Raw genomic sequence first — 410,716 nt, forward strand, 5'->3', positions numbered from 1 at the left:
AGTAGGTGAAAGAACCCGACCAAACCCCACCCCTCCCGCCCCGTGGATCAAACTCACCCGGGCGGGTGAAATAGCCCAACACAGCTGGATTTGGTGCCTGTTGCCTGGCTTACGCTCAACGCGACAGCCGCCGACATACGTCGGCCCCCGCAGGGACCGGCAATCCCGTGCGAGGGCCTGACCAACTAGGAAGCGACCCTTCCCGATGGATACCGAAAACCCTAGCGCGCACGCCCCCTCCAAGTCCCGCAAGCCGGGCAAGAACCACCCCCACGCGGGCGTGATTCACGAGCACGTCCGCCACACCACGCAGTTCACGACGATCGGCAACGACCTCGCCCAGCACAGGGAGCTGTCCGGTCTGGCGATCGGCCTCGGAGTCCACATCCAGTCGGTGCCACCCGGTACCTGCGTCGACATCAAGTCCCTCGCCAAGCGCTTCCCCGAGGGCGCCACCCGGCTCGCCGCCGCCCTGCGGGAGCTGGAGGCGCACGGCTATCTGCGCCGCGAGCGCCATCGCACCGCCGACGGCCGGATCGTCACTCGCACGATCTCCTGCAACAAGCCCGGCCACCGGCCGGCCCCGGCCGAGGCCTCCGCCAAGCCCGCCCGCCGCCCCACGCCGACCGAAGCCTCCAGCAAGCCCGCCCGCCGCCCCACCCCGACCGAGGCCTCCGACAAGCCCGCTCCCCGCCCCCGCCACGCGCAGGACAAACCCCCGCCGCGCCGCAAGCTGCTGCCCGCCGTGCCCAAGCCCGCGTACAGCTCCCCGGAGCTCCTCAGGACAGCCGTGGACCTCCTCGCCACCCTCCGCCGCCACGACCCCCGCCTCCTCCTCTCCGCCACCGACGCCGAACACCTCGCCCCCGGCGTCGCCGCCTGGCTGGAGCGTGACCTCACCCCCACCGCCGTACGCCACGCCCTCATCGCCGGCCTCCCCGAAGAACCCCTGTACCGCCCCGCGGCCTTACAGGCTGGTGCGCGATTGCCCGGGGCAACTTGTTCGGGCGGAGTGGCACTATCGGGCGTGCTGGGTAAGGCCGAACAGAGCGCCGGTGGGATCGCGCAAGACCACGTCTCCGTTGGCGTCCTGGCGGACCTCGGTCGCACCGAGCTGTCGGGCCTGCTTGGCGTCGGCATCGGGTCTGCTGCTGGCGAAACTGACCAGCCAGAGTGATCGCTGCGCCGTTGGTTTTCCTGGCGGCGGGCTGGTGGCGGCGATGGAGTTGTCCGAGAGCCGGAGCTCGGTGTGTTCAGGGTTGGAGTTCCAGTGCAGGGCTGGTCGGTAGAAGGCGGCGGCCTGCTCGGGGTGGTCGGTGAGCAGGCTGATGCCGACGAAAGTGCCCGGCTCGTGGTTCAGCTGCATGCCGGTGTGGGTGCCGGGCTGCCAGAGTGACAGTGGTGCGCCGACGGGGTCGATCGCGACGGCGGCGTGGCCGAGTGTCCCGACCTGGGTGGGTGCCACGATGATCTGGGCGCCCAGGTTCGTGAAGCGGGTGGCGGTGGATTGGATGTCCGACACGGTGATGTTGATCGTCCAGTAGGGCGGGCCGGGGTCCTCGGCCGGCCCGAGGGCGGCGACGAGTTGTCCGCGCAGTGTGCAGAGCCTGTAGCCGTTGGGGTCCGGTGGGGCGATGGTCCAACCGAACAGCGCGGTGTAGAACGCCGTCGTCGTCTCCATGTCGGGGGTGCCGAGGTCGATCCAGCTCACGCTGTTCTCGGGGTGCCGCGTGATGTTCATCGAGATGCCTCTCCATTGGGGCCGCCTCGCCCCGGCGGTGGAGCGAGGCGGTGTCCAGTACTGATGTCGGCGACGGCCTGCGGTGTCAGGTGTAGTAGGGCGAGTTCAGGTCGATGCTGGCGTCCTTGACGATGTCGCCGTCGAACAGGCGTGTCGTGGCCGGGGCTCCGGCTCGGCGGGCTTCTTCGGCGAAGGGGCCCTGGGCGAAGGCCAGGGCGTTCTCGGCGCTGTCGAATTCGTAGAAGCCGCCGATGGTGTGGGTGCCGATCCCGGACAGCCACGTCTTGCGGATCAGGCCCGGTGCGGTTTTCAGGGCCGTGTTGACCTGGTGCCAGTCGAACTGGTCGAACGGCACTGCCGCCTGGATCTCGGTGTAGAGAAAGGTCTTGCCCATCAGGAACCTCCGGTTTCGGGGCCTGTCCGGCCCGTCACTAGTACGTGCGTCCTAGTAATGTGAGCATGGAGTAGGATGGCCGTACTAGTCAAGGGGGTCGCGATGGCCGCGGACACGAAGTCCCGCATGATCAGCGCAGCGATCGGGCTGCTGCAACGCCATGGCCTGGCCGCGATGTCCTTCACCGACGTCCTGGCCGAGAGCGGTGCCGCGCGCGGGGCGATCTATCACCACTTCCCCGGCGGCAAACAGCAACTCGCGCTCGAAGCTGCCCGCCGCAACGCGGAGGACGTCCGCGGTCACCTGCACGAACTTCCGGCCCGCACCCCACGCGAAGTCGTGGAGGCGTTCCTTGGCAACGTCCGCCCCGTGGTGCAGGCGTCCGCCGAGGGTGGCGGTTGCGCGGTCGCGGCGGTCACCATCGACGGCGGTGCGGCCATTGCCGACCAGGGCAGCCTGCGCGCTGTCGCGGCCGACGGGTTCGCCGGCTGGGTCGGCGAACTCACCGAAAAACTCACCCGGGCCGGAATGAGCTCATCCCAGGCCGCTGATCTGGCCACCCTCCTGATCGTCACACTCGAAGGCGCCCACATCCTCTGTCGTGCGGCCGGCAGCATCGCGCCTTTCGACAGCGCCGCCACGGCCCTGCTCTCCGCTCTCCCGAGCTCGGATTGACCCGGTGGCAGAACAGGGCAACGGGCGCGCTGTAACGATCACGCTTCTGCCACGGCATGAACAGGGCCGTGCGGGTTGGGTGTTGTCGTGACGCAATGCCTAGGCCGCACGGCCCTGTCCCATCGTCTCTTCACCGGCCTCCAGCGCCGTCGACTCGGTTCGCTGATCGCGGAGTTGGCCGAGGCGTGGACGGCCGCAGAGGAGGGCCGACTGCACGAGCGTCGAGACCGCAGCCGGTTGCGTGCGGCCGGTGCCGGACCCAATCACCAGTTGGTGTTCACCGACCGGGTCATCGCCACGCTGGTCGTCCTGAGGTTCCAGCTCCCGCACGGGGCTCTGGCCCTGCTCTACGGAGTGGACCGCTCCACGATCACCCGGGCTGTCCACGAGGTCCGTCCCCTTCTGGCCGCTCGTGGCTTTGCTGTTCCCGGACAGGGTGACCTGCGGCTTCGCACTCTCGCAGATGTCTTCGCCTATGCGGCGGCCGAGGATGTCGAGCTGCGGCTGGACGGCACGGAGGTCCGGGTTCGACGACCCCGGGCGAACAAGCCGGGCCGTCGCGCCTTCGTCTCGGGCAAGATGCGGCAGAACACCAAGAAGGCCACCGTCGTCACTGACGTGCAGGGCCGCACCCTGTGGGCCGGGGCCTTCCGGCCTGGCAGAATGCACGACCAGACAGCCGTGAAGACCGAGGGAATCTACGACCTGTTCGAGCAGTACCCCCAGGTCAGGGCCAAGGTCGACGCGGGCTATCGGGGACTTGCCAAGCAGTTCCCCGACCAGGTCCAAGCCCCGCCGCTCAAGCCGAAGAAGGGCGCCTCTCCCGAAGACATCGCCGCCTGGGACGCGGCCCGCCGTCAGCAGTCCTCGGAGCGCATCTGCGTCGAGCACGCCAACGCCGAACACAAGCAGTGGCGAACCCTCCAGCGTTATCTCGGGCGCCGCGAGTACTTCGACGAGACCTATGCGGCAGTCGCCGCCCTGGTCTCCGACCGCGCCGCCGAGAGGTGAGCGCCAAGCAGACAACCCGCCAGGCCAACACGCCCCGACCTCATTCGTGCACAAGGCCGTTAGACGTCATCTCAATTGGTCCGGCTGCACACTTGGATGGCGGTGGCACTGGACTGGGCTTTGCCGCATGATCACGTCATGAGAAGTCCTGCTGCCTTCCGGGACCAGACGAACTGGTCCGGTGGCTACTATGAGCTGGCTATGGAGGTGGGATCGAGTGATGATGCCCAGCTTCAGGCCGTCCTGAGCGCTCTGTGGTCCGCCGCAGATGTCCATGGGTGCTTTGGGCGCAGAGACCGTGAGCCTGAGGAGCAGGATGCTGTGCCGTGCACGGTTGGCTCTCTGGCCGAGTTCGGCCACCTTCACGGTCAGGTCCGCCTGCCGACGGACCAACTGGTCGTGTGCGGGTGCGTGGCGATCCGCGGCGGTGATGAATGCGGCGACTGGCTCGACTTTTACGTCCCCCTAGGCGCGCTGGATCACGCGGGCCTTGCGTACTGGGACGGTCAGCCATTCTTCAGGTCCAACGTGATGGACGACTGGCTGGCTGCCATCGGGACCGAGACTTTCAAGAGCGCCTCCTTCAGCCTGGGGGTCATCGGCTTCGAGGTCTCTGGTTGCACCGACGCCTCGACGCTGGCAGGAGAGATGCCGCAGACGCGGGGCATCGGATACCTGCTGCCACAAGGCGAGGTCCTGCACTACGGCGCCGCCAACACGTGACGTTTGTTGCGCCGGTTGGGCACGAGCCTGCGGTAGCAAATCAGGGTGCAGGCGATGCTCGTGAAGGCGAGAAAGTGTTCCGCTTTGCGCTCGTAGCGTCGGTGGAGACGTCGGCAGCCGGCGAGCCACGCCATGGTGCGTTCGATGGTCCAGCGGTGACGACCCAGTCGCGTCGAGGTCTCGATGCCCTTGCGGGCGATGCGGTGGATGATGCCACGCCCCCGTAACCATCGCCGCAGGTAGGAGTAGTCGTAGCCCTTGTCGGCGTGGAGCTTTCCCGGTCGGCGTCGCCGTCGGCCGCGGCGGGAGCGGATGGGTGGTATGCCCTTGACCAGGGGTATCAAGGCCTGGCTGTCGTGCAGATTCGCCCCCGAAATTCCGACGGACAGGGGCAGACCTGTCCGCTCGGTCATCAAGTGGATCTTCGAGCCGTACTTGCCCCTGTCGACAGGATTCGGACCTGTCAGCTCCCCCTTTTCAAGGCCCGCATGTTCACCGAGTCGATCGCGCAACGGGACCAGTCCAGCTCACCGCGGGCACCAAGCTCATCGAGGACCAGGCGGTGGAGCTTCGCCCACACCCTGGCCTTCGTCCACTCGGCGAAACGTCTGTGCGCCGTGGCCCCCGATGGCCCGAACGACGCCGAGGGCAACTGCTGCCACGTGCAGCCCGACGTGGCCACGAACACGATCGCAGCCAGCACCTCTCTGTCACCGTGACGCCGTCGGCCACCGCCCTGAGGCCGCACCGGCGCCTCGGGAACGACCCGCTGGAACAGCTCCCACAACTCGTCCGGCACCAGCCGTTCAACGATCCCCACCACGACCGACAGCCTACCGAGCCAGCCAAATGAGATGACGTCTTACTCGCCCACCGCCTGACCGCCCAGCTACCGCCCCTGCCACCCTTCCGGCCCCCGGCCCCGGCCGTCCCGCAGCCCAGACACCCCTTCCAGAACTGCGACGGATGCGACCGCCCCTTCCGCGCCCCGGCCCCGGGGCGCTGCCGCGACTGCCGATCCGATTCCGCGCCGGGCACCTAGCATGAGAGCGACGATCCTTGCCCCTGGGCACAGACGACGAGGAGCGAGCGCCATGACCACCGCCTCGAAGAACGCACAGCAGGGCGCCTCCCACCGATACCGGGCCATGCGGAATTTCATTCAGTCCACGGACGACACGGTGCCCGGCAAACTCGAAGTCACCAAGGAAGGGATCGTTCACGACATGATGGCGCCCGTCGGCCCACATGAACTGACCACCGCGCATATCCGGAAACGCCTCGAAAGGGTGATCCCGGAAGAACTCCTGGCCCACACGGGCGAGCCCGATGTCGAGGACGAGTCCGAGGGCATCATGCGCCGCCCTGACCTGATGGTGATCGCCTGGGCGGACATGGACGTGCCCGGTTCCTTCGATCCCCGCACCCTCGTCGCCGCCGTCGAGGTCGTCTCCCGGTCCAACCCCGACAACGACTGGGTGACCAAAGTGCGTGACTACGCGCTCATCGGCATCCCCGTCTACGCCGTCTTCGACCCCCGCACCGGCACCGGCGCCGTCCTCACCGACATCCACCCCACCCCCGACGGCCCCCGCTACGCCACCCGCAAGGACTTCGTCTACGGCGAGGACGTCACCATCGCCGACTGGACGATCTCCTCGGAGGGGCTCCCTCTGTACGGCTCCTGATCGGCCCCGGCGAACGGGCGGCGGGCACCCCGCATCCTGCCGCATCCGGCCCCGCTCCCCCCGTCCGGCCCAGCCTGACCTGCGGTGCTGGGTCCGGGCGGCCGATGCTGGGCCTGGAGGTCGTCGTCTCAGGAGGTCACGATGGGTCGTCTCGACGGGCGGGTGGCGATCGTCACCGGTGGGGCGCGGGGGATCGGCGCCGCGGTGGTGCGCCTGCTCGCGGCCGAGGGGGCCGCGGTGATGATCGCCGACATCCTGGAGTCCGAGGGGAGCACCCTGGCGCAGGAGCTCGGCGCCCCGGCCCGCTTCCTGCACCTCGACGTCAGCGACGAGGGAGGCTGGCGGAAGGTGGTCGCCAAGGCCGAGCAGCACGCGGGACCGGTGTCGGTGCTGGTGAACAACGCGGGCATCGCCGGGTGGGGCACCCTGGAGGAGGAGAGCCTGCTCCAGTTCCGCCGGGTCCTCGAGGTCAACCTCCAGGGCACGTGGCTCGGGATGCGCGCGGCGGCGCCGTCGCTGCGCCGGGCCGGCGGCGGGGTGATCGTGAACATGTCCTCCCTGGCGGGCCTGACCGGGTACGCCGGCGTCGGCGCGTACGTGGCGAGCAAATGGGGCGTGCGCGGACTGACGAAGACGGCCGCGCTGGAACTGGCCGGGGACGGCGTGCGCGTCTGCTCCGTCCACCCCGGCGCCATCCGTACGGCGATGACGGCGGGCTTCGACGACCGGTTCGTCGCGGGCCAGCCCATCCCCCGCTTCGGCACGCCCGAGGAGGTCGCCCGCACGGTCCTGTTCATCATCACCGAGGCCACCTTCGCCACGGGCTGCGAGTTCGTCCTCGACGGCGGGGTCCTCGCCGGTGCGCCGGTGCTCGTGGACCCGCCGGCCGACACTCCCGGGTAGTGCCGGCCGTCCGCCTGCCGACGGGCGGGTCCGGCGGCGTCGGACGTCCCGGGCCTGCCCTTCAGTCGCTCCCCGATGAGGGGTCGCTCACGCCCCCGACCACCCTCAACGCCTGCGCCAGCAACCCCAGCAGTTCCTCGACCACCGGATGCCGCACGCCCGGGCGGCTCACGGCCAGGACCTCGCGGTGGAGCGGGGTGGCTTCCGGGGGGAGCGCGACCCGTTCCACCCGGGGGCGGTCGGCGTCTTCGGTGAGGAGGGTCGCCGGGATCAGGCCCACCGCCAGGCCCGCGCCGATCATGGCCAGCATGCTGTGCAGGTCCTCGGTCTCCAGGGTGACCTCGGGGGAGATGCCCAGCTCTCCGGCCCAGCGGTGGAGCAGTCGGCGGTCGGGGCTGCGGGCGTGGCCCGAGGTCCATTCCATCGTCAGGCAGTCCGCCAGTTCCCACGGGCGGGCGTCCGGGCGCGGGCCCGCGACGAGGACCAGGGGCTCGTGGCCCAGCGAGGTGACGTCCCAGTCGTCGGACGGGCTCGGCGGGTCCTCGGGCAGATAGCGGTAGGCGATGAGCAGGTCGAGGTCTCCCGAGGTGACCCTGGGCAGCCCCTGGTGCGTCTCCACGATCACCAGACGGATCCGGGCGCCCCGGCGGCGGGGGCGCAGCGCGGCCAGCACGCCGGGGAACAGATGGCTCATCGCGCTGGGGTAGGCGCCGACGCGGAGTTCGGCGATGTCGCCGTCCGCGATGCGGGCGGCGGCGTCCTGGAAGCGTGCGGTCGCCTCGAACAGGCTCCGCGCCGCCTGTGCCAGGGAGCGTCCGGCCGCTGTGAGGATCAGCCGGCTGCCGGGGCGGCGTACCAGCAGTTCCACGCCGAGGTCCCGCTCCAGGGCGGCGATGTGCTGGGACACCGCGGAGGGCACGTAGCCGAGGGCCGCCGCGGCCTCGGCCATGGAACCGCGGTCCACGACGGCTAGGAAGGTGGACAGAAGTTTCAGATCCGGCCGGCGGTTCATGAACCGTGAACTCTCCCTTCGTGATCCCTCGCTTTACGTGTCCGCGGACCCGGTGCCAGAGTCTAGGAAGCCCCAAGCCCGCTGTCTCCCTGAAAGCCGAGGCCATGGCCATCGACCTGACCGCCCTTCGGGCCCACTTCCCCTCCCTCGACGGGGGTCTCGCGTTCTTCGACGGGCCGGGCGGCACCCAGACGCCCCGCCCCGTCGCCGAGGCCATCGCCGCGACCTTGACCGGCCCCCTCTCGAACCGGGGCACCGTCAGCCCGTCCGAGCTGAACGCCGAACGCGCCGTCACGGAGTTCCGCGCCGCCTACGCCGACCTGCTGGGCGTCCCGGCGGGCGGCGTCGTGCACGGACGCAGCGCCACCCAGCTCACCTACGACTTCTCCCGCCACCTGGCCAAGGACTGGCGGGCCGGTGACGAGATCGTCCTCAGCCGGCTGGACCACGACTGCAACGTCCGCCCCTGGGTCCAGGCCGCCGAGCGCGCGGGGGTGACCGTCCGCTGGATCGGGATCGACGCCGGGACGGCGGAGCTGGACCTCGGCTCGCTGGAGCGGGCGCTGTCGTCCCGGACGCGGCTGGTCGCGGTCACGGCGGCCTCCAACGTGCTCGGCACCAAGCCGCCCGTCCGCCGGATCGCCGACCTGGCGCACGAGGCCGGCGCCCTGGTGTACGTGGACGGCGTGCACTACGCCGCCCACCACCTGGTGGACGTCCCCGCGCTCGGCGCCGACCTGTTCGTCTGCTCGCCGTACAAGTTCCTCGGACCGCACTGCGGGGTGCTCGCGGGAGCGCCCGGACTCCTTCAGACCCTGCGCCCGGACAAGCTCCTGCCCTCCCCCGACACCGTCCCGGAGCGCTTCGAGTTCGGCACGCTGCCCTACGAGATCCTGGCGGGTGCCACCGCCGCCGTGGACTTCCTCGCCGCGCTCGACCCGGGCCCGGGGAGCACGCGCAGGGAACGGCTCACGCACTCGCTGGACGCCCTGCACGAGCACGAGGGGGTGCTGCGCACCCGGCTGGAGGAGGGGCTGCGTGCCCTGGGCGACGCCGTCACCGTGCACTCGGTCGCGGCCGACCGCACCCCGACGCTGCTGATGACCCTCGAAGGCCGCGACGCCCGCGAGGCCCAGGTGCACCTGGCGGAGCGGGGCGTCCTCGCCCCCGCGGGGTCGTTCTACGCCTACGAGCCCTTCGCCGCGCTGAAGCTCCAGGACCCGGCTCTCCGTGTCGGCCTGGCGCCCTACAACACCGTCGAGGAGGCGGACCGTTTCCTCGACGGCCTCTCCTCCTTCGTCGCCGGGGCCTGATCCGGCCGCCCGCACGGGGGGGACAACGAACGAGTCCCACCCCGTGCGACACGGGATGGGACTCGTCATCGGAGCGCCGGGCAGGCCTTGCACCTGCATTTCCCCGCAGGAAGCGGGGCGTCTTTCCTTGGACCACCAACGCAGAGGTCGTTCACCGTTTTTGTTTCCCGGTGACCGGCTCAAGATCAACCTTACAGCATTTCCTGAGCCCTTGCGACCACTCATGATCACCTGTGCTCAGGCGACGTCCTCCACCTTCAGGTCCGGCCCCACGACCACCGTGACCACGCCGGCCGCCGCCGAGGCGTCCTGCACCGCACGGGCGTGGGGGATCCGCGAGGCGAGCGCGGCGGCCTGGCGCTGAAGTCCCGCCGGGTAGGTGACCGTGGTCGTGGTGACCGTCGAGGGCGCGTTGCCGGTACCGGCGAGGCGGTAGCCGGCCTCGGTGAGCCGCTCGGCCACGGCCGCCGCCCGGCCGCCGATGCCGGTGCCGTTGAGGACCTGGAACTTCACCGAGGACGCGTAGACCACGTCCTTCTTGGCGGCCTCCACCTGCGCCTTGGTGACCTCCTTGTCCTGGGCCAGGGAGGTGAACAGATCGGCGGCCTGCGGGTACTGCCAGACGACGTTCGCCTTGTCGGTGGGCTGGTCGGCCTCCCGCCCGTAGTTGGGCACGGTGACGAAGCTCAGCCGGTCGCTGTCGATGCCCTTCAGCTCGTTCGCCAGACCGTACAGCGGCTCGATGCCGGCCAGCGCGGTGTCGGCGGTGAGGGACTTGGTGACGGACTGGAGGAAGCCGTACATCGCGTCGGCGTCCGTGAGCTTGGACTTGGCTTTCTTGGCCATGGCGTCCATGAACTCCTGCTGGCGGCCGATACGGCCGATGTCGGAGCCGTCGCCCACGCTGTAGCGGGTGCGGACGTAACCGAGGGCCTTCTCGCCCTTGATCGTCTGGCAGCCCGCCTCCAGGTCCAGATGGGCCTTCTTGTCGTGGATGGCCGCCTCGGGACAGACCTCGATGCCCTCCAGCGCGTCGACCATGCCCTTGAAGCCGGAGAAGTCGATCGACATGAAGTGGTCGATGCGCAGACCGGTGTTGGCCTCGATGGTCTTGATGCTGCACGCGGCGGCCCCGGCGACCTCGCCGCCGCTGCCGCCGATCGCGAACGCCTCGTTGATCTTGAAGTGGTGAGGGGAGGACGTGCCCCCGTCGCCCTTCTCGCAGGAAGGTATCTCCACCCAGGAGTCGCGCGGGAAGGAGACCACCGACGCCCACTGGCGGTCGGCCGGGATGTGCAGCACCATCAGCGTGTCCGACTGCATGGTGGTCAGGTCCTTGCCGTACTTGGCGTTGGCGCCGTCCCGGCTGTCGGACCCCACGAGCAGGATGTTCTTGGAGCCGGGGCTGAGGTTCTGGGGACGGTCCCCGCCGAGCTTGTCGTCGACGTCGGCCCGCCCGATGTTGTTGTTGAGGTCCTGGTAGATCCAGGCACCGACGCCGCCGACCGCGAGGACGACCACGGCGGTCACCCCGCCGCCCCAGGCGACGATCCGGCCGCGCCGGGTCAGCCGCGTACGGCCGCCGCCGCCTCTGCCCCCGCGGCCGGCCGACTCCATCGGAGCGTATCCACGCCTTCTCGTTCCGCTCATCGGCGCCCCGTCCCTCCGCATCGGCCGCTCCATGCCTCCACCGTGCTCGGGTCGCCGGCGTGGTCACCGCCGAACGCCGGAACACTACACGCAGGTAGGAATACGTCCGACGAGCACAGACGTCTCAGGAGACTCGCACAACGGCCCAACGGTTGCCCTGTTGCGCAGACAAGACGTTCCGTCAGGCCGCCGCGCGGGCCGGGCCCGGCCTCAGCCGAACATGCCCGGCCGGTAGTCGCCCGCCGGCTGCTGGACGACGACGTTGAGACGGTTGTAGGCGTTGATCAGGGCGATCAGGGAGACGAGGGCGGCGAGCTGGTCCTCGTCGTAGTGCTTGGCCGCGTTCTCCCAGGCCGCGTCCGTGACGCCGCCCGCCGCGTCTGCGATACGGGTGCCCTGCTCGGTCAGCTCCAGGGCGGCGCGCTCGGCCTCGGTGAAGACCGTGGCCTCCCGCCAGGCCGCGACCAGGTACAGGCGCTGGGCGGTCTCACCGGCGTGGGCCGCGTCCTTGCTGTGCATGTCGGTGCAGAAGCCGCAGCCGTTGATCTGGCTGGCGCGGAGCTTCACCAGCTCCTGGGTCGCCGCCGGCAGGGTGGAGTCGGCGATCACCTTGCCGGCCGAGTTGATGTACCGGGTGAACTTGCCGGCGACCGGGTTGGCGAAGAGGTTGAGGCGGGGGTCCATGGTGTCTCCTCGTGAGCTTGCTCTCGGCTGGTTACACCTCTCTGACGGAGCGCCCCGGACGAGTGTGACCGGCCAGGATGTGGCCTGCGTCACATCCTGGCCGGTCGTAGGGGTCGGCGGCGGTCGTAACCCGTCCGCCACCGACCCCCGAGGTCACTACGGCGCGTTGACCAGGTCGTACGGCGGGACCTTCACCGTACGGTGGCCGGGCGTGCCGCCCAGGACGACCTTGCGGTACGAGATGTTGTTGTTGACGTTGGTCTCCTTCAGGCGCTTGGCCGGGTTGGCGACCACCTGGATGTAGTACGTCCCGTTGGCCAGGTCGGTGATGTCGAAGGACTGGCCCGGACGGTACTGGGTGTAGGTGTCACCGGAGCCGACGTCGAGGACCTCGCGGACGGAGATCGAGCTCTTCTGGCCGCAGGCCGTCGACAGGTCGGTGTTGTACGGGTGCCAGTTGGCGTTCTTCACCGTGTAGTCGACCGCGTCGGTGTTGGCGAGGCAGAACGCCTCCTTGCCGCTCTTGACGATGTCGGTCTTGTCGGCGGAGAGCAGGTGGTAGCTGGCGAAGTCGGTGAAGTGCCAGTGCTCGTGGCCGATCCGCGGGTCCCACTCCATGGTGCCGGCGGGGGCGTAGCCGATCTGCTTGCCCCTGGCGTCGTAGAAGTACTGGTACGAGTCCATCAGGTCGGCGTTCGGCTTGCGGAAGCCGTCCACGACGAGCGGCGCGGGGCCGGCGTTCCAGACGTTGGCGCTGAAGGCGAGGTAGTCGCGGCCGGCGGCGTCGCCGTCCTCGCCGTCGGTGATCGCGATGTCCCAGGCGGGCAGCGAACGCAGGTCCGGCTTGGGCGCGTTGGCGGGGACCGTCGCGCGACCGCTCGGCCGCTGGCTGTTGGCCTTGAGCGCGGGCGCGATGCGCGAGCCGTCGGTGTGCCCGGCGCCGTCGCCGAGGTGGTGGGCGAGACCGCGGTCCTCGAGGGCGTGGGAGAGCGCGGAGGGCACGGGCGCGTCGGCGCCGCGCGGGCCGTAGTGGTGCCCGGCGCCCCTGTCCATCCCGGCCATCGCGCCGTGGTCCATCCCGGCCATGTCGTGCGACATGGCCGAGGACCCGCGGGTGAGCCCGGCCCCGCCGCCTTCGCCGCCGCCCTCGCTGATCCGGCGGACGGTCACCTTGATGGTGGGCGCGTCGTTGGGGATGCCGAACAGGTCCCGGTACTTCTTCGCGATCGACACCTTGGCGGTGTACTCGCCGGGCGCCAGGTCCACCGGGTGGTCGTAGTCCTGGGTGGTGGTGTTGGCGGCCCAGCCCTTCTCCACGCCCCACACCGAGCCGAGGGTCCACGGGTTGGTGGGGCAGCTCTCCGGGTAGTGCGAGGTGGCGGGCGCGTCGGGGCGCAGCCGTCCGGAGGCGTTGTTCGGGCAGAAGGTGCTCTTGATCTTCTTCACCTCCGTCCCGGCGCTGTTCTTGACGGAGATCTCCAGGAAGTCGGGCAGCCCCTGGAAGTTCTTGACGAGCCCGGCGGGCAGCTTCTTCGTCGTCACCTGCGAGCCGTTGCGCAGGATCTGCTGCACGACGACCGGGTCCTTGTACGACTTGCGCGTCGTCTTGAACTCCAGCGGCGCCTTGTCGACGGTCAGGTAGGTGCCGAGGTCGAAGTCGAGCTGGAAGCCCCCGTCCCACTCGTACCGGTCGAGCGTGACGGCGCTCGACGCGGCGATCAGCTTCAGCTTCGGCTTCCCTGCGGTGCTCTGCGGCGCGGCACCGGCGCCGGGGGCGGCCCCGGCGACGGCGACGACGGTGAGCGCGGCCCCCGCGGCGAACGCGCCGCGCTTGAGGCCCTTGCGGTGTTGCGATCTGGTCATCGGTTCCTCGTCTGCGAGTGCCATGGTCACTGGCATCGGACAGGCCAGCCCACACCCCGGCCATCACCCGCGGGCACACCCCACGCACCCGCCGACCGAGAACTGTGAGCACCCTGTGAGAGCGGCAAAAACCCTGCCACGGTTGCCTGTTGAGGAGGAAAGTATTGAAATTCAACCGGCCGCCGCGGACTCCGCCGGAGCGGTACGGCGCGGAGCCGGCTGCTCCGGATGCACCAGGACCCAGCGGACCTCCCCCTGCGGCGAGAGGAAGCCGACGGGACGCGTTCCAGCATCGCCGCATGGCTGAGTGGAGGACACGGCAGGCGACCGTGGCGGACGTGGAGGCCGTCGCCGAGGTGCGGGCGGTGGCGATGCGTGGGGATCTGGAGCGGCTCGGGCGGTACGACGAGCACCGGGTGCGGCAGCGGCTGCGGGACGCCTGGGTGCCCGGGAACACGCTGGTCGTCGAGGAGGCCGACGGCACGGTGGTGGGGTGTGTGGCGCTGCGGCCGGCCGGGGACGCGGACTGGCTGGAGCACTTCTACCTCGACCCGCGGGTGCAGGGGCGGGGCATCGGGACCGCGCTGCTGGAGCGGTTGCTGGCGGACGCCGACCGCGCCGGGCGGCGGGTGCGGCTGGACGTGCTCCGGGGCAGCGCCGCCCGGCGGCTGTACGAGCGGCACGGTTTCGTGTGCGAGCGGGAGGACGCCGTGGATGTCTTCCTGGTGAGGGAACCGCGTCCCCGGTACGGGTGGTTCGCGGGTGATTCCGGATTGCCGGTGGGGGGCGGGGGGTCATCCTGAACCGGTGCCGCCGTCACCGATCCGCAGAAGTCCTCACCCTCGTCCCGGAAGGCGTCCTCGTGCCCTTCGGCCCTTCCTGACGCTCCTTCTGGTCGCCCTGGTCCTGCTCGCCGGGCCCGCGTGCGTCCGCGACGGGGAGTGGACGGCGGGGGTGCCCGACGGGAAGCCGGCCGACGGGCCCCCGCCCTCGCCCTTCGGGGCGTACGTCGGGTACGGCTCGGAAGGCGTGCGGCGGGTCTCCGAGCTGGACGGCTGGCTGGGGCCGGCCACGCCCCGGGTCGCGCACGCCTATCTGGCGGGGGACCACTGGGGCCATATCGAGGGCGAGCCCGGCGACCTCCACCACTGGGCGCAGTGGCGCCGGGCCCGCGCGGACCGGCTGTTCGTGCTGAACGTGCCGATGCTGGACCGCGCGGAGGCGCATCTGCCCGACCGCACGGTGCGCAGGCTGCTGCGCGACGGGGCGGACGGCGCGTACGACGGACACTTCCGCACACTGGCCCGCCGACTGGTCTCGCTGGGCATCCCGGACACCGTGCTGGTGGTGGGCTGGGAGATGAACGGGATCACGTACACCCACCGCTGCGGGCCCGATCCCGAGGCGTGGAAGGCGTTCTGGGTGCGGATCGTGGAGACCATGCGGTCGGTGCAGGGGCAGCGGTTCCGGTTCGAGTTCGCGCCGAACCGGGGGCGGGACGCCATCCCGTGGCCGGAGTGCTACCCGGGCGACCGGTACGTCGACGTGATCGGCATGGACGCCTACGACCAGCCGCACGGCATGTCCTTCGACGAGCAGGTCCATGAGCCGTACGGCCTCACCGAGCACGTGCGGTTCGCGCGGGCGCACCGCAAGGCGTTCTCGTACCCGGAGTGGGGTCTGTTCCGCAACGGCGACAACCCGGCGTACATCCGGGGCATGCTGACCTGGTTCGCGCGGCAGCGGCCGCTGTACCAGACGATCAGCGACTACTGTCCGCACGGCGTGTGGCTGTGTCCGGCGAATCCGAGGTCGTCGCAGGTGTACCGCAGGCTGATGGCGGAGCCGTTCGACTGAAAACCGGCGGGTGTCCGGCGGCGCGCCCCGGCCCGACCCCCTCATCGGTCCGATGATCACACAATGCGACGAGAACATTCCCTCGCTACGGCGACCGCCGTGCTGTCGGCCCTCCTGGTCCTGCTCACCGCCGTACCGTCGGGCGCCGGAAGCGGCCCCGGCGACGGCCCGGGCGACGGCCGCAGCGGCCGCGGCGACCGCGGCGGCGGCGACCCGGTCGCCGTGGACCCCTCCGGCCGCGACGGCCACTGCCCTGTCGCCCGGCGCGGCCGGGAGCCCCACCACCGCACCGGCGGCCCCTGGACCGCGCCGACCCGCGGCTACTGGCTCTCGGCCGGGTACGCGGCCAAGGGCGACCACTGGGCCCACCGTCACACCGGCCAGGACTTCGCGGTCCCCACCGACACCCCCGTGTACTCCGTCGGACCGGGCACCGTCCAGGCCACCACCTGCGGCGACGGCTTCGGCAACCAGGTCGTCGTCCGCCACCCCGGCGGCGTCTACACCCAGTACGCGCACCTGTCCCGGATCGACGTCCGCCGCGGCGACCGCGTCTTCCCCGGCACCCGGCTCGGCCTCTCCGGCGCCACCGGCAACGTCACCGGCCCCCATCTGCACTTCGAGGTGCGCAGGACGCCGTACCTCGGCTCGTCGGTACCGCCGCTGCCCTGGCTGCGGAAGAAGGACGTGCGGCTCGGCGGATGACCGGCCAGGCGGCACGTCCGGCCCGGCCGCGGGCCCGACGGCCGCCGCCCGGCAGGTGGAACGCCGTGGACAGCGGGCGCGTCCCTGGCCCATGCTCCGCGCATGATCCGAGCCGCCACCGTCGACGACGTCCCCGAGATCCGCGCCCTGATCCGCGAACTCGCCGCCTACGAGAAGGCCGAGCACGAGGCCCGCGCCACCGAGGAACAGCTCCGCGAGGCCCTGTTCGGGGAACGCCCCGCCGCGCACGTCCTGATCGCCGAGGACGACGACACCGGCGCGCCCGTGGGGTTCGCCCTGTGGTTCCCCCGGTTCTCGACCTGGACCGGCACCCGCGCCATGCACCTGGAGGACCTCTACGTCCGTCCGCACGCGCGCGGCGCCGGTCACGGGATCGCCCTGCTCGCCGCCCTCGCGGCGACCTGCGTCCACGAGGGCTGGGAGCGTTTCGAGTGGTGGGTGCTGGCCTGGAACGAGCCGACCGTCGACTTCTACACCTCGCTCGGAGTGGAGTTCCTCGACGAGTGGCGGATCTGCCGGCTCACCGGGGAACCACTGGCGGCTCTCGCGGCCCGCTGATCCGCCGCGCGCCACGCCTGGTGGGGGCTGCCCCGCCGACCAGGGGCAGCCCCGCGTACCGCCGGGGGCGGGTCCGGTGCCGGACGCCTGCCATGACAGCGCCGACCGAGGGTTCGGCCTGCCGGCCCCCGGCCCGTCCCGGCCCCGGGCGGCACCACCAGGCTGCCCCGCCCACCGCGCTCCCCGCACACCGGTGTGCGGAAGATCGGTACACCTACCCCACAGGAGACCGCCGCCCTTCTACCTACGTACGCCTACGGGCCCGTCACCGTCGCCGGGATCTCGGTGCGCGAGGCGATGCCCAGCTTCGCGAGGATGTGCTCGACATGGGCGTCCACCGTGCGCTTGGAGATGACCAGGCGCTCGGCGATCTCCCGGTTGGACAGCCCCCGGGCGACCAGCGCGGCGACCTCCCGCTCGCGGCGGGTGAGGGAGTCGGCGGGGCGCAGGGGACCGCGCGGAGCGGGCGGGCGTACGGGCGCCGGGGACCCCTCCGGAACCTCCGCGTCCGCGCGGACCGCCTCCAGCACCTCCCGCCCCGACATCCGCGCCCCCGTCTCCCGCCACCGCTCGAACGCCTCCGGGCCGAGCGCCGCCCGCACCGCCCGCTGCGCCTCCTCCTGCTCCTCGACCAGCCGGGGCAGCAGCGCCACCGGATCCCCGCTCAGCCGACGCGCGTTCTCCGCGTACCCGAGCAGCCAGCAGGCCCGGACGTGCCGGCCGACCCGGGCCGCGTGCCAGGCCAGGCCCAGCGCGGCCAGCGCCGCCACCAGCACCTCCCCGATCTCGCTCACCGCCTCCAGGCCCCGCCGCAGACACGCCTCCCCCTCGGCGTCCTCGCCGGCCAGCATGTGGATGACGCCCTTCGTCGTCACCGTCGACGCGTACAGCTGCCGCTCACCCCACTCCTCCAGATACGCCAGGCCCGTCGCACACAGCTCCAGCGCGCCCGCCGGGTCCCCGAACACGGCCCGCAGCAGGGCCGCCTCGTAGTGCACGACCCCGATCCCCAGCCGGTCCCCCGAGGCGATGATCCGCAGCCTGGCCGACTCCACCTCGGCCAGCCCCCGCTCCACCGCCCCGCCGAAGGCCGTCATCGCCCCCAGGTACGCCTGCGCCGACAGCTCCACCCGCGACTCCCCCACCCGGCGCGCCACCTCCTGCGCCCGCGGGAAGCGCTCCAGCGCCGTCGGGAGATCCGCCGTCCACAGCCCGAAGATCCCGGTCATCAGCAGCGCCCAGGCCCGCTCCGGACAGTCCTGCGTGACCGGCTCCAGCGCCTTGTCGATCCAGTGCCGGCCCTCCGACAGGGTGCCCGCCGCCCGCCAGTACGGCCCGAGCCGCGTCGCCAGCCACAGCGCCTCCACCGCCCGGCCCGGCCGTGCGCACCCGTACTCCAGGGCGGCCCGCACATCGGCGATCTCCTCCCGCACCGCCCGGTGCAGCGCGACCTGCGCCGGAGTGAGGAACTCGTCCCAGAACCGCGCCACCAGCCGCTCGTAGTAAGCGAAGTGCCGCTCCCGTACGGCATCGGCGGCGCCCTCCGCCCCGGCCGGGCGCCCGGCGCCGTACTCCCGGACGGTGTCCAGCAGCCGGTAGCGCCCGCCGTCCTCCCCGATGCGCTGCACCACGGACTTGTCGACCAGCCCGATCAGCGCGCCCACCACCTCCGCCCGCGGTAACTCCCCGCCCCCGCAGACCGCCTCGGCCGCCGACAGCTCGAAGGAGCCCGCGAACACCGACAGCCGCGCCCACAGCAGCCGCTCCCCGGGGGTGCACAGGTCGTAGGACCAGTCGATGGCCGTCCGCAGGGTCTGGTGCCGGGTCAGCGCGGTACGGCGGCCCCCGGTCAGCACCTCGAACCGCCGGCCCAGCCGCGCCACCAGCTCGGCGAGCGGCACCGCGCGCAGCCGGACGGCGGCCAGTTCCAGGGCGAGCGGCACACCGTCGAGGCGGTCGACGAGGGCGAGCGCGCGATGCCGGTCCTCCTCGCCCAGGGTGGCGACGGCACCGGCCCGCAGCAGAAACAGCTCCAGCGCGTCGTCCCTGCTCAGCGGGGCGATCGGGACGCGGTGCTCGCCGGGCACGTCGAGCGGCTGACGGCTGGTGGCCAGCACCGTCAGCCCGGGCGCCTCCCGCAGCAGGATGTCGCAGAGCATCGCGCAGGCGTCGACCAGATGCTCACAGGTGTCCAGGACCAGCAGCATCCGCCGCTCCCGCAGATGCTCCACCACCGCGTCCAGCGGGGTCATCCCCGGCTGCTCGGGCAGCTCCAGCACCCCGGCCAGGGTGGCCGGCACCAGCTCCGGGTCATGCAGCGCGGACAGCTCCACCAGCCAGACGCCGTCCGCGAACCGCGCCGCCGAGGCCCCGGCCGCCCTGAGCGCCGTACGGCTCTTGCCGACACCGCCCGGCCCGACCAGCGTCACCAGCCGGAAGCGCCCCACCGCGTCCTTGATCAGGGCGAGTTCCTCCGCCCTGCCCACGAAACTGGTGATCTCCACGGGGAGTTGCCCGCCGCGCCGCTGTCCGAAGCCGAATCCCCTGCCACTCCCGCACACGCTCTCCACCGATCCACCCATCAACCATCACAGCGTAAGCACATGATCGCCGAGTGTGAGGGGTGCGTAGGTGTCACCGGGGAGGGCGACGGGCCTCGAAAATCCGCGCGAGGGATGAAGGCCGTGGCGGACACTGAAGACGCCACTCACGGGGGAAGGGGAGAGGGATTGGGCGGACGCCGCTATGTCGCCCGGGGCGTTCCGGGCGGCTACCGCATCTGGGACAACCGGCGCCGGGGCCACTGGGGCGACTTCTACGAGCTGTGCCCGGACGACCTGCTGGCCGCGCTGAACGCGGGCGCCGAGCAGGCGCGGATCGTGGAGCTGATGCGCCGGTACAAGAAGGCACGACGCTGACCCGGGCGCCGTCCCCGTGCTCCGGCGCCATCCGTCCGGGTGACCCGGCATGCGCGCCGGCCCGGCCACCCCTTCACTGGAAGGAGTCCCGGGCAGACACCCCCGGGGGACCCCAGGAGGCAAGATGCCGCGCACCAAGGGCGTGCTGCTGACGGCGGTGGCGGTCTGCTGCGCCGCCGTCCTGACCGGCTGCTCGGACGAGAACACCCCCTCGTCGGTGTCGTCCGCCGCGAGCAAGGCCGCCAGCATCGCCGCCTCCGCGGCGGAGTCGCTGGGCGCCGAGGCGACGGCGGCCGCCTCCTCCCTGGCCTCCGAGGCGGCGTCGGCGTTCGCGTCGGCCACGGCCGAGGCGAACAAGCAACTCGACGAGATCAAGAACGGCGTCGACGTGAAGTCCGACGCGAAGCTCGGCACCCCCGGCACCGACCAGGGCCGCGCCACGGTCGACGTCACCGTCACCAACACCGCCGACTCCACGAAGTCGTTCGCCGTCCAGGTCGACTTCACCGACAGCAGCGGCAACCGCCTCGACACGGTCGTGGTCACCGTCTCCGACGTGGCCGCGGGCAGGACCGGCACGGCGACGGCCCGCAGCAACCGCGATCTGTCCGGCACGGTCAAGGCACAGGTGGCGCGCGCGGTGCGGTACTGAGGAGCCGTCAGGCTCCCGGCGTGCGGGTGGCCGCGCCGGGGCGCAGAATAAGAAGCATGGGACTCGTCGGCCTGCGTGCGTCACGCGGCCCCGGCTCCGGGTCCCCTCGCTGGGGACTCGCGGCCCATCACCCCGTTTGTACCAGCCCTCTTCCGAGGAGGGACCCCCCATGCGCCCCACACGCCACGTCTGCGGCATCCTGCCGCCGTTCGTCCTGGAGAAACTGACCGAGGCCGACGATCCGCACGTCCGGGAGGCCGCGCAGAACACGCTGGCCGTCGACGCCGACTTCCGGCAGAACCGGATCGAGACGCCCAATCTGGTCTCCCCCGCCGCGCCCACCGAGTTCGTCCTGGACCGGACGCTGTACGACACCCACCACACCCTCGCGCTCCCCGGCGACCTGGTCCGCCGGGAGGGCGGCGACCCGTCCCTGGACGGCACGGTCAACCGCGCGTACGAGAGCCTCGGTCTGACCTTCACGCTCTACAAGGAGGCCTTCGGCCGGCACTCGATCGACGACGCCAATCTGCCGCTGGACTCCACGGTCCACTACCGTCGCCGTTTCAACAACGCCTTCTGGGACGGCGAGCGGATGGTCTTCGGCGACGGAGACGCCGTCGTGTTCAACGACTTCACCATCTCGGTCGACATCATCGGCCACGAACTCACCCACGGCGTCACGCAGTACACCGCCGGTCTCGTCTACCAGGACCAGTCCGGCGCGCTCAACGAGTCGGTCTCGGACGTCTTCGGCTCGCTGGTCAAGCAGTACGACCGGCACCAGACCGCCGACCAGGCCGACTGGCTGATCGGCGCGGGTCTGTTCACCCCGCAGGTGCGGGGGCAGGCGCTGCGGTCGATGAAGGAGCCGGGGACCGGGTTCGACGACCCGATGCTGGGCGGCAAGGACCCGCAGCCCAGCCATATGACCCACTACGTCGAGGGCGACGCCGACAACGGCGGGGTGCACATCAACTCCGGCATCCCGAACCACGCCTTCTATCTGACCGCGGTCGCCATCGGCGGCCACGCCTGGGAGCGGGCGGGACGCATCTGGTACGAGACGCTCATCTCCGGGGGGCTGTCCGAGAACTGCGACTTCCAGGAGTTCGCGCAGGCGACCAAGGACACGGCCGAACGGCTCTACGGCACCCGGCTCGAGCTGGACTCGGTGGTCAAGGCCTGGTCCGACGTCGGTCTGAGCGTCCACTGAACCGGTGGCGTCATGCACATCCGGCTGCTCAGGAGCGGGGGTCTGCTCGGTGTGTCCCGCCGGGCCGAGGCGGACACCGCCGCCCGGCCCGACGGGGCCGCGCTGGAAGGGCTCGCGTACGAGGTCCTGGCCGCGGCGGACGAGCCGTCCCGGTCCGGGCCCGGCGTGCCCGACGCCAGCCACTACACGCTGACCGTGGACGACCGACCGCCGGTGGAGTTCACCGACCCCGGGCTGACGGACGCCCAACTCCAACTGGTGGAAAGGGTATTGGGGGAGGGGTACTGAGGCGGAGGGAGCAGAACAGGCGCGTCGGGGCACCCGTACGGATCGAGTAGGCCGCCCCTCGGCCGTTGAGTACGCGTACTCAGGAGCGGGCGTCCGGCTTCCCGCAGGCTGGTTCCACAAGCCGACCTGAGGGAGTGCACCGTGAGCCGCCCGTCCACCGCCCGCCGCCGTCTCCGCCGTGGCCTGGGCCTCACCCTGGTGGCCGCCGCCGCTGCGGGGCTGCTGTCCGCGTGCTCGCTGTCGTTCCGGGAGGCGCAGTGCAGCGACGGCGAGTACCCGGTCCTCGCCGTCAACAACAGCGGCGGCCTGTGTCTGAAGAACGGCGAGGAGCCGTCTCAGGGCTTTACCCGCTACCCGGAGGGGAAGGTCCCGGAGTACGTCGGCGACAAGTGGGACGAGTACTGGATGACCCACACCCTCGACGAGAACGGGAAGATCGTCCCGCTTCCCCCGGTTCAGTGAGCCCCTGCTCGCCCCCTCGCCCGCTTCCCCCAGGGGATCTCTTGACCGGAGTTGACGCCCCGTTGACCAGTTCTCTGCACAGTCCGGGGCAGATCACGGGCGAGAACTGACGGAGACCCCGCCTACATTCACTTCATGTCCATGCCACAGCCGAGGCGGGCCGTCACCCTCCCCGTCCTGCCCTACCGCAAGCCCACCAAGGGCCGCGACTACTGGGTCCTGGACGACGTCCTCCCCGAGGAGGGCGTCGCGGCGATCCGTGAGCGGTGCCTGGCCCGGGACGACTGGATCAAGGGACACCCGTACACCTCCGAGAGCTGGCCGGGACTGCGGACCATGCCCGCGCTGGAGCCCGACGAACTCGCCCGGGTGGAGCGGAAGGTGCGGGGGGCCACCGGGGCGCAGCGGCTGTGGGTGCAGCAGGCGCCCGGCGGCGGCACCCTCAACCACAACTGCGTCCAGGTCGTCGGCGAGGGCGAGAGCACCCCCCGGCCGCACTCCGACTCGCGCGCGCTGTGCCGGTACGCCGCCGTGCTGTACCTCAACCCGGGGGTGCCGAAGGACTGCGGGACCAGCTTCTACCGGCAGTCGCTGCCGGGGGGCCGGCTCGGCGGCAATGTCGTCCAGGCCCCGCACAACAACCTCGTCGAGGCGCTCGGCACCCGGTTCGTCGCCCCGGACGCCTTCGAGGAGGACGTACGGGTCCCGCACCGCGCGGGCCGGCTGCTGCTCTACCACGCCAACCTCGTGCACAGCGCGACCGGTTACTGCGGTACGACGCTGGAGGAGAAGCGGATGACGGCGGTCTTCTTCTGGATGGCGTGAGCGGGCCGTTCCCGCAGGGGCCTCAGCGGACCACCGCGAGGGCGGGGTCGGCGCCGGCCAGCCGGCGGACGCCCGCCGCCGTGCACACCACGGCGTCCCCGAGCCGCACCCCGAGCCTGCCGGGCAGCAGCACGCCCGCCGTGACCTGGACGCACATGCCGGGCGAGAGCAGCTGGGTGGCGCCCGGGGCCAGGTACGGCGGCTCGTAGGGGGTGACGCCGAGGCCGTGCCCGGTGGCCGGGAGGGCGTCGCCGTCGTGCCCGGCGTCCGCGAGGACCGCGCGGGCCGCCCGGTCGGGTTCCGCGCACGACGCCCCGGGGAGCATCGCCGCCAGGGCCGCCTCCCGGGCCGTACGGACGATCTCGTGCAGCCGGCGCAGCCGGTCCGGTGGCTCTCCCACGTGGACGGTGCGGGTCAGGGCGGAGGCGTAGCCGTCGCGGCGGCCGCCGAGGTCCAGGACGACCGTGTCGCCGGGTTCGACGCGGTGGTCGCCCGGCCGGTGGTCCGGGTCCGCGCCGTGGCCCGCGGCGGCGACCCGGGCCCGGTCGACCCGGTCGTGGCCGCAGGCGCGCAGGAGGCCCGCGAGGTCGGCGGCCAGTTCCGACTCACGGCGGCCGCTGAACCGTACGCCGAGGACGGCCTCGTACGCGGCGTCCGCGGCGGCGGCCGCCGCGGCGAGGCGGGCCGTCTCCTCCTCGTCCTTGACCGCGCGGAACAGGGGGAGGGCGGTGGACAGCGGCCGGTAGGTGGTGAGGGGCAGCGCCTCCTCCAGGCCGAGCAGGTGGACGGACCAGGTGGCGTCGCTGATGCCGTAGTGGCCGTGCGGGAGGAGCAGTCCCGCCGCTGCGGCGTACGGGTCCTGGCCGTCGGCCCAGGCGGTGAGCCGGACGGCACCGGCGGCTGGGCCCGCCGAGGCGTCGGCGAGGTCCCGGGCGGGGACCAGGAGGCGGGGTTCGGCCTCCGGAGCCAGCACGAGCAGCGTGAGCCGGTCCGGGGCGGCACCCGGCAGGTGCCCGCAGAGCCGCCCCAGATCGGGCCCCGGCGTCACGAGAACCCCGGTGAGCCGAGCGGCGGCGGCCTCCCCGGCGGCCCGCCGCAGCCGCCGGACGTACACCTCGGCCGGGAAGGGAGTGCACGCGTACTCCTGCGACGCACCGCACCCCGGCCCCGGCTCCGACTCCTTCCGGGCTTGCGGGGCGGCGCCGTGGGGCGGGTCGTGGGGGGCGCCGGTCATGGGTCCATTCGAACCGGTGGGGCGTTGCGGAGGGCGGGTGGGGAGGGCCGTACGGGTGCAGGGTGGCCCGGTCAGGTGGCCGGGGTGACCTCGTCGCCCACCGCCACCCGTCCCGGGCGCCGTACCGCGAAGTACGCGCCGAAGACGACCCCGCCGCCGTCCGCCCGGCGGTAGTCGGCGAGGGTGCGCAGCGGCTCGGGGCCCGCGCGGCGGCCGGTGGACTGGTCCACCAGGGTGACGGCGCAGCGGACCGTGAGCTCGGTGAGGGCCAGTTCGGCGCCGGCGACGGTGAGGCGGGGGGTGTCGTCCTCGGTGTGGGGGGTGGTCCAGCCGTCGACGACGAGGTTGGGGCGGAAACGGGTCATGGGCAGCGGCGCGGCGCCGCGGGCGGCGATGCGCCGGTTGAGGGCGTCGAGGCTGGCGCGGGAGACGACGTGCAGCCGGGAGTCGCTGCCCGCACGGGCGCGGACCAGGCGGCTCGGGCGGCCCAGGAACCGGGTCAGCCAGGCGTCCGCGCCGGGGCCGGGGCCGGTCACCGTGAGCGGCTCGGTGTCCGGGGCCAGGAGCGTCAGCCCGTCGTCCCGCACCTGAGGGACGATCACCGCGAGCCGGGGGTCCGCACCCTGCCAGCGCAGGTCGCCCCGGTCGTCCGCGACCGCCCAGGCCCGGTCGCCGAGCAGCCCCTCGGGCGTCACCTCCGCCTCCGTCAGCGCGACTCCCGCGCACCCCTTCACCGGGTAGTACGTGATCCCGACGACGTTCGCTCGCATCGGCTCCCCCTCGCGAAGTCCCCGCTCGGACGCAGTTTCTGTCGGGAACTCACACAGCAGCAAAGATTTTACGAACGCCATAGAGTCGCGGCGGCTCTTCCTGCGTACTCCAGTGCGTCCGACCCCGCCGGAGTCCTACCGTCGGCGGACCCCCGACCGGGCAGGAGGAACGGTGCAACTCTCGCGGAACGCGATGGGAACTCTTTTCGTGGGCGGCGCCCTGGCGCTTACTCTCGGCGCCCTGGCCTACCCCTCGATGCTGGGGCTGGACACGGTGTCGACGTCCACCGACAGAGTCATCGCGAACACCCAGTGGGGCCCCCTGACCGAGGGCGACCGTGACTTCGTGGTGAAGGTGCGGGCCGCCGGTCTGTGGGAGTACCCGGTGGGCCAGATCGGTCTGCAGAAGGGCACGAGCAAGGCCGTCCTCACCGCGAGCGAGCACCTCATCGACGGCCACGCCGCCCTCGACATCACCTGCCGCAAGATCGCGCCGATGCTGAACATCACGCTGCCCAACGTGGCGAGCCCCCAGCAGGAGGGCTTCGTGACGCAGCTCAAGGGCGAGAGCGGCGCGCAGTTCGACACCGACTTCGCCAACATCCTGCGCATGACGCACGGTTCCATCTTCAACACCGTGGCCAAGATCCGGTCGACGACGAAGAACTCCCTGGTGCGGGCCCTGGCCGACCAGGCGAACAACACCGTCCTCGACCACATCACGGTGATGGAGAAGACCGGTCTGGTCGACTTCGACTCGACGCTCTTCCAGCAGACCACCCCGCCCAAGCTGCCCAAGACGGACCTGACCCCGCCCCCTCCGGCCGGCGGCGCCCCCCTGGTCGTCCTCACCCCGCCGCCGAACGCCACGTCCACCCCGGTGGACATCGACGGCATCGCGGGCGGAGCGGCCAACAACAACGGCGGCGCCGGCAACGGCAACGGCGGCGCGGCCAACAACAACGGCGCCGCCGCGAACGCCGGTACCGGAGGCTAGGCCAGCCACACCGTGGTGTCCGGCGGCAGCGGGTTCGGCCCGGTGCCGCCGGGCAGCGGTGTGCTGCTCAACAGGACCTCGCCGGGCGGCAGGGACACCGGTGCCGCCGAGAGGTTGGTGACACAGCGCCAGCCGCCGGTGCGGGCGAAGGCCAGCACGCCGGGCGGGGTGTCCGGCAGCCAGGTCAGCTCCTCGCCGTCGAGCAGCTTGCGGCGCAGCCGCAGGGCCGTCCGGTACAGCTCCAGGGTGGAGCCCGCCACCCCGTCCTGCGTCTCGGCCGCGTACCGCGCGAACCACTCCGGCTGCGGCAGCCAGGCGCCGCCCGCGCCGAAGCCGTACGACGGCCCCCCGGCCGTCCACGGCAGCGGGACCCGGCAGCCGTCGCGGCCCTTGCGGGTACGGCCCGACTGCTCCCACAGCGGGTCCTCGAGGACGTCCACGGACAGTCCGGCGACCTCGGGCAGACCGAGTTCCTCGCCCTGGTAGAGGTACGACGACCCCGGCAGCGCCAGCATCAGCAGCGTGGCCGCCCGGGCCCGGCGCAGTCCGCGCGCCTCGTCCACCGCGGGGGCGGTGCCGCCCGACAGCAGCCAGGCGTTCTCGTCCGTGCCGGGCGGGAGCATCAGCCGGGACGGGTGGCGTACGACGTCGTGGTTGGAGAGCACCCAGGTGGCGGAGGCGCCGACCGCGCGGGCCGTGGCGAGGGAGTCGGTGATCACGTGGCGGATCGCGTCGGCGTCCCACGGTGCCTGGAGGTACTCGAAGTTGAAGGCCTGGTTGAGTTCGTCCGGCCTGGCGTACAGGGCACGCCGGGCGCCCGGCACCCAGGCCTCGGCGACCGCCGTACGGGGCGGGGAGTAGGAGTCGAGGACGCGGCGCCAGTCGCGGTAGATCTCGTGGACCTCGTCGCGGTCGTAGAAGGGGTGGGTGCCCGGGGGCAGGCCGGCCAGGGCCTCCTCGCCGTCCGCTCCGCACGCGCCGAGGTCGCGCAACGGTTCGGTGAGGTCCTTGGTGAGGGCGTGGGCCACGTCGACGCGGAAGCCGTCCACGCCCCGGTCGGACCAGAAGCGCAGGGTGGTGCGGAAGTCCTCGCGGACCTCCTCGTGGCTCCAGTCCAGGTCGGGCTGTTCACGGGCGAAGAGATGCAGGTACCACTGGCCGTCCTGGACCCGCTCCCACGCGCTGCCGCCGAACACCGAGCGCCAGTCGGTGGGCGGGAGCCCGCCGTGCGGACCGCGGCCCTCGCGGAAGACGTAACGGGCGCGGGCCGGGGAGCCGGGCGGCGCGGCCAGGGCCTCCCGGAACCAGGGGTGGCGGTGCGAAGTGTGGTTGGGGACGAGGTCGACGATCACCTTGAGGCCGAGCCGGTGGGCCTCGGCGGCCATCGCGTCGAAGTCGGCCAGCGTACCCAGGCGGGGATCGACGTCCCGGTGGTCCTCGACGTCGTAGCCGCCGTCGGCGAGTTCGGAGGGGTAGAAGGGGCTGAGCCAGAGGGCGTCCACGCCGAGGGCGGCGAGATGGGAGAGCCTTCCGGTGATGCCCTTCAGGTCCCCGAGGCCGTCGCCGTCGGCGTCGGCGAAACTGCGCGGGTACACCTGGTAGACGACTGCCTGGCGCCACCAGTCCGGATTGCGGGCGGAGAAGTCGGTCACGAACGGAAGTCTGTCCAGTGTGCCGGGAAAGCGAACCCTCGGGCGATCCGGAGGGGAACGTTCCGCAGGTGATGAATTCGTGATGGAAACTTGAACTGGCTTGTGTTTATCCCAGGTTGACAGCGATCTGACAGGCGAACGACGATGGGCGGACACTGTGGCGCCTGTGACCTGAGGGCCCCCTGTGTCTTCCGAACTCTGATGTGACCAATCAGCCCTGGCATTGCCCTGGCACGCGCCGGTCCGGCAGCGCCAAGAAATGGATACGCATGTCCATAGTGAGACGTGTCACCGTGCGCCGCCTGCTGGGGACCGGCGCAGCCACCCTCACCCTCTGCGCCGCCTCCGTGGCAGCCGCCTCCGGCGCGTTCGCCGACTCCGGCCCCGGCGGCGACGGCTGGAAGTCGGGCGGGCACTACCAGCCCGGCACCGGCGCGGGCACCGAGACGGGGACCGACCGCTGCCAGTTCTCGCTCGACGGCAAGAACTTCTTCGACTCGGTGCGCGTCGACGACCAGAACCTCAAGCCGACCCAGGACGGCAAGGTCCACATCTCCGTACGCACGGCGGGCGACGCGAGCACCTGCACCGCCTCCCTGGCCTCCTACCTCGCCCACGGTTCCACCTTCGCCACCTCCGGTGAGCAGGTCTTCGTCGACTTCGACACCGTGACGGTCAAGCCCGGCCAGACTGACACCCTCGACATCGCCGTGCCCGACGCGGGCTGCTACGCCCAGATCGACCTCTACCGCGGCGCGGTGAAGTTCGACGGCAAGCTCGGCGCGCAGGACGGCTTCGTCCACGGCGACCTGCCCAAGGGCCCGGACCGCCCGGTCATCAAGGACAAGCTGATCGCGGCCTGGAACGGCGGCACCAAGGACTGCACGTCCACCGAGCAGCCCCCGTCCTCCCCCTCCCCGTCGGCCCCGGCCGGAGGCGGCGGCTCCTCACCGTCGCCGTCGGCGTCCGCGTCGACCCCCGCCGGCGAGTCGTCCGAGAGCGCGTCGCCCTCGCCCTCCGCCTCGGAGTCCACCTCGACCGAGTCGGCCACGCCGACCCCGTCCGCCTCCGAGTCGAGCGGCACCCCGGTCACGGGCGGCAGCACCGGCGGCGGCGGCCTCGCCGAGACCGGCGCCAGCAGCAACACCCCGCTCATCGCGGGCGGAGCCGCCGCGCTCCTGGCCGGCGGCGCCGCGATCGTGGTGGCCACCCGCCGCCGCAAGGCGACCCGCGCCTGACGCCGGCTTCCCCGGCTGTTCCGGCCTGCCCGGCTTCTCCGGTACGTCCGCCCCGCCGCCCCCGAGGCGCGGGGCGCACGTGCGTCTCCGTACGGCTCTCCGTAGATCCACCGATGTGCCGGCGCGGCCGCCCGGGCGAGAATGCACGCACACGCACCACGCGCCTCCCCGGCCGGAGCGAAAGGACGTCCGCGTCGATGTTCCCCTGGATCATGTGGTCGGTCATCATCCTGGCGCCGTTCGTCATCGGCGGGACCCTCGCGTTCCGTACCGCCCGCCGGGCGCTCACGGCGGACCGCGCGATGCGCGTCCTCGCCGAACGCCCCGGCTGGAGCCGGCTCGAACGGGCCGCGGACGGAGCGGAATGGGCGGGGTACGCGGGCCACTTCCCGTGGCTGCTGCGCACCCGGCACGGCACCGGGGCGAGCGGCCCGCTCGGCGGGCACCGGGTCACCGTCGCCCGGCGCTGGGAGCCCTCGGGGCGCCGGGACGTACGGCACTGGCTGATCGTGTACTTCGAGGCACCGGGTGACCGTCCCACCGTGCGCCTCGAACGCGCCTGGAGCGCGGCAAAGCTCGGTCTGCGCGTCCCCGACGGCGTCCCGTACCTCCCGATGAGCGGGGACGTCATGGACACGGCCGAGCGGTTCCACGCCTCCGACCTGCCCGAGCGCCTGATCCGGTTCGCGGGCCCCGCGGTCTCGGTCGCGGCGGACGGTGTGTGCTTCGTCCACCCGATGCCGGACGTACGGGACATGGACCGGCTGCTGACGGAACTGGCCGCCCTCATCCCGGACCTCGTCGCCCTCGCCGGGTCCACCGGCTCTCAGGAGGCGCAGGACCCCTCCAGCTAGAGCAGGGCGGACAGGGACTGCGCGCACCAGATGGTCTTGCCCTGGGAGGTGTGGCGGGTGCCCCAGCCCTGGGTGAGCTGGGCGACGAGCAGCAGCCCACGGCCGCCCTCGTCGAAGGCGCGTGCCCGGCGCAGGTGCGGGGCGGTGTTGCTGGAGTCGGAGACCTCGCAGATCAGAGCGGTGTCGCGAATGAGCCGGAGTCGGATCGGGGGCGCGCCGTAGCGGATGGCGTTCGTGAGCAGCTCGCTGACGACCAGTTCGGTGACGAACACCGCGTTCTCCAGGCCCCAGGCCTCGACCTGTTCGACGGCGACCTTTCTGATGTGCGGCACCTGCGCGAAGTCCGGTTCGACGTCCCAGTCGGCGACGTGCTGGAGGTCCAGCGCACGCGTGCGGGCGAGCAGCAGGGCGGCGTCGTCGGTGCGGTGCTCGGGGAGTGTCGCGTCCATCACCGAGTCGCACAGGGCCTCCAGGGAAGCGGCCCGGGGATCCAGGACCCGCAGCAGCTCGGCGATCCCCTGGTCGACGTCGCGCTCGCGGTTCTCGACCAGACCGTCGGTGTAGAGGGCGAGCAGGCTGCCCTCGGGCAGCTCGATCTCGGTCGCCTCGAACGGCAGCCCGCCGATGCCCAGGGGCGGCCCCGGTTGCGCGGGAACGGGGGTCCTGGTTCCGTCCGGGGAGAGGATCAGGGGGAGCAGGTGTCCCGCGCTGGCCAGTGTCAGCCGGCGGGTGACCGGGTCGTACACGGCGTACAGGCAGGTGGCACCCGTCTCCGCGGTCGTCTGGAAGTGGCTGGTCGGCTGGAGGTCACTGGCGAGGTGGAGGACCAGGTCGTCGAGGTGGGTCAGCAGCTCGTCCGGCGGCAGGTCGACGTCGGCGAGCGTGCGGACCGCCGTGCGCAGCCTGCCCATCCCGGCCGCGGCGTGCAGGCCGTGGCCGACGACGTCACCGACGATCAGCGCGACCCTGGCACCGGACAGGGGGATGACGTCGAACCAGTCGCCGCCGACCTCCGCGCCGGTGCCCGCGGGCAGGTAGCGCGACGCGACGTCGACCGCTTCCTGATTCGGCAACCGCTGCGGCAGCAGGTTGCGTTGCAGGGTCAGCGCGGTGGCGCGCTCGCGGGAGTAGCGGCGGGCATTGTCGATGGCGACGGCTGCCTTGGCCGTCAGTTCCTCGGCCAGGATCAGGTCGTCCGCGGTGAACGCCTCGGGTCTGTCGGTCCGGGAGAACGTCACCACGCCGAGCAGTGCCCCGCGGGTGCGCAGCGGCACCGTGATCCGGCCGGTCAGCCCGTCGGCGGCGATGCGGGCGTCGATCAGCGGATTGCCCGGCGGCCAGTGAGCGGGGTCGGCGGCCAGGCCGGGCCCGAACGCCCATTCGCCCCCCGGGCCGGGCTCGCCGGCGAGCTCGACCCTGGAGGTGCCGCCGGCCATGCAGCGGGCGGCGACGGAGTCGGCGGCCAGGGTGACCGGCGTCGGTGGGCCGGGGTTCCGGTCGTCCTGCCTGGCGCTGTGCCGGGCGGCGCGGCTGAGGGTGATGGTCTTCCCGTCGGTGCTCAGCGACGCGGAGGGCGGTTCCTCCCCGCGCAGCACCTCGTCGAACAGGTCGACGGTGACGAGGTCGGTGAATCCCGGTACCGCACTCCTTGCCAGCTCCTGGGACGTTCCGATCACGTCGAGCGTCCGGCCGATGTCCCGTCCGGCCTCGTTGATGAGGAGCAAGCGCTGCCGGGCCCAGTACTCGGCGCTCATGTCGAATCCCCAGTTGGCGACCGCGCGGACCGTGCCCTCGGCATCGCGGACGGGCCAGATGCTGGTGGCCCAGGCGTTGGCGTAGTTGCTGCCCAGGGGACGGAAGACGGTGATCAGGCGTGCGGGTTCCCCTGTCCGGGCCACCTCGGCGAGCTGGTCGGTGTAGGGCTTGTCGTCTCTTTCGGGGAACAGCGAGCGGTCGAATTCGGGAAGCACCTCGCGGTACTTCTTGCCGAGCACCTGCTCCTCGGTGTGCGCGATCACCCGGCCCGAGGAGGCGTTGATCCACAGGAACCTCAGCTCGGGGTCGTAGACGCCGAGCGCGAAGGGACACTGTTCGAAGGCCCGGTCGACGATGACCGGACGGCGATCCCAGCGCTGGACGGTCATGACCTGTCCCTGCACCTGCCCGTCCGGGCCGAACAGCCGTTGGACGGTCACCGACGCGTCCACCGACGATCCGTCCCGGTGCCGCAGGGTGAGGAGGCCGGAGGGGGCGGCGTCGGTGCCGTCGCCGGCGGGGAAGCCAGCGGGGAAGGACCCGACCAGCAGGTCGGTCACGGGCCGTCCGACGGTGTCCTCAGCCGTCCAGCCCAGCAGCTCACACCCGCCGTCGGTCCAGCCGCACACCTGCCCGTCCGGGTCGACCACGACGACGGCGGTGGGAGCGTCCTTTGGGTCGGCCTTTTCCACGCACCACACCTCCGTCCGGACAGTGGTGCCCGCAGGGCGGGTTTTCCCACGGCCGTTTTCCAGCCTAGAGGCACTCCTGCCGCACGGCGGCTCCAGCGGTCCGTCCGGGTCCGCAGGGCCGGGCCCGGAGCCGGGGCCGCCGCCCGACCCGGTCGTCCCAGGTGAGGGGGGCGGCCAGGGCGGGCAGACGGGACTTTCGAAACACGCCCTAGTCCGCCCGGCCCTGTCCCACGGTCTCCAGATACAGCCGCACGTACCGCTCGACGTCCACGTCCAGCCCCACGTCCACCAGGGCCTGTTCCCGTACCCCGTGGTGGGTCTCGGACTCTCCGTGGCGGGGGCGGCGGTCGACGATCGTCTGGCCTCGGGTCGGGCCCGGGGCCAGGGAGACCTCCACCGGGAGCGGGCGGGTGGTGAGACCGGCCGGATCCACCACCGCGCAGACCGCGCCCGCGTCACCGAGGCCCCCGGCCGACTCGTCGGCGCCCGCCTCCGGCGCGGAGGGGCGGTGGGCGAGCAGTTCACCGGCGAGGCGCGTGCCCGGTTCCGCGCTCGCGCTCAGCCGCCGTACGTCCTCCCCCGGGACCACCACCCGCTGGAACACGTCGAGCCCGTACATCGTGATCGGGACCCCGGCGGTCAGCAGGATCGCGGCCGCCTCCGGGTCGTGCCACACGTTGAACTCCGCGACCGGGGTGGCGTTGCCGACGGCGACCGCGCCGCCCATGAACACGATCCGTTCGAGGTTGCGCGTCACCTCGGGGTGGGTGCGCAGCAGCAGCGCGATGTTCGTCAGGGGCGCGGTGGGGATCAGTGTGACCGGGCGGGGCGAGGCGAGGATCTCGCGGCGCAGCAGCGTCACCGCGTCCACGTCGACCGCCCGGCGGGCCGGGGCGGGCAGGCCGGCGATGTCGCCCATGCCGTCCTTGCCGTGCACGGTCGCCGAGCGGGCGGGCTCGATCAGGGGGCGCTCGGCGCCGCGCGCCACCGGGACGTCCCCGGCGCCCGCCACCTCCAGCACCGTCAGGGTGTTGCGGACCACGCCGTCGACGTCCGTGTTCCCGGCGACACAGGTCACCGCCCGCAGGTCCAGCCCCGGGTGCCGTACGGCGAACAGCAGGGCGAGGGCGTCGTCGACCCCCGTGTCGCAGTCGATGATCACGGGGAGGGGCTGCTGATCGCGACCGGCCATCCGGCGACTCCTTCGGATCTCCTGCGGAACAAGTGCGACCGACTCGGTCCCGCCCGACCCTACGCGGGGCCGACCGGTCCTACGCCGGGTCCGCCCGGTCCGCCTGGTCCTACGCCGGGTCCGCCCGGTCCTACGTCGGGTGCGCCCGGTCCTACGTCGGGTGCGCCCGGTCCAACGCCGGGTCCGCCCGGTCCTACGTCGGGTGCGCCCGGTCCGCCCGGTCCTACGTCGGGTGCGCCCGGTCCTACGCCGGGTCCCGTCCGGTCCAACGCCGGGTCCGCCCGGTCCGCCCGGTCCGCCCGGTCCGCCCGGTCCAACGCCGGGCCCGCCCGACCCCGCGCAGGGCCGCCCGGTCCTACACCGGGCCCGCCCCGTCCTACGCGGGGCCCGGTCCTACAAGGGCCCGCCCGCTACCTCCTCGGCATCCGAGCCCGCCCAGCCCCCACCCGCCCTCCGACACCCGAGCCCGCCCAGCCCCCACCCGCCCTCCGGCATCCGGGTCCGCTCGGTGACGGCGGCCGGATTCCACCGCGCGCAGCAACGCGCGTACTCCGTACGGCCCGCCGCGCTGGTCGGTCCGCAGCGCTGGTGCTGCCGTGGGAGCAGGCACGTATCCCCACGTCAGGAGGCACTCCCGATGAACCGCCGCGCGCTCCTCGCCTCCTCGCTGCTGCTCACGACGCTCACCGGGTGCGCCACCCTCGGCCTGGAGCACCCGCCGACCGCCACCCCCGCCGAGCCGACCGTCCAGGCCTCCACCAGCAAGCCCGCCGCGTCGGCCGCGCCGCGCGTCCTCAGCGACAGCCAGGCCCAGGCGGCCCTCATCACCGCCGAGGACCTCGGTGCGCCCTGGCTCCCCACCGGCGGCGCGGCGACCTGGCGGGACGGACTGCTGAAGGCGAGCACCCCGGTCGCCGAGTGCCAGAAGCTCCTGGACGCCCTCTACACCGACGAGCTGTTCGGCGCCCCCGCCCGCGCGGTCGTCGGGCTGGACGACCCCGACGCCGCCGCCCAGTTGCGCTACCAGCTCACCGGCCGGAGCACGGCGGACATCGACCGGACGCTGGCCTGGCTGAGGGAACTGCCGCAGAAGTGCGCCCGGTTCACGGCCACCGCGGGGAAGGACACGGTGGAGGACGTCCAGGTGAGTGATCTGCCGCTGCCGCAGGTGGGGGACGCGCGGCAGGGGCTGCGGGTGACGCTGACCCTCTGGGGCACCGCCGGCGACAACCCCGACGGGGAGCCGACCGCCCTCGCGCTGGACGTGGCCGCCGTCCGGGCGGGCGAGGACGGGTTCGCCCTGACCAACGGCGGCCTGGGCGGCGTACCGAACGAGGCGACGCAGGCGGCCGTGCAGCTCGGGGTGCGGCGGCTGGCGGACATCCGCGAGCAGGGGCGGGTCCAGGTCTGACGCCCGGCCGCTCAGTCGCGCTCGTCGATACGGGTGCGGCGGCCGACCACCTCGCGGCCCTCGTCGAGGACCGTGCGGCCGTGCGCGAAGGCGTGCGCCCGCAGCCGGGCCAGCGCCTCGTCCGCGCCGACGCCGAGCTGCGCCATGACCATCCCGACGGCCTGGTGGACGACGTCGTGGTCGGTGGCGAGGGAGCTCAGCCAGGGCTCCTCGCCGGGCGGGCGCAGACCGTCGTCCTCCCCGAGCGGCAGGGCCGTCAGGGCCGCCGTCAGCACGTCCGCCACGAGCTGTGCCGTCCGCACCTCGTCGCCGGCCAGTTCACCGGGGACGTCACGGTAGAGGTCGAGGGTGCCCAGGCAGACCGTCCGGTCGCCGAGCGGCAGCGCGTACACGGCGCGTACCCCGGCGGCCGCGGCCTGCTGGGCGAAGACCGGCCAGCGGACGGCGTCCCGGCCGCCGCGCAGGTCGGAGGCGTACACGGGCACGCCGGTCTCGGCGGCCCGCAGACAGGGCCCGTCCCCCAGGGTGGCCTGCATCTCCATCAGCTCCGCGGCCCGGGCGCTGCTCGCGCCCAGCGGTACGGGGATCCCCTCGCCGCGCAGCGTCACGCTCGCCCCGCTCACCGGCAGCAGCCGTACCGCGACGGCGCACAGCCGCTCGGGCACGTCGCCCGGTTCGACGCCGCGCACCGCGTCGGCCAGGACCGCCGCGATCCGCTCCCGCTCCCGGTCGGACACGGCGATCACCTCCGAGGGTGGGGCAGGCCGGCCGGTCGGTCGGCTCCCCATGCGCGCCGGGTACCCACGACGCGTGGGCACGATTCCCGGCTGCGGCTCCCCGTGCGGGTGACGTACCCGGAGCCGTCGTCACCGTGGGTGACGGCACTGGTCGGGGTGGGGCGCCGCCCTAGATCGGCGGCTGGGCCGGGGCCGGGCCCAGGGTGGTGGTGCCGGGGGCCGTGCGGTGGCCGAGGCCGGTGCGGTAGGCGTCCAGGGCGGCCTCCACCCGGCCCGTGCGGCGCAGCAGGTCCCCCAGCAGACGGCACAGGTCGGCGAGGTCACCGGCGGCGCCCGCCCGTTCCAGCAGGCTCAGCGCCCGGACGTAGTGCTCCTCGGCCGCCTCGGTGTCGCGGGCGTCCTCGGCGATGATGCCGAGCAGGCGGTGCGCGGCGGCCGAGTGGACGGCGCCGCGCTCGGAGGAGAGGTCGCCGAGGACGGCGTGGAGCAGGGCCGAGGCCTCCTGCGAGCGGCCCCGGCGGTGCAGCACGTCGGCCAGCTCGACGGCGACCTGGCTGCCGTAGAGGGCGGCGCCCTGGTCGGCGAGCATGTCCTGGGCCTGCTTCAACTCCTGCTCCGCGCGCTCCAGTTCGCCGTTCTGGGCGTAGACGTATCCGCGCATCCAGTGGCAGTTGGCGAGTTCGGTACGGAGCTGGAGCTGCCGGTAGAGCTCGGCGGCCTTGGCGAGGGAGGCGTCGGCCTCGGCGAGCCGGCCCTCGGCGAGGAGGGTGCGGGCGACGGACCGGTGCATCCGGGCGACCAGCGCGGGGTCGGCGACCTGCGGCGCGAGGGCGAGGGCGAACTCGGCGGCCTGGGCGGCGCGGGCCTGGGCGCCCATGTCCATGTAGGGGCCGATGACGGAGGCGTAGAGGAGGAGCAGCGCGTCGGGGTCGTGCAGTCCGCCCCGGTTGAGCTCGTCGAGCGTGGACTCCAGCAGGTAGACGGCGTAGCGGAGTTCACCGGCGAGGTAGTGGGCGACGGCGCGTCCGCGCAGGGCCGGGACCCGGGCCGGCAGCGGGGCGTCGGCGAGGCGTTCCTCGGCGCGCTCGAAGTACCGGCGGCCCTTCTCCAGGTCGCCGGTGGAGAGCTCGCACTCGCCGAGTCCGAGCAGCGCGCCGGCCTGCTCCTCGGCGAGCCCGTGCTCCTCGGCCTCGGCGAGCAGGACGGCGTACTGGGCGGCGGCCTCCTGCGCCGCGCCGGTGGCGAGGGCCCGCTGGGCCTCGGTGAGGCGGAGCCGCAGATCGGTGACGAGGCGGGCGGAGCGCCCGGTGGCCAGTTCCTGCACGTCCACGCCGAGCCGTTCGGCGATGTGCCGCAGCGCCTCGTCGGAGGGCCGCACCCGGCCGGCCTCCAGGGTGGACACATAGGCGGGCGTGTACGTCGGCTCCGCCAACTGCCGCTGGGTCAGTCCGCGTTCGACACGCAACCGCTGTACGCGCCGTCCGATGACCTCCGGTTCGTCCCGTTCGCCCACGCCGTTTTCACCCCCAACTAGCCATGAACCTCTTGCCGTTGGAGTGTCGCAGCCCCTAGGTTAAACGGCGAATTAAGCATGCTTAATACAAGAGTGTCATGAGCTGTAGTCCGCCGATGTTGTGAGGTTGCCGTGCCCGGACCCACATCCCCCCACCACGGACACCGTTACGCCAGGGCCCTCGCCGCCGCCGTCCTGGCCGCCGCCACCCTGATCACCGCGGCCAACGCGATCCCGGCCCGGGCGACGTCCGCCCCGCCGACGGCCCAGGAACAGCCCGCGAACCCCTAGCGCGTGGCCCGGCGGGCCCCACCTCGGGCCCGGGGCGCGCGGTCAGGACTGGAGCTGCAACTGGCGTAGCTGGCGCCTGACATGGTCCAGGGCTCCCTGGCGGCGGCCCGGGACGCGGGCGCGCAGGTCCGCCAGGGCGGGGCCGAGTTCGCGGGCGCGGGCCGTGTCCGCTATCCGTCCCCACTGGTGGTGCGCCCGGTCCACGGCCGCCTCGACGGCGGGCGCGTCGACCGCCTGCCCGGCGGCCAGCCGGGCGGCGGCGACCGCCATCCAGGTACGGCAGCTGCGCTCGGCGTCCCCCGCGAACATCGCGAGATCGGCCCGCACCTCGGCCCAGTGCAGCGCCTCCTGCGACCCCGGCCCGTGCGCGTCGGCGGATGCCTCCTGCCAGCGGGCGGCGAGGGCGTCGGCGTCGGCGTGGTTCCCGGCCCGGACGGCACTGGAGATGGCGGCGTGCGGGTCGCCCACCGGCCCGTCCGGCGCTTGCGGACGAGGCCGTTCAGGCCGATCGGGGGCCCGGGGGGCGGAGCCTTGCGGAGGCACCCAGGCAGCGGCACCCAGCACCAGGTCGCCCACCTCTCCTTCCCCCGCGATCCGCCCCAACGCCGCCTGGTGCAGCTGCTCCACCGCCGGACGGCCCCCGCTGCGCAGGATCGTCGCGACCGCCTTCATGTACGTCGGCGCGGCCACCGTCCGCCGTCCCGGGGGCGGCGCCACCCTCCCGTACACCGCGACCGTCGGCCCGCACTCCAGCGCGTGGCCGCGCAGCCATCCCCAGGCCTCCGCGTCGGCGTGCAGATCGACCAGCACGGTCGTCGTCCCGGCCGGTCGCAGCCGCAGCTCCTCCCGGAACCAGTGCCAGGGGAACCCGGTGTAGCGGACGGTGGACGGCGTCGTACGGGCGAGCGCGAGGTGCGGCAGACGCTGGCGCCGGTCGAGCTGGAGCTGGCCGGTGACGAACACGGTCAGCGGTCCGGCCGCCGCCGCGGCGGCCCGGAGCCGGGTCAGCACGGCCTGCGGCTCCAGCGGATCGGCCAGTTCGACGACATTGGCGGTGTCGGTGCCGGCCAGCACGGCCGGCGGTACCGCCGCGAGCACGGGGAGGACGGACGCCGCGTCCACCAGACACCCCTTGCCCACGGGCGACGCCGCGAGCAGCAGCACGGTTCCGGGCATGGTCCCTCCCCCTGTCGATCAGTACCTCAGCACCGTAACCGCTGCTGCTGCAAAGGTCTGCCTCAGCCCGGCGAACGTCCCCCTACGGGGACGCGGGGGAGCCGTCCCGCTCGCCGGGGGCGGGGACCTTGACGAGCCGGCCGCCGTTGCGGGCGGTCTTGTACGTCAGCATCGTCACGGTCCGGCCCCAGGCCTCCTGGGCGATGGAGCGGTTCGTCCCGGCCTTCGCGGCGCCCCCGTTACGCAGGAACTTCCCGCCTGCGCGGGGCGGGTGTCCCGCTCCATGGGGTCAGCGAAACACCCGGCCCCGCGCCCCGCATCCGGGAACCCGGGGCATCCCACTTGCCACCGCCCGCGGCCGGGTGTGCCCTGGAAGGCGGGGGCGAGGAGAGAGAGGAGCGCTCTCATGGCTCATGCGGCACCCGCGGTGCGGACCCCGGCGAGGCCGGCCCGCACACCGGACATCTTCAGCGCACGCACCCACCGGATCGCGCGGTGGGCGGTCCCGGTCGGCATGGGACTCGTCTACGGCTACTGGGTGGCGGCCAACAACCGTTCCGGTGACCCCGTCACCGGCTGGAACGTCCTGCTCGGCTTCGTGAGCACGATCGTGTTCGCGGCCCTGTGGATGGGTGTGGCGGCCCTGGCGCCGCACATGATGCGCGAACTGCACGCCCTGCTGTGGGCGGTGTTCGCGGGCTGTGCGTTCGGGTTCCTGTACGCCAACACCGGTGCGAGCATCCTGCGTTCGGTGTGGATGGGGCTGGTGCTCGGCGCGGTCACGTTCGCCGTGCTGTTCTACCGCTTCTACACGCACGAGGACGCGGCGGGACACCGCATCCGATAGCCCTCCCCCGGTCGCCGGCCCGAACCGGCGGCACATGGGCCCCGGCGGTTCGCGCCGGGGCCCATGCGTTTCCCTCATCCCTCCACTCACCGGCCGACCGGGATCCACTCCCAGCCACCCGACGAGGTTCCTGACGTCCCGGAGGCGCTGAAGCTCCAGGAGCCCGAGAAGCTGAACGAACCCGAGCCCGAGACACTGAACGAGCTGTTGGTGAAGGGGTCGTTCCAGTTGGTCCAGTCCCCGTTCTTCCACTGCGGGCACGGGTCGGCGCAGTCCGGGACCCGGCCGCCGCGGACATCGACGAAGGCGGCGCTGGCCCAGCCCTGGCTGTCGTAGAGCCAGTACCAGTAGGGGTTGCCGTCGACGCGCTGGCCCCGGACCCGGCACTGGACGAGGTCGTGGGTGCCGGGCGCGAGCGAGGCGACGACGGCGGAGTGGGTGGTGGGCTGCTGTCGCACGTTCAGGTCGGTGCGGGAGACGACGGTGCCCACGAGGGGTCCGTCGCCGCCGCCGGTCGGCGGGGCTGCCGCCGCGGAGGTGCTCGCCGCGGTCGCGGCGAGGGTGCCACCGGTGAGCAGGGCCGCGGCCAGAGTCCGCAGGGCCGGAGTGGTGCGCATGATCGGCCTCCTTCTCCCCAGAACCAGGAAACACCCGTTCGGGTGAACCCTCCACCGGAGGCCCCACCAGCCCCGGGGAACCCGGCCGTCCCAGGGGCACCCGTACGGCTCAGGCCCGCTGGCGACGGCCGCGTACCGCCCGTTGCCTGGGAGGGTGTCCCGAAGCCTGCGGACCGCCCTCTCGGCCGTCCTGATCGCGCTGTCCTGCCTGCTCGTGCCGCTGGGCGCGCTCGCGGCCTGGGCGGCGTACGGCCTCACCGACACCCGCAGCTATGTCACCACGATGGCTCCGCTGGCCTCGGACCCCGCCGTACGGGACGCCGTCGCGGACACGGTGGGCGACGGGGTGGCGCGCGAGTCGGGGATGAGCCCGCTGTTCCTGCGCGACGCGGTGCGCTCCTTCACCGAGACCCACGCCTACCGCACCGCGTGGGACGCGGGCAACGAGGCCGCGCACACGGCCGTGATGCGGGCGCTCACCGACGACCGCCCCGGCCCGGACGACGCCCCCGTCACGGTGGACCTGGCGGCGGTCACCACCCCGCTGAAGCACCAGATGACCCTCGACCACGTGCCGTTCGCGGAGCGCATCCCGATCGAGCACACCCGGGTGGCGCTGCTGCCGCCCGGCCATCTGGCCACCCTCCGGAAGGGCTACCACGTGCTCGATGTCGCCGGTTTCTGGCTGCCGTTCGCGGCGGTCGTCCTCGCGACGGGCGGTATCGCCGTCGCCGCCTGCCGTCGCCGCGCGATCACCGCGACGGCCCTCGGCACCGCTCTCGGCGGCGCGTTCCTCGGCCTGGCCGTCGCGATCGGCCGTCGGCTCACCCTCGCCGACCTGCCCGACGAGGCCCACCGCCCGGCCGCCGCCGCGGTCTACGACGCCCTGACGACCACACTGCGCAGCGCCGCCTGGCTGCTGCTCGCGCTGGGGCTGACGGTGGCCGGGGCGACCTGGCTCACCGGCCATCTGCGGGCGGTCCGGCAGCTGCGACTGCGGCGAGCGTCCGCAGCGCCCGCAGCAGCTCCGCCTCCGGAGCCGACGCGAGCCCGAGCCTGACCGCGTCCGGGGTGCGGCGCGGGTCGACGGCGAAGGCGGTGCCCGGGGTGACGGCGATGCCGTGCGCCGCCGCGGCGGCGGTGAAGGTGTCCGCCCGCCAGGGCGCGGGCAGCTCCCACCAGGCGAAGTAGGCGCGCGGATCGGTCCGCACGCAGAACCCGCCGGGGCCGAGCGCCTCGGCGAGCAGTGCCTGCCGCCGTGCCGCGTCCGCCCGCTTGCCCTCGCCGTCAAGGCCCACGTCCACCGCATGATGACGGCCACCTCCCCCGAGGGCGCGGCGGCCGCGCTGCGCGGCCGGGCCGAACGCCCCGACTACCGTCCCCTGCTGCCGCGGGTCACGGTCCCGGCGCTGGTCGTGGTCGGCGCCGACGACACCTACACCCCGGTCGCGGACGCCCAGGCCCTGCACGCGGCCCTGCCCGACTCCGCCCTGACGGTGATCGAGGGCGCCGCCCACCTGCCGAACCTGGAGCGACCGCGGGAGTTCAACGCCGCCCTCGGGGACTTCCTGACGCGGGTCGACGGGGCTTAATCGCCTGGCCGGGGCCGCTGCCGGCCGGTTAGCGTGCCGCCCATGGACACCGCGCGGAAGACGACCACGACCACCACCCTCTGGCGCCCCACCGGCCCCGAGGAGCTGGCGCTCGTGGAGGCGTCCGGGTGGACCGCGTGGCCGCCCCGCCTGCCCGAGCAGCCGATCTTCTACCCGGTGCTCAACGAGGACTACGCGGTGCGGATCGCCCGGGACTGGAACGTGCCCGCCTCCGGCGTCGGCTACGTCACCCGCTTCGAGGTCGACACGGAGTTCCTGCGGAGGTACCCGGTGCGCCAGGCCGGGGGAGAGACCATCCTGGAGCTGTGGGTGCCGGCGGAGGAGCTCGAGGAGTTCAACGCGCACATCGTCGGGCGCATCGAGGTCGTCCGGGAGTTCCGCTGAGCCGGTCGCCGTCGCCCTGACCTGCCGGGACGGTGGGTGCCCATAATGGGGCCCATGTCCCGCGAGTTCCCCATCGGCCTCACGCCACCCGACTGGCTGGTGCGGAACCTTCGGCCCCAGCAGTCCCCCGTCAACCGGCCCGCCGTCGCCCGCGCCGCCGTCGCGATGACCCTGCCCCTGGTGATCGGCATGGCGGCCGGACAGCCCGCCTACGGGGCGCTCGTGTCCATGGGCGCCCTGTCGGGGGTCATCAGCGACACCGCCGACGCCTACCGCATGCGGATCCTCAACATCGCGATCCCGCAGCTGTTCGGGGCCGTCGGCATCACGCTCGGATCGGCCGTGTACGGCCAGGGCTGGCTCGCGGTCGTCACCGTCACCGCCGTGGCGCTCGTCTCCGGGATGATCTCGACGATCGGGGCGGTGGCGTCCGTCTCCGGGCTGCTGCTGCTCCTCAACTGCGTCGTCGGCGCGGGGCTTCCGATGCCCGGCGCGTGGTGGCTGGCGCCGCTGCTGGTGAGCGGCGGCGGGCTGCTCGTCCTGCTCCTCGCGCTGCTGGCCTGGCCACTGCGCTCGGGGGTGCCGGAACGCACCGCCGTCGCGGCCGGCTACCGCACGGTCGCCGATCTGCTGGCCGCCTGCGGCAGCCGGGTCCCGGGCGCGTACGAGGACGCCCGCCACACCGTCACCCAGTCGCTGAACCAGTCGTACGACCTCGTCCTCGCCCGGCGGGCGCGCCACCACGGCCGCAGCCCCGAACTGGTGCGGCTGCTGGCGCAGTTGAACGCCATCACCCCGGTGGTGGAGGCGGCCCCGGCGGCCCATCTGCACGGCAGGCCGCTGCCGCCGGAGGTCCCGGAGGCCGTGCACCACCTGGCACGGGCGATCGAGACCGGCTTCACCGGCCCCCTGGCCCTCACCCTGCCCACCCCCGCCTCGGAGACCGGACGCGCCGTCGACCACGCCCTGCGGCACGCCGCCGCCGTGGTGACCGCGCCCGACGTCGACCCCCGCGGCCCCGAGGACGACCGGCTCGGCCGCCCGGCCCGGCTCGGCACCCGCGCCGCGCGGGCCGCCCGCGACGTGGCCCTGTCCGCCGCCTCCTGGCGGTACGGGCTGCGGCTCGCCCTGTGCATCGGCCTCGCCCAGGTGCTGGTGTCGACCGTCCCGGTCGCCCGCTCCTACTGGGTGGCCCTGACCATCACCTTCGTCCTCAAGCCCGACTTCGGCTCGGTGTTCTCGCGGGCGCTGCTGCGCGCGCTCGGCACGGTCGTCGGCCTGGTGGTCGCGGCGGCGGTGCTCTCCCAGGTGCCGCGCGGGTGGTGGGACGTACCGGTGATGCTGGTCCTCGCGCCGCTCATCCCCGCGCTCACCCCGCGCGGCTACGGCTACCAGACGGCGGCGATCACCCCGGTGATCCTGCTCCTGTCGGACATCCTCAACCACCAGGGGACGGGGCTGCTGCTGCCCCGGCTGGTGGACTCCCTGATCGGCTGCGGCATCGCGCTCGTGGCCGGCTATCTGCTCTGGCCGGAGAGCTGGCACACCCGGGTCGGGGACAGGCTGGCCGACGCGGTCGCCGACAGCGCCCGCTATGTCGAGGCGGCCTTCGGACCGGAGGTCGACCCGGCGGCCCGCGCCCGGATGCGCCGCCGGCTGTACCGCGATCTGTCCGTGGTCCGTACGGAGTTCCAGCGGGCGCTGACCGAGCCGCCGCCGACCGGCAGCCGGGCCGCCGCCTGGTGGCCGCTGGTCGTCGCGGTGGAACGGATCGTGGACGCGACGACGGCGGCCCGGGTCCGTGTGAAACACGGAGCCGAACCGCCGTCGGGGCCGGAACTCGCGCAGGTCACGCTCCAGCTGCGGGAACTCGCCGAGGGCCTGCGCGACACCGAGGTCCTCTATCCCGTCCGCACGGACCTCACGGGCGCGTCCGGCAGCGTTCTGGAGCCGTTGCGCCAGGAGGTGGCGGCGGCGCGGGCGATCGCCTCCCCGTCGGGCTGATCAGGCGCCGATGTCGCAGCCGTCGGCGCGCCACACCGCCACGACCGCCGGACGGACGATCTTCCCGGGCCCGTCGGGCCAGGTACTGGCCGGCTTCTCGACGGACGCCCCGTCGATCTCCCCCGGATGCTGTACGGCGACCAGGACGCGCCGGTCCTGGATGACGGGACCGCAGGTCTCCGCACCGGTCGGCACCGTCAGGAACTGCTTCAGCTCACCGCGCCGCGCACCGCGCGTGGCCACGCCGAAGAGGCCGTCGTGGGAGCCGAGCTGGTTGCCGTCGGTGGAGATCCACAGGTTGCCGTGCGGGTCGAAGGCCACGTTGTCCGGGCAGGAGATCGGGCTGACGTCGTCCTTGGAGAACCCGGCGAAGTAGGTCGCGGGATCGTCGGGGTCACCCGCGACGAGGAAGAGCGACCAGGCGAAGGCCGTGCTCTCCGGCCGGTTCCGGCGCTCGGTCAGCTCCAGGATGTGCCCGTGCTTGTTGGCGTTGCGCGGGTTGGCCTCGTCGGCCTTGGCGTGCGCGCCGACACCGCGGTTGGAGTTGTTGGTGAGCACGACGTACACCTTGCCGGAGACCGGCGAGGGCTGGATGTCCTCGGGCCGGTCCATCTTCGTCGCGCCGACCTTGTCGCCCGCGAGCCGCGTGAAGACGAAGACCTCCTCGGCGCTCATCCCCTCGACGTGCGAGACGGCGCCCTTCGCGGTGGCGGTGGCCAGCGGGATCCACTCGCCGCTGCCGTCGAACTCGCCGTCGGCCGGCAGCTTGCCGGTGCCGTCGATCTCCAGGGCCGGGGAGTCGCCGGTGAGCCGGGCGACGTACAGCGTGCCCTCGTCGAGCAGCGACAGGTTGTGCTCGCGCACGGCCCGGCTCGACCCCTTCTTCATCCGCTTGCTGCCGACGAACTTGTAGAAGTAGTCGAAGCGCTCGTCGTCACCGGAGTAGACGACCGGCCGCCCGTCCTCGGTGAGCCGCACGGTCGCGGCCTCGTGCTTGAACCGGCCGAGGGCGGTGTGCTTGCGGGGCGTGGAGGCCGGGTCGTACGGATCGAACTCGACCACGTACCCGAACCGGTGCACCTCGTTCGGCTCCTGGGCGACGTCGAACCGCTTGTCGAACCGCTCCCACTTGCGCTCGGTGGCGCCGGTGCCGACGCCGTAGCGCTTGTCGGTCGGGCGGGAGGAGTGGGCGAAGTACTGGTTGAAGTTCTCCTCGCCGTGCAGAGTCGTGCCCCAGGGGGTGGTGCCGCCGGAGCAGTTGTTGAGGGTGCCGAGGACCTTGGTGCCGGTGGGGTCGGCGGACGTCTTCAGCAGGTCGGACCCGGCGGCGGGCCCGGTGAGCCGGAACTCGGTCGTGGCGGTCACCCGCCGGTTGAGGGGATGCCGGGGTACGGCGGTCAGCGCGCCGGTCCTGCGGTCCTCCTCCACGACGACGGCGGCGAGGCCGTGCGCGGCCCAGGCGACCTCCACCTGCTGGCGGGTGGGGTTGGCGGCGTCGTAGCCGCGGAACATGAGCACTTCATCCGTGTACTCGTGGTTGGCGACGAGGAGCTGCCGGCGGTGCTCGCCCGGGAGGGGCAGCAGCGCCAGGAAGTCGTTGTTGTAGCCGAACTGCCCGGCCTGCGCCTCCGCCGTCTGGTTCTCCGGGTCGAAGGCGGGCGCACCGCGCAGGATGGGCTCGCCCCAGCGGACGACGACGTTCTGCCGGTAGCCGTCCGGCACGGTGACGGCGTCCGCGGTGTTCGGCGGCACGGGGGTGAAGCGCAGGCCGCGGGCGCCGGTGGCCGGCTTCCCCTTCCCGGTGGTGTGCGCGGGCGCGGCGGCGGCGGGCAGCGCCCCGGCCGCTCCCGCGGTGGCGGCGACGGTCACGACGGCGGCGGCGCGCATGATGCCGCGGCGGCTCAGGGCCCGGGTGATGACGTCACCGACGTACTCGTTGCCGCTGGTGTTGGGCACCTCGTGGAAACAGGCGTCACCGCAGCGGAAACGGCAGGTCATGGCGGAGCGTCCGCCGGGGTGGGACTGGGACGGCGTTCCGATCAACGGCAGCAGCTTGCGCACCTTTACTCTCCCCTTGCGTTCCCTTGGTGTGAGCGTGACGGTAGGGGGGCGTCTGTGCGCAGGCGCGGCGACGGGGTGAACGGGGAGTGAATCCCCGGTAGCGACAGGGAAGTTGGGGCGGGGAGCGGGAGGGGGGAGGGCACGGGGGAGGGGACGGGGCGCGGGATGGCCGGGAGGCGGTGTTGACACGCCTCGCTTCCCCTCACTCACCCCTGCCCAAGATCTCCCCTACGGGCCGCTAACCTTACGTGTCCGTCCTGGCCAGGGATTGACGGGCTTCAACTCACGCGAAGGGTTGCGCGCATGGGCATTCTCACTCGCCTTCGGAACGCATTCGGCCGCTCACGCAAGGAGCGCACCGCCGAGGCGGAGGGTGCGGAACAGGTTCCCTCGCAGGAACCCGCTTCTTCGCGAGAGGAGCGGCAGAACGGCGAACCGGCGCCCACGCCGGCCCCGACCGCCGTGATCCCCGAGCCCCGCCCGGCAACGGACCCGGAACACGAACTGGTCGCGGCGGCCTTCGACAACGTCACGGTCCCAAAGCCGACCCGCTCCACGGAGACGGAAGGCGAGCAGGGGGAGAAGACGCCGACGGCTGAGACGGCGGCTGAGGCGGAGCCTGCGGCGGCTGAGGCGGAGCCTGCGGCGGCTGGGACTGTGGCTGAGGCGGAGCCGGTGGCTGAGGCTGAGGCTGGGGCTGCCGACGAGGCTGTGGCGGAGCCGGTGGGTGAGGCTGCGGCTGGGGCTGCGGCTGCCGACGAGGCTGTCGCGGAGCCGGTGGCTGAGACCGCGGCGCAGCCGGTGACCGAGGCCGAATCGACCGGTGAGGCTACGGCGGAACCGGTAGCTGAGGCTGCGGCTGAGCCGGAGACCGAAGCCGAGCCGGTGGCTGAGGCCGAGGCTGCCGACGAGGCTGTCTCGGAGCCGGTGGGTGAGGCTGCGGCGAAGACTGAAGCCGAGCCGGTCGCCGAGACCGTGGCGGAGCCGAGCAGTGAAGCTGCGGTGGCGACTCAGGCCCCGGAGGCTTCCACCGACGCGGTGGAGGAACCGGTGGCCGAGCAGGCTCCCGTGGAGGAGGCTGCCACGGAGGAGCCGCACGCCGACAACGAGCCCGAGGCTGCTGAAGCGGCCGAGGTTGCGGACCAGGAGCCGGTGGCCGAAACGGCCGTGGAGTCGGCGTCCGCCGAGACCTCTGCGGTGACCGAGGAGGCCCCGGCGACGGAGGCGACGACCGAGGCCCCCGCGGCAACCACGGAGGAGCCCCCGACCGAAGCCACCGTCGACGCCGAGCCCGAGGCGGAGCCGGAAGCGACCACCGAAGAGCCCCAGACCGAAGCCAAGACCGAAGCCGAGGCCGAAACCCCGGCGGAGGCCCTCCCCGTGGAGCCGGACCCCCAGCCCGAAGCCGCCGCCGACCCCGCACCCCAGGCAGAGCCGGAAGCGACCACCGAAGAGCCCCAGACCGAAGCCAAGACCGCCGCCGAGGCCGAAACCCCGGCGGAGGCCCTCCCCGTGGAGCCGGACCCCCAGCCCGAGGCCACCACCGTCCCCGCGCCCGAGGCGACCCCCGTCGCCGCCGCCACCCCCACCGAGACGGAGCCCGAGGCGACCCCCGCCCTCGACGCCGAGCCCGTCGACGTGCCCCTCGCGCACGACGCCGCCGCTCTCGCCCTCGCGAAGGCCGGGCTCACCACCGCACGCGCGCGGGTCTACCTCGTTCTCGACCGTTCCGCCAGCATGCGCCCGTACTACAAGGACGGCTCGGCCCAGGCGCTCGCCGACCAGACGTTCGCGCTCGCCGCCCACCTCACCCCCGAGGCGCCCTCGGTCCACGTCGTGTTCTTCTCCACCGAGGTCGACGGCACCACCGATCTCACCCCCGCCTCCCCCGAGAACGCGATCGACGAGGCGCACGCCGGCCTCGGCCGCATGGGCCGTACCAGCTACCACGCCGCCGTGGCGGCCGTACTCGCCCACTACGACGAGCAGGCCACCCCCGGCACCCCCGCCCTGGTCGTCTTCCAGACCGACGGCGCCCCGGACGCGAAGACCCCGGCCACCCAGTCCCTCACCGACGCCGCGAAGAGCCACCCCTCCGTGTTCTTCTCCTTCGTCGCCTTCGGTGACCACGACAACAAGGCCTTCGACTACCTCCGCAAGCTGAAGACCGACAACACGGCCTTCTTCCACGCGGGCCCGACCCCCCTGGAGCTGACCGACGCGGAGCTCTACGACGGCGTCCTCATCGACTGGCGCCCGTAACACCGCGCCCGCGCTCCGTACGCCCCGTATGCCGCCCGCTTCTCACCCCGTAAAACGGGAAGCGGGCGGCATACACATGTCGGATACGATTTCAAGGTTCGCAATACAGCCGACAGACCGACCTGGGAGCAGCCCCCGATGGCTCGACACCTCATCACCAGCGCCCTTCCGTACATCAACGGAATCAAGCACCTGGGCAACATGGTGGGGTCCATGCTCCCGGCGGACGTGTACTCCCGGTACCTCCGCCAGCGCGGCCACGACGTCCTGTACATCTGCGCCACGGACGAGCACGGCACCCCCGCCGAGCTGGCCGCGAAGGAGCAGGGCATCCCGGTCGCCGAGTTCTGCGCCACCGCGCACGACGCGCAGAAGGCGGTCTACGACGGCTTCGCACTCGCGTTCGACTACTTCGGCCGCAGCTCCAGCCCGCAGAACGTCGAGATCACCCAGCACTTCGCCCGCCGCCTCAACGAGAACGGCTTCATCGAGGAGCGGGCGATCCGCCAGGTCTACAGCCCGGCCGACGGCCGTTTCCTCCCGGACCGCTATGTCGAGGGCACCTGCCCCCACTGCGGCTACGACAAGGCCCGCGGCGACCAGTGCGAGAACTGCACCCGGGTGCTCGACCCCACCGACCTGATCAACCCGCGCTCCGCGATCTCCGGCTCCACGGACCTGGAGGTCCGCGAGACCAAGCACCTCTTCCTGCTCCAGTCCAAGCTCCAGCACGAGGTCGAGGAGTGGGTCTCCCGCCACGAGGGCGACTGGCCGCAGCTGGCCTCCTCCATCGCCCGCAAGTGGCTGACCGAGGGCCTGCACGACCGCGCCATCACCCGTGACCTGGACTGGGGCGTGCCGGTGCCGGCCGACACCTGGCCGGAGCTGGCTGCCGAGGGCAAGGTCTTCTACGTGTGGTTCGACGCCCCGATCGAGTACATCGGCGCGACGAAGGAGTGGGCGGACCTCGACCCGGAGAACCGGGACTGGAAGTCCTGGTGGTACGAAGCGGACACGAGCGTCCGCTACACCGAGTTCATGGCCAAGGACAACGTCCCCTTCCACACCGTGATGTTCCCGGCGACCGAGCTGGGCGTGCGCGAGCCGTGGAAGAAGGTCGACTACGTCAAGGCCTTCAACTGGCTGACGTACTACGGCGGGAAGTTCTCCACGAGCCAGAAGCGGGGCGTCTTCACCGACCAGGCCCTGGACATCCTCCCGGCCGACTACTGGCGCTACTTCCTGATCGCCAACGCGCCCGAGTCGGACGACTCGTCGTTCACCTGGGAGCACTTCACGGCCACGGTCAACAAGGACCTGGCCGACACCCTCGGCAACTTCGTCAACCGCGTCCTGTCCTTCTCGAAGAAGCGGTTCGGCGAGGAGGTCCCGGCTGGCAGCGCGCCCGGCGAGGCGGAGACCCGGCTGGGCGAGCAGATCGCCGAGCTGCTCGCCGAGTACGAGACCCAGCTGGAGGCCCTCCAGTTCCGCAAGGCGGCCGCCGCGCTGCGCGCCCTGTGGTCCGCGGGCAACTCCTACCTGGAGGAGAAGGCCCCCTGGCTGGAGATCAAGACCGACCAGGAGGGCGCGGCCCTGACCCTGCGCACGGCGATGAACCTGATCCACCTCTACGCGGTGGTCTCGGAACCCTTCATCCCGACGACGGCGAAGACCATGCGCGAGGCGTTCTCCCTCACCGAGGACACGGCCACCTGGGTCACCGCGGACGAGGCGAAGGCCCTCACCTCCGTCCCCGCCGGCACCCCCTTCACGGTCCCCCCGGTCCTCTTCGCCAAGCTCACGGACGACGACCTGGCGGCCTACAAGGAGCGCTTCGGCGGCGAACCGTCCGCCTGACGCACCACACGCACGGAGAAGGGGCCCGGGATCGGGGCATTCCCGGGCCCCTTCGCGTACCAGAAGAGCTGGACGGGCACCTCCTGGGGGCCGTTGGCATGACGGCAATCGTGCCGCCGGTGATCTCGGCCGTGCCGTTGGAGTCCAGGCCTCGCCCCGGAGCCACCGCTGCCAGTGGCGTTGATGCCGTCGCCGCTCGCCACGAGCGCCGCAGAGCCGCCCGCGACGACGATGTCCCTGCCTCCAGGCCCTCCTGCGCGCGGGTGACCTTCACCGTGCCGTCGTCGATGACGAGGTCGCCTTCCGCGGGCGCCCCGTCGTCCCCGCTCGCGGCGGTCACAGCGGCCCCGGCGAAGTGCACCGCGCCGTCTTGGACTCCGTTGAACAAGTCCGAGAAGTGGCGGAAAAGAACGGGGAACCCACCCGCAAAGCACGGGAAAAGCCTTGCTAAAGTCCGTTCACTCAGCGAGGGCAGGGGGCCCTCAGGGGGAGGACCAGCACACGTGGGCACACACGCCCGGAGAACGGGGCGCGTGACCGCCGCCGTCTCCGCACTCGCCGTCGCGGTGGCAACCGTCGTCACCGCCGTCGGCGGCGGCACCGCAGGAGCGACGGGATCCGGCGGCACCACCGGGATCACCCTCACCGACCCGGCGTCCGCCGAACCACGCACCGACCGGCCGCTGGTCGTCGGGGAGTCGGGCTATCTGCACCGGCAGAGCGGGGTCGCCGGACTGCTGTGGACGGACTTCGCCACCGGCGCCACGGTCACCGTGGCGACCGGGGACGGCGTGTACCCACCCGCCTCGCCCTGTGCCGACATCATCAGCGCCTGCCGCACCGCCTGGTACGGCTCCGGCGGCGACCTGGTCGCCCTGCCGACGGCGCTGTCCTCGAAGTCGGTCACCCTGTGGGACCCGGCGACACGGACGACGTCCACCGTGACCTCGTCGTACTCCTACCGGGCGTTGGCGGGCGAGACGGTCGTCACCGGCCGCACCCTCATCGACTTCCCGGACGGGGAGCGGCGCGAGCGCACGCTCACCGGCGACGGCACGACCACCCTCGCGGACAAAACCGTGGCCGCCGCCGACGCGCGCGGCGTCCTGGTGAAGGGGAGCACCTCGCTCTCCTACATCGACGTCGCGACGGCCGTCTCCACGCCGGCTTTCACGGACGTCCCGTACGACGCGTACGCCGTCCTGGGCGAAGACCGGTTCGGCTGGTACTACCCCGACAGCGGAAATCTGCATCTGAAGTCCCGCAGCGATCCGGCAGGCGAGGAACAGGTCTACGACCTGTCCTCCCTCGGCGATCTCATGGACGCCCCCCTCCTCGTCGGCGACCGTCTGCTGCTGCCGCTCGCCGCGGGCGGCACGCTGACGGCAGTGTCCCTCGCCGACGACACCTCACAGACGCTGCTGGAGTCCTCCGGCGCCTACGCGCTGCCCGCACCCGGGGGCGACGCGCTGGTCAGCGGTGGCACCGGCGCCGACGACTGGTGGCTCCAGCGCGTCGCGGCGGGCGAGGACGGCGCACCCACACTGACGAAGGTGGCGCGGGTCCCAGCCGTGGAGAACGTCAAGACGGGCCTCGCCCTCAGCCGGGGCGGCCTGCGCGTGGTGGAGGCCGGCGGCACCAGCTCCGTACGGACCCTCACCACCGACGGCGGTGCCACCCTGGAGTCCTCCTCCGCCGTCGGCAGCGCCGCGGTCAACGCCCTCTGCCCGTACACCGGCGTCTCCTGCGCCCCCCTCTGGGGAAACACGGGGGACACCCCGAACGACGTGTACCTCACCACGTACACCGACGAGACCGATCGGAGACTCGACCGGATCAAGGTCATCGGCAGCGGCCCGATCGAGTTCGGCACCTCCGGCGGCAGGATCGTCGACGTCTCCGACGACTACGTGGTCTACCAGTCGGGCGGCGCCTCGCCCACGCAGTACGTGTGGGAGATCGGTCAGGGGCAGAAGCTGAAGCGCAGCGGTCGTACCGCCGCCCTCGACGGCTCCACCCTCTGGAGCGCCGGTTCCGGCGTCGGCCAGGTCACCTCGTACAGCCTCACCGAGGACAAGACCCTCAGCACGGTCACGATCCCCGGCGCCGGCTGTGTCCCGACCGAGCTCCAAGCGGCGGGCCGCTGGCTGTACTGGGCCTGCGGCACGGCCTCGGCGGGCGTCTACGACACCAGGGCGGGCACGTCCCGCGCGGTCGCCCCGGGCGATGTCCTGCTCGGCGACGGCTTCACCGTCCGCCACGACCACACCGCCGACGAACTGGTCCTCACCGAGGCGGCCACCGGCACCACCCGCACCCTGGCCTCCGGCGTCCCGGACACCGGCCAGGACACCGACCGCCGCTGGCGCTGGACCGTCGACGAGTACACGGGCCTGGTCGCCTGGTTCGACGGCTACGAGCGCACCCGGGTCGCCACGACCGGGATCACCCCCTCCGCGCCGGCCCTGGTCTCGACGCAGATCTACGGGTTCGCGGCCATGGGCTCCGCGGGCTACTGGAGTGCCACCTGGCGGCTGTCCCGCCCGATCACCTCCTGGTCCCTGACGTTCACCTCGGTGCAGAGCGGCCCCACCGGCAGGGCCACCCGCACGATCACGGGCGGCGCGGCCACCACGTACGCCTACGCCGACTGGAACGGGCTGACGTCGGCCGGCGTCCGCTTCCCCAACGGCGTCACCCGGTGGACCCTGCGGACGACCGGCCTGGGCGGATCCTCGCTCACGACGACGGGCAGCGGCAGCGAGTTCATCAACGAGGGCTCCGCGGTCCGCCACGACTACGGCAGCATGGACGGCACCGACGGCCTCGGCGACCTGCTCACCCTGAACACCTCGGGCACCCTCACCGTCCACCAGGGCACCGGCGGCGGAACGTTCTCCGAGAAGCTCGACGGCCCCGGCTGGCCCAGGACCATCACGGCCGTCCCCGTCGGCGACCTCAGCGGCGACCGCTGCAACGACGTCCTCGTGCGGCTGAGCAGCGGCGCCCTGCGTCTCTACAAGCCGGGCTGCAACTCCGCCGTCAAACCCGCCACGAAGTACACCACCCTCGCCACCAGCGGCTGGAACCAGTACGACATCCTCACCTCGCCCGGTGACGTCACCGGCGACGGCCGCCCCGACCTCGTCGCCCGTGCCGCCTCCACCGGGACGGTGTACCTGTTCAAGGGCACGAGCGCCGGCACGCTGTCCTCGCGGGTGAAGCTGTACGACAACCTCAGGACATACCGGCGGATCGCGGGCGCCGGAGACCTCGACGGCGACGGCATCGGGGACCTGATCGCCCAGGACGGGGCGAACACCCTCTACCGGTACTCCGGCACCGGCAGGGGCACCTTCTCCGCCCGCGTGAAGCTGGCCGCGAACTGGGGCGCCGCCTACAACGCCGTCGTCGGTGTCGGCGACCTCAACCGTGACGGGCGTCCCGACCTCGTCGCCCGCGACACCGCCGGGAAGCTGTACCGGCAGTACGGCGACGGCAAGGGCTCGTTCGGGGCGCGGGCGCTGATCGGCTCGGGCTGGGGCGGGTACCGGACGCTGTCCTGACGCTGACGGCACGTCACCCGGCCGGCCCGCCCACGCAGGACAGCCCGGCCGGGCCGTGCTCCGCTGGACGTGTGCAGCTGCTCCCCGTGCCCGTCCGCCGGCTCGCCGCCTGGTGTGCGGTGATCCTGCTCGTCGCGGGCGTGGCGTACGTCGGGATCCGGCTGTGCGCGACGTTCCGTACGGCCGTCACGCCGGTGCTGCTGGCCCTGCTCGGGACCGCGCTGCTGCGGCCGCTGTACAAGCGGCTGGTGAAGGCGCGGGTGCCGCGGTCGATGGCGGCGGCGCTGACCTGCGTGGCCGTCGTCGCGGTCGTCGGCGGTGCCGTGTACGTGGTGGTCGCCGCGCTGATCGACACCGGGGACCAGATCGTCGCCTCCCTGAAGGACGCGGCGCGAAGCGTCGCCGAGCACTTCGGGGCGGCCGGGACCTCGCTGGACGACCTCGCCTCCAAGTCCGGTGACCTGCTGACGAAGTTCGGCGGGACGGCCGCCTCCAATGTGATCAGCGGAGTCAGCGTGGTCGGCGAGACCATCGCCATGGCCGTTCTCGCCCTGCTGCTGGTGTTCTTCTTCCTGCGGGACTCCGACCGCGCCGCCGGCGCCCTGCGCTCGGTGGCGCCGGGCGGCACCGGGGATACCCTGGAGGCGATGAGCCGGCGGGCGTTCGCGGCCGTGGAGGGCTTCATGCGGGGAACCACGCTCATCGCCCTCATCGACGCCCTGTGCATCACCGTCGGTCTGCTCGTCCTCGACGTCCCGGGCGCCCCGGGCCTGGGCGCCCTCGTCTTCGTCGGCGCCTACATCCCTTACCTGGGCGCCTTCATCTCGGGCGCGGTCGCCGTCCTCGTCGCGCTCGCCGACCGGGGGTTCGTCATCGCGCTGTGGGCGCTGGGCGTCGTCCTCGCCGTGCAGGTCCTGGAGGGCCATGTCCTACAGCCCGCCATCCAGAGCCGCACCGTCCAGATGCACCCGGCCGCGGTCATGCTCGCCATCACCGCGGGCGCCTCGGTGGCCGGCATCCTCGGCATGCTCCTCGCGGTGCCGCTGACCGCCGCGGGCTTCGGGGTGCTCAGCGAGCTGCGGACGCGTTACGGCGCACCGGGGCCGTCGGAGCCGCCCGCGCCGTCGGCCTCGTAGAGCTCGAACCAGATCGTCTTGCCCTCGCCGCGCGGGGACACCCCCCAGCTGTCCGCGAGGAGTTCGACGAGGACCAGGCCCCGGCCGGAGGAGGCGAGTTCGCCGGGGCGGCGGCGGTGCGGGAGGTCGTCGCTGGTGTCGGTGACCTCGACCCGGATACGGCGCTCCCGGGGGAGCCCGGTGACCTCGGCGACCACGAGCGCGTCGGCGTCCGTGTGGACGAGGACGTTGGTGAGGCTCTCCGACAGCAGGAGCACGGCGGAGTCGACCTGGTCGTCGCTCGGCCAGTCGTGGAGCAGCTCGCGCAGCTGCTGGCGGCCCACCGCGACCCGCTCGGGTTCGGCCTGGGCCACGGTCAGCATCGTGCGGCGGACCGGGGTGCGGACGGGGACGGCCGCGGCCGGGCCGCAGCCCGCCATGCCGTGGCGGCACAGGAGCAGAACGGCGATGTCGTCGCCGCGGCGGTCGGCGAGCGGGCCGGGCGTGTGGTGGGAGGACGGGCCGTGCACGGCCTGGACGAGCGCGTCGGCCAGCCCCTCCAGGTCGCCCTCGTGGCCCTCCATGATCGCGCGGACGCGGCTCCAGCCGCTGTCGAGGTCGTGACCGCCCGTCTCCAGCAACCCGTCGGTGCACAGCATCAGCGCCTCACCGGGCTCCAGGGTGAGCCGGGTGGTGGGGTAGTCGGCGGTGGGGTCGATACCGAGGGGCAGGCCACCGGCGGTGGAACGGACCATGACCGTCCCGTCGGACATCCGCACGGCCGGGTCCAGGTGTCCGGCCCGGGCCGTCTCCAGCACCCCGGTCACCGGGTCGACCTCGATGTAGAGGCAGGTCGCGAACCGCAGTTCGGTGTCGTCGCCGGCCTGGTTGATGCCGTGCAGGAAGCCGGAGGCCCGGGAGAGCACGGCGTCGGGGCGGTGGCCCTCGGCGGCGTAGGCGCGCAGGGCGATCCGGAGCTGGCCCATGAGCCCGGCGGCGCGCACGTCATGGCCCTGGACGTCTCCGATGACCAGCGCGAACCGGCCTTCCCCGGGCAGCGGGATCATGTCGTACCAGTCGCCGCCGACCTGGAGCCCGCCGCCGGTCGGTATGTAGCGGGCGGCCAGGGTCATGCCGGGTATCTCGGGGCCGAGCGTGGGCAGCATCGAGCGCTGGAGGCCGTCGGTCAGCTCCCGCTGGGTCTCGGCGGCGCCCGCGCGGGTGAGGGCCTGGGCGAGCATGCGGGCGACGGTGGTGAGGACGGACCGTTCGTCCGGGGTGAAGGCCACCGGATGGGTGAAGGCGGCCATCCAGGCGCCCATCGTCCGCCCGGCCACCGTCAGCGGCACGAACGCCCAGGACTCCCGGCCGAAGTGCGCGGCCATCGGCCAGGTGAGGGGGTAGCGCTCCTTGTACTGCCCGGGTGAGGAGAGGTAGACGGCCCGCCCGGTGCGGACGACCTCGGCCGCCGGGTAGTCCGTCTCCACGGGCATATGGGTGAAGGGCTCCTCGTCGCCGGGCTGCTGGCCGTGGTGGCCGATGATCGTCAGCCGGTCCCCGTCGACCCCGAAGACGGCGAGCCCGTCCGGCGAGAACCCGGGCATCGCCAGGCCCGCCGCCACCCGCAGCACCTCCTCCGTGGACCGCGCCTCCGCCAGCGCCCGGCCCGCGTCCAGCAGGAACGCCTCCCGTGAGCGCCGCCAGTCACCGGTGACGGCGGTGCGCCCGGCGGGGGTGCCGGGGCCGGGCTCGGTGACCTCCTGGAGGGTGCCGATCAGCTCGTACGCCCGCTTCTCGGGGTCGAAGGACGGTTTGGAGCGGCTGCGGACCACCCGGGTGATCCGCCCCTGCTCGTCCATGATCCGGATCCGCACCTCGGCGAGGGTGCCCTCGGCGACGGCGAGCTGGATCACTCCGGTGATCTCGTTCCAGTCGACGGGGTGCAGCCGGGCCCGGGTCTGGGCCTCGCTGAGGACCGTGCCCTCGGCGGGCAGCCCGAGCAGCCGGGCGGCCTCGGCGTCGACCGTGACCTGCCCGGTGGCCGTGCTCCAGTGCCACAGGCCGGTCGCGAGGGAGGCGAGGACCTCTCCCACGGCGGGCAGGGACTCGCCAGCGCGCATTGCCCCACTCTAAGAAGACGGCGACGAAAGGTGCCACCGATGGGTTCGTCCCACCCTGGGGCGGTCGGGGAACGATCATCAGCGGCGCAGCGGAGGGGAGTCGATCTCGGGCCGGCCGGTACCCTGGGGTTTGTTTCACGTGAAACGTGCCCCCTATCCACGAAGGCTGGATGAACGACGATGCATCGGTACAGGTCCCACACCTGCGGCGAGCTCCGCTCCTCTGACGTCGGCACCGACGTCCGGCTGAGTGGCTGGCTGCACAATCGGCGCGACCTGGGCGGCATCCTCTTCATCGATCTGCGCGATCACTACGGCATCACGCAGCTCGTGGCGCGGCCGGGCACGCCCGCGTACGAGGCCCTGGACAAGGTCAGCAAGGAGTCGACGGTCCGCGTCGACGGCAAGGTCGTCTCGCGCGGCGCCGAGAACGTGAACCCCGACCTGCCCACGGGCGAGATCGAGGTCGAGGTCGGCGAGGTCGAGCTGCTCGGCGCCGCCCAGCCGCTGCCCTTCACGATCAACACCGAGGACGGGGTCAACGAGGAGCGGCGTCTGGAGTACCGCTTCCTGGACCTGCGCCGCGAGCGCATGCACCGCAACATCATGCTGCGTACGGCGGTCATCTCGGCGATCCGGCACAAGATGACGGCGCTGGGCTTCAACGAGATGGCGACCCCGATCCTGTCGGCGACCTCCCCCGAGGGCGCCCGTGACTTCGTGGTCCCCTCGCGGCTGAACCCGGGCCGGTTCTATGCGCTCCCGCAGGCGCCGCAGCAGTTCAAGCAGCTGCTGATGATCTCCGGCTTCGACCGCTACTTCCAGATCGCGCCCTGCTTCCGTGACGAGGACGCGCGTGCGGACCGTTCGCCGGGCGAGTTCTACCAGCTCGACGTCGAGATGAGCTTCGTCGAGCAGGAGGACGTCTTCCGGCCCATCGAGCAGCTCATGACCGAGCTGTTCGAGGAGTTCGGCGGCGGCCGGCACGTCACCTCCCCCTTCCCGCGCATCCCGTTCCGCGAGGCGATGCTCAAGTACGGCTCCGACAAGCCGGACCTGCGGGCCCAGCTGGAGCTGGTGGACATCACCGATGTCTTCGAGGGCTCGGAGTTCAAGGCCTTCGCGGGCAAGCACGTGCGCGCCCTGCCGGTGCCGGACGTCTCCGCGCAGCCCCGCAAGTTCTTCGACCAGCTCGGCGACTTCGCCGTCACGCTGGGGGCGAAGGGTCTGGCGTGGGTGCGGGTGGCCGAGGACGGCACGCTGTCCGGCCCGATCGCCAAGTTCCTCACCGAGGACAACGTCGCCGAGCTGACCAAGCGGCTGTCCCTGGCCCCCGGGCACGCGATCTTCTTCGGCGCGGGCGAGTTCGACGAGGTCTCGAAGATCATGGGCGCGGTGCGCGTCGAGGCCGCCAAGCGGGCCGGCCACTTCGAGGAGGGCGTCTTCCGCTTCTGCTGGATCGTCGACTTCCCGATGTACGAGAAGGACGAGGAGACCGGCGCGATCGACTTCTCGCACAACCCGTTCTCCATGCCGCAGGGCGGCCTGGAGGCGCTGGAGACCCAGGACCCGCTGGACATCCTGGGCTGGCAGTACGACATCGTCTGCAACGGCGTCGAGCTGTCCTCCGGCGCGATCCGGAACCACGAGCCGGAGATCATGCTGAAGGCGTTCGAGATCGCCGGCTACGACCGGGAGACGGTCGAGGAGAAGTTCGCGGGCATGCTGCGCGCGTTCCGCTTCGGCGCCCCGCCGCACGGCGGCATCGCCCCCGGCGTGGACCGCATCGTGATGCTCCTCGCGGACGAGCCGAACATCCGCGAGACGATCGCCTTCCCGCTCAACGGCAACGCCCAGGACCTGATGATGGGCGCGCCGACGGAGCTGGAGGAGGCCCGGCTGAGGGAGCTGCACCTGACGGTGCGCAAGCCGCAGCCGAAGTAGCTCACGGCGGAGGTCACGCCGTAGGTCGCAGGAAGAGGCGGGAAACCATGGTCGGTTTCCCGCCTCTTTCGCATGCCGGTGGCCGAAGACTTCAGCTTTCTCAGGAACCCACAGTCGGTGCCGAGGGGAGCTACAGCCTTCTTACCTACCGTCCGGGGCATGACGGGAAACACCGAAGACAACCTGCCCCGGAACGAGAACCGGCTCGAAGGGCCCGCGCACAAGCGGAACATGACGCGCCGTAAGGTCGTCGTCGGGGGCGGCGCGGCCGTGATCGGCGTCGGCGCGGCCGGGGCCCTCGCGATGACCGCCTCCGCCGACGAGGCCTCCGACACGGCGGACACCGCGTCCGCGTCCGCGTCGAGCACGACGGAGGCCTGTTACCAGCTCACCTCGGAGACCACCGAGGGGCCCTACTACATCGACGCGGACAAGCTCCGCCAGGACATCACCGAGGACAAGGAGGGCATACCGCTGACCCTCAAGCTCAAGGTGATCGACTCCGAGACCTGCAAGCCGGTCGCGGGCGCGGCCGTGGACGTCTGGCACTGCGACGCGCTCGGCCTCTACTCGGGCTACGAGTCCCTCTCCCAGGGCGGCGGTACGGCCCCCACGGACGCGCCCACCGGCGAGCCCCCGACCGGTCAGCCCACCGGCGAGCCCCCGACCGGCGGCGGTGGCGGCGGCGGCCACGAGGAGCCCACCAGCGACACCCGCTATCTGCGTGGCACCTGGAAGACGGACAAGAAGGGCTGCGTCACCTTCACGACGATCTTCCCCGGCTGGTACCAGGGCCGCTGCGTCCACATCCACACCAAGGTGCACGTGGACGGCGAGTGGACCGACGCCGGCTACGAGGGCGGCCACACCTGCCACACCGGCCAGTTCTTCTTCGAGGAGGAGGCCGTGCTCCTCACGGAGGAGGTCGACCCGTACGCGACGAGCACCACGACCCGCACGCTGCTCACCGAGGACACCATCTACGACCAGAGCGGCACCACGGGCGGCCTGCTCAAGCTGAAGTACAACAAGAACAACATCGCCAAGGGCGTGACCGCGTCCCTCACGATGGGTGTCGCCCCGGACGAGACGAACGACGGCACGAGCTGACCGACCCGCCCGACGGCTCACGCCGACATCCGGCCCCCTTTCGCACGGGATGCGCGAGGGGGCCGCTGCTGTCACGGAGGACCACGAGGACATCCCCGCTCCCTCGGAAACCTCACCGCCGTCGCACAGGAAGCCCCGAGGACGATCACAGCCGGGTGCCTTCTCATGGGGGTGGAGGGAGCCGAGCAAGGATCGGCGGACAGGGGAGGAACGGCCATGGTTTTCGCGACAGTGCTCTCGGTACTGCTGATCACCGGCGCGACGGCGGCAGTCCTGGCCCGACGCCGCTCCCACCGCCACCGTCACCCGTCCGACCTGGACGCGGAGGCGGAGGCCAACCACGCCCTGGTCCGCCTCAGCGGGGGCCTGGTTCCTCCGAACGCCCGGGCATGGTCCACGGCGAAGAAGGAGGCGGGCGAGGCGCTGACGAGGGCGGCGGAATGCCAACGCGAGGCCCGCTCCCGCCTGTCGGAGGCGCATACGCCGGCGGACTACGCGGAGGTGACGCGCCTGGCCAACGAGGGCCTGACCCACCTCCGCACGGCCCGAGCGAGCCTGGACCCGGAGTCCGCCGCCCCTGCCTTCGCGACCACGGCACGCTGAAAGTAGTGCCCTGACTGCCTCACACCTCGGCGAACAGCTCTTCGGCCTTCTCCACCGTTCCGGCCCGTTCGAGCCAGTCGTCGACGCGGGCGAGGTCGGTGCAGGTGGTGATGCGCTCACGGACGTGCTCGGAGATCACGAGGCCCCGCACCTCCAGCACACGCAGCACCCCTGCGGCCGCTCCTCGGGCCTCCCCCCGGACCAAGGCCTCCTGATACACCCCGTCTGTCGCAGGGCCGTCCGACTCGTCGGCGAACAGGTCCTGCACACTGACCGCCGACAGCGCACGGTCGAACCAGACCGTGAGGGTGTCGAGGTCGGCGCACGAGGTGATGCGCTCGCGGACGCTGTCGGATACCTCGATACCGTGCTTGTCCAGGACGCGGAGGATCAGCGAGGCCCGGTCCTTGGCCGCGCCTTCGGCCTTTCCTTTGAGGTACTTCTCCTCGAACATTGTCCGGTGGCCGGGGAAGTGGGTGACGAGGGTGTCCATCATGGTCTTCCATTTCTCCCTGATCGGAGTGTTCTCCAGGCCGACTTCGACGAGTTCGGTCCAGTAGGCCGTGCTGAGGGGGTCGAGGGACAGAAGGCCGCGGGCCAGCGTTTCGAGTATGGCGGGCGCACGCCGGTTCTCGCTATGAACGATGGCCGCGAGTGCCGCGACCGCCGGGTTCCGGGCGACCGTCGCCTCGTCCGTGATCTCCGGCACGGTGGTCGGCCCCAGGACGAACGGGCGCGTGATCTGCGTCGTCCACGAGCCCACCACACACTCGAAGGGACCGGCGGCCCAGTTCGCGGTGGGCCGGTCCTTGCAGACCGCCACCAGCAGCACCGGCATGTCGTACTTCGCCCGCAAGTGGGCCACGTAGTAGGCCCAGCTCTTGCCCTTCTCGGGATGCGGCTTCGTCTGCGCCTCGATGGCGAGCAGGAAACTCTCCCCCATTTCCGGCTCGAACTTGAGCACCGTGTCGACACGGCGTTCCAGTGGCTGGATCTCCGTGGTGTCCGGGCTGAGGGTGCCGAAGTCCGCCTTCGACGGCGGCGGAATTCCCAGCGCCTCGAATACATGCGTGAGAGCCTCCGGGTGCTCCTGAAAGAGCCGGTGGGACGCCTCGTGCGTGGAAGTCACCATGGGCGCAACCTAGGTCGAGCAAAGAGCCGATTGCCCGGCGTATTCGGTGCGTTCACTCTTTCGAGGAGCGAAGAAACGTTCGCGCCGCGGTTCTCCGGCGGTGTTGGTGGCAACGAGTGCCTCGAACTCGCCGCCACCGCCACCGCCCTCCTCACCCGTCTCCGTCCCGACCGCCCCTGACAGCGCCCCACGGCGGAATCTCCTCGCACGCCTGCCGCCAAGCCGCCGGCACGCCCGCCGTCCCGGTGCGGGCCGCGACCACGCCTGCCGCTATCGCGCAGGTCGTGTCCCGGTCCCCCCAGCCGCCGACCGTCTGCCACAGCGCCTCCGTCAGGTCGTCCAGGTGCCCGGCCGCCGACCACAGGGCGAACGGGACCGTGTCCTGGGCCGACAGCTGTGTCCCCGCGCCGAGGACCGACGCCGCGTGGCGCACCGACGTGCGGTCGGGGAAGGCCGCCGCCACCCGCAACCCCGAGCGCACGTCGCTCTGCGGGACGTAGCGGATCACCTCCCGGAGGAAGTCACCCCTCGGCGGAGCCTCCTCCTCGGCGCCGCCCGCCGCCAGTGACGCCGCGACGGCCACCGCGACCGCCCCGGCCACCGCCTCCCGGTGGGCGTGCGTCGTCAGCGCCGACAGCCACGCCTGCGCCGCCGCCGTCCCCGGCCGGTCGTGGAAATACGCCCCCAGCGGAGCCACCCGCATCGCCGCGCCGTTCCCGTGCGAGCCCAGCCCGCCGAACGCGCCCGTCGTCACCGCACGCCAGTGCTCGCCCTCCCCGATACGGCGCAGCACCCCGTGCATGGAGGGGCCGTAGCCGCGGTCCGGGTCGCGGGCGTACGCGGCGGCGAACTCCCGGGCCAGGTCGTCCTCCAGGACCTCCCCGTGCTGCTCCAGGTGCGCGCAGAGCACCAGCGCCATCGCGGAGTCGTCCGTCCACGGCCACGGCGCCGGGCGCGGCTCCCGCGCCGCCCACAGCCCCTCCGCGTCCTCCTCCGCCCGCAGGAACCAGCCGTCCCCGAAGGCGTCCCCGAGGACCAGCCCCTCCAGGCTCCTGGTCATCACGTCCGTACGCATGTCGCGCATGTCGTCCATGGCGGTCCCCCTCGCTTCGCACCAGGTAGAGGGGAGCATCTTCGGGCGGCGGCCTGCCACCGACTTTCCCCCTCACCTCACCTGCCGGGTACGGCTATCGCGCGTCGTGCGGGGGCCGGTGCCCTTCCGTCAGGCGGGTGAGCAGACGGACGAGTTCGTCCTGGTCGGCCGGGGCGAGCGGGGCGAGGAGTTCGCGCTGGGCCTCGGCGATGAGCCGGTCGAGGCGCTCCAGGCGGCGGCGGCCGACGGGGGTGAGGCTGATGACGTTGCGGCGACGGTCGGCGGGGTCGGGCTCACGGCTCACGCACGCGGCGTCGGCGAGCGCGTTGAGCACGGCGACCATGTCGCTGCGGTAGATGCCGGTGCGGCGGCTGAGGTCCGCCTGGCTGGCCGCACCGCCCTCGGCGAGCGCGACCAGCACGGCGAAGTGCCACTTGTGGGCGCCCTCGGCGGCCAGCCGCTCCCCGACGAGCCGGTCGGCGACGGCCGCGGCCCCGGCGAGCAGCCGGCTGGGGATGGCGTGCAGCCGGGCCGGGGTGTGTTCGGGGGTCGGGCTCATCGGGATCCTCCGCCTCTTGTGTTAGTGCCACTAACAGTCTACCTTCGCTAGTGACACTAACGTTTATGTCACTAACATTCAGGCGCCCATCGCAGCGTTGGTGCCCAACACAGCGTTCCGAGAGGAAAGACCATGATCGAGCCGTTCCGCATCGACATCCCCCAGGCCGACCTCGACGACCTGACCGACCGCCTCGCCCGCACCCGTTGGCCCAACGAGGTCGCCGACGCCGGGTGGGACTACGGCTTCCCGCTCGCGCGCCTGAAGGAGCTGGCCGAGCACTGGCGTACGCGCTACGACTGGCGGGCGCACGAGGCCGAACTCAACGAGCTGCCGCACTTCACCACCGAGATCGACGGCCAGAACATCCACTTCGTCCACGTCCGGTCCCCGAAGCCGGACGCGCTCGCGCTGATCCTCACGCACGGCTGGCCCGGGTCGTTCCTGGAGTTCCTCGACGTGATCGAGCCGCTGTCGCGCGACTTCCACCTGGTGATCCCGTCGATTCCGGGATACGGCTTCTCGGGGCCGACCCACGAGCGCGGCTGGGACGTCGTGCGCACCGCGCGGGCCTGGGCCGAGCTGATGCGCCGCCTCGGCCACGAACGCTACGGCGCCCAGGGCGGCGACTTCGGCGCCGGCATCTCCCTGGCGCTCGGCGCGCTGGCACCCGAGCAGGTCGTCGGCGTACACGTCAACTACCTGCCGACCCGCCCCGACCCGGACGCCGGCCTCACGCTCTCGGAGTCGGACGAGGCCCGGCTGGACGAGGTCCGGCGGCTGATGGCCCAGCGTCCGCCGTACCAGGCGCTCCAGGCCAGCACCCCGCAGACGATCGGCTACGCGCTCACCGACTCGCCCGTCGGCCAGCTCGCCTGGATCGCCGAGCGCTTCGCGCAGTGGACCGACCCGGACTCGACGATCGGCGACGAGCGGATGCTCACCGACATCTCGCTGTACTGGCTGACCGCCACCGCCGCCTCCTCGGCGCGGCTGCACCGCGAGACGGCGCGCCAGGTCCTGCCCTGCCCGGTGCCGGTCGGCGTCGCGGTGTTCGCGCACGACATCACCCGGTCGGTGCGGCCGCTGGCCGAGCGGCTGTACGACATCCGGCACTGGTCGGAGTTCGAGCGCGGCGGCCACTTCGCCGCGATGGAGGTGCCGGACCTGCTCGCCGGGGACGTCCGGGACTTCTTCCTCACCGGCGTCGGGAAGGCGTGAGCGGGACCGGACACGGCGGAGCGGCCCCGCTCACGCGAGACCGCTCCGCCGTACCTCCGTGCCTTGGTGCCTCGGTGCCTCGGTGCCTCGGTGCCTCGGTGCCTCGGTGCCTCGGTGCCTCGGTGCCTCGGTGGCACCCTGGCTCAGGCCTCGTCCGGCCCCGCCTGCGTCATCCCGTGCACCGCGGGGATGGTCCCCAGGCGCCCCTTCTGGAAGTCCTCGAACGCCTGCTGAAGCTCGGCCTTGGTGTTCATGACGAACGGACCGTAGTGGGCCATCGGCTCACGGATCGGCTGTCCGCCGAGGAGGACGACCTCCATGTCCGGGGTGTGGGAGTCCTGCTTCTCGTCCGCGCGGACGGTCAGCGAGGAGCCCGCGCCGAAGACGGCGGTCTGGCCGAAGTGGATCGGGCGGCGTTCGGCGCCGACCGCGCCCTTGCCCGCCAGGACGTAGGCCAGTCCGTTGAAGTCCTCCCGCCAGGGGAGGGTCAGCTCCGCGCCGGGCGCGAGCGTCGCGTGGATCATGGTGATGGGGGTGTGGGTGATGCCGGGGCCCGCGTGGCCGTCCAGCTCACCGGCGATGACCCGCAGCAGCGCGCCGCCGTCGGGGGTGGTCAGGAGCTGGACGTTGCCGCCGCGGATGTCCTGGTAGCGCGGGGCCATCATCTTGTCCTTGGCCGGGAGGTTCACCCACAGCTGGAGGCCGTGGAAGAGACCGCCGGACATGACGAGGTGCTCCGGCGGCGCCTCGATGTGAAGGAGGCCCGAGCCGGCCGTCATCCACTGGGTGTCGCCGTTGGTGATGGTGCCGCCACCGCCCTGGCTGTCCTGGTGGTCGAAGATGCCGTCGATGATGTAGGTGACGGTCTCGAAGCCGCGGTGCGGGTGCCAGGGGGTGCCCTTCGGCTCGCCCGGCGCGTACTCCACCTCGCCCATCTGGTCCATCATGATGAACGGGTCGAGGTGGCGGTAGTGGATCCCCGCGAACGCCCGGCGCACCGGGAAGCCCTCGCCCTCGAAGCCGCTCGGCGCGGTGGTGACGCCCAGCACGGGACGCGCCACGGCCTCGGCCGACGCGGCGACACGCGGCAGCGTCAGAGGGTTCTCGACGGTCACTGCAGGCATGGTCCCTACCTCCTTGGGCGATGTGCGGCCCAGTTTAGTTGAGCATTGAACTTTCTGCCAGCCCCAACGACGAAAGCCCGGAGGACATTCCCTCCGGGCCGTGTCGTCCCTCGGACGAGGGATCAGTTGCTGAAGTACAGGTACTTCCAGGTGCCGTACGTCGTGGAGTTCACGTCGTCACCGGACGCGCCGTTGACGTACACCGAGCGCATCCGGGCCCGGATGCCCGCCTCACCGGGCGCCCCGAGGCTGACGGCCGACTTCCCGTTCGAGCCGACGGGGAACCACTCCGAGTCCGCCGAGTACCACGAACCCTGGTAGTAGACCTGGAGGTCGAAGCGCTGCTGACGGCCCGGGTAGTAGGTCATCGTCGTGGTGAGCAGCGGGTCGGTGTTCTTGTGGAACCAGTAGTACGACGTCGAGCCGATCCTCGCCGTCCGGTAGTGCCTGGAGACGGCGGTGGAGACCTTGACCCGCGCGTAGGCCGTGACCTTCACCGTCTTCGGCTGGTAGCGGGCGTCGCCGGCGAAGACCGCGGTGACGGTGGTGTCCCGGGTCATGTCCACCCAGGCGGCGAGGTCGCCGCTGGAGTTGACCTTCCCCTTCTTCACCAGCTTCTTGGGCTTGTCGCCGCCGAAGGGGTCGGCCCAGATCTCGACCGTGCGGTTCTTGTACGTCGAGCCGAGGTGCGCGGTGAACTTCACGTCGGCGCCGTAGTTGTACAGCTTGCCGTTGTTGTTCAGGCCGAGGCTCGTCCCGGCGCGGGACACCGCGACCTTGTCGGAGGCGGAGACCGCGGCGTGCTCGGTGTCGCCCGCGTAGGTGACCTTGTAGGTGACCGTGCCGCCGGCCGGCGGGGTGTCCGTGAAGGAGTACGTGCCGTCCGCCGCGACCGTGACGGCGGCGAGCGCCTTGCCGCTCGGGCTGTCGAGGTCGGTGCGGGTCACCGAGAGCTTGACGCCCGCGGGCAGCGGGACCGTCGCCGAGATCCGGCCGGTGACGGTGAGCTTCCTGGCGCGGGGCGCCGAGCTCGGGGCGTCGACCGTGAGCGTCGGCACGTTCAGCGTCGGCTGGGTGAGGGCCTTGAGCGTGTAGGTGCCGCCGCCCGGGACCAGCGCGAAGACCCGCGAGAAGTCCGGCGCCCAGCGCACGTCCGCGGCGGCGGTGTAGTCGGCGGCCGAGCCGACGGGGTAGGTGCGCAGCGGCTGGGTGGCGTCGGGCCGGTAGACCGCGACCTTGCCGGGGGTGAACTGGGCGACGAGCCCGTTCGACGCGACGTCGGCGCCCCACGCGGCGGGGTAGGCGCCGGCCTTGGTGAGGGTGCCGTCCGCGTAGGCGTGCCGGTCGGAGCCGTTGACGAGCACCTGGTCGGCGCCCGCGACGAGGTCGATGTCCCGGACGCCGTCGTTCAGTTCGTACGAGGTGTCGTGCCAGGCGACCACCCGGGCCGTGCCGCTCGACACGTCGAAGACGGCCTCGGTGCCCGTGGAGTCCCCGGTCTCGCCGACGGCCAGCAGGCCCGGCCGCAGCGGGTCGGCGTCCAGCAGCGCCTGCCCCCACATCCCGGAGCCCGTTCCCTCGGTCGGGATCTGGGCCAGCGCCACCGGGTCGGCGCCGCTCGCCGGGTCCACCGCCGGGTCGACGGAACCGAGGTCGCCGTCCCACTGGTCGCCGTACGAGAACCACAGCTTGCCGCCGGCGAAGGCCAGGTGGCGCGGGCCGGTGCCGGTCGCGATCGGGTACGTCGTCCGGACCTCCAGGGTGGCCGGGTCGAGCGCGAGGATGCGGTGCGTCTCGGGCAGGGCGGCGTACAGGGTGCCGCCGTCGTCCGAGAGGGCCAGGTCGCTGACGCTGCCGAAGCCGACGTTCAGGTCGACGAGGGTGCCGTTGTAGTCGGAGGCGAGGATCCGGCCGTCGGCCGCGTCGCCGACGAACACCCGCTGGTGGGCGCCGTCCACGACCAGACCGCCGACGCTGGTGACGGTGGTGGTGGCGGCCGAGGCGGTCCCCGCCGCCACGACGCTCAGCGCCGCCGAGCTGAAGAGGACCGCGAGTGCCGTCGCGACCGAAGTGCTGCGCATGCGCACAGTGATGAACCCCCAGTGAAAACCCGGGTGGGCCGGGTAGACGAGAGCGCCGCGCGGCACCCGGACGCGACCGCCGAAGAGCGGTGACGCGCGGGGCGCGGCTGCCTGACGGCATGCTATGGCATGGCTGTGACAAACAGGAGCGGGTTTTCCCGCGCGGACCACGTGGGCGGACCACGTCGGCCGGGGTTCCGGGGCCGTACCGCGGGCCCTACGGCGGGGACGGCTCAGCCGCCGTACATCCTGCGCATCGCGAACTCCACCATCTGCTCGACCGCCTTCGCGTCGAACACCATCCGGTGCTCGCCCTCCATGTCGACGACGAAGCCGTAGCCGGTGGGGAGGAGGTCGATGACCTCGGCGCCGGTGATGACGAAGTACTTGGACTCCTTGCCCGCGTACCGGCGCAGCTCCTTCAGCGAGGTGAACATCGGGATCACCGGCTGCTGGGTGTTGTGCAGGGCGAGGAAGCCGGGGTTGTCGCCGCGCGGGCAGTAGACCTTGGAGGTCGCGAAGACCTGCTGGAAGTCCTCCGCCGCCATCTGCCCCGTGGTGAAGGCGCGGACGGCGTCCGCGAGGGAGGGCGGGGACGGCTCGGGGTACAGGGGCGGCTGCTGCCCGTAGCCGCCGGCCATCGGCTGCTGCGGCGGTGCGTACTGCTGCTGGGCGCCCATGTTCTGCTCGTAGCCGTACATGGGCGCAAGCGTACCGAGACCGCCGGGCCGGTGGGGCGGTCGCCGGCGGGATGTGGGACGTCGGTGTGAACCGTCACAGATGGCCGGATCGGGGTTGCGACTTATTACCGGCGGGTAGCATCATCGGAGCTACTAGTTGGTAAGTGAACTGGCGCGAGGATCAAGTGCCTCGCCGATCTCTCTACGGAGCCGTCGCCATGGGGCACTACAAGTCGAATCTCCGCGACATCGAGTTCAACCTCTTCGAAGTACTGGGACGCGACAAGCTGTACGGCACCGGCCCGTTCGAGGAGACGGACACCGAGACCGCGAAGAGCATCCTCGAGGAGCTCACCCGCCTCGCCGAGAACGAGCTGGCCGAGTCCTTCGCCGACGCCGACCGCAACCCCCCGGTCTTCGACCCGGAGACGAACACGGCGCCGGTCACGCCGTCCTTCAAGAAGTCGTACAAGGCCTTCATGGAGTCGGAGTACTGGCGCCTGGGCCTGCCCGAGGCGATCGGCGGGACCACCGCCCCGCCGTCGCTGATCTGGTCGTTCGCGGAGCTGATCCTCGGCTCGAACCCGGCCGTGTGGATGTACTCCTCCGGCCCGGCGTTCGCCGGCATCCTCTACGACGAGGGCAACGAGGAGCAGAAGAAGATTGCCAGGATCGCCGTGGAGCGGACCTGGGGCTCCACCATGGTGCTCACCGAGCCCGACGCGGGGTCGGACGTGGGCGCCGGGCGCACCAAGGCCGTGCAGCAGGAGGACGGCTCCTGGCACATCGAGGGCGTGAAGCGGTTCATCACCTCCGGTGAGCACGACATGGAGGAGAACATCCTCCACTACGTGCTGGCGCGCCCCGAGGGCGCCGGAGCGGGCACCAAGGGACTCTCCCTCTTCCTCGTCCCGAAGTACCTCTTCGACGTCGAGACCGGCGAGCTGGGCGAGCGCAACGGCGTCTACGCCACCAACGTCGAGCACAAGATGGGCCTGAAGGCCTCCAACACCTGCGAGATGACCTTCGGCGACCGGCACCCCGCCAAGGGCTGGCTGATCGGCGACAAGCACGACGGCATCCGCCAGATGTTCCGCATCATCGAGTTCGCCCGGATGATGGTCGGCACGAAGGCCATCTCGACCCTGTCGACCGGCTACCTCAACGCGCTGGAGTACGCCAAGGAGCGCGTCCAGGGTCCCGACCTGGCGAACTTCATGGACAAGAGCGCGCCCAAGGTCACCATCACCTACCACCCCGACGTGCGCCGCTCGCTGATCACGCAGAAGGCGTACGCCGAGGGCATGCGCGCCCTCGTGCTGTACACGGCGTCGGTGCAGGACGCGATCGCCGTCAAGGAGGCCGCCGGCGAGGACGCCAAGGCCGAGCACGCGCTGAACGACCTGCTCCTGCCCATCGTCAAGGGCTACGGCTCCGAGAAGGGCTACGAGCAGCTCGCCCAGTCCCTCCAGACGTTCGGCGGCTCCGGGTTCCTCCAGGAGTACCCGATCGAGCAGTACATCCGCGACGCCAAGATCGACACCCTGTACGAGGGCACCACCGCGATCCAGGGCCAGGACTACTTCTTCCGGAAGATCGTCCGCAACCAGGGCGCCGCGCTGAACTCGCTCGCCGAGGACATCAAGAAGTTCCTGGCGCTCGGCACGGGCGGCGAGGAGCTGGCCGGCGCCCGTGAGCACCTCGCCAAGGCCGCCGTCGAGCTGGAGGCCATCGTCGGTCTGATGCTGACCGACCTCGCGGCCACCGAGCAGGACGTCAAGAACATCTACAAGGTGGGCCTGAACACCACCCGTCTGCTGCTCGCCTCCGGTGACGTGGTCGTCGGCTACCTGCTGCTCAAGGGCGCCGCGGTCGCCGCCGAGAAGCTGGAGACGGCCTCCACCAAGGCGGTGTCGGCCAAGGACGTGGCGTTCTACACCGGCAAGATCGCCGCGGCGAAGTTCTTCGCGGCCAACGTCCTGCCGGGCGTCACCCTGGCCCGCAAGATCGCCGAGGGCGTCGAGCTGGACCTGATGGAGCTGGACGAGGCCGCTTTCTGACGTTCCGGACCATCGCGGCCCGGGGACCGGCGCGGCATGCTAGAAATGCGGCCCCGGTCCCCCACCCGGCCCGGCTCCCCCACGGGAGCCGCCGGGCAGGGCCGCCCTCCACACCGTCCTCACGAGGGCCCGTTCCCATGACCGGGAACGGGCCCTCGTACGTCGTTAAGGTGAACCCCATGAGCGAACCCCCCCACTTCGACCGCGGCCACACCGACGACCTGATGTCCTTCCTCACGGTGAGCCCGTCGCCGTACCACGCCGTCGCGAACGCGGCGGCGCGGCTGGAGAAGGCCGGCTTCCGGCAGGTCGTCGAGACGGACGCCTGGGACGGGACGAGCGGCGGCAAGTACGTGCTGCGCGGTGGCGCGATCGTGGCCTGGTACGTCCCCGAGGGCGCCGCGCCGCACACCCCGTTCCGGATCGTCGGCGCCCACACCGACTCGCCGAACCTGCGCGTCAAGCCGCTGCCCGACACGGGTGCGCACGGCTGGCGGCAGGTCGCCGTGGAGATCTACGGCGGGCCGCTGCTCAACTCCTGGCTCGACCGCGACCTCGGCATCGCGGGCCGGCTCACCCTGCGGGACGGCTCGACCCGCCTGGTGAACGTGGGCCGCCCGCTGCTGCGCGTCCCCCAGCTCGCCATCCACCTCGACCGCGCGATCGGCAGCGACGGGCTCAAGCTCGACAAGCAGCGCCACCTCCAGCCGGTCTGGGGCCTCGGGCACGAGGTCCGCGACGGCGACCTCATCGCCTTCCTGGAGGAGGAGGCCGGGATCCCCGCGGGCGAGGTCACCGGCTGGGACCTGATGACCCACTCCGTGGAGCCGCCCGCCTACCTGGGCCGCGACCAGGAGCTGGTGGCCGGCCCACGCATGGACAACCTGCTGTCCGTGCACGCCGGTACGGCGGCCCTGGCGGCCGTCGCGACGAGCGGCGCCGGTCTGCCGTACGTCCCGGTGCTCGCCGCCTTCGACCACGAGGAGAACGGCTCGCAGTCGGACACCGGCGCCGACGGACCGCTGCTCGGCACCGTGCTGGAACGTTCCGTTCTGGCGCGCGGCGGATCGTTCGACGACCGGGCGAGAGCCTTCGCGGGCACGGTGTGCCTGTCCTCCGACACGGGCCACGCGGTCCACCCCAACTACGCGGAGCGGCACGACCCGACGCACCACCCGCGCGTCAACGGCGGCCCCCTCCTCAAGGTCAACGTCAACAACCGCTACGCCACCGACGGCACCGGCCGCGCCGTGTTCGCCGCCGCCTGCGAGAAGGCGGGCGTGCCGTTCCAGTCGTTCGTCTCCAACAACTCCATGCCCTGCGGCACGACCATCGGCCCCATCACCGCGGCCCGGCACGGGATCCGGACCGTCGACATCGGTGTGGCGATCCTGTCCATGCACAGCGCCCGCGAACTCTGCGGCGACGCCGACCCGTACCTCCTGGCGAACGCGCTGGTGGCGTTCCTGGAGGGCTAGTTCAGCCACGAGGGGGTACCCGCAGGCGGTGGCCGGAAGGGCCGGCCGCGCGCAGGGAGGCGACACTCATGGGTCTCGGCGGGTGCATCATCCTCATCGCCGTGGGAGCGATACTGACCTTCGCGACCGACTGGGACATGCAAGGGGTCAACCTCGACCTGGTCGGCGTCATCCTGATGATCGTGGGGCTGATCGGCGTGACCACGTTCAGCAGCATCGCCCGGCGCCGGCGGGTGGTGGTCCCGCCGCCCACCACCGTTGTCGAGGACGACCGCCGCAGGGAACCTCCTTTCTGACAGCCCGCCTCTTTCTGCTCACCTCTTTCTGGCGGCTCACCTCTTTCTGGCGGCTCGTCACGAAGGGGATGCACAGGAAAAATTCAGACAACCGTGAGCAGTCCGTTACTCAGGACACTTGTCGGCTTGTCATAATTTCGTGAAGATTTCCGGGAAAAGAGGGGCTGGGGGGCCCGCACCGTCACACCTGGGGGTCCCGGCGTGCTCGACCTCGCGCCACCGAGCGGTCCGCGAGCGCAGGACGCGCGTCGCCACGCGGCACGCCGTCATGCTGCACGTCGTGCGCACGCGGCCCCCGAGGAACCGGCCGAACGCCCCCGGCTCGCCGTACTGATCCCGGCGCACAACGAGGCGGACCGCATCGGCGCCGCCATCGACGGACTGCGGGACCAGACCCGGCGGCCCGACCTGGTCGTCGTGGTCTGCGACAACTGCACCGACGACACCGCCGGGACCGCCGCCGCCCACGGCGCCCAGGTCTTCCACACCCAGGGCAACACCCACAAGAAGGCCGGCGCCCTCAACCAGGCCATCGCCTGGATGCTGCCGCACCTCGACGACCGCGACCTCCTCCTCGTCCAGGACGCCGACACCGTCCTCGACCCCTGGTTCGCCGAGACCGCCCTCGGCACCTTCAACCGCAAGGTCGGCGCCGTAGGCGGGGTCTTCTACGGCGAGGAGGGCGGCGGCTTCCTCGGGCTCCTCCAGCGCATGGAGTTCCACCGCTACGCCTGGGAACTGGAGCGCACCGGCGGCAAGGCCCAGGTCCTCACCGGCACCGGCACCATGTTCCGCGCCCGCGTCCTGCGCGAGGTGCGCGCCGCCCGCCGCGCCGGGGTCATCGGGGGCGGCACCGGCTACTACAGCCTCGCCTCGCTCACCGAGGACGACGAGATGACCAAGGCGGTCAAGACCCTCGGCTACCGGGCCATGTCCCCGGCCGGCTGCGCGGTCGTCACCGAGGTCATGCCCTCCCTCGGCAAGCTCTGGCACCAGCGGCTGCGCTGGCAGCGCGGCGCCCTGGAGAACCTGCGCGACTACGGCTGGACCAAGGTCACCGCCCGCTACTTCCTCCAGCAGTTCCTGATGGGCTTCGGCGCGCTGTCCTTCCTCGTCTACCTCACCTACATGGCCACCTTCACCACGCTGTACGGCTGGCCCGGCCTCTCGCCGTTCTGGACGGCGATCGGCCTGATCTTCGTGGTCGAGAAGACCGTCTCCGTCCGCCGCGCGGGCCCGAAGGCCGTCCTGGTCGCCGCGCTGATGGTCCCGGAGATGCTCTACGACCTCTTCCAGCACGCCGTCTACTTCACCTCGCTGTGGGGGCTGTTGCGCCGCAGCGAGGAGAAGTGGGTGGCGACATAGGCCCCGTGGGCCTCACCGAACCCACCCCCCTCCCCCTTGGCACTCGCTAGGAGAAGCACGATGTACGGAAGAGTGATCGGCGCCGGAACCACGGGCGCCGGCGGCGCCACCCTGGCCGCCACCGGTCTGTGGATGAACAGCATGGCGCTGGTGGTCGCCGCCACCACGCTGGTCGCCGCGGGCGTCGCCCTGTTCAAGCTGGCCCCGCGCTCGCGCCGCATGTAGCCCCGCCCGCCCAGCCCGGATCCGCCTCCCTCGTGAGGCGGATCCGTCCGTCACGACGCTCCGGTGAGTGACGGCGCGTTGCGGCGGCTCACGAGAGCCTGTGGCCCGTCGTCGCGTCCACGTGGGACGGGATCTCCTCGTGACGGTCGCCGACGCTGGAGGTGCCGGTGGGTTCGAGGACGAGGATCTCGGTGGGGACGGGGGCGTACGGCTTGTGCCCGATGCCGCGCGGGACCGTGAAGACGGACCCCTTCGGGAGGACGACCGTCCGCTCGCCGGCCGGCTCGCGCAGACCGATGTGGAGTTCGCCCGACAGGACCAGGAAGAACTCGTCGGTGTGGTCGTGGACGTGCCAGAGGTGCTCGCCCTCGACCTTGGCCACGCGGATGTCGTAGTCGTTGACGGTGGTGACGATACGGGGGCTCCAGCGCTCGGAGAACGACGCGAGGGCGGTGGCCAGGGAGACGGGTTCGGTGGTCATGCCGGTCATCGTCGTCCCTGGTGCCGGGCGGGGACGAGTGCTAGGAATCGCACATGCCGCAACATTCCTCGCACCCACGGCACCGATCACACCGACCGCACCGACCGCACCGGGTCGTGGTGATCGTCGACGAGGGGACCAACCCCTTCGAAGTCGGGGTCGCCACCGAGCTGTTCGGGCTGCCGAGGCCCGAACTGGGGCTGCCGGGGCCGCTGTACGAGGTGACGTTGTGCGCGCCCGCGGGTGAGGTGCGGATGAACCACGGCTTCTTCCGGCTGACCGGGGTGCCGGGCCTGGAGGCCGTCGACGGCGCGGACACCCTCGTCGTACCGGGGCGGCCCGACAACGTCGTCCCGCGCGGGGACGACGTCCTCGACGCCGTCCGTCGCGCCCACGCGCGCGGGGCGCGTGTCCTGAGCCTGTGCACCGGCAGCTTCGCGCTCGCCGAGGCCGGACTGCTCGACGGCCGCCGGGCGACCACGCACTGGATGTGGGCGGAGGCCTTCCGCGAGCTGCATCCGCGCGTACGGCTGGAGCCCGACGTCCTCTTCATCGACGAGGGCGACGTCCTGACCGCCGCGGGCAGCGCCGCCGCCCTCGACCTCGGGCTGTACGTCGTCCGGCGCGACCACGGCGCCGAAGTCGCCAATGCGGTGTCCCGACGGCTCGTGTTCGCCGCGCACCGGGACGGCGGACAGCGCCAGTTCGTGGAGCGCCCGCTGCCGGACGTGCCCGACGAGTCCCTGGCGCCGCTGCTGGAGTGGGCCCGGGCGCGGCTGGCCGAGCCGCTGACGGTGGCCGGCCTCGCGGCCCGCGCCGCGGTCTCCCCCGCCACCCTGCACCGCCGCTTCCGCGCCCAGCTCGGCACCACCCCCCTCGCCTGGCTGACCGGCGAACGGGTGGCGCTCGCCTGCCGGCTCATCGAGCGCGGCGAGGAACGGCTCGACGTGGTCGCGTCGAGGAGCGGGCTGGGGACCGCCGCGAACCTACGCGCGCGCGTACGGCGGGAGACCGGCCTCAGTCCGTCGGCGTACCGGCGGCGATTCGGCCCGGCGGGCGGGGCGACGGTGACGTAGCCGCGCCGTAGCCGCGCCGGGGGGAGGCGCCGAAGCCCCACCCCGCACCTGTTTTCGTCCATGCCGCCCGCACGGCCTTCGGCCGGTTCGTCCGTCCGATCATTTCCCGCCCCCTCCGGGAGAGATCGAGCGGCGCCGGGAAGCAGTACCGGCATGAGATTCCTCGTGCGCGACCGGCTCCTGGCCCTCGGTGACGACTACTGGATCGAGGACGACCGGGGCGAGAGGGTGTACCTCGTCGACGGCAAGGCCATGCGGCTGCGGGACACCTTCGAGCTGAAGGACACCCAGGGGCGGGTCCTGATCGACATCCGCCAGAAGATGTTCGCCCTGCGCGACACGATGGTGATCGAGCGGGACGGCGAGCCGCTGGCCACCGTACGGCGCAAACGGCTCTCGCTGCTGCGCAACCACTACCGGGTGTCGCTGGCCGACGGGCGGACCGTGCTGGACGTCAGCGGGAAGATCCTCGACCGGGAGTTCGCGGTCGAGTACGACGGTGAGCTGCTCGCCGTCATCTCCCGGCGGTGGCTGCACGTGCGGGAGACCTACGGCGTGGACGTCGTACGGGAGGACGCGGACCCGGCGCTGCTGATCGCGGTCACGGTGTGTGTGATCCACCTGGCGGAGAAGGAGCGGGACGGGGACTGAGGGGGAGCGAGGCGGCTCCGCCCCCACCCTCCGCCGTGAGGATCAAATGATGATCGGACGCAGGTGCGTCGCGGCTGGTCGAGCTCCCGGTGCCCTTACCGTGCGTGATCAAGGAAGTGCGGTCAGCCCCGGCAGTGGTTCCGCACCTCGTCCTACCAGCGACAGGAGTACGTACCCGTGAACGCTCGCCTCAGGACCCGGCGAAGACTGATGCTCGGGATCACGGCACTGACCGTGATCGCCGCGACGGCCGCCCCGGCATCGGCGTCCGCCGACGCTCCGGCACCGGCGGCACCGGCGTCCGCCGACCCCTACGGGACCGCCCCGGTCCAGGACCACTGGGGTGTCATCGCCCGCAACACCATCGGCTCCCCGGTCGCCGCCCTGCGGAAGGGGCCGTTCGGCTCGTTCGGCGTGACCGGCCCCTCGGCGCGACCGCCCTTCGGACAGGGCAGCCTCGGGATCGAGGTGGCCGACCGCTCCACCAGCCTCACGCCGCCCAGCGAGAAGGCCAGTTTCGGCAACGAGGTCGACTTCTACGGCGATCCGGTCCTGGGTATCACCGATGTCGGCTTCCACGTCTTCCAGACCGGCGAGAACATCACCTACGGCGGCCCCGGGAACATGCCGAACATCACGTTCGAGATCAATCCGAACCTGACCGCGGCCCCCGCCACCACCTACTCCTCGATGGTGTGGCTCCCGGACCCCTCCCCCACGGTCAACAGCTGGAGCCCATACCTGGACGCCACGACGACCGGCAAGTGGTTCCTCACGGGCAACGCCGGAACCGTGACCGGGTGCAACCTGACCACGACCTGCACCTTCCAGCAGCTCAGGACGGCCCTCTCCGACGGCGGTGCGGAGCCGACCGTCTACACCGCCGCCGTGGGCAAGGGCCGCGACTTCATGTGGATCGGTGCCGTCGACGGCCTGCGCATCAACGGGACGGTGTACGACTTCGAACCGGACAAGGTCCGCCCCCGCCCCGTCGGCTGAGCCGAGGGCGGGCACCGGCGCCGAGGACGACGTCGCCCGTCCGGACCACCGGACGGGCGGCGCGCCGAGCGGACGGGATCACGCGGGCGTCCCGGACACCGCCCTTCACCGGCGGCCGAGCACCCGGTCCTTCAGCGCCGGGAACTGTTCGCGGGTCGCGGCGACCTTCGCCGGGTCGAGGTCGACGGTGAGGACCTCCTCGCCGGGACCGGCCTCGCCGAGCACCTCTCCCCAGGGATCCACCACGATCGAGTGACCCGCCTGGAGAACTCCGGCGTGGGTCCCGGCCGTTCCGCACGCGAGCACGAACGCCTGGTTCTCGACCGCCCGCGCCTGGGCCAGCAGCGTCCAGTGCGCCCGGCGGCGCTCCGGCCAGCCCGCCGAAAGGACGAGCGTCTCGGCGCCGGCGTCGACGAGACCGCGGAAGAGCTCGGGGAAGCGGAGGTCGTAGCAGGTGGCCAGCCCGACGGTCGTGTCCGGCAGACGGACCGTCACCAGCTCCCGGCCCGCGCCCATCAGCACGGCCTCGCCCTTGTCGAAGCCGAAGCGGTGGATCTTGCGGTAGACCGCCACCCGCTCACCGGAGGGCGAGAAGACCAGGGACGTGTTGTAGAGGGGGCCGTCGGGGTCCCGCTCCGGGATCGAGCCCGCGTGCAGCCAGACGCCCGCGTCGCTCGCCGCCTTGGCCATCGCCTCGTGGGTCGGCCCCTCCAGCGGCTCGGCCTCCTCGGCGAACGCCTCGTAGGCGAAGGCGCCGGTCGTCCACAGCTCCGGCAGCACCACGAGGTCAGCGGCGCCGGCCTGCTCCCGCACGAGCGAGGCGACCCGCGCCCGCCGTGATTCGACCGATTCGCCCTCGTCTACGGAGATCTGGATCAGAGAGGCGCGCACAGTACCACCGTCCTGGCATTCGAGTAGTCCACACGGGCCTACGATCGTCACACGAAAGCACTGCCGGGGTGCCTCACAGCAGCGTAACTTAGCGTTTCACGACACCCGCCGACAGCCGCCGACCGTCTCCGCCTCCCGCTGGCAACGCCGCCACCCGCCGCCACCATCTGCCCGTGCACCGACCGCCGAGGGGTCCCGTTCCGTGAGTCTGCATCCCACCCTCCAGCCCTACGCCGACGCCTGGACCCACTCCATCGAAGCGATATCCGAGTTGGTGCAGCCGCTCGTCGAGGGCGAGTGGAACTGGCGGACCCCGTGCCCCGGCTGGTCGGTCCGCGATGTCGTCTCGCACGTGATCGGCCTGGACAGTGAGATGTACGGCGATCCCCGCCCGATCCACTCACTGCCCCGGGACCTTTTCCACGTCACCACCGATCTCCAGCGGTACATGGAGATGCAGGTCGACGTCCGCCGGCACCACACCGCGCCCGAGATGACCTCCGAGCTGGAGCTGATGATCATCCGGCGCAACCGCCAGCTGCGCGGCGAGTCGCGTCAGCCGGGCACGATCGTGCGCGGCCCCCTCGGCGCGGAGCTGACGCTGGAGGAGTCCATGCGCAACCACGCGTTCAACGTGTGGGTGCACGAGCAGGACCTGCGCACCGCTCTCGGCCGCCCCGGCAACCTGGACTCGCCCGGCGCCCACATCGCCCGGGACGTGCTGCTCGACGCGTTGCCGGCCGTCGTCGCCGACCGCTCGGACGCCCCGCGCAGTTCGGCGGTCGTCTTCGACGTGCACGGGCCGATCGAGTTCCTGCGCACGATCCGGGTCGACATCCAGGGCCGCGGCACCCTGGAGACCGCCCCGGCGCTGGGCCCCGCCGCCTCCTTCGCCCTCGACTGGGAGACGTACGTCCGGCTGGCCTGCGGCAGGGTGACGGCGGAGGGGGTCGCGGACCGGGTGAAGGCGGAGGGCGAGCCCCGGCTGACGGAGGCGATCCTGCGGAACTTCGCGGTGACTCGGTGACGCCGTGACGAGGTAGCGCCTCCCCGCCGCTGTCAGGGGCGCTGTCAGGGGCGCTGTCAGTGGCGCTCGGTACGGTCGGCGTATGAGAGCCAGCGGAACCTTCAGTGTGCACGCGTTCACCCCGACCGGGCTGAAGCCCGAGCCGGAGGTGGCCACCGCCCTCCCGGTCGGCGTCGCGACCATGGAGAAGCGGTACGAGGGGGAGGTCACCGGGCGTTCGGCGACCCTGTTCACGGCCGCGTACGACCAGGCCACCGGGGTCGGCACCTATGTGGCCATGGAGTCCTTCGAGGGCGCCCTGCACGGCCGGGAGGGCGCGTTCAACTTCGTGCACTCGGCGACCACCACCGGCGGTGACCGCAGCGCCGAGTTCTTCACCGTCGTCCCGTCCAGCGGCACCGGCGCGCTGACCGGGATCACCGGCGGCGGCGGCCTGACGGTGGAGGCCGACGGGACGCACCGGGTGTGGTTCGAGTACGAGCTCGGCTGAACGGCGGACGGGCCCGCCGTGTGGATCACGGCGGGCCCGTTCCGTCGGTGCCGGTGGGTGTCAGCTGATCCGGGCGTAGCCGTAGTTGATCAGCTTCTTCACGTCGGCCGTGCGGCTCGCCGCGTCGGGAGCGGTGAGCACGGTGCCCATGACCGACTTGCCGCCCAGCGTGGCGGCGAAGATCAGGCAGTACTTGGCCTCGGTGCCGGAACCGGTCTTCACACCGAGCGTGCCGTTCCAGCCGAGCAGCGTGTTGGTGTTGGTCCAGGGCGCCATGGTGCGGATGGCGCCGGTCTTGGTGACGGTCTTCGCCGTGTAGGACTTGGCCTTCACGACGGTCTTGAACGCGGAGTTCTTCATCACGCTGCGGGCGAGCAGCGTGAGGTCGCGCGGCGTCGAGGCGTTGGCGCCGTTGCTGAGGCCGTCGAACGAGTCGAACTTGGTGTGCGTCATGCCCAGGCTCCGGGCCATGGTGTTCATCTTGCCGATGAAGTTCTTGGTCCGGGCGGCGACCGTGGTGCCGGTGCCGAACTTGTCGGCGAGGGCCATGGCCGCGTCGCAGCCGGACGGCAGCATCATCCCGTACAGCAGCTGGCGGACCGTGACCTTGTCGCCGACGATCAGCCGGGCCGTCGACGGGTAGCCCTCGGCGACCATGTAGTCGCTGACGGCCTGCTTGATGGTGATCTTGGCGTCCAGGTTCACGTTCGGCTGGGAGAGCACGACCTTCGCGGTCATGACCTTCGTGGTGGACGCGGTGAGCCGCTGGGTGTCAGCGGCCTTGGTGAACAGCGTCTTACCCGTCGCGCTGTTCATCAGGTAGGCGCCCTGGGCCGTGAGGGTGGGTGCCGTGACGGCCTGCGCGGGTGCCGCGGTGAGGACTCCTCCGGCGAGCACTGCACTGGCCGTGGCGACGACGGCGGCGGCTCGAACGCGGATGCCCTTGGTGGCGGTTATCAACTGAAATACCCCGATTATGTTGAATGCCCCTGAAGTGCGGCCGGGTTGGTGTGGGGAAAGTTGGTGGGGCCGCACGTGTGTGACACGTAAGTAGCACAGAAGGTTGTGCGCCCGCTGGGGCGAATTTCTCATTACCCCGAGCGCGAACACCCCTGCGGGCGAACCGGGTTTCGGATGCTGGACGTCCCCACCCCTTGCGCCCATGTTGTATCTATCCTGTGGGCATGCAGTCGTCCGCTCCGCCCCGTCCTGCCGCCGCCCCCGACTCCCCGTCCCTCTCCCTGAAGCAGCCGCCCGCCGCCGACCGGGTCTACGCCCACGTCAAGCAGAGCGTGCTGGACCGCCGTTACGAGGGCGGCACCCTCCTCACCGAGGGCGAGCTGGCCGAAGCCGTCGGGGTCTCCCGGACCCCTGTGCGCGAGGCGCTCCTCCGCCTGGAGGTCGAGGGCCTGATCAGGCTGTACCCGAAGAAGGGCGCCCTGGTGCTGCCGGTCTCCGCACAGGAGATCGCGGACGTCGTGGAGACCCGGCTGCTGGTCGAGGAGCACGCGGCGCGCAAGGCGGTCCCCGCGCCCCCCGGCCTCCTCGAGCGCCTGGAGGAACTGCTCGCGCAGCAGAAGGCGCAGGCCGCGGCGGGCGACCTCGCGGCGGCCGCGGTCACGGACCGCTGCTTCCACGCGGAGATCGTCCGCAGCGGGGGCAACGAGATCCTCTCCCGCCTTTACGACCAGCTGCGCGACCGCCAGCTGCGGATGGGCGTCGCCGTCCTGCACTCCCACCCCGACCGCGTCGCGAAGACGCTGACGGAGCACGAGGAGATCCTCCGGGCACTGCGCGCGGGTGACGCCGAGGCAGCCGTGGACATCGTCCACCGGCACATCGGGTGGTTCTCCCACCTGGCCCGGGGCGAAGTCCGGTGAGCGTCAACCGCGGTGGATCGCACTCCACCCTTCCGGGTGATCCTCCCGGCGGACGGCGCGCGATGGCCGTCTGGGGGATCGGCGTCTCGGTCTACTTCGTCGCCGTCATCTTCCGTACGTCTCTGGGGGTCGCCGGCCTCGACGCGGCCGACCGCTTCCAGGTGAACGCCTCGGCCCTGTCGACCTTCTCGATCCTCCAGCTCCTGGTCTACGCGGGCATGCAGATACCCGTCGGACTGCTGGTGGACCGGCTCGGCACCAAGCGGGTGCTGACGATCGGCACCGTGCTGTTCACCGCGGGCCAGCTCGGCTTCGCCTTCTCCCCCTCGTACGGCATGGCACTCGCCTCGCGCGCGCTGCTCGGCTGCGGGGACGCGATGACCTTCATCAGTGTGCTGCGGCTCGGCACCCGCTGGTTCCCGGCCCGGCGCGGCCCCCTGGTGGCCCAGTTCGCCGGTCTCGCCGGCATGGCGGGCAACCTGGTCTCCACCCTGCTGCTGGCCCGGCTGCTGCACGGGATCGGCTGGACCGCGGCCTTCGCGGGCAGCGCCGTCGCGGGCGTGGTCGTGCTGGTCCTGCTCGTCCTCTTCCTGAAGGACCACCCCGAGGGCCACGAGCCGGAGCCCTTCCCGCACCACGGCGCCGCGTACGTCCGCCGGCAGATCGCCGCGTCCTGGCGGGAGCCCGGGACGCGGCTCGGCCTGTGGGTGCACTTCACGACCCAGTTCCCGGCGATGGTGTTCCTGCTGCTGTGGGGCCTGCCGTTCCTCGTCCAGGCCCAGGGCCTGTCCCGGGCGACGGCGGGCGAACTCCTCACGCTGGTCGTCCTGTCCAACATGGCCGTGGGTCTGGTCTACGGCCAGATCGTCGCCCGGCACCACGGCGCCCGGCTCCCGCTGGCACTGGGCACGGTGGGCGCGACCGCCCTGGTCTGGGCGGTGACCCTCGGCTACCCCGCCGAGCACGCGCCGACGTGGCTCCTCGTCGTCCTCTGCACGGTCCTCGGCGCCTGCGGCCCCGCCTCGATGCTGGGCTTCGACTTCGCCCGCCCCGCGAACCCGCCCGAGCGTCAGGGCACCGCCTCCGGTATCACCAACATGGGTGGTTTCACGGCGTCCATGACGACCCTGTTCGCGGTCGGCGTGCTGCTGGACGCGACCGGCGACGACTACACGATCGCCTTCTCCTCGGTGTTCGTCCTCCAGGCCGTCGGCGTCAGCCAGATCCTGCGGCTGCGCAAGCGGGCGGCCCGCCGGGAACGCGAGCGGCTGGTGGCGAGCCGGGTGGAGACGGTGCACGTCCCGGCGCAGGGCGTCGGATGACGCGGCGGACACGGGTGTCCGCCGAGCGGGCGTCCGCTGAGCAGGCGTCCGCTGAGCGGGTGTCCGGATCACCGGGTGACCGCGTGACCGGGTGACCGAGTGACCGGGTGACCGGGAAAACCAGGTTGTCCGTACGTCCGTTCGCCCCTTAGCGTCGGTGTCATCGACGTGTAGCTCAACAGCAGAGCGCCGGGCTTGAGACCCGGAGGGAGCGGGGGCGGCACCCGCCACGTCGGCTTATGAACAGCGACGCTGACCAGCAGCACCTCGTACACGCCGACCCGGCGTACGCCTCCGGGCAGTTGGCCAGGGCGCTCAGGACCGCGCTCACCCATGCCGACCCCGACACCCGCCGCCGCGCGGGCGAACGGGGCCGCTCCTGGCGGTCCGTCCTCACCGGCATGGCGGAAGGCGTCCTCACGATCGGCTCCCGCACGCCCGTCGCGGGACTCCCCGCCTGGGTGACCCCCGAGGTGCTGCGCGGCGGCTTCGCCACCGGTGAGGCCGCCGCCGCCGGGCCCCTCACGGAGTACGAGAGGGAGGCGGCCCGCGCGGCCAAAGTGCCGTGCGAGCGGCAGGCGCTGTTCATGTACTGGCTCTCCGCCGACGGCCTCGGCCGGCTCTACGACCTCCTGGACAGCGGGCGTTACGAGGTGACCCTGCCGGAGGAGGCCGCCCTGCTCACCGTGGCCTGGCTGGTCCGCACCGGACGGACCGAGGCGGCGGCCGCTCTCGTCGCCGAACTCGCCCCGTTCGCCGGGCGGCTGCGGTTCACCCCGCGACCGGTCGGCCGGCCCATGCCCGGGGCCGACGCCGTGCACCGGCGGACCGTCGCCGACGCCAGGGAGACCCTGGCGCGGCGCCGGCCCAGCAAGGCGGTGGAGACCCAGCGGGAGGCGCTGACCGTGTGGCGGCCGTTCGGCGACGAACTCCTCACCCACTGGCTGGAGACCGCCGACGACGAGGGCGTCGTCCAGGTCCCGGAGCGGGCCGCCCACCCGGACTGGTACGTGCGCGGCGGCGATCTGCTCCGGCGCTACCGCAAGCTGGCCCGCCGCCACACGCTCTGCACCAAGCACCTGGACGGCAAGCAGAACCTCGCGATCCTGCGGAACGTGCTGGCCGAGACCGTCACCGGGCGGGGGCCGGGTCCGCGCCGGCTCGGGCTGCTGCGGCACGCCGTCACCTCGATGGTGCGGCGACGCGGAGTGCCCGGCTCCGCGCCGCACGAGGCGCTGCGCCGGGAGCAGGCCGCGCAGGCGGCGCTGCCCTCCCACCACGCAGTGGCCCAGCTGGTGCTGCGCCGGCTGGCCGGGCTGGATCAGTCGGGGGGCCTGACCGACCCTGGGCCGCTGCTCGTCCCGGTGACCGAGGCCGAGGCGCGGAGGACCAGGCTGCCGGTGGGCGCGGCCATCCCGGCCGCGGTCCGCCGGCCCGTCGAGGGTGCGCTGAGCGCTTCCCTGGAGACGCTGGTGGAACGCGGTCTGGTGCCCTCGGCGGAGGTGCTCGCGGAGATCGTCCCGCAGCTCGTCGCCGTCACCGCCGCGCAGGCCTACCCGGAGGGCGCCCTGCGCACGCTGGCCGTCGCGAACCACCGCGCGTTCGCCGGCCGGCGCTCGCTGCTGCTGCTGAACCTCCAGCAGCAGGTGCGGATCGAGGAGCTGCCGTGGGTGCGGGCCATGGCCGGACAGAAGACCGAGGACGGGGCCGACCGGGTGGCGTCGGTCGCGCTGCGACGGCTGGGCGAACTGGCCGTGCAGGCGTTCCCCGCGACGATCCTGCCGAATCCGCTGGTCCGGGAACTGTCCGTGCTCGCCCGCCAGGCCGACCTCGGCACGCCCTTCGTCGAGGAGCTGGCCTGCGACATCTTCACGGGCGCGTTCAGCCCGAAGTTCCTCGCCTCGGCACGGGTCGCGGCGGAGCTGCTCGGCGGCGGTTCGCTCTACGAGCGCTACTACCGGATCGACTACGCGGCCGTCCGCAACCTGGCGATCGCGGAGGCCGGCGAGGCCCTGATCCGCCCGGCCCGGCCGCGGACCTCGCCGGGGTTCGGGACGCTGTGCCGGGAGCGGGCGGCGCTCTTCTCGCCGGGGAGCCGGTCCCGGTCCTCCGGCTGGTCGGTGGCCGACAACGGCACGGTGATCGAGCAGGCGCAGATCCTCACCACGTACAACCTGGCCACCCTGGTCCACCGGGTGGGGATCGCCCCGGCCCCGGGCTGGGCGGACCTGGCCCGCCGCAGTTTCGTCGCCGTGTGCCGACTGACGGGGCAGATGCACGGCCAGGTGTTCCCGCTGGCCACGATCAAGGACGCGGCCTACGCCTGGCGGCAGATGGTCTTCCAGTTGTCCCTGTGCACCGCGCGGGAACGGGCCGAGACCCTGGCCTGGCTGTCCGAGGAGACCGCCCGCCATCCCTGGCACGTCGGCGCCCGGCTCGCCCCGGCCCTGACCGGACTGCGCCAGGTCACCGAGGGCGGCCACGCCGACGACGGCACCGGCCGCCTGTTCCTCGGCTGGACGACCGGCGACCACTGGCTCCAGCGGCAGCCCGAGCGGCACCGCGCCTAGCGACACCGCTCGGACCCGGTGTCCGGGCCGGACTCGGGCTCCAGGTCCGGACTCGGACACCGGGCCGGGACTCAGACTCCGCGTCGAGGCTCAGACTCCGAGTCGAGGCTCGGACACCGGGCCGGGCTCGGACACCGGACCGGACTCGAAGACCGGGCCGGGGCCGGACACCGGGCCGGGGCGGACACCGGGCCGGACCGAGACACCGGACCGGGGTCGGACTCGGGCACCGGGGCCGGGGCGGACACCGGGCCGGACTCAGACTCCGGGTCGGGACTCAGACTCCGCGTCGAGGCTCGGACTCCGGGTCCGGGCTCGGACACGGGTCCGGACTCGGACACCGGGCCGGGCCGGACACCGGGCCGGACCGAGACACCGGACCGGACCGAGACACCGGACCGGGGCCGGACACCGGACCGGGCCGGACTCGGGCACCGGGGCCGGGCCGGACACCGGACCGGACCGAGACACCGGACCGGGGCCGGACACCGGACCGGGGCCGGACACCGGACCGGGCCGGACACCGGACCGGGCCGGACTCAGGCACCGGGGCCGGGGCGGACACCGGGCCGGACTGAGACACCGGACCGGGGCCGGACACCGGGTCCGGGGCCGGCGGCGGCACCGGTTCCGGCTCAGGCTCCGGTTCCGGATCTGGTTCCGGTTCCGGTTCCGGCTCAGGCCCAGGTAATCAGCCGCTTCGGCTCCTCCAGGATCGCCGCCACGTCGGCCAGCACCTTGGAGCCCAGCTCGCCGTCGACCAGACGGTGGTCGAAGGAGAGGGCCAGGGTGGTCACCTGGCGGGGCTTCACCTTGCCCTTGTGGACCCACGGCTGGAGCCTGATCGCGCCGACCGCGAGGATCGCCGACTCACCGGGGTTGAGGATCGGGGTGCCGGTGTCGACGCCGAAGACGCCGACATTGGTGATCGTCACGGTGCCGCCCTGCATGGCGGCCGGGGACGTCCGGCCCTCACGCGCGGTGGAGACCAGCTCGCTCAGGGACTGGGCGAGCTGCGGCAGCGTCTGGGCGTGCGCGTCCTTGATGTTCGGGACGAGCAGCCCCCGCGGGGTGGCCGCCGCGATGCCCAGGTTGACGTAGTGCTTGACCACGATCTCCTGCGCCGCCTCGTCCCAGGAGGCGTTGATCTCCGGGTGACGCCGGATCGCGACCAGCAGGGCCTTGGCGATCAGCAGCAGCGGGTTGACCCGCAGCCCCTCCATCTCCTTGTCCTGCTTGAGCTCCTCGACGAGCTTCAGCGTGCGCGTGACGTCGACGGTGATGAACTCGGTGACGTGCGGCGCGGTGAACGCCGAGCCGACCATCGCCGCCGCGGTCGCCTTGCGGACACCCTTGACCGGGATACGGGTCTCACGGATCGAGTCGTACGACACGACGGGCGCCGGGACGGGCGGGGTGACCGGCGCCGGGGCCTGAACGGCGGCCGGCGCGGGAACCTGGGCCGGGGCTGCCGGAGCCGTGGTCTGCGGAGCCGCCGCCGCGTGCACGTCCTCCCGCGTGATGATGCCGTCCGGGCCGGTCGGGACCACGGAGGTGAGGTCCACGCCCAGGTCCTTGGCGAGCTTGCGCACCGGCGGCTTGGCCAGCGGGCGCTCCTGTGCCACCGGGGCTCCGCGGTGGCCGTTCAGCTCGGACTGCACGGCCGCCGCGGCGGGCTCCCGGGCCGGGGCCGGGACCGCGGCGGTCTTGCGGGGGCGGCGCCTGGTGGAGGAGGCGGCCACGCCGTACCCGACGAGCACCGGCTGGCGGCCGGAGCCCGCAGGCTTCTTCTCCTCGGGGGCTGGGGCCGCGGGGGCGGCCGGGGCCGCGGGGGCTGCGGCCGTCCGGGCCGCTTCCGCTGCCGGTGCGGGTGCCTCGGCGGGGGCGGCGCCGCCCGCCACGTCCACCGCGATGATCGACATGCCCACGTCGACGGTGGTGCCCTCGGGGAAGTGGAGCGCGCGGACCACACCGTCGTAGGGAATGGGCAGTTCGACGGCGGCCTTGGCCGTCTCGACCTCGCACACCACCTGGCCGTCGGTGACCGTGTCACCGGGCTGGACGTACCACTTGAGGATCTCGGCCTCGGTGAGGCCCTCGCCCACGTCCGGCATCTTGAACTCGCGTACGGACGCTTCCGTCATCGTCGTCACGACCCTCTCCTCAGTACGCCAGGGCACGGTCGACGGCGTCGAGCACCCGGTCCAGGCCCGGCAGGTACTCCTCCTCCAGGCGGGCCGGCGGGTACGGGGCGTGGTAGCCGCCGACCCTGAGCACCGGGGCCTCCAGGTGGTAGAAGCAGCGCTCGGTGATCCGGGCGGCGATCTCCGCGCCGGAGCCGAAGAACACCGGGGCCTCGTGCACCACGACCAGGCGGCGGGTCTTCTCGACGGAGGCCTGGAGGGAGTCGAAGTCGAGCGGGGAGACCGAGCGCAGGTCGAGGACCTCGAGGCTCTTGCCCTCCTCGGCGGCGGCGTTCGCCGCCTCCAGGCAGAGCTTCACCATCGGGCCGTAGGCGGCCAGGGTCAGATCGGTGCCCTCACGGGCCACCTGAGCCTTGTGCAGCGGGCCGGGGATGGCCTCGGTGTTGACCTCGCCCTTGTCCCAGTAGCGCCGCTTGGGCTCGAAGAAGATCACCGGGTCGTCGCTCTGGATGGCCTGCTGCATCATCCAGTAGGCGTCGGAGGCGTTGGAGGGGGAGACCACCTTCAATCCGGCGACGTGCGCGAACAGCGCCTCCGGGGACTCCGAGTGGTGCTCGACCGCGCCGATGCCGCCGCCGTAGGGGATGCGGATCACGACCGGCATCTTGACCTTGCCCAGCGAGCGGGCGTGCATCTTGGCGAGCTGGGTGACGATCTGGTCGTAGGCGGGGAAGACGAAGCCGTCGAACTGGATCTCGACCACGGGGCGGTAGCCGCGCAGGGCGAGGCCGATGGCCGTGCCGACGATGCCGGACTCGGCGAGCGGGGTGTCGATGACCCGGCTCTCGCCGAAGTCCTTCTGCAGGCCGTCCGTCACCCGGAAGACACCGCCGAGCTTGCCGACGTCCTCGCCCATGACGAGGACCTTCGGGTCGGTCTCCAGGGCGCGCCGCAGCGATTCGTTGATCGCCTTGGCCAGGGCCATGTTCTTGGATGTCGCAGTCTCAGCCATCTCAGTTACCCCCCTCGTCCGCGAACGACGCCTGGTAGGCGGCGAACTGGGCCCGCTCCTCGTCGACGAGCGCGTGCCCGTCCGCGTACACGTTCTCGAAGATGGCGAAGTGGTCCGGGTCCGGCATGGCACGGACCGCTTCGCGCACTCGCCTGCCCAACGCCTCGCTCTCGGCCTCGAGTTCCGCGAAGAATCCCTCGTCCGTGTGGTTTGAGGTCTCCAGGTGGCGGCGCAGGCGCAGGATCGGGTCCTTCGCCTCCCAGGCGAGACGCTCCTCGTCCCCGCGGTAGCGGGTCGGGTCGTCGGAGGTGGTGTGGGCGCCCATGCGGTAGGTGTACGCCTCGACGAGGGTGGGGCCCTCGCCGTTGCGGGCCCGTTCCAGGGCCCAGCGGGTGACCGCGAGGCAGGCCAGCACGTCGTTGCCGTCGACGCGGACGCCGGGGAAGCCGAAGCCCTGGGCGCGCTGGTAGAGCGGGACGCGGGTCTGCTTCTCGGTCGGCTCGGAGATCGCCCACTGGTTGTTCTGGCAGAAGAACACCACCGGCGCGTTGTAGACGGCGGAGAAGTTGAAGGACTCGGCCACGTCGCCCTGGCTGGAGGCGCCGTCGCCGAAGTAGGCGAGCACCGCGCTGTCCGCGCCGTCCTTGGCGACGCCCATCGCGTACCCGGTCGCGTGCAGCGTCTGGGAGCCGATGACGATCGTGTAGAGGTGGAAGTTGTTGCCGTTGGGGTCCCAGCCGCCGTTGTTCACCCCGCGGAACATGCCGAGCAGGTTGGTCGGGTCGACCCCGCGGCACCAGGCGACGCCGTGCTCGCGGTAGGTCGGGAAGACGTAGTCGTCGTCGCGGAGCGCCCGGCCGGAGCCGATCTGGGCGGCCTCCTGGCCGAGCAGCGAGGCCCACAGGCCCAGCTCGCCCTGGCGCTGTAGGGAGGTGGCCTCGGCGTCGAAGCGGCGGGTGAGCACCATGTCGCGGTACAGGCCGCGGAGCTCTTCGGGGGTGACGCCGGCGACGTACTTGTCGTACGCGGCGTTCTTGACGCGCTTGCCCTCGGGCGTCAGCAGTTGGACGAGCTCGGGGTCGGTGCCTGGCGCGTTCCTTGCGGTCGTGCGCTTGCCGGCCGTGCTCTTGGTTCCGGCGCTGCGTCGCGGTTTGCGCGCGGCAGTGCTCTCCACGGTCACGTGTGCTCCTCCGTCGGTCCGGCTACCCGGGTTCGCCGGGTGCCAGTGCGGCTCATCCGCGCCTTCGCATCCGCACAGGGTGGGTGCGGCAAAACGGGCACAGATGTGACAGGTGCCCCGGCGAGCGCCCTGCACAAGGCACGTTACCCAGTAGTCCACATTTCTGTGAAACCCCTCCTGACCTGCGTTTTTGCTTGGATTTCCAAGTAAATTCGCAAAATCGGGAACTCTTCCTGGTCACAGCCTTGCAGGGGGCCGGAACAAGGGCACGTTATCCCGGTGACCCAGGTCACGGGAAGAGTCCCCCGAATGCAGCACGCGCGCGTGCCGCCGGGAAAGGGCGTCACGCGCGCGTGGCTGAAAAAAGGCCGGACCGGTCAGTTGCCTCCGAGGCCGGAGCCGAGGGTGGTGCCGCCCTGGTCGGAGCCGCCGTTCCCGGAGCCGTCGGTCGTGCCGTCGGTGCCGCCGTCCGTCCCCGGGTCGCTCGTCGCCGGGTTGCTCGGCTCCTCGGAGGTCCCCGGGTCCGTCTCCGTGTCGGTCGGCTCACTGGTGGCCGACGCGGAGGGCGAGTACGACGGGGTCTTCGAGGGCGTGTACTGCGGAGTGTCGTAGGAACCGGAGCCCGAGCCGCTGCTGTCGTCGTCGGAGTCGTCCGAGGGATCCTCGGTCTGCTCGTCGCTCGGCGACTCGCTGGGCTTGGAGGTCTGCGACTGGGTGGCGCTCGGTGACGGGCTGGTGCCGGCGTCGCCACCGCCCTTGCCGTCGGTGTTCATCGCGAGCGCCACACCGCCCGCGATGGCGATCACCGCGAGGACGGCCAGGATCCACAGCTTGCCGCGGCCGCTGCCCCTGTTCCCGTGCCCCTCGAAGCCGCCGTCGTCGCCGTTGCCGTAGCCGGTGGGCAGGATCGGCTGCGGGATCTGCGAGGTCATGCCGCCGTCGTGCTGCGGCATCATCGTGGTGCTCGCGTAGGGGCCCACCGCGGGGCCCCGGCCGTCGTGCAGGGCGACCGGGCCGGTGTTCCAGGTGCCGGTGTGGCCGCCCTGGTCGTACAGCATCTGGAGCGCGTACTGGACGAGTCCGCGCATCTCCTCGGCCGTCTGGAACCGGTCGTCGGGCTCCTTGGCGAGGGACCGCATGACCAGCCCGTCGAGCTCCGGCGGGCACGCGCCCTCGGAGGTCTGCGACGGCGGCACCGGGATGTCCTGCACGTGCTGGTAGACCACCGACAGCGGGGTCTCGCCGATGAACGGCGGGCGCAGCGCGAGCAGTTCGTAGAGGAGGCAGCCCGTCGCGTACAGGTCGGAGCGGTAGTCGACGGCCTTGCCGAGCGCCTGCTCCGGGGAGAGGTACTGCGGGGTGCCCATGACCATGCCGGTCTGCGTCATCGTCGTGGACGCGCCGTGCAGGGCGCGCGCGATGCCGAAGTCCATCACCTTGACGGCGCCGTTGTGCGTGATGATCACGTTCGCGGGCTTGATGTCGCGGTGCACGATGCCGTGCTGGTGGGAGTAGGCGAGTGCCTCCAGCACACCGGAGACGATGATCAGGGCCTGCTCCGGCCCCGGCGCCTCGGCGTTGAGGAGGAGGTCGCGGATGGTGCGCCCCTCGACGATCTCCATGACGATGTACGGCACGCTCTGGCCGCCCACGAAGTCCTCGCCGGAGTCGTACACGGCGACGATCGCATGGTGGTTGAGGCCGGCCACCGACTGGGCCTCGCGCGTGAAGCGGGCCTTGGAGGTGGGGTCCTCGGCCAGGTCGGCGCGCAGGAGTTTGACCGCGACGGTACGGCCGAGTCGTACGTCCTCGGCCGCGAACACCTCGGCCATACCGCCCCGACCGAGTCTGCGGGTCAGCCGGTACCGGCCGTCGCCGACCAGCCCGCCGTTGCCCCAGTTCTCCGGCGCGTCTGACATTCCGCCGCCAGTCGCCTCGGGGTCGGACGGGCCCTGGGGCTGCTGCTGTGCCATCAGTCCTCGCCGTCGTTTCTGCCCGCGGTGCGCGCGGTGTTGTCACGGTCTCCGTCGGCCACGCTACAGCCTTCGCGCCGGCCTCCGGTCCTGGATGAGCCCCTGCCGGGCTCCGCCGCCGGTCCGAGACGGATCGGTCATCAAACCCGTACCACCGGCCGGCGTGCAAATCCTGTGTACCGGCCGCAAGGCACCTGTAACGCTTCCGCGACGCTTCTTTCTCGTAGGGTCACGGAACGGGCACCGAGCTTGACGTGTCAGTGGCCTGCGGCAGACTTGGCCGGGAATAGCACTTTCGATCAACGGCAGTCAACGGCAGAGAGACGCCCGGCGGCGACGACGGCGCCTCGAGGGCCTACGGGGGACGCGGAACATGAGCCAGGACGGCGCCCAGGGCGCGCACGCGGGGCGGGCGCTGGCCAATGGCCGGTATCAGCTGCGCGATCTGCTCGGCCAGGGCGGCATGGCCTCGGTGCACCTCGCCTACGACTCGGTCCTCGACCGCCAGGTCGCGGTCAAGACGCTGCACACCGAACTCGGCCGTGAACAGGCCTTCCGCGAGCGCTTCCGGCGCGAGGCGCAGGCAGTGGCCAAGCTCACGCACACCAACATCGTCTCGGTGTTCGACACCGGCGAGGACGAGATGGGCGGCCTGACGACGCCGTACATCGTCATGGAGTACGTCGAGGGCCGCCCGCTCGGCTCCGTGCTCGACGAGGACGTACGGCAGCAGGGCGCGATGCCCGCCGACAAGGCGCTGAAGATCACCGCGGACGTGCTGGCGGCGCTGGAGATCAGCCACGAGATGGGGCTGGTCCACCGCGACATCAAGCCGGGCAACGTGATGATGACCAAGCGCGGCGTCGTCAAGGTGATGGACTTCGGCATCGCGCGCGCGATGCAGTCCGGGGTGACGTCGATGACGCAGACCGGCATGGTCGTCGGCACCCCGCAGTACCTCTCGCCCGAACAGGCCCTGGGCCGGGGCGTGGACGCCCGCTCGGACCTGTACTCGGTCGGCATCATGCTGTTCCAACTGGTCACCGGGCGGCTGCCGTTCGACGCGGACTCGCCGCTGGCGATCGCCTACGCGCATGTGCAGGAGGAGCCGGTGGCGCCCTCCTCGATCAACCGGGCGCTGCCGCCGGCCGTGGACGCGCTGGTCGCCCGCGCGCTGAAGAAGAACCCGAACGACCGCTTCCCGAGCGCGGTCGCCATGCGCGACGAGTGCCTGCGGGTCGCCGCCTCCCTCCAGCCGGCAGCGCCGCGCATCGTCCCGGGCACCCCGGCGCAGAGCGGATCGGGCGTGGGCTCCGCGGTGTTCCCGCCGGTCGGCCAGAACACGCCGCAGCCGCCGCCGGGCAGCGTGCAGACGCCGTACCAGCCGGCGCCGACTCCCCATCCGTACGGCGCCCCGACCCCGCCGAACGCCGCCTACGGCTACCCGCAGCAGCCCGGCTACCAGACGCCCGCCCCGGCCTACGGCCACCAGCAGGGGCCGCCCACGCCCCCGGCGTACCACCCCGCGCCGCAGCCTCCGGGCCCGGTGCCGGCGGGCGGCGGCAAGGGCAACAAGCCGGTGGTGATCGGTTCGGTGCTGGTCGCGGTGGTCGTGGTGGGCGCGTTCCTGATGAGCCTCACCGTCAACGGCGAGGACGACCGCGGCAGCGGCGGCTCCAGCGCCTCCCCCTCGGCGACGAAGGCGGCCGGTTACCGCGGCCCCGACACCGCCAAGACGATCGAATCGACCGAGTGCTCCGAGCCGGAGGAGTCGTACAACGACCCCGACAAGGTCAGGGTGCCGAACTTCAAGTTCAAGTACATCCAGTCGGTCAAGGCCTGCTTCCAGGCCGCCGGCTGGAAGATGAAGATCAAGTACGTGGACGAGAACACCTACGGCGACGGCGCGGTGATGGACCAGTTCCCGTCCGCCGGGACGGACGTCGACCCCTCGGACGTGCCGGAGATCGAGCTGAGCGTGTCGACGGGCAATCCGGCGTCCTGACCGGCCCGGCGAAGATGAGAGGGCCCGGCGTCGACGCCGGGCCCTGTGATCGTCTAGGACTGTGAAAAGGGCTGTGCCTAGAGGTACGGCCCGCCCGTGCGGCCGCCCGCGCGGGGGTCGTCGCCCCCCTCGTGACCGCCCACTCCCGGCGGCAGCGCCCGGCGCATCTGCTCCAACTGCGCCCGCGCGGCCATCTGCTGGGCGAACAGCGTGGTCTGGATGCCGTGGAAGAGCCCCTCCAGCCAGCCCACCAGCTGGGCCTGCGCGATCCGCAGTTCCGCGTCGCTGGGGGTGGAGTCCTCGTTGAACGGCAGGGACAGCCGCTCCAGCTCCTCGACGAGCTCCGGCGCCAGACCGTCCTCCAGTTCCTTCACCGAACTGGAGTGGATCTCCTTGAGCCGGGCCCGGCTCGCCTCGTCCAGGGGAGCCGCGCGCACCTCCTCCAGCAACTGCTTGATCATGCTGCCGATCCGCATGACCTTCGCCGGCTGCTCGACCTGCTCCGTCACCGGGATCTCACGGGAGTCCTCGTCGGCGTCGACGCCACCGAGTGCCATTCCGTCCTGGCCCACGACCAGGATCTTCTGGGCGGTCTCCGGCGACCTTTCGTTCCTCGGCATCTCCATGCCGCCATTCTCTCGCACCCCCCCACCTCATCACCGTGGTGCCCCCCATGAAGGAAGATCCACCGTTTTCACGCGACACGCGTTCGGTGGAGTCCGATATGCGGCACTTTGGCGGGAGTGTGAATCTGGGGGGCGTGACTCGATTGCGGCGAGGGTTGTGCGCGGTGGGGGTGCTGGTGCTGCCGTACGGGGCCGTCTCGACGTACGGGGCCGTCTCGACGTACGGGAGCGTCTCGACGTACGGGAGCGTCTCGACGTACGACGGTGACGGCGCGACGCGCGGTCGGCGCGGTGGGGCGGACGGCGAGGGTGCTACGGACGACAGGGGCCCGGCGCATCACCGGGACCCGGCGGCGGCCGCCTCCCCCTCCGCCACCTCCTCCTCCACCTCCTCACCCGAACCCGACCGGGCGGGGAGCCGGGCCGGTGAGGGGCGGGCGCGGCCCGGGCGGCCGGACGAGGACAGGGGCGCGGCACAGGACGAGGACGGCACGGGCCAGGAGGCCGGTGACGGCGAGGACGGGACGGACGGCACCGGGGCCACCAAGCATTCCGGCGACACCGGCTCGGGCGACTCCGAGGGCGCCGGCGACCCGCAGGACCGGAGCGAAGGCGACCCGGACGCCGACGCCGGAGCCGAGTCGCCCCCGGCGGCCGCCGTGGCGCCGGAGGCCTCCGCGCCGCAGGACGGGGCCGGTCCGGCCGCCGCGGCGGGGGAGCGGGCCGACGGCCCCATGCTGCGGATCCTGCCGCTGGGCAGCGGACTGGTCCTCATCGGGCTCGGGCTGGGCCTCGGCCTCGCCGCGTTCCGCCTGCGGCGGTCCTGAGCACGCCCTACGGCACGACCAGCAGCACCTTGCCCACGTGGCCGCTCTCCTCGACGACCCGGTGGGCCGCGGCCGCGTCGCTCATCGGGATCTCCCGGTCGACGACGGGACGGACACGGCCCTCCGCGAGGAGGGGCCACACGTGTTCCCGCACGGCGGCGACGATGGCCGTCTTCTCCGCGAGCGGACGGGCCCGCAGCGAGGTCGCGCTGATCGCGGCGCGCTTGCTCAGCAGCGCCGCGATGTTCAGTTCGGCCTTGATGCCGCCCTGCATGCCGATGATCGCGAGCCGGCCGTTGACGGCGAGGCTCTGGACATTGCGGTCCAGATACTTCGCCCCCATGTTGTCGAGGATCACGTCGGCGCCCGCGCCGCCGGTGGCCGCCTTCAGCTCGGCGACGAAGTCCTGTTCGCGGTAGTCGATGAGGATGTCCGCCCCCAGCTCCGCGCAGCGCTCCAGCTTCTCCTTGGTGCCGGCGGTCACCGCGACCTTGGCGCCGAGGGCCTTGGCCAGCTGGATCGCCATGGTGCCGATGCCGCTGGAGCCGCCGTGCACGAGCAGCGTCTCGCCGGGGCGCAGCTGGGCGACCATGAACACGTTCGACCAGACCGTGCAGGTCACCTCGGGGAGCGCGGCGGCCTGCCGGAGGTCGAGGCCCTCGGGCACGGGCAGCAGCTGCCCGGCCGGGACGGCGACCTTCTCGGCGTATCCGCCGCCCGAGAGCAGCGCGCACACCTCGTCGCCGACGGACCAGCCGGAGACTGAGGGGCCGAGTGCGGCGATCCGGCCGGAGCACTCCAGGCCGGGGTAGCGGGAGGCGCCGGGCGGCGGGTCGTAGAAGCCCTGTCGTTGCAGGATGTCGGCGCGGTTGACGGCGCCGGCCACCACCTCGACCAGGACCTCGCCCTCGGCGGGCACGGGATCGGGGACCTCGTCCCACACCAGCGCCTCGGGACCACCAGGTTCGGGAATCGTGATCGCATGCATGAAGGGGACGCTACCCGGCGCCGCGCGCCCGCTCAGTCGACGCGCACGATCGTGATCAGCCGGTCCGTCAGCTCCAGGACGCCGACGGCGGGATCGTCGTAGGCGAGGACCCGGTGGCCGCGGACGACGCTGACCACGAGGTCGTCCGTCTCCCGCGGACCGCGGCCCGCCTCCGCCTTCGTCACGGTCCGCTCGACGAGGTCCAGCCCGCTGCCCTGCTGTATCAGGTCCTCCATCACCAGACCCGCCGACGGGCTGAGCACGCTGAGCCCCAGCAGCCGTCCGGCCGCCCCCGCGCTGGTGATGACCTCGTCGGCGCCGGACTGCTTCAGCAGCGGAGCGTTCTCCTCCTCGCGCGCCGCGGCCACGATCGTGGCGGCCGGGTTCAACTGGCGGGCCGTCAGCGCCACCAGGACGGCCGTGTCGTCGCGCTGGGTCGCGATGACGATCCGTCCGGCCCGCTGCACCTCCGCCCGCCGCAGGACATCACTGCGGGTGGCGTCCCCGACCACCCCCTCGTAGCCCTCGGCGGTCGCCGCGTCGATCGCCTTCGAGCTGGGGTCGATCACCACGACCTGGTCCTTGCGCAGCCCCGAGGCACAGGCCGTCCGGATCGCGGACCGCCCCTTCGTGCCGAAGCCGACGACGACAATGTGGTCGCGCAAGGGGACCTCCGGTGCGGGACGTACACGGGCCCTGGGACCGTGTTGCTTCGTGACGGGTGGGGACCCGCCGGGAACCATGGTGCCCATCGATCGGATCACGGCCACAGGGGGCACGCGATGAAGGACCAGGAACGACAGCCCACCGGACCGGTGCGGCTCTCTCTCGTCCGGTCCCTCTGGTACCGCTCCCGCCGCGAGGCCCGCGACGACGCCGAGGCGGGGCGCTCCATCACGATGCCGGTGAGCGTCGGCGCGCCCCCGCTCCAGCAGGTGCTGCGCCGCCTCGCCATGGGCCTGCTGGTGCTGGCCCTGACCACCCTGATCGTCTACGCCGACCACGAGGGCTACAACGACAACTCCGACGGGTCCGTGGACTTCCTGGACTCCGCGTACTACGCCACGGTCACCCTCTCCACCACCGGCTACGGCGACATCACCCCGGTGAGCGACACCGCCCGGCTGGTCAACATCCTCGTCATCACCCCGCTGCGCGTGCTGTTCCTGATCATCCTGGTCGGCACCACCCTGGAGGTGCTCACCGAACGCACCCGGCAGCAGGTCCGCATCCACCGCTGGCGGATGCGGACCCGGGACCATGTCGTGGTCGTCGGATACGGCACGAAGGGCCGGCACGCGGTGCAGACGCTCGTCGGGCAGGGCATCGCCAAGGAGCGGATCGTGGTCGTGGACGCCCAGCGCAAGGCCGCCGAGGCGGCCGGCGACGACGGGCTGGTGGCGGTCACCGGGGACGCCACCCGTAGCGAGGTGCTGCGGCGGGCGGAGGTGCCGCACGCCTCCCGGGTGATCGTCGCCCCGCAGCGGGACGACACGGCGGCCCTGGTCACGCTGACGGCCCGCCAGCTCAACCGGCGCGCGACGATCGTGGTGGCGGCCCGGGAGGACGAGAACGTGCCGCTGCTCCGGCAGTCCGGCGCGAACACCGTGGTCACCAGCTCCTCGTCCGCGGGGCGGCTGCTCGGCGTCTCGATGATCAGCCCGACCGTGGCGAAGACCCTGGAGGATCTGATGACCCTCGGCAGCGGGCTGACCCTCGTCGAACGCCCGGTCACCGAAGGCGAGGAAGGGCAGTCGCCGCGCAGCTCCGCGGACCTGGTCGTGGCCGTCGTACGGGGCCGGCAGCTGCTCGACTACGCCGACCCCCGGCTCACCCGGCTCGAGGAGGGGGACCGGGTGATCACGGTCCGGCGGGCGGTTCCGGCGGCCGAACAGGTGTGACGTGGTCCGCCATGCGGGTGTTTCACGTGAAACAGGCGGTTTGTTTCACGTGAAACAGGCGGGGCTGTTCGCGGGGCTGTTTCACGTGAAACAGGCCGCGATCCCGGCTGTCGCCCACGGCAGGTCGAGGAGTTCCGTCCGCTGACCCGCCCGCGCTCCTCCGGGCGGTACGACGGCCAGCGCGTCGGCCGCCGCGACGCCCCGGAGCATCGCCGGGCCGTTGTAGTGCAGCGGGACGACATGATCACCGCGCAGCACCACCGGGACGAGCCGGGTGTCCTGGGGATGCCCCTGCACCTCGTCCCTCACGGGCAGCGCGTACCGCTCCGGGGCGGGCCGGGCGGACAGCGAGCGCAGCAGGGGCTCGGCGAGCGTGAGGAGCCCGGAGACGGCCGCGAGGGGGTTGCCGGGCAGACCGACGAGATGCTGCTCGTCCTTGGTGCGGGCCAGCAGCATCGGGTGCCCGGGGCGCACCTGGACGCCGTCCACGAGGAGTTCGGCGCCGATGCGGCGCAGGACGGGGTGGACATGGTCGACGGGGCCGGAGGCGGTGCCGCCGGTGGTGAGGATCAGATCGGCGGAGGACCTGGTGACGGCTCGGTGCAGGGCCTTCTCGTCGTCGCCGATCCGCCGCACGGCGACGACCTCGGCGCCCAGCGCCCGCAGCCACGGCGGCAGCATCGGGCCGAGCGCGTCCCGGATGAGTCCGTCGTGCGGGCGGCCCTCGGTGAGCAGTTCGTCGCCCAGCACGAGCACCTCGGCCCGGGGTCGGGGTACGACGGACAGGGTGTCGTATCCGGCGGCCGCGGCGAGGCCGAGGACGGCCGGGGTCACCACCGCGCCGGCGGCCAGCAGCTGATCGCCGCTCCGGCACTCCTGCCCGCGGGGGCGGATGTCCTGGCCGTGGCTCATGTCCCGGGTCGGGTGCAGCCGGCCCTGGGCGTCGGTGCGGCCGTGCTCGCTGCGCAGGACCGCCGTGGTGTCCGGGGGGATCCGGGCACCGGTGGCGATCCGGACGGCCTCGCCGTCGGCGAGGGGTTCGGGCGCGGTGCTGCCCGCCAGCACCCCCTCCTTCCGGACCTGCCAGGGGCCGGGGCCCGCCACGGCCCAGCCGTCCATGGCGGAGGTGTCGAAGGAGGGCAGGTCGGTCAGGGCGGTCAACGGGCCGGCCAGGACCAGCCCGAGGGCGTCGCCGAGGGTCACGGAGACGGGGGCGCGGCGCGCGGCGCGGGACCGGGCGGCCCGGGCGGCGATCGCCCGGGCCTCGGGCCAGGCGGTGGCGTGGTGCCGGTCGCCGTGACGGTCGGCCGTAGGGGCCGCGGCCTCGCGAGTGCCGGGACCGTGGGTGGAGGAGGCGCCTTCGGTCCGTGTGCCGCGACGCCCGGGCCCGGAGTCACCGGTCGCCGGGCGGGCGGGGCCCTTGCCGTCGTTCACCAGGGCGAGCACCTCCTCGACGTCGAAGCCCTCGCTGTCGAAACCCTCGGTATCGCGGGTCTCGGTGTCAGAGGCCTGGGCGGGGGAGGCCGGGGCATCGGGGGCCCGGGTGCCCCGGCCCGCGCGCATGCCGTGGCGGGTCATCCGGCGTCCGGTCCCGTGTCGCCGGGCCGGGCGGCGGCGGAGCCCTCGGGGCCCGCGGAGCCCTCGGCGTTCGCCTCCTGCGCCTCCTTCGCCCAGCGCAGCGCCAGGGCGGCGGCCTTACGGGCGGCCTCGGCGACGGCCTCGGGGCCGCCCTGGGCCTGGGCGGCCGCGTAGCCGACCAGGAAGGTGGTCAGCGGCGCGGCGGGCCGGGCGACACCGTGGGCGGCGTCCCGGGCGAGATCGAGGAGCACACCGGTGTCGACCTCCAGGTCGATGCCCAGCTCGTCCTTGACTGCGGAAATCCATTCGTCCAACACGTGGTCATGCTCCCTGATGCGGGCCCGGGCGGTGGCGATGTCGTCCCAGGTGTCGCAGTCGAAGGACGCGACGGGGTCGGGGACGCGGGTGAGGTCGAGTCCGGCGGTCAGCCGGCGCAGGGGCAGCCCCGTGAGGCCGCCGGGGGAGGCGCCGAGCGGTGCCAGTGCGCGGCGCAGGGCGGCGGTCCGGTACACGGCGACGAGCGGCTGGTCGCGGCCGTCGGCGTCGGTGAGCAGCGCGCCCTGCGCGGTGCCGGCGCGCAGGGCGGCCAGCAGTCGCCGTACGGTGCCGGCCGCGAGGAAGGGCAGGTCGGCGGAGAGGACGAGGACCTCGTCGGCCGTGGTCCGGCGCAGTCCGGCGTCGAGCGCGGTCAGGGGACCCCCGCCGGGCGGGTCCTCGCGCGCCCAGCGCACGGGCCGGGCGGTGGGCCGGGGAGCGGCTACCACGACGGTGGTGCGGGCGTCGGCGCAGGCGGCGAGCACCCGGTCCAGCAGCGCCCGGCCGCCCACGCGCACCCCCGGCTTGTCGGCGCCGCCGAGACGCCGGGCGCTGCCGCCCGCGAGCACGACCGCGTCGTACACGCCGCCGTGGGCGTCGTACGCGGCGGCGGCCGGCCCCGGTGGACGGACGGCCGGGGTGCCGGGAGGTTCGAACGAGGTCACCCCCCGAGTATGCGGGCCCCCTCGATCACAGGGAACGCGGTGAGCCGCGTGATCACAGGGTGCGCAGCAGAACCGCCGGCTGTTCCACACAGTCGGCCACGTACCGCAGGAAGCCTCCGGCGGTGCCGCCGTCGCAGACCCGGTGGTCGAAGGTGAGGGAGAGCTGGACCACCTGGCGCACAGCCAGCTCGCCCTCGTGCACCCAGGGCTTGGGCACGATCCGGCCCACTCCCAGCATGGCCGCCTCGGGGTGGTTGATGATCGGCGTGGAGCCGTCGACACCGAACACCCCGTAGTTGTTCAGGGTGAAGGTCCCGCCGGTCAGTTCGGCCGGGGTGAGCCTGCCGTCGCGGGCCACGTCGGTGAGCCGGGCGAACTCCGCGGTGAGCCCCTCGGCGTCCCGGGCGTGGGCGTCACGGACGACGGGGACGACCAGCCCCCGCTCGGTCTGCGCGGCGAAGCCCAGGTGTACGTGGTCGAACCGGACGATCTCCCGCGCCTCGACGTCGACGGTGGAGTTCAGCTCCGGGAACCGGGCCAGGGCGGCGGTGCAGATACGGGCCAGCAGCGCGAGGAGGGAGATCTTCGGGCCGCCGGCGGCGTTCATCGCGGCGCGGGCCCGCATCAGCTCGGTCGCGTCGGCGTCCACCCAGCAGGTCGCGTCGGGGATCTCGCGGCGGCTGCGGGAGAGCTTGTCGGCGACGGCGCCCCGGACGCCCTTGAGGGGGACGCGATGACCGCCGGTGAGGGCGGCGGACGCGGGGGCCGGGCCGGGGGCGGGCGAGGTGTCGGGCGTGGCCGCCGCCGTCCGCAGGGCGTTCTCCACGTCCACGCGCAGGATGAGCCCGTCGGGTCCGGAGCCCGTCAGCTCCCGCAGATCCAGACCTCCCTCGCGGGCCAGGCGCCGCACCAGGGGGGAGATCACGGGGACCGGGCCCCCGGCGACGACCGGACGCCCGGCGACCGGCCCCTCGGGAGCCGTGACCGCGGCGGCGGGGCCCGCGGTGGGCGCGGCCGGGGCGGGGGCAGCGGCGGTCAGCGGCGCGGCGGGCGGGGACTGCGCCGGCCGTACCCGCCTGCGCCGCGCCGGCGCCTGCGAGGTGCCGTACCCCACCAGCACGTTCCCCGAGCCCTCGGCCGGTCCGCCGGAGGCCGGGGCACCGACCGCGACCGTGATCAGCGGGGCGCCGACGGGCAGTTCGGTGCCCTCCTCGCCGTAGCGGGCGGTGACCACCCCGCCGTAGGGGCAGGGCACCTCGACCATCGCCTTGGCCGTCTCGACCTCGACGACGGGCTGGTCCACGGCGACGACGTCGCCGACCTGGACCAGCCAGCGCACGATCTCCGCCTCGGTGAGGCCCTCACCGAGGTCGGGCAGCTTGAACTCCAGTACCTGTGCCATCAGTTCCCGGCCTCCCACTGCAACCGCGCCACGGCGTCGAGGATGCGGTCGACGCCGGGCAGGTGGTGGCGCTCCAGCATCGGCGGCGGATAGGGGATGTCGAAGCCGGCGACCCGGAGCACCGGCGCCTCCAGGTGGTGGAAGCAGCGCTCCGTGACCCGGGCCGCGATCTCGCCGCCCGGGCCGCCGAAGGAGCCCGACTCGTGGACGACGACCGCGCGCCCGGTGCGGCGCACCGCGGCGGCGACGGTCTCGTCGTCGAAGGGCACGAGGGAACGCAGATCGACCACCTCGAGGTCCCAGCCCTCGGCGCGGGCCGCCTCGGCGGCTTCGAGGCAGACGGGGACCGAGGGGCCGTAGGTGATCAGGGTCGCGCTGCTGCCCGCGCGGCGCACCACGGCGCGGCCGATCGGGTCGACCGGCTGCGGGTCCTCGGGGTTCCAGGTGTCCTTGGACCAGTAGAGCCGCTTGGGTTCGAGCACGACGACCGGGTCGTCGGATTCGATGGCGGCGCGCAGCAGTCCGTAGGCGTCGGCGACCGTGGCGGGCGTGACGACGTGGAGCCCCGGGGTCGCCATGTAGTAGGCCTCGGAGGAGTCGCTGTGGTGTTCGACGCCGCCGATGCCGCCGCCGTAGGGGACGCGGATCGTGACCGGCAGCGGCATGCGGCCGCGGGTGCGGTTGCGCATCCGGGCGACATGGCTGATGAGCTGCTCGAACGCCGGGTAGGCGAAGGCGTCGAACTGCATCTCGACGACCGGCCGCAGTCCGTACATGGCCATGCCGACGGCGGTGCCGAGGATGCCGGCCTCGGCGAGCGGGGTGTCGGTGCAGCGGTCCTCGCCGAACTCCTTCGCGAGCCCGTCGGTGACCCGGAAGACACCGCCGAGGGTGCCCACGTCCTCGCCCAGGACGTGCACGGCCGGGTCGGCGGCCATCGCGTCGCGCAGCGCGCGCGTGAGGGCCTGCGCCATGGTGGCGGGCTTGAGGGCGACGGTGGTCATCGGTGGGTGCCTTCCTGCTCCGCCGCGAGTTCGGCCTCCAGCAGGGCGCGCTGTTCGCGCAGCTGGGGGGTGTCCTCGGCGTACACGTGGGCGAAGAGGTCCCGCGGGTCCAGGGCCGGGTCCTGGTTCATCCGGGCGCGCAGGTCGGCGGCCATCGTCTCGGCGGCGTCCCGCGCGCGCTGCCGGGCGTCGTCGTCGAGCAGCCCGCGCGCGGTGAGCTCCTGCTCCAGCAGCCGGATCGGATCGTGCTCGCGCCAGGTCTCGACCTCGGCGTCGCCCCGGTAGCGGGTGGCGTCGTCGGCGTTGGTATGGGCGTCGATGCGGTACGTGACGGCCTCGACGAGAGTGGGGCCGCCGCCCTCGCGCGCCCGGCGCACCGCGTCGGTGAGGACCTCGTGCACGGCGGCGGCGTCGTTGCCGTCGACCAGGCGGCCCGGCATGCCGTAGCCGACGGCCTTGTGGGCGAGGGAGGGGGCGGCGGTCTGCTTGGCGAGCGGTACGGAGATCGCGAAGCCGTTGTTCTGGACGAGGAAGACGACCGGGGCCTGCCAGACGGCGGCGAAGTTCAGCGCCTCGTGGAAGTCTCCCTCGCTGGTGCCGCCGTCGCCGACCATGGCGAGCGCCACCACGTCGTCGCCCTTGAGGCGGGCGGCGTGCGCGAGGCCCACGGCGTGCGGGAGCTGGGTGGCGAGCGGGGTGCTCAGGGGGGCCACGCGGTGCTCGTACGGGTCGTAGCCGGTGTGCCAGTCGCCGCGCAGCAGGGTGAGCGCCTCGACCGGGTCGACGCCGCGGGCGACGACCGCGAGGGTGTCGCGGTAGCTGGGGAACAGCCAGTCGCGGTCGGCCAGGGCGAGCGCGGCGGCCACCTCGCAGGCCTCCTGGCCGGTGGTGGAGGGGTAGACCGCGAGCCGTCCCTGCTTGGTCAGGGCGGTGGCCTGTGTGTTGTAGCGGCGGCCGAACACCAGTTGGGCGTACAGCCGCCGCAGCAGCTCCGGATCGGCCTTCGCGGCCCGCTCGGTGCCGAGGACGCGGTAGGGCTCCGCGTCGGGCAGCAGCGGCGCGGGGTCGGTGCGGGGCTGCCAGGCGGGCGGCGGGGTCGGCCGGTACGCGCCCCGCTGCTCCATGACCGTCATGACGGCACCTCCTCGTGGGAGCGGCTCAGGGAGACGGGTCGGCTTGTGACCCGTCTCCCTACCGATTGTTCGGTCGTCGGCGCATTTTGGCTACAGGCACCCCCAGGCTGTGGACAAACGGTTCTCCACAACCTGTGATGGATGCAGGACGTCCATGGCGGAGAGGCGGGGGGACATGGCACCTGAACAAATGGCCGAGTACCCGGAGAGCGGGGAGAGCGCGCAGGAGCTGCCGCCGGCGCGGCCGCTCGACGCCATCGACCGGGACATCCTGCAGATGCTCCAGGCGGACGGCCGGGCCTCGATACGGTCGGTCGCCGAACGGGTGCACGTCTCGCGGGCCAACGCGTACGCGCGCATCAACCGGCTCGTCGAGGACGGCGTCATCCGGGGGTTCGGCGCCCGGGTCGACCACGAGCGCGCGGGGCAGGGGACAAGCGCGTACATCACCCTGAAGATCGTGCAGAACACCTGGCGCACCGTGCGCGAGCAGCTGCGCCGGCTGCCCGGCGCCTCCCACATCGCCCTCGTCGGGGGCGATTTCGACGTCCTGCTGCTGGTGCACACGCCCGACAACAGGGCCCTGCGCGAGGTGGTGCTGACCCGGCTCCAGGCCATCCCCGAGGTGCTCAGCACCCGCACGCTGCTGGTGTTCGAGGAGGAGGACCTGGAGCCGCAGGGGTAGGGCGTCAGTGCTCGGTGCGCAGACCGGCGAAGACCAGGCGCACCACCGCGTCGGCCACGTCGCCCTCGGCCATCCCCCGGCCGCCGGGCCGGTACCACTCGACGATCGAGTTGATCATCCCGAAGACCAGCCGGGTGGCGAGCCGCACCTCCACGTCCCCGCGCACGTCCCCGTCGGCGGCGGCCGCCTTCAGCAGGTCGGCGACCCGGTGGTCGAAGTCACGCCGCCGCTCCAGGGCCCACCGCTCGGTGTCGGTGTTGCCGCGCACGCGCAGCAGCAGGGTGACGTACGGCAGTTCGCCGATGAGGACCTCGACCATGCGCCGTACGACGTACTCCAGGCGCTCCACCGAGCGCCCCACGCGCGCGTGCTCCTCGTCGAGGATCTGGAACAGGCCGTCCAGGGCACGGCTGACGGCCCGGCGCAGCAGTTCCTCCTTGCCGGACACATGGTGGTAGATCGACGACTTGGAGATGCCCGCCGCCCGGGAGAGGTGCTCCATGGACGTGCCGTCGTAGCCGCGTTCGTTGAAGACCTGGACGGCGACGGAGAGCAGGGTCTCCGGGGTGTACGTGTCGCGCTTGGCGGTGGTCATGAGGCGCCGCCCTCCCGCTTCTCGGTGGCGAAGGAGTGCCGGTACAGGGCGAGGGACGGCGCGTAGCGGCCCGAGGGGTCGCGGTCGTGCAGGTCGTCCAGGAGGGAGAAGGCCCACATGCGGCCGAGGCGCCGGCTCCACTCGAACGGGCCGAGGGGGTAGTTCACCCCGAGCCGCATCGCGGTGTCGATGTCCTCCTCGGTGGCGACGCCCTTGGCGACGGCGTCGTGCGCGAGGTCGACGATCCGGGCGACCGTGCGCGCGACGATCATTCCGGGGACGTCGCCGATGACGCTGACGTCCTTGCCGAGCGCCTGGAACAGGCCGATCGCCTCGGACAGGGTCTGCTGCGAGGTGTCCTGGGAGGCGGACAGGGCGATCCGGGTGGCCTTGCGGTAGTCGAGGGCGAGGTCGAAGTAGACGACGTCGCGGAACTCCACGGAGGTCTGCCCGTCGGCGAGGGCGAGCTGGCCGCCGGAGGGAAGCACCAGCCGGGTGCCGTGGTCCTCCTCGTCCTCACGGACCTGGATGCCCGCCTCGCGGATCAGCGCGAGGACCTCGGAGGCGGGGCCCAGGTCGCCCTCGGCGAGGACGTAGGCGGGCGCCTGGTGCTTCTCCGCGGTGTGCGGCTCGGCGCCCTGCGCCCCGGCGCCGTCGTCGCGGTAGTCGAACCAGCCGTGGCCGGTCTTGCGGCCGAGGCGGCCGGACTCGACGAGGCGGCGCTGGGCGAGCGAGGGCGTGAAGCGCACGTCCTGGAAGAAGGACTGCCACACCGAGTGCGTGACGGACTCGTTGACGTCCTGCCCGATCAGGTCGGTCAGCTCGAAGGCGCCCATCCGGAACCCGCCGGACTCCCGCAGCACCGCGTCGATGGTCGCCGGGTCGGCGCCCTGCGCCTCGTAGACCGCGAACGCCTCGGCGTAGAACGGGCGCGCGATGCGGTTGACGATGAAGCCCGGCGTGTCGGCGCAGGCGACCGGGGTCTTGCCCCAGGAGCGGGCGGTCTCGTACGCGCGCGTGGCCGACGTGACGTCGGTGGCGTACCCGGAGACGACCTCGACCAGCGGCAGCAGCGGCGCCGGGTTGAAGAAGTGCAGGCCCACGAACCGGCCCGGGTTGCGCAGGGCGCCGCCGATGGCCGTCACCGACAGGGACGACGTGTTGGTGGCGAGCAGGCAGTCCTCGCCGACCACGTCCTCCACGCTGCGCAGGAGCTCCTGCTTGACCTCCAGGCGCTCCAGGACGGCCTCGACGACCAGCCCGCAGTCGGCGAGGTCGGCGAGGCTCTCCGCGGCCGTCAGACGGGCGCGGGCGGAGTCCCGGTCGGAGGCGGCCAGTCGGTTCTTCGACACGAGCCGGTCGAGGCGGGCGCCGATCGCGGCGGCCGCCTCGCGGGCCCGGCCGGGGACCGCGTCGAACAGTCGTACGGGGTGGCCCGCCACCAACGCGACCTGGGCGATGCCCTGGCCCATGGTGCCGGTGCCGACGACGGCCACGGGGCTGCTGAGGTCGAGTGCTGTCATGTGCGCGATCCTCCCGCACGGGGTTTTCCACAGATGCGGCAGGCCCCCTTGTCCCGACCGATCGTTCGGTTACTCTAGCCCTGACTGGCTGTTCCCGCCCAGGTTTCCGCCAGCTCACGAGCTCGACGGAGAGTTCTCAAGACGAGGAGTTGGTCCCGCATGGCCGCCGCCGAACCGACCGCGCACGATCTGATCGCCCAGCACCGGCCCACCCTCGACCAGGCCCTGGAAGCGATCCGCACCCGCGCGTACTGGTCCCCCCACCCGGAGCACCCGAAGGCCTACGGCGAGCACGGCAGCCTGGACGCGGCGGCCGGCAAGGCCGCCTTCGACGCCGTCCTGAACACCCGGCTCGACCTCGGCCAGCCCGGCACCGACGACTGGGTGGGCGAGGAGACGTCCCCCTACGGCATCGCCCTGGGCGTGACCTATCCGCACGCCGACCCGGACGTGCTGCTGCCCGCCATGACGGCCGGTCAGCGCGCCTGGCGCGAGGCGGGCGCGGAGGTCCGCGCGGTGGTCTGCCTGGAGATCCTCAAGCGGATCGCCGACCGGACGCACGAGTTCGCCCACGCCGTCATGCACACCTCCGGCCAGGCGTTCATGATGGCCTTCCAGGCGGGCGGCCCGCACGCGCAGGACCGCGGCCTGGAGGCCGTGGCGTACGCGTACGCCGAACAGGTCCGCACGCCCGGCACCGCGGAGTGGAGCAAGCCGCAGGGCAAGCGCGACCCGCTCGCGATGACCAAGACCTTCACCCCCGTCCCGCGCGGCATCGCGCTGCTGATCGGCTGCAACACCTTCCCCACGTGGAACGGCTACCCGGGCCTGTTCGCCTCCCTGGCCACCGGCAACGCGGTCCTGGTCAAGCCCCACCCGCGCGCGGTGCTGCCGCTCGCGCTGACCGTGGCCGTGGCCCGCGAGGTGCTCGCCGCGGCGGGCTTCGACGCGAACCTCGTCGCGCTGGCCGCCGAGCGGCCGGGCGAGGGCATCGCCAAGACCCTCGCGACCCGCCCCGAGATCAAGATCATCGACTACACGGGCTCGACCTCCTTCGGCGACTGGCTGGAGGCCAACGCCCGGCAGGCGCAGGTCTACACCGAGAAGGCCGGCGTCAACACGGTCGTCGTGGAGTCCACCGCCGACTACAAGGGCATGCTCGCGAACCTGGCGTTCTCGCTGTCCCTGTACAGCGGCCAGATGTGCACCACCCCGCAGAACCTGCTGATCCCGCGGGACGGCATCAGCACCGACGAGGGCCAGAAGACCTACGACGAGGTGGTCGCCGACCTCGCCCGTTCCGTCGACGGTCTGCTGGGCGACGACGCGCGCGCGAACGCGCTGCTCGGCGCCATCGTCAACCCGGACGTCAAGGCCCGGCTGGAGGCCGCCGCCGGCCTCGGCGAGGTCGCCCTCGCCTCCCGCGAGGTGGGCAACCCGGAGTTCCCGGACGCGATCGTGCGCACGCCGGTGATCGTGAAGCTGGACGGGGCGCGCAAGTACTGGGACGGCGCGGACGACGAGGCGGCCTACATGGGCGAGTGCTTCGGGCCGGTCTCCTTCGCCGTCGCCGTCGACTCCGCGGCGGACGCATTGGCTCTGCTGCGGCGGACGGTGCGGGAGAAGGGCGCGATGACGGTCGGGGCCTACACGACCGACCCGCAGTTCGAGCGGGACGTCGAGGAGGTCTGCCTGGCGGAGGCCGCGCAGCTGTCGCTCAACCTCACCGGCGGGGTGTACGTCAACCAGACGGCCGCGTTCTCCGACTTCCACGGCTCCGGGGGCAACCCGGCGGCCAACTCCGCCCTGTGCGACGGGGCGTTCGTGGCGAACCGGTTCCGGGTCGTCGAAGTGCGCAGGGACGCCTGAGAGTCCGTGCCGGCGCCCCTCACGGGGCGCCGGTCGAGCCGCTGCTCCAGTGGTACAGCGCCATCGCCACGCTCGTCGCCAGGTTGTAGCTGGAGACCTGGGGGCGCATCGGCAGGGACAGCAGGTGGTCGGCACGGGCGCGCAGCGCGCCGGACAGGCCGGTGCGTTCCGAGCCGAAGGCCAGCAGGGCGTCGTCGGGGAGCTCGACGCCCCGCAGGTCCTCGCCCTCGGGATCGAGCGCGAACAGCGGGCCGGCGGGCAGTTCCGGCACGGGCAGCCGCTCCACCGCGGTCGCGAAGTGCAGTCCCGCCCCGCCGCGCACCACGGTCGGGTGCCAGGGGTCGAGCGTGCCGGTGGTGACCACCCCGGTCGCCCCGAAACCGGCGGCCAGCCGGATCGTCGCCCCCGCGTTGCCCAGGTTGCGCGGGTTGTCGAGGACCACGACGGGCGCGGTGCGCGGCAGCCGCGCGAGCCTCGCCAGCTGCGCCTCACGGGCGGGCCGTACGGCCAGGGCGGCCACGGCCGTGGGATGCGGGCGCGGCACCAGCGCGGCGTACGTCGTCGCCGGGACCTCCGTCAGCAGCGCGTCCAGGGTGTCCCGTACATCCGGGGCGAGCTCGTCGGCCAGGGCGAGCGCCGCCGGCCGGTCCGCGGTGACCGCGACCGGCACCTGCGCCTCGAAGCGCACGGCGTGCTTGAGGGCGTGGAAGCCGTCCAGCAGGACGTGCGAGGGGGCGAGGCGGTGCCAGGTGCTGACGGGGTCGGTCATGTGGGGGAGCCTACGTGGGGGGCCTCGGACGTCTCCGGGGCGCGCTGGTGCGGCACCGGGGCGCGGCCGTGGCGCGAGAACACCAGCTCCCGCGCGCGCAGCGCCCAGGCGCCGAGCCGGTGCAGGAAGGGCGTCGGCAGGAAGACCGCGTCCGCCGCGATCATCGCCAGCGAGAAGAACGGCAGGCCGAGGACCACGGCGATCGCGGCGTGCTCGGTCATCATCACCGCGAGCAGCACGTTCTTCACCCGGCGGTTGAACAGCGTGAACGGGAAGGCGACCTGGGCGGCGACCGTGCCGTACGTCACCAGCATCACCATCGTGCCGCTGCTCGACAGCAGGCCGCCGAGGGCGGGCCAGGGCGAGAAGTAGTCCAGGTGCAGGGGGTAGTAGACGGCGGTGCCGTCCTGCCAGCGCGAGCCCTGGATCTTGTACCAGCCGGCCGTCGCGTAGATCAGACAGGCCTCGGCCATGATCACGACCAGGGCGCCGTTGTGCAGGATGTTGCCGATCACGTCGAGCAGGATCCGGGGCTCCGCCGACCCGGTGCGGCGCCCGACGAGCCACCACAGCGCCTGCCCGGCCCAGGCCGCCCACAGGAGCGCGGGAATCGTCCACTGGCTGTGGAAGCCGCCCGTCGCCGTCACGGTGCTCAGCACGGCTCCGAGCACGAGCCACAGGGCGGGCCCGACCCGGTCGGTGACCCGCTCGCCCCGCGCGCGTGCCGCCTCGGTGCGGCGCGCCCGGCGGGAGTCCAGGGACCACACCCGGCCGCAGCGGGTGAACACCAGGTAGATCGACATCAGATGCAGGACGTTGTCGCCGCCGTCGCCCATGAAGACGCTGCGGTTCTGCAGCGAGAGCACGCCGACCATGAACAGCACCGACATCGTGCGGGTGCGCCAGCCCACCAGGAGCAGGGCGGCCGCGAGGACGGCGCCCGCGTACACGAGCTCGAACCAGACCCGTCCGTCCGACCACATCAGCGCCGTGAAGGCGCCGTTGCTGTCGATCAGCTGCCGGGCCAGGATCCAGCTCCAGGGGCCGTCGGGGCCGTAGAGCTCGGCGCGGTGGGGCAGCTCGCGCAGCAGGAACAGCAGCCAGGTCGCGCTGAAGCCGATCCGGATCACGGCGCTCTGGTAGGGGCCGTGCGCGGACCCGGTCACGCGCGCGATGGCGGAGGACACCGTCAGGGTGAAGCGGTTCACGAGACACCGTCCCGGTCCTCGGCGGCCGGCACCGTCCACCAGGGCAGCACCCGGTACGCCGGTGTCGTCGACACCTTCTCCGTGCTCCACTTCGGCGGGGTCACGTTGACGGTCCGGGAGCGGACCTGGATGCGCTCCAGCGCGCCGTCCGCGCCGAGGGCTCCGCCCCGCTCCAGGCGCAGCTCGACGATCCGGCGCAGATAGGTCTCGGAGAGGTCGCCGCGCAGTCCGACGGGGCGGTTGTCGGAGCCGTGGGTGGCGGTGAAGAAGTCCCAGGCGCGGCGCAGTTCGTTCTGCTGGGTGTGGCTCGGCACGATGTTGCGGTCGATGTCGCGGCCGTCCTGTGCGGACAGGTCGTACCAGCCGGTGGTGCGCGAGCGGCCTTCGGCGGTGCGGATCTCGGCGCGGACCTGGACCGCGATGTTCTGCTGGAGCGGGTTCGGCGCGAACAGTTTCCAGTTCTGCTCGAACTCCGGGTAGACCCAGTTGTCTATCGCCTCGCCGTGCGCCTTCGTCACCGTGTTCGATGGCGCGACGTGCAGGAACACCATGCCCAGGTGCACGCAGACGGCGGCGGCGACGACGGCGAGTGCGAGCGCGGCGCCTATCTGGTAGCGGGGTGAGAGGGCGGCCACACCGGTGCGGGGCTCGGGGGAGGCAGGGTCGTCCTGGGGCGGGTCCGCGGGGGGCGGGGCGCCGAGGGACGGGGCGGCCGCCGACGGAGTCCCGGCCTCCGGTTCCTCCGTCGCGCCCGGGCCCCGTGCGGCGTCGGGCCCTTTGTCGTACGCGTCCATTCCGCCCCGTTCCCCGATCCCGGTCGACTTGCCGTGCCTGCTGCGTCGCGCAATCGCGAACGGTACTCAGCCCCACCCGCTCGGCGCAGCCCCTCCCCGCCCGCAGGTTATCCACAGCGGTTGACACCTTACGACGGCCGCCCCACCATGGAATGGCGCAGACCGAACGATCGGTCGGGAGCGCCCCGGGCGGACGACCCGGCCGGCAGCCGGACGACAGCCGGGAAGACAGACGGGAAGACAGAGGGGGACCCCATGGCGACAGCTACCGCGCCCCGCACGGCCGACGACGAGGCGTACCAGCACACCTTCGACGCCGCCGTCGCCGCCGACGAACGCATCGAGCCCCGCGACTGGATGCCCGACGCCTACCGCGCGACGCTGGTGCGGCAGATCGCCCAGCACGCCCACTCCGAGATCATCGGCATGCAGCCCGAGGCCAACTGGATCACACGCGCGCCCTCCCTGCGCCGCAAGGCCATCCTGATGGCCAAGGTCCAGGACGAGGCCGGTCACGGGCTCTACCTCTACAGCGCCGCCGAAACGCTCGGCGTCGGCCGCGACGAGCTCCTCGACAAGCTGCACTCCGGCCGGCAGAAGTACTCCTCGATCTTCAACTACCCCACGCTGACCTGGGCGGACGTCGGCGCGATCGGCTGGCTCGTGGACGGCGCCGCGATCACCAACCAGGTCCCCCTGTGCCGCTGCTCCTACGGGCCGTACGCCCGCGCGATGGTCCGCATCTGCAAGGAGGAGTCCTTCCACCAGCGCCAGGGGTACGAACTGCTGCTGGCCCTCAGCCGGGGCACCCCCGCGCAGCACGCGATGGCGCAGGACGCGGTGGACCGCTGGTGGTGGCCCTCGCTGATGATGTTCGGCCCGCCCGACGACGAGTCCGCGCACTCCGCGCAGTCCACCGCCTGGAAGATCAAGCGGCACTCCAACGACGAGCTGCGCCAGCGCTTCGTCGACATCTGCGTCCCGCAGGCGGAGTCCCTCGGCCTCACCCTGCCCGACCCGGACCTCCGGTGGAACGAGCAGCGCGGGCACCACGACTTCGGCCCGATCGACTGGACGGAGTTCAAGGAGGTCATCAAGGGCAACGGCCCCTGCAACGAACAGCGGATCACCCAGCGCAGGCAGGCCCATGACGAGGGCGCCTGGGTCAGGGAGGCCGCCGCCGCCCACGCCGCCCGGCACAGCGGCGCGGCGTCCGCGCACACCGGCGGAAGGACAGAGAAGGAAGAGGGACGGGCATGACGCACACCGACTGGCCGCTGTGGGAGGTCTTCGTGCGCTCCCGGCGCGGTCTCTCCCACACCCACGCCGGCAGCCTGCACGCGCCGGACGCGGAGTTCGCCCTGCGCAACGCCCGCGATCTGTACACCCGCCGCGGCGAGGGCGTCTCCATCTGGGTCGTGCCGTCCTCGGCCGTCACCGCCTCCTCGCCGGACGAGAAGGACCCGTTCTTCGAACCGTCCGCCGACAAGCCCTACCGGCACCCCACCTTCTACGAGATCCCGGAAGGGGTGCAGCACCTGTGACCGCGACCGTCCCGGTGACCGCCGCCCTCGCCCTCGGCGACGACGCCCTGGTGCTCTCCCACCGCCTCGGCGAGTGGATGGGCCACGCGCCCGTACTGGAGGAGGAGGTCGCCCTCGCCAACATCGCCCTCGATCTGCTCGGCCAGGCCCGCGTCCTGCTGTCGATGGCCGGTGACGAGGACGAACTCGCCTACCTGCGGGAGGAGCGCGCCTTCCGCAACCTCCAGCTCGTCGAGCAGCCGAACGGCGACTTCGCCCACACCATCGCCCGCCAGCTGTACTTCTCGACGTACCAGCACCTGCTGTACGCCGAACTGGCCTCCGGTGACAGCCCGTTCGCCCCTCTCGCCGCCAAGGCCGTCAAGGAGACCGCCTACCACCGCGACCACGCCGAGCAGTGGACCCTGCGGCTCGGCGACGGCACCGACCTCAGCCATGAGCGGATGCGCACGGCGTGCACCGCGCTGTGGCGGTTCACCGGCGAGATGTTCCAGCCCGTGGAGGGCCTCGGCACGGACCCCGCGGCGCTGCGCGGGAACTGGCTGGAGGCGGTCGGCGCGGTCCTGCGGCGGGCCGGCCTCACCGTCCCCGAGGGAGCGCAGTCCGGCGCCTGGACCGCCGGCGCGGGTCGACAGGGGCTGCACACCGAGCCGTTCGGCCGGATGCTCGCCGAGATGCAGCACCTGCACCGCAGCCACCCGGGGGCGTCATGGTGACAGCCACCGCCCTGGAGACGGAGCTGCTCGCACTGGCCGGTTCGGTACCGGACCCGGAGCTGCCGGTGCTGACGCTGAGCGAGCTGGGCGTGGTGCGCGGGGTGCGGGTCCAGGACGCCGGCGCGGTCGAGGTCGAGCTGACCCCGACGTACACCGGCTGCCCGGCGATCGAGGCGATGGCCGCGGACATCCGCCGTGCGCTGCATGAGCGCGGCGTCCAGGACGTCACCGTGCGCACCGTGCTGGCCCCGGCCTGGTCGACCGACGACATCACCGACGAAGGCCGCCGGAAGCTGCGGGAGTTCGGCATAGCGCCGCCCCGGACCACCCGGGAGAGCGGGCCGGTCGCGCTCGCCCTGGGCCCCACCAGGACACGCGACGAGGACCCGGTGCGCTGCCCGCACTGCGGCTCCGCCGACACCGAGCTGCTCAGCCGGTTCTCCTCCACCGCCTGCAAGGCGCTGCGCCGCTGTCTGGCCTGCCGTGAACCCTTCGACCACTTCAAGGAGCTGTGATGGCCCGAGCCGTGACGGCCCGTTTCCATCCGCTCCAGGTGGCGGCGGTGGACCGGCTCACCGACGACTCCGTCGCCCTCACCCTCGCCGTCCCCGAGGCCCTGCGCGAGGAGTACCGGCACGCGGCCGGCCAGCATCTCGCGCTGCGGCGCACGGCCGACGGCACCGAGATCCGGCGGACCTACTCGATCTGCTCGGCCGCACCCGACCCGGCCGGCGAGGGACCGCGCACCCTGCGGGTGGGCGTGCGCCTCGTGGAGGGCGGCGCCTTCTCGACGTACGCGCTGAAGGAGGTCGGCGTCGGTGACGAGCTGGAGGTGATGACCCCGGCGGGCCGGTTCACGCTCGACCCGGCACCCGGGCTGTACGCGGCGATCGTCGGCGGCAGCGGCATCACCCCCGTGCTGTCGATCGTCTCGACCCTGCTGGCGCGGGAACCGGAGGCCCGGTTCTGTCTGATCCGCGGCGACCGTACGGCCGCGTCGACGATGTTCCTGGAGGAGGTCGCCGACCTCAAGGACCGCTTTCCCGACCGGCTCCAGCTGGTCACCGTGCTCTCGCGGGAGGAACAGCAGGCGGGGCTGCCGTCCGGTCGGCTGGACCGGGAGCGGCTGACCGGCCTGCTGCCGGCGCTGCTGCCGGTGACGGAGGTGGCGGGCTGGTTCCTGTGCGGGCCGTTCGGCCTGGTGCAGGGTGCCGAGCGCACCCTGCGCGATCTGGGGGTGGCCCGCTCCCGGATCCACGAGGAGATCTTCCACGTGGACGAGGCGGCGCCCCCCGCCCGCGCGTCGGCGCCCGCGCACGCCACGGTCACGGCCCGGCTCGACGGCCGGGGCGGCAGCTGGCCCGTGCGGGACGGGGAGTCGGTGCTGGACACCGTGCTGCGCAACCGGCCCGACGCGCCCTATGCCTGCAAGGGCGGGGTGTGCGGGACCTGCCGGGCCTTCCTGGTCTCCGGAGAGGTGCGCATGGACCGCAACTTCGCGCTGGAGCCGGAGGAGACGGAGGCCGGGTACGTGCTGGCCTGCCAGTCGCATCCCGTGACGGAGGCGGTGGAGGTGGACTTCGACCGGTGAGGTGGGGCCCGGCGCCCAGTCGCCACGCCTTCGCCGCAGACGTTCCCTTCTCCTAGAACCTGTTCTATCTTGACGGACCGTCAGATCCGGGCGCAGCCATCGGAGTTCCGCCGGATCAGCCGACCCCTCGGAGAGGACAGGCCGTGGACTTCACCTTCAGCGAGGAGCAGCAGGCGGCGGCCGAGGCGGCCCGCGGGGTCTTCGCCGGGGTAGCGCCCGACGCCGTACCGAGCCCCGCGCTCACCCAGGGCCGCCCGGTGGCCGACGGCTTCGACCGGGCCCTGTGGGACAGGCTCGCCTCGGCGGACCTGCTGAGCCTGCTGCTCGACGAGGAGTACGGCGGGGCAGGACTGGACGCCGTGGCGCTGTGCCTGGTGCTGCGGGAGGCCGGGAAGGTGCTGGCGCGGGTACCGCTGCTGGAGTGCACCGCGGCAGCCGCGGCCGTACAGGCTTACGGCGGGCCCGAGTTGCGGGACGAACTGCTCGCCTCGGCCGGACGGGGCGGGACCGTCCTGACGGTCGCCTCCCACGGCCGTACCGGCCACGACGCGGCCGAACTCGCGGTGACCGCCCGGCGGGCCGGCGACGGCGGCGGCGACGGCCGGGACGGCGACGCGTGGATCCTCGACGGGGTGCAGACGGCGGTGCCCTGGGCACATGACGCCGACTACGTCCTCGTACCGGCGCGCACCGGAGACGACCACGACGTCCGCGACGTCCGCGACGTCATCGCCGTGGTCGCGCGGGAGCAGGAGGGGGTCGTCCTCGCCGAGCAGATCTCCACCACCGGCGAGCGGCTCGGCGAACTCCGGCTGGAGTCGGCGCGCGTCCCGGCCCGGTACGTCCTCACCGCCGAGGGCGCCGGGGAGTGGCTGCGGCAGCTGCTCGCCACCGGAACCTGTGCGCTGGCTCTCGGTCTGGGCGACCGGGTCCTGCGGATGACCGCTGACTACGCGAGCAAGCGCGAGCAGTTCGGGCACCCGATCGCCACCTTCCAGGCGGTCGCCGTGCAGGCCGCCGACCGCTACACCGATCTGCGCGCCATGGAGGTCACCCTGTGGCAGGCCGCCTGGCGGATCGCCTCCGGGGCGCCGGGCGCGCTGCCCGCCTCCGGCGATGTCGCCGTGGCCAAGATCTGGGCGGCGGAAGGGGTGCGGCGGATCGTCCAGACGGCACAGCATCTGCACGGCGGGTTCGGTGCCGACGTGGACTACCCCCTGCACCGCTACCACGCCTGGGCGAAGCATCTGGAGCTGTCGCTCGGCCCGGCGGCGGCGCACGAGGAGGCCCTGGGCGACCTGCTGGCCGCCCACCCGCTCGTCGGCTGAAGACGTCGGCTGACCGTCGGTGGGTCGCTGACTCAGGTCAGAGAACAGCTCCCGGCTGTCCCTCGTCCGTCACCACGGGACGGCCCAGGGCCTGCCAGAACTGCATGCCGCCGTCGACGTTCACCGCGTCGACGCCCTGCTGGAGGAGGTACATCGTGACCTGGGCCGAACGGCCGCCGGACCGGCAGATCACATGGACGCGTCCGTCCTGCGGGGCCGCCTCGGTCAGCTCGCCGTAGCGGGCGACGAACTCACTGAGGGGAATGTGCAGCGCCCCTTCGGCATGACCCGCCTGCCACTCGTCGTCCTCGCGGACGTCCAGCAGGAAGTCACCGTCCCCGACCTCGCCAACCTCGACCGTGGGCACCCCAGCTCCAAAACTCATGCCCCCGACGCTACCGGACGTGACCGCCCCGGCCACTACCCCACGAGCCCGGCGAGCTCGGCCTCCTTCTTGGCGACGTCCGCGAGCAGCTGCTCGGCGATCTCGTCCAGCAGCCGGTCGGGGTCGTCCGGGGCCATCTTCAGCATCGAGCCGATGGCGCTCTCCTCCAGGTTGCGGGCGACCAGCGCGAGCAGCTCCTTGCGCTCGGCCAGCCACTCCAGCCGGGCGTAGAGCTCCTCGCTGGGGGTCGGGCGGCGCTCGGCGGGCGGCGGGCCCGCGGCCCACTCCTCGGCCAGCACCCGCAGCGCGGCCTCGTCCCCGCGGGCGTAGGCGGCGTTGACGCGGGTGATGAACTCCTCGCGCCGGGCCCGCTCCTCGTCCTGCTGGGCCAGGTCGGGGTGGGCCTTGCGGGCCAGCTCGCGGTAGAGCTTGCGGACCTCCTCGCTGGGCCGCACCCGCTGCGGCGGCTGCACCGGCTGCTCCGTGAGCATCGCCACGGCCTCCGGGAAGAGCCCCTCGCCGTCCATCCAGCCGTGGAACAGCTCCTCGACCCCCGGCATCGGCAGCACCCGGGCCCGCGCCTCCCGGGCCTGGCGCAGGTCCTCGGGGTCGCCGGAGCGGGCCGCCCTCGCCTCGGCGATCAGTGCGTCCAGCTCGTCGAGCCGGGTGTACATGGGGCCGAGTTTCTGGTGGTGGAGCCGCGAGAAGTTCTCGACCTCGACGCGGAAGGTCTCCACCGCGATCTCGAACTCGATCAACGCCTGCTCGGCGGCCCGCACGGCCTGCTCCAGCCGCTCCTCGGGCCGCGACTGCTCAGCTTCGGGGGTCGTCACCCGACCAGCCTAGGCCAAGCCCGCACGCCCCGAGGCGGCTCACCGCCCCCGACCGGCCCCGCCGTCCTCGCCCAGGCCGAGAGCGACCCGCGAAAGCCCCGCACACCGCGAACACGCACCGAACCCCGCCGACACGCACCGAACCCCGCCGGGCACGCACCGAACCCCGCCGGCACGCACCAGACCCCGTCGGCACGCACCAGACCCCGCCCGGCACATCGCGCACCACTCGCAGCACGCGCACCGCGCGCCACGCGCACCGCGGGCACCGTACAGGCCTTCGAAACAGCCCTTTAGACCCCCCTCTCCGCTAGACCCCCGTCTCCGCCGCGATCCGCCCCGCCCGTACCGCCGCCACCAGCTCGGAGTGGTCGGCCTCGGTGCGGTCGGCGTAGGCGACGGCGAAGTCGGCGATCGCCTCGTCGAGTTCCTCGTTCTTGCCGCAGTAGCCGGCGATCAGCCGCGGGTCGGCGCTGTGGGAGTGGGCGCGGGCCAGCAGGGCACCCGTCATCCGGCCGTAGTCGTCGACCTGGTCGGCGGCGAGCGCGGCCGGGTCGACACTGCCCTTGCGATTGCGGAACTGCCGCACCTGGAAGGGCCTGCCCTCGACGGTCGTCCAGCCCAGCAGGATGTCGCTGACGACCTGCATCCGCTTCTGGCCCAGCACCACCCGACGGCCCTCGTGGTCGACGGCGGGCGTCTCGAAGCCGGCGGTCAGCAGATGCGGCACGAGTGCCGAGGGACGGGCCTCCTTCACCTGGAGGATCAGCGGCTCGCCCCGGTGGTCCAGGAGCAGCACGACGTACGACCGCGTGCCCACGCTGCCCGTGCCGACGACCCGGAAGGCGACGTCGTGCACCGCGTGCCGGGCCAGCAGCGGGTGACGGTCCTCGGAGAGGGTGGCCAGGTACGGCTCCAGGGAGAGGGCCACCGCGGCGGCCTCCCCGTCCGGGATCCGGCGCAGCACCGGCGGGGCGTCGACGAAGCGGTGACCGCCGTCCTCGGTGCGGGTGGTGGACTTCGCCGCGAACCGCCCGCTGGTGTTGGCCCGCGCCTTCTCCGAGACCCGCTCCAGCGTGCCGACCAGGTCGTGGGCGTCGGTGTGGGAGACCAGTTCCTCGTCGGCGATCGCGTTCCAGGCGTCCAGCACGGGCAGCCGGGCCAGGAGCCGCATGGTGCGGCGGTAGGAGCCGGCCGCGTCGTGGGCGGCATGGCGGCAGGTGTCCTCGTCGGCGCCGGCCTCCCGGCCCGCGAGCACCAGGGAGGCGGCGAGCCGCTTGAGGTCCCACTCCCAGGGGCCGTGGACCGTCTCGTCGAAGTCGTTGAGGTCGATGACGAGCCCGCCGCGGGCGTCCCCGTACAGACCGAAGTTGGCCGCGTGGGCGTCACCGCAGATCTGGGCGCCGATACGCGTCATCGGGGTGCGGGCGAGGTCATGGGCCATGAGTCCCGCCGAGCCGCGCAGGAACGCGAACGGGGTGGCCGCCATCCGGCCGACCCGTATCGGCGTGAGTTCCGGGATACGCCCCTGGTTGGACTCCTCGACCGCCGTCACCGCGTCCGGGCGGGAGGCGTCCAGATCGAGCACGGCGTGCGAGGACCGCGCGACCACGTCCCGGAGCGCCTTGCCCCGCTCCTTCGGTGTACCGGCGCCGGCTCCCCCGACGGCCGCCCCCGCGGCCTCGTCCGCGGTCCCCGCCGAGAATCGCCCGGCGAATCCCCTGACGTGAGGCAGTCGGCGCGCCCCGCCCGCAACTGCCCCCGCCTCGGCCTCGGTCACGGTGACCGCCTCCCCCGCATCTCCGTAAACGCGTCACATCCGTACGCGCCATTTCCGAACGCGCCATTTCCGTACGCGTCGATCAATATCAGCCGACCGTACCGCCCGTGGCCTGCGTCACGGCAGTCCTGTTTCACGTGAAACCACGAAGATCGACAGCCTGAGACGTTCCTCACACGCCGTGAGCGCGTTTACACACGCGGAAGCCCCCAGGTCTGAGACCTGGGGGCTTCCGTCTGGTGCGCGAGGGGGGAGTTGAACCCCCACGCCCTTGCGGGCACTGGAACCTGAATCCAGCGCGTCTGCCTATTCCGCCACCCGCGCATTGGGTGTGTCCTCGGGCTTCGGGCTTTTCGTCCCGGCGCCTTCCGACATGCAGAACACTAGCACGGTGACCAGGGTGCGTTCACATCCCTTATCCGGGGCACAGGACCGGTGGGAGGCCGACGGCAACCTTGTGCGTCTCGGCGGTGACTGGTTCACGTACCAACCTCGTACCTATGGCGTCCGTCTCCCCGGGAGCCGGACCAGGTCCACAGTCGGGTGCGGGACACTGGTCCTCGGCCGCCTCTACGATCCTGGGCAGAACCGGTACGGAAGCAGGTACGGAGACAGGTGAGGACGAGGGCGTCGACACCTGTCGACGGGGCCGACAGGGGGAACCAGCCGATTCACCGGCGCGTGGATACGATCAGTAAGCAGTACCAGGTAGGCAGCAGGACACGGGACGCAGGTCACGACGGAGGAGGTGCCCCATGGGAGTCCTGAAGAAGTTCGAGCAGCGTCTCGAGGGTCTGGTCAACGGCACCTTCGCCAAGGTCTTCAAGTCCGAGGTCCAGCCCGTGGAGATCGCCGGAGCGCTCCAGCGCGAGTGCGACAACAACGCGACGATCTGGAACCGCGACCGGACCGTCGTCCCCAACGACTTCATCGTGGAGCTGAGCGCGCCGGACCACGAGCGCCTCAGCCCCTACTCCGGCCAGCTCGGCGACGAGCTCGCCGGCATGGTGCGCGACTACGCCAAGCAGCAGCGCTACACCTTCATGGGCCCGATCAAGGTCAACCTGGAGAAGGCGGACGACCTCGACACCGGCCTGTACCGGGTGCGCAGCCGTACACTCGCCTCCTCCAGCAGCCAGGCCGCCGCGGGCGCGCCGGGCGCCGGCCCCGCCCAGCGGCCCGGCGGCTACGGCTACCCGCCCGCCGGCGGCACCGCCGCTCCCCCCATGCCCTCCTCGCCCCCGCCGACCGGCGGCTACGGCTATCCGCCCGCCGCCGGTGCCCAGCGCCCCGGCGCCGCGGGCGGCGGCCTCGCCGGCGCCCCCGCGCCCGGCTCGCGCGCCCGCCACTGGGTGGAGATCAACGGCACCCGCCACCAGATCTCCCGCGGGACCCTCGTACTGGGCCGCTCCACCGAGGCCGACGTACGGATCGACGACCCCGGCGTGTCCCGCCGGCACTGCGAGATCCGGACCGGTTCGCCCTCGACGATCCAGGATCTCGGCTCCACCAACGGCATCGTGGTGGACGGCCAGCACACCACCCGCGCTACGCTCCGCGACGGCTCGCGGATCGTCGTGGGCAGCACCACCGTTATCTATAGGCAAGCCGAAGGGTGAAGCGGGGGCAATGTCAGAGCTGACCCTCACGGTCATGCGGCTGGGTTTCCTGGCCGTACTGTGGCTGTTCGTGATCGTGGCCGTCCAGGTCATCCGCAGCGACCTGTTCGGTACGCGCGTCACCCAGCGCGGCTCGCGACGGGAAGCGGGACGACCGCAGCAGGCCCAGCGCCAGCAGGCGCCCCCGCAGCAGCGCCAGCAGCCCGCCGCGTCCGGCGGCCGCCGGGGCCGCAACGCCCCGACCAAGCTCGTCGTGTCCGAGGGCATCCTCACCGGCACGACCGTCGCGTTGCAGGGACAGACCATCACCCTGGGCCGCGCGCACGACAGCACGATCGTGCTGGACGACGACTACGCCTCCAGCCGCCATGCCAGGATCTACCCGGACCGCGACGGCCAGTGGATCGTCGAGGACCTGGGCTCCACCAATGGCACGTACCTCGACCGAACGCGGTTGACGACCCCCACGCCGATCCCGCTGGGCGCGCCGATCCGTATCGGCAAGACCGTCATCGAGCTGCGGAAGTAGTGCTACATCATGACTGAGCGCGAGCGGAGCGAGCACGCCAGGACAGCCGGCACCCCGGTCCCGGGCGCGCTCCCGACCGGAGGGTGGGCAGTGTGGCTCGACACGACCGGCTGTACCCGGGGCCGACGGGCGAGGTGGGCATGAGTCTGTCACTGCGTTTCGCCGCCGGATCGCACAAGGGCATGATCCGCGAGGGCAACGAGGACTCCGGTTACGCCGGTCCCCGGCTGCTCGCCATCGCCGACGGCATGGGCGGCGCCGCCGCCGGTGAGGTCGCCTCCTCCGAGGCCATCTCCACCATCGTCGCCCTCGACGACGACGTGCCCGGCTCCGACGTCCTCACCTCGCTCGGCACCGCGGTGCAGCGCGCCAACGACCAGCTGCGCTCCCTGGTCGAGGAGGACCCCCAGCTCGAAGGCATGGGGACCACCCTGACCGCCCTGCTGTGGACGGGCCAGCGCCTCGGTCTGGTGCACGTCGGCGACTCGCGCGCCTACCTGCTCCGGGACGGCGTACTGACCCAGATCACGCAGGACCACACCTGGGTGCAGCGGCTGGTCGACGAGGGCCGCATCACCGAGGAAGAGGCCACCACCCACCCCCAGCGCTCCCTGCTGATGCGGGCCCTCGGCAGTGGCGAGCACGTCGAACCCGATCTGTCGATCCGTGAGGTCCGGGCCGGCGACCGCTACCTGATCTGCTCCGACGGACTGTCCGGTGTGGTCTCCCACCAGACCCTCGAGGAAACCCTCGCCAGCTACCAGGGCCCGCAGGAGACCGTGCAGGAGCTGATCCAGCTCGCACTGCGCGGCGGCGGCCCCGACAACATCACCGTCATCGTCGCCGACGTCCTCGACCTGGACACCGGCGACACCCTCGCCGGACAGCTCTCCGACACCCCGGTCGTGGTCGGCGCGGTCGCCGAGACCCAGCACCAGCTGCACGACAACGGCATCATGCAGACCCCGGCCGGCCGGGCCTCGAACCTCGGCCGCAGGCGCCACGCCGGCGGCGGGGGCGGGGGCGGCGCGTTCGGCCCGCCCGGCTCCGGCGGCGACATCACCGGCTTCATCCCCACCGACGGCTTCGGGGAGTACACCGACGACGACTTCGTCAAGCCGCGCAAGGGCCGCAGGTGGCTGAAGAGATCCTTCTACAGCGTCCTCACCCTCGCCGTGATCGGCGGGGGTCTCTACGGCGGCTGGCGCTGGACGCAGACGCAGTACTACGTCGGCACCAACGGCGAACACCTCGCGCTGTACCGGGGCATCAGCCAGGACCTGGCCTGGGTCTCGCTCTCGAAGGTGGAGAAGGACCACCCCGAGATCGAACTCAAGTACCTCCCGGAGTACCAGCAGAAGCAGGTCCAGGCCACGATCCCCGAGGGCAGCCTGAACAGCGCCCAGAAGAAGATCGAGGAACTGTCGGTCCAGGCGTCGGCGTGCCAGAAGCAGAAGCAGGCCGACGCGGCCAAGACCAAGGCCAGTTCCAGGACCGGCACCGGCCAGGCCGGCGGCGGCACGGGAACCACCCCCGTGTCCCTCACGTCCAAGGCTTCACCGAGCCCGACCCCGAACCCGAGCAAGCCGTCGGGTTCGTCGTCCCCGTCCCCGTCCGCGACCGCCCATCCCAGCCCCGGCCCCACTCTCTCGGAGGAAGAGCAGAAGGTCGTCTCGCGGTGCGGTGAGCAGTAGGCAAGCCGTGAGAGGCCCTGTCACATCATGAGCAGTACTACTAATTCGCCGACGCATCACACGTCCACGATCGGCTCGATCGGCACCCCGAGCCGGCGCAACACCGAGCTCGCGCTGCTGGTGTTCGCCGTCGTGATCCCGGTCTTCGCCTACGCCAACGTGGGCCTCGCGATCAACGACCAGGTGCCGTCCGGCCTGCTGAGCTACGGCCTGGGCCTCGGCCTGCTGGCCGGCGTCGCCCATCTCGTCGTACGCAAGTTCGCGCCGTACGCCGACCCGCTGCTGCTGCCGCTGGCCACCCTGCTGAACGGCCTCGGGCTCGTCGCCATCTGGAGACTGGACCAGTCGAAGCTGCTCCAGCAGATCAAGCAGGCGGGCACGGCCGCGCCCCGGCAGCTGATGTACACGGCGATGGGCATCGCGCTCTTCATCGTGGTGCTGATCTTCCTCAAGGACCACCGCGTCCTGCAGCGCTACACCTACATCTCCATGGTCGGCGCGGTGTTGCTGCTGCTCCTCCCGCTCGTCCCCGGTCTCGGCCAGAACATCTACGGCGCGAAGATCTGGATCTCGGTCGCCGGTTTCTCCATCCAGCCCGGTGAGTTCGCCAAGATCGTGCTGGCGATCTTCTTCGCCGGCTATCTGATGGTGAAGCGCGACGCGCTCGCCCTGGCCAGCCGCCGTGTCCTCGGCCTGTACCTGCCGCGCGGCCGCGACCTCGGCCCGATCGTCGTGGTCTGGCTGATCTCGATCCTGATCCTGGTCTTCGAGACGGACCTCGGCACCTCGCTGCTGTTCTTCGGAATGTTCGTCATCATGCTGTACGTCGCCACCGAGCGGACCAGCTGGATCGTCTTCGGTCTGCTGATGTCCGCGGCCGGCGCGGTCGGCGTGGCCCAGTTCGAGAGCCACGTCCAGCAGCGTGTCCAGGCCTGGCTCGACCCGATGAACGAGTACAAGCTCTCCCAGGCGGGCCAGGTCGGCCACTCCGAGCAGGCCATGCAGGCGCTGTGGGCGTTCGGCTCCGGCGGCACCCTCGGCACCGGCTGGGGCCAGGGCCACTCCGAGCTGATCAAGTTCGCGGCCAACTCCGACTTCATCCTCGCCACGTTCGGCGAGGAGCTGGGCCTCGCCGGCATCATGGCGCTGCTCCTGCTGTACGGCCTGATCGTGGAACGCGGCGTACGCACCGCCCTCGCCGCCCGCGACCCGTTCGGCAAGCTGCTCGCCATCGGCCTCTCCGGCGCCTTCGCGCTCCAGGTGTTCGTCGTCGCCGGCGGTGTGATGGGCCTCATCCCGCTCACCGGTATGACGATGCCCTTCCTGGCGTACGGCGGTTCGTCCGTCATCGCCAACTGGGCCCTGATCGGCATCCTGATCCGGATCAGCGACACCGCGCGGCGTCCCGCCCCGGCCCCCGCCTCCAACCCCGACGCCGAGATGACCCAGGTGGTCCGCCCGTCATGAACAAGCCCCTGCGCCGGATCGCGATCTTCTGCGGCCTTCTCGTGCTGACCCTGCTGCTGCGGGACAACTACCTGCAGTACGTCAAGGCGGACAGCCTGGCGAGCGACACCAAGAACCGCCGCGTCAACATCACGCGCTACTCCACCCCTCGCGGAGACATCATCGTCGACGGCAAGGCCATCACCGGCTCCGTCGAGACCACCGGCGACTACAAGTACAAGCGCACCTGGAAGAACGGTGCCATGTGGGCGCCGGTCACCGGCTTCTCCTCGCAGGCCTTCGGCGCCAACCAGCTGGAGAAGCTCGAGGACGGCATCCTCTCCGGCAACGACGACCGGCTCTTCTTCCGCAACACCCTCGACATGATCACGGGCAAGGAGAAGGAGGGCGGCAGCGTCGTCACCACCCTCAACGCCGCCGCCCAGAAGGCCGCCTACGAAGGCCTCGGCGGCAAGAAGGGCGCCGTCGCCGCGATCGAGCCGTCCACCGGCAAGATCCTGGCCCTGGTCTCCACGCCGTCGTACGACCCCTCCAAGTTCGCCGGGTCCTCCAACAAGGACCAGGAGGCGTGGCTGGCGGTCAAGAAGGAGAACAACCCCGACGACCCGATGCTGAACCGCGCGCTGCGCGAGACCTATCCGCCGGGCTCCACGTTCAAGGTGGTCACGGCGGCGGCGGCGCTGGAGAACGGCGAGGTCGAGGGGATCGACGACAAGACGGACACCCCGGACCCGTTCCCGCTGCCGGAGTCCTCGAGCAAGCTCACCAACGAGCACGGCGCGTGCCGGAACGCCTCCCTGCGGTACGCGCTCATGGTGTCCTGCAACACCGTCTTCGCGAAGATGGCCGACAACGTCGGCAACGCGAAGATGATCGAGCAGGCGGAGAAGTTCGGCTTCAACGAGACCGAGCTGGACACCCCGGTGCGCGCCGCCGAGAGCATCTACCCCAAGGACAACCGGCCGCAGAACGCCCAGGACGGCATCGGCCAGGCCTCCAACCGCGCCACCCCGCTCCAGATGGCCATGGTCGCCTCGGCGGTCGCCAACGACGGCAAGCTGATGAAGCCGTACATGGTCGACGAGCTCAAGGCGCCGAACCTGGACACCCTGGAGACGACCGAGCCCCAGCAGCTGTCCCAGGCGGTCTCCGCGGAGACCGCGCAGAAGCTCCAGGACATGATGGTGACGGTCGTCAACGACCCGCAGGGCACCGGTGGCAAGGCCAAGATCTCCGGCGTCGAGGTCGGCGGCAAGACCGGTACCGCCCAGCACGGCCTGAACAACAGCGAGAAGCCGTACGCCTGGTTCATCTCGTACGCGAAACTGTCCGACGGCAGCACGCCGGTGGCCGTCGCGGTCGTCGTCGAGGACGGCGCGGCCAACCGTGAGGACATCACCGGTGGCGGTCTCGCCGGTCCGATCGCAAGGGACGTGATGAAGGCCGTCATCGACAGCAAGAAGTGACCCCCATCACGTTGCCTGCACATCGGTGCACGTTGCGATACCGGTCCTGCATCGGGTGACGGGCTTGGCCAGGTCACGCACCGCCGTCCGGGTACGGTATGCCCGGACGGCAGCCTTCGACCGCACATGTGTGCCGGTCGGGACCGACGGAGAGGGCTGGTAGGTAGCTATGGAAGAGCCGCGTCGCCTCGGCGGCCGGTACGAGCTGGGCCATGTGCTCGGTCGTGGTGGCATGGCGGAGGTCTATTTCGCGCACGACACCCGCCTCGGCCGCGCCGTGGCGGTGAAGACGCTGCGCGTGGACCTCGCGCGCGACCCTTCCTTCCAGGCCCGGTTCCGCCGGGAGGCCCAGTCGGCCGCCTCGCTCAACCACCCCGCGATCGTCGCGGTCTACGACACCGGCGAGGACTACATCGACGGGGTCTCGATCCCGTACATCGTCATGGAGTACGTCGAGGGCTCCACGCTCCGTGAACTGCTCCACTCCGGCCGCAAGCTGCTGCCGGAGCGGACGCTGGAGATGACGATCGGCATCCTCCAGGGCCTGGAGTACGCGCACAGAAGCGGCATCGTGCACCGGGACATCAAGCCGGCCAACGTCATGCTCACGCGCAACGGCCAGGTCAAGGTCATGGACTTCGGCATCGCCCGTGCGATGGGCGACTCCGGCATGACCATGACGCAGACCGCGGCCGTCATCGGCACCGCCCAGTACCTCTCCCCGGAGCAGGCGAAGGGCGAGCAGGTCGACGCCCGCTCGGACCTGTACTCGACGGGTTGCCTGCTGTACGAGCTGTTGACGGTACGGCCGCCCTTCGTGGGCGACTCCCCGGTGGCCGTCGCCTACCAGCACGTCCGTGAGGAGCCGCAGCCCCCGTCGGTCTTCGACCCCGAGATCACCCCCGAGATGGACGCGATCGTCCTGAAGGCGCTGGTCAAGGACCCGAACTACCGCTACCAGTCGGCCGACCAGATGCGCGCGGACATCGAGGCCTGCCTCGACGGCCAGCCCGTCTCGGCCACGGCGGCGATGGGCTCCGTGGGCTACGGCTACGGCGACGACCAGGCCACCACGGCCCTGCGCTCCGCCGACGGCGGCGCCACCTCGATGATGCCGCCGATGAACCCGGACGACGGCGGCTACGGCTTCGGCACCTATGACGACCGCCCGGACCGCCGCCGCCAGAAGAAGTCGAACACGTCGACGATCCTGCTGGTGGTGGCCGCGGTCCTGGTGCTGGTGGGCGCGATCCTGATCGGGAAGTACGCGTTCGACGGCAAGAACGCGAACGACGAGTTGGTGCCCGTACCCAGCCTGATCAGCCAGACCGAGGCCAACGCCAGACAACAGCTGACCAATGTCGACCTCAAGGTCGGCACGGTCACCAAGAAGCCCTGCGAGGACCAGCCCGCCGGCCAGATCTGCTCACAGGACCCGGAAGCCAAGACCAAGGTCAAGAAGAACACCACGGTCAACCTGGTGGTCTCGACCGGCGCGCCGAAGGTGGCGGTGCCGGACGTCCAGGGCCTGACGTTCGACAAGGCCAAGGAGCAACTGGAGGCCAAGGGCTTCGAGGTCGAGCAGAAGACCCAGGAGTCCGACCAGACTCCTGGAGTCGTCATCGACCAGAACCCGAAGGGCGACACCGAGCGGGAGAAGGGCTCCACGATCACCCTGACTGTCGCGGCCGAAAAGGCGAAGGCCACCGTCCCCGACGTCTCCGGCCAGAGCTGTGACGCCGCCAAGAACCAGATGCAGGCCAACAACCTGACCGGCAACTGCGTCGAGGTCGACACCCAGGACCCGAACCAGGTCGGCAAGGTCATCTCGACCAGCCCGTCCATCGGCTCCCAGGTCGACAAGGGCTCCACGGTGACGATCCAGGTCGGCAAGAGCAGCCAGACCCAGGTGCCGCCCGACCTCCAGGGCCTGAGCCTGAAGGACGCCAAGCAGAAGCTCTCGGACGCGGGCCTGAACGTCGGCCAGATCTCCGGCTCCCAGGACGACGACGCCCAGGTCGTCGGCTCCGACCCGAGCCCCGGCAGCACGGTCAACCGCGGCACCACGGTCAACCTGATCGCCATCAAGACCGGGAACAACAACGGCGGCAACAACGGCGGCGGCTTCTTCGGCGGCGGCAACGGTTAGCCCCTGAGCCCGCACGGGCCGACGGCGAGGGGCCCGGTACTCGGATCGGACGAGTACCGGGCCCCTTGTCGTGCCGCCGGGGCGGTCAGCCGTTCAGTTCCTTCGGCGGAGTGCGCTTCGCGTCGACCTTCTGGACCCGCTCCAGTTCGCCCCACACCACATAGCGGTAGCGCGAGGTGTACACCGGGGTGCAGGTCGTCAGGGTGATGTAGTGGCCGGGCTTCTTCTTGCCGGACTCCTCGGGGATCCGGCCGAGGACCTCGACGTTGTACTTCGAGGTCTCGGGGAGGATCGCGTAGACCTTGTAGACGTACCAGTCGTCCCGCGTCTCGAAGACGATCGGGTCGCCCTTCTTCAGCTTGTCGATGTTGTGGAACTTCGCGCCGTGGCCGTCCCGGTGCGCGGCGAGGGTGAAGTTGCCCTTCTTGCCGCTGGTGGGGAGCACGGCCTTGACGGGGTCGGTGTAGTAGCCGGCCACGCCCTCGTTGAGGACGTCCGTCGAGGTGCCCTTCTCGACCAGGACCTCGCCGTTCCTCAGGGCGGGCACGTGCAGGAAGCCGATGCCGTCCTTGGTGTCGAGCGCGCCCGGCCCGGTGTCCTGCTGGGCCCACTCGTCCCGGACCTTGTCGGCCTGTCTGTCGGCGTGCCGGTCGGCGACGACGTTCGTCCACCACAGGGAGTAGACGACGAACAGGCCGAGGACCAGGCCCGCCGTGATGAGGAGTTCACCGAAGACGCTGACGGCGAGGGCGACCCGCCCCCGCCCGGGCGGCCCCGCCGATGAGTCCGATGAGTCCGTCTGCGGATCCCGTACCTGCTCGGTGTCGCCGGTGGTCGCTGCCACGTTCATCTGCCCCTACTCGACTAGCGCATCCGGCTTGCCCTTGCTGCGCGGCCGTTCCTCGACCATCTTGCCCCAGACGATCAACCGGTACTTGCTGGTGAACTCCGGCGTACAGGTGGTGAGGGTGATGTACCGCCCCGGAGCGGTGAAACCGGACTGCGGCGGTACGGCGTCGAGGACGCTGGTGTTCTTGGGCGAGGTGACGGGCAACGACGACGTCATCTTGTAGACGAAGTACTCGTCCTGCGTCTCCACGACGATGTCGTCGCCCTGCTGGAGCCGATTGATGTAGCGGAACGGTTCGCCGTGCGTGTTGCGGTGCCCGGCGAGCCCGAAGTTGCCGCTCTTGTCCTCCGGCATGGCCGTCTTCAGCGCGCCCTCGCCGTAGTGCCCGACCATGCCCTTGTCGAGCACCTTCTTGTTGCTGACGCCCTCGGCGATCGGCACGACCACGTCCAGCTTGGGGATGTGCAGGATCGCGAAGCCCTGCCCGGGGGAGAAGGTGCCCGGGTTGCGCTTGCCGGTCGCCCAGTCGTCCTGGAGGCTGTTCGCCTCCTTGCTGGCCTGGGCGTGCGCCCGCACGTTCGTCCACCAGAGCTGGTAGCTGACGAAGAGCAGCATCAGCACGCCCGTGGTGATGAACACCTCGCCGACCGCCCGGCTGGCGACGACCGCGGCGCTGGGCTTGCGCGCCTTGGCCTGCCGGCGGGCCTCCACCCGCGACAGCGGCCGCTCGTCCTGCGAGGGCGCGATCGCCGGCTCGTCCGCCTCGAGAACTCCCGCGGCGGAGCCGCCGACGCGGCCGCGACGGCCCTTGGCCGCCCTTCTGCGGGCCGCTCGGCCACCCGCGGGGGTTCCGGGGACAGGAGGGGCCGCTGTGGCGCCAGAGGCGCCTGTGGCGTCCCGGAAGGGGTCGGCCCCCGGCGGTGGCTCGGGGATCCGCAGCGCCACCGTCTCCTCGTCGATGGGCGGAAGCTGCTGGGTGAACGCCTCCGCGCCGCTCGCCGCGCCACTCGCCGCCCCGCTCCTCGGTTCGGCACCCGGAGCCGGCTTTCGCCGTCGCCCGGTGCCGGGCCGCGGATCGCCGACGTACGGCTGGGCGCCCGGCGGCCGCTCCCCCGCATACGCATCCACACCGAAGGACTCGTACGGCGCGCTGCCGTACGAGTCCTCGCGCTCGGGGCGCAACGCGGTCACGCCGTGGCCCTGCCCACCACCGGGGCGAGCCCCGCCGACCTCGCCACCGCGCCCTGGTCACCGCACTCCACCAGCCAGTTGGCCAGCATCCGGTGGCCGTGCTCGGTCAGCACCGACTCCGGGTGGAACTGGACGCCCTCGACCGGCAGTTCCCGGTGGCGCAGCCCCATGACGATGCCGTCGTGGGTGCGGGCGGTGACCTCCAGCTCGGCCGGGACGGTGGCCGGCTCGGCGGCGAGCGAGTGGTAGCGGGTCGCGGTGAACGGGGTGGGCAGTCCGCTGAAGACACCCTTGCCCCCGTGTTCCACCAGCGAGGTCTTGCCGTGCAGCAGCTCGGGCGCACGGTCGACGACACCGCCGTACGCCACCTGCATCGACTGCATGCCCAGGCAGACGCCGAAGACGGGGACGCCGGTGGCCGCGCAGTGGCGGACCATCTCGATGCAGACGCCGGCCTCCTCGGGCGTGCCGGGGCCGGGGGACAGCAGAACGCCGTCGAAGCCGTCCTGGGCGTGGGCCGTGGAGACCTCGTCGTTGCGCAGGACCTCGCACTCGGCGCCCAGTTGGTACAGGTACTGGACGAGGTTGAAGACGAAGCTGTCGTAGTTGTCGACGACGAGAATGCGCGCGCTCACTGGTTGTCCACCGTCACATCGTTGAAGGGAAGCAGCGGTTCGGCCCACGGGAAGACGTACTGAAAGAGGGCATAGACGACAGCCAGGACCAGCACGATCGAGATCAGCGCCTTCACCCACGCGTTTCCCGGCAGATGCCGCCAGATCCAGCCGTACATGCCGTCCCTTCCGTCGCACCACGGCACCTGACTCACGCCGTACGCCACCAGACTAACGGCGCAGGGCCTTGGGTTCGCCTGCCTCCACGGGCTGTGTGGAGTCGAGGTGCGCCCAGACGATCAGCCGATGACTGTGCCCCCATTCCGGATCGCACGTGGTCAGCGTCAGATACCGGCCCGGACGCGTATACCCCGACTTACGTGGCACAGCGTCGATCACCTCGACGTCGGAGGGCACGGTTTTGTAGGGGCCTTTGTCGATCCGATACGTGAACCAGGTCGTGCCGTCGGTGAGCACCACCGCGTCCCCGCGCCGCAGCTCGGGGAAGTCCTTGAAGGGATCGCCGTAGGTGCGGCGGTGACCCGCGACGGAGAAGTTCCCGGGCTGTCCGAGCCGTGCCGTGCCGGTGTAGTGGCCCAGCCCCTTCTTCAGGGTGCCGGTCCCGGTGCCTTCGAGGACCGGCTTGTTCCACGTGAAACCGAGGCGCGGGATGTACATGACCGCGAAGGGCTGTCCGCCGCGGTACGGCGCCGGCGGCGCGGGGCTGCTCATCCGGGGGGCCGGCTGCCGGGTGGCCCACCGGTGGTGCAGGTCGTCGATCTGGTCGCCCATGGCCCGGTCGGCCCGCACGCCGGTCCAGAAGAGCACATAGGCGACGAAGAGCACGATGAGGGCGCCGACGGTGATGCACAGTTCGCTGAACGTCCTGACGATCACCCGTAACGACACAGGCGCTCCCGCCGGTTGCTACTCCACAGGCTTCGCGTAGTGCAGATCCACTGTGCCCGAGTAGCCCGGCAGAGTCACCGTCCCGTCCTCGGTGACTTTCCAGCCCAGGCCGTAGACGTTGACGTAGACCATGTAGTTCTGGATCGCGGGCGAGTCCGCGAGCGCCTTCTGGAGCTTCTCCGGGTCGCCGACCGCCTGGATCTTGTACGGCGGTGAGTAGACCCGGCCCTGGAGGATCAGGGTGTTGCCGACGCAGCGCACGGCGCTGGTGGAGATCAGCCGCTGGTCCATGACCTTGATGCCGTGGGCGCCGCCCTTCCACAGGGCGTTGACCACGGCCTGGAGGTCCTGCTGGTGGATGACAAGGTAGTCGGGCTGGGGCGCGGGGTAGCCGGGGAGCTTGGCGGTGGCGTTGGGCGGGGCGTCGTTGAGGGTGACCGTGATCGCCTTGCCCCTGAGCTTCTGGGTGCCGGCGCTCTCCTCCAGGCCCGCGAGCTTCTCGTCCTCGGCGCTGGTGCTGCCGTCGTCCGCCTCGGCCAGGGACTCCACCTGCGAGCGCAGGGCCCCGTTGGACTCGTCCAGCTCGCCGTTCTTGCGGCTGTGCTCCTGGATCAGGTCGGAGAGCTTCAGCAGGGAGGCGTCCGTGCGGATGTTCGTGCCCTTGGCCGTCTGGAAGCTGGTGACGAAGAGGAGTCCGGCGAGGGCGAAGACGCCCGCGGTGAGCATGCGCACAGGACGGTGACGGGGCGTTGAACCCGTGCGGGGGGAGTCGGCAGAATTGCTCAACGTACCCTTATCTCCTTCGGCGCCGTAGAAGCACTACGCTAACGGACGCCCGGGGGAGCCCTTCAGTCCCCTAGTACGCAGCCCCCGAGCCCGACCAGCACCTGCGCGGCCACGCAGCGCATCGACAGGAGAGACCCTCGTGCCGAAGTCACGTATCCGCAAGAAGGCCGATTACACGCCGCCGCCGGCGAAGCAGGCGACCGCGATCAAGCTGACCAACCGTGCCTGGGTCGCCCCGGTGATGCTGGCCATGTTTGTGATCGGCCTGGCCTGGATCGTCGTCTTCTACGTGACGGACGGCACGCTGCCGATCGACAGCCTGGACAACTGGAACATCGTGGTGGGCTTCGGATTCATCGCGGCCGGGTTCGGCGTCTCCACCCAGTGGAAGTAGCGACGGCCGCACTGAGTTATCCACAGGCCTGAGCCTTCTGTCCACAGAGTGGGGAAAAGAAACGACGATCTGTGGATAACTCACCGGAGGTTGACGCCGGTATGACCTAACTACCGCCCGTCACCGCCACTCGAAAACCCGTTCGCCCCCTGCCTGACCTGCATCGATGTAGGTCATCAGCAGGGGGCGTCGCCGTCCCCGCACGTTGTGCACAAGATTCGCCACGCGCTGTGGACAACAGGGCGCTCAGGTGAGCTGGGCGGTCCTCAACAGGGTCAACACGACCACCGCGGCCAGCACCACCGCACAGGTCCCGTACTGCACCAGGGCCCGGTGCTCTCGCGGGGCGTGGACCATGCCGTACCCGATGATCACGCCCGCGACGAGACCGCCGATATGGGCCTCCCAGGCGATGTTGCTCCACCCGAAGGTGAAGATCAGGTTGATCACCAGCAGGGCGATGATCGGCCGCATGTCGTAGCGCATCCGGCGCATCAGCACAGCCGTGGCACCGAAGAGGCCGAAGATCGCACCCGAGGCGCCGAGCGAGGGCTGGTTGGGTTCGGCGATCAGGTACGTCAGCGCGCTGCCCGCCAGACCGGAGACGAAGTAGAGCGCCAGGTAGCGGGCCCGACCGAGCGCCTGTTCGAGCGGGCCGCCGAGCCACCAGAGGCTCATCATGTTGAACAGGATGTGGACGATCCCGCCGTGCAGGAACATCGGCGTCAGCAGCCGGTACCACTGGCCCTCGGCGATGCCCTCGACACCGCCGAGGACCGGCACGTACGCCCGGCCGAGCAGTTCGAAGCTGTTGGTGAAGCGGTCGCCGACGGCCATCTGGACCAGGTAGACGGCCACGCACAGCCCGATCAGGATCTTGGTGACCAGGCGGGGATCGTCCCGGAGCGAGCCCCCGGCGAGGGTGCGCGGCTGCGTGGCCGCAGGCGGATGCCCCGTGCCCGAGCCCTCCCGGACGCAGGTGGGGCACTGGAACCCGACCGAGGCGCTGACCATGCACTCCGGGCAGATCGGCCGCTCGCAGCGGGTGCAGCGCACGCCGGTCTCGCGGCCCGGATGCCGGTAGCAGGAGGGCAGCCCGCTCTGGGTGCCGTCCGGCCGGCTGCCTGGCGCCTGGTCCATGAGCTCCCCCAGTTCGTCGTCGGGCGTGGGCGGGCGTACACGATTCGCCCTGCTCATCCTTACGGACGAGCGGGGCAAATGGTTCCTGTTCCCGCCGCCGACCGCGCTAACGCGTCTCGACGACCACCGACTCGATGACGACGTCCCGCAGCGGGCGGTGGGTGCGCGGGTTGGTCTCCGTGGCCGCGATCTCGTCCACGACCTTCTGGCCGGCCTTGTCGACGACCTCCCCGAAGATGGTGTGCTTGCGGTTCAGCCAGGCCGTCGGGGCGACGGTGATGAAGAACTGCGAGCCGTTGGTACCCGGGCCCGCGTTCGCCATAGCCAGCAGATACGGGCGGTCGAAGCGCAGCTCGGGGTGGAACTCGTCGGGGAACTGGTAGCCGGGGTCGCCGGTGCCGTTGCCCAGCGGGTCACCGCCCTGGATCATGAACCCGCTCATCACCCGGTGGAAGACCGTGCCGTCGTACAGCGGGGCCGTGGAGCGCTCGCCGGTCGCGGGGTGGACCCATTCGCGCGCCCCGGTGGCGAGCTCCACGAAGTTGGCGACCGTCTTCGGGGCGAAGTCCCGGAAGAGCCGGATCTCGATGTCGCCCCTGCTGGTCCTCAGGGTGGCGTAGAGCTGCTCGGCCACGATCCTGCCTTCCGTCGTGCTCGTGTGATCCCCCGATCCTCGCACGGACGGGAGCGGGCGGCGCCGATCCGTGGCATTGTCGACGACAAGGTCCCGTTGCCCTTATTCATCCCCTATGGCACTCGCCCGGCCCCCTGTCGCACCCGCCCGGCACCCGGATGCCCCTCCGCACGTGCCGTGACGGACACCGGCAGGCATGATCCGTAAAAGGGTGGAAAGTCGAATTACCGTACGCCACCGAGGAGGAGGAACCCGTGACCCGCATCGACAGCGTGCGCGCCGCGACCGGCTCGGCGAAGGACAGCGTGCTGCACGCCGCGGAAGTGGTGGCGCCCTACGCCGACACGGCCAAGGAAAGGGCCGCGCAGTACGCGCAGGAGGCCCGGGAACGGCTCGCGCCCAGGGTGTCCCTGGCCGCCGAGCAGGCCCGCACCCAGTACGACACCCATGTCGCGCCCCGGCTGGAACTGGCGAGGACGCATGTACCGCCGAAGGTCGACCAGGCCGCGCACGAGGCGGCCGTCCGGACCCGGATCGCCGCACGGCAGGCCGCCGAGTACTCCCGGCAGGCCGCCGATTACACCCGGCTGGCCGCCGATTACACCCGGCCGCGGATCGAGCAGGTGGTCGCCGCGGCCGCCCCCGTGACGGGCGAGGCCGCAGCCCGCGGCGTCGCCGCGGTGGCCGCGCTGCGCGGCCAGGTGACACCGAAGGAGATCGAGCGGCTCGTGCGCAGGCACCGGCGGCAGGCCCGGGCCGGCCGGGCCGCCCGGATCCTGCTGGTGTGCGGGGCGGTCGCCGGAGGCGCCTTCGCGGCCTGGAAGTGGTGGGACAAGCAGGCCAACCCCGACTGGCTGGTCGAACCGCCCGCCCCCACGGAGGTCCCCGCCGGCGGCGGGCTGTCCTCGGTGGACGGCAGCGGTGCCGCCCTGGACCCGGAGGTGCAGGCCAAGCAGGCCGAGGAGGAGGCGGCGCCCCGCGACGACGACCGCGGCTGACGGCTGGGGGACGCCGTACGAACGGGACGCCGGGCGACCGGAGTTCGTCCGGGGTTCGTCCGGGGTTCGACCGGAGTTCGACCGGAGTTCGTGGCCCGTCGTGTCCTTCCGGACAGGGCGGGCTCGCCCGTCCGACCGGTCGGGCGCCACCGCCCGCCACCCACCGAGGCCCCACACCAGAGAACCCGAGACAACCCGAGAGAACCGAGACAACCCGAGAAAAGCCCCTCTGCTCTGCGTTTGTGCAGATCAGAGGGGCTTTTCGGGTGTGGAGCCTAGGGGAGTCGAACCCCTGACATCTGCCATGCAAAGACAGCGCTCTACCAACTGAGCTAAGGCCCCGGAAGGGACGCCCGGCCGGGAACTCGTCCCGACGGCCGCCGCAGACCAGAGTACCGGGTCACCGGGGGTATCTCGCAAAAAGATTGGGGGTCCCCGTGAATGACCACTCTCCGTAAGATGCTCGACGTGGTTCGCTACAGCGAACCGTGGATGTTCTGGGGAAGCGATGGGGAGACGCAATGGACGCCGCACAACAGGAAGCGACCGCGAGAGCGCGGGAACTTCAGCGGAACTGGTACGGGGAGCCGCTGGGGGCGCTCTTCCGTAAGCTCATCGACGATCTCGGCCTCAACCAGGCTCGTCTCGCGGGGGTGCTGGGGCTGTCGGCCCCGATGCTGTCCCAGCTGATGAGCGGTCAGCGGGCGAAGATCGGCAACCCGGCCGTGGTGCAGCGCGTGCAGCTGCTCCAGGAGCTGGCCGGACAGGTCGCGGACGGCAGCGTCAGCGCCGCCGAGGCGACCGAGCGGATGGACGAGATCAAGCGCTCGCAGGGGGGCTCCGTGCTCAGCAACACCACCACCACGACGAGCAGTTCGGGCGCTCCCACGGTGAAGCGGGTGGTCCGGGAGATCCAGTCGCTGCTGCGCTCGGTGGCCGCCGCCGGCGACATAATCGACGCCGCCGACACTCTCGCCTCGAGCCACCCGGAACTGGCGGAGTTCCTCCGGGTGTACGGGGCCGGCCGCACCTCGGACGCCGTGACGCACTACCAGTCCCACCAGAGCTGAGTCGTCCGCCCGGTCGCTGAAGGGGGTTCGGCACCGGACGCACGCACCCGGCCGTCGGGGGACGGTCATGGGAGTACTCGGGGAGACCACTACGGGTGCAGGGGGCACCGGTACGGGTACACGGGGGACGAGTACGGAGTACGTGGGGGACGAGTACGGGGGAACACGGGGGACCCACGGGGGACGAGTACGGGGTACGTAGGGGAAGAGTACGGGGGACCACGGGGGACGAGTACGGGGGTACACGGGGGACGAGTACGGGGGAACACGGGGGACGCATACGGGGGCACAGGGGACATACCCGAGGGGCCGGGGAGACCTTCCCACAGGACCGCGGGGACACGGGGGTCCATCGCTCGCCACGGGGGTAGCGAGGGGGTAGCGGGGGGACGACCCTCGAGGGGGAGGAGCGACGCACTGCCATGGGTGAGGTCTTCGCCGGACGGTACGAACTGGCCGACCCGATCGGGCGCGGAGGGGTCGGCGCGGTCTGGCGCGCCTGGGACCACCGCCGCCGCCGGTACGTGGCCGCGAAGGTGCTCCAGCAGCGGGACGCGCACTCCTTGCTGCGGTTCGTCCGCGAACAGGGGCTGCGGATCGACCACCCGCATGTGCTCGCGCCGGCCAGCTGGGCCGCCGACGACGACAAGGTGCTGTTCACCATGGACCTGGTGGCCGGCGGTTCGCTGGTCCACCTCGTCAACGACTACGGTCCGCTGCCGCCCGCGTTCGTCTGCGGCCTGCTGGACCAGCTTCTGTCCGGGCTCGCCGCCGTGCACGCGGAGGGCGTGGTCCACCGTGACATCAAACCGGCGAACGTCCTCCTCGAAGCCACCGGCACCGCCCGCCCCCGGCTCAGGCTGTCCGACTTCGGTATCGCGATGCGGCTCGGCGAACCGCGCCTGACGGAGACCAACCTCGTGGTGGGGACGCCCGGTTACCTCGCGCCCGAGCAGATGATGGGCGCCGAGCCGGACTTCCCCGCCGACCTGTTCGCCGTGGGACTCGTCGCGCTGTACCTCCTCGAAGGCGCCAAGCCGGACGCCAAGGCGCTGGTCAAGTACTTCGCCGAGCACGGAACTCCGGGCGCCCCCAAGGGGATTCCGGATCCGCTCTGGCAGGTCGTCGCCATGCTGCTGCAACCCGACCCGCAGGCCCGCTTCCGTACGGCCACGGGGGCGCGCAAGGCGCTGGCGGCGACCGCGGAACTCCTGCCGGAACCCGGCCCCGACGACGAACTCATCGAGATATTCGACCAACTCGGGCCCCTTCCCCAGGGGTTCGGCCCCGAGGGACCCCTGACGGACCGCCTGGGGCATCCGGGGCCCAGGAATCACACTGGCCGCACCAGCCCCATAGGCCTTACCGGCCCCACCGGCCCCAGAAGCCGTACCGGCCACACCGGTCCCACCGGTCCCACCGGATCGACCGGTGAGCGCATCCTGCCCGCCCGGCCGACCACTCCCCCCGACGGCTCCTTTCCCGTACGACCGGACGCTCTCCCCGGGCACGCCCGTCCTGGCACGGATTCCCTGCCCGCGCGGCCCCTCACGCCCCCCGGCCCGTCCGCCCCGGCGGGTCCAGGCGAAACGTCCCCTCACACGGCGTCCACGCCGACGCCCTCGCTCTCCGGCCCCGTGGGCCCAGTCCCCCCACGGCCGCCCGCACACCCCCCGACGGTCACCCCCACCCCGACGCCGACGCCGACACCATCGATGTCGGACACCGGCAGCTTCCACCTCCCGCCCCCGCTCCCGACGGTCACCGCCACGCCCACACCCACGCCCTCAGCCACGCCCACGCCGACGCCGCCCCCCGCCCCCTACGACCCCACCCTCCCCCTCCTGCCGTCCCCCGGCCCGCGTGCCGCCACGGCCACCGCGACCGCCTCCTACACCGCTCAGGACCCGGTGGCGGAGGCGTCCCGGCCGCGGGGGCACCGGGCGGTGCGGCAGCGGCGGCCGGGTCCGCCCGTCAGGGTCACCGTGCCGGTGCTCCTGCTCGCGCTGGCCTGTTACGCCGTCGGGTTCTGGGCGCTGACGCGGATCTGAGCGGAGGCCCGGCGGCGGGCGATCAGGGTCCAGCCGCCGAGGAACAGCAGCAGGGCGCTGCCCGTGCCGAAGCCTGCCGCCGCGACGGCCCGCATCACGGGGTCGTCCCCGCCCGCCGTTGATCCCCCGGACGGCCCCGACCCCGTGTCGGTGCCGAAGACCCCGCGGGGCACGGGCCGGCCCAGGTACCCCGGCCCGGACTCCGGGGTACCCCCGAGACGGACCCGCAGGGTCACCTCGTAGGGGCCGTCGCCGAACTGCTCGGCGACCTGGGTGGAGAGGTGGACGACGAGGTAGTAGGAGCCGGCGAAGCGCAGACTGTTCTGCGGGTCGGTGGGCGCGTACCGGTTGGCGTACCGGACGGGCGGAACGGGATCCAGGGCGGCCGACTTCTGGGTGCCGCCGTATCCGGTGCCCCGCGCCACCACCTTGGCGCGTACGGGGTTGTAGAGGGTCAGCTCCAACGCGTCGACCGTGTATCCGCTGCCGGCTCCGGCACCGGTCCCCGAGGCGCTGCCCGTGGTGCCGCCGGCCAGGTCCGCCTCGGCGTACAGCTGCTGCCCCCAGTCGACGGGCACCCGGTAGAAGACGGTCTCCCCGGGGACCACCTCGTCGCGCCAGACGCCCTGCCCGACGGCGGTCGCCACGCTGAAACCGGCGCCGCCGGGCCGCGCGACCGGCTCACCGGACGGCGGTGCGGGGGTCGCGGAGTCCCAGGCACGGGGCGTGCCCGTGTCGTCGGTCGCGGCGAGCGGGGGCTCGGTGACGGGCGCGAGTTCCAGCTCCCAGGGGTCCTCGGCGGTCTCCCCGGTGCCGGTGTCCGACCGCTCGACGACCACGTAGTACGTGCCCGCCCTCTGGCACAGCCCCTTGCCGGACCGGATCTCGCGCGCGCCCCAGGCCGTCACGGGCTGCGGGCTGCGCGCGGCGCCGATCGTCGCCGACTCGAAGGAACAGCTTCTGCTGTCGGCGTCCTGCACGGAGACCGTGATGCCGTCGCCGACGGCGGGGGTGCTCCCGGGGCGGGGGATCGCGGTGACGGCGACGTACGCGGTGCTCGCGTCGTCGAGTTCGAGGCGGTAGTACGCCTTGCTGCCGCCGTCGAGCGTGCTTCTGTACGTCGCTCCGGGCTCCAGCCGTGCGGCGCCGGCGGCGCCGGTCGCGGCACGGGCCTCGCGGACGTCGTCGGCGAAGGCGTACGACGGGACGTCCGGCGCGGCGACGGCGGCCGGCGCCGGGACCGTCGACCCGAGCAGCAGCCCCAGGACCACGGCGCGCAGCACCATCGCCGCGCGCCCCGTACCCCCCGTACGCCGGGCCATCAGAACCCGCCCCCTCGCCTTGGTCCGAACGTGGCCCATCCTGCCCCGCCGCCCCGGCCGCCGCCCCCGCATTCCCCGCGAGCGTCCGGAACGCCCGCCTCTATCCGCAAACCGGAACCTCCGCAACCGGAAGCCGAGCGGGGGGCGGGAACGCAAAACCCCGACCGCTGCGGCGGCCGGGGTCTGATCTCGATCTCAGTCTCTGGTGTCGGTGCTCACGAACCCGTGGGCACGGAGTCGGTGGCCTCCGTCCACAGGTCCTGCTCGGCGCGATCCGCCTGGATCTGCCGGTACACGAGGAGACCGCCGATGGCGGCCAGTGCGACCAGGAGCAGCTTCTTCACCGCGCGACCTCGTCTTTCCTTGACGTAGGGGACCTCTGGCGCCCGACTATACACACCGACCGATACCGATCGGTGACCTGCGCCGGCCTCCCAACTCCCTTCTTCCGGTGCCCTGCGACTCATTTCGCCCGGTGCGCCCATACGAGTGGTGTTCATCGGAACATCGCCCCGTCGTGTGCGTCGGTCCCCCGGTTCCCGCTCGCCATACACATGATGAGCAAAGTACGCAAATCGCCCAACCTGAAGGTGAGGGGCATGACCGTGAACCAGGTCATGAAGCTGTGGACCGCCATCGTCACCGCGTTCCTCGCGCTGTGCACGGCGCTCGGCTTCGTCGCTTCGACCGCCGCGACCGCGACGGCACAGACGGGACCGACGCACACGGACGCCGAGAAGACCGGCGGCGCCGAGAGCCCGCGCACCGAGAGCGCCGAGAGCGCGGGAGCCCAGAGCGCGGGCGGGTCGAGCCCCGGAGGCCGGCGCCCCGCACCCAGCGAGAGCAGCCGCGCCGGCGGCGTGCGCGCCGCGAGCCCCGAGGCGTCGAGCCCCGATGCGTCGAGCCCCCGCGGTACGAGCGCCGCAGGCGAGATCCCCTCCACGGGGAGGGCCGGCAGCCGGGGCGTCGGCTCGGTGAGTCCCGCCGGTGAACGTCCGCGCGGGCCGGTCACGACCTCTCCGGCCGCCCCCACCTGGGACTGGTTCCAGACCCGCTCCCTGCCCCCCACCATGAAGCAGCGCATCCTCGCCGAGGCCCACGGCAAGTCCCCCAGCTGCCGCCACAGCTCCCTCGACGACGCGGACGCGGCCGAGCAGGACGCGGACTGCGACCGCGACAGCGACCGGGACCCGGATCGCGACCTCGCGGAAGCGGCCGAGCCGTCGATCCCGATCCAGCGCTGAGGGGCACCGACAGCACGAGCGGTATCGAGACGTACCGAGCAGTACCGAGGCGTACCCACCGAGCAGTACCGAGCAGCAACACCGACGTTCGACGTGACGGCGACTTGCGTACAGACCGCACGATGCAGGCCCGGCAGCTCCCCAGCGACCGGGCCTTCGCCGCATGTACACACCAGGCCGGGAGTGGCACTGGGTGATCCACGAGGGCCGTACGACGGACCAGGTCCGCCCGTACGCCCCCCAGGACCCCCGAGTGACCTTCCGGCGCACGAGCACCGGCCCCTCGGCCGGACCTACCCGGCGGACCTACCCGGCGGACCGACCCGCGACGGCCAGCCAGTGGGCCACCCGGCGCAGGGTGGTCTCGTCGACCCGGTCCACCAGGTCCCGTACGGCCGTGGCGTCGTCCGGGGTGAGGTCGTAGAGGCCCGCCTTGCTCAGTCCGGCCATGAGCACCTGGTGCCGACGGTCCCCCAGTCGCTCGGCGAGCTTGGTGGGAGAGGCCGCCACCGGCCTCTCGGCCGTGGGCGCCGCAGCGGGGGCCGGGGCGCCGGCCGGGTCGAAGAGGTGCCATGCGCCGCCCTTCGGACCCCACAGGGCCACCGTCACCGTGTCCCCCCGCGCCCGCTTGGCCTGGGCCATCTCGCCCATCGCGTACAGCACGGGGGCGCGGTCGGGCGATTCGGCGGCGGGTCGCCAGGAGTCCGAGGACGGGTCGTGGAACATCGCGACCCAGCGCGGGTCCCCCGGCGGCTGTGGACTCCGGGGACTGCCCTGTCGGGCCTGTCGGGTCTCCATGGCGCTCACCCCTTCCGTATCGCCGCATCGGCACGGCAGGGCGACCATAACTGACACCTCGTCAGCTATCCAGACCTGCCGGGACCGACCACGGTCCACTTCGTACGATCCTCCGGGCCCGGACCCACCCCATGAGTGATCCCGATCACAACTCACTACTCCGTCCGACCAGTCACCCCCCGTTGATCAACCACACTTGTTAGCCTTGGCCCAAGCCCGGTCGCTGGTGCATCCCCCGTCGCCAGCGACCGGGCGTTTTGCTGCCTCCGTGCCCTGGCACCGGCCACGCCGTTTCACGTGAAACAGCGGCGCACGCCAAGAAGACCCCCGGACCGATGGTCCGGGGGTCTTCTCGCTGGTGGGGCTAACAGGATTTGAACCTGTGGCCTCATCCTTATCAGGGATGCGCTCTAACCAACTGAGCTATAGCCCCGCCGCGCTGTGCGGTGTGTGTCCCGCGCGCTGACTCCTGAAGATTAGCGCACGACGTGGGCAGTCCCAAAATCGGTTGTCGGGGGACCGCCCACGACGGGTTCAGCGGGCGTTCACTCGTCCTCGGCGAGCGTCAGCTCCACTCCGCCGACGAAGCCGGCGGAGATGTTGTAGATGAACGCGCCGAGGGTCGCGAGGGCCGTCGCCAGGACGACGTCGATGACCGCGATGATCGCCGTGAACGTCAGGACGTGGGGAAGCGACAGGAAGGACTGCAGATCGAAGCCGTTGGCCTCGTTGGAGCCGGTGGCCTCGGAGATGGTGCCGCCGACCGTCGAGAAGACGCCCATCGCGTCCATGACCATCCACAGCACAGCCGCCGCGACGATCGTGCAGATACCCAGCGCGATCGACAGCAGGAAGCTGACCTTCATCACCGACCACGGGTCGACCTTGGCCACCCGCAGCCGCGCCTTGCGCACCCGCGGCACGGTCCGCGCGCCGACGCCGGTACGCGGACGCCGTACCGTACCCGGCGGCGTCGCCTCGGCCGGGTAGACCTGCGGCGGGTGATAAGGCCCCGCGGCGGGCTGCTGGGCCTGCCGGTCGCCGGGCAGCGGTGAGGCCGGCTGCTGCGCCTGCGGACCTCGGGTGTCCGTCACGGTTCCCCCCTGGGATCCCCTGGATCCTTGCGTCTCGGACGAGGAGGAGGGGGCGTCGGCAGCCGTCGGCTTGATCGCCTTCAGCTGGGTCGTGTGCGTGTCCTGCTCACGTCCCTCCGCGCCCCGCGCGCCGGTCGTGCGCGCGTCCCCCTCCGGCGCGGCGGAGCCACGGCCGCCGCCGTTCTTGTCCGTGCCGGCAGACGTACCGGCGCCCGTGGCTCCGCTCACGATGACTCACTCCTCGTGCCTACTCGGCCGAGGGCGCCTCACCCTCGTCCGTGCCGCTGCTCGCGGCTCCCTCGGCGGTCTCGTCCACGGCCACGTCGCCGTCGACCTCCTCCGCCTCGCGCCCCGCCTCGGCGTTCCGCGCGATACCGACCACGGCATCGCGCTTGCCCAGGTTGATCAGTTGGACGCCCATGGTGTCACGGCCCGTCTCCCTGACCTCGTTGACTCGCGTACGAATCACACCGCCCGACAGCGTGATGGCGAGGATCTCGTCCGTCTCCTCGACCACCAGCGCGCCGACGAGCGAACCGCGGTCCTCCACGATCTTGGCGGCCTTGATACCGAGGCCGCCGCGGCCCTGGACGCGGTACTCGTCGACGCCGGTCCGCTTCGCGTACCCGCCGTCTGTGGCAGTGAACACGAACGTACCGGGTCGAACAACATTCATCGAGAGCAGCTCGTCGCCCTCGCGGAAGCTCATGCCCTTGACACCCGAGGTGGCACGGCCCATGGGGCGAAGCGTTTCGTCCGTGGCGGTGAAGCGGATCGACTGTGCCTTCTTGCTGATCAGCAGCAGATCGTCGTCCGCCGAGACCAGTTCGGCACCGATCAGTTCGTCGTCGGAACCGTCCTCCGTCTCACGGAGGTTGATCGCGATGACACCGCCGGAACGGGGCGAATCGTAATCCTTCAGCGGCGTCTTCTTGACCAAGCCGCCCTTGGTGGCCAGGACCAGGTACGGCGCCGCCTCGTAGTCGCGGATGGCGAGGATCTCGGCGATCGCCTCGTCCGGCTGGAAGGCCAGCAGGTTCGCGACGTGCTGGCCGCGCGCGTCCCGGCCGGCGTCGGGCAGCTCGTACGCCTTCGCGCGGTACACCCGGCCCTTGTTGGTGAAGAACAGCAGCCAGTGGTGCGTGGTGGAGACGAAGAAGTGGTCGACGATGTCGTCTTCCTTCAGCTTCGTGCCGCGCACGCCCTTGCCGCCGCGCTTCTGCGCCCGGTAGTCAACGGTCTTGGTCCGCTTGACGTAACCGCCGCGCGAGACCGTGACGACGATGTCCTCCTCGGCGATCAGGTCCTCGATGGACATGTCACCGTCGTAGGGCACCAGCATGGTCTTGCGGTCGTCGCCGAACTTCTCGACGAGCGCGGCCAGTTCGGCGCTGACGATGCCGCGCTGGCGGACGGGCGAGGCGAGGATCTCGTTGTACTCGTTGATCTTCGCCTGGAGTTCGTCGTGCTCCTGGACGATCTTCTGACGCTCCAGGGCGGCCAGTCGGCGCAGCTGCATCTCGAGGATGGCGTTCGCCTGGATCTCGTCGATCTCCAGGAGTTCCATCAGGCCCGTGCGCGCGATGTCGACGGTGTCGCTGCGCCGGATCAGCGCGATGACCTCGTCGATGGCGTCCAGGGCCTTCAGCAGGCCGCGCAGGATGTGCGCGCGCTCCTCGGCCTTGCGCAGCCTGAAGCGCGTACGGCGGACGATGACCTCGATCTGGTGCGTCACCCAGTGGCGGATGAACGCGTCGAGGGACAGCGTGCGCGGGACGCCGTCGACCAGGGCCAGCATGTTGGCGCCGAAGTTCGTCTGCAGGTCCGTGTGCTTGTACAGGTTGTTCAGGACGACCTTGGCGACCGCGTCGCGCTTGAGCACGATGACCAGGCGCTGGCCGGTGCGCGAGGACGTCTCGTCACGGACGTCCGCGATGCCGCCGATCTTGCCGTCCTTCACCAGGTCGGCGATCTTCTGCGCGAGGTTGTCGGGGTTGACCTGATAGGGCAGCTCCGTGACCACCAGGCACTGGCGGTTCTGGATCTCCTCGACCTCGACGACCGCCCGCATGGTGATCGAGCCGCGGCCCGTGCGGTAGGCCTCCTCGATGCCCTTGCGGCCGACGACCAGGGCGCCGGTCGGGAAGTCGGGGCCCTTGATGCGCTCGATGAGGGCGTCCAGCAGCTCCTCGTGCGAGGCGTCCGGGTTCTCCAGGTACCACTGGGCGCCGGCCGCGACCTCGCGCAGGTTGTGCGAGGGGATGTTGGTCGCCATGCCGACCGCGATACCCGCCGAGCCGTTGATCAGCAGGTTCGGGAAGCGGGCGGGCAGGACGGTCGGCTCCTGGGAGCGGCCGTCGTAGTTGTCCGTGAAGTCGACGGTCTCCTCGTCGATGTCACGGACCATCTCCATCGACAGCGGCGCCATCTTGCACTCGGTGTACCGCATGGCGGCCGCCGGGTCGTTGCCCGGGGAGCCGAAGTTGCCGTTGGAGTCGACGAGCGGCATGCGCATCGACCACGGCTGGGCGAGACGGACCAGCGCGTCGTAGATCGAGGAGTCGCCGTGGGGGTGGTAGTTGCCCATGACGTCGCCGACGACGCGGGCGCACTTGTAGAAGCCGCGCTCGGGGCGGTAGCCGCCGTCGTACATGGCGTACAGCACCCGGCGGTGGACGGGCTTGAGACCGTCCCGGACGTCGGGCAGCGCACGCGAGACGATGACGGACATCGCGTAGTCGAGGTACGAGCGCTGCATCTCCGTCTCGAGCCCGACGGGCTCGATGCGCATGGCGATGTCGCCGCCCTCTTCAGGGGTGACGGGAGTGTTCTCGTCGGTCATTGCCGGTGAGGATCCTTCCTGGTGCGGTCAGCTGAGACCGACTCAGATGTCGAGGAAGCGGACGTCCTTGGCGTTGCGCTGGATGAAGGCGCGGCGTGCCTCGACGTCCTCGCCCATGAGGACCGAGAACAGGTCGTCGGCCTGGGCGGCGTCGTCGAGGGTGACCTGGCCGAGGACGCGGTGCTCCTGGTCCATGGTGGTCACGCGCAGTTCCTCGGCGTTCATCTCGCCGAGTCCCTTGAAGCGCTGGATCGAGTCCTCGCGCACGCGCTTGCCGCGCTGGCGGCCCATCTCGATCAGCGCGTCACGCTCCCGGTCGGAGTACGCGTACTCGATGTCGTCCCGGCCCCACTTGATCTTGTAGAGCGGCGGGCGGGAGAGGTACACGTGTCCGGCCTCGACCAGCGGCCGCATGAAGCGGAACAGGAAGGTCAGCAGCAGGGTGCTGATGTGCTGGCCGTCGACGTCGGCGTCCGCCATCAGGATGATCTTGTGATAGCGCAGCTTCTCGATGTCGAAGTCCTCGTGCACGCCGGTGCCGAAGGCCGAGATGAGCGCCTGGATCTCCTGGTTCTGCAGGATCTTGTCGATCCTGGCCTTCTCGACGTTGAGGATCTTGCCGCGGATCGGGAGGATCGCCTGGTACTGCGGGTTGCGGCCGGACTTGGCCGAGCCGCCGGCGGAGTCACCCTCGACGATGAAGATCTCGCACTTGGTGGGGTCGTTCGACTGGCAGTCGGAGAGCTTGCCCGGCAGGGAGGCCGACTCCAGCAGGCCCTTGCGGCGCGTCAGGTCGCGGGCCTTGCGGGCCGCCACGCGCGCGGTGGCCGCCTGGATGCCCTTGCGGACGATGTCCGCCGCCTCGACGGGGTTGCGGTCCAGCCAGTCCTGGAGGTGCTCGTAGACCGCCTTCTGGACGAAGGTCTTGGCCTCGGTGTTGCCCAGCTTGGTCTTGGTCTGGCCCTCGAACTGCGGCTCGCTCAGCTTGACCGAGATGATCGCGGTCAGCCCCTCGCGGATGTCGTCGCCCGTGAGGTTGTCGTCCTTCTCGCGGAGCAGCTTCTTGTCGCGCGCGTACTTGTTGACCAGGTTGGTCAGGGCCGCGCGGAAGCCCTCCTCGTGGGTGCCGCCCTCGTGCGTGTGGATGATGTTGGCGAAGGAGTACACGCCCTCGCTGTAACCGCTGTTCCACTGCATCGCGACCTCGAGGGAGAGGGCGCGCTCCTTGTCCTCGGCCTCGAGGTCGATGACCGTCGGGTGCACGAGGTCTCCCTTGCGGGAGTTGAGGTACTTCACGAAGTCGACGATGCCGCCCTCGTAGTGGTACGTGACGCTCTTGACCTCGGACTTCTCGTCCGCGCCCGCCTCGTCCGCACCGGTGACGGCCTTGGCCGACTCGCGCTCGTCCGCGAGTTTGATCGTCAGACCCTTGTTGAGGAACGCCATCTCCTGGAAGCGCCGGGAGAGCGTCTCGAACGAGTACTCGGTGGTCTCGAAGATGTCCGGGTCGGCCCAGAAGGTGACCGAGGTGCCGGTCTCCGTGATGGCCTCGTGCTGGGCGAGGGGCGCCGTGGGGACGCCCATCTTGTAGTCCTGCGTCCAGCGGTGGCCGTCGGTCCTCACCTCGACGGCGACCTTCGACGACAGGGCGTTCACGACGGAGACGCCGACGCCGTGCAGACCGCCGGAGACCGCGTAGCCGCCGCCGCCGAACTTGCCGCCCGCGTGCAGCACGGTCAGCACGACCTCGACGGCCGGCTTGCCCTCGGAGGGCACGATGCCGACCGGGATGCCACGGCCGTTGTCGATGACGCGGATCCCGCCGTCGGCCAGGATCGTCACGTCGATCGTGTCGGCGTGACCGGCCAGCGCCTCGTCGACGGAGTTGTCCACGACCTCGTACACGAGGTGGTGGAGACCGCGCTCGCCCGTGGAGCCGATGTACATACCGGGGCGCTTGCGGACCGCGTCCAGGCCCTCGAGGACGGTGATGGCGCTGGCGTCGTACGAGGCGGTGACCTCGCGGCTCGCGCCGGCGTCGGTGGACGGGTTGTTCTCGTTGGGGTTGCCGGAATCGGCCACGAAGCGCCCTTTCTGGCACAGCACGAGCCAGGCTCCTCGGCAGGTTGCCGGGGCGGCTGCGGCATGTTGCGTTGGTAAGCCTTGATCAGCGTTGCTCAGCTTGTCCCGGGCGGTCCCCACGTTCGGGGCGGGATTGGCTTCCAGTCTACCGGTAGCACTGACAGTGATGGGGGTTTGCCGGTACCTGAGTCCGGATGTGCCGCCCTCAACCGGTCTCCGACGGGTCCCGATATACGGAAGGGGGCTTCAAGGGGCTCACGGAGGCACTCAGCGCTTCCGGGTGTCAACCCTTGGCTACCGACGGGTCAGGTCGGAAATCGGCCCCCTGTGCGGGCGGTTTGCGTGCTTGTCCACAGGCTGTGGGCGGATGACGGCCGCCCGGCGGAGCGCCCCGGCAGCCTCCCGCGGGCACCTTCCGGAGCCACGGCGGGCACGTTCCGGACATACGAAAAGACGGCCGGGGCGGTACGCGCGTGCCACCCGGCCGTCCTCACGTGACGCAGATCACCCGTAGGTGTCGCCCGGGCCGGTGGATCCGGGGGCGCGCAGCGGGCCGTAGCGGCGCACGGGGCCGCCGGGACCCTGCACCTTGATCTGTCTGACCCGGCCGTGTCCGAGGTCCTCGTTGAGCCGGGCGACCAGGGTCGGCGCCAGCAGCCGCAGATTCGTCGCCCAGGCCGTGGAGTCGCAGCGCACGACCAGGACCCGCTCGTCCTCGTCGTACCGCTCCGGCACACAGTGCTTGGCCACGTCCTCGCCGACGATCTCCGGCCAGCGCCCCATCACGCCGCCCACCGCGGCCGGCGCCTCCCAGCCGCGCTCGTTCAGCAGCCGGTTGATCGCCGCGCCCAGCGCCATCGGGTCGCGCCCGTCCGCCCGCGCGCCGGAGCGCAGACCGCCCCCGCGCCGCACCTGCTTCTTCTGCTGCGCGGCATCGCCCCGCGCGCGTGCCTGTTCGCGCGCCGCCCTCAACGCCACGCGCGCGAGGTCGACGCCGGAGGGCTCGGGGGTCCTGCGGGGTTCCTGCTCGGTCACAGGCGTTCCACCGTCCCGTCCGCCACGGCGTACCGCGCCCCGCTCAGGACATGCGGTACGTCGTCGTCGACCGCCGCGGTCACCAGCACCTGTTCCCCCGGCGCCACCAGCTCGGCCAGCCGCTCCCGGCGGCGCGCGTCCAGCTCGGCGAAGACGTCGTCGAGCACCAGCACCGGCTCGTTGCCCTCGGCCCGCAACAGGTCGTAGGAGGCCAGCCGCAGTGCGAGCGCGTACGACCAGGACTCGCCGTGCGAGGCGTACCCCTTGGCCGGCAACTGACCGAGCTTGAGCAGCAGTTCGTCCCGGTGCGGGCCCACGAGGGTGACGCCCCGCTCGATCTCCTGCTTGCGGGCGTCCGCGAGCGCCGCCATGAGCTGGGCGTAGAGGTCCTCGCGCGTGTGCGCCTCACCGGGCGCCGACGGCCGGTACTCCAGGGCCAGCGGACCCCCGCCGGGCGCCAGCTGCTCGTACGCCTTGTCGGCCAGCGGCTGGATCGCCGCGACCAGGTCGAGCCGCTGGGCGAGCAGTTCGGCGCCCGCGCGCGCGAGATGCTGGTCCCACACGTCGAGCGTCGACAGGTCCGCTCCCGGGCCCGCATCCGCTCGCGCGGCCGGTGCCCCCCTGCGCGCGCCGTGCCGCCGTGCGAGCGCCGCGGACTTCAGCAGGGTGTTGCGCTGCTTGAGGACCCGCTCGTAGTCCGCGCGCACACCCGCCATCCGCGGCGACCGCGCGGTGATCAGCTCGTCCAGGAACCGCCGCCGCTCCCCGGGATCCCCCTTGACCAGCGCGAGGTCCTCGGGCGCGAACAGCACGGTCCGTACGATGCCCAGCACGTCCCGGGGCCTGACCTGCGAGGACCGGTTGATGCGGGCGCGGTTGGACCTGCCCGGGTTCAGCTCCAGCTCGACGAGCTGCTGCCGCTCGCCCTGCCGCACCTGTGCCCGGATGATCGCGCGGTCGGCGCCCATGCGGACCAGGGGCGCGTCGGAGGCGACCCGGTGGCTGCCGAGGGTGGCGAGATAGCCGACGGCCTCGACGAGGTTGGTCTTGCCCTGGCCGTTGGGGCCGACGAAGGCGGTGACGCCCGGGTCGAGCGGGACCTCGGCCCGGGCGTAGGAGCGGAAGTCGGCCAGCGACAGATGCGTGACGTGCATGGTCGTTCGCCGACCTCCCCAGGGTTCTCGGGCTGTTACTTCGTCTCGACCGCGTGGCCGCCGAACTGGTTTCGGAGCGCCGCGATCATCTTCATCTGCGGGGAGTCCTCCTGGCGGGAGGAGAACCGCGCGAACAGCGAGGCCGTGATCGCGGGCAGCGGCACGGCGTTGTCGATGGCGGCCTCGACGGTCCAGCGGCCCTCGCCGGAGTCCTGGGCGAAGCCCTTGAGCTTGTCGAGGTGCTCGTCCTCGTCGAGGGCGTTGACCGCGAGGTCGAGCAGCCAGGACCGGATGACGGTGCCCTCCTGCCAGGAGCGGAAGACCTCCCGCACGTCCGTGACGGAGTCGACCTTCTCCAGCAGCTCCCAGCCCTCGGCGTAGGCCTGCATCATGGCGTACTCGATGCCGTTGTGGACCATCTTGGCGAAGTGGCCGGCGCCGACCTTGCCGGCGTGCACCGAGCCGAAGTCGCCCTCGGGCTTGAGCGCGTCGAACACCGGCCGCACCTTGGCGACGTTCTCCGCGTCGCCGCCGTACATCAGCGCGTAGCCGTTCTCCAGGCCCCAGACGCCCCCGGAGACACCGCAGTCGACGAAGCCTATGCCCTTGGCGGCCAGCTCCTGCGCGTGCTTCTCGTCGTCCGTCCAGCGGGAGTTGCCGCCGTCCACGACGACGTCGCCGGGTTCCAGCAGCTCGGCCAGCTCGTCGATCGTCGACTGCGTGGCCGCGCCGGCCGGGACCATCACCCACACCACGCGCGGGCCCTTGAGCCTGCCCACGAGTTCTTCGAGGCTGTGGACGTCGGCGAGGTCCGGGTTGCGGTCGTATCCGACGACGGTGTGGCCCGCGCGGCGGATCCGCTCGCGCATGTTGCCGCCCATCTTGCCGAGGCCGACGAGACCGAGCTCCATCAGTTGTTCCTTAGGTCGCTGTGTGGCGTGTGGGGCACCTTCGTACCCATGTCCGAGCCTAGCCCCGGACGGTCACGCACACCTGTGGGCATACGCGCTCAGACGTAGCCCCACAGACGCGGGCTCACCTGCGGGTTTGCCCACAGGTCGGGAGGAGTTCTCCACGACCTGTGGACAACACCGGGCAGCTCAGCCGCTCAGCCGCACCGGCATGATCAGGTACTTGTAGGCGTCGTCGGCCTCGGCGTCCAGCGCCGGCTTGCCGCTGAGCAGCGCGGGCTTGGTGGACGTCGTGAAGGACAGCTGGGCGACGGGGGAGTCGATCGCGCTCAGGCCGTCCAGCAGGAAGGTCGGGTTGAAGGCGATCGAGATGTCGTCGCCCTCCAGCTGCGCGTCGACCCTTTCCACAGCCTGTGCGTCGTCGCTGGAGCCGGCCTCCAGGATGAGCACGCCCTGCTCGAAGCTGAGCCGCACCGGGGTGTTGCGCTCGGCGACCAGGGCCACACGCTTGACGGCCTCCACGAAGGGGGCGGTCTCGATCACGGCGACGGAGTTGAACTCGGTCGGGAACAGCGTGCGGTACTTGGGCAGGTCGCCCTCGAGGAGCCGGGTGGTCGTGCGGCGGCCCGCGCCCTCGAAGCCGATCAGTCCCTCGCCGGAGCCCGAGCCGGAGAGCGCCAGGATGACGCTGTCGCCGCTCGTGAGGGCCTTGGCGGTGTCCAGGAGCGTCTTGGCGGGCACCAGGGCGACCGCGGAGGCGTCCGGGTTCTCCGGCTTCCACAGGAACTCACGGACCGCGAAGCGGTAGCGGTCGGTGGAGGCGAGGGTGACGGTGTCGCCCTCGATCTCGATGCGCACACCGGTGAGGACGGGAAGCGTGTCGTCACGCCCGGCGGCGATGGCCACCTGGGCGGCGGCCGAGGCGAAGACCTCGCCGGGGACGGTGCCCGTCGCGTTCGGCATCTGGGGCAGCGAGGGGTACTCCTCCACAGGCAGGGTGTGGAGGGTGAACCGCGAGGAGCCGCAGACCACCGTCGCCCGTACACCGTCTGTGGAGATCTCCACCGGCCGGTTGGGGAGCGCGCGGCAGATGTCCGCGAGCAGACGGCCGGAGACGAGGACCGTGCCCTCCTCCTCGACCTCGGCCTCCACGGACACGCGTGCCGAGACCTCGTAGTCGAAGCTGGACAGGCTCAGGGCGCCGTCCTCGGCCTTCAGCAGCAGGCCCGCGAGGACGGGCGCCGGCGGGCGGGCCGGGAGACTGCGCGCCGCCCAGGCCACTGCCTCCGCGAGTACGTCGCGTTCCACCCGGATCTTCACTCTTGCCGCCTCCTGCTGTTGCCGGCGCTTCTCGCCCTGCCTGGCTTCGTCGTCTGGTGTCGGTGTGATCGGCCCCGGCGAAGGGAAGGACCACCCGGGGACCAGTCTGACGCACCGCACTGACAGTAGGTGCCTCTCGGGGTCAAGTCGTGACGAGGGGCAGCCGGACGCCGGAGAGCGAGTTGTGCACAGGACCCACTTCGAAACGGATTCCGAGCTCTCTCTAGTCGTCAGTAGTAGTAGGGCCTGTGGATACCGTGGATAACCCTGTTTTCGCAGCTCAGAGGCGATTTTTTATCCACTGGCCCTGTGGGCGGAGCCGGTGGATAACCAGGCCCGTCTGTGGAGAACGGAAAGTTCTGCACACTCTGTGCACAGGGAGGGCCGAGTTCTCCCCAGCACCGTCCCCAGCTTTACCCACCTTTCCCACAGGCCAACCTGGCAACTTCGTGTGACGCCTTTCACTCGCCCCGGTGAGGAGGCGCGTCAGCTTGCCGAACAGTGGACAGACATGTGGAGAAACCGCTGATCGCTGGGGACAACCGGCCGCAGCCTGTGGGTTGCCGGTGGACAACTTTGTGCACACCCTGTGGATCATTTTCTTGTCCACAGCCTGTGGATGTCCTTCGTCCACGAATCCACAACCTGTTGACCTGGCTGGATGCTCCTCCCACAGGCTCGCCTGTGGATACAGTCTGGACAACTTCCCAGTCCCCAGGGTGTGGACGGCAAAAAGTCACCGAATCTGTGGAGAGAGGCCGTAACCCGGCCGGGAATCGAACAACGGACGGCGGACCGCCGCGACGCAGGGACCGCCCGCAGGCCTCCCCCGGGGCTCCCCCGGACCGCTTCGGGGCCTTCCCCGGCCCTCTTCGGGGCCTTCCCCGGCCCTCTTCGGGCCTCCCGGACCCTTCCCGCGGCCTCCCCCCGGACGCGTCACCGCACCCCGGACACGCGAAAGGCGCCCCGGGACGGCTCCCGGGGCGCCCTGCGCGGCCTCGTACGGCGGTCAGCCGGCCTTGATGCGGTTCGTCAGCTCGGTCACCTGGTTGTAGATGGAGCGCCGCTCGGCCATCAGATTGCGGATCTTGCGGTCGGCGTGCATGACCGTGGTGTGGTCGCGGCCGCCGAACAGCGCGCCGATCTTCGGCAGCGAGAGGTCCGTCAGCTCGCGGCACAGATACATGGCGATCTGCCGGGCCGTCACCAGCGCCCGCCCGCGCGAGGTCCCGCACAGGTCCTCGACGGTGAGCCCGAAGTAGTCCGCGGTGGCGCTCATGATGGCCGTGGAGGTGATCTCGGGCGCCGAGTCCTCGCCACCGGGGATCAGGTCCTTCAGGACGATCTCCGTCAGCCCCAGGTCCACCGGCTGCCGGTTGAGCGAGGCGAACGCGGTCACCCGGATCAGCGCGCCCTCCAGCTCACGGATGTTGCGCGAGATCCGCGAGGCGATGAACTCCAGCACCTCCGGCGGGGCGTTGAGCTGCTCCTGCACCGCCTTCTTGCGCAGGATCGCGATCCGCGTCTCCAGCTCGGGCGGCTGCACGTCGGTGATCAGCCCCCACTCGAAACGGTTCCGCAGCCGGTCCTCCAGCGTCACCAGCTGCTTGGGCGGCCGGTCGCTGGACAGCACGATCTGCTTGTTGGCGTTGTGGAGCGTGTTGAAGGTGTGGAAGAACTCCTCCTGCGTCGACTCCTTGTCCGCGAGGAACTGGATGTCGTCGACGAGCAGGATGTCCATCTCGCGGTACCGCTTGCGGAAGCTGTCGCCCTTGCCGTCGCGGATGGAGTTGATGAACTCGTTGGTGAACTCCTCCGAGCTCACGTACCGCACGCGCGTGCCGGGATACAGGCTCCGCGCGTAGTGTCCGATCGCGTGCAGCAGGTGCGTCTTGCCGAGCCCGGACTCGCCGTAGATGAAGAGCGGGTTGTACGCCTTCGCGGGCGCCTCGGCCACGGCGACCGCGGCCGCGTGCGCGAAGCGGTTGGACGCGCCGATGACGAACGTGTCGAAGAGGTACTTCGGGTTCAGGCGCGCGGTCGGCTCACCGGGCCCACCCCCCGACGCCGACGGCGCGGCCGGCGCCCCGGGCACCCCCGGCCGCTGCGGCGGTCCGGAACCGGCCGGCGGCTCGGGCAGCTCGCGCCGGCCCGCGTCCCGCTGGTCGTACTCGGGCCGCTTCGGCTCGTAGGGCGCGGAGTCGTACGGCGGCCGCTCCATCGACTGCGGCCGGTAGTCCTGCGACGGCTGCCCGTACGAGGCCGGGGACGGCGAGCCGTAGGGGTCCTGGGACGGCGAGGCGTAGGGGTCCCGCTCGGGGAAACCCAGCCGCTGCTGCTGCCAGCCGTAGTCGTCCTGCTGGGGCCGCGGCCAGGCGCCGGGCTCCGGACGCTGGTACTCCGACGGATACGCGGGCCGCGCGGTCGGCAGCTGCTCGCCGCGCGGGCCCTCGCCGGAGGGACCCGGGAGCTGCTCGGCGCGGTGCCGGCCGTAGCTCCCGTCGTACGCGCTGTCGTAGGAGGGGTCGTACGTGCTGTCGTAGCGGCCCTTGGGCTCCTCGTACGGGCTGTCGTACGGGCCGGACGGGAGTTCGGGCTCCTCGTAGCGCGGCTTCGGCTGCTGCTGTACCGGGGGCGCCGGCGGGGCCGGGGACTCGCCGACGGAGTCGTCGACGGTGATCGCGATACGGATCGGGCGGCCGCACTCACGGCTCAGCGTCTCGCTGACGATCGGTGCCAGCCGGCCTTCGAGTACGCCCTTGGCGAACTCGTTCGGCACGGCGAGCAGGGCCGTGTCGGCCACCAGCGCCAACGGCTGGCAGCGCCGGATCCAGTGCTCGTCCTTCGCCTCGACACCCTGGCCGCGGCCCTCACCCCCGAGGAGCTGCTCCAGTACGCGTGGCCACACTGCGGCAAGATCGGCAGGTACGTCAGCCACAGGGCACGCTCTCTCGTGGGGGGTCCCACGCACGTGTGGTTGCGGGACGGGTCGGGAACCAGGGGTCAATGGAACGAATCGGAGTCCAGCCACGGTAGTCAGGGCGGCGGCTGCGGTTCAAGTTGTTGTCCCCAGGCTGTGGATAGTGTCTCCCGGTGACCCCTGGTTTGACCGGATGGCGCAGCCGCGCGTACCGTAACCAGGTCGAGTTGTCGATGGCTGCTGCCGCCTGCCTCCGATGGGCACAGATCGCGTCAGGTGATCGGGAAGCGGTGCACTCGGGCGTAACGAGAGCTACTCGTGGGCGCACGGTGACAGCCAGGACGGCACCCGCCAACACCGATTGATTTCTGGAGCCCCCGAGTGAGCAAGCGCACCTTCCAGCCGAACAACCGTCGTCGCGCCAAGACCCACGGCTTCCGCCTGCGTATGCGCACCCGTGCCGGCCGCGCGATCCTCGCGTCCCGCCGCAGCAAGGGTCGCGCCCGTCTGTCCGCCTGATCCCGGTCAGGTCATGCCGTCGTGCTGCCCACCGAGAACCGGCTGAGGCGGCGCGAGGACTTCGCGACCGCGGTACGACGGGGCCGTCGGGCCGGACGCCCGACGCTCGTCGTCCACCTTCGTAGCGGTGCCACGGACCCGCACGCGCCTGGGGAGAGCGCTCCCCCGACGCGTGCGGGTTTCGTCGTGAGCAAGGCCGTGGGCGGGGCGGTCGTCCGCAACAAGGTCAAGCGCAGACTGCGTCATCTGATGCGTGACCGAGTCGTTCTGTTGCCCCCCGGTAGCCTGGTAGTGGTACGGGCGCTGCCCGGTGCGGGTGACGCCGACCACGCACAGCTGGCCCAAGACCTTGATGCCGCCCTTCAACGGCTTTCGGGAGGGGGCGCGCGATGAAGTACCCGCTGCTGGCCCTGATCAAGCTCTACCAGTGGACGATCAGTCCACTGCTCGGGCCCGTGTGCAAGTACTACCCGTCGTGCTCCCACTACGGGTACACAGCGATCGACCGGCACGGCGCGATCAAGGGAACGGCACTCACCGCCTGGCGCATCCTGCGGTGCAACCCCTGGTCGCTGGGGGGTGTGGACCATGTCCCGCCGCGGAAGCGCCCGCGGTGGCACGAAATGCTGCGGGACGCCTGGCGTGCACGCAGGGGCGGGACCTCCGCCGCCGAAACGGCCACCGGGGAGAGCGTTTCCCCGAGCCCGGCCGCAGAGACCCCGTCCCATGCCCAAGGAGCATGATTAGTGGACACGATTGCCAGCCTCTTCAGCTTCATCACGACACCCGTTTCCTGGGTCATCGTCCAGTTCCACACGGTGTACGGCAAGATCTTCGGCCCTGACACCGGATGGGCCTGGGGCCTGTCGATCGTGTCTCTGGTGATCCTGATCCGCATCTGCCTGATCCCGCTCTTCGTGAAGCAGATCAAGGCGACCCGGGCCATGCAGACGCTCCAGCCCGAGATGAAGAAGATCCAGGAGCGCTACAAGAACGACAAGCAGCGTCAGTCCGAAGAGATGATGAAGCTGTACAAGGAGACGGGCACCAACCCGCTCTCCTCGTGCCTTCCCATCCTGGCGCAGTCCCCGTTCTTCTTCGCCCTCTACCACGTGCTCAACGGCATCGCCAACGGTGACACCATCGGCGTGATCAACCAGAGCCTGCTGGAGAGCGCGCAGAAGGCGCACATCTTCGGTGCCCCCCTGGCCGCGAAGTTCACGGACAGCGCCTCGGAGGCCTCGGCCCTCGGTGCCTCGCTCACGGACGTCCGGGTCGTCACCGCCATCATGATCGTCCTGATGTCGGCCTCCCAGTTCTTCACCCAGCGCCAGCTGATGACGAAGAACGTCGACACCTCGGTGAAGACGCCGTTCATGCAGCAGCAGAAGATGCTGATGTACGTCTTCCCCGTCATGTTCGCCGTCTTCGGCATCAACTTCCCCGTCGGTGTCCTCGTCTACTGGCTGACCACCAACGTGTGGACCATGGGCCAGCAGATGTACGTCATCCGCAACAACCCGACCCCGGGGTCCAAGGCCCAGGCCGCGTACCTGGATCGCCTGTACAAGCACGTGACGCACGCCGGCAAGACCCGCCGCCGCAGCGAGAAGACGATCATCAAGGCCATCGTCGCCAAGGGCCGCGACCGCAACGAGGCCGAGCGCAAGTTCATCAACGGTCTGGCCAAGGCGGGCCTCGCGGCCCAGACCGACGGCACCGTGGTGAAGAGCGACGCCCAGACCGTCGTGGAGACCGCCGAGGACGGCACCACCACGTCCGCGGCCGCCGCCAAGCGCCAGCAGCCGAAGCGCCAGTCCAAGTCCCAGCGCCAGTCCGGCGGCCCGAAGGCGGCCGGTGAGACGACCTCGCTGACCAAGTCCGACGAGCCCGAGGACGACAAGCCCTCCGGGGCCGCCCGGCCGTCCGCCTCCCAGGCCGGAACCGGGAACGGCCGCAGCAAGGCCCAGTCCGGTCAGCGCAAGGGCGGCCCGCAGCGCCCCAAGTCCCCGTCCAAGAAGTAAGAAGGAGCCCATCCCGTGACGGAAGGCACCACCTCCGCTGCCGAGGGTGCAGACACCCTGACCCGCCTGGAGCAGGAGGGCGAGATCGCGGCGGACTACCTTGAGGGTCTGCTGGACATCGCCGATCTCGACGGCGACATCGACATGGACGTCGAGGCCGACCGTGCCGCGGTGTCGATCATCAGTGACTCCGGCACCCGTGATCTGCAGAAGCTGGTCGGCCGGGACGGCGAGGTGCTGGAGGCGCTTCAGGAGCTGACGCGCCTGGCCGTCCACCGGGAGACCGGGGACCGCAGCCGGCTGATGCTGGATATCGCCGGCTACCGGGCCAAGAAGCGTGCCGAGCTCTCCGAGCTGGGTGCCAAGGCCGCGGCTGACGCCAAGAACAGCGGCGAGCCCGTGAAGCTGAAGCCGATGACGCCCTTCGAGCGCAAGGTCGTCCATGACGCGGTCAAGGCCGCGGGCCTGCGCAGCGAGTCCGAGGGCGAGGAGCCGCAGCGCTTCGTCGTCGTGCTCCCCGACTAGATTCGTTACGTACGTCACCCCCGGCCCCGTCTGTAGCGCAGGCGGGGCCGGTCTTTGTCAGCCTGGTTCTCTGGTGGTCGGCGCTGGACGCGCCGAAGCGGTACGGAAGGACGGTCCCCGTGACGGAGGCAGCAGCGCTCCCCCCTGCGCCGGAGGTGGCACGCGAGGTATTCGGTGATCGTTTCCCGGATGCGGTCCGGTACGCCGAGCTCCTGGCCGAGGCCGGTGTGCAGCGCGGTCTCATCGGCCCGCGCGAAGTGCCACGCCTGTGGGAGCGGCACATCCTCAACTGCGCGGTGCTCTCCGAGGTCGTGCCCGAGGGCGTGACCGTGTGCGATGTGGGCTCGGGCGCCGGGCTGCCCGGCATCCCCCTGGCGCTGGTGCGCGAGGACCTGAAGATCACTCTTCTGGAGCCACTGCTGAGGCGTACGAACTTCCTCACCGAGGTGGTCGAGCTCCTCGGTCTGGACCACGTCACCGTGGTCCGCGGCCGTGCCGAGGAGGTCATGGGCACCCTTCCGCCCGTCCATGTGGTGACTGCCCGGGCCGTGGCGCCCCTCGACCGTCTGGCCACCTGGGGCATTCCGCTGCTGCGCCCCTACGGCGAGATGCTCGCCCTCAAGGGCGACACCGCCGAGGAGGAGCTGAAGAGCGCGGCCACCGCCCTGAGCAAGCTCGGCGCGGTCGGGACTTCGGTCCTTCAGGTGGGCGAGGACGTCGTCGATCCGCTCTCCACGGTGGTACGGGTCGAGGTCGGGGAGAGTCCCGGTGGGGTGCGGTTCGCGGCCAAACGGGCGAAGGCCGCCCGGACGGGCCGGGCCCGCCGCCGACGCTGAACGTACTCCACACAAGCTGCCCACCTACGTATGACGGAGTGTCGCGTCCGTTCGGGCGTAGGGGCTGTGCATCGTGTTTCACGTGAAACGTCGCTCCCTGCTGCACGGCATCATCGGCCGCGGTCGCGCCGCGGCCGAACCCCGCAAACGAAAGCCCCTCGGTTCACTCGATGCGGGGGTGGAGTTGTCCACAGAGGTGGATTTCTCCACAGAACAACAGGCCTCACTGGTTCGCGACCCTGAAGACATGGCAGGCTCTGCTCATTGCGAGCTTGAAGTCGAGGAGAGTGAATCCTTGCGGTCCGACGCCAACATCGCGGGACCGATGGCCGATCCGGTCCCCGGTCCCCGTACCGAGTCCTTGGGGGAGGATGTTTCACGTGAAACACCGCCCCCGATGGACGACACTCCGATCGGTCGTGCTGCCCAGCTGGCGGTGGAAGCACTGGGCCGCGCGGGCGAGGGTCTGCCACGTCCGGAGCAGACCCGGATCATCGTGGTCGCCAACCAGAAGGGCGGCGTCGGCAAGACCACCACGACGGTGAACCTTGCCGCGTCCCTGGCCCTGCACGGCGGCCGTGTCCTCGTCGTCGACCTCGACCCGCAGGGCAACGCGTCCACGGCCCTGGGAATCGACCATCACGCCGAGGTCCCGTCCATCTACGACGTGCTGGTCGAGAGCCGCCCGCTCGCGGAAGTCGTCCAGCCGGTTCCCGATGTCGAAGGCCTCTTCTGTGCCCCCGCCACGATCGATCTCGCCGGTGCGGAGATCGAGCTGGTGTCCCTGGTGGCGCGAGAGAGCCGACTGCAGCGTGCCATCCAGGCCTATGAGCAGCCGCTGGACTACGTCCTCATCGACTGCCCGCCCTCGCTCGGCCTGCTGACGGTCAACGCCATGGTGGCGGGCGCTGAGGTCCTGATCCCGATCCAGTGCGAGTACTACGCACTGGAGGGACTGGGCCAGCTGCTGCGCAACGTCGATCTGGTGCGGGGGCACCTCAACCCCGCCCTGCATGTGTCGACCATCCTGCTCACCATGTACGACGGCCGGACGCGCCTGGCGTCCCAGGTCGCCGAAGAGGTGCGCACCCACTTCGGTGACGAGGTGCTGCGGACGAGCATTCCTCGCTCGGTCCGTATCTCCGAGGCGCCGAGCTATGGGCAGACGGTGCTGACCTACGATCCAGGATCAAGCGGCGCCCTCTCCTATCTTGAGGCGGCCCGAGAGATCGCGCTGAGAGGTGTGGGGATCAGCTATGACGCCACCCACGCTCATATCGGCGCTCAGAACAGTCCGAGCATGGTGGAGGGGATCCAGTGAATGAGCGACGGAGGGGGTTGGGCCGTGGTCTCGCCGCACTGATCCCTGCCGCCCCCACGGAGAAGACGCCGGCGCAGTCGGCGGTGACCGGCTCGACGGCACCGGTGGCTGTCCCCGGTCTGAACGAGCGTGGTGTGGCCGCGGCGAAGGTGGCCACACTGCCGGCTGTTTCACGTGAAACAGAGGAGCCGTCGGCCTATGACGTCGTGGAGACGCCCGGGCCGCCCATCGGGGCGTACTTCGCGGAGATCCCTCTCGACGCGATCACCCCGAACCCGCAGCAGCCGCGTGTGGTCTTCGACGAGTACGCGCTGGAAGAACTCGTCATCTCCATCAAGGAGGTCGGTCTCCTCCAGCCGGTCGTCGTACGGCAGCTGGGTCCTGGGCGCTACGAGCTCATCATGGGTGAGCGCCGGTGGCGGGCCTGCCGTGAGGCGGGGCTTGAGGCGATCCCGGCGATCGTGCGGGCCACGGACGACGAGAAGCTTCTGCTGGACGCACTCCTGGAGAACCTGCACCGGGCGCAGCTGAACCCCTTGGAAGAGGCGGCCGCCTACGACCAGCTGCTGAAGGACTTCAACTGCACGCACGATCAGCTGGCGGACCGGATCGGACGGTCCCGTCCGCAGGTCTCCAACACCCTGCGTCTGCTGAAGCTCTCGCCGGCGGTGCAGAACCGGGTGGCGGCGGGTGTGCTGTCCGCCGGTCACGCTCGTGCGTTGCTCTCCGTGGAGGACGCGGAGGAGCAGGAGCGACTGGCGCACCGCATCGTCGCCGAGGGCCTCTCGGTGCGGAACGTGGAAGAGATCGTGACCCTCATGGGCTCCCGGCCGCAGTCGGCGCAGCGCGCCCGGAAGCCGCGTGCCGGTGCCCTGGTCTCCCCGGCGCTGTCCGAGCTGGCCACCCGGCTCTCGGACCGCTTCGAGACCCGGGTGAAGGTCGATCTGGGGCAGAAGAAGGGCAAGATCACTGTCGAGTTCGCCTCAGTGGAGGATCTGGAGCGCATCCTCGGCACGCTGGCCCCGGGCGAGGGCTTCGCCCTGCAGAAGGGGCTCGAAGAGGAGAGCGACGCGGAGGAAACGGACGACTGATGCGGGGGCCCGCCCTGAGACCCCGTCACAGAGCAGCCCCATGAGCGTCTGAGCGAGCCGTGTCCGGTGTGTCCGGAACACGGCTCGCTCTTTGCGTTCAGTCGGTATCGACGGGAATCGCATCGTGGATACGATGCGAGGGGGTATGGCGCATCCACCAGGCAGCACCTCGAAGCGGGAGGCGAGGGCCATGCGAACGATGAGCCGGACCGGACTGGTGAGCGCGGGGCTGGGGCTGGGGGCGGTCGGCGGTTTCGTCGGCAGTCTGCTCAGGGAACGCAACGCTCTGACAGCCGCTCGCGACGCTGCGGGCGAAGGAAGCGAGGAACAGCCTTCATGGGGCGTCGGCTTGTACCGCTCACGCTGGACAACCTTAAGGACCTTCCCAAGCGCTGTCGCTCGTGTGTCTTCTGGGAACTGGATCCCGTCAGGGGTGCGGCCGCGCTGAAGGCGGGGACGGCCGCCCTGGAGAAGGAGTCCTGGATCTCCGCCGTCCTGCTGGACTGGGGATCGTGCGGCCGGGTGGTGTACGTCGACGATCGGCCCGTCGGGTTCGTGCTCTACGCCCCGCCCGCCTATGTGCCCCGCTCGACGGCGTTTCCCACAAGTCCGGTGGCACCGGACGCCGTGCAGCTGATGACCTCGTTCATCATGCCGGGGTATCAGGGACAGGGGCTCGGCCGCGTGATGGTGCAGACGGTCGCCAAGGATCTGTTGCGGCGCGGATTCAAGGCGATCGAGGCCTTCGGGGACGCCCGTTGGAAGGAACCCGGCTGTCTGCTCCCCGCGGAGCATCTGCTGGCCGTGGGCTTCAAGACGGTCCGGCCGCACCCTCGTCATCCTCGGCTGCGGCTGGAGCTGCGGACCACGCTCTCCTGGAAGGAAGACGTGGAGATGGCCCTGGACCGGTTGCTGGGGGCCGTGCAGAAGGAGCCGGCGCTGCGACCGCTGTAGACCATGACGAAGGGGCCGGTCCTTGTGGACCGGCCCCTTTCTGTTTCACGTGAAACAGTGCGTCATGAGAGCGCCACGTGAAACGGGGCGTCACTCGGAGATGAAGGTCTCCAGGTCGCGGACGAGCGCGGCCTTCGGCTTGGCGCCGACGATGGTCTTGGCGACCTCGCCGTCCTGGTAGACGTTGAGCGTCGGGATCGACATGACGCCGTACTTCGCGGCCGTGTTCGGGTTCTCGTCGATGTTGAGCTTGACGATCTCGATCTTGTCGCCGTGCTCGGCGGCAATGGCCTCGAGGGACGGAGCGATCTGGCGGCACGGGCCGCACCACTCGGCCCAGAAGTCCACCAGAACGGGCTTGTCGCTCTTGAGGACGACCTCATCGAAGTCGGCGTCGGTCACATTCTTCAGGGTGCCGGCCACAGGGGGCTCCTTCATTCCTTGTGCGGTGGGGCGGGAGAGGGGGGTGGGGGTCAGACAGTGGTCTTCTCGGGCTCGGCCTGCTCCTCGTCCGCGAGCGCCGCGAGGAAACGCTCGGCGTCGAGAGCGGACGAGCAGCCGGTTCCGGCCGCGGTGATCGCCTGGCGGTAGGTGTGGTCCACCACGTCACCGGCCGCGAAGACACCGGTCAGGTTCGTCCGGGTCGAGGGCGCGGCCACCTTCAGGTAGCCCTCCTCGTCCAGGTCGAGCTGACCCTTGAAGAGCTCGGTGCGCGGGTCGTGGCCGATGGCGATGAACAGACCGGTGACCGCGAGGTCGGAGAGCTCACCGGTCTTGAGGTTGCGCAGCTTCAGCCCGGCCAGCTTCGGGTCGCCCTGGATCTCGGCGACCTCGCTGTCCCAGACGAACTTGATCTTCGGGTCGGCGAAGGCGCGCTCCTGCATCGCCTTGGAGGCGCGCAGAGTGTCCCGGCGGTGGACGATGGTGACGGACTTGGCGAAGCGGGAGAGGAAGGTGGCCTCCTCCATCGCGGTGTCGCCGCCGCCGATCACGGCGATGTCCTGGTCCTTGAAGAAGAACCCGTCACACGTGGCACACCAGGAGACACCGCGGCCGGAGAGGGCGTCCTCGTTCGGCAGGCCGAGCTTGCGGTGCTGGGAGCCGGTGGCGACGATGACGGCCTTGGCACGGTGGACCGTGCCGGCCGTGTCCGTGACGGTCTTGATCTCACCGGTGAGGTCGACGGAGACGATGTCGTCCGCGATGAGCTCCGCACCGAAGCGCTCGGCCTGGGCGCGCATGTTGTCCATGAGCTCGGGGCCCATGATGCCGTCCTGGAAGCCGGGGAAGTTCTCCACCTCGGTGGTGTTCATCAGGGCGCCGCCCGCGGTGACGGCGCCTTCGAAGACCAGCGGCTTCAGCGACGCGCGCGCGGTGTAGAGCGCGGCGGTGTAGCCGGCGGGCCCGGAGCCGATGATGATCACGTTACGGACGTCGCTCACGGCTTTGTTCCTCGTCTCTGGTCTGCGTCGTTCGACCGGTGGGAGCTGCTCTGAACTCTCACCCCACCCAACGGATCCTAAGGGGCGCGCATTCCCGCTGTGTCCGGGCACACGGCAGGCGGACCCCCTGGGGAGAAGCGCCGGGGACGGAGTCGCAGGTGGGCCGTCAGTGACGGGTGTAGGAAGCCTTCAGAAGGATCTTCGCCGGGCCGGACGAGGAATCCGCGACGCAGGTGCTGTCCATGAGATAGGCGTCGACCTTGGTGCTGTCGGAGGTGTCGGGCAGCACGACGAGAAGCGTGTCCGTTCCCTTGTAGACGCCCTGCTCGGTGGCGAGGACCGTGTCAGCGCGACCGATGCCCTTCTGGACGCAGGCGGGGACGGTGGGCTCCGTGAAGACCCGGGGGCGGGGGCTGCCGGTCGTGCCTGCGATGCCCAGACTGTTGGGAGCCTTGGACCCCTGGGCCCGGCCGAGGAGATCCGTGACCTTCTGCTCCAGGGTGCCCTGGGCGAACGTGTCGGCGGCGGTGGACTGCCCGTGCGCAGAGGTACCCGGCCCGCTGCCGCCGGTCAGCGAGGAGACCAGGATGCCGCCGAGCCCCAGGGCGGCGGCACCGAGCACGGCGCTCAGCACGGCGACCCTGCGGCGCCCGCCCCGCTTGCCGCTCTTGCGGCCCGGGCCGGTGGTGGCGGAGCGGGCATGGCCGGAGGGCCGGTCCGCGACGACCGGTGTTTCACGTGAAACATGGGGGGCCTCGGGACCGACGAGAGGTGTGGCGTCCGAGGTGTCCGCTGCGGCCCCGGCCTCCGCCCCGGTCGTGTCCGCCGTGTCGGCTCCCTCGGCCGTCGGGCCGGTGACCGCCTCGGCGGCCAGCGCTGCGTCGATACGCCGGGCGATGTCCTCCGGCATCGGGGGCGGCTCGGGGAGTGCGCCCAGCAGACCGCGGATCTCCTCGAGAGAGGTGTGCACGTCGGCGCAGAGCGCGCAGCCGTCGAGGTGCCGGCGTATGTCGGCGCTCCGCGAAGGGGCGAGCAGGCCCTCGGCGAGGTCGGAGATCTCCGTGACGTCCGGGTGCCCGGTCGTGTCCGTCGTCGATGTCACGTTCGCCCACCTCCGCCCTTCACCGCTGCTGAATCGCCGGACCCGGCGCTGGTCGAACCCTCTCCGGGAGGATCCGCTGCCGGTGGGACGGCTGTCCCCTGCGCCCGGTTCCGCCCCCTGTCGCCTTCTTTGGCCCCGCCGGAGTGTTCCGGCCTCAGATGGGTCAGCAGCGGCAGCAGTCTGGCTCTTCCCCGGGCACAGCGGCTCTTCACCGTCCCGGTGGGCACGTCGAGGATGCGGGCGGCCTCGGCGACCGGGTAGCCCTGCATGTCCACCAGGACGAGGGCCGCCCGCTGGTCGGCGGGAAGGGTGCCGAGCGCCTCGAAGAGCTGACGGTGGACGTCCTTGCGCTCCGCGGGGGCGGCGGCGGACTCATGGGGTTCGAGCAGGTGCTCCAGGCGCTCGGTGTCGTCGACCGGGGAGGTCTTGCGGGAGGCCGCCTTGCGGGCCCGGTCGAGACAGGCGTTCACGGTGATGCGGTGCAGCCAGGTCGTGACGGCGGACTGGCCGCGGAAGGTGTGGGCGGCGCGGTAGGCCGACACCAGGGCGTCCTGGACGGCGTCAGCGGCTTCCTCGCGGTCGCCCAGCGTTCGCAGGGCGACCGCCCAGAGCCGGTCCCGGTGCCGCCGTACGAGCTCACCGAAGGCGTCGGGGTCGCCCTCCACATGCCGGGTGAGGAGGTCCTGATCGCCGGCCGCGTCGTAGCCGCCGCCCTGCGTCATGGGACCCCCTCCCCCTCCGGTGAGTCATCAGCCCGTGAACTTCACGTCGGTGATGGCCTGCTTGTAGCCATCCCCGCTGTACTCGTCCGACCCCGAGTGGGGGGCCGCCGTGATCCATACGAGAACGTACCGCGTCTTCACCGCCGTCTTGGCGGAGATCTGCAACTCCTTGCCGGAGGTCCGACCGTCGGCGATCTTCTTCATGGAACTGAGGGGCGCCGACGACGAGAGGGAGTCCGCCGCGTACAGCGTGGCTGCCGTGTAGTTCCCGCCGTAGTGCAGCCCTATCGAGGCGGCCGACAGACTCCGCTCGGAACCGAGGTCGTAGACGATGCCCACGCCCTGCTTGAACGGGGCGAGCACCGGGCCGGACCTGAAGGAGTAGGACCGCCAGTACGTGGAGCTGTCGTTGTCGTAGGTCAGCTGCACGTCGTCGGCGTGCTGGGCCTTGCCGTCGGGGTAGTACTCGGCGGCGCCCTGGATCTTCAGCGTGGTGACAGGCTTCGGCGAGGAGCTGCTCTTGTCGCCGTCGTCCGTCGTCTGTGTCTTGTTGGTGTCGTCGGACTTGTCCCCGTTCATCAGGGCGTCCGCGAGCTGCCAGCTGCCCAGGCCGAGGGCGGCGATGAGCAGCGCGGAGACCGCCCACTTCAGGGCCCGGCCGGTGCGGCTCTGCAGCGGGGGCGGCGGGGCCGGGACAGGCTGTGTGGCGCCCGGGTGGGGTGCGGGGCGGCCGTAGCTGCCCTGCTGGTACGTCGTGCGCTGGTACTCCGGCGGCGCGGTGAACGCCGGCTCCGGCGGGCGGATCCGGGGCATCTCCCCGATCGCCTTCACCAGTTCCTCCGGCGTGGTGCACGCGGCCTCGTGCCGGGACGCGGTCGCCCCGTCGTTGGCCAGCGCGCGCATGGCCAGCTCGGACAGCCCCCGGTGGACACCGGCGCGCACCTGGTCGGGCGCGATCAGACCGACGTCCTTGGGCAGCCCGGACAGGCCGTGGGCGTCGTTCTCGTACGGCCAGCGCTGGGTGAGCGCCGCGTACAGCAGGGCACCGATCGCCTCGGTGTCGGTGCGCTGCGGGGTCTCCGAGGTGATGCCGCGCAGCGCGGCGTTGACCGCGAGCCCCCGGATGCGCCACTGGCCGGTGGAGGTGCGCAGGACCGCGCTGGGGTTCAGGCGCAGATGCGCGAGCCCCTCACGGTGCGCCGCCGCCATGGCCGAGGCGAGCTGACTGACCATCTGGTACGCGTCGTGCGGCTCCAGCGGCCCGGACGCGAGCAGGGTCGTCAGCTCCGTGGCATCGGGCAGCCACTCGTGGACGACGTAGACCAGGTCGTTCTCCTCGACGGCGTCCAGGACCTGGACGAAGCGAGGATCGCCGAGCAGCGCCGACGAGCGGGCCGCAGCCAGCACCGAGCGGGCGCGCGCGTGGTCCGCGGGCAGGATGTGGACGCCCACGGCACGGCGGAGTTTCTCGTCGACCGCACGCCAACTGCTGAAACCGTCCAGACGGGTGACGCACTCCTCAAGGCGGTACCGCCTGGCGAGTTTGTGGCCGCTGTGCAGTTCAGGCGGTGAGGTCCGGCCGGGATGCTCGATCCCGCCACCCCCCTGTGCCTCGTCGCTGTCCGTGTCCCGCTCCCGGTTCTTGGCCACCCCGTCGGCCGTGGACTGGTCCGCCTGTGCGGTCAGCGGCTCATCGCCGCTGTTGTCTGCCACGTCGACGGCAGCCGTGCTCCATTCCGCCACCGTCGTTCCTGCCTCCCCATCCCATGCGCGCCGCCGACCTCGTGCGCGCCGTCCGACGCCGGATCCAATTGTGCCCACAGTCCGCCGCTATGCACGACACACGGCGGCCAACGATGGTTGTGCGACTCCCCCTCGTTCAGCGCCCCAGGCGCCCTCGGACCATGCCGACGAGGGAGTTGAGCTCCTCGATGCGCATGCGCCGGGCGGCGAGGAAGAAGATGCCGAGCAGCAGGGCTCCGCCGACCAGCAGGGCGGCGAAGGAACCCATGACGCCCTGACCGAGGGTCTGCGCGATGCCGTAGCAGGCCGCGCCGCTGATCAGCGCCGCCGGCACGGAGGCGATGCACAGTCGGGCGTACGTGCGCAGGACGTGCGAGCCGTCGAGGTCGCCGCCGAGCCGCTTGCGCAGCCGGTTCCAGGCGACACCGACGCCGATCGCGTAGGCCAGCCCGTAGGCGGCGGCCATGCCCGCCACGGCCCAGCGGGCCGGGAGGACGAAGTAACAGATCGCCGAGGCGGTCGCGTTGACCGCGGCCACGATGACGGTGTTGTAGAAGGGGGTGCGGGTGTCCTCGTACGCGTAGAAGGCGCGCAGGACGACGTACTGCACCGAGTACGGGATCAGGCCGAGGCCGAAGGCCATCAGCATGAAGCCCATGTTGGTGGCTTCGCTGGTGCCGGAGGAGCCGAAGATCAGGGTGCACATCGGGATGCCGAGCGCGAGGAAGCCGAAGGCGATCGGGACGATCGCGACGGCCGTCGTGCGCAGCCCCTGCGAGATGTCGTCGCGGACCGCGCCGCCGTCGCCCTCGGCCGCCGAGCGGGAGATCCGCGGCAGCAGGGCCGCCATCAGCGACACGGTGATGATGGCCTGGGGCAGGCCCCAGATCAGCTGCGCGTTGGCATAGGCGGCGAAACCGGTGCCGTCGACGGGCGAGGCCTTGCCCGCCGCGGTCGACAGCTGGGAGACCACGATCGCGCCGGCCTGGTTGGCGAGGACGAACAGGAAGGTCCACTTGGCGAGCGTCACGGCCTTGCCGAGGCCGTGGCCCCGCCAGTCGAAGCGCAGCCGCAACCGGAAGCCGGTCTCCCGCAGGTAGGGGATCATCGCGAGCGCCTGCACCACCAGGCCCAGCAGGACGCCGATGCCCAGGAGCCGCTGGCCCTCCGGCGGGATGGAGGTGACCTTCATGCCGGAGTCCGCGGCGGTGCCGTAGACCCAGATGAACATGCCCAGCGTCACGATGATGACGATGTTGTTCAGGACGGGGGTCCACATCATCGCGCCGAACTTGCCGCGCGCGTTGAGGATCTGACCCATCACGACATGGACGCCCATGAAGAAGATCGAGGGCAGGAAGTAGCGGACGAACGTGATGGCGACCGCGTTGGCCGCCGGCTCGCTGGCGACCGGGTCGGACAGTGCCCGGATCAGCAGGGGCGCTCCGGCGATCGCGGCGACCGTCAGCACGCCGAGCGCCACCATGACCAGCGTCAGGAGCCGGTTGGCGTAGGCCTCGCCGCCGTCCTCGTCCTCCTTCATGGCCCGCACGAGCTGCGGCACGAAGACGGAGTTGAGACCGCCGCCGACGGTCAGGATGTAGATCATCGTCGGCAGCTGGTAGGCGACCTGGAAGGTGTCGCCGAGCAGGCCGACGCCGAGCGCGGAGACGATCAGGGCGGAGCGGACGAAGCCGGTGAGGCGGGAGACCATCGTTCCCGCGGCCATCACGGCACTGGACTTCAGCAGGCCGGCCGCCTTGCCGCCCTTCTTCGCCGCCGGAGCCGCCGGAGCCGCCGGAGCCGCCGGGGCGGCGGCCGGCTCGGAAGCGGGCGCCCCGGTCACGGCGGCCGCGCTGCCGAGGTTCATGGTGCGGTCGTCCACGGGCGGCACCGAAGCCGGACCCTGGTGGCGCGGCGCGGGCCCCTGGCCGCCGTGGGCCACCGACGGGCCGGGGACCGCCGGCGCCTCGGCCGACGGACGGGTGCCGCCCTGCCGCTGGTCCTTGAAGAGATGGGCGAAGGCGTCGGGCTGGTGCTGCTCCTCACCGGAGTGCGACACCAGGTCGTCCACGCCCACGAACTCGGTCGTGCGCGGGTCGTCGCCGTAGGGCAGGTACTGGGTGGGGCCCTCCGGCTCGGGAGCCGGAGGCTGGGCCCACACCTGCGGGTCCGGTGCGTACGGCGACGGCGCAGGGCGGCCGTAGAGCGGCTGCTGCGGGGCGTATGTTCCCGGAGGCGGCGGCGGGTGCGCGGCACGGTCGTAGAGCGCCTCGGCGACCGGGTCCTGCGCGGTGAGGTCCTGCGACCCGTAGGGGTCCTGGTCGTAGGCGTCCTGGAGGTACATGTCCGCGGGGTGCTGGGACGGCACCTGGCCGTGCTCGGGCGGCGGGCCCTCGGGAGGACCCGAGCTGCCCGCGGCCTGGCCGCGGTCACCCTCGTACGGCGCGTTCATGGCTACCCCACCTCATCGTCCCGGGCCCACCGGCCACGACATCCTCAACGGTCCACTCTCTCACCCGTCCCCGAGGGGGCCGGGCTTTCCGCTGCGGTGTCCGCTGTCCCGTCACTCGCCTGCTCCGGGTCGTCTGCCCCGGACCGTGCGGCCGATTCTTCCCCGGCGTCGTCCTCGGCGTCCGCGGACGTCCCGGGGGCGCCGTCGGCCTCGGCCGCCGTGCCCTCGTCGGTGTCCTCGGCGGCTTCGGAGTCGGCCACGTCCTCCGCGTCACCCTCGGCCTCCGCCTCCTGCGCCGCGCGGGCCGCGGCCCGCTTGCGCTGGGTGTACATCCGGAAGCCGGCCAGCACGAGCAGCAGCACACCGCCGCCGATGACCAGCATCACCGTGGCGGTGATCTCGGTGACCTTCACGTCGAAGGTCACCGGCGCACCGTAGACCTGGCCGTCGTCGGTGTACAGCTGGGCGATCACCGTGGTCTGGCCGTTCACATTGGCGGTCGTGGTGAACTTCACCGTCGTGCTGTGCCCGCCGGACACCTCGATGTCCTGCTGGGCGTAGTCGTGGCCGGCGATCTCCAGGCGGGTGTTGTTGGACGAGGAGAGGCGCAGGACAAGGTGCCGGACGCCCTGGACCAGGTTGTTCTGCACCGTCACGGGGATCGTGGCGCTGCGCCCGGAGAGCTTGGTCTCCGACTTGTCGATCAGCTTGACCTGGTCGGTAAGGGTGTCGAGATAGCTCTGCACGCCCTGGCGGAAGGTGCTCGCGGCGGTGGAGCGGCCCCGCCACGAGGTGGACATCTCCCGGTTCGTGGCCCTCCCGAACGGGGTCACCACCCGGGACCTGTCGGTGAGGATCACCTTGAAGCTGTCGAGCGTGTCCTGGGTGGCCGCGATCTGCTCGAAGGCCGACTTCGGCAGCTCCTGCCTGCGCAGCGCGGAGGGGTACGAGGACCGCGAGGGCACCCTGGTGGTGGCACTGCCGTCGGGCTTGGCCTCGGCGGCCGCGGTGAGGCTCTGGGGCTGCGACCAGCCCGAGTCCTGGAGGGCCCTGACGGCCGCGGCCATCGCCTGGGCCTGACCGGCGGTCGGCGTGCGCTGGGGGGCGACGACGATGCTGCGCTGCTTGTGCGTCTGGAGGTTCAGCTCCAGGCTCTGGGCGAGGAACTCCTGCACCGCGAGCGTGGACGCGGAGGCGTTCGTCAGGTCGCCCTGGAAGGCCGTGGACAGGCGGGCGTCCGCCACGACCGCCGTGGTGCCGCCGCCGATGGGCCGGGCCGCGGAGGGGCTGTAGGTCAGGCTGCCGGTCTCCGCCAGGCTGTCGCTGCGCGCGATCACCTTGTCGGCGCCCGCGGAGGTGGCGACCTTCACGATCGAGGGGTCGACGGCCCCGTCCACCGGCCAGGCGAAGTCGGTGCTGGGCGTCACGTGGAGGATCGTCTCCACGGTGGTCGCGGCGACATCGCTGGCCGCCTTGAACTGGCTCAGCGAGCCGCTGACCCCCGTGCCGTTGTGGGCCAGGGAGGCGAGGTCGGGATCCGCGAAGGGGAGGGCGACGACCTCCTTGTCCGCCACCGCCTCCTGGAGGCCGGCCAGCCACTTCTTGGCGACGGCCTGGTGAGTGCCGGCCGTGGTGGTGTCACCTTTGGTGCGGACCCGGTAACTGCCGGTCATCGCGTCCACGGAGGCCAGCAGGTCCGGGTCGATCACCCAGGTGACGTCGAGGTCCTTGCCGAGGCTGAGCAGCTGGTCCAGGCGGCCGCCGGGGGTGATCTCCTCGGCGAGGTCGTCGTTGAGGAAGACGGGCGTCTGGCTCGCGTTCGAGCCGGTCTCGGCCGTCATGTGGACGGTGGAGACCAGCGGCCACAGAACCGTCGTTTTCGTCGCCGTGTCCGCGCCGTCCGGCTGCCAGGGCAGGAAGGTCCGCTCGATCCCGAGCACGTGATTCCACTGCTGCGCGGCCGTCTGGCCCGAGAGCGAGACCGCGAGCGGGTAGACGCCCTCGCCGCCGAGGTCCAGCTCGTCGACCGGTACGGAGATGCTGAAGGGCTCGGCGACTCCCGGCGTGAGCTTGTCGAACTTCGCGACGTACTTGCCGCCCACCTCGGAGCCGTAGCCCGCGGAGAGGTCCTCGGCGTCGCCGGCTGCGTCGGCGATCGCCGAACGGGTGGTGAGCGCGGAGCCCACCCGTAGGTCGAGGTGCGCCTCGGTGACGGCCTGCTTGCCCTTGTTGGTCACCGTGCCGGAGACGGTCACCGTGTCGCCGTCGGTCGGGACAGCCGGGCTGAGGGAGTCGACGGCCACGGAGACCGCGCCCTTGTCGGAGGCTTCCTTGACGCCTGTCGCGGCGTCGGCGTGCGCGGGGAGCGCGGGCAGCTGCAGCAGCCCGGCCAGCAGGGGCGCCCCGGCGAGCAGTGCTCCGGTGCGCCGCAGCCACCGGCGGGCAGGTGAGGGACTCGTCCCCGGGAAGTCTGCCGCCTCGGCCACGCGTTCGCCCGTCTCTCGTCGTCGTCAGTGGTCGTCGGAATGTGCGTCCACGCATGGTAACGATGTGCGCGGAGGTGAAGTGCCGCGGACCGGTCCGCAAGATCAGGTGGGGTCCCTGTCCTGTCCTCTATCGTCGCGTATGGGGCGCGGTGTCGGTGAAGCAGATCCAAGGGCCGACTTCCCTGGCTATGGGCGATGTGTCCCTCGGCACCCCGGCGGTAATCGGGGCGCCCCGGGCCCGCCGGGCCCCGTACCCTTTCCTGTTGTGCCGAACGCCAACGAAGACACCTCCAGCGCCCTCAGCCAGGCGCAGCACAGCGCCGTGAGCGAGCTGCTGCGGGTCGCGCCTGTCGCCGACGACCTCGCCCACCGCTTCCAGGAGGCCGGGTTCTCCCTCGCCCTGGTCGGCGGGTCGGTCCGGGACGCGCTGCTCGGCCGGCTCGGCAACGACCTCGACTTCACCACGGACGCCCGCCCCGAGGACGTCCTGAAGATCGTGCGGCCGTGGGCGGACGCGGTGTGGGAGGTCGGGATCGCCTTCGGCACCGTCGGGGCACAGAAGGACGGCTACCAGATCGAGGTGACGACGTACCGCTCCGAGGCGTACGACCGCACCTCGCGCAAGCCCGAGGTGTCCTACGGCGACTCCATCGAGCAGGATCTCGTCCGGCGAGACTTCACCGTGAACGCGATGGCGGTGGCGCTCCCGCAGAAGGAGTTCATCGACCCGCACAACGGCCGTGACGACCTCGCGGCCCGGGTGCTGCGCACCCCGGGGACACCGGAGGAGTCCTTCTCGGACGACCCGCTGCGGATGATGCGTGCCGCCCGGTTCGCCGCGCAGCTCGACTTCGAGGTCGCCTCCGAGGTCGTCACGGCGATGAAGGAGATGTCCGAGCGCCTCGACATCGTCTCCGCGGAGCGGGTGCGGGACGAGCTGAACAAGCTGATCCTCTCCGCGTACCCGCGCAAGGGGCTGAGTCTGCTGGTCGACACCGGACTCGCCGGCCGTGTCCTGCCGGAGCTGCCGGCCCTGCGGCTGGAGCGCGACGAGCACCACCGGCACAAGGACGTCTACGACCACACGCTGATCGTCCTGGAGCAGGCGATCGCCCTGGAGGAGGACGGGCCCGACCTCACCCTGCGGCTCGCCGCGCTGCTGCACGACATCGGCAAGCCGCGCACCCGCCGCTTCGAGAAGGACGGCCGGGTCTCCTTCCACCACCACGAGGTGGTCGGGGCGAAGATGACCAAGAAGCGCATGACCGCGCTCAAGTACTCCAATGACCTGGTGAAGGACGTCTCCCGGCTGGTCGAGCTGCATCTGCGCTTCCACGGGTACGGCACCGGGGAGTGGACCGACTCCGCCGTGCGCCGGTACGTCCGGGACGCGGGACCGCTGCTCGACCGTCTGCACAAGCTGACCCGGTCGGACTGCACGACCCGCAACAAGCGCAGGGCCACGGCTCTCTCCCGGGCCTACGACGGCCTGGAGGAGCGCATCGCACAGCTCCAGGAGCAGGAGGAACTCGACGCCATCCGCCCCGACCTGGACGGCAACCAGATCATGCAGATCCTCGGTGTCGGCCCCGGCCCTGTGATCGGCCAGGCGTACAAGTTCCTGCTGGAGCTGCGTCTGGAGAACGGGCCGATGGAGTACGACGCGGCGGTGTCGGCGCTCAAGGAGTGGTGGACCGAACAGGGCTGAGGCCGGGAAACGGGGCGTTGTTTCACGTGAAACAACGCCCCGAACCACCGCTTCGGTCAGCCCCCGAACGCACTGAGGGCCGGTGTTTCACGTGAAACACCGGCCCTCAGTCGTGGCAGCCGAGCCGTTACTTGACTTCCTTCAGGCAGAGGACCACGTCGTGGCCGCCGCCGTACTGCACGTAGGAGATCGTCGCGTCGGTGACGGCCTCGCACTTGCTGTCGTCGCGGGAGCCGTCGAACTTCTGGACGACCTTGTACTGGGCCTTGCTGTCGGAGCAGTCGACCTCGTTGAGGTCAGCCTTGGAGTCCGTACCGTCGTTGTGCATGCAGGCGCCGACCGAGGTCGTCTCCGCGTCGTCGCGCGTCAGGAACCAGCCCGCGCCGAACTTGAGGATGCCGATGATGACGGCGACGACGATCGCACCGACGATGCGTATCGCCTTCTTGCCCATGCGCTTGCCGGCCGGCACGGGCGGCGGGGGAACCGGGGCGCCGCCCTGGTTCGGGAACGGGGCGTACGGCTGCTGCTGCGCCGTAGGCGCGGTGGGCTGGGCGTACGGGTTCTGGTCCTGCGGAGGCGGCGGAGTGGTCATGCTGGGGTCCCCCTGGAACGTGGGTGCGCAAAACATGTGTGCGCATGGCGCGAAATAAGACTCCCGTAAAGTACCGGCCACCACTGACAGTGCCCGACCACAGGGGAACTCTGTTTCTTTGATGTGACACTTACTGGCGTTCAAAGCGGGCCATAGCCACAGCAATCGCCCCGTAGATAACGGCGACCGTTACCACCAGGGCCGCTGAGCGGCCGTCAGGCGGCAGCATCAGGGCGGCCACCCCGGCGGCACCGACGAAGGCGACGTTGAACAGGACGTCGTAGAGCGAGAAGATCCGGCCACGGAAGCCGTCCGCCACGGACGACTGCACGACCGTGTCGGTGGCGATCTTCGCCCCCTGGGTGACCAGTCCGAGGACGAACGCCGCGACGAACGTGGTGGCTTGGGTGAAGGGAAGCATCAGGGCGAGCTCCAGCACGGCGGCCGCCGCCGAGCAGACGACGATCCAGCGGCCCGGTCCCAGACGCCCGGCCGCCGTCGGGGTCACCACGGCCGCGACGAAGAAGCCGGCGCCGGAGATGGCCACGGCCACACCGAGCAGCGCCAGCCCCTTGTCGGTGTCGGTGGACCAGGCGTACCGGCACAGCATCAGCACCATGACCGTCAGGGCGCCGTAGCAGAACCGCATCAGGGTGATCGAGCCGAGCGCCCAGGCGGCCTCCCTGCGCCGAGGCTCCGTCAGATGGCGCACCCCGGAGACGAGTCCGCGGGCCGTCCCCCTGACCGCGATCGCCCACCCGGCCGGAACGAGGTCGCGTTCGGGTCCGAGCAGATCCGCCGCCATGGTCAGCGACATCAGCGCCGCGCACAGGTACAGCGCGCTGCCGAGCAGGACCACCGCGGCATCGGTGTCCGCGATCGCCAGGCGTACGACGAAGGCGAGACCGCCGCCCGCGACCGCGGCCAGTGTTCCCGCCGTCGGGGAGAGGGAGTTGGCGATGACGAGGCGCTCGGCGTCGACCACGCGCGGCAGAGCGGCCGAGAGACCCGCGAGGACGAACCGGTTCACCGCGGTGACGCACAGCGCGGAGACGTAGAAGAGCCAGTCGGGGACGTGACTGAGCATCAGGACGGCCGTCGCCGAGGCCAGCAGGGCCCGCAGCAGATTGCCGTAGAGCAGGATTTGACGGCGCCGCCAGCGGTCGAGCAGGACGCCGGCGAAGGGGCCGACGAGGGAGTAGGGCAGCAGCAGGACGGCCATCGCGGAGGCGATCGCCCCGGCCGAGGTCTGCTTCTCCGGGGAGAACACGACGTAGGTGGCGAGCGCGACCTGGTAGACGCCGTCGGCGCACTGGGACAGCAGTCGTACGGCGAGCAGGCGCCGGTAGGCGCCGAGGCGCAGCAGGACGCGCAGATCACGGACGACGGCCATGGGCCCAGCCTCACATAGGGGGAAGGTCCCCGGGTCATACGACCCGGGGACCCTCTCAGCCCTGGCAGGAGCGAATTTCAGCGGGTGACGCGCCGAGGACGCGCCATGGCGTCGAGCTAGCGCTCGACCTCGCCGCGGATGAACTTCTCGACGTTCTCGCGGGCCTCGTCGTCGAAGTACTGGACCGGCGGGGACTTCATGAAGTAGCTGGAGGCCGACAGGATCGGGCCGCCGATGCCGCGGTCCTTGGCGATCTTCGCGGCGCGCAGCGCGTCGATGATGACACCCGCGGAGTTCGGGGAGTCCCAGACCTCGAGCTTGTACTCCAGGTTCAGCGGGACGTCGCCGAAGGCGCGGCCCTCGAGACGGACGTAGGCCCACTTGCGGTCGTCGAGCCACGCCACGTAGTCGGACGGGCCGATGTGGACGTTCTTCTCGCCCAGGTCCCGGTCGGGGATCTGCGAGGTGACGGCCTGGGTCTTGGAGATCTTCTTGGACTCCAGGCGGTCGCGCTCGAGCATGTTCTTGAAGTCCATGTTGCCGCCGACGTTCAGCTGCATGGTGCGCTCCAGGACGACACCGCGGTCCTCGAACAGCTTCGCCATGACGCGGTGCGTGATGGTGGCGCCGACCTGGGACTTGATGTCGTCACCGACGATCGGCACGCCCGCCGCGGTGAACTTGTCCGCCCACTCCTTGGTGCCGGCGATGAAGACCGGGAGGGCGTTGACGAAGGCGACCTTGGCGTCGATGGCGCACTGGGCGTAGAACTTCGCCGCGTCCTCGGAGCCGACCGGCAGGTAGCAGACGAGGACGTCGACCTGCTTGTCCTTGAGGACCTGGACGACGTCGACCGGCTCGGCCTCGGACTCCTCGATGGTCAGGCGGTAGTACTTGCCGAGACCGTCGAGGGTGTGGCCGCGCTGCACGGTGACGCCGGTGCTGGGCACGTCGCAGATCTTGATGGTGTTGTTCTCGGACGCCCCGATTGCGTCCGCGAGGTCCAGGCCGACCTTCTTGGCGTCCACGTCGAACGCGGCGACGAACTCGACGTCACCGACGTGGTAGTCGCCGAACTGGACGTGCATCAGGCCCGGGACCTTGGACGCCGGGTCGGCGTCCTTGTAGTACTCGACGCCCTGCACCAGCGATGCGGCGCAGTTGCCCACACCGACGATGGCTACGCGAACCGAACCCATTCCGGTTGCTCCCTGTGTGTACGAGTGAGGCCCTGGCTGGGCGCTCACGGGGTGGTGTCGCCGGGCGTATCCGTCCCGGGGGTGTCCCCGGGACGGGGCAGGACGCCCGGCGCTCCATTGGTGTTCTGCTGAGCGGACTCCCCGGAGGCGGAACCCTTCAGGTCCCGTCCGGCCCGCTCGCTCTCGATGAGCTCGTTCAGCCAGCGCACTTCGCGCTCCACGGACTCCATCCCGTGGCGCTGGAGCTCAAGCGTGTAGTCGTCGAGGCGCTCCCGGGTGCGCGCCAGCGAGGCGCGCATCTTCTCCAGGCGCTCTTCCAGTCGGCTGCGACGGCCCTCCAGGACGCGCATGCGCACATCGCGCGACGTCTGCCCGAAGAAGGCGAAACGGGCGGCGAAGTGCTCGTCCTCGTAGGCGTCGGGGCCCGTCTGCGACAGCAGGTCCTCGAAGTGTTCCTTACCTTCCGCCGTCAACCGGTAGACGATCTTGGCGCGACGCCCTGCGAGTGGTGCGGCGAGGGCGTCCTCCGGGGTGTGCCCCGGTTCCTCGATCAACCAGCCGTTGGCGACCAGCGTCTTGAGGCAGGGGTACAGCGTCCCGTAGCTGAAGGCACGGAACACACCCAGTGACGTATTGAGTCGTTTGCGCAGCTCATAGCCGTGCATCGGGGATTCGCGGAGCAGGCCGAGCACGGCGAACTCGAGGATGCCGGAACGTCGGCTCACCGTCGCCTCCTCTCGTCCGCAGCGCGCTTATCTCGCTCTGATGTATCGACTCGATACATCACGACGATAGAACGGCCTTCCGGATGCGACAAGGGGGACGGTGGTGAACGGGATCACATCACCGTTTCTTCGCAGACGACTTGCCCGATATGGGGCGAACCTTGGGAGTGGGTGGGTTTTGACGGTGCGTAGTCTGTGCGCCATGCAGACCACCGGGACCCCAGGGACGCCGGGGGGCGTCCAGGCCCCCGGTGCCGTACGGGTGAATGCGCAGCCGACCGCATCCGTACTTCGGGGGGACAGGAAACCAGCCGCCCTTCTCAGGCGCGCACGGATGCGCCTGCCCTAGGAGTAATCGTTCGATGAGCGAGCACCGTCGCAAACCGCCGCAGCCGCAGGGAGGCGGACGTGCCGCGGCCCGACGTGGCCAGTCCGGGCCGTCCTCCGGCCGCCGCGCACCGCGAGGCGCCACCGGATCTCCTTCCGACTACGGGTTGGGCCAGGTGTCGGGAAGTCCGGAGGAGCCGTACGGCGGTCGTGCCGAGGCCCGGCGCGCCGCCCAGCGACCGCCTGGCGGCCGGCGCAGAGGGGCCGAGCCCGCGGGAGACCCCTTCGGCGGCCCGCACGGGCCCGGCCGGGGCAGAGGGCGCTCGGCGCCCGGCAGAAAGCGCCTGGTCGACTATCCGCGCGCCGACAGGTACGGCTGGCAGCGCTGGATCCCGTCCTGGAAGCTCGTCGCGGGTCTGTTCGTCGGCTTCGTCGGCGGCATGGTGGCCGTGGCGGGTATCGGCTACGCCATGGTGGGCGTGCCCGACGTCGCCAAGACCGCGACGGCCCAGAACAACGTCTACTACTGGAAAGACGGCACCCAGATGGTGGCCACCGGTGGTGAGACGAACCGTCAGAACATCTCGCTCTCCCAGATCCCGCAGGCAATGCGCAACGCGGTGATCTCGCAGGAGAACAAGACCTTCTACGACGACAGCGGCATCGACCCCAAGGGCATCGCGCGAGCCCTGTTCAACATGGCGCGGGGCGGCCAGACGCAGGGTGGTTCGACGATCACCCAGCAGTACGTCAAGAACGCGATGCTGAACGACCAGTCGCAGACGATCTCCCGCAAGTTCAAGGAGATCTTCGTGTCGATAAAGGTGGGCGCCGAGGTCGACAAGGACACGATCATGGCCGGCTACCTGAACTCCGCGTACTACGGACGCAACGCGTACGGGATCCAGGCAGCCGCCCGCGCCTACTTCAACAAGGACGCGATCAAGCTCGACCCGGGTGAGTGCGCCTTCCTGGCGGCCACGCTGAAGGGCGCCACGTACTACGACCCGGCGGGCGCGCCCTCGATCGACCCCGTCAATGCCACTCCCGAGAAGAACACCCGCCGGGCCCTGCGCCAGATGCAGGACACCCTCGACAAGATGGTCGAGTACCACCACCTCGACGCGCAGACCCGGGCCAAGTACACCAAGCTCCCCGACTGGAAGAACCCGCGGTCGAACACCCAGCTCAGCGGTCAGATCGGCTATCTCGTCGACCTTGCCAACGGCTACCTGGTCACCCACAGCAAGGAGACCGGGATCACCCAGAACCTGCTCCAGCAGGGCGGCTACTCGATCTACACGACCTTCGACAGGAAGAAGGTCCAGCAGCTCACGGACGCGGTGACCAAGGTCCAGAAGGCCAACATCAAGCCGGAGCTACGCCCGGACACCGACACCCACGTCCAGTTCGGCGGGGCGTCCGTGGAGCCGGACACCGGCGCCATCCGGGCCATCTACGGCGGTGAGGACGCCACCAAGCACTTCACCGACAACGCCGACGAGACCGGTGCCCAGGTCGGCTCGACCTTCAAGCCCTTCGTGCTGGCGGCCGCGATGACCTGGGGCGTGCGCGATCCCGATCTGGGTTCGTCGCAGGCGCAGGACGAGCGCACCATCGTCTCCCCGGAGAGCCTGTTCAGCGGCAAGAACAAGCTGAAGATCCAGGACTACAACCGCACCGTCTGGAAGAACGAGAAGGGCGAGGAGTGGCTGCAGACCAATGACGGCGACGAGTCCTACGGTTCTCCGCCCGACTACAAGATCGACCTGCGCGAGGCCATGCGCGAGTCGGTGAACTCCGCCTTCGTGCAGCTCGGCATGGACGTCGGTCTGGACAAGGTCAAGGACTCCGCCATCAGCGCGGGTCTGCGGGAGAGCAGCCTCGCCGGTACCACCTTCCCGTCGTTCTCCATCGGCATCTCCGACCCGAGCGCGATCCGTATGGCGGGCTCGTACGCCACCTTCGCCGCGAGCGGCAAGCAGCGCGACCCGTACTCCGTGGAGAAGGTCACCAGCGAGGAAGGCCAGATCTACACCCACAAGGTCGTGGCCGAGCAGGCCTTCACCTCGAAGGTCGCCGACAACGTCACGGACGTCCTGAAGACCGTGGTCGAGCGGGGCACCGGCACCAACGCCCAGCTGCCCGGTCGTGAGGTGGCGGGCAAGACCGGTACCACCGACGGCAACAAGTCGGCCTGGTTCGTGGGCTACACCCCGCAGCTGTCGACCGCGATCAGCATGTTCCGGCTCGACGACGACGAGAAGAACAAGAACCGCACGTTCCTGAAGATGTTCGGAACAGGTGGCCAGAAGAAGATCCACGGCGCCTCGTTCCCGGCGCAGATCTGGCACGACTACATGGAGGACGCGCTGGAGGGCGTGCCGGCGGAGAACTTCCCGGAGCCCGAGCCCATCGGTGAGGTCGTCAACGCGGAGCCGCCGGCGACGCCGACACCCACGGCCACCGAGACCGAGGTGGAGGAGCCGTCCCCGACCCCGACCGCCTCGGAGACGCAGAGCGAGCCGTTGCCCACCGCGTCGGAGACCTGCAACAACTTCTTCCAGTGCAACAACAACGGCGGCACGGACAACGGCAACGGCAACGGCGGCTCGGACGGTGGCTTCTCACCGTCACCGACCACGTCCGAGTCGGACAGCATCAGAGGCAACCAGAACGGCGGCCTCTTCGGAGGATCGGACGGTTAGCCGCCTTCTGGCCCAGCGCGGGTGTTTCACGTGAAACATGTCGATGTTCCACGTGAAACGAGAGCCGCCCCACCGAACCTGGTGGGGCGGCTCTCCGCTTTTTCCTCACTCGGTGCGGCAGGATGTGCCCCATGCCCAGTGCAGAATCGACGCCCGCGCGCGTGCACGAGCCGGAGCCGGTGCAGCCGACCAGGAACGACAAGGTGGCCACGGCCGGCAGCGAGCTGATCGGCGGCCCCCTAGGCCAAAGAGCCCTGATCGGGACGTCCTGGTGGACGCCCGTACGGGTCGTCGCGCTCGTGGCGATCGGGATGTTCGTCCTGGGCCTGGTCCAGAAGATGCCCTGCTACGACGGGGGCTGGTTCTTCGGTGCCAGCACGCAGTACACCCACGCCTGCTACTCGGACATCCCGCACCTCTACCAGGGGCGCGGCTTCGCCGATGGGCTGGTGCCGTACTTCGACAAGCTCCCCGGCGACATGGACTACCTCGAATACCCGGTGCTGACCGGTGTGTTCATGGAGGTCGCCGCCTGGCTGACCCCGGGCAGCGGCAGCATCCAGCACCAGGAGCAGTGGTACTGGATGGTCAACGCGGGGATGCTGATGGCCTGCGCGGCCGTCATCGCCGTCTGCGTGAGCCGTACGCACGCCCGGCGCCCCTGGGACGGCCTGCTGGTGGCCCTGGCGCCCGCCTTCGCGCTGACCGCCACCATCAACTGGGACCTGCTGGCCGTCGCCCTGACGGCCGCGGCGATGATGATGTGGTCGCGGGGCCGCTCGCTCGCCTTCGGCATCCTCCTGGGGCTCGCCACGGCCGCCAAGCTCTATCCCGTGTTCCTCCTCGGACCGCTGTTCGTGCTCTGCTGGCGCGCGGGGAAGTGGCGGGACTACGGCAAGGCCTTCGGCGGCGCGGCCGTGGCCTGGCTGGTGGTCAACCTGCCGGTGATGCTCTTCGCCTTCGAGGGCTGGTCGAAGTTCTACCGGTTCAGCCAGGAGCGCGGCGTCGACTTCGGCTCCTTCTGGCTGATCCTGGCGCAGAACTCCAGCGACCCCCTCGCCACCGACAGCGTGAACACCCTCGCCACCCTCCTGGTGGTGGTGTGCTTCGCGGGCATCACCTGGCTGACGCTCACCGCGCCGCGCCGCCCCCGGTTCGCCCAGCTCGCCTTCCTGGTGGTGGCGGCCTTCATCCTCACCAACAAGGTCTACTCGCCGCAGTACGTCCTGTGGCTGGTGCCGCTGGCCGTGCTGGCCCGGCCGAAGTGGCGGGACTTCCTGATCTGGCAGGCCTGCGAGGTCGTGTACTTCCTGGGCATCTGGTTCTACCTCGCCTACACGACCAGCGGAGACGCCCACAAGGGGCTGCCGACCGACGGCTACCACTGGGCCATCGGGGTGCATCTGGTGGGGACGCTCTACCTGTGCGGCGTGGTCGTGCGCGACATCCTTATGCCGGAGCGGGACGTGGTGCGCCAGAACGACGACGACGACCCCTCGGGCGGGGTGCTCGACGGGGCGGAGGACGTCTTCGTCCTCGGGGCGGCGGCGCATCCGCCCCGGCACGCCTCCCACGCCGAGGGGCCGCAGGCGGACTGGGGGACGCAGCACGAGGTGGAGTGGGGCACCCAGCACGAGGTGGAGTGGGGCCGCCCGGGCACCGCCGACGATTCGCCCTGAGCGAAACACGGCGCCGTACCGGCGTGAAAGAGGCCGTACACGGGACATCGTGTACGGCCTCTTCCGTGTTCCGGGTGGCGACCCCGTCCGCTCAGCGGTCCACGAGCCGGTCGAACTGGGTCGTTGTGTGGCGCAGATGGGCCACCAGCTCGTCGCCGACGGTGGGCTCCGGGGCGTCGGAGGGGACGAAGAGGATCGACACCTGCATGTGCGGCGGCTCGGCGAACCAGCGCTGCCTGCCGCCCCAGACGAACGGCGAGAGGTTCCTGTTCACCGTGGCGAGGCCGGCCCGGGCGACGCCCTTGGCGCGCGGCATGACGCCGTGCAGGGCCTTGGGGGCCTCCAGACCCACCCCGTGCGAGGTGCCGCCCGCCACGACCACCAGGAAGCCGTCCGAGGCCGCCTTCTGCTGGCGGTAGCCGAAGCGGTCGCCCTTGGCGACCCGCGTGACGTCCAGAACCGCCCCGCGGTACTCGGTGGCGTCGTGGTCCCCGAGCCACAGCCGGGTGCCGATCCGGGCGCGGAACCGGGTCTGCGGGAACTGCTGCTGCAACCGGATCAGCTCGTCGGCCTTGAGGTGGCTGACGAACATGGTGTGCAGCGGCAGCCGGGCCGCGCGCAGCCGGTCCATCCAGCCGATGACCTCCTCCACGGCGTCGGAGCCGTCGGTGCGGTCCAGCGGCAGGTGGATGGCGAAACCCTCCAGCCGGACGTTCTCGATCGCGGCGTGCAGCTGCGGCAGGTCCTGCTCGCTGATGCCGTGGCGCTTCATCGAGGACATCACCTCGATGACCACCCGGGCGCCCACGAGGCCGTACACACCGTCCACCGACGACACCGAGCGCACCACCCGGTCGGGCAGCGGAACGGGCTCCTCGCCGCGCCGGTACGGCGTCAGCACCAGCAGGTCGCCGCTGAAGAAGTCCTTGATGCGCGCGGCCTCGTACGTCGTGCCGACGGCGAGGATGTCCGAACCCAGCCGGGTCGCCTCCTCCGCCAGCCGCTCGTGCCCGAAGCCGTAGCCGTTGCCCTTGCAGACCGGGACGAGCCCCGGGAACTGCTCCTGCACGTGCTTGTGGTGCGCCCGCCAGCGCGCGGTGTCGACGTAGAGCGTGAGCGCCATGGCCGGACCTGGGACCTTTCTGGTGGCCGGGAAGGGGTGGGGTGTGACGTCAGCGGCGCGACATGTAGATGTCGAGCGCCTTGTGGAGCAGCTTGTTCAGCGGGAAGTCCCACTCGCCGAGGTACTCGGCCGCCTGGCCGCCCGTGCCGACCTTGAACTGGATCAGACCGAAGAGGTGGTCGGTCTCGTCCAGCGAGTCGGAGATGCCCCGCAGGTCGTAGACGGTGGCGCCGAGCGCGTAGGCGTCGCGCAGCATCCGCCACTGCATGGCGTTGGACGGGCGGAACTCACGGCCGATGTTGTCGGAGGCGCCGTAGGAGTACCAGACGTGGCCGCCGACGATCAGCATCGTCGCCGCCGAGAGGTTCACCCCGTCGTGACGGGCGAAGTACAGCCGCATGCGGTTGGGGTCCTCGCTGTTGAGGGCCGTCCACATGCGCTGGAAGTACGACAGGGGGCGGGGCCGGAAGTGGTCGCGCACCGCCGTGATCTCGTACAGCCGCTGCCATTCCTCGAGGTCGTGGTAGCCGCCCTGGACGACCTCGACCCCGGCCTTCTCGGCCTTCTTGATGTTGCGGCGCCACAGCTGGTTGAAGTTCTTGTGGACCTCTTCGAGCGAGCGGTTCGCCAGCGGCACCTGGTAGACGTAGCGCGGCTGGACGTCGCCGAAGCCGGCGCCGCCGTCCTCGCCCTGCTGCCAGCCCATCCGGCGCAGCTTGTCGGCCACCTCGAAGGCGCGCGGCTCGATGAAGTCCGCCTCGATGTCGCGCAGCCGCTTCACGTCCGGGCTCTGGATGCCCGCCTTGATGGACGTGGCCTCCCAGCGCCGGATGATCACCGGCGGGCCCATCTTCACCGAGAACGCGCCCTGCTGCTTGAGGTGCGCGAGCATCGGCTCCAGCCACTCGGTGAGGTTCGGCGCGTACCAGTTGATGACCGGGCCCTCGGGCAGATAGGCGAGGTAGCGCTTGATCTTGGGCAGCTGGCGGTAGAGGACCAGACCCACGCCGACCAGTTCACCGGTCCGCTCGTCGAACCAGCCGAGGTTCTCCGACCGCCACTCCGCCTTGACGTCGGCCCAGGCCGGCACCTGCATGTGGCTCGCCGACGGCAGGCTCTGGATGTATGCCAGATGCTGCTCGCGGCTGATCGTCCTCAGGGTCAGGCTCATTCGGGGCGCTCCTCGGGCTGGTGTGTCCCCATGGGTACAGGGGCTCCGGCTCTCGCCGAAGCCTACTGCGCCGTGCGCGGGCCCCGACTGGGCGTACGGCACCTTCGCCCCGGCCAGTTGAGGGGCCGGGGCGTTACGTCAGGGTTCGTAGGCGTCCTACGAGTCCCGCGGCGCGGAGGTGGTGCGGGGTGCGGTGGTGCGCCGGCCGGACCGGGTCAGGTCACCACAGGCTGCCGAACAGGCCGCCGTGCGCCATACCCAGGAAGAAGCCGACGCCGGAGGCGCCGAGACCCAGGATCAGACCGAAGCGCTGGCGGGTGGTCTCTGAGATCCACTGGCCGTACGCGCCGGTCAGGATCCCCACCAGACCGGTCCATGAGCTGAGCAGATGGAGGTTGTCGAACTGCGCGGTGACGAAGGACACGACTCCCAGGACCAGGGTGACCGCCATGAGGGTGTCCTGGACGGGATGGGGCTTTCCATCGGTGGCGAAGAGAGATCCGACTCCGGTGTTGGGTCGCAATGCCTGTGCCATGGGGCACCTCCTGCGGAAGACGGCGCACTGTAGCGCCATACACACCCGATGTGTACAGATTGGCTGCCCTCGCGGCCGGATTTCAACCGGAAGCAGGTGTGCGGGTAGTCTGTACCCTCTGCACCGGTGTCTGCCCAGGCACAGCCAGGGACTCCGCCCAGATCAGAGCGGGGACGTCGGCATCCGACCCCCGATTGTCAGTGGCGGCCGATACCGTTGCGTACGCATCACAACCCTCCTGCCACGGAACGACCGTGGCCGCTGAGTCCAAAGGAGGTGGGTTCCACATGCGTCACTACGAGGTGATGGTCATCCTCGACCCCGATCTGGAGGAGCGCGCTGTCGCCCCCCTGATCGAGAACTTCCTCTCCGTCGTCCGTGAGGGCAACGGCAAGGTCGAGAAGGTCGACACCTGGGGCCGTCGTCGTCTCTCGTACGAGATCAAGAAGAAGCCCGAGGGCATCTACTCGGTCATCGACCTGCAGGCCGAGCCTGCGGTCGTCAAGGAGCTCGACCGCCAGCTGAACCTGAACGAGTCGGTCCTCCGGACCAAGGTCCTCCGTCCCGAGACCCACTGAGCTCTCCCGCTCAGCCGATCTCGGGATTCTGAGTAGCAGCACAAGCAGCCAGCAGCAGCAAACCCGCCGAGAGGTTCCCCCATGGCAGGCGAGACCGTCATCACGGTCGTCGGCAACCTTGTCGATGACCCCGAGCTGCGCTTCACCCCCTCGGGTGCGGCGGTCGCGAAGTTCCGTGTCGCGTCCACCCCCCGCACCTTCGACCGTCAGACCAACGAGTGGAAGGACGGCGAGAGCCTGTTCCTGACCTGCTCGGTCTGGCGCCAGGCGGCGGAGAACGTCGCCGAGTCGCTCCAGCGAGGCATGCGCGTCGTCGTGCAGGGCCGGCTGAAGCAGCGGTCCTACGAGGACCGTGAGGGTGTCAAGCGCACGGTCTTCGAGCTGGACGTCGAGGAAGTCGGCCCCAGCCTGCGCAACGCCACGGCCAAGGTCACCAAGACCAGTGGTGGCGGCGGTGGCGGCGGACGCAGTGGCCAGGGCGGTTACGGCGGCGGTGGCGGCCAGGGTGGCGGCGGCTGGGGCGGCGGCCCCGGCGGCGGTCAGCAGGGCGGCGCGCCGGCCGACGACCCGTGGGCGACCGGCGCTCCCGCCGGTGGCAACCAGGGCGGCGGTGGCTGGGGTGGAAACTCCGGCGGCAGCGGCGGCGGCTACTCGGACGAGCCCCCCTTCTAGGGCTCGCATCCCCACTTCTTGATCACACAGGAGAAACACCATGGCGAAGCCGCCTGTGCGCAAGCCTAAGAAGAAGGTCTGCGCTTTCTGCAAGGACAAGGTCACGTACGTGGACTACAAGGACACGAACATGCTGCGGAAGTTCATTTCCGACCGCGGCAAGATCCGTGCCCGCCGCGTGACCGGCAACTGCACGCAGCACCAGCGTGACGTCGCCACGGCCGTCAAGAACAGCCGTGAGATGGCGCTGCTGCCCTACACGTCCACCGCGCGCTAAGGGAAGGGTGACCGACACATGAAGATCATCCTCACCCACGAGGTCTCCGGCCTCGGTGCCGCCGGCGAGGTCGTCGACGTCAAGGACGGGTACGCCCGTAACTACCTGATCCCGCGGAAGTTCGCGATCCGCTGGACCAAGGGTGGCGAGAAGGACGTCGAGCAGATCCGTCGTGCTCGCAAGATCCACGAGATCCAGACCATCGAGCAGGCCAACCAGGTGAAGGCCCAGCTCGAGGGCGTCAAGGTCCGCCTGGCCGTCCGCTCGGGCGACGCCGGCCGTCTCTTCGGTTCCGTCACCCCGGCCGACATCGCCTCGGCGATCAAGGCTGCCGGTGGCCCCGAGGTCGACAAGCGCCGCATCGAGCTCGGTACGCCGATCAAGACCCTGGGCGCCCACGAGACGTCCGTGCGTCTGCACCCCGAGGTTGCCGCCAAGGTCAACATCGAGGTCGTCGCGGCCTGATCGGCCTGATCGCGCGTCCGGCGTGAACAGCTGAGAAGGGGCCGCACCCAGCAGGGTGCGGCCCCTTCGCCGTTCCTCACGTTCCACGTCTCAGGTCTCACAGCGCACGTTTCACGTGAAACGGTCAGCGGGTGGCACCCGTGACGATCCAACGGCCTGAGCGGGCCCGCAGCCACAGCGTCAGCATCCGGACCGTCATCATCAGCGCCATGGCCCCCCAGAGCGCCGTGAGGCCGCCCCCGAGGACCGGAACGATCAGAGCCACCGGGGTGAACACCACGAGGGTGGCCACCATCGCCCAGGCCAGATACGGCCCGTCCCCCGCGCCCATCAGGACGCCGTCCAGGACGAAGACGACGCCGCTGACCGGCTGGGACAGCGCCACCACGAGGAGTGCGGGCAGCGCGGCGTCCTTCACCCCGGAGTCACCGGTGAACAGCGGCAGCAAGACAGGCCGGGCCAGGATGACCAGCAGCCCGAGCAGCAGCCCGACGGCGATGCCCCACTGCACCATGCGGCGGCAGGCCTCCCGGGCGCCCCGGGCGTCGCCCGCACCGAGACAGCGGCCGATGATGGCCTGACCGGCGATCGCGATGGCGTCCAGGGCGAAGGCGAGCAGGCTCCACAGGGACAGGGCGATCTGGTGCGCCGCGATCTCCGCATCGCCCAGACGGGCCGCCACTGCGGTGGCGATCATCAGGATCGCCCGCAGGGAGAGCGTACGGACCAGCAGCGGGACGCCGGCCTGGGCGGACGCCCTGATGCCGGCGGCGTCGGGCCGGAGCGAGGCACCGTGGCGGCGGGCTCCTCGGATCACCACCGCCAGATAGGCGGCGGCCATGCCGCACTGGGCGATGACCGTCCCCCAGGCGGAGCCCGCGATCCCGAGCCCGGCACCGTAGACCAGGCCGGCGTTGAGGGCGGCGTTGGCAACGAAGCCCGCGACCGCCACATAGAGAGGTGTCTTCGTGTCCTGGAGCCCGCGCAACACTCCGGTCGCGGCCAGCACGACGAGCATGGCTGGTATGCCGGCCACCGAGATCCGCAGATAGGTGGTCGCGTACGGGGCTGCGGTGTCCGAGGCTCCGAAGAGTTCCACGAGCGCCGGGGCGGTGGGCAGGACCGCGGCGACCACGGCGGCACCGAGCAGCAATGCCAGCCAGATGCCGTCCATGCCCTGCCGGATGGCCGAGGTGAGGTCACCGGCCCCCACGCGGCGGGCGACAGCGGCCGTGGTGGCGTAGGCGAGAAAGACGAAGACGCTGACGGCCGTGGTCAGGAGCGCGGAGGCGACGCCCAGTCCGGCGAGCTGGGCGGTGCCCAGGTGACCGACGATGGCGCTGTCGGCCAGCACGAAGAGGGGTTCGGCGACGAGCGCGCCGAAGGCCGGGACGGCCAGCGCGACGATCTCCCGGTCGTGCTGTCGCCGGACGGCCCTGGGGGGCGCGGGAGCCTGTGTCATGGGCATCAATCTAATCGTCCACAGGTAAGAGATGCAATGGTGTTGTGACCCTTACTTCTTGTTGCGTTGCGTGTCGTTTGGCCCCTGGCTCGAAGCGATCTTGCGCTGACCGGGAAAGTTTTTCTTCTGCACAGCCAGTGGATCGGAAAAGTGCAGGTCACTGGCTATGGGCAGGAAAAGAAGAGGGCTTGTTCACAGGGCTGTCCACCGGGTCGTGCACAGGTTTTGCGGAGTTGTCCACAGCATCCGGGCCGTCGTCCACATGGCCTGTGGATAACCAGATTGGCTGACGGTGCCCGCGGGCCTACCGTGGTCCGGCGCCCGCTCCGTCCACCGGCCGCCGGAACCGTCACAAAACCGACGCGCCTGAACCGGAGTTGGGCCTCTCAATTGTCAGTGCCGTGCCGTAGAACTGAGGTCACGGCGAGGTCCGCTCGGCGGACGGGAGGAGGTGGCTCGGTGAGCATTTCCGAGCCCTTGGACGACCCGTGGGCCGACAGCGGACCCAGCGATCGTCTGCCTCCCGCCCGCCGCCGCGGGAACGGCGGCCGAGGCCGTGACGAACAGCACGAGCGGGGCCGGGACAGCGGTGAGTGGGAGGGCGGCTCCACCTTCGAGCGCGTCCCGCCGCAGGACCTCGACGCCGAGCAGTCCGTCCTCGGCGGCATGCTCCTGTCCAAGGACGCCATCGCCGACGTCGTCGAGGTCCTCAAGGGTCACGACTTCTACAAGCCCGCCCACGAGACGATCTACCAGGCGATCCTCGACGTCTACGCCAAGGGCGAGCCGGCCGACCCCATCACGATCGCCGCCGAGCTCACCAAGCGCGGCGAGATCAACAAGGTCGGCGGCGCATCGTATCTGCACACGCTCGTGCAGACAGTGCCGACGGCGGCCAACGCCGAGTACTACGCCGAGATCGTGCACGAGCGCGCGGTCCTGCGCCGCCTGGTGGAGGCGGGCACCCGCATCACCCAGATGGGATACGCGGGCGACGACGACGTCGACGAGATCGTCAACCGCGCCCAGGCCGAGATCTACGCCGTCACCGAGCAGCGCACCAGCGAGGACTACCTCCCGCTCGGCGACATCATGGAAGGCGCGCTCGACGAGATCGAGGCGATCGGCTCGCGCAGCGGCGAGATGACCGGTGTCCCCACCGGGTTCACCGACCTCGACTCGCTCACCAACGGTCTGCACCCGGGCCAGATGATCGTCATCGCCGCCCGTCCTGCGATGGGCAAGTCGACGCTGGCGCTGGACTTCGCGCGGGCCGCGTCGATCAAGAACAACCTGCCCAGCGTCATCTTCTCCCTCGAAATGGGCCGCAACGAGATCGCGATGCGTCTGTTGTCCGCCGAGGCCCGGGTCGCCCTGCACCACATGCGCTCCGGCACGATGACGGACGACGACTGGACCCGGCTGGCCCGCCGGATGCCCGAGGTGTCGTCCGCGCCGCTGTTCATCGACGACTCGCCGAACCTGTCGATGATGGAGATCCGCGCGAAGTGCCGCCGGCTCAAGCAGCGCAACGACATCCGGCTCGTCATCATCGACTACCTCCAGCTGATGCAGTCGGGCGGCAAGCGCTCCGAGAGCCGTCAGCAGGAGGTCTCCGACATGTCCCGTAACCTCAAGCTCCTGGCGAAGGAGCTCGAGGTCCCAGTGATCGCGCTCTCCCAGCTCAACCGTGGCCCCGAGCAGCGCACGGACAAGAAGCCCATGGTCTCCGACCTGCGTGAGTCCGGATCCATCGAGCAGGACGCCGACATGGTGATCCTGCTGCACCGCGAGGACGCCTACGAGAAGGAGTCCCCGCGAGCCGGCGAGGCGGACATCATCGTGGGCAAGCACCGAAACGGCCCGACGGCCACCATCACCGTGGCCTTCCAGGGCCACTACTCCCGCTTCGTGGACATGGCACAGACCTGATCGCGCGCCCGGTGAAATGAACTCGACGCCGACGGCGCAGGCGGGTGGACTGGCCCCATGACCACACCTCAGGAAGAGCTGCTTCCCGCCACCCGGCGTGCGCTGCTGCACCGGATCGCCGTCGCCCAGGCCGACGGGCGTGCCCCGTCGCTCGTCGCGGCGGTCGTCCGGGACGGGCGGGCCGTCTGGCACGGGGCGCGGACCTCGGTCGACGGGCACGCTCCGGACGAGAACGTGCAGTACCGGATCGGCTCGATCACCAAGACCTTCACCGCCGTTCTCGTGCTGCGGCTGCGCGACGAGGGAGCGCTCGACCTCGGGGACCCGCTGGAGCGGCATCTGCCCGGCACCGGGGCGGGGGAGCTGACCGTCGCCCAACTGCTCGCCCACACAGGCGGGCTGGCGGCCGAGACGCCCGGACCGTGGTGGGAGCGCACACCGGGGTCGCTGCGGCCGCGGCTCGCCGACGTCCTCGGCGAGGGGAAGCCCACCTTGCATCCGGCGGGCCGCCGCCACCACTATTCGAACCCCGGCTACGCCGTGCTGGGCGCCCTGGTGGAGAAGGTGCGCGGAGCGGCCTGGGAGGACGTACTCCGGCGTGAAGTGCTCGAACCCCTGGGTCTCGACCGTACGAGTGTCCGACCGCAGGCTCCTGCGGCAGGCGGCTGGGCGGTGCACCCCTGGGCCGACGCGATGCAGCCCGAACCCGTCGAGGAATACGGCCCGATGGCCCCGGCCGGCCAGCTGTGGTCCACCAGCGGGGACCTCGCGCGGTTCGCCGCTTTTCTGATGCGGGGCGACGACCGGGTGCTGAGCGAGAGGACCCTGCGGGAGATGGGGACGCCCGCGGCACCGGCCGAGGTCGCCGATCTCGCCGACGGAGCCACCTACGGGCTGGGCATGCAGATCCAGCACCGGGACGGACGGGTGCTCGTCGGCCACTCCGGCTCGGTCCCGGGCTTCCTGGCCAATCTCACCGTCGCGGTGGCGGACGACGTCGCGGCCGTGGTTCTCGCCAACTGCACTTCCGGCCCGCTCCTGGGGCAGGTGGGGGCCGATCTCGTCCGGCTCGTGGCGGAGGCCGAACCGCGCATCCCGCAACCGTGGCGGCCGCTGCGGGAGGTCGACCAGTCGGTGCTGGAGCTGGCGGGCCAGTGGTACTGGGGGACCAGTCTCCACGTCCTGCGTGTCACGGCCGACGGGCTGGTCTCGCTGGGCCCGCTGTCCGCCGGCGGGCGCCGCTCACGCTTCCGGGCCAACGGGGACGGCACCTGGACGGGCCTGGAGGGCTACTTCGCCGGAGAGCTTCTGCGGGCTGTACGGCGGCCGGACGGGACCGTGGACCACCTGGACCTCGGGTCGTTCGTGCTCACCCGCCAGCCGTACGAGGAAGGCAGTGACGTGCCCGGTGGGGTGGACCCGGAGGGGTGGCGGGGGATCGGCTGACCGGTCTCGGGGAGACGGGCGGCATGTCTGAGGGGGCTGTGTTTCACGTGAAACACAGCCCCCTTCGGGTTCTTCAGAGCGGCAGCTTGAAGCCCACGTGCGAGGCCACGAAGCCCAGCCGTTCGTAGAAGCGGTGGGCGTCGGTGCGGGTTACGTCCGAGGTGAGCTGCACCAACTGGCAGTTCTCCTGGCGGGATTCCTCGATCGCCCACTCGATGAACCGCGTTCCCAGACCCCCGCCGCGTTCGTCGGCGTGCACGCGCACGCCCTCGATGACCGATCTGGTCGCGCCGCGACGGGACAGGCCGGGGATGATCGTCAGCTGGAGTGTGCCGACGACGCGCCCCTCGCGGACGGCGACGACCAGCCGCTGGTTCGGATCGGCGGTGAGCCGCTCCAGCGCGCTCCGGTACGGCGCGAGGTCGTCCGGTGACTCCCGCTGTGCACCCAGCGGATCGTCCGCGAGCAGGGCGACGATGGCGGGGATGTCCTCGGCGACGGCGGTTCGGATGGCGAGATCTCCCATGGCGGCACCCTACGTATGCGCGTTGGCGCGCTCTACGCGACCGCTGGTGCCTTCAGCGTCTCCGCGACGCGTATCAGCAGCGTCTGCGCCCGTGCCCCCGCACAGCGGTCGACCGTGCACCCCTGAACCCCGCAAGCGTGCCCGTCAGCCAGGCGTCTCAGCCGGCCGCCACGGTCAGCGGTGCGAACCGTCGGCTCCAGTCGCCGGGCAGCTCGGTGATGCCATGGGTCATCACCGCGTTGAAGGCGACGGACTCCAGGCCCCGGGACTTCACCCACGCCAGCAGCTCCTCGTGGCGTACGTCGATGTCCGTGCGCAGCGGTCGGTCGGTGCGGGCCGCGAGGGAGGCCAGCAGGGCCTTGGCGGTCGCCGTGTCCCGGGCGATCAGCGGACCCACCACGTGGGTGGCCATGTTCGGCCAGGCGGCCGCGTAGCCGACGATCCGGCCGCCGTCTTCGGCGACCCGCAGCTGGTCGGCGAAGGCCGGCAGCCGTGTGATGAGGTGCGTGCGATCAGCGCCGAACACCTCCTCGTCGAGCCGGAGGACCGCGGACAGGTCCTCGGCCGTGGCCGCGCGGGTGACGACGTCGGACGACGTGCCGTCCGGGGTGAAGCGCCCGCACACCATCTCCGCCCGGCCCGTGGTCTTGAAGCCCAGTTCCTCGTAGAGCGGACGGCCGTTCGGGGTGGCGTGCAGCGTCAGTGCAACCGGGCTCATCTCCGCGATGACGTGCTGCATCAGCCGACGGCCGACGCCCTGCCGGGCGTGCCGCTCGGCGACCAGCACCATGCCGATGGCGCCGAGTGTGGGACGGCTGGGGGAGCCGTACTCGGTGACGACACAGGCGGCGACGAGGCCTCCGGCTGGGTTGTCGATGCCGTACCCCTTACCGGCGGAGAGAAGGAGGCCCCACTTGTGCTCCTCGCGCGGCCACCCCCGGTCCTCGGACAAGTCGGCGCAGGCCGTGAGGTCGCGATGCGTCAGACGGCGGATGGGCAGAGCGGCGGGGGAAGGAGTCGGCACGCCGGCCAGGCTGTCCGACGGGCGCCCCTGACGTCCACCTGTTTCCCCCGGAGGCACGCGCTTTTGGCCACCGCTGTTTCACGTGAAACAGCGGCCGTCCGGCCCGGTTAGCCTCGGCGCATGGCGAGACTGCATCTCTTCGACCTCGACGGCACCCTGCTGCATGGCACTTCTGCTCCCCGGGAGATCTCGCGCCAACTCGGCCTGGAGGCCGAGGCGGTGGCGCTGGACCGCGCCGCGGCCGAGGGGCGGATCCAGCCGCCGGAGTACGCGCATCAGGCGCACGCACTGTGGACGAATCTCACCGAGGAGCATGTGACGGCGGCGTTCGAGGGCGCTCCCTGGCTGGCGCGCATCCGTGAGGTCTGGGCGGAGATCGGCAGCCGAGGGGAGTACTGCGCCGTCGTGTCGCTCTCGCCCTCCTTCTTTGTGGAAAAACTCACGGCCTGGGGCGCCCACGCGGCCCATGGATCACGCTTTCCCGCTCTTCCTTTCACAGAGCCGGTGGATCCGGCGGGCGTTCTCAGCGCCGCGGCGAAGGTGGTGATCGCGGATCGGCTGTGCGCGGAGTTCGGAGTGAGGCGGCAGGACTGTGTCGCGTATGGCGACTCGGGCTCCGACAAAGACCTGTTCGCAGCCGTGCCGGTCTCCGTGGCGGTCAATGCGGACCACCGTCTGGCAAGCCTCGCGACGCATTCCTACACGGGGAAGGATCTGTGGGATGCCTATGAATTGGTTCGTCCCGCCCGGTAGTTGAGGGAATCGACGGTTCACTCCCCGCCCGTTGTCCAGGGGAGGGAAGGGGGGACTTGTGTGGTCCACCGCGGCCGGTAGGGTCGACTCCGGTTCGCTTTCGGAGTCAGGCGCGCGGGGCCCTGCGCACACGTTCCGAACGGGCCGGGAACAGGGCAATGCAGCCTGATGGGGCCGAGAGAACCGAAGACCGTATGTCCGGTGTGCGCGTCTGCCGAGTGCGTGCGGAACCGAACGGAAAGCAAGCCGTCTGCCGGGGAAGCAGGCCCTTCCGAGCCAGGAAGCGCGCAGACCGACCGAAAGATGTTCGAGGCGAGGCAGACCATGGACGCTCCGACCACCAAGTCGGCCGACAACGGCACGTCCGGCGGCGGGGACGGATGGTTCGCGCCGCGCAGACAGCCGGAGCCGACCGCCGGGGGTGAGCAGGGGGCGCAGGACGGCCGCCGCCTGGCCGCACTGCGCCCGGTGGGCCGTGCCACACCCCCGCCCGGTCACGGCTCCCGTCCGACCGACGGCGACTCGCCCGTGGGCGCTGCTCAGGTGGCCGAAGAACCCGCGCAGGCGGACGCGGTGCTGCGGCAACCCGAAACGGAGCCGCAGAGCCCCTACGGCCCGTCAGGCGCCCCTGCGGCGCCGGTGGCGGCCCCACCGGAGACCGCAGGCGCCGACGCCTTCGCCCGGCCCCCTGCGGCGCAGGAGCAGCAACCGGGCACGTCGGCCGAGGCTCCTCCGCAGCGGGAAGCGGTACGACCCTCGCCTCCCCCCGATCTCATGCTCCCCGCCCAGCCTCCCGCCCCCGCCGGGGAGGGCTCTCCGGACGCCGTCCGCATCCGCCGGACCATGGCCGAGGTCGGCCCGGTGGCTGACAAGGTCACCTCGTACTTCTACGCCTTGCTGTTCGTCCGCTACCCCGAACTGCGCCCGCTCTTCCCGCCCGCGATGGACGCCCAGCGCGACCGGCTGCTCAAGGCGCTGCTGACCGCCGCCGAGCACATCGACAACACCCCGGTCCTCGTCGAGTACCTCCAGAACCTCGGCCGCGGCCACCGTAAGTACGGCACCCGGGCCGAGCACTACCCTGCCGTCGGCGAGTGCCTGATCGGCGCGCTCAGCAAGTACGCCGACGCCGTCTGGGACGCCGACACCGAAGCCGCCTGGGTCCGGGCGTACACGACGATCTCGCAGGTCATGATCGACGCGGCGGCCGTGGACGAGCTGCGCGCTCCGCCGTGGTGGCAGGCGGAGGTCGTCTCCCACGACCTCAGGACGCCGGACATCGCCGTCCTCACCCTCCGCCCCGACCAGCCCTACCCCTTCCGCGCCGGGCAGTACGCGAGTCTGGAGACACCGTGGTGGCCCAGGATCTGGCGGCATTTCTCGTTCGCTTCGGCGCCCCGCTCCGACGGACTGCTGGCCTTCCATGTGAAGGCGGTCCCGGCCGGGTGGGTGTCCAACGCCCTCGTCCACCGTGCCCGGCCCGGTGACGTCGTACGGCTCGGACCGCCGGCCGGCTCGATGACGGTCGACCACACCCGGGACAGCGGTCTGCTCTGCCTGGGCGGCGGTACCGGCATAGCCCCCATCAAGGCGCTGGTCGAGGACGTGGCCGAGCACGGCGCCCGCCGTCCGGTCGAGGTGTTCTACGGCGCCCGAAGCAACCACGACCTGTACGACATCGACACGATGCTCAGGCTCCAGCAGGCGCACTCGTGGCTGGAGGTACACCCGGTGGTCGACCGGGACGGTCTGCTCCAGCTCCCCGACGCCATACGGACCTTCGGGCCCTGGACCGCGTACGACGCCTATGTCTCCGGTCCGCCCGGCATGATCCGTAGCGGGGTGGACGCCCTGCGCGGTGTCGGCTTCCCCGTGGAGCGCATACGGCACGACTCGGTCGAGGAGCTCGTCGCCTCTGGCAGCTGACGTCGGGGCGGCCTACCGGCTCATCCGAGATCGGGCGCGTGCATGGCCCGTACGCCCTCGATGTTGCCGTCGAGGTAGTGGCGCAGCGACAGCGGCACGAGATGGACGGACGCGATGCCCACCCGGGTGAACGGCACCCAGACGATCTCGTACTCCCCGGTGGGCTCGTCGATCTCGGGTCCGTGCCGCAGGGAGGGGTCCATGGACTCCAGACGGCAGACGAAGAAGTGCTGCACCTTGACGCCGGTCGCGCCGCCGTCCTCGCCGATGTGCTCGACGGTGTCGACGAAGCAGGGGACCACATCGGTGATCTTCGCGCCGAGTTCCTCGTGGACCTCGCGGTGCAGGGCGTCGACGACGGTCGCGTCATCCGGTTCGACGCCGCCACCGGGCGTGACCCAGTACGGGTCCACACCGGGTTTGGTGCGCTTGATCAGGATGAGGTCGTCGCCGTCGAGCAGAACGGCGCGGGCAGTGCGCTTGACCACAGGTCGGACGGTCATGGGAGAAATGTGGCCCCGCATGTTCCACGTGAAACATCGCGAATCGTCACCGGGGGAGCGCATCCCGTCACGACTCCGTGGCTTGTGCGGGGCGACGACGTCCCCGCGCCGCAGGGCGGCCGAGCGCAGATACCCGGGCAGCGCCGCGAGCCCGGCACCCGCGACGGCGCAGGCGAGCACGGCGCGCGGATCGGGCACGATCACGGCGCCGGAGGCGGCGGGGCAGGAGACGAAGACACGACTCGTGCACCTCGACGACCGGGAGATTCTCCAGCGCGGAAGCACCCGTGCGGCGCAGCCTCGCCGAGTCGATCCGTTCCGCCCACCGCGGGGCTGCGATCAGGACGTGGTCCTCGTCGCAAGCGGAGTGGGCGTGAGCACGGCGGCGCGTGGCCGGGGCGTGCTGATGGCGAGGCCGGTGCGGCCGACTCTGCCGATCGGCCCCCGTCGCTACCGTGATTGAACGCTGACACAGAGTCAACTAGGCTTGTGGGTGCGGTTCTTCGGGCGTAGAACCGAGGACGGTCCGAGCCACGAGGGGGGAGGCTCGGACCGTCCGTCGCAGGGGGGACACCCAGGGGGCGTCCGCAGCCCGGTCATGGCGCCGACTCCCCCAAGGCACGCAACACGTCGGCCACCAGGTCCTCGGGATCCTCGGCGCCGACCGACAGCCGTACGAAGCCCTCCGGTACCGCGTCGCCGCCCCAGCGCCCCCGCCGCTCGGCGGTGGAGCGCACCCCGCCGAAGCTGGTCGCGTCGTCCACGAGCCGCAGCGCCTCTAGGAAACGCTCGGCACGCGCACGCGTGGGCAGCGTGAACGACACCACGCACCCGAACCGCCGCATCTGCCGGACGGCCACCTCGTGGGCCGGGTCGTCGCGCAGGCCGGGATAGCGCAGCCCGGTCACCTCCGGCCTGCCCCGCAGCGCCTCGGCGACGGCCAGGGCACTCGCGGCCTGCCGGTCGACGCGCAGCTGGAGCGTGGCGATCGAACGGTGCGCCAGCCAGGCCTCCATCGGCCCGGGGATCGCCCCGACGATCTTCCGCCAGCGGCGTACGGCGGTCATCGGCTCGCCGGCCCGCCCGCTGACGTATCCGAGGAGGACGTCGCCGTGCCCCGTGAGCTGCTTGGTGCCGCTGGCCACCGAGAAGTCGGCGCCGAGCTCCAGCGGCCGCTGTCCCAGCGGGGTCGCGAGCGTGTTGTCGACAGCCACGAGGGCGCCACGCGCGTGTGCCGCCTCGACGAGCCGCCGGATGTCGCAGACGTCGAGGCCGGGGTTGGACGGCGACTCGATCCACAGCAGCCGGGCACCGTCGAGGGCGTCGAGCTGGGCGTCGCCACCCGTCGGGGCGGTCCGCACCCCGATGCCGTACGCCTCCAACTGGGCGCTCACCAGGGGCAGCGCCTGGTAGCCGTCGCTGGGCAGGACGACCGTGTCGCCGGCGCGCAGCTGGGAGAAGAGCAGCGCCGAGATCGCGGCCATCCCGGAGGCGAAGGCGAGCGTCTCGACGTCGTCCCGCCCCGGGGCCTCCAGCCCGCCGATCGCCCGCTCCAGCCGGGTCCAGGTGGGGTTCTCGTCGCGGCCGTAGGTGTACGGCCCCGTCGGCTCCCCCGGCAGATGGTAGTGCGCGGCGAACACCGGCCCTGGCAGGGTCGGTTCGTACTTCACCGGCTCGGGCAGCCCGGCCCGTACCGCGCGGGTGCCCTCCCCCGCGTCGCCGGGGAGCCCCCCGGGGGTGGCTGAGTCGCTCATGTCCGCAGTCCTTCCAGATCCTCGCGTACGGCGGCCAGCAGGCCGTCGGCCGCCGCCTCCACCATCCCGAGGCACTCCTCGAAACCGTCCGGGCCGCCGTAGTAAGGGTCGGGCACGTCGAGGTCGCCGTCGGCGGCGGGGTCGTAGGTCCGCAGCAGACGCACCTTCGCGGCGTCCTGTGCGGTGGGCGCCAGGCGGCGCAGGGTCTTGAGGTGTCCGAAGTCCAGGGCGATCACGAGGTCGACGCGGGCGAACCAGGACGGCCGGAACATGCGGGCCGTGTGATCGAGGCCGTAGCCGTGCTCCTCCAGGACGGAGAGGGTGCGCGGGTCGGCGCCCTCGCCCTCGTGCCAGTCGCCCGTGCCGGCGCTGTCGACCTCGACCAGGTCGTCTAGACCGGCTTCCTCCACGCGCGCGCGGAAGACCGATTCGGCCATCGGCGAGCGGCAGATGTTGCCGGTGCAGACGAAACAGACGCGGTAGGTCATCGGGTGTTCAGTCCCCGTCCGGCAGGACGACGTTGAGTGCCCAGGAGACCACGGAGACGATCAGGCCGCCGCCGACCGCGGTCCAGAAGCCGTCCACGTGGAAGCTCAGGTCGAGCACGCCGGCCAGCCAGGAGGTCAGCAGCAGCATCAGGGCGTTGACGATCAGGGTGATCAGACCGAGGGTCAGGATGAAGAGCGGGAAGGTCAGCACCTTCACGATCGGCTTGACCAGGAAGTTCACCAGGCCGAAGAGCAGGGCGACGCCCAGGAGGGTGACGATCTCCTTGCCCTTGTCGTCACCGGACAGGGTTATGCCCGACAGGGCCCAGACGGCGACCGCCAGAGCACCCGCGTTGGCGATCGTCTTGACTACGAAATTCTTCATGTGTCTGATCGTGGCAGAGAGATCGGCAACGGGCACCGGGCGAGGGCGGACGAACAAGATGAAGGCATTCCGGTTGGACGAACTGGAGGCGGAGCGCGCTTCCAACGACGGCGCCTACCTGCAGTTCCTGCGGGAGCGGAACATGTCCGTCGGGCTGTACGCGCTCGACGCGGGGGCACACGACCCACAGAACCCCCACCGCCAGGACGAGGTGTACTTCGTCGTCAGCGGACGGGCCTCGATCACCGTGGGCCTGGAGACCACCGAGGTGGCGCGCGGCAGCGTGGTGTACGTCCCGGCCGGGGTCGCCCACAAGTTCCACCACATCAGCGAGGACCTGCGGGTGCTGGTGGTGTTCTCTCCGCCCGAGGCCTGATCCGGATCTCCGGGTTCCCTAGGGGATCGATCAGGGGAGGACAAGGGGCGCCGGGCCCCCGCCGGCGCCCCCCGCGGACCTAGCATCGACGGCAGGACGCCGGAAGCATCCGGACTCACAGGAGTTCGGGCCGGACCGCGACGAGGACAAAGGACGAGGGCGATGCGAGAGATCTTCGCGGGACTGCCGTGGTGGGTGAAGTGGGTGGCGGTGCCGGTCATCGCCCTGGTCGTCTTCGGCGGCCTGATAGCCAGCGTCGTGGGCTTCCTGGTGTGGCTCCTGTTCAAGGTGCTGATCTTCGTGGCCCTGGTCGGCGGACTGGTCTACGTCGTGCGGAAGTTCATGGCGGGTTCCACCTCGCGCGGCGACTGGTAGGCGGGGCGGGAGACCGCCGAGCGGTAACAGGATTCACCTGTTCCCTCGGCCGGGGGAAGTTTCGGGCAGGGCCGGTTCCCGGGCGGTGGCGGGCGGTTAAAGTCCCAAACTCGACGGGGGACAAGACCCCCGCGAGCGGCGTACACCCCCCCTCCCGTGTCTCCCCGCACGGGCCGCCCCCTCGCGCTTCGGGAGTGACCCCATGGCCCTGGTCGACACCGCCTCCCCTGAAACCCACGCACCCACCGCCCCGCGTGCCCCCACGCCCAGGCTCCAGCGCCCCCCGGGCACGGGACTCCCCGAGCAGCCGCGTCCCACGACAACCGAGCCGAACTCCGCCATGACGCTGATCGGCTCCGTGCAGCGCGCGATGCGCCTGCTGGAGTCCGTCGCCGAGCACCAGTGCGGCGCTCCGGCCAAGCAACTGGCCCGGGAGACCGGACTCGCGCTCCCCACGGCCTACCACCTGCTGCGCACCCTCGTGCACGAAGGCTATCTACGCCGGGACAAGGGGCTGTTCTTCCTCGGCGAGGCGGCGGAGCGGCTGGCCGGCAGCGGAGCCGCGCAGAAACGTCGCAGCACGGTCGCCGACACTCTCGCCCAGTGGCGTGATTCGATCGGTGCCCCCGTGTACTACGCCCGGTACCGCGACGGCGAGATCGAGATCATGTGTGTCTCCGACACCCCGGGCAATCCCGCGGTGCAGGAGTGGGCCGACTTCCGTGAGACCGCGCACGCGCACGCCATCGGCCAGTGCCTGCTGTCCCAGATGGACGAGAGCGCCCGCCGTGATCACCTGGACCGCCACCCCGTGCGGTCGATCACCCCGTACACGGTGCGTGACGACCACACCCTGCTGCGACGCCTGGAGCGGACCCCACGCATGGAACCGGTCGTGGAGAGGCAGGAATACGCGTTGGGCACGGTGTGCGCCGCGGTCCCGATCACCGTGGGCGCCACGGCGGCCACGATGGCCATCTCCCTGCCCTCCCGGCAGGCCGACCGGCTGCTCCCGGCGGCACGGCAGTTGCAGAGCGAGATCGGGAGCAAGTTGGGGTCAATCGCGATCTCTATCAGTATGTGAAAACTCACTCCTTGTGATCTGTTGTGCACGTTCAGCAAGATGCGGTGCAGTGTCAGGGGTTGATTACCGGCCATTCGACGGCAAATGACGGGGTAACGCGATGCGCGAGTCCGTACAGGCAGTTCAGGCAGAAGTCATGATGAGCTTCCTCGTGTCCGAGGAGCTCTCGTTCCGCATCCCGGTGGAGCTGGGCTATGAGTCGCGCGATCCCTATGCCGTACGGCTCACCTTCCACCTTCCCGGTGACGCCCCGGTGACCTGGGCGTTCGGGCGTGAGTTGCTCATCGACGGGGTGGGCAGGCCGTGCGGGGAGGGGGACGTCCGGGTCTCGCCGGTGGACCCCGATGTGCTCGGCGAGGTCCTTATCCGGCTTCAGGTGGGCGGTGACCAGGCGTTGTTCCGGTCCTCGGCGGCGCCTCTGGTGGCTTTCCTGGACCGCACCGACAAGCTGGTCCCGCTGGGCCAGGAGGGGGCGCTCGCCGACTTCGACGCCCACCTCGACGAGGCGCTGGACCGGATCCTCGCGGAGGAGCGGAGCACCGGCTGACCTCCGACAGCCGGCGCAGGCGTAACGCTTCGCCAGGGGGGTGGGGCCACGCAGGAACGCTTCTTCTGGGGGCGGCCGCTTCCGGGCGCCCGCCCCCGACGTCAGTGCTTGCGCCGTCTCCCCCGGCCGCCGCGCGGCTGCCCGGGACCTGCTTCCGGCGCCCCTGCCGGGGCCATCTCCGGCACCGCCGCGGCCGCCGTACCCGCCTCCGGGCGGTCCGCGGCGACCACGAGAGCCGCGAGGGCCGTGGTGACCGGCACCGACGCCACCAGACCGATCGAGCCGACCAGCGTGCGCACGATCTCCTCGGCGACCAGCTCGCTGTTGGCGACCGTGCCCACACTGCTCTGCGCGATCGAGAAGAGCAGCAGCAACGGCAGCGCGGCACCGGCGTAGGCGAGCACGAGCGTGTTCACCACGGACGCGATGTGGTCGCGGCCGATGCGGATGCCGGCCCGGTACAGCCCGCGCCAGCCCATCGCCGGGTTCGCCTCGTGCAGCTCCCAGACCGCGGACGTCTGGGTGACCGTCACGTCGTCGAGCACACCGAGTGAGCCGATGATGATGCCGGCGAGCAGCAGACCGCTCATGTCGATCGACGGGTACAGACCGTGGATCAGGCCGGTGTTGTCGTCCGTGTTGCCGGTGAGCGCGGCCCAGTCGACGAACCAGGAGCCGAGGAAGCCGATCAGCATCAGCGAGATGAGGGTGCCGAGCACGGCGACGGACGTACGGGCCGACAGCCCGTGGCACAGATACAGGGCGATCAACATGATGGCGCTGGACCCCACCACGGCCACCAGCAGCGGGTTCGAGCCCTGGAGGATCGCGGGCAGGATGAAGAAGTTCAGGATCAAGAAGCTCGCGGCGAGCGCCACCAGGGCCATGACACCGCGCAGCCGCCCGACGACCACCACGGCGACCGCGAAGATCACGGCCAGCACCGTCATCGGGATCCGGCGGTTCACATCGGTGACCGAGTACTGCAGGTCCTTGGGTGCCGAGGGCTCGTAGGCGACCACGACCTGCTCGCCCTGCTCCAACTGCCGTGACTGGTCAGGCTGGACGATCTCGGTGAAGGTCCGGCCCTTGTCGTCGCCGGTGTCCACGCGGATCGTGGCCTTCTTGCAGGTGGCGCCCCCCTTCTGCTCGGTGGACGAGCCGTCGGCGGGGGAAGCGCCGCCGATCGGGGTGCCACCGGAGGCGTTCACCGACTGGCAGCTCACCTTGACGACCTTGGTCACCGTGGCGTGCTGCGTCTGCCGGTCGAAGCCGACGCCGGTCCGCTCATGCGCCGGGGCACCGCCCGGCCACAGCACCACCAGCCCGACCAGCACCGCCGCGGCGAAGGGGATCAGGATGGCTCCGATGACCTTGCGTAGATGCTGGGAGACCGGTGCGGCCGGACCGTGGCTGTGGCTGTGCCCATGCCCATGCCCGTGTCCGCCTCCGGAACCGCTGCTCTGTCCTCCGGTGTGACCGTCCTCGGAGCCGTGCCGGTGGCCTCCGCCTGCTCCGGGTCCGGAGGGCTGGGGCCCATGGTGATCGGGCCCATGATGATCGGGCCCATGATGAGCGGGCCCGTGGTGCCCAGGCCCGGGGCGGGGGCCCGGACGATGCCCGTAGCCGGGCCCGACCTCGTGGCCGCGGTCGAACCCACCACCGAAGCTGAAGTCGCGTTCGTCCTGGCGCCCCTGTGCGGCCGGTCCGCCCTGCGGGGCGTTGACCGGTCTGGGGCCTGGGCCGCCATCAGGTCGGGGACCAGGTCCGCCACCGGCGCCGGGCCTGCGGGGCGGCTCTCCGGGCGGGTACGGGGGCTGGTGTGTCGTGGTCACCGCCAGATCATCGCAAGAACGGCAGAGGCCCACTGTTCACCGCGCCACACCTACCGCTAGCGTGGAGCCACTTTTGCACACGCGGGAGCTCGGAGCACCGGGCTGAGAGGGCGCTGACCTCCGTCTTCGCGATGTTTCACGTGGAACGTCACGACAGCGAGTGATGTTTCACATGAAACGTCGGCAGACGGTAGCCGCTGCGTCGACCGCCGAACCTGTTACCGGGTAATGCCGGCGTAGGGAGTAGGTCTCATGACCAACAAGGACGCACGCACGCCTGCCTTCACGCAGAACGCGGCCGACACAAACACGGCCGAGGCGATCAGCGAGAAGAGCGGGACGTCCATCGGCTGGCACAAGGGGTACATCGAGGGCGCTCGCCCCGACCTGCGGGTGCCGGTCCGCCAGGTGCATCTCACCAACGGACAGTCGGTCACGCTGTACGACACCTCCGGGCCGTACACGGATCCGCTCGCCGACACCGACGTACGCAGGGGCCTGGCGCCGCTGCGGGAGAACTGGATCATCGCCCGCGGTGACACGCAGGAGTACGCGGGCCGGCCCGTCCGGCCCGAGGACGACGGCGTCAAGCACACCTCGCCGCGCGGTGGGCTGCGTAATCTCGACGCGGTGTTCCCGGGCCGTCCGCGACTGCCGCGCCGGAGCCGGGACGGCAGGGCGGTCACCCAGCTCGCGTACGCCCGCAGGGGCGAGATCACGCCCGAGATGGAGTTCGTGGCCCTCAGGGAGAACGTTTCTCCCGAGGTGGTGCGCGAGGAGATCGCGGCCGGGCGCGCGGTGCTGCCGGCCAATGTCAACCACCCGGAGATCGAGCCGATGATCATCGGCAAGAGGTTCCTGGTGAAGGTCAACGCCAACATCGGCAACTCGGCGGTGACCTCCTCCATCGAGGAGGAGGTCGAGAAGATGACCTGGGCGACCCGCTGGGGCGCCGACACGGTCATGGACCTCTCCACCGGCCGCAACATCCACACCACCCGGGAGTGGGTGCTGCGCAATTCCCCCGTCCCCATCGGCACGGTGCCGCTGTACCAGGCGCTGGAGAAGGTCGACGGCAGGGCCGAGGAACTGACCTGGGAGATCTACAAGGACACCGTCATCGAGCAGGCCGAGCAGGGCGTGGACTACATGACGGTCCACGCGGGCGTGCGCCTCGCGTACGTCCCGCTCACCGCGAACCGCAAGACCGGCATCGTCTCGCGCGGCGGCTCGATCATGGCGGCCTGGTGCCTGGCGCACCACAAGGAGTCGTTCCTGTACGAGAACTTCGAGGAACTCTGCGAGATCCTCGCCGCCTACGACGTCACGTACTCGCTGGGAGACGGTCTGCGGCCGGGCTCGATCGCGGACGCCAACGACGAGGCGCAGTTCGCGGAGTTGCGCACGCTCGGGGAACTCAACACGATCGCCAAGCGTTTTCACGTACAGACCATGATCGAAGGCCCGGGACACGTCCCGATGCACAAGATCAAGGAGAACATCGACCTTCAGCAGGAGATCTGCGATGAAGCTCCGTTCTATACGCTCGGCCCGCTGACGACGGACGTCGCCCCGGGGTACGACCACATCACCTCCGGCATCGGCGCCGCGATGATCGCCTGGTGGGGCACGGCCATGCTCTGCTATGTCACGCCCAAGGAGCACCTGGGCCTGCCCAACCGTGACGACGTCAAGACCGGTGTCATCACCTACAAGATCGCCGCCCACGCCGCCGACCTCGCCAAGGGCCACCCCGGAGCACAGGAGTGGGACGACGCGCTGTCCGACGCCCGCTTCGAGTTCCGCTGGGAGGACCAGTTCAACCTGGCCCTCGACCCGGACACGGCCCGCGACTTCCACGACGAGACCCTCCCGGCCGAGCCGGCCAAGACGGCTCACTTCTGCTCGATGTGCGGGCCGAAGTTCTGCTCGATGAAGATCAGTCAAAGCATCACAGAGCGGTTCGGTGGTGTGGCGGCTGAAGGGGCGTCTCCGGAGGAGGTCGCGGAGGGGATGCTCCAGAAGTCGAAGGAGTTCGCGGCCTCGGGCAACCGGGTCTACCTCCCCTTGGCGGACTGACGTTCGTCTGCTCACTGTGCTGCTCTGGGGGAGCCGCAGACGGATTTCCCCAGAGCAGCGTCTCGGCACAGGGGTTTCCCACATCCGGCGGACCCGGCACGCTCTCTGTACCGAGGCGGACCGTCATGCCGCGATGGCAGGGCAGGACGACCAGGGCGTGGGTGAGGGGAAAAAGGGTGGATGTGGAGTTTGTGCCGGTCAGAGGCGCGCTGCGCTCACTGGGCTGGGATGGCGACATGCTGTTGGACCTTGCCGGAGGTGGCAGGCGCTGGAGCCTTGACGGCACTGAACATCCGACCTCAGTGGACTTCGGTCGGCCATTCGATCAGGCGGTGAGCTCTCCCTCCGGGCGGTACGCGGTCGTTTACGGAGAACGGGACACCACGGCGCTCGTCCTGGACGGCGCCAGCGGGCTACGCGAGATGGGACGAAGCTCCTATCACGCTGCTGATTTCGATTACCCGGTGGCGCTCGGCAGGCTCCCGGACGGTCGGGAGATCCTGGTCCATTGCCCGGATGAGTACAACGTGCTGCAGATCGACGACCTCGTATCGGGGGCGCGGCTCACCACTGGCGACCGCACGCCGACGGACGTGTTCCACTCGCGTCTGTCGGTAAGTCCGGATGGCCGGCACCTTCTGATGGCAGGCTGGTTCTGGAGCCCGTTCGGCATCGCTCGTGTCTACGATCTCGCGGAGGCGCTCGCCGACTCGGCGACGCTCGATGGCGACGGAGTCCTGCCGATGTCCCCCGGATCCGATGCCGAAGTCGCGTCCGCCTGCTGGTTGGACGGTGATCGTCTCGCCGTTGCGACGACTGATGAGGTCTTCGACGACGAAGAGGCACCCAACCTGGGGCCGAGACAGCTCGGCGTGTGGTCGGTCTCCGGACGGCAATGGCTGGCTCGGAGTTCCGTCAACTACCCCATCGGAACACTTCTCCCTCGCAATGCTCAGGTCATCTCGTTGTACGAGCATCCCCGGTTGATCGACACCGAGACCGGAGCTGTTGTCGCGGAGTGGCCCGGAGTGAAGGTCGCGCCGAAGGACGGAAGCTTCGGCGTCACGCATATCCCCACACCCTGGGCAGCGCTCGACGCAACCGGCACCCGCCTGGCTGTCGCACAGGACGGCGGTATCGCATTGATCGAGCTGCCGCCCCCGAGACCCTGATTCCGGCCGCTAGTCGTCCTTGATGAAGATCTCCCAGGACATCCGCCGTACGCACGGGGGAAGCCCGCAGGAGGCCGAGGAGGGCATGACTCAGAAGTCGCAGGAGTTCGCGGCCGGCGGGAACCGGGTGTATCTGCCGATCGCGGACTGAGTCCCGCGCGGCGGGCGGAGCCGGAGGGGCGTGCCCTCGGCCTTCCGGCTCCCCCGTCCGGCTGCCCGGGGCAGTGGCCCTTCGTCAGGACGGGGCGTCCTGGGGGTACCAGCGGAGTTCCACGGTGTTGCCGTCCGGATCCGCGATGTACACCGAGGTGGCGACGCCGCGTGCGCCGAAGCGTTGTGCGGGGCCTTCGAGGACCGTGAGGGTTCCGGCCGCGATGAACTCCTCCCAGTCCACGGGGTCGACGGCGAGACAGATGTGGTCGACGTTCGACTCCCCGCGCGGGTGTTCCAGCAGGTCGACGATCGTCTCGGGGGTGATACGCACCGACGGGAAGGGGATCTCGCCGGCCCGCCACTCGGCCACGCGGACCGGTTCCAGGCCGAGGAGCCCGGTGTAGAAGTCCAGGGACCGCTCGACATCGGCGACATTGAGGACCAGGTGGTCGAAGCCCCTCACACGCAGGGCGGGAGGCGGAGTCGTGGGAGGCATGAGGCTTCCTTGGGGTCGGGTGACCGGGTGGCGTCGTCCCTTCTCACGATCCGCCGGTGGGGAGCCGCCATCAAGACCGGGGCTGTGGACGGACGTCCTCCGGTGGCGGCCCAGGTGCTTGACTGAGCCCATGAACGCGCGATCCATGAGCAAGGGCGCGAACGTGCCGGTCGACTCCTCCGCCGTCCGGGCGGAACTCAGCTGGTCCGAGGGGGCCGGAGGACCGGACATCGACGCCTCCGCACTGCTGCTGACCAGCGCCGGACGGGTGCGGGACGACGGGGACTTCGTCTTCTACAACCAGCCGCGCCATGCCTCCGGAGCCGTCACCCACCTCGGCAAACAGCGGGCCGACGGGGTTCTGACCGACACGGTCCAGGTGGACCTCGGCGCGTTGGAGAGCGCCGTCACGCGGGTGGTGCTGGGGGCGTCGGCCGACGGCGGCACCTTCGGGCAGGTGGCCGGGCTCACGCTCCGGCTGCTCGGCCCGGACGGGCGGTCCGAGCTGGCGCGCTTCGAGATGCGGGCCGAGACGGAGACCGCGTTCCTCTGCGGCGAGCTGTATCTGCGCGAGGGACGCTGGAAGTTCCGCGCCATCGGCCAGGGATACGCCTCCGGACTCGCCGGCCTGGCCACCGACTTCGGCATCACGGTCGACGAGGAGCCCCCGCCGGCCGGGACCCCCGCACCGGCTCCGGCCCAGCCCGCGCCGCCGACGTCCGCCCAGCCCCCCTCCGCCTCGGCCGTCCCGGCTGTCACGCCGCACCTGACCAAGGGCGAGGAACAGCTCCCCGTCGACATGCGCAAGCGGCTCTCCCTCCGAAAGGAGCAGGTCGCCGTCAGCCTGACCAAGCGGGGCGCCGCCGGTGTCCGGGCGCGGATCCTGCTGGTGCTGGACGCCTCCGGATCCATGGCGTTCCTGTACTCGCGCGGGGTCGTGGCGGACGTCGTGGAGCGCATGGCCGCGGTGGCGGCGCAGCTCGACGACGACGGTGAGATGCAGGCCTGGACGTTCGCCAGCAATCCCGCCCGGCTCCCCGATCTCCGGCTCGCCGAACTCCCCGAGTGGCTGCGGCTGCATGTCCGGGTGGGCGAGATCAGTCTGTTCCGCCGCGGCAGGAAACCCCGCAAGGGGCTGGAGCCCGGTCAGGTGGACATGCGGACGGTCGGCATCCAGAACGAGGAGCAGAAGGCGATCGCCGAGGTCAGGGCGTATGTGCGGGAGAATCCCACGCCCCTGCCCACGCTGGTGTTGTTCTTCTCGGACGGAGGGGTCTACCGCGACGCGGCGATCGAGCAGGAGCTGCGCGCGGCGGTCGAGGAGCCGGTCTTCTGGCAGTTCGTGGGGCTCGGCCGGTCCAACTACGGCGTCCTGGAGCGGTTCGACACCCTCCCCGGCCGGCGCGTCGACAACGTCGGCTTCTTCGCCGTGGACGACATCAGCGCCGTACCGGATCAGGAACTCTACGACCGGCTGCTGTCGGAGTTCCCGTCCTGGATCACGGAGGCCGGACGCGCCGGCATCCTCTGAGCGGCCGTAGGACCGTGAGCGGCCGTATGACCCCCGCCACCACGGCACCCTCCCCGCACCACGCCCCCGGACCACCCCAGCGATGGGCTTGCGCTCCCCGACCCCAGGTATGCGGGGGCGCAAGCCGACTGGCCATGCCGGCTGGCTATTCCGGCTGGTGCTCCGGGCCGCCGAAGTCCGGGCTCGTGTAGTCCGGGCTGGTGAAGCTCGGGCGCGGGCCCGCCGCGGGGCCGTCGTCGGGGCTGGTGAAGCCCGGACGGTCGTACCCGATCTTCGGCAGCCGGCCGGTGGGCGCGGGCGGGGCCGGGTCGGGGGACAGGAGCGTCGTGCTCGGGCCGGCGAGGGCCTCCCGCAGGAACGGCAGGATGCCCCGCTCCAGCAGGGCCTCCCGCCAGGCGTCCTTCGCCCGCTCGACCTCGTCGTTCAGTTCGCCGTACGGTCCCGCCTCCAGGGAGGGACGGTTGCGCAGGGCGGTGAGCAGCAGCCCCACGGTGGCGACCAGGATCGCCAGGGCGGCGATCGCCCCGAACGTCCATCCGACGTTGAGCATGGCGTGGGCGGCCGTCCGGTCGGGGTCCATCGCCCGCAGGAGATAGCCGACCAGCAGGAAGATCAACGCGGCGGTGCCGGCGAGGACCGGGGTGAGCACGGCGGCGACGGCCACGGCGCCCGCTCCGGCGGCCTCGGCGGCCTGCGCCGCGTCGCCCACAGTGGTCGCAAGCCCCACCGCGCCCGCGCCCGGCTCCTCCGAACCGGACTCACGCGGGGACGAAGGGGTGGACGGCGCCGGGTGACGCAGTTCCTCGCGGACCTTTATGTAGTGCTGGTACTCGGTCGCCGCGGCCGCCGTGATGAGCGCGGAGGCGTTGAGCGCCATGGTGCGCAGTTGTTCGGGATTGAGCCGCCGTCCGACAGCGGCCGGTTCCAGGTGATGTGGTGCGGAGCGCAGCGCCTCGTCGAGGACCCGCTCGTACTCCTGGCGGTCCTCACTGTGCAGGTGCTGCGGAACGCTGTTCATGTGCATCCCCCGATGCTCCGTAGGGCTTGGGGCTCGCATGCCAACGAGCCGTCGGGCAGAAACGGAGGGGAGCCTGCTACGGATAAGCCGATGGTAGAGCGGCGACGGGTCGCCGTGACAGGGGGTTTGCCGAAATTGGCCGCCGACCTGCGCCGTTGCCGACCGCGCGCACAGGGGGCGCACTCGCCGAGCGCGCGCTCGGCCGTTCGCCCCCGAACGCTCAGTCGCCCAGCGGCAGTTGCTGGACCAGCAGTTTTCCGGCCATCGTCACGCCGCCGTCCATCGCGATGGCCAGTCCGTCGGCGTAGACGTGCGGTCCCTCGACGTGCGGGCCGTCGCCGTCCTCGTCCTCCTCGGAGCCGACTTCGCCCAGCAGATAAGGGATCGGGCTGTGTCCGTGAACGATCCGGGTACCGCCGTACGTATCGAGCAGGGAACGGACGGCGTCGGCTCCACCTTCGTCCCGGAAGGAGAAGCGCTTGGTGAACTTGCGGAAGAGGTCCCACACCTCGTCCGCGTCGTTGCGGGTGATCGTCTCGCGGACGGTGTCGTTGACGGCCTCGATCGAGTCGCCGTAGTCGAGGTAGGCGGTGGTGTCGGAGTGGACGAGGAGATGGCCGTCGACCTCCTCGACGGCGTCGAGCCGGGCCATCCACTGCAGGTGGTGGTCCTGCAGGCGGTCCATGTCGTTCTTCTGGCCGCCGTTGAGCAGCCAGGCGGCCTGGAAGGTGGCGGTGCCCGCGCCGGAGTTGACGGGGGTGTCGCCGAACCGCTTGGCGCCGAGCAGGAGCAGCTCGTGATTGCCCATGAGGGCCTTGCAGTAGCCGCCGGCGGCCGCGGCCTCGGCGGACAGCCGCATGACGAGGTCGATGACGCCGATGCCGTCCGGGCCGCGGTCGGTGAAGTCGCCGAGGAACCACAGCCGGGCGGTGCCCGCGCACCAGTTGCCGGCCGTGTCGATCAGGCCCTTCTCCCTGAGCGCGGCCAGCAGCTCGTCGAGGTAGCCGTGCACGTCGCCGACGACGAACAGGGGCCCCGGGCCGGCCGGGGGCTGGGGTGCGGGGGCGGGCGCCGGCTCCACGGGCAGCTGGAGGGTGTCTCCGCGCTTGATGACCGGCAGGTCGCGCTGGGTGGGCGTGTAGCCCTCGGGGTGCTCCACGGCGTCCTCCAAGGGCGGCGCGGCGTTGCCGGGATGTGTGTTCTGGTCGTACGGACCGGTCTCGTGCACATATGCGGGCACCCGGAAGTCGCGCAACGTCGCCGTCCGCTCCGCCTCCGGTCCCTGACCGGCCCCCTGAGTCATCAGACCCCTCCACCATCGCGCCGCAGCTGCACCCTGCGGGCTGCTTGGTCGAAGCCGCCCGCGGTGCCGTGCGCCCATCATAGGAATGCGGATCGAGCCGTGTGATGACCCAGGGGTGGTGAATCGGAGCAAGGGTCCAGTTCATCGCCGCTTTCGCCCCGATTGGGCCGGGCTTCTGCAGCCGGTACACACCCGGCGCACACCGCACTCATATGCGCCGGGTCCCGCCGCGGGGGCGCGGGACCGGTTTCCCGGGCGACCCCGGAGGGCCGGACGGCCCGCCCGCACGGACAGAACCGCCTCAGCACCGCCTGCGCGCCGCCTCAGCACCGCCTGCGCGCCGCCTCAGCACCGCCTGCGCGCCGCCTCAGCACCGCCTGCGCGCCGCCTCAGCACCGCCTGCGCGCCGCCTCAGCACCGCCTGCGCGCCGCCTCAGCACCGCCTGCGCGCCGCCTCAGCACCGCCTCGGCGCGCCCGTCGCGGGGCCCACGCTCCCACACGCACGCCTAGGTCCCTGCGCGCCGAGCTCTCTCCGCTCGGAGTTCCCCGCGCGCCGAGTTCCCCGCGCGCCGAGGACCCAGCGCGCCGAGGACCCAGCGCGCCCCCGCTACCCCTTCTCCGGCGTCCGCGGCGGGCTGACCGTCGTCCGGTGCGGACGTCGCTGGGAAGAGGTACGGATGATCAGTTCGGTCGGTATCACCTGTTCGACCGGCGAGTCCCCGTCCACGCCCTCGATCGCGTCGATGAGGAGCTGGACCACCGCCGTGCCGATGCGGCGGGGCTTCAAGGAGAGCGTGGTGATGGGCGGCTCGGTGCTGGCGTACACCGTGGACTCGCTGCAGCACACCAGCAGCAGGTCCTCCGGCACCCGCAGCCCGTAGCGGCGGGCGGCGGCCAGCAGATCGGTGCCGTTGGGGTCGAACAGGCCGTAGACCGCGTCGGGGCGGTCCGGGCGGGCGAGCAGCCGGTCGGCGGCGACGGCGCCCGCGCACGGATCGTGGGCGGGGTAGGCCTCGTACACCGGATCCTGCCCGACCCGCTCGCACCAGCGCAGATAGGCCGTGGTGGACAGGTGCGTGTACGTGTCCGTCGTGGTCCCCGTGAGCAGGCCGATGCGGCGGGCGCCGGCGTCGGCCAGGTGGTCGAGGATGTCGAGTACGGCGGCCTCGTGGTCGTTGTCGACCCAGGCGGTCACCGGCAGCGAGCCGACCGGGCGGCCGTCGGAGACCACGGGTAAGCCCTGGCGCACGAGCTCGCTGACCACCGGATCCTGGTCGGACGGGTCGATGACGACCGTGCCGTCCAGGGCGACGTTCGACCACACGTCGTGGCGCGAGGTCGCGGGGAGGATGACGAGCGCGTAGCCGCGGGCGAGCGCGGCCGAGGTGGCGGCACGCGCCATCTCCGCGAAGTACGCGAACTCGGTGAAGGTGAAAGGTTCATCCCCGTACGTGGTCACGGTCAGACCGATGAGGCCCGACTTGCCGGTACGGAGGGTTCGGGCTGCGGCTGAGGGCCGGTAGCCCAGTCGGTCGGCGACCTCGCGGACATGGCGTCGGGTGGCGTCGGGGAGCCTGCCCTTGCCGTTGAGGGCGTCGGAGACGGTCGTGATGGACACTCCGGCGGCGGCGGCCACGTCCCTGATGCCCGCCCGGCCCGGCCGGTTGCCTCGGCGTGAGGTTTCCGCGCGGCTCACCTGGTGCTTCCCTGCTGCTGTCATGGCGAGCCGATAGTAGGGCTCATCCGGTGGGGTAGGGCGGACGCATATGCACGCATTGACAGGCACGTTTCTGCAAGGCTGTCAGGGGCCAAATGCCTAAGAAAGCAATCCAGTTGAGCGTTCACATCCCAAGATGTGACGTGTTGGCGCGGATGAGCCTGCCAACGCACCGATGTTTCGAAGAGGTCTCAACTCACCTGCACGGGGGATGCGCGCTACGGCGTGAGCCACCGGCGCGTAGATATATGTACGGCGCGCCCCCTGACGTGTACGCCTTCGTGGGGCTTCGTCCGCAGAGGTCACGGAGATCCGTCCGCACCTGTTCGCACGCACACCAATCCTCATAAGGTGAGCAGTATTGAAGCCGGGAGCCGGTGGTGGTCACGAGGAGGACTGCGGTGAGCGAGACGAGCCCGAAGCTGCGTGCCGAGCTGGAGGGGATTCCCACCTACAAGCCGGGCAAGCCCGCCGCGGCCGGCGGTGCCGTGGCCTACAAGCTGTCCTCCAACGAGAACCCCTACCCCCCGCTGCCCGGCGTGATGGAGGCCGTGACCGCGGCGGCCGCCGCCTTCAACCGTTACCCGGACCTGGCCTGCACGGCCCTGGTGGAGGAGATCTCCGGCTGCTTCGGCGTACCCGCCTCGCACATCGCCACCGGCACCGGCTCGGTCGGTGTCGCCCAGCAGCTGGTCCAGTCGACGGCGGGCCCCGGAGACGAGGTGATCTACGCCTGGCGCTCCTTCGAGGCGTACCCGATCATCACCCGGATCAGCGGCGCGACCCCGGTGCAGGTGCCGCTCACCGACGGGGACGTGCACGACCTGGACGCGATGGCCGAGGCGATCACCGAGCGGACCCGGCTGATCTTCGTCTGCAACCCCAACAACCCGACCGGCACGGTGGTCCGCCGGGCCGAGCTGGAACGGTTCCTCGACCGGGTGCCGGGCGACGTGCTGGTCGTCCTCGACGAGGCCTACCGGGAGTTCATCCGCGACCCCGAGGTGCCGGACGGCGTCGAGCTGTACCGGAACCGGCCGAACGTGTGCGTCCTGCGGACGTTCTCGAAGGCGTACGGTCTCGCCGGGCTGCGGGTGGGCTTCGCGATCGCGCACGAGCGGGTGGCGGAGGCGCTGCGCAAGACGGCGGTGCCGTTCGGGGTGAGCCAGCTGGCGCAGGAGGCGGCGATCGCCTCGCTGCGCGCCGAGGACGCGCTGTTCGGCCGGGTCGGCTCGCTGGTGGGTGAGCGCACCCGGGTGGTCGAGGGGCTGCGTGCCCAGGGCTGGACGGTGCCCGAGAGCCAGGCCAACTTCGTGTGGCTGCGGCTGGGGGAGCGCACGGCGGCGTTCGCGGCGGCGTGCGAGCAGCACGGGGTCGTGGTCCGGCCGTTCCCCGGGGAGGGCGTCCGGGTGACGGTCGGTGAGACCGAGGCGAACGACATCTTCCTGAAGGCGGCGGAGGGCTTCCGCAAGGAGATGTAGCCGACACAGGGCGCGTTTGCGCTGTTCAGAGGCGTGTGGAGGGGGGTTCCCTGCGGTAAGGGGACCCCCTTTCCCTTGTCCCGAACGCGTTTGTCATACTAGCTTGTGAATGTGAACGCTTTCACAAGCGCTCGCTGAGCGTATGTTCCACAAGCCTGTGAGGTAAGGAGCGGCGACGTGGACCTGGCTTTGGCGCCGGAGACCCTGGCGCGCTGGCAGTTCGGCATCACGACCGTCTACCACTTCCTGTTCGTGCCCCTGACCATCTCCCTCGCGGCGCTGACCGCGGGGCTCCAGACCGCCTGGGTGCGCACGGAGAAGGAGAAGTACCTCAGGGCGACCAAGTTCTGGGGCAAGCTCTTCCTGATCAACATCGCGATGGGCGTCGTCACCGGCATCGTGCAGGAGTTCCAGTTCGGCATGAACTGGTCCGACTACTCGCGCTTCGTCGGCGACGTCTTCGGCGCCCCGCTGGCCTTCGAGTCCCTCATCGCCTTCTTCTTCGAGTCCACCTTCATCGGGCTGTGGATCTTCGGCTGGGACAGACTGCCGAAGAAGATCCACCTGGCCTGCATCTGGATGGTCTCGATCGGCACGATCCTGTCGGCCTACTTCATCCTCGCGGCCAACTCCTGGATGCAGCACCCGGTCGGCTACCGGATCAACGAGGAGAAGGGCCGCGCCGAGCTGACCGACTTCTGGGCCGTGCTCACCCAGAACACCGCGCTCAGCCAGGCCTTCCACACCCTGTCGGCGGCCTTCCTGACCGGCGGCGCCTTCATGGTCGGCATCGCCGCCTTCCACCTCTTCCGCAAGAAGCACGTCACCGTGATGAAGACCTCGCTCCGGCTGGGGCTGGTCACCGTCGTCATCGCCGGACTGCTCACCGCGGTCAGCGGCGACGTCCTCGGCAAGGTGATGTTCAAGCAGCAGCCGATGAAGATGGCCGCCGCCGAGGCGCTGTGGGACGGTGAGGCGCCCGCGCCGTTCTCGGTCTTCGCCTACGGCGACGTCGACGAGGGGCACAACAAGGTCGCGATAGAGATCCCCGGCCTGCTCTCCTTCCTCGCGAACGACGACTTCACCTCGCACGTCCCCGGCATCAACGACGTCAACAAGGCCGAGCAGGAGAAGTACGGTCCCGGTGACTACCGGCCCAACATCCCCGTCGCCTACTGGGGCTTCCGCTGGATGATCGGCTTCGGCATGGCGTCGTTCGCCATCGGCCTCGCCGGCCTCTGGCTCACCCGCAAGAAGTTCCTGCTCCCCCAGCACCTCAGGGTCGGCGACGACGAGGTGCCGCACCTGGTCCTCTTCCGCGACAAGGCCCTCAGCCCCCGGTTCTCCAGGCTGTACTGGCTGGTCGCGATCTGGACCCTCGGTTTCCCGCTGATCGCCAACTCCTGGGGCTGGATCTTCACCGAGATGGGCCGCCAGCCCTGGGTCGTCTACGGCGTCCTGCAGACCCGCGACGCGGTCTCCCCCGGTGTCTCCCAGGCCGAGGTCCTCACCTCGATGATCGTCTTCACCGCGCTGTACGCCGTCCTCGCCGTCGTCGAGGTCAAGCTGCTGGTGAAGTACGTGAAGTCCGGCCCGCCCGAGCTCACCGAGGCCGACCTGAACCCGCCCACGAAGATCGGCGGCGACTCCCGTGACGCCGACAAGCCGATGGCCTTCTCCTACTAGGCCGAGGGAGCTGCACAGTCATGGAACTGCACGACGTCTGGTTCGTCCTGATCGCCGTCCTGTGGACCGGCTACTTCTTCCTGGAGGGCTTCGACTTCGGAGTCGGCATCCTCACCAGGCTGCTGGCCCGCAACCGGCTCGAGAAGCGGGTGCTGATCAACACCATCGGCCCCGTCTGGGACGGCAACGAGGTGTGGCTGCTCACGGCCGGCGGCGCCACCTTCGCCGCCTTCCCCGAGTGGTACGCCACGCTCTTCTCCGGCTTCTACCTGCCCCTGCTGCTCATCCTGGTCTGCCTGATCGTCCGCGGCGTCGCCTTCGAGTACCGGGCGAAGCGGCCGGAGGAGAACTGGCAGCGCAACTGGGAGACCGCGATCTTCTGGACCTCGCTGCTCCCGGCGTTCCTGTGGGGCGTGGCCTTCGGCAACATCGTGCACGGCGTGAAGATCGACCGGCACTTCGAGTACGTCGGCACCGTCGGGGACCTGCTCAACCCGTACGCCCTGCTCGGCGGTCTGGTGACCCTGACGCTGTTCACCTTCCACGGGACGGTCTTCACCGCCCTCAAGACCGTCGGCGAGATCCGGGAGCGGGCCCGGAAGCTGGCCCTCTACGTCGGCCTCGCCACGGCGGTGGTCGCGCTGGTCTTCCTGTCGTGGACCCAGGCCGACAGCGGTGACGCCAAGAGCCTGGTCGCGCTGGTCGTCGCGGTCGCCGCGCTGGTCGCCGCGCTCGTGGCCAACCAGGCCGGGCGCGAGGGCTGGTCGTTCGCCTTCTCCGGCGTCACCATCGTGGCCGCCGTGGCCATGCTCTTCCTGACGCTCTTCCCGAACGTCATGCCGTCCAGCCTGAACGAGGACTGGAACCTCACGGTCACCAACGCCTCGTCCAGCCCGTACACCTTGAAGATCATGACCTGGTGCGCGGGGATCACCCTCCCGCTCGTCCTGCTGTACCAGAGCTGGACCTACTGGGTCTTCCGCAAGCGGATCGGGACCCAGCACATCGCCGCCGATGTCGCCCACTGAGGTGTGTTTCACGTGAAACCGATCGACCCGCGTCTCCTCCGCCACGCCCGGGCCACCCGGTCCTTCCTGCTGGCCGTGGTCGGCCTGGGCGCGGTCGGGGCGCTCCTGGTCATCGCCCAGGCGATGCTCGTCGCCGAGGTCGTGGTCGGAGCGTTCCAGCACGGGCTGGGCGTCTTCGGACTCCGCACCCCCCTGCTGCTGCTCGCGGGGGTCGCGGGCGGCCGTGCCCTGGTCTCCTGGCTCACCGAACTCGCCGCCCACCGGGCGAGCGCGGCGGTGAAATCGGAGCTGCGGGGGCGGCTCCTGGAGCGGGCCACCGCGCTCGGTCCCGGCTGGCTGGGCGGACAGCGCACCGGCTCCCTGACCGCCCTGGCCACCCGGGGGGTGGACGCCCTCGACGACTACTTCGCGCGCTACCTCCCCCAACTGGGGCTCGCCGTGGTCGTGCCGGTCGCGGTGCTGGCGCGGATCGTCACCGAGGACTGGGTGTCGGCGGCCATCATCGTCTGCACCCTCCCCCTGATCCCTGTCTTCATGGTGCTGATCGGCTGGGCCACCCAGTCGCGGATGGACCGTCAGTGGCGGCTGCTGTCCCGGCTGTCCGGGCATTTCCTGGACGTGGTCGCGGGGCTGCCCACGCTGAAGGTGTTCGGGCGGGCCAAGGCGCAGGCCGAGTCCATCCGGCGGATCACCGGCGAGTACCGCCGGGCGACCATGCGGACGCTGCGGATCGCCTTCATCTCGTCCTTCGCGCTGGAGCTGCTGTCGACCCTCTCGGTGGCCCTGGTCGCCGTGACGATCGGCATGCGGCTCGTGCACGGCGAGATGGACCTGTACATCGGCCTGGTCATCCTGGTTCTGGCACCCGAGGCGTATCTGCCGCTGCGGCAGGTCGGCGCGCAGTACCACGCGGCCGCCGAGGGGCTCGCGGCCGCCGAGGAGATCTTCGCCGTCCTGGAGACGCCGCTCCCGGCCCCCGGCACGGCCGAGGTCCCCGAGGGCCCGCTGGTCTTCGAGGGGGTGACCGTCCGCTACCCGGACCGCGCCGCCGACGCCCTCTCCGAGGTGTCGTTCACCGTCGCACCGGGGGAGACCGTCGCGCTGGTCGGCCCGAGCGGTGCGGGCAAGTCGACCGTGCTGCACACCCTGCTGGGCTTCGTGCGGCCCACCGGGGGCCGGGTGCGGATCGGGGGGGCCGACCTCGCCGACCTCGACCTGGAGCAGTGGCGGTCGCGCATCGCCTGGGTGCCGCAGCGCCCACACCTGTTCGCCGGGACGATCGCGGAGAACGTACGGCTGGCGCGTCCCGACGCCGACGAGGCGGCCGTACGGCGGGCGCTGGCGGACGCGGGAGCACTGGACTTCGTGGCCACGCTGCCCGAGGGCCTCGACACCGTCCTGGGCGAGGACGGCACCGGCCTGTCCGCGGGCCAGCGCCAGCGTCTCGCCCTGGCCCGCGCCTTCCTCGCCGACCGTCCCGTCCTGCTGCTCGACGAGCCGACGGCGGCGCTCGACGGCGCGACCGAGGCGGAGATCGTGACGGCCGTACGCCGGCTGGCGGCCGGCCGGACGGTCCTCCTGGTCGTCCACCGTCCCGCGCTGCTGGGGGTGGCGGACCGGATCGTCCGGCTGGCGGAGCCCGCCGGCACCGGCCCCCGCCGGTCCGCCGCACAGGTCACGGCCGCCCCCGCCCCGCCGGAGGCGCCGGCCCCCGGCACCCCGGCCGCCGCCGGGACCACCCCCGTCGCCGCCCGGCACGGGGTACTCGCCCGCGTCCGGGGCACGGCGGGCGCCCGCCGTGGCCGGCTCGCTCTCGCGCTGCTGCTGGGCGCACTGGCCCTCGGCAGTGCCGTCGGGCTGATGGCCACCTCCGGGTGGCTGATCTCACGGGCCTCGCAGCAGCCGCCGGTGCTGTACCTGATGGTGGCGGTGACGGCGACCCGCGCCTTCGGCATCGGCCGCGCGGTGTTCCGGTACGCCGAGCGGCTGGTGTCGCACGACGCCGTGCTGCGGATGCTGGCCGACACCCGGGTCGCGGTGTTCCGGCGCCTGGAGCGGCTGGCGCCCGCCGGGCTGCGCACGACCCGCCGGGGCGACCTGCTGACGCGGCTGGTCGCCGACGTGGACGCCCTCCAGGACTACTGGCTGCGCTGGCTGCTGCCCGCCGCTGCCGCCGCCGTCGTGTCGGCCGGGTCGGTGGCGTTCACGGCCTGGCTGCTGCCCGAGGCGGGCGCGGTGCTCGCCGCCGGGCTCCTCGCGGCCGGGGTGGGCGTTCCGCTGGTCACCGCGGCGGTGGCCCGCCGGGCCGAACGCCGGCTGGCCCCCGCCCGGGGCGTGCTCGCCACCCGGACGGCCGACCTGCTCACGGGCACCGCCGAACTGACCGTCGCGGGCGCCCTGCCCGCCCGCAGGGCCGGAGTGCGGGCCGCCGATGCCGTGCTCACCCGGATCGCCTCCCGGGCCGCCACGGCCACCGCCCTGGGCGACGGGCTGACCGCCCTCGTCTCGGGACTGACCGTGGCCGCCGCGGCGCTCGTGGGGGCCCAGGCGGTCGCCGCCGGGCGACTGGACGGCGTGACGATGGCGGTGGTCGTCCTGACCCCGCTGGCCGCCTTCGAGGCGGTTCTGGGGCTGCCGCTCGCCGTGCAGTACCGCCAGCGGGTCCGCAGGAGCGCCGAGCGGGTGTACGAGGTGCTGGACTCCCCCGAGCCGGTGCGCGAGCCGGAGCGGCCCCGGCAGGCGCCCGTGGCGCCGTTCCCGCTCGCCGTCAGGGGGCTGACCGCCCGGCACGCCGGGCAGGACCGGGACGCGCTCGCCGGGGTCGACCTCACGCTCGCGCAGGGGCACAGGATCGCCGTGGTGGGGCCCTCCGGCTCCGGCAAGACGACCCTCGCGCAGGTGCTGCTGCGCTTCCTGGACGCCGACGCGGGCTCGTACACCCTCGGCGGGGTGGACACGGCCGCCCTGGCCGGCGACGACGTACGCCGCCTGGTCGGGCTGTGCGCCCAGGACGCGCATCTCTTCGACAGCTCGGTGCGCGAGAACCTGCTGCTGGCGCGGAAGGGCGCGAGCGAGGACGAGCTGCGGGACGCGCTGGCGCGGGCCCGGCTGCTGGAGTGGGCGGAGGGACTGCCCGACGGGCTCGACACGCTCGTCGGCGAGCACGGGGCGCGGCTCTCCGGTGGTCAGCGGCAGCGCCTTGCGCTGGCCCGCGCGCTGCTCGCCGACTTCCCGGTGCTGGTGCTCGACGAGCCCGCCGAGCACCTCGACCTGCCGACCGCCGACGCGCTCACCGCGGACCTGCTGGCCGCGACCGAGGGCCGTACCACTCTGCTCATCACCCACCGGCTGGCCGGTCTCGGGGCGGTGGACGAGGTGGTGGTCCTCGACGCGGGCCGGATCGTGCAGCGCGGCGCGTACGCGGAACTGGCGGCCGTCGAGGGACCGTTGCGCGCGATGGCCGAGCGGGAGGCGGCGGCGGACCTGCTGGTGGGCGCGCAGCCGTCGGGTTGAGCCATCAGGGGTGAGGCGTCCCCCGGGCGTACGCCTCCGACAGGACCCGGGCGGCAGGTCGGGTCACGATCGCTGACATGCGCTCACTTCGCCGCGGTTCGAGGCTCGTCGTGGTCCTGCTGTGCGGGGCCGCCCTGCTCGCGGCACGCCCCGCTGCCGCAGACGGGGAGCCCGGCGACGGGACTGGCGCGGACTCCGGGCTCAGTACGCGGGTGGCGCGGCTGTACGAGGACGCGGCCGTGGCCACCCGGCGCTACGAGACGGGACGGCGTGCGGCGCAGGCGAAGCAGGCCGAGGTCCGGCGGCTGGAGGAACTCCTCGGCCGGGAACGCCGGGAGACCGCGGTGCTGCGCGAGGACCTGGGCCGTATCGCCCGCGCCCAGTACCGCGACGGGGGCGGGCTCCCGGTCGTCGCGCAGATGCTGCTGGCGGCCGATCCGGAGCGGCTGATGCGCGGTCAGCATCTGTTCTCCCAGGCGAACCTGGCCGTCGACAACGCGCTGGAGAAGAGCCGCCGGGCCGAGAGCCGGCTGGCCGCCGACGAGGCGCGGGCCGGCGCGGTCTGGCAGGAGGTCGAGCGCAGACGGGTCGAACTCGCCGGCCTGCGGCAGGTCATCGAGGACAGGCTGGAGCAGGCGCGGTGGGCGTTGCAGGGGCAGGCGGACGCCTCGGTGGCCGCGGGCGCCTGCCGCGGTGCCGTACGGCTCGACCAGCCGCCCGCGCGGGTCACGGGGCCCTGGGTCACCCCGGTGGAGACGTACACCTTGTCGGCGGGCTTCGGCAGCGGCGGTGACCGCTGGGCGAACCGGCACACCGGGCAGGACTTCGCGGTGCCGATCGGGACGCCGGTGCGGGCGGTCGGCGCGGGGCGCGTGGTGCGGGTGGCGTGCGGGGGAGCGTTCGGCATCCAGGTGGTGATCCGGCACGCCGACGGCTACTGCACGCAGTACGCCCATCTCGCCGCCGTGACGGTCGACCAGGGGGACCGGGTGACGGCCGGGCAGTGGATCGGCCAGTCCGGCACCTCCGGCAACTCCACCGGACCGCATCTGCACTTCGAGGCACGGGTCACGCCCGAGCTGGGCTCGTCGGTCGATCCGGTGCCGTGGCTGGCGGAACGCGGTGTGCCGGTCGCCTAGGCGGGCGCGGGCCGCTACCGCCGCTCGGCGATCAGCCGCTCGATGACCACGGCGACCCCGTCCTCGTTGTTGGCGACCGTCTGCCCGGAGGCGGCGGCGATCACGTCCGGGTGTGCGTTGCCCATGGCGAACGAGCGGCCCGCCCAGGTCAGCATCTCGACGTCGTTGGGCATGTCCCCGAACGCGACGACCTCCTCGTGGGAGATCCCGCGCTCGGCACAGCACAGGGCGAGCGTGCTGGCCTTGGAGACGTCCGGGCCGCTGATCTCCAGCAGGGCGCTCGGGCTGGACCGGGTGACGTTGGCGCGGTCGCCGATGGCGACGCGGGCCAGGGTGAGGAAGGCGTCCGGGTCGAGCGTGGGGTGGAACGCGAGGATCTTCAGCACCGGCTCACCGGCGGCGAGGCCGTCCGGCGCCAGCAGCTCCTCGGCGGGAGCGAGGTGGTCGGGGACCTCCATGTGCATCTTCGGGTACTCCGGCTCCTGGTGGAAGCCGTACGTCTGCTCGATCGCGTACATCGTGCCGGGCGCCGCGTCGCGCAGCAGCCGTACGGCGTCCAGTGCGTTGTTCCGTTCCAGCTCGCGCACCTTCACGAACCGGTGGGCGCCGGGGCCGCCGTGCAGATCGACCACGGCGGCGCCGTTGCCGCAGATCGCCAGGCCGTGGCCGTGCACGTGCTCGCTGACGACGTCCATCCAGCGGGCGGGGCGGCCGGTGACGAAGAAGACCTCGATGCCCGCTTCCTCGGCGGCCGCGAGCGCGGCGACCGTGCGGGGTGACACCGACTTGTCGTCGCGCAGCAGAGTGCCGTCGAGGTCGGTGGCGACCAGCCGCGGCGGGAGGGCGGGGGCCGGGGTCTCGGGCTGTCGAGTCGCTGAGGTCACCCGGCCATTCTCGCGCATATGCCCGCACGGCCGTGCGAGAGCTCGCACACATGAGACTCAGGAAGGGCTCGGGCGGCCGGTCTTCGCGCTCGGCGACCGGCCGTCGGTGTCAGCCGAGTTGGGCCGGAGCCTCCATGGCGATCTGCTCGAAGACCTTCTCGTCCGCCGCGAAGTCGGAGTCCGGGATGGGCCAGTGGAGCACCAGCTCGGTGAAGCCGAGCTCCTGGTGCCGTCCCGCGAAGTCGACGAAGGCGTCCAGGGACTCCAGCGGACGGCCGCGGTCCGGGGTGAACCCGGTGAGAAGAATCTTCTCCAGCCCGTTCACGTCCCGGCCCTCGGCGGCGCATGCCTCGGTCAGTTTCCCGATCTGACCGCGAATGGCCTGAACCGACTGCTCGGAGCTGCCGTTCTCGTACAGCTTGGGGTCGCCGGTGGTCACCCAGGCCTGACCGTGCCGGGCTGCCAGCCGCAGCCCGCGCGGCCCGGTCGCCGCGACGGCGAAGGGCAGCCGGGGGCGCTGGACACAGCCGGGGATGTTGCGTGCCTCGTGCGCCGAGTAGAAGGCCCCCTCGTGGGACACGGAGTCCTCGGTGAGGAGCCGGTCGAGCAGCGGCACGAACTCGGCGAACCGGTCGGCCCGCTCGCGTGGGGTCCACGGTTCCTGGCCGAGGGCGGTGGCGTCGAAGCCGGTGCCGCCCGCGCCGATGCCGAGGGTCACCCGGCCGCCGGAGATGTCGTCCAGGGAGATCAGGTCCTTGGCGAGGGTCACCGGGTGCCGGAAGTTCGGCGAGGTCACCAGAGTGCCCAGCCGCAGTCGGTCGGTGACGGCCGCGGCGGCGGTGAGGGTGGGGACCGCCCCGAACCAGGGGCCGTCACGGAAGCTGCGCCAGGACAGATGGTCGTAGGTGTAGGCCGTGTGGAAGCCGAGCTGCTCGGCTCGCGCCCACGCCGAACGGCCCCCTTCGTTCCAGCGGCGGTAGGGGAGGATCACGGTGCTCAGGCGCAGACTCATGTCATCGAGCGTATGCGGACGCCCGTGTTTCACGTGAAACAGTCACCGTAAGCGACCAGGTGGCCACGGAATGAGGGTTGCCCGAAGGTCTCCGGAAGGTCTCCTTCGAGGTCAGTGCGCCTCGGGGAACCGCACGTAGTGCGGCGGGACGGCCTTCGTCAGCCACACCCCGTTGGCGCTGACGTGGAAGACATGGCCGTCGCGGTGCATGGCTCCGGCGTCCACGGACAGGACGACGGGGCGTCCCCGGCGGGCTCCCACCCGGGTCGCGGTCTCCCGGTCGGCCGACAGGTGCACGTCGTGCCGGTTCATCGGCCGCAGCCCCTCGGCCCGGATCGCGTCCAGGAAGCGGGGCACGGTCCCGTGGTAGAGGTACGGCGGTGGGGTCGCCGGGGGCAGCCCCAGCTCCACCTCGATGCTGTGGCCCTGGCTGGCGCGGATCCGGGTGCCGTCGATCGCGAAGCGCTTCTTGTCGTTGGTGGCGACGACGTGGTCCAGCTCGTCCCGGGTGAAGCGGAAGCCGTGCGCTGCACACGCCGCGATCAGCTCGTCGATCTCGACCCAGCCGGCCTCGTCGAGGGTGAGGCCGATGCGCTCGGGCTGGTGGCGCAGATGTTTGGAGAGGTATTTCGACACCTTCACGGTGCGTCCGGGGTCCATGCCCTCAGCATGACGGGGAGACGTGGATCACGCATTTTCTTTTGCGGCTCAGGTTTGATCCACAACCAACGGGGTTTATCCACAAGCAAGTTGGCGTTTCTGTGGACAACGGGCCGCGCCGCAGGGATCTTTCGCCAAGGCCGCCCGGAGAGAGGGTGTGTGCGGCCGGGCGGCCCAAATCCCCTCAGAGCGGTGGCCGCACCCGGGCGAGGGCCCTCAACACCCGGGGAGCGAGGCGTGACAGAGCGTGCGCTCCGCGCGCCTCCGGCGTCACCGGGACCACGGCCTCGTCACGGACCACGGCGCGCAGGATCGCGTCCGCGACCTTCTCCGCCGGGTAGTTGCGCAGCCCGTACGCGCGGGTGGCCCGCTTCCGGCGGCGCCGCTCCTCTGCCGCGTCGACACCCACGAAGGTGGCCGTGCCCGTGATGCCGGTGTTCACCAGTCCGGGACAGATGGCCGTAACGCCTATGCCCTGACCGGCCAGTTCGGCGCGCAGGCAGGCACTCAGCATCAGCACGGCGGCCTTGGACGTGCTGTAGGCGGGCAGCACCCTGGACGGCTGAAAGGCCGCGGCGGACGCGATGTTGACGATGTGCCCGCCCTGACCGCGCTCGGCCATCCGCCCGCCGAAGAGCCGGCACCCGTGGATGACCCCCCACAGGTTGATGTCCAGTATCCGGCGCCAGTCCTCGGAGGTGGTGTCGAAGAACGAACCCGCGAGCCCCACCCCGGCGTTGTTCACCAGCACGTCCAACACCCCGTACTCGGCGTGCACCCTGGCCGCGAGCTTCTCCATCTCCCGTTCGTCGGAGACGTCCGCGGTCTCCGCCCAGGCCTGCGGGGCGCCGATGAGCCGTGCCGTGCCGGCGGTCCGGACCGCGCTCTGCGTGTCCCGGTCGACGGCGACCACCCGTGCCCCGGCCTCGGCGAACGCGAGCGCCGTGGCCCGCCCGATGCCGCTGCCCGCGCCGGTCACCAGCACCAACTGCCCGCCGAAACGCTCGGCATGGCGGCCGGTGGGCTGCGGCTGCGGCCCTCCCGTGGCCTCGACGGACGTGACGAACTCGGTGATCCAGGAGGCGACCCGGTCGGGGCGCGTGCGCGGGACCCAGTGCTTGGCGGGGAGCGTGCGCCGGACCAACCGCGGCACCCACTGCTCCAGTTCGTCGTAGAGCCGCTCCGACAGGAACGCGTCGCCCAGGGGCGTGATCAGCTGCACGGGCACGTGCGCGTGGGCGTCGGGGCGCGGACGCCGCAGCCTGCTCCTCACGTTGTCCCGGTACAGCCAGGCGCCGTTGGCCGCGTCCGAGGGCAGTGACGAGGTCGGGTAGCCGTCGCCCGGCACGTTCTCCACCCGGCGCAGGATCGCGGGCCAGCGCCTGCCGAGCGGTCCGCGCCAGACCAGTTCGGGCAGGGCGGGCGTGTGCAGCAGGTACACGTACCAGGACTTGGCTCCCTGGCCGAGGAGTTGACCCACCCGGCGAGGGGTGGGCCTGGTGAGGCGCTTGTTGATCCAGTGACCGAAGTGGTCGAGGGACGGCCCGGACATCGAGGTGAAGGAGGCGATCCGGCCCTTGGTGCGCTCCACGGTCACGAACTCCCAGGACTGCACCGAACCCCAGTCGTGCCCCACCAGGTGCACCGGCCGGTCCGGGCTGACCGCGTCCACGACCGCCAGGAAGTCGTGCGTCAGCTTCTCCAGCGTGAACCCGCCCCGCAGCGGCCGCGGCGCGCCGGAGCGGCCGTGGCCCCGGACGTCGTACAGCACCACGTGGAACCGGTCGGCCAGCCGGACCGCGACCTCGGACCACACCTCCTTGCTGTCCGGGTAACCGTGCACCAGGACGACCACCGGCCGCCCCGTGTCCCCCAGCTCGGCCACGCACAGCTCTGTCCCGCCGGTGCGCACCCACCGCTCGCGCGCGCCCTGGAGCACCGTCACGTCCCCTCCGCCTCGTCCCACCGGTCCGCGTCGACTGCGGTACGTGTCCGTAACTTGACCACGCTGAATCTGGCACTTGTTAGAGAAGGCGTCAACAGGGCGGTCGGCGGCCCGGGGCACTCCGATCCCCGTAACTCTCAGGGAGGGCGTCCCCCTACGGGCCCGTACATCTGAGGTCTGAGGCGAAGACGGCTCTGAGGTCTGACGATGTCCGTGGCGCGCGTCACTACATTCGATGCTGTGACTGTGATCGCGACCGAAAGCCTGAGCAAGCGGTTCCCCCGGGTGACCGCGCTCGACCGGCTGTCCGTGGACATCGGACCCGGTGTGACCGGACTCGTCGGGGCCAACGGCGCCGGCAAGTCCACGCTCATCAAGATCCTGCTGGGTCTCTCGCCCGCCACCGAGGGCCGCGCCCACGTGCTCGGCCTCGACGTGGCCACCCAGGGCGCCGCCATCCGCGAGCGGGTCGGCTACATGCCGGAGCACGACTGCCTCCCGCCCGACGTCTCGGCCACCGAGTTCGTCGTGCACATGGCCCGAATGTCCGGCCTGCCCCCCACCGCCGCGCGCGAGCGCACCGCGGACACCCTGCGCCACGTGGGGCTGTACGAGGAGCGCTACCGCCCCATAGGGGGCTACTCCACGGGCATGAAACAGCGCGTCAAGCTGGCCCAGGCGCTGGTGCACGACCCGCAGCTGGTCTTCCTCGACGAGCCCACCAACGGTCTCGACCCGGTCGGGCGTGACGAGATGCTCGGCCTGATCCGCCGCATCCACACCGACTTCGGCATCTCGGTCCTGGTCACCTCCCACCTCCTCGGCGAACTGGAGCGCACCTGCGACCACGTCGTGGTCGTCGACGGCGGCAAGCTCCTGCGCTCGAGCTCCACCACCGACTTCACCCAGACCACCGCCACCGTGGCGATCGAGGTCACCGACACCGACGCCCACCCGGACGGCACCCGTGCGGTCCGCGACGCGCTCCTCGCGCGCGGCGTGGAGATCGTGGAATCCGGCGCGGGCCTGCCCGGCGCCGGCCACATCCTGCTGCTGACCGCCCAGGGCGAGGAGACCTACGACGTCGTCCGTGACGTGGTTGCCGACCTCGGACTCGGCCTGGTCCGCATGGAACAGCGCCGGCACCACATCTCCGAGGTGTTCACCGACGCGGACAGCGCCCCGGACAGCCGCGCGACGGACAGCGACACGACCAGGAAGGAGGCCGTCGGCCATGGCGGTTGACCAGCCCGTCACCACCCCCACGGGGGACCAGACCCGCATCCACAACATCGGCTACCGCAGCTACGACGGCCCCCGCCTCGGCCGCGCCTACGCCCGCCGCTCCCTCTACTCGCAGTCCCTGCGCGGCGCCTACGGCCTCGGCCGCTCGGTGAAGTCCAAGGTGCTGCCCATGCTGCTGTTCGTGGTGATGTGCGTGCCCGCGGCCATCATGGTCGCCGTCGCGATCGCCACGAAGGCCACGGAACTCCCCGTCGACTACACGCGCTACGCGATCATCATGCAGGCCGTCATCAGCCTGTACGTCGCCTCGCAGGCACCCCAGTCCGTCTCCCGCGACCTGCGCTTCAAGACCGTCCCGCTGTACTTCTCCCGGCCCATCGAGACCGCGGACTACGTACGCGCCAAGTACGCGGCGCTGGCCTCGGCCCTGTTCGTCCTGACCGCCGCCCCCCTCCTCGTGCTCTACATCGGCGCGCTGCTGGCCAAGCTCGACTTCGCCGATCAGAGCAAGGGATTCGCCCAAGGACTCGTCTCCGTGGCCCTGCTCTCCCTGCTCTTCGCCGGCATCGGCCTGGTCATCGCCTCGGTGACGCCCCGCCGCGGCTTCGGCATCGCGGCCGTCATCGCCGTCCTGACCATCTCCTACGGCGCCGTCTCCACGCTCCAGGCCATCGCCGAGGCCCAGAACAGCACCGGCGCCATCGCCTGGATCGGACTCTTCTCGCCGGTCACCCTGATCGACGGCGTTCAGTCCGCGTTCCTCGGCGCCCAATCGGCCTACCCCGGGGCCATGGGCCCGAGCACCGGAGAGGGCGTGGTCTTCCTCGCCGTCACCCTCGGTCTGATCGCCGGCGGCTACGGCCTCCTGATCCGCCGCTACCGGAAGGTGGGCCTGTGACCACGCTCCACATCGACCACGTCTCCCGCTGGTTCGGCAACGTGGTCGCCGTCAACGACATCACCATGACCATCGGCCCCGGAGTCACCGGCCTGCTCGGCCCCAACGGCGCCGGGAAGTCCACCCTGATCAACATGATGGGCGGCTTCCTCGCCCCCTCCACCGGCGCCGTCACCCTCGACGGCCGGCCGGTCTGGCGCAACGAGGACATCTACCGGCACATCGGCATCGTCCCCGAGCGCGAGGCGATGTACGACTTCCTCACCGGCCGCGAGTTCGTCGTCGCCAACGCCGAACTGCACGGACTCGGCGACAAGGCGGCCCAGCGGGCCCTGGCCACGGTGGAGATGGAGTACGCGCAGGACCGCAAGATCTCGACCTACTCCAAGGGCATGCGCCAGCGCGTGAAGATGGCGAGCGCCCTCGTCCACGACCCCTCGCTGCTCCTGCTCGACGAGCCCTTCAACGGCATGGACCCGCGTCAGCGCATGCAGCTCATGGATCTGCTGCGGCGCATGGGGGACGAGGGCCGCACCGTGCTGTTCTCCTCCCACATCCTCGAAGAGGTCGAACAGCTCGCCCGGCACATCGAGGTCGTCGTCGCCGGACGGCACGCGGCCAGCGGCGACTTCCGCAGGATCCGCCGCCTGATGACCGACCGGCCGCACCGCTATCTGGTGCGCTCCAGCGACGACCGCGCCCTCGCGGCCGCACTGATCGCCGACTCGTCGACCTCCGGCATCGAGGTGGACCTGGCCGAGGGCGCGCTGCGCATCCAGGCCGTCGACTTCGGCCGTTTCACCGCACTGCTGCCGAAGGTCGCCAGGGACCACGGCATCCGGCTGCTGGCGGTCTCGCCGTCCGACGAGTCCCTCGAGTCCGTCTTCTCGTACCTGGTCGCGGCGTAGGAGGCCGAAGATGTACGACCCCACAGTCGCCCGGCTCACCTACCGGGCCCTGCTCGGCCGCCGTCGGGCCCTCATCCTGGGCGCCCTGCCCCTGCTGCTGATCGTGATCTCCGTGGTCGTCCGGGCGCTGACCGGCGCCGACGACCAGACGGCCGCCGACCTGCTGGGCGGGCTCGGTCTGGCCACGATGGTGCCGATCATCGGTGTCATCGCCGGCACCGGCGCGATCGGCCCGGAGATCGACGACGGCTCGGTGGTGTATCTGCTGTCCAAGCCGATCAAGCGGCCGACCATCATTTTCACCAAGCTGATCGTGGCGATCGCGGTGACGATGGTGTTCTCGGCCCTGCCGACGCTGATCGCCGGGTTCATCCTCAACGGCAACGGCCAGCAGATCGCCGTGGCCTACACCGTCGCGGCCCTGGTCTCCTCCATCGCCTACGCGGCCCTCTTCCTGCTGCTGGGCACGGTGTCCCGGCACGCGGTGGTCTTCGGGCTCGTCTACGCCCTGGTCTGGGAGGCCCTGTTCGGCTCGCTCGTGCCGGGCGCGCGCACCCTCAGCGTCCAGCAGTGGTCGCTGGCCGTCGCCCACAAGGTGGCCGGCGGTGACCTGGTCACCTCGGACGTCGGACTGACGACGGCGACCGTGCTGCTCGTCGCGGTGACCGTCCTGGCCACCTGGTACGCGGGACAGAAGCTGCGGTCGCTGACCCTCGCGGGCGAGGAGTAGCAGCGGAGCGGAAGGGGCGGGGGTGGAGCGGCCGTCGCCCTTGACGGTGGCTTCACCCCCTCCCGGGCACACTGGGCCGAAGGATTGCGGCCCATCAGGAGGTCAGGAGGCCGGGATGGCAGACAAGACGTCACAGCGCGGCGGTCGCGAGGAATCCGGTGACGAGATCTGGGACGACCTCGTCCTGGACGAGGACTTCGTCCGGGCCGCCGAGACGTCCGAGCCGTCCGCCCGGGCCCGGATGCTCGCCGCACGCTGGCGGGCCCAGGAGCCGGAACCGCAGCCGTGGCGCTCCGACGAGCCGCCCGCCGGCTGGTTCTTCAGCAAGGCCCGCCGCCGCAGGTGGCGCCGCCGATAGCACACCTGTTTTATTCAGTGGCGCCCGACTCGTGGACGGGGCACAGTGGTTGTCGTCCACCACGAGCTGGGAGAGGAGCGGGGCGATGTCCATGCACGGCAGTACGTCCGGCTCCCGACAGGGCAGCCGGCGGCGGGCTTCGGAGTAGTTACCCCTCCAAGAAGCCCGATCGCACGGGGAGCTGCCCGGGGCGGCCGCTTCGAGCACGCGATGTCGCTCTCGCGTGGGCCGCCCACCCGGAGGATTGGCCGAGTGGCAAGGCACCGGTTTGCTAAACCGCGGTCGGGTGGAAAACGCCCGCGCACGTTCGATCCGTGCATCCTCCGCAAGACGTTGGCACCAAGGCGCGTGGACGTAGGCGCGGCCCACGCCGCACCACCATGGGTTCAGCCCAGCAGACGCTCCACCACGACCGCGACCCCGTCCTCCTCGTTCGAGGACGTCACCTCGTCGGCGACGGCCTTCAGTTCCTCATGGGCGTTGGCCATGGCCACCCCCCGCGCGGCCCACGCGAACATGGGAAGGTCGTTGGGCATGTCGCCGAAGGCGATGGTCTCCGCGGCCTTCACTCCCAGCCGACGGGCCGCCAGCGACAGACCCGTGGCCTTGGACAGGCCCAGCGGCAGCAGCTCCACGATGCCCTCACCGGCCAGGGCGACGGTCACGAAACCCCCCGCGGCCCGGCGCGCGGCCTCGGCCAGCTCGTCGTCCGTGAGGGTCGGATGCTGTACGTAGATCTTGCTCAGCGGGGCGGCCCACAGGTCGGACGCGTCCGTGAACGGCGTCGAGGGCAGCCTTCCGGTGACCGCGTAACCGGGCCCGACCAGCACATCGCCGTCCAGTCCGTCCCGGCTCGCCGCCAGATACAGCGGGCCGACCTCCGCCTCGATCTTCGCGAGGGCCACCCCGGCGAGCTGCCGGTCCAGGGTCACCGAGGTCAGCAGTCGGTGCTCCCCGGCGTGGTACACCTGCGCGCCCTGGCCGCAGACCGCGAGGCCCTCGTAGCCGAGGTCGTCGAGGATGTGCCGGGTCCAGGGGACCCCACGGCCGGTGACCACGATGTGGGCCGCGCCCGCCGCGGTGGCGGCGGCGAGCGCGTCACGGGTGCGCCGCGAGATCGACTCGTCGGAGCGCAGGAGCGTTCCGTCGAGGTCGGTCGCGATCATCCGGTAGGGGAAGACACCGGAGGGAGAACCAGAGGGAGAACCGGAGGGCGACGCGGTGCTCACTTGGCGGTCGGCTCCAGGACCTCTCGGCCGCCGAGGTAGGGGCGCAGCACCTCGGGCACCCGCACCGAACCGTCGGCCTGCTGGTGGTTCTCCAGGATGGCGACGATCGTGCGCGGGACGGCGCACAGGGTGCCGTTGAGCGTGGCCAGGGGGCGGACCTGCTTGCCCTCGCGGACCCGGATCGACAGCCGGCGGGACTGGAACTCGGTGCAGTCCGAGGTCGAGGTCAGCTCGCGGTACTTGCCCTGGGTCGGGATCCACGCCTCGCAGTCGAACTTGCGGGCGGCCGAGGAGCCGAGGTCACCGGTGGCGACGTCGATCACCCGGAACGGCAGCTCCAGGGAGGTCAGCCACTGCTTCTCCCACTCCAGCAGACGCTGGTGCTCGGCCTCCGAGTCGTCGGGGTGGACGTAGGAGAACATCTCGACCTTGTCGAATTGGTGGACGCGGAAGATGCCCTTGGTGTCCTTGCCGTGCGAACCGGCCTCGCGGCGGAAGCAGGGCGAGAAGCCCGCGTAGCGCAGCGGAAGGCGCTCGGCGTCGATGATCTCGTCCATGTGGTACGCGGCGAGCGGGACCTCGGAGGTGCCGACCAGATAGAGGTCGTCCTTGTCGAGGTGGTACACGTCCTGCGCCGCCTGGCCGAGGAAGCCGGTGCCCGCCATCGACTGGGGGCGGACCAGGGCCGGGGTGAGCATCGGCGTGAAGCCGGCCGCCGTGGCCTGCGCGATCGCCGCGTTGACCAGGGCCAGCTCCAGCAGTGCGCCCACGCCGGTCAGGAAGTAGAAGCGGGAGCCGGAGACCTTCGCGCCGCGCTCGACGTCGATCGCGCCGAGCAGCTGGCCGAGCTCCAGGTGGTCCTTGGGCTCGAAGCCCTCGGCGCCGAAGTCACGGATCGTGCCGTGCGTCTCGAGGGTGACGAAGTCTTCCTCGCCGCCGACGGGCACGCCGGGGTGGACGAGGTTGCCGAGCTTGAGCAGCAGCTCCTGGGTCTCGGCGTCGGCCGCGTCGCGCTCGGCGTCGGCCGCCTTGACGTCGGCCTTGAGCTGCTCGGCCCGCTTCAGCAGCTCTGCCTTCTCCTCGGCGGCGGCCCTGGGGATCAGCTTGCCGAGCGACTTCTGTTCGTTGCGCAGTTCGTCGAAGCGGACGCCGGACGACCTGCGCCGCTCGTCGGCGGACAGGAGGGAGTCGACGAGCGCGACGTCCTCTCCACGGGCGCGCTGGGACGCGCGCACACGGTCGGGGTCCTCACGGAGCAGGCGAAGGTCAATCACGCGGTCAAGGCTACCGGTGCCTGGTTGCGGCTCACGACTCACTATTCCGAACCGAGTGCCTGTTGTGATGAATCGTGGGCCTACAGCCTGTTATGAGGGAATTGCCGTACGTGTCAAGGGAAAGCGTCTCACTCCCTGGGACGGGTCATGTGACGGGCGTCGCATTGACTCGATGTCCTTGCGCGGGAGGGGACTTGGGGGCGCGGTTGTCCACAGGGGTCCACACCCCGAGTGAGTTATCCACAGGGTGTGCGAAAGCTCTGTGGACATCGGAATGGATCATTCCGAGACGCTTCGATGACACGAGGAATTCCCGTCCTCGACGCCCACCGCCCCCACTTTCGAGTGGAAATGGGTCGCCCCAAAGGATTGATCGAAGGAAACGGGTGGACGAAGGGTGATGTGCGCGACTCTGGGCTCGCGTGGGTGCTCCAGGGCGATTTGTCGACTGGATGGCGCTTCGTTGTCGACTTGTCCCCAGGTCGAGAAGCCCACCTGTGGATAACTTCTGTGGATAACGAAGAGGACCGGCGCGGGTCCTAGAACCGGCCGTCCTGGCAGCGCGCGACCCAGTCGGCAGCCGCCGTGAACGCGCTGTCCGAGGTTCCGGTCAGCGGAGCGGGTACGTCCGCCGCGGTCGCGTCCGCACGCGGGTACGAGCCGAGGAAGCGCACATCGCGGCAGATCCGCTTCAGTCCCATCAGCGCGTCCGCCACCCGGCGGTCGGTGATGTGCCCCTCGGCGTCGATACAGAAGCAGTAGTTGCCGATGCCCGCGCCCGTCGGCCGGGACTGCAGCACCATCAGGTTGATGCCGCGTGTGGCGAACTCGCCCAGCAGGTCGCGCAGCCCACCGGGGTGGTCGTCGCGCTGCCACAGCACGATCGACGTCTTGTCCGCGCCCGTCGGCGCCGCGGGCCGGGCGGGCCGGCCGACGAGCACGAACCGGGTCTGGGCGTTCTCGGCGTCGTGGATCCCGGTCTCCAGGGCGGCGAGGCCGTACCGGGCGGCCGCGAACTCGCCCGCGAACGCGGCGTCGTAACGGCCCTCCTGGACCAGCCGGGCGGCGTCCGCGTTCGAGGCGGCCGACTCCCAGACCGCTTCGGGAAGGTTCGCCTTCAGCCAGTTGCGCACCTGTGGCTGGGCGGCCGGATGCGCGGAGACCGTCTTGATGTCCGCCAGCGTGGTGCCGGGCCGCACCAGCAGCGCGAAGGTGATCGACAGCAGCACCTCGCGGTAGATCATCAGCGGCTCGCCCGCGACCAGCTCGTCCAGGGTGGTGGTGATCCCGCCCTCGACGGAGTTCTCGATCGGCACGAACGCGGCCTCGGCCTCGCCCCCGCGCACCGCGTCGAGCGCGGACTGCACCGACACATACGGGATCAGCTGCCGGGTGGCGGTCTCCGGAAGCGTGCGCAGGGCGACCTCCGTGAAGGTCCCCTCCGGGCCGAGATACGCATAGCTCGCTGGCATGACCTCACCCTAATGGCCGTAGCGGAACCAGGTGCCGCTGTCTCACGAGCACCCCTCCCACGGATGAATCCGCGTAACCCCGGGCGTGCCCCTTGGACCGGACCGCGGACCCAGCCCGCCCCACGCGCCCCGCCTCACCCCTCCAGCAACGCCTGTCCCACATATCCGCCCGTCGCCGCTCCGCCGGGCACCGCGAAAAGGCCGCTCGACTCGTGCCGGATGTACTTCGACAGGGCGTCCCCGCGGTCCAGCTTGCGCTGGACGGTGACGAAGCCGCGCAGCGGATCCGCCTGCCAGCAGACGAACAGCAGGCCCGCGTCGGGCGTGCCGTCCGGGTCGATGCCGTCGTGGAAGGAGAACGGCCGCCGCAGCATGGCCGCGCCGCCGTTCTGATCGGGCCGGGTGATCCGGGCGTGCGCGTTGAGCGGGACCACCAGATCGCCGTTCGCGTCGGTCTTCTCCAGGTCCATCGCGGTCGTCTCGTCGCCCCCGGTCAGCGGCGCCCCGTCGGACTTGCGTCGCCCGATCACCTGCTCCTGCGCCTTGAGCGACAGCTTCTCCCAGTCGTCGAGGAGCATGCGGATACGGCGTACGACGGCGTAGGAGCCGTTCGCCATCCAGGCGGGATCCTTGGTGCTCTTCGCGGGGACGAAGATGCGCTCGTCGAAGTCGGACTCGGTCGGCTTGGGGTTGCGGGTGCCGTCCAGCTGGCCCATCAGATTGCGGGCCGTCATGGGGTGGGCGGTGGCACCCGGGGTCCGGTTGAAGCCGTTCATCTGCCAGCGGACCTTCGCCGCACTGCCGGCGTCCTTCTGGATCGCGCGCAGGGCGTGGAAGGCGACCAGGGCGTCGTCCGCGCCGATCTGCACCCAGAGGTCACCGTTGCTGCGGGTCTTGTCCAGGTGGTCGGAGGAGAAGTCGGGCAACGGGTCCAGGGCGACCGGGCGCTGCTTCTCCAGACCGGTACGGGCGAAGAAGCTGTTGCCGAAGCCGAAGGTGACCGTCAGCGAGGACGGCCCCGCGTCCCGGGCGATGTCCGTGTCGTCGTTCGGGGCCGCCTCGCCCGCCATCAGCAGCCGGGCTGTCTCCGACCAGCGGCGCAGCAGCGCGGCCGCCTCCTTGCGGCCCGCGCCCGCCGTCAGGTCGAAGGCCACCAGATGCCCGCGCGCCTGGAGGCCCTGGGTGATGCCGGGCTGGTGTTTCACGTGAAACGGTGCCTGCCCCGCGCCGACCGAGGACAGCGGGGTCGCCTGGGCGGGGGCCGCCGCGTAACCGGCGGCCGCGCCGGCGGCCCCGAGCACCAGCCCGGTGGCACCGGCGGTGCCGAGCAGCTTGCGCCGGGTCAGCCGCGCCGCCCCCTCCTCGGAGGAGGGGGGCGCAGGCTCATGGATCTCGGTGGTGGACTGGTCGGGCATGGTGCGGTTCAGCCGATCTGCGCGTTCTTGAAGACGGTCACCTGGTCGATGTCGGAGGTCCGCACGGTCACGGCGATCTTCCATTCGCCGGCCATGGGGATCTGCACCCCGTTCGCCGCCCAGTGGCCGGTGGTGATGTGGTCGGGCACGACGGACAGCGGCCCGATGTTCTTGGCTTCGAGGGTGAAGGCGACCTTGACCTCGGGGACGTCGAAGCCGCGTCCGTTGGGCCGGGTCACATAGACGTGCATCTCGTTGGCGCCGGTCCGGGCGGGGTCGATGTCCACGCTGACGACGCCCTTGCCGTCGGAGCCGCCGGTGTCGAAGGACATGTCCAGCGTCAGCGCACCGGAGGTGGAGTCCGAAGGGTCCGAGGACGAGGAGGACGAGGAGGAGGACGACGAGCCGGCCTTGGCGGCCTCCAGCTCGGTACGGCCCGGCTCGGTCGAGGTCAGTGCGGTGGTGACGGCGAGGAGGACGACGGCGACCCCGGCCTCGGCGAGCACCGAGCGGCGCAGCCCGAGGCGGTGGGGATCGCCGTCCCGCAGCCGCTTCTCCCGGGCGGTGTCCACAGCGGCCCGCTGCCGCGCGAGCTGCACGGCCCGCCGCGCGTCACCGGCATCACCGGCACCCTTCGAGCTCCCGGCTCCCTCGGAGCCCTCGGCTCCCTCCGAGCCCTTGGCACCCTGCGAGCCCTCGGCGCTCTTCGACTTCCCCGCGCTGGGGGACTCCTCGGCGCTCTTGGACTCCCCGGCCCGCGCGGGAGCGGTCACGTGCTCCAGGTCGCGCTGCTCTTCCCCGACTTCCTCGCCTGCTCCCACCTCCCCGGCGACGCCTGCCGCGTCCCCCAGCCGGGTCGTCCAGCGGCGGGAGATCCAGGCGATGCCGACGAGCACGGCCACCAGGCAGATCTTCACCAGGAGCAGCCGGCCGTAACCGGTCTCGGTGAAGGCCGACCAGGAGCCGAGCTGGCGCCAGGACTGGTAGACGCCGGTCGCCACCAGGGCGATGACGCTGCCGAAGGCGACCTGGGAGAAGCGGTGGACGGCCGCGGCCTCGACGGGCCGGTCCGCGGGCGCCCGGTAGAGGGCGACGAGCAGCGCGGCGAGCCCGCCCAGCCAGGAGGCGACCGCCAGCAGGTGCACGATGTCGACCGGCATCGCGATGCCCGGCTGCAGCCCGGTCGAGGCGTGCTCGGCCATGGCCCAGCTCGCCGCGAGCCCCGCGGCCACGACCGTCCCGCCGACCGCGAGCCCGAAGGTGAGGTCCCGCTTCTCCTCTTCCTCACGCTTGTCGTACGCGCCGAACAGGACGGCGATGAACAGCGCCGCCGCGGCGAGCAGCAGCAGCCGGGAGACGAGTGCCGCGCCCGTCTTGGTCTGTAGGACCTGACCGAGCAGCTCCAGGTCGAAGATGGCACCGACCTTGCCGGAGCTGGTGTAGGAGCCGCGCAGGAGCAACAGGAACAGCGTGGCCGCGGTCATCGTGAGCCAGCCGGAGACCACCAGCCGCTGGAGCGCCCGTACCCCGCTGCCGCGCTGCCAGCAGGCCAGGACGAAGGCGGCGCCGCCGGTCATCACGATGAAGCCGGCGTACGACAGGTACCGCCCGAAGCCGTAGAGCCGGCCGACGACCCCGCCGCCGGCCGTCTGGTCGGAGACCGACACGCTGGTCTTCGAGGGGGAGCCGATGGAGAAGGTGTAGGCGCCGGCGACGGGATGGCTGTCGGCGGACACCACCTGGTAGGTCACGGTGTACGTGCCGTCGGGCAGCCCCGAGTGCAGCTGGACGGCGTACGAGGTGCCGCTGGTGTTGGACGGCTTGCCCTCGTCGACCCGGGCGCCCTTGGGGTCGAGGACGCGCAGCGAGTCGTCGTTCAGGGAGACGGTCTCGGAGAAGGTCAGCGTCACCTGGGTGGGTGCCTTGTCGACCACCACTCCCTGCGCGGGGTCGCTGCCGGTCAGCGCGGCATGCGCGGCGGCCGGTCCGGCACCGGCGAGCAGCGCACCGGTGACCGCCAGGAACAGCAGCACGATCATCCGGACGCGGGGGGCGATGGTCTGCCTCACAGGGGTCCTTCCCTCAGTGGCCGGTCTTGGGGCTGTACACGGCCGACTCCACCGGGATCTCGACCTTCAGCGGGCCGGACTCGGCGAAGTGCAGTTCGACGTCGACCGTCTCGCCCTGCACCGGCTTGCGCTTCAGCTTCTCGAACATCAGATGGTTTCCCCCGCTCTTGAACACGAGTTGACCGTGCGCGGGCACCGCCAGCGAGGTGACCTCCTCCATCGAGGACCCGACGGTCTCGTGCAGCGTGACACTGCCGGCGACGGCACTGGTGACGGAGGTCAGCTCGTCCTTGGCGCCGCCCTTGTTGACGACGGTGAGGAAACCGGCGGCCATGGTGTCGGAGACGGGCTGCGGTATGTAGGCGGACTCGACGGACAGGTCGGCCTTGCCGTCGGAGCCGCAGCCCGCGAGCAGGAACGCGCCGGCGATCACCGCCGCGGTGGCCGCGGTGCGACGGCTCACGGGTTCTGCCCCTTCATGATCTTGGGCAGGTCCTTGGTGTAGTCGTCGACCGTGGCGCCCTCGCCGTACAGCAGGTAGCCGCCGTTCGTCTTCGGGGAGAAGGCGATGACCTGGGTGCCGTGGGTGGAGACCATCTTGCCGTTCTTGTCCTTGTGCGGCGGCTCGACGGTGATGCCGACGGAGTACGCGGCGGCCTGGATGGTGGCGAACTTGCCGGTGAGACCGACGACCTGCGGGTCGATGCCCTTGAGCCACTTGCCGAGCGCGGCCGGGGTGTCCCGGTCCGGGTCGGTGGTGACGAACACCACGCGCAGCTCGTCCTGGTCGGCCCGGGACAGCTGCTTCTTGGCGACGGCGATGTTGCTCATCGTCAGCGGGCAGACGTCGGGGCAGTTGGTGTAGCCGAAGTAGATCAGCGTGGGGTGGCCCGCGGTCTCCTTGCGGAGGTCGTAGGGCTTGCCCTGGGTGTCGGTGAGGACCAGGTCGGGCTTGGTGAAGGGCTGGTCGAGCACGGTCGCGGCCTGCTTCTTGCCGTTCTCCCCGGCGACCGCGGCGACGGTGGTGTCGGCGCTGTCGCCGCTGCCGCAGGCGGAGAGGGTGAGGGTGGCGGCGGCGAGCAGCGCGGCCGCGGCGAACGTCTTCTTGCGCATAGAGAAATGTCCCAGACGGAGGAGACTCCGGTACGCACCGGGCCGGTGCGTCCGTGCGGCTGCACGGGCCCGGCGCGTACGGCAGTGAGGCGGTACCAGGTACGCGGGTGGGCGGTACGTGGTGCTCGGCACTGCGGATGGAGGTGGGGCGGAGGGGTGGGCGGTGCCGGTCAGGCGTCGGACGTCGTGCGGCGGCGGCCGGCGAGCACGCCGTAGGCCACCCCGGCGGCGCCGACGACGATACCGACCACGCCGAGGACCCGGGCGGTGGTGTCGCTGCCGCCGGAGGAGTCGGCGGCGGCCTCGGTGCTCGCGGAGGCCGCCTTGGCGTCGTCGGCGGAGTCGGAGGACTCGTCGGAGGTGTCCTCGGCGGTGGCCGCGCCGCCGTGGTGGTCCGCGGTGGCGGCGGACAGGGCGAGCACGGGCGCCGGGTTCTCCGGCTCCTCCGCGCCGTCCTCCTGGACCTCGATCCAGCGGACGACCTCGCCGCCCGAGTAGGTCTGGATCGCCTTGAAGACCAGTTCGTCCGTGTCCTCGGGCAGGGCGCCCATGGAGACCGGGAACCGCTGGATGTAGCCGGGCTCGATGCCCTTGCCGTCGGCGGTCCAGGTGACCTTGGAGACGGCCTCGTCGATCTTGCGCCCGTGTACCTCGAGCGGCTTGGCGAGCTTGGTCTTCGTGACGGTGGCCTTCCAGCCGGCGATCTTCTCCGGCATCACCGAGGCCAGCGGGTGGTCGGTCGGGAAGCTCACCTCGAGCTTGGTGGTCGAGGCGTCGTCGCGCTCGTTCGGAACGCGGAAGTTGACCAGGGCGTAGCCGCCCTTCGCGGCCGTGCCGTCCGGCTGCACGCTGACGTGCGCGAACGCGGGCGAGGACAGCAGGAGGACGGTGGAACCGGCGACGGCAGCGGCGGCGGCGATACGAGAGGCCTGCATGGCGAGGAGCACTCCACTCCGGGATGAGGTCTGCGGTCGGGTCTGACCACAGGTCGGACGGTGGGAGGCGTACGCGGCGGGCCGGAGGAACCGGCGGGCGGCGCGCACGCACGCGTGCCGCACGACAGCGGCCATCCCTCCCGCGGAGTGCTGGTCGTGTCGCGTCAGGCAGCGAGGACGAGGACGGACCCGGTCGGCGGCCCGCGTCTGATCACCGTGTGCTGGAGTGCGGTGGTGCGGGGCCGCGGGGGCGTGAGCAGGGCGGTGCGCGTCAGACACGGCCCCGTGCCGGGCGCGGTCGGCAGCCCCGCGAGCAGGGCACGCACCAGCGCGAGCGCCCCGCGCAGGGACCGTACGAGCGCTCCCTCGGCGACTCCGTGCGCCGACAGTTCGATCAGGCGCCGCAGGGCGGAGTCGCCGCGCCGCAGCAGCCAGCCCGTGGCGAGGGCCGCGAGAAGATGCCCGAGGGCCATGGGCAGCGACGGCAGCAGGGACATGCCCGGACCGGCCGCGGACAGGGCGTCCGCCGAGTGGGTCATGGACCCCATCCCGCTCATGCCGCTCATCCCGGTCATGCCGGTGCCGTCGGTGGGGCTGTAGAGGCGGGCGTCGACGAGGATCTTCCGGGCCTGGGCGGGGCTGATCGCCGCCGCCGTCGCCCCGCAGACCAGCCGGGCCGCCCGCGCGACGAGCGCGGCGTCGGACGTCGGCATCGCGCCGGTGGTCGTGGCGGCGGTGTGCTGTCCGAGCCCGAACAGGGTGTGCAGCACGGTCTGTCCGACCGCGAGCAGCCCCACCATGCCCGGCAGCGAACGCTCACGCCCGGCGAGCGGCACCACGACGGCCAGGGCGCCGAGGAAACCCACCCCGAGCGTCCACGGCGGAACAGTGGCACAGGAGGCCATGGTGTGCCCGGCCGCGGCCAGCACGACGCAGACCGCGGTGAAGACCGCGGCCCGCAGCAGGCGGACCTCGTGGGGGGCAGTCATGGCGGCCTCATCATCGCACTGCCCTTACGGTCCCCCTACGGCAGGTCCACACGATGCGCTACGGCCGTCCGCGGCATGGAAGACCACTTTCCGGGCGGGCCGGCACGACGGATACCTCCTGAGCACCACATACACCGATTCTTGTCATCCGTGCATCCCCCATATGGGCGGCATCACGCGGAATTCGCGCTTACACAAGCGTCCGCGCGGCAATACGTATCGGTATGTCGAGCCGCGGCCAGGAGGCTGGAGCATGAGCATCTGGTGGTCACTCCATCTGCGGCGCGAAGCCGCGAGTGTTCCGCTCGCCCGCCGTCTGCTGCTCGGGACGATGGAGACGGCCGGGGTCGATCCCGACGTGAGCTACGACCTCTCGGTCGCGCTGAGCGAGGCCTGCGCCAACGCCGTGGAACACGGCGGGGAGTACGCGCGCGGCGGTCCCTCGGAGGCGTACCGGGTCACCGCCTATCTCGACGGCGAGAAGTGCCGGATCGAGGTGGCCGACTCCGGGCCGGGCTTCACCGCGGAGCGCCCCGCTCCCGTGCCGGTGCGCACGAGCCCGGACGCCGAACAGGGCAGGGGCCTCTTCCTCATCCAGCAGCTCGCCGATCACGTGCACATCGGCAGCAGCCCGGGGCGCGGCGGAGCGGTGGTCAGCTTCGACAAGATCCTGAAGTGGCGCAAGGACGCCCCGCTGATGGCGGTATGACGCCTCCTCAAGTGGCGTGAGTCGCGCGGAACTTCAGATTCCGCAGCGCTCACAGGTTCCTCTCGGCGTTCTCGCAGCCCGCTGATGGAGTGCGTTCCTACGTTCCTGTTCATGACGGGAAACCACAAAGACACCGGCATCACCCGGCGCCCCGACGGGTGCCCCGCCGAGCGATGCGCCCACTGTCTCCGCCACCGCGTCCTCGTAGGGCGGGGTCATGACCAGCCGTGAGGACGACGTGCTCGCGCAGGCCGCCGTGGCCGCGTTGACCGGTCAGCTGGCCCTGGCCCCCAAGCCCGGCCTGCCCGACCCCCGTGACCTGGACGCCCGTGCCACCCGCAGGGACCACCGCGGGCTGCGCTGGTCGGCCAAGGCACTCGCACCGGGCCTTGCGGCGATGGCCGCCGCCGCCCGCCGCACCGGCGAGCCCACACCCCGGCTCCGTGCGGAGCTCGGCGCCATCGGGAGGTGCACCGAACACTCGGTGGGCCTGGCCGGCGGCGGGCACCGGGGCGCCCTGTGGACGCTGGGACTACTGGTCGCCGCGGCCGCCCTCCACCCCCGCGCGCGGGGCGCCGAGGTCGCCCAGGCCGCCAAGCGGATCGCCGCGCACCCCGACCGGGGCGCGCCCCGGCGCCCCTCCCGCGGGTCGACGGTCTCGGCGAGGTACGGCGCGGCAGGCGCCCGGGGTGAGGCACGCGCCGGGTTCCCGCATGTACGGCGGGCACTGGACGCCCTGGCCACGGCACGCTTCGCCGGCGCGGGCGAGGCCGAGGCACGGCTGGACGCCCTGCTCACCGTGATGTCCACCCTCCAGGACTCCGAACTCCTGTACACGGCCGGCCCCCTGGGCCTGCGCCACGTCCAGGCGGGCGCCCGCGGGGTGCTGGAGGCGGGCGGTGCCTGCACGGGTGAGGGCCGTGCGGCACTGTCCGCCTTCGACGCGGACCTCCACGAGCGGGGCTGGAGTCCCCGGGGAAGCGCGGGTCTCCTGGCAGGTGCCCTCTTCGTGGACTCCCTGCCGGACATCAGGGCGACCCCCTGAGGGGCGCGCCGCGAGCCGCTCAGCCCTTCAGCGAAGCCATCCAGCTCTCGACGTCGTCGGACCGCCGGGGCAGCCCGTCCGACAGATTCCGCCGACCGTCCTCCGTGACGAGGATGTCGTCCTCGATCCGGACGCCGATCCCCCGGTACTCCTCCGGCACCGTCAGGTCGTCGGCCTGGAAGTACAGCCCGGGCTCGACGGTCAGCACCATCCCCGGCTCCAGCGTCCCGTCGACGTACGACTCCACGCGCGCGGCGGCGCAGTCGTGCACGTCCATGCCGAGCATGTGCCCGGTGCCGTGCAGCGTCCACCGGCGCTGAAGCCCCAGCTCCAGCACCCGCTCCACCGGCCCCTCGACGAGTCCCCACTCGACGAGCCGCTCGGTGAGCACCCGCTGCGCCGCGTCGTGGAAGTCGCGGTACTTCGCCCCGGGTACGACCGCCGCGATGCCGGCCTCCTGGGCGTCGTACACCGCGTCGTAGATCTTCTTCTGGATCTCGGTGAACCGGCCGCCGACCGGCAGCGTCCGCGTGACGTCCGCGGTGTAGTACGTGTGGGTCTCCACGCCCGCGTCCAGCAGCAGCAGATCACCCGAGCGCACGGGTCCGTCGTTGCGCACCCAGTGCAGCGTGCAGGCGTGCGCACCGGCCGCGGCGATCGTGCCGTAGCCGACGTCGTTGCCCTCCACGCGCGCGCGGAGGAAGAACGTCCCCTCGATGTACCGCTCGCTGGTCGCCTCGGCCTTGTCCAGGACCCGTACGACGTCCTCGAAGCCGCGGACCGTCGAGTCGACGGCCTTCTGCAGCTCGCCGACCTCGAACGCGTCCTTGACCAGCCGCGCCTCGGAGAGGAAGACCCGCAGCTCCTCGTCGCGCTCGGCGGTGACCTTGTCGGTCAGGGCGGCCTCGATGCCGGCGTCGTACCCGCGGACGACCCGCACCGGGCCGGTGGCCTCGCGCAGGACGCCGGCGAGCTCGCGCACATCGGCGGCCGGGATGCCGTAACGCTTCTCCGCCTCGCTCAGCGAGTGCCGGCGGCCGACCCACAGCTCGCCCTGGCCGGAGAGCCAGAACTCGCCGTTCTCGCGGTCGGAGCGGGGCAGCAGGTGGATCGTCGCCTCGTGGCCCTCGCCCCGGGGCTCCAGGACCAGGACGCCGTCCTCGGTCTGGTTGCCGGTCAGGTACGCGTACTCGACGGAGGCGCGGAAGGGGTAGTCCGTGTCGTTGGACCGGGTCTTCAGGTTGCCCGCGGGGATCACCAGGCGCTCGCCCGGGAAGCGCGCGGAGAGCGCGGCGCGGCGGGCGGCGGTCTCGGCGGCCTGGGCGATCGGCTCCAGGTCGTGCAGCTCGGTGTCGGCCCAGCCGGACTTCATGTTCTCGGCGAGCTCGTCGGACACGCCCGGGTACAGGCCGTTCTTGCGCTGCTTGATGGGCTCCTCGGTCTCCTCCGGGTGCTCCGGGGTCTCCGGCGTCTCCGGGGTGAGCTCCTCGGCCACGGTCATCCTCCTCGATACGGCACTGGACCCTGTCCATCGTACGGTCGTACGGGAGACCGGCCGGGGGAGGAACCCGGGGCGCTCGGGAGCTCTGGGGCGCCCGCGGCCGGGCCGCTCACTCGAAGCGCGCCGCCAGCAGCACCACGTCCTCCTCGCTGTCCCGCTCGGCCGCCCCGTCCGGCAGCACCGTGCGCAGCACATGGTCGGCGATCGCGCCGGGGTCGCCCCGCAGGGCCTTCGGCACGCCGGAGGCGGCCGCGTGCAGCCGGGCGAAGGCACGGTCGGAGGGGTCGCCGGTGCGGTGCAGCAGCCCGTCGGTGTAGAGCAGGACCGTCTCGCCGGGCTCCGGCTCCAGCTCGACGCTCGGCGCCTCCCAGCAGGTCAGCATGTTGAGCGGGGCGGAGACGGAGGTCTCCACGAACTCGGTGCGGTCTTCGCCGACCAGCAGCGGCGGGCAGTGCCCGGCCCCGGCCAGGGTGATCTTGCGCAGGGCGGGTTCGCAGTAGGCGAACAGGGCGGTCGCGGAGCGGGCGGGCTCGGTGAGGCGCAGCAGCAGCTCCAGGTCGGACAGGACGGCGACCGGGTCCTCTCCCTCCATCACGGCGTACGCCCGCAGGGAGGCACGCAGCCGGCCCATCGCGGCGACCGCGCTCGGCCCGGAGCCGGTGACCGACCCGACGGCGAGGCCGAGGGCCGCGTCCGGCAGCGGCAGCGCGTCGTACCAGTCGCCGCCGCCGCGCGGGCCGCTGCTGCGGCGGGCGGCGAGCTGGACGCCGGGCACCCTCGGCAGCCGGGACGGCAGCAGTTCCTCGGCCATCGTGGTCATGGACGCGCGCGTGCGCTCGACCTCGACGAGCCGGGCCAGGTGCTCGGCGGCGGTGCGGACGTACAGCCCGATCAGGTGGCGCTGGCGCTCGCCCGGTTCGGCGGGCTCGTCGTAGAGCCAGACGGCGGCGCCGACCCGGCCCTCGGCGCCCTCGGCGACCAGGGGCAGGGCGTAGCTGGCGGCGTAGCCGAGGCGGGCGGCCACCTCGCGATGGCGGGGGTCGAGGCCGTCCTCGGCGAGCAGGTCGGGTTCGGCGATCTCGCCGTCGGCGCCGGGCAGGCCGTCGAGGATCCGGCCGTAGGAGATGGCGCTGCGCGGCACGGTCTCGATGTGGCCGAGGTCCGCGCGGCCGAGTCCCAGGCCGATGGTCGTGTCGGGGCCGCGGCCGCTGGCCGGTTCCAGGACCACGAGACCGCGCCGGGCGCCCACGAGGGCGGCTCCGGCGCGCAGCAGTTCGGTCAGTGCCTCGTTCAGTGCGTCCGTGCGTGCCAGACGTTCGGTCAGTTCGTGCAGGGTCGTGAGGTCCGAGACCCATCCGGCGAGGCGGTCCGTGAGCAGGGTGCCCGGGTCGGCGGGGGCCACGGTGGCCGACGGTGTTTCCGGGGAGGCGGGCGCGGGCGCGACAGTGTGTGCTGGCGAGGGAACCGTTGAATCGATTCCAGCCACTTTCGGAGCGTGAGGGGCGTTCATGGCATCCGGCTCTCGGACCGGAGCGTATTGCACAAAAGCATCGCAAACCCCCATGTCAATCTGCGCCGCTGGCAGTGTCTCCACATGTACACGCACTCGTGAGGGGATGTCCAGCATTGTCCTGCTGGGATTAGTGGTGTCCATGAGGCCTTTGGGGGGAATCGGACGCGACTCTTCCCGCCCTCTTGTCGAATAGCAAAAATGGCTTAAAACTGACTCGGGTTACGGTTGTTTGCGGTCGACTGGCCTTGCTCAACGGAGCGTCACAACGGTCGTGATGGGTACGTACTCGGTAAGGACCAGGGGTCGTCGGGAGCCACCCGGAACCTGGTGGCCGAACCGGGCGTCATAGCCACCGACGACCGTGCCCCATCCTCCCGTGGCGGAGGCCGAGAGAAATACGGCGAGCGGCAAAACGCCAGACTTCGCCACCCCCACGCCACGCCCAGCGTTTTGATGGACGCAAGTCGGCGGAGCGGCCGCGGAAGCGGCCGGAGCTCAGCCCCAGGGGTTCCCCTTGTCGAGGACAGGGGTGTGATGCGCCAAAAGGTACGCCCAGTGAACTGATCTACACATGGTGTGATGTGGCCCACGGTGTTGCCAGCGGTGCAACGGAAAGGAACGAGCGCTCATGCGCGAGATCCTCGGAAGGCGACGCAGGCTTCTGTCCCAGTCCGGCGAAAAGGGGTCTGAGTCCGTCGACTCGGCTCTGACCTTCGCGACGGAATGGCAGTGGCCCGTCCTGCCCGGCGTGACGGCGGACCAGCGCAGCACCTCGCGGTGCGGCTGCCCCGACCCCGAGTGCGCGCTGCCCGGCGCGCACCCCTTCGACCCCGGCCTGCTCGCGGCCACCACCGACGCCCGCATGGTGCGCTGGTGGTGGACGAACCGGCCGGCGGCGCCGATCATCCTCGCCACCGGGGGCCGGGCCCCCTGCGCGGTCAGCCTTCCCGCGCTCGCCGCGTCCCGCGCGCTCGTGGCGCTGGACCGCCAGGGCATGCGGCTCGGCCCGGTCGTCGCCTCGCCCACCCGGTGGGCGATCCTCGTCCGCCCCTACTCCATGGAGCAGCTGGGCGAACTGCTCTACGCCAAGGACTTCGTCCCCGGCTCCCTGCGCTTCCACAGCGAGGGCGGCTACCTCGCCCTGCCCCCCTCGGAGACCGGCCGGGGTGACATCCGCTGGGAACGCGCCCCGCTGCCCGGCTCGGCCTCCCCCTGGGTGCCCGACGTCGAGGCCGTCGTGGACGCCGTCGTCGACGCCCTCACTCGTACGGGTGTGAACGCGCCCGAGATGTAGGGGTGCCGGGCGCGCGCCGACCCGTAAGGCCCGGCGCCGCGCCCTATCTTCCCCGTATGAACCTTCGTCTCCTCGCCCTCGGCGGAGCCGTGGCCTGCGCGCTCGCACTTCCCTTGGCCATGGCTTCCGCGGGGCAGGTGGGAGACGAAGGCCGCTCGGCGGCGCGTTCCCCGATGTCGTCGGACAGGTCCTCGGACAGATCCCCGGCCAGATCCTCGCGCGCCTCTTCGGAGGTGCCGTCGGGGGTGTCTGCGCGCGCCTCTTCGCGCGTCTCCCCGGACGGGTCCTCGCGCGCGGCCTCGGACGGGTTCTCGCACGGCTCCTCGCACGGCTCCTCGCGCGGCGATACGGACCCGAAGGCGCCCTCGGCCTTCCCGGCGCCGCCCCCCGCTCCCTCCGCCGGCTCCTCCCCGCTCCTGCTCGGCCTCGGACTCGCCACCGCCGCCCGCTGCGGTCCCGGACTGACCTCACCCGAGGGCGTGGAGGCGCAGACCTGTGTGCTGACCCAGGGCGACGACACCTGGGCGCGCACGTACTACCGCAACGCCACAGGAAGCGCCCTGGACGCCGTCCTGAGCCTCATGGCGCCCGAGGGGCGCACGGTGCAGATGCGCTGCGCCGTGGCCGCCGAGGACGAGCCGGAGACCTGTGAGACGCCCCGTGAGCGGACGCGGGGGACCTTGGACGCGTACACCGCCGTCGCCGAGTTCTCGGCGTTCGCACGGGAGGCGGGCGAGGGGCCGCTGTTGCTGCGTTCCGGTAGCAACTCCCCGGGGGCCGGGGGAAGTTGACGGAGGGGTCGGTCCGTCCGGGCCGATCGGACATGCAAAGACCCGGTTGCTGGCGACGGGGGATGCACCAGCAACCGGGCTATTGGAACGGTAACAAGAGATCGGCTCCAAGCAAATTCGATCTCTGGTTTTCATCGGGCTTTCGGACACGCGCTGATCGGCGATTTCTGGCGCCGACTCGCCTTGTGCGTACGGGAGTTGTGAGCGGAGTCACGCCTTCCGCCCCGTCCGGCCCGGCTGACCGACCGGTCAGCCGGGGCCCGTCCGGCGGCCGTGCCTCAGCTCAGCGTCACCTGGCGGTTGGTGAGCCCGCCGCGCGCCCGGCGCTCCTCGGGCGTCAGCGGTGCCTCCGAGGCCAGGGCCGCCGCGAGCCGCTCGGCGAACTCGGCGGCCGGCTTCTCGACGTCGTCCGCCGAGACCCCGCTCGGCAGGTCCCAGACCGGCACGGTCAGGCCGTGCGCCCGGAAGGAGCCCACCAGACGGGTCCCCTCACCGAGGCTGGAACGTCCCGCCGCGTGCAGTCGCGCGAGAGCGTCCAGGAGCCTCTCCTCCGGGTGCGGCATGACCCACCGCAGGTGGTTCTTGTCCGGGGTCTCGCACCAGTAGGCGGAGTCCACCCCGGTCAGCTTCACGGTCGGGATCGCCGCCGCGTTGGCCCGCTCCAGGGAGGCGGAGACGTCCGGGGAGGCGTTCTCCGGGTCCGGCACCCAGAACTCGAAACCGTCGTGCACAACTGGCTCGAACACGCCTTCGGCGTCGAGCAGATCCTGCATCCGGGGACCGTCCGCCGGGGCGCGCCGGGCCTGCACCGGAGTACCCGGCTGTGCCTCCAGGGCCCGCTGCAGAGTGTCCGCCAGGTCGCGGCTGATGTCGCCGGACGGCGTGTCGTTCTGCAGGCCGAGCAGCACCGAGCCGTCGTCGCGGCGCAGCGCGGGCCAGGCCATCGGCAGGACCGTGGCGAGCGTGACGGAGGGGACGCCCTCGGGCAGTCCGTCCTTCAGCGTCAGCTCGACGGTGGCGGCCGGGACCAGCTCGCGCAGGGCCACCCAGTCGCACTCGCCCGGCAGGCCCTCGAAGGGGCGCTGCACCAGCTCGGTCACGGCGTGCGCGGCGGCCCGGCCGTGGCAGGCCTTGTAACGGCGGCCACTGCCGCAGGGGCAGGGCTCCCTGGCGCCGACGACCGGGATCTCCCCGTCCGTGAGCTGCGGCCGGCCGGCCTTCGTCTGGGGTCGCTTCTTGGCCACTGGGTGTCTCCCGGGTACGGCACGTCTGGTACGGGCGGAGCCTAGCCGTTCGCACCCGGGACCACGGGTACCTGTGGACAACGTGGCGGTTGTGGACAACGGGTTGGGGCCTCAGGGGGTCGGTACTCCAGGGGGCCGGGTCGGTACGGATCGCCTGGGGATCGCGTGCGCGGGGACCGGACCGGTCGGGACCGGGCTCCGCTGCGAGGCCGGCCGTCGGCGACCGGCACCCGGCCGTCGACGGCCGGGGGCAGTCCCGGTCGTCGACGGTCCGGGTCAGTCCAGGTCGTCGAACGCGTCGGCGAAGTCCAGGCCCGGAATCGACGCCACCGAGGGCGCTGCGACCCGGGAGGCGAAGTCGTCGCGACGGCAGCCGGCATCGGGGTCGTAGGCGTCCGCGTGGACGAGGACCCACACGGTGACCTCGCCTCGGGCGTTGTCCCGTACACCCCAGTCGTCCGACAGGGCCGTGATGATGTTCAGCCCCCGGCCGCCGTGCGCGGTGACGGAGGGGGTGGCCGGCGAGGGCCGGGTCGGGCCGCCGCCGTCGGTCACCTCGACCATCAGCCGGCCGCCGGTGTCGACCCGCCACGCGGCACGGACATCGCCGTCCCCCGCGAAGGCCTCGCCCAGGGGCCGGCCGTGTTTGCACGCATTGCTCAAAAGTTCGGAAAGGATCAGTACGGCATCATCGATGACCGCCTCCGACACCCCGCCTCTGCGCAACTGGTCGCGCATGCGGTGTCGCGCCTTCCCCACGCCCGCAGGGCCATGGGGTACGGCCATGCTCGACGACGTGGGCACCTCCTGTGCCACCACCAACGCCACCCCCGAGACCTCCTTCGCCCCACGCCACCGTGTGGATGCCCCATTGGCCTGTACCGGAAACCGGCCAATCCACGTCCTCAGACGCATCCGCAACGATCGAACACGGAGCGAATGCGCCGGAGTACTCCCCGTGAGCACTTGGCTGATTTTCGACGGAGTGGCCGATTTGGAGGATGCGGGAGGGTTGGCGTGGGGTCAAGGGGACGTGAGGTATCTGTGCGGTGTGAGTGTCCTGTGGGACGCATGTCGTGGCGCCCATGGCCGTCGGACGGACGGCCATGGGCCGGTGCGTGCGTTCAGCGGCCCAACCGGTCGAGCACCGCGCGCGGGCGGTTGGTGATGATCGCGTCGATGCCCAGCTCGACACAGAGGTCCACGTCCTCCGGCTCGTTCACCGTCCAGACGTGCACCTGGTGGCCGGCCTGCTTCAGGCGCTCGATGTACACCGGGTGGTTGCGCACGATCCTGATCGAGGGGCCCGCGATCCCCACGCCGGAGGGCAGCCGGCCGTCGCGCAGCCGGGGGGAGGCGAACTGCGACAGATGGACGGTCGGCAGCAACGGCGCCACCGCGTGCACGCGGTGCAGGGAACGTGCCGAGAAGCTCATGATCCGCACGGGCGACTCGGCCGCCGACTCCGGCGCGTCCAGGCCGAACCGCTTCAGCAGTATCAGCAGCCGCTCCTCGACCTGCCCGGCCCAGCGGGTCGGATGTTTGGTCTCGATGGCCAGCTCGACCCGGCGGCCCGAGTCGGAGACCAGCTCCAGCAGCCGCTCCAGGGTCAGTACGGACGTCTCCTCGCGGTCCTCCGGCCGGACCTCCCAGTCCGGGTCCTCCACGCGCGCGTGCCAGGCCTCGCGGGCCTCCCGTGTCTTCCAGGAGCCGAAGTCCAGCGCCGCGAGATCGGCGAGTTCCAGGGCGGAGACGGCACCGCGGCCGTTGGACGTACGGTTGACGCGTCGGTCGTGCACACAGACGAGATGTCCGTCCGCGGTCAGCCGTACATCGCACTCGAGGGCGTCCGCACCGTCCTCGATCGCCTTCTTGTACGCGGCCAGGGTGTGCTCGGGGGCCTCCTCGGAGGCTCCGCGGTGGGCGACGACTTGAATGTGGTGCTGCCGTGCGTGGGTCACCGCGTCATGGTGCCACCGCGAGCATCTGAGAACAGTCTGAGATGTTTCGAAGATGCGCGCTTAGTGCACTAAAAGTCCCTTATAAAGATTGCCCGGAGACCCACAGCCAGCGCTTATGGTGCTCTGACGGCCCGTGGGAAAAGCTGAGCGGTACACAAGCGCACGCACAGCCACCCCGCGCCGGGTCGACGACAAGCGTGAACGGGCGAGACCTAGTGCGACCGACGACAACAGCCGTGGATCGAGGAGAAGAGCTGTGAGCACCGAGAACGAGGGCACGAACGAGGGCACCCCGGTCCCCCCGGCGCCGTCCGGACCCCCCGTGCCGGTGGAGTCCTCCTCGGCCGCCGCCCCTCAGGCGCCCGCGTCGGACGCCGGCGCCACCACTCCCCTCCCGCAGACCCCGCCGGCTGCTCCCGCGGCCCCGGCGGCCCCTGCGGCTCCCGTGGGCGACTGGCCCCCGCCGGCCGCCCCCCAGCCGGCACCGGCACCGCCCGCGGCCGCGGGCAACTGGCCCCCGCCGGCCGCCCCCGCCGCCCCGGCGCCCGCCGCCGCCACGGACGGCTGGCAGAACCCGCCCACCACCCCGCTCTACGCCGAGGCCGGCGTCGGCGCCGGCACGCACGCGTACGGCGACGCCGCCGCGGCGGGGGCCGGCGGCATGGGCGGAGGCGGCGGAGGCGACGCCCTCGCCTGGGGCGCCTCCTACCAGCAGCCCGCGCCGAAGCCGCGCAGCGGCCGGGGCGGACTCGTCGCCGCCGTGCTCGTCGCCGCTCTGGTCGCGGGCGGCCTCGGCGGCGGACTCGGCTACACCCTCGCCAAGAACGACGACAACACCGGTTCGACCACCGTCGCCGCCGCCACCAGCGGCGGCGACGTGAAGCGCGCGGCGGGATCGGTCGCCGGGGTGGCCCAGGCGGCCCTGCCCTCCACGGTCACCATCGAGGCCGAGTCCAGCAACGGCGAGGGCGGCACCGGCACCGGGTTCGTCTTCGACACCCAGGGCCACATCGTCACCAACAACCACGTCGTCGCGGACGCCGTGGACGGCGGCAAGCTGACGGCCACCTTCCCCAACGGCAAGAAGTACGACGCCGAGGTCGTCGGCCACGCCCAGGGCTACGACGTCGCCGTCATCAAGCTGAAGAACGCGCCGTCGGACCTCAAGCCGCTCACCCTCGGCGACTCCGACAAGGTCGCGGTCGGCGACTCGACGATCGCCATCGGCGCCCCCTTCGGCCTCTCCAACACGGTGACCACGGGCATCATCAGCGCCAAGAACCGCCCGGTGGCCTCCTCCGACGGCAGCGGCAGCTCCTCGTCCTACATGAGCGCCCTGCAGACCGACGCGTCGATCAACCCGGGCAACTCCGGCGGCCCGCTCCTCGACGCCCAGGGCAACGTCATCGGCATCAACTCCGCGATCCAGTCCACCGGCAGCGGCGGCCTGGGCGGCACCTCCCAGTCCGGCTCGATCGGCCTCGGCTTCGCCATCCCGATCAACCAGGCCAAGTACGTCGCCCAGCAGCTGATCAAGACCGGTGAGCCGGTGTACGCGAAGATCGGCGCCTCCGTCTCCCTTCAGGACTCGGGCAACGGTGCGAAGATCACCGACCAGGGTTCGGGCGGCGCCTCCGCGGTGGAGTCGGGCGGCCCCGCCGACAAGGCCGGCCTCAAGCCGGGTGACGTCATCACCAAGCTCGACGACACGGTGATCGACTCCGGCCCGACCCTCATCGGCGAGATCTGGACCCACCAGCCCGGCGACAAGGTCACGATCACCTACGAGCGCGACGGCAAGACCCACACCGTCGAACTCACCCTCGGCTCCCGCAAGGGCGACAACTGAGCCCACGCGCGCGTACCTCCCCGGCTCAGCACCGACTGACCCACACGCGCGCGTGTTCACCCGTTACCCTTGTCCCCGCGCCGCCGATCAAGGGCGACGCGGGGAGACGTGCCCGAGCGGCCTAAGGGAACGGTCTTGAAAACCGTCGTGGCAGCGATGTCACCGTGGGTTCAAATCCCACCGTCTCCGCAGTAGAGCGGCCCCTGACCTGGGTGTTTGGTCAGGGGCCGCTCTCTTGTCCAGCTACCGAGGCTGCCCGGTGTTTCCCTGCGGTTTCCCGCTCTATCGGGCACGGCTGGGGCACGGTTCCCCGATCACTGCACGGTTCCTGAGCGCGTCTGAGTAGCTGGCCCTCGCCGGGCTGGTGTACGGGTGTGCAGCTCTTAACACTCGGCGGCGGAGCATTCCGTTCGCCTGCCTGGCTGTTAGCACGCACTGACGAGACAGCTCACCCCTCCAAGGCCCGCTCGATCTGTTCGTTCGAGCGTTGCTGACTGCGGTGCATCGCCGTGGCGTAGAAGCGGAACAGGACCGCGATGCGAATACGCACATCAGCCAGGGCACGGTCACCGCGGAGGCCAAGCCATGGCACGTCGACTCGGCCCACCTCCGAGACCGGCTGGAAGTGAGACCGCCTGGAAGTACTGGGGAACCGCGACATGACCGGCCCAGGCCGCCCTTGCCGCTGTTCATGGCGGGACCCCGGTCGAGGCCGGCGCGGAACGCGTGAGCGACGGCGTCCACACAGAGCCGGCACTCACCAGCGGGAAGGCCTACAAGCTCAGCCTCGTCTGCGTCGGCACCGGCAGCGCGCAGCTGACGTTCTCACCGAGGGATCCACCGGTGTGATCGCCTGGCAGATCGACGCCGTCTGACAGGCCGATCAGGGTGCCGTCCGGCACAGCCGCCGGGCGGTGACCTGTCGCGTCCGGGCACACCCCAGGCAATCGCGTGCAGAAAGCCCGAGCTTCCCGAGCGGAGGCGCGCTACCTGGCAACGGATCGTTGCACCGGCCGAGTCCGGAAGCGGCGGCTCAGCCAGACATACGCAGCCATGGCCAACGAGCCGCGCGCCATGAAGTCGGCCCACAACGGGAGGATTTGGGCGGCGAGGCCAGCCCTCAGGACGCCCGCCAGAAGAACGGTCGTGAGCACACCCGCAACCGCCAGGACGAGCACATAGCTGACACCGGCCGTACGGTTCCGACCAAGCCAAGTACCCAGCAGTCCCGAGGGGATCTGCACTGCCACGTGGAAGCTCACGCAGCCGAACACGACCGCCACGAGGAGCATGAAAGGCGGTACGTCCGCCGAAGGATCATTGGCCGGAGCTGCGCCGTAGGCGTCCAGAACCCAGACCGGTGGCACAAGGAAGGTGAGGAGAAGCAGCGCTCCGCTCAGATGCATGGCGGCGAGGTGTACTGCCGCTCGACGGAGCACCGTCTTCGTACGCCTCGTCGTAGACGTCGACTCGCGATCTCCTGCCCTCATGGCTCCCTACACATCTCGTGCACTCTGCCTCACGACACCGGCAGCACAGTACGTCCTGCCACTCCTGCTATACCTGCCCGTCTCAGTCGCCGTCTCATGCAGCATCGTTCACGCCCGTCCAGACGGCCGCCCGTGCCAGAGACGTGCCAGATCGGGTGTGGGAATCACGGAGAACACCGGGGACCGTTCGAGCCGAGGGGTCAGCTCTCCGGGTCGTACATGATCTCGCGGACCTCCTGCGCGCACCGGCACGACTCGGCGAGCTTCGCGGCCCACCTCAGTGCGTCTTCGCGCGAGGGGACCTCGATGATCGAGAAGCCGCCGACGACCGCCTTGGTCTCGGGGAAGGGGCCGTCGGTGACCGTGCCGTCGGTGGCCACGATGCTCGCCCGCTGACGTGCCACTCCCGCTCCGAAGATCCAGACGCCCGCGTCCTTGGCCTCCCGCACCACCCGGCGCGATGCCGCGTCGAGCGCCGGCAGGTCCGCCTCGGGGAAGTCCATCGCACCGTCGTCGAACGAGATCAGGTACCGCGCCATCGTGCTCGCCTCCTTGTCGGCGACCCTGGCCGCCGCGTCGCTGCTCCGGGGCGGACGGATTCCGCCTCAGCTTCTCATCGGTCGTTCCGACCCGTTCCGCAAGCGCCCGTGCCCCGTCACACCCGTCGCCACCCCGTGACAGCTCTGTCCCGACTGTGTGACGCAAGGGCTTACCGGTCTACCGCTCTGACCAGGGACGTTGTTAGCGTCCCGGCTCGGGGTGCGGCCGAGTGGGCCGCCCGTGCACAGGGGGGACGTCCCAGATGAAGGTCAACCGGCTCAGACCCGTCGTCGGCGCGCTCGTGGCCGCCGCCACGCTGACCGCTGTACTCACCGGCTGTGAGAAGGGTGGCTCCGCCGCGGGGGAGACCGCCGCGAGCGCCGGTGCGGCGAAGAGCGCCGGCACCCCGGCCGGGCCCACGGCCGGCGCCACCGCCGAGCCCGCCGGCTCGGTCGGCACCGGGACGTCCACCGGGACGCCCACCGGTACGGCCGCAGGCGCCGTCAAGGCCAAACCCTCCTCCGCCACCACGACCGCCCCCGCGGCCCCCGCCGCGTCCGCCTCCTGTGCCGACGCGCCCCCCACCCCCGACGACTACGACCCCGACGAGTTCGCCCTGTTCCGGATCGAGGAACTCCCCGCCGACACCGGCAAGGTGAACCTGGTCATCCAGCACGGGGCCTGGGGATGCCCGGACGCGGACACCGACGGCGCCCCGTTCGTCGTCTCCGGCGAGGACAGCCGCTGGGCCCTCGACCAGGCCGCGTACGTGACCGCCGTCACGCCGATCACCGACAGCACCGAGAACCGGCGCATCGGTGTGCAGGAGCTGATCGACTGGGTCGACGCGCATCCCGACTCCGGTCTGGTCTTCCGGTACGAGACCGGTGACGACGGTGCCATCCACCGGCTGGAGCAGGTCTTCACGCCGTAGGCGGTGCATCGCCGCGTCGTACGTCCTCTCGTACGTCCTGTCGTAGGTTCACGCCGGGGGGCGGGACATCCGCGCCGCCGAGGCGACCGTGGAGCGGGCCTCGCGCTCGGTCAGCCCCGTGCGGACCGCGGCCGCGACCAGCGGTTCGGTGAGCGCCTCGCCGATGCCGTTCTCGTAGGCCCGGCAGGCCGCCCAGAACAGCCGCGTGTTGCGCTGGCCCTCGTGCGCGGCCAGGACGAACCGGACCAGCCCGCGGCCGTGCGCGCCGTCCGCCCCGGCCGAGGACACCCCCTCGGCCCCGGCCCGGGGTACCCCCCGCCCCCGTCGCACCCCCGGCACCAGCAGCCGCAGCAGCGCCAGCGGGCAGGGTGCCGGGAAGAGGTGGCCCGTGCCCGGGGCCGTGCCGTACACCCCGTGCGCCGTGCGCGAGCCGGGGCCGACCAGGTATCCCCCGGCGCCCCGGATGTCGATGCCGGGGGCCAGCCGGCCGGCCGAGTTGGGGATCACGACGTCCGGCGGGCCGGTGAGCCAGAGGTGCCGTCCGCCCGACGGGGTGACGACCACGACCGTCGGCGGGATGGTGAACAGATGGCGCAGGCCCAGCTCGCGCAGGGCGCCCGGGGCGTCCGTGCCGCACTTGGTGTCGAGGTCGACGCCGATCAGATGGTGCGGGGGCAGTCCGCACGCGATGCCGTAACCGGTGGCCCACGGTGCGGCGGCGAACAGCGCGCGGATGCGGACCGGGTCGGTCGAGGCGTCGTACACCCCGTGGCCGAAGCGTCCGCAGGTGCCGTGGCACGGAGGGTCCTCCGGGCGGTGGGGCGAGCGCAGGGCCGGGAGTTTGGTCCGGGACAGGGGAAGGACGGCCAGGCCGCGCTCGGCGGCCGACAGGGCGTGGGCGAGGGCCAGGGTGGCGGCCTGCCGGTCGGTGATGGCCATGCACTCAGTGTCGTACTGGTGTTCGAGAAAGGGAAGGGCCGGAGTGCTGCGACGCGCCGGGCGGCGGCCTCGGCGGCACCCGGAAGCGGACATCCGGCGGAACGCTTCACCTCTTGGGAGGCCTGCGTGACAGGTGTCCGGCTTGCCGGGGGTTGCGGCGTCCCGGACAAGAAAGGTGCGGACAGGGGTTTATCGACTTGTCATCACGCTTGCGTGCGAATCAGGTCTTCCGGGGTGGTTCGGCGGTGATCGGGTGGGCAACTCTGGTCTCGCGACGTCGTCACCGCACCGGGCCGGTCGGCCAACCGACCTGGTGGAGCCGCAGTTCAGGGCTTCGTACCGCATAGACCGATGGTTCTGGAGGACCAACATGGCAAGCATCCGTACCGCCCGCGTCATCGCCGCCGTCTCCGCCCTTCCGCTGGCCGCCGCGCTCTTCACCGGCGTCGCGGTGGCGGACAACGGCGGTTTCGCGGACGACGGATCGAACGCCGGTGTCGCGAGCATCGTGGGCAGCGGTGTCGGACGCGACAACAACGGCAACGCCTCGACCACCCAGCAGAACGCCGTCGGTTCGGGCGCCGCGAACCAGAGCAACACCGGGCAGGTCAACGGGGCCGCCTACACGGCCCTCAACCAGGGCAACAGCAACACCGCGGTCTCCTTCGCCCCGCTCTTCCGGTGAGCCGCTCTTCCGGTGGGCCGGTGAGCGGGTGAGCCGGCGGGGGCCGGGGACGCCGGACCCGGTCCCCGCCGGAGCGTGCTCCGTGGGGGTGTGACAGTGACTGCGCGGCGGTGCTCCGGCACCGTCGCGCAGTCTCTTTTCGCGCCCTTCGCCCGAACGCGCAGAACCTGCCGAATCCGCCGAATCCGCCGAATCCACCGAACCCGCCGAACTTCTGCGAGCGCCCCGCGACCTTGACACCTCCCCGTATCTGACGGACAGTCAGAAATCCCAACCTGGCCGAGCGGTGACTTCCCGGAGGGAGCGGCGACCGTGGACGACGACGGGCTGCTCGCACGTCTGAAAGCCTACGAGGGCCGGCCCGCCGCCGTCGCCGGCACCGGCCGGGACCCGGTCAACGCGCCCATGATCCGCCACTGGTGCGAGGCCATGGGCGACGGGAACCCCGCGTACACCGGGCCCGACGCGATCGCCCCGCCCACCATGCTCCAGGCCTGGATCATGGGCGGCCTCGGCGGTCACGGGGGCCGCGCCCCGGCCTACGAGGAGCTGCTCGCCGTACTCGACGAGGCGGGCTGCACGGCGGTCGTGGCCACCGACTGCGAGCAGGAGTACCTCCGCCCGCTGCGCCCCGGTGACGAGGTCGCCTTCGACACGGTGATCGAGTCGGTGTCGGAGCGGAAGGCCACCAGGCTGGGCAGCGGCCACTTCGTCACGACCCGGACGGACGTCAGGGTGGGCGCCGATCTCGTCGGCACCCACCGCTTCCGCATCCTCAAGTACGCCCCGGCCCGCCGGGGAACGGCTCCGCCCGAGCGCCGGCCCCGGCCCGTCGTCAACCGCGACAACGCCGGCTTCTGGGAGGGTGTGCGCGAGCACCGCCTCCTGCTCCAGCGCTGTGCCGGCTGCGCGGCCCTGCGCTTCCCCTGGCTGCCCGGCTGCCCGAGCTGCGGCTCGCCGGAGTGGGACACGGTGGAGGCGTCCGGCGCGGGGACCGTGTTCTCGTACGTCGTCCTGCACCACCCGCCGTTCCCGGCCTTCGAGCCGCCGTACGCGGTCGTCCTGGTCGAACTCGCCGAGGGGGTGCGGATCGTGAGCGGCGTGGTCGGGACGCCGTACGACAAGGTGCGGATCGGAATGCCGGTACGGCTGGAGTTCCGGCGCTACGACGAGGAGCTGACGCTGCCCGTGTTCCGGGAGGTGACGGTGTGAACGCCGGTGACGCGCTGCCCCCGCTGGAGATCGGGATCACCCGGACCCTGATCGTCGCCGGGGCGCTCGCCTCGCGCGACTACCAGGACGTGCACCACGACGCCGAGGCGGCCCGAGCGAAGGGCTCCCCGGACGTCTTCATGAACATCCTCACCACCAACGGCCTGGTCGGCCGCTACGTCACCGACACCTTCGGACCGCAGACCCGGATCTCCAAGGTCGCGATCCGGCTCGGGGCGCCCAACCACCCCGGCGACACGATGGTGCTGCGGGGCACGGTCGAGGAGGTCCGCGCGGACGACACCGTCGTGGTCCGCATCACCGGCGACAACGGCATCGGCCGGCATGTCACCGGCACGGTGACCTGCGCGGTGCCGGGCGCGGCGGGCGCGGGACACGGCATCGGCAGTGTGACGGTCACCCTCCGGGAGGACGACCCGCGATGAGCGTACGCGCGCGTGACGGACTGGGCGGCCGGGCCGCCGTCGTCGGCATCGGGGCCACCGAGTTCTCCAAGGACTCGGGGCGCAGCGAACTCCGGCTGGCGGCGGAGGCGGTGCGGGCGGCGCTCGACGACGCGGGGCTGACGGCGGCCGACGTGGACGGCCTCGTGACGTTCACGATGGACACCAGCCCGGAGATCACCGTGGCGCAGGCCTGCGGGATGGGTGAGCTGTCGTTCTTCTCCCGGGTGCACTACGGCGGCGGGGCGGCCTGTGCGACCGTGCAGCAGGCGGCGCTCGCGATCGCGGCGGGCGTGGCCGAGGTGGTGGTCTGCTACCGGGCCTTCAACGAGCGCTCGGGCCGCCGCTTCGGCTCGGGCGTACGGCACCGGGAGCCCACCGCGGAGGGGGCGGCGCTGGGCTGGGTGATGCCGTTCGGTCTGCTCACCCCGGCCTCCTGGGTGGCGATGGCGGCCCAGCGCTATCTGCACACCCACGGGCTGACCGCGGAGGAGGCCTTCGGGCCGGTCGCCGTCATGGCCCGCCGGCACGCTGCGGTGAACCCGGCGGCCTACTTCCACGGGCGCCCGATCACCCTCGCCGACCACGCCTCCTCGCGCTGGATCGCCGAGCCGCTCAGGCTCCTGGACTGCTGCCAGGAGACGGACGGCGGCCAGGCGCTCGTCGTCACCTCGGTGGAGCGGGCCCGCGACCTGCGGCAGCCGCCCGCCGTGATCGCGGCCGCCGCGCAGGGTGCCGGGCGGGCCCAGGAGCAGATGACCAGCTTCTACCGCGACGACCTGACCGGCCTGCCGGAGATGGCCGTGGTGGCCCGTCAGCTCTGGCGCACCTCCGGGCTCGCGCCCGCCGACGTCGACGTGGCCGTCGTCTACGACCACTTCACCCCGTTCGTGCTGATGCAGCTGGAGGAGTTCGGCTTCTGTGCGCCGGGCGAGGCGGCCGCCTTCGTCGCGGAGGACCGCCTGCCGCTCAACACCCACGGGGGCCAGCTCGGGGAGGCGTACCTCCACGGTATGAACGGGGTGGCGGAAGCGGTACGGCAGCTGCGGGGCACCTCCGTCAACCAGGTGCCGGGCGCGGCCCGGACCCTCGTGACGGCCGGGACGGGAGTGCCCACGTCCGGCCTGGTCCTGACCGCCGACGGCTGAACCCGGGCGGGTATGTCTCAGGGGCGCCCCGTAGTCCTCGGCGCGGTCCGCTCCACCTACAGGAGGTGGATCCGGCACCACCCCTACGACCTGAGGCGGACCCGTCTTCGGCACCTGCGGGCGATCCGGACTACACGGCCTCACTCCTAGCGTGGAGCCATGACCACACCCGTCTGCACCAGCGCCTCCCACGGCCAGAGGCGGCCCACTCCGTACCCGTCCTTCGCGTCGTACGTCAGAGCCCGCCAGCCGGTGCTGCTGCGCACCGCCCGGGCGCTCACCGCCAACGCGAGCGACGCGGAGGATCTGCTCCAGACCGCGCTCGCCAAGACGTACGTCGCGTGGGAGCGGATCGAGGACCACCGGGCGGTCGACGGTTACGTCCGCCGCGCGTTGCTGAACACCCGCACCTCGCAGTGGCGCAAGCGCAAGGTCGACGAGTACGTCTGCGACGAGCTGCCCGAGCCGGAGCCGTCGGGCGGCGAGGGGGACCAGGCCGAGCGGCAGGCGCTGCACGACGCGATGTGGCGGGCGATCATGAAGCTGCCGGACCGGCAGCGGGCGATGGTCGTGCTCAGGTACTACGAGGATCTCAGTGAGGTCCAGACGGCCGAGGTCCTCGGAGTCTCGGTGGGCACCGTGAAGTCGGCGGTGTCCCGGGCCCTCGGCAAGCTCCGCGAGGACCCTGAGCTGGTGCTTGTCCGGTAGGCGTACCGACGTGGTGGTTTACCGGGGCTTCAAGTGAGGTGATCGATCATCGCTACCTAGTGACATACCGCGCGGTATGTGCGCAGAATCAGCAGAACCGTTACCACCGCGTAGGCAATGTCGCCGCCCTGGGAGGACGCCGTGCTGAGCACCATGCAGGACGTACCGCTGCTGATCTCGAGGATCCTGACCCACGGGGCGACGATCCACGGATCATCCCAGGTGATCACCTGGACGGGCGAGGGCGCCCCGCAGCGCCGCACGTTCGCCGAGATCGGCGCCCGCTCCGCTCAGCTGGCCCACGCCCTGCGCGAGGACCTCGGCGTCGAGGGCGACGACCGGGTCGCGACCCTCATGTGGAACAACGGCGAGCACGTCGAGGCGTACTTCGCGATCCCCTCCATGGGCGCGGTCCTGCACACCCTCAACCTGCGGCTCCCGGCCGAGCAGCTCGTCTGGATCGTCAACCACGCGGCCGACAGGGTCGTCATCGCCAACGGCTCGCTGCTCCCCCTGCTGGCCCCGCTGCTCCCGCACCTGCCGACGGTCGAGCACGTGGTCGTCTCCGGCCCCGGCGACCGCTCCCTCCTCGCGGGCGCCCACGCCCAGGTCCACGAGTACGAGGACCTCATCGCCGGAAAGCCCACCGCGTACGACTGGCCCGAGCTGGACGAGCGCAAGGCCGCCTCCATGTGCTACACCTCCGGCACCACCGGCGACCCCAAGGGCGTGGTCTACAGCCACCGTTCGATCTACCTGCACTCCATGCAGGTCAACATGGCCGAGTCGATGGGCCTGACCGACGAGGACACCTCGCTCGTCGTGGTCCCGCAGTTCCACGTCAACGCCTGGGGCCTGCCGCACGCCACCTTCATGACCGGCGTCAACCTGCTGATGCCGGACCGCTTCCTCCAGCCCGGCCCGCTCGCCGAGATGATCGAGAGCGAGAAGCCGACCCACGCCGCCGCCGTCCCCACCATCTGGCAGGGCCTGCTGGCCGAGCTGACCGTCAAGCCGCGGGACGTCACCTCCCTCACCCAGGTGACCATCGGCGGCTCGGCCTGTCCGCCCGCCCTGATGTCGGCCTTCGACGACCTCGGCATGCGGGTCTGTCACGCCTGGGGCATGACGGAGACCTCCCCGCTGGGCACCATCGCCCGCCCGCCGGCCCATGTCGTCGGCCTGCCCGAGGAGTTCGCCTACCGCCTCACCCAGGGCCGCTTCCCGGCCGGTGTCGAGGCCCGCCTCAGCGGTCCCGGCGGCGAGCGCCTCCCCTGGGACGGCGAGTCCGCCGGCGAGCTGGAGGTACGCGGCCCTTGGATCGCGGGCGCCTACTACAACGGCCCCGGCGGCGAACCCCTGCGCCCCGCCGACAAGTTCAGTGAGGACGGCTGGCTGAAGACGGGTGACGTCGGCACCATCAGCCCCGACGGCTTCCTCACCCTCACCGACCGGGCCAAGGACGTCATCAAGTCCGGTGGCGAGTGGATCTCCTCGGTGGAGCTGGAGAACGCCCTGATGGCCCACCCGGCCGTCGCCGAGGCGGCCGTCGTCGCCGTCCCCGACGACCGCTGGGGTGAGCGCCCGCTGGCCACGGTCGTCCTCAAGGAGGGCGCCGACGCCGACTTCGAGACCCTGCGCACCTTCCTCGCCGAGGAGGGGAAGATCGCCAAGTGGCAGCTCCCGGAGCGCTGGACGATCATCGAGGCGGTCCCGAAGACGAGCGTGGGCAAGTTCGACAAGAAGACGCTGCGCAAGCGGTACGCCGAGGGCACGCTGGACGTCACGCAGCTCTGAGCGCGGCTCCGAACTCCGAGCCCGGCTCCGAGCCCGCCGCGCACGGCTCGGCTCCGAGCACGGTGGGGCGCCATGGAGAGCGCGTACGGCTCGCCCCAGCAGGTGGCACGTGGGCAGCGTGCCATCGCTGCCCACGGCCCGTACGCAGGCGGCGCACCCCTGCCTCCAGGGGACGTCCTCCGTCGGCCGAAGGACCCTTCCAGGCGTGCCCGTCCCCGGCGAGAGGACGGGCCCGCCGTCGCGTGGCGTGGCGGGCCGTGGGGACGGTGAGGGCCGGGCGGGGAGCGCGTGCCCCTGCCCGGCCCGGGTCTGCGCCGGTTCGGCCTTACCGTCGTACGGCCGTCGTGCCCCATCCCAGCGCCAGCCACACCCCCGCCACCGCGACCACCCCGCCCCAGCCGACGTGGGTGAAGGCGAGGCCCGCCAGGGCCGAGGCGGTGGCGCCGCCCGCGAAGCCCGCGACGACGTAGGCGCTGTTGGCGGTGGCCGGGGCCGAGGTGGTGGTCAGGGCGAGGGTCTGGTTGGCGACATGGGAGGCCACCAGGGCCGCGTGGATCGCGACGGCGGCCACGAAGAGCGCCGGGAGCACGTGCCCGCCCAGCCAGAACAGCGGGACGGAGACGGCGGCGACGACATAGGCGGTGCGCACGATCCGGGCGGCGCCGAAGCGGTCCACCAGACCGCCCGCCAGCGGCGCCACCACGCTCGCCGCGAGCCCGAAGAGCCCGAACAGCCCCGCCGTCGCGGTCGACAGCCCGTACGGCTCACCCGTCAGCAGCAGCGCCAGCGAGGTCCACAGAGCGCTCCACGCGCCGTACATGCCGGCCTGCCGGACGCAGGCCCGCCACAGCTCGGGGGAACGGCGGACCAGCCCCGGCATGGTGCGCAGGCCGGTCAGCAGACCGCCCGCGCGGGGGCGGCGGTCCTCGGCCGGCAGGGCGGCGGCGGTCAGCAGGCCGAGGGCGGCGGTGAGCACGGCCGCGCCCAGGAACACCGCCCGCCAGCCGAAGGCCTGACCGGCGAGTCCACCGAGGACCCGGGCCGCGACGATCCCGGTGAACAGGCCCGCGATGACGGCGGCGACATGGCGTGCGCGGTGGTGGGCGGGGGCGCGTTCGGCGACCAGCGGCACCAGCAGCTGCGGGACGACCGTCGCGGCGGACGCGACCAGGACGGCGGCGGCGAGCGCGGTCGCGCTGCGGGCGGCGGCCCCGGCGGTCAGCGCGGCGGTGGTGGCGAGGGAGAGGACGGCGACCAGACGGCGCCGGTTCACGCGGTCGCCGAGCGGGGCGAAGAAGAGCAGGCCGGCCGCGTAGCCGAACTGCGCGACGGAGGCGATCCAGGCCACGGCCGACGGGGTGGAGCCGAAGTCGTGGGCGATGAGGGGGAGCAGCGGGGCCGCGACGTAGATGTTGGCGGCGGTGACGGCCGTGCAGAGTGCGATGAGGACGAGGAGGAGGTCCCCCCGTCGGCGCGGGGCGGCGGACGGCCGGACGCGCTGCGGGGCGGTGACTGCGGACGGCATGGCGGAGGCGCTCCTTGGGAGGAAGGATAACCAACCAGTTGGTTGGAGCATGCGGTGCAACAGTCTGGAGGGGGCGCTGATTCCCCGTCAACCAACTGGTTGGTTATGCCTGGTCCGCCGCTACCATGCCCCCATGGCACCCACCCGCGACCCCGAGGCCACCAAGGGCCGGATCTTCGACGCCGCCGTCGCCGAGTTCGCCCGCTACGGCGTCGCAGGCGCCCGTATCGACCGCATCGCCGCCGAGGCCAAGGCGAACAAACAGCTCATCTACGCCTACTTCGGCAACAAGGCCGAGCTGTTCACCCGGGTGCTGGCGAAGGCCATGCTCGACCTCGCGGTCGCCGTCCCGGTCGACGCGGACGACATCGAGGGCTGGATCGACCGGGTCATGGACTACCACGTCGCCCACCCCGAGGTGCTGCGCCTGCTCTTCTGGGAGGGCCTCGAGTACGGCACCACCGAACTGCCCGACGAGGCCGAGCGCCGCGACCAGTACCGCGACAAGATCGCCGCCATCCGGGACGGCCAGGAACGCGGCGTCGTCAGCGACGCGATCCCGGCCCGCGACCTGTTCTTCCTGCTCATCGCCCTGGCCAACTGGACCGCCGTCGTCCCCCAGATCAGCCGCATCGTGGTCGGTGCCGACCCGGGCGACCGCGAACGCCTGCGCGCCTCGGTACGGGAGGCGGCCCGCAGGCTGGTGGCACGGCCGTAGCAGGTTGGTGGCGCGGCCGTAGACGGTCCGGCGGCGGGCGCGGCGACAGCTCTCACAGGTCCCGGCGGGTGGCAGCGGGGCCAGGGGCCCAGCCGGTGCCGGCCGGGCCGAGTCGGTGGCAGCGGGCCCAGTCTGTGTCAGCCGGGTCCAGTGGGGGGCAGCGGTCCGGTCCGAGCTGGTGGCGGCCGCTCCCAGCAGGGGGCACCGGTCCGAGCTGGTGCTGGCCGGGCCGAGTCGGTGGCAGCGGGCCCAGCATGTGTCAGCTGGGCCGAGTCGGTGGCAGCGGGCCCAGCATGTGTCAGCTGGGCCGAGTCGGTGGCAGCGGGCCCAGCTGGTGGCGGCCGGGCCCAGCCGGTGCCTGGCGGGCCGAGCCGGGTCCTGGGTGGGACCCCCCGTTCCTTTCGGTCCTAGTTGGTGCCGATGCGGGCCAGCAGGTCCACGATCCTCACCTGTACCTCGGGACTCGTCGAGCGCTCCGCCAGGAACAGCACCGTCTCCCCCGACGCCAGCCGGGGCCGGTCCGCCTGGTCGACGGCGGCGGTGTAGACGACGAGCGGTGTGCGGTTGAGCTGGCCGTTCACCCGCAGCCAGTCGATGATCCCGGCGGATCCGGCCTGCCGCGGGTGCACCTGCATCAGGTCCATCACCACCAGGTTCGGCCGCAGCTGCCCCGCGAGCATCACGGCATCCGCGTCACTGGCCGCCCGCGCCACCTGCATCCCACGCCGCTCCAGCGTCGCCGTCAGGGCCAGCGCGATCTCCGCGTGCTCCTCGATGAGCAGCACGCGCGGCGGGTGCTGCTCGCTGTCCCGCGGCGCCAGCGCCTTCAGCAGTACGGCGGGATCGGCGCCGTACGCCGCCTCCCGCGTCGCCTGCCCGAGACCGGCCGTGACCAGCACCGGGACCTCGGCGGCCACCGCCGCCTGGCGCAGCGACTGCAACGCGGTCCGGGTGATCGGCCCGGTCAGCGGGTCCACGAACAGCGCCGCCGGGAACGCGGCGATCTGCGCGTCGACCTCCTCGCGCGAGTGCACGATGACCGGCCGGTAGCCGCGGTCGCTGAGCGCCTGCTGGGTGGAGACGTCCGGCGCGGGCCACACCAGCAGCCGGCGCGGGTTGTCCAGCGGCTCCGGTGGCAGCTCGTCGTCCATCGGCACCGGCCGCGGCGGATCCGCCACCTCGACGGCCCCACCGGGACCGTCCAGCGGCTCGGGGCCCTCGGCGGCGTTCTCGTCCGGTGCTCCTATGGCGTACGACCGTCCGGCCCCGTCGGTCGCGCCAGGAACGAGCCGCGACTGACCGGCGAGGGAGGACTGGGGCAGCGGCTGGCCCGCGAGCGAGGGGTGCGCGGGCAGGGGAGCCTGGCCGGCGACGGGCTGCTCGGCCGACGGATGCGGACGCGCCGCCTGCTCGGGCCGGGACGCCGGGTCCGGCGGGGTGCCCAGCTTGCGGCGGCGCCCGGAACCGCCCGCCGCGTGCGGGGCGGGAGTGGCCGTGGCCTGCGCGGCGGGCTGCGCCTGCTGGACCTGGGCGGCCTGCCGGGTGAAGGGAACACCCTGCCCCAGCGTCCGCACGCTGATCGCCCGGCCCTGGGTGGAGTTCGGGTCCACCGGCAGCGCCGCGGCCTCGGCGGGCAACGGCTGCGCCACGGCGGTGGCCGGGGGCACCGGGGCCTCGGGCGGGAGGGGGGTGCCGGTGCCGGGGGTGGCGGTCGGCGGGGCGGGGACCGGGCCATGGGGCGCGCCGGGAGCGGACTCGGCCGGGAGCGGCGCGGCCTGCCCCGGGGGCGAGGCCGGGGCCGGCTGGCCGGGCAGCGCCTGGGCGGGGAGGGCCTGGGCAGGGAGGGGCTGTCCGGCCGGGGGGACCGGCTGGCCGACGGCGGGCACCGGCTGGCCGACGGCGGGCACCGGCTGGCCTACGGCTTCCAGGCCCGGCTGCGCCACTTGCGCCGGAGCCATGGCCTGGTGCGGGACGCCTCCGGGCGCCACCGTGCCCCCAGGCTCCGCGGGCTGGCCCACCGCGCGGCGGCGGCGGCCGGTGGGCGCGTTCGTGGGGTGCGGCTGGGGCGGGGTGTGGTCGTCGGCCTGGTCCTGCGCCACGGCGTCATGGCGGCCGTGGTCGATGAGTACGTCCTCGGACGAGCCCTGGGCGGGAATCTGGGCCGGCGGAGCCTGCCCGGGAACCGGGACGGGGACCGGGACCGGCACAGGAACCGGCACAGGAACCGGACCGGCGTCCTGCACCGGGCCGGGCACTTGGCTGTGCACCTGGCCGGGCACCTGGCCGGGCATCTGCCCAGGAATGAGCCCCGGAAGTTGACCAGGCACCTGACCGGGGACCTGCCCCGGAATCTGACCAGCGACCTGACCGGGGACCTGCCCCGGAATCTGACCAGGAATCTGTTGGGGCAACGGGGCCGGCACCTGACCCGGCACTTGACCCGGCACCTGACCGGCCATGCCCTGACCGGCTACGCCCGGACCGTCGGCCGTCCGGTCCGCCTCGGCCGGCGGCAGGGCGAACACCGTGCGCGGCCCCGCCTCCTGCGCGGCGGCACGCTCGGACGCGGCGGCGAGGGCACGCCGTCGGCGCCCGGTCGGCTCGCCGTCCTCACCGGACGCGGCCGGTACGGCCGGCATGGGAGCACCGGCGACCGCGGGCAGGGCGGGCGGGAGGGCGTTCTGCGGCACGTCGTCGGAGGGCAGGCCCCGCCGACCGCCGGGCGGCGCGGGAACGCCCTGGGGCGGAACGGTGCCGCCCAGTCCCGTACCCACCGCGGCCGTACCGGCCGCGCTCTCGGCGGCGGTCACGACCGCCCCCTCGGCCACCGCGCCGTTCTCGGCGGGACGGGCACGCCGCCGGCCCGAGCCGCCGGAGGCCTCCTCGGCCCCCTCGGGCAGCTCACCGGGCGTCTCGTCGGCGGCCGGGCCGCGCCGGCGCCGGCGTCCGGTGGGCGGCGCCGCCTCGGCCTCGCCGCTCTCGGCAGCGGCCGGAACCTCGCCCTCCAGGAAGGCGTCCACGGAGGACCGGCGGGCCCGGCGGCGGCCGGGAGTCTCGGCGGGCGGCTCGCCGTCGACGGGGGCGCTCTGCGCCGGGGGCAGGGCGGCGGGCAGCGCGGCGGGCGCCGGCGGGGCGACCGCGCCCGCTCCACCCCCGAGGGGGACTTCGAGGACGTACGCACTGCCGCTCATGCCCGGCACCTCGTGCGTCTGGAGCACGCCTCCGTGGGCCCGCACGATCCCGCGCACGATGGGCTCGTGCACCGGGTCGCCGCCGCTGTACGGTCCGCGCACCTCGATCCGTACGACCTCGCCCCGCTGGGCGGCCGCGACGACGACCGTGTTGTCCATGTAACCGCCCGCCGAGACGGGCGCGTTGCCGGTGGCGTCGACCCCGGCCACGTCGGCGACGAGATGGGCGAGCGCGGTCGCGAGCAGCCGCGCGTCGACCTCGGCCTCGATGGGCGGCGCGTGCACGGCGAACTGCACCCGGCCGGGCCCGATGAGCTCGACGGCCCCGTCGACACCGGCGGCGACGACCGCGTCGAGCATCACCTTCGTACGGACGATCTCGGCACTGCCCGCGTCGAGACGCTGGTAGCCGAGGACGTTGTCGATGAGGGTGGTGATCCTCGAATATCCGGCCGACAGGTGATGGAGCACCTGGTTGGCCTCGGGCCACAGCTGCCCGGCGTCGTCCGCGGCGAGCGCGGCCAGCTCGCGGCGCAGCTCGTCGAGGGGCCCGCGCAGGGAGGTCGCGAGGAGGGTGAGCAGCTGGTCGTACCGCCCGGCGAGGGCGTCGTAACGGTCCTTCTCCCGCTCCCCGAGGGCCGCGTAGCGCTCCTCGGCGGCGGCGACCTCCTCCATGTGCTCCTCGCGCAGCTCCTCCAGCTCGGCCACGTGCTGCTGGCGGAGCGCGGTGAGGTCGGAGGCGTGCTCCTCGGAGAGCCGCTCCAACTCGTCCTCGTGCCGCTTCTCGACGCCTTCCTTCTCCGCGACGAGATCGTCGTACGACCGCCGGTCGGTGAACGTCATCACGGCGCCGACGAGCTGGTCACCGTCGCGCACCGGAGCGGTGGTCAGGTCGACCGAGACCTTCTCGCCGCCCTTGGACCACAGCACCTGCCCGCGTACCCGGTGCTTGCGACCGGAGCGCAGGGTGTCGGCGAGCGGCGACTCGTCGTACGGGAAGGGCGAGCCGTCGGCGCGCGAGTGCACGACGAGGGTGTGCAGCTCCTTGCCGCCTAGATCGCTGGCCCGGTAGCCGAGGATCTGCGCGGCGGCCGGGTTGACGAGCACGATCCGCCCGTCGGTGTCGGTGCCCACGACGCCTTCGGACGCCGCCCGCAGGATCATCTCGGTCTGCCGCTGCGACCGGGCCAGCTCGGCCTCGGTGTCCACGGTCCCGGTGAGATCCCGTACGACGAGCATCAGCAGCTCGTCGCCGCTGTAGCCGTAGCCGTCGTAGGCCTGCTGGCCGTTCTCCAGGTTGGCGCTGGTGACCTCGACGGGGAACTCCGAGCCGTCGGTCCGCCGGGCGATCATCCGGGTCGGCTTGGTCCGCCCGCGCGGGTCCATGTGGTCGGGCCGCCGCATGGAGCCGGGGATCAGCTTGGAGTCGAACTGAGGCAGCAGGTCGAGCAGGCCCCGCCCCACCAGAGCGGTGCCGGGCGTCTCGAAGGCCTCGAGCGCGATGGTGTTCGCGTTGACGACGGTCCCGTTCGCGTTGACCAGCAACAACGCATCGGGAAGGGCATCGAGTATGGCTGCGAGGCGAGCAGCGCCTCGGGATGGCCTGCTGCTCACGAGTCGCTTCCTCCCTGTTACCGCACCTTGCCGACCGCTCGGGCCATCTTGCCAACCGGCCCGCAGCGTGTCACGCGAGGGAGTCTAAGGGCTGGGTTCCCGTCTCAGGCCCCGGATGAGAGGCAGCTCGCACGACGAGGTGACGCGGAACGTGTGACCGTCGTATGACCTTCCCGGGAGTTTGACCGGCCGGGTGAACGCGCCGTGGGAACCCTGTGGGCGGGCCGCCGCCCCGGGACGGCGGCCACGGAACGGAATCCGGGCTACCGCCCTCGGGGTGGGGAGCGAGCAGATTCAGCGGGAGTTTTCAGCGTGCGTTTTCAGCGGGGAGCGTGGGCAGCAGGGGCACCATCCGGTTCCACCGCTCGATCCCGCACCCGTCGCGGCGGTCGTACGTCGTGTCGACGGGCCGTCCGGCCCAGCGGCCGGTGACGTGGGCGGTGGCCGGCCCGCCGTACCGCATCGTGCACGGCGAGCCGCTCGGCACCGGGGCGAAGGGGTCGCGCCCCCAGCGGGTGCCGCGGTCCACGGTCCGGCAGGCGCCTGACACGTCCGGGTGACGGCCGCCGGCGGGCCGGCACCACACCTCGAACACCCCGTCGAGCCGTCCGCCCGCGTGCCGGACCGTGACGACGAGGTGGTCCTGACCCGCCCGGTCCTCCTCCCGGACCGGCGGGGGCGCGAGAACGGCTCCGACGGGGGCGGCGGAGGCGGGCCCGGGGAGGAGGGCGCCCAGGGCGAGGGCGCCGGCCAGGGACAGGACGAGGGTGCTCCGGCGCCGCCGGGGCGGGCTGCTTCCGGTGCTGTCTGTGCTGCCTGTGCTGCCTGTGCGGCCTGTGCTGCTGGGCGAGGGGGCGGTGACCTGCGACATGCCCGGACCAACGCGGCGCCACGCCGGACGTTGCGCTCGGGGGAAGCCCTTTGCCCTGTGACCCGACTGCCTAGTACCGTGGACGTCGATTGGTGACAGCACGCTCGACTGTGTCATCATCTGCACGCACCACTCGCACCCACGCGAGAGGTTGTGCTGGAGGCGTCGCCTAGTCCGGTCTATGGCGCCGCACTGCTAATGCGGTTTGGGCCTTAAAGCCCATCGAGGGTTCAAATCCCTCCGCCTCCGCCAGATCTTCCGAAGCCCCGGTCCGTTCACGGCCCGGGGCTTCGTCGTACCTCAAGACCTTCCCGATCGCCCCGTGAGGGCGTTTCCGCAGGTCACAAGGGGTGCGGCAAACGGATTTCACATGTCGGCGGCAGTCATGTAATGTTCTTCCTGTCGCCGAGAGCGGCCCGGAAGGGCAGGGATCGGAGACAAGAAAAACCGAATAACACGCACTCGTAGCTTAACGGATAGAGCATCTGACTACGGATCAGAAGGTTGCAGGTTCGAATCCTGCCGAGTGCACAGCAGACCAGAGGCCCTGTGGAGAGATCCACAGGGCCTCTGGCTTATGCCTTGACGGCGGTGATTGACGGTAACCATCGTGCGGGGTCGATCAGATGGGCCAGACGGTCACCACGACACCGGCCGCGCCGTCGTCGTCATCGTCGTCGTCCCCGTCGTTGCGTCCCCCTCAGGGCATCACCGACGCGATCGAACGCGGAGCGCTGCGAGTCGAGCCGGACGACTTCCATGATCATGCGGGCGTCGGCGCGGCGGTCTGCTGGGCGCGTTGTGCTGGGGTCCCAGTATGCGGTTGATTTGACTGATCCCGTGTGCGAAGAAAGACCCAGGGCCAAGGGAAACTCGCGCCTGGGGAAAGAGTGGTACGGATAATGACGATCGGTCACTCCAGGCACCAGTTGCCAGAATCTTTGACGCTGCTTCGACAGAACAAGGTTACGGCAGTCGCCGATGTCCGGTCGGTACCCGCCGGCAGTTACGCGCCGCAATTTAACCAGCACCCACTAGAGAAGGCATTGCGCGAGTACTGGCAGAGCGTGGCATTAGCGTAAATCATATTCATGCTGACGGGCGGGTCAAGGCTCACGCCTCGGCAATGAAACGCCTTATGGCTGAGCTGTCTCGTGCGTCAGGTGAGCGGCTAGAAGATGCGCTCAGGCGTCAAGAAGGCGAGATCGCATACGTTGACGAGGTGCTCCGCGCCGACAGGACGGTGGACGCGTGGAAATCTACACGATCGGCTTTACGAAGAAGCCCGCCAAGCAGTTCTTCGACATGCTGCGAATTTCGGGAGCAGAGACCCTTGTAGACATACGGCTAAATAACGTATCGCAACTGGCGGGTTTTGCGAAAAGGGATGATCTCAAGTTCTTCTTGGGTGAAATTTGCGGTATGGCATACGCCCATCGACCTGATCTGGTACCCACGCAGCCCATGCTGGACGACTACAAAAAGAAGCGCACCGACTGGGCGACGTATGCAGAGAAATTCTTGGAGGACACGCACTGCCTGAGACGCCCGCGCCCCACGTTCCCTCAAGCGGAGGTGAGGACCCACTGACGCGCGTTGTCGGCGTTGGTGCCGTACCAGTAGTGGGGCCGGCCCTTGATGCCACTGGTGCGGAACGGGCGGCCGTGGTCGTCGATACGGACCGTGCCGGTGCGGCCTTGTGAGGACCAGTCGAGTTCCAGGTACCAGTTGCAGTCGTAGGCCTCGGTCGTCGCGGTGACCTGCAGCACCTCCGGGTCCTCGGCGGAGACGCGGTAGGGGAACTGCACCGCCGGGACGAGCTTCCCGCTGTCGTTGCCGGGGCGCGCGTGGGTGATCGGGCGGTCGACGTCCAGGTTCACGGAGAAGTTACGGGGCGGCAGATCGCTGCCGCAGCCCTGCCCCATGGCGTACGCGTTGCCGGCGACCGGGGCATCGCGGCTGACGACGCGCACCCGCAGGGCCTTCAGGACCACGGCCGTGGACGACTTGCCCTGCACCGAGATCTGCACCGTCGTCTGCCGCCCGGGCACCGCCTGCTGCGTCGCCGCCCACGCCTCGGCGTCCTGCTGCACCGGCGGCGGGGGTACCTGGGCCGGCTCCTTCGCGATGACGTAGTCGTGGCCGCAACCGCCGTCCCAGATCTGTGAGTCGGCGGTCCAGGTGAGCGGCACACCGGTCTGCGCGGGGACGTTGCCGTCCGCCGACGGTCCGCCCTTCGGCTCGGGGCTCCCCGAAGCCCCCGAGGGGTGGGGCGAGGTACCGGTTCCTGCCGTACGGGACTGACTTTGCGGCTTGGCGGAGTTGTCCTGGGACCGGTCGGCCGACAGCGCCGACACACTGCCCAGCGTCACCAGCAGCAGGGTCGCGGCGGCGGCGCCGACGACCGTGCGGCGACGGCGGTACCAGGGCCGTCCGGTCGAGCGGGACGCATCCCCCTGGGCCGACGACTCGGGACGGCCCGGTCCGAGAGCGCCGGGAGCGGGTGGCCCGGCGTCGGAGGCGGGCGGCCGGGCGTCCGCAGTGGACGGCCCGGGGTCGGGAGCGGGTGGCCCGGCGTCAACGGGGGGCGGCCCGCTGTCGTGTGCGTCCGCGTCGGGCCGTGCGGGGGGACCGCTCGCGTCGCCCCTGCCACCCCCGTCACCCGCCCTCGGCCGCTGTCGTGACGCCGCCGCGAGCAGCCACAGGCGGTGTAGCTCGAGGCGTTCCTCCGGTGTCGCCCCGCAGAAGGCGGCCAACCGCTCCACCGGGGCGTACTCCATCGGGACCGCCCCGCCCGCGCAGTAGCGGTGCAGCGTGGAGGTGTTCATGTGCAGACGGCGGGCCAGGGAGCCGTAGCTCCGGTCCGTGCGGTTCTTCAGCCGGCGCAGCAGCGCCGCGAACTGCTCGACGTCGTCCTCGGTCGACACCGTTGCCCGTCCTCCCCTGTGTGCCCGTATCTCAGGCGGCCCACATACCTGCACGTCAAGTGGCCTGGGATGGTTCCACCCCCGCCGGACGAGCGTTCGGCGTTGCGCCGGGCCGACGTGACGGCTGATGCTCTTGGTGTCGCACCGACCGGGGCCGGATCGGCCGGGGCCTGACCGAACAGGGCCTGACCGACCATGGCGTGACCGACCAGTGGTGACGGGCGACCCATGACACCCCTGCCCTTCTTTACGGGGACACCCATGCACTCATTCACGGGGGACACCCATGCCCAGGAAGACGGCCGTCACAGCCGCGCACACGCTCCACTGACCGCATGACCGGGCCGCCCTCCGCCACGGGGGTGGGGAGGGCGGCCACAGCACCACACCACGGCCCCGGTCCGAGCGCGGACACCGGGCCGAGAGCAACCACACACGGACCAGAGAAGGAAGACGCACATGAACAGGAAGTCCCCCGCACACCGTCGTACGGGCCGTCGGGCGGCCGTCGCCGCCGGCCTCGTTCTGGCTGTCGGACTCGGCGTCTCGACCCAGGTGTCGGCACAGGCGTCCGTCCCGGCCCGCGCACAGGCGTCCACCGCCGCGTCGCAGTCGGTCAGCGGCACGCACGGCCAAGCGCTGACCAGGGTCGCCGACTTCTACGGCGCGTACATCGACGCGACCGGCGACTACCCGGACCCGGACGGAACGCTGGCCAAGGCGCTCCGCAAGCACTACCTGACGCCCGACTTCGCCAAGCGGCTGGCGGCCTGGGAGAGGAGGAACGGGGCGGACGGCGTCCTGCGCGCCCAGAACGTCCCGGCGAAGTGGACGCTGACCGACAACGGAGCCATAGGTCACGCCCACGAGGTCGTCGTCACCCTGACCTTCGGCAGCGGAGGGACGACGCAGAAGACCAAGCTCTTCGTGCTGGTGGAGCGGTACAACCACATCTCCGACATCGGCACCACGAGCAGCCGCTGACGGACCCGCTGACGGACCCGCTGACGGACCCGCTGACGGACCCGTTGACGGACCCGTTGACGACGGAGCCGCCGCCCGATGCCGTCAGCAACGACGGCATCGGCCGCCGGCCTAGGACCGGCAGTCGCTCCACAGGGCGGCCAGGCGGGCCGGGATCTGGGGGATCGCGGCGCAGCCCCGGGGGGCGGCGGGGAAACCGGCTCCGGCCACGTAGTGCCGGCCGGCGCCGGGGCGATCGGTGAAGTACTTCATCGCGGCTCCGTCGTCCTGGAGGGCGACCTGCTCCGCCAAGGTGCTGCCGGCGGTGGGCTGGAAGCGGGTTCCGGCGTAGAGGATGCCGTCACAGCTGCCGTGGTTGAAGGTGCCCTGGACCGGGGCGATATGGCTGAGGCGCGACGGTGGGCGACACGGGCAGGGAGCGGCAGCCGCCGGTCCATGCCGGGGCACCGGCGGTGGTCGGGGAGGGGGCACCGGCGGTGGTCGGGGAGGGGGCACCGGCGGTGGTCGGGGAGGGGGTGCCGGCGGTGGTCGGGGGCGGGGAGCCGGCGGTGGTGTGCTCGGTAGATCCGCCCGGCGCCGTGGCGGCCGCGGGCGGCGAAGACGGTGCCCGGGTGGTGTGCGAGTCCGCCGCCTACGGACCGCTCTCGAAGAAGCCGGACCGCAGGTCCACGACGACGGCGTCGAGCGGATGCCCGCTGACGACGAACGGTCCGCTCCAGGAGGCGCTGAGGGCGAACAGCAGGGCCAGGCTCAGCCCGACCACGCTCGACACGCCCGCGACGAGCAGGGACGTGCGCGGGCTGTTGCGGAAGACCAGCGCGCCGGAGTTCACGATCAAGGCCAGTCCGCTGACCGCGAGCGTGACGACGTAGAGCACGGGAACGTCGCGCCCGGCGGCGGCGACGCGGGCGCGACGGCCGCTGGTGACACCGTCCAGGGACGTCACCAGCTCGGTGCCCGTCGTGGTGCCCACCTCGGGCCGGGCCGCCTCGGCGCGCACGGTCCGCTCCAGTCGCGCGATGGCGCGCGCGGTGGCCGGGTCGTCACCGGACGCCGCTGCCGCACCCTTCCACTCCTTGGCACGCGTGGTCCGCAGGTAGTCCAGCAGTGCCGCGTGGATCGGCTCCGACTCCACCCGGGGACTGGTCGCCGCCCATGCCAGGCGGGAGGCCGCGGCCGCCTCGTCGCTCACCAGCGCCTCCGCCGCGCGCACATTGCCGGCCTCGCTGGCCAGCGAGAGCGCCGCGAAGATCGCGAAGGCGGCGCCCAGCGACGGCATCAGGGGGGTGGCGATCCTCGCCACCTGGTCCTGTTCCCCGGCCGGTACCAGGACCCGTACGCCGATCCGCGCCACGGCCGTGAGCAGGAGGGCGAGGAGGAGTCCGCCCACGACCAGCACCACGGCGGGCAGCGAGGTCAACCAGGTCACGACATCACCGCATCACCACATCGTCATGTCACCGCTCGCGTGCAGCGCGTCAGTGCGCTGGACGCTCATGATCACAGCCGGTGGACCGGCGAGGGCGCAGACGCCCGGCACGCGGCGCGCGTCGTGGGCCGAACGGGCGACCGACGTCAGACCGGGGGCTCCGGTGGGACGCGTACGAAGCCCTCGGGCCACTCGTCCTCGTCGAGCGTGTGCTCCTCCACGACGAAGCAGTCCGGTTCGGCGGAGAATCCGGGCAGGAGGCGGGCCCGGTGGATGCGTTCCTCCGCCTTGTCGACGGTGGAGTAGACGCCGAGGAGTTTGGGGTCGTCGCCGTCCTGTTCGTCGATGTACACCGTCTCGCCCTCACGGTGCACGGTGGCGCCGTCGGCACCGGCTTCGTTCTGGTGCCCCACGTGCCACAGCAGATAGACCGTCATGTGCCGGAGGGTACCGGCGTGATCTCTTCCGCAGGGGCGGCGAGCGGTGCGGCCGGGCCGGCCGCGGCGCCACACGCCTGGTGTGTCGGGCGCGGGCGTCTCCTTCACCCCATGCCGGTGCCGGACTCCCCGCCCTGGTCGGCGCGGCGCTCCTCGCGGTACGCGTTCGCCAGGATCGTCGCCCGGGTGAACCAGTCCGTCAGCACCGCGATCTCCTCCGGGGAGTAGTCCGCGAAGAGATCGTTGAGACGGTCGTAGTACGGCTGGTAGAGCGCGTACGCCCGGGCCACGGCCGAGGGGACGGCGGCCACCCGCACCCTGCGGCGGTCCTGGGGGTCGGGGCGCCGGGTGACGTAGCCGGCGCGTTCCAGCCGGTTCAGGATGCCGGTGACCGCGCCCGTGGTGACGTGCACGCGGGTCGCCAACTCGCCCGCCGTGAGCAGGTTCTCGCCTGCCTGGAGGACGTAGGCGAAGCAGGTCAGGTCGGTGACGTTGAGGCCGAGGCGCTGGGCCATCTCCTGCTGGCCGATCATGCTCGCCGCGATGAGGTCGTCCATGGCCGAGATCGCCTGGGCGGGGGTCGCCGCCGGGCGCGGGCGGGGTGGCTGGGCTGTCATCGCGGGCGGGGTTCCTCTCGGAGGGTTCGTGCTGGGTCCTTGTTATCTGCTTTCGGTTTCTCTTACCTTGTAAGAGGTTAAGTGCATCAACTTCTTAGAACGTGAGGGAATGGCATGGCGGGTCATCTGTACGACGAGGGGCACACGGTCGCCGGCTGGACCGGCGTCGCCATCGCGACCACCGGGACGACGGTGATGGGGGTCGGGGTGTGCGCCGTCTCCACCGCGCTGCTGGTCGGCGGGGGTGCCGTGGTGGTGCTGAGCGCGCTGGTCACCTGGGCGCTGCACCTGGCCGGGTGGGGCAAGCCGCCGGGTGTGCGGCCCCGGGCGGAGTGGGGGATGGGGGTGCGGGACACCTCGGCCCGGGACGGTCATCCGGAGTGCGTCGGATGCCGGCTCGCCGGGCGGCGCGCCGCGCGGGAGGCTGGGCGGACGGTTCTCGCAGGTGGGAGCGCATTGTCAGAGGCGGGCGCTAGCGTGGTGGGCGATGGGACGGGCATGGAGGTGCGCGGGGCTGCGGTGGGCGACTGAGGGTCCCGTGCTGCTGTGGGACGGGGGCCGGCGCAGCCCGCTGGCCCGGGGGAAGCGGGTGGCCTTCGCGGTCGTGGAAGGGGGTGTGCGCGGGTGCGTCGGGGCCCGGGGGCATGCGTGCCCGGTGCGGGCGGCGGTGTCCGCGCGGAGCACGGGGGCGCGGTGCGAGGAGTGCGCGCGGCTGGACCGGGCGCACTCCGTCGCCGCGGACGGGATCGCCGACGATCCCCGGCCGTACCGGGTCTATCTGGCCTGGTTCGGGCCGGGGCTGGTCAAGGTCGGGATCACGGCGGCCGGGCGGGGGCCGGCCCGGCTGCTGGAGCAGGGGGCGGTCTGCTTCAGCTGGCTGGGCAGCGGACCGCTGATGGCCGCCCGGCGGACCGAGGAGCTGCTGCGGGCCGCGCTGCGGGTCCCGGACCGGATTCCGTACGCCGAGAAGCGGGCGGTGCGGGCCCGGCTGCCGAGGGATGGGGAGGAGCGGGTCCGGGAGATCAGGGAGGTGCACGGGCGCGCCGTGGAACTGCCCCAGTGGCCCGATTCGTTGACCCGGGCGCCCTTCGAAGCCGTCGACCACCTGCGGGTGTTCGGCCTCGACACGGCACCCGCGGCCCGGGGCGAGGTGACGGAGCTGGTCGCGGGTGCCGTGGTGAGCGGGGAGTTGGTGGCCGCGGCCGGGCCCGATCTCCATCTGGCGGGAGGGGACGGGGTGATCGTGCTGGACACCCGGTTGATGCGGGGGTGGGAGCTGGTTCCGGCCGGATCCGAGGGGGGTTCCGGAGCGAGGCTTCCGGTGCGGGAGTTCAGGGAGGAGGGGCACGCGCAGGACGGCCTGTTCTGACGGCCCGGCACCCTCACCGGCCGATACGGTCGCAACCGGCCGATACGGTCGCAACCGGCCGATACGGTCGCAACCGATGGGAACGGCCGGAACCGATGGGAACGGCCGGAACCGATGGGAACGGCCGGAACCGAGCGGCACGGCCGAACCGAGCGGCACGGCCGAACCGAGCGGCACGGCCGAACCGAGCGGCACGGCCGAACCGAGCGGCACGGCCGGAACCGAGCGGTACGGCCCGTGTGGTGCCAGGGGGAGCACGGCCACGGGTCCGGACGGTCCTCCCCGGCCGGTCGATGCGAAGGGCGGTGAGCAGGGCCGCGGCCGCCCGAGATCAACCCGGCGTCAGGGGTTGCCAGGCATTGCCTGAGAGGCTCCTGTGAGTTTCTCAGGCAAATCACAGGTTGCCGAAAGAGTGCTCTCAGAGGACACCGACAGGGTGTTCCCATGACCACGACCTCGCCCCAGGGGCGCACCGAACTGCTGAGGCCGGACGGGAGCCCCGTCCGAGTGCTTGTGGTGGACGACGAGCTGTCGATCACCGAACTGCTGTCCATGGCCCTGCGGTACGAGGGATGGCAGATCCGCAGCGCGGGTGACGGCACCGGTGCCCTCCAGACCGCCCGGGAGTTCCGGCCCGACGCCGTCGTCCTCGACATGATGCTGCCCGACATGGACGGGCTGACCGTCCTGGGCCGGCTGCGCCGTGAGCTGCCGGACGTCCCCGTCCTGTTCCTCACCGCCAAGGACGCCGTCGAGGACCGTATCGCCGGTCTGACCGCCGGTGGCGACGACTACGTCACCAAGCCGTTCAGCCTGGAAGAGGTCGTGGCCCGGCTGCGCGGTCTCATCCGGCGCTCCGGCGCCGCCGACCGGCGCTCCGACTCCGTCCTCGTCGTCGGTGACCTCACCCTCGACGAGGACAGCCACGAGGTCTCGCGGGCCGGGGAGAACATCCACCTCACCGCCACCGAGTTCGAGCTGCTGCGCTTCCTGATGCGCAATCCGCGGCGCGTGCTGAGCAAGGCGCAGATCCTGGACCGGGTGTGGTCGTACGACTTCGGCGGCCAGGCCAACGTGGTCGAGCTGTACATCTCCTACCTGCGCCGCAAGATAGACGCCGGCCGGGAGCCGATGATCCACACCCGGCGCGGGGCCGGCTACCTGATCAAGCCCGCCGCGTCATGAGCGGGCGACGACGGCCGCGTCCGCAGCAGAGACGAGCGGGAAAGCCGCGCACCCTGCGGACCCGGCTCGTCGTCGTGTCCGTGACGCTGATCGCCGTGGTGTGCGCGGTGATCGGGACGGTCACCACGCTCGTTCTCCGGGACCACCTGTACGGGCAGCTCAACGGCCGGCTCGGTGAGGTCGCGGCGCGCGTGGCGCCTCGCGACTTCGGAGGGGGACCACCCAGCCGGCCCAACAGCGGCACCAACTCGCCCAGCCAGCAGCAGGGCAGGGCGAAGGGGACCGACCTCGCGACCTTCGTCACGATAGGCCCCCAGCCCCCCGGCACGATCGCGGCCAAGGTCGTGGACCGGACCATCACCGATGCCAAGCGCGGTGTGAAGACCGACTCCACCACCAACTACGAGATGGACGACAAGCCGCTCACGGACGCTCAGATCAGGGTGCTCAACTCCGTCTCCCAGGACGGCGCGATGCACACGGTGGATCTGCCCGGCCTGGGCTCGTACCGCGTCAAGTACGCCAGCAACGACACCTCCGGCTACTACGTGGCCATCCCCACCGCGGACTTCGACAACACCATCAACACCCTGATCATCGTCGAGATCAGCCTCACCGTCGCCGGTCTCCTCGCCGCCGGTCTCGCCGGGACCGTCATGGTCAACGTCGCCACCCGCCCCCTCCGCAAAGTCGCCGCCACCGCCACCCGCGTCTCCGAGCTGCCCCTGCACACCGGTGAGGTCAACCTCAACGAGCGGGTGCCCGAGTCGGAGACGGATCCGCACACCGAGGTCGGCCAGGTCGGTGCCGCGCTGAACCGGATGCTGAACCACGTCCACGGCGCCCTGCACGCCCGCCAGGAGAGCGAGATGCGGGTCCGCCGGTTCGTCGCGGACGCCAGCCACGAACTGCGCACCCCCCTCGCGTCCATCCGCGGCTACGCCGAGCTGACCCGCCGCGGACGCGAGGAGGTCGGCCCCGACACCAAGCACGCCCTCGGCCGCATCGAGTCCGAGGCCGGCCGGATGACCCTCCTCGTCGAGGACCTGCTGCTGCTCGCGCGGCTCGACGCCGGGCGCCCGCTCCAGTTCGAGCACACCGACCTCGTACCGCTGGTCATCGACACCGTCAGCGACGCCCGCGTGGCCGGACGTGACCACGTGTGGCGGCTGGAGCTGCCCGACGAGCCCGCGCTCGTCTCCGCCGACTCGGCCCGCCTGCAGCAGGTGCTCGTGAACCTGCTGGCCAACGCCCGGACGCACACCCCGCCCGGCACGACCGTCACCGCACGGGTGCAGCGGCGCGGACCGTGGCTGTGTGTCGACGTCCAGGACAACGGGCAGGGCATTCCGCCCGACCTGCTCCCGCACGTCTTCGAGCGGTTCGCCCGCGGCGACTCGGCGCGCTCGCGTGCCACCGGCTCCACGGGCCTCGGCCTGGCCATCGTGCAGGCCGTGGCGACCGCGCACGGCGGTGCCGTGACGGTGGACAGCGTGCCCGGGCAGACGGTCTTCACGGTGCACCTGCCCGCCCTTGCCCCCGCCGTGCCCCAGCCCGCGCCCGAAACGAACTGGCAACTGGACTCACAGGTCGAGCACAGTGCCACCACATGGGTGCAACAGGGCACTTGACGAGAGTCGTCGGCATGCGAACCGACTCTTCTCCCGGCACCCTGCCGGCGCGGGAGCACCTCCCGGCCGCCACAGCCGGTACGCCTGTCCTGGACGTAGTGATCCCCGTCTACAACGAGGAGAAGGACCTCCAGCCCTGTGTCGAGAGACTGCACGACCACCTGACGCGTACGTTCCCGTACACCTTCCGCATCACGATCGCGGACAACGCGTCGACCGACACCACCCCCGAGGTGGCGCGCCGGCTGGAGACGCGGATCCCGGAGGTCAGGAACGTCCGGCTGGAGCAGAAGGGCCGCGGCCGTGCGCTGCGGACCGTCTGGTCGGCCTCGGACGCCCCGATCCTCGCCTACATGGACGTGGACCTGTCCACCGACCTCAACGCGCTGCTGCCGCTGGTGGCCCCGCTGATCTCCGGTCACTCCGACCTGGCGATCGGCTCCCGGCTCTCCCGCAGCTCGCGCGTGGTGCGCGGCCCGAAGAGGGAGTTCATCAGCCGCGCCTACAACCTGATCCTGCGCGGCTCGCTCCAGGCCCGCTTCTCCGACGCCCAGTGCGGCTTCAAGGCGATCCGCCGTGATGTCGCACAGGTGCTCCTCCCCCTGGTGGAGGACACCGGCTGGTTCTTCGACACGGAGATGCTGGTGCTCGCCGAGCGGGCCGGCCTCAGGATCCACGAGGTGCCCGTCGACTGGGTCGACGACCCCGACTCCACGGTGCACCTCGTGAAGACCGCCACCGACGACCTCAAGGGCGTGTGGCGGGTGGGCAAGGCCCTGGCCACCGGCTCCCTCTCGCTCGACCGGCTCACCCGCCCCTTCGGTGACGACCCGCGCGACCGCGAGATCCAGGACGTGCCCAAGGGGCTGGCCCGCCAGCTCGTCGGCTTCTGTGTGGTGGGCGGTCTGTCCACCCTGTTCTACCTGCTGCTCTACAGCGGCTTCCGCCTGTTCACGGGCTCGCAGTCCGCCAACGCGCTCGCCCTGCTGGTGTCCGCGATCGCCAACACCGCCGCCAACCGCCGGCTGACCTTCGGGGTCCGCGGCCGCGGCGGGGCCGTCAAGCACCAGGCGCAGGGCCTGGTCGTCTTCGCCATCGGCCTGGCGCTGACCAGCGGCTCGCTCGTCGCCCTGAACGCGGCGACGACCCAGCCCGCGCACTCCACCGAACTCGCGGTGCTCGTCGCCGCCAACCTGGCGGCGACGGTCCTGCGTTTCCTGCTCTTCCGCGCGTGGGTGTTCCCGGACCGGCGGGACGGCACCGAGGACGACGCCGCGGCGCCGACCGTGGTCGCCGCCCACCTCCCGGCGCAGCCGACGCCGTACGCGTCGTCGTACCCGGTCGCACCGGCGTACGGGCCGCAGCACCCGGCCCGTCCGTCCGCCCCGGCGTACGCCTCGCCGTACGGGAACACCGGCGCCACCCATGAGACCACCCAGTTCCGCGCCGGCGAAGCCGCGGACGGCACCTGGAGGGACACCACCGTGCGACTGCCGCCGGTGCGCCCTCACGACACCGACCCGGGGGACCCCCGATGACCACGCACCTCGACCAGCCGACGGCCTGGGGCCCGCCCCCGACCGCCCCTCCGACCACCGCCCCTCCGACCACCGCCCCTCCGACCACCGCCCCTCCGACCACCGCCCCTCCGACCACCGCCCCTCCGACCACCGCCCCTCCGACCACCGCCTCTGCGGCCTCCGCCCCTGCGGCCACGGAGCCGCAGCAGCCGGCCGCACCCGCCCCGGATTCGGGCCAGCCGAAGCAGCCCCTGCACCGCCGACTCCGGCGCGGCCGCCCCGAGGATCCCCGCTGGGCCCGCCCGGCCTTCCTCGGTCTGCTCCTCGCCACCTTCCTCCTCTACCTCTACAACCTGAGCGCCTCCGGGTACGCCAACTCCTTCTACTCGGCGGCCGTCCAGGCGGGCAGCCAGTCCTGGAAGGCCTTCTTCTTCGGCTCGCTGGACGCGGGCAACGCCATCACCGTCGACAAGCCCCCGGCCTCGCTGTGGCCGATGGCCCTGTCGGTCAGGATCTTCGGCCTGAACTCCTGGGCGATCCTCGTCCCGGAGGTGCTGATGGGCGTCGGCACCGTCGCCGTCGTGTACGCCTCCGTGCGCCGCCGCTTCAGCGCCGCGGCCGGTCTGATCGCGGGGGCCGTGCTCGCGCTCACCCCCGTCGCCGCGCTGATGTTCCGGTTCAACAACCCGGACGCGATGCTGGCCCTGCTGATGGCCGTGGCCTGCTACCTCACCGCCCGCGCGGTGGAGGACGGCCGTACGAAGTGGCTGGTGTGGGCCGGCGTCGCGATCGGCTTCGCGTTCCTCGCCAAGACGCTCCAGGCGTTCCTGATCCTCCCGCCGCTCGCGATCGTCTACGCGGTCTGTGCGCCGGTGAGCGTGCGGAAGCGGTTCGGACAGCTGGCCCTGGCCACCGGTGCGCTGGTCGCGTCCGGCGGCTGGTGGGTCGCGATCGTCGAGCTGTGGCCGGCCTCCTCCCGCCCGTACATCGGCGGCTCGCAGAACAACTCCTTCCTGGAGCTGACCTTCGGCTACAACGGCCTCGGCCGCCTCAACGGCGAGGAGACCGGCAGCGTCGGGGGCGGGGGCGGGGGCAACACCGGCCAGTGGGGCGAGACCGGCTGGGACCGGATGTTCAACTCCGAGATCGGCGGCCAGATCTCCTGGCTGCTGCCGGCCGCGCTGATCCTGCTGGCCGCCGGGCTCGTGGCCACCCGCAGGCGCAGCCGGACGTCGGCCACGCGGGGTCTGTTCCTCGTCTGGGGCGGCTCGCTGCTGATCACCATGGTCGTCTTCAGCTACATGGCGGGCATCTTCCACCAGTACTACACCGTCGCCCTGGCCCCCTACATGGCGGCCGTGATCGGCATGGGCGCGGGTCTCCTGTGGGAGAAGCGGTCCGAGCTGTGGGCCTCGATCACCCTCGCGGCCTCGGTCGTGGCGGCGGCCTCCTGGTCGTACATCCTGCTCAACCGCACCCCGGACTACCTGCCCTGGCTGAAGTGGCTGGTCCTGATCGGCGGCCTCGCCGCCGCCCTGGGCCTGGTCTTCGCGGGCCGGGTCACCCGTCGGCTCGCCCTCGCGGCGGCCTCCGTCGGCCTGGTCGCCTCCCTGGCCGGTCCGACGGCGTACACCTTCAGCACCCTCCAGACGGGCCACACCGGCTCGATCGTCACGGCGGGCCCGGCGGGCGCGTCCATGAGGGGCGGCGGTCCGGGCGGAGGCGGCGGCCGGGGCGGCTTCGGCGGCGGCATGCCGGGCGGGCAGGGCCAGAACCAGCAGGGCCAGAACCCGCAGGGCCAGAACCAGCAGGGGCAGCAGAACGGCAACGGCTTTCCCCGCGGCGGCTTCCCGGGAGGCGGCCAGAACCAGCAGAACGGCAACGGCACCACCCAGAACCAGAACCAGAACCAGCAGGGCGGTCCCGGCGCCCAGACCGGTGACGGCGGCGGCATGGGCGGCGGCGGTGGCGTCGGCGGCCTGCTGAACGGCGCGAGCGTCTCCGACGAGGCCAAGAAGCTGCTGGAGACCGACTCCGGCGAGTACACCTGGGTCGCGGCGGCGATCGGCGCCCAGAACGCGGCGAGCTACCAGCTCTCCACGGGCGACGCGGTCATGGCGATCGGCGGCTTCAACGGCACCGACCCGTCCCCGACACTGGCGCAGTTCAAGCAGTACGTCGCGGACGGAAAGATCCACTACTTCATCGCCGGCGGCACCGGCGGTGGCATGGGCGGCAGCGGCAGCGGCACGTCCTCGCAGATCACCTCCTGGGTCGAGGCCAACTTCAAGAAGGTGACGGTGGGTTCGTCCACCTTCTACGACCTGACGCAGAAGGCGAGCGGCTGACGCAGCGCACGGGGTTGAAGGGCGGTGGCCCGTCGCCACCGCCCTTCCGCTCGTAAATTCGTTGTACGCCGTACAGGAGTACTTCTACGGTGTATGACGTGACCACCACCTCCCACCCCCGCCGCTGGCTGATCCTCGGCGTGATCTGTCTCGCGCAGCTCACCGTGCTGCTCGACAACACGATCCTGAACGTCGCGATCCCCTCCCTCACCCGGGAGCTGGACGCGAGCACCGCCGACGTCCAGTGGATGATCAACGCGTACTCCCTCGTCCAGTCGGGGCTGCTGCTCACGGCGGGCAGCGCCGCCGACCTCTACGGCCGCAAGGCGATGCTGGCTACGGGGCTCGCGCTCTTCGGCATCGGCTCGGCCGTGGCCGGGTTCGCCACCACCTCCGGGCAGTTGATCGCCGCCCGGGCCGGTATGGGCGTGGGTGGCGCGCTGCTGCTCACCACCACCCTCGCCGTGGCGATGCAGATCTTCGCGCCCGAGGAGCAGCCCAGGGCGATCGGCATCTGGGCCGCGGTGAACGCCCTCGGGTTCGCCACCGGCCCGCTCGTCGGCGGCCTCGTGCTCGACCACTTCCGATGGGGCGCGATCTTCCTGCTCAACCTCCCGGTCGCGGCGCTCGCGCTCGCCGCGGTCCTCGCCCTGGTCCCCGAGTCCAGGAACCCCCGGGGCGACCGCCCCGACCTGCTCGGCGCGCTCCTGTCCACGATCGGCATGGCCGCGCTGGTCTTCGCGATCATCTCCGGCCCCGCCCGCGGCTGGACCTCGGCCCGGGTGCTGGTGAGCGCGGCGGTCGCCGCCGTCGCCCTCGCGCTGTTCGCCCGGTGGCAGAGCCGCATCCCGTACCCCATGCTCGACCTGGCGTTCTTCCGCGACCGCCGGTTCACCGGCGCGGTCGGCGGGGCCGTCCTGGTCACCTTCGGCATGGGCGGCGCGCTCTTCCTCCTCACCCAGCATCTGCAGTCCGTGCTCGGCTACGGCCCCCTGGAGGCGGGCCTGCGCACCGCGCCGCTGGCGCTGACCGTGGTCGTCCTGAACTTCAGCGGGCTGGCGGCGAAGGCGACCGCCCGGCTCGGAACCCCGCTGTCGGTGCTGGGCGGCATGGTGCTGATGGCGGGCGGGCTCGTCTCGATCGCGTCCGGCGGCGAGGGCTACGGCGGTGTCGCGGCCGGTCTGATGCTGATCGGCGTCGGCTGCGCGGTCGCCAACCCGGCGATGGCCCACGCGGTCATGAGCGCGATACCGCCGGAGAAGGCGGGCGTCGGCGCGGGCATCAACGGCACGCTGGCGGAGTTCGGCAACGGGCTCGGCGTCGCCGTCCTGGGCGCCGTGCTCAGCGCCTCGCTGACCGCGGGCGAGCCGCTGTCGGACGGGCTCGGCGCGGGCCTGCTGGTCGGGGCGGTCGCCGTCCTGGGCGGAGGACTGGTGGCGGCGGCGCTGCTGCGCAGGGCGGACAAAGACAAGACGGACCAGGAGAAAGCAGGCGTTCTCATGTGAGCCGACTCACACGATGTCACAGGCCGCAGGGCTCCGGTGTCCTGTGACCGAACCCCCTGGAACCGGAGGAGACACCGTGAGCGAGAACACTGAAGTCGTCGTGATCGGCGGGGGATACGCCGGCGTCATGGCCGCCAACCGCCTGACCAGCCGCGACGACGTGAACGTCACGCTGATCAACCCGCGCCCGGCCTTCGTCGAGCGGATCCGCCTGCACCAGCTTGTGGCCGGGACCCACACCGCGACCGCCGACTACACGGAGATCCTCGGCGAGCGCGTGCGGCTGGTCGTCGACACCGTGACCCGGATCGACGCGGCCGGGCGTGCCCTGGCGCTGGAGCACGGTGGCACCGTCCGCTACGACCACCTGGTCTACGCGGTGGGCAGCGGCAGCGCCGACCCGAGCGTGCCGGGAGCGGCCGAGTTCGCCCACCCGATCGCCACCCTGGAGGACGCGAGCCGACTGCGGCCGGTCGTCGAGGCCGCGTCCGCCAAGGCCGCGTCCGCCAAGGCCGCGTCCGTCGAGTCCGCGTCCGGCAAGGCCGCCAAGGCTCCGCTGACCGTCGTCGGAGCCGGCCCGACCGGCATCGAGACCGCGGCCGAACTGACCGAGCAGGGCCACACGGTGACGCTGGTCTGCGGCGGGATCCTCGGCCCGTACCTGCACCGGCGGGGCCGGCGCTCGGTCGCCGGGCGGCTGGCCGCGCTCGGCGTGACCGTCCTCGACGGCCCCGGCACGAAGGTGACGGCCGTGACCCGCGACGCCGTACGGCTCGCCGACGGCCGCGAGCTGCCGAGCGCGGTGACCGTCTGGACCGCCGGCTTCGGGGTCCCGGACCTGGCCGCGCGCAGCGGACTGAGCACCGACGCCCTCGGCCGGCTGCTCACCGACGAGACGCTGACCAGCGTCGACGACCCGCACATCGTCGCGGCCGGGGACTCGGCGGCGCCCTCGGACCTGCCGCTGCGGATGAGCTGCCAGGCCGCCATCCCGCTGGGCGCGCGGGCGGCCGACACGGTGCTCAGCCGCATCGCGGGCGAGCAGCCCGCGACCCTGAACGAGGTGTTCGCCGGCCAGTGCATCAGCCTGGGCCGGGGCGCGGGCATCTTCCAGTTCGCCCACCGGTACGACGTCGCGGTCGGGTTCCACATCGGCGGTCGTCCCGGCGCGAAACTCAAGGAGTTCGTCTGCAAGGGCATCGTCGAGCACCTGGCGGGCGAGGGCCGCAAGCCCGGTGCGTACCGCCTGCACAAGGTGTCGGGAGGAGCCACGCGGCAGCAGCGGCTCCGGCGGAGCGAGCCCGCCCGGACCCCGGCCGTCGCCGAACGCGCGGTCTGATCCGCACCCGGACGGGGGAAGGACCCTGACATGGATGATCACACCGCCGACCCGGCGACGGAGGCGTTCGTCGCCCACCGCAACCTGCTCTTCACCGTCGCCTACGAGATGCTCGGCTCTGCGGCCGACGCCGAGGACGTACTGCAGGAGACCTGGCTGCGCTGGGTCGACACCGACCTGGAGGAGGTACGCGACCGGCGCGCGTACCTCGTCCGGATCACCACCCGCCAGGCCCTCAACCGCCTGCGCACCCTCTCCCGCCGCAAGGAGGCGTACGTCGGCCCCTGGCTGCCCGAGCCACTGCTCACCACCCCCGACGTCGCCCAGGACGTCGAACTCGCCGAGAGCGTGTCGATGGCGCTGATGCTCGTCCTGGAGACGCTGTCCCCGACCGAGCGGGCCGTCTTCGTCCTGCGCGAGGTCTTCGACGTGGGCTACGACGAGATCGCCGCCGCCGTCGACAAGAGCCCCGCCGCGGTCCGCCAGATCGCCCACCGCGCCCGCCGGCACGTCGACGCCCGCCGCCCCCGCGAGGCCGTCTCCGAGCGCAGGACCCGGGCCGCCCTGGAGTCCTTCCAGCGGGCGCTCAGCACCGGGGACCTCCAGGGATTCCTCGACGTGCTCGCCCCCGACGTCGTCCTGATGAGCGACGGCGGCGGACTCCGGCAGGCCGCCCCCCGGCCGATCAACGGCGCCCTCAAGGTGGCCCGCTTCATCATCGGCGGCACCCGCCGCCACCAGACGACGCTCACCAGCGAGTTCACCATGGTCAACGGCAGCCCGGCGCTCGTGCTGCGGCTGGACGGCGAGATCGACGGGGTCGTCGCCGTCCGTTTCGAGGACGACCGCATCACCGGCCTCTACTACGTCCGCAACCCGGAGAAACTGACGCGGGTCGACTCCGAGACCCCGCTCACCCTGCGCTGAAGACCGGCCGGCCCGGGCAGGCCTAGCATCTTCCCCAGTACCGGAACACAGTTCTCCGTACCGGACGAGGAGGAAGGTGCCCTGCCATGGCCGAGACCGGCAAGGACGCCAAGCACCACAGCGTGTGGCTGGAGGGCAGGGCGCGGCGGCGCGGCCGGGGCGGCGGCCAGCCCTCCGGACTCGACCGGACCCGGATCACCGAGGTCACCGTACGGCTGCTGGACGCGGAGGGTCTCGCCAAGTTCTCCATGCGGCGACTGGCGGCCGAGCTGAACGTGACGGCGATGTCCGTGTACTGGTACGTCGACACCAAGGACGACCTGCTCGAACTCGCCCTGGACGCCACCTTCGAGGGCATGCGGCTGCCCGACCCGGCGCGCCAGGACGAGGACTGGCGCGACCAGCTGCGCGCCCTGGCCCGCTCCTACCGCGCCCTGCTGGTCCGCCACCCCTGGGTGTCCCCGCTGGCGGGCACGTTCCTCAACATCGGGCCGAACCACCTCGCGTTCTCCCGCACCGTCCAGCAGGTGGTCCGCCGCACCGGTCTGCCCACCCACGGGCTGGCGGCGGCCACCTCCGCCGTCTTCCAGTTCGTGTACGGCTACGGCACGATCGAGGGCCACTTCATCACCCGCTCCGCAGCCGTCGGCCTGACCCCCGACGCCTACTTCCGCCAGGCCCTCACCACGGTCACCCAGGCCCCCCAGGCCGCCGACGTCGTCAAGGAGAGCGAGGACATCATGGCGGCCCGGGGCGGCGACACGGTCGAGGAGATGTGGGAGAGGGACTTCGATTACGCCTTGGACCTGCTGATCGCAGGAATCGAAGCGATGGCGGCCAGGGCCGAGGCGGCCAAGGCCGAGGCCAAGGACAGCTAGCCAGGTTCCAGGGGCGCAGGGCACTGCGCGACAAGCCACAACGCACCCGCACCCCGCACCCGCACCCCAACACCCGCACTCCGAACCCGTGCCCCGCACCCCTCAGGATGCCGGGGCGCCCCGGGTCAGCAGGCGCTCACCCCTGCGGAGCGAGCCGCGCGGGAAAGCCGCCGGTCGCGACCGGCCCCCACCGCACGGGGGTGATCCGGATGATCGACTTCCCCTGGCGCACCATCGCCGCCCGGTACTCCTCCCAGTCGGGATGCTCCCCCGCGATGTTGCGGAAGTACTCCACCAGCGGCTCGACGGACTCCGGCACGTCGAGCACCTCCGCGGTCCCGTCGATCTGCACCCACGGCCCGTCCCAGTCGTCGCTGAGGACGAGCACGCTCACGCGCTCGTCCCGCTTGGCGTTGCGCGTCTTGGCCCGCTCGGGGTAGGTGGAGACGACGATCCGCCCCGAGTCGTCGACGCCGCAGGTCAGCGGGGACGCCTGGGGCCCGCCGTCACCCCGCCGGGTCAGCAGGATCGCGCGGTGACGGGGTCGTACGAAGTCCAGCAGCTCGTCGAGCGAGACGGTCGTGTTGGTCGCGATGTTCGGTGCCATGCCGTCAGCCTAGGTGGACGCGGGGCTTCCGCACGTGACCCGGCCGGTCCTGCGCACCGGGCAGCGACTCGCCCCGCACCGCCTGCACCTCCAGCTCCACCTTCAGGGTCGTACCGATCGCGGCGATGCCCGCCCGGACGACCTGGTTGTAGTTCATCGCGAAGTCCTCGCGGTGGAGTTCGGCCGTCGCGCGGAAGGCGGCCCGGGTGCCGCCCCAGGGGTCGGCGCCGGTGCCGAGGCAGGCGAGGTCCAGGTCGACGGGCCGTACGACTCCCCGCAGGGACAGCTCGCCGTGGACGGTCCAGCGGTCGGGTCCCGCGACCGTCAGCCCGGTCGAGCGGTAGGTGATCTCCGGGTGCTCCTCGACGTCCAGGAAGTCCGCCGACCGCAGATGCGTGTCGCGCGTGCCGTTGCCGGTGTCGAGGGAGCCGGCCCGGATCACCGCCTCCACCCGGGATTTCGTCACGTCGTCCGCGGCGATCTCGATCGACGCCGAGAAGTCGGTGAAGTGGCCCCGCACACTGGAGAGGCCAAGGTGCCGGGCGACCGCGGCGACCGTGGAGTGCGCCGGGTCGACCGTCCACGGCCCGGGCGCCGGCAGCTCCGTCCCGCCCTGCCGGGCCAGCGTCACCGTGCCCACCTCGACCCGGCCGCCCGCGGTGACGAGCGCGGTGGAGGCGACGGGCGCGTACCCGACGGCCGTGACGATCACGGTGTACGGCCCCGGCGCGAGCCCCGACGCGTCGCGCACGACGCCCTCGTCGTCCGCCTCGGCCCGCAGCTTCTGCGTCCCGGCCATGTCGGTCACCGTGACGACCGCGTGCGACACGGCCCATCCGTCGCGGGTGCGGATCCTCGCGGTCAGTGCCATCTCAGGTAACTCCTCGTGGGAAAGAACGGGGCGGGGGCGGCGGGGTACACCCCGCCGCCCCCGCCCGCGGTCGTGCTACTCGCCCGGGTGGGCGAGCTCGATGTCATGGCCGTCGACGCCGGCCCCGGTCACCGTCAGCGCACTGGCCACCGGCGGATAGCCGGTCGCGATGACCGTGTACTCGCCGCCGTCCAGGTCCGCGAAGGCGTACGCCCCGTCCGCGCCGGTCGTGGCCGAGCCCAGGACGTTGCCCGCCGCGTCGACGAGCGTCACCCGCGCGTCGGCCAGCGGCCCGTGCGGCGCCCGGACGACTCCCCGGAGCTGCGCGCCCGCGTCGAGCGCGACCTCCAGCCGGGTCACCCCGGTCCCGCCGATCTCCACGGGCAGCGCCCGCGGCCGGAACCCGGCGGCGTTCACCGCGACGGTCACCGCACCCGGCACCAGCTCGCCGACGGCGAACTCCCCCTGGTCACCGGTGGCCGCGGTGGCCAGCAGCTCGCCGCGCACATCGGTGACGACGACCATCGCGTCCTTGACGCCCTCCCCCGAACCGGAGGCCCGCACCGACCCGCTGAGCCCACTGGTCCCGCTGAGCAGGATGTCGTACGCGAGCGGCTCGCCGTTCACGACGATCGTGGAGGCCTGCGGCTGGAACCCGTCCGCCGCGGCGATCAGGACGTACGACCCGGTCCCGGGCGCGTCCAGTGCGTAGGCACCGTCGGCCTGCGCGACCGACCGGCCCAGTTGCCGTCCGGCCAGGGAGATCAGCGTGACGGCGGCCTGCGGGACCGGCGCGCTCTCCGCGCCCCGGACGACACCGCGGACGGGGACACCGGAACCGGGCTCCTGGACGGGTCCGGGCGCGTGCTGCTGGTCCACCGGCGCGGGAGCCGTCGCGTCCGCCTGCGCCTCTGCGTGCGCCTCCGCCGGGGTCAGCTCCTCGGCCTCGGCCTCGGCCTCCGTCTCCGCCTCCGTCTCCGCCGCGTGGGCCAGCGCGCCCTTCGTCCGCAGCGGGATCTCCTTGATGAACAGGGTGATCAGGAAGGCGAGCAGGGCCAGCCCGGAGGCGATCAGGAAGATGTCCGCGATGCCGTGGCCGTACGCGTCCTCCATCACCGTGCGCAGCGGCGCGGGCAGCTTGTCCATGTCCGGGATCGTGCCGGAGGAGCTGGAACCGGAGGCGAGCGCGGCGTACTTCGGGCCGAGACCGGCGATGCCGTCCTTGGCGTAGTCGGTGATGCGGTCGGCCATGACGGCACCGAGCGCCGAGACGCCCATCGCCCCGCCGAGGGAGCGGAAGAAGGTGACGGTCGAGCTGGCGGAGCCGAGATCCTTCGGGTCCACCTGGTTCTGCGTGGACAGCACCAGGTTCTGCATCATCATGCCGACGCCGAGGCCCAGCAGCGCCATGAAGACAGCGGTCTTCCAGTAGTCCGTGTCGTAGCGGATGGTGCCCAGCAGACCGAGGCCCGCCGTGATGAGCACACCGCCGCTGACCAGCCAGACCTTCCACTTGCCGGTGCGGGTGATGAACTGCCCGGAGACGGTGGAGGAGACGAACAGACCGCCGATCATCGGGATGGTGAGCACCCCGGACATGGTCGGGGACTCGTCGCGGGCCAACTGGAAGTACTGGGCGAAGAACACCGTGCCGGAGAACATCGCCACGCCCACGAACATCGAGGCGATGGAGGAGAGGGTGATGGTCCGGTTGCGGAACAGCCGCAGCGGGATGATCGGCTCGGCGGCCTTCGACTCGACCAGCACGAACACCGCGCCGAGCAGGACCGAGCCCGCGACCATCGTGTACGTCTGCCAGGACAGCCAGTCGTACTTGTCACCCGCGAAGGTGACCCAGACGAGCAGCAGGGAGACGGCGGCGGAGATGAAGAACGCGCCGGCCCAGTCGACCTTCACGTCCCGCTTCACGACCGGCAGGTGCAGGGTCTTCTGCAGCACGATCAGCGCGATCACGGCGAAGGGGACGCCGACGTAGAAGCACCAGCGCCAGCCCAGCCACGAGGTGTCGGTGATGACACCGCCGAGCAGCGGGCCGCCGACGGTGGCGACGGCGAAGGTCGCGCCGAGGTAGCCGGAGTAGCGGCCGCGCTCCCGCGGCGAGATCATCGCGGCCATCACGATCTGCGCGAGGGCGGAGAGACCGCCGACGCCGACGCCCTGCACGACACGGCAGGCGATCAGCATGCCGGGGTTCTGCGAGAGCCCGGCGGCCGCCGATCCGAGGACGTAGACGACCAGCGCGATCTGGACGAGCGCCTTCTTGTCGTAGAGGTCGGCGAGCTTGCCCCACAGCGGGGTGGTCGCGGTCATCGCCAGCAGGGTGGCGGTGACCACCCAGGTGTAGGCGGACTGGCCGCCGCCGAGGTCGCCGATGATCTCCGGGAGGGCGTTGGAGACGATCGTGGACGACAGGATCGCCACGAACATGCCGAGCAGAAGGCCGGACAGGGCCTCCATGATCTGCCGGTGCGTCATCGGGGCGTGGGCGTCGTGCCCGCCCCCGTGCTTGGCGTGGGCCCGCACACCGGCCGGTGTGGTCGTTGCCATGGTCTTCCTTCTCTTACGCGGGTGTACGGGTGGTCTCGTGCAACGGGGGAGGCGGTGGCGGCTGGGGTGGCGGCTGCCGGTGCGGGGTGGTCCGGCCGTCGCCGAAGCTGGCGCGCAGCCGGGTCATCAGCCGGATGAGCTGGCCGATCTCGTCGTCGGACCAGTCGCGGAGGCGCTCCGCCAGCAGGGCGACACTGCGCCGGGACAGCTCGGCGAGCACCGCGCCGCCCTCGGGGGTGAGGCGCAGGATGCGCGAGCGCTTGTCCGCCGGGTCCGGGGAACGGTCGATCCAGCCGCGCTCGGCGAGATGGGCGACATGGCGGCTGGTCACCGACATGTCGACCGCGAGCAGCTCGGAGAGATTGCTCATGCGCATGTCTCCGTGGCGGCCGAGGAGGGCGAGCACGGCGGCGGAGCCGGGGGAGCAGTCGGCCGGGGTGATCCGTCCGAGGTCCCGCTTCACGACTGAGAAGGCACTGAGCTGACGCACCAGTTCCTCGTACTGCGTCTGCGCGGCCATCGCACCTCCCTTGGTTTGTTGCTTGGGGCAACCATAGAAACGATTGGTTGCCGCAGGCAAATAAAAGAGGGGGGGTGGCCGCAAAAAGTTGGCAAAGGCAAGTATTGCGGGGGTAAACGGGCAGGTGGGCGGCGGCGAGGACGGCCGGAAGCGGGCGCCTCTGCGGGTGTCCTCACGGGACCTTGTGGCGGGACCTTGTAGCGGGGCCTGGTGGGCGGGCCTTGTGGCGGGGCCTGGTAGCCGACCTTGTGCCGGGCCTGGTGCCGGATCTCGTGCCGGGCCTGGTGCCGGGCCTGGTGCCGGGCCTTGTCCCGGACCGCGTCCCGGACCGCGTCCCGGACCGCGTCCCGGACCGCGTGCCGGGCCTCGTCCCGGGCGTTGTGGCGGGGCTTGTGCCAGCATCGTGCCGGGCCTGGAGCTGGGCCTTGTGCTGGTGTGTCGTCCCGGACCACGTGCCGGGCCTGGTGCCGGACCGCGCGGCGGACCTTTCGCCGGGTCTTGTCCCGGGACCACGTGCCGGGCCTGGTGGCGGGCCTCGTCCCGGCCCTTGTGCCAGCCTCGTGCCGGGCCTTATGGCGGGCCTGGTGGCGGGCCTCGTCCCGGGCGTTGTGGCGGGCCTTATGCCAGCCTCGTGCCGGACCGCGTGCCGGGTCTGGTGGCGGGCCTCGTCCCGGGCGTTGTGGCGGGCCTTATGCCAGCCTCGTGCCGGACCGCGTGCCGGGTCTGGTGGCGGGCCTCGTCCCTGACCTTGTGCCGGGCCTTGTCCCGGGACCATGTGGCGGGCCTCGTCCCGGACCACGTGGCGGGCCTGGTGGCGGGTCTCGTCCCGGGCCGCGTGCCGGGCCTGGTGGCGGACCGTGTCCCGGGCTTTGTGCCGGGCCTGGTGGCGGACCTCGTCCCGCATCGCGTCCCGGTCCCTGTGCCGGGCTGGTGGCGGACCTCGTGCCGGGCCTGGTGGCGGACCTCGTCCCGCATCGCGTCCCGGTCCTTGTGCCGGGCCTGGTGGCGGGCCTTGTGCTGGTGTCGCCCCGCCCCTGTGCCGGACCGCGTTCCGGTCCTTGTGCCCGGCCTGGTGCCGGACCGCGTCCGGACCGCATGGCCGCGTGCCGGGCCGCGTGCCGGGCCGCGTGCCGGCCGCGTGCCGGACCCCCGCTTGGGCCGTCGCCGTCGTTTTCGCTAGGGTCTCTGGCCATGGCTAACACCCAGGGCCCGCAGGGCAATCACGACCCCGCCGGCAGCACCCAGATGTTCCGCGCGTTCGTCGACGAGGGCGGCCCCCAGGCCACCTCCCGTCAGGCGCCCGCGCCGGCCGGTCCCCGCCTCGGTCTGATCATCGGCATCGTCGCCGCCGTGGCGATCGTGGCGGCGGTCGCCTGGCTGGCGCTGAAGTAACCGACGCCCCTACTCCCACCGCACCGACACCTTCCGCGTCTCGACCCGCGTCCCCGGCGGCACCCTCCAGGCCTCGACGCACACCGTCCAGGTCCGCTCCTTGCGCTCACCGGGGGCGAGGGGCGCGGGGAACACCACCGTCGACTCGACGGTGGACCAGTCGATGCCGAGGGCGTCGACGACGTGCGTCCCGAAGGTGACCGCGCCCGACCGCACCGGCACGCCACCCGCATTGCGGAAGGCCGGCGTCACGTCCTCGCACCGGCGGTGCTCGGTGGGCGTGCGTACGGGATCGCTCGTGAGCGGGGCGACGGCGGCGGCCGTGCCGGTGGGTTGGGGCAAGGGCGGCGGTGACGGCACCTGCGGCGATGGGCCGCCCGCGTCCGAGCCCATGTCAGTGCCCCCCTCCGCGCCCGCACCGACGCCTGCGTCCGCATCCCCGCCCGGGCCCGTGGTCCGCGGGGGTGAGCCGGCACCCGGCGCGGGCGGGGCCGGCCGCCGACGTCCCAGGGGCGCCCGGAGTCCTCGTCGCCGGCGCCGACGACGGGCCGGTGGTGTCCGTCGGTCCGTCCAGCGGCACCAGCCGTACGCCTCCCGTGGGCGCCGCCGACGGCGGTCTCCCGCCCGGGGCGCCGACCGCGACGCAGTCCCGGCCGTGCCCGCCACCGCCGTACGCCATGAGGGCGCCCGCCGCCCCGGCCCCGACGACGACGGCCGCCGACAGCCCCCACAGGGCCCGCCGACGGCCGCGTGACCGTTCCGACCTTGCTTCCGCTGTCGCGCGTATCGCGAACGTGCGGCTGGCAGTGCGTCAGTAAGGAACCGGCTGTAGGGAACTCATCGTAGGGAACCCGCCGTAAGGAACCCTCGGTCAGGAACCCTCGGTCAGGAACCCTCTCAGTCCGAGATCAGGCCCTCGCGGAGCTGGGCCAGGGTGCGGGTCAGGAGGCGGGAGACGTGCATCTGCGAGATGCCGACCTCCTCGCCGATCTGGGACTGGGTCATGTTGGCGAAGAAGCGCAGCATGATGATGCGCCGCTCGCGCGGCGGGAGCTTGGCGAGAAGGGGCTTGAGCGACTCCCGGTACTCCACGCCCTCCAGTGCCGTGTCCTCGTAGCCGAGACGGTCGGCCAGGGAGCCCTCGCCGCCGTCGTCCTCGGGGGCCGGGGAGTCCAGCGAGGAGGCCGTGTAGGCGTTGCCGACGGCGAGGCCGTCGACCACGTCCTCCTCGGAGACGCCGAGGACCGCGGCGAGTTCGGCGACCGTCGGCGAGCGGTCCAGCTTCTGCGAGAGCTCGTCGCTGGCCTTGGTGAGGGCCAGGCGCAGCTCCTGGAGCCGGCGCGGGACGCGGACGGACCACGAGGTGTCGCGGAAGAACCGCTTGATCTCGCCCACGACCGTCGGCATCGCGAACGTCGGGAACTCCACGCCGCGTTCGCAGTCGAAGCGGTCGATCGCCTTGATCAGGCCGATCGTGCCGACCTGGACGATGTCCTCCATCGGCTCGTTCCGTGAGCGGAAGCGGGCGGCGGCGTAGCGGACGAGGGGGAGGTTGAGCTCGATGAGGGTGTCCCGGACGTAGACCCGTTCGGGGCTGTTCTCGTCGAGTGCGGCCAGTCGCAGGAACAGGGAGCGGGACAGGGTGCGGGTGTCGATGGCACCGGAGGACGGGAGGGCCGGAGCCGGCGCGGCGGCCTCGAGGGCCGTGACGTCGTCGAGCACATCGGGCTCGACGGGCGCGACGGGCTCGGTCTCGCTCTTGGTGAGCGTGAGCACCTTCGAGCTGCCCTGGTCTGCGGACATGCCACCCCCTTTGGGTCGCGGGACGGTCGCGGCGTTCGTCCTCCGTCACTGGAGAACGTCAGCCTTCACCTGAATACCGGAGCCGAAGCCCCGGCAAACGCGCTTCCAGGAGAATGTCACATGTCGGCAACACGCTGTAGTGACATGTCGACATCACAGTGACGAATCAGCCCTGGAAACAGGGGGTGTGACGGTTTTTCAGCGCAGATATGTCGGGAAGTGACTTCATGGGGGATTCGCTCTCACCGGTGACTTCTCGCTCCTGCATGCGAAAAACCATCGGATGACGTAACCAGAGCCGTGCGCCCTATCCGTGCGCCCCACCTGTGCGCCTGTGCATACGGCCGTGCTCCCGTGTCCCCACGTTTCGTCAGGCCTCGATGCGGTTCGCGGAACGCAGCCGCTGGAAGCTACGCGCGAGTAGCCGGGAGACGTGCATCTGTGACACGCCGAGTTCCGCGCTGATCTGAGACTGCGTGAGATTGCTGTAATAGCGCAGCAGGAGGATTCTCTGTTCGCGTTCCGGGAGCTGCACGAGGAGATGGCGGACGAGGTCGCGGTGTTCGACGCCGTCCAGGGCCGGGTCCTCGTAGCCGAGGCGGTCCAGCAGGCCCGGCAGCCCGTCGCCCTCCTGGGCGGCCTCCAGGGAGGTCGCGTGGTACGACCGCCCCGCCTCGATGCAGGACAGGACCTCGTCCTCGCCGATGCGCAGCCGCTCGGCGATCTCGGCGGTGGTCGGGGTGCGGCCGAAGGCGGTGGTCAGGTCCTCGGTGGCGCTGTTCACCTGCACCCACAGCTCGTGCAGTCGGCGCGGTACGTGGACCGTGCGGACGTTGTCCCGGAAGTAGCGCTTGATCTCGCCGACGACGGTCGGCATGGCGAAGGTGGGGAACTGCACGCCCCGCTCGGGGTCGAAGCGGTCGATGGCGTTGATCAGTCCGATGGTGCCGACCTGGACGACGTCCTCCATCGGCTCGTTGCGGGAGCGGAACCGGGCGGCCGCGTAGCGCACGAGCGGCAGATTGGCCTCGATGAGCGCCCCGCGGACCCGGTTGTGCTCCGGGGTGCCCGGCTGGAGCTCCTTCAGCTCCGCGAAGAGCACCTGGGTGAGCGCCCGGGTGTCGGCGCCGCGGCGCCGCTCGGGGCCCGGGGCCGGGGCCTCTTCCTGAGGGGGCGCAGTACTGGCCGACACGGTCAACGCCACCTCTTCGTCAGGTCAACAACATCGGTCCACTCATCCGTCAAAAGCGGTCATAGCATCACAAGACATGTGCACTGTGTGCAAGCACCCCATAACACCGTGTTGAGGGAGAAGTTGGGGCGGTGCACGCACGACAGCCCCCCGCCGTCCGGCGGGGGGCTGTGCGGCTCTGCGGGCGCGGCTCAGAACGTGTAGTCGGCGACCACCCAGGTGGCGAACTCCCGCCACAGGGCGACGCCCGCCTGGTGCGCCGGGTGCTCGAGGTACCGCTTCAGGGCGTCCGCGTCCTCGACCGCCGAGTTGATCGCGAAGTCGTAGGCGATGGGCCGCTCGCTGATGTTCCAGCCCAGTTCCCAGAAGGCCAGGTCCTCGATCTGCCCGTCGAGCGCCCGGAAGGCCGCCTCGCCCTCGATCACGCGGGGGTCGTCGCGCTCGACGCCCTCGTTCAGCTTGAACAGGACCAGGTGGCGGATCATGGGTACTCCCGATGCGTGCTGTCGAGGCGGGCTGCCGGGGCGGGCTGCCGGTGTGTGCCGCCGGTGCGTGCCGCCGGGCCCGGCTGCCGGCCCGGAGGCTAGTGGGCCCCGTCGGCGAGCCACGTGAAGAAGTCGCCGATGGCCTTGGCGGCGTCCGATATGCCCTCGAAGCCTATCTGGACGTAGTCCGCCGCCCGGGACGGGTCCGTGATGATCACGTAGAGCACGAAGACCACGATGATGTAGACGGCGATCTTCTTGGCGTTCACCGCCACCTGGCCTCCCCTGTCGTGGCCGCTGGGGCCCCTGTTGACGGCGGCGAGTGTAACCGTAAGTGCGATTTACGCACCGCTTTTGACCGGGTGCGGCGTGCCCGTGAATTTTTTTCGGGCGTCCGTGAACCGATCGGCAGGCCTCGTCCGATGAGGGGGTGAACACCGAACCGAGCCGACGCCCCAGCAAGGGAGAAGATGCATGCTGCACTTGGCGGACCTGCCGGTCCTGGTCCTGATCGCCCTGGTCGCCGCTCTCACGCTGTGGGCGCTGATCGACTGCATCCGCACCCCCAGGGAGCGCGTGCGGTTCCTGCCCAAGCTGCTGTGGCTGCTGATCCTGCTCCATGGCTCGGTCTGCGCCGCACTGCTCTGGACCTACTTCGGCAAGAAGCCGATAGCGGACACGGCGAAGGGCCCGATCCAGCGGATCGAGCCCTTCGCTCAAGCGCGGTAGCGGAGGGATTTGAACCCTCGGTGACTTGCGCCACACTCGCTTTCGAGGCGAGCTCCTTCGGCCGCTCGGACACGCTACCGAGGGAGACCTTACAGCACGCGGGGGCGTGGTTTGAAATCGGTATTCGAGGAGGTCGGCGGCGACGCGTCAGCGGTCGCGGAAGAACTCCGTGAGGAGTCCCGCGCACGCCTCGGCGAGGACGCCCTCGACGACCTCGGGCCGGTGGTTGAGCCTCCGGTCGCGGACGACGTCCCACAGGGAGCCGGCCGCGCCCGCCTTGTCGTCGCGGGCGCCGTAGACGACCCGGTCCACCCGCGACTGCACGAGGGCGCCCGCGCACATCGTGCAGGGCTCCAGCGTGACGACGAGCGTGCAGCCGGTCAGCCGCCACTCGCCGAGCCGCGCGGCAGCCCGCCGGAGGGCGAGCACCTCCGCGTGCGCCGTCGGATCGCCGGCGGCCTCGCGTTCGTTGTGGCCGGCCGCGAGGACCGTCGTGCCGTCAGCAGCCAGCACCACGGCGCCGACCGGGACGTCCCCGCCCCGGACGGCCAGCCGGGCCTCGTCCAGGGCGAGCCGCATGGCGGCCCGCCAGGGATCGCGTACCGGGTCCGGCGCCTCGGCTGCGGTCAGCGGACGGTCTCCAGGACCTCCGAGGCGCCCAGGGCGTCGGCGATCTCGGTGAGGGCGTCCTCGGACAGCGACTTCAGCTCCTTCTCGCTGACGCCGAGGTCGTCGAGGATCCCGGCGTCGCCGACCGGGCCGTGCGGCACGGCCTCGGCGGAGCCGGAGGCGCCGCCCTCGTCGTCCTCGTCCTCCTCTCCGTCCTCGGTGCCGTCGAGGTCGAGGGAGTCCAGGTCGTCGTCACCTGGCTCCCTTCCGAGCAGTTCGTCGGTGAGCAGCAGCTCGCCGTACGAGCTGCGAGCGGCGGCAGCGGCGTCGGAGACGTAGATGCGAGGGTCTTCCTCGCCATCGATGCGGACGACACCGAACCACGAGTCCTCCTGCTCGATGAGCACGAGCACCGTGTCCTCGTCGGGAGTGGCTTCCCGGGCCAGGTCGGCGAGATCCGACAGGGTCTCCACATCGTCGAGCTCTGTGTCGCTCGCTTCCCACCCGTCTTCGGTGCGCGCGAGCAGTGCGGCGAAGTACACCGTGACTCTCCCACTGGTCATAGGCGTGCCGGTTGGGGGTCCCCCCGGCGGAGGTTACGGGCGGAGAGAGCTGTGCTCCGAGCCCCACCCACTCGGAATCGTGGCAGAAACAAGGCGTTCAGGGGACGTCTTCGACTCCCTGTGTCCGGTGGTTTTGATCGCACGTCCATGACTATGTCCGTAGGCGACTCACCAGCACACTCGTTGCGGCCACTGCGGATCGTACGCGGCTTTCCCGTGCGCCCACGCACGCCCACCCCCGGTGCCACCCGTGACGGTGGCGATCTTCCCCGAACGTCCCAAGTGCCGTACGGGCACAAGGGGATCGTTCGGCTACCAGCGGAATGTGCGCATGCGCATCGCGTGACGCAGACGGGCGCTTTTGGCGCGTCGGGGCTGGACGCGGTCACGCAGTTCCCGGGCCTCCGTGAGCTCGCGCAGGAAGCGGTCGCGGCGTCGACGGCGCTCGGCGTCGGTCTCCCGCGGCACGCCCGAGCGCGCGGGAGGCTCCGGCGCGTCGCGCTTCGGCAGGTCAGGCATCGGCTTCACCACCCCGGGTCCGTCTCCACCACTTTCCCCCGCCCGGGCGGTTTGATGCAGGCGAACGGCCCAAGCCCGCTCACCGAGTGCGGGGGAGCCGGGCCGGTCCCGCCCGGTTACTGTTGTGGATATGCGTCTCCACGTCGTCGACCACCCCCTGGTCGCCCACAAGCTCACCGCGCTGCGCGACCGGCGCACGGACTCCGCGACCTTCCGCCGCCTGGCCGACGAACTGGTCACCCTGCTCGCCTACGAGGCCACGCGTGACGTGCGCACCGAGCAGGTCGACATCGTCACGCCGGTCGCCGAGACCACCGGGGTGAAGCTCTCCCACCCGCGTCCGCTGGTCGTCCCGATCCTGCGCGCGGGCCTCGGCATGCTGGACGGCATGGTCCGGCTGCTGCCGACCGCCGAGGTGGGCTTCCTGGGCATGATCCGCAACGAGGAGACGCTGGAGGCGTCCACGTACGCCACGCGGATGCCCGAAGACCTCTCCGGCCGCCAGGTCTACGTCCTCGACCCGATGCTGGCCACCGGCGGCACCCTGGTCGCCGCGATCCGCGAGCTGATCCGGCGCGGCGCCGACGACGTGACCGCGGTGGTCCTGCTGGCCGCCCCCGAGGGCGTCGAACTCATGGAGCGCGAACTCGCGGGCACCCCGGTGACGGTCGTCACCGCAGCCGTCGACGACCACCTCAACGACCACGGCTACATCGTCCCGGGCCTCGGCGACGCGGGCGACCGCCTGTACGGCGCGGCGGAGTAGCAGCCGCGCGAGCAGAAGGGGCGTAGCAAGGCCGAAGGCCGGCAAGGCCGAAGCCCGCTACGCCGGGGGCCGCGGGGAACTGCGCGACCGGCCACGGTCGGCCCGCAGCCCGCAGCCCGCAGTCCCCAGCCCGCGTACTACCGTGCGGAAGAGACGGACCCGGCGAAGCCCTCAGCAGGCGTTCTTCGTCGTCGCCGTAGGCTGCGGCGACACCAGCACGTTCCAGGCCTTCGCCGCCTCCGCCTCGGTGCTCAGCGCCTGGAACCTGTCGCCGATGATCAGATCGACCTCGGTCCCCTTGCGGGCCGCGTCGGCCCGCCGCTCGGCCCCGTCGACCTGCGTGGCCAGCACGGACAGCGAGGTGTTCAGCGAGGCGGTCGGCCCGAGCAGCAGGGCCGCGCCGGTGACCTTCTTGTCGTACTGCTTGGGCGCGTTGCCCACCTCGCCGATCTTGAAGCCGCGCTTCTCCAGCGCGTCGGCGGTGGTCTTGGCCAGCCCGCTGCGGGTGGTGGCGTTGAGGACGTTCACCGTGATCTGCGCGGGCCTCGGCAGGGCCGCCGGGGAGGCGGGGGCCGACGGGCTCGCCTTGGCCGACTTCACCGTGCAGGAGGCCTTGGAACCGGCCGCGGAGGCCGTCCCTCCGCCCCCGGTGAAGACGTCGATGAGCTGCAGGGTGCCCCAGCCGGCCACGCCCAGCGCGGCACCGCAGGCGACGACCACGACGACCAGCCTGCCGCGTCGCCGGCGACGGCGCATACGGGGGTACTTGTCCCCCGTGATCCGGTACTTGCCGCCCATGCCGGGGGGAGTCAGCATGCTCATGGGCGCAGCGTAGTGCGCCGGGGCGGCCGTGACTAATAAACGATCATCCGACATCGCTCAAGAGCGGGGGAAAGAACCCGAAAGGGCCAACCCCGCTCACGGCCGAAGCGGCTCGGAGGAGTTCGACACGGCCCGGAGCCGCTCGGTTCAGCTCGGCGGCTCAGTCCAGTTCGAGGACGCGCGCGTGCAGCACCTGACGCTGCTGGAGCGCCGCGCGCACCGCGCGGTGCAGCCCGTCCTCCAGGTAGAGGTCGCCCTGCCACTTCAGCACGTGCGCGAAGAGGTCGCCGTAGAAGGTCGAGTCCTCGGCGAGCAGGGTTTCCAGGTCGAGCTGCTGCTTGGTCGTCACCAGCTGATCGAGGCGGACCGGGCGCGGCGCGACGTCCGCCCACTGCCGGGTGCTTTCCCGGCCGTGGTCGGGGTACGGCCGGCCGTTTCCGATGCGCTTGAAGATCACACGGAAAGCCTACCGGCCCAGGCCTTCCGGGCGCAGCCATGGCGGCCGAGTGCGACGTTGGAAAAGCCATGATGAACGGGGTCAAAACAGGAGCGAGGGGTCGGTCGACGGAGGGCGCGGACGCGATCGCCGCCGGGTACGCGTGCACGGGTTCGGCTCTGGACCTCGGCGCCCTCCTGCGGGACGGGCGCTGCCTGCCCGAGGCGCGGGTCCGTCTCCCGCTGTCCGTGCTCAGCCGGCACGGCCCGGTCGCCGGCGCCACCGGAACCGGCAGACCACGACGCTCCAGCTGATCGCCGAGCAGCTCTCGGCACCGGCGTGTTCTTCGTCACGCAGACCCGAGGAGGTACCCGGCGAGGTACTGGCCCGGCTCGGCAACCGGGTGCACGCGCGCTGCGGGCGTTCACGTCCGACGACCGGAAAGCCCTGCGGGCCACGGTGAAGACCTTCCCGGACCGGCCGGTACCGGAGTCCCCGCTGCGCGAGCGGTATGCACAGGCTGTGGACAGAGAATCGGCGTTCGAGAAGCCTGACGGCGGCGAGCGCCGCGACGGCGACCCCTCCCCCGACGGCAACCACGGCCACGAGGCCCACCACGGCGAACACGGCAGGGCCCGGCGGAAGGCGGTGGCCCGGTGGCCGGGCGGTCGGCGCGGGCCGCCGGGCCACCACCTCCGCCCGTGGCTCAGCGGTCCCGTTCCCTCACGGGAGGCTCCTGCTCGGCCTTCTTCACCTGCGACTTCGGCGCGCTGCTGCGGGCCGCCTCCGCGCGCAGCAGGGCGCGCAGGACGGCGTAGGGGTCGGTGGGCATGGCTGTGCTCCTTGCGTCGTGCTGACGGACCTGGTGCGGGGGTCGGTCAGCAGCGCAGGACCACGGTGCGCAGGGTGTGGGGTGCGTACGGCGTCCCAGGCGCAGCGGGGCGCGGTCGCGCGGCCGGTGCGCACGGCGCCGGGGCCGGCCGGGGCGCGGGCCGCAGGGGTGCGGCGGCGCGCCGGTCACCGGGGGTGGGCCGGACGGCGGTGTCGACGGCGTCGTAATCGACGGTCTCACCGGCGACGACGGACGCGGCGGCGGAGACCTCGGCGGGCCCGCCCGGGACGAGCAGGGCGAGCAGCAGCACGAGCACCCGCAGCCAGATGCGGCGGCGAGGGAGGTGTGCTGCGGTGCTCATGGAGGGTCATGTGCCCGCGACACGCCCGCCGTTCAGCACGGTGGAGGCCGGATGCACCCGTTCGGCGGACGGCGCCTTTCCGGCTCGGCGCGCCCCTCCCCGCGCGCCCCTCCCCGCGTGCCGCCCCCGCGCGCGACGCCCCTACTTCTTCGCGGCCTTCGCCGCCGCCTTCATCTCCTGCTTGTGCGCCCGCACCTTCGTCAGCGACTCCGGGCCGGTGATGTCGGCGACGGACCGGAAGGACTTCGCCTCGCCGTAGGAGCCGGCGGCCTCCCGCCAGCCCTGCGGTCGTACGCCGAGCTGCTTGCCGAGCAGGGCCAGGAAGATCTGGGCCTTCTGCTTGCCGAAGCCGGGCAGCGCCTCCAGCCGCTTCAGCAGGTCCTTGCCGGTGCCGGCGTCCTTCCAGAGTGCCTCGGGGTCACCGTCGTAGTGCTCGACGAGGTACTGGCACAGCTGCTGGATGCGCTTGGCCATGGAGCCCGGGTAGCGGTGCACGGCCGGCTTCTCGGAGAGCAGCGCGGCGAAGGCCTCGGGATCCTGGGCGGCGATGTCGTGCGCGTCGAGATCGTCGGCGCCGAGGCGGTCGGCGATCGTGCGCGGGCCCTTGAACGCCCACTCCATCGGGACCTGCTGGTCCAGCAGCATCCCGACCAGCGCGGCCAGCGGGGAACGGCCGAGCAACTCGTCGGCCTCGGGGTCCTGGGCGAGGTGAAGGGTGACGTCCATGCGTCGATGATCCCCGACCGGCCCCGCGCCCGCGCGCCGGTACCCGCCCGCCCTCTGTCCGCGCGCCGGTACCCGCCCGCCCTCTGTCCGCCCGTCGGTCCCCGCCCCGTTCGGTCCGCGCGCCGGTACCCGCCCGCCCTCTGTCCGCGCGCCGGTACCCGCCCCCTCAGTCCGCCCGCCAGTACCCCAGCGCGTGCACCCGTTCCCTGGGGACGCCGAGGTCCTTGCGGACGTATGCCGAGAGGGTGCGGGTGGTGCGGGTGTCGCAGGCGATCCAGACGTACGGGTGTGCGGTGGCCGCGAGCAGGGCGGGCAGCTCGGCGCGGACCCGTTCGACCAGCTCCGCGCGCGGGACGTGGCGCAGTTCGTGCCGGGCGGGGTCGGTGCGGAAGGGGAGGCCGTCGCCCGCGCCGTCGGAGCCCTCGAACCAGACGGTCGCCGGCGCCGGGTCCAGCGCGGCCAGCAGGGAGTTGATCGCGGGCAGCGAGGCGGGGTCGCCGATCGCGAGGACGCGGCCCGGGGCGGGGGCGGGGGTGTCGAAGGCGGTGCCCTGGACGGTCGCCTCGACGGTGTCGCCGGGCCGTGCCGCGCGCGCCCAGTCGCTCGCCGCGCCCTCGTGCAGGGCGAACTCCAGCGAGAAGGTGCCGGCTGCCGGGTCGGGGTCGACCAGGGTGTACGCCCGCTGGTGCGGCCTGCCCGCGTGGGCGAACCACAGCCGCACCCACATCGTCGGGTGCACCCCGGTCGCGGCGAGCAGCCCGCCGTCGGTGAGGTGCACCCGGCGGAAGCGCGGAGTGACGTCCTGCGCGCCGGTCACGGTCAGCGTGAAGTCCTTCGCCCGCATCAGTCGGAGGACCGCGCCCTCCCAGCCCCGCCCCTGCGCCATGGCCTCTGCTCTCCTCGCGTACGCTTCCCGCACCGAATAATAAGGTAAGGCTAACCTAAAGTATCTGGCCTCGGCCGGTGACGGAGCGGGCGCAGGTGATGAGAGTGAAGAAGGATCGCAGGGTGAGGGCGTGACGACGACCGACATCTACCGGGACACATGGGGCATACCGCATCTGCGCGCGGCGGACGCCCGTGCCCTCGCCCGTGCCCAGGGCCTGGTCACGGCCCGCGACCGGGCCTGGCAGCTGGAGGTCGAACGGCACCGCGCCCAGGGCACCTCCGCCGCCTTCCTCGGCCCGGAGGCCGTCGCCTGGGACGTCCTCGTCCGCCGGGCCCGCCTCGCCGGCACCGCCCGCCGCTGCTTCGACCGGCTGGAGCGCGAGGACCCGGAGACCGCCGCGTGGGTACGGGCGTACGTCGACGGCGTCAACGAAGGGCTCCACGTCACCCCCGAGTTCACCAGGGTCCGGCTCGCTCCCGGCCGCTGGGAGCCCTGGACCCCGCTCGCGGTCTGGCTCTCCGTCCACCTCCTGTTCGCCGGTTTCCCCGCCAAGCTGTGGCGGGAGGAGGCCGTACGGCACCTCGGCCCCGACGCGGTCGGCCTGTTCGCCACCGACGGCCCCGGCACCTCCGGCAGCAACGGCTGGCTGGTGAGCGGCGCCCGGACCGTCACCGGGCAGGCGGTCATCGCGGGTGATCCGCACCGGTTCATCGAGGATCCCGGCGTCTACCAGCAGATCCGGCTCGCCTGCGACGAGTTCGACGTCGTCGGGCTCGCCGTGCCCGGCGTCCCCGGCATCGCCCACTTCGGCCACACCGGCCCGGTCGCCTGGGCCATCACCAACGCCATGGCCGACTACCAGGACCTCTACCGCGAACGGCTGCGCCGCACCGGCGCCGGCGTCGAGGCCCTGGGCCCGGACGGCGTCTGGCGCCGGGCCGCCCGGCACACCGAGACCGTCGAGGTGGCCGGGGAGGAACCGGTCGAGGTGGAGGTGATCGAGACGGAGCGCGGGCCGGTGATCGCCGGCGGGCCGGAGGGACTGGAGAGCGGGGTGCCGCACCCTTCGGGAGAAACCTCAGGAGGAACCTCCCCGTCGTCCGATCCCGCCGTCCCCCTGGCCCTGGCCCTCGCCCTCCGCTACCCGCCCCGCGTCACCGAGGACCTCGGCTTCAGCGCCCTCCTCCCCCTGCTGCGGGCCCGCCGGGTCGCCGACGTGGACGCCGCCTTCGACCTGTGGGCCGAGCCGGTCAACGTCGTCCAGGCCGCAGACACCGAGGGCGGACTGCTGCACCGGGTCGCCGGCCGGGTCCCCGTGCGCGCCGAGGCCAACGGCATCGGGCTGGTCCCCGCCTGGGAGCCCGGCCACGAATGGACCGGCTGGCACCCGGCGCCCCACGCCGGACTCACCGACGGCGTCGCGGTCATGGCCAACCAGCGCGGCCCGGCCGCGCCCCTGGGCGTCGAGTTCGCCCCGCCGCACCGCGCCGACCGCATCCGCGCCCTGCTGGACGGCAAGGACACCTGGTCCGCCTCCGACATGTCCGCCGTCCACACGGACACCCACCTCGGCTCCGCCGGACCGCTCCTCGACCGGCTCGCCGCCCTCGACGGTCTCACCGGCCCCGCAGCCGAACTGCGCGCCCGCCTCCTGCGCTGGGACCGCCGCATGGACGCCGACAGCGAGGACGCGGCCCGGTACGCGGCCCTGCGCGGCGCCGTGGTCCGCCGGCTCGCCGCCGACCCGGCCTTCGCCGCCCTGACCACCCCGCCCGCCTACCCCGAGGTCCTCCTCCCCTGGCTGGCCCTGCTGCCCCGGATCGGCTTCGCCCTCGAACACCTCCTGCGCGCCGAGGAGCTGTACGGCGTGGACCGGACCCGGCTGGTCCGCGAGGCCGTCGAGGAGGTCGCCGTACAGCCGCCCGCCCGCTGGGGCGACACCCATCGCCTCGCCCCCTGGCGGGCCCTGCCCGACCCGTCGTACGAGGCTCCCGCCCTCTCGGGTGACCACGACTGCGTCCTGTGCACCACGGCCGTGCCCGGCTGGACCGACCTCGCCGCGCGCGGCCCGGCCGCCCGTTACGTCTGGGACCTGGCCCGCCGCGAGGACAGCCTGTGGGTGGTCCCGCTCGGCGCCTGCGGGCACCCCGGCAGTCCCCACCACCACGACCAGCTGCCCCTCTGGCTCAAGGGCGAGCTGGCCCCGGTCGTCACCGACTGGGCACAGCTGACGAAGGAGAGCGATGTCTGACCGGCACGTCCCCGTCCCCTACGTCCACACGCAGCACGCCGAGGGCTTCGGCACCGTGGGCATCCGCCCGCTCGACGCCGAGGGCGACGCGGACGTCGTGCACGGCTGGGTGCGGGAGGAACGGGCCGCGTTCTGGGGCATGAACGGTCTGACCCGCGACCAGGTCACCGAGATCTACGCCCACATGGCCGGCCTCGCCACCCACCACGCCTACCTCGTCGAACTCGACGGCACCCCGGTCGGCCTGCTCCAGACGTACGACCCCGCCGCGGACCGGGTCGGCGAGGTGTACGAGGTGGAATCCGGCGACATCGGCGTCCATGTGCTCCTCGCGCCCGCCGGCGCCCGGGGCGCGCGCCCCGGCTGGTCGGCGGCGCTGATGCAGGTCTTCGCCACGTACGTGCTGCTCGCTCTCGACCGGCGGCGGGTCGTGGTCGACCCCGACGTCCGCAACGAGAAGGCCGTCGCCCGCTTCCTGCGGCAGGGCTTCGAGGCCGGACCGCCGGTCACCCTGCCCGAGATCGACCTGCCGGACGTGTACCTGCCGGAGAAGAAGGCCCAACTGGCCTTCCTGCGCCGCGAGCTGCTGTTCCCGTAGAGCCGGGTGCTGTTCTCGCAGAGCCGGCTGCTGTTCTCGTAGAGCCGGCTGCCGTTCCCGTGGCGCGCCATGCCGTCCGGCGGGTGCTGTTCCCGTGGCGCCGCCGACGGCCATAGCCTGCCGACGTGAGAGCCCCGCTGACCCCGGAAGACCTCATCGCCCACTACCGACTCGAACCGATACCCCGCGAGGGCGGACTGTTCCGCCGTACCTGGGCCGGACCCGAGGCGCCCGACGGGCGCCCGGCCGGTTCCGCGATCGTCGTGCTGCTCGCCGCGGGCGACTTCTCGGCCCTGCACCGCCTGCCCACCGACGAGGTCTGGCACTACTACCTCGGCGACCCGCTGGAGCTGCTGCTCCTCGCCCCCGACGGCAGCTCCCGTACGGCGGTGCTCGGGCCGGACATGCGCGGCGGGCAGCACCTTCAGCTCACGGTCCCCGCCCGCACCTGGATGGGAGGGCGGACCACGGGCGCCTGGACCTTCTTCGGCTGCACCATGGCCCCCGGCTTCACCTACGAGGACTACGAGCACGGGGACGCGGCCGACCTGACGGCGCGCCATCCGGACCGGGCCGCACAGATCGCGGGACTGTGCCGTCCATGACGTTGCTGGCGGGCCGGGTGGCCCTGATCACGGGTGCGGGCGGCGGAATCGGCGGGGGCATCGCGCGCCGGTTCGCGCAGGAGGGCGCCGCGGTGGCCCTGCACTGCCGGACGAGCACCGGGGCGGCCCGCGCGCTCGCCGAGGAGATCGAGGAGAGCGGCGGGCGGGCGGTCGTCGTGCCCGGCGCCGATCTCACCGTCGAGGACGAGTGTCGCGAACTGGTGGCGCGGAGCGCCGAGTGGGGTGGGGGACGGCTCGACGCGCTGGTCAACAACGCGGGCGTCCAGCCGGTGCGGGCGCTGCCCGGGATGTCGGCGGCGGACTGGCGGGCGGTCGTCGACACCAATCTGACCAGCGTGTTCGCCCTCACCCAGGCGGCGGCCGAGGTCATGCGTGAGCGGGGCGGCGGCAGCGTCACGCACATCGCCTCGGTGGAGGCCCGGCTGCCCGCCCCGGGCCACGCCCACTACGCCGCCGCCAAGGCCGCCGTCGTGATGCACGCGCGCGCGGCGGCCCTGGAGTACGGCTCGCACGGCATCCGCGTCAACACGGTCTCTCCCGGTCTGATCGACCGTGAGGGCCTCGCCGAGGCCTGGCCGGAGGGGGTGCGGCGGTGGCGGGAGGCGGTCGCCCTCGACCGGCTGGGCCGCCCGGAGGACGTCGGTGACGCCTGTGTTTTCCTTGCCTCACGGCTGGCGGCCTGGGTCACCGGCCACGACCTGGTGGTGGACGGCGGGGTGACGGCCCGGCCGACCTGGTAGGGGGCCCGAGCGGGTGAGAAGGATGCCATGCCCATCCGTACATGTCCCCGAGCACACGAGACTGGAGTCCGGGCAGCCCGGGCAGTTCGGAGCGGTGACGTGAGCGAAGGGCGCGATGGCGGTCGACGCGGCAGTGGACGAAGGCGACTTCAGGGGCTGATGCTGCTGGGCTCCGTGCTGGTCCTGCTCCTCCTCGGCGGCGGACCGGCCTCGGCGCACGCGGCGCTCCGTTCCACCGATCCCGTCGACGGAAGCGTCGTCAAGAACAGTCCCCGCAGCATCACTCTGACCTTCACCGAGTCGGTCGGCCTCGTCGACGACTCCTTCCGCCTCCTCGACCCCAAGAACCAGCGGGTGAAGCTGGGTGAGGCGGGGCATGTGGCGGGCCGCTCGGACAGTGTGCGGGTGAAGCTGCCGACGAAGCTCGGCACCGGCACCTTCACCGTGGCCTGGCGGGTGGTCTCGGCCGACAGCCACCCGGTGTCGGGCGCCTTCACCTTCTCCGTGGGCAAGGCCTCCCCGACCCTGGCCGTCCTGCCGTCCGACGCCACCGAGGACCCGGTGACCGACGGCCTCTACAACATCGGCCGCTACCTCGCGTACATCGCGGCGGCCCTCCTCGTCGGCACGGCGGCCTTCGTCGCCGTCTGCCGCCCGCCGGACACCCGCCCGCTGCGCCGGCCGCTGCTGATCGGCGCCTGGACGCTGGCCGGTTCGACGGTGTTCCTGTTCTTCCTGCGCGCGCCCTACGAGGCCGGCACCGGCCCGGCCGGCGCGCTCGACCCCTCCGGGCTGCTCCGCACGCTGGAGGGCCGCCCCGGCCTCGCCCTGGCGGCGCGCCTGCTGCTGCTCGCGGCGGCGGTGGCCCTGCTCCTACGGCAGCGGAGCCGCCCCGAGCCGTCGAAGGCGGCCCTCGTGCTGGGCTCCGCCCTCGCGGTGGGCCTCGCGCTGACCTGGGCGGGTGCCGAACACGCCTCGGCCGGCATCCAGGTCCCCCTGGCGATGACCTCCTCGGTGCTGCACCTGCTCGCCATGGCGGTCTGGCTCGGCGGCCTGGTCGCCCTGCTCACGCTGCTGCCCCGCGCCTCCGTCCCCTCGCGCGTGGTCACCCGCTTCTCCCGGCTGGCCGGACTCTCGGTGACGGTCCTCGTGGTGACCGGCGTCTACCAGTCCTGGCGGGGCCTCGGCTCCCTGTCGGCGCTGACGGACACGACGTACGGCAGGGTCCTCCTCGCCAAGCTGGTCGCGGTCACGGTGCTGCTGGCGGCGGGGGCGTGGTCGCGGGCGACGGTGACCAGCCAGGCGAACCTGGCGAGAGGCACGAGAGCCAAGGCGAAAGCCCAGGCGAAAGCGCAGGCGGAGAGGACGGCGGCGGAGAAGGCGAAGGCGGAGGAGACGGCGGTGACGGTGGAGGAGACGAAGACGAAGACGAAGAAGGAGACGGAGACGGGGACGGGGGCGGAGACGGAGACAGAGGTGGATACGGATACGGCGATGGAGGCCAAGGTGCTGGAGAAGGCGGCCGTGGGCGGGACGTCGGCGCACGGGATGTCCGTCGGGGGACCGGTGGGGGAGCAGCCCTTGAAGGCCGCCGCCGGCCCAGACGCCGGCGCGGACGGCACCGCAGCCCCCTCGACGCCCGCCGCGGAGGGCGCCCACCCGTCTCGGCCGGACCGTCCGTCGCCCACCGGCCCGCGCCTCACCCCGGCGGAGTCCGCGCACAGCCGTGCGCTGCGCCGGTCGGTGCTGCTGGAGGTGGCCGTCTCCGTCGTCGTCCTCGTCCTGACGACGATCCTGACCGGCACTCTGCCGGGCCGGGCGGCGGCCGAGGCGGCGACGACCCAGCAGTCGGCCGGACTGCCGGTCGCCTCCGTGACGATCGTCCCCTTCGACCTCGGAAAGCCCGGACTGCGCGGCAAGGTGCAGGTCACCCTCGACCCCGGCACGGTCGGCGACAACACCCTCCAGGCCGTGGTCTACGGCCCCGACGGCGGTTTCGTCACCGTCCCCGAGCTGCGGATCTCCTTCACCCTGCCGAGCCAGGACATCGGCCCGCTCGACGCCAAGCTGGTCGACCGGGGCGGCTACTGGGCCTCCAGCAAGGTCAGTCTGCCCATCGAGGGCACCTGGGAGATGAAGACGACGATCCGGGCCACGGACGTCGACCAGGTGAGCGTGGTGAAGGACGTACAGATCGTCCGCTGACGGGATCAGGGCGGGCGCGGGTAGCATCAGCCCCGTGAACACCTACTGGCACGTCGTTCTGCCGCCCCTCTGCGCCTGACGGGCGCGGACCACTCAGCCGACAGCCGACAGCCGCCAGCTGACCATCTGTCAGCTGACGTCTGACAGCAGACACCTGACAGCAGACATCTGACTTCTGCACACACCCCACCGAGCCGAGCTCGGTCAGGGGTGTCGTCGTGCGCCCGACGCGGATCCAGTCCCTGACGCATTCGACGACGGAAGTTCACGACTGTGCCGAACCGCACCACCCCCCTGACCCCCGCGCGCCCTTCCGGCGCCGGCCCGCGCCCCTCTCGTACCGCCCTCCTCGGCGGCCCCGCGCCCATCCTGCTCGCGGCCGTGCTCTGGGGCACGACCGGAACCGCCGCTTCCCTGGCACCCGCCGACGCGCCCGCGGCGGCCATCGGCTCCGCCGGGCTCGCCCTCGGCGGAGTCCTGCTGTTCCTGGTCTCCCGGGGCGCCCGCTCCCTGCCCGCCGCCTGCACGCGGCGCGAGCGGTGGCTGCTCGCCGTGGGCGCCCTGGCGGTGGCGGGATACCCGGTCGCCTTCTACCCGGCGGTCGCCCGGACCGGGGTGGCGATCGCCACCGTGATCGCCCTGGGCAGCGCGCCGGTCTTCGCCGGGCTGCTGTCCTGGCTCACCGGACGGTCCCGCCCGACCGCGCGCTGGACCGTCGCCACCACGGCCGCCGTGCTCGGCTGCGCCCTGCTGGTGCTCGGCCCCGCACTCACCGGCACCACCACGCCGGTGGACCTGACCGGTGTGGTCCTCGCAGCCGGCGCCGGGCTGTCCTACGCCGTCTACTCCCTGATCGGCGGCGACCTGATCACGCGCGGACACTCCTCCGACGCGGTGATGGGCGTGCTGTTCGGCGCGGCCGGGCTACTGGTCCTGCCGCTCCTCGCGGCCGTGGACCTGCGGTGGATCACCACGCCGCGTGGCGCGGCGGTGGCGGGCTACCTGGCCCTGTTCACGGTCTGCCTGGCCTACCGTCTCTTCGGCCACGGGCTGCGCCGTACGTCCGCCTCGGCGGCGACCTCCCTGACGCTGGCCGAGCCCGCGGTGGCCGCCGTGCTGAGCGTCACGGTCCTCGGCGAGCGACTCCCGGCCGTCTCCTGGACCGGCCTGACGGTCCTGGCCCTGTCCCTGGCCCTGCTGGCCGTCCCGACCGGCGGCCGCCGCCGTCAGGGAGAACTGCCCCGGTCCTGACGGCGGCGGGCGGCGGGCGGTGCGCCTTCGGCGGTGAACGAGAGGCTGCTCCGGTCGGCGATCGGAGCAGCCTCTTCACCCGTCCGTGGCCGCCCGGTTGCCGCCCGATCGAGCCCGTGTGGTGATGACCCGGGAAGGGCCGGACAGGAACCGTCGAGACGTGGGCGGGGCCCTCGCGGGCGCGGTGCGAGCTGATGGAGGACAGGGATGGCGAGGCGACCGGCCGGGGCGGCTCCGGCTGCGGGAGGGCGGAGCGGCATCCTGAAGGTCGTAGCCGCGTCGGCCGTCGTCCTCGCCGCGCCGTCACTGCTCGCGTTGTGCCTGGTCAGCGCAGAACAGCTGCTGGTGCCGCGGAACATGCCCTTCGGCGTGGCCGGCCCTCCCCCGGGAGGCGAAGGTCCCACCGACGCCACCGGGGCCGCAGACGTGTCGGTCCCGATCGGAGCCGTGCCGTGAGGCCGGTTCGCCCACGTTTCTGTGAATATGTTCCCCACACGAGCCACACGGATCTTGACGACGGACGGAGGGCAGGACGGCGCGTACCAACCGCGAGCGGCTCATCAGAACGCTGACCTTCTGGCTCCGTCCCGCGTTCGTCCTGCGCGTCGTCAACCGGTTCCAGAAGATCGCGGGCTTCGATCGCGCGATGGCTCTGGCCTCCGGTGCGCTGACCGCGCTGATCCCGCTGGCGGTGCTGAGCGGTGCGGTCTTCGGCGGAGAGTCCGCGGACCGGATCATCCAACGCTACGGGCTCACCGGCGGAGGCGCCGAGGCCGTCCGGGCGGTGTTCTCCGCCGAATCCACGAGCGTCGGCGTCGGCTTCTTCGAGACGGTGTTCCTGGCGATCTCGGTGCTGAGCTTCTCCCGGACGATGCAGCGGCTGTTCGAGCAGACCTGGGAACTCAAGCCGCTCGGGGTGCGCAACACGCGCTACGGCCTGTGGTGGATCTGCGTACTCAGCCTCTACACCGGGGTCATCGGATGGCTGTACGTGGTTCTGGGCGGCGGACGCCTGGGGCTGGCGGCCGCGGTGTGCGAGGTACCGGTGACCACGGCCTTCCTCACCTGGAGCGGCCGGATCCTCTCCGCGAAACGGCTCACCGGGGCGGCCCTGCTCCCGTTCGCGGTCTCCGCGGCCGTCCTGACCGCGGTCTATTCGGTGGTCGCGACCGTCTATCTGCCGCGCGTTTTCAATTCCTACGCCTCGCGGTACGGCGCGGCCGGCGCCGTCTTCGGAATGGCCTCGGCCCTGTTCGGCGCCATGCTCGTCCTCGTCGTGGCAGCGGGCCTGGGCCGCGAGGTACGGGACGAACTCCTCCGCATCCGGCAGGGCCGGCGCCCGTCCGAGGACGAGGTCGGCCGCGAGTGGGACAGCATCGTCGAACAGACCCGGTCGCGCTGGCGCAAGGTGAGGGATCGGCCCGCCAAGGAGTCGCCGTAGGGCCAGGACCGGCGAAGCCATCCGGAACCGGCACGGAAAGTGACCGGCGGCCAAACCCACATCACGGACCACACGCCCGGTCAGTCCTCGATCAGGGCCAGTTGCTTGTTGATCTCCTTCGGGTTGGTGTCGCCCGCGACCCTCTGCAGGAAGGGGGTGTGGTCGAACACGAGGTCGCGCAGTGGCCGGAGCAGGGCCGGGGTGTGGTGGAACACCTTGCCGAGCATCCAGGCCTGCTGGACCTGGCGGGCGGTGTGCGGCTTGCGCGGGCTTTCGTACGCCTGCAGGGCGGCGCGGACGGCGGTCAGGTCGGTGAGGTCGACTCCGCGCAGCACCTTGCCGAGGAAGTAGCCGTCCTCGATCGACATGCCCGCGCCATAGGCGGCGTAGGGCGAGGTCGGGTGGGCGGCGTCTCCGACCAGGGTGGCCCGCCCCTTGCTCCACTGCTTCAGCCGCGGCCGGTCGCGCAGCACCCAGCGCTGCACATGTGCGGGGTCGGTCGCCTCGATCAGCCCGGGAAGCGGAGCGGGGAATCCGGTGGCGAGCAGAGCGGCGGCGGCTCTGAGGTCGGCCGGCGCGGGGGCGTCCGGGTCGGTGGCGGCGAGCATCCACCACTGGTGGCCGCCGCGACCCCTGTGCCTGATCGAGGTCCAACTGCCCTGCACCGTCGCGCTGTGGGTGAGGACCGACATATTCGGCCGGGTGCCGGGGACGTCGGTCAGTGTGAAGCCGCCGAAGACGTGCAGGCGGTGTTCCCGCTTGGGGGCGTCGCCCCACAGCGTGCGGCGGACCAGCGAGTCGATGCCGTCGGCGCCCACGAGCAGATCGTGTTCGGCGGTGTGGCCGTCGGCGAAGTGCAGGGTCACCGCTCGGTCGTCCTGCCGGATGCGGTCGACACGCTGGTTGAACCGCAGCATGTCCTGGGGGATGGCGGCGAGCATCCGCTCGTACAGCTCCGGTCGCAGCAGGCCGATGAAGCCGCCGCCGTAATCCCGCTTGACCTCCGCGTCGAGCTTGACATGGACGCGGACCTTGCCGTGGAGATTGCGGAACTCGGTGTCCGTGGGGGCGCCGAGGTCGGTGGTGTCCACCCCCAGCGAGCGCAGCGCCTTCAGCGGCGGCGGCCAGAGATTGAGGATGTTCCCGGCCGGCCGGGCCTCCCGGTAGCGCTCGTAGACGACGACATCGTGGCCGGCCTGCGCGATGCCGAGCGCGGCGGCCATGCCTGCGGGACCGGCACCGAGAACGGCTACCCGACCGGGCCGGGCTGGAGTGGAGGACATGCGACACCTTCCGAGTCCACGAAAAAACAGTAGCGCCCACTACTGTTAGTCGGGAACCGTAGCGGGCGCTACAGTTTTGTCAAGACGTCAGGCAGTCGAGCCGGGGAGGACGGGGTCGTGGCAGAGACCGCTGCCGCCGATGACTTTGAGATCCGGCCGCCGAAACAGCGCCGCAGCCGCGAGGCGTGGAACCGGGTACTCGACACCGGGGTGGAGCTCCTGGAGGACGGCGGCTACGAGGCGTTCACCATCGCGGCCGTGTGCGATCGCGCGGGAGTCGCCCCTCCCGCCATCTACGCCCGTACGAGCACGAAGGACGCCCTCTTCCTGGCCGTCTACGAGCACGGCATCGCGCGCCTGCGCGCCGAGCAGGAGGTCTTCACCGACGGAGACCACTGGGCCGGACTGGAGCCGGACGCGCTCGTCCGCTCAGCGGTAGCGGAGATGATCGGCATCTCGCTCCGCCACGCACGGTTCCTCCGGTCCGTCGTCCTCACCTCGGCCGCACACCCAGAGGTCCAGCGGCGCGGCTCCCGTCACAGCCGAGAGCTCGGAGAGGGGTTCGCGACGGTCCTGCGCCCCCTGGCGGGCAGGATCACGCACGCCGACCCGGAGGCCGCCATCTGGTCCAGCTTCGAAACCCTCTTTGCCGCCTCGATGATCCGGGTCGCATACGGCCCCGGATTCGCCACGCCCGTTCCGGTCGACGACCATCGGTTCGTCGTCGACCTGGGGGAAACGGCGGTGCGTTACCTGCTGGGTGGCGAATGCGCCCGCGCTGGTACCTCGCTGCCGGCATCCCGTAGTTAGGAAACTGCGACGGAAACCGGACGGACAACGTCGAAGGGCCCCACCGCGAACGGTGGGGCCCTTCGACATCGTGCCCGGTGAGGCACTGGCGGAGGATACGAGATTCGAACTCGTGAGGGGTTGCCCCCAACACGCTTTCCAAATGTTCGTCTGGGGGTACAGGGGTGTGCGGGAGCGTTCTGACCTGCGGTGCGGCTGTGGCGGGTGGGGCTCCTGAACGGTGCTGTACGGAGGTGAATGCAACCAGAACTGCAACCATCGCCGGCCTATTTGCCGCTCTCCGGGCCGTACCACTGGAGAGCCTGGCCGGTCACCCCCGCGATGCAGGCGAAGTCGTGGTCGCGGTGCAGGAGGGTGAGCCCTTGCAGCTCGGCCGTCGCGGCGACGACGAGATCCACCGCACCCGCACTGCGATGCTTTCCCTGTTTGGTGAGTGCTTCCTGGACCTGCCAGGCGCGGTCGTAGGCGCGGTCGTCGACGGGAACCCAACCGAAGATCAGGCGCATGTCCTCGATGCCGCGCGCCCTGTCGGCGGCCGACCGGGCGCTGTAGAAGAACTCAAGCTCGGTGATCGGGCAGGTGGCGATGAGCCCGGCGGCTGCCGCCTGGTCCCAGCCGTACTGCTCCGCATCCTCGCGCATGAACCGAGCGAGTGCGCTGGTGTCGATCAGGAACTGGGCCGCGTTCACCGGCGGTAGTTCCCCTTGTTCTCGAACAGCTCCAGATCGAATGCGCCGTCCCCGGCCGCGGCCCGCAGCCGGGCGAGAGCCAGAGCGCGACGCCGGCTCTCCAGCACCTCACGAAGAGCGGTGTTGACTGTCTCCTTCTTGGTGCTCGTCCCGAGGGCTTTAGCCACGTCCGCGACCAGGTCGTCGTCCAGGTCGATAACCGTCCGACTCACGAGCGCCTCCCAGATATCAAATGTGGGGCTAAGTATATCTTGCAAGGTGCCCTCAAGGTGTGCACCCGGGCACCCGGCCTTGGCAGTCGAGTCCTATGCGGGCATCACGCCATGGATGCGGGAGAGAGTGAAGACGCGTTCCGCCTCGCGCAGGTGGCACCAGGCGTCGAGGTAGGGCGGGTCGAGTTCCAGGTCGCTGAGGGTCCGTACGGTCCGGTTGCCCGAGGTGGCGATGTACTCGACCCGTGATGGCCGCACCGGTGTCGATGGCATGGGCGATCTGGCGGACGTCGCTGTACGACAGGTGCTTCGCGTATCCGGCGACGATCTCCTCGGTGTCCGTGGCGAAAGGCACCCCGCTGCCGAACGGGTCGGGTTCTGGTGCGGTTGGCGGGGCCTTGAGCAGCCGGTCCGCCAGGACGCTCATCCCGGCGTCGGCGGGCATGTCCGCGGCGTGGGCTGCGGTGGTCCGGGGGCCGCGCCGTCCGACGTTCCTTCGCGGGGGCGGGACGGCAGCGGCGGCCCTCTGCGGCAGGTGCTTTTCGATGCGTACCGTTCCCCCGGCGGTCTCGGCGACTGGAGCGTAGCCCGCGGCACGGAGCGTGGCGAGAGTCGTCGCGGGTGGGCTGCCGCTGACCAGGACCGTGGGGGCGAGCTGCCGCAGGGCGAGCTTGGACAGTGCGCGGTGGGCGGCGAGTTCGGCCAGGAGCGCGGGTTCGTCGCCGTGGATGACACAGGCCGCGGGGGCGATGCGCACCCGTCCATGACCTCGCGCGGTGTCGGCGATGAGATAGGTCAGCGGCTGTGGCAGGGCCGTGGCGGAGCTACCGGCCAGGTCGGCTGCGATGTCGTCGGGGGCGCGGCCGGCGTCCAGGGCCCGGCGGATACTGCTGGCACTGAAGCGCCATACCGACGCCGTGCCACTGGTCTCCCGGTCGGCCATCGAATCCAGTAGCGCCGAGAGTCGCGCGGACGGGGTGCCGGTGACGACGGCGGTGAGGTCGGCGCCGATCCGGGCCGTCGTGGTCGCGGGGGGCAGCAGCCGCCGGGCCGTGATGTCGAGCTCTTCGTCGGTGTGGGCGGCCAGGTGGGCACCGAGTGGGGACAGCACACCCCGTGCCAGCACGCCCAGCAGTTCGCCTTCGCGGATCACGGTGTTGAACGGTGCCGTGTCCTCGGGCGAGGCGTCGTCGGCGAGCGGACGGTGCCAGGCCACGAGCGGCCCCAGCTCCGAAGCGACCTTCACACCCTGTCCTGCCGGGAGCCCCGCCGCCGCGGTGAGCAGCCCGTGGCGGGCTTGCAGACAGCCGCCGCAGGCAGGCGCACCGGCGAGCGCCGGAAGCGCCTTGTTGTCTTCGTCGCGCGCCCGGGTGGGGGTGAGCGGTAGGTCCCGCCATGCCCGGAGCAGTACGGCGAGTTGTTCTGCGGGCTCCTGCTCGGCCCAGGTGTCGTACGCCTCGGTGGGAGGTACGCGATCACCGTCGCGGGCCAGCAGCCCGGCGGCGTACGCGGTCTCCAGGGCGATGCGTACGACGGCGTCGTCCGCTTGGGCGGCCCTGCCGAGCCGGGCCAGTTCCCGCGCGCCGATCCCGCCCGACTTCAGCCGGGCCGGTGGGGCGGTCGCGCACGCCGAAAGGACGGAGGCTGCCTGGGCCGCGAACGCGGTGGCGGCCACCGCGGTCTCCCGCTCCACCTCCGCCGAGGTGATGGGCACCAACTGTGGGACGGGCGGCAGAGGTTCGAACGGAGCGTGCCAATCGGGTCCCCGCAGAGCCAAGGCCACCTCGACCGGCATCCGGACGGGCCCGTACTGGTGACGGTCCTGGAGCAAAAGCCCGCGGTCGAGTGCCCAACGGCCGCCTGGTGGGAGGTCGCGGTCAGGAGCCCCGAACACGACGAACAGTGACTGACGCGGCGTGGACCTGGCGCTCTGCTCGAGCAACTTTCGTGTGGCCGCCGGTGCCCCCGCCACCAGCGCGGCGACCCGCTCCGCGTTACTGTGATGCTCCACCAGGGCCGCGAGTCGCTGCTGCTTGGTGCCGGGTGGCTTGATACCCAGGACCGCCAGCATGCCGCGCAGTTCCTCCGAGGTGGTGCCGGCAAGCAGCTCCTCCAGCGTGGCGTCAAGTCCCAGGGGCGTGCTCCACGCCTGCCGCAAGGGCGTTGACATGCGGAGTGCCTCGTTGCCGTCGTGCCACACGAGCGCCCGATCCGACAGCGCCTCCAGGGTCGCGTCCAGCGCGTGCACCGCCGCAGGGGATGTCGAGCCGAGCAACTCCGCGAGGCTGTCGCGGGTCGCTCGTGCTCCCAGGGCTGCCAGCGCCTCGGCGGCCTGCAAGCACGGCAGCGTGAGTTGCGGCAGGGCGAGTGCCACGGACCCCGGACGTTGGAGACGGTCCGCCAGTTCCCCCAGCGAACGTGGTTCCGGAGAGGAGGCCGCGTCCTTCCGCATGGCGAGTACGCGTGCCAGGCGGGAACGGTCGAGTTCGCTCAGCCAGGTCGCGAGCGTCGATCGGGACTTCATGAGGGTGCACCTCGACAGACAGGAAACGTCACAGGCGGGCCGAAGCCGCTTCGGCGCCAACGCCAAGGATGGCGCAGTTCCATGATCCGCGGATGTCGTACGAAGACAGAGCCCGCGGCGCCCCCCCCGACGGGCCCAGCCCGACGAGACGAGCCGACGGCAGGAGAAGATCCGGCCACCCGCTCGCCGAAATATCCTTAATGAGATGATGTAAATGCAACCAAAACTGCAACCAGTGCACGAGGAAAAGCCGAGCCGCGATTGCGGCTCGGCTCCTCGTTTCGCCTGTTCAGGCGGCTGCGGAGGATACGAGATTCGAACTCGTGAGGGGTTGCCCCCAACACGCTTTCCAACTGTGGTGGTGGGGTGGAGGCCGTGGTGCGGGGGCGTTCACCTGCGTTCATGGGCGGTTGGACCGCGAGACGAACCCGGCGTGCGGTCCTCGCTGAACGGTCGTGAACGGGGCTGAATGAGACGGAAACTGAGACGGCAACGCGTCCCTCTACGGGCACGACAGGGCGTGGGGCAGGTCGCAGACGTCGTCGCGCATGTGCAGTCTGCGGAGGTCCTGGACCAGTGCGACTGGGTAGGGATGCATGGCCCACTTGGCGAGATAGCCGGCCTCGTCGTGCTCCTTGAGCACAGTGTGGGCCGCAGCCAAAACAGCGTGAGCGAATGCGGGACGCGGATGGGTCGACTGCCACATCACCGTGCCGTCGGAGTCCGGAAGGTCGGGGCTGACGGCGACGTCGGGGAACTTGTAAATGGTCACGTTGATCGCGTCATCCGTTTTGCGGAGTACCCAGCGAAGCTCTTGGGGCTCGGCGTCGAAGAAGAACCGGGCTGAACGCTTCTGCCCGTACAGCCCGCCTGTGCCTGCTACGAGGTCCGCCAACGCGTCAGTGCAGTAACTGGCGATCATCGATGCTGTCTGAGAGCCATCAGCTAGGTGGCATCGGGCCCAACCGTGGCCCACCAGTTCCCACTTCAGCTGAAGAGCACCCTCTGACCCCTGATCCCTTGACACCGGCCCAGGCTACCGGCAGCGGTTGGCCATGAGCTTGGGAAGCTTGGGTTTCTTGGCGGCGGTTGCTGCGCTGACCTGGGGTGGAGTGACGTTGGGGCCCTGGCCGCACCCGGGGGCCAGTCCCTGCTGCTCCCCGTGGTTCCCCGCGATCTGGCACGCATCTGGCACAAGGTCACGTCCGTGCGGCCGGGCGTCGCTGGATGTTGGCCTGAGCGTTGGGCTCGACTTCTGAGTGTGTAGCTTCACGCCATGCCCTTCGCCTTCATGCTCGCTTTCGGCATCCTCGGTGCGCTTACTGCTCTGCTGGCTGTGATCAACACCGTGCAGGTCTTCCTTGGCTGCCAGCTCGTCAAGCCTTCGGCGAGCAGACGCTCCCCTCGACAGCTTCGGGCCGAGTCGGCCGCTGCTGCTGTAGTCATGTCCGGTGCTTCCTTGACGGCTTTCGGCGTTCTGGTGGGTGGCCTGTGGCCTGCGGCGGGTGTACTCGTGCTGCTGCCCGGGTGGATTGCTCTTGCGGTGGTTCGCAGGCAGTTCGCTGCTCAGTCGGAGCGGATGAAGCTGTCATAGGCGTGAGGTGGGTGGCCCCTTGATGACCGGGCGGATCGGCACTGCCGCCGTCCATCGATCGAGGACGGCGGCAGTGCCGGGCACAGGCTTTGAGGTCTGGCCTCATCCTTATCAGGTCGGTCACAGGGGGTTGGGGACGTTGGTCAACAAGCCGTGGTGCTCGGGTGACCGTTCGCTGCGGTTCAGGGCTGATCGCCGCCGTCCGGTGCTGTTGGTGTCAGGCGGTGGTGTCAGCTATCGGCAACGGACTTGACAGGTCCGCCACCAACCCTCACAAGCCGCAGAGCAGCCCTCACGTCAGAGCTGACCCGGGGACCCGTTTGCACATCAGCCGACGACAGTCAGCCACGATGGCGGGTGCGCCGTCAGACCCCGCACGCGTGTGCCTCGCTTCACCCCCACCGACCTCAGCCACGCTACTCGTGGCGTCGATCAGAGGAAGCCACGACGGCCCGATCCGTGCGCAATGGCGCTTGAGCCCTTGGTTTGTAAGGCGGCGTCTCGTGGCCCGGGGTGAGCTGTTGACGGGTGGCTATAGGTGCTAGTGCTCCTGTTGATCGCCAATCGATGCCCCGGTCTCCCCATTGGGTCTAGCACGCTTCTGGCAAGGGCCTACCTCCCGAAGCGATTCGGTCCGCGCCCGTTCCGCACGGTCAGGCCAAGAATCAGCGGCATTCGGCCCCTGAAGGCACCCTGCGTGCTCTATTCTCATGTGAGCTCACGTGATCCATTTTAGGCATCATTGAAGGAGGGGATACCAATGAGCTCTTTTCTGGAATCATTCTCAAGCCACTGGCGAATGAAGAAAGATGAACTCTCACGAGCGCTCAAAGAGTGTCTAGTTGTGATCGATTCCAGTGTTCTGCTGGATCTTTATCGCGTCACACCGACCGCCAGAGATGAAATGATCAAAAGCCTACTCACCGTGGAGGAAAACCTCTGGGTGCCACATCAAGTTGCACTTGAGTTTCATCGAAACAGGATTGAAGCGGCACGCGATCAACTTGCTTTTTATGATGAGACGTGCAAGTCGCTAGAGACTGCACAGAATCAAGCGCTTCAAAGACTAAACGAGTTCGCAAAGCGATCAGCTCTCGACGACAAGGAAAAGAGTAAGCTCAAAGAGCCGCTTGAAAATGCTTTTCGCGTAGCTATCGAACGAGTCAAAACCCATCAAGGAGTATTCGACCTAACGATCAGTAAAGTTCTAAACGATGACCCCGTACTGAAGGCACTGGCGAAGCTTTTCGATGGAAAGGTTGGTATGCCCCTCCCTAAAGAGGCATACGTCAAGGCGCAAGCCGAAGCTGCCCGCAGGCGGGATGATCGGATACCTCCAGGATACAAAGATAGGGCAAAAAGGACTAATCCCGACGGGGATTACCTATGGTGGGAACAAACTCTCATCAAAGCGGCGGAAGTTGGTAAATCTGTTCTCATTGTCTCCAACGACGAGAAGGAAGACTGGATAAATAAACGCCTCGACTTCCCCCTAGGGCCGCGTGAGGAGTTGGTTGAGGAAATGCGGCAGCGTGCGGATGCATCCTTGCGGATCGTTAATTTCGCCACCTTCCTGGAGGCAGTCAGGCTGGGTGCCGCAGTATCAGTGAGCCGTGAAACCCTATCTCAAGCTAATATTGCTAGACGGCAGGGCGAGGAGCAGGCCAATATTCTTCGATTGAGCTCTGCCATCGTTGACGAGTATGAGGCGTTCCTTCTCCGCGTGATTGAGAGGAGAGAGAATGAACTCAGAGGCAAGATCGCGGAAAGAGCCGAGAGTCCTGACGACTCAGAAGCGAAAGAAGTGCTGGATAATCGAATTTCATCAAATCAATACGCGATCGACATGTACAGAATTCAGCTATATAAACTGCGAGAGGCTGTCGAGGGAGCTGCCCGTCTGGGTGGTGACCTTATTTTGCATGTCGAGAACAAGGCTTTGCGGCGTTCGCTTCTTGACCGCTCATACAAGGCAAGGAAGGAGGGTTCAGCATCGTGAGGTCGGCGGAGCGGCCTTGGGTGGGAACTGCTTTGGCGCGACCGCGAAGATCATGGCCCCGTAAGTTTCCGGCGCCTCGGGAAGTCTGTGGACCTGCCCGGTAAAGCACGACGTTGGCGCCATGATCTGCGAGGCTCGCGCCAAAGTGGCTCCGTAACTGCCTGTTCTCTATCCGCTCGCACGGTCGGACAGGTTCGAACGGGACCCTGGTTCGGGTGAGTTGTCCGGGGTGAGTGCATGAAGGAAGGGCCTCTTGGTAGCTCGCGGATGTCGAGTCCAGCGAGAAGCAAGAGGCCCTGTTGTCGAAGTGTCGCGTGGTCGTGGTGGCCGAGTCCAGTTCGTCCACTCGTGGGTGTGACTGCCTCGCCCACAGGTTCGGGAACGCGGTCGACCGGCCGCAGCGCCGGCCCCGATACGGCTCGGACATGAGCGATGCCGAGTGGGCCGTGGTGAGGGACCTGCTGCCGGTTCCGGGCTGGCTTTCGGGCCGCGGCGGGCGTCCGGAGGGCTACTGCCACCGGCAGATGATCGACGCAGTGCGCTATCTCGTCGACAACGGCATCAAGTGGCGGGCGATGCCCGCGGACTTCCCGCCCTGGCCGCGCGTCTATGCCTTCTTCGCCCGCTGGCGGGACACGGGACTGGTAACCGAGCTGCACGACCGGCTGCGGGAAGCCGTCCGCGCCGGTGAAGGCCGCAGCGCCGAGCCGAGCGCGGGGGTCGTGGACTCGCAGTCGGTGAAGGCGGACGCCACCGTCACCTTCGGCTCACGGGGCTTCGACGCGGGCAAGAAGATCAACGGTCGCAAGCGGCACCTGCTCACCGACACGCTCGGACTTCTCCTGGCCGTGCTGGTCACACCGGCGTCCGTGACCGACCGGGACGGCGCCCGGTCCCTTCTGCCAGCGGCGGCCGGCCGCTTCCGGCGGCTGGCGCGGGTCTGGGCCGACGGCGGCTACACCGGCCACCTCACCGACTGGACCAGTCAGCATTTCGGGCTCGTCCTCGACATCGTCCGCCGCAGCGAGGATGTCCGCGGGTTCCAGCCACTGCCCCGCCGCTGGGTCGTCGAACGGTCCTTCGCCTGGTTTCTGCGCAGCCGCCGCCTGGTCCGGGACTACGAACGACGCACCGACACGAGCGAAGCCGTCATCCGCTGGTCGATGATCGCCCTCATGAACCGCCGCCTGGCCGCACAGCCTCATCAGTGCGCTGTTCTGCCGGCAGGGTGAACCTCCCGGGCTTTGTCTCCACCAGCCAGCCCCGTTCCACCAGCCTCTTCAACCGTGCTCTCGCGCCCTCGACGCGTGAGGCCGAGGCACTGTCCCAGCCGAGCACCACGGCCGCCCGCCGGGCACCCAGCCCGTCACCCCCGGCCTCGGCCGCGGCTGCCATCACCGCCTGGTAGTCCACCGACAGGTCTTCGACCCCGGCCGCGTTCTGTCGATGCGGCACCGCACGGCGCGGGCCCACCGGCTTCCTCGGCGACGGGCCAACGACCGTCTCGGCCGGCTGCTCCTCGGCGAGCGCTTCCAGATACTGCTCGAGGCCGATCGTCCGAAGCCTGAGAGCCTCCTCGGCATCCGCCACCCCCACGCCGACTCGATCAGCAACGAGTCGAGACTCCCGCCACAGCCGCAATCTCATGCCTGACCAGCAGAATCCGCACACGGCATTCGGAAAGCGAACGACCTCTAAAGCCGTGGAGCCGGCTGCCCCAGCCACGACGTACCCGCCTCTGGCGGCAAGCGGCTGATTGCTGTAGCGCGCGGCACGGTCGCCGGCCGGGCTGGAGCGGGACGGAGGCAGGAGCGCAGGCCCGGCCGGGGGCCGGGCCGCGCGCGGGGAGCGGAGCGAGCCGCCTTGAACCCTTGGAGAAAGTTTGAATCATGGTCGTGGCGGTTGGTGATGATCACTGCGGCTGACGGGTCCGGCTCCGGTTGCCTCGTGGTGTAGAACCCTGGTTATGGGGAGTGCGCGGCAAGATCGGATGAAGGCGCTGGGGGCGCGTCTTCGTGGGCTCCGGGCTGAGGCCGGTCTGACTGGTGCTGTGCTGGCTCAGCGGGCCGGTGTCGGCCAACCGACCGTGTCGAAGGTGGAGACAGGCCGGATGGTCCCCAGCGCTGACGTCCTGGATCGCCTGTCTCGTGCTCTCGGCCTCGATGAGTCGACCACTCGGGAAGTCCGTGACCTCCTGGGCGCCGTGGAAGCCGCGCCGCACGCTGTCGAGACTCCTGGTACTGAGGCACCCGTCGCGACGACCCTCGACGGGGTGGTGCGGTCGGCTCGGCTGATCCGTTCCTTTCAGTGCGTCGTCCTACCGGCCATGCTCCAGAGCGCCGAGTACGCCCGGCACGTCTTCGACAGTGCGCCAGCCTCCACTCCTGAGGGTGTCGGTCGTGCGGTTGCTGCCCGTGTGGAGCGGCAGAGTCTCTTGTACGAGCCTGGGCGCGAGTCGGTGTTCGTGCTGACCGAGGGTGTATTGCGCACCTGGCCCGGGAGTCCTGCGCTGATGCTCGCCCAGCTTGACCGGCTCCTGGCCGTAGAGAGTCTGAGCACGGTCCGACTCGGCGTCATCCCCTGGCGTCAAGCTGTACCCGTCATGCCTCGTCATGGGTTCACCCTGTCTGACACGGGTGCGGTCGTCGTCGAGACCTTCCGCGGTGAGCGTGTGCTGGACGACTCCGCGGAAGTCGCCGCGTACGAGGAGACGTTCAGCCGCTTCGAGGAAGCCGCGACCTTCGGGTCTGACGTGCGGGAACTCCTTCTCCAAGTGATGAAAGACTTCCGGGACCTGGACCGCTCCGCCACTCGTTAGAGGAATAATTCCTCAAGATGCCTGGCTCGCTGGTTCCACCTAGGAATACTCTGCTGACTGCATTGTCTAGCCCCCTAGACGTAGAGGGAGTGTTCCGCATGCCCAAAGAGTGGTCCCGCATCTTCCCCGGCCAAGTCTGGCAAGTCGCCGAAGCCCGTCACTTCGTCGCCGCCCTGCTGGAGGGTGAGCTATCAAGCCTCGTCGAGGATGCTGTCCTGGTCGTCGGAGAGCTGGCGGCCAACGCCGTACGGCACACGCGGAGCGGCTGGTACCGCGGATGGTTCCTGGTGATCGTCGGCTTCACCGATGACGTCGTGCGGATTCAGGTCGTTGACCAGGGCGGCGACGAGGAGCCCATGGTGCGGAGTGTGAACGCTCCGCTGGACCAGGGCGGGCGTGGGCTGTTGCTCGTCTCGGCCTGCGCGAAAGACTGGGGCGTGAAGGATCGGCCCGCCGGCGGGCGCTGCATCTGGGCGGACCTGGCGCGGGTGGGCGCGTGATGGTGGCTCGTGCTTGCTTTGCGGGCGGCAGAGGGTGAGCCCCAAGGGCGTGCCTCGGCGCAGGGCTGGGTTCTATGTGGTTGGCGTCCGATCGGGACGGCGTCTCGCGCCCGTTCTGTCTAGGGCCCTAGACTCCTGGGTACTGCTAGGAGGTGAAGTCATGTCGGACGAGTTGCAGCGCATCATGGCTATCGAAGATCCGTACCTGCTCCTGAGGGAGGTCACGACCCGTTTGGCCGATGCCCAGCAGGAGGTGACCGAACTCGCCCGGCTTCGTCGCCGAGTGGTTCAGGACCTCCATGCTCAAGGGCTGTCGTACGCGCAGATCGCCACGAAGGCCGGTCTGAGCCGTGGGCGAATTCACCAGATCCGCCACACCGGACCGGCGCCGGAAGGTGCCTTCTTCGGGCGTGGGGCGGTCGTCATCGCGACTCCACTGCGGCGGGACGACGAACGCGGGCGCACGGTCGTCGCTGTGGATGACGTCAGCTCCGGCAAGGGCCTGGAAGACCTCGCGCGGTCCTACGGTCTTGATGTCACCTCTGAGCACGTGCCGGTGAGCGGTGAGATCGACCTCAACCGTGAAGGCCTGGTCGTCGTCTGCGGCCCGCGCATGTCTCAGCAGATGTGGGACACGTACGCCCAGGATCCGGTACTGCACTGGGAGCAGGCGGAAGACGGACCCTGGACCCTCGCCGACCGGCGAACCGGCACCGTGTACCGGTCCGGACAGGACAGCTATCCGGCCCGCCCGTACGACGTTGGCTATGTCGGCAGGCTGCTCCGGCCCGATGGCAAGGGCTCGCTGCTTGCCCTCGCAGGTATCCACACGCAAGGTTCCCTCGGTGTGGTGCAGCTGCTCGCTTCTGACCTGAACGCCTTGTGGGGACAGGTGGGCGAGCATCGCTTCTCCACCCTGGTCGGCGTCGAGTACGACCCGGAGACCAGCGAACCGCGGTCCGTCGAACTGCTCACCCCCCTCTACCGGCACGACGAGGGGTCGGCGGCGTGAGGGTCACCCTCGCCTCTCTGCCCGCCGAACCGGGCCGAGAGAACGAGGACTTCGCCGCCGCCGCTCCTGGCGCTGCTGTGCTCCTGGACGGCGCGGGCGTGGCCGGCGGGGAAACCGGGTGCGCGCACGGCGTCGCCTGGTTCTCCTCCACACTGGGCGGGCTGCTGCTGAGCGCCATCACGATGAATGCCGCCCGCCCCCTGTCTGAGTGCCTGGCCGACTCGATCCGCGCTGTCCGTTCCCTGCACGAGGACGGTTGCGACCTGGTCCACCGGGCCAGTCCGACCAGCACGGTCATCGCCGTACGCGCCCGGACCGGAGCCTTGGAATACCTCGTCCTCGGGGACTCGTCCCTCCTGCTGGCCGGCAAGGGGGGACAGGCAACCGCCGTCACTGATCAGCGGCTGGACGAGGTCGGCAAGCGGCTGCGCGGATCGGTTGACGCGTTGCCCACGGGCTCACCCGAACATGCCGCCGCCCTGGCCGAGTACCGCGACGCCCTGACGGAGCTCCGCAACCGGCCGGGCGGCTTCTGGATCGCAGGGCCCGACCCGCGAGCTGCCGAACATGCCCTCACTGGGACGGCGCCTCTCGCCTCGCTGGCCTCCGTGACGCTGCTGAGCGACGGGGCAAGCCGGCTCGTCGACCGCTTCGAACTCACCACCTGGCGAGAAGTATTGGCGGTCGTCGACTCTTTCGGCCCCGCTCAGTTGATCCGCCGTGTGCGAGAAGCGGAGGCCGGTGACCCCGAGGGGCAGCGCTGGCCGCGCGGCAAAGCCCGGGATGACGCCACCGTCCTTCACTGGGCTCTGCCGTAGCTCCGGCCCGCCGTCTGAGACTCGCTCGTATACCCCCCTAGACAGTTGATGGGGTGTCGGTTTACTGTGGTCGTCAACCCCCCTAGACAGTTAGGGCGGGCCGCTCCCTGTGCTGTCTAGGGGGGTATCCAGTCCGAGCGGGGCCCAGCAGGGCACTGCCAACCAGTGAGGTTCAAGAAATGCGTGTCATCCCCGTAGACGTCTCGGCCGCAACGCTGCTCGTCACCAAGCTGCCGGAGGTCAAGGTGAAGGACCGTCAGACCGGTGAGGTTGCCATCGACCCGGCGACGAACCAGCGGCTCATGGTCCTGGAGCTGGTGTTTATCGCGCAGGGCGGTTCGGACATGATCAAGGTCACCGTTCCCGAGGCCGGTATCGGTGAGGGCCTGGTGATGGGCGCCCCGGTCATCCTTTCCGGCCTCGTCGCCCGCCCCTGGGAGAGCGAGTTCGGCGGCCGGATGCGTCACGGCATCGCCTACCGGGCGGACGCGGTCATGGTCAACGCCCCGGCACCGGTGAGGGGCTGACCGCAGTGACCGACACCGTATGGACACTGACGCTGTGCCTGTTGGCACTCGTTGCGCTGCTGGTGCTGCGCCGGCGTATGCCGGTCGCGTTCTGGTGGCTCGTCGGGTATCCGCTGGTCGCGCTGCGGGTGGTCACCACCTACCGGGCCACCATGGACGCCTGCGGCCTGACGGTCCCGGCCTCCGCCGTCCGTCGGGCCACCGCCCGCCTGGTCGGACGGGAAGCCGCCCCCGTTCCGCCTCGGCGGACCATCCCGCGGCCGACCGGGTCCGGACTCGTCATGCGGCTGCGTATGGCGGCCGGGCAGGCACCGGAGGACTTCATCGCCTCCGCCGACCGGTTGCGGCACGCATGGGCCGCTCACGCCGTCCACATCCGCCCGACCAAGCCCGGATGGCTCGAACTGCGGCTGATCGGCTGGGACGTGCTCGCGGACGTACGGCGTCCTCTGCGGCGGCCAAAGGGCGGGGGCCTGCTCACTCTGCCGCTGGCGTTGCGGGATGACGGGCGCTGGCACGTGCGGGATTTCCGCGCCGTGCCGCATGAACTCATCCTCGGCGCCACGCAGTCCGGCAAGTCCGTATACCTGCGCAACCTGCTCTGCGGACTTGCCCGGCAACCCGTCGTGCTCGTCGGAATCGACTGCAAATGGGGTGTCGAACTCGCCCCGTTCGCACCCCGGCTGTCGGCGCTTGCCGACACCCCGGACCGGGCGAACGAACTCCTTGACGTCCTGCTGGAAGAAATGGAGGCGCGGTTCCGGCTGATCGGGCTCAGCTCCGCCGTCGGGCCGGACACCGTCCTCACCTCGGACGTGTGGGGCCTGCCCGAGAAGGTACGACCGGTGCCGGTCGTGGTCGTCGTCGACGAGGTGGCGGAACTCTTCCTCGCCGCAAGCCGCGACGACGAGAAGCGACGCGACTCCATGGTCACCAAGCTGATCCGCATCGCCCAGCTCGGCCGCGCGGCCGGCATCTATTTGGAAGTGTGTGGCCAGCGCTTCGGCTCCGAACTCGGCAAGGGCGCCACCATGCTTCGCGCCCAGCTCACCGGCCGTATCTGCCACCGCGTGAACGACGAATCGTCGGCGAACATGGCGCTCGCCGACATCTCCCCGGAAGCGGCCCTCGCCGCAACCGCCATCCCTGCCGAACGCCCCGGCGTCGCCATCGTGGGCGACTCCTCCGGCGGCTGGTCCCGTGCACGCTCCCCGCACCTCACCCTCGATGAAGCCGCGGCCGTCTGCCGCGCCACCTCCGCCCTCGTGCCGGAGCTTCCGCGCCTCGACGCCTTCCGGCCCGCCGTCGCCGTCGAGCCCGCCGGAACGATGTCCCCCATCACCCCCGCGCCGACCGTGCGCCCGGTGACCGAGTAGCCACCTCCCTTTCCCACGGTTGGCGTGACCGCCTCGCGCCAAGTCCCTACCCCGCCCATGCCCGAAACCGGAAGGACGCCCCATGTCCCGGCCCGCTATCGCCGAGGTCAGCGCGCTCATCGCCGACTTGGCCGCGCTCCGTCAGAACCGCACCCCTGGCGAGTTCGCCGCGCTCATGGCCCGTAAGGCCGACCTGCTGGAGCGCATTGCCACCCACACACCCGGCGACGCCGAGGCCGCCGAGGTGGCTCGTCTCGCCCGTGAGCGCGCTGACTCCCTCAAGTCCGCCGACTGATCACGCTGGAAGGAGCCGAGCCGATGCGTGCCCACCTCGCCCGCGTGGACGCCGTGATCGTCCAAGCCGTCATCGCGGGTGCCCTCTCCTTCTCCCACCTTCACGACTTGGCGGAGGCGGCCGGACAGGGCGGCTGGAAAGCGTGGGCCTACCCCGTCAGCGTTGACCTGCTGCTGGTCGCCGCATGGCGCCGAATGCGCGAACAGCAACGCGCTGGACGTCCCGCCGGGGGCCCGCGGCTTTGGTTCCTGGTCGCACTGGCCGCCTCCCTCGGCGCCAACGTCGCCACCGCCGGCCTCCTCGACCTGGACCACGTTCCCGCATGGCTCCGCGTCGTGGTGGCCGGCTGGCCCGCCGTCGCCTTCTTCGGCGGAACGCTGCTGGCACACGGGCCTCGCACCTCGGAGGAACCAGCGGCCTCCGTGACGCCGGAGACAGAACCCGCACCGCCTTCGACCCCCGTCGCGGTCGACCCGCCCCGCCGTGACGAACTCCCAGCACCCACCCCGGCTTCGGCGGCTGACGAACCCCCGACCGACCTTGTGACCGCCGCTCCGGCGCCCACTTCGGCGCCTGTTCCAGCCATCGCTCTGCCGCCCGCCCTCGTCGACCGCGTTCAGGCCCTCGCCGCCGAACACCGCGCCGCGACGGGCCAACCGGCCGACGCCGACGCCGTACGCGCCCGGCTCGGCCTGCCCCCGGCCATGACGCCTTCCGTCGCCGCCCACCTCTGAGAAAGGACCGCCTGCATGACTCCGCGCTTCCGCAACGTCCGCCGCTTTGGTCCCGTACAGGTCGCCTCGTTCCTTGCCCGTGGCCGTAACCGCCACCTCGCCGCCTGCACCGCGCCCCGCTGCGACTTCTCCGCTGAGTACGACAGCCGCGCCGCTGCCGAACTCGCCGCCCGCACCCACCGCTGCAAGGCCTGAGAAGGAGATTCACCGCCATGGACGTCCCCCTCTGGTTCGCCGTGCTCGTCGTCGCCGTCCTCGGCATCCAGCTCGCCCGGCCGCCGTGGTGGCTCGTCGCCCTGCTGCTCCTCGGCGGCTACCTCGTGGCGAACAGCGTCCTCGCCCCCGCCGTCGCCACGCTCCTCGACTGACCGCCCGCAGAAGGGATCACCGACGTGTTCACCCCGAAGTACCCGCCGCAGGACACCGCTCCGGTCCCCACCTCTCCGGCCCCGACCGTCTACAACCGGGCGCCCTACAACCCCACCCCCACCCCGGCTGCGTCCGCCCCGGTGTCCAACCGGCCCACGGTTCAGCTCACCCCCGGCAGCACCTTGACACTCGTCGCCGGGGGCGGCGCCCTGGTCCTGGTCGTGGGCACGGTCCTGGTCTCCATGCTCCTCGCGGTCGCTGTCACCGCCGCCTCCGTGGCGGTCTGCGCGGTCGTCATCCGCTCGGTCCTCAAGAGCGACCGCCGCTGATCTCCTCTACGCCATGGCCCCGACTTGCCCATGATGTCTAGCCCCCTGGACAAGTCGGGTGTCCGCCCCGAACTCTCCTCCAAGGAGGAACCCGCACATGCGCCCCGAGGCTCCCACCGGAGCCGTCCGCCAGCTGGCGGCCCTTGCCCTGCACGGCGACCTGAGCACCTACGCACACCAGATCCAGCGACTTGGCGGCTGCGAGCGGCCCGTACGGATGGAGGGGCACCGCCTGGACGTCCACGCCGCGACCGGCGAGATCGTCCGCGAACTCGTCGACCGCGACCTTCCAGCCGGTCAGCTCCTCATTCGTTGCAACAACCGCCGCGCGACCAGGTGCGCCGCCTGCGCCGAGGTCTACCGCAAAGACACCTACCACCTCATCACTGCCGGTCTGAGCGGCGGCAAGGGAATCGGCCCGGCCGTCGCCGGACACCCCCGCGTCTTCGCCACCTTCACCGCCCCCTCCTTCGGCCCCGTCCACAACCGCCCTGGCGGTGGCCGCTGCCGTTGCGGACGCACCCACCCTGACGGCGACCCCGCCCTCGGCACCCCTCTGAACCCGGACCGCTACGACTACCGCGCCGCCGTGCTCTGGAACGCGCACGCCGGTGCCCTGTGGGCCCGGTTCGCCACCTACCTGCGCCAACAGCTCGCGTCCCGCGCGGGCATCGGCCGCTCGGAGCTGCGCGACTGTCTGAAGGTGTCCTACGCCAAGGTTGCCGAGTATCAGCGGCGTGGCGCGGTGCACTTCCATGCGGTGATCCGGCTCGACGGCCCGGACGGTGCCGAGGACACCCCGCCTGCGTGGGCTACGACCGAACTCCTCACCGACGCCATCCGCTCGGCGGCCCGCCTCGCCGAGACGCCCGGCCCGCTCCTCGACGGCCGCACCTACACCTTCCGCTTCGGCGAACAGCTCGACATCCGCCCCATCCGCTCGGCCGACTTCGCCGGCACCACAGACCTGACCAGCCGCGCCGTCGCCGCCTACATCGCCAAGTACGCCACGAAGGGCGCAGAAAGCGCGACCGGCACTCTCGACCGCCCCATCCGCAACCCCATCACCGACCTCATTGGCACCGACGTCACCAAGCACGCCCGACAGATGATCCTCACCTGCTGGCACCTCGGCGCCCTCCCTGAACTCGAAAACCTGCGCCTGCGCAAGTGGGCTCACATGCTCGGCTTCCGCGGCCACTTCTCGACCAAGTCCCGCGCGTACTCCGTCACCCTCGGCGCCCTCCGCCAGGAACGCGCCGACCACAACGAAGCACTCACCCGCGAACGCGCCGCCGCAGTCGGTCACCCGCTGCCCGACCCGGACACCGTCCTCGTCCTCTCGCACTGGCGCTTCGCCGGTACCGGCCTGACTGCCGCAGAAACCTGGCTGGCCACCTCACGACGGCCCGACGCATCCGAAACGGAAGGAGAGCCCACCCATGGCTGACCCCTTCGACCCTTCCTTGGCCCTCCTGACCGTGGAGGAAGCTGCTCGCCGACTTCGTATCGGGCGCACGACGTGCTTCCGCCTCGTCCTCGCCGGAGAGATCGAGTCCGTCACGGTCGGGCGGCTCCGCCGAGTCCCTGCCGAAGCCGTACCCGCCTACGTGGCCAAGCTCCGCCACCGACCCGCCCACGCGGCCTGAGAGGGACGACATGGCAGAGCAGAAGCGCACCCGCCAGCCCAACGGGGCCTCGACCGTCTACCTCGGTAAAGACGGCAAGTGGCACGGACGAGTGACCGTCGGCGTCCGTGATGACGGCAAGCCGGACCGCCGCCACATCGAGCGCAAGACCAAGGCCGAGGTGACGAAGGCCGTCCGTGAAATGGAGCGGGCGCGGGACGACAAGAAGCTCAGGAAGCCGGGGCAGAGCTGGACGCTCCAAGCCTGGCTTGAGCACTGGGTCGAGAACATCGCCAAGCCGTACGTCTCGGAGAACACGTACGACGGGTACGAGGTCGACGTCCGCGTTCACCTCGTCCCCGGCTTGGGAGCTCACAAGCTTGACCGCCTGGAGCCCGAGCACCTCGAAGCCTTCTACCGGAAGATGCAGGCGTCCGGGAGCTCCGCCGGCACCGCCCACCACGCCCACCGGACGATCCGGGTCGCCCTCGGTGAGGCCATGCGACGCGGGCATGTCGTGACGAACGCGGCCGAGATCGCCAAGGCTCCGCGGCTCGAAGAGGAGGACATCGAGCCGTACACGATCGAGGAGGTACAGAGCCTCCTCGTCGAGGCGGCCAAGCTCCGCAACAGCGCCCGCTGGGTCGTCGCCCTGGCGCTCGGTCTCCGGCAAGGGGAGGCGCTCGGGCTCCACTGGGAAGACGTCGACCTGACCGCCGGGTACGTCCGTATCCGTAAGAACCGGCTGCGTCCGAAGTACGCGCACGGCTGCGAGAGCGACCCCTGCGGCCGTAAGGCGGGCTACTGCCCGAAGCGACAGCAGACCCGCCGCGAGCACAAGTCCACCAAGTCCCGCGCGGGACGGCGAACCATCGGCCTGCCTGATCCACTGATCAAGATTCTCCGCCAGCACCAGGAAGCCCAGGAGCGGGAGCGGATCGCGGCTGGCAGCGACTGGGAGGGCAAGGGGTACGTCTTCGCCTCGCCGGTCGGCGGACCACTGAGCCCAAACACCGACTTCCATGTCTGGAAGCGGCTTCTCCGTGACGCTGGCGTCCGCAACGGCCGTCTCCATGACGCTCGCCACACCGCCGCGACCGTCCTGCTGATCCTCGGCGTCCCAGACGTCGTGATCGACTCGATCATGGGTTGGGAGCCTGGGGGAGCGGCTCGGATGCGCGCTCGGTACATGCACGTGACGGGGACCATGCTCCGGAAAGTCGCGCAGCAAGTCGGCGACGCTCTTTGGGAGCTCCCGGAAACAGACTCAAAGACGAACTGAGACGGAAACTGAGACGGACAACGTCGAAGGGCCCCACCGCGAACGGTGGGGCCCTTCGACATCGTGCCCGGTGAGGCACTGGCGGAGGATACGAGATTCGAACTCGTGAGGGGTTGCCCCCAACACGCTTTCCAAGCGTGCGCCCTAGGCCTCTAGGCGAATCCTCCGCTCGGAACATTACATGACCGAGAGGAGTGCTCGCGAACTCGTTCCCGGCCGTCGGCATCGGGTACTGTTTGGGCAGCCCCTCACGCGGCGCTATCTGACTGAACTCCCCCAGGGCCGGAAGGCAGCAAGGGTAGGTCGGCTCTGGCGGGTGCGTGGGGGGCGCTTGCGTGGTGCGGGGCGGTACCCGGGGCCGGTTGTCGGTGGGCGCCTATAACCTCGTAAGCGTGTCGTCTCTCGCGCTGTACCGCCGCTATCGCCCGGAGTCGTTCGCCGAGGTCATCGGGCAGGAGCATGTCACCGACCCGCTGCAGCAGGCGCTGCGGAACAACCGGGTCAATCACGCGTACCTGTTCAGCGGTCCGCGCGGCTGCGGGAAGACCACCAGCGCGCGCATCCTGGCCCGCTGCCTGAACTGCGAGAAGGGCCCCACGCCGACCCCGTGCGGGGAGTGCGACTCCTGCCACGACCTGGCGCGCAACGGCCCGGGCTCGATCGACGTCATCGAGATCGACGCCGCTTCGCACGGTGGTGTGGACGACGCCCGTGACCTGCGCGAGAAGGCCTTCTTCGGGCCCGCGCGCAGCCGCTACAAGATCTACATCATCGACGAGGCCCACATGGTCACGTCGGCCGGTTTCAACGCGCTCCTCAAGGTCGTCGAGGAGCCCCCGGAGCATCTGAAGTTCATCTTCGCCACCACCGAGCCCGAGAAGGTCATCGGCACGATCCGGTCGCGGACGCACCACTACCCCTTCCGGCTCGTGCCGCCCGGGACGCTGCGGGACTACCTCGGCCAGGTGTGCCAGAAGGAGGCCATCCCCGTCGAGGACGGCGTGCTGCCGCTCGTCGTGCGCGCGGGTGCCGGCTCCGTGCGTGACTCGATGTCCGTCATGGACCAGCTGCTCGCGGGCGCGACCGAGGCCGGTGTGACGTACGCCATGGCCACGTCCCTCCTCGGTTACACGGACGGCTCGCTGCTCGACTCCGTCGTCGAGGCCTTCGCCACCGGTGACGGCGCGGCCGCCTTCGAGGTCGTGGACCGGATCATCGAGGGGGGCAACGACCCGCGGCGGTTCGTCGCCGACCTGCTGGAGCGGCTGCGCGACCTCGTCATCCTCGCCGCCGTCCCGGACGCCGCCGAGAAGGGGCTCTTCGACGCCCCGGCCGATGTCATCGAGCGGATGCAGGCCCAGGCCGGCGTCTTCGGCGCCGCCGAGCTGAGCCGCGCCGCCGACCTGGTCAACGAGGGCCTCACCGAGATGCGCGGCGCCACCTCGCCCCGCCTCCAGCTAGAGCTGATCTGCGCCCGCGTGCTGCTCCCCGCCGCCTACGGCGACGAGCGCTCCGTCATGGCCCGACTCGACCGCATCGAGCGCGGGGTGAACTTCGCCGCCGGCGCCGTCCAGGGCATGCCCGCCATGGGATACGTCCCCGGCCCCGAGGCCCATGCCGCCCCGGCCGCGCCCGGCGGCGCCCCCATCCCCCCGGGAGGCGGGGCGGCCGCCGCGCGGGCGGCGGTGCGAGGTGGCGCCCCCGGGGGAGGGGGAGTGGGTGCCGGCCCTGGTTCCCCGGCCGGTGCCGGCGCCGGTGGTGCGGCTGCCGCGGCCCCTTACGCCGGGCAGTCCCCGGCTCCCTTCCAGGGCCAGCCGCCCGCTCAGTCCCCGGCCCCGCCCTCCGCCGTTCCCCAGGCCGCCGCCCCCGCCCCCGCTCCTGCCCCGGCGCCCCCTTCCGCACCTCCCGCGCAGGCCCCCGCCGCCGAGGCCGCTCCCGCCCCCGGCGCCTGGCCCACCGCCACCGCCGCCGGCAGCGGACGCCGGCCGGGCGGCTGGCCCACGGCCGCCCCCGCGGGCGGCGGAGCGGCACGTCCCCCGGCGGCATCCGCCCCCGGCCCCGCCCAGGCTCCCGCGGCCCCGCCCGCCTCCGGGGCCGGCCCCGCCGCGTACGCGCCCCCCGCCGGCGGTCCCGACCCCCGCACGCTCTGGCCCACCATCCTGGAGGCGGTCAAGAACCGCCGCCGCTTCACCTGGATCCTCCTCAGCCAGAACGCGCACATCGCCGGCTTCGACGGCACCACCCTCCAGCTCGGCTTCGTCAACGCCGGCGCCCGGGACAACTTCGCGAGCAGCGGCAGCGAGGAGGTGCTGCGCCAGGCGCTCGGCGAGCAGTTCAACGTCCAGTGGAAGATCGAGGCGGTCATCGACCCGTCCGGCGGCTCGGCCCCCGCTCCGACCGGCGGTTACGGCGGTGGCGGCACCGGCGCGCCCGGCGGGTACGGCAGCCCGGGCGGCGGATACGGCAGCCCCGGCGGCGCAGGCGTACCCGGCGGGTACGGCAGCCCCGGCGGTGGGTACGGCGGCGGCGCCCCGTCCGCCCCCACCCCGGCCTCCGGCGGCCCCACCCCCCAGGCCCAGTCCCCCTCCGTACCCCCCTCCCAGCCCGGCTCCGCAGCGGGCCCGGCGCCCGCGTCCCCGCCGCCCGCCCCGCCCCGGCCCCCGGCCCCGGAGCCGGTGGCCCCCGAGGACGACATCCCGGAGGACGACGACCCCGACCTCAACGAGTCGGCCCTCTCCGGCCACGAACTGATCGTGCGCGAACTGGGCGCGACCGTGGTGGAGGAGTACACCAACGAGTAGGCGGGCCCGCCGGGCGCCCGCGCCGCCGTTCGTCGGAACCTACGAACTCCCCGCCCCTCGCCCCTCGGCCTCCCGCACAAAGGCGCCCGCCCCCTGCCGTTAGGCTGACCCCTGTGAACGTCCTCGTCATCGGTAACGGCGCCCGCGAACACGCCCTGTGCCGCTCCCTGTCCCTCGACCCCGCCGTGACCGCGCTGCACTGCGCGCCCGGCAACGCCGGCATCGCCGAGGTCGCCGAGCTGCACCAGGTCGACGCCCTGGACGGCGACGCCGTGGCCGCGCTGGCGCGGGAGCTCGGCGCCGAGCTGGTCGTCGTAGGCCCGGAGGCGCCGCTCGTGGCCGGGGTCGCCGACGCCGTGCGGGAGGCCGGGATCCCGGTCTTCGGGCCGTCCCGGGAGGCCGCCCAGCTGGAGGGGTCGAAGGCCTTCGCCAAGGAGGTCATGGCCGGGGCCGGCGTCCCGACCGCCCGCTCCTACGTCTGTACGACCGCCGAGGAGGTCGCCGAGGCCCTCGACGCGTTCGGCGCGCCGTACGTCGTGAAGGACGACGGTCTCGCGGCCGGCAAGGGCGTCGTCGTCACCGAGGACCTCGAGGCGGCCAAGGCGCACGCCGCGGCCTGCGACCGTGTGGTCATCGAGGAGTTCCTCGACGGGCCGGAGGTCTCCCTCTTCGCGATCACCGACGGCGAGACGGTCCTCCCGCTGCAGCCCGCCCAGGACTTCAAGCGGGCGCTCGACGGCGACGAGGGCCCCAACACCGGCGGCATGGGCGCGTACTCGCCGCTGCCGTGGGCGGACCCGAAGCTGGTCGAGGAGGTCCTGGAGACCGTCCTGCGGCCGACCGTCGACGAGATGCGCCGCCGCGGCACCCCGTTCTCCGGGCTGCTCTACGCCGGCCTCGCCATCACCTCCCGCGGGGTCCGCGTCATCGAGTTCAACGCCCGCTTCGGCGACCCGGAGACCCAGGTCGTCCTGGCCCGGCTGCGGACCCCGCTCGCCGGAGTGCTGCTCGCCGCCGCGAACGGCACCCTCGCCGACCTGGAGCGCCTGCGCTGGAGCGAGGACGCGGCCGTCACCGTCGTCATCGCCTCGCACAACTACCCCGGCACCCCGCGCACCGGCGACGCCATCACCGGCCTCGACACCGTGGCCGCCGAGGACGCCCCGCACGCGTACGTCCTGCACGCCGGGACGAAGAAGGACGGCGAGACGGTCGTCAGCGCAGGCGGCCGCGTGCTGTCCGTCACCGCGACCGGCACGGACCTCACCGAGGCGCGCGAGCGGGCGTACCGGGCCGTCACCCGCATCGGGCTCGACGGCTCCCAGCACCGTACGGACATCGCGGCGAAGGCGGCGGCGGGCGCGTAACACGCCCGCGAACGGACCGCATTCCCCCAGCGCACCACCCAGGCCCCGGGCCCTGGGGAACCCCTCGTGGGCTCCCCGGGAACCCGGGGCCTGATCGTTGCCCACCGTCGTTCACCTTTCCCCAAAGCCATTCCATCGAGTGAGCGCTGAGCCATCCGGCTGACGGGGGCCGGAGCGCCAACTAGGGTGCGGCGCAAGCATTCCGGCACTTGGCCCACCGGCATTGCGATGTCAGTGGCGGGTGCCACAGTGGGGGAGTGAGCAGGAGCAGGCCGGCCAGGACGGCGAGACGGTGAGGGGGTGAGTTCCGGTCGTGAGCGGTATGGGAGCGGAGGCGGGCGCGCAGAGTGCGCGGGCCCGGGCGCTGGCCGTGCTGCGGGTCCGCAGCCGGGCGCTCGCCGTCGCGCTGCTGCCCCCGGGCGCCGCCGTGATCCTCTTCGCCGGGGGGTCCACCGGGCACCTCGTGGGCCCCGGCTGGGACACCGCGCGCTGGGTGGTCGGCGTGGTCGCGCTGGTCGTCCTGCTCGCCGCCGGGGTCGTGGGCCTGGTCGTCGCCCGCGCCCGGCCCGCCGTCAGCCCCACGGTCGCCGTCGCCGAGGAGGCGGCACCCGATCTGTACCGGCTGGTGCGCGACCTCGCCGACCGTCTCGACGTCCCCGCGCCCTCCGCCATAGCGCTCACCCCGGACTGCGACAGCTGGCTGGAGGACCGCACCCACCCGTCCCATGGCCCGCCCGCGCCCCGGCGCGGCGACGAGATAGCCGGCGCGGGCCCGAGCCGCCACCACCTGCCCCGTCGTACGGCGACGGCGCCGGTCCTCGTCATCGGCTCCCCCTTCCTGTGGTGGATGCGCGTCGGTGAACTGCGCGCCGTCCTCGCCCCGGTCGTCGCCGGTACGGGTCCTTCGGCGCACCCCGACATAGCCGCGGCCCGGCGCTTCGTGCGCGGGCTGGACGCCGCGGTGGCCGTCTCCGCCGACCGCGGACGATGTCCCGCCGCCCGTCCGGTCTGCGCCGGCATCGGCTGGGTCAGCCGGCTGATGCTGCGCAGCTGCCAGGTGCACGCCGCCGAGATGGAGCGGGGTGTGGCGGCCGCGGCGGCCGAGCGCGCCCAGGCGGTGGACTACGGCCTGCGGATCGTCGCCCAGGAGCAGGTGGGCCTCGCGTACGCGGGCTGGGACCGGCTGCTGACCCGGGTCGCGCTGCCGGCCTGGCGGATGGGCCGCTGGCCGTCCCGGCTGGACGCCGGTGTCGTGGCCGCGCTGACCGAGCTCTCCCGCCGGGACCGCCTGGCCGAGGGGTTCGCCTCCCGCCTCGGTGAGCGCCCCGCCTGTGACCTGCTCGAAGAGCCCGGTGCGGTGGACGAGGCCGCCTCCCTGCTCGCCGCCCGCCTCTTCCACGGCGGGCCCGCCGAGTGCGGCCCGGACTGGTCGCCGGTGGACTGGCAGGAGTACCCGGAGGAGGTCGTCGACCGTAAATGGCGCACCGACGCGGCCCGCCTCCACCGCGTCCTCGACGCCCTCGGCGTCCGCCCCACCCCCGACCATGCCTCCCACCACCCGTCCGGCCCCACCCTGGCCCGGGTCCTGGACCACCTGACGTCCGCCGGAGGCGTCCCGCCTGGGACAGCCACCCCTTCGCCGGGCCCCGCGTTCTCCACCCCAGGCGCCGCGTCCCCCACCCCACCCGACGACGCCACTGACCTCGGGCACGACGGCACGGAGTTCGGGCCCGCCCAGGACGGCGACTACGGCGTGGCACGAGACGGCGCCGAGCACGGGCCTGCCCAGGAGGGCGATCACGGTGGCGACGAGGACGGCGATCACGGTGGCGGCCGAGACGGCGCCGATCTCGGGCCTGCCCAGGAGGGCGATCACGGTGGCGACGAGGACGGCGATCACGGTGGCGGCCGAGACGGCGCCGATCTCGGGCCTGCCCAAGACGGCGGCCGCGGCGGCGCCCAAGCCGGCGATCACGGCGGCACCCGAATCAGCGACCACGGCGGCGCCCGAATCGGCGACCACGACGGTGGCCAAGACGGCGACAAGGCCGACGGCGAAGACGGCGACGAGGCCGGCAGCGGGGCAGGCGCCCAGGCCGACGGCGCCGAGGCCGGCGGCTGGGCCGGAGCCGAGGCCGACGGCGGAGACGAGCTCCCCGCCCCCAATCCCCGCTCCTCCGCACTCGCCGCGCGGCTCGGTTCGGAGGTGGCGCGGGAGGAGGCGACGGCGACCGCGGCGAAGCCCCCCGTGCCCGGCGGCAGCCAGGGCGGCCCCGACGGTCCGCTCTGGGAGGACGGCGCGCTTCCGCTCTTCCCGCTCCAGCCCCCACGCACCGACCGCGAACTGCTCGCCGACCACGTCACGGCGATGGTGTGCTGCGCCGCGATGGACACCGTCGGGGCGACCCCCGGCCTCGACTGGCTCGACGGCCCCACCCTCCTCGTCGACGGCGAGCGGGTGGCCGACCTCGCCCCCCGTGTGCTCAGCCTCGTGGAGGACGGTGACGCGACCCCCCTGCGTGCCTGGCTGGTGGAACTGGGCATACGCCCCGAGAAGCCGGTACGCCTCGGCTGACCCCCCGACTCGCCCGGACACCCCTGCCCGCCCGGAACGGATCCCCTGGTTCCACTTTCGGCCAATTCGCAACGAATAGTGACTGTCTGCGCGCGTTATGTGATGTGCTGGGATCGAACGCGCCCATGGCATGGGCGTGCGACATAGGACAGCCGACCTGCCGGCCGGTCAGTCGGCGGGTACAGCGCGAGCGACCGCACCGCCGGACGATCACAGGGGCACCAGGGAGGGGAGCGCCATGGCACCGGGACCGGACCACATCCGCCGCTGGGAGTCGGGAGCACTGGCCCACGCCGTGACGGATCCCTTCGGCCAGGGCCCCGTCCCCTGGCTGCGCGGCAGCGAGACGTACTTCGACGACACGGGTCAGGTCGTCCCCTGGTACGTCGACCCGGCCCCCGCGCCCGGGCCGGACGGAGGCGTCGGCGCGGGCGGCGGGCGGGGGCCCAGGGTCCCGGGCCCGCGCACCGCGCCCGGCCCGGCCTCCGCGTCCGGGGTCCCCCGCTCCGCAGACGACGTCCGCCGCCAGATCAAGGGCTTCACCTCCACCGGAGCGGTCGCCCCCGGCGAGGCCGTCGACTTCCACATCACGGTCGACCCGCCCCAGGAATTCAGCGTCGACATCTACCGCATCGGCCACTACGACGGGGCCGGCGCCGCGAAGATCACCACCAGCCCGCGTCTCGCCGGCATCGTCCAGCCCCCGCCGCTGACCGCCGACCGCACGGTCTCCTGCCACCACTGGTGGCTCTCCTGGCGGCTCCAGATCCCCTCGTACTGGAATGTCGGGGCGTACGTCGCCGTCCTCACCACGGCCGACGGCTACCGCTCCCACGTCCCCTTCACGGTCCGCGACCAGCACCCCGCCGACCTGCTGCTGCTCCTGCCCGACGTCACCTGGCAGGCCTACAACCTCTACCCCGAGGACGGCCGTACCGGCGCCAGCTTCTACCACGCCTGGGACCGCGACGGCCGGCTCCTCGGCGAGGCCGACGCCGCGACCACGGTCTCCTTCGACCGGCCGTACGCGGGCGCGGGCCTGCCCCTGCACGTCGGCCACGCCTACGACGTCATCCGCTGGGCCGAGCGCTACGGCTACGACCTCGCCTACGCCGACGCCCGCGATCTGCACTCCGGCCAGGTCGACCCCACCCGCTACCGGGGCCTCGTCTTCCCCGGCCACGACGAGTACTGGTCGGCGACCATGCGGCGCACGGTCGAACTCGCCCGCGACAGCGGCACCTCCCTGGTCTTCCTCTCCGCCAACAGCCTGTACTGGCAGGTGGAGCTGGGCCCCTCCCCGTCCGGAGTCCCCGCCCGGCTGCTCACCTGCCGCAAACGCAGGGGCCCCGGCAAGTCCGTCCTCTGGCGGGAGATCGACCGCGCCGAGCAGCAGCTGGTCGGCATCCAGTACGCCGGCCGGGTCCCCGAGCCGCATCCGCTGATCGTGCGCAACGCCGACCACTGGCTCTGGGAGGCCACCGGAACCCAGGAGGGCGACGGCATCGAGGGCCTGGTCGCGGGCGAGGCCGACCGCTACTTCCCGCGCACCCCGCTCCCGCCCCACGAGGACCGCATCCTCCTCGCCCACTCCCCCTACACCGACCATGACGGCGTCCTGCGCCACCAGGAGACCTCCCTCTACCGCGCCCCCTCGGGCGCCCTCGTCTTCGCCTCCGGCACCTTCGCCTGGTCCCCGGCCCTGGACCGCCCCGGCCACGTCGACCCCCGCATCCAGCGCGCCACCGCCAACCTCCTCGACCGCATCTGCAAGCGCGACTGACCCCTCCCCCCGCCTCCCCGCCAGCTCGGCGGACCCTCCGTCCCTGATCCGTCCCGACGTACGGGACAATCAAGGTTCAGGACGAAATCACGGGGAGGAACCGTGTCCGGATTCGTAGAAAAGCCCGAGCCCCTCCAGGTGCCGGGCCTGGTGCATCTGCACACCGGCAAGGTGCGCGAGCTGTACCAGAACGAGGCGGGCGACCTCGTGATGGTCGCCAGCGACCGTATGTCCGCCTACGACTGGGTGCTGCCGACCGAGATCCCCGACAAGGGCCGCGTCCTCACCCAGCTCTCCCTGTGGTGGTTCGACCAGCTCGCCGACCTGGTCCCCAACCACGTCCTCAGCACCGAACTGCCCCCCGGCGCCCCCGCCGACTGGGCCGGCCGCACCCTGGTCTGCAAGTCCCTGCGGATGCTCCCGGTCGAGTGCGTGGCCCGCGGCTATCTCACCGGCTCCGGCCTCGTCGAGTACGTCGAGTCGCGCACGGTCTGCGGCCTCGCCCTCCCCGAGGGACTGGTCGACGGCAGCGAACTCCCCGCCCCGATCTTCACCCCGGCCACCAAGGCCGCCGTCGGCGAACACGACGAGAACGTCTCCTACGAGGAGGTCGCCCGCCAGGTCGGCGCCGACACCGCCGCCCAGCTCCGCCAGGCCACCCTCGCCGTCTACGGCCGCGCCCGCGACATCGCCCGCGACCGGGGCATCCTCCTCGCCGACACCAAGTTCGAGTTCGGCTTCGACGGCGACACCCTCGTCATCGCCGACGAGGTCCTCACCCCGGACTCCTCCCGCTTCTGGCCGGCCGACGCCTGGCAGCCGGGCCGCGCCCAGCCCTCGTACGACAAGCAGTTCGTCCGTGACTGGCTCACCTCGCCCGAGTCCGGCTGGGACCGCAAGAGCGAGCAGCCCCCGCCGCCGCTGCCCCAGCAGATCGTCGACGCCACCCGCGCCAAGTACATCGAGGCCTACGAGCGCCTGACGGGCCTCACCTGGTCCTGACCCGGACGGCCCCCGTGACCTGCGGGGGCCACCCGGACCGCCCTTACCGGAGCAGGCGCAAACCCGCACGCGAAGACGGCAAGCAAAAACCCCGGCCCACCGGACCGGGGTTTCACTGGAGCGGACGACGAGGCTCGAACTCGCGACCTCAACCTTGGCAAGGTTGCGCTCTACCAACTGAGCTACGTCCGCACTGCGCCGTGGCGCGAGGCCAACTATACCCAACCCCGCTCCCGTGCGAGACGCACCGCCCCGTGCCGGTTCTCCGCCCCCAGCTTGGACACGGCCGACGAGAGGTAGTTCCGCACGGTCCCCTGCGACAGCCCGGCCCGCTCGGCGATCTCCGCGACCGGCGCCCCCTCGGCGGCGAGTTCGAGCACCTCGGCCTCACGCGAGGTCAGCGGCGAATCCCCGGCCGCTATGGCGTCGGCGGCCAACTCCGGATCGACGTAACGGTTTCCGGAGTGCACGGTCCGGATGATCTCCGCCAGCCGCTGAGCGCTCACCGTCTTCGGGACGAACCCCCGCACACCCGCCGCGAGCGCCCGCTTCAGATGCCCCGGCCGGCCATGGCTGGTCACGATCAGCACCCGGCAGCCGGGCAGTTCGGCCCGCAGCGATGTGGCGACCTTCACACCGTCCGCACCCGGCATCTGGAGATCGAGCACCGCCACATCCGGTGAGTGCGCCCGCGCCATCGCCAGCGCCTCCGGTCCGGTGGCCGCCTCCGCGACGATCAGCAGATCGTCCTCCAGGGACAACAGCGCGGCCAGCGCACCGCGGATCAGATGCTCGTCGTCGGCGAGCAGCACCCGCACCGTCATGAAGTGACCTCGCTGACCATGTTCGTTCTCTCCAGGGGGACCTCGGCCACGACCCGGAACACCCCGGGCCGGACGAACCCGGCCTCCAGCGTCCCGTCGACCTGCCGCAGCCGCTCCCGCAGCCCGGCGAGCCCCGACCCGCCCCCGCCGGCACCGTGGCGCACGGCCTCGGCCCCGTCGTTCTCCACGGTCAGCACCACGCGTCCTTCCGCGATCCGCAGCTCCACCGCACACCGCCGGGCGTCCCCGTGCCGGAGCACGTTCGTCGTCGTCTCCCGCACCACCCAGCCGAGGGCCGACTGCACCTCACTGGGCAGCCCGTCCGCCTCCCCTCGCGTCTCGCAGTCGATCCCGGCGGCCGCCAACACGCTCTGCGCGCCGGTCAGTTCCACCGAGAGATCGGCCTCCCGGTACCCGCGCACGACCTCGCGCACCTCCCGCTGGGAGTCCTGCGCTATCCGCTGCACCTCGATCATCTGCTCCACCGCCTCCGGCCGCCCCCGCCGGGCCAGCTGCACCGCAAGCTCCGCCTTCAGCGCTATCACCGCGAGGTTGCGCCCCATCACGTCGTGCAGATCCCGCCCGAAGCGCAGCCGCTCCTCGGCGACGGCGAGCCGGGCAAGGGTCTCGCGGGCCTCGTCGAGCCGGTAGACGGCGTCGAGCAGCCACACCGAGAAGAGCGCGGTGCCGGCGACGAGGCCGGAGGCGAAGAAGACGCCCACCACGCTGAGGACGGCGGCGGGCAGCGGCACCTTCAGCGGGAGGCAGGCGACGCCCGCGCCGAGCGAGAAGCCGGCCACTATCGCGTACACCCGTCGACGGTCCCGCACCCCGAGCGGGAGGATGCCTGTCCCAATAGTCAGGACGAGGCCGAAAACGGCACCCGCGGTGGTGTCCACGCCCTCATGGTCGGGACCCCGTTGGGCGATCCACAGGGCCGCCACCCCGATGGCGGCGGTGAGCGAGCCGAGCGTCCAGAGCAGCCGCACGGGCTGGGGACGCCGGCCACGCCTCCAGTCCAGCCCCCGGGACACCGTCACCATGCAGAGCACGGCATGCACCGTGACCATGGTCAGCAGCGCGCCGCCGAGACCGGGTCCCAGGGAGCCGACGGCCGGCAGACTGATCCCGAGAATCTCGCTCACTCCGAAGAAGTGGAACGACCACCGCGTGTACGTCTCGAACTTCGCCGGTGTGCTCTTCCCCCGCCACCAGCGCCCCGGGCCGCGCATCTCTTCCCCTCGTCCCCCGTCTCAGCGCCGTGGTTCCCACCGGAACCACCGCCGTACAGCAAACACTGCCAGTACCGTCCAGGCCAGGCCTGTGGATATCGTCCCCAGCGCCTCGTAGGCGGAGAGGTCGCCGGTCCAGCCGCCGCGTATCAGGGTGATCGCCGGGGACAGCGGCAGCAGTTCGCAGACCGAGGCGACCCGGTCGGGCAGCATCTCCAGGGGGACGGTCACCCCGGAGCCCATCATCGAGACCAGCACGAACGGCAGGGGGGTGACCTGGGCACTCTCCACGGTCCTGGTCAGGGCCGCCGTGAGCGCCCCCAGCGCCGCACAGAGGGCCAGGCCCAACAGGAGTCCCAGGACGGCGAGATGGGGAGCCTTCGGCGCGGGCACGTCCAGCACCGCGGTGGAGGCCGCCACCAGCACCAGGGACTGCACCAGCCCCGTCACCAGGACCGGCAGCGCGGTCCCGCCCAGGATCTCGGTGTCCTGCAGCTCGCCGGTGCGCAGTCGCTTCAGGACCAGTTCCTCGCGCCGGACGGTGTAGATGGCGGTCAGGGCCGAGTACACCCCGAACACCAGGGAGAATCCGATCGCCGTCGGCAGCAGCACCAGACCGGTCGTCAGACCGACGTCCTGCACGTCCATGCTGTCGATCAGGGGCCCGAAGCAGAACGGCAGCACGAGTGGCACCAGCACCGCCGTGAGCAGCGTGCTCTTGCTGCGCACCAGCAGGGTCAGCTCGGCCCGCGCGAGGGCCGCCATCCGGCTCACCGGGGTCGTCACCGCGCCCCTGGACGCGGGGCCGGCCTGCGTGCCCCCGCTCCCGGCGCCCAGGGCGGTGCCCTCACCGGTCCCGTTGTTCACCGTGTTCCCGCTCATGCCACAGCCCCCTCGGTCCTCGTGCGCTCCGACGCCTCCCGGGCGATGCCCAGGAACGCCTCCTCCAGCGATGCCGACCGCACGTCCAGCCCCCGCAGCTCGACCCGTGCCCGCTCGGCCCACACCAGCAGCGCGGTCGCCGTCCGCTGCAACTCCCTGGTCCGCAGCCGGACCAGGCGTCCCTCGACCTCGTGATCGCACACGCCCAGCTCGCCGAGCGGGGGCAGGTCGCCGATGAAGTACCCCTCGGGCAGCTGGAAGACGATCCGGGAGGGCTCGGCCGCGGTCACCTCGGCGGGTGTCCCCGAGGCGGCTATGCGTCCCTGGTGCAGGATGGCCAGCCGGTCGGCGAGCTGCTCGGCCTCCTCCAGGTAGTGCGTGGTCAGCAGCACCGTCGTACCCGAGGCGCGCAGGGCGCGGACCAGGTCCCAGGTGTCGCGGCGGCCCTCGGCGTCCAGGCCGGTCGTCGGCTCGTCGAGGAACAGCACCTCGGGGTCGCCGAGCAGTGCCAGGGCCAGGTCGAGGCGGCGCCGCTCGCCGCCGGAGAGCTGCTTGACCCGGATGTCCGCCCGGCCGGCGAGCCCGACCAGGGCCAGCGCCTCCCCGACGGGCCGGGCGCCGCTCACACAACCGCCCCACATCCGCGCGGTCTCGGCGACGGTCAGCTCCGAGGGGAACCCGCCCTCCTGCAGCATCACGCCGGTGCGCGGCCGGACGGCGGCCCGCTCGGCGTACGGGTCGTGGCCGAGTACACGGACGTGTCCGGCGTCGGGGCGCGCGAGGCCCTCCAGCAGTTCGACGGTCGATGTCTTGCCGGCGCCGTTGGTACCGAGCAGCGCGAAGATCTCACCGCGGTCGACGTGGAAGGAGATTCCACGGATCGCCTCGAACCCGCCCCCGTACACACGCCGGAGGCCGGTGACCTCAATCACGTGTTCATTCGTGTCCATGTCTCAAGGCTCCCGTCGGACAGGGCCCGACAGCAGTGCGAGCTGTCATCACTCCGTATGACAAATGTCAGGTGACGGCGGCACACGAAGGGGAACACATGATGACGAACACACGAAAAGACCCCGGTCCGATGGACCGGGGTCTCCTTCCCGAGCGGACGACGAGGCTCGAACTCGCGACCTCAACCTTGGCAAGGTTGCGCTCTACCAACTGAGCTACGTCCGCATTGCCTCCGACCGGCTCTCACCGATCGGCGCGAGCACCAGCCTACCTGATCCACAACCGTGGTCAGGACGGCGATGCAGAGCGGGTGACAGGAATCGCACACTGCGCCTTCCCCCTGGAAGGGGGATGTTCTACTACTGAACTACACCCGCGTGGCCTCCGTGAGCTGGGCTTTTCGGCCCTGCCCGGCGGCGTGCTCCAGACACTAGCCGACCATGTGGGGGGTAACGCAAGTCGGTTGTCCCCGGGCCGTGCTGACGGACCCGGGGGCAACCGCGGGAGCGGCTCGAACAGGGGCCGGGCTACTGCGCCTCGGCGAAGGCCTCGTAGACCTTCTTGGGGATGCGGCCGCGGGCCGGCACCTCCATCTTGTTGGCCTGGGCCCAGGCGCGCACGGCCGCCGGGTCGGGCGCGACCTCCGTCTGCTTGTACGCCTTGCCGGACTTCGACCGCTTGCGGCCGGCCTCCACGTAGGGCGCGAGCGCCTTACGCAGTTTCTTGGCATTGGCTTCATTCAGGTCGATCTCGTACGACTTGCCGTCGAGTCCGAAGGCGATCGTTTCCGCCGCTTCCGAGCCGTCGATGTCGTCAAAGAGAGTGACCACGACCTTCTGCGCCACGAATATCGGTCCCTTCGTGCGACAGCTCTGCGATGACGTGCCAAGACGTCACGGAGATGTCGACTGTCCGCCAGTTATGGGGCAAAGTATCGGCTATTGCCAATTCATTTGTACAGTGCCCGGCAATGGAATGTGAAGCCCGACTAAATCTCTCCGCGTGTCCCGGCGCAATAGGGAACGCGGGTGCACCCCGGATCTTTCCCTGAACTTTTCGCGATGGCACTGGTCCGATACCTGATCGTGATGACGCTCACGTAGATTCCTACAACTCTATGCGCGTAGAAATTTTGTGCGGGTAGTCTGAAGGCACCTGTCGGAGACACCGCAGGAACCTGCTCAGCACCACACCACCGGGAGTGCCAGTGGCACGCGTCGTAGTCGACGTCATGCTCAAGCCGGAGATCCTCGACCCCCAGGGCCAGGCGGTGCAGCGCGCACTGCCGCGCCTGGGTTTCGAAGGCATCTCCGACGTACGTCAGGGAAAGCGATTCGAACTGGAAGTTGACGGGCCGGTCGACGAGGCCGCCCTCGCCCGCATCCACGATCTTGCGGAATCCTTCCTCGCCAACACCGTGATCGAGGACTTCACCGTCAAGGTGGAGGAAGTCGCGGAGGCCGCGAAGTGACCGCTCGTATTGGCGTCGTCACTTTCCCGGGCAGCCTCGACGACCGGGACACCCAGCGCGCGATCCGTCTCGCGGGCGCGGAACCGGTCGCCCTCTGGCACAAGGACAAGAGCCTCCACCAGGTCGACGCGGTCGTCCTGCCCGGCGGTTTCTCGTACGGCGACTATCTGCGCGCCGGTGCCATCTCCCGCTTCTCGCCGGTGATGGAGACCGTGATCGAGCAGGCGAAGGCCGGCCTTCCGGTCCTCGGCATCTGCAACGGCTTCCAGATCCTCACCGAGGCCCATCTGCTGCCCGGCGGGATGCTCGGCAACGACCACCTCCACTTCATCTGCCGCGACCAGAAGCTGCGGGTGGAGAACGCGGAGACCGCCTGGACCGCCGACTACACGGCCGGCCAGGAGATCCACATCCCGCTGAAGAACATGGACGGCCGTTACGTCGCCGACGCCTACACGCTCGACAAGCTGGAGGCGGAGGGCCGGGTGGTCTTCCGGTACCTGGACTTCAACCCCAACGGCAGCCTCCGTGACATCGCCGGCATCACCAACGAGGCCGGCAACGTCGTAGGCCTCATGCCGCACCCGGAGCACGCCGTCGAGCCCCTCATCGGGTCCGGCCGCACCGACGGTCTCCCGTTCTTCACCTCGATCCTCAAGAAGCTGGTCAACGCATGAGCCGGACGCCTCTGGACACGGTCGAGCACGCGGCCGCGACCCCCGACGTCGAGCTGCCCTGGGCCGAACTCGGCCTGAAGAAGGACGAGTACGAGCGGGTGGTGGAGATCCTCGGCCGCCGCCCCACCGGCGCCGAGCTCGCCATGTACTCCGTCATGTGGTCGGAGCACTGCTCCTACAAGTCGTCCAAGGTGCACCTGCGCCAGTTCGGCGAGAAGGCCCCGCAGAGCGACGCGCTCCTCGTCGGCATCGGCGAGAACGCGGGCGTGGTCGACGTCGGCCAGGGTTACGCGGTCACCTTCAAGGTCGAGTCGCACAACCACCCGTCCTACGTCGAGCCCTACCAGGGCGCGGCCACCGGTGTCGGCGGCATCGTCCGCGACATCATCGCCATGGGTGCCCGCCCCGTCGCGGTCGTCGACCCGCTGCGCTTCGGCGCCGCCGACCACCCCGACACCAAGCGCGTCCTGCCGGGCGTCGTCGCGGGCATCGGCGGCTACGGCAACTGCCTGGGCCTGCCGAACATCGGCGGCGAGGTCGTCTTCGACGCCTGCTACCAGGGCAACCCGCTGGTCAACGCCGGTGCCATCGGCGTCATGCGGCACGAGGACATCCACCTCGCGAAGGCCTCCGGCGCAGGCAACAAGGTCATCCTCTACGGCGCCCGCACCGGCGGCGACGGCATCGGCGGCGCGTCGATCCTCGCCTCCGAGACCTTCGACGACGCCAAGCCCTCGAAGCGCCCCGCCGTCCAGGTCGGCGACCCCTTCCAGGAGAAGCTCCTCATCGAGTGCACCCTGGAGGCCTTCCAGGAGAAGCTCGTCGTCGGCATCCAGGACCTCGGCGCGGCCGGTCTGTCCTGCGCCACCAGCGAGCTCGCCTCCAACGGCTCCGGCGGTATGCGCGTCACCCTCGACGACGTCCCGCTGCGCGACTCGACCCTCTCGCCCGAGGAAATCCTCATGAGCGAGTCGCAGGAACGCATGTGCGCCGTCGTCGAGCCCGAGAAGGTCGACCGGTTCCTCGAGATCTGCGACAAGTGGGACGTCATCGCCACCGTCATCGGTGAGGTGACCGACGGCGACCGCCTGGAGATCTTCTGGCACGGCGGCAAGATCGTCGACGTCGACCCGCGCACGGTGGCCCACGACGGCCCGGTCTACGAGCGCCCGTACGCCCGCCCGGACTGGCAGGACGCCCTCCAGGCCGACGACGCGAACAAGCTGCCCAGGCCGCGGACGGGTGAGGAGCTCAAGGACCAGGTCCTCAAGCTCGTCTCGTCTCCCAACCAGGCCTCCAAGAAGTGGATCACCTCGCAGTACGACCACTTCGTCCAGGGCAACACCGTCCTCGCCCAGCCCGAGGACTCCGGCATGATCCGGATCGACGAGGAGTCGGGCCTCGGCGTCGCCATCGCGACCGACGGCAACGGCCGGTACGCCAAGCTCGACCCGTACCACGGCGCCCAGCTCGCACTCGCCGAGGCGTACCGCAACGTCGCCACGACCGGCGCCAAGCCGCTCGCCGTCTCCGACTGCCTGAACTTCGGCTCGCCCGAGGACCCGGCCGTCATGTGGCAGTTCGCGGAGGCCGTCCGCGGTCTGGCGGACGCCTGCCTGCAGCTCGGCACCCCGGTGACCGGCGGCAACGTCTCCCTCTACAACCAGACGGGCGAGGTCGCCATCCACCCGACCCCGGTGGTCGCGGTCCTCGGTGTCATCGACGACGTCGCCCGCCGCACCCCGGTCGCCTTCCAGGAGGAGGGCCAGCTGCTCTACCTCCTCGGCGACACCCGCGAGGAGTTCGGCGGCTCGGCCTGGTCCCAGGTCGTCCACGACCACCTCGGCGGCCTGCCCCCGAAGGTGGACCTGGAGCGCGAGCGCCTGCTCGCCGAGATCCTGATCTCCGCCTCGCGCGACGGGATGATCGACTCCGCGCACGACCTGTCCGACGGCGGTCTCGTCCAGGCGGTCGTCGAGTCGGCGCTGCTCGGCGGCAAGGGCGCGCGTCTGGTCGTACCGGACGGGCTCGACGCCTTCACCTTCCTGTTCTCCGAGTCCGCCGGCCGCGCCGTCGTCGCGGTCCCGCGCTCGGAGGAGGTCCGCTTCAACGACATGTGCGGCGCCCGGGGCCTCCCGGTCACCCGCATCGGTGTCGTCGACGGCGACACGGTGGACGTCCAGGGCGAGTTCGCGCTCACCCTGGAGGAGCTGCGCACGGCGCACGAGGCGACCATCCCGGGGCTGCTCGCGTAGCCGAACGCCGACGCCGTACGACGCTGAGGGCCCCGACCGCCGAGACGGCCGGGGCCCTCACCGCTTCCCGCAGCCGCGCCGACACCGGCTTCGCCCCCGCCCCGATCACGGGCACCCGGGCCCGGGCCCGACCGGGTCGCGGGGACGAGCCCGGCGCCAGCTTCGAGGGGGAGGGGCGCTCGCGCAGGTCCCGGTGGTGCCGGAGTGGCGGGAGGGCGCGCCTGGCTCCTGGGAGCGGGGGCGTCTCCGCGTCCCGCATCATCACGGGCGCCCCGGGCTCCAGCCCGGCCACGTCGCTGCGGAGTCCCGTACTACCTCGGGCCACCCCGGGTTCCGTCCGGCCGGGGCGCGGGCGGAATCACCGGGGTGGCTCGCTCGCAAGAGGGGGGCTCCCTCGCGCGCCCCAGCGATGTCGGAGTGGCGGGGGCCCGGCCAGCCGCCCCCAGCGGTGGCGCCGTCGGGTCCCGCACCAGCTGCGAACGCCCTGGGCTCCCGCTCAGCCACGACGCAGGCGGCGTCACCGGCGGCTCGCACGAGGGGCGCTCGCGCGGGCACCACGGTGTCGGAGTGGCGGGAGGGACTGCCGGCCCCCTGGAGCGGTGCCGTCCACGACGGCGCGGGTCGCGGGCCGGGCGACTGGGGCGGCTGGGCGGCCCGCCCGTCGGGGTCTCGCCCGTGGTGCCGCGTCCGTCGGGGTCTCGCCTGTGGTGGCGCGTCCGTCGGGGTCTCGCCCGTGGTGTCGCGCCCGCGGCGGTCTCGCCCGTCGGAGTCTCGCCTGTGGCCCCGCGCCCATCGGGGTCTCGCCCGTGGCGCCGCGCACGTCGAGGTCGAGCGCGTGGGGGGCGACCCCTGGTGAAGGGGCAGGTGGGGATCGCCCCGGCGGCCCGGGCTCGCCGAGGTGTGCCCTCGCCGGTGGGCGGCCCGCCCCCGGCGTCCAGGGCACGCCGTGCGTCGGCTGAAGGGCCAGCCGGCTCGGGCCGGCCGACCCGGTCCGCACGGCAAGGCCTAGGCTCACCGTCATGCCTGCGGCCAAGAAGCGCACTCGGACCTATGACCCCGTCAAGACCCGGGCGGCGGTGCTCGCCCAGTTCGGGAAGGTGCGGGAAGGGGTCGCCGGACTCGGGGCCGGGCAGCTCGCGCTGCCGACGCGGCTCGGTGAGTGGCGAGTGCGGGAGCTGGTGGCGCACATCGGGATGGCGCTCACCGCCATCGGGCGCGCCCTCGCCCTCCCGGAGCCCCCGAAGCAGGACGCCGTGCTGCTCGACTGGCCGTTCGCCACCTCCGCCGACTCCCCGGCCATCGACGACTTCACCCGGTGGCTGACCGCGGAACACCCCGACCTCGACGGCTACCTCGCCGCCGTCGAGCGCGACCTCGTCGAACAGCTCGACACCCACCCCGGCACACGGCTGCTCCAGACCAACGCCGGCGCGCTGCCGCTCGCCGACTACCTCGTCACCCGCGCCGTCGAGCTGGTCGTCCACACGGACGACCTCAACGCCGCCGTGCCGGGCCTCGCCGTCCCCCTGGACCGCCAGGCCCTCGCCACCACCACCCGGCTCCTCGCGGACGCGCTCGCCGTCAAGGCGCCCGGCGGCGCGACGGAGGTGCGCGTGCCGCCGTACGCCGTCGTGCAGTGTGTCGAGGGCCCGCGGCACACCCGCGGCACACCGCCGAACGTCGTCGAGACGGACCCGCTGACCTGGATCAGGCTGGCGACCGGACGGCAGACCTGGGCCGAGGCCAGGGACGCGGCGAAGGTCAGCGCGAGCGGCGAGCGGGCCGATCTGGGAGCGCTCCTGCCGCTGATGTCCTGACCCGGCCCACGCAGAATGGTGTGCGACACCTCACTCGTGCATACGGACCGCGACCGCGCGAACCCCTTCGAGTTGCGGCACCGGTGGCCTCAGGATCGCCGTATAGCGTGTCTGACCTGCGTAAACAAGTTGATCATCGATGGATCGGACCAACGAAGATCCAGTTACCGGCAGGTATCGCCAATTCGGACCAGTGGTCGATCTCGCCTACACTCGGTGGCGTGCCACGTGGTGACGGTCGACTCAATCACGATCTGCTTCCCGGCGAGAAGGGCCCCCAGGACGCTTGTGGCGTCTTCGGTGTCTGGGCTCCGGGCGAAGAGGTCGCAAAGCTCACGTACTTCGGGCTCTACGCCCTCCAGCATCGGGGCCAGGAATCCGCGGGTATCGCGGTCAGCAACGGCTCCCAGATCCTCGTCTTCAAGGACATGGGCCTCGTCTCCCAGGTCTTCGACGAGACCTCGCTCGGTTCGCTCCAGGGTCACATCGCGGTCGGACACGCCCGCTACTCGACCACCGGCGCCTCCGTGTGGGAGAACGCCCAGCCGACGTTCCGGGCCACCGCGCACGGCTCGATCGCGCTCGGCCACAACGGCAACCTCGTCAACACCGCCCAGCTCGCCGAGATGGTCGCCGACCTGCCCAAGCAGGAGGGCCGCACCCCGCGCGTCGCGGCGACCAACGACACCGACCTGCTCACCGCGCTGCTCGCGGCCCAGGTCGACGAGGACGGCAGGCCGCTGACCATCGAGGAGGCGGCCCACCAGGTCCTCCCGCAGGTCAAGGGCGCCTTCAGCCTCGTCTTCATGGACGAGCACACCCTCTACGCCGGCCGTGACCCGCAGGGCATCCGCCCGCTGGTCCTCGGCCGCCTCGAGCGCGGCTGGGTCGTCGCCTCCGAGTCCGCCGCCCTCGACATCTGCGGCGCCAGCTTCGTCCGGGAGATCGAGCCGGGCGAGTTCGTCGCCATCGACGAGAACGGCCTGCGCACCTCTCGATTCGCGGAAGCGAAGCCCAAGGGCTGTGTCTTCGAGTACGTGTACCTGGCCCGCCCCGACACCGACATCGCCGGGCGGAACGTGTACGCGTCCCGTGTGGAGATGGGCCGCAAGCTCGCCAAGGAGGCCCCCGCCGAGGCCGATCTGGTCATAGCGACCCCGGAGTCCGGCACCCCCGCCGCCATCGGCTACGCGGAGGCCTCGGGCATCCCCTTCGGCAGCGGCCTGGTCAAGAACGCCTACGTCGGCCGGACCTTCATCCAGCCCTCGCAGACGATCCGCCAGCTCGGCATCCGCCTGAAGCTGAACCCGCTCAAGGACGTCATCCGGGGCAAGCGCCTGGTCGTCGTCGACGACTCGATCGTGCGCGGCAACACGCAGCGCGCGCTCGTGCGGATGCTGCGCGAGGCCGGCGCCGCCGAGGTCCACATCCGGATCTCCTCCCCGCCCGTGAAGTGGCCCTGCTTCTTCGGCATCGACTTCGCCACGCGCGCGGAGCTGATTGCCAACGGCATGACCATCGACGAGATCGGCACCTCGCTCGGCGCCGACTCCCTGGCGTACATCTCCATCGACGGCATGATCGAGGCGACCACCATCGCCAAGCCGAACCTCTGCCGGGCCTGCTTCGACGGCGAGTACCCGATGGAGCTCCCGGACCCCGAGCTGCTCGGCAAGCAGCTGCTGGAGACGGAGCTGGCCGCCGGCCCGGCCGCCACGGCCGCCGCCGACGCGATCCGCCGCCCGTAGACGGCCCGCAACCGCTGCCGTACGACACGAAAGTTCTCACCAGCCATGTCTGAGACCCCCCTTGCCGAGGGCGGCGCCAGCTACGCAGCCGCGGGCGTCGACATCGAAGCGGGCGACCGCGCCGTCGAGCTGATGAAGGAGTGGGTGAAGAAGACGCAGCGCCCCGAGGTCCTCGGCGGCCTCGGCGGATTCGCCGGCCTCTTCGACGCCTCCGCCCTCAAGCGCTACGAGCGTCCGCTGCTCGCCTCCGCCACGGACGGCGTGGGCACGAAGGTGGACATCGCCCGCCAGCTCGGCGTCTACGACACGATCGGCCACGACCTGGTCGCCATGGTCATGGACGACATCGTCGTGTGCGGTGCCGAGCCGCTGTTCATGACCGACTACATCTGCGTCGGCAAGGTCCACCCCGAGCGGGTCGCCGCCATCGTCAAGGGCATCGCCGAAGGCTGTGTGCTGGCCGGCTGCGCCCTGGTCGGCGGTGAGACGGCCGAACACCCCGGCCTGCTCGGTGCGGACGACTTCGACGTCGCCGGCGCCGGAACGGGCGTCGTGGAGGCCGACCGGCTGCTCGGCGCGGATCGCATCCGCACGGGTGACACCGTGATCGCCATGGCGTCCTCCGGCCTTCACTCGAACGGGTACTCGCTGGTCCGGCACGTCCTGCTGAACCAGGCGGGCCTCGCCCTCGACGCCCGGATCGACGACCTCGGCCGCACCCTTGGCGAGGAGCTCCTGGAGCCCACCAAGATCTACTCGCTGGACTGCCTGGCCCTGACCCGTACGACGGACGTGCACGCCTTCTCGCACATCACCGGCGGCGGACTCGCGGCCAACCTGGCCCGGGTCATCCCCGACGGGCTGCACGCGACGGTGGACCGCTCCACCTGGGCCCCGGCCCCGATCTTCGACCTCGTCGGCAGGACGGGCTCGGTCGAGCGCCTGGAGCTGGAGAAGACCCTGAACATGGGCGTCGGCATGATCGCGATCGTGCCCCAGGAGTCGGCGGACGTGGCCCTCGCCACCCTCGCCGACCGTGGCGTCGAGGCATGGGTCGCCGGTGAGATCACCGAGCGCGGTGACCACACCACCGGAGCCGAACTCGTCGGGGACTACGCGAGCTGAGCCCTGCGGGGCAGCACAAGACCCGGTCGGTGACCGAAGTCACCGACCGGGTGGATGCTCACAGCGAGGTCAAGCGCCGCGACGATGGTGGTGGTGGGACAAATCGTCGTCCTCGTCGTCCTCGTCGTCCCCGTACAGATCGGCGTACCGTGCGTACGGGTCGTCGTCTTCCTCATCGTCATCGTCCTCGAACGGTTCGCCATTCGGCGGCATGTTCGATGGCGATGCGCCCAGCTCTTCGGCCAGGCGTGAGAGATCCGTCCCGCCGCTGTTGTACTTCAGCTGGCGGGCGACCTTCGCTTGCTTGGCCTTGGCCCGGCCGCGCCCCATGGCTCGACCCCCTCAACGACGGGGCTCGCTGGCCCCAGGTTGACACGCGTTCATGATCCAGAGCGGTCTCTCCTCGGAGAGCCCGTCGTAGGGCTCCCACGGTACCTGAGCCCACGCCCGTACGGTACGTCGCCCGTAGCACGCGCGTGTGCGCAGGACCTGTGAGACGTCCCGTCCTCGCTGGTCAGTGGCGATTTTAACCACTTATCGGCGGCCGACCCGCCGGGAAGAGTGAGAGTTCTCTCTAACTTTCCACCCGGCGGTACCGACCAAACCCTCGGGACGCCTCCGGCGGGCCCGCTACCGGAACCTCACCATCCGCGCGTCCTGGCCGCCTCGTGCATCCGCTGCTCGGCGATCCGGTCCGCCGCCGCGGCCGGCGGAATCCCGTCCTCCTTCGCACGTGCGAAGATCGCGAGCGTGGTGTCGAAGATCTTCGACGCCTTCGCCTTGCAGCGCTCGAAGTCGAAACCGTGCAGTTCGTCGGCGACCTGGATGACCCCGCCGGCGTTCACCACGTAGTCCGGCGCGTAGAGGATGCCGCGGTCGGAGAGGTCCTTCTCGACGCCCGGGTGGGCCAGCTGGTTGTTGGCCGCGCCGCAGACGATCCGCGCGGTGAGCGCGGGGACCGACGTGTCGTTCAGCGCGCCGCCGAGCGCGCAGGGGGCGTAGATGTCGAGCCCCTCGGTGCTGATCAGCGCCTCGGTGTCGGGGGCGGCCGTCACGCCCTGCGGGTGCCGGTCGAGGACGCGGCGTACGGCGTCCTCGCGGACGTCGGTGACGACGACCTCGGCGCCCTCGGCGCGCAGGTGCTCCACCAGGTGGTGGCCGACCTTGCCGACGCCGGCGACACCGACCCGGCGGCCGCGCAGCGAGGGGTCGCCCCAGGTGTGCTGGGCCGAGGCCCGCATGCCCTGGTAGACGCCGAAGGCGGTCAGCACGGAGGAGTCGCCCGCGCCGCCGTTCTCCGGTGAGCGGCCGGTCGTCCAGCGGCACTCACGGGCCACCACGTCCATGTCGGAGACGTAGGTGCCGACATCGCAGGCCGTCACGTACCGGCCTCCGAGAGAGGCCACGAAACGGCCGTAGGCGAGCAGCAGCTCTTCGGTCTTGATCGTGTCCGGGTTGCCGATGATCACGGCCTTCCCGCCGCCGTGGTCCAGACCGGCCAGGGCGTTCTTGTACGACATCCCGCGCGCGAGGTTCAGCGCGTCGGCGACGGCCTCCGCCTCGGTCGCGTAGGGGTAGAACCGGGTTCCGCCGAGTGCGGGGCCCAGCGCGGTGGAGTGGAGGGCGATGACGGCCTTGAGGCCGCTCTTGCGGTCCTGGCAGAGCACGACTTGCTCGTGACCCGTCTGCTCCGAGTGGAACAGACTGTGCAGGACGCCGTTGTCTACGTCGGTCACGGTGGTGACTCCTGGGTAACTCGCGGCGATCGGGACGCAGGCGCCCCAGGGGTGGCGGGGGCCTGTGGGACGAGCGTAGAGCCTGCGCGGCCCGTCGAACGCGCACTCTTACGGATCACCTCCGTCCGGATGCCGGATGACCTCCTCCCGGAGTACGCCCGTGCGACCATGCGCAGGCGTTTCCCGTGTCCCCGCGCGCGGGCCGATCAGGTTTCCCGGCCGGGTGGCGGGGGAGGGAGCAGGCGTGCCCAAGGTGTCCTCGGTGATCGTCCCCTATGCGACCTACCTGCGCGTGTACGAGCCGCTGGCCGCCTTCCCCGAGCCCGAGCGCACCCACTGGACGCGCTACGCCCGCCGCCCCGACCGCCCCTCCTACCAGGACGAGCTGCGCCGCTCGCTGGCCGATCTGCTGCCCACCCCGCCGGTGGCGGTGCCGGTCCACGAGAGCGGGGAGGCGTTCGTCGCCGAGATGGACGGCGTGCTGCACATCTGTCCGTGGCGCACCCGGCTGCGCGGCTGGCAGGCCCTGTCCGAGCTGGGCGACGAACTCCCCCGTTCGGTTCTGGAGGCGGTGCTCCCGGAGGTCGTACGGGCCCAGGCGGCGAAGGACTACGAGCGCTGGCGCGAGCGCAATCCCGACGCGCGCCCCTGGATCCGCACGGCGACCTGGCAGGTGCCCCTGAACTGGTTCGTGCTCTTCTCCGACGAGGAGCGGGTGTACGAGAAGGGGACGGGGGAGTCCGCGCCCGTGCTGCGGTACCGCACGCCGATGGTGCAGGCGCGGCGGCGGACGGCCCGGGGGCTGCGCACGCTCAAGCAGTCCCTGGACGACGGGCCGCTCGTCGACGGTCTGCTGGACGTGGGCCGCTGGCTGGAGGAGTTCCATCCGCGTTCACTGGTGGAACTGGACTACGGCGGCCTGGTGCACACCCTTCCGGCCGGGCATCTGGAGGGCGACCACTCGGCGGCGGACGTGGCCGAGGGCATCGAGGCGCTGCGGGTGGGCGACGGGGCGGCGGCCGGCGAGGCGTACGGGCGGCTCGTCGAGCGGTGGCGGGCGGTGCGGGACCGGCGTTCGGCCAATTAGGGGACCCCCTCGCACACCTGTCGGATCCGGCATGCTGTGATCTGACGATGTGACAGTAGCGACAGCGCTTTCACAAAGTGACCTACGTCACGGCCGAAAAGGGTCGAACAGCGTACGGTCAACCGCACTTCACGGAACTGACGGGACGTAGATCCCCGATCCGGGCTTATGGCGCAAGGGTGACGGACCGCACGTACGCGGCCCTTGCGTAGCTTGCCCCTCCTCGTGCCAAAATAGGACAAGGAGTCCGGGGAGGGCTCCATCCGCCTACTTATGCTCCATGGTGGGGGGAATCTCGGCATTGCACGCTATGGGGGGTCTCGTGACTCCTGAGCGCCCCTGTGACTGATCGTCACAGGGGCGTGACTGTCCGCTATGGCATGGTCCATCGGCTTCCGTCGCCGATGAACACCTGGGGGGCAATTCCATCGGTTTGGCCGACGCGGCTGGACAGATGGTGTAGTTGTAGTGCCGAGGACAAGCCGTTCGTCCTATAACCGACTCGACTCGCGTCCGCCATTTCGGGCAACGCGGGTCAAGGTGCAGAATTTAGAGGAAAGAACCGAGAAGGTTCGGTTCTCCCGAGGAGGCCGCTCATGACCGCTCGCACCCCTGATGCTGAGCCGCTGCTGACCCCGGCTGAGGTCGCCACCATGTTCCGCGTGGACCCGAAGACGGTCACGCGGTGGGCGAAGGCCGGCAAGCTCACGTCGATCCGCACGCTCGGCGGACACCGCCGTTACCGCGAGGCCGAGGTCCGCGCCCTGCTGGCGGGTATCCCGCAGCAGCGCAGCGAGGCCTGAACAACTGAATAACCGGGCAACACCTCAGGTCCCCCAACCTGTGCGAACGCCCGAAACCTAGCTCCAAGCGACGTGGGTCCTGCCCCAACAGGCCCCTCGCCCATCGGGAACGTCGTCGATCGCGCTGGACTCCGCCGGGTCCAGCGCGATCTTTTTTGTGCGCTTGAGGCCGCTCGACGGCGCCTGGGCGGTCGGATCGGGTCGGTCTGTGAGCGAGCCTGTCGGACTCTGGGGAGGGTCTGCGTGGGTTCCTGGAAACCCCTGACGCGGGGCTCCGGAGGTGTCCCGGGGACTTCCACCCTCGTGGTGCAATTGCACATATTAAATTGACCAGTTGTCGGAGACGGGTAAGAACGCCCGGTTCCAAAACTTATTCCGTGATGCCTGTCACATGCCGGTGGCCTTGTTGCGGCGGGTTCCGCTGCGCTAGTGGAGGACCGGCAACTACCCCTGGCGGCACCGCCGTTGATCAAGCGGTCGAGGAGGCCCCGTCCGCCGGGGCGTCCTCCGGCGCCTCCCCGGGGCCCTGGGCGCCCCGTGGGGCGCCGTCCAGGGCCAGCCGCAGCAGGCGGTGGCAGATCGGACAGTGGCGGGTCAGATGCCCGTACGACGACGCGGCCGACAGGTGCGCGCGGAGTAACGCCCGCGTCTCGTGCCTAGCCGATGCCGCCATACGCCACCTCCAGGAGGGCCACGGGAACGTGCCCTGAGTTCTGGGGTACCGAGCGAATGTGACGCCGTCAAGGGAGCCGCCGGGTGGGCGGCCCGGGGGGAGGGGGCAACCGGACACGGGGAGGGCCCCGCGGTGGGTGCCCCGCCTCCGGCGGCCGGGGGAACGCGAAGAAGCCCGGATTCGGCCCGGGGACGCGAAGAAGCCCGGATCCGAAGATCCGGGCTTCCCCTGTTGCGGTCCTGACGGGATTTGAACCCGCGGCCTCCACCTTGACAGGGTGGCGAGCACTCCAAACTGCTCCACAGGACCAGGCTTTGCGGCACTTCGCGCTGCGCTGTGCTGCGAGAAGGACTGTACAGGAGGGTGAGCCCGCTGGTCGAACTCACCCTCCGTGAGCTTCTCGTCACGGAGCGGCCGCGTCGATCGCCTTCACGATCCGCTTGTCCGAGACCGGGTACGCCGTGCCCAGCGCATGGGCGAAGTAGCTGACCCGGAGCTCCTCGATCATCCAGCGGATCTCCAGCACCGAGGACGGCACGGGCCGGCCCTGGGGCAGCTGCTCCAGGAGCCAGGCGAACTCGTCCTGCATCTCGTGGACCTTCTCCATGCGCGTGGTGTCCCGCTGGACCGCCGTCGGCATCTGCTGAAGGCGCCGGTCGGCGGCCACCAGGTAGCGCATGAGGTCCGGGAGCCTGCGCAGCCCCGCCCAGGTCACGAAGCCGGGCTTCACCAGGGCGTCCAACTGCTTGCGCACGTCCGTCAGGTTCGCGAGCAGCGCGGGGCTGCGCACGCTCTTCAGGCGCCGCTCACAGGCCTGCCAGGCGGCCAGCACCTGCTGCACCTGCCCGACGGTCCGCACGGTCGTGTCGACGATCTCCGCGCGCACCTTGTCGTACAGCTTCCGGTACGACTCCTCGTCCCACGCCGGCCCGCCGAAGTCGGCGATCAGCCGGTCCGCCGCCGCCATCGCGCAGTCGTCGAAGAGGGCCTGGATCGAACCGTGCGGATTGGCCGACAGAGCGAGCTTCTGAGCGTTCGTGAGCTTTTCGGACGCGAACTTCGCAGGGTTGACCGGGATGTTGCGCAGAATGAGCCGCCGGGTGCCCTTCCACATGGCCTCCGCCTGCTCCGCCTCCGTGTCGAAGAGGCGTACGGAGACGGTGTCCCCGTCGTCCACGAGGGCCGGGTAGGCCTTCACCGGCTGGCCCGCGCGGCGGGTCTCGAACACCTGGGTCAGGGAGCCGATGGACCAGTCCGTCAGCCCTTCGCGCTCCAGCGACTCACCGCCCTGCCGTTCGGCGGTGGCGGCGGCCGCCTGGGAGATGGCCTGGCGCGCCTTCGGCTTCAGCCGCAGCTTCAGCGCCTCCAGGTCCTTGTCCTCGGCCAGCTTGCGCCGCCGCTCGTCGACGATCCGGAAGGTGATCCTCAGATGGTCGGGGAGCTTCGACCAGTCGAAGTCCTCCGCCTCGAAGGGGACACCGACCATCCGCTTGAGATCACGGGCCATGGCGGTGGTGAGCGGCTCCTGGAGGGGGACCGCCTGGTCCAGGAAGCGCCGGGCGAAGTTCGGCGCCGGCACGTAGTTGCGGCGGACCGGCTTGGGCAGGGAGCGGATCAGCTCGGTGACGACCTCCGCCCGCAGGCCGGGGATCTGCCAGTCGAAACCGTCGTCCGTGACCTGGTTGAGGACCTGCAGCGGGATGTGGACCGTCACACCGTCCGCGTCCGCGCCCGGTTCGAACTGGTACGTCACCCGGAACTTCAGCTGCCCCTGCCGCCAGGAGTCGGGATAGTCGGCCTTGGTGACCGCCTCCGCCGACTCGCGGATGAGCATCTCCCGCTCGAAGTCCAGGAAGTCGGGCTGCTCGTGCCGCTTGCGCTTCCACCAGGAGTCGAAGTGGGCCCCGGACACCACATGCTCGGGCACCCGCTGGTCGTAGAAGTCGAAGAGCGTCTCGTCGTCCACGACGATGTCCCGGCGCCGGGCCCGGTTCTCCAGCTCCTCGACCTCGCTGAGGAGTCTGCGGTTGTCGGCGAAGAACTTGTGGTGCGTCCGCCAGTCGCCCTCGACGAGCGCGTTGCGGATGAACAGCTCGCGGCTCGCCTCCGGGTCGATCCGGCCGTAGTTGACCTTCCGCTGGGCGATGATCGGTACGCCGTACAGCGTGACCTTCTCGAACGCCATCACGGCCGCCATGTCCTTCTCCCAGTGCGGCTCGCTGTACGTCCGCTTCAGGAGATGCCCGGCGAGCGGCTCCACCCACTCCGGCTCGATCTTCGCGTTGACCCGCGCCCAGAGCCGGGACGTCTCGACCAGCTCGGCCGACATCACGAACCGCGGCGTCTTCTTGAACAGCGCCGAACCCGGGAAGATCGCGAACTTGGCGCTGCGCGCGCCCAGGTACTCGTTCTTCGCGCCCTCCTTCACGTCCTTCATGCCGATGTGCGAGAGCAGACCGGCGAGGAGGGACACATGGATGCTGTCGCCCGAGGCGTCCTGCTCGTCGAGCGGGAGGCCCATCTGCTTGGCGACCGTTCGCAGCTGCGTATAGATGTCCTGCCACTCCCGGATGCGCAGGAAGTTCAGGTACTCCTGCTTGCACATCCGGCGGAAGGACGACGAGCCGCGCTCGCGCTGCTGCTCACGGACGTACCGCCACAGGTTGAGGTACGCCAGGAAATCGCTGGTCTCGTCCTTGAAGCGGGCGTGCTGCTGGTCGGCCTGGGTCTGTTTGTCGGCCGGGCGTTCGCGCGGGTCCTGGATCGACAGCGCGGCGGCTATCACCATGACCTCGCGGACGCAGCCGTTCTTCTCGGCCTCCAGGACCATCCGGGCCAGACGCGGGTCGACGGGGAGCTGGGCCAGCTTGCGGCCGGTCTGCGTCAGCCGGTTGCGTGGGTCCTTCTGGGCCGGGTCGAGCGCGTTCAGTTCCTGGAGCAGCTGGACGCCGTCGCGGATGTTGCGGTGGTCCGGCGGGTCGATGAACGGGAACTTCTCGATGTCACCGAGGCCGGCCGCGGTCATCTGCAGGATGACGGAGGCGAGGTTCGTACGGAGGATCTCGGCGTCCGTGAACTCCGGACGGGCGTTGAAGTCGTCCTCGCTGTAGAGACGGATGCAGATGCCGTCGCTGGTGCGGCCGCAGCGGCCCTTGCGCTGGTTGGCGCTGGCCTGGCTGATCGGCTCGATCGGCAGGCGCTGCACCTTGGTGCGGTGGCTGTAGCGGCTGATCCGGGCGAAGCCGGGATCGATGACGTACTTGATGCCCGGGACGGTGAGGGAGGTCTCGGCGACGTTGGTCGCCAGAACGATCCTGCGGCCGGTGTGCGGCTGGAAGACGCGGTGCTGCTCGGCGTGCGACAGGCGGGCGTACAGCGGCAGCACCTCGGTGAACCGGTACTGCTTCTTCTCCAGCGCGTCCGCCGTGTCCCGGATCTCGCGCTCACCGGAGAGGAAGACGAGGATGTCGCCGCGGCCCTCGGCCTGGAGTTCCTCCACGGCGTCGCAGATCGCGGTGATCTGGTCCCGGTCGGCGTCCTCGGAGTCCTCCTCCAGGAGTGGCCGGTAGCGCACCTCGACCGGATACGTCCGTCCGCTGACCTCGATGATCGGGGCGTCGCCGAAGTGGCGGGAGAAGCGTTCGGGATCGATGGTCGCCGAGGTGATGACGACCTTCAGGTCGGGCCGCCGCGGCAGCAGCTGCGCCAGGTACCCCAGCAGGAAGTCGATGTTCAGGGACCGCTCGTGGGCCTCGTCGATGATGATCGTGTCGTAGGCGCGCAGCTCGCGGTCCGTCTGGATCTCGGCGAGCAGGATGCCGTCCGTCATCAGCTTCACGAAGGTGGCGTCCGGGTTCACCTGGTCGGTGAAGCGGACCTTCCAGCCGACGGCCTCACCGAGCGGCGTCCGCAGCTCCTCGGCGACGCGTTCGGCGACGGTACGGGCCGCGATCCTCCTGGGCTGGGTGTGCCCGATCATCCCGCGCACCCCCCGCCCGAGTTCCAGGCAGATCTTGGGGATCTGGGTGGTCTTACCGGATCCGGTCTCACCGGCGACGATGACGACCTGGTGATCACGGATGGCGGCCGCGATCTCGTCCTTCTTCTGGCTGACCGGGAGCTGCTCGGGATACGTGACGGCCGGGACGCGGTCGCGCCTGAGGACCATCCGCTCCTCGACCCGTGCGACCTCGGCCTCGATCTCGGCGAGGACCGCGGCACGGGCCTCCGGCTTGCGGATCTTGCGGGCGCCTTCGAGCCTGCGTCCGAGCCGGTGCGCGTCGCGCAGGGACAGCTCGGCCAGGCGAGGGGCGAGGGCGCCGAGGGCGGGGGCAGGGTGCGTAGACATACGCGGTCCAGGATCTCATCCCGGCCAAATACGTGGCGAACCTTTTTGGGCCCGCCGGCCGTACCCCCACCCGCTCCCGGCCCCGCCCGCCCCCGCACCCGTCCTCGCGGGCGTCACCGCACGTCGACGTAGTCCTCGGTTCCGCTGCCGACGAAGTGCTTGCTGTCCGGGTAGAGGAACACGGGCACCCAGGTGCCGTCCTGCTGGGCCTTGAAGCCCTTGCTGAAGGAGCCGTTCGCCCTGGTGGTGACCGTGGTCATCAGGTACCACGAGGTCGTGCCCCTGGGCTGGAACAGGATCTGCACCTTCTTGCCCCCGTACGCCTTCCACGCGGTCGTACCGGGCTTCGCCTCCTGCAGCACGCCCGTGACGGTGATCGTGCGGCCCTTGCGGACCGGTTCGGGAGAGGCGTTCGCGCCCTTGATCCTGGTGAGGGAGCGGTTCTTGCGCAGGGGCTTGCTGGTGCCGCCCTTGATGTCCTTCGTGGCGGACCCGGCGTAGCGCAGCCGCCAGTACCCGTCGGTGTACCCGGGGATCCTGTCGACGATGAACTGTGAGCCGAAGCTGGTCTTCACGGTCTTCTTGGTGGTCCAGCCGGTGCTGCCGTTGGGCGAGTACTGGATGTCGACGGCCACCTGGCCGCCGAAGTAGTTCCCGACCACGTCGACGATGCCGGTGACCTCGAGCTCGGCGTACTCGTTCAGCTGGGCGGTGAACTCGGGGAAGCGCGTCGTCGAGGTGACGGCCACCTTCACGTCGACGTGCGCGGTGCGCTGGATCCAGGCGTTGTACGGATACGGCGGGAAGCCCACCTCGTAGGTGGTGGTGCCGTACGCGTACGTGGACAGGGTGAAGCGGCCGTTCTCGTCCGTGGTCGCGTCGATCGCGTGGGAGGTGGAGCTGTCCTTGTAGTCCATCTCGACCGGGATGCCGGCCAGTGGCTTCCACTGGCCGCCGCTCTGGTACTCCAGGGTCCCGCTGACCTTGAGCGGGTCGTTGGCCGTGAGGTGGAAATCGGTCTTGTCGAGGACGAAGCGGGTGGGAGCGGCCTTCGGCGTGATGCCGCGGACGGGGCTGTACGCCCAGCCCGGCTCACCCTCGTACTGGGCACGGGCCCAGCCGCCCTCCTGTATCTCCCTGGAGGCGGAGAAGTGCCCGTCCTCGTCCGTGACCGCGGTGGTCTCCAGACGGCCGAGGTCGAGGTTCACGGTGGCGCCGGCGAAGGGCGAGGTCTCCCGGGTGCTCGGGTCGCGCATCACCATGGCGCCCGTGGCGGTGACGGTCTTGTTCTCGATGTCCGGCTCGGTCGGTGTGACCGTGAAGTCCGTGAAGACGGGCTGCTTGCGGTAGCGCAGGGTGCCCGCGTCCTTCTGGACGGTGGTCTCGCCCGCCGCGTTGGTGGCCTCGACGTCGATCGTGTAGTCGCCGAGGGTGTCCAGGTGGACGGGTGGGGAGGACCAGACGCCCTCCCACTGGCTGATGTAGTACGTCTGCTTGAAGTCCGTGACCGTGGCGACCGGCGGTTCGGACTGGCTGCTGCCGACCGGGCGGAGGGCCACGGTGACCTTGTCGATCTCGCTGCCGTAGTTGAGCCGTACGTCGACGACCGACCAGTCGGCCTGGTCGCTGTACGCCTGGAGCACGTTCGGTCCCACGGCGTGCGCCGTGACGGGCAGGGCGAGCGTGGAGAACAGGACGGCGCCGGCCGTGACCAGTCCCCGTGTGATGCGTCTCAAGAACCCCCCTAGGTTCTCTGCGAGCTACGTGAGCGACGAAAACCCCCTCCGGTTACCCGGAGGGGGTTTTCGATCTGAGTGGCTGGGGCCGGGGTCGAACCGGCGACCTATCGCTTTTCAGGCGATCGCTCGTACCAACTGAGCTACCCAGCCACGAGGTTTCACGTGAAACCTCAGCGGTCCTGACGGGATTTGAACCCGCGGCCTCCACCTTGACAGGGTGGCGAGCACTCCAAACTGCTCCACAGGACCAAGCTGTTGTGTACGACAGTGTCGCACACGGTGTTGCGTGCCCCCAACGGGATTCGAACCCGTGCTACCGCCTTGAAAGGGCGGCGTCCTAGGCCGCTAGACGATGAGGGCTATCGGCCCGCCTGGGCGCTTCTCAGCGCGTCGGGGACGTGAGAAGCATATGGGATGGCGGGAGGGATCGCCAAAACGGTTTACGGGGAGGGGGTGGAAGGGGGCCTGAGGGAGGGGGGCGAGGTGGCGGAGGGCGGGGTCGGCGGAGGCGTCGGGGTCTCGGTCGGGGTGGGGGTGGGGGTCTCGGGCGGGGTCGGGGAGGCGCCGGGCCGGTTCTCCTTCGGGAGGTGGCGGCTCACCTCTGCCGTCGTCAGACCCAGGCCGCCCAGTTTGATCTCGTCCCAGGCCTGGAGGCGCTTGGTGCCGCGGTCGAAGTAGAGGATCGACGCCTCGATGGGGTCGGGGTACTCGCCCTCGACGGCCCGCAGGCCGCTGCCGCCCGTCGAGCCCTCCACGCGCAGCCGGGTGCCGTTCTTCATGACCTCCGTCTGCTCGTGGTGGAGGTGGCCGGAGAGGACCAGCGGAACCGTGCCGTCGGTGCGGCGGGCGGCGGAGGGCTCGTGGACGACGGCCACGTCGACCGGGGTGCCGGCCGCCGTCTCGGTGCGCAGCGCCTCCGCCAGGCGGTCCCCGGCCGCCTCCTCGGACGCCCCGGCGCCCGGCACCGAGGAGCGGTCGGGGGTGAACTGGGGATCGCCCATCCCCGCGAAGCGCAGCCCGGCGACGGTCTCGGCGCGGCCGTCGTCGAGGACGTGCACGTTCTTGATGCGGTCCAGGTGGCTCTGGGTGACGCGGGAGTCGTGGTTGCCGCGCACCCAGACGTACGGCGCGCCCAGGTCGGCGACGGGGTCGAGGAAGCCGTTCTCGGCGGACGTGCCGTGGTCCATGGTGTCGCCGGAGTCGACGATCACATTGACCTTGTACTGCTCCACCAGCGAGGCGATGATCTTCCAGCTCGCGGGGTTGAGATGGATGTCGGAGACGTGCAGGACGCGGACCGTGCTGGGGTCGGGCTGGTAGGCGGGAAGCGTCGAGGTGACGTCGTAGAGCTTGGTCACGTTCGTCACCAGTCGGGCCAGTTCCCGCTGGTAGACGTCGAACTCGGTGACGATGCTGCGCGCGTTGCCGACGAGCGAGGGCGCGGAGGACAGCAGGCCGGAGAACCGGGGTTCGAGGACCGACTTGGGGTTCCAGGTGGCGTACGCGGTGGCACCGGAGGCGGCGAGCAGGGCCAGGGCGAGGCCGCCCGCGGCGAGGGCGCGGCGGGGGCGGCGGTAGACGACGAGCCCGAGGGCGGTGGCGCCGGAGACGACGGCGACGCAGGACCGTACGGCGAGGTCGAGGGTGCCGTGCTGGACGTCGTGGGCGACCTCGCCCTGGAGGCCGGAGAGCCGCTCGGGGTGGTCGACGAGGGCCTGGGAGCGGGCCGGGTCGAGCTGGTCGACGTTCACGTCGAGGCGGACCGGGGCGGTGTGGCTGTCGAGGGAGAGAGCGCCGAGCGGGGAGACGTTGATCTTGGTGCCGCCGGTGAGGGAGGGGCGCAGGGTCATCGTCGTGTTCATGGGGCCGACCGGTACGCGCACGTTCCCGACGATCAGCAGACCCAGCCAGGCACCCAGCAGCACGACCGCGACGAGACCGAGGCCGCGGGACCAGGGGTGCGGGCGGGGCGCGAGTGCGAGGACGGGGGCGGACGAGGCGGAGGGCGTACGGGGGACGCGGACACGGACGCGAGCCATTGGTGCCGTATGCCCGGGTGTGCGTCCGGGTATGCGGTCGGCCGGCGTCCGTCCGGCCGGCGGTCAGCGCATGGGCCTGTGCCGGAGATGACGCGCGAGGAACTCGCCAGGAGGTCAGCCCCAGCCCAGTTCGTGGAGCCGCGCGTCCTCGATGCCGAAGTGGTGCGCCACCTCGTGCACGACCGTGACGGCCACCTCGTGGACTACTTCCTCCGGCGTCTCGCAGTGGCGCAGGGTCGGGCCCTTGTAGATCGTGATGCGATCCGGCAGCACTCCCGCGTACCACTCTCCGCGCTCCGTGAGGGGGGTCCCCTCGTAGAGGCCCAGTAGCTCCGGGTCGTCGGCGGGCGGTTCGTCCTCGACGAACACGGCCACGTTGTCCATGACCCGCGTCAGCTCAGGCGGGATCTTGTCCAGGGCCTCACTCACCAGCTCTTCGAACGCATCGCGCGTCATCTCCAGCACAGGGCCATTGTCAACGACGGGGCGCGTAATCGGAGGAGCGCGGACGCCCCCCATCCGCCACGGGGGCGACTCACCCGAGCTGACGACCGCGGCCGACTGAGGGCCGCGCTCGCCCGGTGGCCGCGCCCGGCGCGCTTCGTGAACGGGGCGCGTGTCCTCCCGTGGGCGGCGGGAGTTGGTGAGGTGACTCATCTTGCGCCTGCACCGGAGGTGGCCCCGTGCGCCCCATGTACGTACCCGTTCGTCTGGCCGCCACCGTCCTGGCCGTGACCGCCGCCGCCGGCTGCATGAGCGTGGGGAACGACGCGGAGGGCCCGGTCAAGCCGTCGCACTCGGCGGGGCGGCACGGCGGCGCGGAGCCCGACGGCGGTCCGGCGGGGGTGGGCGGCGGCTACATGGGCGCCGTCGGCGGGGACGGCAAGCACGGGCACGGCAAGCACCGGGGCAAGCACGGGGCGAGCGCCTCCGCCTCCGCGAGCGCCTCGCCGTCCGCCGGTGCGAGCGCGTCGGCGCCGGCGGGCCCGGCCAAGCCGGGGCGGACGGTGCCGCCCGGCGAGCCCGCGCCGACGGACGCGCAGCCGACGGCGCCCGGCTCGCCCGCCCCCGAGCCGCCGGCGCCCTCCCCCGAGCCGCCGACCCCGGCGCCGGACCCGACGGTCGCGGAACCCTCGTCCTCCGCGCACGAGGAGACCGGCGGCGGAACGGGCGCCCAGCTGCTCCAGCGGGAGCCGGCGCCGGAGGCGGGCGTGCCGGTGTAGTGCCGGGCGCGCCGCGCTGCGCCGCCGGGTGGCGTGACGAGGGTCTCCCCGGTGTTCCGGGGTCTTGATTTGCCTTCGGTGGGGCAGGGTGCGTATGGTGGTAGATCGTTTGATCCCATTTGCCCGGCGCCACCACAGAGCGCGCCGTGTGGCGCGTACTCTCCCTTGCCGTGGCGGACCGCATTGAGGCGGTCGTAATGCGAACACGGAGTTGACGGGCGCGTGCCGACGAGACTCCGGAAGGTTTCGCTTACGCATGTCCATTTTCAGTGCCGATCACGCTGTCCTGTCTGAGGACACCCAGGCCGCCGAGGCCTCCCAGGCCGTCGAGAACGAGGCGCTCCAGGCGCTCGAGAACATCGGTGACGCCGACCTCGACAACGAGATCCTCGACATCGTCGAGGTGACCGACGAGATCGACGAGATCGACGAGGCCGACCAGGCCGACCAGGCCGACGAGACCACCGAGATCACCTTCGCCGCCCTGGGCCTGCCCGAGGGCGTCGTGCGCAAGCTCGCGCAGAACGGTGTGACGGTCCCCTTCCCGATCCAGGCCGCGACCATCCCGGACGCCCTGGCCGGCAAGGACATCCTCGGCCGCGGCCGCACCGGCTCCGGCAAGACCCTCTCCTTCGGTCTGCCGACCCTGGCCACGCTGGCCGGCGGTCACACCCAGAAGCACAAGCCGCGCGCCGTCATCCTCACCCCCACCCGTGAGCTGGCGATGCAGGTCGCCGACGCGCTCCAGCCGTACGGCGACGTCCTCGGCCTGAAGATGAAGGTCGTCTGCGGCGGCACGTCCATGGGCAACCAGATCTACGCCCTGGAGCGCGGCGTCGACATCCTCGTCGCCACCCCGGGCCGGCTGCGCGACATCATCAACCGCGGTGCCTGCTCCCTCGAGGACGTGCAGATCGCCGTCCTCGACGAGGCCGACCAGATGTCCGACCTGGGCTTCCTGCCCGAGGTGACGGAGCTGCTCGACCAGGTGCCGACCGGCGGCCAGCGCATGCTCTTCTCCGCGACCATGGAGAACGAGATCAAGACCCTCGTCGACCGCTACCTGAACAAGCCGGTCTCGCACGAGGTCGACGCCGCGCAGGGCGCCGTCACGACCATGTCCCACCACATCCTGATCGTGAAGCCCAAGGACAAGGCGCCGGTCACCGCCGCGATCGCCTCCCGCAAGGGCCGCACCATCATCTTCGTCCGCACCCAGCTGGGCGCCGACCGCGTCGCCGAGCAGCTGCGCGAGGCGGGCGTGAAGGCGGACGCGCTGCACGGCGGCATGACGCAGGGCGCGCGGACCCGCACCCTCGCCGACTTCAAGGACGGGTACGTGAACGTCCTGGTCGCGACCGACGTCGCCGCCCGCGGCATCCACGTCGACGGCATCGACCTGGTCCTCAACGTCGACCCGGCCGGCGACCACAAGGACTACCTGCACCGGGCCGGCCGTACGGCGCGCGCCGGGCGCACGGGCACGGTCGTCTCGCTCTCCCTGCCGCACCAGCGCCGGCAGATCTTCCGGCTGATGGAGGACGCGGGCGTCGACGCCGCGCGCCACATCATCCAGGGCGGTGCCGCCTTCGACCCGGAGGTCGCCGAGATCACCGGCGCCCGTTCGATGACCGAGGTCCAGGCCGAGTCCGCGGGCAACGCCGCCCAGCAGGCCGAGCGCGAGGTCGCCCACCTCACCAAGCAGCTGGAGCGGGCGCAGCGCCGTGCGAGCGAGCTGCGCGAGGAGGCGGACCGCCTGGTCGCCCGGGTCGCCCGCGAGCGCGGCGAGGACCCCGAGGCGGCGGTGGCCGAGGCGCAGGAGCAGGCCGAGGCCGAGGTGCAGGCGGCGGTCGAGGCGGCCTCCGTCCCCGAGCAGCCGGCCGCGCGTGACGTCGACCGGGCCGCGCGTGAGGAGCGCACGCCGTCCACGCCGTCGTACGAGCGCCGTGACAACCGTGACGAGCGGGGTGGCCGTTCCTTCGAGCGCCGCGACGACCGCGGTGGCTTCCGCCGTGACGACCGCGACAACCGCGGTGGTGGCTTCAACCGCGACAATCGCGGTGGCGGCTTCAACCGGGACAACCGCGACAACCGCGACCGTGACGACCGCGGCGGCCGTTCCTTCGAGCGCCGTGACAACCGTGACGAGCGGGGTGGCCGTTCCTTCGAGCGCCGCGACGACCGGGGCGGTTTCCGCCGTGACGACCGCGACAACCGCGGTGGTGGCTTCAACCGCGACAACCGCGGTGGCGGCTTCAACCGGGACAACCGCGACCGTGACGAGCGCGGCGGCCGTTCCTTCGAGCGCCGTGACGACCGGGGCGGTTTCCGCCGTGAGGACCGCGACAACCGTGGTGGCGGCTTCAACCGGGACAACCGCGACCGTGACGAGCGCGGCGGCCGTTCCTTCGAGCGCCGCGACGACCGGGGCTTCGAGCGCCGTGACGACCGTGGCGGTTTCCGCCGCGACGACCGTGCCGGTCACCGTGGCAGCGACCGCCCGTTCAACCGCGACCGCCGCGACGACCGCCCGGGCTTCCGCTCCGGCGGCCACGACCGCCCGTTCGGCCGCCGTGACGACCACCGCGGTGACCACCGTGGCAGCGGCTCGTTCGGCCGCCGCGACGACAAGCCGCGCTGGAAGCGCAACGGCTGACGCAGCCCCGTAGCCGGCTGACCGAAGGGCCCGTACGACTCACCGTCGTACGGGCCCTTCCGGCATCCCGGCCCGACGACCGCACTTTTCAGCCAAGTTGTGACGTGTGTCACGCCCTCCGGGCGGGCATTGCTGGGGGCATGACAGATGTAGGCACAGGCGGCGGCCTCTCGGACGAGGAGCGGCTGGCCCAGCTCGGTTACACGCAGGTTCTCGCCCGCCGCATGTCGGCGTTCTCCAACTACGCGGTCTCCTTCACGATCATCTCCGTCCTCTCCGGCTGTCTGACCCTCTACCTCTTCGGGATGAACACCGGCGGCCCCGCGGTGATCACCTGGGGCTGGGTGGCCGTGGGTCTCATGACGCTCTTCGTGGGTCTGTCGATGGCCGAGATCTGTTCGGCGTACCCCACCTCCGCGGGCCTGTACTTCTGGGCCCACCGCCTCGCCCCGCCGCGCACGGCCGCCGCGTGGGCGTGGTTCACGGGCTGGTTCAACGTGCTGGGCCAGGTCGCGGTGACCGCGGGCATCGACTTCGGCGCTGCGTCCTTCCTCGGGGCGTACCTCGACCTCCAGTTCGGCTTCGAGGTGACGCCGGGGCGCACGGTCCTGCTGTTCGCCGGGATCCTGCTCCTGCACGCTCTGCTGAACACCTTCGGCGTGCGGATCGTCGCGCTGCTGAACAGCGTCAGCGTGTGGTGGCACGTGCTCGGCGTCGCGGTGATCGTCGGCGCCCTGGCCTTCGTACCGGACCACCACCAATCCGCGTCCTTCGTGTTCGGCGAGTTCGTCAACCACACGGGCTGGGGCAGCGGTGTCTACGTGGTGCTGCTCGGCCTCCTGATGGCCCAGTACACCTTCACCGGCTACGACGCCTCGGCCCATATGACCGAGGAGACGCACGACGCCGCCACGGCCGGTCCCAAGGGCATCGTCCAGTCGATCTGGACCTCCTGGATCGCCGGCTTCGTCCTCCTGCTCGGCTTCACCTTCGCCATCCAGTCCTACGACGGCGCGCGCAACTCCCCGACCGGCGCACCGCCCGCCCAGATCCTCCTCGACGCGCTCGGCGCCACGGCGGGCAAGCTGCTGCTCCTGGTGGTGATCGGCGCCCAGCTCTTCTGCGGCATGGCCTCGGTCACCGCCAACAGCCGCATGATCTACGCCTTTTCGCGGGACGGCGCGCTGCCCTGGTCGCACGTCTGGCACACGGTCAGCCCGCGCACCCGGACGCCGGTTGCGGCGGTCTGGCTGGCGGCGGGCGGCGCGCTCGTCCTCGGCCTGCCGTACCTGATCAACGTCACGGCCTACGCGGCGGTCACGTCCATCGCGGTGATCGGCCTCTACATCGCCTACGTCATCCCCACGCTGCTGAGGGTCCGCAAGGGCGCGGCCTTCGAGCGGGGGCCCTGGCATCTGGGCCGCTGGTCGGAGGCGATCGGCGTGGTGTCGGTGGCGTGGGTCGCGGTGATCACCGTGCTGTTCATGCTGCCGCAGGTCTCCCCGGTCACCTGGGAGACCTTCAACTACGCCCCGGTCGCCGTCCTGGTCGTCCTCGGTTTCGCGGGCGGGTGGTGGCTGGTTTCCGCCCGCAACTGGTTCCTCGACCCCGCCCACGAGCGGACCGCCGCGCGCGAGGCGGCCCGGGCCGGAAAGACCCCCTGACCGGCCGATCCTCGCCGGTTCCCGCCCCGCGGCGCGGCCGTGTCCCCGATACCCGATCGGAGACACGGCCGGGTCCGGCTATGCTCGGGGAGGCAACATCGCCTGGGCCCTTAGCTCAATTGGCAGAGCAGTGGACTTTTAATCCATTGGTTGTGGGTTCGAGTCCCACAGGGCCTACCGGTGGTGGGGTGGGGGATATCGCCTCTGACCTGCTAAGCAGCGCCTGAGTCGGCTTCGGTCGGGTCGGGCGCTGCTTCGTTTTCAGGCCCGTGCGTGAGCGATGCGTGAGCGGATGGGCCCGTGGCCCTGCGGAACGTGCTTGGGCCCGGCGGCGGTGGATACCCCGTAGGTATGGGGTCAAGCAGAGTGCCCCACGAGTGGGCCGACTGCCGCGGATGTCTCCACGGACCCCTTCGGCAGGCGGTGCGCTCGGCTCGGATGAGTCTGGCCGGCGCCACATTCCCGGTTGCCGGCGACGTACCGTGAAAGGACCGAGGGCGTCACGCACTCCGACTCTCCTGTCGGGTCGTCCTCGGCGAGAGACGAAATCCCGGGCCGCCCCGGCGGACGGTGCGGAGACGGGTCGGCATCATGGCCACCGCGATCACAGCAACTCCACGAACCTTCCTGGATATCGCGTTTCCCTGCCGAGGGGCGGCGTGACGGTCGTGCAGCGGCTGGACATCCACCGGCGTGACCGGGGAGAGCGGGCCCTCGTCACGCTCGTCGGCGCGATCGGACCCGCCACGGCCCCCCTGTTGCGGGCCGCGCTGGAGCAGTGCCTGCGCGACGGCGTGACCGGCATCGACGTCGATCTCACCACCGTCGGCTTCTGCGACTCCCAGGGCCTGGACGTCTTCCTGACGGTGTCGCAACACGCGGACCGGGCGCACGCCTTCGTGCGGCTGCACCATCCGTGCGCCCAGATCACCCGACTTCTCGCCGTCACCGGCTCCGCCTCCCTGCTCAGTGAGGTGCCGGGTGCGTCTCCGTCGGCCGACGAGGAGCAGGGCGGCGGCGGCCCGGTCAGTACCTCTGTAGTGAAGGACGGGATCCGTCTCCGCCGCCTGACCCGCTGGCAGGCGGAGGACCTGAGCGAGGACATCGCCGACCTGGCCGTGGAACCCGTCGCGGGCTTGTCAGCGAGCGCGGACCGGGAGCGGGGCGACTTCTTGGGGCGGCTTGCCGTCACCGCCCGACGGCCCGGCTTCGCGTTGCTGGTCGCCGAAACGACGGTGCTGGTGGGGTGCGCCTTCGGATTCCCGGTGGGTCCCGGTACCCGCTCGGAGCGGGGGTTGCAGGAGAGCGTCCAGCGGCTCACCGGCTGTGCCCGGTTCCTGCTCCTCACCCAGGTCGTGGCGCATCATCACGCCCAGCGCCGAGACATCGGTCGCCGTCTGCAACAGCGGCTGCTGGCCGACCGGCGCACCGCGCTCGGAGTCGCCCTGATCCGTCCGGCAGACCAGGCCGGCCAGGCCGCCTTCGAGTCCTGGGGCTGGCGAAATTGCGGAGAGATGGTGGGGCTGCCCGGTCTGGGCGCACCCTGCGTGCTGGTCCTCTTCCCGGAGAACGCGCCTGTACCGGCGCCTCCGGCCTCGGGCCCAGGCCGGGCGTAGCCTGGGAGGCACCGAGAGCATGTCGGGCGCACCATCTGGCGGCGCCGTTCCCGGCGAGTGACGAACGAGGGCAGCGCCTTCACTGCCCGGGACGGGACCGCACGATGGACGCCCTCACACCGCCCGCCGACGGTACGCCACCGGATGACGAGCACACGTACCGGATGCCGCTGGCGCGGCTGAGCCTCACCCCGCAGTCCAGCCACGGCCCGCTCGACGGAGCATGGTGGCCGCGCTGTGACGTCCTGGAGCTGGAGTTGCCCGCCCTCGTGGGCTCGTTGGACCCCGGCCACGGTACGGTCACCCGCGTCACGGTGGGGACCGCCGCGTGGCCCGACGCCCCGGGAACGGTGTTGGCGCCCGATCACGTGATCGAGGTCGTCCTGAGCGACACCGCCGCCGAAGCGCATGCCATCACCCTCGAGTGCGGCACCGTGGGGCGCTGGGAGCTGCTGGTCATCTCGCCGGACGAGCCGGCGGGAACGGCCGGTCGGCTGCTGACGGCCGCCGCCGATCCCTGGAACACGCAGTCGGCTCAGCGCATCCTCGCCCGAGTCGAGGACGGCCTCGGCCAGGAGAGCGGCAGGCAGCGGAACGGCCCATGATGGACTGATGGGACAGGCAGTTCTTTCGTCGGCCACCGCCGCCCGTGTCCGCGCGGATCACGTCGGGTGAGCGGATGACGGCCGAACCGCGCGCGGACCGCTCCGAGAGCTTCGGGGAAGCGCTCCTGGGGGCGGTTCTCGATCGCGCGCACGAGCTTCCGCCCCACCTTGTCGGCCCACTGGTCGCCGACGTGATGGAGCGGCTGGGGGGCCGCCGTCCGCAGATCCTGCTGCAGGACTACGGTCAGCTACTGCTCGTACCCCTGCCCGGTGAGGGCCTCGCGGGCGGGGACCCCCAGGTGATCGACGATTCCGCCGCGGGCCGCTGCTTTCTCGGTGCGCTGCCCGTCGAGCTGCCCGCGGGCGACGGCGTACGCGTTCACCTGCCGCTGCTCGACGGCGGCGACCAGGTGGGCGTCATGGCCGTGACGCTGGACCGGGTCGATGATGACGACCGCCGCATGCTGCGCCGGCTCTCCGCTCTGGTGGCCGACCTGCTGGTGACCAAGCACGGATATTCCGACCTGTTCTTCCGTATCCGACGCCGTGAACCGATGAGTGTGGCCGCCGAGATCCAGTGGGCGCTGCTGCCGCCCCTGGCCATGATCATGCCGCGCGTCGCCCTGGCCGGAGTCCTGGAGCCCGCGTACGACGTGGCGGGGGACAGCTTCGACTACGCGCTCAACGGTGACGTCCTCCACCTGGCCATGATCGACGCGATGGGGCACGGCCTCGGCGCGGCCACCATGGCCACGGTCGCCATCGGCGCCTACCGCTACGCCCGCCGCCTGAGTACCAGCCTGGCAGAGATCTACGCCTTCATGGACGACGCCGTGGCGAAGCAGTTCGGCGCCGACCACTTCGTCACCGCGCAGATGATGCGGCTGGACACGACGACGGGCCAGCTGCAGTGGGTCAACGCCGGCCACCCCACGCCGATACTCGTCCGCGACCACCGTGTCACGGGCCGACTGGTCGGCCCGACGACTCTCCCGGTGGGCCTTGGCGGCGCGGAGCCGGAGGTAAGTGTGCTGGGGTTGGAACGGGGGGACCGCGTCCTGTGCTTCACCGACGGGCTGATCGAGGAGCACGCGGCGGGCGAGGAGCAGTTCGGGGAGGAGCAGCTGATCGACTGGGTGAACGGGCTGGAGAGAACCGGCCGCGGGGTCCGGGCGGTGGCGCGTGCCCTGTCGCACACGCTCAAACGGGCGCGGGGCGGACGGACCACGGACGACGCGACGCTGCTCCTGGTGGAGTGGCGCGGCTGACCGGACCACCGGGTCTGCCCCGCCCGCGGGGCGACTCATCAGCCCGACGCCGTCTGTCCGCCTCCCGTATCGATGAGGATCTGCTCCGCAGAACTGACATTGCCGGCCAGGACGGCCTGGGCCATCGCCGCGTGAGCGGCCTCGGGTGTCGCCTCCGGCGGGATCACCAGCAGTGAGAAGTGGTCCCTGTCTCCCCGGGTGATCAAGATGGTGTCATCACCCACCGGGAAGGAGTCCACGTGCACCACCCGGTCGTCGATGACGATCCGTGTCGGGAGCCTCTTCCAGGCCGTGGCGTCCAGCCCGATCCGGCTCAGGGGGCCGAGGTGCTCCGTGAGCGCGTCCAGCAGTGCCGGCAACTCCGCACCGATGTCATGGGACTTCGGCCACCACGCCCCGTCGAGAACCCCTTCGCGCGATGCCGTCGTCTCCAGCCGGAGCAGTGCACACCCGGGCAGTACCGCCTGCCGGATGCCGCTCGGCAGATGCCGGGGACCAGGGGATGTGTCGGAGTCGGTCATGAGGACCACCCGTTCGGGATCCGGCAGCGAACACGGGACGCGCCTCGCCTCTGATGCCTATGACCACGCTACTCCCCATCGAAACCCCGAGCACCGGCGCCGCCGGGCTCCTGTACAGCGAGAGGAAGCCGCTTGAGGAGCTGCACAGCGGGGCACCCGGACGGCCTAGGCTGTGAGCGAGGCCGCAGGGTCGGCTGCCCGTCGGCATCAGCGGCTTCGGAGACCAGCCTGAGAGCGCCAGCCATGACGACACTCCGTGAACGCAAGACCTACCGTAAGGCCATCCTCCGGCAACTCTACGGAGCCATGGAGCACAACCGACCCGAGGTCAGCGGGGCGGCACTGCGCGAAGAGCTCCGGCTGCCCGACGACGATCTGTCCGCAGCCTGCGCCTACCTGGCCGACGAGGGCCTGATCACCGTTGAATGGACGTCGCACAAGACGCCCGCCACCGCCTCACTGTCCCATGACGGCATCCGGTTCATGGAGGAGGAAGAGGAGTGGAGTGGCCCCGGGCAGAGCGACTGACACGGACTCAACGTCCGGCCGCCGCTTGTCGGGCCGGGACTTCAATCCCCGAGTGACGCGTGCGCGGATGGGCCGGCGGCCTGCGGATCGGATGCGTGAGCGATGCGTGAGCGGACGGTGCGGCACGAGCCGCACCGCGCATCACGGCGGACATGCCCTGCCCAGGCCGTTCCGGACTCCGAAGCAGCCTCCGGAACCACCCGTCACGCATTGGCCAGGACTTTTTCATCCATCGGCTGTGGGTTCGAGTCCCACAGGGCCTACGGACGGTGGTCGGGGATTCCGCCTCCGACCTGCGGTGCGGCGCCCGTTCCGGCTTCGGCCGGGGCGGGCGCCGCGGTGTCGGGGATCATGGGACCTTCGTGCGCAGCCCGCCCCTGACCCGAGGAGCCCCCATGACCGCCGGCATCGACACCCCCGACCCCCGGGGCCGCACCGGCCTGCATCTGCACGGCCGCGACCTCACCGGGAACCCGCGCGTCCGCATCCTCGACGTGGAGGTCCTCGCCTGCGACTGGGCGGTCCTGCGCCGGACCACCTTCGACTACCGGCACCAGGACGGCCACTGGAGCCGGGAGCGGCGGGAGACCTACGACCGGGGCGACGGCGCGACGATCCTGCTCTACGACCCCGTACGGGAAACGGTCCTGCTGACCCGTCAGTTCCGGCTGCCCGCCTACGTCAACGGTCACCCCGACGGGATGCTCCTGGAGACCGCGGCCGGGCTGCTGGACGGCGACGACCCGAAGGCGGCGATCCGCCGTGAGGCCGTCGAGGAGACGGGACGTACCGTCCACGAGGTGGAGCACGTGTTCGACGCGTTCATGAGCCCCGGTTCGGTGACCGAGCGCCTGGGCTTCTTCGCCGCCCCCTACGACGGCTCGGCCCCCGGCGCCGACACGGCGGGTGTGGCGGCCGAGGGCGAGGACATCGCGGTCGTGGAGCTGCCGTTCACGGAGGCCCTCGGCCTGGTCCGCTCCGGCGGGATCGCCGACGCGAAGACCATCATGCTGCTCCAGTGGGCGGCCCTGGACGGTCCGTTCAGACGGCGCTGAGCTGGGCCAGCGGCAGCGTGTGCTGGGTCTGGAGGACCTTCGCACGCAGGTAGCGGACGTTGTGCGGGGTGGTGAACACACCGGTCGGGACCCGGTCGTGGACGTCGATGCCGAGCGCCCGCAGCTGGTCGGCCTTGTCGGGGTTGTTGGACAGCAGGTCCAGGCTGGTCACGCCGAGGGCGTTCAGCATCTGGGCGGCGGCGGTGTAGTCGCGGCCGTCCTCGGGCAGTCCGAGGGCGGCGTTCGCCTCGTAGGTGTCCAGGCCCTGGTCCTGGAGGGCGTAGGCGTCGAGCTTGTTGTAGAGGCCGATGCCACGGCCCTCCTGGCGCAGGTAGAGCAGGATGCCGCCGGTCTCGGCTATGCGCTCCACCGCCTCGCGCAGCTGGGGGCCGCAGTCGCAGCGGGCCGAGCCGAAGACGTCCCCGGTCAGGCACTCGGAGTGCAGCCGGACCAGCGGGACGGTGCCGGGCGCGGACTCGCCGAGCACGACGGCGACATGCTCCTGCCCGTCGGCCAGGCCGTGGAAGGTGACCAGCTCGGCGTCGACGGAGTAGCCGTCGTGGAAGCGCAGCGGAACCCGGACGCGGGCGCGCTGGGTGGCGGCGGGGGTGTCGGGCATGCGGGTCTCCCGGGGCGAGTGCGATCGTTACGGCTTCTGCTTCAGATTTGAAGCAGAAGCCGGGTGAGACCCTACCCATGTTTTAAATTTGAAGCAACGGCTTTGTGGCGCGGCTCACGAGCTCCCGGAACATCCCGATGAACGCCGCCGCCACGGCAGTTCTTCCGGCAGGGCCTCGCCGTCCTCCTGGAAGCCGGCGACCACCTGCGTGAAGATCTCCTCCAGTTGGCGCACCTGCTCGGGGCTGAGCCGGTCGAAGAGGCCGGCGCGGACGGTCTCCACATGGCCGGGGGCCAGCCGCTCCAGGGTCGCCATGCCCTCCTCGGTCAGCACCGCGACACTGCCGCGCTTGTCCCAGCGGCAGTCCTCGCGCCGCAGCAGCCCGTCCTTCTCCAGCCGGGTCACCGCGTACGTCAGCCTGCTGCGCGTGATCTTCAGCGACTCCGCGAGTTCGGTCATCCGCAGCCGTCGCTCGGGGGACTCGGACAGGTTCGCGAGGATGGAGTAGTACAGATGGGGCAGGCCGGCCTCCTGCTGGAGCTGCCGGTCGATGGCGTCCTCCAGGAGGAGATAGCCGGCGACGTAAGCGCGCCAGGCGCGCTGCTCCTCGGGGGTGAGCCAGCGGGTCGTCATGCACCCAGTGTAGGTTTGTTTCAAACTTGAACCAAGACCCACCTCGTTCCCGAACCAGCCCGTGTCCCGGGGGAGCCGCGCCCATGCCGTACCCGTACGTCCTGCTGTCCGCCGCCGTCTCCCTCGACGGCTATCTGGACGACACCACCGCCGAGCGCCTGCTGCTGTCCAGCCCCGCGGACTTCGACCGGGTCGACGAGGTGCGGGCCTCGGTCGACGCGATCCTCATCGGCGCCGGCACCATCCGCGCGGACAACCCCCGGCTGCTGGTGAACTCCGCCGACCGCAGGCACGCGCGCGTGGCGGCCGGAAAGCCGGAGTACCCCCTCAAGGTCACCGTCAGCGGCTCCGGCGACCTCGACCCGGCCGCGCACTTCTGGCACACCGGCGGCGACAAGGTCGTCTACACGACGGACCGGGGCGCCCGGCGCGCCGAGGCGCTCGGCATCGCGGCCGAGGTCGTCCCGCTCGGCCCCGACCTGGACTGGCGCCGCCTCCTGGAGCACCTCCACGACGAGCGCGGTGTGCGCCGGCTCATGGTCGAGGGCGGCGGCACCATCCACACCCAGCTGCTCCAGCAGGGCCTCGCCGACGAGGTCCAGCTCGTCCTCGCCCCTCTCCTCGTCGGCGACCCCGGCGCGCCCCGGCTCTTCGGCCCCGGCGCCTACCAGGGCGGACGGCTCCGTCTGACCGAGACCCGGCGGATCGAGGACGTCGTCCTCATGCGCTACGAGCCCACCGCCCCCGGCACCGGCCCGCTCCCCTCCGCCGCCGACCGCCACTGGCTGGCCCTCGCCTGCGAGCTCGCCGCCCAGTGCCCGCCCTCCGAAACGGCCTTCAGCGTCGGCGCGGTGATCGTCGCCGCCGACGGCACGGAACTGGCGCGCGGCCACTCCCGCGAGGGCGGCGACCCCGTCGTCCACGCCGAGGAGGCCGCCCTCGCCCGACTCGACCCGGCCGACCCCCGGCTGGCCACGGCCACCGTCTACAGCAGCCTCGAACCCTGCGCCCGCCGCGCCTCCCGCCCCAAGCCCTGCGCCCGGCTCATCCTCGACGCGGGCGTGCGCCGGGTGGTCACCGCCTGGCGGGAGCCGGACACCTTCGTGACGGCCGCCGACGGAAACGGGCTGCTCGCGGCCGAGGGGGTGGACGTCGTCGTCCTCCCGGAGTACGCCGACCGGGCGAGGGTGCCGAACCTGCACCTGACCGGGTGATACAGTGGTGTCACCGACGCGGGGTGGAGCAGCTCGGTAGCTCGCTGGGCTCATAACCCAGAGGTCGCAGGTTCAAATCCTGTCCCCGCTACTGAAGGCCGAGGGCCGGAATCCGAAAGGGTTCCGGCCCTCGGTGTGTTGGTCGCGCGCCCTGCGCCCAGCCCCCGCAGTGGCTGTACGTCGCCGGTGTATTCCGGCAACTCGCCCGTTTTTCACCGGTCATGGCCCGAAAGTCCAGGCCAAAAAAGGTTGTTGATCAAGCTGAAGAGCTTGGAAAGCTACGCCCGGGTCTATTAACGTTCGATAACGCAGCGCGGTCGTCCCAGCCGTCACAAGAGTCGGCTCCGTGCGCACGCGCCGAATCCCGTAAGGGAACCGGGGAACCACCACCCTGGGGTGAATCGCACGGAAGCCGTCGTGAACTCACGGAGTCACGAACGGTTTACGCGCGTAGGAGACCTTCCTGCTCCGAACCCGTCAGCTAACCCGGTAGGCGTCGGAAGGAAAGGAGTGCGCCCGCGTGGCGTCCAACCGGCCTGCTCCCGAAGCTCCCTTCGCGCCGAGCCAGCATTCCTCTTCCGACACCTTCGGCTACGGCAGCTACCGCGGCGAAGAGGGCCCCTGGGAGGAGTGGAATCCCACCGAGGACTCCCTCGCCCCGGTCCGGGGCAAGCACCGGGTCGCCAAGCAGCGCGGCGGCGGATTCGCCCGCAGCTCCACGGTCCTCGGCGTCGGCGTCATCGCCGCCTTCAGCGCCGGCGGCATGGCCAGCGCCAACACCGGCAAGCCGCCGGTCTCCATCGCCATGCCGGACCTGCCGTCCGTGGGCTCCCTCATCTCCGACGACGACTCCGGCCAGGACGCCGCGCCCGCGCTCGCCGGCTTCGGCGCCGAGGTCTCCGAGGCCACCGCCGGCAACAGCGGCGGCGTAACCGCCGACGCCGGCGAGGCGCTGCGCGAGCGGATCATGGCGCAGGCCGAGTCGCAGCAGACCCAGGTCGCCGCGCGCGCCGAGGCCGCCGCGGCCAAGGCGGAGGCGGCCGCCGTCGCCAAGGCCGACCAGGCCGCCAAGGCCGCGGCCGCCGCCGCGAAGAAGAAGGCCGAACAGGCCGCCAAGGAGAAGGCCGAGGCCGCGCGCCTGGCCGAGCTGGCCAAGCAGTACACGCTGCCGACCTCCTCGTACACACTCACCGCGACCTTCGGCCAGGCCGGCGCCTACTGGTCCTCCGGCTACCACACCGGCCTGGACTTCGCCGCCCCCACCGGCACCCTCATCAAGGCCGTCCACAGCGGCACCATCACCGAGGCGGGCTGGGCGGGCTCCTACGGCTACCGCACCATCCTCACCCTGGACGACGGCACCGAGCTGTGGTTCTGCCACCAGTCCTCGATCAACGTCAGCGCCGGCCAGAAGGTCGGCACCGGTGACGTGATCGGCCGCGTGGGCGCCACCGGCAATGTGACCGGCGCCCACCTCCACCTGGAGGTCCACCCCGACGGCGCCGCCAACGGCATCGACCCGATGGCCTGGCTGCACAGCAAGGGGCTCAACCCGTAAGGGGTCCTGTTCACACGTTCTTCGTACGCTTCGGCGCGACGGACGGAATGGGCCGGTCCGAAGACGGCGTTGACGTAGGACATGACTTCTCTGCGCAAGCTCGGCTCCTCGGACCTCGAGGTCTTCCCCCTCGCCCTCGGCGGCAACGTCTTCGGCTGGACCGCCGACGAGGCGACCTCCTTCGCCGTCCTCGACGCCTACAGCGCCGCCGGCGGCAACTTCGTCGACACCGCCGACTCCTACTCCGCCTGGGTCGACGGCAACAGCGGCGGCGAGTCCGAGACGATCATCGGCCGGTGGGTGCACAAGCGCGGCAACCGCGACGACGTCGTCATCGCCACCAAGGTCAGTCAGCACCCCGACTTCCCCGGCCTGACCGCCGCCACCATCAAGGCCGCCGCCGACGCGTCCCTCACCCGCCTCGGCACCGACCACATCGACCTCTACTACACCCACTTCGACAAGCCCGAGGTGCCGGTCGAGGAGATCATCGGCGCGCTGGACGAGCTGGTGAAGGCCGGCAAGGTGCGGCACATCGCCGCCTCCAACATCTCGCCCGAACGCCTCCGGGAGTCGCTGGAGTTCTCCGACCGTGAGGGCCTCACCCGGTACGTCGCCCTCCAGCCGCACTACAACCTGGTCTCCCGCGACACCTACGAGGGCGGCCTCCAGGACCTCGCGGCCCGCTCCGGCCTCGCCGCCGTCCCCTACTATGCCCTGGCCTCCGGCTTCCTCACCGGCAAGTACCGCCCCGGTACGACGGTGGAGGGACCGCGAGCCGCGGGCGCCGGCCAGCACCTCGGCACCGAGCGGGGCGTCCGCGTCCTCGCCGCCCTCGACGAGATCGCCCGCGCCCACGGCACCGAGGTCGCCACGGTCGCGCTGGCCTGGCTCGCCGCCCGGCCGACGGTCGTCGCCCCCATCGCCTCCGCCCGCACCCCGGACCAGCTGCCGCCGCTGCTCGCGGTGGCGGAGATCGAGCTCACGGACGAGGAGATCACGAGGCTGACGGCGGCCTCGGCCTAGACATCCCTCTCTCCCCGCGCCCCCGCCCCTACGACCCTTACGACCGGTAGGGGTTCTGGAGGGGATACGGCCCCGCCGGATACCCGTACCCGTAGTACCCGTGCGGGGCGCTGTACCCCTGTGGGACGCCGTAACCGTGCGCGGCGCCGTACCCGTACCCGTAGACCGGCCCGGGCGCCACGGGCACCGTCATCCGCGCCGCGTGGTCCAGCGCCGGGCGGGCGACCTCCCGGCGCCGCCACAGCTCGTTCAGCAGCTCCCGTTCCCGTACGACGAAGTCGTCGCCCGCCCGTCCGCTCCGCCCCCGGTGCCGCAGGAACGCCAGCGAGGTCGCGTACGCCTCGTACTCGGCGACCGCCCGCGCGGCTGGCCGCCCCAGATGCCGCTTGGCGTACTCGCGGGCCAGCCGCCGCGCCCGCATGGAGCCGAGCGCGTACGGTTCGGCCGGGGTGAGCCAGCCGGCCGCCGCGTACGCGGGCAGCTCCTCGCGGACCGTGCGCAGCTCCCGCTGCCGGGTCCACACCGCCAGCCAGGTGAGCAGCCCGAACACGGGCACCATGAACGACGCGTACACCGCGAAGAACCCGAACTCGCCGAAGGTCGACGAGCCGTTCCACAGGGCGTGCATGCCCATCGCGAGGAGCAGCCCGCCCAGCGGGAACAGGACGCGGAGCACCGGCCGGCCGTGCCCGGAGCGCGCCGCGAGCCCGAAGCCGAGCCCGGTGAGCACCGTGAAGAGGGGGTGCGCGAACGGCGACATGACGATCCGCACGAAGAAGGTCGCGGCCGTCACGGAGGCGATGCCGCTGTCCCCGCTCAGCTGGTCGGTGCCGAACGCGGTGCCCAGATAGAGGATGTTCTCGGTGAACGCGAAGCCGGTGGCGGTGATCCCGGCGACGACCACCCCGTCGATCGGCCCGGTGAAGTCGCGTCTGCGGAAGAGGAACACGAGCAGGACCGCGGCGGCCTTGGCGGACTCCTCGACGACGGGCGCTATGACCGTCGCCCCGAGGGTGTCCGCGCCGGACGGATCCGCGGTGGCGGTGGCTATCCAGTGGGTGGCGAAGCTGTTGGCGACGATCGCGATCAGCGCGGCCGCGCAGGCCCCCCAGGCGAAGGCGAACACCAGATTCCGCCAGGGCCCCGGCTCCACCCGGTCCAGCCAGCGGAAGGCGGCTATCAGCAGCGGCACCGGAAGCACCGCGAGCCCCAGCCCGACCAGGAACCCCTCGGTGCCGGTCTGCTCCCGCACCAGCGCCAGGATCACCAGCCCCGACAGCGTGAGCAGCGTGATGAGCGCCCCGTACCGCACCCCTCTCCGCTGCCACCAGTGCACCCGCCGGAGCCGGGCGTCCTCGTCCGGGCCGCCCGGGGGCGGCGGGTACGGCGGAAACGGGTGACTGATGGCCACGGCATCGACCCTAACGAGGGAGGGGACTGTGGTGGACGGTCTGTCGGTCAGTGATCGCCGTGCTGTACGCGACGGAAGAGGAGGTCGTTCACCACATGACCCTTGTCCAGCCCCTGGCCCTCGAAACGGGTCAGCGGCCGGAACGCGGGACGGGGCGCGAAACCACCGTCGGCCTGCGTGTTCTCGAAGTCGGGGTGGGCGGTGAGGACGTCCAGCATCTGTTCGGCGTACGGCTCCCAGTCGGTCGCGCAGTGCACGGTCGCCCCCGGCCGCAGCCGCGTCGCGGCCAGAGCGAGGAACTCCGGCTGGATGAGGCGCCGCTTGTGGTGGCGCTTCTTCGGCCAGGGGTCGGGGAAGAAGACGCGCAGCCCGGCCAGCGAGTCGGGGGTCAGCATCTCCCGCAGCAGGATGATCGCGTCGCCGTTGGCGACCCGGACGTTGTCCGCCCCGGCCCGGTCGGCGAGGTTGAGCAGATTGCCCTGACCGGGGGTGTGCACATCCACGGCGAGGATATTGGTGTCCGGGTCGGCGACCGCCATCTGCGCGGTGGCCTCGCCCATCCCGAACCCGATCTCCAGCACCACGGGTCTGTCGTTCCCGAACAGCTCGCCGAGGTCGACGGCGTGCCCGTCGATGTCGAGGCCCCACCGCGACCACAGCCGCTGCAACGCGTCGGCCTGCCCGGCCGTCACCCGGCTGCGCCGGGGCTGGAAGCTCCTGATCCGCCGCTCGAAGTGCGACCCGGCGGGGTCGGCCTTCGGGCCGTCGGGGAAGCGCGGCTCCCCCTTGGCCCGGGTGTGCCGGACGGACTCGCCGGGGTGGTGCTCGCCGCCGGGCGCGGGCCGGGGGACTTCGGGGGTGTTCACGGAATCAGACACAGTGCCGTCGATTTTACTGCCGTGCGCCGGCCTCACCAGGGTCACCGGGTCTCCAGCACCTCCAGGGCCCTGCGGGCCACCTCCCGGCCGATCGGCAGCGAGGCCGTCGCCGCCGGGGAGGGAGCGTTCAGCACGTGCACCGCGCGGGCGCCCTCACGGATCAGGAAGTCGTCCACCAGGCCGCCGTCCCGCAGCACGGCCTGCGCCCGCACGCCCGCGTCCGCCCGCACCAGGTCCGTCTCGCCGACCGCCGGCAACAACCGCCGCACCGCCTGCACGAACGCCCCCTTGGACACCGACCGCCGCAGCTCGCCGGCCCCGTACCGCCAGTGCCGGCGTCCCATCCGCCACACCCCGGGCCACGCCGCCGTCGCCAGCGCCTCCCGGGGCCGTACGACGCCCCAGTCGTACCCCTCGCGGGCCAGGGCCGGCACGGCATTGGGGCCGACGTGCACCCCGCCGTCGATCCCTCTGGTCAGATGGACCCCGAGGAACGGGAATGCCGGATCGGGCACCGGGTACACAAGTCCGCGCACCAGGTCGGGCCGCGCCAGCTCGTAGTACTCGCCCCGGAACGGCACGATCCGCACCTCCGGCTCGTCCCCGGTCATCCGGGCGATCTCGTCGCAGTACAGCCCCGCGCAGTTCACCAGTGCACGGCCCCGCACCACGTCCCCGCGCGCGGTGAGCACGGCCACACCCCGCTCCGGCCGCCGGTCGATCCGCACCACCTCGGCGCCGTACCTGAGCTCCGCCCCGGAGGCCTCGCCGAGCCGGTGGGCGACCGCCGTGTAGTCGCAGATGCCGGTCGTCCCGACATGGATCGCGGCGAGTCCCCGCACCTCCGGCTCGTACTCCGCGATCTGCGCGGTGCCCAGCTCCCGCACGGGTATGCCGTTCTCCCGGCCGCGCTGAACGAGCCCGTGCAGGCGGGGCAGCTCGTCCCGCTCGGTGGCGACGATCAGCTTGCCGGTGACGGCGTGCGCGATGCCGTACTCCGCGCAGAACTTGGTCATCTCCGCGGCGCCCCGCACCGCGTACCGCGCCTTCAGCGAGCCCGGCCGGTAGTAGATCCCGCTGTGGATCACCCCGCTGTTGCGCCCGGTCTGGTGCCGGGCGGGGCCCGGCTCCTTCTCCAGCACGGTGACCCGGGTTCCCGGCGCTGCGCGGGAGATCGCATACGCGGTCGACAGCCCGACGATCCCCCCGCCGATCACGAGCACGTCACAGTCGTATGCCACCACCGGCACCACCTCCACCCTCGATAGTGCACTGCGCCACTGACAGAGCCTTCAAACGCAGGACGGCGCAGCTCACCTCAGGGGGCGGGCACCCCTTCCCGCTAGGCCGGAGCCATCAACAGCGGCCGTGCCCGCTCCCGCAGCTCCACGACCCTCGGCTCGTCCCCGTACGGCTCCAGCCGATGCAGCAGGTCCTTCACGTACTCGGTGGTCCGCGCGGACGAGATCCGCCCCGCGACCTCCACCGCGCGCACGCCCTGCTCGCACGCCGCGTCGAGGTTCCCCGACTCCAGCTCGGCGACCGCGGACACGACCAGCCTCAGGCCGTGCGAGCGCACGAACTCCTCCGTCGGCTGCGAGAGCGCCTGCTCGGTGAAGCGCCGTACCTGCCGCGGCGCCTTCAGGTCCCGGTAGCACTCGGCCGCGTCGGCGGCGAACCGGTCGTACGAATAGAACCCGAGCCACGAGGGGTCGTGATCCCCCTCCCGCGCCCGCTCCAGCCAGCTCTCCGCCGCCTTCAGCGCCGCCCCGGCGGCCTGCGCGTCCCCCGCGCGGGCGTGCGCGCGTGCCTCGACGAGCCGGAAGAAGCTCATGGTGCGGGCGGTCGCCAGCCCCCGGTTGCGCTCCAGGGCGGCCTGCGCGAGGTCCACGCCCTCGTCGCCGAACCCCCGGTAGGTCGCCTGGAGCGACATCGACGCCAGCACATACCCCCCGAGCGGTACGTCCGCCGCCGCGCGCGCGAGCCGCAGCGCCTGGATGTAGTACCGCTGGGCGGCCTCCTGCTGACCGGTGTCGAAGGCCATCCACCCCGCCAGCCGCGTCAGTTCGGCGCTCGCCCCGAACAGGGCGCGCCCGACCTCGTCGGAGTAGGCGCCCAGCAGCAGCGGCGCCGCCTCCACGCGGAGGCACTCGGGGACCATCGACGAACGCCAGTCCCCGCCGCCGTACTTGGAGTCCCACCGTCTGGCGTCCTCTGCGGCCTCCCGCAGCTTCTGCACATCGCTGTGGCCGACTTTGAGCGGTGCGCCGGTCCCCTCCAGGGAGTGGGCCTCACGCGCCACCGAACTGTCGGCCGGGGTTATCAGCCAGCGCGACGCGGGCGTTGCGTATGCGCTTACTGCGAATGATCCGGCCAGGGACTGCCAGATGCCCCCCGAACCGGCCCGGCGGCCGGCCAGGTCGAGGCGGTAGAGCTCCGTCGCCGAGCGCACGGCCTGGGCCACGTCCCTGGGGAAGGCGAGACCCACTTCGGGCGCGGGGTCCGCGTCGGCCAGGCCGATCTCGTGGAGCGGCACCGGGCGGCCGAGCTTCTGCCCGATGGCGGCCGCGATGAGGTGCGGCGCGGCGCCCTGCGGCACCATGCCCTTCGACACCCAGCGCGCCACGGACGTCTTGTCGTAGCGAAGAGTCAACCCGCGTTGAGCGCCAAGGTCGTTGACGCGTCGCGCGAGTCCTGCGTTGCTGATTCCCGCGAGGGCGAGAACGGCGCCGAGCTTTTCGTTCGGCCCGCGTTGCTCCCTGGACATTGCGCCACCCCTCGACACATCCGGCTGCCGCTCTGGCATAACCACGCGGCATTCGTAAACCCAGCGTAGTTCGCCGCATCCCAAGCGTTAAGGGGCATTCTGCCGGTTGGCGGGATTGTGGTCCGTACGCGAGTGCGGGCTTCGGCACGGTCCGTCGCCGCGTGCTCCCGCTGTGTGGCCGTGCGCCTGCGTGTGCGCTCTTCTCCGGCCATCGGGGGAGCGGTTCCATGGGTCGTGCGTGGGTCGGCCCGCTGTACTGGATCCAGTGGGCTGGGGGACACCGCCGCCTTCATCCCCGCGGGCGGCGGAGCGGTCCGGGAGGCGCTTTCCGTCTCCCGGGCCGGCGCGGTCCGTGACGGGCACGCGCGCGTGCACGGAGCGTGTGCGAGGCCTGCGCACGGGACGACCGACGGGACTCGCCCGCGCCGGATTTGGCTGAAAATCGACCCCGCGTTCCATGGGTGACAACGCCTCCGACCATGGAAATCGAGGGCGCACAGGGCGACTTGAGGGAGCGTACCGGGGGCGCATTCATGTCGCAGACGCCGGGGTCCCCCCGGCCGCGCGGGCCGGCGCCGCCCCATCGAGGCGGGCGCACTCCCCGGATCACAAGCGGCGTCGCCTCCCTCTGCGGCGCGTTCTTCGTGGCAGCATGGTGAACCGTTCGTACGGTGCACTCGGTTGTCCACGGCCCGTGGAGGCGTCGATGCGGTGGTTGGTGGGATGGAGCAGCACCGCCGCGGGTGCGCTGGGCGGGGCCGTCGGCCACGACAACGGCGACACCTACGGCGGTCGGATCGGCCACGACGGCGAGGCCTTGCAACCCGTCGGCTCCCAACTCCTGTGGGGCGACCCCGATCCGCTGTGGGCGGTCGGCGACTGGCGCCCCGACGAGGTACGGGTGGTCAAGGCCGACGCCCAGACCCGGATCGCGGTCCTCGGCACCTGCGGGGCGAGCGACGAGCAGCTGCGCGTCGGGCTGTTCGCCGCGCGCGGGGGCGCACTGCGCCACCTGACGGCCTGGCCCGGCAGCTACACCGCCGTCGTCCAGGTCGGCCGCCGGGTCACCGTCTGCGGCGATCTCGCGGGCGCCCGCCCGGTCTTCCACACCCCCTGGGCAGGCGGAACCGCCTACGCCACCGCCGCGCTGCCGCTCGCCGACCTCATCGAGGCCAACCTCGACTTCGCCCACCTGGCCGCCCTCCTGGCCGCCCCGGACGTCCCCGCCGCCCTGCACGACTCCACCCCGTACGACGGCGTGCGGCGCGTTCCGCCGGGGCATGCGCTGATCCTGCGCGCCGGGGCGCGTGAGATCGCCGGCTACGACCCGGTCGCGTCCCTCGCCGTGGCGGCGCCGCCGGCCGACCCGGACAGCGCGGTCGACGCGGTGCGCGACGCGCTCGTAGACGCCGTACGCGCGCGTCTGTCCGCGCCCAGACACGTGCCCGACATCGATCCCGGTCCCGTGCCCGGAATGGGTCCCGCCGAACGACGCGCCGCGCGCGGGATGCCGGTACCGGGCATCGGCGCCGACCTCTCCGGCGGCCCGGCCTCCGGCACGCTGGCGCTGCTGGCGGCCGGCCTGCCCGGGATGCCGGGCACCCTCCTCGGCCACGGCACCGGCGCGGGGGAGCGGCTGCTGGCCGTCACCTTCAACGACCTGACCACCCGCGCGCGTGCGGAGGAACTGCAACGGGCCGGAGCCCTGGCGGCCAACCCGCGCCTGCACCACGTCGTCGTGACCGGCGCCGAGGAGACCCTGCCGTACGCCGACCTGGACGGCCCGCTGACCGACGAACCCGGACCCAGCCTGGTGACCGCCGCCCGCCACCGCGCGCGCCTTGCGGCGGGCAGCGCCGACCACTTCACCGGCCACGGCGCCCGCCAGGTCCTGGACGCCCACCCGGCCCGCCTCGCGGACCTGCTCATGGACCGCAAACGCCGTCACCTGGTCCGCCCCGTGGCCGCCCTCACCAAGGCCGACGGCTCGGTGCTCGTCCCCGCGCGCGTGTACGGCGCGGCCCGAAGACTCGCCCGTACGCCGTACCGCGCGGGCGTCGAGAACCTCGCCGAGCGCCTCCTGCACCGCAGCTTCGAGGACGATCCGGGGGGCGCGGTCGGTGCCTCCCTCGCGGCACTGACCTGGGCCGGGCCCGGCCCGGCGGCGCGCTGGCTGACGGGGGAGGCGCTGGCTGAAGTATCGGTTCTTCTGCAGAATTCGGCCCATCGCGCCGGCGTCGGCCCCGGCCAGCGCCCGGGCGACTACCGCGCGCGTGCCGCCCTCACCCGGCACGCGGCCGACCTGCGCATCCTCGAACAGGCCGCCGAGATCCGCTCCCAGCGCCTGCACGCCCCCTTCCTCGACAACCAGGTCGTCCGCGCCTGCCGCGCCCTCCCCGAGACCCTGCGTGTGCAGCCGGGCGCGCGTGCCGCGATCCTGCGGACCGTCCTCAAGGGCGCCGGCATCACCGACCTGCCGCCCGGCTGGGGCGCCCCCGCCCACGGCACCACCGCCACGACCGCCCGCAACGGCCTCCGTCTCGCCGCCGACCCCCTCCTCACCCTCTTCGACGCGCCCCTCCTCGCGGAGGCGGGCCTGATCGAGGCGCGGGTCGTCCGCAAGGCGGTCCGCGCGGCGGCCTCCGGCGAACCCCTCCCCCTGGACGGCCTCGCCGACCTGATCTCGCTCGAACTCTGGCTCCGCCGCCTGCTCTCCCGCCGCGGCACCTGCTGGACCGGCACCCCGGCCCGCGCCCGCGCGGTACCGGCCGGCATCGCCCCGCAACGCCGGGCAGTGTCCTCCGGAGGCTGAGCCGCGGCTCTGCGGAGTGACGTGCGTCGCCCCCGCCGGGATGCGGGCGCCGTGCGGGCGCGGGCCGGCTGGTGGCCGGTTGCGCAGTGCCGAGTGTCTTTTTTGGGGGGAGTCGCCGGGCTGCTGGGGGTCCGGGAATCGCCCTGCTCGGGGTCGGCGGAGGGTGATCGGGAGCCGGGGTCCAGTGCTCCGGGCTCCCGGGCCGACACCTCGGCGGCTCTGGGGCGTGTGGCGCGTCCCTCTTGCCCTGATGTGTCCGTCGTGCGGGCGCGGCCGGTCGCCGGTGGCCGGTTGGGCAGTCCCGCGCCCCTGGGGGGGCAGTCGCCGGGCTGCTGGGGTCCGGGAATCGCTCTGCTCGGGGTCGGCGGAGGGTCACCGGGGTGAGCCGGGGTCCAGTGGTCCGGGCTCCCGTCCGACACCCCGCCGCGCAAACCCCGTGCCCCCGCCGCAGCCCCCGGCGACAATGTCCCCGTGCGGTTCAACATCCTGGGTGTCGCCCAGACCGAGGACGACCAGGGCACCCCCATACCTCTCACCGCCCCCCGCCTCCGTGCCCTCCTCACCGCCCTCGCCCTCCGGGCGGGCCGGCCCGCACCCCCCGAAACCCTCATCGACGAGATCTGGCCCGAGGCCCCGCCCCAGGACGCCCCCGCCGCCCTCCAGGCCCTCGTCGGCCGGCTCCGCCGTACCCTCGGCAAGGACGCCGTCACCTCCGCCCCGGGCGGCTACCGCCTCGCCGCCACCGAGGCCGACGTCGACCTCCACGTCTTCGAGCGCCTCGTCCACGAGGCCACCGCCACCCTCCAGCGGGGCGGTGACCCCGCGATCGCCGCCCGCACCCTCGACGACGCCCTCGCACTGTGGCGCGGACCCGCCCTCGCCGACCTCCCCGACCGCACCCCGGCCGCCCGCCCCGAGGCCCTCCACACCGAGGCCCTCCGCGCCCGCGCCGAGGCCGACCTGCGCCTCGGCCGCGCCCGCGACGCCGTACCCCGCCTCCGCGAACTGGTCGCCGCACACCCGTACGACGAACCCCTGCACGCCCTCCTCATCCGTGCCCTGCGCGACACCGGCCGCGCAGCCGACGCCCTCGCCGCCTACGAGAGCGCCCGCCGCACCCTCGCCGACACCCTCGGCACCGACCCCGGCCCCGAACTGCGCGCCCTGCACGCCGAACTCCTCGCCCGCCCCGAGCCCCGGCCCCTCGCGCCACCCCCACCGCCCGAGCGCAACGGCAACATCCGTCCGCGCCTTACCTCGTTCGTGGGCCGGGAACCCGAGATCGCCGCCATCCGTTCGGACGTGCACAGGGCCCGCCTCGTCACCCTCACCGGACCGGGCGGCTCCGGAAAGACCCGTCTCGCCGAGGAAGCCGCCGCCGGGCTCCCGCAGGCGTGGCTGGTCGAGCTGGCGCCGCTCGACCGGCCGGAGGCGGTGCCGGGCGCGGTGGTCAGCGCCCTCGGTCTGCGCGAGACCGTCCTGATGGCCACCGACCTCGCGCCCCCGCAGGACGACCCGGTCGCCCTGCTCGTCGAGTACTGCGCCCCGCGCAGCCCGCTCCTGATCCTTGACAACTGCGAGCATGTCATCGACGCGGCAGCCGCCCTCGCCGAGACCCTCCTCACCCGCTGCCCCGGGCTCACGATCCTCGCCACCAGCCGTGAACCCCTGGGCGTCCCCGGTGAGTCGGTCCGCCCGGTCGACCCCCTCCTCCCCGACCAGGCGCACCGCCTCTTCCGAGAGCGCGCCGCGGCCGTCCGCCCCACCACGGCCACCACCGCGCCCGAGCAGGACCAGCGGGACGAGCAGGCGGTCGCCGAGATCTGCCGGCGGCTCGACGGACTGCCCCTGGCCATCGAGCTGGCCGCCGCCCGGCTCCGGCTGCTCACCCCCCGTCAGATCGCCGACCGCCTCGACGACCGCTTCCGTCTCCTCACCTCCGGCAGCCGCACCGTCCTGCCCCGCCAGCAGACCCTGCGGGCCGTTGTCGACTGGTCCTGGGACCTCCTCGACGACGCGGAGCGGACCCTGCTGCGCGAGCTGTCCGTCTTCGCGGGCGGCTGGGACCTGGAGGCCGCCGAGGCCGTGTGCACGGGCCCGGTCGCCGCGCTCGTCGGCGCGCTCGTCGACAAGTCCCTGGTCGTGGCCGCCCCGCAGCCGCCCGACAGCGCCGGTGGCGGCGCGGGCGGCGACATGCGCTACCGCATGCTGGAGACCATCCACGAATACGCGGTGGAGCGCGCCGCCGAAGACCCGCCCGCACGCGCGGCGGCCGAGCGACGGCACCGCGCCTGGGTGCGGGCGCTCGTGGAGCGCGCCGACCCCCTGCTCCGCTCCGCCGCACAACTCCCCTGGATCTCCCGCCTGGAGACCGAGCTGGACAACATCCGGGCGGCGACCCGGCGCGCGATCACCGCGGCCGACGAGGAGGAGGCCGCCGCCCTCTGCCTCGCCATGGGCTGGTTCTGGTGGCTCCGCAACTACCGCCTGGAGGGCGCCGCCTGGGTCGACCGCGTCCTGCGCCTGGGCGTGGCCCTGGACACCCTGCCCACCCCGCCGACGGACCCCGCGCACCCCACTCCGGTGGCACCCGCACCCACCTGCTGCTCCCTCCCCGTCCCCGCCGACCTCGCCGCCCGCATGGCCGCCGTCGACCCGGTCGAGGCCTTCCTCGCCCAGCCCGACGCCGAGGGCGGACCGGACGACGACGGCGGGGCGCAGGGGCATCCCCGGCACGCGCAGCGGATGGACCTGCGGATGCTGCACGTCTTCCTGCTCTCCGAGTCCGAGCCCAGAGAGGTCGAGCGCGACCCCCGCTACCGCGCCTACCTCCTGCGTCTGCGGTCCTGCTTCCAGCCGGGCGGTCCGGCGGCGGCCCGGATGCCCGGTCTGGTCTGGCCGGTGGCGGCGGCCTTCGAGATGCGGGCTACGCTCGACATCCGCGGCGTCCTGGACGCGGCCGTCGCCAACTGCCGTGCGCACGGCGGCGACTGGGAGCTCGGCTGCACCCTGATGTTCCGGACGCACATCGTGGTCGACTCCCCCGGCGGGATGGCCGGCGTCGACGACGACCTGGCGGAGCTGCGCCTGATCAGCCGACGGGTCGGCGACCGCTGGATGCTGGCCCAGGTGTGCAGCGCGGCCGCGGAGGCGGAGATGGCGCGCGGCCGGCTCCCGGAGGCGGAGGCGGAGTACCGGGAGGCGCTGCGGCTCGCCTACGAGGTCGGCGCGTACGCCGAGGCGCCGTTCCTGATGGCCCGGCTCGCGGAGATCGCCTACCGCTCGGGCGATCTCCCCGGCGCCTGTGCCGTCCTGGACGAGGCGGAAGCCGCCGCCGACCGGCAGGGGGTGGCGGACGCCCAGACCTTCGTGATCCTGCTGCGCGCCTGCGTCGCGCTGGAGGAGGGGGACGTCGTCCGCGCGCGCGAACTGTGCGACGCGACCCTGGTGGCGATGCGGCAGGCCACTCCGCCGCCCCAGTTCACGGCCGCCCTGACCCTGCTCGACGCGGAGCTCACCGGCCTGGAGTCGGGCCCGGAGCCCGCCCTGCCGATGCTCGCCGAGGGGCTGCGCCGGGCGGTGGCCGACGAGTGCAGCGAGGCGATCGTCGCGGCGGTCGTGGACGGCGCGGCCGAGCAGCTCGCCCGGCTCGGGGACTTCCCGCGCACGGTCGCGCTGCTGGCCGCCGCCGACCGGCTGCGCGGTCCGCTCCCCCGTGCGGCCCTGCGGTGCGAGCGCGTGGCCGAGGTGCAGGCGCGGGCGTGTCGGGCCCTGGGCGCTGAGCGGTACACCGCCGAGCGGGCCCGGGGCGGCGACCTGACGCCGGCCGAGGTCCAGAAGGAGCTCGCCGAGGCCGTACGGGCGCACCCGGCGCCGGCCGTCAGCCCGCCGGCCGCTACGAACAGCTGAACTTCGACTCGGCCCAGTCCGCCAGGGCCACCCCGTCGAAAGGGCCGCGCGGCTCGACCACCAGCCGTACGGTCGTCCGGCCGCCCAGGCCCACATGGACGGGCACGGCGGAATCACCCCCTCGCACCGTCCCGGACGTCCACAGCCGGGCCCCGTCGGCGTAGACGGAGAAGGTCACCTCGCCGAGGTCCAGCGTCAGGTCGTCGAGGCCGACCAGCGCGTCGTACGCGGTGCAGGCGCGGTTGAGGTCGACGGTCACGGCGGACCGGCCGTGGACCGTCACCCCGCGCGTGTACTGCCGGCCGGCGACGGAGACCTCGTACCGCTGCCACACCCAGCTGCTGCCGCCCAGCCGGATCTCCGGTCCGGTGCCGTCGCCGTCGACGTCGAAGGACAGTTCGCTCAGCGGGTAGACCGCGGGGGCGGGCGGGGGAGTGGGCGCCGGGGGCGGGGTCGAGGCGGGCGGGGGCGTCTGGGGCGGTGTGGGAGTCGGTGTGGGGGTGGCCTCCGGGGGCGGTGGGGACTTCGGGCGCGGGGCGGGGGAGGGGGTCCGGGGCGGGGCGGCGGCGGGGACGACCGCCTCGGGTTCCGCCGGCTCGGGCGATGCCGTCGTACGCGCGGGGGCGGGCGTCGGGTCCTGCGGGCGGGCCACGGGCGCGGAAGCCGCGGGTGCGGCCTCGGGCTGCTTGGCGGGGCTCTCGTCGCCGACGAGGGCGAGGGCCAGCGCGGCGGCCGCGACCGCGACGACACCGGCGGCGATCCCGGCCTTCACCGGCGCCCCCACCCCCTCCGAGACGACCGCGCTCCCACCGGCCCCACCGGAGGCACCCCCGCTCCCGGCCGCGCCACTTGAGGCCGCCCCGCCGCCGACCGCCCCTCCCGCGGCGCTTCCGCTCGCCGCGGCGGCCGCGCCCGCCGCACCCGCAGCCCCGGCCCCCGCCCCGCCGGCGAGGAGCCCGAGGGCCTTGGCGTACCCGGCGGCGCCGAACCAGCCGATGACCGCGACCGGCACGACGGCGGGGATACCGCTCGCCACCTCCTCGATCTGCAGGGCGGCGAGCCGGCACCTGGCGCACTCCTCCAGGTGCTTGCGCAGTCCGCGTTCGGCCCGGGTGCGCAGCCTGCGGCGGGCGTAGCCGCCGAGCTGGTCGGCGTAGCGGGCGCACTCCTCGTCGCCGGTGAGGGTGGCGCTGACATGGGCCTGGAGGTACGCCTGCTTGAGGCCCTCGCGGGCGCGGCTGGCGAGCACGCGCGTGCCGTTGGCGTCGAGGCCGAAGAGCATCGCGACCTCGCTCGGCGACTCGTCCTCGACCTCGGTGTGCCACAGCACGGCCTGCCAGCGCTCGGGCAGTGAGCGGAAGGCCTGCATGGCCATGGACCGCTCGGCCTCGTGCAGGGCGCGCACCTCGGCGCCGACGTCCAGGCCCCCGCCGAAAGACCCCGGGGACGCCGAGTCGTCGGAGGCCTCCGAGGCGCGGCCGGCCTGGGCGGCGAACAGGGCGAAGTCGTCCACGAGCTGCTCGCGCTTCGCCGACCGGGTCCAGCCCGCGGCGACGCGCCGGACGGAGGTGAGGAGATAGGCGCGGACGGCGTACTCGGGCCCGGAGCCGCCGCGTACGGCCTGGAGCATGCGGGCGAAGACCTCGGCGGTGAGGTCGTCGGCGGTGTGGGCGTCCCGGCAGCAGGTGCGCGCGTAGCGGCGCACGGCGTCCGCATGGCGCCGGTACAGCTCCTCGTACGCCGTGTCGTCGCCCCCGCGCATCCGGGAGATCAGGTCGGTGTCGGGGGCCGGCAGATCACGGGGCGGCGGCAGGACGCCCTCGCCGGACCGTTCCCACTGTGCGGGGACCCCGCCCGTCGGGGCGGTGCGCCTGCCCTGGCCCGGTACCTGCTCGTCCCGCCCGTCAACGCCCATCGCGGAAAGCCCCCGCCGCCTGCCCTACCGGTCCCGACACCGGGTCAGAGTGCCATAGCGGCTTTTGGCCAGGACCGGACGGGACGGGCCGTCCACTCGTCCGTGCGGATCTGCCGCATTCCAGTACTGAACATCACTCGTACGGGGAAGGTTCAACTGTCGCTCCGAGGGCACGAGTTGGGCCGCCAGAGCGCATTGCCCCGAACGGGCGAGCGATGCGGGGCGGGGGCGGAAACCCTGCCCCGCCCCCGCCCCGCTCACCCCTTCGAGCGACCCGCGCCCCTCCCTCAGGAGGACGGCCGCGAGCGCAGCCCTTCCAGCAGGATGTCCAGCAGCCGCGCCGACGCCGCCGCTTGCTGCGCCGGATCCGGCAGCGAGGGAGCCGCCGTCGCGATCACCAGCAGCACGTCCGACACCGACACGTCGGGCCGCAGCTCACCCGCGGCCCGCGCCCGCTCCACGAGCTGGCCCACCACCTCGAGCAGTGCCGCCGCCCCGGCATCGTCATTGACGGAGCCCACGGAGCCCACGGAGCCCACGGAGCCCGCGGAGCCCGCGGAGCCCACCGGGCCCACGGAGCCCACCGGGCCCACGGAGCCCACCGGGCCCACCGGGCCCACGGAACCGGCCGAGCCGCCCGCCGTCGCACCGTCCTCGGCGACCAGCCGCAGCTCACCAGCGCCCGGCTGGGTCCGCTGCTGCGGCACCCGCGGCTCCTCGGACCCCGGACGCTCCACGCCGTCCTCGGCGAAGGCGCCGACCCGCAGCACCTGAGGCGGCAGCAGCCGCCCGGCACCCGAGGCCACCGAGGTCCGCAGGAAGCGCGACAGCGCCGACCACGGCTCGTCCTCCTGGCCCAGCGCCGCCCGCGCCTGGCCGGTCAGCCGGGACGTCTCCTCCTCGGCTATCCGCCGCACCAGGACGTCCTTGCTCGGGAAGCGCCGGTACACCGTCCCCACGCCCACCCGCGCGCGTCGTGCCACATCCTCCATCGGCGCGCCGTAACCCAGCTCGCCGAACACCTCGCGCGCCGCCCGCAGGACGTGCTCGAGATTGCGCTGTGCGTCCACGCGCAGCGGCGTGGTCCGCGGGCCGTCCCCGCGTCCGTTGCCCACCGCCGCGCTCACGCCGCCATGCGCGAGCGCGCCGGCGGACGACCAATGCGTGTCCTGAATATGCATGAATGATCCCCCGGTAATGACGTCTCCCCCCGGAGACTCTCCCCGCCATCAAATTCCGGGATGCGTGGAACAGGGGACCGCTTCCCGGACCCATCCGTCGCGGACCCGTGGAGCGCGCTTCCCCCTGACACCCCGTCGACACGAACATAGTTGAGAGGCAGTCAATTCAGAAGGGGCAGGTTCCGCACGGAGCGCCCCCCGATCGGAGTACGGGTCGTTTACGTCCCGATTGCACCCCCTGCCGTACCCCGGCGCACACCCTCTGACCTGCGTACCTGCCCCGCACGCCGGTGTTTCGGCCAACCCCGCGCGCACACGATCGGCGGTCACACAAATGGTCGGGCCTGTGGACAAACTCCGGCGCCGGGTGCGTCATGGGATGGTGAAGGAACGTGCGCGCATTCTCGTTGTCGGCGGTGGCTACGTCGGGATGTACACGGCCCTGCGGCTCCAGCGGAATCTGAGACAGGAACTCGCCCGGGGCGAAGCGGAGATCACCGTGGTCACCCCCGAGCCGTACATGACCTATCAGCCGTTCCTCCCCGAGGCCGCGGCAGGCGCGGTCTCCCCCCGGCACGTCGTCGTCCCGCTGCGCCGCGTCCTGCGGCACTGCCGGGTCGTCGTCGGCGAGATCACCGCCGTCGACCACGCCCAACGCACCGCCACCCTCACCACCCTCGCCACCGAGGAGGAGGGCACCGGCGCCCAGCAGCTGACGTACGACGAACTCGTCCTCGCGCCCGGCTCCGTCGCCCGCACGCTCCCCATCCCGGGACTCGCCGACCACGCCATCGGCTTCAAGACCGTCGAGGAGGCCATCGGCCTGCGCAACCACGTCATCGAACAGATGGACATCGCCTCCTCCACGCGCGACCCCGCGATCCGGGACGCCGCCCTCACCTTCGTCTTCGTCGGCGGCGGCTTCGCCGGCGTGGAGGCGCTCGGCGAACTGGAGGACATGGCCCGCTACACCACGCGCTACTACCACAACGTCAAGCCCGAGGACATGAAGTGGATCCTCGTCGAGGCCTCCGACCGGATCCTGCCCGAGGTCGGCGAGGAGATGGGCCGCTACACCGTCAGTGAACTGCGCCGCCGCAACATCGACGTCCGTCTCGACACCCGCCTGGAGTCCTGCGTCGACCGCGTCGCCGTCCTCAGCGACGGCGCCCGCTTCCCGACCCGTACGGTCGTGTGGACCGCCGGCGTCAAACCCCACCCCGTGCTCGCCGCCACCGACCTCCCCCGCACCGAACGAGGTCGGCTGAAATGCACCCCCGAGCTGACCGTCGAAGGCGTCACGCACGCGTGGGCGGCCGGAGACGCGGCCGCCGTCCCCGACGTCACCGCCGCCGAACCCGGCACGGAGACCGCCCCCAACGCCCAGCACGCGCTCCGCCAGGCCAAGGTCCTCGGCGACAACATCGCGCGCTCCCTGCGCGGCGAACCCCTCCAGACGTACGCCCACGCCTACGTCGGCTCGGTCGCCTCGCTCGGCCTGCACCAGGGCGTCGCCCACGTCTACGGCCGCAAGCTCAAGGGCTACCCCGCCTGGTTCATGCACCGCGCCTACCACCTCAGCCGCGTGCCCACCTTCAACCGCAAGGCGCGCGTGCTCGCCGAATGGATCCTCGCCGGGCTCTTCAAACGCGAGATCGTCTCCCTCGGATCCCTCGAACATCCGCGCGCCGAGTTCGAACTCGCTGCCGGGGGAAAGCCTTCTGACGAGTCCTCCGACGACCCGAAGGGGTTGTCCTGACCCGATACAGGAACTCCCCCGGCCGCCCCCACGTCTGACGAATGCCGGCCCGGACCGCGGCCACCCTGCCAGACTGCTCCCTGCTCAAAGCCCCCACTCACGAGGCTGTCCCCCAGTGCTCCACCCCCCGGGTGCTGCAACAATGTGCGGCCACCGCCGCGCGGCCCCCCGAGCCCAGGCCGGGCCCGGAGCCGGCCGACGACGACTACACGAGGCAAGGATTCGTGAACTTCACGCGCTGGAGCTCCCGGCTCCCCGGAACTCAGCGCCGCGCCGCCGCGCGGGCCGAGCACACGGTCACCACCACGGACCGGCGAAGCGAGGGCTCCGTACCCGCGGCCCGCGGCGAACAACCGACCGACGAGCCGCCGTCCGTCCCCGCCGTCGACGAACTCCCGGTCCGTGAGGTCCTCGACCGTGTCCCGGCCCTCGTCGCCCTCGTCCACGGCCCCGACCACCGCCTCGCCTACGTCAACGACGCCTACACCGCCGCCTTCGGCGCCCGCCCCTGCGGCGAACCGGCCGCCGAGGCCCTGCCCGAACTGCGCGACCTCGGTCTCATGCCGCTCCTCGACCAGGCCCTGCGCAGCGGCAAGCCCCGCACCCTGAAGTCCCGCAAGGCCCCCGACGGCCGCCACTACACCTTCACCTGCACCCCCGTGGCCGAGGACGACGCCGACGGCACGCGCAGCGCCGTTCTCGTCTTCGCCACCGACGTCACCGACCACGCCGAGGCCGCCGAACGCCTGCGCACCAGCGAGCGCCGCCAGCGCGAGACCGCCGTCACCCTCCAGCGCTCCCTCCTCCCCCAGGAACTCGAACAACCGGACGACCTGAGGATCGCCGCCACCTACCAGCCCGGCGGCACCGAAGCCGCCGTGGGCGGCGACTGGTACGACGTCATCACCCTCGGCGGCGGCCGCACCGCCCTCGTCATCGGCGACGTCATGGGACGGGGCGTCCGCGCGGCGGCCGTCATGGGCCAGCTGCGCACCGCCGTCCGCGCCTACGCCCGCCTCGACCTCCCCCCGCACGAGGTCCTCAACCTGCTCGACGGCCTCGCCACCGAGATCGACGCCAACCAGATCGCCACCTGTGTGTACGCCGTCCACGACCCCAACGAGGGCCGCCTGGTCTACGCCTCGGCCGGCCACCTCCCCATCCTGGTCCGCGACGACACCGGACACGTCCAGCGCGCCGACGAACCCACCGGCCCGCCCCTCGGCACGGGCGGCTGGATGCACGCCTCCGGCTCCATCCCCCTCGGCCCCGGCTCCACCGCCGTCCTCTACACCGACGGACTCGTCGAACGCCGCGACCAGGACCTCGACGAAGGCATCGCCGCCCTGGAGCGCGCCCTCGCCGGCGCCACCGGCACCCCCCAGGTCGTCTGCGACCGCCTGGTCCGCTCGGCCGGCGTCACCGCCGACCACGACGACGACGTGGCGGTCCTGGTCCTCCAGCACCCCGCCCGCACCGGCGCCGACAGCGAACTCTTCCGCAACGCCGCCCTCGAACTCCTCGGCGGCGTCGAAGCCGCACCACGCGCGCGTGCCTTCGCCTCCGGTGTTCTCACCAGCTGGCGCTTCCCCCGCGACCTCCATGACGCCGGCGTCCTCGCGACCAGCGAACTCGTCGCCAACTCCCTCCAGCACGGCACCCCGCCCATGCGGCTGCGCCTGCGCCGCACCGACCGCCGGCTGATCATCGAGGTGACCGACGGCGACGACCACCTCCCGCGCCGCCGTCGCGCCGAACCGGGCGACGAGTCCGGCCGGGGCATCGCGATCGTCGCCACCATCGCCTCCCACTGGGGCAGCAGACGCACCCCGGGCGGCGGAAAGGCGGTGTGGTGCGAGTTCGTCCTGCCGACGACCTAGGCGAATCCACTCCCCGGTGCTAATTGCTTCCCAATGGCAGACGCAACGGGCTTTCACCTCAAGGGAAGCGCCCCCGAGCGCTACGAACACTACGTCGCGCCCCTCATGGCGCCCTTCGTCACCGCACTCGTGGACGCCGCGGACCTCTTTCCCGGCGCCACCGTCCTCGACCTCGCCTGCGGCACCGGCTTCGCGGCCCGTGCCGCGGCCGCCCAGGCAGGCCCCACCGGCCGCGTCGCCGGCGCGGACATCAACCAGGGCATGCTCGAGGTCGCCGTAGCGTGCCATCCCCGCCTCTACCCGGACATCGCCTTCACCGCCGCCCCCGCCGACGACCTCCCCTACCCCGACGCGACCTTCGACGCCGTCCTGTGCCAGGAGGGCGCCCAGTTCTTCCCGGACCTCGACGCGGCCCTGCGCGAGACGGCCCGGGTCACCCGGCCCGGCGGCCGTTTCGTCGCCACCGTCTGGTCCCACCTCGACGCATCCCCCTACTTCGTCGCCCAGCTGCGCGCCGTCGAGCAGCACGGCACCCCCGAGAACGCGGCCGGCTTCAGGTCGGCCTTCGCCGCCGCCGACCGCCTGGCCACGGCCCTGACCGGCGCCGGCTTCCACGACCTGAACCTGCGCGAACTGACCTTCGCGATCAACCTGCCCCCGCTGGAGGACTACGTCCCGGGCCACCTGGCGGCGATCCCCTGGGGCCAGGAACTCATCGAGGCCGCAGGAGAAGAAGCCCTCACCCGGGCAGCCGACACGGTCCGCGCCCACCTGCCCACCGACACGACGACCTTCCCCTTCAGCGCCACCCTGGTGACCGCGATCCGCTGACCGCACCAGAGCCGACCCGCAGAGAACACGCAGAGAACACGCAGAGAACACGCAGAAGAGGGCGGCCGCCCGTCCCTCCCGGAACGACGGCCACCCTCACCGGTCCTTGCGCCTCAGGCCTGCGCCTCGGCGGTCACGGGCCCCACAGCGGCCCCACCCTTGGCCACCACGCGGTTCCGCGCCAGCAACGGCTGATCCTGTACGGCGGTCAGCTCCCGCCCGAGCCGCAGCGCCAGCCAGGTGATCCCGAGCGAGAACAGCAGGAACGTCACGATGTACGGCGCGTGCAGCGAGGCCCCCATCGGCCCGCCCACCGCCGGCCCCACGGCCAGCGCCAGCTGCTTCACCAGGGCGAACGCGGAGTTGTACTGCCCCGCCATCCCCCTCGGCGCGAGATCGGCCACCAGCGGCGCCACCGTCGGCGACAGCATCGCCTCACCCAGGCCGAACAGGGCGTACGTCGACACGAACGCGGCCGTCGCCATCTCCTGGCTCCCGTGCCCCAGCCCGGCATACCCGGCCACGACCCACGCCACGGCCCAGATCAGCCCGACGACAGCGATCATCCGTGACCGCTTCTGCCGCTCGACGAACCGCAGCACGGCGAACTGGGCCACGACGATCATGGCCGTATTGGCGGCCAGCGCCGTACCGAGCGCCGACGTCGAGATCCCGACGGCCTCGACCCCGTAGGCGCTCAGCCCCGACTCGAACTGCCCGTAACAGGCGAAGAACAGCACGAAGCCCAGGACCGACAGCTGCACCATGGCCCGGTTGCCGAGCAACTGCCGCCAGCCGCCTCGGGCCGACTGCCGGGGCGCCTCCCCGACCCGCGGCGCGGACGGCACCCGCACGGTGGCCATCACCGCGACCAGCAGCAGGAACATCGCCGCCTCGATCGAGAACAGCAGCGTGAACGACGACACGCGCGTGGTGTCGACGAGGTGCCCGCCGATGAGCCCGCCAATACCCAGCCCGAGGTTCTGCAGGAAGAACTGCATGGCGAACGCCCGCGAACGCGTCTCGGTCGTCGAGCAGTCCACGATCATCGTCGCCAGCGCCGGCTGCATCACGGCCTGTCCGGCCCCGAGCGCCGCGGACGCCGTCAGGACGGCGGTGGCGGTACCGGCCAGCCCCAGACCCAGGGCGCCGACGGCAGCGGTGACCAGGGCGGCCAGCAGGACCGGCAGTGGACCGCGCCGCACGATCGCCCGTCCGGCCAACGGCAGCACGATCAGCGCGGCCACGGCGAACACCGCGAGGACGAGCCCCGCCGTCATGGCCCCCAGGCCCCGCACCTGCGCCACGTAGACGTACAGGTAGGGGACCGTGAAACCGAGTCCGAAAGCGCTGAGTGCGTTGCCCACGTGGATCCGGCGCATCGCTGCGCCCTTGCCCCTGGTCACGTTCACCTCTCTCACTAGTTAGGAGTGAAGACTTCAAAGCTAAAGTTCGAAGCTAAAGAGTATAGATCGAAGGACTTCAACGCAAAGGATGTGCATGCGATACTGCGCACATGGCCGAGACCCCCGGCGTCACAGAGCCGACGCTCGAAGAGCAGATCGCCGCTTACCAGCGCGAGTTCCGGGGCCTCGACCCCCAGGTGGAGAAGATCGTCTCGGCCCTCTCCCGGCTCAACCGCCGGATGAACGTCGCCTACGGACGCCAGACCGCCGAGCTGGGCATCAGCAGCGCCGAGTGGGAGGTCCTCAAGGCCCTCGTCCTCTCCGGCGTCCCCTATCGCCTCGGCCCCAGCGACCTGGCCAAGCGCCTCGGTCTGACGCCGGCCGCGATGACCCACCGGATCGACCGCATGGTCACCGAAGGGCTGGTGACCCGGGAACGCGACGAGTCCAACCGCGTGCGCGTCATCGTGGAGCTGACGCCGGAGGGGAGGGAGAAGTGGCTGGAGGCGATGCGCCTGGCCACCGTCTTCGAGGAGGACCTCCTCCAGGACCTCTCGGCCGAGGAACGCACGACCCTCGGCGACGTCCTCACCAGGCTGCTGCGCCGGGTGGAGCACGCCCAGCCGGACGCGGGCGGGCGGCTCAGCGACCTGGACTGACCGGGTCAGAAAAGATCTTGACATGGGGTACTTGACGCGCCTTGGTGGGGCGCGTAGAGTTCTTCGGGTTGTCGGGGAGCCGGAACGGTTCTTCGACGACACTCCCGCCGCAGCAGCGGCACCTCACATCATCAGCACGATCTCCCAACGGGGTCGAATTCGGCGCGTCCGAATTCAATTCGATTGGGGTCGGCAGCTCGATTAGGAACTGCCGAGCGGATCCGCTAAGGTTTGAGACGTCGGAACGGCCGAAGGGCCGGGAGGACAAGCCCCTCTGACTGGGAATCAGACGCCGAAAGGATCTGATAGAGTCGGAACCGCCGGAAAGGAAACCGCGAAACAAAAGCGGGAACCTTGAAAGCACCGAGAAAA

At 71.5% G+C, this 410,716-nt stretch carries 354 protein-coding genes, 19 tRNA genes, 1 other RNA gene, 12 pseudogenes and 2 riboswitches; of the genes and pseudogenes, 203 read left to right on the forward strand and 183 right to left on the reverse strand.

Features of this window, described 5'->3' with window-relative positions:
* Positions 1-205: 205 nt before the first annotated feature.
* On the forward strand, positions 206-1,177 hold the full coding sequence (locus AQJ58_RS44860) for a helix-turn-helix domain-containing protein (RefSeq protein WP_234360320.1): 972 nt from the start codon (positions 206-208) through the stop codon (positions 1,175-1,177).
* On the opposite strand, the pseudogene AQJ58_RS27995 reads toward AQJ58_RS44860, so the two are convergent.
* Both AQJ58_RS27995 and AQJ58_RS28000 read right to left on the reverse strand, forming a co-directional pair.
* Positions 1,097-1,741: pseudogene (locus AQJ58_RS27995) on the reverse strand (VOC family protein); the annotation flags it as partial. The gene AQJ58_RS44860 and the pseudogene AQJ58_RS27995 overlap by 81 nt on opposite strands.
* 85 nt (positions 1,742-1,826) lie before the next feature.
* Positions 1,827-2,135: a hypothetical protein gene (locus AQJ58_RS28000; protein ID WP_067255196.1), complete on the reverse strand. Its 309-nt coding sequence runs from the start codon at positions 2,133-2,135 to the stop codon at positions 1,827-1,829.
* A gap of 102 nt (positions 2,136-2,237) precedes the next feature.
* Here AQJ58_RS28000 and AQJ58_RS28005 point away from each other — a divergent pair, with 102 nt between their 5' ends.
* The 3 genes from AQJ58_RS28005 (at position 2,238) to AQJ58_RS28015 (ending at position 4,544) form a co-directional block, all read left to right on the forward strand.
* Entirely contained in the window at positions 2,238-2,810 is a 573-nt protein-coding gene (locus AQJ58_RS28005; protein WP_067255198.1) for a TetR/AcrR family transcriptional regulator, read from the forward strand.
* Between the two features lie 87 nt (positions 2,811-2,897).
* Entirely contained in the window at positions 2,898-3,821 is a 924-nt protein-coding gene (locus tag AQJ58_RS28010) for a transposase family protein (protein WP_067255199.1), read from the forward strand.
* Between the two features lie 96 nt (positions 3,822-3,917).
* Positions 3,918-4,544 (forward strand): hypothetical protein, encoded by a 627-nt coding sequence (locus AQJ58_RS28015; RefSeq protein WP_234360321.1) that lies wholly within the window; start codon positions 3,918-3,920, stop codon positions 4,542-4,544.
* Here AQJ58_RS28015 and AQJ58_RS42865 read toward each other — a convergent pair.
* Positions 4,523-5,358 (reverse strand): IS5 family transposase gene (locus tag AQJ58_RS42865; protein ID WP_199844716.1). Its coding sequence is split into 2 segments (ribosomal slippage): positions 4,523-5,010 and positions 5,010-5,358, totalling 837 coding nucleotides; the frame shifts between segments, so codons are not numbered across the junction. The genes AQJ58_RS28015 and AQJ58_RS42865 overlap by 22 nt on opposite strands.
* A 48-nt stretch (positions 5,359-5,406) precedes the next feature.
* Between AQJ58_RS42865 and AQJ58_RS44865 the strand changes: the two are divergent.
* The 3 genes and pseudogenes from AQJ58_RS44865 to AQJ58_RS28035 form a co-directional block, all read left to right on the forward strand.
* A pseudogene (locus tag AQJ58_RS44865) lies at positions 5,407-5,586 on the forward strand (helix-turn-helix domain-containing protein); the annotation flags it as partial.
* 52 nt (positions 5,587-5,638) lie between these two features.
* Positions 5,639-6,232, forward strand: coding sequence for a Uma2 family endonuclease (locus tag AQJ58_RS28030; RefSeq protein WP_067255208.1), 594 nt, complete (start codon positions 5,639-5,641; stop codon positions 6,230-6,232).
* 141 nt (positions 6,233-6,373) lie between these two features.
* Positions 6,374-7,135, forward strand: a complete 762-nt coding sequence (locus AQJ58_RS28035) for an SDR family NAD(P)-dependent oxidoreductase (protein WP_067255211.1) — start codon at positions 6,374-6,376, stop codon at positions 7,133-7,135.
* A gap of 61 nt (positions 7,136-7,196) precedes the next feature.
* Here the strand turns inward: AQJ58_RS28035 and AQJ58_RS28040 are convergent, their stop codons facing one another.
* Positions 7,197-8,147 (reverse strand): LysR family transcriptional regulator, encoded by a 951-nt coding sequence (locus tag AQJ58_RS28040; protein ID WP_067255213.1) that lies wholly within the window; start codon positions 8,145-8,147, stop codon positions 7,197-7,199.
* Between the two features lie 104 nt (positions 8,148-8,251).
* Here AQJ58_RS28040 and AQJ58_RS28045 point away from each other — a divergent pair, with 104 nt between their 5' ends.
* The gene (locus tag AQJ58_RS28045) at positions 8,252-9,460 is read left to right on the forward strand and encodes a cysteine desulfurase-like protein (RefSeq protein WP_067255214.1); all 1,209 of its coding nucleotides are present in this window, start codon (positions 8,252-8,254) and stop codon (positions 9,458-9,460) included.
* A 237-nt stretch (positions 9,461-9,697) separates the two neighbouring features.
* On the opposite strand, the gene AQJ58_RS28050 is transcribed toward AQJ58_RS28045, so the two are convergent.
* From AQJ58_RS28050 to AQJ58_RS28060, 3 genes are all read right to left on the reverse strand, one after another.
* Complete coding sequence (locus tag AQJ58_RS28050) at positions 9,698-11,077, reverse strand: LCP family protein (RefSeq protein WP_079079282.1); 1,380 nt, start codon at positions 11,075-11,077, stop codon at positions 9,698-9,700.
* 243 nt (positions 11,078-11,320) lie between these two features.
* Positions 11,321-11,794, reverse strand: a complete 474-nt coding sequence (locus AQJ58_RS28055; RefSeq protein ID WP_067255216.1) for a carboxymuconolactone decarboxylase family protein — start codon at positions 11,792-11,794, stop codon at positions 11,321-11,323.
* A gap of 156 nt (positions 11,795-11,950) precedes the next feature.
* On the reverse strand, positions 11,951-13,657 hold the full coding sequence (locus AQJ58_RS28060; RefSeq protein ID WP_199844703.1) for a lysyl oxidase family protein: 1,707 nt from the start codon (positions 13,655-13,657) through the stop codon (positions 11,951-11,953).
* Positions 13,658-13,956: 299 nt separating this feature from the next.
* Between AQJ58_RS28060 and AQJ58_RS28065 the strand changes: the two genes are divergently transcribed.
* The 4 genes from AQJ58_RS28065 (at position 13,957) to AQJ58_RS28080 (ending at position 16,798) form a co-directional block, all read left to right on the forward strand.
* On the forward strand, positions 13,957-14,460 hold the full coding sequence (locus AQJ58_RS28065) for a GNAT family N-acetyltransferase (protein WP_067255220.1): 504 nt from the start codon (positions 13,957-13,959) through the stop codon (positions 14,458-14,460).
* A 151-nt stretch (positions 14,461-14,611) separates the two neighbouring features.
* Positions 14,612-15,514, forward strand: coding sequence for a glycoside hydrolase family 26 protein (locus AQJ58_RS28070; RefSeq protein ID WP_234360322.1), 903 nt, complete (start codon positions 14,612-14,614; stop codon positions 15,512-15,514).
* Positions 15,515-15,577: 63 nt separating this feature from the next.
* On the forward strand, positions 15,578-16,219 hold the full coding sequence (locus tag AQJ58_RS45730; protein ID WP_079079285.1) for a M23 family metallopeptidase: 642 nt from the start codon (positions 15,578-15,580) through the stop codon (positions 16,217-16,219).
* 102 nt (positions 16,220-16,321) lie between these two features.
* Positions 16,322-16,798, forward strand: coding sequence for a GNAT family N-acetyltransferase (locus AQJ58_RS28080; protein ID WP_067255222.1), 477 nt, complete (start codon positions 16,322-16,324; stop codon positions 16,796-16,798).
* A 254-nt stretch (positions 16,799-17,052) separates the two neighbouring features.
* On the opposite strand, the gene AQJ58_RS28085 is transcribed toward AQJ58_RS28080, so the two are convergent.
* On the reverse strand, positions 17,053-19,380 hold the full coding sequence (locus AQJ58_RS28085; RefSeq protein ID WP_067255224.1) for an ATP-binding protein: 2,328 nt from the start codon (positions 19,378-19,380) through the stop codon (positions 17,053-17,055).
* Between the two features lie 147 nt (positions 19,381-19,527).
* On the opposite strand from AQJ58_RS28085, the gene AQJ58_RS28090 reads away from it, so the two are divergent.
* The 6 genes from AQJ58_RS28090 to AQJ58_RS28115 all read left to right on the forward strand — a co-directional run bounded on the left by AQJ58_RS28090 (position 19,528) and on the right by AQJ58_RS28115 (position 23,159).
* The gene (locus tag AQJ58_RS28090) at positions 19,528-19,716 is read left to right on the forward strand and encodes a hypothetical protein (RefSeq protein ID WP_067255226.1); all 189 of its coding nucleotides are present in this window, start codon (positions 19,528-19,530) and stop codon (positions 19,714-19,716) included.
* A gap of 124 nt (positions 19,717-19,840) precedes the next feature.
* Entirely contained in the window at positions 19,841-20,368 is a 528-nt protein-coding gene (locus AQJ58_RS28095; protein WP_067255228.1) for an FxLYD domain-containing protein, read from the forward strand.
* Positions 20,369-20,537: 169 nt separating this feature from the next.
* Complete coding sequence (locus tag AQJ58_RS28100; protein WP_067255229.1) at positions 20,538-21,584, forward strand: M4 family metallopeptidase; 1,047 nt, start codon at positions 20,538-20,540, stop codon at positions 21,582-21,584.
* A gap of 12 nt (positions 21,585-21,596) precedes the next feature.
* Positions 21,597-21,872, forward strand: coding sequence for a protealysin inhibitor emfourin (locus AQJ58_RS28105; protein WP_067255231.1), 276 nt, complete (start codon positions 21,597-21,599; stop codon positions 21,870-21,872).
* Positions 21,873-22,013: 141 nt separating this feature from the next.
* Complete coding sequence (locus AQJ58_RS28110; protein ID WP_079079286.1) at positions 22,014-22,334, forward strand: SCO0607 family lipoprotein; 321 nt, start codon at positions 22,014-22,016, stop codon at positions 22,332-22,334.
* Positions 22,335-22,469: 135 nt separating this feature from the next.
* Positions 22,470-23,159, forward strand: coding sequence for a DUF6445 family protein (locus AQJ58_RS28115; RefSeq protein WP_107122178.1), 690 nt, complete (start codon positions 22,470-22,472; stop codon positions 23,157-23,159).
* Positions 23,160-23,181: 22 nt separating this feature from the next.
* Here the strand turns inward: AQJ58_RS28115 and AQJ58_RS28120 are convergent, their stop codons facing one another.
* Positions 23,182-24,393: a M24 family metallopeptidase gene (locus AQJ58_RS28120; protein WP_079079287.1), complete on the reverse strand. Its 1,212-nt coding sequence runs from the start codon at positions 24,391-24,393 to the stop codon at positions 23,182-23,184.
* Positions 24,394-24,464: 71 nt separating this feature from the next.
* Positions 24,465-25,163, reverse strand: coding sequence for an MOSC domain-containing protein (locus AQJ58_RS28125; protein WP_067255235.1), 699 nt, complete (start codon positions 25,161-25,163; stop codon positions 24,465-24,467).
* 208 nt (positions 25,164-25,371) lie between these two features.
* On the opposite strand from AQJ58_RS28125, the gene AQJ58_RS28130 reads away from it, so the two are divergent.
* Positions 25,372-26,160: a DUF4142 domain-containing protein gene (locus tag AQJ58_RS28130; RefSeq protein ID WP_079079288.1), complete on the forward strand. Its 789-nt coding sequence runs from the start codon at positions 25,372-25,374 to the stop codon at positions 26,158-26,160.
* Here the strand turns inward: AQJ58_RS28130 and AQJ58_RS28135 are convergent.
* On the reverse strand, positions 26,157-27,812 hold the full coding sequence (locus AQJ58_RS28135; RefSeq protein ID WP_079079289.1) for a glycoside hydrolase family 13 protein: 1,656 nt from the start codon (positions 27,810-27,812) through the stop codon (positions 26,157-26,159). The two genes, AQJ58_RS28130 and AQJ58_RS28135, sit on opposite strands and share 4 nt — an antisense overlap.
* Before the next feature lie 269 nt (positions 27,813-28,081).
* On the opposite strand from AQJ58_RS28135, the gene AQJ58_RS28140 reads away from it, so the two are divergent.
* A complete protein-coding gene (locus AQJ58_RS28140) occupies positions 28,082-29,050 on the forward strand; it encodes an LAETG motif-containing sortase-dependent surface protein (RefSeq protein ID WP_067255239.1) in 969 nt (322 codons plus the stop codon).
* Positions 29,051-29,247: 197 nt separating this feature from the next.
* Complete coding sequence (locus AQJ58_RS28145; protein ID WP_067255240.1) at positions 29,248-29,904, forward strand: hypothetical protein; 657 nt, start codon at positions 29,248-29,250, stop codon at positions 29,902-29,904.
* Here the strand turns inward: AQJ58_RS28145 and AQJ58_RS28150 are convergent.
* Together AQJ58_RS28150 and AQJ58_RS28155 are read right to left on the reverse strand one after the other, a co-directional pair.
* Positions 29,901-32,351, reverse strand: a complete 2,451-nt coding sequence (locus tag AQJ58_RS28150) for a SpoIIE family protein phosphatase (protein WP_067255242.1) — start codon at positions 32,349-32,351, stop codon at positions 29,901-29,903. The genes AQJ58_RS28145 and AQJ58_RS28150 overlap by 4 nt on opposite strands.
* Positions 32,352-32,559: 208 nt before the next feature.
* Complete coding sequence (locus AQJ58_RS28155; RefSeq protein ID WP_067255244.1) at positions 32,560-33,543, reverse strand: nucleoside hydrolase; 984 nt, start codon at positions 33,541-33,543, stop codon at positions 32,560-32,562.
* A 637-nt stretch (positions 33,544-34,180) separates the two neighbouring features.
* On the opposite strand from AQJ58_RS28155, the gene AQJ58_RS28160 reads away from it, so the two are divergent.
* Complete coding sequence (locus AQJ58_RS28160) at positions 34,181-34,954, forward strand: hypothetical protein (RefSeq protein ID WP_067255246.1); 774 nt, start codon at positions 34,181-34,183, stop codon at positions 34,952-34,954.
* 11 nt (positions 34,955-34,965) lie between these two features.
* Here AQJ58_RS28160 and AQJ58_RS28165 read toward each other — a convergent pair whose 3' ends face one another.
* Both AQJ58_RS28165 and AQJ58_RS28170 read right to left on the reverse strand, forming a co-directional pair.
* The gene (locus AQJ58_RS28165) at positions 34,966-35,697 is read right to left on the reverse strand and encodes a GAF and ANTAR domain-containing protein (RefSeq protein WP_067255716.1); all 732 of its coding nucleotides are present in this window, start codon (positions 35,695-35,697) and stop codon (positions 34,966-34,968) included.
* 163 nt (positions 35,698-35,860) lie between these two features.
* Positions 35,861-37,204 (reverse strand): helix-turn-helix domain-containing protein, encoded by a 1,344-nt coding sequence (locus tag AQJ58_RS28170; protein WP_067255247.1) that lies wholly within the window; start codon positions 37,202-37,204, stop codon positions 35,861-35,863.
* 132 nt (positions 37,205-37,336) lie between these two features.
* On the opposite strand from AQJ58_RS28170, the gene AQJ58_RS43980 reads away from it, so the two are divergent.
* Positions 37,337-37,495 carry a hypothetical protein gene (locus AQJ58_RS43980; RefSeq protein ID WP_199844704.1) on the forward strand — a complete coding sequence of 53 codons (159 nt, stop codon included), beginning with the start codon at positions 37,337-37,339 and terminating at the stop codon, positions 37,493-37,495.
* Positions 37,496-37,537: 42 nt separating this feature from the next.
* Here the strand turns inward: AQJ58_RS43980 and AQJ58_RS28175 are convergent, their stop codons facing one another.
* On the reverse strand, positions 37,538-38,671 hold the full coding sequence (locus AQJ58_RS28175) for a hypothetical protein (protein ID WP_067255250.1): 1,134 nt from the start codon (positions 38,669-38,671) through the stop codon (positions 37,538-37,540).
* 112 nt (positions 38,672-38,783) lie between these two features.
* Positions 38,784-38,903 (reverse strand): annotated as a pseudogene (locus AQJ58_RS42870) (RNA-guided endonuclease TnpB family protein); the annotation flags it as partial.
* A 174-nt stretch (positions 38,904-39,077) separates the two neighbouring features.
* Here AQJ58_RS42870 and AQJ58_RS28180 point away from each other — a divergent pair.
* Positions 39,078-39,518: a hypothetical protein gene (locus tag AQJ58_RS28180; protein ID WP_067255252.1), complete on the forward strand. Its 441-nt coding sequence runs from the start codon at positions 39,078-39,080 to the stop codon at positions 39,516-39,518.
* An 86-nt stretch (positions 39,519-39,604) separates the two neighbouring features.
* Here AQJ58_RS28180 and AQJ58_RS28185 read toward each other — a convergent pair whose 3' ends face one another.
* Positions 39,605-40,135 (reverse strand): hypothetical protein, encoded by a 531-nt coding sequence (locus AQJ58_RS28185; RefSeq protein WP_067255254.1) that lies wholly within the window; start codon positions 40,133-40,135, stop codon positions 39,605-39,607.
* 154 nt (positions 40,136-40,289) lie between these two features.
* On the opposite strand from AQJ58_RS28185, the gene AQJ58_RS28190 reads away from it, so the two are divergent.
* Complete coding sequence (locus AQJ58_RS28190; RefSeq protein ID WP_067255256.1) at positions 40,290-41,195, forward strand: hypothetical protein; 906 nt, start codon at positions 40,290-40,292, stop codon at positions 41,193-41,195.
* Here the strand turns inward: AQJ58_RS28190 and AQJ58_RS41640 are convergent.
* Positions 41,095-41,412: pseudogene (locus AQJ58_RS41640) on the reverse strand (aminotransferase class I/II-fold pyridoxal phosphate-dependent enzyme); the annotation flags it as partial. The gene AQJ58_RS28190 and the pseudogene AQJ58_RS41640 overlap by 101 nt on opposite strands.
* Before the next feature lie 9 nt (positions 41,413-41,421).
* Here AQJ58_RS41640 and AQJ58_RS28195 point away from each other — a divergent pair.
* From AQJ58_RS28195 to AQJ58_RS28205, 3 genes and pseudogenes are all read left to right on the forward strand, one after another.
* Positions 41,422-41,727 (forward strand): annotated as a pseudogene (locus tag AQJ58_RS28195) (alpha/beta fold hydrolase); the annotation flags it as partial.
* 42 nt (positions 41,728-41,769) lie between these two features.
* Positions 41,770-42,132: a hypothetical protein gene (locus AQJ58_RS28200; protein ID WP_067255258.1), complete on the forward strand. Its 363-nt coding sequence runs from the start codon at positions 41,770-41,772 to the stop codon at positions 42,130-42,132.
* A gap of 54 nt (positions 42,133-42,186) precedes the next feature.
* On the forward strand, positions 42,187-44,136 hold the full coding sequence (locus tag AQJ58_RS28205) for an FUSC family protein (protein ID WP_067255260.1): 1,950 nt from the start codon (positions 42,187-42,189) through the stop codon (positions 44,134-44,136).
* Here the strand turns inward: AQJ58_RS28205 and AQJ58_RS28210 are convergent, their stop codons facing one another.
* On the reverse strand, positions 44,137-46,197 hold the full coding sequence (locus AQJ58_RS28210) for a PhoX family protein (protein WP_067255262.1): 2,061 nt from the start codon (positions 46,195-46,197) through the stop codon (positions 44,137-44,139).
* Between the two features lie 1,002 nt (positions 46,198-47,199).
* Here AQJ58_RS28210 and AQJ58_RS45735 point away from each other — a divergent pair.
* The 4 genes from AQJ58_RS45735 (at position 47,200) to AQJ58_RS28230 (ending at position 55,018) form a co-directional block, all read left to right on the forward strand.
* Positions 47,200-48,459: a VWA domain-containing protein gene (locus AQJ58_RS45735; RefSeq protein WP_324613841.1), complete on the forward strand. Its 1,260-nt coding sequence runs from the start codon at positions 47,200-47,202 to the stop codon at positions 48,457-48,459.
* 138 nt (positions 48,460-48,597) lie between these two features.
* Positions 48,598-50,316: a methionine--tRNA ligase gene (metG, locus tag AQJ58_RS28220; RefSeq protein ID WP_067255266.1), complete on the forward strand. Its 1,719-nt coding sequence runs from the start codon at positions 48,598-48,600 to the stop codon at positions 50,314-50,316.
* 533 nt (positions 50,317-50,849) lie between these two features.
* The gene (locus AQJ58_RS45500) at positions 50,850-53,882 is read left to right on the forward strand and encodes an FG-GAP repeat domain-containing protein (RefSeq protein WP_067255268.1); all 3,033 of its coding nucleotides are present in this window, start codon (positions 50,850-50,852) and stop codon (positions 53,880-53,882) included.
* A 71-nt stretch (positions 53,883-53,953) separates the two neighbouring features.
* Positions 53,954-55,018: an AI-2E family transporter gene (locus AQJ58_RS28230; protein WP_067255270.1), complete on the forward strand. Its 1,065-nt coding sequence runs from the start codon at positions 53,954-53,956 to the stop codon at positions 55,016-55,018.
* Here AQJ58_RS28230 and AQJ58_RS28235 read toward each other — a convergent pair.
* Positions 54,970-57,117, reverse strand: coding sequence for a SpoIIE family protein phosphatase (locus AQJ58_RS28235; protein WP_067255272.1), 2,148 nt, complete (start codon positions 57,115-57,117; stop codon positions 54,970-54,972). The two genes, AQJ58_RS28230 and AQJ58_RS28235, sit on opposite strands and share 49 nt — an antisense overlap.
* 180 nt (positions 57,118-57,297) lie before the next feature.
* Between AQJ58_RS28235 and aspS the strand changes: the two genes are divergently transcribed.
* The 3 genes from aspS (at position 57,298) to AQJ58_RS28250 (ending at position 60,774) form a co-directional block, all read left to right on the forward strand.
* On the forward strand, positions 57,298-59,061 hold the full coding sequence (gene aspS, locus AQJ58_RS28240; RefSeq protein ID WP_067255274.1) for an aspartate--tRNA ligase: 1,764 nt from the start codon (positions 57,298-57,300) through the stop codon (positions 59,059-59,061).
* 159 nt (positions 59,062-59,220) lie between these two features.
* Positions 59,221-60,171: an intradiol ring-cleavage dioxygenase gene (locus AQJ58_RS28245; RefSeq protein WP_067255276.1), complete on the forward strand. Its 951-nt coding sequence runs from the start codon at positions 59,221-59,223 to the stop codon at positions 60,169-60,171.
* Positions 60,172-60,387: 216 nt separating this feature from the next.
* Positions 60,388-60,774 carry a hypothetical protein gene (locus AQJ58_RS28250; RefSeq protein ID WP_067255277.1) on the forward strand — a complete coding sequence of 129 codons (387 nt, stop codon included), beginning with the start codon at positions 60,388-60,390 and terminating at the stop codon, positions 60,772-60,774.
* Positions 60,775-60,793: 19 nt separating this feature from the next.
* Here AQJ58_RS28250 and AQJ58_RS28255 read toward each other — a convergent pair whose 3' ends face one another.
* The 3 genes from AQJ58_RS28255 to AQJ58_RS28265 all read right to left on the reverse strand — a co-directional run bounded on the left by AQJ58_RS28255 (position 60,794) and on the right by AQJ58_RS28265 (position 63,558).
* Entirely contained in the window at positions 60,794-61,906 is a 1,113-nt protein-coding gene (locus AQJ58_RS28255) for a hypothetical protein (protein WP_067255279.1), read from the reverse strand.
* A 151-nt stretch (positions 61,907-62,057) separates the two neighbouring features.
* The gene (locus tag AQJ58_RS28260) at positions 62,058-62,999 is read right to left on the reverse strand and encodes an ADP-ribosylglycohydrolase family protein (RefSeq protein ID WP_234360323.1); all 942 of its coding nucleotides are present in this window, start codon (positions 62,997-62,999) and stop codon (positions 62,058-62,060) included.
* A gap of 94 nt (positions 63,000-63,093) precedes the next feature.
* Positions 63,094-63,558 (reverse strand): MarR family winged helix-turn-helix transcriptional regulator, encoded by a 465-nt coding sequence (locus AQJ58_RS28265; RefSeq protein WP_067255281.1) that lies wholly within the window; start codon positions 63,556-63,558, stop codon positions 63,094-63,096.
* Between the two features lie 132 nt (positions 63,559-63,690).
* On the opposite strand from AQJ58_RS28265, the gene AQJ58_RS28270 reads away from it, so the two are divergent.
* The gene (locus AQJ58_RS28270; RefSeq protein WP_067255283.1) at positions 63,691-64,779 is read left to right on the forward strand and encodes an epoxide hydrolase family protein; all 1,089 of its coding nucleotides are present in this window, start codon (positions 63,691-63,693) and stop codon (positions 64,777-64,779) included.
* A gap of 143 nt (positions 64,780-64,922) precedes the next feature.
* On the opposite strand, the gene AQJ58_RS28275 is transcribed toward AQJ58_RS28270, so the two are convergent.
* The 3 genes from AQJ58_RS28275 to AQJ58_RS28285 all read right to left on the reverse strand — a co-directional run bounded on the left by AQJ58_RS28275 (position 64,923) and on the right by AQJ58_RS28285 (position 68,685).
* Entirely contained in the window at positions 64,923-65,903 is a 981-nt protein-coding gene (locus AQJ58_RS28275) for a pirin family protein (RefSeq protein ID WP_067255285.1), read from the reverse strand.
* A 122-nt stretch (positions 65,904-66,025) separates the two neighbouring features.
* A complete protein-coding gene (locus AQJ58_RS28280; protein WP_079079291.1) occupies positions 66,026-67,984 on the reverse strand; it encodes an NHL repeat-containing protein in 1,959 nt (652 codons plus the stop codon).
* Positions 67,985-68,217: 233 nt separating this feature from the next.
* Positions 68,218-68,685 carry an SseB family protein gene (locus tag AQJ58_RS28285; protein ID WP_067255289.1) on the reverse strand — a complete coding sequence of 156 codons (468 nt, stop codon included), beginning with the start codon at positions 68,683-68,685 and terminating at the stop codon, positions 68,218-68,220.
* A gap of 197 nt (positions 68,686-68,882) precedes the next feature.
* Here AQJ58_RS28285 and AQJ58_RS28290 point away from each other — a divergent pair, with 197 nt between their 5' ends.
* From AQJ58_RS28290 to AQJ58_RS43985, 5 genes are all read left to right on the forward strand, one after another.
* Entirely contained in the window at positions 68,883-70,724 is a 1,842-nt protein-coding gene (locus AQJ58_RS28290; protein WP_067255291.1) for an acyl-CoA dehydrogenase, read from the forward strand.
* Between the two features lie 179 nt (positions 70,725-70,903).
* Complete coding sequence (locus AQJ58_RS28295) at positions 70,904-72,202, forward strand: M18 family aminopeptidase (RefSeq protein WP_067255293.1); 1,299 nt, start codon at positions 70,904-70,906, stop codon at positions 72,200-72,202.
* A gap of 68 nt (positions 72,203-72,270) precedes the next feature.
* Complete coding sequence (locus AQJ58_RS28300) at positions 72,271-72,498, forward strand: DUF6458 family protein (protein WP_067255294.1); 228 nt, start codon at positions 72,271-72,273, stop codon at positions 72,496-72,498.
* 201 nt (positions 72,499-72,699) lie between these two features.
* Positions 72,700-73,863 (forward strand): glycosyltransferase family 2 protein, encoded by a 1,164-nt coding sequence (locus AQJ58_RS28305; RefSeq protein WP_267892107.1) that lies wholly within the window; start codon positions 72,700-72,702, stop codon positions 73,861-73,863.
* A 60-nt stretch (positions 73,864-73,923) separates the two neighbouring features.
* Entirely contained in the window at positions 73,924-74,088 is a 165-nt protein-coding gene (locus AQJ58_RS43985; protein ID WP_199844705.1) for a hypothetical protein, read from the forward strand.
* Positions 74,089-74,176: 88 nt separating this feature from the next.
* Here AQJ58_RS43985 and AQJ58_RS28310 read toward each other — a convergent pair whose 3' ends face one another.
* A complete protein-coding gene (locus AQJ58_RS28310) occupies positions 74,177-74,569 on the reverse strand; it encodes a cupin domain-containing protein (protein WP_067255722.1) in 393 nt (130 codons plus the stop codon).
* 53 nt (positions 74,570-74,622) lie between these two features.
* Here AQJ58_RS28310 and AQJ58_RS28315 point away from each other — a divergent pair, with 53 nt between their 5' ends.
* The 3 genes from AQJ58_RS28315 to AQJ58_RS28325 all read left to right on the forward strand — a co-directional run bounded on the left by AQJ58_RS28315 (position 74,623) and on the right by AQJ58_RS28325 (position 77,295).
* Positions 74,623-75,645 carry a helix-turn-helix domain-containing protein gene (locus AQJ58_RS28315; RefSeq protein WP_067255296.1) on the forward strand — a complete coding sequence of 341 codons (1,023 nt, stop codon included), beginning with the start codon at positions 74,623-74,625 and terminating at the stop codon, positions 75,643-75,645.
* 153 nt (positions 75,646-75,798) lie between these two features.
* Positions 75,799-76,296 (forward strand): LURP-one-related/scramblase family protein, encoded by a 498-nt coding sequence (locus tag AQJ58_RS28320; RefSeq protein WP_067255298.1) that lies wholly within the window; start codon positions 75,799-75,801, stop codon positions 76,294-76,296.
* Between the two features lie 177 nt (positions 76,297-76,473).
* A complete protein-coding gene (locus AQJ58_RS28325; protein ID WP_234360324.1) occupies positions 76,474-77,295 on the forward strand; it encodes a hypothetical protein in 822 nt (273 codons plus the stop codon).
* A 105-nt stretch (positions 77,296-77,400) separates the two neighbouring features.
* Here AQJ58_RS28325 and AQJ58_RS28330 read toward each other — a convergent pair whose 3' ends face one another.
* Entirely contained in the window at positions 77,401-78,186 is a 786-nt protein-coding gene (locus AQJ58_RS28330) for a carbon-nitrogen family hydrolase (RefSeq protein ID WP_067255302.1), read from the reverse strand.
* 202 nt (positions 78,187-78,388) lie between these two features.
* Between AQJ58_RS28330 and AQJ58_RS28335 the strand changes: the two genes are divergently transcribed.
* A complete protein-coding gene (locus tag AQJ58_RS28335) occupies positions 78,389-79,213 on the forward strand; it encodes a maleylpyruvate isomerase family mycothiol-dependent enzyme (RefSeq protein ID WP_067255304.1) in 825 nt (274 codons plus the stop codon).
* 82 nt (positions 79,214-79,295) lie between these two features.
* Positions 79,296-79,703 carry a DUF3224 domain-containing protein gene (locus AQJ58_RS28340; protein ID WP_067255306.1) on the forward strand — a complete coding sequence of 136 codons (408 nt, stop codon included), beginning with the start codon at positions 79,296-79,298 and terminating at the stop codon, positions 79,701-79,703.
* 60 nt (positions 79,704-79,763) lie between these two features.
* On the opposite strand, the gene AQJ58_RS28345 is transcribed toward AQJ58_RS28340, so the two are convergent.
* A complete protein-coding gene (locus AQJ58_RS28345) occupies positions 79,764-80,663 on the reverse strand; it encodes a D-alanyl-D-alanine carboxypeptidase family protein (RefSeq protein ID WP_079079292.1) in 900 nt (299 codons plus the stop codon).
* A 224-nt stretch (positions 80,664-80,887) separates the two neighbouring features.
* On the opposite strand from AQJ58_RS28345, the gene AQJ58_RS28350 reads away from it, so the two are divergent.
* From AQJ58_RS28350 to AQJ58_RS28365, 4 genes are all read left to right on the forward strand, one after another.
* On the forward strand, positions 80,888-81,583 hold the full coding sequence (locus tag AQJ58_RS28350; RefSeq protein ID WP_067255726.1) for a GntR family transcriptional regulator: 696 nt from the start codon (positions 80,888-80,890) through the stop codon (positions 81,581-81,583).
* A 62-nt stretch (positions 81,584-81,645) separates the two neighbouring features.
* Positions 81,646-82,905 (forward strand): MFS transporter, encoded by a 1,260-nt coding sequence (locus AQJ58_RS28355; RefSeq protein WP_067255308.1) that lies wholly within the window; start codon positions 81,646-81,648, stop codon positions 82,903-82,905.
* A gap of 164 nt (positions 82,906-83,069) precedes the next feature.
* Positions 83,070-83,141, forward strand: a tRNA-Ser gene (locus tag AQJ58_RS28360).
* Positions 83,142-83,144: 3 nt separating this feature from the next.
* Positions 83,145-85,475 (forward strand): hypothetical protein, encoded by a 2,331-nt coding sequence (locus AQJ58_RS28365; RefSeq protein ID WP_067255309.1) that lies wholly within the window; start codon positions 83,145-83,147, stop codon positions 85,473-85,475.
* Between the two features lie 677 nt (positions 85,476-86,152).
* On the opposite strand, the gene AQJ58_RS28370 is transcribed toward AQJ58_RS28365, so the two are convergent.
* The 4 genes from AQJ58_RS28370 to AQJ58_RS28385 form a co-directional block, all read right to left on the reverse strand.
* Positions 86,153-87,628, reverse strand: a complete 1,476-nt coding sequence (locus AQJ58_RS28370; protein ID WP_067255311.1) for a dihydrolipoamide acetyltransferase family protein — start codon at positions 87,626-87,628, stop codon at positions 86,153-86,155.
* A 10-nt stretch (positions 87,629-87,638) separates the two neighbouring features.
* The gene (locus tag AQJ58_RS28375) at positions 87,639-88,631 is read right to left on the reverse strand and encodes an alpha-ketoacid dehydrogenase subunit beta (RefSeq protein WP_067255312.1); all 993 of its coding nucleotides are present in this window, start codon (positions 88,629-88,631) and stop codon (positions 87,639-87,641) included.
* A gap of 1 nt (position 88,632) precedes the next feature.
* Complete coding sequence (gene pdhA / locus AQJ58_RS28380; RefSeq protein WP_067255314.1) at positions 88,633-89,811, reverse strand: pyruvate dehydrogenase (acetyl-transferring) E1 component subunit alpha; 1,179 nt, start codon at positions 89,809-89,811, stop codon at positions 88,633-88,635.
* A gap of 377 nt (positions 89,812-90,188) precedes the next feature.
* On the reverse strand, positions 90,189-91,784 hold the full coding sequence (locus AQJ58_RS28385; RefSeq protein ID WP_067255316.1) for a protein kinase domain-containing protein: 1,596 nt from the start codon (positions 91,782-91,784) through the stop codon (positions 90,189-90,191).
* Between the two features lie 373 nt (positions 91,785-92,157).
* Here AQJ58_RS28385 and AQJ58_RS28390 point away from each other — a divergent pair, with 373 nt between their 5' ends.
* Entirely contained in the window at positions 92,158-93,789 is a 1,632-nt protein-coding gene (locus AQJ58_RS28390; RefSeq protein WP_067255317.1) for a Stk1 family PASTA domain-containing Ser/Thr kinase, read from the forward strand.
* Positions 93,790-93,866: 77 nt separating this feature from the next.
* Here AQJ58_RS28390 and AQJ58_RS28395 read toward each other — a convergent pair whose 3' ends face one another.
* Positions 93,867-94,415, reverse strand: a complete 549-nt coding sequence (locus tag AQJ58_RS28395) for a bacterial proteasome activator family protein (RefSeq protein ID WP_067255319.1) — start codon at positions 94,413-94,415, stop codon at positions 93,867-93,869.
* Positions 94,416-94,549: 134 nt separating this feature from the next.
* On the opposite strand from AQJ58_RS28395, the gene AQJ58_RS28400 reads away from it, so the two are divergent.
* A complete protein-coding gene (locus tag AQJ58_RS28400) occupies positions 94,550-95,242 on the forward strand; it encodes a hypothetical protein (RefSeq protein ID WP_159056350.1) in 693 nt (230 codons plus the stop codon).
* Between the two features lie 7 nt (positions 95,243-95,249).
* Here AQJ58_RS28400 and AQJ58_RS28405 read toward each other — a convergent pair whose 3' ends face one another.
* Entirely contained in the window at positions 95,250-96,230 is a 981-nt protein-coding gene (locus AQJ58_RS28405; protein WP_067255323.1) for an NAD(P)H-quinone oxidoreductase, read from the reverse strand.
* A gap of 32 nt (positions 96,231-96,262) precedes the next feature.
* A pseudogene (locus tag AQJ58_RS28410) lies at positions 96,263-96,895 on the reverse strand (potassium channel family protein); the annotation flags it as partial.
* Positions 96,896-97,012: 117 nt separating this feature from the next.
* Here AQJ58_RS28410 and AQJ58_RS28415 point away from each other — a divergent pair.
* Entirely contained in the window at positions 97,013-98,131 is a 1,119-nt protein-coding gene (locus tag AQJ58_RS28415; protein WP_067255325.1) for a potassium channel family protein, read from the forward strand.
* An 81-nt stretch (positions 98,132-98,212) separates the two neighbouring features.
* On the opposite strand, the gene AQJ58_RS28420 is transcribed toward AQJ58_RS28415, so the two are convergent.
* Genes AQJ58_RS28420 through pdhA (AQJ58_RS28440) form a run of 5 tightly spaced genes read right to left on the reverse strand, consistent with a single transcriptional unit; the run spans position 98,213 to position 104,228 of the window.
* On the reverse strand, positions 98,213-99,709 hold the full coding sequence (locus AQJ58_RS28420; protein WP_234360325.1) for a molybdopterin molybdotransferase MoeA: 1,497 nt from the start codon (positions 99,707-99,709) through the stop codon (positions 98,213-98,215).
* A complete protein-coding gene (locus tag AQJ58_RS28425; RefSeq protein WP_079079295.1) occupies positions 99,706-100,689 on the reverse strand; it encodes an NTP transferase domain-containing protein in 984 nt (327 codons plus the stop codon). Before AQJ58_RS28425 ends, AQJ58_RS28420 begins: the two co-directional genes overlap by 4 nt.
* Positions 100,690-100,741: 52 nt before the next feature.
* A complete protein-coding gene (locus AQJ58_RS45505; RefSeq protein ID WP_067255327.1) occupies positions 100,742-102,091 on the reverse strand; it encodes a dihydrolipoamide acetyltransferase family protein in 1,350 nt (449 codons plus the stop codon).
* Complete coding sequence (locus tag AQJ58_RS28435; protein ID WP_067255329.1) at positions 102,091-103,095, reverse strand: alpha-ketoacid dehydrogenase subunit beta; 1,005 nt, start codon at positions 103,093-103,095, stop codon at positions 102,091-102,093. Before AQJ58_RS28435 ends, AQJ58_RS45505 begins: the two co-directional genes overlap by 1 nt.
* Complete coding sequence (pdhA, locus tag AQJ58_RS28440) at positions 103,092-104,228, reverse strand: pyruvate dehydrogenase (acetyl-transferring) E1 component subunit alpha (protein ID WP_067255331.1); 1,137 nt, start codon at positions 104,226-104,228, stop codon at positions 103,092-103,094. Before pdhA (AQJ58_RS28440) ends, AQJ58_RS28435 begins: the two co-directional genes overlap by 4 nt.
* 175 nt (positions 104,229-104,403) lie before the next feature.
* On the opposite strand from pdhA (AQJ58_RS28440), the gene AQJ58_RS28445 reads away from it, so the two are divergent.
* Complete coding sequence (locus tag AQJ58_RS28445) at positions 104,404-104,913, forward strand: Lrp/AsnC family transcriptional regulator (RefSeq protein ID WP_199844706.1); 510 nt, start codon at positions 104,404-104,406, stop codon at positions 104,911-104,913.
* Positions 104,914-104,917: 4 nt separating this feature from the next.
* Here AQJ58_RS28445 and AQJ58_RS28450 read toward each other — a convergent pair whose 3' ends face one another.
* Together AQJ58_RS28450 and AQJ58_RS28455 are read right to left on the reverse strand one after the other, a co-directional pair.
* Entirely contained in the window at positions 104,918-105,508 is a 591-nt protein-coding gene (locus AQJ58_RS28450; RefSeq protein ID WP_067255334.1) for a TetR/AcrR family transcriptional regulator, read from the reverse strand.
* Positions 105,505-107,031 carry a 3-hydroxyacyl-CoA dehydrogenase gene (locus AQJ58_RS28455; RefSeq protein WP_067255336.1) on the reverse strand — a complete coding sequence of 509 codons (1,527 nt, stop codon included), beginning with the start codon at positions 107,029-107,031 and terminating at the stop codon, positions 105,505-105,507. The genes AQJ58_RS28450 and AQJ58_RS28455 overlap by 4 nt, the downstream gene beginning before the upstream one ends.
* A gap of 159 nt (positions 107,032-107,190) precedes the next feature.
* Here AQJ58_RS28455 and paaN point away from each other — a divergent pair, with 159 nt between their 5' ends.
* Positions 107,191-108,900: a phenylacetic acid degradation protein PaaN gene (gene paaN / locus AQJ58_RS28460; protein WP_067255338.1), complete on the forward strand. Its 1,710-nt coding sequence runs from the start codon at positions 107,191-107,193 to the stop codon at positions 108,898-108,900.
* 19 nt (positions 108,901-108,919) lie between these two features.
* Here the strand turns inward: paaN and AQJ58_RS28465 are convergent, their stop codons facing one another.
* Genes AQJ58_RS28465 through AQJ58_RS28475 form a run of 3 tightly spaced genes read right to left on the reverse strand, consistent with a single transcriptional unit; the run spans position 108,920 to position 111,671 of the window.
* On the reverse strand, positions 108,920-109,669 hold the full coding sequence (locus tag AQJ58_RS28465; RefSeq protein ID WP_067255339.1) for a TrmH family RNA methyltransferase: 750 nt from the start codon (positions 109,667-109,669) through the stop codon (positions 108,920-108,922).
* Positions 109,666-110,877 (reverse strand): HTTM domain-containing protein, encoded by a 1,212-nt coding sequence (locus AQJ58_RS28470; RefSeq protein ID WP_067255341.1) that lies wholly within the window; start codon positions 110,875-110,877, stop codon positions 109,666-109,668. The genes AQJ58_RS28465 and AQJ58_RS28470 overlap by 4 nt, the downstream gene beginning before the upstream one ends.
* The gene (locus tag AQJ58_RS28475) at positions 110,874-111,671 is read right to left on the reverse strand and encodes a DUF5819 family protein (RefSeq protein ID WP_067255343.1); all 798 of its coding nucleotides are present in this window, start codon (positions 111,669-111,671) and stop codon (positions 110,874-110,876) included. Before AQJ58_RS28475 ends, AQJ58_RS28470 begins: the two co-directional genes overlap by 4 nt.
* Positions 111,672-111,926: 255 nt before the next feature.
* On the opposite strand from AQJ58_RS28475, the gene paaA reads away from it, so the two are divergent.
* The 6 genes from paaA (at position 111,927) to AQJ58_RS28505 (ending at position 116,850) form a co-directional block, all read left to right on the forward strand.
* On the forward strand, positions 111,927-112,931 hold the full coding sequence (paaA, locus tag AQJ58_RS28480; RefSeq protein WP_067255345.1) for a 1,2-phenylacetyl-CoA epoxidase subunit PaaA: 1,005 nt from the start codon (positions 111,927-111,929) through the stop codon (positions 112,929-112,931).
* Complete coding sequence (gene paaB / locus AQJ58_RS28485; RefSeq protein ID WP_019526615.1) at positions 112,928-113,215, forward strand: 1,2-phenylacetyl-CoA epoxidase subunit PaaB; 288 nt, start codon at positions 112,928-112,930, stop codon at positions 113,213-113,215. Before paaA ends, paaB begins: the two co-directional genes overlap by 4 nt.
* Positions 113,212-113,931: a 1,2-phenylacetyl-CoA epoxidase subunit PaaC gene (gene paaC, locus AQJ58_RS28490; protein ID WP_079079296.1), complete on the forward strand. Its 720-nt coding sequence runs from the start codon at positions 113,212-113,214 to the stop codon at positions 113,929-113,931. The genes paaB and paaC overlap by 4 nt, the downstream gene beginning before the upstream one ends.
* Positions 113,925-114,446 (forward strand): 1,2-phenylacetyl-CoA epoxidase subunit PaaD, encoded by a 522-nt coding sequence (paaD, locus tag AQJ58_RS28495; RefSeq protein WP_067255347.1) that lies wholly within the window; start codon positions 113,925-113,927, stop codon positions 114,444-114,446. Before paaC ends, paaD begins: the two co-directional genes overlap by 7 nt.
* On the forward strand, positions 114,446-115,522 hold the full coding sequence (locus AQJ58_RS28500) for a 2Fe-2S iron-sulfur cluster-binding protein (protein ID WP_067255349.1): 1,077 nt from the start codon (positions 114,446-114,448) through the stop codon (positions 115,520-115,522). The genes paaD and AQJ58_RS28500 overlap by 1 nt, the downstream gene beginning before the upstream one ends.
* A gap of 143 nt (positions 115,523-115,665) precedes the next feature.
* Positions 115,666-116,850, forward strand: a complete 1,185-nt coding sequence (locus AQJ58_RS28505) for an acyl-CoA dehydrogenase family protein (protein ID WP_067255351.1) — start codon at positions 115,666-115,668, stop codon at positions 116,848-116,850.
* Positions 116,851-116,887: 37 nt separating this feature from the next.
* On the opposite strand, the gene AQJ58_RS28510 is transcribed toward AQJ58_RS28505, so the two are convergent.
* From AQJ58_RS28510 to AQJ58_RS28525, 4 genes are all read right to left on the reverse strand, one after another.
* The gene (locus AQJ58_RS28510; RefSeq protein WP_067255353.1) at positions 116,888-117,217 is read right to left on the reverse strand and encodes a rhodanese-like domain-containing protein; all 330 of its coding nucleotides are present in this window, start codon (positions 117,215-117,217) and stop codon (positions 116,888-116,890) included.
* A 53-nt stretch (positions 117,218-117,270) separates the two neighbouring features.
* Positions 117,271-118,068 (reverse strand): J domain-containing protein, encoded by a 798-nt coding sequence (locus AQJ58_RS28515; RefSeq protein ID WP_067255355.1) that lies wholly within the window; start codon positions 118,066-118,068, stop codon positions 117,271-117,273.
* Positions 118,069-118,378: 310 nt separating this feature from the next.
* A complete protein-coding gene (locus AQJ58_RS28520; protein WP_067255357.1) occupies positions 118,379-119,848 on the reverse strand; it encodes a DUF2252 domain-containing protein in 1,470 nt (489 codons plus the stop codon).
* Positions 119,849-120,085: 237 nt separating this feature from the next.
* Positions 120,086-120,172: transfer RNA gene (locus AQJ58_RS28525), tRNA-Leu, on the reverse strand.
* Between the two features lie 431 nt (positions 120,173-120,603).
* Between AQJ58_RS28525 and AQJ58_RS28530 the strand changes: the two genes are divergently transcribed.
* The 6 genes from AQJ58_RS28530 (at position 120,604) to pknB (ending at position 128,772) form a co-directional block, all read left to right on the forward strand.
* The gene (locus tag AQJ58_RS28530; RefSeq protein ID WP_067255360.1) at positions 120,604-121,467 is read left to right on the forward strand and encodes an FHA domain-containing protein; all 864 of its coding nucleotides are present in this window, start codon (positions 120,604-120,606) and stop codon (positions 121,465-121,467) included.
* Positions 121,468-121,477: 10 nt separating this feature from the next.
* On the forward strand, positions 121,478-121,996 hold the full coding sequence (locus AQJ58_RS28535; protein WP_055636209.1) for an FHA domain-containing protein FhaB/FipA: 519 nt from the start codon (positions 121,478-121,480) through the stop codon (positions 121,994-121,996).
* Positions 121,997-122,136: 140 nt separating this feature from the next.
* Positions 122,137-123,690: a Stp1/IreP family PP2C-type Ser/Thr phosphatase gene (locus AQJ58_RS28540; RefSeq protein WP_067255362.1), complete on the forward strand. Its 1,554-nt coding sequence runs from the start codon at positions 122,137-122,139 to the stop codon at positions 123,688-123,690.
* Between the two features lie 27 nt (positions 123,691-123,717).
* Positions 123,718-125,157 carry an FtsW/RodA/SpoVE family cell cycle protein gene (locus AQJ58_RS28545; RefSeq protein WP_067255364.1) on the forward strand — a complete coding sequence of 480 codons (1,440 nt, stop codon included), beginning with the start codon at positions 123,718-123,720 and terminating at the stop codon, positions 125,155-125,157.
* Entirely contained in the window at positions 125,154-126,623 is a 1,470-nt protein-coding gene (locus tag AQJ58_RS28550) for a peptidoglycan D,D-transpeptidase FtsI family protein (protein ID WP_067255365.1), read from the forward strand. Before AQJ58_RS28545 ends, AQJ58_RS28550 begins: the two co-directional genes overlap by 4 nt.
* Before the next feature lie 169 nt (positions 126,624-126,792).
* Complete coding sequence (gene pknB, locus AQJ58_RS28555; RefSeq protein ID WP_067255367.1) at positions 126,793-128,772, forward strand: Stk1 family PASTA domain-containing Ser/Thr kinase; 1,980 nt, start codon at positions 126,793-126,795, stop codon at positions 128,770-128,772.
* Positions 128,773-128,857: 85 nt separating this feature from the next.
* On the opposite strand, the gene AQJ58_RS28560 is transcribed toward pknB, so the two are convergent.
* From AQJ58_RS28560 to AQJ58_RS28580, 6 genes are read right to left on the reverse strand one after another with little or no spacing between them, the layout of a single operon-like run.
* Complete coding sequence (locus AQJ58_RS28560) at positions 128,858-129,622, reverse strand: class E sortase (RefSeq protein WP_199844707.1); 765 nt, start codon at positions 129,620-129,622, stop codon at positions 128,858-128,860.
* A 6-nt stretch (positions 129,623-129,628) separates the two neighbouring features.
* Complete coding sequence (locus AQJ58_RS28565) at positions 129,629-130,813, reverse strand: class E sortase (RefSeq protein ID WP_067255369.1); 1,185 nt, start codon at positions 130,811-130,813, stop codon at positions 129,629-129,631.
* Positions 130,810-131,448, reverse strand: a complete 639-nt coding sequence (locus AQJ58_RS28570; RefSeq protein ID WP_067255370.1) for an aminodeoxychorismate/anthranilate synthase component II — start codon at positions 131,446-131,448, stop codon at positions 130,810-130,812. The genes AQJ58_RS28565 and AQJ58_RS28570 overlap by 4 nt, the downstream gene beginning before the upstream one ends.
* Positions 131,445-131,606 carry a hypothetical protein gene (locus tag AQJ58_RS41650; protein WP_199844708.1) on the reverse strand — a complete coding sequence of 54 codons (162 nt, stop codon included), beginning with the start codon at positions 131,604-131,606 and terminating at the stop codon, positions 131,445-131,447. The genes AQJ58_RS28570 and AQJ58_RS41650 overlap by 4 nt, the downstream gene beginning before the upstream one ends.
* A gap of 52 nt (positions 131,607-131,658) precedes the next feature.
* Complete coding sequence (locus AQJ58_RS28575) at positions 131,659-132,336, reverse strand: class E sortase (protein ID WP_067255372.1); 678 nt, start codon at positions 132,334-132,336, stop codon at positions 131,659-131,661.
* Between the two features lie 18 nt (positions 132,337-132,354).
* Positions 132,355-133,122, reverse strand: coding sequence for a DUF881 domain-containing protein (locus tag AQJ58_RS28580; protein ID WP_079079299.1), 768 nt, complete (start codon positions 133,120-133,122; stop codon positions 132,355-132,357).
* Between the two features lie 139 nt (positions 133,123-133,261).
* Between AQJ58_RS28580 and crgA the strand changes: the two genes are divergently transcribed.
* Complete coding sequence (gene crgA, locus AQJ58_RS28585) at positions 133,262-133,516, forward strand: cell division protein CrgA (protein ID WP_067255375.1); 255 nt, start codon at positions 133,262-133,264, stop codon at positions 133,514-133,516.
* Positions 133,517-133,762: 246 nt separating this feature from the next.
* Here the strand turns inward: crgA and AQJ58_RS28590 are convergent, their stop codons facing one another.
* Both AQJ58_RS28590 and AQJ58_RS28595 read right to left on the reverse strand, forming a co-directional pair.
* Complete coding sequence (locus tag AQJ58_RS28590; protein ID WP_067255735.1) at positions 133,763-134,656, reverse strand: rhomboid family intramembrane serine protease; 894 nt, start codon at positions 134,654-134,656, stop codon at positions 133,763-133,765.
* A 106-nt stretch (positions 134,657-134,762) separates the two neighbouring features.
* The gene (locus AQJ58_RS28595) at positions 134,763-135,290 is read right to left on the reverse strand and encodes a peptidylprolyl isomerase (RefSeq protein WP_067255377.1); all 528 of its coding nucleotides are present in this window, start codon (positions 135,288-135,290) and stop codon (positions 134,763-134,765) included.
* Positions 135,291-135,544: 254 nt separating this feature from the next.
* Here AQJ58_RS28595 and AQJ58_RS28600 point away from each other — a divergent pair, with 254 nt between their 5' ends.
* Positions 135,545-136,288 (forward strand): DUF5324 family protein, encoded by a 744-nt coding sequence (locus AQJ58_RS28600; protein WP_067255379.1) that lies wholly within the window; start codon positions 135,545-135,547, stop codon positions 136,286-136,288.
* A gap of 269 nt (positions 136,289-136,557) precedes the next feature.
* Here AQJ58_RS28600 and AQJ58_RS28605 read toward each other — a convergent pair.
* A tRNA-Ala gene (locus AQJ58_RS28605) sits at positions 136,558-136,630 on the reverse strand.
* A gap of 179 nt (positions 136,631-136,809) precedes the next feature.
* Between AQJ58_RS28605 and AQJ58_RS28610 the strand changes: the two genes are divergently transcribed.
* Together AQJ58_RS28610 and AQJ58_RS28615 are read left to right on the forward strand one after the other, a co-directional pair.
* Entirely contained in the window at positions 136,810-137,358 is a 549-nt protein-coding gene (locus AQJ58_RS28610; RefSeq protein WP_067255380.1) for a helix-turn-helix domain-containing protein, read from the forward strand.
* Positions 137,359-137,780: 422 nt separating this feature from the next.
* Positions 137,781-139,409, forward strand: coding sequence for a serine/threonine-protein kinase (locus AQJ58_RS28615; protein WP_067255381.1), 1,629 nt, complete (start codon positions 137,781-137,783; stop codon positions 139,407-139,409).
* On the opposite strand, the gene AQJ58_RS28620 is transcribed toward AQJ58_RS28615, so the two are convergent.
* Positions 139,373-140,731 (reverse strand): hypothetical protein, encoded by a 1,359-nt coding sequence (locus AQJ58_RS28620; protein WP_079079300.1) that lies wholly within the window; start codon positions 140,729-140,731, stop codon positions 139,373-139,375. The two genes, AQJ58_RS28615 and AQJ58_RS28620, sit on opposite strands and share 37 nt — an antisense overlap.
* A gap of 215 nt (positions 140,732-140,946) precedes the next feature.
* Positions 140,947-141,075, reverse strand: coding sequence for a DLW-39 family protein (locus AQJ58_RS44900; RefSeq protein WP_003999697.1), 129 nt, complete (start codon positions 141,073-141,075; stop codon positions 140,947-140,949).
* 705 nt (positions 141,076-141,780) lie between these two features.
* On the opposite strand from AQJ58_RS44900, the pseudogene AQJ58_RS44905 reads away from it, so the two are divergent.
* Positions 141,781-141,975 (forward strand): annotated as a pseudogene (locus tag AQJ58_RS44905) (DUF6344 domain-containing protein); the annotation flags it as partial.
* 306 nt (positions 141,976-142,281) lie between these two features.
* Here the strand turns inward: AQJ58_RS44905 and AQJ58_RS28630 are convergent.
* The 10 genes from AQJ58_RS28630 to dnaA all read right to left on the reverse strand — a co-directional run bounded on the left by AQJ58_RS28630 (position 142,282) and on the right by dnaA (position 156,149).
* Positions 142,282-142,773: a hypothetical protein gene (locus AQJ58_RS28630; protein WP_067255384.1), complete on the reverse strand. Its 492-nt coding sequence runs from the start codon at positions 142,771-142,773 to the stop codon at positions 142,282-142,284.
* Positions 142,774-143,129: 356 nt separating this feature from the next.
* Positions 143,130-143,206, reverse strand: a tRNA-Ile gene (locus tag AQJ58_RS28635).
* 112 nt (positions 143,207-143,318) lie between these two features.
* Positions 143,319-144,095, reverse strand: coding sequence for a DUF3566 domain-containing protein (locus AQJ58_RS28640; protein WP_067255385.1), 777 nt, complete (start codon positions 144,093-144,095; stop codon positions 143,319-143,321).
* Between the two features lie 19 nt (positions 144,096-144,114).
* Entirely contained in the window at positions 144,115-146,709 is a 2,595-nt protein-coding gene (gene gyrA, locus AQJ58_RS28645) for a DNA gyrase subunit A (protein ID WP_067255386.1), read from the reverse strand.
* A gap of 42 nt (positions 146,710-146,751) precedes the next feature.
* Positions 146,752-148,815 carry a DNA topoisomerase (ATP-hydrolyzing) subunit B gene (gene gyrB, locus AQJ58_RS28650; RefSeq protein ID WP_067255388.1) on the reverse strand — a complete coding sequence of 688 codons (2,064 nt, stop codon included), beginning with the start codon at positions 148,813-148,815 and terminating at the stop codon, positions 146,752-146,754.
* Between the two features lie 480 nt (positions 148,816-149,295).
* On the reverse strand, positions 149,296-149,826 hold the full coding sequence (locus tag AQJ58_RS28655) for a DciA family protein (RefSeq protein ID WP_067255389.1): 531 nt from the start codon (positions 149,824-149,826) through the stop codon (positions 149,296-149,298).
* Positions 149,823-150,980, reverse strand: a complete 1,158-nt coding sequence (gene recF, locus AQJ58_RS28660; RefSeq protein ID WP_067255391.1) for a DNA replication/repair protein RecF — start codon at positions 150,978-150,980, stop codon at positions 149,823-149,825. Before recF ends, AQJ58_RS28655 begins: the two co-directional genes overlap by 4 nt.
* Positions 150,981-151,015: 35 nt before the next feature.
* The gene (gene gnd, locus AQJ58_RS28665) at positions 151,016-151,891 is read right to left on the reverse strand and encodes a phosphogluconate dehydrogenase (NAD(+)-dependent, decarboxylating) (RefSeq protein ID WP_067255392.1); all 876 of its coding nucleotides are present in this window, start codon (positions 151,889-151,891) and stop codon (positions 151,016-151,018) included.
* Between the two features lie 189 nt (positions 151,892-152,080).
* Positions 152,081-153,211 (reverse strand): DNA polymerase III subunit beta, encoded by a 1,131-nt coding sequence (gene dnaN / locus AQJ58_RS28670; RefSeq protein WP_067255394.1) that lies wholly within the window; start codon positions 153,209-153,211, stop codon positions 152,081-152,083.
* A 1,009-nt stretch (positions 153,212-154,220) separates the two neighbouring features.
* Positions 154,221-156,149: a chromosomal replication initiator protein DnaA gene (dnaA, locus tag AQJ58_RS28675; protein ID WP_079079302.1), complete on the reverse strand. Its 1,929-nt coding sequence runs from the start codon at positions 156,147-156,149 to the stop codon at positions 154,221-154,223.
* Between the two features lie 363 nt (positions 156,150-156,512).
* Here dnaA and rpmH point away from each other — a divergent pair, with 363 nt between their 5' ends.
* The 9 genes from rpmH (at position 156,513) to AQJ58_RS28720 (ending at position 163,401) form a co-directional block, all read left to right on the forward strand.
* Positions 156,513-156,650 carry a 50S ribosomal protein L34 gene (rpmH, locus tag AQJ58_RS28680; protein ID WP_003956500.1) on the forward strand — a complete coding sequence of 46 codons (138 nt, stop codon included), beginning with the start codon at positions 156,513-156,515 and terminating at the stop codon, positions 156,648-156,650.
* Between the two features lie 21 nt (positions 156,651-156,671).
* A complete protein-coding gene (rnpA, locus tag AQJ58_RS41670) occupies positions 156,672-157,043 on the forward strand; it encodes a ribonuclease P protein component (protein WP_079079303.1) in 372 nt (123 codons plus the stop codon).
* Positions 157,040-157,393 (forward strand): membrane protein insertion efficiency factor YidD, encoded by a 354-nt coding sequence (gene yidD / locus AQJ58_RS28690; RefSeq protein WP_067255400.1) that lies wholly within the window; start codon positions 157,040-157,042, stop codon positions 157,391-157,393. The genes rnpA and yidD overlap by 4 nt, the downstream gene beginning before the upstream one ends.
* A gap of 3 nt (positions 157,394-157,396) precedes the next feature.
* Positions 157,397-158,674, forward strand: coding sequence for a membrane protein insertase YidC (gene yidC, locus AQJ58_RS28695; protein WP_067255402.1), 1,278 nt, complete (start codon positions 157,397-157,399; stop codon positions 158,672-158,674).
* A 15-nt stretch (positions 158,675-158,689) separates the two neighbouring features.
* On the forward strand, positions 158,690-159,199 hold the full coding sequence (locus AQJ58_RS28700) for a Jag family protein (protein WP_055632124.1): 510 nt from the start codon (positions 158,690-158,692) through the stop codon (positions 159,197-159,199).
* A gap of 119 nt (positions 159,200-159,318) precedes the next feature.
* Positions 159,319-160,035 (forward strand): 16S rRNA (guanine(527)-N(7))-methyltransferase RsmG, encoded by a 717-nt coding sequence (gene rsmG / locus AQJ58_RS28705; protein WP_067255404.1) that lies wholly within the window; start codon positions 159,319-159,321, stop codon positions 160,033-160,035.
* 247 nt (positions 160,036-160,282) lie between these two features.
* Positions 160,283-161,356 carry an AAA family ATPase gene (locus tag AQJ58_RS28710; protein WP_079079325.1) on the forward strand — a complete coding sequence of 358 codons (1,074 nt, stop codon included), beginning with the start codon at positions 160,283-160,285 and terminating at the stop codon, positions 161,354-161,356.
* On the forward strand, positions 161,353-162,447 hold the full coding sequence (locus AQJ58_RS28715; protein ID WP_067255407.1) for a ParB/RepB/Spo0J family partition protein: 1,095 nt from the start codon (positions 161,353-161,355) through the stop codon (positions 162,445-162,447). Before AQJ58_RS28710 ends, AQJ58_RS28715 begins: the two co-directional genes overlap by 4 nt.
* A gap of 336 nt (positions 162,448-162,783) precedes the next feature.
* Positions 162,784-163,401 carry a GNAT family N-acetyltransferase gene (locus tag AQJ58_RS28720; RefSeq protein WP_067255408.1) on the forward strand — a complete coding sequence of 206 codons (618 nt, stop codon included), beginning with the start codon at positions 162,784-162,786 and terminating at the stop codon, positions 163,399-163,401.
* 90 nt (positions 163,402-163,491) lie between these two features.
* Here AQJ58_RS28720 and trxA read toward each other — a convergent pair whose 3' ends face one another.
* From trxA to AQJ58_RS28755, 7 genes are all read right to left on the reverse strand, one after another.
* A complete protein-coding gene (gene trxA, locus AQJ58_RS28725) occupies positions 163,492-163,824 on the reverse strand; it encodes a thioredoxin (protein WP_055632129.1) in 333 nt (110 codons plus the stop codon).
* Positions 163,825-163,874: 50 nt separating this feature from the next.
* The gene (trxB, locus tag AQJ58_RS28730; RefSeq protein WP_067255409.1) at positions 163,875-164,843 is read right to left on the reverse strand and encodes a thioredoxin-disulfide reductase; all 969 of its coding nucleotides are present in this window, start codon (positions 164,841-164,843) and stop codon (positions 163,875-163,877) included.
* Positions 164,844-165,009: 166 nt separating this feature from the next.
* Positions 165,010-165,945: an anti-sigma factor family protein gene (locus AQJ58_RS28735; RefSeq protein ID WP_067255410.1), complete on the reverse strand. Its 936-nt coding sequence runs from the start codon at positions 165,943-165,945 to the stop codon at positions 165,010-165,012.
* Complete coding sequence (gene sigM, locus AQJ58_RS28740; RefSeq protein WP_067255411.1) at positions 165,942-166,667, reverse strand: RNA polymerase sigma factor SigM; 726 nt, start codon at positions 166,665-166,667, stop codon at positions 165,942-165,944. Before sigM ends, AQJ58_RS28735 begins: the two co-directional genes overlap by 4 nt.
* A 27-nt stretch (positions 166,668-166,694) precedes the next feature.
* Positions 166,695-168,410: a protein kinase family protein gene (locus AQJ58_RS28745; RefSeq protein ID WP_067255412.1), complete on the reverse strand. Its 1,716-nt coding sequence runs from the start codon at positions 168,408-168,410 to the stop codon at positions 166,695-166,697.
* A 136-nt stretch (positions 168,411-168,546) separates the two neighbouring features.
* Positions 168,547-170,865 carry a murein biosynthesis integral membrane protein MurJ gene (gene murJ / locus AQJ58_RS28750; RefSeq protein ID WP_067255413.1) on the reverse strand — a complete coding sequence of 773 codons (2,319 nt, stop codon included), beginning with the start codon at positions 170,863-170,865 and terminating at the stop codon, positions 168,547-168,549.
* Between the two features lie 44 nt (positions 170,866-170,909).
* A complete protein-coding gene (locus AQJ58_RS28755) occupies positions 170,910-173,351 on the reverse strand; it encodes a DUF6049 family protein (protein WP_067255414.1) in 2,442 nt (813 codons plus the stop codon).
* A gap of 265 nt (positions 173,352-173,616) precedes the next feature.
* Between AQJ58_RS28755 and AQJ58_RS28760 the strand changes: the two genes are divergently transcribed.
* Complete coding sequence (locus AQJ58_RS28760) at positions 173,617-175,059, forward strand: CCA tRNA nucleotidyltransferase (protein WP_067255415.1); 1,443 nt, start codon at positions 173,617-173,619, stop codon at positions 175,057-175,059.
* Between the two features lie 127 nt (positions 175,060-175,186).
* Here the strand turns inward: AQJ58_RS28760 and AQJ58_RS28765 are convergent, their stop codons facing one another.
* The 4 genes from AQJ58_RS28765 to AQJ58_RS28780 form a co-directional block, all read right to left on the reverse strand.
* Positions 175,187-175,654: an LppU/SCO3897 family protein gene (locus AQJ58_RS28765; RefSeq protein ID WP_067255416.1), complete on the reverse strand. Its 468-nt coding sequence runs from the start codon at positions 175,652-175,654 to the stop codon at positions 175,187-175,189.
* A gap of 130 nt (positions 175,655-175,784) precedes the next feature.
* Positions 175,785-177,047, reverse strand: a complete 1,263-nt coding sequence (locus tag AQJ58_RS28770) for an MFS transporter (RefSeq protein WP_067255419.1) — start codon at positions 177,045-177,047, stop codon at positions 175,785-175,787.
* 116 nt (positions 177,048-177,163) lie between these two features.
* A complete protein-coding gene (locus AQJ58_RS28775) occupies positions 177,164-178,246 on the reverse strand; it encodes an inositol-3-phosphate synthase (protein WP_067255420.1) in 1,083 nt (360 codons plus the stop codon).
* A gap of 44 nt (positions 178,247-178,290) precedes the next feature.
* Positions 178,291-178,971: a PadR family transcriptional regulator gene (locus AQJ58_RS28780; RefSeq protein ID WP_067255422.1), complete on the reverse strand. Its 681-nt coding sequence runs from the start codon at positions 178,969-178,971 to the stop codon at positions 178,291-178,293.
* Positions 178,972-179,333: 362 nt separating this feature from the next.
* On the opposite strand from AQJ58_RS28780, the gene AQJ58_RS28785 reads away from it, so the two are divergent.
* On the forward strand, positions 179,334-182,006 hold the full coding sequence (locus tag AQJ58_RS28785) for a transglycosylase domain-containing protein (protein WP_199844709.1): 2,673 nt from the start codon (positions 179,334-179,336) through the stop codon (positions 182,004-182,006).
* A 131-nt stretch (positions 182,007-182,137) separates the two neighbouring features.
* Positions 182,138-183,685: a glycosyltransferase family 87 protein gene (locus tag AQJ58_RS28790; protein ID WP_234360326.1), complete on the forward strand. Its 1,548-nt coding sequence runs from the start codon at positions 182,138-182,140 to the stop codon at positions 183,683-183,685.
* A 91-nt stretch (positions 183,686-183,776) separates the two neighbouring features.
* Here the strand turns inward: AQJ58_RS28790 and AQJ58_RS28795 are convergent, their stop codons facing one another.
* The 3 genes from AQJ58_RS28795 to AQJ58_RS28805 form a co-directional block, all read right to left on the reverse strand.
* Positions 183,777-184,808, reverse strand: a complete 1,032-nt coding sequence (locus AQJ58_RS28795) for an alanine racemase (RefSeq protein ID WP_067255428.1) — start codon at positions 184,806-184,808, stop codon at positions 183,777-183,779.
* Between the two features lie 49 nt (positions 184,809-184,857).
* Positions 184,858-185,979 (reverse strand): peptidoglycan bridge formation glycyltransferase FemX, encoded by a 1,122-nt coding sequence (gene femX, locus AQJ58_RS28800; protein ID WP_067255430.1) that lies wholly within the window; start codon positions 185,977-185,979, stop codon positions 184,858-184,860.
* 220 nt (positions 185,980-186,199) lie between these two features.
* Positions 186,200-186,514: a hypothetical protein gene (locus tag AQJ58_RS28805; protein ID WP_067255432.1), complete on the reverse strand. Its 315-nt coding sequence runs from the start codon at positions 186,512-186,514 to the stop codon at positions 186,200-186,202.
* A gap of 287 nt (positions 186,515-186,801) precedes the next feature.
* Here AQJ58_RS28805 and rpsF point away from each other — a divergent pair, with 287 nt between their 5' ends.
* The 4 genes from rpsF to rplI all read left to right on the forward strand — a co-directional run bounded on the left by rpsF (position 186,802) and on the right by rplI (position 188,506).
* The gene (gene rpsF / locus AQJ58_RS28810; protein ID WP_007383258.1) at positions 186,802-187,092 is read left to right on the forward strand and encodes a 30S ribosomal protein S6; all 291 of its coding nucleotides are present in this window, start codon (positions 186,802-186,804) and stop codon (positions 187,090-187,092) included.
* An 81-nt stretch (positions 187,093-187,173) separates the two neighbouring features.
* Positions 187,174-187,764, forward strand: a complete 591-nt coding sequence (locus AQJ58_RS28815; protein WP_067255434.1) for a single-stranded DNA-binding protein — start codon at positions 187,174-187,176, stop codon at positions 187,762-187,764.
* A gap of 40 nt (positions 187,765-187,804) precedes the next feature.
* Complete coding sequence (gene rpsR, locus AQJ58_RS28820) at positions 187,805-188,041, forward strand: 30S ribosomal protein S18 (RefSeq protein ID WP_003949403.1); 237 nt, start codon at positions 187,805-187,807, stop codon at positions 188,039-188,041.
* 18 nt (positions 188,042-188,059) lie between these two features.
* Positions 188,060-188,506, forward strand: coding sequence for a 50S ribosomal protein L9 (gene rplI / locus AQJ58_RS28825; RefSeq protein WP_055633673.1), 447 nt, complete (start codon positions 188,060-188,062; stop codon positions 188,504-188,506).
* Between the two features lie 124 nt (positions 188,507-188,630).
* Here the strand turns inward: rplI and AQJ58_RS28830 are convergent, their stop codons facing one another.
* Positions 188,631-189,968, reverse strand: a complete 1,338-nt coding sequence (locus AQJ58_RS28830) for an MATE family efflux transporter (protein ID WP_067255739.1) — start codon at positions 189,966-189,968, stop codon at positions 188,631-188,633.
* A 459-nt stretch (positions 189,969-190,427) separates the two neighbouring features.
* On the opposite strand from AQJ58_RS28830, the gene dnaB reads away from it, so the two are divergent.
* Both dnaB and AQJ58_RS28840 read left to right on the forward strand, forming a co-directional pair.
* Complete coding sequence (gene dnaB / locus AQJ58_RS28835) at positions 190,428-191,900, forward strand: replicative DNA helicase (RefSeq protein WP_067255436.1); 1,473 nt, start codon at positions 190,428-190,430, stop codon at positions 191,898-191,900.
* 57 nt (positions 191,901-191,957) lie between these two features.
* Positions 191,958-193,346, forward strand: coding sequence for a serine hydrolase domain-containing protein (locus AQJ58_RS28840; protein ID WP_067255439.1), 1,389 nt, complete (start codon positions 191,958-191,960; stop codon positions 193,344-193,346).
* A gap of 73 nt (positions 193,347-193,419) precedes the next feature.
* Here AQJ58_RS28840 and AQJ58_RS28845 read toward each other — a convergent pair whose 3' ends face one another.
* Together AQJ58_RS28845 and AQJ58_RS28850 are read right to left on the reverse strand one after the other, a co-directional pair.
* Positions 193,420-193,872, reverse strand: a complete 453-nt coding sequence (locus AQJ58_RS28845; protein WP_067255440.1) for a GNAT family N-acetyltransferase — start codon at positions 193,870-193,872, stop codon at positions 193,420-193,422.
* Positions 193,873-194,029: 157 nt separating this feature from the next.
* Positions 194,030-194,896 (reverse strand): GNAT family N-acetyltransferase, encoded by an 867-nt coding sequence (locus AQJ58_RS28850; RefSeq protein ID WP_067255441.1) that lies wholly within the window; start codon positions 194,894-194,896, stop codon positions 194,030-194,032.
* 120 nt (positions 194,897-195,016) lie between these two features.
* Between AQJ58_RS28850 and AQJ58_RS28855 the strand changes: the two genes are divergently transcribed.
* Both AQJ58_RS28855 and AQJ58_RS28860 read left to right on the forward strand, forming a co-directional pair.
* Positions 195,017-195,649: an HAD family hydrolase gene (locus AQJ58_RS28855; RefSeq protein WP_067255443.1), complete on the forward strand. Its 633-nt coding sequence runs from the start codon at positions 195,017-195,019 to the stop codon at positions 195,647-195,649.
* A 324-nt stretch (positions 195,650-195,973) separates the two neighbouring features.
* Positions 195,974-197,575: a globin domain-containing protein gene (locus AQJ58_RS28860; protein WP_234360327.1), complete on the forward strand. Its 1,602-nt coding sequence runs from the start codon at positions 195,974-195,976 to the stop codon at positions 197,573-197,575.
* A 20-nt stretch (positions 197,576-197,595) separates the two neighbouring features.
* Here AQJ58_RS28860 and AQJ58_RS28865 read toward each other — a convergent pair whose 3' ends face one another.
* The 5 genes and pseudogenes from AQJ58_RS28865 to AQJ58_RS28880 all read right to left on the reverse strand — a co-directional run bounded on the left by AQJ58_RS28865 (position 197,596) and on the right by AQJ58_RS28880 (position 200,705).
* Entirely contained in the window at positions 197,596-198,078 is a 483-nt protein-coding gene (locus AQJ58_RS28865) for an NUDIX hydrolase (RefSeq protein ID WP_067255444.1), read from the reverse strand.
* 90 nt (positions 198,079-198,168) lie between these two features.
* Positions 198,169-198,504: pseudogene (locus AQJ58_RS44915) on the reverse strand (LysR family transcriptional regulator); the annotation flags it as partial.
* A gap of 170 nt (positions 198,505-198,674) precedes the next feature.
* Complete coding sequence (locus AQJ58_RS28870; RefSeq protein ID WP_067255445.1) at positions 198,675-199,832, reverse strand: cystathionine gamma-lyase; 1,158 nt, start codon at positions 199,830-199,832, stop codon at positions 198,675-198,677.
* Positions 199,829-200,320 carry a low molecular weight protein-tyrosine-phosphatase gene (locus AQJ58_RS28875; RefSeq protein ID WP_067255447.1) on the reverse strand — a complete coding sequence of 164 codons (492 nt, stop codon included), beginning with the start codon at positions 200,318-200,320 and terminating at the stop codon, positions 199,829-199,831. The genes AQJ58_RS28870 and AQJ58_RS28875 overlap by 4 nt, the downstream gene beginning before the upstream one ends.
* Before the next feature lie 7 nt (positions 200,321-200,327).
* Complete coding sequence (locus tag AQJ58_RS28880) at positions 200,328-200,705, reverse strand: phage holin family protein (RefSeq protein ID WP_067255449.1); 378 nt, start codon at positions 200,703-200,705, stop codon at positions 200,328-200,330.
* Positions 200,706-200,763: 58 nt separating this feature from the next.
* Here AQJ58_RS28880 and AQJ58_RS28885 point away from each other — a divergent pair, with 58 nt between their 5' ends.
* The 4 genes from AQJ58_RS28885 to AQJ58_RS28900 all read left to right on the forward strand — a co-directional run bounded on the left by AQJ58_RS28885 (position 200,764) and on the right by AQJ58_RS28900 (position 203,087).
* A complete protein-coding gene (locus tag AQJ58_RS28885; protein ID WP_067255451.1) occupies positions 200,764-201,081 on the forward strand; it encodes a cupin domain-containing protein in 318 nt (105 codons plus the stop codon).
* A 162-nt stretch (positions 201,082-201,243) separates the two neighbouring features.
* On the forward strand, positions 201,244-201,456 hold the full coding sequence (locus AQJ58_RS28890; protein WP_067255453.1) for a DUF5326 family protein: 213 nt from the start codon (positions 201,244-201,246) through the stop codon (positions 201,454-201,456).
* Positions 201,457-201,658: 202 nt separating this feature from the next.
* Positions 201,659-202,540, forward strand: coding sequence for an IclR family transcriptional regulator (locus AQJ58_RS28895; RefSeq protein WP_199844710.1), 882 nt, complete (start codon positions 201,659-201,661; stop codon positions 202,538-202,540).
* 100 nt (positions 202,541-202,640) lie between these two features.
* Entirely contained in the window at positions 202,641-203,087 is a 447-nt protein-coding gene (locus tag AQJ58_RS28900; RefSeq protein ID WP_067255455.1) for an SsgA family sporulation/cell division regulator, read from the forward strand.
* A gap of 101 nt (positions 203,088-203,188) precedes the next feature.
* Here AQJ58_RS28900 and AQJ58_RS28905 read toward each other — a convergent pair whose 3' ends face one another.
* Positions 203,189-204,922: a YibE/F family protein gene (locus tag AQJ58_RS28905; RefSeq protein ID WP_079079306.1), complete on the reverse strand. Its 1,734-nt coding sequence runs from the start codon at positions 204,920-204,922 to the stop codon at positions 203,189-203,191.
* 71 nt (positions 204,923-204,993) lie between these two features.
* Positions 204,994-205,182: riboswitch (TPP riboswitch) on the forward strand.
* On the opposite strand from AQJ58_RS28905, the gene thiC reads away from it, so the two are divergent.
* The 3 genes and pseudogenes from thiC to AQJ58_RS28925 all read left to right on the forward strand — a co-directional run.
* Positions 205,175-207,001: a phosphomethylpyrimidine synthase ThiC gene (thiC, locus tag AQJ58_RS28915; protein WP_067255462.1), complete on the forward strand. Its 1,827-nt coding sequence runs from the start codon at positions 205,175-205,177 to the stop codon at positions 206,999-207,001. It overlaps the preceding riboswitch by 8 nt.
* A gap of 176 nt (positions 207,002-207,177) precedes the next feature.
* Complete coding sequence (locus AQJ58_RS28920; protein ID WP_234360328.1) at positions 207,178-208,173, forward strand: WD40 repeat domain-containing protein; 996 nt, start codon at positions 207,178-207,180, stop codon at positions 208,171-208,173.
* Positions 208,174-208,195: 22 nt separating this feature from the next.
* Positions 208,196-208,324, forward strand: a pseudogene (locus AQJ58_RS28925) (thiamine biosynthesis protein ThiC); the annotation flags it as partial.
* An 84-nt stretch (positions 208,325-208,408) separates the two neighbouring features.
* On the opposite strand, the gene AQJ58_RS28930 reads toward AQJ58_RS28925, so the two are convergent.
* The gene (locus tag AQJ58_RS28930; protein ID WP_067255466.1) at positions 208,409-208,822 is read right to left on the reverse strand and encodes a VOC family protein; all 414 of its coding nucleotides are present in this window, start codon (positions 208,820-208,822) and stop codon (positions 208,409-208,411) included.
* A gap of 130 nt (positions 208,823-208,952) precedes the next feature.
* On the opposite strand from AQJ58_RS28930, the gene AQJ58_RS28935 reads away from it, so the two are divergent.
* Entirely contained in the window at positions 208,953-210,353 is a 1,401-nt protein-coding gene (locus tag AQJ58_RS28935; protein ID WP_067255468.1) for a VWA domain-containing protein, read from the forward strand.
* Positions 210,354-210,498: 145 nt separating this feature from the next.
* Here the strand turns inward: AQJ58_RS28935 and AQJ58_RS28940 are convergent, their stop codons facing one another.
* The 3 genes from AQJ58_RS28940 to AQJ58_RS28950 all read right to left on the reverse strand — a co-directional run bounded on the left by AQJ58_RS28940 (position 210,499) and on the right by AQJ58_RS28950 (position 214,395).
* Positions 210,499-211,377, reverse strand: coding sequence for a hypothetical protein (locus AQJ58_RS28940; RefSeq protein ID WP_067255470.1), 879 nt, complete (start codon positions 211,375-211,377; stop codon positions 210,499-210,501).
* A 214-nt stretch (positions 211,378-211,591) separates the two neighbouring features.
* On the reverse strand, positions 211,592-212,674 hold the full coding sequence (locus AQJ58_RS28945; RefSeq protein ID WP_067255472.1) for a metallophosphoesterase: 1,083 nt from the start codon (positions 212,672-212,674) through the stop codon (positions 211,592-211,594).
* A 608-nt stretch (positions 212,675-213,282) separates the two neighbouring features.
* Positions 213,283-214,395, reverse strand: coding sequence for a LacI family DNA-binding transcriptional regulator (locus tag AQJ58_RS28950; RefSeq protein WP_079079307.1), 1,113 nt, complete (start codon positions 214,393-214,395; stop codon positions 213,283-213,285).
* A 398-nt stretch (positions 214,396-214,793) separates the two neighbouring features.
* Here AQJ58_RS28950 and hisC point away from each other — a divergent pair, with 398 nt between their 5' ends.
* The 5 genes from hisC (at position 214,794) to AQJ58_RS28975 (ending at position 223,239) form a co-directional block, all read left to right on the forward strand.
* Positions 214,794-215,873 carry a histidinol-phosphate transaminase gene (gene hisC, locus AQJ58_RS28955; protein ID WP_067255475.1) on the forward strand — a complete coding sequence of 360 codons (1,080 nt, stop codon included), beginning with the start codon at positions 214,794-214,796 and terminating at the stop codon, positions 215,871-215,873.
* A 177-nt stretch (positions 215,874-216,050) separates the two neighbouring features.
* Positions 216,051-217,559, forward strand: coding sequence for a cytochrome ubiquinol oxidase subunit I (locus AQJ58_RS28960; RefSeq protein WP_067255476.1), 1,509 nt, complete (start codon positions 216,051-216,053; stop codon positions 217,557-217,559).
* A gap of 20 nt (positions 217,560-217,579) precedes the next feature.
* On the forward strand, positions 217,580-218,587 hold the full coding sequence (gene cydB / locus AQJ58_RS28965) for a cytochrome d ubiquinol oxidase subunit II (protein WP_067255478.1): 1,008 nt from the start codon (positions 217,580-217,582) through the stop codon (positions 218,585-218,587).
* A 12-nt stretch (positions 218,588-218,599) separates the two neighbouring features.
* Positions 218,600-222,100, forward strand: coding sequence for a thiol reductant ABC exporter subunit CydD (cydD, locus tag AQJ58_RS28970; RefSeq protein WP_067255482.1), 3,501 nt, complete (start codon positions 218,600-218,602; stop codon positions 222,098-222,100).
* Positions 222,101-222,177: 77 nt separating this feature from the next.
* Positions 222,178-223,239, forward strand: a complete 1,062-nt coding sequence (locus tag AQJ58_RS28975; protein ID WP_067255484.1) for a M23 family metallopeptidase — start codon at positions 222,178-222,180, stop codon at positions 223,237-223,239.
* A 14-nt stretch (positions 223,240-223,253) separates the two neighbouring features.
* On the opposite strand, the gene AQJ58_RS28980 is transcribed toward AQJ58_RS28975, so the two are convergent.
* The 4 genes from AQJ58_RS28980 to AQJ58_RS28995 form a co-directional block, all read right to left on the reverse strand.
* Positions 223,254-224,141 (reverse strand): Cof-type HAD-IIB family hydrolase, encoded by an 888-nt coding sequence (locus AQJ58_RS28980; protein WP_199844711.1) that lies wholly within the window; start codon positions 224,139-224,141, stop codon positions 223,254-223,256.
* 91 nt (positions 224,142-224,232) lie between these two features.
* On the reverse strand, positions 224,233-225,135 hold the full coding sequence (locus AQJ58_RS28985; RefSeq protein WP_067255487.1) for an LLM class flavin-dependent oxidoreductase: 903 nt from the start codon (positions 225,133-225,135) through the stop codon (positions 224,233-224,235).
* A gap of 111 nt (positions 225,136-225,246) precedes the next feature.
* Entirely contained in the window at positions 225,247-225,795 is a 549-nt protein-coding gene (locus tag AQJ58_RS28990) for an RNA 2'-phosphotransferase (RefSeq protein ID WP_067255489.1), read from the reverse strand.
* A 184-nt stretch (positions 225,796-225,979) separates the two neighbouring features.
* Positions 225,980-227,740, reverse strand: a complete 1,761-nt coding sequence (locus tag AQJ58_RS28995) for an SDR family oxidoreductase (RefSeq protein ID WP_067255490.1) — start codon at positions 227,738-227,740, stop codon at positions 225,980-225,982.
* Between the two features lie 246 nt (positions 227,741-227,986).
* On the opposite strand from AQJ58_RS28995, the gene AQJ58_RS29000 reads away from it, so the two are divergent.
* From AQJ58_RS29000 to AQJ58_RS29025, 6 genes are all read left to right on the forward strand, one after another.
* Positions 227,987-228,985 (forward strand): ABC transporter ATP-binding protein, encoded by a 999-nt coding sequence (locus tag AQJ58_RS29000; RefSeq protein WP_067255746.1) that lies wholly within the window; start codon positions 227,987-227,989, stop codon positions 228,983-228,985.
* A complete protein-coding gene (locus AQJ58_RS29005; RefSeq protein ID WP_067255492.1) occupies positions 228,975-229,883 on the forward strand; it encodes a hypothetical protein in 909 nt (302 codons plus the stop codon). Before AQJ58_RS29000 ends, AQJ58_RS29005 begins: the two co-directional genes overlap by 11 nt.
* Entirely contained in the window at positions 229,880-230,791 is a 912-nt protein-coding gene (locus tag AQJ58_RS29010) for an ABC transporter ATP-binding protein (RefSeq protein WP_067255493.1), read from the forward strand. Before AQJ58_RS29005 ends, AQJ58_RS29010 begins: the two co-directional genes overlap by 4 nt.
* A gap of 10 nt (positions 230,792-230,801) precedes the next feature.
* Positions 230,802-231,521, forward strand: coding sequence for an ABC transporter permease subunit (locus AQJ58_RS29015; RefSeq protein WP_067255495.1), 720 nt, complete (start codon positions 230,802-230,804; stop codon positions 231,519-231,521).
* 115 nt (positions 231,522-231,636) lie between these two features.
* Positions 231,637-231,879, forward strand: a complete 243-nt coding sequence (locus AQJ58_RS29020) for an SGM_3592 family protein (protein WP_067255497.1) — start codon at positions 231,637-231,639, stop codon at positions 231,877-231,879.
* A 238-nt stretch (positions 231,880-232,117) separates the two neighbouring features.
* Positions 232,118-232,205: transfer RNA gene (locus tag AQJ58_RS29025), tRNA-Ser, on the forward strand.
* 60 nt (positions 232,206-232,265) lie between these two features.
* Here AQJ58_RS29025 and AQJ58_RS29030 read toward each other — a convergent pair.
* The 9 genes from AQJ58_RS29030 to AQJ58_RS29070 form a co-directional block, all read right to left on the reverse strand.
* Positions 232,266-233,045 carry an HAD family hydrolase gene (locus AQJ58_RS29030; RefSeq protein ID WP_067255499.1) on the reverse strand — a complete coding sequence of 260 codons (780 nt, stop codon included), beginning with the start codon at positions 233,043-233,045 and terminating at the stop codon, positions 232,266-232,268.
* 59 nt (positions 233,046-233,104) lie between these two features.
* Positions 233,105-234,382, reverse strand: a complete 1,278-nt coding sequence (gene serS, locus AQJ58_RS29035; RefSeq protein ID WP_067255501.1) for a serine--tRNA ligase — start codon at positions 234,380-234,382, stop codon at positions 233,105-233,107.
* 539 nt (positions 234,383-234,921) lie between these two features.
* The gene (gene pheA, locus AQJ58_RS29040) at positions 234,922-235,854 is read right to left on the reverse strand and encodes a prephenate dehydratase (protein WP_067255502.1); all 933 of its coding nucleotides are present in this window, start codon (positions 235,852-235,854) and stop codon (positions 234,922-234,924) included.
* Between the two features lie 134 nt (positions 235,855-235,988).
* Positions 235,989-237,269, reverse strand: a complete 1,281-nt coding sequence (gene efeB / locus AQJ58_RS29045; RefSeq protein WP_067255503.1) for an iron uptake transporter deferrochelatase/peroxidase subunit — start codon at positions 237,267-237,269, stop codon at positions 235,989-235,991.
* A gap of 8 nt (positions 237,270-237,277) precedes the next feature.
* The gene (locus AQJ58_RS29050; protein WP_067255504.1) at positions 237,278-239,338 is read right to left on the reverse strand and encodes a copper resistance CopC/CopD family protein; all 2,061 of its coding nucleotides are present in this window, start codon (positions 239,336-239,338) and stop codon (positions 237,278-237,280) included.
* A 13-nt stretch (positions 239,339-239,351) separates the two neighbouring features.
* Positions 239,352-239,801 (reverse strand): copper chaperone PCu(A)C, encoded by a 450-nt coding sequence (locus tag AQJ58_RS29055; protein ID WP_067255505.1) that lies wholly within the window; start codon positions 239,799-239,801, stop codon positions 239,352-239,354.
* Positions 239,798-240,451: an SCO family protein gene (locus tag AQJ58_RS29060; RefSeq protein ID WP_067255506.1), complete on the reverse strand. Its 654-nt coding sequence runs from the start codon at positions 240,449-240,451 to the stop codon at positions 239,798-239,800. The genes AQJ58_RS29055 and AQJ58_RS29060 overlap by 4 nt, the downstream gene beginning before the upstream one ends.
* Before the next feature lie 170 nt (positions 240,452-240,621).
* Positions 240,622-241,386: a YcnI family copper-binding membrane protein gene (locus tag AQJ58_RS29065; RefSeq protein WP_067255748.1), complete on the reverse strand. Its 765-nt coding sequence runs from the start codon at positions 241,384-241,386 to the stop codon at positions 240,622-240,624.
* 164 nt (positions 241,387-241,550) lie between these two features.
* A complete protein-coding gene (locus AQJ58_RS29070) occupies positions 241,551-242,375 on the reverse strand; it encodes a hypothetical protein (RefSeq protein ID WP_067255507.1) in 825 nt (274 codons plus the stop codon).
* Between the two features lie 253 nt (positions 242,376-242,628).
* On the opposite strand from AQJ58_RS29070, the gene AQJ58_RS29075 reads away from it, so the two are divergent.
* Together AQJ58_RS29075 and AQJ58_RS29080 are read left to right on the forward strand one after the other, a co-directional pair.
* The gene (locus AQJ58_RS29075; RefSeq protein ID WP_067255509.1) at positions 242,629-243,084 is read left to right on the forward strand and encodes an ATP-binding protein; all 456 of its coding nucleotides are present in this window, start codon (positions 242,629-242,631) and stop codon (positions 243,082-243,084) included.
* 217 nt (positions 243,085-243,301) lie between these two features.
* Positions 243,302-244,129: a triphosphoribosyl-dephospho-CoA synthase gene (locus AQJ58_RS29080; RefSeq protein ID WP_067255511.1), complete on the forward strand. Its 828-nt coding sequence runs from the start codon at positions 243,302-243,304 to the stop codon at positions 244,127-244,129.
* A gap of 19 nt (positions 244,130-244,148) precedes the next feature.
* Here AQJ58_RS29080 and AQJ58_RS29085 read toward each other — a convergent pair whose 3' ends face one another.
* Positions 244,149-245,624, reverse strand: coding sequence for an aminopeptidase P family protein (locus AQJ58_RS29085; protein ID WP_067255749.1), 1,476 nt, complete (start codon positions 245,622-245,624; stop codon positions 244,149-244,151).
* A 115-nt stretch (positions 245,625-245,739) separates the two neighbouring features.
* On the reverse strand, positions 245,740-247,257 hold the full coding sequence (locus tag AQJ58_RS29090) for a PP2C family protein-serine/threonine phosphatase (protein WP_079079308.1): 1,518 nt from the start codon (positions 247,255-247,257) through the stop codon (positions 245,740-245,742).
* Positions 247,258-247,771: 514 nt separating this feature from the next.
* On the opposite strand from AQJ58_RS29090, the gene AQJ58_RS29095 reads away from it, so the two are divergent.
* Positions 247,772-248,437 carry a bifunctional DNA primase/polymerase gene (locus tag AQJ58_RS29095; protein ID WP_067255514.1) on the forward strand — a complete coding sequence of 222 codons (666 nt, stop codon included), beginning with the start codon at positions 247,772-247,774 and terminating at the stop codon, positions 248,435-248,437.
* 56 nt (positions 248,438-248,493) lie between these two features.
* A complete protein-coding gene (locus tag AQJ58_RS29100) occupies positions 248,494-249,228 on the forward strand; it encodes a hypothetical protein (RefSeq protein WP_067255516.1) in 735 nt (244 codons plus the stop codon).
* 278 nt (positions 249,229-249,506) lie between these two features.
* On the opposite strand, the gene AQJ58_RS29105 is transcribed toward AQJ58_RS29100, so the two are convergent.
* The 3 genes from AQJ58_RS29105 to AQJ58_RS29115 all read right to left on the reverse strand — a co-directional run bounded on the left by AQJ58_RS29105 (position 249,507) and on the right by AQJ58_RS29115 (position 252,433).
* The gene (locus AQJ58_RS29105) at positions 249,507-250,472 is read right to left on the reverse strand and encodes a DUF5926 family protein (RefSeq protein WP_067255517.1); all 966 of its coding nucleotides are present in this window, start codon (positions 250,470-250,472) and stop codon (positions 249,507-249,509) included.
* A gap of 276 nt (positions 250,473-250,748) precedes the next feature.
* On the reverse strand, positions 250,749-251,387 hold the full coding sequence (locus tag AQJ58_RS29110) for an ATP-binding protein (RefSeq protein WP_067255519.1): 639 nt from the start codon (positions 251,385-251,387) through the stop codon (positions 250,749-250,751).
* Positions 251,388-251,596: 209 nt separating this feature from the next.
* Entirely contained in the window at positions 251,597-252,433 is an 837-nt protein-coding gene (locus tag AQJ58_RS29115; protein ID WP_067255520.1) for a glycerophosphodiester phosphodiesterase, read from the reverse strand.
* A gap of 256 nt (positions 252,434-252,689) precedes the next feature.
* Between AQJ58_RS29115 and AQJ58_RS29120 the strand changes: the two genes are divergently transcribed.
* Positions 252,690-254,282 (forward strand): S1C family serine protease, encoded by a 1,593-nt coding sequence (locus tag AQJ58_RS29120; RefSeq protein WP_067255522.1) that lies wholly within the window; start codon positions 252,690-252,692, stop codon positions 254,280-254,282.
* Between the two features lie 102 nt (positions 254,283-254,384).
* A tRNA-Ser gene (locus tag AQJ58_RS29125) sits at positions 254,385-254,471 on the forward strand.
* 797 nt (positions 254,472-255,268) lie between these two features.
* Here the strand turns inward: AQJ58_RS29125 and AQJ58_RS44920 are convergent.
* Together AQJ58_RS44920 and AQJ58_RS29140 are read right to left on the reverse strand one after the other, a co-directional pair.
* Positions 255,269-255,688 (reverse strand): hypothetical protein, encoded by a 420-nt coding sequence (locus AQJ58_RS44920; protein ID WP_234360329.1) that lies wholly within the window; start codon positions 255,686-255,688, stop codon positions 255,269-255,271.
* Between the two features lie 284 nt (positions 255,689-255,972).
* Positions 255,973-256,311, reverse strand: coding sequence for a YciI family protein (locus AQJ58_RS29140; RefSeq protein WP_067255524.1), 339 nt, complete (start codon positions 256,309-256,311; stop codon positions 255,973-255,975).
* Positions 256,312-256,574: 263 nt separating this feature from the next.
* Between AQJ58_RS29140 and AQJ58_RS43530 the strand changes: the two genes are divergently transcribed.
* Positions 256,575-257,246, forward strand: coding sequence for a hypothetical protein (locus tag AQJ58_RS43530; RefSeq protein WP_067255525.1), 672 nt, complete (start codon positions 256,575-256,577; stop codon positions 257,244-257,246).
* Between the two features lie 48 nt (positions 257,247-257,294).
* On the opposite strand, the gene AQJ58_RS29150 is transcribed toward AQJ58_RS43530, so the two are convergent.
* Complete coding sequence (locus AQJ58_RS29150; protein ID WP_067255527.1) at positions 257,295-258,185, reverse strand: bifunctional DNA primase/polymerase; 891 nt, start codon at positions 258,183-258,185, stop codon at positions 257,295-257,297.
* A gap of 370 nt (positions 258,186-258,555) precedes the next feature.
* Between AQJ58_RS29150 and AQJ58_RS29155 the strand changes: the two genes are divergently transcribed.
* The 6 genes from AQJ58_RS29155 to AQJ58_RS29180 all read left to right on the forward strand — a co-directional run bounded on the left by AQJ58_RS29155 (position 258,556) and on the right by AQJ58_RS29180 (position 264,199).
* A complete protein-coding gene (locus tag AQJ58_RS29155) occupies positions 258,556-258,870 on the forward strand; it encodes a hypothetical protein (protein ID WP_067255529.1) in 315 nt (104 codons plus the stop codon).
* A 312-nt stretch (positions 258,871-259,182) separates the two neighbouring features.
* Positions 259,183-260,082, forward strand: a complete 900-nt coding sequence (locus tag AQJ58_RS29160) for a bifunctional MaoC family dehydratase N-terminal/OB-fold nucleic acid binding domain-containing protein (protein WP_067255530.1) — start codon at positions 259,183-259,185, stop codon at positions 260,080-260,082.
* Positions 260,079-260,528: a MaoC family dehydratase gene (locus AQJ58_RS29165; RefSeq protein ID WP_067255532.1), complete on the forward strand. Its 450-nt coding sequence runs from the start codon at positions 260,079-260,081 to the stop codon at positions 260,526-260,528. Before AQJ58_RS29160 ends, AQJ58_RS29165 begins: the two co-directional genes overlap by 4 nt.
* Entirely contained in the window at positions 260,525-261,694 is a 1,170-nt protein-coding gene (locus AQJ58_RS29170; protein WP_067255535.1) for a lipid-transfer protein, read from the forward strand. Before AQJ58_RS29165 ends, AQJ58_RS29170 begins: the two co-directional genes overlap by 4 nt.
* Before the next feature lie 159 nt (positions 261,695-261,853).
* Complete coding sequence (locus tag AQJ58_RS29175) at positions 261,854-262,402, forward strand: SigE family RNA polymerase sigma factor (RefSeq protein ID WP_067255537.1); 549 nt, start codon at positions 261,854-261,856, stop codon at positions 262,400-262,402.
* A 117-nt stretch (positions 262,403-262,519) separates the two neighbouring features.
* Complete coding sequence (locus AQJ58_RS29180; RefSeq protein ID WP_067255538.1) at positions 262,520-264,199, forward strand: long-chain fatty acid--CoA ligase; 1,680 nt, start codon at positions 262,520-262,522, stop codon at positions 264,197-264,199.
* Positions 264,200-264,524: 325 nt separating this feature from the next.
* Here the strand turns inward: AQJ58_RS29180 and AQJ58_RS29185 are convergent, their stop codons facing one another.
* The gene (locus AQJ58_RS29185; protein ID WP_067255540.1) at positions 264,525-265,724 is read right to left on the reverse strand and encodes an MFS transporter; all 1,200 of its coding nucleotides are present in this window, start codon (positions 265,722-265,724) and stop codon (positions 264,525-264,527) included.
* A gap of 133 nt (positions 265,725-265,857) precedes the next feature.
* Between AQJ58_RS29185 and AQJ58_RS29190 the strand changes: the two genes are divergently transcribed.
* Positions 265,858-266,442 carry a TetR/AcrR family transcriptional regulator gene (locus AQJ58_RS29190; protein ID WP_067255543.1) on the forward strand — a complete coding sequence of 195 codons (585 nt, stop codon included), beginning with the start codon at positions 265,858-265,860 and terminating at the stop codon, positions 266,440-266,442.
* 407 nt (positions 266,443-266,849) lie between these two features.
* Here AQJ58_RS29190 and AQJ58_RS29195 read toward each other — a convergent pair whose 3' ends face one another.
* Together AQJ58_RS29195 and AQJ58_RS29200 are read right to left on the reverse strand one after the other, a co-directional pair.
* Positions 266,850-271,247, reverse strand: a complete 4,398-nt coding sequence (locus AQJ58_RS29195; RefSeq protein ID WP_079079310.1) for a PAS domain-containing protein — start codon at positions 271,245-271,247, stop codon at positions 266,850-266,852.
* A gap of 307 nt (positions 271,248-271,554) precedes the next feature.
* Entirely contained in the window at positions 271,555-272,118 is a 564-nt protein-coding gene (locus tag AQJ58_RS29200; protein WP_107122185.1) for an SSI family serine proteinase inhibitor, read from the reverse strand.
* Positions 272,119-272,276: 158 nt separating this feature from the next.
* Here AQJ58_RS29200 and AQJ58_RS29205 point away from each other — a divergent pair.
* The 3 genes from AQJ58_RS29205 (at position 272,277) to AQJ58_RS29215 (ending at position 273,708) form a co-directional block, all read left to right on the forward strand.
* Positions 272,277-272,370, forward strand: a tRNA-Ser gene (locus tag AQJ58_RS29205).
* A gap of 206 nt (positions 272,371-272,576) precedes the next feature.
* Positions 272,577-272,649: transfer RNA gene (locus AQJ58_RS29210), tRNA-Arg, on the forward strand.
* 720 nt (positions 272,650-273,369) lie between these two features.
* Positions 273,370-273,708: a DUF488 domain-containing protein gene (locus tag AQJ58_RS29215; protein WP_079079311.1), complete on the forward strand. Its 339-nt coding sequence runs from the start codon at positions 273,370-273,372 to the stop codon at positions 273,706-273,708.
* Here the strand turns inward: AQJ58_RS29215 and AQJ58_RS29220 are convergent.
* Positions 273,684-275,045: a helix-turn-helix domain-containing protein gene (locus AQJ58_RS29220; protein ID WP_067255547.1), complete on the reverse strand. Its 1,362-nt coding sequence runs from the start codon at positions 275,043-275,045 to the stop codon at positions 273,684-273,686. The two genes, AQJ58_RS29215 and AQJ58_RS29220, sit on opposite strands and share 25 nt — an antisense overlap.
* Positions 275,046-275,504: 459 nt before the next feature.
* Here AQJ58_RS29220 and AQJ58_RS29225 point away from each other — a divergent pair, with 459 nt between their 5' ends.
* On the forward strand, positions 275,505-276,029 hold the full coding sequence (locus AQJ58_RS29225; protein ID WP_067255549.1) for a hypothetical protein: 525 nt from the start codon (positions 275,505-275,507) through the stop codon (positions 276,027-276,029).
* Between the two features lie 111 nt (positions 276,030-276,140).
* On the opposite strand, the gene AQJ58_RS43535 is transcribed toward AQJ58_RS29225, so the two are convergent.
* The 4 genes from AQJ58_RS43535 to AQJ58_RS29245 form a co-directional block, all read right to left on the reverse strand.
* Complete coding sequence (locus AQJ58_RS43535) at positions 276,141-276,320, reverse strand: hypothetical protein (RefSeq protein WP_067255550.1); 180 nt, start codon at positions 276,318-276,320, stop codon at positions 276,141-276,143.
* 340 nt (positions 276,321-276,660) lie between these two features.
* Positions 276,661-277,458: a bestrophin-like domain gene (locus AQJ58_RS29235; protein WP_234360330.1), complete on the reverse strand. Its 798-nt coding sequence runs from the start codon at positions 277,456-277,458 to the stop codon at positions 276,661-276,663.
* A gap of 146 nt (positions 277,459-277,604) precedes the next feature.
* Entirely contained in the window at positions 277,605-277,895 is a 291-nt protein-coding gene (locus tag AQJ58_RS29240; RefSeq protein WP_067255552.1) for a DUF7336 domain-containing protein, read from the reverse strand.
* Between the two features lie 104 nt (positions 277,896-277,999).
* The gene (locus tag AQJ58_RS29245; protein ID WP_067255553.1) at positions 278,000-278,512 is read right to left on the reverse strand and encodes a MarR family winged helix-turn-helix transcriptional regulator; all 513 of its coding nucleotides are present in this window, start codon (positions 278,510-278,512) and stop codon (positions 278,000-278,002) included.
* A 114-nt stretch (positions 278,513-278,626) separates the two neighbouring features.
* Between AQJ58_RS29245 and AQJ58_RS29250 the strand changes: the two genes are divergently transcribed.
* From AQJ58_RS29250 to AQJ58_RS29295, 10 genes are all read left to right on the forward strand, one after another.
* The gene (locus tag AQJ58_RS29250; RefSeq protein ID WP_067255555.1) at positions 278,627-279,043 is read left to right on the forward strand and encodes an HGxxPAAW family protein; all 417 of its coding nucleotides are present in this window, start codon (positions 278,627-278,629) and stop codon (positions 279,041-279,043) included.
* Positions 279,000-279,881: a DUF2797 domain-containing protein gene (locus tag AQJ58_RS29255; protein ID WP_067255556.1), complete on the forward strand. Its 882-nt coding sequence runs from the start codon at positions 279,000-279,002 to the stop codon at positions 279,879-279,881. Before AQJ58_RS29250 ends, AQJ58_RS29255 begins: the two co-directional genes overlap by 44 nt.
* A gap of 444 nt (positions 279,882-280,325) precedes the next feature.
* A complete protein-coding gene (locus AQJ58_RS29260; RefSeq protein ID WP_067255558.1) occupies positions 280,326-281,066 on the forward strand; it encodes a response regulator transcription factor in 741 nt (246 codons plus the stop codon).
* Positions 281,063-282,697 (forward strand): sensor histidine kinase, encoded by a 1,635-nt coding sequence (locus tag AQJ58_RS29265; protein ID WP_067255559.1) that lies wholly within the window; start codon positions 281,063-281,065, stop codon positions 282,695-282,697. Before AQJ58_RS29260 ends, AQJ58_RS29265 begins: the two co-directional genes overlap by 4 nt.
* A gap of 14 nt (positions 282,698-282,711) precedes the next feature.
* A complete protein-coding gene (locus AQJ58_RS29270) occupies positions 282,712-284,235 on the forward strand; it encodes a bifunctional glycosyltransferase family 2/GtrA family protein (protein WP_067255561.1) in 1,524 nt (507 codons plus the stop codon).
* Entirely contained in the window at positions 284,232-286,565 is a 2,334-nt protein-coding gene (locus AQJ58_RS29275) for a glycosyltransferase family 39 protein (protein WP_067255562.1), read from the forward strand. Before AQJ58_RS29270 ends, AQJ58_RS29275 begins: the two co-directional genes overlap by 4 nt.
* 98 nt (positions 286,566-286,663) lie before the next feature.
* On the forward strand, positions 286,664-288,070 hold the full coding sequence (locus AQJ58_RS29280; protein ID WP_420712190.1) for an MFS transporter: 1,407 nt from the start codon (positions 286,664-286,666) through the stop codon (positions 288,068-288,070).
* Positions 288,071-288,146: 76 nt separating this feature from the next.
* Complete coding sequence (locus AQJ58_RS29285; RefSeq protein ID WP_067255565.1) at positions 288,147-289,409, forward strand: NAD(P)/FAD-dependent oxidoreductase; 1,263 nt, start codon at positions 288,147-288,149, stop codon at positions 289,407-289,409.
* A gap of 30 nt (positions 289,410-289,439) precedes the next feature.
* Positions 289,440-290,336 carry an RNA polymerase sigma-70 factor gene (locus tag AQJ58_RS29290; protein ID WP_067255567.1) on the forward strand — a complete coding sequence of 299 codons (897 nt, stop codon included), beginning with the start codon at positions 289,440-289,442 and terminating at the stop codon, positions 290,334-290,336.
* A gap of 86 nt (positions 290,337-290,422) precedes the next feature.
* Entirely contained in the window at positions 290,423-291,214 is a 792-nt protein-coding gene (locus tag AQJ58_RS29295; RefSeq protein WP_199844712.1) for a TetR/AcrR family transcriptional regulator, read from the forward strand.
* A 136-nt stretch (positions 291,215-291,350) separates the two neighbouring features.
* Here AQJ58_RS29295 and AQJ58_RS29300 read toward each other — a convergent pair whose 3' ends face one another.
* From AQJ58_RS29300 to AQJ58_RS29315, 4 genes are all read right to left on the reverse strand, one after another.
* Positions 291,351-291,821: a PPOX class F420-dependent oxidoreductase gene (locus tag AQJ58_RS29300; RefSeq protein WP_067255568.1), complete on the reverse strand. Its 471-nt coding sequence runs from the start codon at positions 291,819-291,821 to the stop codon at positions 291,351-291,353.
* Between the two features lie 4 nt (positions 291,822-291,825).
* Complete coding sequence (locus AQJ58_RS29305; RefSeq protein ID WP_067255570.1) at positions 291,826-292,692, reverse strand: YceI family protein; 867 nt, start codon at positions 292,690-292,692, stop codon at positions 291,826-291,828.
* Positions 292,693-292,767: 75 nt separating this feature from the next.
* Positions 292,768-295,260 (reverse strand): MFS transporter, encoded by a 2,493-nt coding sequence (locus tag AQJ58_RS29310; protein ID WP_067255572.1) that lies wholly within the window; start codon positions 295,258-295,260, stop codon positions 292,768-292,770.
* Positions 295,261-295,273: 13 nt separating this feature from the next.
* Positions 295,274-295,780, reverse strand: a complete 507-nt coding sequence (locus AQJ58_RS29315) for a MarR family winged helix-turn-helix transcriptional regulator (protein ID WP_067255574.1) — start codon at positions 295,778-295,780, stop codon at positions 295,274-295,276.
* Between the two features lie 1,191 nt (positions 295,781-296,971).
* Between AQJ58_RS29315 and AQJ58_RS29320 the strand changes: the two genes are divergently transcribed.
* Positions 296,972-297,172, forward strand: coding sequence for a hypothetical protein (locus AQJ58_RS29320; RefSeq protein ID WP_067255576.1), 201 nt, complete (start codon positions 296,972-296,974; stop codon positions 297,170-297,172).
* Between the two features lie 9 nt (positions 297,173-297,181).
* Here AQJ58_RS29320 and AQJ58_RS44925 read toward each other — a convergent pair whose 3' ends face one another.
* The 5 genes from AQJ58_RS44925 to AQJ58_RS43990 form a co-directional block, all read right to left on the reverse strand.
* On the reverse strand, positions 297,182-297,514 hold the full coding sequence (locus tag AQJ58_RS44925) for a hypothetical protein (protein WP_067255756.1): 333 nt from the start codon (positions 297,512-297,514) through the stop codon (positions 297,182-297,184).
* A 555-nt stretch (positions 297,515-298,069) separates the two neighbouring features.
* Entirely contained in the window at positions 298,070-298,975 is a 906-nt protein-coding gene (locus tag AQJ58_RS29330; RefSeq protein WP_067255577.1) for an RNA polymerase sigma factor SigF, read from the reverse strand.
* A 370-nt stretch (positions 298,976-299,345) separates the two neighbouring features.
* Positions 299,346-300,179 carry an RNA polymerase sigma factor SigF gene (locus AQJ58_RS29335; protein WP_055637089.1) on the reverse strand — a complete coding sequence of 278 codons (834 nt, stop codon included), beginning with the start codon at positions 300,177-300,179 and terminating at the stop codon, positions 299,346-299,348.
* A 179-nt stretch (positions 300,180-300,358) separates the two neighbouring features.
* Entirely contained in the window at positions 300,359-300,652 is a 294-nt protein-coding gene (locus tag AQJ58_RS29340; protein ID WP_067255579.1) for a Dabb family protein, read from the reverse strand.
* A 98-nt stretch (positions 300,653-300,750) separates the two neighbouring features.
* Positions 300,751-300,927, reverse strand: a complete 177-nt coding sequence (locus tag AQJ58_RS43990; protein ID WP_199844713.1) for a hypothetical protein — start codon at positions 300,925-300,927, stop codon at positions 300,751-300,753.
* A gap of 199 nt (positions 300,928-301,126) precedes the next feature.
* Between AQJ58_RS43990 and AQJ58_RS29345 the strand changes: the two genes are divergently transcribed.
* On the forward strand, positions 301,127-301,381 hold the full coding sequence (locus tag AQJ58_RS29345; RefSeq protein ID WP_067255581.1) for a PLDc N-terminal domain-containing protein: 255 nt from the start codon (positions 301,127-301,129) through the stop codon (positions 301,379-301,381).
* Here AQJ58_RS29345 and AQJ58_RS29350 read toward each other — a convergent pair.
* The 4 genes from AQJ58_RS29350 to AQJ58_RS29365 form a co-directional block, all read right to left on the reverse strand.
* A tRNA-Ser gene (locus tag AQJ58_RS29350) sits at positions 301,376-301,460 on the reverse strand. The genes AQJ58_RS29345 and AQJ58_RS29350 overlap by 6 nt on opposite strands.
* A gap of 68 nt (positions 301,461-301,528) precedes the next feature.
* The gene (gene tadA, locus AQJ58_RS29355) at positions 301,529-301,960 is read right to left on the reverse strand and encodes a tRNA adenosine(34) deaminase TadA (RefSeq protein ID WP_067255583.1); all 432 of its coding nucleotides are present in this window, start codon (positions 301,958-301,960) and stop codon (positions 301,529-301,531) included.
* Between the two features lie 47 nt (positions 301,961-302,007).
* Positions 302,008-302,532, reverse strand: coding sequence for a tRNA adenosine deaminase-associated protein (locus tag AQJ58_RS29360; RefSeq protein WP_067255585.1), 525 nt, complete (start codon positions 302,530-302,532; stop codon positions 302,008-302,010).
* Between the two features lie 333 nt (positions 302,533-302,865).
* A complete protein-coding gene (locus tag AQJ58_RS29365) occupies positions 302,866-303,072 on the reverse strand; it encodes a hypothetical protein (protein ID WP_067255758.1) in 207 nt (68 codons plus the stop codon).
* 130 nt (positions 303,073-303,202) lie between these two features.
* Here AQJ58_RS29365 and upp point away from each other — a divergent pair, with 130 nt between their 5' ends.
* On the forward strand, positions 303,203-303,838 hold the full coding sequence (gene upp, locus AQJ58_RS29370; protein WP_067255587.1) for a uracil phosphoribosyltransferase: 636 nt from the start codon (positions 303,203-303,205) through the stop codon (positions 303,836-303,838).
* A 171-nt stretch (positions 303,839-304,009) separates the two neighbouring features.
* Here the strand turns inward: upp and AQJ58_RS29375 are convergent, their stop codons facing one another.
* Both AQJ58_RS29375 and AQJ58_RS29380 read right to left on the reverse strand, forming a co-directional pair.
* Positions 304,010-304,660: a LytR C-terminal domain-containing protein gene (locus tag AQJ58_RS29375; protein WP_234360331.1), complete on the reverse strand. Its 651-nt coding sequence runs from the start codon at positions 304,658-304,660 to the stop codon at positions 304,010-304,012.
* Positions 304,661-304,820: 160 nt separating this feature from the next.
* Entirely contained in the window at positions 304,821-305,117 is a 297-nt protein-coding gene (locus AQJ58_RS29380; protein WP_067255590.1) for a type II toxin-antitoxin system VapB family antitoxin, read from the reverse strand.
* A gap of 68 nt (positions 305,118-305,185) precedes the next feature.
* Between AQJ58_RS29380 and AQJ58_RS29385 the strand changes: the two are divergent.
* Positions 305,186-305,430: pseudogene (locus AQJ58_RS29385) on the forward strand (helicase HerA-like domain-containing protein); the annotation flags it as partial.
* Between the two features lie 372 nt (positions 305,431-305,802).
* Here the strand turns inward: AQJ58_RS29385 and AQJ58_RS45510 are convergent.
* The 4 genes from AQJ58_RS45510 to AQJ58_RS29400 form a co-directional block, all read right to left on the reverse strand.
* Entirely contained in the window at positions 305,803-305,928 is a 126-nt protein-coding gene (locus tag AQJ58_RS45510) for a hypothetical protein (protein ID WP_267892110.1), read from the reverse strand.
* A gap of 46 nt (positions 305,929-305,974) precedes the next feature.
* Positions 305,975-306,289 carry a hypothetical protein gene (locus tag AQJ58_RS29390; RefSeq protein WP_067255593.1) on the reverse strand — a complete coding sequence of 105 codons (315 nt, stop codon included), beginning with the start codon at positions 306,287-306,289 and terminating at the stop codon, positions 305,975-305,977.
* Positions 306,290-306,430: 141 nt separating this feature from the next.
* On the reverse strand, positions 306,431-307,015 hold the full coding sequence (locus tag AQJ58_RS29395) for an HhH-GPD-type base excision DNA repair protein (RefSeq protein ID WP_067255595.1): 585 nt from the start codon (positions 307,013-307,015) through the stop codon (positions 306,431-306,433).
* Between the two features lie 166 nt (positions 307,016-307,181).
* Entirely contained in the window at positions 307,182-307,901 is a 720-nt protein-coding gene (locus AQJ58_RS29400; protein ID WP_067255596.1) for a siderophore-interacting protein, read from the reverse strand.
* Positions 307,902-308,031: 130 nt separating this feature from the next.
* Here AQJ58_RS29400 and AQJ58_RS29405 point away from each other — a divergent pair, with 130 nt between their 5' ends.
* The 8 genes from AQJ58_RS29405 (at position 308,032) to AQJ58_RS29440 (ending at position 317,016) form a co-directional block, all read left to right on the forward strand.
* On the forward strand, positions 308,032-310,155 hold the full coding sequence (locus tag AQJ58_RS29405) for a penicillin acylase family protein (protein WP_067255598.1): 2,124 nt from the start codon (positions 308,032-308,034) through the stop codon (positions 310,153-310,155).
* The gene (locus tag AQJ58_RS29410) at positions 310,148-310,753 is read left to right on the forward strand and encodes a GNAT family N-acetyltransferase (RefSeq protein ID WP_067255600.1); all 606 of its coding nucleotides are present in this window, start codon (positions 310,148-310,150) and stop codon (positions 310,751-310,753) included. Before AQJ58_RS29405 ends, AQJ58_RS29410 begins: the two co-directional genes overlap by 8 nt.
* Before the next feature lie 137 nt (positions 310,754-310,890).
* A complete protein-coding gene (locus tag AQJ58_RS29415) occupies positions 310,891-311,358 on the forward strand; it encodes a cupin domain-containing protein (protein ID WP_067255759.1) in 468 nt (155 codons plus the stop codon).
* Positions 311,355-312,119 carry an SDR family NAD(P)-dependent oxidoreductase gene (locus AQJ58_RS29420; RefSeq protein WP_067255602.1) on the forward strand — a complete coding sequence of 255 codons (765 nt, stop codon included), beginning with the start codon at positions 311,355-311,357 and terminating at the stop codon, positions 312,117-312,119. Before AQJ58_RS29415 ends, AQJ58_RS29420 begins: the two co-directional genes overlap by 4 nt.
* Positions 312,120-312,278: 159 nt before the next feature.
* Positions 312,279-314,324, forward strand: a complete 2,046-nt coding sequence (locus AQJ58_RS29425; RefSeq protein WP_067255604.1) for a copper resistance CopC/CopD family protein — start codon at positions 312,279-312,281, stop codon at positions 314,322-314,324.
* 273 nt (positions 314,325-314,597) lie between these two features.
* Positions 314,598-315,575 carry a DMT family transporter gene (locus AQJ58_RS29430; protein ID WP_079079315.1) on the forward strand — a complete coding sequence of 326 codons (978 nt, stop codon included), beginning with the start codon at positions 314,598-314,600 and terminating at the stop codon, positions 315,573-315,575.
* Positions 315,576-315,782: 207 nt separating this feature from the next.
* A complete protein-coding gene (locus AQJ58_RS29435; protein ID WP_067255605.1) occupies positions 315,783-316,031 on the forward strand; it encodes a hypothetical protein in 249 nt (82 codons plus the stop codon).
* Between the two features lie 190 nt (positions 316,032-316,221).
* A complete protein-coding gene (locus AQJ58_RS29440) occupies positions 316,222-317,016 on the forward strand; it encodes a hypothetical protein (protein ID WP_067255607.1) in 795 nt (264 codons plus the stop codon).
* Between the two features lie 80 nt (positions 317,017-317,096).
* Here AQJ58_RS29440 and AQJ58_RS29445 read toward each other — a convergent pair whose 3' ends face one another.
* Positions 317,097-318,299 (reverse strand): FAD-dependent oxidoreductase, encoded by a 1,203-nt coding sequence (locus tag AQJ58_RS29445; protein WP_067255609.1) that lies wholly within the window; start codon positions 318,297-318,299, stop codon positions 317,097-317,099.
* Positions 318,300-318,416: 117 nt separating this feature from the next.
* Between AQJ58_RS29445 and AQJ58_RS29450 the strand changes: the two genes are divergently transcribed.
* On the forward strand, positions 318,417-319,109 hold the full coding sequence (locus tag AQJ58_RS29450) for a TetR/AcrR family transcriptional regulator (RefSeq protein WP_079079316.1): 693 nt from the start codon (positions 318,417-318,419) through the stop codon (positions 319,107-319,109).
* A 266-nt stretch (positions 319,110-319,375) separates the two neighbouring features.
* Here the strand turns inward: AQJ58_RS29450 and AQJ58_RS29455 are convergent, their stop codons facing one another.
* The 4 genes and pseudogenes from AQJ58_RS29455 to AQJ58_RS29470 form a co-directional block, all read right to left on the reverse strand.
* Positions 319,376-319,798, reverse strand: coding sequence for a PIN domain nuclease (locus tag AQJ58_RS29455; protein ID WP_067255610.1), 423 nt, complete (start codon positions 319,796-319,798; stop codon positions 319,376-319,378).
* Positions 319,795-320,010 carry a type II toxin-antitoxin system VapB family antitoxin gene (locus tag AQJ58_RS29460; protein WP_053752751.1) on the reverse strand — a complete coding sequence of 72 codons (216 nt, stop codon included), beginning with the start codon at positions 320,008-320,010 and terminating at the stop codon, positions 319,795-319,797. The genes AQJ58_RS29455 and AQJ58_RS29460 overlap by 4 nt, the downstream gene beginning before the upstream one ends.
* A 93-nt stretch (positions 320,011-320,103) precedes the next feature.
* A pseudogene (locus tag AQJ58_RS29465) lies at positions 320,104-322,534 on the reverse strand (helicase-associated domain-containing protein).
* 502 nt (positions 322,535-323,036) lie between these two features.
* On the reverse strand, positions 323,037-323,456 hold the full coding sequence (locus tag AQJ58_RS29470) for a hypothetical protein (RefSeq protein WP_234360333.1): 420 nt from the start codon (positions 323,454-323,456) through the stop codon (positions 323,037-323,039).
* Positions 323,457-323,810: 354 nt separating this feature from the next.
* Here AQJ58_RS29470 and AQJ58_RS29475 point away from each other — a divergent pair, with 354 nt between their 5' ends.
* The 3 genes from AQJ58_RS29475 to AQJ58_RS29480 all read left to right on the forward strand — a co-directional run bounded on the left by AQJ58_RS29475 (position 323,811) and on the right by AQJ58_RS29480 (position 327,359).
* On the forward strand, positions 323,811-324,128 hold the full coding sequence (locus AQJ58_RS29475; RefSeq protein WP_067255614.1) for a hypothetical protein: 318 nt from the start codon (positions 323,811-323,813) through the stop codon (positions 324,126-324,128).
* A 760-nt stretch (positions 324,129-324,888) separates the two neighbouring features.
* The gene (locus AQJ58_RS43540) at positions 324,889-326,127 is read left to right on the forward strand and encodes a PIN-like domain-containing protein (protein ID WP_159056351.1); all 1,239 of its coding nucleotides are present in this window, start codon (positions 324,889-324,891) and stop codon (positions 326,125-326,127) included.
* Positions 326,128-326,552: 425 nt separating this feature from the next.
* Positions 326,553-327,359, forward strand: a complete 807-nt coding sequence (locus tag AQJ58_RS29480) for an IS5 family transposase (protein WP_107122187.1) — start codon at positions 326,553-326,555, stop codon at positions 327,357-327,359.
* On the opposite strand, the gene AQJ58_RS41720 is transcribed toward AQJ58_RS29480, so the two are convergent.
* Positions 327,301-327,774: a hypothetical protein gene (locus tag AQJ58_RS41720; protein WP_079079318.1), complete on the reverse strand. Its 474-nt coding sequence runs from the start codon at positions 327,772-327,774 to the stop codon at positions 327,301-327,303. The genes AQJ58_RS29480 and AQJ58_RS41720 overlap by 59 nt on opposite strands.
* Before the next feature lie 343 nt (positions 327,775-328,117).
* Here AQJ58_RS41720 and AQJ58_RS46040 point away from each other — a divergent pair.
* From AQJ58_RS46040 to AQJ58_RS29540, 15 genes and pseudogenes are all read left to right on the forward strand, one after another.
* Positions 328,118-328,249 (forward strand): annotated as a pseudogene (locus AQJ58_RS46040) (helix-turn-helix domain-containing protein); the annotation flags it as partial.
* A gap of 204 nt (positions 328,250-328,453) precedes the next feature.
* The gene (locus AQJ58_RS46045) at positions 328,454-328,945 is read left to right on the forward strand and encodes a DUF5753 domain-containing protein (RefSeq protein WP_420712191.1); all 492 of its coding nucleotides are present in this window, start codon (positions 328,454-328,456) and stop codon (positions 328,943-328,945) included.
* Positions 328,946-329,043: 98 nt separating this feature from the next.
* Positions 329,044-329,445: an ATP-binding protein gene (locus AQJ58_RS29490; protein ID WP_067255617.1), complete on the forward strand. Its 402-nt coding sequence runs from the start codon at positions 329,044-329,046 to the stop codon at positions 329,443-329,445.
* A gap of 160 nt (positions 329,446-329,605) precedes the next feature.
* Positions 329,606-330,457 (forward strand): RNA polymerase subunit sigma-24, encoded by an 852-nt coding sequence (locus AQJ58_RS29495; protein ID WP_067255619.1) that lies wholly within the window; start codon positions 329,606-329,608, stop codon positions 330,455-330,457.
* Positions 330,454-331,275, forward strand: coding sequence for an integrase (locus tag AQJ58_RS29500; protein ID WP_067255621.1), 822 nt, complete (start codon positions 330,454-330,456; stop codon positions 331,273-331,275). Before AQJ58_RS29495 ends, AQJ58_RS29500 begins: the two co-directional genes overlap by 4 nt.
* 179 nt (positions 331,276-331,454) lie before the next feature.
* Positions 331,455-331,802, forward strand: coding sequence for an SCO3933 family regulatory protein (locus tag AQJ58_RS29505; protein WP_067255623.1), 348 nt, complete (start codon positions 331,455-331,457; stop codon positions 331,800-331,802).
* Between the two features lie 5 nt (positions 331,803-331,807).
* Entirely contained in the window at positions 331,808-333,178 is a 1,371-nt protein-coding gene (locus AQJ58_RS29510; RefSeq protein WP_067255624.1) for an FtsK/SpoIIIE domain-containing protein, read from the forward strand.
* An 82-nt stretch (positions 333,179-333,260) separates the two neighbouring features.
* On the forward strand, positions 333,261-333,473 hold the full coding sequence (locus AQJ58_RS29515; RefSeq protein ID WP_067255626.1) for a hypothetical protein: 213 nt from the start codon (positions 333,261-333,263) through the stop codon (positions 333,471-333,473).
* Between the two features lie 23 nt (positions 333,474-333,496).
* Positions 333,497-334,207 carry a DUF2637 domain-containing protein gene (locus tag AQJ58_RS29520; RefSeq protein WP_067255628.1) on the forward strand — a complete coding sequence of 237 codons (711 nt, stop codon included), beginning with the start codon at positions 333,497-333,499 and terminating at the stop codon, positions 334,205-334,207.
* Between the two features lie 15 nt (positions 334,208-334,222).
* Entirely contained in the window at positions 334,223-334,402 is a 180-nt protein-coding gene (locus AQJ58_RS41725) for a mobile element transfer protein (RefSeq protein ID WP_055633477.1), read from the forward strand.
* Positions 334,403-334,419: 17 nt separating this feature from the next.
* On the forward strand, positions 334,420-334,575 hold the full coding sequence (locus AQJ58_RS43995) for a hypothetical protein (protein ID WP_167795700.1): 156 nt from the start codon (positions 334,420-334,422) through the stop codon (positions 334,573-334,575).
* Positions 334,576-334,599: 24 nt separating this feature from the next.
* Entirely contained in the window at positions 334,600-334,905 is a 306-nt protein-coding gene (locus AQJ58_RS29525) for a SpdD protein (RefSeq protein ID WP_067255630.1), read from the forward strand.
* Between the two features lie 97 nt (positions 334,906-335,002).
* On the forward strand, positions 335,003-336,355 hold the full coding sequence (locus tag AQJ58_RS29530) for a replication initiator (protein ID WP_067255632.1): 1,353 nt from the start codon (positions 335,003-335,005) through the stop codon (positions 336,353-336,355).
* Positions 336,348-336,554, forward strand: a complete 207-nt coding sequence (locus AQJ58_RS29535) for an excisionase family DNA-binding protein (protein ID WP_067255633.1) — start codon at positions 336,348-336,350, stop codon at positions 336,552-336,554. Before AQJ58_RS29530 ends, AQJ58_RS29535 begins: the two co-directional genes overlap by 8 nt.
* Before the next feature lie 10 nt (positions 336,555-336,564).
* Positions 336,565-337,815 carry a tyrosine-type recombinase/integrase gene (locus AQJ58_RS29540; RefSeq protein ID WP_067255635.1) on the forward strand — a complete coding sequence of 417 codons (1,251 nt, stop codon included), beginning with the start codon at positions 336,565-336,567 and terminating at the stop codon, positions 337,813-337,815.
* A 79-nt stretch (positions 337,816-337,894) separates the two neighbouring features.
* Here AQJ58_RS29540 and AQJ58_RS29545 read toward each other — a convergent pair.
* Positions 337,895-337,982: transfer RNA gene (locus AQJ58_RS29545), tRNA-Ser, on the reverse strand.
* A gap of 72 nt (positions 337,983-338,054) precedes the next feature.
* On the opposite strand from AQJ58_RS29545, the gene ffs reads away from it, so the two are divergent.
* The 6 genes from ffs to AQJ58_RS29575 all read left to right on the forward strand — a co-directional run bounded on the left by ffs (position 338,055) and on the right by AQJ58_RS29575 (position 347,343).
* An RNA gene (gene ffs, locus AQJ58_RS29550) (signal recognition particle sRNA small type) lies at positions 338,055-338,153 on the forward strand.
* A gap of 54 nt (positions 338,154-338,207) precedes the next feature.
* Entirely contained in the window at positions 338,208-340,616 is a 2,409-nt protein-coding gene (locus AQJ58_RS29555) for a DNA polymerase III subunit gamma and tau (protein WP_067255637.1), read from the forward strand.
* A 113-nt stretch (positions 340,617-340,729) separates the two neighbouring features.
* Positions 340,730-341,983 carry a phosphoribosylamine--glycine ligase gene (gene purD, locus AQJ58_RS29560; RefSeq protein ID WP_067255639.1) on the forward strand — a complete coding sequence of 418 codons (1,254 nt, stop codon included), beginning with the start codon at positions 340,730-340,732 and terminating at the stop codon, positions 341,981-341,983.
* A gap of 322 nt (positions 341,984-342,305) precedes the next feature.
* A complete protein-coding gene (locus AQJ58_RS29565; RefSeq protein WP_067255641.1) occupies positions 342,306-344,558 on the forward strand; it encodes a M48 family metalloprotease in 2,253 nt (750 codons plus the stop codon).
* A gap of 238 nt (positions 344,559-344,796) precedes the next feature.
* On the forward strand, positions 344,797-346,341 hold the full coding sequence (locus tag AQJ58_RS29570; protein ID WP_067255642.1) for a N,N-dimethylformamidase beta subunit family domain-containing protein: 1,545 nt from the start codon (positions 344,797-344,799) through the stop codon (positions 346,339-346,341).
* A 102-nt stretch (positions 346,342-346,443) separates the two neighbouring features.
* Positions 346,444-347,343, forward strand: a complete 900-nt coding sequence (locus tag AQJ58_RS29575; protein WP_067255644.1) for a phosphoribosylaminoimidazolesuccinocarboxamide synthase — start codon at positions 346,444-346,446, stop codon at positions 347,341-347,343.
* Between the two features lie 116 nt (positions 347,344-347,459).
* On the opposite strand, the gene AQJ58_RS29580 is transcribed toward AQJ58_RS29575, so the two are convergent.
* From AQJ58_RS29580 to AQJ58_RS29615, 8 genes are all read right to left on the reverse strand, one after another.
* Positions 347,460-347,535: transfer RNA gene (locus tag AQJ58_RS29580), tRNA-Gly, on the reverse strand.
* 23 nt (positions 347,536-347,558) lie between these two features.
* Positions 347,559-348,167, reverse strand: a complete 609-nt coding sequence (locus AQJ58_RS29585; RefSeq protein ID WP_067255646.1) for a response regulator transcription factor — start codon at positions 348,165-348,167, stop codon at positions 347,559-347,561.
* On the reverse strand, positions 348,164-349,399 hold the full coding sequence (locus AQJ58_RS29590; protein ID WP_067255648.1) for a sensor histidine kinase: 1,236 nt from the start codon (positions 349,397-349,399) through the stop codon (positions 348,164-348,166). Before AQJ58_RS29590 ends, AQJ58_RS29585 begins: the two co-directional genes overlap by 4 nt.
* Before the next feature lie 21 nt (positions 349,400-349,420).
* Positions 349,421-350,164 (reverse strand): ABC transporter permease, encoded by a 744-nt coding sequence (locus tag AQJ58_RS29595; protein ID WP_067255765.1) that lies wholly within the window; start codon positions 350,162-350,164, stop codon positions 349,421-349,423.
* Between the two features lie 113 nt (positions 350,165-350,277).
* Positions 350,278-351,231: an ABC transporter ATP-binding protein gene (locus AQJ58_RS29600; RefSeq protein WP_067255650.1), complete on the reverse strand. Its 954-nt coding sequence runs from the start codon at positions 351,229-351,231 to the stop codon at positions 350,278-350,280.
* A 153-nt stretch (positions 351,232-351,384) separates the two neighbouring features.
* A tRNA-Gly gene (locus AQJ58_RS29605) sits at positions 351,385-351,457 on the reverse strand.
* An 80-nt stretch (positions 351,458-351,537) separates the two neighbouring features.
* Positions 351,538-351,609: transfer RNA gene (locus tag AQJ58_RS29610), tRNA-Gly, on the reverse strand.
* A gap of 150 nt (positions 351,610-351,759) precedes the next feature.
* Positions 351,760-352,077, reverse strand: coding sequence for a histone-like nucleoid-structuring protein Lsr2 (locus AQJ58_RS29615; RefSeq protein ID WP_055631821.1), 318 nt, complete (start codon positions 352,075-352,077; stop codon positions 351,760-351,762).
* A 362-nt stretch (positions 352,078-352,439) separates the two neighbouring features.
* On the opposite strand from AQJ58_RS29615, the gene purS reads away from it, so the two are divergent.
* The 6 genes from purS (at position 352,440) to purM (ending at position 360,325) form a co-directional block, all read left to right on the forward strand.
* Positions 352,440-352,703 carry a phosphoribosylformylglycinamidine synthase subunit PurS gene (gene purS, locus AQJ58_RS29620; protein ID WP_015659417.1) on the forward strand — a complete coding sequence of 88 codons (264 nt, stop codon included), beginning with the start codon at positions 352,440-352,442 and terminating at the stop codon, positions 352,701-352,703.
* A complete protein-coding gene (gene purQ / locus AQJ58_RS29625; RefSeq protein ID WP_067255652.1) occupies positions 352,700-353,380 on the forward strand; it encodes a phosphoribosylformylglycinamidine synthase subunit PurQ in 681 nt (226 codons plus the stop codon). Before purS ends, purQ begins: the two co-directional genes overlap by 4 nt.
* Positions 353,377-355,635, forward strand: a complete 2,259-nt coding sequence (purL, locus tag AQJ58_RS29630; RefSeq protein WP_067255654.1) for a phosphoribosylformylglycinamidine synthase subunit PurL — start codon at positions 353,377-353,379, stop codon at positions 355,633-355,635. The genes purQ and purL overlap by 4 nt, the downstream gene beginning before the upstream one ends.
* A gap of 1,019 nt (positions 355,636-356,654) precedes the next feature.
* Positions 356,655-357,452, forward strand: coding sequence for a maleylpyruvate isomerase family mycothiol-dependent enzyme (locus tag AQJ58_RS29635; protein WP_067255655.1), 798 nt, complete (start codon positions 356,655-356,657; stop codon positions 357,450-357,452).
* A gap of 221 nt (positions 357,453-357,673) precedes the next feature.
* A complete protein-coding gene (gene purF, locus AQJ58_RS29640) occupies positions 357,674-359,200 on the forward strand; it encodes an amidophosphoribosyltransferase (protein ID WP_067255657.1) in 1,527 nt (508 codons plus the stop codon).
* 45 nt (positions 359,201-359,245) lie between these two features.
* Positions 359,246-360,325 carry a phosphoribosylformylglycinamidine cyclo-ligase gene (gene purM / locus AQJ58_RS29645; RefSeq protein ID WP_067255659.1) on the forward strand — a complete coding sequence of 360 codons (1,080 nt, stop codon included), beginning with the start codon at positions 359,246-359,248 and terminating at the stop codon, positions 360,323-360,325.
* Positions 360,326-360,394: 69 nt separating this feature from the next.
* On the opposite strand, the gene AQJ58_RS29650 is transcribed toward purM, so the two are convergent.
* Together AQJ58_RS29650 and AQJ58_RS29655 are read right to left on the reverse strand one after the other, a co-directional pair.
* Positions 360,395-360,655 (reverse strand): DUF3073 domain-containing protein, encoded by a 261-nt coding sequence (locus AQJ58_RS29650; RefSeq protein ID WP_067255660.1) that lies wholly within the window; start codon positions 360,653-360,655, stop codon positions 360,395-360,397.
* 311 nt (positions 360,656-360,966) lie between these two features.
* On the reverse strand, positions 360,967-362,061 hold the full coding sequence (locus AQJ58_RS29655) for a Leu/Phe/Val dehydrogenase (protein ID WP_067255662.1): 1,095 nt from the start codon (positions 362,059-362,061) through the stop codon (positions 360,967-360,969).
* A gap of 244 nt (positions 362,062-362,305) precedes the next feature.
* On the opposite strand from AQJ58_RS29655, the gene AQJ58_RS29660 reads away from it, so the two are divergent.
* Positions 362,306-363,148, forward strand: a complete 843-nt coding sequence (locus tag AQJ58_RS29660; RefSeq protein WP_067255663.1) for a DUF8083 family protein — start codon at positions 362,306-362,308, stop codon at positions 363,146-363,148.
* A 596-nt stretch (positions 363,149-363,744) separates the two neighbouring features.
* Positions 363,745-363,951, forward strand: coding sequence for a developmental transcriptional regulator BldC (gene bldC / locus AQJ58_RS29665; RefSeq protein ID WP_003949541.1), 207 nt, complete (start codon positions 363,745-363,747; stop codon positions 363,949-363,951).
* 469 nt (positions 363,952-364,420) lie between these two features.
* Here the strand turns inward: bldC and AQJ58_RS29670 are convergent, their stop codons facing one another.
* From AQJ58_RS29670 to AQJ58_RS29710, 9 genes are all read right to left on the reverse strand, one after another.
* Positions 364,421-364,624 carry a DUF6274 family protein gene (locus AQJ58_RS29670; RefSeq protein WP_067255665.1) on the reverse strand — a complete coding sequence of 68 codons (204 nt, stop codon included), beginning with the start codon at positions 364,622-364,624 and terminating at the stop codon, positions 364,421-364,423.
* Positions 364,625-364,858: 234 nt separating this feature from the next.
* A tRNA-Asp gene (locus AQJ58_RS29675) sits at positions 364,859-364,933 on the reverse strand.
* Positions 364,934-365,027: 94 nt separating this feature from the next.
* A complete protein-coding gene (gene hrpA, locus AQJ58_RS29680) occupies positions 365,028-368,972 on the reverse strand; it encodes an ATP-dependent RNA helicase HrpA (RefSeq protein ID WP_067255667.1) in 3,945 nt (1,314 codons plus the stop codon).
* Between the two features lie 113 nt (positions 368,973-369,085).
* Positions 369,086-370,708, reverse strand: coding sequence for a hypothetical protein (locus AQJ58_RS29685; RefSeq protein ID WP_199844714.1), 1,623 nt, complete (start codon positions 370,706-370,708; stop codon positions 369,086-369,088).
* Positions 370,709-370,787: 79 nt separating this feature from the next.
* Positions 370,788-370,861, reverse strand: a tRNA-Phe gene (locus AQJ58_RS29690).
* A 24-nt stretch (positions 370,862-370,885) separates the two neighbouring features.
* Positions 370,886-370,960 (reverse strand) — tRNA-Asp (locus tag AQJ58_RS29695).
* Between the two features lie 38 nt (positions 370,961-370,998).
* A tRNA-Glu gene (locus tag AQJ58_RS29700) sits at positions 370,999-371,071 on the reverse strand.
* A gap of 80 nt (positions 371,072-371,151) precedes the next feature.
* A complete protein-coding gene (locus AQJ58_RS29705; protein ID WP_067255669.1) occupies positions 371,152-372,750 on the reverse strand; it encodes a metallophosphoesterase family protein in 1,599 nt (532 codons plus the stop codon).
* 114 nt (positions 372,751-372,864) lie between these two features.
* A complete protein-coding gene (locus tag AQJ58_RS29710) occupies positions 372,865-373,215 on the reverse strand; it encodes a metallopeptidase family protein (protein WP_067255670.1) in 351 nt (116 codons plus the stop codon).
* Between the two features lie 218 nt (positions 373,216-373,433).
* Here AQJ58_RS29710 and AQJ58_RS29715 point away from each other — a divergent pair, with 218 nt between their 5' ends.
* The 7 genes from AQJ58_RS29715 (at position 373,434) to AQJ58_RS29745 (ending at position 381,782) form a co-directional block, all read left to right on the forward strand.
* Positions 373,434-373,973, forward strand: a complete 540-nt coding sequence (locus AQJ58_RS29715; protein WP_067255672.1) for a hypothetical protein — start codon at positions 373,434-373,436, stop codon at positions 373,971-373,973.
* A gap of 256 nt (positions 373,974-374,229) precedes the next feature.
* Entirely contained in the window at positions 374,230-376,629 is a 2,400-nt protein-coding gene (locus AQJ58_RS29720; protein ID WP_079079321.1) for a DEAD/DEAH box helicase, read from the forward strand.
* Between the two features lie 140 nt (positions 376,630-376,769).
* The gene (locus AQJ58_RS29725) at positions 376,770-378,293 is read left to right on the forward strand and encodes an amino acid permease (protein WP_067255674.1); all 1,524 of its coding nucleotides are present in this window, start codon (positions 376,770-376,772) and stop codon (positions 378,291-378,293) included.
* A gap of 104 nt (positions 378,294-378,397) precedes the next feature.
* A tRNA-Lys gene (locus AQJ58_RS29730) sits at positions 378,398-378,470 on the forward strand.
* Between the two features lie 482 nt (positions 378,471-378,952).
* The gene (locus AQJ58_RS41735) at positions 378,953-379,909 is read left to right on the forward strand and encodes an STAS domain-containing protein (protein WP_234360334.1); all 957 of its coding nucleotides are present in this window, start codon (positions 378,953-378,955) and stop codon (positions 379,907-379,909) included.
* Positions 379,910-380,013: 104 nt separating this feature from the next.
* Entirely contained in the window at positions 380,014-380,514 is a 501-nt protein-coding gene (locus AQJ58_RS29740) for a DUF5994 family protein (protein WP_234360335.1), read from the forward strand.
* 74 nt (positions 380,515-380,588) lie between these two features.
* Complete coding sequence (locus AQJ58_RS29745; RefSeq protein ID WP_067255773.1) at positions 380,589-381,782, forward strand: PP2C family protein-serine/threonine phosphatase; 1,194 nt, start codon at positions 380,589-380,591, stop codon at positions 381,780-381,782.
* Positions 381,783-381,820: 38 nt separating this feature from the next.
* On the opposite strand, the gene AQJ58_RS29750 is transcribed toward AQJ58_RS29745, so the two are convergent.
* Entirely contained in the window at positions 381,821-382,303 is a 483-nt protein-coding gene (locus AQJ58_RS29750) for a DUF5994 family protein (RefSeq protein WP_067255774.1), read from the reverse strand.
* 243 nt (positions 382,304-382,546) lie between these two features.
* On the opposite strand from AQJ58_RS29750, the gene AQJ58_RS29755 reads away from it, so the two are divergent.
* A complete protein-coding gene (locus tag AQJ58_RS29755; RefSeq protein WP_067255676.1) occupies positions 382,547-382,831 on the forward strand; it encodes a hypothetical protein in 285 nt (94 codons plus the stop codon).
* Positions 382,832-383,226: 395 nt separating this feature from the next.
* Positions 383,227-383,886, forward strand: coding sequence for an NUDIX domain-containing protein (locus AQJ58_RS29760; RefSeq protein WP_067255677.1), 660 nt, complete (start codon positions 383,227-383,229; stop codon positions 383,884-383,886).
* On the opposite strand, the gene AQJ58_RS29765 is transcribed toward AQJ58_RS29760, so the two are convergent.
* On the reverse strand, positions 383,873-384,505 hold the full coding sequence (locus AQJ58_RS29765; RefSeq protein ID WP_067255679.1) for a GTP cyclohydrolase II: 633 nt from the start codon (positions 384,503-384,505) through the stop codon (positions 383,873-383,875). The two genes, AQJ58_RS29760 and AQJ58_RS29765, sit on opposite strands and share 14 nt — an antisense overlap.
* A gap of 114 nt (positions 384,506-384,619) precedes the next feature.
* Entirely contained in the window at positions 384,620-385,138 is a 519-nt protein-coding gene (locus AQJ58_RS29770) for a MarR family winged helix-turn-helix transcriptional regulator (RefSeq protein ID WP_067255680.1), read from the reverse strand.
* A gap of 83 nt (positions 385,139-385,221) precedes the next feature.
* Here AQJ58_RS29770 and AQJ58_RS29775 point away from each other — a divergent pair, with 83 nt between their 5' ends.
* The 4 genes from AQJ58_RS29775 (at position 385,222) to AQJ58_RS29790 (ending at position 388,936) form a co-directional block, all read left to right on the forward strand.
* A complete protein-coding gene (locus AQJ58_RS29775; protein ID WP_067255682.1) occupies positions 385,222-386,352 on the forward strand; it encodes a dihydrofolate reductase family protein in 1,131 nt (376 codons plus the stop codon).
* A gap of 17 nt (positions 386,353-386,369) precedes the next feature.
* Positions 386,370-386,443 (forward strand) — tRNA-Met (locus AQJ58_RS29780).
* A gap of 254 nt (positions 386,444-386,697) precedes the next feature.
* Positions 386,698-386,865: riboswitch (cyclic di-AMP (ydaO/yuaA leader) on the forward strand.
* A gap of 7 nt (positions 386,866-386,872) precedes the next feature.
* Positions 386,873-387,910 (forward strand): M23 family metallopeptidase, encoded by a 1,038-nt coding sequence (locus AQJ58_RS29785; protein WP_067255683.1) that lies wholly within the window; start codon positions 386,873-386,875, stop codon positions 387,908-387,910.
* Positions 387,911-387,991: 81 nt separating this feature from the next.
* Positions 387,992-388,936, forward strand: a complete 945-nt coding sequence (locus AQJ58_RS29790) for an aldo/keto reductase (protein ID WP_067255685.1) — start codon at positions 387,992-387,994, stop codon at positions 388,934-388,936.
* A gap of 37 nt (positions 388,937-388,973) precedes the next feature.
* Here AQJ58_RS29790 and AQJ58_RS29795 read toward each other — a convergent pair whose 3' ends face one another.
* The 4 genes from AQJ58_RS29795 to AQJ58_RS29810 form a co-directional block, all read right to left on the reverse strand.
* On the reverse strand, positions 388,974-390,341 hold the full coding sequence (locus AQJ58_RS29795) for a PrsW family intramembrane metalloprotease (RefSeq protein ID WP_420712192.1): 1,368 nt from the start codon (positions 390,339-390,341) through the stop codon (positions 388,974-388,976).
* Between the two features lie 53 nt (positions 390,342-390,394).
* Positions 390,395-391,225, reverse strand: coding sequence for a tRNA (guanosine(46)-N7)-methyltransferase TrmB (trmB, locus tag AQJ58_RS29800; RefSeq protein WP_199844715.1), 831 nt, complete (start codon positions 391,223-391,225; stop codon positions 390,395-390,397).
* A 41-nt stretch (positions 391,226-391,266) separates the two neighbouring features.
* Entirely contained in the window at positions 391,267-392,475 is a 1,209-nt protein-coding gene (gene lhgO, locus AQJ58_RS29805; protein ID WP_234360336.1) for an L-2-hydroxyglutarate oxidase, read from the reverse strand.
* A 92-nt stretch (positions 392,476-392,567) separates the two neighbouring features.
* Positions 392,568-393,992: an NsdA family TPR-like regulatory protein gene (locus tag AQJ58_RS29810; RefSeq protein WP_055638960.1), complete on the reverse strand. Its 1,425-nt coding sequence runs from the start codon at positions 393,990-393,992 to the stop codon at positions 392,568-392,570.
* A gap of 706 nt (positions 393,993-394,698) precedes the next feature.
* On the opposite strand from AQJ58_RS29810, the gene AQJ58_RS29815 reads away from it, so the two are divergent.
* Both AQJ58_RS29815 and AQJ58_RS29820 read left to right on the forward strand, forming a co-directional pair.
* Positions 394,699-396,804 (forward strand): asparagine synthase-related protein, encoded by a 2,106-nt coding sequence (locus AQJ58_RS29815; RefSeq protein ID WP_067255692.1) that lies wholly within the window; start codon positions 394,699-394,701, stop codon positions 396,802-396,804.
* A 471-nt stretch (positions 396,805-397,275) separates the two neighbouring features.
* Positions 397,276-400,713, forward strand: a complete 3,438-nt coding sequence (locus AQJ58_RS29820) for an ATP-binding protein (RefSeq protein ID WP_067255693.1) — start codon at positions 397,276-397,278, stop codon at positions 400,711-400,713.
* On the opposite strand, the gene AQJ58_RS29825 is transcribed toward AQJ58_RS29820, so the two are convergent.
* Entirely contained in the window at positions 400,700-402,628 is a 1,929-nt protein-coding gene (locus AQJ58_RS29825; protein WP_067255695.1) for a sigma-70 family RNA polymerase sigma factor, read from the reverse strand. The genes AQJ58_RS29820 and AQJ58_RS29825 overlap by 14 nt on opposite strands.
* 287 nt (positions 402,629-402,915) lie before the next feature.
* Entirely contained in the window at positions 402,916-403,809 is an 894-nt protein-coding gene (locus AQJ58_RS29830) for a TetR/AcrR family transcriptional regulator (protein ID WP_067255697.1), read from the reverse strand.
* 379 nt (positions 403,810-404,188) lie between these two features.
* Here AQJ58_RS29830 and AQJ58_RS29835 point away from each other — a divergent pair, with 379 nt between their 5' ends.
* The 3 genes from AQJ58_RS29835 to AQJ58_RS29845 all read left to right on the forward strand — a co-directional run bounded on the left by AQJ58_RS29835 (position 404,189) and on the right by AQJ58_RS29845 (position 408,279).
* Positions 404,189-405,568, forward strand: a complete 1,380-nt coding sequence (locus AQJ58_RS29835) for an NAD(P)/FAD-dependent oxidoreductase (protein WP_067255699.1) — start codon at positions 404,189-404,191, stop codon at positions 405,566-405,568.
* Between the two features lie 224 nt (positions 405,569-405,792).
* On the forward strand, positions 405,793-407,448 hold the full coding sequence (locus AQJ58_RS29840) for an ATP-binding SpoIIE family protein phosphatase (protein WP_067255700.1): 1,656 nt from the start codon (positions 405,793-405,795) through the stop codon (positions 407,446-407,448).
* A 33-nt stretch (positions 407,449-407,481) separates the two neighbouring features.
* The gene (locus tag AQJ58_RS29845; RefSeq protein WP_067255702.1) at positions 407,482-408,279 is read left to right on the forward strand and encodes a class I SAM-dependent methyltransferase; all 798 of its coding nucleotides are present in this window, start codon (positions 407,482-407,484) and stop codon (positions 408,277-408,279) included.
* Positions 408,280-408,392: 113 nt separating this feature from the next.
* Here the strand turns inward: AQJ58_RS29845 and AQJ58_RS29850 are convergent, their stop codons facing one another.
* Positions 408,393-409,691 carry an MDR family MFS transporter gene (locus AQJ58_RS29850; protein ID WP_067255704.1) on the reverse strand — a complete coding sequence of 433 codons (1,299 nt, stop codon included), beginning with the start codon at positions 409,689-409,691 and terminating at the stop codon, positions 408,393-408,395.
* Between the two features lie 104 nt (positions 409,692-409,795).
* On the opposite strand from AQJ58_RS29850, the gene AQJ58_RS29855 reads away from it, so the two are divergent.
* The gene (locus AQJ58_RS29855) at positions 409,796-410,344 is read left to right on the forward strand and encodes a MarR family winged helix-turn-helix transcriptional regulator (RefSeq protein ID WP_067255706.1); all 549 of its coding nucleotides are present in this window, start codon (positions 409,796-409,798) and stop codon (positions 410,342-410,344) included.
* Positions 410,345-410,716: the final 372 nt, after the last annotated feature.

Origin of the sequence: Streptomyces sp. DSM 15324 (genome assembly GCF_001514285.1) — a bacterium.
In the GTDB taxonomy this organism is placed as follows: domain Bacteria; phylum Actinomycetota; class Actinomycetes; order Streptomycetales; family Streptomycetaceae; genus Streptomyces.

Coding starts and splice junctions, on each gene's coding strand:
- AQJ58_RS29190 (WP_067255543.1), top strand. CDS start 265,858: ATGGCACCCACCCGCGACCCCGAGGCCACCAAGGGCCGGATCTTCGAC.
- AQJ58_RS28765 (WP_067255416.1), bottom strand. CDS start 175,654: ATGACCACTCCGCCGCCTCCGCAGGACCAGAACCCGTACGCCCAGCCC.
- hrpA (WP_067255667.1), bottom strand. CDS start 368,972: ATGTCTACGCACCCTGCCCCCGCCCTCGGCGCCCTCGCCCCTCGCCTG.
- AQJ58_RS29540 (WP_067255635.1), top strand. CDS start 336,565: ATGGCAGAGCAGAAGCGCACCCGCCAGCCCAACGGGGCCTCGACCGTC.
- AQJ58_RS29720 (WP_079079321.1), top strand. CDS start 374,230: ATGTCCATTTTCAGTGCCGATCACGCTGTCCTGTCTGAGGACACCCAG.
- AQJ58_RS28710 (WP_079079325.1), top strand. CDS start 160,283: ATGGCAGGCTCTGCTCATTGCGAGCTTGAAGTCGAGGAGAGTGAATCC.
- AQJ58_RS29775 (WP_067255682.1), top strand. CDS start 385,222: ATGCCGTACCCGTACGTCCTGCTGTCCGCCGCCGTCTCCCTCGACGGC.
- AQJ58_RS29180 (WP_067255538.1), top strand. CDS start 262,520: ATGTCGCCGCCCTGGGAGGACGCCGTGCTGAGCACCATGCAGGACGTA.
- AQJ58_RS29395 (WP_067255595.1), bottom strand. CDS start 307,015: ATGGACGTCACCCTTCACCTCGCCCAGGACCCCGAGGCCGACGAGTTG.
- AQJ58_RS29015 (WP_067255495.1), top strand. CDS start 230,802: ATGTACGACCCCACAGTCGCCCGGCTCACCTACCGGGCCCTGCTCGGC.
- AQJ58_RS28950 (WP_079079307.1), bottom strand. CDS start 214,395: ATGACAGCAGCAGGGAAGCACCAGGTGAGCCGCGCGGAAACCTCACGC.
- AQJ58_RS29765 (WP_067255679.1), bottom strand. CDS start 384,505: ATGCCCGACACCCCCGCCGCCACCCAGCGCGCCCGCGTCCGGGTTCCG.
- upp (WP_067255587.1), top strand. CDS start 303,203: ATGCGTCTCCACGTCGTCGACCACCCCCTGGTCGCCCACAAGCTCACC.
- AQJ58_RS28420 (WP_234360325.1), bottom strand. CDS start 99,709: ATGACCCGCCACGGCATGCGCGCGGGCCGGGGCACCCGGGCCCCCGAT.
- AQJ58_RS28530 (WP_067255360.1), top strand. CDS start 120,604: ATGGGAGTCCTGAAGAAGTTCGAGCAGCGTCTCGAGGGTCTGGTCAAC.
- AQJ58_RS29445 (WP_067255609.1), bottom strand. CDS start 318,299: ATGTCCTCCACTCCAGCCCGGCCCGGTCGGGTAGCCGTTCTCGGTGCC.
- AQJ58_RS28260 (WP_234360323.1), bottom strand. CDS start 62,999: ATGGACGACATGCGCGACATGCGTACGGACGTGATGACCAGGAGCCTG.
- paaA (WP_067255345.1), top strand. CDS start 111,927: ATGGCGACAGCTACCGCGCCCCGCACGGCCGACGACGAGGCGTACCAG.
- AQJ58_RS29060 (WP_067255506.1), bottom strand. CDS start 240,451: ATGCGCAAGAAGACGTTCGCCGCGGCCGCGCTGCTCGCCGCCGCCACC.
- AQJ58_RS29750 (WP_067255774.1), bottom strand. CDS start 382,303: ATGACCGACTCCGACACATCCCCTGGTCCCCGGCATCTGCCGAGCGGC.
- AQJ58_RS28615 (WP_067255381.1), top strand. CDS start 137,781: ATGGGTGAGGTCTTCGCCGGACGGTACGAACTGGCCGACCCGATCGGG.
- AQJ58_RS28450 (WP_067255334.1), bottom strand. CDS start 105,508: ATGACCACCGCCAAGCGCGACACGTACACCCCGGAGACCCTGCTCTCC.
- AQJ58_RS29595 (WP_067255765.1), bottom strand. CDS start 350,164: ATGGCGGCCCTCGCGCGGGCCGAGCTGACCCTGCTGGTGCGCAGCAAG.
- AQJ58_RS29845 (WP_067255702.1), top strand. CDS start 407,482: ATGGCAGACGCAACGGGCTTTCACCTCAAGGGAAGCGCCCCCGAGCGC.
- AQJ58_RS28990 (WP_067255489.1), bottom strand. CDS start 225,795: ATGGACCCCGGACGCACCGTGAAGGTGTCGAAATACCTCTCCAAACAT.
- AQJ58_RS41650 (WP_199844708.1), bottom strand. CDS start 131,606: ATGTACGGCTGGATCTGGCGGCATCTGCCGGGAAACGCGTGGGTGAAG.
- AQJ58_RS28265 (WP_067255281.1), bottom strand. CDS start 63,558: ATGAGCCCGACCCCCGAACACACCCCGGCCCGGCTGCACGCCATCCCC.
- AQJ58_RS28280 (WP_079079291.1), bottom strand. CDS start 67,984: ATGCGCAGCACTTCGGTCGCGACGGCACTCGCGGTCCTCTTCAGCTCG.
- AQJ58_RS28095 (WP_067255228.1), top strand. CDS start 19,841: ATGCCGCGCACCAAGGGCGTGCTGCTGACGGCGGTGGCGGTCTGCTGC.
- AQJ58_RS29345 (WP_067255581.1), top strand. CDS start 301,127: ATGCTGCACTTGGCGGACCTGCCGGTCCTGGTCCTGATCGCCCTGGTC.
- AQJ58_RS29155 (WP_067255529.1), top strand. CDS start 258,556: ATGGCAAGCATCCGTACCGCCCGCGTCATCGCCGCCGTCTCCGCCCTT.
- AQJ58_RS28795 (WP_067255428.1), bottom strand. CDS start 184,808: ATGGCGCTCACGCTCTACGTCGACACCGCGCGCTGGCGGGCGCACCAC.
- AQJ58_RS29745 (WP_067255773.1), top strand. CDS start 380,589: ATGACGGCCGAACCGCGCGCGGACCGCTCCGAGAGCTTCGGGGAAGCG.
- AQJ58_RS28030 (WP_067255208.1), top strand. CDS start 5,639: ATGACCACCGCCTCGAAGAACGCACAGCAGGGCGCCTCCCACCGATAC.
- AQJ58_RS29225 (WP_067255549.1), top strand. CDS start 275,505: ATGAACAGGAAGTCCCCCGCACACCGTCGTACGGGCCGTCGGGCGGCC.
- AQJ58_RS28500 (WP_067255349.1), top strand. CDS start 114,446: ATGGCCCGAGCCGTGACGGCCCGTTTCCATCCGCTCCAGGTGGCGGCG.
- AQJ58_RS29265 (WP_067255559.1), top strand. CDS start 281,063: ATGAGCGGGCGACGACGGCCGCGTCCGCAGCAGAGACGAGCGGGAAAG.
- AQJ58_RS28145 (WP_067255240.1), top strand. CDS start 29,248: ATGTTCCCCTGGATCATGTGGTCGGTCATCATCCTGGCGCCGTTCGTC.
- AQJ58_RS28055 (WP_067255216.1), bottom strand. CDS start 11,794: ATGGACCCCCGCCTCAACCTCTTCGCCAACCCGGTCGCCGGCAAGTTC.
- AQJ58_RS28060 (WP_199844703.1), bottom strand. CDS start 13,657: ATGACCAGATCGCAACACCGCAAGGGCCTCAAGCGCGGCGCGTTCGCC.
- AQJ58_RS28125 (WP_067255235.1), bottom strand. CDS start 25,163: ATGCGAGCGAACGTCGTCGGGATCACGTACTACCCGGTGAAGGGGTGC.
- AQJ58_RS29825 (WP_067255695.1), bottom strand. CDS start 402,628: ATGGGCGTTGACGGGCGGGACGAGCAGGTACCGGGCCAGGGCAGGCGC.
- AQJ58_RS29470 (WP_234360333.1), bottom strand. CDS start 323,456: ATGATCGCCAGTTACTGCACTGACGCGTTGGCGGACCTCGTAGCAGGC.
- AQJ58_RS28015 (WP_234360321.1), top strand. CDS start 3,918: ATGGCGGTGGCACTGGACTGGGCTTTGCCGCATGATCACGTCATGAGA.
- AQJ58_RS29740 (WP_234360335.1), top strand. CDS start 380,014: ATGGACGCCCTCACACCGCCCGCCGACGGTACGCCACCGGATGACGAG.
- recF (WP_067255391.1), bottom strand. CDS start 150,980: ATGCACGTCACGCATCTGTCGCTGGCCGACTTCCGCTCCTACGCCCGG.
- AQJ58_RS29240 (WP_067255552.1), bottom strand. CDS start 277,895: ATGACGGTCTATCTGCTGTGGCACGTGGGGCACCAGAACGAAGCCGGT.
- AQJ58_RS29095 (WP_067255514.1), top strand. CDS start 247,772: ATGCGCGAGATCCTCGGAAGGCGACGCAGGCTTCTGTCCCAGTCCGGC.
- AQJ58_RS28840 (WP_067255439.1), top strand. CDS start 191,958: ATGACCACACCTCAGGAAGAGCTGCTTCCCGCCACCCGGCGTGCGCTG.
- AQJ58_RS29305 (WP_067255570.1), bottom strand. CDS start 292,692: ATGGCACTGACCGCGAGGATCCGCACCCGCGACGGATGGGCCGTGTCG.
- AQJ58_RS28395 (WP_067255319.1), bottom strand. CDS start 94,415: ATGGAGATGCCGAGGAACGAAAGGTCGCCGGAGACCGCCCAGAAGATC.
- AQJ58_RS28390 (WP_067255317.1), top strand. CDS start 92,158: ATGAGCCAGGACGGCGCCCAGGGCGCGCACGCGGGGCGGGCGCTGGCC.
- AQJ58_RS29830 (WP_067255697.1), bottom strand. CDS start 403,809: ATGCATATTCAGGACACGCATTGGTCGTCCGCCGGCGCGCTCGCGCAT.
- AQJ58_RS28435 (WP_067255329.1), bottom strand. CDS start 103,095: ATGACCACCGTCGCCCTCAAGCCCGCCACCATGGCGCAGGCCCTCACG.
- AQJ58_RS28005 (WP_067255198.1), top strand. CDS start 2,238: ATGGCCGCGGACACGAAGTCCCGCATGATCAGCGCAGCGATCGGGCTG.
- AQJ58_RS43985 (WP_199844705.1), top strand. CDS start 73,924: ATGTACGGAAGAGTGATCGGCGCCGGAACCACGGGCGCCGGCGGCGCC.
- AQJ58_RS29670 (WP_067255665.1), bottom strand. CDS start 364,624: ATGGCGGCATCGGCTAGGCACGAGACGCGGGCGTTACTCCGCGCGCAC.
- AQJ58_RS28980 (WP_199844711.1), bottom strand. CDS start 224,141: ATGCGCGAGAATGGCCGGGTGACCTCAGCGACTCGACAGCCCGAGACC.
- AQJ58_RS29520 (WP_067255628.1), top strand. CDS start 333,497: ATGCGTGCCCACCTCGCCCGCGTGGACGCCGTGATCGTCCAAGCCGTC.
- AQJ58_RS29390 (WP_067255593.1), bottom strand. CDS start 306,289: ATGAGCACCGCAGCACACCTCCCTCGCCGCCGCATCTGGCTGCGGGTG.
- AQJ58_RS29835 (WP_067255699.1), top strand. CDS start 404,189: ATGGTGAAGGAACGTGCGCGCATTCTCGTTGTCGGCGGTGGCTACGTC.
- AQJ58_RS28310 (WP_067255722.1), bottom strand. CDS start 74,569: ATGACCACCGAACCCGTCTCCCTGGCCACCGCCCTCGCGTCGTTCTCC.
- AQJ58_RS28845 (WP_067255440.1), bottom strand. CDS start 193,872: ATGGGAGATCTCGCCATCCGAACCGCCGTCGCCGAGGACATCCCCGCC.
- AQJ58_RS28880 (WP_067255449.1), bottom strand. CDS start 200,705: ATGAAGAATTTCGTAGTCAAGACGATCGCCAACGCGGGTGCTCTGGCG.
- AQJ58_RS28160 (WP_067255246.1), top strand. CDS start 34,181: ATGAACCGCCGCGCGCTCCTCGCCTCCTCGCTGCTGCTCACGACGCTC.
- AQJ58_RS28815 (WP_067255434.1), top strand. CDS start 187,174: ATGGCAGGCGAGACCGTCATCACGGTCGTCGGCAACCTTGTCGATGAC.
- AQJ58_RS28245 (WP_067255276.1), top strand. CDS start 59,221: ATGACGGGAAACACCGAAGACAACCTGCCCCGGAACGAGAACCGGCTC.
- bldC (WP_003949541.1), top strand. CDS start 363,745: ATGACCGCTCGCACCCCTGATGCTGAGCCGCTGCTGACCCCGGCTGAG.
- AQJ58_RS29600 (WP_067255650.1), bottom strand. CDS start 351,231: ATGGACACGAATGAACACGTGATTGAGGTCACCGGCCTCCGGCGTGTG.
- AQJ58_RS28295 (WP_067255293.1), top strand. CDS start 70,904: ATGAGCGAACCCCCCCACTTCGACCGCGGCCACACCGACGACCTGATG.
- AQJ58_RS28385 (WP_067255316.1), bottom strand. CDS start 91,784: ATGGCACAGCAGCAGCCCCAGGGCCCGTCCGACCCCGAGGCGACTGGC.
- AQJ58_RS29855 (WP_067255706.1), top strand. CDS start 409,796: ATGGCCGAGACCCCCGGCGTCACAGAGCCGACGCTCGAAGAGCAGATC.
- AQJ58_RS28290 (WP_067255291.1), top strand. CDS start 68,883: ATGGGGCACTACAAGTCGAATCTCCGCGACATCGAGTTCAACCTCTTC.
- AQJ58_RS29515 (WP_067255626.1), top strand. CDS start 333,261: ATGTCCCGGCCCGCTATCGCCGAGGTCAGCGCGCTCATCGCCGACTTG.
- cydB (WP_067255478.1), top strand. CDS start 217,580: ATGGAACTGCACGACGTCTGGTTCGTCCTGATCGCCGTCCTGTGGACC.
- AQJ58_RS29790 (WP_067255685.1), top strand. CDS start 387,992: ATGACTTCTCTGCGCAAGCTCGGCTCCTCGGACCTCGAGGTCTTCCCC.
- AQJ58_RS29440 (WP_067255607.1), top strand. CDS start 316,222: ATGGCTCTGGCCTCCGGTGCGCTGACCGCGCTGATCCCGCTGGCGGTG.
- AQJ58_RS28535 (WP_055636209.1), top strand. CDS start 121,478: ATGTCAGAGCTGACCCTCACGGTCATGCGGCTGGGTTTCCTGGCCGTA.
- AQJ58_RS28940 (WP_067255470.1), bottom strand. CDS start 211,377: ATGCACATGAACAGCGTTCCGCAGCACCTGCACAGTGAGGACCGCCAG.
- AQJ58_RS28100 (WP_067255229.1), top strand. CDS start 20,538: ATGCGCCCCACACGCCACGTCTGCGGCATCCTGCCGCCGTTCGTCCTG.
- AQJ58_RS28405 (WP_067255323.1), bottom strand. CDS start 96,230: ATGCATGCGATCACGATTCCCGAACCTGGTGGTCCCGAGGCGCTGGTG.
- AQJ58_RS28630 (WP_067255384.1), bottom strand. CDS start 142,773: ATGGAGACCCGACAGGCCCGACAGGGCAGTCCCCGGAGTCCACAGCCG.
- AQJ58_RS45505 (WP_067255327.1), bottom strand. CDS start 102,091: ATGGCACAGGTACTGGAGTTCAAGCTGCCCGACCTCGGTGAGGGCCTC.
- pdhA (WP_067255331.1), bottom strand. CDS start 104,228: ATGACGGTCATGGAGCAGCGGGGCGCGTACCGGCCGACCCCGCCGCCC.
- AQJ58_RS28175 (WP_067255250.1), bottom strand. CDS start 38,671: ATGCCCGGAACCGTGCTGCTGCTCGCGGCGTCGCCCGTGGGCAAGGGG.
- pheA (WP_067255502.1), bottom strand. CDS start 235,854: ATGCCAGCGAGCTATGCGTATCTCGGCCCGGAGGGGACCTTCACGGAG.
- AQJ58_RS29480 (WP_107122187.1), top strand. CDS start 326,553: ATGAGCGATGCCGAGTGGGCCGTGGTGAGGGACCTGCTGCCGGTTCCG.
- AQJ58_RS29635 (WP_067255655.1), top strand. CDS start 356,655: ATGCCTGCGGCCAAGAAGCGCACTCGGACCTATGACCCCGTCAAGACC.
- AQJ58_RS44860 (WP_234360320.1), top strand. CDS start 206: ATGGATACCGAAAACCCTAGCGCGCACGCCCCCTCCAAGTCCCGCAAG.
- AQJ58_RS41720 (WP_079079318.1), bottom strand. CDS start 327,774: ATGAGATTGCGGCTGTGGCGGGAGTCTCGACTCGTTGCTGATCGAGTC.
- AQJ58_RS29150 (WP_067255527.1), bottom strand. CDS start 258,185: ATGGCCATCACCGACCGGCAGGCCGCCACCCTGGCCCTCGCCCACGCC.
- AQJ58_RS45730 (WP_079079285.1), top strand. CDS start 15,578: ATGCGACGAGAACATTCCCTCGCTACGGCGACCGCCGTGCTGTCGGCC.
- paaD (WP_067255347.1), top strand. CDS start 113,925: ATGGTGACAGCCACCGCCCTGGAGACGGAGCTGCTCGCACTGGCCGGT.
- AQJ58_RS28200 (WP_067255258.1), top strand. CDS start 41,770: ATGGACACCGCGCGGAAGACGACCACGACCACCACCCTCTGGCGCCCC.
- AQJ58_RS29020 (WP_067255497.1), top strand. CDS start 231,637: ATGGCAGACAAGACGTCACAGCGCGGCGGTCGCGAGGAATCCGGTGAC.
- AQJ58_RS43540 (WP_159056351.1), top strand. CDS start 324,889: ATGAGCTCTTTTCTGGAATCATTCTCAAGCCACTGGCGAATGAAGAAA.
- AQJ58_RS28865 (WP_067255444.1), bottom strand. CDS start 198,078: ATGACCGTCCGACCTGTGGTCAAGCGCACTGCCCGCGCCGTTCTGCTC.
- AQJ58_RS29650 (WP_067255660.1), bottom strand. CDS start 360,655: ATGGGGCGCGGCCGGGCCAAGGCCAAGCAAGCGAAGGTCGCCCGCCAG.
- metG (WP_067255266.1), top strand. CDS start 48,598: ATGGCTCGACACCTCATCACCAGCGCCCTTCCGTACATCAACGGAATC.
- AQJ58_RS28935 (WP_067255468.1), top strand. CDS start 208,953: ATGAACGCGCGATCCATGAGCAAGGGCGCGAACGTGCCGGTCGACTCC.
- AQJ58_RS28870 (WP_067255445.1), bottom strand. CDS start 199,832: ATGAGCGACTCAGCCACCCCCGGGGGGCTCCCCGGCGACGCGGGGGAG.
- AQJ58_RS28315 (WP_067255296.1), top strand. CDS start 74,623: ATGCCGCAACATTCCTCGCACCCACGGCACCGATCACACCGACCGCAC.
- pknB (WP_067255367.1), top strand. CDS start 126,793: ATGGAAGAGCCGCGTCGCCTCGGCGGCCGGTACGAGCTGGGCCATGTG.
- AQJ58_RS28805 (WP_067255432.1), bottom strand. CDS start 186,514: ATGGCACAGGCATTGCGACCCAACACCGGAGTCGGATCTCTCTTCGCC.
- AQJ58_RS28455 (WP_067255336.1), bottom strand. CDS start 107,031: ATGACAGCACTCGACCTCAGCAGCCCCGTGGCCGTCGTCGGCACCGGC.
- AQJ58_RS28375 (WP_067255312.1), bottom strand. CDS start 88,631: ATGGCTGAGACTGCGACATCCAAGAACATGGCCCTGGCCAAGGCGATC.
- AQJ58_RS28040 (WP_067255213.1), bottom strand. CDS start 8,147: ATGAACCGCCGGCCGGATCTGAAACTTCTGTCCACCTTCCTAGCCGTC.
- AQJ58_RS28720 (WP_067255408.1), top strand. CDS start 162,784: ATGGGGCGTCGGCTTGTACCGCTCACGCTGGACAACCTTAAGGACCTT.
- AQJ58_RS28340 (WP_067255306.1), top strand. CDS start 79,296: ATGAGAGCCAGCGGAACCTTCAGTGTGCACGCGTTCACCCCGACCGGG.
- AQJ58_RS29175 (WP_067255537.1), top strand. CDS start 261,854: ATGACCACACCCGTCTGCACCAGCGCCTCCCACGGCCAGAGGCGGCCC.
- AQJ58_RS28235 (WP_067255272.1), bottom strand. CDS start 57,117: ATGCGCGCTGGCGAGTCCCTGCCCGCCGTGGGAGAGGTCCTCGCCTCC.
- AQJ58_RS28355 (WP_067255308.1), top strand. CDS start 81,646: ATGGCCGTCTGGGGGATCGGCGTCTCGGTCTACTTCGTCGCCGTCATC.
- AQJ58_RS28610 (WP_067255380.1), top strand. CDS start 136,810: ATGGACGCCGCACAACAGGAAGCGACCGCGAGAGCGCGGGAACTTCAG.
- AQJ58_RS28300 (WP_067255294.1), top strand. CDS start 72,271: ATGGGTCTCGGCGGGTGCATCATCCTCATCGCCGTGGGAGCGATACTG.
- AQJ58_RS28540 (WP_067255362.1), top strand. CDS start 122,137: ATGAGTCTGTCACTGCGTTTCGCCGCCGGATCGCACAAGGGCATGATC.
- AQJ58_RS29410 (WP_067255600.1), top strand. CDS start 310,148: ATGTCTGACCGGCACGTCCCCGTCCCCTACGTCCACACGCAGCACGCC.
- AQJ58_RS29275 (WP_067255562.1), top strand. CDS start 284,232: ATGACCACGCACCTCGACCAGCCGACGGCCTGGGGCCCGCCCCCGACC.
- AQJ58_RS29815 (WP_067255692.1), top strand. CDS start 394,699: ATGCGGTGGTTGGTGGGATGGAGCAGCACCGCCGCGGGTGCGCTGGGC.
- efeB (WP_067255503.1), bottom strand. CDS start 237,269: ATGCCCGACCAGTCCACCACCGAGATCCATGAGCCTGCGCCCCCCTCC.
- AQJ58_RS29535 (WP_067255633.1), top strand. CDS start 336,348: ATGGCTGACCCCTTCGACCCTTCCTTGGCCCTCCTGACCGTGGAGGAA.
- AQJ58_RS28945 (WP_067255472.1), bottom strand. CDS start 212,674: ATGACTCAGGGGGCCGGTCAGGGACCGGAGGCGGAGCGGACGGCGACG.
- gyrA (WP_067255386.1), bottom strand. CDS start 146,709: ATGACCGACGAGAACACTCCCGTCACCCCTGAAGAGGGCGGCGACATC.
- rplI (WP_055633673.1), top strand. CDS start 188,060: ATGAAGATCATCCTCACCCACGAGGTCTCCGGCCTCGGTGCCGCCGGC.
- AQJ58_RS29475 (WP_067255614.1), top strand. CDS start 323,811: ATGCCCTTCGCCTTCATGCTCGCTTTCGGCATCCTCGGTGCGCTTACT.
- paaB (WP_019526615.1), top strand. CDS start 112,928: ATGACGCACACCGACTGGCCGCTGTGGGAGGTCTTCGTGCGCTCCCGG.
- AQJ58_RS28885 (WP_067255451.1), top strand. CDS start 200,764: ATGAAGGCATTCCGGTTGGACGAACTGGAGGCGGAGCGCGCTTCCAAC.
- AQJ58_RS29290 (WP_067255567.1), top strand. CDS start 289,440: ATGGATGATCACACCGCCGACCCGGCGACGGAGGCGTTCGTCGCCCAC.
- AQJ58_RS29185 (WP_067255540.1), bottom strand. CDS start 265,724: ATGCCGTCCGCAGTCACCGCCCCGCAGCGCGTCCGGCCGTCCGCCGCC.
- AQJ58_RS29100 (WP_067255516.1), top strand. CDS start 248,494: ATGAACCTTCGTCTCCTCGCCCTCGGCGGAGCCGTGGCCTGCGCGCTC.
- AQJ58_RS29320 (WP_067255576.1), top strand. CDS start 296,972: ATGGCTAACACCCAGGGCCCGCAGGGCAATCACGACCCCGCCGGCAGC.
- purL (WP_067255654.1), top strand. CDS start 353,377: ATGAGCCGGACGCCTCTGGACACGGTCGAGCACGCGGCCGCGACCCCC.
- AQJ58_RS28255 (WP_067255279.1), bottom strand. CDS start 61,906: ATGGTGACTTCCACGCACGAGGCGTCCCACCGGCTCTTTCAGGAGCAC.
- paaN (WP_067255338.1), top strand. CDS start 107,191: ATGGCCGCCGCCGAACCGACCGCGCACGATCTGATCGCCCAGCACCGG.
- AQJ58_RS28155 (WP_067255244.1), bottom strand. CDS start 33,543: ATGGCCGGTCGCGATCAGCAGCCCCTCCCCGTGATCATCGACTGCGAC.
- AQJ58_RS28065 (WP_067255220.1), top strand. CDS start 13,957: ATGGCTGAGTGGAGGACACGGCAGGCGACCGTGGCGGACGTGGAGGCC.
- AQJ58_RS28900 (WP_067255455.1), top strand. CDS start 202,641: ATGCGCGAGTCCGTACAGGCAGTTCAGGCAGAAGTCATGATGAGCTTC.
- AQJ58_RS29705 (WP_067255669.1), bottom strand. CDS start 372,750: ATGGCTCGCGTCCGTGTCCGCGTCCCCCGTACGCCCTCCGCCTCGTCC.
- AQJ58_RS29505 (WP_067255623.1), top strand. CDS start 331,455: ATGCGTGTCATCCCCGTAGACGTCTCGGCCGCAACGCTGCTCGTCACC.
- AQJ58_RS29110 (WP_067255519.1), bottom strand. CDS start 251,387: ATGCGTCTGAGGACGTGGATTGGCCGGTTTCCGGTACAGGCCAATGGG.
- AQJ58_RS29200 (WP_107122185.1), bottom strand. CDS start 272,118: ATGTCGCAGGTCACCGCCCCCTCGCCCAGCAGCACAGGCCGCACAGGC.
- AQJ58_RS29760 (WP_067255677.1), top strand. CDS start 383,227: ATGACCGCCGGCATCGACACCCCCGACCCCCGGGGCCGCACCGGCCTG.
- AQJ58_RS28620 (WP_079079300.1), bottom strand. CDS start 140,731: ATGGCCCGGCGTACGGGGGGTACGGGGCGCGCGGCGATGGTGCTGCGC.
- AQJ58_RS28475 (WP_067255343.1), bottom strand. CDS start 111,671: ATGGACGCGTACGACAAAGGGCCCGACGCCGCACGGGGCCCGGGCGCG.
- AQJ58_RS29590 (WP_067255648.1), bottom strand. CDS start 349,399: ATGCGCGGCCCGGGGCGCTGGTGGCGGGGGAAGAGCACACCGGCGAAG.
- thiC (WP_067255462.1), top strand. CDS start 205,175: ATGACCAACAAGGACGCACGCACGCCTGCCTTCACGCAGAACGCGGCC.
- AQJ58_RS29295 (WP_199844712.1), top strand. CDS start 290,423: ATGGCCGAGACCGGCAAGGACGCCAAGCACCACAGCGTGTGGCTGGAG.
- aspS (WP_067255274.1), top strand. CDS start 57,298: ATGCATCGGTACAGGTCCCACACCTGCGGCGAGCTCCGCTCCTCTGAC.
- AQJ58_RS29435 (WP_067255605.1), top strand. CDS start 315,783: ATGGCGAGGCGACCGGCCGGGGCGGCTCCGGCTGCGGGAGGGCGGAGC.
- AQJ58_RS45510 (WP_267892110.1), bottom strand. CDS start 305,928: ATGCCCACCGACCCCTACGCCGTCCTGCGCGCCCTGCTGCGCGCGGAG.
- AQJ58_RS29260 (WP_067255558.1), top strand. CDS start 280,326: ATGACCACGACCTCGCCCCAGGGGCGCACCGAACTGCTGAGGCCGGAC.
- AQJ58_RS28590 (WP_067255735.1), bottom strand. CDS start 134,656: ATGGACCAGGCGCCAGGCAGCCGGCCGGACGGCACCCAGAGCGGGCTG.
- AQJ58_RS28890 (WP_067255453.1), top strand. CDS start 201,244: ATGCGAGAGATCTTCGCGGGACTGCCGTGGTGGGTGAAGTGGGTGGCG.
- AQJ58_RS28545 (WP_067255364.1), top strand. CDS start 123,718: ATGAGCAGTACTACTAATTCGCCGACGCATCACACGTCCACGATCGGC.
- rpsF (WP_007383258.1), top strand. CDS start 186,802: ATGCGTCACTACGAGGTGATGGTCATCCTCGACCCCGATCTGGAGGAG.
- AQJ58_RS29530 (WP_067255632.1), top strand. CDS start 335,003: ATGCGCCCCGAGGCTCCCACCGGAGCCGTCCGCCAGCTGGCGGCCCTT.
- AQJ58_RS28320 (WP_067255298.1), top strand. CDS start 75,799: ATGAGATTCCTCGTGCGCGACCGGCTCCTGGCCCTCGGTGACGACTAC.
- AQJ58_RS28860 (WP_234360327.1), top strand. CDS start 195,974: ATGGACGCTCCGACCACCAAGTCGGCCGACAACGGCACGTCCGGCGGC.
- AQJ58_RS29005 (WP_067255492.1), top strand. CDS start 228,975: ATGGCGGTTGACCAGCCCGTCACCACCCCCACGGGGGACCAGACCCGC.
- AQJ58_RS29490 (WP_067255617.1), top strand. CDS start 329,044: ATGCCCAAAGAGTGGTCCCGCATCTTCCCCGGCCAAGTCTGGCAAGTC.
- AQJ58_RS28415 (WP_067255325.1), top strand. CDS start 97,013: ATGAAGGACCAGGAACGACAGCCCACCGGACCGGTGCGGCTCTCTCTC.
- AQJ58_RS29565 (WP_067255641.1), top strand. CDS start 342,306: ATGGGAGCGGAGGCGGGCGCGCAGAGTGCGCGGGCCCGGGCGCTGGCC.
- AQJ58_RS28550 (WP_067255365.1), top strand. CDS start 125,154: ATGAACAAGCCCCTGCGCCGGATCGCGATCTTCTGCGGCCTTCTCGTG.
- AQJ58_RS29270 (WP_067255561.1), top strand. CDS start 282,712: ATGCGAACCGACTCTTCTCCCGGCACCCTGCCGGCGCGGGAGCACCTC.
- AQJ58_RS29315 (WP_067255574.1), bottom strand. CDS start 295,780: ATGGCCGCGCAGACGCAGTACGAGGAACTGGTGCGTCAGCTCAGTGCC.
- AQJ58_RS29140 (WP_067255524.1), bottom strand. CDS start 256,311: ATGGCGCGGTACCTGATCTCGTTCGACGACGGTGCGATGGACTTCCCC.
- AQJ58_RS28085 (WP_067255224.1), bottom strand. CDS start 19,380: ATGGGTGGATCGGTGGAGAGCGTGTGCGGGAGTGGCAGGGGATTCGGC.
- AQJ58_RS28205 (WP_067255260.1), top strand. CDS start 42,187: ATGTCCCGCGAGTTCCCCATCGGCCTCACGCCACCCGACTGGCTGGTG.
- AQJ58_RS28045 (WP_067255214.1), top strand. CDS start 8,252: ATGGCCATCGACCTGACCGCCCTTCGGGCCCACTTCCCCTCCCTCGAC.
- AQJ58_RS28875 (WP_067255447.1), bottom strand. CDS start 200,320: ATGACCTACCGCGTCTGTTTCGTCTGCACCGGCAACATCTGCCGCTCG.
- AQJ58_RS29770 (WP_067255680.1), bottom strand. CDS start 385,138: ATGACGACCCGCTGGCTCACCCCCGAGGAGCAGCGCGCCTGGCGCGCT.
- AQJ58_RS29755 (WP_067255676.1), top strand. CDS start 382,547: ATGACGACACTCCGTGAACGCAAGACCTACCGTAAGGCCATCCTCCGG.
- AQJ58_RS29065 (WP_067255748.1), bottom strand. CDS start 241,386: ATGCAGGCCTCTCGTATCGCCGCCGCCGCTGCCGTCGCCGGTTCCACC.
- AQJ58_RS28250 (WP_067255277.1), top strand. CDS start 60,388: ATGGTTTTCGCGACAGTGCTCTCGGTACTGCTGATCACCGGCGCGACG.
- AQJ58_RS29420 (WP_067255602.1), top strand. CDS start 311,355: ATGACGTTGCTGGCGGGCCGGGTGGCCCTGATCACGGGTGCGGGCGGC.
- AQJ58_RS28770 (WP_067255419.1), bottom strand. CDS start 177,047: ATGGCCGTCGTCCGTGATCTGCGCGTCCTGCTGCGCCTCGGCGCCTAC.
- AQJ58_RS28050 (WP_079079282.1), bottom strand. CDS start 11,077: ATGGAGTCGGCCGGCCGCGGGGGCAGAGGCGGCGGCGGCCGTACGCGG.
- AQJ58_RS29330 (WP_067255577.1), bottom strand. CDS start 298,975: ATGTCCGCAGACCAGGGCAGCTCGAAGGTGCTCACGCTCACCAAGAGC.
- AQJ58_RS28895 (WP_199844710.1), top strand. CDS start 201,659: ATGGCCCTGGTCGACACCGCCTCCCCTGAAACCCACGCACCCACCGCC.
- AQJ58_RS29570 (WP_067255642.1), top strand. CDS start 344,797: ATGGCACCGGGACCGGACCACATCCGCCGCTGGGAGTCGGGAGCACTG.
- AQJ58_RS28445 (WP_199844706.1), top strand. CDS start 104,404: ATGGCACCTGAACAAATGGCCGAGTACCCGGAGAGCGGGGAGAGCGCG.
- yidD (WP_067255400.1), top strand. CDS start 157,040: ATGAAGTACCCGCTGCTGGCCCTGATCAAGCTCTACCAGTGGACGATC.
- AQJ58_RS28350 (WP_067255726.1), top strand. CDS start 80,888: ATGCAGTCGTCCGCTCCGCCCCGTCCTGCCGCCGCCCCCGACTCCCCG.
- AQJ58_RS28365 (WP_067255309.1), top strand. CDS start 83,145: ATGAACAGCGACGCTGACCAGCAGCACCTCGTACACGCCGACCCGGCG.
- AQJ58_RS28985 (WP_067255487.1), bottom strand. CDS start 225,135: ATGAGTCTGCGCCTGAGCACCGTGATCCTCCCCTACCGCCGCTGGAAC.
- AQJ58_RS29300 (WP_067255568.1), bottom strand. CDS start 291,821: ATGGCACCGAACATCGCGACCAACACGACCGTCTCGCTCGACGAGCTG.
- AQJ58_RS29375 (WP_234360331.1), bottom strand. CDS start 304,660: ATGAGCATGCTGACTCCCCCCGGCATGGGCGGCAAGTACCGGATCACG.
- AQJ58_RS29075 (WP_067255509.1), top strand. CDS start 242,629: ATGAGCATCTGGTGGTCACTCCATCTGCGGCGCGAAGCCGCGAGTGTT.
- AQJ58_RS29310 (WP_067255572.1), bottom strand. CDS start 295,260: ATGGCAACGACCACACCGGCCGGTGTGCGGGCCCACGCCAAGCACGGG.
- AQJ58_RS29030 (WP_067255499.1), bottom strand. CDS start 233,045: ATGATCGCGACCGACCTCGACGGAACGCTCCTGCGCTCCGACGAGTCG.
- AQJ58_RS28270 (WP_067255283.1), top strand. CDS start 63,691: ATGATCGAGCCGTTCCGCATCGACATCCCCCAGGCCGACCTCGACGAC.
- AQJ58_RS29495 (WP_067255619.1), top strand. CDS start 329,606: ATGTCGGACGAGTTGCAGCGCATCATGGCTATCGAAGATCCGTACCTG.
- AQJ58_RS28465 (WP_067255339.1), bottom strand. CDS start 109,669: ATGACCGACCCCGTCAGCACCTGGCACCGCCTCGCCCCCTCGCACGTC.
- AQJ58_RS29250 (WP_067255555.1), top strand. CDS start 278,627: ATGGCGGGTCATCTGTACGACGAGGGGCACACGGTCGCCGGCTGGACC.
- AQJ58_RS29255 (WP_067255556.1), top strand. CDS start 279,000: ATGGGACGGGCATGGAGGTGCGCGGGGCTGCGGTGGGCGACTGAGGGT.
- AQJ58_RS28185 (WP_067255254.1), bottom strand. CDS start 40,135: ATGCGCACCACTCCGGCCCTGCGGACTCTGGCCGCGGCCCTGCTCACC.
- AQJ58_RS29070 (WP_067255507.1), bottom strand. CDS start 242,375: ATGACTGCCCCCCACGAGGTCCGCCTGCTGCGGGCCGCGGTCTTCACC.
- AQJ58_RS29425 (WP_067255604.1), top strand. CDS start 312,279: ATGCTGCTGGGCTCCGTGCTGGTCCTGCTCCTCCTCGGCGGCGGACCG.
- AQJ58_RS28930 (WP_067255466.1), bottom strand. CDS start 208,822: ATGCCTCCCACGACTCCGCCTCCCGCCCTGCGTGTGAGGGGCTTCGAC.
- AQJ58_RS28785 (WP_199844709.1), top strand. CDS start 179,334: ATGAGCGAGCACCGTCGCAAACCGCCGCAGCCGCAGGGAGGCGGACGT.
- AQJ58_RS28105 (WP_067255231.1), top strand. CDS start 21,597: ATGCACATCCGGCTGCTCAGGAGCGGGGGTCTGCTCGGTGTGTCCCGC.
- AQJ58_RS28080 (WP_067255222.1), top strand. CDS start 16,322: ATGATCCGAGCCGCCACCGTCGACGACGTCCCCGAGATCCGCGCCCTG.
- AQJ58_RS28180 (WP_067255252.1), top strand. CDS start 39,078: ATGGCTCATGCGGCACCCGCGGTGCGGACCCCGGCGAGGCCGGCCCGC.
- AQJ58_RS29170 (WP_067255535.1), top strand. CDS start 260,525: ATGAGCGTACGCGCGCGTGACGGACTGGGCGGCCGGGCCGCCGTCGTC.
- AQJ58_RS41725 (WP_055633477.1), top strand. CDS start 334,223: ATGACTCCGCGCTTCCGCAACGTCCGCCGCTTTGGTCCCGTACAGGTC.
- AQJ58_RS28035 (WP_067255211.1), top strand. CDS start 6,374: ATGGGTCGTCTCGACGGGCGGGTGGCGATCGTCACCGGTGGGGCGCGG.
- AQJ58_RS29340 (WP_067255579.1), bottom strand. CDS start 300,652: ATGATCCGCCACCTGGTCCTGTTCAAGCTGAACGAGGGCGTCGAGCGC.
- AQJ58_RS29365 (WP_067255758.1), bottom strand. CDS start 303,072: ATGCCTGACCTGCCGAAGCGCGACGCGCCGGAGCCTCCCGCGCGCTCG.
- purM (WP_067255659.1), top strand. CDS start 359,246: ATGTCTGAGACCCCCCTTGCCGAGGGCGGCGCCAGCTACGCAGCCGCG.
- rpsR (WP_003949403.1), top strand. CDS start 187,805: ATGGCGAAGCCGCCTGTGCGCAAGCCTAAGAAGAAGGTCTGCGCTTTC.
- AQJ58_RS28140 (WP_067255239.1), top strand. CDS start 28,082: ATGTCCATAGTGAGACGTGTCACCGTGCGCCGCCTGCTGGGGACCGGC.
- AQJ58_RS29080 (WP_067255511.1), top strand. CDS start 243,302: ATGACCAGCCGTGAGGACGACGTGCTCGCGCAGGCCGCCGTGGCCGCG.
- AQJ58_RS28775 (WP_067255420.1), bottom strand. CDS start 178,246: ATGGGTTCGGTTCGCGTAGCCATCGTCGGTGTGGGCAACTGCGCCGCA.
- AQJ58_RS29400 (WP_067255596.1), bottom strand. CDS start 307,901: ATGGCGCAGGGGCGGGGCTGGGAGGGCGCGGTCCTCCGACTGATGCGG.
- AQJ58_RS28560 (WP_199844707.1), bottom strand. CDS start 129,622: ATGAACGTGGCAGCGACCACCGGCGACACCGAGCAGGTACGGGATCCG.
- AQJ58_RS28790 (WP_234360326.1), top strand. CDS start 182,138: ATGCCCAGTGCAGAATCGACGCCCGCGCGCGTGCACGAGCCGGAGCCG.
- AQJ58_RS28000 (WP_067255196.1), bottom strand. CDS start 2,135: ATGGGCAAGACCTTTCTCTACACCGAGATCCAGGCGGCAGTGCCGTTC.
- AQJ58_RS28285 (WP_067255289.1), bottom strand. CDS start 68,685: ATGTACGGCTACGAGCAGAACATGGGCGCCCAGCAGCAGTACGCACCG.
- AQJ58_RS28115 (WP_107122178.1), top strand. CDS start 22,470: ATGTCCATGCCACAGCCGAGGCGGGCCGTCACCCTCCCCGTCCTGCCC.
- AQJ58_RS46045 (WP_420712191.1), top strand. CDS start 328,454: ATGCTCCAGAGCGCCGAGTACGCCCGGCACGTCTTCGACAGTGCGCCA.
- AQJ58_RS29245 (WP_067255553.1), bottom strand. CDS start 278,512: ATGACAGCCCAGCCACCCCGCCCGCGCCCGGCGGCGACCCCCGCCCAG.
- tadA (WP_067255583.1), bottom strand. CDS start 301,960: ATGCGGCTCGCCCTGGACGAGGCCCGGCTGGCCGTCCGGGGCGGGGAC.
- murJ (WP_067255413.1), bottom strand. CDS start 170,865: ATGAACGCGCCGTACGAGGGTGACCGCGGCCAGGCCGCGGGCAGCTCG.
- AQJ58_RS29585 (WP_067255646.1), bottom strand. CDS start 348,167: ATGACGGTGCGGGTGCTGCTCGCCGACGACGAGCATCTGATCCGCGGT.
- AQJ58_RS28275 (WP_067255285.1), bottom strand. CDS start 65,903: ATGCCTGCAGTGACCGTCGAGAACCCTCTGACGCTGCCGCGTGTCGCC.
- AQJ58_RS29810 (WP_055638960.1), bottom strand. CDS start 393,992: ATGTCCAGGGAGCAACGCGGGCCGAACGAAAAGCTCGGCGCCGTTCTC.
- AQJ58_RS29725 (WP_067255674.1), top strand. CDS start 376,770: ATGACAGATGTAGGCACAGGCGGCGGCCTCTCGGACGAGGAGCGGCTG.
- AQJ58_RS43530 (WP_067255525.1), top strand. CDS start 256,575: ATGAAGGTCAACCGGCTCAGACCCGTCGTCGGCGCGCTCGTGGCCGCC.
- AQJ58_RS43995 (WP_167795700.1), top strand. CDS start 334,420: ATGGACGTCCCCCTCTGGTTCGCCGTGCTCGTCGTCGCCGTCCTCGGC.
- AQJ58_RS28975 (WP_067255484.1), top strand. CDS start 222,178: ATGCGCTCACTTCGCCGCGGTTCGAGGCTCGTCGTGGTCCTGCTGTGC.
- AQJ58_RS44920 (WP_234360329.1), bottom strand. CDS start 255,688: ATGCATCTGAGCGGAGCGCTGCTTCTCCTCACCTTCCTTGTGCCACCG.
- sigM (WP_067255411.1), bottom strand. CDS start 166,667: ATGACGCAGGGCGGCGGCTACGACGCGGCCGGCGATCAGGACCTCCTC.
- femX (WP_067255430.1), bottom strand. CDS start 185,979: ATGAGCCTGACCCTGAGGACGATCAGCCGCGAGCAGCATCTGGCATAC.
- AQJ58_RS28830 (WP_067255739.1), bottom strand. CDS start 189,968: ATGACACAGGCTCCCGCGCCCCCCAGGGCCGTCCGGCGACAGCACGAC.
- AQJ58_RS28855 (WP_067255443.1), top strand. CDS start 195,017: ATGGCGAGACTGCATCTCTTCGACCTCGACGGCACCCTGCTGCATGGC.
- gnd (WP_067255392.1), bottom strand. CDS start 151,891: ATGGAGCTCGGTCTCGTCGGCCTCGGCAAGATGGGCGGCAACATGCGC.
- AQJ58_RS28120 (WP_079079287.1), bottom strand. CDS start 24,393: ATGACCGGCGCCCCCCACGACCCGCCCCACGGCGCCGCCCCGCAAGCC.
- AQJ58_RS29090 (WP_079079308.1), bottom strand. CDS start 247,257: ATGCTGGACATCCCCTCACGAGTGCGTGTACATGTGGAGACACTGCCA.